This is a genomic window from Streptomyces sp. NPDC096193 (genome assembly GCF_040302905.1).
In the GTDB taxonomy this organism is placed as follows: Bacteria; Actinomycetota; Actinomycetes; order Streptomycetales; family Streptomycetaceae; genus Streptomyces.
In genome coordinates, this window is sequence record NZ_JBEOSJ010000001.1 from 225,345 (window position 1) to 608,471 (window position 383,127).

General features: G+C 71.2%; 332 protein-coding genes, 8 pseudogenes and 2 riboswitches (1 of these 342 cut by a window edge). Of the genes and pseudogenes, 178 read left to right on the top strand and 162 right to left on the bottom strand.

Annotated features, from left to right (window positions below):
- Together nagB and ABTX78_RS01100 are read left to right on the top strand one after the other, a co-directional pair.
- Positions 1-751, top strand: the 3' portion of a protein-coding gene (gene nagB, locus ABTX78_RS01095) for a glucosamine-6-phosphate deaminase (RefSeq protein ID WP_352205014.1). Its footprint begins 32 nt before the window's first position; only the last 751 of its 783 coding nucleotides appear in the window; the start codon falls outside the window, past its left edge; the stop codon is at positions 749-751.
- A gap of 216 nt (positions 752-967) precedes the next feature.
- Positions 968-2,230 carry a globin domain-containing protein gene (locus ABTX78_RS01100; protein WP_352204699.1) on the top strand — a complete coding sequence of 421 codons (1,263 nt, stop codon included), beginning with the start codon at positions 968-970 and terminating at the stop codon, positions 2,228-2,230.
- Positions 2,231-2,317: 87 nt separating this feature from the next.
- Here ABTX78_RS01100 and ABTX78_RS01105 read toward each other — a convergent pair whose 3' ends face one another.
- A complete protein-coding gene (locus tag ABTX78_RS01105) occupies positions 2,318-4,477 on the bottom strand; it encodes a glycoside hydrolase family 99 protein (protein ID WP_502993739.1) in 2,160 nt (719 codons plus the stop codon).
- A 27-nt stretch (positions 4,478-4,504) separates the two neighbouring features.
- Complete coding sequence (locus ABTX78_RS01110) at positions 4,505-7,324, bottom strand: carbohydrate-binding protein (protein ID WP_352204700.1); 2,820 nt, start codon at positions 7,322-7,324, stop codon at positions 4,505-4,507.
- 321 nt (positions 7,325-7,645) lie between these two features.
- Here ABTX78_RS01110 and ABTX78_RS01115 point away from each other — a divergent pair, with 321 nt between their 5' ends.
- Complete coding sequence (locus tag ABTX78_RS01115; RefSeq protein WP_352204701.1) at positions 7,646-8,368, top strand: transporter substrate-binding domain-containing protein; 723 nt, start codon at positions 7,646-7,648, stop codon at positions 8,366-8,368.
- A gap of 267 nt (positions 8,369-8,635) precedes the next feature.
- Here the strand turns inward: ABTX78_RS01115 and ABTX78_RS01120 are convergent, their stop codons facing one another.
- Positions 8,636-9,916, bottom strand: coding sequence for an MFS transporter (locus tag ABTX78_RS01120; RefSeq protein WP_352204702.1), 1,281 nt, complete (start codon positions 9,914-9,916; stop codon positions 8,636-8,638).
- A gap of 99 nt (positions 9,917-10,015) precedes the next feature.
- Between ABTX78_RS01120 and ABTX78_RS01125 the strand changes: the two genes are divergently transcribed.
- The 7 genes from ABTX78_RS01125 to ABTX78_RS01155 all read left to right on the top strand — a co-directional run bounded on the left by ABTX78_RS01125 (position 10,016) and on the right by ABTX78_RS01155 (position 22,253).
- The gene (locus tag ABTX78_RS01125) at positions 10,016-11,431 is read left to right on the top strand and encodes an MFS transporter (protein ID WP_352204703.1); all 1,416 of its coding nucleotides are present in this window, start codon (positions 10,016-10,018) and stop codon (positions 11,429-11,431) included.
- A gap of 556 nt (positions 11,432-11,987) precedes the next feature.
- Entirely contained in the window at positions 11,988-14,414 is a 2,427-nt protein-coding gene (locus tag ABTX78_RS01130; protein ID WP_352204704.1) for a Pls/PosA family non-ribosomal peptide synthetase, read from the top strand.
- Positions 14,414-17,134, top strand: a complete 2,721-nt coding sequence (locus ABTX78_RS01135; RefSeq protein ID WP_352204705.1) for a non-ribosomal peptide synthetase — start codon at positions 14,414-14,416, stop codon at positions 17,132-17,134. Before ABTX78_RS01130 ends, ABTX78_RS01135 begins: the two co-directional genes overlap by 1 nt.
- A gap of 13 nt (positions 17,135-17,147) precedes the next feature.
- The gene (locus tag ABTX78_RS01140) at positions 17,148-18,152 is read left to right on the top strand and encodes a TauD/TfdA family dioxygenase (RefSeq protein ID WP_352204706.1); all 1,005 of its coding nucleotides are present in this window, start codon (positions 17,148-17,150) and stop codon (positions 18,150-18,152) included.
- Between the two features lie 32 nt (positions 18,153-18,184).
- The gene (gene sbnB, locus ABTX78_RS01145) at positions 18,185-19,219 is read left to right on the top strand and encodes a 2,3-diaminopropionate biosynthesis protein SbnB (protein WP_502993718.1); all 1,035 of its coding nucleotides are present in this window, start codon (positions 18,185-18,187) and stop codon (positions 19,217-19,219) included.
- 36 nt (positions 19,220-19,255) lie between these two features.
- Positions 19,256-20,338, top strand: coding sequence for a 2,3-diaminopropionate biosynthesis protein SbnA (gene sbnA, locus ABTX78_RS01150; protein WP_352204708.1), 1,083 nt, complete (start codon positions 19,256-19,258; stop codon positions 20,336-20,338).
- 286 nt (positions 20,339-20,624) lie between these two features.
- Positions 20,625-22,253 (top strand): extracellular catalytic domain type 2 short-chain-length polyhydroxyalkanoate depolymerase, encoded by a 1,629-nt coding sequence (locus ABTX78_RS01155; protein ID WP_352204709.1) that lies wholly within the window; start codon positions 20,625-20,627, stop codon positions 22,251-22,253.
- 210 nt (positions 22,254-22,463) lie between these two features.
- Here ABTX78_RS01155 and ABTX78_RS01160 read toward each other — a convergent pair whose 3' ends face one another.
- A complete protein-coding gene (locus ABTX78_RS01160) occupies positions 22,464-23,924 on the bottom strand; it encodes a cutinase family protein (RefSeq protein ID WP_352204710.1) in 1,461 nt (486 codons plus the stop codon).
- 482 nt (positions 23,925-24,406) lie between these two features.
- Between ABTX78_RS01160 and ABTX78_RS01165 the strand changes: the two genes are divergently transcribed.
- Positions 24,407-24,577: a hypothetical protein gene (locus tag ABTX78_RS01165; RefSeq protein WP_352204711.1), complete on the top strand. Its 171-nt coding sequence runs from the start codon at positions 24,407-24,409 to the stop codon at positions 24,575-24,577.
- Positions 24,578-24,616: 39 nt separating this feature from the next.
- Here ABTX78_RS01165 and ABTX78_RS01170 read toward each other — a convergent pair.
- The 4 genes and pseudogenes from ABTX78_RS01170 to ABTX78_RS01185 form a co-directional block, all read right to left on the bottom strand.
- Positions 24,617-25,416, bottom strand: a pseudogene (locus tag ABTX78_RS01170) (inositol monophosphatase family protein).
- A gap of 14 nt (positions 25,417-25,430) precedes the next feature.
- The gene (locus ABTX78_RS01175; protein ID WP_352204712.1) at positions 25,431-26,279 is read right to left on the bottom strand and encodes an alpha/beta fold hydrolase; all 849 of its coding nucleotides are present in this window, start codon (positions 26,277-26,279) and stop codon (positions 25,431-25,433) included.
- Positions 26,280-26,486: 207 nt separating this feature from the next.
- Entirely contained in the window at positions 26,487-26,918 is a 432-nt protein-coding gene (locus ABTX78_RS01180) for an SRPBCC family protein (protein ID WP_352204713.1), read from the bottom strand.
- A gap of 201 nt (positions 26,919-27,119) precedes the next feature.
- Complete coding sequence (locus ABTX78_RS01185; protein ID WP_352204714.1) at positions 27,120-28,352, bottom strand: cytochrome P450; 1,233 nt, start codon at positions 28,350-28,352, stop codon at positions 27,120-27,122.
- A 314-nt stretch (positions 28,353-28,666) separates the two neighbouring features.
- On the opposite strand from ABTX78_RS01185, the gene ku reads away from it, so the two are divergent.
- Positions 28,667-29,599 carry a non-homologous end joining protein Ku gene (gene ku / locus ABTX78_RS01190; protein ID WP_352204715.1) on the top strand — a complete coding sequence of 311 codons (933 nt, stop codon included), beginning with the start codon at positions 28,667-28,669 and terminating at the stop codon, positions 29,597-29,599.
- Positions 29,600-29,730: 131 nt separating this feature from the next.
- Positions 29,731-31,176: a serine/threonine-protein kinase gene (locus ABTX78_RS01195; RefSeq protein WP_352204716.1), complete on the top strand. Its 1,446-nt coding sequence runs from the start codon at positions 29,731-29,733 to the stop codon at positions 31,174-31,176.
- 245 nt (positions 31,177-31,421) lie between these two features.
- On the opposite strand, the gene ABTX78_RS01200 is transcribed toward ABTX78_RS01195, so the two are convergent.
- The 3 genes from ABTX78_RS01200 to ABTX78_RS01210 form a co-directional block, all read right to left on the bottom strand.
- Positions 31,422-31,625 carry a cold-shock protein gene (locus tag ABTX78_RS01200; protein WP_313947888.1) on the bottom strand — a complete coding sequence of 68 codons (204 nt, stop codon included), beginning with the start codon at positions 31,623-31,625 and terminating at the stop codon, positions 31,422-31,424.
- 255 nt (positions 31,626-31,880) lie between these two features.
- Positions 31,881-32,837 carry an RNA polymerase sigma factor SigF gene (locus ABTX78_RS01205; RefSeq protein WP_502993719.1) on the bottom strand — a complete coding sequence of 319 codons (957 nt, stop codon included), beginning with the start codon at positions 32,835-32,837 and terminating at the stop codon, positions 31,881-31,883.
- Positions 32,838-33,036: 199 nt separating this feature from the next.
- Complete coding sequence (locus ABTX78_RS01210; RefSeq protein ID WP_352204718.1) at positions 33,037-33,498, bottom strand: VOC family protein; 462 nt, start codon at positions 33,496-33,498, stop codon at positions 33,037-33,039.
- A gap of 160 nt (positions 33,499-33,658) precedes the next feature.
- Between ABTX78_RS01210 and ABTX78_RS01215 the strand changes: the two genes are divergently transcribed.
- Both ABTX78_RS01215 and ABTX78_RS01220 read left to right on the top strand, forming a co-directional pair.
- Positions 33,659-34,837, top strand: coding sequence for a PP2C family protein-serine/threonine phosphatase (locus ABTX78_RS01215; protein WP_352204719.1), 1,179 nt, complete (start codon positions 33,659-33,661; stop codon positions 34,835-34,837).
- 151 nt (positions 34,838-34,988) lie between these two features.
- Positions 34,989-36,125 (top strand): winged helix DNA-binding domain-containing protein, encoded by a 1,137-nt coding sequence (locus tag ABTX78_RS01220; protein ID WP_352204720.1) that lies wholly within the window; start codon positions 34,989-34,991, stop codon positions 36,123-36,125.
- 52 nt (positions 36,126-36,177) lie between these two features.
- Here the strand turns inward: ABTX78_RS01220 and ABTX78_RS01225 are convergent, their stop codons facing one another.
- Positions 36,178-37,086, bottom strand: coding sequence for a GNAT family N-acetyltransferase (locus ABTX78_RS01225; protein WP_352204721.1), 909 nt, complete (start codon positions 37,084-37,086; stop codon positions 36,178-36,180).
- A 126-nt stretch (positions 37,087-37,212) separates the two neighbouring features.
- A complete protein-coding gene (locus tag ABTX78_RS01230; protein WP_352204722.1) occupies positions 37,213-38,142 on the bottom strand; it encodes a LysR family transcriptional regulator in 930 nt (309 codons plus the stop codon).
- A 147-nt stretch (positions 38,143-38,289) separates the two neighbouring features.
- On the opposite strand from ABTX78_RS01230, the gene ABTX78_RS01235 reads away from it, so the two are divergent.
- Positions 38,290-39,516, top strand: a complete 1,227-nt coding sequence (locus tag ABTX78_RS01235) for an MFS transporter (protein ID WP_352204723.1) — start codon at positions 38,290-38,292, stop codon at positions 39,514-39,516.
- A 63-nt stretch (positions 39,517-39,579) separates the two neighbouring features.
- On the opposite strand, the gene ABTX78_RS01240 is transcribed toward ABTX78_RS01235, so the two are convergent.
- Entirely contained in the window at positions 39,580-40,002 is a 423-nt protein-coding gene (locus ABTX78_RS01240) for a hypothetical protein (RefSeq protein ID WP_352204724.1), read from the bottom strand.
- Positions 40,003-40,571: 569 nt separating this feature from the next.
- On the opposite strand from ABTX78_RS01240, the gene ABTX78_RS01245 reads away from it, so the two are divergent.
- The 6 genes from ABTX78_RS01245 to ABTX78_RS01270 all read left to right on the top strand — a co-directional run bounded on the left by ABTX78_RS01245 (position 40,572) and on the right by ABTX78_RS01270 (position 48,629).
- Entirely contained in the window at positions 40,572-41,990 is a 1,419-nt protein-coding gene (locus ABTX78_RS01245) for a hypothetical protein (protein ID WP_352204725.1), read from the top strand.
- Positions 41,991-42,483: 493 nt separating this feature from the next.
- Positions 42,484-44,559 carry a SpoIIE family protein phosphatase gene (locus ABTX78_RS01250; RefSeq protein ID WP_352204726.1) on the top strand — a complete coding sequence of 692 codons (2,076 nt, stop codon included), beginning with the start codon at positions 42,484-42,486 and terminating at the stop codon, positions 44,557-44,559.
- A gap of 198 nt (positions 44,560-44,757) precedes the next feature.
- Positions 44,758-45,147, top strand: a complete 390-nt coding sequence (locus tag ABTX78_RS01255; RefSeq protein ID WP_352204727.1) for a TraR/DksA family transcriptional regulator — start codon at positions 44,758-44,760, stop codon at positions 45,145-45,147.
- A 150-nt stretch (positions 45,148-45,297) separates the two neighbouring features.
- A complete protein-coding gene (locus ABTX78_RS01260; protein ID WP_352204728.1) occupies positions 45,298-45,717 on the top strand; it encodes a PPOX class F420-dependent oxidoreductase in 420 nt (139 codons plus the stop codon).
- 268 nt (positions 45,718-45,985) lie between these two features.
- The gene (locus ABTX78_RS01265) at positions 45,986-48,244 is read left to right on the top strand and encodes a transglycosylase domain-containing protein (RefSeq protein WP_352204729.1); all 2,259 of its coding nucleotides are present in this window, start codon (positions 45,986-45,988) and stop codon (positions 48,242-48,244) included.
- A 124-nt stretch (positions 48,245-48,368) separates the two neighbouring features.
- Positions 48,369-48,629 (top strand): hypothetical protein, encoded by a 261-nt coding sequence (locus ABTX78_RS01270; protein WP_352204730.1) that lies wholly within the window; start codon positions 48,369-48,371, stop codon positions 48,627-48,629.
- Between the two features lie 41 nt (positions 48,630-48,670).
- On the opposite strand, the gene ABTX78_RS01275 is transcribed toward ABTX78_RS01270, so the two are convergent.
- Positions 48,671-50,062, bottom strand: coding sequence for an FAD-binding oxidoreductase (locus tag ABTX78_RS01275; RefSeq protein WP_352204731.1), 1,392 nt, complete (start codon positions 50,060-50,062; stop codon positions 48,671-48,673).
- 759 nt (positions 50,063-50,821) lie between these two features.
- Between ABTX78_RS01275 and ABTX78_RS01280 the strand changes: the two genes are divergently transcribed.
- A complete protein-coding gene (locus ABTX78_RS01280; RefSeq protein WP_352204732.1) occupies positions 50,822-51,061 on the top strand; it encodes a hypothetical protein in 240 nt (79 codons plus the stop codon).
- 74 nt (positions 51,062-51,135) lie between these two features.
- On the opposite strand, the gene ABTX78_RS01285 is transcribed toward ABTX78_RS01280, so the two are convergent.
- Complete coding sequence (locus tag ABTX78_RS01285; protein ID WP_352204733.1) at positions 51,136-51,561, bottom strand: OsmC family peroxiredoxin; 426 nt, start codon at positions 51,559-51,561, stop codon at positions 51,136-51,138.
- A gap of 458 nt (positions 51,562-52,019) precedes the next feature.
- On the opposite strand from ABTX78_RS01285, the gene ABTX78_RS01290 reads away from it, so the two are divergent.
- The 3 genes from ABTX78_RS01290 (at position 52,020) to ABTX78_RS01300 (ending at position 55,206) form a co-directional block, all read left to right on the top strand.
- The gene (locus ABTX78_RS01290; protein WP_352204734.1) at positions 52,020-52,472 is read left to right on the top strand and encodes an SseB family protein; all 453 of its coding nucleotides are present in this window, start codon (positions 52,020-52,022) and stop codon (positions 52,470-52,472) included.
- Between the two features lie 144 nt (positions 52,473-52,616).
- The gene (locus ABTX78_RS01295; protein WP_352204735.1) at positions 52,617-53,903 is read left to right on the top strand and encodes an FAD-binding protein; all 1,287 of its coding nucleotides are present in this window, start codon (positions 52,617-52,619) and stop codon (positions 53,901-53,903) included.
- A 559-nt stretch (positions 53,904-54,462) separates the two neighbouring features.
- Positions 54,463-55,206: a hypothetical protein gene (locus ABTX78_RS01300; RefSeq protein ID WP_352204736.1), complete on the top strand. Its 744-nt coding sequence runs from the start codon at positions 54,463-54,465 to the stop codon at positions 55,204-55,206.
- Positions 55,207-55,254: 48 nt separating this feature from the next.
- Here ABTX78_RS01300 and ABTX78_RS01305 read toward each other — a convergent pair whose 3' ends face one another.
- Together ABTX78_RS01305 and ABTX78_RS01310 are read right to left on the bottom strand one after the other, a co-directional pair.
- Positions 55,255-55,527, bottom strand: a complete 273-nt coding sequence (locus tag ABTX78_RS01305) for a DUF3253 domain-containing protein (RefSeq protein ID WP_352204737.1) — start codon at positions 55,525-55,527, stop codon at positions 55,255-55,257.
- A 119-nt stretch (positions 55,528-55,646) separates the two neighbouring features.
- Positions 55,647-56,768: an XdhC family protein gene (locus ABTX78_RS01310; RefSeq protein ID WP_352204738.1), complete on the bottom strand. Its 1,122-nt coding sequence runs from the start codon at positions 56,766-56,768 to the stop codon at positions 55,647-55,649.
- 268 nt (positions 56,769-57,036) lie between these two features.
- Here ABTX78_RS01310 and abmR point away from each other — a divergent pair, with 268 nt between their 5' ends.
- The 6 genes from abmR to ABTX78_RS01340 all read left to right on the top strand — a co-directional run bounded on the left by abmR (position 57,037) and on the right by ABTX78_RS01340 (position 65,832).
- Positions 57,037-57,561 carry an ATP-binding transcription factor AbmR gene (abmR, locus tag ABTX78_RS01315; protein WP_352204739.1) on the top strand — a complete coding sequence of 175 codons (525 nt, stop codon included), beginning with the start codon at positions 57,037-57,039 and terminating at the stop codon, positions 57,559-57,561.
- A gap of 307 nt (positions 57,562-57,868) precedes the next feature.
- A complete protein-coding gene (locus ABTX78_RS01320; RefSeq protein ID WP_352204740.1) occupies positions 57,869-58,801 on the top strand; it encodes an ornithine cyclodeaminase family protein in 933 nt (310 codons plus the stop codon).
- A 252-nt stretch (positions 58,802-59,053) separates the two neighbouring features.
- Positions 59,054-60,229, top strand: a complete 1,176-nt coding sequence (locus ABTX78_RS01325) for an ROK family protein (protein WP_352204741.1) — start codon at positions 59,054-59,056, stop codon at positions 60,227-60,229.
- A gap of 7 nt (positions 60,230-60,236) precedes the next feature.
- Entirely contained in the window at positions 60,237-62,096 is a 1,860-nt protein-coding gene (locus tag ABTX78_RS01330) for an alpha-galactosidase D (RefSeq protein WP_352204742.1), read from the top strand.
- 92 nt (positions 62,097-62,188) lie between these two features.
- Complete coding sequence (locus ABTX78_RS01335; protein ID WP_502993720.1) at positions 62,189-64,621, top strand: glycosyl hydrolase family 95 catalytic domain-containing protein; 2,433 nt, start codon at positions 62,189-62,191, stop codon at positions 64,619-64,621.
- 17 nt (positions 64,622-64,638) lie between these two features.
- Positions 64,639-65,832, top strand: a complete 1,194-nt coding sequence (locus tag ABTX78_RS01340) for an SGNH/GDSL hydrolase family protein (protein WP_502993721.1) — start codon at positions 64,639-64,641, stop codon at positions 65,830-65,832.
- Positions 65,833-65,852: 20 nt separating this feature from the next.
- Here the strand turns inward: ABTX78_RS01340 and ABTX78_RS01345 are convergent, their stop codons facing one another.
- Complete coding sequence (locus ABTX78_RS01345; protein ID WP_352204744.1) at positions 65,853-67,058, bottom strand: Rieske 2Fe-2S domain-containing protein; 1,206 nt, start codon at positions 67,056-67,058, stop codon at positions 65,853-65,855.
- 575 nt (positions 67,059-67,633) lie between these two features.
- Between ABTX78_RS01345 and ssuE the strand changes: the two are divergent.
- A pseudogene (gene ssuE / locus ABTX78_RS01350) lies at positions 67,634-68,187 on the top strand (NADPH-dependent FMN reductase).
- A gap of 95 nt (positions 68,188-68,282) precedes the next feature.
- Here ssuE and ABTX78_RS01355 read toward each other — a convergent pair.
- Positions 68,283-68,669, bottom strand: coding sequence for a winged helix-turn-helix transcriptional regulator (locus ABTX78_RS01355; RefSeq protein WP_352204745.1), 387 nt, complete (start codon positions 68,667-68,669; stop codon positions 68,283-68,285).
- Between the two features lie 157 nt (positions 68,670-68,826).
- Between ABTX78_RS01355 and ABTX78_RS01360 the strand changes: the two genes are divergently transcribed.
- Positions 68,827-69,798: an NADP-dependent oxidoreductase gene (locus ABTX78_RS01360; protein WP_352204746.1), complete on the top strand. Its 972-nt coding sequence runs from the start codon at positions 68,827-68,829 to the stop codon at positions 69,796-69,798.
- Between the two features lie 18 nt (positions 69,799-69,816).
- On the opposite strand, the gene ABTX78_RS01365 is transcribed toward ABTX78_RS01360, so the two are convergent.
- Entirely contained in the window at positions 69,817-70,296 is a 480-nt protein-coding gene (locus tag ABTX78_RS01365; protein ID WP_352204747.1) for a DUF2000 domain-containing protein, read from the bottom strand.
- Between the two features lie 73 nt (positions 70,297-70,369).
- Between ABTX78_RS01365 and ABTX78_RS01370 the strand changes: the two genes are divergently transcribed.
- Positions 70,370-70,849, top strand: a complete 480-nt coding sequence (locus ABTX78_RS01370; RefSeq protein WP_352204748.1) for an Lrp/AsnC family transcriptional regulator — start codon at positions 70,370-70,372, stop codon at positions 70,847-70,849.
- A 150-nt stretch (positions 70,850-70,999) separates the two neighbouring features.
- On the opposite strand, the gene ABTX78_RS01375 is transcribed toward ABTX78_RS01370, so the two are convergent.
- The 5 genes from ABTX78_RS01375 to ABTX78_RS01395 all read right to left on the bottom strand — a co-directional run bounded on the left by ABTX78_RS01375 (position 71,000) and on the right by ABTX78_RS01395 (position 76,936).
- The gene (locus ABTX78_RS01375) at positions 71,000-73,426 is read right to left on the bottom strand and encodes a phosphoketolase family protein (protein WP_352204749.1); all 2,427 of its coding nucleotides are present in this window, start codon (positions 73,424-73,426) and stop codon (positions 71,000-71,002) included.
- Positions 73,427-73,447: 21 nt separating this feature from the next.
- On the bottom strand, positions 73,448-74,857 hold the full coding sequence (locus ABTX78_RS01380) for an NADP-dependent succinic semialdehyde dehydrogenase (protein ID WP_352204750.1): 1,410 nt from the start codon (positions 74,855-74,857) through the stop codon (positions 73,448-73,450).
- Between the two features lie 73 nt (positions 74,858-74,930).
- Positions 74,931-75,305: a hypothetical protein gene (locus ABTX78_RS01385; protein WP_352204751.1), complete on the bottom strand. Its 375-nt coding sequence runs from the start codon at positions 75,303-75,305 to the stop codon at positions 74,931-74,933.
- Positions 75,306-76,360: 1,055 nt separating this feature from the next.
- Positions 76,361-76,660, bottom strand: a complete 300-nt coding sequence (locus ABTX78_RS01390) for a hypothetical protein (RefSeq protein WP_352204752.1) — start codon at positions 76,658-76,660, stop codon at positions 76,361-76,363.
- A 114-nt stretch (positions 76,661-76,774) separates the two neighbouring features.
- Positions 76,775-76,936, bottom strand: a complete 162-nt coding sequence (locus ABTX78_RS01395) for a hypothetical protein (RefSeq protein ID WP_352204753.1) — start codon at positions 76,934-76,936, stop codon at positions 76,775-76,777.
- Between the two features lie 214 nt (positions 76,937-77,150).
- Here ABTX78_RS01395 and ABTX78_RS01400 point away from each other — a divergent pair, with 214 nt between their 5' ends.
- Positions 77,151-78,728 carry an MFS transporter gene (locus ABTX78_RS01400; protein WP_352204754.1) on the top strand — a complete coding sequence of 526 codons (1,578 nt, stop codon included), beginning with the start codon at positions 77,151-77,153 and terminating at the stop codon, positions 78,726-78,728.
- Here the strand turns inward: ABTX78_RS01400 and ABTX78_RS01405 are convergent.
- A pseudogene (locus ABTX78_RS01405) lies at positions 78,695-79,326 on the bottom strand (DUF6629 family protein). The gene ABTX78_RS01400 and the pseudogene ABTX78_RS01405 sit on opposite strands and share 34 nt — an antisense overlap.
- Positions 79,327-79,426: 100 nt before the next feature.
- Between ABTX78_RS01405 and ABTX78_RS01410 the strand changes: the two are divergent.
- A complete protein-coding gene (locus tag ABTX78_RS01410) occupies positions 79,427-80,053 on the top strand; it encodes a GntR family transcriptional regulator (protein ID WP_352204755.1) in 627 nt (208 codons plus the stop codon).
- Between the two features lie 52 nt (positions 80,054-80,105).
- Here the strand turns inward: ABTX78_RS01410 and ABTX78_RS01415 are convergent, their stop codons facing one another.
- Positions 80,106-80,903: a carbon-nitrogen hydrolase family protein gene (locus ABTX78_RS01415; protein WP_352204756.1), complete on the bottom strand. Its 798-nt coding sequence runs from the start codon at positions 80,901-80,903 to the stop codon at positions 80,106-80,108.
- 26 nt (positions 80,904-80,929) lie between these two features.
- Positions 80,930-82,300: an MFS transporter gene (locus ABTX78_RS01420; protein ID WP_352204757.1), complete on the bottom strand. Its 1,371-nt coding sequence runs from the start codon at positions 82,298-82,300 to the stop codon at positions 80,930-80,932.
- A gap of 121 nt (positions 82,301-82,421) precedes the next feature.
- On the opposite strand from ABTX78_RS01420, the gene ABTX78_RS01425 reads away from it, so the two are divergent.
- Both ABTX78_RS01425 and ABTX78_RS01430 read left to right on the top strand, forming a co-directional pair.
- The gene (locus ABTX78_RS01425; protein ID WP_352204758.1) at positions 82,422-83,108 is read left to right on the top strand and encodes a DUF2848 domain-containing protein; all 687 of its coding nucleotides are present in this window, start codon (positions 82,422-82,424) and stop codon (positions 83,106-83,108) included.
- Between the two features lie 157 nt (positions 83,109-83,265).
- On the top strand, positions 83,266-83,733 hold the full coding sequence (locus ABTX78_RS01430) for a PaaI family thioesterase (protein WP_352204759.1): 468 nt from the start codon (positions 83,266-83,268) through the stop codon (positions 83,731-83,733).
- Positions 83,734-83,795: 62 nt separating this feature from the next.
- Here the strand turns inward: ABTX78_RS01430 and ABTX78_RS01435 are convergent, their stop codons facing one another.
- A complete protein-coding gene (locus ABTX78_RS01435) occupies positions 83,796-84,167 on the bottom strand; it encodes a VOC family protein (RefSeq protein ID WP_352204760.1) in 372 nt (123 codons plus the stop codon).
- 275 nt (positions 84,168-84,442) lie between these two features.
- Between ABTX78_RS01435 and ABTX78_RS01440 the strand changes: the two genes are divergently transcribed.
- From ABTX78_RS01440 to meaB, 3 genes are read left to right on the top strand one after another with little or no spacing between them, the layout of a single operon-like run.
- The gene (locus tag ABTX78_RS01440; protein WP_352204761.1) at positions 84,443-86,326 is read left to right on the top strand and encodes a methylmalonyl-CoA mutase family protein; all 1,884 of its coding nucleotides are present in this window, start codon (positions 84,443-84,445) and stop codon (positions 86,324-86,326) included.
- Positions 86,326-88,527 (top strand): methylmalonyl-CoA mutase, encoded by a 2,202-nt coding sequence (gene scpA, locus ABTX78_RS01445; protein WP_352204762.1) that lies wholly within the window; start codon positions 86,326-86,328, stop codon positions 88,525-88,527. Before ABTX78_RS01440 ends, scpA begins: the two co-directional genes overlap by 1 nt.
- 4 nt (positions 88,528-88,531) lie before the next feature.
- A complete protein-coding gene (meaB, locus tag ABTX78_RS01450; protein ID WP_352204763.1) occupies positions 88,532-89,524 on the top strand; it encodes a methylmalonyl Co-A mutase-associated GTPase MeaB in 993 nt (330 codons plus the stop codon).
- A 198-nt stretch (positions 89,525-89,722) separates the two neighbouring features.
- Here the strand turns inward: meaB and ABTX78_RS01455 are convergent, their stop codons facing one another.
- On the bottom strand, positions 89,723-90,952 hold the full coding sequence (locus ABTX78_RS01455; RefSeq protein ID WP_352204764.1) for an LmeA family phospholipid-binding protein: 1,230 nt from the start codon (positions 90,950-90,952) through the stop codon (positions 89,723-89,725).
- Between the two features lie 124 nt (positions 90,953-91,076).
- Here ABTX78_RS01455 and ABTX78_RS01460 point away from each other — a divergent pair, with 124 nt between their 5' ends.
- A complete protein-coding gene (locus tag ABTX78_RS01460) occupies positions 91,077-91,676 on the top strand; it encodes a putative glycolipid-binding domain-containing protein (protein WP_352204765.1) in 600 nt (199 codons plus the stop codon).
- Here ABTX78_RS01460 and ABTX78_RS01465 read toward each other — a convergent pair.
- The 5 genes from ABTX78_RS01465 to ABTX78_RS01485 are packed head-to-tail and all read right to left on the bottom strand — an operon-like array spanning position 91,643 to position 98,738.
- Positions 91,643-94,573: a glycoside hydrolase family 2 TIM barrel-domain containing protein gene (locus ABTX78_RS01465; RefSeq protein WP_352204766.1), complete on the bottom strand. Its 2,931-nt coding sequence runs from the start codon at positions 94,571-94,573 to the stop codon at positions 91,643-91,645. The genes ABTX78_RS01460 and ABTX78_RS01465 overlap by 34 nt on opposite strands.
- On the bottom strand, positions 94,573-95,418 hold the full coding sequence (locus ABTX78_RS01470; RefSeq protein WP_352204767.1) for a carbohydrate ABC transporter permease: 846 nt from the start codon (positions 95,416-95,418) through the stop codon (positions 94,573-94,575). The genes ABTX78_RS01465 and ABTX78_RS01470 overlap by 1 nt, the downstream gene beginning before the upstream one ends.
- Positions 95,419-95,430: 12 nt before the next feature.
- Positions 95,431-96,399, bottom strand: a complete 969-nt coding sequence (locus ABTX78_RS01475) for a carbohydrate ABC transporter permease (protein ID WP_352204768.1) — start codon at positions 96,397-96,399, stop codon at positions 95,431-95,433.
- On the bottom strand, positions 96,396-97,679 hold the full coding sequence (locus ABTX78_RS01480) for an ABC transporter substrate-binding protein (RefSeq protein ID WP_352204769.1): 1,284 nt from the start codon (positions 97,677-97,679) through the stop codon (positions 96,396-96,398). The genes ABTX78_RS01475 and ABTX78_RS01480 overlap by 4 nt, the downstream gene beginning before the upstream one ends.
- Positions 97,680-97,721: 42 nt before the next feature.
- Complete coding sequence (locus ABTX78_RS01485) at positions 97,722-98,738, bottom strand: PfkB family carbohydrate kinase (RefSeq protein ID WP_352204770.1); 1,017 nt, start codon at positions 98,736-98,738, stop codon at positions 97,722-97,724.
- Positions 98,739-98,801: 63 nt separating this feature from the next.
- On the opposite strand from ABTX78_RS01485, the gene ABTX78_RS01490 reads away from it, so the two are divergent.
- Genes ABTX78_RS01490 through ABTX78_RS01500 form a run of 3 tightly spaced genes read left to right on the top strand, consistent with a single transcriptional unit; the run spans position 98,802 to position 104,005 of the window.
- The gene (locus ABTX78_RS01490) at positions 98,802-99,614 is read left to right on the top strand and encodes a DeoR/GlpR family DNA-binding transcription regulator (RefSeq protein WP_352204771.1); all 813 of its coding nucleotides are present in this window, start codon (positions 98,802-98,804) and stop codon (positions 99,612-99,614) included.
- Positions 99,611-100,951, top strand: coding sequence for a 6-phospho-beta-glucosidase (locus ABTX78_RS01495; RefSeq protein WP_352204772.1), 1,341 nt, complete (start codon positions 99,611-99,613; stop codon positions 100,949-100,951). Before ABTX78_RS01490 ends, ABTX78_RS01495 begins: the two co-directional genes overlap by 4 nt.
- A gap of 9 nt (positions 100,952-100,960) precedes the next feature.
- Complete coding sequence (locus tag ABTX78_RS01500; RefSeq protein WP_352204773.1) at positions 100,961-104,005, top strand: alpha-mannosidase; 3,045 nt, start codon at positions 100,961-100,963, stop codon at positions 104,003-104,005.
- 99 nt (positions 104,006-104,104) lie between these two features.
- Here ABTX78_RS01500 and ABTX78_RS01505 read toward each other — a convergent pair whose 3' ends face one another.
- Entirely contained in the window at positions 104,105-105,040 is a 936-nt protein-coding gene (locus ABTX78_RS01505; RefSeq protein WP_352204774.1) for an NAD(P)-dependent oxidoreductase, read from the bottom strand.
- 531 nt (positions 105,041-105,571) lie between these two features.
- On the opposite strand from ABTX78_RS01505, the gene ABTX78_RS01510 reads away from it, so the two are divergent.
- Genes ABTX78_RS01510 through ABTX78_RS01520 form a run of 3 tightly spaced genes read left to right on the top strand, consistent with a single transcriptional unit; the run spans position 105,572 to position 110,055 of the window.
- A complete protein-coding gene (locus ABTX78_RS01510) occupies positions 105,572-108,022 on the top strand; it encodes an FHA domain-containing protein (protein WP_352204775.1) in 2,451 nt (816 codons plus the stop codon).
- A gap of 12 nt (positions 108,023-108,034) precedes the next feature.
- The gene (locus ABTX78_RS36090; RefSeq protein ID WP_502993722.1) at positions 108,035-109,045 is read left to right on the top strand and encodes an SH3 domain-containing protein; all 1,011 of its coding nucleotides are present in this window, start codon (positions 108,035-108,037) and stop codon (positions 109,043-109,045) included.
- A complete protein-coding gene (locus ABTX78_RS01520; RefSeq protein WP_352204776.1) occupies positions 109,045-110,055 on the top strand; it encodes a serine/threonine-protein kinase in 1,011 nt (336 codons plus the stop codon). The genes ABTX78_RS36090 and ABTX78_RS01520 overlap by 1 nt, the downstream gene beginning before the upstream one ends.
- 54 nt (positions 110,056-110,109) lie before the next feature.
- On the opposite strand, the gene ABTX78_RS01525 is transcribed toward ABTX78_RS01520, so the two are convergent.
- The gene (locus ABTX78_RS01525; protein ID WP_352204777.1) at positions 110,110-111,393 is read right to left on the bottom strand and encodes a streptophobe family protein; all 1,284 of its coding nucleotides are present in this window, start codon (positions 111,391-111,393) and stop codon (positions 110,110-110,112) included.
- A 177-nt stretch (positions 111,394-111,570) separates the two neighbouring features.
- On the opposite strand from ABTX78_RS01525, the gene ABTX78_RS01530 reads away from it, so the two are divergent.
- A complete protein-coding gene (locus ABTX78_RS01530) occupies positions 111,571-112,842 on the top strand; it encodes a DUF6777 domain-containing protein (protein WP_352204778.1) in 1,272 nt (423 codons plus the stop codon).
- A 45-nt stretch (positions 112,843-112,887) separates the two neighbouring features.
- Here ABTX78_RS01530 and ABTX78_RS01535 read toward each other — a convergent pair whose 3' ends face one another.
- The 3 genes from ABTX78_RS01535 to ABTX78_RS01545 form a co-directional block, all read right to left on the bottom strand.
- A complete protein-coding gene (locus tag ABTX78_RS01535) occupies positions 112,888-113,805 on the bottom strand; it encodes a GNAT family N-acetyltransferase (RefSeq protein ID WP_352204779.1) in 918 nt (305 codons plus the stop codon).
- A 74-nt stretch (positions 113,806-113,879) separates the two neighbouring features.
- The gene (locus ABTX78_RS01540) at positions 113,880-115,424 is read right to left on the bottom strand and encodes an amino acid permease (RefSeq protein WP_502993723.1); all 1,545 of its coding nucleotides are present in this window, start codon (positions 115,422-115,424) and stop codon (positions 113,880-113,882) included.
- A gap of 82 nt (positions 115,425-115,506) precedes the next feature.
- Positions 115,507-116,463 carry a hypothetical protein gene (locus tag ABTX78_RS01545; protein ID WP_352204780.1) on the bottom strand — a complete coding sequence of 319 codons (957 nt, stop codon included), beginning with the start codon at positions 116,461-116,463 and terminating at the stop codon, positions 115,507-115,509.
- Positions 116,464-116,860: 397 nt separating this feature from the next.
- Between ABTX78_RS01545 and ABTX78_RS01550 the strand changes: the two genes are divergently transcribed.
- The 4 genes from ABTX78_RS01550 (at position 116,861) to ABTX78_RS01565 (ending at position 124,115) form a co-directional block, all read left to right on the top strand.
- Positions 116,861-117,298 carry a DUF6299 family protein gene (locus tag ABTX78_RS01550; protein WP_352204781.1) on the top strand — a complete coding sequence of 146 codons (438 nt, stop codon included), beginning with the start codon at positions 116,861-116,863 and terminating at the stop codon, positions 117,296-117,298.
- A gap of 263 nt (positions 117,299-117,561) precedes the next feature.
- On the top strand, positions 117,562-119,463 hold the full coding sequence (locus ABTX78_RS01555; RefSeq protein WP_352204782.1) for a beta-N-acetylglucosaminidase domain-containing protein: 1,902 nt from the start codon (positions 117,562-117,564) through the stop codon (positions 119,461-119,463).
- 103 nt (positions 119,464-119,566) lie between these two features.
- On the top strand, positions 119,567-122,839 hold the full coding sequence (locus tag ABTX78_RS01560) for a GH92 family glycosyl hydrolase (protein WP_352204783.1): 3,273 nt from the start codon (positions 119,567-119,569) through the stop codon (positions 122,837-122,839).
- A 97-nt stretch (positions 122,840-122,936) separates the two neighbouring features.
- Entirely contained in the window at positions 122,937-124,115 is a 1,179-nt protein-coding gene (locus ABTX78_RS01565; protein ID WP_352204784.1) for a lactonase family protein, read from the top strand.
- Positions 124,116-124,428: 313 nt separating this feature from the next.
- Here ABTX78_RS01565 and ABTX78_RS01570 read toward each other — a convergent pair whose 3' ends face one another.
- Both ABTX78_RS01570 and ABTX78_RS01575 read right to left on the bottom strand, forming a co-directional pair.
- On the bottom strand, positions 124,429-126,966 hold the full coding sequence (locus ABTX78_RS01570) for a SpoIIE family protein phosphatase (RefSeq protein WP_352204785.1): 2,538 nt from the start codon (positions 126,964-126,966) through the stop codon (positions 124,429-124,431).
- 49 nt (positions 126,967-127,015) lie between these two features.
- Complete coding sequence (locus tag ABTX78_RS01575; RefSeq protein ID WP_352204786.1) at positions 127,016-127,483, bottom strand: nuclear transport factor 2 family protein; 468 nt, start codon at positions 127,481-127,483, stop codon at positions 127,016-127,018.
- A gap of 112 nt (positions 127,484-127,595) precedes the next feature.
- On the opposite strand from ABTX78_RS01575, the gene ABTX78_RS01580 reads away from it, so the two are divergent.
- The 3 genes from ABTX78_RS01580 (at position 127,596) to ABTX78_RS01590 (ending at position 130,066) form a co-directional block, all read left to right on the top strand.
- Positions 127,596-128,177, top strand: coding sequence for a TetR/AcrR family transcriptional regulator (locus ABTX78_RS01580; protein ID WP_352204787.1), 582 nt, complete (start codon positions 127,596-127,598; stop codon positions 128,175-128,177).
- A 92-nt stretch (positions 128,178-128,269) separates the two neighbouring features.
- Entirely contained in the window at positions 128,270-129,193 is a 924-nt protein-coding gene (locus ABTX78_RS01585; RefSeq protein ID WP_352204788.1) for a MurR/RpiR family transcriptional regulator, read from the top strand.
- Between the two features lie 477 nt (positions 129,194-129,670).
- Positions 129,671-130,066 (top strand): hypothetical protein, encoded by a 396-nt coding sequence (locus tag ABTX78_RS01590; protein WP_352204789.1) that lies wholly within the window; start codon positions 129,671-129,673, stop codon positions 130,064-130,066.
- A 39-nt stretch (positions 130,067-130,105) separates the two neighbouring features.
- On the opposite strand, the gene ABTX78_RS01595 is transcribed toward ABTX78_RS01590, so the two are convergent.
- The gene (locus ABTX78_RS01595) at positions 130,106-130,843 is read right to left on the bottom strand and encodes a Clp protease N-terminal domain-containing protein (RefSeq protein WP_352204790.1); all 738 of its coding nucleotides are present in this window, start codon (positions 130,841-130,843) and stop codon (positions 130,106-130,108) included.
- 334 nt (positions 130,844-131,177) lie between these two features.
- Here ABTX78_RS01595 and thrS point away from each other — a divergent pair.
- Both thrS and ABTX78_RS01605 read left to right on the top strand, forming a co-directional pair.
- Positions 131,178-132,407, top strand: a pseudogene (gene thrS / locus ABTX78_RS01600) (threonine--tRNA ligase); the annotation flags it as partial.
- A 225-nt stretch (positions 132,408-132,632) separates the two neighbouring features.
- Positions 132,633-133,970, top strand: a complete 1,338-nt coding sequence (locus ABTX78_RS01605; protein WP_352204792.1) for a S1 family peptidase — start codon at positions 132,633-132,635, stop codon at positions 133,968-133,970.
- A 44-nt stretch (positions 133,971-134,014) separates the two neighbouring features.
- Here ABTX78_RS01605 and ABTX78_RS01610 read toward each other — a convergent pair whose 3' ends face one another.
- On the bottom strand, positions 134,015-134,641 hold the full coding sequence (locus ABTX78_RS01610; RefSeq protein ID WP_502993725.1) for a hypothetical protein: 627 nt from the start codon (positions 134,639-134,641) through the stop codon (positions 134,015-134,017).
- A 26-nt stretch (positions 134,642-134,667) separates the two neighbouring features.
- Positions 134,668-135,765, bottom strand: a complete 1,098-nt coding sequence (locus tag ABTX78_RS01615) for a baeRF3 domain-containing protein (RefSeq protein ID WP_352204793.1) — start codon at positions 135,763-135,765, stop codon at positions 134,668-134,670.
- Between the two features lie 251 nt (positions 135,766-136,016).
- Here ABTX78_RS01615 and ABTX78_RS01620 point away from each other — a divergent pair, with 251 nt between their 5' ends.
- On the top strand, positions 136,017-137,438 hold the full coding sequence (locus tag ABTX78_RS01620; protein ID WP_352204794.1) for an MFS transporter: 1,422 nt from the start codon (positions 136,017-136,019) through the stop codon (positions 137,436-137,438).
- A gap of 582 nt (positions 137,439-138,020) precedes the next feature.
- On the opposite strand, the gene ABTX78_RS01625 is transcribed toward ABTX78_RS01620, so the two are convergent.
- The 4 genes from ABTX78_RS01625 to lnt (ABTX78_RS01640) all read right to left on the bottom strand — a co-directional run bounded on the left by ABTX78_RS01625 (position 138,021) and on the right by lnt (ABTX78_RS01640) (position 143,054).
- Positions 138,021-139,961, bottom strand: a complete 1,941-nt coding sequence (locus ABTX78_RS01625) for a helix-turn-helix domain-containing protein (RefSeq protein WP_352204795.1) — start codon at positions 139,959-139,961, stop codon at positions 138,021-138,023.
- A gap of 80 nt (positions 139,962-140,041) precedes the next feature.
- The gene (locus ABTX78_RS01630) at positions 140,042-140,845 is read right to left on the bottom strand and encodes a 3-hydroxybutyrate dehydrogenase (RefSeq protein WP_352204796.1); all 804 of its coding nucleotides are present in this window, start codon (positions 140,843-140,845) and stop codon (positions 140,042-140,044) included.
- A gap of 55 nt (positions 140,846-140,900) precedes the next feature.
- Positions 140,901-141,383, bottom strand: a complete 483-nt coding sequence (locus tag ABTX78_RS01635) for an NUDIX hydrolase (protein WP_352204797.1) — start codon at positions 141,381-141,383, stop codon at positions 140,901-140,903.
- 36 nt (positions 141,384-141,419) lie between these two features.
- Positions 141,420-143,054, bottom strand: a complete 1,635-nt coding sequence (gene lnt / locus ABTX78_RS01640) for an apolipoprotein N-acyltransferase (RefSeq protein WP_352204798.1) — start codon at positions 143,052-143,054, stop codon at positions 141,420-141,422.
- Positions 143,055-143,248: 194 nt separating this feature from the next.
- On the opposite strand from lnt (ABTX78_RS01640), the gene ABTX78_RS01645 reads away from it, so the two are divergent.
- Entirely contained in the window at positions 143,249-144,319 is a 1,071-nt protein-coding gene (locus ABTX78_RS01645) for an O-antigen ligase family protein (protein WP_352204799.1), read from the top strand.
- Between the two features lie 85 nt (positions 144,320-144,404).
- Here the strand turns inward: ABTX78_RS01645 and ABTX78_RS01650 are convergent, their stop codons facing one another.
- Both ABTX78_RS01650 and ABTX78_RS01655 read right to left on the bottom strand, forming a co-directional pair.
- A complete protein-coding gene (locus ABTX78_RS01650) occupies positions 144,405-144,962 on the bottom strand; it encodes a hypothetical protein (RefSeq protein WP_352204800.1) in 558 nt (185 codons plus the stop codon).
- Between the two features lie 104 nt (positions 144,963-145,066).
- Positions 145,067-145,906 (bottom strand): glutamate racemase, encoded by an 840-nt coding sequence (locus tag ABTX78_RS01655; protein ID WP_352204801.1) that lies wholly within the window; start codon positions 145,904-145,906, stop codon positions 145,067-145,069.
- Between ABTX78_RS01655 and ABTX78_RS01660 the strand changes: the two genes are divergently transcribed.
- Complete coding sequence (locus ABTX78_RS01660) at positions 145,905-147,077, top strand: glycosyltransferase (protein ID WP_352204802.1); 1,173 nt, start codon at positions 145,905-145,907, stop codon at positions 147,075-147,077. The genes ABTX78_RS01655 and ABTX78_RS01660 overlap by 2 nt on opposite strands.
- A gap of 22 nt (positions 147,078-147,099) precedes the next feature.
- Here ABTX78_RS01660 and ABTX78_RS01665 read toward each other — a convergent pair whose 3' ends face one another.
- Positions 147,100-148,389, bottom strand: coding sequence for a TerD family protein (locus ABTX78_RS01665; RefSeq protein WP_352204803.1), 1,290 nt, complete (start codon positions 148,387-148,389; stop codon positions 147,100-147,102).
- Positions 148,390-148,642: 253 nt separating this feature from the next.
- Here ABTX78_RS01665 and ABTX78_RS01670 point away from each other — a divergent pair, with 253 nt between their 5' ends.
- From ABTX78_RS01670 to ABTX78_RS01680, 3 genes are all read left to right on the top strand, one after another.
- On the top strand, positions 148,643-149,086 hold the full coding sequence (locus tag ABTX78_RS01670) for a DUF6643 family protein (RefSeq protein ID WP_352204804.1): 444 nt from the start codon (positions 148,643-148,645) through the stop codon (positions 149,084-149,086).
- A 296-nt stretch (positions 149,087-149,382) separates the two neighbouring features.
- Positions 149,383-149,988 carry an Rv1733c family protein gene (locus ABTX78_RS01675; RefSeq protein WP_352204805.1) on the top strand — a complete coding sequence of 202 codons (606 nt, stop codon included), beginning with the start codon at positions 149,383-149,385 and terminating at the stop codon, positions 149,986-149,988.
- Between the two features lie 132 nt (positions 149,989-150,120).
- The gene (locus ABTX78_RS01680; RefSeq protein WP_352204806.1) at positions 150,121-152,514 is read left to right on the top strand and encodes a right-handed parallel beta-helix repeat-containing protein; all 2,394 of its coding nucleotides are present in this window, start codon (positions 150,121-150,123) and stop codon (positions 152,512-152,514) included.
- Here ABTX78_RS01680 and ABTX78_RS01685 read toward each other — a convergent pair.
- Positions 152,484-154,847 (bottom strand): hypothetical protein, encoded by a 2,364-nt coding sequence (locus ABTX78_RS01685; protein WP_352204807.1) that lies wholly within the window; start codon positions 154,845-154,847, stop codon positions 152,484-152,486. The genes ABTX78_RS01680 and ABTX78_RS01685 overlap by 31 nt on opposite strands.
- A 196-nt stretch (positions 154,848-155,043) precedes the next feature.
- Here ABTX78_RS01685 and ABTX78_RS01690 point away from each other — a divergent pair, with 196 nt between their 5' ends.
- The 3 genes from ABTX78_RS01690 to ABTX78_RS01700 all read left to right on the top strand — a co-directional run bounded on the left by ABTX78_RS01690 (position 155,044) and on the right by ABTX78_RS01700 (position 157,288).
- A complete protein-coding gene (locus ABTX78_RS01690; protein WP_352204808.1) occupies positions 155,044-155,895 on the top strand; it encodes a DeoR/GlpR family DNA-binding transcription regulator in 852 nt (283 codons plus the stop codon).
- 5 nt (positions 155,896-155,900) lie between these two features.
- Positions 155,901-156,344 carry an SRPBCC family protein gene (locus ABTX78_RS01695; protein WP_352204809.1) on the top strand — a complete coding sequence of 148 codons (444 nt, stop codon included), beginning with the start codon at positions 155,901-155,903 and terminating at the stop codon, positions 156,342-156,344.
- 461 nt (positions 156,345-156,805) lie between these two features.
- Positions 156,806-157,288, top strand: coding sequence for an SRPBCC family protein (locus ABTX78_RS01700; RefSeq protein ID WP_352204810.1), 483 nt, complete (start codon positions 156,806-156,808; stop codon positions 157,286-157,288).
- A gap of 19 nt (positions 157,289-157,307) precedes the next feature.
- On the opposite strand, the gene cds1 is transcribed toward ABTX78_RS01700, so the two are convergent.
- Positions 157,308-158,441 carry an L-cysteine desulfhydrase Cds1 gene (gene cds1, locus ABTX78_RS01705; protein ID WP_352204811.1) on the bottom strand — a complete coding sequence of 378 codons (1,134 nt, stop codon included), beginning with the start codon at positions 158,439-158,441 and terminating at the stop codon, positions 157,308-157,310.
- Positions 158,442-158,640: 199 nt separating this feature from the next.
- Between cds1 and ABTX78_RS01710 the strand changes: the two genes are divergently transcribed.
- The gene (locus tag ABTX78_RS01710; RefSeq protein WP_352204812.1) at positions 158,641-158,964 is read left to right on the top strand and encodes a hypothetical protein; all 324 of its coding nucleotides are present in this window, start codon (positions 158,641-158,643) and stop codon (positions 158,962-158,964) included.
- Between the two features lie 182 nt (positions 158,965-159,146).
- The gene (locus ABTX78_RS01715; protein WP_352204813.1) at positions 159,147-159,662 is read left to right on the top strand and encodes an ATP-binding protein; all 516 of its coding nucleotides are present in this window, start codon (positions 159,147-159,149) and stop codon (positions 159,660-159,662) included.
- A 92-nt stretch (positions 159,663-159,754) separates the two neighbouring features.
- Here the strand turns inward: ABTX78_RS01715 and ABTX78_RS01720 are convergent, their stop codons facing one another.
- The 5 genes from ABTX78_RS01720 to ABTX78_RS01740 all read right to left on the bottom strand — a co-directional run bounded on the left by ABTX78_RS01720 (position 159,755) and on the right by ABTX78_RS01740 (position 165,929).
- Positions 159,755-162,325 carry an FtsX-like permease family protein gene (locus ABTX78_RS01720; protein ID WP_352204814.1) on the bottom strand — a complete coding sequence of 857 codons (2,571 nt, stop codon included), beginning with the start codon at positions 162,323-162,325 and terminating at the stop codon, positions 159,755-159,757.
- Positions 162,322-163,101: an ABC transporter ATP-binding protein gene (locus ABTX78_RS01725; RefSeq protein ID WP_352205019.1), complete on the bottom strand. Its 780-nt coding sequence runs from the start codon at positions 163,099-163,101 to the stop codon at positions 162,322-162,324. The genes ABTX78_RS01720 and ABTX78_RS01725 overlap by 4 nt, the downstream gene beginning before the upstream one ends.
- Before the next feature lie 11 nt (positions 163,102-163,112).
- Positions 163,113-163,403, bottom strand: a complete 291-nt coding sequence (locus ABTX78_RS01730) for an SHOCT domain-containing protein (protein WP_352204815.1) — start codon at positions 163,401-163,403, stop codon at positions 163,113-163,115.
- 336 nt (positions 163,404-163,739) lie between these two features.
- Positions 163,740-164,585, bottom strand: a complete 846-nt coding sequence (locus ABTX78_RS01735; RefSeq protein ID WP_352204816.1) for a YhjD/YihY/BrkB family envelope integrity protein — start codon at positions 164,583-164,585, stop codon at positions 163,740-163,742.
- 129 nt (positions 164,586-164,714) lie between these two features.
- Positions 164,715-165,929 (bottom strand): ROK family protein, encoded by a 1,215-nt coding sequence (locus ABTX78_RS01740; RefSeq protein ID WP_352204817.1) that lies wholly within the window; start codon positions 165,927-165,929, stop codon positions 164,715-164,717.
- 75 nt (positions 165,930-166,004) lie between these two features.
- Between ABTX78_RS01740 and ABTX78_RS01745 the strand changes: the two genes are divergently transcribed.
- Positions 166,005-167,225 carry an MFS transporter gene (locus ABTX78_RS01745; RefSeq protein ID WP_352204818.1) on the top strand — a complete coding sequence of 407 codons (1,221 nt, stop codon included), beginning with the start codon at positions 166,005-166,007 and terminating at the stop codon, positions 167,223-167,225.
- A gap of 121 nt (positions 167,226-167,346) precedes the next feature.
- Positions 167,347-168,090 carry a maleylpyruvate isomerase family mycothiol-dependent enzyme gene (locus tag ABTX78_RS01750; RefSeq protein ID WP_352204819.1) on the top strand — a complete coding sequence of 248 codons (744 nt, stop codon included), beginning with the start codon at positions 167,347-167,349 and terminating at the stop codon, positions 168,088-168,090.
- A gap of 169 nt (positions 168,091-168,259) precedes the next feature.
- Here the strand turns inward: ABTX78_RS01750 and ABTX78_RS01755 are convergent, their stop codons facing one another.
- Positions 168,260-168,661 carry a MarR family winged helix-turn-helix transcriptional regulator gene (locus ABTX78_RS01755; RefSeq protein WP_352204820.1) on the bottom strand — a complete coding sequence of 134 codons (402 nt, stop codon included), beginning with the start codon at positions 168,659-168,661 and terminating at the stop codon, positions 168,260-168,262.
- 86 nt (positions 168,662-168,747) lie between these two features.
- On the opposite strand from ABTX78_RS01755, the gene ABTX78_RS01760 reads away from it, so the two are divergent.
- Both ABTX78_RS01760 and ABTX78_RS01765 read left to right on the top strand, forming a co-directional pair.
- Positions 168,748-169,032, top strand: coding sequence for a hypothetical protein (locus ABTX78_RS01760; RefSeq protein ID WP_352204821.1), 285 nt, complete (start codon positions 168,748-168,750; stop codon positions 169,030-169,032).
- A 163-nt stretch (positions 169,033-169,195) separates the two neighbouring features.
- On the top strand, positions 169,196-169,480 hold the full coding sequence (locus tag ABTX78_RS01765; protein ID WP_352204822.1) for a DUF6332 family protein: 285 nt from the start codon (positions 169,196-169,198) through the stop codon (positions 169,478-169,480).
- Here ABTX78_RS01765 and ABTX78_RS01770 read toward each other — a convergent pair.
- The 3 genes from ABTX78_RS01770 to ABTX78_RS01780 form a co-directional block, all read right to left on the bottom strand.
- Positions 169,441-170,106 (bottom strand): response regulator, encoded by a 666-nt coding sequence (locus ABTX78_RS01770; protein ID WP_352204823.1) that lies wholly within the window; start codon positions 170,104-170,106, stop codon positions 169,441-169,443. The genes ABTX78_RS01765 and ABTX78_RS01770 overlap by 40 nt on opposite strands.
- Complete coding sequence (locus tag ABTX78_RS01775; protein ID WP_502993728.1) at positions 170,103-171,356, bottom strand: sensor histidine kinase; 1,254 nt, start codon at positions 171,354-171,356, stop codon at positions 170,103-170,105. Before ABTX78_RS01775 ends, ABTX78_RS01770 begins: the two co-directional genes overlap by 4 nt.
- 236 nt (positions 171,357-171,592) lie before the next feature.
- Positions 171,593-172,315, bottom strand: a complete 723-nt coding sequence (locus ABTX78_RS01780; protein ID WP_352204825.1) for a TetR/AcrR family transcriptional regulator — start codon at positions 172,313-172,315, stop codon at positions 171,593-171,595.
- A gap of 185 nt (positions 172,316-172,500) precedes the next feature.
- Between ABTX78_RS01780 and ABTX78_RS01785 the strand changes: the two genes are divergently transcribed.
- Positions 172,501-172,950: a nitroreductase family deazaflavin-dependent oxidoreductase gene (locus ABTX78_RS01785; RefSeq protein WP_352204826.1), complete on the top strand. Its 450-nt coding sequence runs from the start codon at positions 172,501-172,503 to the stop codon at positions 172,948-172,950.
- A 261-nt stretch (positions 172,951-173,211) separates the two neighbouring features.
- Here ABTX78_RS01785 and ABTX78_RS01790 read toward each other — a convergent pair whose 3' ends face one another.
- Positions 173,212-174,444: a geranylgeranyl reductase family protein gene (locus tag ABTX78_RS01790; protein WP_352204827.1), complete on the bottom strand. Its 1,233-nt coding sequence runs from the start codon at positions 174,442-174,444 to the stop codon at positions 173,212-173,214.
- A gap of 146 nt (positions 174,445-174,590) precedes the next feature.
- Here ABTX78_RS01790 and ABTX78_RS01795 point away from each other — a divergent pair, with 146 nt between their 5' ends.
- Positions 174,591-175,955 carry a dipeptidase gene (locus ABTX78_RS01795; protein ID WP_352204828.1) on the top strand — a complete coding sequence of 455 codons (1,365 nt, stop codon included), beginning with the start codon at positions 174,591-174,593 and terminating at the stop codon, positions 175,953-175,955.
- A 222-nt stretch (positions 175,956-176,177) separates the two neighbouring features.
- On the opposite strand, the gene ABTX78_RS01800 is transcribed toward ABTX78_RS01795, so the two are convergent.
- Complete coding sequence (locus ABTX78_RS01800) at positions 176,178-177,212, bottom strand: NUDIX hydrolase (protein ID WP_352204829.1); 1,035 nt, start codon at positions 177,210-177,212, stop codon at positions 176,178-176,180.
- Between the two features lie 231 nt (positions 177,213-177,443).
- Here ABTX78_RS01800 and ABTX78_RS01805 point away from each other — a divergent pair, with 231 nt between their 5' ends.
- Complete coding sequence (locus ABTX78_RS01805) at positions 177,444-177,620, top strand: DUF8839 family protein (RefSeq protein ID WP_352204830.1); 177 nt, start codon at positions 177,444-177,446, stop codon at positions 177,618-177,620.
- A 302-nt stretch (positions 177,621-177,922) separates the two neighbouring features.
- Complete coding sequence (locus ABTX78_RS01810) at positions 177,923-178,477, top strand: PASTA domain-containing protein (RefSeq protein ID WP_352204831.1); 555 nt, start codon at positions 177,923-177,925, stop codon at positions 178,475-178,477.
- A gap of 121 nt (positions 178,478-178,598) precedes the next feature.
- Here the strand turns inward: ABTX78_RS01810 and ABTX78_RS01815 are convergent, their stop codons facing one another.
- Genes ABTX78_RS01815 through ABTX78_RS01825 form a run of 3 tightly spaced genes read right to left on the bottom strand, consistent with a single transcriptional unit; the run spans position 178,599 to position 181,756 of the window.
- Positions 178,599-179,516 (bottom strand): carbohydrate ABC transporter permease, encoded by a 918-nt coding sequence (locus ABTX78_RS01815; RefSeq protein WP_352204832.1) that lies wholly within the window; start codon positions 179,514-179,516, stop codon positions 178,599-178,601.
- The gene (locus tag ABTX78_RS01820) at positions 179,513-180,427 is read right to left on the bottom strand and encodes a carbohydrate ABC transporter permease (protein WP_352205020.1); all 915 of its coding nucleotides are present in this window, start codon (positions 180,425-180,427) and stop codon (positions 179,513-179,515) included. Before ABTX78_RS01820 ends, ABTX78_RS01815 begins: the two co-directional genes overlap by 4 nt.
- Positions 180,428-180,460: 33 nt before the next feature.
- Positions 180,461-181,756 carry an ABC transporter substrate-binding protein gene (locus ABTX78_RS01825; RefSeq protein ID WP_352204833.1) on the bottom strand — a complete coding sequence of 432 codons (1,296 nt, stop codon included), beginning with the start codon at positions 181,754-181,756 and terminating at the stop codon, positions 180,461-180,463.
- A gap of 268 nt (positions 181,757-182,024) precedes the next feature.
- On the opposite strand from ABTX78_RS01825, the gene ABTX78_RS01830 reads away from it, so the two are divergent.
- On the top strand, positions 182,025-184,058 hold the full coding sequence (locus tag ABTX78_RS01830) for an NPCBM/NEW2 domain-containing protein (protein ID WP_352204834.1): 2,034 nt from the start codon (positions 182,025-182,027) through the stop codon (positions 184,056-184,058).
- Here the strand turns inward: ABTX78_RS01830 and ABTX78_RS01835 are convergent.
- Entirely contained in the window at positions 184,042-185,007 is a 966-nt protein-coding gene (locus ABTX78_RS01835) for an ROK family protein (protein WP_352204835.1), read from the bottom strand. The two genes, ABTX78_RS01830 and ABTX78_RS01835, sit on opposite strands and share 17 nt — an antisense overlap.
- Before the next feature lie 213 nt (positions 185,008-185,220).
- On the opposite strand from ABTX78_RS01835, the gene ABTX78_RS01840 reads away from it, so the two are divergent.
- Positions 185,221-186,210 (top strand): LacI family DNA-binding transcriptional regulator, encoded by a 990-nt coding sequence (locus ABTX78_RS01840; RefSeq protein ID WP_352204836.1) that lies wholly within the window; start codon positions 185,221-185,223, stop codon positions 186,208-186,210.
- A 59-nt stretch (positions 186,211-186,269) separates the two neighbouring features.
- On the opposite strand, the gene ABTX78_RS01845 is transcribed toward ABTX78_RS01840, so the two are convergent.
- From ABTX78_RS01845 to ABTX78_RS01870, 6 genes are all read right to left on the bottom strand, one after another.
- Complete coding sequence (locus tag ABTX78_RS01845) at positions 186,270-188,060, bottom strand: protein kinase domain-containing protein (RefSeq protein WP_352204837.1); 1,791 nt, start codon at positions 188,058-188,060, stop codon at positions 186,270-186,272.
- Positions 188,061-188,172: 112 nt separating this feature from the next.
- Positions 188,173-189,462, bottom strand: a complete 1,290-nt coding sequence (locus ABTX78_RS01850; protein WP_352204838.1) for a DUF6986 family protein — start codon at positions 189,460-189,462, stop codon at positions 188,173-188,175.
- 152 nt (positions 189,463-189,614) lie between these two features.
- A complete protein-coding gene (locus ABTX78_RS01855; RefSeq protein ID WP_352204839.1) occupies positions 189,615-190,589 on the bottom strand; it encodes an electron transfer flavoprotein subunit alpha/FixB family protein in 975 nt (324 codons plus the stop codon).
- Between the two features lie 57 nt (positions 190,590-190,646).
- Positions 190,647-191,432 carry an electron transfer flavoprotein subunit beta/FixA family protein gene (locus ABTX78_RS01860; protein WP_313947743.1) on the bottom strand — a complete coding sequence of 262 codons (786 nt, stop codon included), beginning with the start codon at positions 191,430-191,432 and terminating at the stop codon, positions 190,647-190,649.
- Positions 191,433-191,647: 215 nt separating this feature from the next.
- Complete coding sequence (locus ABTX78_RS01865) at positions 191,648-192,154, bottom strand: flavin reductase family protein (RefSeq protein ID WP_352204840.1); 507 nt, start codon at positions 192,152-192,154, stop codon at positions 191,648-191,650.
- 113 nt (positions 192,155-192,267) lie between these two features.
- A complete protein-coding gene (locus tag ABTX78_RS01870) occupies positions 192,268-192,681 on the bottom strand; it encodes a TlpA family protein disulfide reductase (RefSeq protein ID WP_352204841.1) in 414 nt (137 codons plus the stop codon).
- Between the two features lie 76 nt (positions 192,682-192,757).
- Between ABTX78_RS01870 and ABTX78_RS01875 the strand changes: the two genes are divergently transcribed.
- Both ABTX78_RS01875 and ABTX78_RS01880 read left to right on the top strand, forming a co-directional pair.
- Positions 192,758-193,174 (top strand): DUF4395 domain-containing protein, encoded by a 417-nt coding sequence (locus ABTX78_RS01875; protein WP_352204842.1) that lies wholly within the window; start codon positions 192,758-192,760, stop codon positions 193,172-193,174.
- A 160-nt stretch (positions 193,175-193,334) separates the two neighbouring features.
- Entirely contained in the window at positions 193,335-194,057 is a 723-nt protein-coding gene (locus tag ABTX78_RS01880; protein WP_352204843.1) for a lysophospholipid acyltransferase family protein, read from the top strand.
- 105 nt (positions 194,058-194,162) lie between these two features.
- Here ABTX78_RS01880 and ABTX78_RS01885 read toward each other — a convergent pair whose 3' ends face one another.
- The 5 genes from ABTX78_RS01885 to lipP1 all read right to left on the bottom strand — a co-directional run bounded on the left by ABTX78_RS01885 (position 194,163) and on the right by lipP1 (position 199,424).
- On the bottom strand, positions 194,163-194,855 hold the full coding sequence (locus tag ABTX78_RS01885; RefSeq protein ID WP_352204844.1) for a B3/B4 domain-containing protein: 693 nt from the start codon (positions 194,853-194,855) through the stop codon (positions 194,163-194,165).
- Between the two features lie 221 nt (positions 194,856-195,076).
- Positions 195,077-196,165: a threonine aldolase family protein gene (locus ABTX78_RS01890; RefSeq protein ID WP_352204845.1), complete on the bottom strand. Its 1,089-nt coding sequence runs from the start codon at positions 196,163-196,165 to the stop codon at positions 195,077-195,079.
- Positions 196,144-196,899 (bottom strand): SDR family NAD(P)-dependent oxidoreductase, encoded by a 756-nt coding sequence (locus ABTX78_RS01895; protein WP_352204846.1) that lies wholly within the window; start codon positions 196,897-196,899, stop codon positions 196,144-196,146. Before ABTX78_RS01895 ends, ABTX78_RS01890 begins: the two co-directional genes overlap by 22 nt.
- Positions 196,900-196,925: 26 nt before the next feature.
- Positions 196,926-198,347: a DUF6421 family protein gene (locus ABTX78_RS01900; RefSeq protein ID WP_352204847.1), complete on the bottom strand. Its 1,422-nt coding sequence runs from the start codon at positions 198,345-198,347 to the stop codon at positions 196,926-196,928.
- An 81-nt stretch (positions 198,348-198,428) separates the two neighbouring features.
- Positions 198,429-199,424, bottom strand: coding sequence for a LipP1 family hormone-sensitive lipase (lipP1, locus tag ABTX78_RS01905; RefSeq protein WP_352204848.1), 996 nt, complete (start codon positions 199,422-199,424; stop codon positions 198,429-198,431).
- A gap of 290 nt (positions 199,425-199,714) precedes the next feature.
- Between lipP1 and ABTX78_RS01910 the strand changes: the two genes are divergently transcribed.
- On the top strand, positions 199,715-200,398 hold the full coding sequence (locus ABTX78_RS01910; RefSeq protein WP_352204849.1) for a glycerophosphodiester phosphodiesterase: 684 nt from the start codon (positions 199,715-199,717) through the stop codon (positions 200,396-200,398).
- Between the two features lie 49 nt (positions 200,399-200,447).
- On the opposite strand, the gene ABTX78_RS01915 is transcribed toward ABTX78_RS01910, so the two are convergent.
- Entirely contained in the window at positions 200,448-201,002 is a 555-nt protein-coding gene (locus ABTX78_RS01915) for a GNAT family N-acetyltransferase (RefSeq protein ID WP_352204850.1), read from the bottom strand.
- A gap of 160 nt (positions 201,003-201,162) precedes the next feature.
- On the opposite strand from ABTX78_RS01915, the gene ABTX78_RS01920 reads away from it, so the two are divergent.
- From ABTX78_RS01920 to ABTX78_RS01945, 6 genes and pseudogenes are all read left to right on the top strand, one after another.
- On the top strand, positions 201,163-201,549 hold the full coding sequence (locus ABTX78_RS01920; RefSeq protein WP_352204851.1) for a VOC family protein: 387 nt from the start codon (positions 201,163-201,165) through the stop codon (positions 201,547-201,549).
- Between the two features lie 150 nt (positions 201,550-201,699).
- Positions 201,700-202,248 (top strand): DUF5134 domain-containing protein, encoded by a 549-nt coding sequence (locus ABTX78_RS01925; protein WP_352204852.1) that lies wholly within the window; start codon positions 201,700-201,702, stop codon positions 202,246-202,248.
- A gap of 105 nt (positions 202,249-202,353) precedes the next feature.
- Positions 202,354-203,295: a M56 family metallopeptidase gene (locus ABTX78_RS01930; protein WP_352204853.1), complete on the top strand. Its 942-nt coding sequence runs from the start codon at positions 202,354-202,356 to the stop codon at positions 203,293-203,295.
- Between the two features lie 28 nt (positions 203,296-203,323).
- A complete protein-coding gene (locus tag ABTX78_RS01935; protein ID WP_352204854.1) occupies positions 203,324-204,010 on the top strand; it encodes a phosphatase PAP2 family protein in 687 nt (228 codons plus the stop codon).
- A gap of 52 nt (positions 204,011-204,062) precedes the next feature.
- A pseudogene (locus tag ABTX78_RS01940) lies at positions 204,063-204,246 on the top strand (hydrolase); the annotation flags it as partial.
- 220 nt (positions 204,247-204,466) lie between these two features.
- Entirely contained in the window at positions 204,467-205,123 is a 657-nt protein-coding gene (locus tag ABTX78_RS01945) for a TetR/AcrR family transcriptional regulator (protein WP_352204855.1), read from the top strand.
- Here the strand turns inward: ABTX78_RS01945 and ABTX78_RS01950 are convergent.
- Complete coding sequence (locus ABTX78_RS01950; RefSeq protein ID WP_352204856.1) at positions 205,105-206,610, bottom strand: LVIVD repeat-containing protein; 1,506 nt, start codon at positions 206,608-206,610, stop codon at positions 205,105-205,107. The genes ABTX78_RS01945 and ABTX78_RS01950 overlap by 19 nt on opposite strands.
- A 176-nt stretch (positions 206,611-206,786) precedes the next feature.
- On the opposite strand from ABTX78_RS01950, the gene ABTX78_RS01955 reads away from it, so the two are divergent.
- The gene (locus ABTX78_RS01955; RefSeq protein WP_352204857.1) at positions 206,787-207,452 is read left to right on the top strand and encodes a DUF305 domain-containing protein; all 666 of its coding nucleotides are present in this window, start codon (positions 206,787-206,789) and stop codon (positions 207,450-207,452) included.
- 28 nt (positions 207,453-207,480) lie between these two features.
- Here the strand turns inward: ABTX78_RS01955 and ABTX78_RS01960 are convergent, their stop codons facing one another.
- Positions 207,481-208,011, bottom strand: a complete 531-nt coding sequence (locus tag ABTX78_RS01960) for a DUF6214 family protein (RefSeq protein WP_352204858.1) — start codon at positions 208,009-208,011, stop codon at positions 207,481-207,483.
- Positions 208,012-208,257: 246 nt separating this feature from the next.
- Between ABTX78_RS01960 and ABTX78_RS01965 the strand changes: the two genes are divergently transcribed.
- Entirely contained in the window at positions 208,258-209,625 is a 1,368-nt protein-coding gene (locus ABTX78_RS01965) for an FAD-dependent oxidoreductase (RefSeq protein WP_352204859.1), read from the top strand.
- 2 nt (positions 209,626-209,627) lie between these two features.
- Here the strand turns inward: ABTX78_RS01965 and ABTX78_RS01970 are convergent, their stop codons facing one another.
- Complete coding sequence (locus ABTX78_RS01970) at positions 209,628-209,978, bottom strand: ArsR/SmtB family transcription factor (protein ID WP_352204860.1); 351 nt, start codon at positions 209,976-209,978, stop codon at positions 209,628-209,630.
- A 186-nt stretch (positions 209,979-210,164) separates the two neighbouring features.
- Here ABTX78_RS01970 and ABTX78_RS01975 point away from each other — a divergent pair, with 186 nt between their 5' ends.
- The 5 genes from ABTX78_RS01975 (at position 210,165) to ABTX78_RS01995 (ending at position 215,319) form a co-directional block, all read left to right on the top strand.
- Positions 210,165-211,244 (top strand): NADH:flavin oxidoreductase/NADH oxidase, encoded by a 1,080-nt coding sequence (locus tag ABTX78_RS01975; RefSeq protein ID WP_352204861.1) that lies wholly within the window; start codon positions 210,165-210,167, stop codon positions 211,242-211,244.
- 271 nt (positions 211,245-211,515) lie between these two features.
- A complete protein-coding gene (locus ABTX78_RS01980; RefSeq protein WP_352204862.1) occupies positions 211,516-212,601 on the top strand; it encodes a WD40/YVTN/BNR-like repeat-containing protein in 1,086 nt (361 codons plus the stop codon).
- Positions 212,602-212,636: 35 nt separating this feature from the next.
- Entirely contained in the window at positions 212,637-213,314 is a 678-nt protein-coding gene (locus ABTX78_RS01985; protein WP_352204863.1) for a uracil-DNA glycosylase, read from the top strand.
- Positions 213,311-214,303 carry an N-acetylglucosamine kinase gene (locus ABTX78_RS01990; RefSeq protein ID WP_352204864.1) on the top strand — a complete coding sequence of 331 codons (993 nt, stop codon included), beginning with the start codon at positions 213,311-213,313 and terminating at the stop codon, positions 214,301-214,303. The genes ABTX78_RS01985 and ABTX78_RS01990 overlap by 4 nt, the downstream gene beginning before the upstream one ends.
- Positions 214,304-214,398: 95 nt before the next feature.
- Entirely contained in the window at positions 214,399-215,319 is a 921-nt protein-coding gene (locus tag ABTX78_RS01995; RefSeq protein ID WP_352204865.1) for a sirohydrochlorin chelatase, read from the top strand.
- 81 nt (positions 215,320-215,400) lie between these two features.
- On the opposite strand, the gene ABTX78_RS02000 is transcribed toward ABTX78_RS01995, so the two are convergent.
- The 3 genes from ABTX78_RS02000 to ABTX78_RS02010 form a co-directional block, all read right to left on the bottom strand.
- Positions 215,401-216,450 (bottom strand): lactonase family protein, encoded by a 1,050-nt coding sequence (locus ABTX78_RS02000; protein ID WP_352204866.1) that lies wholly within the window; start codon positions 216,448-216,450, stop codon positions 215,401-215,403.
- 108 nt (positions 216,451-216,558) lie between these two features.
- On the bottom strand, positions 216,559-217,797 hold the full coding sequence (locus tag ABTX78_RS02005; RefSeq protein ID WP_352204867.1) for a nitric oxide synthase oxygenase: 1,239 nt from the start codon (positions 217,795-217,797) through the stop codon (positions 216,559-216,561).
- A 130-nt stretch (positions 217,798-217,927) separates the two neighbouring features.
- On the bottom strand, positions 217,928-219,454 hold the full coding sequence (locus tag ABTX78_RS02010; protein ID WP_352204868.1) for an FUSC family protein: 1,527 nt from the start codon (positions 219,452-219,454) through the stop codon (positions 217,928-217,930).
- A gap of 227 nt (positions 219,455-219,681) precedes the next feature.
- Between ABTX78_RS02010 and ABTX78_RS02015 the strand changes: the two genes are divergently transcribed.
- The 3 genes from ABTX78_RS02015 (at position 219,682) to ABTX78_RS02025 (ending at position 222,737) form a co-directional block, all read left to right on the top strand.
- On the top strand, positions 219,682-220,164 hold the full coding sequence (locus tag ABTX78_RS02015; RefSeq protein WP_352204869.1) for an Lrp/AsnC family transcriptional regulator: 483 nt from the start codon (positions 219,682-219,684) through the stop codon (positions 220,162-220,164).
- Positions 220,165-220,188: 24 nt separating this feature from the next.
- A complete protein-coding gene (locus ABTX78_RS02020; protein ID WP_352204870.1) occupies positions 220,189-220,872 on the top strand; it encodes an HAD family hydrolase in 684 nt (227 codons plus the stop codon).
- A gap of 179 nt (positions 220,873-221,051) precedes the next feature.
- Positions 221,052-222,737: a ribonuclease J gene (locus tag ABTX78_RS02025; RefSeq protein WP_352204871.1), complete on the top strand. Its 1,686-nt coding sequence runs from the start codon at positions 221,052-221,054 to the stop codon at positions 222,735-222,737.
- A gap of 113 nt (positions 222,738-222,850) precedes the next feature.
- Here ABTX78_RS02025 and ABTX78_RS02030 read toward each other — a convergent pair whose 3' ends face one another.
- Entirely contained in the window at positions 222,851-223,402 is a 552-nt protein-coding gene (locus ABTX78_RS02030) for a DoxX family protein (protein ID WP_352204872.1), read from the bottom strand.
- A gap of 1 nt (position 223,403) precedes the next feature.
- Between ABTX78_RS02030 and ABTX78_RS02035 the strand changes: the two genes are divergently transcribed.
- The 3 genes from ABTX78_RS02035 (at position 223,404) to ABTX78_RS02045 (ending at position 228,254) form a co-directional block, all read left to right on the top strand.
- A complete protein-coding gene (locus tag ABTX78_RS02035) occupies positions 223,404-225,296 on the top strand; it encodes a glycoside hydrolase family 13 protein (protein ID WP_352204873.1) in 1,893 nt (630 codons plus the stop codon).
- Between the two features lie 268 nt (positions 225,297-225,564).
- Positions 225,565-226,563 carry a TIGR03885 family FMN-dependent LLM class oxidoreductase gene (locus tag ABTX78_RS02040; protein ID WP_352204874.1) on the top strand — a complete coding sequence of 333 codons (999 nt, stop codon included), beginning with the start codon at positions 225,565-225,567 and terminating at the stop codon, positions 226,561-226,563.
- Positions 226,560-228,254 carry an alpha-amylase family protein gene (locus ABTX78_RS02045; RefSeq protein ID WP_352204875.1) on the top strand — a complete coding sequence of 565 codons (1,695 nt, stop codon included), beginning with the start codon at positions 226,560-226,562 and terminating at the stop codon, positions 228,252-228,254. Before ABTX78_RS02040 ends, ABTX78_RS02045 begins: the two co-directional genes overlap by 4 nt.
- A 28-nt stretch (positions 228,255-228,282) precedes the next feature.
- Here ABTX78_RS02045 and ABTX78_RS02050 read toward each other — a convergent pair whose 3' ends face one another.
- On the bottom strand, positions 228,283-228,705 hold the full coding sequence (locus tag ABTX78_RS02050; RefSeq protein WP_352204876.1) for a YjbQ family protein: 423 nt from the start codon (positions 228,703-228,705) through the stop codon (positions 228,283-228,285).
- A 373-nt stretch (positions 228,706-229,078) separates the two neighbouring features.
- On the opposite strand from ABTX78_RS02050, the gene hglS reads away from it, so the two are divergent.
- The 3 genes from hglS to ABTX78_RS02065 all read left to right on the top strand — a co-directional run bounded on the left by hglS (position 229,079) and on the right by ABTX78_RS02065 (position 233,150).
- Positions 229,079-230,419, top strand: coding sequence for a 2-oxoadipate dioxygenase/decarboxylase (gene hglS / locus ABTX78_RS02055; protein WP_352204877.1), 1,341 nt, complete (start codon positions 229,079-229,081; stop codon positions 230,417-230,419).
- Between the two features lie 11 nt (positions 230,420-230,430).
- Positions 230,431-231,969 (top strand): L-piperidine-6-carboxylate dehydrogenase, encoded by a 1,539-nt coding sequence (amaB, locus tag ABTX78_RS02060; protein WP_352204878.1) that lies wholly within the window; start codon positions 230,431-230,433, stop codon positions 231,967-231,969.
- 86 nt (positions 231,970-232,055) lie between these two features.
- Positions 232,056-233,150, top strand: coding sequence for an NAD(P)-binding domain-containing protein (locus ABTX78_RS02065; protein ID WP_352204879.1), 1,095 nt, complete (start codon positions 232,056-232,058; stop codon positions 233,148-233,150).
- 69 nt (positions 233,151-233,219) lie between these two features.
- Here the strand turns inward: ABTX78_RS02065 and mltG are convergent, their stop codons facing one another.
- The 3 genes from mltG to ABTX78_RS02080 form a co-directional block, all read right to left on the bottom strand.
- Positions 233,220-234,065: an endolytic transglycosylase MltG gene (gene mltG, locus ABTX78_RS02070; protein WP_352204880.1), complete on the bottom strand. Its 846-nt coding sequence runs from the start codon at positions 234,063-234,065 to the stop codon at positions 233,220-233,222.
- A gap of 121 nt (positions 234,066-234,186) precedes the next feature.
- A complete protein-coding gene (locus ABTX78_RS02075; RefSeq protein ID WP_352204881.1) occupies positions 234,187-234,780 on the bottom strand; it encodes a hypothetical protein in 594 nt (197 codons plus the stop codon).
- A gap of 39 nt (positions 234,781-234,819) precedes the next feature.
- Positions 234,820-236,634: an ABC transporter ATP-binding protein gene (locus ABTX78_RS02080; RefSeq protein ID WP_352204882.1), complete on the bottom strand. Its 1,815-nt coding sequence runs from the start codon at positions 236,632-236,634 to the stop codon at positions 234,820-234,822.
- Positions 236,635-236,844: 210 nt separating this feature from the next.
- Between ABTX78_RS02080 and ABTX78_RS02085 the strand changes: the two genes are divergently transcribed.
- Positions 236,845-237,291, top strand: a complete 447-nt coding sequence (locus tag ABTX78_RS02085) for a MarR family winged helix-turn-helix transcriptional regulator (protein ID WP_352204883.1) — start codon at positions 236,845-236,847, stop codon at positions 237,289-237,291.
- Positions 237,292-237,435: 144 nt separating this feature from the next.
- Positions 237,436-238,875: a Gfo/Idh/MocA family protein gene (locus ABTX78_RS02090; protein ID WP_352204884.1), complete on the top strand. Its 1,440-nt coding sequence runs from the start codon at positions 237,436-237,438 to the stop codon at positions 238,873-238,875.
- Positions 238,876-238,983: 108 nt separating this feature from the next.
- On the opposite strand, the gene ABTX78_RS02095 is transcribed toward ABTX78_RS02090, so the two are convergent.
- Positions 238,984-240,678 carry a peptide-N4-asparagine amidase gene (locus ABTX78_RS02095; protein ID WP_502993732.1) on the bottom strand — a complete coding sequence of 565 codons (1,695 nt, stop codon included), beginning with the start codon at positions 240,676-240,678 and terminating at the stop codon, positions 238,984-238,986.
- 158 nt (positions 240,679-240,836) lie between these two features.
- Between ABTX78_RS02095 and ABTX78_RS02100 the strand changes: the two genes are divergently transcribed.
- Positions 240,837-242,642, top strand: coding sequence for an ABC transporter transmembrane domain-containing protein (locus ABTX78_RS02100; RefSeq protein WP_352204885.1), 1,806 nt, complete (start codon positions 240,837-240,839; stop codon positions 242,640-242,642).
- Complete coding sequence (locus ABTX78_RS02105; protein WP_352204886.1) at positions 242,639-244,420, top strand: ABC transporter ATP-binding protein; 1,782 nt, start codon at positions 242,639-242,641, stop codon at positions 244,418-244,420. Before ABTX78_RS02100 ends, ABTX78_RS02105 begins: the two co-directional genes overlap by 4 nt.
- Positions 244,421-244,470: 50 nt before the next feature.
- Here the strand turns inward: ABTX78_RS02105 and ABTX78_RS02110 are convergent, their stop codons facing one another.
- Complete coding sequence (locus ABTX78_RS02110) at positions 244,471-245,262, bottom strand: metal-dependent hydrolase (protein ID WP_352205021.1); 792 nt, start codon at positions 245,260-245,262, stop codon at positions 244,471-244,473.
- 143 nt (positions 245,263-245,405) lie between these two features.
- Between ABTX78_RS02110 and ABTX78_RS02115 the strand changes: the two genes are divergently transcribed.
- Genes ABTX78_RS02115 through ABTX78_RS02125 form a run of 3 tightly spaced genes read left to right on the top strand, consistent with a single transcriptional unit; the run spans position 245,406 to position 249,380 of the window.
- Positions 245,406-247,919: a DEAD/DEAH box helicase gene (locus ABTX78_RS02115; RefSeq protein ID WP_352204887.1), complete on the top strand. Its 2,514-nt coding sequence runs from the start codon at positions 245,406-245,408 to the stop codon at positions 247,917-247,919.
- Positions 247,920-247,974: 55 nt separating this feature from the next.
- Positions 247,975-248,853, top strand: coding sequence for an acyl-CoA thioesterase (locus tag ABTX78_RS02120; RefSeq protein ID WP_352204888.1), 879 nt, complete (start codon positions 247,975-247,977; stop codon positions 248,851-248,853).
- 41 nt (positions 248,854-248,894) lie between these two features.
- Positions 248,895-249,380, top strand: coding sequence for a glutathione peroxidase (locus ABTX78_RS02125; protein WP_352204889.1), 486 nt, complete (start codon positions 248,895-248,897; stop codon positions 249,378-249,380).
- A 44-nt stretch (positions 249,381-249,424) separates the two neighbouring features.
- Here the strand turns inward: ABTX78_RS02125 and ABTX78_RS02130 are convergent, their stop codons facing one another.
- Positions 249,425-250,651 (bottom strand): acyl-CoA dehydrogenase family protein, encoded by a 1,227-nt coding sequence (locus ABTX78_RS02130; RefSeq protein WP_352204890.1) that lies wholly within the window; start codon positions 250,649-250,651, stop codon positions 249,425-249,427.
- Between the two features lie 164 nt (positions 250,652-250,815).
- Between ABTX78_RS02130 and ABTX78_RS02135 the strand changes: the two genes are divergently transcribed.
- Positions 250,816-251,466 carry a TetR/AcrR family transcriptional regulator gene (locus ABTX78_RS02135; protein ID WP_352204891.1) on the top strand — a complete coding sequence of 217 codons (651 nt, stop codon included), beginning with the start codon at positions 250,816-250,818 and terminating at the stop codon, positions 251,464-251,466.
- An 82-nt stretch (positions 251,467-251,548) separates the two neighbouring features.
- Here ABTX78_RS02135 and def read toward each other — a convergent pair whose 3' ends face one another.
- Complete coding sequence (gene def / locus ABTX78_RS02140) at positions 251,549-252,088, bottom strand: peptide deformylase (protein WP_352204892.1); 540 nt, start codon at positions 252,086-252,088, stop codon at positions 251,549-251,551.
- A gap of 114 nt (positions 252,089-252,202) precedes the next feature.
- Between def and ABTX78_RS02145 the strand changes: the two genes are divergently transcribed.
- The 5 genes from ABTX78_RS02145 (at position 252,203) to ABTX78_RS02165 (ending at position 256,739) form a co-directional block, all read left to right on the top strand.
- Complete coding sequence (locus ABTX78_RS02145; RefSeq protein ID WP_352204893.1) at positions 252,203-253,441, top strand: Mur ligase family protein; 1,239 nt, start codon at positions 252,203-252,205, stop codon at positions 253,439-253,441.
- A 26-nt stretch (positions 253,442-253,467) separates the two neighbouring features.
- Positions 253,468-254,196 carry a type 1 glutamine amidotransferase gene (locus ABTX78_RS02150; protein WP_352204894.1) on the top strand — a complete coding sequence of 243 codons (729 nt, stop codon included), beginning with the start codon at positions 253,468-253,470 and terminating at the stop codon, positions 254,194-254,196.
- 212 nt (positions 254,197-254,408) lie between these two features.
- Positions 254,409-255,434, top strand: a complete 1,026-nt coding sequence (locus ABTX78_RS02155; RefSeq protein ID WP_352204895.1) for a 6-phosphofructokinase — start codon at positions 254,409-254,411, stop codon at positions 255,432-255,434.
- A 104-nt stretch (positions 255,435-255,538) separates the two neighbouring features.
- Positions 255,539-256,489: a cytochrome c oxidase assembly protein gene (locus ABTX78_RS02160; RefSeq protein ID WP_352204896.1), complete on the top strand. Its 951-nt coding sequence runs from the start codon at positions 255,539-255,541 to the stop codon at positions 256,487-256,489.
- An 88-nt stretch (positions 256,490-256,577) separates the two neighbouring features.
- Complete coding sequence (locus ABTX78_RS02165; protein ID WP_327685392.1) at positions 256,578-256,739, top strand: hypothetical protein; 162 nt, start codon at positions 256,578-256,580, stop codon at positions 256,737-256,739.
- Positions 256,740-256,881: 142 nt separating this feature from the next.
- Here the strand turns inward: ABTX78_RS02165 and ABTX78_RS02170 are convergent, their stop codons facing one another.
- A complete protein-coding gene (locus ABTX78_RS02170) occupies positions 256,882-257,274 on the bottom strand; it encodes an SSI family serine proteinase inhibitor (RefSeq protein WP_352204897.1) in 393 nt (130 codons plus the stop codon).
- A 165-nt stretch (positions 257,275-257,439) separates the two neighbouring features.
- A complete protein-coding gene (locus ABTX78_RS02175) occupies positions 257,440-257,976 on the bottom strand; it encodes an ATP-binding protein (RefSeq protein ID WP_352204898.1) in 537 nt (178 codons plus the stop codon).
- A 272-nt stretch (positions 257,977-258,248) separates the two neighbouring features.
- Between ABTX78_RS02175 and ABTX78_RS02180 the strand changes: the two genes are divergently transcribed.
- The 3 genes and pseudogenes from ABTX78_RS02180 to ABTX78_RS02190 all read left to right on the top strand — a co-directional run bounded on the left by ABTX78_RS02180 (position 258,249) and on the right by ABTX78_RS02190 (position 260,566).
- Entirely contained in the window at positions 258,249-258,956 is a 708-nt protein-coding gene (locus tag ABTX78_RS02180) for a lysophospholipid acyltransferase family protein (protein ID WP_352204899.1), read from the top strand.
- A gap of 64 nt (positions 258,957-259,020) precedes the next feature.
- Positions 259,021-260,081 (top strand): annotated as a pseudogene (locus ABTX78_RS02185) (NAD-dependent epimerase/dehydratase family protein).
- The gene (locus tag ABTX78_RS02190; RefSeq protein ID WP_352204900.1) at positions 260,048-260,566 is read left to right on the top strand and encodes a YbaK/EbsC family protein; all 519 of its coding nucleotides are present in this window, start codon (positions 260,048-260,050) and stop codon (positions 260,564-260,566) included. The pseudogene ABTX78_RS02185 and the gene ABTX78_RS02190 overlap by 34 nt, the downstream one beginning before the upstream one ends.
- Before the next feature lie 79 nt (positions 260,567-260,645).
- Here the strand turns inward: ABTX78_RS02190 and ABTX78_RS02195 are convergent, their stop codons facing one another.
- The 8 genes from ABTX78_RS02195 to ABTX78_RS02230 all read right to left on the bottom strand — a co-directional run bounded on the left by ABTX78_RS02195 (position 260,646) and on the right by ABTX78_RS02230 (position 267,676).
- Positions 260,646-262,217: an alpha/beta hydrolase gene (locus ABTX78_RS02195; protein ID WP_352204901.1), complete on the bottom strand. Its 1,572-nt coding sequence runs from the start codon at positions 262,215-262,217 to the stop codon at positions 260,646-260,648.
- Between the two features lie 160 nt (positions 262,218-262,377).
- The gene (locus ABTX78_RS02200) at positions 262,378-263,130 is read right to left on the bottom strand and encodes an urease accessory protein UreD (protein WP_352204902.1); all 753 of its coding nucleotides are present in this window, start codon (positions 263,128-263,130) and stop codon (positions 262,378-262,380) included.
- Positions 263,127-263,804, bottom strand: coding sequence for an urease accessory protein UreG (ureG, locus tag ABTX78_RS02205; RefSeq protein WP_352204903.1), 678 nt, complete (start codon positions 263,802-263,804; stop codon positions 263,127-263,129). The genes ABTX78_RS02200 and ureG overlap by 4 nt, the downstream gene beginning before the upstream one ends.
- A 19-nt stretch (positions 263,805-263,823) precedes the next feature.
- Positions 263,824-264,486, bottom strand: a complete 663-nt coding sequence (locus ABTX78_RS02210) for an urease accessory protein UreF (protein WP_352204904.1) — start codon at positions 264,484-264,486, stop codon at positions 263,824-263,826.
- A 92-nt stretch (positions 264,487-264,578) separates the two neighbouring features.
- Positions 264,579-266,300 (bottom strand): urease subunit alpha, encoded by a 1,722-nt coding sequence (locus ABTX78_RS02215; RefSeq protein ID WP_352204905.1) that lies wholly within the window; start codon positions 266,298-266,300, stop codon positions 264,579-264,581.
- Complete coding sequence (locus ABTX78_RS02220; RefSeq protein ID WP_352204906.1) at positions 266,293-266,604, bottom strand: urease subunit beta; 312 nt, start codon at positions 266,602-266,604, stop codon at positions 266,293-266,295. The genes ABTX78_RS02215 and ABTX78_RS02220 overlap by 8 nt, the downstream gene beginning before the upstream one ends.
- A 12-nt stretch (positions 266,605-266,616) precedes the next feature.
- Positions 266,617-266,919 (bottom strand): urease subunit gamma, encoded by a 303-nt coding sequence (locus tag ABTX78_RS02225; RefSeq protein ID WP_352204907.1) that lies wholly within the window; start codon positions 266,917-266,919, stop codon positions 266,617-266,619.
- Between the two features lie 136 nt (positions 266,920-267,055).
- Complete coding sequence (locus ABTX78_RS02230; RefSeq protein WP_352204908.1) at positions 267,056-267,676, bottom strand: TetR/AcrR family transcriptional regulator; 621 nt, start codon at positions 267,674-267,676, stop codon at positions 267,056-267,058.
- Positions 267,677-267,782: 106 nt separating this feature from the next.
- Between ABTX78_RS02230 and ABTX78_RS02235 the strand changes: the two genes are divergently transcribed.
- Positions 267,783-268,775, top strand: a complete 993-nt coding sequence (locus tag ABTX78_RS02235) for an ABC transporter permease (protein ID WP_352204909.1) — start codon at positions 267,783-267,785, stop codon at positions 268,773-268,775.
- Between the two features lie 596 nt (positions 268,776-269,371).
- Here ABTX78_RS02235 and ABTX78_RS02240 read toward each other — a convergent pair.
- On the bottom strand, positions 269,372-269,653 hold the full coding sequence (locus ABTX78_RS02240; protein WP_328859890.1) for a type II toxin-antitoxin system Phd/YefM family antitoxin: 282 nt from the start codon (positions 269,651-269,653) through the stop codon (positions 269,372-269,374).
- A gap of 95 nt (positions 269,654-269,748) precedes the next feature.
- On the opposite strand from ABTX78_RS02240, the gene ABTX78_RS02245 reads away from it, so the two are divergent.
- The 3 genes from ABTX78_RS02245 (at position 269,749) to ABTX78_RS02255 (ending at position 271,685) form a co-directional block, all read left to right on the top strand.
- Complete coding sequence (locus tag ABTX78_RS02245; protein ID WP_352205022.1) at positions 269,749-270,384, top strand: ATP-dependent Clp protease proteolytic subunit; 636 nt, start codon at positions 269,749-269,751, stop codon at positions 270,382-270,384.
- Positions 270,385-270,393: 9 nt separating this feature from the next.
- Positions 270,394-270,702 (top strand): hypothetical protein, encoded by a 309-nt coding sequence (locus tag ABTX78_RS02250; protein ID WP_352204910.1) that lies wholly within the window; start codon positions 270,394-270,396, stop codon positions 270,700-270,702.
- Between the two features lie 346 nt (positions 270,703-271,048).
- Positions 271,049-271,205, top strand: a riboswitch (cyclic di-AMP (ydaO/yuaA leader).
- A gap of 3 nt (positions 271,206-271,208) precedes the next feature.
- Positions 271,209-271,685 (top strand): C40 family peptidase, encoded by a 477-nt coding sequence (locus tag ABTX78_RS02255; protein WP_352204911.1) that lies wholly within the window; start codon positions 271,209-271,211, stop codon positions 271,683-271,685.
- 174 nt (positions 271,686-271,859) lie between these two features.
- Here the strand turns inward: ABTX78_RS02255 and ABTX78_RS02260 are convergent, their stop codons facing one another.
- Positions 271,860-272,489 (bottom strand): LysE family translocator, encoded by a 630-nt coding sequence (locus tag ABTX78_RS02260; RefSeq protein WP_352204912.1) that lies wholly within the window; start codon positions 272,487-272,489, stop codon positions 271,860-271,862.
- A gap of 82 nt (positions 272,490-272,571) precedes the next feature.
- On the opposite strand from ABTX78_RS02260, the gene ABTX78_RS02265 reads away from it, so the two are divergent.
- Positions 272,572-273,483: a LysR family transcriptional regulator gene (locus ABTX78_RS02265; protein WP_352204913.1), complete on the top strand. Its 912-nt coding sequence runs from the start codon at positions 272,572-272,574 to the stop codon at positions 273,481-273,483.
- 47 nt (positions 273,484-273,530) lie between these two features.
- On the opposite strand, the gene ABTX78_RS02270 is transcribed toward ABTX78_RS02265, so the two are convergent.
- Both ABTX78_RS02270 and ABTX78_RS02275 read right to left on the bottom strand, forming a co-directional pair.
- Positions 273,531-273,962, bottom strand: a complete 432-nt coding sequence (locus ABTX78_RS02270) for an ATP-binding protein (RefSeq protein ID WP_352204914.1) — start codon at positions 273,960-273,962, stop codon at positions 273,531-273,533.
- A 308-nt stretch (positions 273,963-274,270) separates the two neighbouring features.
- Positions 274,271-275,416, bottom strand: coding sequence for an 8-amino-7-oxononanoate synthase (locus ABTX78_RS02275; protein ID WP_352204915.1), 1,146 nt, complete (start codon positions 275,414-275,416; stop codon positions 274,271-274,273).
- Between the two features lie 146 nt (positions 275,417-275,562).
- Here ABTX78_RS02275 and bioB point away from each other — a divergent pair, with 146 nt between their 5' ends.
- From bioB to ABTX78_RS02330, 11 genes are all read left to right on the top strand, one after another.
- Positions 275,563-276,720, top strand: a complete 1,158-nt coding sequence (gene bioB, locus ABTX78_RS02280) for a biotin synthase BioB (protein ID WP_352204916.1) — start codon at positions 275,563-275,565, stop codon at positions 276,718-276,720.
- A gap of 8 nt (positions 276,721-276,728) precedes the next feature.
- Entirely contained in the window at positions 276,729-278,021 is a 1,293-nt protein-coding gene (locus ABTX78_RS02285) for an adenosylmethionine--8-amino-7-oxononanoate transaminase (protein WP_352204917.1), read from the top strand.
- A 199-nt stretch (positions 278,022-278,220) separates the two neighbouring features.
- Positions 278,221-278,934, top strand: coding sequence for a dethiobiotin synthase (bioD, locus tag ABTX78_RS02290; RefSeq protein ID WP_352204918.1), 714 nt, complete (start codon positions 278,221-278,223; stop codon positions 278,932-278,934).
- 4 nt (positions 278,935-278,938) lie between these two features.
- Positions 278,939-279,292 carry a VOC family protein gene (locus ABTX78_RS02295; protein WP_352204919.1) on the top strand — a complete coding sequence of 118 codons (354 nt, stop codon included), beginning with the start codon at positions 278,939-278,941 and terminating at the stop codon, positions 279,290-279,292.
- A 44-nt stretch (positions 279,293-279,336) separates the two neighbouring features.
- Positions 279,337-280,008, top strand: a complete 672-nt coding sequence (locus ABTX78_RS02300) for a class I SAM-dependent methyltransferase (protein ID WP_352204920.1) — start codon at positions 279,337-279,339, stop codon at positions 280,006-280,008.
- Between the two features lie 293 nt (positions 280,009-280,301).
- Positions 280,302-281,120, top strand: a complete 819-nt coding sequence (locus ABTX78_RS02305) for an ABC transporter ATP-binding protein (protein ID WP_352204921.1) — start codon at positions 280,302-280,304, stop codon at positions 281,118-281,120.
- A gap of 9 nt (positions 281,121-281,129) precedes the next feature.
- Positions 281,130-283,694, top strand: a complete 2,565-nt coding sequence (locus ABTX78_RS02310; RefSeq protein ID WP_352204922.1) for an ABC transporter permease — start codon at positions 281,130-281,132, stop codon at positions 283,692-283,694.
- Between the two features lie 197 nt (positions 283,695-283,891).
- Positions 283,892-284,770 (top strand): LLM class F420-dependent oxidoreductase, encoded by an 879-nt coding sequence (locus tag ABTX78_RS02315; RefSeq protein ID WP_352204923.1) that lies wholly within the window; start codon positions 283,892-283,894, stop codon positions 284,768-284,770.
- A 143-nt stretch (positions 284,771-284,913) separates the two neighbouring features.
- Positions 284,914-285,354 carry a GNAT family N-acetyltransferase gene (locus ABTX78_RS02320; RefSeq protein WP_352204924.1) on the top strand — a complete coding sequence of 147 codons (441 nt, stop codon included), beginning with the start codon at positions 284,914-284,916 and terminating at the stop codon, positions 285,352-285,354.
- Positions 285,355-285,492: 138 nt separating this feature from the next.
- Positions 285,493-286,830 (top strand): hemolysin family protein, encoded by a 1,338-nt coding sequence (locus tag ABTX78_RS02325; RefSeq protein ID WP_352204925.1) that lies wholly within the window; start codon positions 285,493-285,495, stop codon positions 286,828-286,830.
- Positions 286,827-287,840: a hemolysin family protein gene (locus ABTX78_RS02330; protein ID WP_352204926.1), complete on the top strand. Its 1,014-nt coding sequence runs from the start codon at positions 286,827-286,829 to the stop codon at positions 287,838-287,840. The genes ABTX78_RS02325 and ABTX78_RS02330 overlap by 4 nt, the downstream gene beginning before the upstream one ends.
- A gap of 143 nt (positions 287,841-287,983) precedes the next feature.
- Here ABTX78_RS02330 and ABTX78_RS02335 read toward each other — a convergent pair whose 3' ends face one another.
- Positions 287,984-289,060 (bottom strand): maleylpyruvate isomerase family mycothiol-dependent enzyme, encoded by a 1,077-nt coding sequence (locus tag ABTX78_RS02335; RefSeq protein WP_352204927.1) that lies wholly within the window; start codon positions 289,058-289,060, stop codon positions 287,984-287,986.
- Positions 289,061-289,118: 58 nt separating this feature from the next.
- Between ABTX78_RS02335 and ABTX78_RS02340 the strand changes: the two genes are divergently transcribed.
- From ABTX78_RS02340 to mug, 3 genes are read left to right on the top strand one after another with little or no spacing between them, the layout of a single operon-like run.
- Positions 289,119-289,910 (top strand): SGNH/GDSL hydrolase family protein, encoded by a 792-nt coding sequence (locus ABTX78_RS02340; RefSeq protein WP_352204928.1) that lies wholly within the window; start codon positions 289,119-289,121, stop codon positions 289,908-289,910.
- Between the two features lie 59 nt (positions 289,911-289,969).
- On the top strand, positions 289,970-291,403 hold the full coding sequence (gene purB, locus ABTX78_RS02345; RefSeq protein ID WP_352204929.1) for an adenylosuccinate lyase: 1,434 nt from the start codon (positions 289,970-289,972) through the stop codon (positions 291,401-291,403).
- Positions 291,400-291,939, top strand: coding sequence for a G/U mismatch-specific DNA glycosylase (gene mug, locus ABTX78_RS02350; RefSeq protein WP_352205023.1), 540 nt, complete (start codon positions 291,400-291,402; stop codon positions 291,937-291,939). Before purB ends, mug begins: the two co-directional genes overlap by 4 nt.
- 23 nt (positions 291,940-291,962) lie before the next feature.
- Here mug and ABTX78_RS02355 read toward each other — a convergent pair whose 3' ends face one another.
- Positions 291,963-292,409 carry a hypothetical protein gene (locus tag ABTX78_RS02355; protein WP_352204930.1) on the bottom strand — a complete coding sequence of 149 codons (447 nt, stop codon included), beginning with the start codon at positions 292,407-292,409 and terminating at the stop codon, positions 291,963-291,965.
- 164 nt (positions 292,410-292,573) lie between these two features.
- On the opposite strand from ABTX78_RS02355, the gene ABTX78_RS02360 reads away from it, so the two are divergent.
- Positions 292,574-293,731, top strand: coding sequence for an ROK family transcriptional regulator (locus ABTX78_RS02360; RefSeq protein ID WP_352204931.1), 1,158 nt, complete (start codon positions 292,574-292,576; stop codon positions 293,729-293,731).
- Positions 293,732-293,830: 99 nt separating this feature from the next.
- On the opposite strand, the gene ABTX78_RS02365 is transcribed toward ABTX78_RS02360, so the two are convergent.
- Both ABTX78_RS02365 and ABTX78_RS02370 read right to left on the bottom strand, forming a co-directional pair.
- Entirely contained in the window at positions 293,831-294,595 is a 765-nt protein-coding gene (locus ABTX78_RS02365) for a GntR family transcriptional regulator (protein WP_352205024.1), read from the bottom strand.
- A gap of 249 nt (positions 294,596-294,844) precedes the next feature.
- Positions 294,845-295,729 carry an RNA polymerase sigma-70 factor gene (locus ABTX78_RS02370; protein WP_352204932.1) on the bottom strand — a complete coding sequence of 295 codons (885 nt, stop codon included), beginning with the start codon at positions 295,727-295,729 and terminating at the stop codon, positions 294,845-294,847.
- Positions 295,730-295,931: 202 nt separating this feature from the next.
- Between ABTX78_RS02370 and ABTX78_RS02375 the strand changes: the two genes are divergently transcribed.
- Positions 295,932-296,762 carry an alpha/beta fold hydrolase gene (locus ABTX78_RS02375; RefSeq protein ID WP_352204933.1) on the top strand — a complete coding sequence of 277 codons (831 nt, stop codon included), beginning with the start codon at positions 295,932-295,934 and terminating at the stop codon, positions 296,760-296,762.
- A gap of 84 nt (positions 296,763-296,846) precedes the next feature.
- Here the strand turns inward: ABTX78_RS02375 and ABTX78_RS02380 are convergent.
- Positions 296,847-297,704 (bottom strand): annotated as a pseudogene (locus ABTX78_RS02380) (DMT family transporter); the annotation flags it as partial.
- Between ABTX78_RS02380 and pdxR the strand changes: the two are divergent.
- From pdxR to ABTX78_RS02395, 3 genes are all read left to right on the top strand, one after another.
- Positions 297,695-299,143, top strand: coding sequence for a MocR-like pyridoxine biosynthesis transcription factor PdxR (gene pdxR / locus ABTX78_RS02385; protein ID WP_352204934.1), 1,449 nt, complete (start codon positions 297,695-297,697; stop codon positions 299,141-299,143). The pseudogene ABTX78_RS02380 and the gene pdxR sit on opposite strands and share 10 nt — an antisense overlap.
- Positions 299,144-299,452: 309 nt before the next feature.
- Positions 299,453-301,030 carry an alkaline phosphatase D family protein gene (locus tag ABTX78_RS02390; RefSeq protein WP_352204935.1) on the top strand — a complete coding sequence of 526 codons (1,578 nt, stop codon included), beginning with the start codon at positions 299,453-299,455 and terminating at the stop codon, positions 301,028-301,030.
- A 356-nt stretch (positions 301,031-301,386) separates the two neighbouring features.
- Complete coding sequence (locus ABTX78_RS02395) at positions 301,387-302,814, top strand: GNAT family N-acetyltransferase (protein ID WP_352204936.1); 1,428 nt, start codon at positions 301,387-301,389, stop codon at positions 302,812-302,814.
- Here the strand turns inward: ABTX78_RS02395 and ABTX78_RS02400 are convergent.
- The gene (locus tag ABTX78_RS02400; protein ID WP_352204937.1) at positions 302,750-303,949 is read right to left on the bottom strand and encodes a trans-sulfuration enzyme family protein; all 1,200 of its coding nucleotides are present in this window, start codon (positions 303,947-303,949) and stop codon (positions 302,750-302,752) included. The two genes, ABTX78_RS02395 and ABTX78_RS02400, sit on opposite strands and share 65 nt — an antisense overlap.
- A gap of 59 nt (positions 303,950-304,008) precedes the next feature.
- On the opposite strand from ABTX78_RS02400, the gene ABTX78_RS02405 reads away from it, so the two are divergent.
- Positions 304,009-304,488 (top strand): Lrp/AsnC family transcriptional regulator, encoded by a 480-nt coding sequence (locus ABTX78_RS02405; RefSeq protein ID WP_352204938.1) that lies wholly within the window; start codon positions 304,009-304,011, stop codon positions 304,486-304,488.
- A 75-nt stretch (positions 304,489-304,563) separates the two neighbouring features.
- Complete coding sequence (locus tag ABTX78_RS02410; RefSeq protein ID WP_352204939.1) at positions 304,564-306,246, top strand: DUF885 domain-containing protein; 1,683 nt, start codon at positions 304,564-304,566, stop codon at positions 306,244-306,246.
- A gap of 862 nt (positions 306,247-307,108) precedes the next feature.
- Here ABTX78_RS02410 and ABTX78_RS02415 read toward each other — a convergent pair.
- Positions 307,109-307,960 (bottom strand): SDR family oxidoreductase, encoded by an 852-nt coding sequence (locus ABTX78_RS02415; protein WP_352204940.1) that lies wholly within the window; start codon positions 307,958-307,960, stop codon positions 307,109-307,111.
- A gap of 105 nt (positions 307,961-308,065) precedes the next feature.
- Complete coding sequence (locus ABTX78_RS02420) at positions 308,066-308,575, bottom strand: rhodanese-like domain-containing protein (protein WP_352204941.1); 510 nt, start codon at positions 308,573-308,575, stop codon at positions 308,066-308,068.
- A gap of 94 nt (positions 308,576-308,669) precedes the next feature.
- Here ABTX78_RS02420 and ABTX78_RS02425 point away from each other — a divergent pair, with 94 nt between their 5' ends.
- Positions 308,670-309,116: an Lrp/AsnC family transcriptional regulator gene (locus ABTX78_RS02425; RefSeq protein ID WP_502993734.1), complete on the top strand. Its 447-nt coding sequence runs from the start codon at positions 308,670-308,672 to the stop codon at positions 309,114-309,116.
- On the opposite strand, the gene ABTX78_RS02430 is transcribed toward ABTX78_RS02425, so the two are convergent.
- From ABTX78_RS02430 to ABTX78_RS02440, 3 genes are read right to left on the bottom strand one after another with little or no spacing between them, the layout of a single operon-like run.
- Complete coding sequence (locus ABTX78_RS02430; RefSeq protein ID WP_352204942.1) at positions 309,106-312,207, bottom strand: AAA family ATPase; 3,102 nt, start codon at positions 312,205-312,207, stop codon at positions 309,106-309,108. The two genes, ABTX78_RS02425 and ABTX78_RS02430, sit on opposite strands and share 11 nt — an antisense overlap.
- The gene (locus tag ABTX78_RS02435; RefSeq protein WP_352204943.1) at positions 312,204-313,367 is read right to left on the bottom strand and encodes an exonuclease SbcCD subunit D; all 1,164 of its coding nucleotides are present in this window, start codon (positions 313,365-313,367) and stop codon (positions 312,204-312,206) included. The genes ABTX78_RS02430 and ABTX78_RS02435 overlap by 4 nt, the downstream gene beginning before the upstream one ends.
- 42 nt (positions 313,368-313,409) lie before the next feature.
- Positions 313,410-314,036, bottom strand: a complete 627-nt coding sequence (locus ABTX78_RS02440) for a YigZ family protein (RefSeq protein ID WP_352204944.1) — start codon at positions 314,034-314,036, stop codon at positions 313,410-313,412.
- A gap of 62 nt (positions 314,037-314,098) precedes the next feature.
- On the opposite strand from ABTX78_RS02440, the gene ABTX78_RS02445 reads away from it, so the two are divergent.
- Positions 314,099-314,506: a CoA-binding protein gene (locus ABTX78_RS02445; protein ID WP_352204945.1), complete on the top strand. Its 408-nt coding sequence runs from the start codon at positions 314,099-314,101 to the stop codon at positions 314,504-314,506.
- 53 nt (positions 314,507-314,559) lie between these two features.
- Here the strand turns inward: ABTX78_RS02445 and ABTX78_RS02450 are convergent, their stop codons facing one another.
- Positions 314,560-315,114, bottom strand: coding sequence for a YbaK/EbsC family protein (locus ABTX78_RS02450; protein ID WP_352204946.1), 555 nt, complete (start codon positions 315,112-315,114; stop codon positions 314,560-314,562).
- A gap of 44 nt (positions 315,115-315,158) precedes the next feature.
- Positions 315,159-315,731: a helix-turn-helix domain-containing protein gene (locus ABTX78_RS02455; protein ID WP_352204947.1), complete on the bottom strand. Its 573-nt coding sequence runs from the start codon at positions 315,729-315,731 to the stop codon at positions 315,159-315,161.
- A 92-nt stretch (positions 315,732-315,823) separates the two neighbouring features.
- Here ABTX78_RS02455 and ABTX78_RS02460 point away from each other — a divergent pair, with 92 nt between their 5' ends.
- On the top strand, positions 315,824-316,690 hold the full coding sequence (locus ABTX78_RS02460) for an EamA family transporter (RefSeq protein ID WP_352204948.1): 867 nt from the start codon (positions 315,824-315,826) through the stop codon (positions 316,688-316,690).
- A gap of 166 nt (positions 316,691-316,856) precedes the next feature.
- Here the strand turns inward: ABTX78_RS02460 and ABTX78_RS02465 are convergent, their stop codons facing one another.
- On the bottom strand, positions 316,857-317,594 hold the full coding sequence (locus tag ABTX78_RS02465) for an acyltransferase (protein WP_352204949.1): 738 nt from the start codon (positions 317,592-317,594) through the stop codon (positions 316,857-316,859).
- Between the two features lie 532 nt (positions 317,595-318,126).
- On the opposite strand from ABTX78_RS02465, the gene ABTX78_RS02470 reads away from it, so the two are divergent.
- From ABTX78_RS02470 to ABTX78_RS02490, 5 genes are all read left to right on the top strand, one after another.
- The gene (locus tag ABTX78_RS02470; RefSeq protein ID WP_502993735.1) at positions 318,127-319,794 is read left to right on the top strand and encodes a sensor histidine kinase; all 1,668 of its coding nucleotides are present in this window, start codon (positions 318,127-318,129) and stop codon (positions 319,792-319,794) included.
- A 113-nt stretch (positions 319,795-319,907) separates the two neighbouring features.
- Positions 319,908-320,327: a roadblock/LC7 domain-containing protein gene (locus ABTX78_RS02475; protein WP_352205026.1), complete on the top strand. Its 420-nt coding sequence runs from the start codon at positions 319,908-319,910 to the stop codon at positions 320,325-320,327.
- Positions 320,324-320,683 (top strand): DUF742 domain-containing protein, encoded by a 360-nt coding sequence (locus ABTX78_RS02480; RefSeq protein ID WP_352204951.1) that lies wholly within the window; start codon positions 320,324-320,326, stop codon positions 320,681-320,683. The genes ABTX78_RS02475 and ABTX78_RS02480 overlap by 4 nt, the downstream gene beginning before the upstream one ends.
- Positions 320,664-321,278: a GTP-binding protein gene (locus ABTX78_RS02485; RefSeq protein ID WP_352204952.1), complete on the top strand. Its 615-nt coding sequence runs from the start codon at positions 320,664-320,666 to the stop codon at positions 321,276-321,278. The genes ABTX78_RS02480 and ABTX78_RS02485 overlap by 20 nt, the downstream gene beginning before the upstream one ends.
- Positions 321,275-322,540, top strand: coding sequence for a cytochrome P450 (locus ABTX78_RS02490; protein WP_352204953.1), 1,266 nt, complete (start codon positions 321,275-321,277; stop codon positions 322,538-322,540). Before ABTX78_RS02485 ends, ABTX78_RS02490 begins: the two co-directional genes overlap by 4 nt.
- A 61-nt stretch (positions 322,541-322,601) precedes the next feature.
- Here ABTX78_RS02490 and ABTX78_RS02495 read toward each other — a convergent pair whose 3' ends face one another.
- Together ABTX78_RS02495 and ABTX78_RS02500 are read right to left on the bottom strand one after the other, a co-directional pair.
- The gene (locus ABTX78_RS02495) at positions 322,602-323,828 is read right to left on the bottom strand and encodes a cytochrome P450 (RefSeq protein WP_352204954.1); all 1,227 of its coding nucleotides are present in this window, start codon (positions 323,826-323,828) and stop codon (positions 322,602-322,604) included.
- Positions 323,829-324,228: 400 nt separating this feature from the next.
- Positions 324,229-327,063: a helix-turn-helix transcriptional regulator gene (locus tag ABTX78_RS02500; protein WP_352204955.1), complete on the bottom strand. Its 2,835-nt coding sequence runs from the start codon at positions 327,061-327,063 to the stop codon at positions 324,229-324,231.
- A gap of 140 nt (positions 327,064-327,203) precedes the next feature.
- On the opposite strand from ABTX78_RS02500, the gene ABTX78_RS02505 reads away from it, so the two are divergent.
- Positions 327,204-327,770 carry an ATP-binding protein gene (locus ABTX78_RS02505; RefSeq protein WP_352204956.1) on the top strand — a complete coding sequence of 189 codons (567 nt, stop codon included), beginning with the start codon at positions 327,204-327,206 and terminating at the stop codon, positions 327,768-327,770.
- Positions 327,771-327,919: 149 nt separating this feature from the next.
- On the opposite strand, the gene ABTX78_RS02510 is transcribed toward ABTX78_RS02505, so the two are convergent.
- From ABTX78_RS02510 to ABTX78_RS02520, 3 genes are all read right to left on the bottom strand, one after another.
- Positions 327,920-328,453, bottom strand: a complete 534-nt coding sequence (locus ABTX78_RS02510; RefSeq protein WP_352204957.1) for a gamma carbonic anhydrase family protein — start codon at positions 328,451-328,453, stop codon at positions 327,920-327,922.
- Positions 328,454-328,523: 70 nt separating this feature from the next.
- Complete coding sequence (locus tag ABTX78_RS02515; RefSeq protein WP_352205027.1) at positions 328,524-329,177, bottom strand: DedA family protein; 654 nt, start codon at positions 329,175-329,177, stop codon at positions 328,524-328,526.
- 101 nt (positions 329,178-329,278) lie between these two features.
- Entirely contained in the window at positions 329,279-329,716 is a 438-nt protein-coding gene (locus tag ABTX78_RS02520; protein WP_352205028.1) for a DUF4442 domain-containing protein, read from the bottom strand.
- A gap of 108 nt (positions 329,717-329,824) precedes the next feature.
- Here ABTX78_RS02520 and ABTX78_RS02525 point away from each other — a divergent pair, with 108 nt between their 5' ends.
- A complete protein-coding gene (locus ABTX78_RS02525) occupies positions 329,825-330,826 on the top strand; it encodes a DUF8017 domain-containing protein (protein WP_352204958.1) in 1,002 nt (333 codons plus the stop codon).
- Positions 330,827-330,867: 41 nt separating this feature from the next.
- Positions 330,868-332,181: an MFS transporter gene (locus tag ABTX78_RS02530; protein WP_352204959.1), complete on the top strand. Its 1,314-nt coding sequence runs from the start codon at positions 330,868-330,870 to the stop codon at positions 332,179-332,181.
- Here the strand turns inward: ABTX78_RS02530 and ABTX78_RS02535 are convergent.
- The 4 genes from ABTX78_RS02535 to ABTX78_RS02550 form a co-directional block, all read right to left on the bottom strand.
- Complete coding sequence (locus ABTX78_RS02535; protein ID WP_352204960.1) at positions 332,143-332,988, bottom strand: spermidine synthase; 846 nt, start codon at positions 332,986-332,988, stop codon at positions 332,143-332,145. The genes ABTX78_RS02530 and ABTX78_RS02535 overlap by 39 nt on opposite strands.
- Positions 332,989-333,579: 591 nt before the next feature.
- Positions 333,580-334,425 (bottom strand): patatin-like phospholipase family protein, encoded by an 846-nt coding sequence (locus ABTX78_RS02540; protein ID WP_352204961.1) that lies wholly within the window; start codon positions 334,423-334,425, stop codon positions 333,580-333,582.
- Positions 334,426-334,696: 271 nt separating this feature from the next.
- Positions 334,697-335,878: an elongation factor Tu gene (tuf, locus tag ABTX78_RS02545; RefSeq protein ID WP_352204962.1), complete on the bottom strand. Its 1,182-nt coding sequence runs from the start codon at positions 335,876-335,878 to the stop codon at positions 334,697-334,699.
- 315 nt (positions 335,879-336,193) lie between these two features.
- The gene (locus tag ABTX78_RS02550; RefSeq protein ID WP_352204963.1) at positions 336,194-336,892 is read right to left on the bottom strand and encodes a DNA alkylation repair protein; all 699 of its coding nucleotides are present in this window, start codon (positions 336,890-336,892) and stop codon (positions 336,194-336,196) included.
- A gap of 49 nt (positions 336,893-336,941) precedes the next feature.
- Between ABTX78_RS02550 and ABTX78_RS02555 the strand changes: the two genes are divergently transcribed.
- From ABTX78_RS02555 to lnt (ABTX78_RS02580), 6 genes are all read left to right on the top strand, one after another.
- Positions 336,942-337,646 carry a TVP38/TMEM64 family protein gene (locus tag ABTX78_RS02555; protein ID WP_352204964.1) on the top strand — a complete coding sequence of 235 codons (705 nt, stop codon included), beginning with the start codon at positions 336,942-336,944 and terminating at the stop codon, positions 337,644-337,646.
- Positions 337,647-337,793: 147 nt separating this feature from the next.
- The gene (locus tag ABTX78_RS02560) at positions 337,794-338,666 is read left to right on the top strand and encodes an undecaprenyl-diphosphate phosphatase (protein ID WP_352204965.1); all 873 of its coding nucleotides are present in this window, start codon (positions 337,794-337,796) and stop codon (positions 338,664-338,666) included.
- Between the two features lie 54 nt (positions 338,667-338,720).
- Positions 338,721-338,894, top strand: a complete 174-nt coding sequence (locus ABTX78_RS02565; protein WP_352204966.1) for a hypothetical protein — start codon at positions 338,721-338,723, stop codon at positions 338,892-338,894.
- Between the two features lie 60 nt (positions 338,895-338,954).
- Complete coding sequence (locus ABTX78_RS02570) at positions 338,955-340,112, top strand: methyltransferase (RefSeq protein WP_352204967.1); 1,158 nt, start codon at positions 338,955-338,957, stop codon at positions 340,110-340,112.
- A 104-nt stretch (positions 340,113-340,216) separates the two neighbouring features.
- A complete protein-coding gene (locus ABTX78_RS02575) occupies positions 340,217-340,678 on the top strand; it encodes a nuclear transport factor 2 family protein (protein WP_352204968.1) in 462 nt (153 codons plus the stop codon).
- Positions 340,679-340,777: 99 nt separating this feature from the next.
- Positions 340,778-342,439 (top strand): apolipoprotein N-acyltransferase, encoded by a 1,662-nt coding sequence (lnt, locus tag ABTX78_RS02580; protein WP_352204969.1) that lies wholly within the window; start codon positions 340,778-340,780, stop codon positions 342,437-342,439.
- Here the strand turns inward: lnt (ABTX78_RS02580) and ABTX78_RS02585 are convergent.
- Both ABTX78_RS02585 and ABTX78_RS02590 read right to left on the bottom strand, forming a co-directional pair.
- Positions 342,363-343,268: a Gfo/Idh/MocA family protein gene (locus ABTX78_RS02585; protein WP_352204970.1), complete on the bottom strand. Its 906-nt coding sequence runs from the start codon at positions 343,266-343,268 to the stop codon at positions 342,363-342,365. The two genes, lnt (ABTX78_RS02580) and ABTX78_RS02585, sit on opposite strands and share 77 nt — an antisense overlap.
- Complete coding sequence (locus ABTX78_RS02590; protein WP_352204971.1) at positions 343,265-344,482, bottom strand: FAD-dependent monooxygenase; 1,218 nt, start codon at positions 344,480-344,482, stop codon at positions 343,265-343,267. The genes ABTX78_RS02585 and ABTX78_RS02590 overlap by 4 nt, the downstream gene beginning before the upstream one ends.
- Before the next feature lie 90 nt (positions 344,483-344,572).
- On the opposite strand from ABTX78_RS02590, the gene ABTX78_RS02595 reads away from it, so the two are divergent.
- Both ABTX78_RS02595 and ABTX78_RS02600 read left to right on the top strand, forming a co-directional pair.
- Positions 344,573-345,217, top strand: a complete 645-nt coding sequence (locus ABTX78_RS02595) for a TetR/AcrR family transcriptional regulator (protein WP_352204972.1) — start codon at positions 344,573-344,575, stop codon at positions 345,215-345,217.
- Positions 345,204-345,713: a DinB family protein gene (locus tag ABTX78_RS02600; protein ID WP_352204973.1), complete on the top strand. Its 510-nt coding sequence runs from the start codon at positions 345,204-345,206 to the stop codon at positions 345,711-345,713. The genes ABTX78_RS02595 and ABTX78_RS02600 overlap by 14 nt, the downstream gene beginning before the upstream one ends.
- A gap of 739 nt (positions 345,714-346,452) precedes the next feature.
- Here the strand turns inward: ABTX78_RS02600 and ABTX78_RS02605 are convergent.
- From ABTX78_RS02605 to ABTX78_RS02635, 7 genes are all read right to left on the bottom strand, one after another.
- Positions 346,453-346,941, bottom strand: coding sequence for a hypothetical protein (locus ABTX78_RS02605; protein WP_352204974.1), 489 nt, complete (start codon positions 346,939-346,941; stop codon positions 346,453-346,455).
- Between the two features lie 134 nt (positions 346,942-347,075).
- Entirely contained in the window at positions 347,076-347,759 is a 684-nt protein-coding gene (locus ABTX78_RS02610; RefSeq protein ID WP_352204975.1) for a uracil-DNA glycosylase, read from the bottom strand.
- A 67-nt stretch (positions 347,760-347,826) separates the two neighbouring features.
- A complete protein-coding gene (locus ABTX78_RS02615) occupies positions 347,827-349,407 on the bottom strand; it encodes an ABC transporter substrate-binding protein (protein WP_352204976.1) in 1,581 nt (526 codons plus the stop codon).
- A gap of 116 nt (positions 349,408-349,523) precedes the next feature.
- A complete protein-coding gene (locus ABTX78_RS02620) occupies positions 349,524-350,285 on the bottom strand; it encodes an SDR family oxidoreductase (protein ID WP_352204977.1) in 762 nt (253 codons plus the stop codon).
- A 16-nt stretch (positions 350,286-350,301) separates the two neighbouring features.
- Positions 350,302-351,063, bottom strand: coding sequence for a 3-oxoacyl-ACP reductase FabG (fabG, locus tag ABTX78_RS02625; RefSeq protein ID WP_352204978.1), 762 nt, complete (start codon positions 351,061-351,063; stop codon positions 350,302-350,304).
- 136 nt (positions 351,064-351,199) lie between these two features.
- Entirely contained in the window at positions 351,200-351,583 is a 384-nt protein-coding gene (locus tag ABTX78_RS02630) for a DUF3037 domain-containing protein (RefSeq protein WP_327685321.1), read from the bottom strand.
- Entirely contained in the window at positions 351,580-352,431 is an 852-nt protein-coding gene (locus ABTX78_RS02635; protein ID WP_352204979.1) for a HipA family kinase, read from the bottom strand. Before ABTX78_RS02635 ends, ABTX78_RS02630 begins: the two co-directional genes overlap by 4 nt.
- A gap of 84 nt (positions 352,432-352,515) precedes the next feature.
- Here ABTX78_RS02635 and ABTX78_RS02640 point away from each other — a divergent pair, with 84 nt between their 5' ends.
- Both ABTX78_RS02640 and ABTX78_RS02645 read left to right on the top strand, forming a co-directional pair.
- A complete protein-coding gene (locus ABTX78_RS02640) occupies positions 352,516-354,642 on the top strand; it encodes a S9 family peptidase (protein WP_352204980.1) in 2,127 nt (708 codons plus the stop codon).
- Between the two features lie 94 nt (positions 354,643-354,736).
- Positions 354,737-355,201 (top strand): Rieske (2Fe-2S) protein, encoded by a 465-nt coding sequence (locus ABTX78_RS02645; protein ID WP_352204981.1) that lies wholly within the window; start codon positions 354,737-354,739, stop codon positions 355,199-355,201.
- A 27-nt stretch (positions 355,202-355,228) separates the two neighbouring features.
- Here ABTX78_RS02645 and ABTX78_RS02650 read toward each other — a convergent pair whose 3' ends face one another.
- Entirely contained in the window at positions 355,229-355,900 is a 672-nt protein-coding gene (locus ABTX78_RS02650) for a cysteine hydrolase family protein (protein ID WP_352204982.1), read from the bottom strand.
- A 136-nt stretch (positions 355,901-356,036) separates the two neighbouring features.
- Here ABTX78_RS02650 and ABTX78_RS02655 point away from each other — a divergent pair, with 136 nt between their 5' ends.
- Entirely contained in the window at positions 356,037-356,504 is a 468-nt protein-coding gene (locus ABTX78_RS02655; protein ID WP_352204983.1) for a pyridoxamine 5'-phosphate oxidase family protein, read from the top strand.
- A gap of 86 nt (positions 356,505-356,590) precedes the next feature.
- Here the strand turns inward: ABTX78_RS02655 and ABTX78_RS02660 are convergent, their stop codons facing one another.
- Positions 356,591-357,505, bottom strand: coding sequence for a LysR family transcriptional regulator (locus ABTX78_RS02660; RefSeq protein WP_352204984.1), 915 nt, complete (start codon positions 357,503-357,505; stop codon positions 356,591-356,593).
- A gap of 74 nt (positions 357,506-357,579) precedes the next feature.
- On the opposite strand from ABTX78_RS02660, the gene ABTX78_RS02665 reads away from it, so the two are divergent.
- The gene (locus ABTX78_RS02665; RefSeq protein WP_352204985.1) at positions 357,580-358,677 is read left to right on the top strand and encodes a DMT family transporter; all 1,098 of its coding nucleotides are present in this window, start codon (positions 357,580-357,582) and stop codon (positions 358,675-358,677) included.
- Here ABTX78_RS02665 and ABTX78_RS02670 read toward each other — a convergent pair.
- Positions 358,668-359,999: an aminotransferase class I/II-fold pyridoxal phosphate-dependent enzyme gene (locus ABTX78_RS02670; protein ID WP_352204986.1), complete on the bottom strand. Its 1,332-nt coding sequence runs from the start codon at positions 359,997-359,999 to the stop codon at positions 358,668-358,670. The genes ABTX78_RS02665 and ABTX78_RS02670 overlap by 10 nt on opposite strands.
- Positions 360,000-360,022: 23 nt before the next feature.
- Here ABTX78_RS02670 and ABTX78_RS02675 point away from each other — a divergent pair, with 23 nt between their 5' ends.
- Positions 360,023-360,691, top strand: a complete 669-nt coding sequence (locus ABTX78_RS02675; protein WP_352204987.1) for a pyridoxamine 5'-phosphate oxidase family protein — start codon at positions 360,023-360,025, stop codon at positions 360,689-360,691.
- 90 nt (positions 360,692-360,781) lie between these two features.
- Here ABTX78_RS02675 and ABTX78_RS02680 read toward each other — a convergent pair whose 3' ends face one another.
- From ABTX78_RS02680 to ABTX78_RS02690, 3 genes are all read right to left on the bottom strand, one after another.
- Positions 360,782-361,765, bottom strand: a complete 984-nt coding sequence (locus tag ABTX78_RS02680; protein WP_502993740.1) for a DMT family transporter — start codon at positions 361,763-361,765, stop codon at positions 360,782-360,784.
- A gap of 194 nt (positions 361,766-361,959) precedes the next feature.
- Positions 361,960-362,967, bottom strand: coding sequence for an EamA family transporter (locus ABTX78_RS02685; protein ID WP_352204988.1), 1,008 nt, complete (start codon positions 362,965-362,967; stop codon positions 361,960-361,962).
- Between the two features lie 12 nt (positions 362,968-362,979).
- Positions 362,980-363,567, bottom strand: a complete 588-nt coding sequence (locus ABTX78_RS02690) for a Clp protease N-terminal domain-containing protein (RefSeq protein ID WP_352204989.1) — start codon at positions 363,565-363,567, stop codon at positions 362,980-362,982.
- A gap of 261 nt (positions 363,568-363,828) precedes the next feature.
- Between ABTX78_RS02690 and ABTX78_RS02695 the strand changes: the two genes are divergently transcribed.
- Positions 363,829-364,257, top strand: coding sequence for a type II toxin-antitoxin system Rv0910 family toxin (locus ABTX78_RS02695; protein WP_352204990.1), 429 nt, complete (start codon positions 363,829-363,831; stop codon positions 364,255-364,257).
- Positions 364,258-364,376: 119 nt separating this feature from the next.
- Here the strand turns inward: ABTX78_RS02695 and ABTX78_RS02700 are convergent, their stop codons facing one another.
- Complete coding sequence (locus ABTX78_RS02700) at positions 364,377-364,982, bottom strand: PadR family transcriptional regulator (RefSeq protein ID WP_352204991.1); 606 nt, start codon at positions 364,980-364,982, stop codon at positions 364,377-364,379.
- A gap of 361 nt (positions 364,983-365,343) precedes the next feature.
- On the opposite strand from ABTX78_RS02700, the gene ABTX78_RS02705 reads away from it, so the two are divergent.
- The 3 genes from ABTX78_RS02705 to ABTX78_RS02715 all read left to right on the top strand — a co-directional run bounded on the left by ABTX78_RS02705 (position 365,344) and on the right by ABTX78_RS02715 (position 368,210).
- Complete coding sequence (locus tag ABTX78_RS02705; protein WP_352205030.1) at positions 365,344-366,000, top strand: hypothetical protein; 657 nt, start codon at positions 365,344-365,346, stop codon at positions 365,998-366,000.
- The gene (locus tag ABTX78_RS02710) at positions 365,997-366,470 is read left to right on the top strand and encodes a hypothetical protein (protein ID WP_352204992.1); all 474 of its coding nucleotides are present in this window, start codon (positions 365,997-365,999) and stop codon (positions 366,468-366,470) included. The genes ABTX78_RS02705 and ABTX78_RS02710 overlap by 4 nt, the downstream gene beginning before the upstream one ends.
- Before the next feature lie 918 nt (positions 366,471-367,388).
- Positions 367,389-368,210 (top strand): PhzF family phenazine biosynthesis protein, encoded by an 822-nt coding sequence (locus tag ABTX78_RS02715; protein ID WP_352204993.1) that lies wholly within the window; start codon positions 367,389-367,391, stop codon positions 368,208-368,210.
- Positions 368,211-368,276: 66 nt separating this feature from the next.
- Here the strand turns inward: ABTX78_RS02715 and ABTX78_RS02720 are convergent, their stop codons facing one another.
- On the bottom strand, positions 368,277-369,029 hold the full coding sequence (locus ABTX78_RS02720; RefSeq protein WP_352204994.1) for a CPBP family intramembrane glutamic endopeptidase: 753 nt from the start codon (positions 369,027-369,029) through the stop codon (positions 368,277-368,279).
- A gap of 339 nt (positions 369,030-369,368) precedes the next feature.
- Entirely contained in the window at positions 369,369-370,880 is a 1,512-nt protein-coding gene (locus ABTX78_RS02725) for a glutamate-cysteine ligase family protein (protein ID WP_352204995.1), read from the bottom strand.
- A 484-nt stretch (positions 370,881-371,364) separates the two neighbouring features.
- Here ABTX78_RS02725 and ABTX78_RS02730 point away from each other — a divergent pair, with 484 nt between their 5' ends.
- Together ABTX78_RS02730 and ABTX78_RS02735 are read left to right on the top strand one after the other, a co-directional pair.
- Positions 371,365-371,952 (top strand): hypothetical protein, encoded by a 588-nt coding sequence (locus ABTX78_RS02730; protein WP_352204996.1) that lies wholly within the window; start codon positions 371,365-371,367, stop codon positions 371,950-371,952.
- A gap of 284 nt (positions 371,953-372,236) precedes the next feature.
- Complete coding sequence (locus ABTX78_RS02735) at positions 372,237-372,428, top strand: DUF5999 family protein (RefSeq protein ID WP_313947578.1); 192 nt, start codon at positions 372,237-372,239, stop codon at positions 372,426-372,428.
- A gap of 73 nt (positions 372,429-372,501) precedes the next feature.
- Here the strand turns inward: ABTX78_RS02735 and gcvP are convergent, their stop codons facing one another.
- Positions 372,502-375,387, bottom strand: coding sequence for an aminomethyl-transferring glycine dehydrogenase (gene gcvP, locus ABTX78_RS02740; RefSeq protein WP_352204997.1), 2,886 nt, complete (start codon positions 375,385-375,387; stop codon positions 372,502-372,504).
- A gap of 176 nt (positions 375,388-375,563) precedes the next feature.
- A riboswitch (glycine riboswitch) is annotated at positions 375,564-375,659 on the bottom strand.
- 63 nt (positions 375,660-375,722) lie between these two features.
- Between gcvP and ABTX78_RS02745 the strand changes: the two genes are divergently transcribed.
- Positions 375,723-376,157, top strand: a complete 435-nt coding sequence (locus ABTX78_RS02745) for a PRC-barrel domain-containing protein (protein WP_352204998.1) — start codon at positions 375,723-375,725, stop codon at positions 376,155-376,157.
- On the opposite strand, the gene ABTX78_RS02750 is transcribed toward ABTX78_RS02745, so the two are convergent.
- From ABTX78_RS02750 to ABTX78_RS02790, 9 genes and pseudogenes are all read right to left on the bottom strand, one after another.
- Complete coding sequence (locus ABTX78_RS02750; protein ID WP_352204999.1) at positions 376,067-377,539, bottom strand: DNA polymerase IV; 1,473 nt, start codon at positions 377,537-377,539, stop codon at positions 376,067-376,069. The genes ABTX78_RS02745 and ABTX78_RS02750 overlap by 91 nt on opposite strands.
- Positions 377,540-377,588: 49 nt before the next feature.
- Positions 377,589-378,182, bottom strand: coding sequence for a MerR family transcriptional regulator (locus ABTX78_RS02755; protein WP_352205000.1), 594 nt, complete (start codon positions 378,180-378,182; stop codon positions 377,589-377,591).
- Between the two features lie 167 nt (positions 378,183-378,349).
- Positions 378,350-378,823 (bottom strand): bifunctional nuclease family protein, encoded by a 474-nt coding sequence (locus ABTX78_RS02760; protein WP_005475662.1) that lies wholly within the window; start codon positions 378,821-378,823, stop codon positions 378,350-378,352.
- A gap of 53 nt (positions 378,824-378,876) precedes the next feature.
- A complete protein-coding gene (gene ftsR, locus ABTX78_RS02765; RefSeq protein WP_352205001.1) occupies positions 378,877-379,620 on the bottom strand; it encodes a transcriptional regulator FtsR in 744 nt (247 codons plus the stop codon).
- Between the two features lie 41 nt (positions 379,621-379,661).
- On the bottom strand, positions 379,662-380,609 hold the full coding sequence (locus tag ABTX78_RS02770; RefSeq protein WP_352205031.1) for a double zinc ribbon and FHA domain-containing protein: 948 nt from the start codon (positions 380,607-380,609) through the stop codon (positions 379,662-379,664).
- A gap of 82 nt (positions 380,610-380,691) precedes the next feature.
- Positions 380,692-381,588, bottom strand: a complete 897-nt coding sequence (locus ABTX78_RS02775; RefSeq protein WP_352205032.1) for a DUF881 domain-containing protein — start codon at positions 381,586-381,588, stop codon at positions 380,692-380,694.
- A 113-nt stretch (positions 381,589-381,701) separates the two neighbouring features.
- The gene (locus ABTX78_RS02780) at positions 381,702-382,034 is read right to left on the bottom strand and encodes a small basic family protein (protein ID WP_003970459.1); all 333 of its coding nucleotides are present in this window, start codon (positions 382,032-382,034) and stop codon (positions 381,702-381,704) included.
- Entirely contained in the window at positions 382,031-382,960 is a 930-nt protein-coding gene (locus ABTX78_RS02785) for a DUF881 domain-containing protein (protein WP_352205002.1), read from the bottom strand. The genes ABTX78_RS02780 and ABTX78_RS02785 overlap by 4 nt, the downstream gene beginning before the upstream one ends.
- A gap of 56 nt (positions 382,961-383,016) precedes the next feature.
- Positions 383,017-383,127, bottom strand: a pseudogene (locus ABTX78_RS02790) (5'-methylthioadenosine phosphorylase); the annotation flags it as partial.

Here is a 383,127-nt window from a genome sequence, read left to right on the forward strand (position 1 = left end):
GGGCGGCGAGCTCATCGCCGAAGCCATGGCCGACCTGCTGCGACGCAAGCCCGACGCGCTGCTGGGGGTCGCCACGGGATCGACCCCGCTGCCGGTCTACGAAGCCCTCGCCACCAAGGTGCGCGCCGAGGAGGTGGACAGCTCCCGGGCCCGGATCTGCCAGCTCGACGAGTACGTGGGCCTTCCCCACGGCCACCCCGAGTCGTACCGGTCGGTGGTGCTGCGTGAGGTCGTCGAACCGCTCGGACTGACCGACGAGGCGTTCATGGGCCCCGACGGCACCGCCGAGGACGTCGCCGCCGCCTGCACCGCCTACGACCGGGCCCTCGCCGAGGCGGGCGGAGTCGATCTCCAGCTGCTCGGCATCGGTACCGACGGGCACATCGGTTTCAACGAGCCGTGCTCCTCGCTCGCCTCGCGCACCCGGATCAAGACGCTCACCCAGCAGACCCGGCAGGACAACGCCCGGTTCTTCAGCGGTCTCGACGAGGTCCCGCACCATGTGATCACCCAGGGCATCGGCACCATCCTGGAAGCCCGCCACCTCGTCCTGCTGGCCACCGGCGAGGCCAAGGCCGACGCGGTGGCGCTCGCCGTCGAGGGCCCGCTGTCGGCCCTGGTCCCCGCCTCCGCCCTGCAACTGCATCCGCACGCCACGGTGGTGGTCGACGAGGCGGCGGCGTCCCGGCTGAAGCTCGGGGACTACTTCCGCGCGACCTACGCCGCCAAGCCCGCCTGGCAGGGGCTCTGAGAGCCGCCCCCGGGACACGGCCCCTGTCGTTCGAATCCCGCCCGGCCGGTCCGGACGGCAGACGCCGACTCTGTCCGGCGGCTCACGATATTGTCCCGTTCAGAACTAATTCTGCTCCGAACGGCCCTTATCCGCCCCCGAGTTGATACGGTGCGCTGGCTCGGCACTTGACGCGCGTTCAACTGACGCACGTACGTGCAGCCCCGGGGGATTTCCATGGACGACGACATATACGACGACATTCATGTGGTCAGAGCCAGTCTGGAACGGATCCGACTCCGGGCCGCTCATGTGGTCCGATACTTCTACGCACATTTGTTCACACACCATCCCGAGCTCCGCCCGCTGTTCCCACGCGCCATGGACGACCAGTACGACCGGCTGTTCACGGCCCTCGTCCATGTGGTGGAGCACCTCGGGCACCCCGGACTCCCCGCACATTTGGAGCTCCTCGGCCGGGACCACCGCAAGTTCGGGATTCTCGACGAGGACTACCGGGCGGTCGGCGAAAGCCTCGTCGCCGCGATCCGCCACCACAGCCCCGGTTCGTGGGACCGGCGCACGGAGACGTCCTGGCAGCGGGTGTACGACTACGCCGCCGGCGCCATGACCGGCGGGGCACGCCGGTCCTATGCCACCGGCGAGCCCGCCTGGTGGGAGGCGACCGTCCTGTCGCACCGGCTCCACGGCGATCACACGGCCGTCGTGCGCGCGTCCACGTCCGAGCCCTACCCCTGGCTGCCCGGCCAGTACGCGACGATCGAGCATCCGGAGCTGCTGGGTGTGTGGCGGCCCTACTCGCTCGCGGGGCGCCCGGGCGACAGCAGTGTGCTCGAATTCCATGTGGGACGTGTGCCGGGCGGACAGCTCAGCAATGTGCTGTGCGACCGGACGGAGCCAGGTCAGGTGCTCCGGCTCGGCGCCGCCTCGGGTTCCGCGCTCACCCCGACGCCCGACATCCGCGCCGTCACCCTCATCGCCGCGGGCACGGGCTGGGCCCCGGTCAAGTCCGTCCTGGACGCACTGCTCTCCCGCAGACCCGCAGCCCGTATCCGCATCGACGTCGTGGCTCGCGGCGAGGCGCACTTCTACGACGGCGCCGCCCTCGACGGCATCCTGCGCAAACACCCGTATCTGAGCGCCTATTGGTGGTACCAGGAACGCGGCGAAGGCCGGATGCGGGCCGCGGAACGACTGCACACACATTTACGGGAACGCCGGGACTGGCCCGACGAGACGGTCTACCTCTGCGGGCCGGTGATGTTCGTGCAGGAGACCGCTGAGCTGCTGCACGCATGCGGGCTGCCCGAGGGTGCGCTCATCCGTGATCCGCTGCCCACCTCGGTCAGACAACGCGGTCACGTCTCCCACGCGGAGGCCTTTCTCGACCCGCCGCCGGTGAACTGGATCGACCCGGACGCCCGCACCCGCCCGCTCGAACTACCGCTCCCCCTGCCCCGGAGCACGATCGGTCACTGACCGGCCGGCCCGCAAGACACCCACGAAGAGACGCACGCGGCGCCGGACACGGAATCCGGCGCCGCGGCAGGGCCGGGCGGACTCACCTCAGGGGTGTCGCGCCGCTCGCTGTTTCTCGAACTCGCCGACCCAGTACTTCGTACGGTCCAGATACGCCGTCTCGGCCGCTGCCCCGGTCTTCCCGTATGCGCCCGAGTAGGTCAGATAGCCGTGGCCGGCAGGCGGGTTGGCCGCGGCGGGCTCGATGGAGCTGCCCTCGTGCCACTCGTTGAAGGACGTCACGGAGACCCATGCAGGTGAGCCCCCGATCGCCGGATCCAGCGCGTTGTTCCACTCCTTGTCGTAGGTGGCGCCGTTCGAACGGCCCAGGGTGGGCGTGGTGTTGCCGGGCACGGCACGGTCGTCGACATAGCCGGGCGCGACCGAGGGGGCCCAGATGAGGTTGTTCGCGCGGGCGTAGTCACCGGCCTGCTTCCAGCCGGGGGCGGTGGCCCCCGCGATGCCGTCGTAGGTGTAGAGACCGGAGAAGTGGGCGACCTTCGTCGTGTCGGTGGTCTGGGCGAGAACGATGCTGCTCGCCGTGACCTGGTCGAGTGCCGTCCAGTCGGCGATCCGCAGGCTCTCGAAGATGTAGAAGGCCGAGCGGTTGCCGTGGGCGGCGTCCCGGTAGAAGGCGGGGTGGGTGCCGTAGGTCGAGTTCAGATAGAGGATGTCGTCGACGACGGACTGCGCGGTGCGCCCGGCGTACGGCTCGATGTGCCACGCCACCTTGATCCCGTGGCGCTGGGCCGCGTCCATGACCCGGCGGGCGATGCCGTCCTCGTAACCGCCGCGGCCCCACCAGCTGTAGACGAGCACTCCCGCACCCGACTGCGCCGTCCATCGCATGTGCTGGTCCACGGCTCCGGCGGTGTCCCCGGAGTCGTACGGCCCGAGGGCCGGGTAGAGGTCGGCGCCGATGTCGCCGGGCGGGGTGTGACCGCCCTGCTGCCAGTGCCGCCAGCCCTGGCCCGCGGGGGTGCCGTACCAGGGGTAGTAGAAGAGGTGCACGTTCTCCGACAGGGCCTCGGTCACGGGCGGAGCTGTCGCGAGGGTGAAGGTGTCGATGTCGAAGAGGGCGCCCGAGCCACCGGTGAAGCGGAGGAACAGCGGTCCGCTGCCGGTCGCGGTGAGGGTCGTGGAGACGGTGGTGAAGGTCTCCCAGCCGCCGGTCGGCGCGACACGCACCGAGCCGAGGAGCGTGCCCGTCGCGGAACCCGCCCGTACCTCGATGGTGCCGCCGGCGCCTGCCGAGGAGACCTTCGCGGTGAAGGTCCGGGCGCCGGCCGTGGCGACGGACGCGTAGCCCGCCCAGTCACCGTTCTCGATGTACCCGAGGGTCTGGCCGCCGCTCGCGTTGCCGTGTGCCGCTCTCTGTACGCCCGACCCCGAGGTGTAGGACTCCCCCTCGACGGTCGTCGGCCCGGTGCCGCCGCGGGGAGTGCAGTCGGCGGGTGCGTTGCCGGCCGCGTAGCGGATGCCGCCGAGCAGCAGCGAGCGGAACGCGGGGTCGGTGTACGACTCGGCCGTGTGGCCGAGCCCGGTGTAGAACGAGCGTCCCGAACCCTGCTGATGGCACCAGGTGATGGGATGGTCCCCACCCATCTCGCCACCGCTGTACGAGGATTCGTCCAGACTCTGCAGGACTCGGACCCCGGGCCGGGGGTTGGAGCGGTAGTTGTACCACTCGTCGGTCCGGCTCCAGTCGGCTCCGAGGTGGGCGGTCGCCGGATGAGACCGGTCCTCGGTCTTCACCGTGGCCCGCTGGATCGCGGGATGGCTCTGGAAGCGGGCGCCCACGAGTTGTTCGTAGTGCGGCCAGCCGTACTCGGTGTCGGCGGCGGCGTGGACGCCGAGGAAGCCGCCGCCTCCGTCGACGTAGGACTGGAGGGCGTTCTGCTGCGCGTCGCCGAGCACGTCGCCCGTGGTGTTGAGGAAGACGACGGCTTCGTAGCCGGCGAGATTCGAGGCGGTGAAGGCGGCGCTGTCCTCGGTGGCGGTGACGGAGAAGTTGTTGGCGGTGCCGAGCGAGCGTATGGCGTCGATACCGGCCGGGATCGAGTCGTGCCGGAAGCCGGCCGTCTTGGAGAACACGAGCACGTCGTAGTCGGCCGCGGCCGCGGTGGCGGGCACGGTCACTGCCCCGGCGAATCCGAGCGCCAGGGTGGCGAGTAAGGCCAGGGAGCGGCGTCCGGGCGTGCGGTGGATGCGTTTCACGATGTCTCCTTCCACCCGTCAGCCGAGGGTGAGGGTGTCGATGTCGAGGAGTGAGCCGGACCCGCCGGTGAACCGGAGGAACAGGGGTCCGGTGCCTGTGGCGGTGAGCGTGGTGGAGACGGTGGTGAAGGTTTCCCAGCCGCCGGTCGGTGCGACGGCGACGGTGCCGAGCAGCGTGCCGGTGGCGGAGCCGGCGCGGATCTCGACGGTGCCGCCGGCTCCGCCGGACGACACCTTGGCGGAGAAGGTCTTCGCACCGGCCGTGGCGACGGAGGCATAACCGGCCCAGTCGCCGTTCTCGATGTAGCCGAGCGTCTGGCCGCCGCTCGCGTTGCCGTGTGCCGCGGCCTGGACGCCGGAGCCGGAGGTGTACGCCTCGCCCTCGACGGTCTTCGGTCCGGTGGGTGCACCGGTGGCGAAGGTGAACGCGTCGACGTCGAAGAGGTTCCCCTGGCCCGTCACTCCCTTGAAGACGAGGTAGAGGGTGGTGGTGCCGGCCGGGGCGTTCGCCAGGTTCGTCGATACGTCGGTGAAGTTCTCCCAGCCGCCGGTCGGCGCGACGGCCATGCTGCCCAGCAGGGTGCCGGTCGCCGAGCCCGCCCTCACTTCGATGGTTCCGCCGACGCCGCCGGAGGAGACCCGGGCCGTCACGCTCCTGGCGTTCGAGAGCGCGTAGGGCTGGAACGAGACCCAGTCCCCGTTGTCGGTGAAGCCGACCGTTCTGCCGCCCTCGGCGGCTGCGTGGTCCGCCGTCTGGACGCCGGACTGGGCACTGAAGTGCTCTGCCTGCCGGTGCCTGGGCTGGAGGATGCGGACGCTGTGGGAGGTCAGTCCGCCGTTGTCGGTGTACTCGGCGTCGAAGACGCCGTAGAGGTTGGCCGCGCTGTCGTGCTCGCCGTCGGCCGGAACGGCGATGGAGCCGGAGCAGCCGTTCTTCGACGTGATCTGGTGCCGGTGGCTGTCGTGCCCGAGGAGATAGGTGACCTTCACCTCGGCGCAGTCGACCGGCCCGTCGTCGGGGTCGGTGACCGTGACGGCGAAGGGCACGGTGTCGCCGAAGGAGAACAGTGCTCCGTCGCCGGGAGTCGTCAGGGTGATGGTCGGTGCGGTGTTGCCCGCCGTGACGACCAGGCTCGCGGTGCCGGTCAGACCCTCGGGGTCGCGCACGGTCAGCGTCGGGCGGTAGGTCCCCGCCGTCGTGTAGGTGTGGCTGGGGTTGGCGGCCGTCGACGTGGTGCCGTCACCGAAGTTCCAGGAGTACGTCAGGGCTTTGCCCTCGGGGTCGGAACTGCCCTGTGAGGAGAAGGCGACCGTGAGAGGTGTGGGCCCGGAGGTCTTGTCGACGGCGGCCTTCGCGATGGGGTTGCGGTTGCTGCCGCCGATGTACTCGATGCGGTACAGCGCCTGGTTGCCGCTGCCTGAGCCGTAGTCGAGGACGTACAGAGCGCCGTCGGGGCCGAAGTCGGAGTCCATGACCTGGGTGCCGGTCCAGGGGAAGTCCTCGATCAGACCGTACGAGCCGTCGGACTTGACCTCCACCGCCTTGATCCAGCGGCGGCCGTACTCGGAGGCGAAGTAGCGCCCGTCGAGCGATTGCGGGAACTTCACCGAGGAGTTGAGGCCCGCGTCGTACCGGTACACCTCGCCGCCCATCGGCGACTCGGAGCCGCCGCCGAACTCGGGCGGCGAGCCCGCGTCGCCGTACTTGATCCAGCTGGGCTTTGCGGCGGGGAGAGCGGGCAGTCCGGTGTTGCGGAAGGAGTTGTTGGCCGGTCCGCCGGCGCAGTTGTACTTGGCGGCGCCCGGTCCGCTCGGGAAGGTGTACTCGTTGTACGTCTCCGAGGCGGTGTTGGTGCCGGTGCAGTACGGCCAACCGTAGTTGCCGGGACCGGTGATGCGGTCGAACTCCACCTGGCCGCCCGGGCCCCGGTTGGGGTCGGTGCCGCCGGCGTCGGGGCCGTAGTCGCCGAGGTAGACGACCCCGGTGGCACGGTCGACGGACATCCGGAACGGGTTGCGGAAGCCCATCGCGTAGATCTCCGGCCGGGTCCTGGCGGTGCCGGGCGCGAAGAGGTTGCCGGCCGGGACGGTGTAACCGCCGTCGGCCCGGGGCTTGATCCGCAGGACCTTGCCCCGCAGGTCGTTGGTGTTCCCGGAGGAGCGCTGGGCGTCGAACTGCGGGTTGCGGTCGGTCCGTTCGTCGATGGGGCTGTAGCCGCTGGACTCGAACGGGTTGGTGTCGTCGCCGGTGGTCAGATAGAGGTTGCCGGCGGCGTCGAAGTCGATGTCGCCGCCGACATGGCAGCACTGCCCACGGTCGTTGGGGACTTCGAGGACGATCTTCTCGCTGGCGGGGTCGAGTGTGCCGTCGCTCCTGAGCGTGAACCGGGACAGATTCAGATGTCCCTTCCACCGCTCGAAGTCGGCGGCGGTGCCGGTGACCGGGGCGTCGCCCGCCGGGGTGCTCAGCTTGGGCGAGTAGTAGAGGTAGACGTGGCGGTTGGCGGCGAAGCCGGGGTCGGCCGCGACGCCCTGGAGACCTTCTTCGTCATGGGTGTAGACGTCCAGCTTGCCGGCGACCTTGGTGTTGCCCGCGGGGTCCGTGTACCGGACCGTGCCGTCGCGGGCGGTGTGCAGCACGGAGCGGTCCGGAAGGACGGCGAGGGACATCGCCTCGCCCATTTCGGCGGCTCCGTAGGCGAGTTGGACCTGCTGGTAGTCGGAGGGCGGGATGGCGGCCGGCGCCGCGGCAGCCGTGCCGGTCACGGGTGCGCCGGACAGCACCAGCGCGAGGGCGGCGAGTGGTGCCGCCCATCCCGAAAGACGGCGTAAGGACATGGAGGTTCCTTCCTGACCTGGTGGGGGTGCGTCAGGCAAGGCGCGCGACGGCATGCGTCCACCGTCAAGGGGCATACGGCCCTGCGGGGTTCTTGCATGGATCGCAAGATTCTTGTCTACCTTGTGCGAGTGTTTTGCATGTTCGCAACGCAATCTTAATTTGTCAAGGCTATGTCAAAATCATTCGTTCGGCCCCCACCATGCCTGTGGCGGTGTGGAGTTGGGCCCCCGAAGGACTTCGCGGTAGCGCGGAGATCGTCCCGGCCGGGGCGGCGGCTCCCCCACTCCGGTGACGCCGGCCCGGCGCCTACACTCCCGTCCATGAGTCCCACGACCGCTGCCGTCACCGAGGATCTGGCCCCGACTGGCGTACTGCGGGCCTCCATCAATCTGGGCAACCCGGTGCTGGCCCAGGGCACGCCGGAGGCGCCGTCCGGTATCACGGTCGACATCGCGCGTGAGGTCGGCAGGCGGCTGGGCGTCGGGGTGGAACTCCTCTGTTTCGACGCGGCACGGAAGTCGTACGAGGCGATGACCTCGGGCCGCGCCGACCTGTGCTTCCTCGCCATCGATCCCGCGCGGGAGGCCGACGTCGCCTTCACCGCCCCGTACGTCGTGATCGAGGGCGTCTACGCCGTACCCCGCGACTCACCGTTCACCTCCGCCGCCGACATCGACCGCGCCGGCGTCCGCATCGGGGTGAAGCAGGGATCGGCCTACGATCTCTTCCTCTCCCGCACACTCCGGCACGCGACGGTGGTGCGGGGAGACGAGGGGATCGACGCGTTCCGCACCAAGGGGCTGGAGGTCGCCGCGGGCATCAGGCAGCCGATGACCGAGTTCGTCGCCGCGCATCCCGACGTGCGTCTGATCGAGGACCGGTTCATGCAGATCCAGCAGGCCGTGGGCACGACCGTCACCCGACGGCCCGCGACCGTCCGGTTCCTCTGGGAGCTCGTCGAGGACCTGAAGGCCCGCGGGTTCGTCGCCGCATCGCTGCGCAGGGCGAACCAGCCGGAGAGCCTGGTGGCCCCTCCCGCGTAGACACGGCCCGGCCGGCACATCGCCGCGTCCATGGATTCACCTGATCGGCCGCGCCTGATGCCGCGCCACGGGGGCACGCGGGGGATGCACGGCCGGCAGTGACCGCAGCTCGGGGATGAGCGCGCCGTGCACGGCCTCTCGCCAGGGGCTCCCCGACCGGGCGGGGCGACGTTCTGCGTCGACCCCGCCCGGTCGGGGCACAGCGCGTGGCCGCCTTTCCCGCCGGTGCGGCACCGCCCCTGTGGCCGGTTCGGTGCGCGGCGGCCTTCACCCCGTCCGTGAGGAACGACGGCCCGCCCGGGTGAGCACCCACAGGGCGAACGCACAGACGACCGCGAAGCCGATCGTCGCCCCTGTGGTGGCGCGCAGGGTGCCCACCTGTACGGATGCCACCCCCACCACGACCACCGGCACGGAGAAGCCCGTATAGGCGGCGGTGAACAGGGCGGCCGTCACACCGGCGCGCGCCTCCGCGGGGGCGATACGGTTCACGGTCGCCTGCCCACCGATGAAGACCAGGCCCACGGCGGTGCCGCCCAGCACCGTGCCCACCAGGAAAGCGGGCAGGCTCGCGTGCGCGAAGGCGAGCACGATCACCACGAGGCCCACCGGCAGCACCAGCAGACCCCGGCCGAGGGCGCGCCGGTCGGGCAGTCTGCGTGCCTGGAGTTCGGCCGCCGTCGCGACGCCGAAGAGCAGGAAGACGACGGCTCCGCCGAGGGCGTGGCTCGTCCAGTGCAGATCGTTGCCGAGGAAGGAGGGGATCAGCCCGACGAATAGACCCAGGACGAAGAAGCCGGAGAAGACCCCCATGGCCGCGGGGAGGAACTCCGTGCGGACCTCGGACGGGAGGCGGATGTCGATACGGGGCACATAGCGCCGGTCCCGCTCGGTCACCGTCTCGGGAAGCAGGAGGAGGGCGAGCGCCGCCAGTGCGAGGAGCCCCAGATAGACCGCATAGACCAGGCGGGTCGGAGCCGGGGCGTACTCGCTCAGAAAACCGGAGATCAGCGGACCGGTACCGAGACCCATCATGCTCGCGCAGGTCGCCACCAGCGCGGCCCGGCGTGCGTTCCCCGCGGGCTCGAGTTCGCTGAGCCCCGCTGTCGCCGGTGCCACGACGAGACCGATGGCCAGACCGGAGAGCCAGCGGGCCAGACAGAGCATGGCGACGTTCTCGGCCGCCAGGAAGACCGCGGCGCTCGCCGCCATCAGCGCCAGTGCGACTCCGATCACCGGGCGTCTGCCCAAGTGGTCCGAGGCCCTTCCGAAGAAGAGGAGTGACATCAGCACACCGATGGCGTACACGGCGAAGATCAGTGTCGTGAGGTCGGGCCGGAAGTGGAAGACGGACTCGTAGACGACGTACAGAGGGGCGGGGATGTTCGCCCCGGTGAGCACGATGACCAGGATTCCGGCCAGCATCGCGAAGTCACGGCGTCGGCGCCCGGCCGTCCCGACCACATGGGCCTCCTGGTCCGCCCCGGAAGGGATGGCGTCCGCCCTGCACGGGCGGGCCGCCTGAGGCGTCGTCTCCAGCATCTCCATGCCGCCCGCATGCCGCAAACGAGCCAATCGGCATATTCAGCCATGACTTCCCCTACGGGAGAGACCGCACCATGCGGCCGGTCTTCGTAGAGTCGCCCCATGGTTCCGGATGCGCCGCCGCCCACAGCACACAAGGAGGCCGACCCAGGCCGCCGCCGGCAGCAGGCGGTGCTCGCGGCGTCGAGCCTCGCCCTCGCCATGACCTTTCTGGACGAGACGGTCGTGGGCGTGGCGCTGGTGACGATCAGGGGCGATCTGGGGATGAGTGTCCCGCTCTCCCACTGGGTGCCCAACGCGTACATCCTCGCCTTCGCCGCTCTCGCCGCCGCGGGGGGCCGGCTCGGCGATCTCTTCGGGTCACGGCGGATCTTCCTGCTCGGCACCGCGGGCTTCGCCGCCGCCTCCCTTCTCTGCGCACTCGCCGACAGCGGTGGGGCACTGGTGGTGGCACGAGCTGCCCAGGGCGCCGCCGCGGCGGCCATGCTGCCCCAGACGATGGCGATCATCACGAACACGTTCCCGCCGGATCGCCTGGGACGGGCGATCGGGATGTACGTCGGTGCCGCGTCCGTCGCCCTGGCCGCGGGACCCCTGGTCGGCGGGGTGCTCACCGAGAGTCTGGGATGGCGTTCGGTCTTCCTCCTGAACATCCCCCTGGCGGCAGCCGTCCTTCTGCTGGCCTGGCGAACGGTGCCCCGGACGCCGCCCGCCCGGTCCCGGGGCAGCTTCGACACCTGGGGCATGGCGACTCTGGTCGCGGGGCTCGCCCTGGTGGTGACCGCGGTGATGGAGTCCGGCGGCCCGGGCCTGCCCACCACCGTCGCCCTCGCGCTGCTCGCGGCCGGGCTGGTGCTGCTGTACGCCTTCGTCCGGACCGAGACCCGGCACCGGGCGCCGTTGGTGGATCTGGGACTGCTGTCCGACCGGCGGTTTCTGGGCTCGGCGGTTCTGGTGCTCGGCGCGCAGTTCAGTTTTCTCGTCGCCGTCGTCTATGGCGCCGTCTATGTGCAGGACTCACTGGGGCTCAGCCCGGCGGTCGCCGGTCTCGCCATGCTTCCGGCGATGGCTCCCACCGTGGCTCTGGCGCCGGCAACCGGTGCGCTGTCCCGCCGCTTCGGCGCTCGCCGGCTGACGGTGGCCGGTGCGGCGGGCGGCGCACTCGGCTTCGTCCTCATGGGCGCGGCCGTGGGCAGTCACAGCTACTGGCCGTTCGGTGCCGCGCTGCTGGTGTGGGGCACCTCGATCCCGCTCGTCTACAACCCGGCCATGTCGGTCGCGATGGCGGCCCCGCCGTCCGGTCGGCGCGGCGGCGCGTCGGGGCTGCTGGAGACATGTCTCCAGGTGGGCGGGACGCTCGGCACGGCGCTCGTGGGGGCGATGCTCGTACGGGCCCACTCGGGGCCACCACCGCTGCCGGGTGCGGCGTTCGCCGGGGGCTTCTTCGTCACCGCGGGCGTGCTGGCGGCGGCGGCGCTCACCCAGATCGTTCTGCTGCGCGGGGGCGGGCGGGACTGAGGGACGTCCCCCTCGCGTCGCCCAGGTGCGCACGCTGCGCGGACGGTACAGGGTTCCGGCTCCCCCCACCCGCGGGGCGGGCCGGAACTGTCCACGGTTCGAGATCAAGACCGATATGCGAGACAAATCATGATCGCGGCAATCCGTCCCACTGCCCGTGCCGAATACAGGTCAAGACGTCCGGCTGTGTCCGGCGTCGAGCCCATGGGCACCGGGTCGGGTGAACTGCCGACCGGCTTGCCGTCCGTGCTCGATACGCCACCCGCCGTACGGATCGCACGCTCAACGCGTCGCGGGGGCGACGCCCGGGCCAGGCACATGCGCCCGCAGCGGTCCGGCCGTCACGACCTTCCAAGGAGCTCGCATGGTGGGAAAGCCCGTTGACGCACTGGCCCCCGGCCCGGCACCGGGGCTGGAGAAATCTTCCGCGGTCCGGAAAAACGGGTACGACACCGCCACCGTCCCAAGCGAAAAGACTTCCGTAGTCCCATCCGAGCAGACACCCACCGCCCCGGCCGAGCGGTCCGCGGCCGGAACCGAGCAGATCCTCGTCGAGATGCTGGCCGACGTCGCGGGCGTCCCGGACGTGTCCGCCCACAGCCACTTCTTCGACGAACTGTGCGCCGACTCACTGGTCATGGCACATTTCTGCGCACGCGTCAGAAAGCACGCGGACCTGCCGTCGGTCTCCATGAAGGACGTCTACCGGCACCCGACGATCCACAGCCTCGCCGCCGCACTCACCGACGCACCACAGCCCTCCGGACCCGTCGAACCACCACCCGCTCCCGTGCCCGCGGCCCGGACGAGCCTGCGGGAGTACGTCCTGTGCGGGGCGCTGCAACTGCTCGCATTCGCCGGCTACTCCTGCGTCATCGCGTACATCACCGCGCAGGGCTACGAGTGGATCTCCGCCGGGTCGGGTGTCGCCGACATCTATCTGCGCTCGGTCGTGTTCGGCGCCATCGGCTTCCTCGTGCTGTGCGCCCTGCCGGTCGTGGTGAAGTGGACGGTCATCGGTCGGTGGAAGCCGCGCCAGATCCGTGTCTGGAGCCTGGGATACGTACGGTTCTGGCTCGTCAAGACGCTGGTGCGGGCGAACCCCCTGGTGCTGTTCGTCGGTTCCCCCCTCTACAGCTTCTATCTGCGGCTGCTGGGAGCGAAGGTCGGCCGGGGCGTCGTGATCTTCTCCCGCGCCGTGCCGGTGTGCACCGACCTCTTCACGGTCGGCGACGGAACCGTCATCCGCAAGGACTCGTTCTTCGCCTGCTACCGGGCCCACGCCGGCCGGATCCAGACGGGCCCGGTCACGCTCGGGCGGGACGTGACCGTCAGCGAAGCGACCGTGCTCGACATCGGGAGCTCCATGGGGGACGGGGCCCAACTGGCCCACGCCTCCTCGCTGCACAGCGGTCAGTCCGTCCCCGCCGGAGAACACTGGCACGGGTCTCCCGCCGTTCCGGCCGACAGCGCGGTGGACTTCCGTGGAGTGGCACCGGCCGGCTGCGGAGTCCTGCGACGGGCCGTGCACAGTGTCCTTCAGCTGCTGACCGCGCTGGTCATCTACATGCCGCTCGCGGTCGGCGTTGTCGGCCTGCTGTTCTCCGAGGTGCCGCAGTTCGCCGCTGCCCTGGAGCCCGGGCCCGCCGCGCTGACGAGCTGGACGTTCTACGGCGAGGCGCTGGTGGCCTCCGTCGTGCTGTTCTTCGGTGCCATACCCGTCGGCCTGCTGATCATGACCACGGTGCCCCGGCTGTTCAACCGCGCGATCACACCCGGCCGGGTCTACCCCCTGTACGGGATCCACTACGGAATGCACCGGGCGATCGTCCTCATCACCAACAGGAAGTTCATGACGCGGCTGTTCGGCGACAGCTCCGCCATCGTCCACTACCTGCGAACGCTCGGATACAGCCTCTCGCCCGTCCAGCAGACCGGGTCGAACTTCGGCACGGACGTGAAGCACGAGACGCCGTACATGAGTTCCGTCGGAACGGGGACGATGATCGCCGACGGTCTGTCGATGGTCAACGCCGACTTCTCGAACACATCCTTCAGCGTGTCCCGCACCTCGATCGGCCCGCGCAACTTCCTCGGCAACAAGATCGCCTACCCCACGCGGGGCCGGACCGGCGACAACTGCCTGCTCGCCACGAAGGTGATGGTGCCCATCGACGGGGAGGTCCGGGAAGGCGTCGGGCTGCTGGGCTCCCCCAGCTTCGAGATCCCGCGTTCCGTCCACCGGGACAGCACCTTCGACCAGCTCAAGAACGAACGGGAGCTGCCCGGCCACCTCGCCGCCAAGAACAGGCACAACGTCGTCACCATGGCGCTGTACCTGCTGGTGCGGTGGCTCTACTTCACCTGGGTCACGCTCCTCGTCGCGGTGACCGCGGAGCTCTACACATCCATCGGCGCGCCGGCCATCGCGGTCGGCAACGTCCTCGCTCTGCTGTCCGGCGCGGTGTACTACGTGCTGGTCGAACGGGCCGTCACCGCCCCGCACCCTCCGAGCCCAATGTTCTGCTCCATCTACGACCGCCGCTTCTGGCGGCGCGAGCGGTACTGGAAGGTGCCCTCGGAGACCTATGTGCGCATCTACAACGGCACCCCGTACAAGAACCTGATCTGGCGGCTGCTGGGAGTCCGGCTCGGCCGCAGGGTCTTCGACGACGGCTGCTCGTTCACGGAGCGGCCCCTGGTCGCCGTCGGCGACCACACCACGCTCAACGCGGGGAGCGTCGTCCAGTGCCACTCCCAGGAGGACGGCACGTTCAAGTCCGACCGCAGCAGCATCGGCGCCGGCTGCACGCTCGGGGTCGGCGCCTTCGTCCACTACGGCGTGACGGTGGGCGACGGCGCGGAGCTGGCCCCCGACTCCTTCCTCATGAAGGGCGAGGCAGTCCCGCACAGCGCCCGGTGGACCGGGAATCCGGCGCGGCCGGCCGGCCGGGACACCGGCGAGCAGTGGAGGGAGGAGTGATGGCAACGTCCACGCAGACCGACGCCGACTTCTGGCGCGGGGTGCTCACCGCCGGCACCTTCACCGCGATCCCGCGGTGGACGGGCGAACGCGTGCCGGGGACCGCCGAGTACAGGACGGCCGTACCGGAGGACCTGCTGACATCGCTGCGCCGGTGGGCGGACGAGGCGGACCTCCCGCTGAGTTCGGTGCTGCTGGCCGCGCACGCCAAGGTGCTCTCGGCGCTGTCCGGCGAGCAGGAGGTCGCGACGTACATCCGCACGCCGGACGGCACACCGCTGCCGTGCCGGCTGTCGACCGCGTCCGCGTCCTGGCGTGCGCTGATCGAGGACACCGACCGGGCGCAGGCGGAGCTGCTGGCCCACCAGGACTTCCCCGTCGACGAGTTCAGGCGCGAGCTGGGTCTGGGCGAGCCGCTGCCCGAGACCCTCTTCGATCCGTACGGCGACGGCGACAGCGACGACCGGGAGCGGGACACGGTACTGCGCGTGGCACTCCCCCACCACGGCGCACGTCGCGGCCTGCGGCTGATGCACCGGACCGATGTGCTGGACGCCGAGTGCGCCGCCAGGATCGCCGGCTATCACCTCACGGCGCTCGCGCTGATCGCTGCCGATCCGGACGCCGATCACCGGCGGCAGAGCCTGCTGTCCGTCGGCGAACTCCATCTCCAGCTCGACGGGCTCGCCGGACCCTACCGGGAGCTGCCGGCCCGCCGGTTCCACGAACTGTTCGAGGAGCAGGTGCGGATCCGTCCGGACACTGTCGCCGCCGTACAGGGCGACCGGCAGTGGACGTACGAGGAACTCAACTCCCGCGCCAACCGGCTGGCGGGCGCCCTCCTGGCCCGCGGGCTGCGCCGCCAGGACGTCGTCGCGGTCGTCACCGAGCGCAATCTCGACTGGATGGCCGCGGTGATCGCCGTCTTCAAGGCGGGCGGCGTGTATCTGCCCGTCGAACCGCACTTTCCCGCGGGCCGGATCGCCGCCATGCTCGACCGCGCCGCGTGCCGGCTCGTCCTGACCGAACCCGGCAGCACCGCCACGCTCGACGAGGCACTGAGGTCGCGCGGGGAGTCGGAAGCCGCAGAGGCGGAGTCCCGGGAATCGAGGCCCACGGAATCGGGGCCCCGGGAATCGCGGTCGCGCTCCGGAGTGCAGACACTCCTCATCGAAGCCGCCTACGCCGAGGGCCACTCCGACGCCGACCCCGGTGTCCGCGTCGCGCCCGACCAGCTCTCCTACGTCTTCTTCACCTCCGGATCCACCGGCGAACCCAAGGGCGCGATGTGCGAGCACGCCGGCATGCTCAACCACCTCTACGCCAAGATCGACGATCTGGGCATCGACGAGGGACAGGTCGTCGCCCAGACCGCGCCCCAGTGCTTCGACATCTCCCTGTGGCAGTTGCTGGCCTCACTGCTGACCGGTGGGCGGACCCTGCTCGTCGGGCAGGAAGCGGTGCTTGACGCCCGGCAGTTCCTCGACACCATCGTCGACGGGCGGGTCGCCGTCCTCCAGGTGGTGCCGTCCTATCTCGACGCCGTGCTCTCCTGCCTGGAGCGCGAACCCCGCGAACTCCCGGACCTGCGGCGCGTGTCGGTGACCGGCGAAGCATTGAAGAGGGAACTCGTGCAGCGCTGGTTCGCCGCACAGCCGGAGATTCCCCTGGTCAACGCGTACGGACTGACCGAGACCTCCGACGACACCAACCACGAGGTCATGGACCGGGCGCCGGACACCGACCGCGTACCGCTCGGACGCCCCGTCAACAACGTGCACATCTACGTCGTCGACGAGCATCTCTCCCCCGTGCCGCTGGGCGCTCCTGGCGCCATCGTCTTCTCCGGCGTCTGCGTCGGCCGGGGCTACATCAACGACCCCGAGCGCACCCGGCCCGCCTTCATGGAGGACCCGCACCGTCCCGGCCTGCGGCTGCATCGGGGCGGCGACTACGGCCGCTGGCTGCCGGGGGGAAAGCTGGAGTTCCTCGGCCGCCGGGACAGTCAGGTCAAGATCCGCGGCTTCCGGATCGAGATCGGCGAGATCGAGAACACCCTGCTGCGGGCACCCGGTGTCCGCGACGGAGCGGTGGTGATCACCCGATCCGCGGGCCGCAGTGCGCACCTGGTGGCCTTCTACTCCGGCCCCGGCCCGCTGGACGACGAAGACCTGCGGCACCGGCTCGGCCGGTCACTGCCCCCGTACATGGTTCCGTCGTCCTTCCACTGGCAGGAGGGCCTGCCCCTGACCGCCAACGGCAAGATCGACAAGAAGGCACTGACGGCCCTCGCCGAGCGCCTCGATGCGGCCGGGCCGCCCGAGGCGACGAAGGACGGCCACCACACACCACTGACGCCGACCGAACAGCGGCTGGCCGCGGCCTGGGCCCCGGTACTCGGCGTACCGCAGGACCGCGTCGGCCGGCTCGACCACTTCTTCGACCACGGCGGCACCTCGCTGACGGCGGTCAAACTCGTGGTGGCCCTGGACCGCGTCGTCTCCCTCAAGGACATCACCCGTCACCCGGTCCTCGCCGACCTGGCCGCCCTCGTCGACGAACGGGCCGCGGCAGCCGATGCCACCGACGCCTCCCCACAGAACTCGCCGCTTCTGAGACCTGTTCCGATGCCGGACGGCCCCCAGCCGGTCGGTCCACCGGACGGCGCCGTCCCCTGGCACGACCAACCCTCCGCCGCATCCGTCCGGCCCCCCGCCTGAAAGGAAGCCCACCATGCCCTCCTCGCTCACCACCGCGCTGCCGGGCCTGCAATCGCGTCCAGGCCGGCCTCCCCTGCTGGAAATCGAACCCGGCACCGACACCATGAGCTGGCCGGTCCAGCAGCGGGACGCACTGCGCGCCGCCGTCGCCGAGCACGGAGCGGTCCTGGTCCGCGGCCTCGGGCTGCGCGACGCGGACGACGTCGCCGCGGTGCTCCGGCAGCTCGCCACCGCACCGGCGGCCGACACGGAGGCCTTCGCGCTGCGGGAGACCTACTCCGACGGCGTCTACTCATCCACGGCCTGGCCGTCGAACCAGCCGATGTGCATGCATCACGAGCTGAGCTACACCCTGGAGTTCCCCGGCCTGATGATGTTCGCGTGCCTCACCGCGCCCACCGAGGGCGGGGCCACCGCGGTCGCCGACTCGGCGGCGGTGCTCGAGGACCTGCCCCCCGCCCTGACCGAACGGTTCGAGCGCGAGGGATGGCTGCTCACCCGCAGCTACAACGACGAGATCGGGGCCTCCGTCGCGGAGGCGTTCGGCACCGAGGACCGCGTCGCCGTCGAGAACTACTGCCGCGCCAACGCGATCGAGTTCGCCTGGCAACCCGACGGCGGACTGCGCACCCGACAGCTGCGCAGCGCCGTGGTGCGCCACCCGGTCACCGGTATGCGCTGCTGGTTCAACCAGATCGCGTTCCTCAACGAGTGGACGACGGCCCCCGAGGTGCGGGAGTACCTGATCGACGAGTACGGCGCGGACGGTCTGCCGTTCAACACCCGCTACGGCAACGGCGATCCCCTCACCGAGGACACCGTCCAGCTGATCAACGCGGTGTACGAGACCCACACCGCCCGGCAGCCCTGGCAGGCCGGCGACCTGATGCTCGTCGACAACATCCGTACCGCGCACAGCAGGGAGCCCTTCGAAGGGCCCCGGGACGTGGTCGTGGCGATGGCCGACCCGGTGCGCCTGGGCGACTGCTCGCCGACCGTCGAAGCCGCTGTCCGATGACCACCACACCCACTCCCGCACCGGAGCCCGCCATGCCAGAACCGCTGTCCGCGCCGTCCTTCGCCGTGATCACGGGCGACCAGGTCAAACGCGCTCTGGAAGGACGCGAGAAGGAGATCGTGGAGGTGGTGGAGGGCACATACCGACTGCACGGCGCCGGCGAATCGGTGAATCCGCCGTCGTCCTTCCTCCGTTTCCACGACCGCCCCACCTCCCGGATCATCGCGCTGCCGGCGTCGATCGGCGGCCGGAACCGGGTGGACGGACTGAAGTGGATCTCCAGCTTCCCGCAGAACGTGGCGTCCGGTATCCCCCGGGCCTCGGCGGTGCTGATCCTCAACGACCCCGACACCGGCTATCCGTTCGCCTGTCTGGAGAGCTCCATCATCAGCGCGACCCGGACCGCCGCCTCGGCCGCGTCGGCCGCCGACCGGCTCACCCGTGACCGGCCGCGACCGCTGCGCGTCGGCTTCTTCGGGGCCGGTCTGATCGCCCGGTACATCCACACCTTCCTGGTGGGGACGGGCTGGTCGTTCGACGAGATCGGGGTGCACGACCTGTCGGCCGACAGCGCGGCGGGATTCCGCGTCTACCTCGAACAGTCGGGCAGCGGCGGACGTATCACCGTGCACAACAGCGCCGAGGACCTGATCCGGCTCAGCGACCTGGTGGTCTTCGCGACCGTCGCGGGTCAGCCGCACGTCGGCGACCTCTCGTGGTTCGCCCACAACCCCGTCGTCCTGCATGTGTCGCTGCGCGACCTCGACCCGGAGATCCTGCTCGCGTCGACGAACATCGTCGACGACATCGAGCACTGCCTGCGGGCCGGCACCTCACCGCATCTGACCGAACAGCGCACCGGCAACCGGGACTTCGTGCACGGCACGCTGGACGACGTGATGGCCGGACGGGTCACGGTGCCGCCGGACCGGCCCGTCGTGTTCTCCCCCTTCGGTCTCGGAGTGCTCGATCTGGCGGTCGGCAAATACGTCTACGACGAGGTGGCCCGCACCGGAGAACTCCGGGTCGCCGACGGCTTCTTCCACGAACTGCGCCGGTACGGCTGAGCCGCCCACCAGCGCCCCCACCACACGGAGGCCATCGTGCCTGTCATCTCCGTACCCCAGGCCTTCAACGAGGAGGAGCTCTATGTCGACCTCTCGGCGATCTACGGGCGCTCACTGTTCCTCAAGTGCGAGGGCTTCAACTTCGCCGGTTCGATCAAACTCAAGGCAGCGAACGAGATGGTCGAGGCCGCGGAGCGGGAGGGCATCCTGACGCGGGACTCGATCCTGATCGAGTCCTCGTCCGGCAACCTCGGCGTCGCGCTGAGCATGATCGCCGCCAGCAAGGGCTACCGGTTTCTGTGCGTGACGGACTCCCGCTGCAATCTGGCGACCCGGCTGATGATGGAGGCCCTGGGCAGCCAGGTGCACATCGTCGCCGGCCAGCGGTCCAACGGCGGACTCCTCGGCGCACGCCTCGACTACGTCCGCGCCATGTGTGCGTCCGACGACCGCTACGTATGGCTGAGCCAGTACACCAATCCGGCCAACTGGAAGGCGCACTACCAGCGGACCGCACCCGCCATCGCCCGCGCCTTCCCGAAGCTCGACGTCCTGTTCGTCGGCGCGGGCACCACGGGAACCCTGATGGGCTGCGCCCGCTACTTCCGCGAGTCGCGCCGGCCGGTGCACGTCGTCGCCGTGGACAGTGTCGGCTCGGTGAGCTTCGGGGGCGCGCCGGGACGCCGGATGATTCCCGGCCTCGGTATGAGCGTCCGTCCGCCACTGCTGGACGAGTCGTACGTGGACGAGGCGGTCCGCGTCGAGGAGGCCGACACCGTTCGCGCGTGCCGCCGTCTCGCCAAGAGCGGGTTTCTCTTCGGCGGCTCCACGGGCACGGTGGTCAGCGGCGCGATGGGCTGGCTGGCCCGGCACGACGCGCGCGACCTCACGGCCGTGGCCGTCGCTCCGGACCTCGGCGAGCGCTACCTCGACACCGTGTACCAGGCCAACTGGGTGCAGGCCCTGTACGGCGCGGACGTACTGGACCCCGAGGGACAGCCCTCAGGCCCTTCGGAACCCGTGCGATCGCCGGGCCCGAACACGCGTTCTCGACGGGAGAGGGACGACAGCTGGGCCCCGGCCGCACCCGACGGCCGGCCGCGCCGCGGAGCGTGGTGAGGAACTGAGGGCGAGCGGCCGGGGCCACGGTGCCTCGGCCGCGGGCTGCGGGCGTGGCTGCGGGCTGCGGGCTGCGGGCTGCGGGCTGCGGGCTGCGGGCTGCGGGCTGCGGGCCTCAACTGACCTGCCCCGTGCGGCACTTCGTCGTGATGGTTCACGCGGTGGGCACATGGCTCCCCGGTGCTTTGTAGGTGCGAGCGACATATCCGGTCGGGTGACGGGCTCCTAGTCTCCCGAATCCACGGACGGGATTCCGCCGTGAGCCGCACCTCACCCGGGAGGGTCCATGAGATCGTCGCCCGCTGCCCGTCTCCTCCGGCCCGCCGCGCTCCTTCTGCTGCTGGTCGCGGCGCACGTCTTCCCCACATCCGCGCCGCCCGCGGCCGCCGCCCAGACGCCTGCAGCGGTACGGGCGCCGGTACCGGTACCGGGAGAGCTCCGGCCGCACGACGTGAGCGACGTCTACAGCGTCGGCATCTCGTCCGGCGGCTATATGGCCACCCAGTTGCACGTGGCGTACTCCGGCACCTTCGACGGCTCGGCCGCGTTCGCGTCCGGCCCGAACCACTGCGCACAGAACGACCTCAACAAGGCCCTGCTGGCCTGCATGGACACCCTTCAGGATCTGCAGCTCGACAAGCTGGAGCAGACCACACGCGACTGGTCGGCGCAGGGACTCGTGGACCCGGTGGCCAATCTCGCCGAAGATCCGGTCTATGTCTTCAGCGGATCGGGCGACACCACCGTCAAGCGTCCGGTGGCCGACGCGCTGTCCGACTACTACGGCCGGTTCGGCGCGCGCGTCCGCTACAACAACAGCACGGCGGCCGGACACGCGTGGATCAGCCCCCTCGGCCCCAACTCCTGTACGGTCACCGCGAATCCGTGGATCAACAACTGCGGCTTCGACGCGGAACGCGACCTGCTCGGCCATCTCCTGGGCAGCGTCACCGCCCCCGCCGGGACACCCGGCGGCACCCTGACCCAGTTCGACCAGAACCCGTACGCCCCCGGCGGCCAGGCACGGGCGATCTCCCTGGACGAGAAGGGCTTCGTCTACGTACCGGGCACCTGCCAGGACGGCGCCACCTGTGACCTGGTCGTCGCCCTGCACGGATGCAAGCAGGGCTACTCCTACCAGGGCTTCGGCAGCCAGTTCATCGACAAGGCCTATCTCAACGAGTACGCCGACACCAACAACCTGATCGTGCTGTACCCGCAGGCCGTCCCCACCACCACACTCGACAACCCCAACGGCTGCTGGAACTGGTGGGGTTATCAGGGCGACTCGGCATACGCCCGGCACGGCGGCAAGCAGATCGAGACCGTCATGGCGATGGTGAGGACACTCGGCGGCGACAGCACACCACCGCCCGCCGGCAACCGGATCACACTGGCGAGCACGGACGCGCAGGACGGCTACATCAAGGCCGCGGCGGACGGGTCGGGCGCGTCCGTCGGCACGCTGGAAACCACGTACGGCCTCGCTCTGGGCCGCGGAAGCGACGGGAGATACAACCGGAGCGTGCTGTCCTTCGACACCTCCCGCATCCCGGCCGGCAAAAACCTCACCCGCGCCTATGTGACGCTCACCCACAGCAGCGGCTCCGGTTCCCCGTGGACCAGCCCGACGGGCAACCGCCTGCTGGTCGACGTCCACCACGGCTGCCTGGGCACCTGTCCGGTCGAACCGACGGACTGGTCGGCAACCACGACGGCCCCGGGGTCGGCGGAGGTCACCGCGTTCACTTCGGGCACCACATCCTCGACGAACCTGTCGACGGCGGGACTCGCGGCGGTGAACCGGACGGGGGTGACACAGCTGCGTCTGCGGTTCGCGGCGAACCAGACGTCGCATGCGTACGTGTTCGTCAACAAGGACACCAGGGCGACGCTGACGGCGGAGTACCAGTAGGGCAGCGCATGGGCTGGGGCCGACGCAGCCGGGTGCCGCGGACCCACCGGACCCACCATGGCGAAACAGCCGTCGACCTTGTCGCAGGCATCCCCGGCCGCGACCAGGCGGCCGGGGATGCCCCGTACCCGGATACGACCGGCGTGTGGCGACCGGACGACAGCCCGGCCGCCACACGCACGGCATCGCGAAGCAACACTCGGGCATCCATCAGCAGGGCGGGATGACCTTGCTCCAGTCCGCAAACCTGCCCGTTGTCAGGTAGTGGTCGTTGACGTAGCCGCCCGACTGCGCTCCTCCCGTGTCCGCGAAGAACCAGTAGCGGTTGCCGGTGCCGTCCGCGTCCACCGCGCCCGTCGTCCAGCAGTGCACAATCAGCTGATCGCCGTTGCGGCCGTGGTAGTTCGCAACCCGGCCGTGGTCGTAGTCGGGCGCGTTGTACAGGCCGAGGAAGGATCCCGGGTCGATGGCGGTGACCCGGGCGCACCAGTCGTTGGGGTTGCCCCCGATGGCGCACTTGTAGAGCCCCTGGCTCGGAGGTGTCGGTGCCCCCGCGCACTCCGGCACGCCGGGAATCCACGCGGGCCCCCGCAGATACAGATTGCTGATCCAACCGTGCTGCACCGGCAGATACGACCAGACGTCGTTGGTGACGCCGCCGTCCGTCACCGACTCACCGCGCTTTTGACAGGCGACATGAACCGTGGTGGGGCCCGGGAAGCGATGGGTCACATCGGCGTCCGTTGTCGGCGCCGTGCGGACGTTGACGTCCGTCGCCCACATCTCCACCGGCGTGGTCCCGGCCGGCGCTCCCGGATCCGGAGGCGGGTGCACGATGTTGCGCTGGGCCACCGCGGCGGCAACCGCACGCTTGGCTACCTGGGCGGCGACGCGCTTGCCTTCGCGGTTCTGCCGTTCGATCGCCGGATTGCCGTTGGTACGGGCGTTGTCGCGGTAGGCGATGTGCGGCGGGTTGGTCGTACCGTCGTCGATGCTGAGGGCGAACTCCAGCAGCCAGTTGCCGGACCCGGGACGGCCCGGCTTGTTGCACACGAGGTCATCGACCCGGCACACATCGAAGTACCGTCCGTCGCCGAGGCGTCCGGCGAACGCCGACGGCACGGAGACGCGCTGCATCAGTCCGCCGCGGTCGATGGTCGTCTGCCCGGGCTGGTAGTCGGGCCTGAGGGTGAGCATCTGGCCGTTCTGCGCCATCCCGATCTGCCCGTTGTGGCGGGACGCGTCACCGATCGTGATCGCGGCGCCCACCGCGGCGGACCGCCCCTGGTCCCCGGCCACGGCCGGAGAGGCGAGTGCGTTCTTGACGACCTGACCGCCCTGGGAGTATCCGATCATGACGAGCGTCGGCCGGCTGGGACAGTTCGCATAGAATTCGATCTCGCGGACGAGTTCGTCGCGTCCCTTCCCCATCGAGGTCCAGTAGTCGTCCGGCCCCGGATTGTCCCCCGGGAAGGGCCACGGAAGATCCCAGCCGATCGCGGATGCGGGATAGGGAAGATTACGGGCGGTGATGTCGCTCACCGGTACACCCTGTTCCGCGAGAGCCTGTTTCACTGCGCGTACATAAGTGTCGTTCACGCCGACGGAGCCGTACGGAGTGGTCTTCCCCTCCTCCACGTACTCCGACGTGCCATAAGCATTGATGATCACCCATGGCTTATCGCAGTTCATCGCCGGTTGCGGCGGCGGTGGCAGTGCGGCCGCGGTGGGAGCGGCGGCAAGGTGCGCCGCCGACAGTAATCCGGCGAGCAGTGCGCAGACCAGGGCGCTCCGTGCCCGGCGCGCCCCCGGCCCTCTCCGCTTTCTCGGATTTCTCATGCGTTGTTCCCCCTTGTGAGCACAGAAGGATCACGTCATGGCGCACGATCACCTTCTCGATATCGGAGGATCGTCCTCCGATACTCCAACGCCCCGTGGGACGTGGGACATTCGACCACGATGGCAGGCGAATGGCCGGACCTCAAACATTTCGAAGCTCATGGAAACGACGCTGCTCACCTCGCGCGGAACGCATTACCCGGCCGAGGGAACGCACGGGGATGTGTTGCGACCGCACCGATGGGTACCCGAGTCGCAGAATGCCCTCGGGCATTTTTCCATTCGCCGCCAATTGAGGAAGAAGGAGTCGGACCGTGAACGGCTCACCCGCGGAAACCGGGCTGATCACCAGTCGGCACAGCAGCACAGGAGAGCCCGTGCGGACGTGCATACCGGCTGTACTCGTCCCGGAGGACAGATCAGGCCCGCAGCAGGGCGACGGCAGGGACGAGGAAGAGCGCACCATCGTCGTCGGCGACGACTGAGGCCCCCGGCAGTCGCCAGGGGCCCTCGCGGTGTCCGTTTCAGCGCTGTCCGCGCACCATCGACAGCAGCAGCCCGTGCGTCTCGGCGTCCGAGGCCACGACGAGACCGCGACCGCCCTGCCTGCCCCGCCCGGCCTGTCCCACCGGGGCGCCGTCCACTCCGGTGACGACGCAGCCGGCGGCCCGGCACAGGGCGATACCGGCGGTGAAGTGCACGCTCTCGGTCAGGTCACCGCCGTCGGTGACGTACGCGGCACGCCTGTCGGCCGCGCCCCAGGCAAGCGCCGACGTGCTCGCACCACCCGCGGCCGGAACCCGCGACGAAATCCGGGTGAGCGAGCAGATCCACGGCACGGAATCCGGGCGCGCTCGGAAACGGCGGATCCAGGTTCACGTCCACCAAGCGGGTGGCGGCCGTAGGTACCAGCTGCTCGTCCACCTCGTCGCGCCGAACCCACGCCGTCGTGCCGTCGGTGAGGAAGACCTCGCCGCTGAACGGATCCGCCACCGCCGCCGGGCCGTCGCCCAGCGCCACGTTCACCGCGACCAGCATGGTGCCGGCCGCGTAGTTGAGCGTCCCGCACAAGGGATCCACCAACCACGCGCGCACCGCGTCCCCCGGCCGCCCTCCTCGCCGTGCACCGCGTCGTCGGGCCGGGCAGCCCGGATGACGCCGAGGACCGCCTCCTCGGCCGCCACATCGGCGTCGGTGGCGAAGTCCCCGGACCCTTGTCGATGCGGGAGAGCCGCTGCCCGTATCTGCCGAGCGCAACCTCCGCACCCGCACGCACGGCGGCCGTCGCGACCTCGGCATCACCCCGGTGCGCAGTCGAGTCGATCCCGACTGGTTCACTCACGCCTGTCGCCCGAGGAAGCGGGCGGTGGTCGCGACGAAACGGTCCGGGTCGTCGAGCCACGGGAAGTGACCGGCTCCCGCCTGGACGACGTATTCGGCGTTCGGGAACAACTCCGCGCACTCGGCCGTCGGGCCGGGAGGAGAGTTCAGGTCGTACTCCCCCGCGAGCACCAGCACCGGCCCGGCGAAGCCCGCGAGCGCCGCACGTGTGGCATCCGGATCGAAGGCACCGTCGGCGCCGAAGACGGCCGCTGCCTCCTCGTTCTTCTGACCGTCCTTCGCCGCCTGATGGGCGCGGGCCGTGTCGTCCCAACGGCCGTAGAAGAAGGGCTCGATGGCCTGCCGGCAGTCGTCCGTCGCCTTGCCCGAGAAGATCGCCTCCAGGGCCGCGAAGGCGGCCCCGAACCACGGCTCCTCGCTGCGCAGTTGCGCGGTCTCGCGCCGGATCTCTCCGGGGACGGCGATACCGAGGGCCGTGGCGCTCGGCGTGATCAGCGCGAGCCTGCCGACCCGCTCGGGGTGACGGGCCACGTAGAGCGCCGCGAGGTTCGTGCCCGCGGAGTGGGCGAGCAGGTCCATCCGGTCGAGGCCGAGATGCTCACGCAACGCCTCGACGTCGTCGACCAGCCGGTCGCAGCGGTAGGAGTCGACGCTCTGCGGCACCGCGGACTCCCCGGTCCCGCGGAGGTCCGGCAGGATCAGCTGCCGGTGCGCGGACAGGCCGCCGAGGTCACCGAGGTAGGCCGACGCCTGCATCGGTCCGCCGGGCAGACAGACCACGGGCCCACCGTCGCCGACCACGTGGTGGGCGAGTTCGGTGCCGTCGTACGCGGTGAGGGTGGGCATGGCGACGACCTTGTCAGCGGCATCCGCTCCCGGCAACCGAATTCGTCGCCCCGCCGAGGAGTCGGGCCGCACCGGCAGCCGCGGTGTGTCGTGCGCGGACGGGCAGGCCGAGGCCCTCCGCCGTGCGTGGACGGCGGAGGGCCTGGATCGTACGACCCTGTTCAGCGAGCCGCTTCGGTTCCCGCGGGTCGTCGCGGCGGCCGCGGGTCAGACACGCCGGCCCGCGAGCTCCTCGGCCATGCGCTGGAACTCGCCCAAGTCGTAGTTGGCGAGCGTCTTGTCGAGGTTGGTGAGCGCACCGAGGTGTTCGATGAAGCCGTCGGGCTCGTACTCGATCTGCAGTGTCACGCGGCTGGTGGTGTCACTGAGGTGATGGAAGGTGACCACACCGGCGTGGTGCACACCGGCGACCGTCTTCCAGGCGATCCGGTCCTCCGGCACGACTTCGGTGAGCTCCGCGATGAACTGCTTGTCCGCACCGGGCAGCGAAAGCCACCAGGCGAACCGCCGGCCGTCGAGCCGGTCGACCCGCTCGACATGGCTGAGGAAGCGCGGCCACTCGGTCACGTCCTGCCACAGACCCCAGCTCACGGAGACGGGGGCGTTGACGTCCACGGCTTCGATCAGAGATGCCGACATGGAGGGTCCTTTCCTGACGATCCGGTATTCCACGTTCCTTCACCGGGTGCCCTCCGATACGCGGCGCACACGATCTGTTCCCGCGCGCCGGAGCGGGCAGTGGCGCGGCCCGGGACGACGACGGTGGCGGCACCGGCCCAACTCGCCCACGCTGCCCACGCGATGGGCCGGGGCCGAGGGGTCTGCCGCCGCCTGTGCCCCTCAGGCGTCGGAAGGCACTCGCAGGGACACGACGAAGCCGCTGCTCGGACGCGCGGGCACCCGGCGCAGGCTGATCGACAGATCCTGCGGCGGCACCAGGTAGTTCATGTCCGCCAGCCGCGTGGACAGGCAGCTCAGCAGGGCGACGGTGATGTCCTCGCCGGGGCACCGGTGACCGGTGGCCGCGTCCCCACCGCCCTGCGGGATCAGCTCGTCGCTCGCCACGCTCCGGCCGAGGAAGCGCTCGGGGCGGAAGGCGTACGGGTCGGGCCACACGTCGGGGTCGTGCTGCCGGCCGTAGACGTCCAGCAGCACGAGGCTTCCTTCCGGTACGACCACGCCCTGCCACCGCAGCTCTCCGGCCGCCAGACCGCCCACGAACGGCACGAAGGGGTAGAAGCGCCGAACCTCGTTCGCGAACGCTTCCGCGTCCGCGGGGTCACCCCGGCGCAGTGCGTCCCGTCGGCCCGGCCACCGCTCGAGGGCGTGCGCCGCGAAGGTCACGAACCAGGCGACGGCCACCGTGGGGCGAATGATGTTGAGGACCTCCACGGCGGCGGTGTGCGAGTCGAGCAGCCGGCCGCTGTCGTCGCGGTGCAGCGCCACCGCCCGCAGGGGTGAGCCGGCCGGGTACTCCGTGCCCCGGCCGGTGCCCGGGTCCGTCCCCGCCTCCGCCCGCGCCGTACGGATCAGGGCCTCCAGCCACACCTCGCGCCGGGCGCGAGCGGCACGAGCCTTGAGGTGCCGGGGGCCGATCGCGGCGAAGCCGTCGACCATCGCCACCAGATCATCGGCCAGCTCCGCGGTCTCGGCCGCGCCGAGCGGAATCCCGGCCCAGTCGCAGACCGCGCGGGTGAGGACCCGGCTCGACTCGGTGAACAGTTCGACGGCGGGACGCACCGCCCAGTCCCGCGCGGCCGCGTCCCACTCCGCTCCGGCCCGTTCCGCCAGGCGCGCCACCGCGCCCCGGTTCTTGAGCAGGGACATGAAGAGCGCCTTGCGCGCCAGGTGCTGTTGCCCGTCGAGGGTGTGCACCGCACCCCGGCCGAACAGTGTGTCGAGAACGGGGCCGGGAAGCGCGGATCGTCGCCTCACGTGCTGGTCGTCGTAGAACAAGCGCACGGCCTCCCGGCCGCGGACGGCCGTCGTCGTCCGGCCCAGGATCCGGGTCTGCACCGGGAGGCCGCCGCTGGCGCGCATGCGGTCGGGCAACCAGGCGTAACCCTTGGTCATCAGAGGGATGCTGCTGTCTCGGAGGGGGGCGGCGAGAGTGTTCATAGGGGGCCGAGTGCCCGGAGCGGCGAGACCCAGACACCCGACGGCCGTCGACCGGAGCGGGGCCCGCTTCTCCGAGCCGGGACGGGCCCGGCTACGACCGCGTGCGGCCCGCTCGGTGTGCCACCGAGGACCCGGACCCCTCACGCCACGACCGGACCACCCCGTGAGGGCGGCCGCGGGCCCCTTCCCCGCACTGGCGGCTGCGGGGGTGCCGCGTCGCGGACACGGCCGTACGCTGACGGTCTCGGGGCTGCACACGGAGGTCTCTCATGCCCCGCCCCGTCTGGTCCGGAGCCATCTCGTTCGGCCTGGTCACCATCCCCATCAAGGTGCTGCCGGCGACCGAGAGCCACAACATCAGCTTCCACCAGTACCACCTGCACGACATGGGACGGATCCGGTACCGGAAGATCTGCGAGCTTGACGGCAAGCAGCTGCGCGACGACGAGATCGGAAAGGCGTTCGAGGTCTCCAAGGACACCTTGATCGAGATCACCGACGAGGACCTGGCGAACATGCCCTTGCCGACGGCGAAGGCGATCGAGATCGTCGCGTTCGTGCCGGCGGACAGCATCGACCCGATCCGGATCTCCAACGGCTACTACCTGGCCGCCTCCGGAGCGGTGTCGGCGAAGCCCTACACGCTGCTGCGGAAGGCGCTGGAACGGTCCAGCAAGGTGGCGGTGGCGAAGTTCGCGTGGCACGGCCGCGAGCGGCTGGGACTGCTGCGGGTGAAGGAGGACGCGATCGTCCTCCACGCGATGCGGTGGCCGGACGAGATCCGCTCCCCCGAGGCGCTCGCCCCCGACCCCGTCGAGGTCGGTGACAGCGAGATCGACGGTGCCGTGGCGCTGATGGAGGCCATGAGCGAGGACGACATCTCCGGGTACAGGGACCACTACCGCGAAGCCCTGGAGGAGGTCATCGCCGCCAAGGCCGAGGGGAAGACGCCGCCCAGGGCCGAGGAGGAGACGCGCCCGGCGGGCGAGGTCGTCGACCTGATGGCCGCTCTGAACGCGTCGGTGCAGGCGGCGAAGGAGTCCCGCGGGGAGAGCGGCGAGCACGCCACCGTGCACGACATGCCCCGCTCCAAGAAGCGGGCCGCGAAGAAGACCGCGGCCAAGAAGACCGCGGCGAAGAAGGCCACCGCGAAGAAGGCCGCCGCCAAGAAGACGAGCGGACGCAAGCCCCGCAGCGCCTGAGGACATACGGCCCCCGCGAGGGCCCGTCAGGGCGACGGCGTCCGTTGCCTGGGATGGTCGGCCATGTGGTGGGTACACGGGTGAAGCGTCGCAGGACGCTGCCCGCTGCCGTCGAAGACTCGGGAGACCTCATGAAGGTCCGCCGCCCGCCGTCCGTGTGGGAATCCGGGCTCACAGCCAATGTGCTGGCCGGCCGCTACCGGATCGATGCCCTTGCCGGACGAGGCGGGGCCGCCGACGTGTACCGGGGACTGGATCTGCGCCTGAGGCGCCCGGTGGCCGTCAAGGTGTTCCGGCCCGGGGCGGATCCGGAGATGGAGGAGCGCTTCGCCGAGGAGGCGCTCCTGCTGGCCCGCCTTCGGCACCCCAACCTCATCACGGTCTACGACACCGGGCACCACGAAGGTTCCGACTTCCTGGTCATGGAGCTGGTCCAGGGTGTCACCCTGCGGCGGCGCATCGCCTCCGGCCCGCGTCCCCTTTCCTGGGTGTGCAGGTTCGGGGCCGCGCTCGCGGGAGCGTTGACCCATGTGCACGCCGCCGGAATCGTGCACCGCGACGTCAAGCCCGGCAACATCCTGCTGGACGCCGAGGACAGGCCGTATCTGACCGACTTCGGCATATCGCGGATGCTCGACACTCCCTCGCACACCGATCCGGGCGCCCTGATCGGCACGGCGGCCTATCTCTCACCGGAGCAGGTGCTCGGCAAGGGCGCCGGGACGGCGGCGGACATCTACGCGATGGGCCTGGTGCTGCTGGAGTGCCTCAAGGGCGAACTCGAGTACACGGGGGCCCCGTTGGAGGCCGCGATAGCCCGTCTGCACCGCCCTCCCGTCCTGCCCCCTTCCCTCCCCGGCGAGATGGCGTCGCTGCTGACCGCCATGACCTCCGTGGACGACGCGGAACGACCGGACGCGGACGAGTGCGCGGCGGCGCTGGAGTCACAGCGTGTCGACCCTCCCCGGGTCCCGTCCGCCGCGCCCGCCCCGAGGCGGTTCGGTGTCCGCTCGCTCGGCACGGAAGGTCACCGAAATGGCCTTCCCAGCCGCCGGGACGGTGCCCCGACCCACCGGATCAACGCCTCGGCCGTGCCCGCGCCGACGCGGAGCCGGCGCCTGATGATGGCCGGCGCGGCCGCCCTCGCTGCCATCCTCGGCACGACGCTCACGGCGGCGGACGACGGCTCGGACGCGGGCCGGAAGCAGATGGCCGTCCCGCAGCCCGATCCCACTCCGGAGCCCGACTCCGCGCCTCGGCCCGGGCACTCCGGCACACCGGCCCCCGAGCCCGGAGGTAAGCCGGCGGCAGCGGACCCGGTCGCCGCGACCCGCGGTCCGGCCGATGCCGTCGACCCCACCCGGCGCGCGGTCCCGGCGGTACAGCTGCCGGTCGTCCGCACCTCGCCCCCGGGCGGCACCGGCGCTGTCCGGCCGCCCGCGTCCTTCGGTACGCCGGAGTACGCATCGCCCGGGCACGGCCCGGAGAAGGACCACCGCCGGTCGAAGGGGCGAGCGCACCAGCCGAAGGACAAGGCGGGCAAGGGGGAGAAGGCGGGCAAGGACACGAAGGACTGACACGCGCTCACATATCGGAGCCTCACGACACCGGGGCCCCGCACGACACGGGGCGCCGCCGCAGGACCCACCAGACCCCGCACGACGCGGGGGCGCCGCCGCGCGACCCACCAGACCCCGCTCACGTACCCGAGCCGCCGCACGACACCGGCCCCGGTTCCGACGCGCGGGGCTGCCCCACGACACACCGGTGCCCCGCCCCCGGCAGCCGGGAACGGGGCACCCTCTATGCACCTTCAGGCGACTCAGACGGGGGTGATGTTCTCCGCCTGCGGGCCCTTCTGGCCCTGCGTGATGTCGAAGGAGACCTGCTGGCCCTCCTGCAGCTCACGGAAGCCCGTCGCGTTGATGTTGGAGTAGTGGGCGAAGACGTCCGGGCCTCCACCGTCCTGGGCGATGAAGCCGAAGCCCTTCTCCGCGTTGAACCACTTCACTGTACCGCTGGCCATTTGTCCTCCAAGGACTTGACGTCGGCTCCGCACTTTGCGGAGCCGGAGGTGATCGCCCTGGTCCTCAGGCACTCTGAACAGCAAGACGCCCGTGAACACGGGGCTCACGGACGTTGGATACTTGGAACCACGACAGCTGACGCTGACGCTACACCGCTCCCCACCGGCCTGCCCAGCAACCTGATCAAGTTCGTGCGGTCAAGGCGTGTCTTTCGGACGGCCGGTGGGGGGTGACGCGGTGCGTTCGACTGCCCGTCAGCCGGTGAGCAGCCCGGTACGGAGCTTCGTCAGCGTGCGGGCGAGGAGACGCGAGACGTGCATCTGGGAGATGCCGAGTTCCTCGCCGATGCGTGCCTGGGTGAGCTCGCGGCCGAAGCGCATCTCGATGATGGTGCGCTCCCGGTCGTCGAGCTGTTCGAGCAGCGGTGCCAGGGAGTGCAGGTTCTCGAGCAGGTCCATGGCGGGGTCGTCGTCGCCGATGCTGTCGACGACGGTGCGGCCTCCGTCGCTGGAGTCCTCGTCACCCGCGGTCGGTGTGTCGATCGAGTCCGCGATGTAGCCGTTGGCGGCGACGAGGCCCTCGATGATCTCGTCCTCCGTGAGATCGAGGTGCTCGGCCAGCTCCTTCACGGTGGGGTCGCGATCCAGCCGGTTCGCGAGTTCCTCCTTGGCCTTGGCCAGCTCGACACGGAGTTCCTGAAGCCGGCGCGGCACATGCACCGCCCAGGTGCTGTCGCGGAAGAAGCGCTTGATCTCCCCCACGATGTAGGGGATGGCGAAGGACGAGAACTCGACCTCGCGGGACAGCTCGAACCGGTCGATCGCCTTGATCAGGCCGATCGTGCCGACCTGGGTGATGTCCTCCATCTCGCCGTCACCCCGGTTGCGGAACCGCCGCACCGCGAACTTGACGAGCGAGAGGTTCATCTCGATCAGGGTGTTGCGCGCGTACTGGTACTCGGGAGTTCCCTCCTCGAGCACCTGGAGCTGGTCGAAGAACAGCTTCGACAGCTGCCGGGCATCCTTGGGAGCGATCTTGCCCGCATCCTCGATCCACGGTAGGGCGTCGGCTCCGCTGCCGGTCACGTCCGTAGACGCCCCGGCAACGTCGAGGTCCTGAGCCGAAGCGCCGGTCAACTGAGTCGAGAAAGTCACAACTTCACCTCGTAGTGGGGGCCATGTCTGCCGAGCGCCTGCCCACTCGCCACACATTCACACTGTTGCCGCTCGACAACTTTTCGCTCTATGCAAGTGAGGCTGATCACTGCGACCCGCCGCACGTCCCTCAGCCGGTACGGATGAGCCCGCCCGGCCGCTCCGGTTCGCCCATCACGCCCGGCCGCTGCGGATCGGCCGGGTCGATCCGAGCCGTGCCCGACGCCCCCACAACCCCTTGCCGCCCCGCAACAGCTCAGTGCACGCAGAACTCGTTGCCCTCCGGGTCCGTCATCACCACCCACTCGCCCGCCGGTTCCTTGATGTGGGTCCGGACCTGCGCGCCGAGAGCCCGCAGGCGTCGTACCTCGCCCTCCCGCTCGCCGGCCGGACCGTGCAGGTCGATATGGAGACGGTTCTTGACCGTCTTCCCGGGCCGCGGCACGCGATTGAAGAGCAGCCGGCGGCCCAGGCCCGCGCCGCTCTCCGGGTCGTGCGGGTCCTCGGGGTGGCGTACCCCCGCCGCATCCCGCCAGCCGTGCCGGTCATGGCGGTCGACCACGATCTCGGCCGGGATGGCGCCGAGGCCGAGGAGCTTGTCGATCAGGACGCTGTGGTCCTCGACCGTGTAGTGCAGCGCGGCCGCCCAGAAGTCGGCCTGCGCATGCGGATCGTCGGCGTCGACGACGAGCTTCCAGTGCATCGGAGCGGGAGTCATGCTCACCACTTATAGGGCCCGGCACCGACATCCGCGAGGAACTCCGGACCTCCGGCCCCAGGGCGGCACGCGTGACACCCCCTGGAGGCATGTCGCCACGGCAGGGCCCGACCGCCCCCGCCAGTCGTAGGATGGGCTTCTCTCCGCGGAAGTGGGACATGTGAAGGCTGACAGACCCGGCGGGGTGGAGCGCCGGCTCCGCGACTCTGCTCCCCACGCGCTGTTCGATGTCGCCCGCGCGCTGGTGGAGGAGCGCTTCGACGCGCTGACGGTCGACCTCCTCATGGCGGACTACGCCATGACCAGGCTCCAGCCCATGGCCAAACTGCCACGCACGACCACCCCCCTGCCTCTGAACTCCAGCGCCGCCGGCCGCGCCTTCGGAGCGCAGGAGCCGCACATGGTCGCCGAGACCGGCAACCGCGCTCCGACCGTGACGATCCACCTGCCGGTGAGCGTCCGCGGTGACCGCCTGGGGGTGCTGAGTGTGACCCTTCCCGGTTCGGAGCCCGCCCCCGCGACCGTCGAAGCGCTTCAGGAGCTCGCCGACGCCCTGGCTCACGAGATCATGGTGGCCGAGCGCGACACGGACCTCTTCCTGCTCGCCCGGCGGGCCGAGCGGCTCACCCTCGCCGCCGAGATGCAGTGGCAGCTGCTCCCGGGCCGCTCCTGCTCGCGTACCGAGTACAGCATCGGCGCCCAACTGGAGCCGGCCTACGCCATCTACGGGGACAACTTCGACTGGTCCGCCTCCGCCGACCACCTCACACTGAGCGCCAACAACGGCATGGGCGAAGGGATCGAGGCCGCGCTGCTCACCAATCTGGCCGTGAACGCCCTGCGCAACGCCCGCCGCGCCGGCCTGAGCCTCGCCGATCAGGCTGCCCTGGCCGACCAGGCGGTCTACGGCCAGCACGCCGGCCGACAGTATGTGTCGATGCTGCTGTTCCGCTTCCATCTGCCGACCGGCAGGGCGGAGGTCGTCGACGCCGGATCGCCGCGGGTGTGGCGCATGCGCCAGGGTGTCGTCGAGCCCGTGGAACTGGAGGCCCAACTGCCGCTCGGCATGTTCGAGGACACGGTCTACACACCGCAGCATTTCCAGGTCAAGCCGGGCGACCGGCTCCTCTTCGTCAGCGACGGGGTCTACGACGTGCTCTCACCGGGAGGCGAACGCTACAGCGAGCGTGCCCTCATCAGGGCCGTCCGCGACACCCGGCTGCTGCCCCCGTCCCAGGTACCGCGCGCGGTCCTGGAAGAGCTCGTCGGCCATCGCGGGCCCGGGCCGTCCGAGGACGACGCCATGGTCGTCTGCCTCGACTGGCACGGCCGTCCCTGACAGCTCGCGGACAGGAACGCCGACGTGGGATGCCGAGCTGCCGCCCCGCCCGGTGCAAGTGACGGGCCACGGCACCCGCACATCCACCTGTACGGAAACCGGAGCCGGACGGGTCGATGACCCCGCTGACCATGTTCGGGACAATCGCGGGATGAGGATCACTGCGCGGGAACTCAACCGGTCCACGCTCGGCAGACAGCTGCTTCTGCGGCGGGAGCCGCTCGGTGCCGTCGACGCGGTCCGCCGGGTGGTCGCACTCCAGGCCCAGCACGCCGCATCGCCGTATCTCGCGTTGTGGAACCGGCTCAGCGGTTTCGACCCGGCAGACCTCGACGCCGCCTTCGGTGACCGGGCCATCGTGAAGGCGACGCTGGTACGGATCACCCTGCACGCCGTCCACCGGGACGACTACCGCTCGTTCCGCGAGGCCATGCATCCGACGCTGCGTGCCGCGAGGCTCAACTCACGCTTCACGGCGAGCGGGCTGTCCCCCGTCGACGCGGACGCGCTGGTCCCGGAACTGCTGGCGGTCGCGGACCGGCCGCGCACGACCGCCGAGATGGAAGCCTGGCTCGAAGCACGGATCGGTGTGCCGCCGAAGTCCGGCGCGTGGTGGGGCCTGCGGTCGTACGCGCCCCTGGTGCACGCCCCCACCGGCGGGCCGTGGTCGTTCGGACTCCGTCCGTCCTATGTCGTGTCGGGGACCCGGCCGGCGCTCGACGCGGAGACGTCCGCCGCCTCGCTCCAGACGCTGGTCCGCCGCTATCTGCAAGGGTTCGGGCCGGCGTCGGTGGCCGACATCGCGCAGTTCGCCACGGTTCAGCGCGCGAGAGCCCGCCAGGCGGTGGGCGCCCTCTCCGACTCCCTGGAGCAGTGGGAAGGACCGGACGGTACGGCCCTGTTCGACATCCCCGGCGCACCGCGCCCGGCGGCCGACACACCGGCACCACCCCGGCTCATGGCGATGTGGGACAGCATCCTTCTCGCATACGCCGACCGCAGCCGCGTCATCCCGCCGGAATACCGGCCCCTGGTCATCCGGGTGAACGGTGACGTCCTGCCCACCCTGCTGGTCGACGGCTACGTGGCCGGCGTGTGGCGGCCCGTGCAGGGAGGCATCGAGGCGACCGCCTTCCACCACCTGCCGGCCGCGGTCTGGGACGAACTGGCCGCGGAGGCCAAGAGTTTGGCGGCGCTGCTGGCCGACCGCGAAGCTCAGGTCTACCGCCTGTACGCGGGATGGTGGGCCACGTTGCCGAGCGCCGACGTCCGCGTGCTCCCCGGGTAGCAAGGCCGTTCGCCCAGACCGTTCGCCCGTGTCCCGACCGGAAGCGACCCGGCTACGGCGCTTCGGACGCAGGCATCCCACCGGTTCCGGGGGCACGCGGACGGGAGTAGGAGTACAGGCGGTCCACCTCCGCGAAACCCACCGACTCGTACAGGGAGATCGCCGCCGTACGGTCCCGCTCGTCCCCCGCCGACGCGTCGTCGTCCACGTACAGGACCACCGTGTGGGCTCCGCACCCGCTGAGCACACCGAGGGCGTTGCCGAGCATCGCGCGGCCCAGACCCCGGCCGCGCAGGTCTGGCAGGACGCCGAGCCACCGGAGAACACCGGTCCCCTGCACGGGAGAACCCACGACGGCTTCGGCCACCACCCGGCGGCCCTGGTGAGCCTCCAGTCGCCAGGCCTGCCGGTCCCCCGGCTCGGGGCCCACCCGCACGTCCGGCAACCGCGGCAGGCCCTCGACAGGCAGCGCGGCCAGCATGTACCGCCCCAGCCGCTGCCCGGTGAACCCGGCCCGCTCAAGCGCCTTTGCCGTCGTCGGACGGTGCCGGACCGGCAGCGCCTCCAGGCCCGGCGAAAGAGCCGACGCGAAGCCGAAGGCATGCACCTCGCGCGCCCCGAAGGCCGCGAGAGTGCGGCGGATCAGCGCATCGGCCGTCCGCGCGTCCTCCCGGCAGTGGAGCCACAGCAACTGGCCCGTGTCGTCCTTGAGCCGCGGAGCGTACGACAGCGCACCCACGACAACGCCGTCCGCGTCCTCGGCCACCACGGCCTCCGGAGGCTCCAGCTCCGCCCACCACCCGGCGTCGACGGACGAACGGCCCTGGAGGGCCTCGTCGAGCATCGCCGGAGTCGAAGCCGGCTCACCGCCCATCCGGTCGTCATCGACCAGAGCGAGGACGGCGTTGCGGTCGGCGGGCGTGTAGGGACGCAGCCTCGGGCCGGGCAGGTGTGGGCTCACAGCGACGACCCTGTCCGTGATGACCCGTTCTGTCCAGGATTCAGCGTTCCCGGCAGTTCGCGGCAGTTTGCGGCCGAAAGGGTCCTTCCTTCAGCCCTTCACGGACACGGCCCAGAGCTTCCAGGATCACTGCGCCCATGACGGTGTCCACGTCTCGCCATGGCGCCGGTCGGACCGGAGAGAGCCGAGATGGTCACGGAGTGCGGTGAGCGCGGGATGCGGATTGTCGCCGCGCCAGATCAGTGAGTGGGGATAGACCGGCGTGGGCCCGTGCACGAAAACGCGCCGCAGGTCGTCGTCGGCGGGCCGGACGAACTCGGTCCGTTCCCCCACGAAGGTCGCCAGCACCGAGGAGTCGGCGATGGTGTCGAGGAGCGGCTCGGTGCCGAAATCGGGGCCGGTCGCCTCGATGGTGAGCCCGAACGCGGCGGCGAGGTCCTCGTAGTAGGCGGCCCACTCGGTACCGGCGACGATGCCGGGCATCCAGATCCTGTGCCCGGCCAGCTGCGCGGGCGCGACCGCGCCGGTGGTGGCCAACGCGTGGCCCGGCCCGGTGAGCAGGTGCAAAGGCTCGTCGAAGACCCGGACGGTCTCCACGCCTTCGGGAAGCTGCCGAGCGGGCACGGTGACAGCGCGGAACGACGCGTCGATCACGCCCGACCGGACGGCGGCGATCGCCGCGCCGGCGTCGAAGAGCGTCACCACGTCGAGCGCGATCCCCGGATGAGCACGGTGGAATCCGCGCATCAGAGCTGCCGGCGCAAGCCGCCGGCCGATCACATCGACACGCAGCGCGCGACCGCCGGGCCGCACGGAGGCGGCCGCCCGCTCCTCGGCACGGAGAAGATCACGGGCGTGCGGCAGGAAGACCTGCCCGTCGAGGGTGAGCCGGGCACCACGCGGCGTACGCGTGAACAGCCGGACGCCCAGGGCCTTCTCCAGCGCCGCGATGCGCTTGGAGACGGCCTGCTGCGTGATCGAGAGATCCACGGCCGCTTCCTGGAACTGCCCGGCGTCCGCGACGACGACGAAAGTGCGTACGGCTTGGAGATCCACGGCGTACATCCTAGGCCGTGCGCTGGGAGTACAACCGCTGGTTGTGTCTCACGATCCGCGCGGTTGTTTGCCGCGCGGACTCACCGCTCGCTTTGATGTCGCCGGTTCGGAACGTGTCGGGGAGCGACTGCGAGGGGCGTGCAGAGCATGGGCGCCAGTCGGTCGCTGGGCCGGGAGTTCGCGTGGCTGTGGTCCGCCTACACGATCAGCACCTTCGGCACACGGCTCGCGTTCGGGGCCTTCCCCCTGATCGCGATCCTCGTGCTGCACGCCGGGGCGGCGCAGGTCGCCGCACTGGCGGCCGCGGGCTTGGCGGTGGGCGCGGCCGTGGCGGTGCCACTCGGGCCGTGGGTGGACTTCCGCCGCAAGCGGCCCGTCATGATCGCGATGGACCTGGCCCGTTTCGCCGCGTTGATCAGCATTCCCGTCGCGTACGCGCTCGGCCTGCTCACCTTCGTCCAGCTCCTCGTCGTCTCCGTCGTCGTCTCGGCCGCCGAGATCACCTTCGGGGCGGCCAGTGGGGCATTCCTCAAGTCACTCGTGCCGCCGCAGGACCTCCTGGTCGCCAACGGACGGTTCGAGGCCGCGACATGGACCGCCACCATGCTCGGACCGCCCGTCGGCGGAGCGGCGATCGGGCTGTTCGGTCCCGTGATGACCGTGCTCGCGGACGCGGTCAGTCACCTGCTGTCGGCCGCCGGGATCCGCGTGATCGGGGACAAGGAGACACCTCCCGCAGGCGCCGGCACGCGGGCCCGCCCCCGGGCCGGCGACGTGCTCGACGGATGGCGGCACATCCTGACCGAGCCGGCCCTTCGTCCCCTGTTCTTCAACACGGTCCTCGTCAACGGCCTGATCATGGCGACCTCACCGCTGCTCGCCGTCCTGATGCTCGGCGAACTCGGCTTCGCACCCTGGCAGTACGGCCTGGCCTTCGCCGCGCCTTGCGTCGGCGGACTGATCGGCTCACGGCTGGCCCGGCGTCTCGTCGCCCGGTACGGGTCGCACAGGGTTCTGCTCACCGCCGGGTGGCTGCGGACGTGCTGGCCGCTCGGACTGGCCTTCATCGGCCCCGGAGCTGCCGGGCTCCTGCTCGTCATGGCCGTCGAACTCGGGCTGATCACCTGCATGGGAGTCTTCAACCCGGTCTTCGCCACGTACCGGCTCGACCACATCGCAACGGATCGTGTCGCCCGCACGCTGTCCGCCTGGTCGGTCACCAGCAAGGCCACCATCGCGGCCATGACCGCACTGTGGGGTCTGCTGGCCGGCCTCACCGGCCCGCGCGCCGCACTCGCGATCGCGGGCCTCCTCATGCTGGCCACACCGCTCCTGCTCCCCCGGCGGAGCCGCACGGCAGACCGGGCGCAGTGAACCGGGCGGACGGGGCCGAGGCGGCCTGCTCCCTCGCCCCCTGGCTCCTTGCGACGGGGCTCGTTACCTGATCCTGAACGAGCAGCCCTTCAGGGTCCGACCGCCGTCGTTGTCGGCGACCGCCTTGCCGTCGACCGTGATGCAGCAGGGGGCGGGCTTCTGCGTACCGTCGACGGACTTGATGGGCCCCGGCACGACCGACACCAGATAGCCCGTCTTCTGTTCCGCGGCGGAGAGCCGGACGGTCTCCGTCTTCCGCCACGGCAGGGTCTGCTCGTCGAAACCGCTGGTGTCGGCGCGGTAGGTGATCGGCACCCTGCCCAGCCCCTCGACCGCAAGGGTCACCTCGTGGGACTCGCCCGCCACGGCGGACGACGGTGAGGCACTCCGCGATACCTCGCTGCTGCCGCGATTCTCGGCCTTCGTGGTCCCGCCGCCTCCGCAGCCCATCAGTCCCACGGCCACGAGCAGTGTCACAGCGGTCATCGACGTTCGCATACGTCCCGTTCCCGTGCACTCGGCTCCTTGTCGCCCCCTTGGGCAAGGGATCCGACATCCGAAGATCCAAGCACGTGCGGCACGGCACGAACGGTCATGAGCCTCGGGGCGGGAGCCGATTTTTCTCGGCGTCAGTCGTCGGACGAATCGGACGAACCGGAGGAGCCGCCGCTCTTGCCGCGACGGCTGAGGACAACCGACAGGACGTCCGCGACGGCGGCGAGCACGATCAAAGTCACGCGCCGGGCTTGGCGCAAACGCGGAGAGGCCATACGCAGATCCTAGGGGCCGGCCCGCGAGCTCAGAGAGGCGTGACCGGGGGAAACCGGAGCGGGCCTGCGGCACCCTGGACCTGATCCGCGCCGCCACGGTTCATCCCTCCCCGGTTGCGGCCTTCTCGTCGCCGCCGCGGCCAGGCGAGGCCGTGGGGCTTGTTATCAGATGATCAACCGCTCGGGGTGCGAGGTCGTGGCATGCCCCGGCCGACGGCTGATCGCCGTGGAATACTCGCCCGCATGAATTTTCGGTCGGGCCGGGCTCACGCCGTCGTGGCGATCATGAGCGCCGCCATTCTCCTGACCGGCACGAACGGCTCGACGGCCGCTCCCCTCCCGGCAGTTCAGCCCGTGACACTCACCATCGACGCGCCCTCGACGTACGTCATGTACTCCGCGGACGAGGGCGCGAAGGCGTTCGACAACACCTTCACCGTGCCGGTGGGCGTCGCCGGGAGGGAAGGCGCAGAAGCCAGGAACATCGAGCTCACCGTCGACGTCTCGGCCCTGTCGGGCACGGCACGGCTCGCCAACTCCCACTGCCGGCGGCACAAACAGGTGTTCACCTGCGACTACGGATCCCCGAACGAGGGCGAGAGCATGACGCCGTTCACCATCAGCGGTGTCGACGGAGTGAAGCCGGGAGACGGCGGCACCATCACCTACACCGCGTCCGCCGACAACGCCCCCACCGTCACCGCAACGACCCGGATGCGGGTCGGCGGTCCGCTCTTGGACCCGCGTGAGCATCCGCCGGTCGACGGAGTGCGTCCCGGCGGAACGGTGCGGATCACTCCGGCCTTCGCCAACCACAGCCGGTACGCGGCGGACCGAGGAGTGGCGATGAAGATCCACTCGTCCGGCCGGGGCCTGACCTTCGCCCGGGAGCACAGCAACTGCTTCTACAACTCCGGTGAGCCCGGCGGTCGTTCGGACTCCGCCTGGTGCGTGTTCCCCGCCCCGGTCGCACCGGGAACGGCCTACGCGCTCACCCGCCCGTTCGCCGCCAGGGCCGACCCGAGCGTCATGGCCGACGCGCTGGTGTACGAGGTGTCGTCCGAGGTGGAAAAGGACAGCGACCACACCGTGCGGGGCAGGGGCGCCCCTCTCACGCTGACGCGCGTCGCCGACGAGGGATTCGGCACGCAGCGCGCCCCCAACAGTGTTGTCGACGTGCGCACCACCCAGCAGGCCGACTACCGACCGGTCTCGGGGACCGTCGCCGGAAGGGTCGGTGACACCGTTCGTGTCGCCCTCGGCGTACGCAATGAGGGGCCGGGAGATCCCGGCGATGAGCGGGGCCGCTTCGAGGTGATCCCGCCCGAGGGCACGACAGTCACGTCCATTCCCTACGTGAGTGACGACGAGGGGCCGGACTGGGTGTGCGACAGGCCGAAGAAGCCGTCCAAGGCGTACGTCTGCGATCTCGGAGCCGACTCGTTCTCGGCGCTCGCGCCGGGGCGGGACACCACGATCGACTTCCACTTCCGGATCGACAGGAAGGTGGCCGGGGCCCGTGGCCTGGTCCGGGCCGTCGGCGCGTTCGACCGCACGCACACGAACGACACGGCGGCCATCCCGGTGGACGCGAAGCCTGCGTCTCGGTCGTCCCTGATGGGGGTCGCGGGGGCGGGCGCGGTGGGCGTCGCGGTGGGCCTCTGGTTCGTGTTCCGTCGGCGGTCCAGGCGCTCCGGGACCTGACGGTCGGCCCTTGCCTTCGAGAGAGCCGCGCACATCGCGGCCTCTTTCCATGGTCCCCGGAAGGAATGCCTGTTGCCGTCGAGACACCCGGCGTCGAAAACGGGCCGTGCCCCGCGCGACGGTAGCCCCAGGCCGTCCCCTCCACGCGGTCGCCGACCCGGAGCGGACCTCCGGCCCTGGCCGCCCGCCGCCTGCTGCCCGCCGCACGGATCGCCGTGCGGGAAGAGGGCAATGTGGGCGGGCGTAGCACCGGCGTTCTCCGGGCAGGATGCGGCGCTCCGCGCGTGGGCCGTGCCTCATGCTTCCCGGGCACCCCGCTCCCGTCGCCGGCCCGCGAACCTCGCCGCGGCCCGGTCCGGCTCCCCCGGGCCCGTCCTGGCACGGCGGAGCCGCCCTGATGTCGGCACACTGGTGGAGGAAGACACTCGGCGCCTCGGCCCGCCGGTCGGGTACCGGGCGAGACGATGTGTGCCGCGGGTGGAAGGCGACCTCAGTGGCGTCAGACCGTTCGGAGGGTGATCGGGCTCCTGGACCGCTCTGGTCGGAACCCGGGTCGCTTCTTGAACACGTGCCGGTGGCCGTCCTCGGCATCGACGAGGACAACCGCGTCTGCTACTGGGGCCCCGGCGCCGAGGGACTCTTCGGGCACGGCTCCGCGGAGGTTCTGGGCCAGGCCGCCGCCGTACTGTTTGCCGATCGTCCGGACGACTCCCCCGGCCCGTCGGTCCGGCTCGCGGAGCAGGGCCGGGCCCTGGGGTACTGGCGTGGCCGGCTGTCGGCCCGGCATCGGAACGGCGAGGTCTTCGACTGCGGTTTCCGGGCCTTCCGCGTGGTCGGTACCGACAGCGCGTCGACGGTCCTGGCCCTGGCCAGCCGCAGTGACGTGCTCGATCGCGTGAAGACCAACCTGGCCTTTCTCGATTCCCTTTTCGAGACGACCCCCATCGGTCTGGTCATGCTCGACGACCGGCTGCGGTACGTCCACCTCAATCAGGCGCTCGCCGACATGGACGGTGTGTCCATCGCCGAGCATCTCGGACGGCCGATGGACGACATCATGATCACCTACGACGGCGGCGACTACCGGCGGATACTCCGCTCGGTCGCCGAGGAGGGACGGACTGTCGCCGGAGTTCTCGTGGGCCTGCGCACTCCCGGTCATCCGGATCTGGACCAGGTGCGGTCGGTGAGCCTCTTCCCGCTCAGTGGCGCGGTCGGCACACGCTCCGGGGTGGGCGGGCTGATGGTGGATGTGACCGACCGGGAGCAGGCCATCCTGGAGGCGAGTGCCGCACGCCGACGCCTGGCCCTGCTGGCCCGGGCCACCGCCCGGATCGGTACCACCCTGGATGTGGATGTCACCGCCAGGGAGATGGTCGCCGCCGCGATTCCCGACTTCTGCGACGCCGCCGTGGTGGAAGTCGTGGAGTGGATGGACGAGCGAGCGGTGTTCGACCCGCAGCAGCCGCTCGTCACCCGCAGGATCGCCTCCGGCACGGTCCTGCCTCCACCGGCCGGGGAGCTCGTGGGAGGGCTGGACCGGGTGATCTACCCACCGGATTCCGCCATCCACCGGATGCTGCGGTCGGGCCGCCCCCTGCACGTCCCGGTCGACGACGAGTTCATGACCCGGACCGTCATTCACCAGGCGCGTGCCCAGCTCCTGAAGGACAGCGGCCTGACCGGCCTCGTCATCGCTCCGCTCGTCGCCCGCGGCACCGTCCAGGGCATCACCATGTTCGGACGCTCCGCGGCGAGGCCGGCCTTCACCGACGAGGACGTCGGCCTGGCCGGCGAACTCTCCTCCCGTGCCGCTCTCTGCCTGGACAACGCGCGTCTGTACAGCCGGGTGCAGGACATCGCCCTCACCCTCCAACGCGCGCTGCTCCCCAGCGCGTTGGCGACCAGTCCGCATGTCGAGGTCGCCCACCGCTACCTGCCCGGCAGCCACGTCACCGAGGTGGGTGGCGACTGGTACGACGTGATCGAACTGTCCGGCGACCGCGTCGCGCTGGTGGTCGGTGATGTCATGGGACACGGAGTGCGCGCCGCCGCGGACATGGGGCGGCTGCGCATCACCGCCAAGGCGCTGGCCAGGCACAACCACGAGCCGGGCGACCTGCTCGCCGAGCTCGACGCCTGTGCCCAGGAGGCAGGCATCGAGCTGGCGACATGCCTGTACGTCGCGTACGACGCCACGACCGGGCGAGCCCGTATCGCCAATGCCGGCCACCCGCCGCCTCTCGTACGGCACCCCGACGGCACGGTCGAGACGCTCGGTGAGGTCCTGGGTGTGCCCCTCGGGGTGGGCGGTCACCCGTTCCGGACGATCGAGACCGATCTCGCGGACGGCGCGATTCTCGCCCTCTACACCGACGGTCTCATCGAGGTCCGCGGCCACGACATCGAAGAGGGCCTGGCCGCCGTACGCGCGGAGCTGGGCCAGATGCCGGACCAGCTGGAAACGATGGCGGACCGCCTGCTGTCGCATCTGCTGCCCGAACCGCCGAGCGACGACACCGTGCTCGTCCTCGCCCGTGTGGGCCGGAGCAGCGCCCCAGGGCGGTGAGGGGCCGCGGGTCTGCGGAGCGCCGAGGACGACGGCAGCCGGATGCCACGTGCGGCACGGACGGCACGGATGCCACGTGCGACACGGACGGCACGGACGGCACGGATGCCACGTGCGACACGGACGGCACGGATGCCACGTGCGGCACGGACGGCACGCACCGGAATGAGCGGCTGATCCGGTGTGTTCTGCTCCGGCATGGAGGACGACATCGGAGCGCCCGCGGGCTCGCCCGCACAGCGGAAGGCCGCGGCAGAGCTGATCGACGACGCGCGCGCCAGTGGTCAGCACCTTATTGACTCCCTGACGCGCCTGTGGGACGGCGTCGTCGAGGCGTCGACCATGACCAACATCGACGACGAGCACGATCCGGAGGGTGCCACGGTCGCCTTCGAGCGCGCCCAGCTGCGGGACATGCTGACCCGGGCACGGGCCGATCTGGCCGATCTCGACCGGGCCGCGGAGCGGGTGCGCACAGGCACCTATTGGGTCTGCGAGCGCTGTGGCGGGCCGATCGCACCGGAGCGACTCGCCGCGCGCCCGACGGCCACGGTGTGCATCACCTGCGCGAACAAAACCACCCGCTGACGCGTATGACTCGGTGAGAGGGATGCAGTGGCGCGACGCCGCGAAATGTAGCAAGGTCGTGGCCGCCGAAAAGCCTCGAAACGCCCGGTTCGGACGATCATGGCGATGACCGTCCGCAGGACTCCAGCAACGCGTGACGGAAGGTGTCCCATGTCGAAGCCACCGCTCCCCGACGAAGCAGTCGCCATGCTGACGAAGGCCAACCCGGCGGTCGTCACGACCCTGCGTTCGGACGGCCAGCCGGTGTCCACGGCCACCTGGTACCTGTGGGACGAGGGCCGGGTGATGATCAACATGGACGAGGGGCGCAAGCGCCTGGAGCACGTGCGGAACGACCCGCGTGTCTCGCTCACCGTGCTCGACGAGGGCAACTGGTACACCCACCTCAGCATCATCGGCCGCGTCGCCGAGCTCGTGGAGGACAAGGAGCTGCTCGACATCGACCGGCTTGCCGAGCAGTACCTCGGCAAGCCGTACCCCCAGCGGGACCGCCGCCGTTTCAGCGCGTGGATCGAGATCGACCGCTGGCACGGGTGGGGCACCCTGAAGGACAACAGCCAGCCCGGCTGATGCGCGACCGGCCGCGACAGTGCGACGGGGTGCGCTGAGGAATCTCCGGCCTTCACGTCGAGCGCACGAACGACCGTGCGTTCACATCGAGGGTTCGTACGTCGCTCCGGCGCGGCCGGTTCCGTGTCCCGACCAACGCTCAGGCACTCCTGTGACCGGCGTGTACTGTGTGCCGCGCCGCCGTGCCAACGCTCCGGCAACCGTGATGGTTGTGCCGGGAGTTGCACGTCAGGCCCACACATTCGCTTCCCGGAGGAGTGTCCGTTCGATGACCCAGAACCGTCCCCGAGGGCCGCAGTCCCCCGACGGCGAGAACACGGACGACCGCCGTCGTCCCGGACCGGCCCCCGAGGACGGGGCGGACACCGGCCACGCCGAAGGTGACAGTGACCGCGGAGACGTCGAAGACGGTGACGGCGGCAAGGCCGAAAGCGTCACGGACGCAGGTCCCGGCAAGAAGCGCCTGATCGACTACCCGCGTCGCGGCAAGGGTGGGGTGCGCCGCTGGATACCCTCGTGGCGGCTCGTCCTGGGCACTTCCTTCGGCGTCGTCACCGCGACGGTGGGGGCAGCGACGGTCGCCTACGCACTGGTGGAGGTCCCCGCCCCGACCAGGGCGGCCGAGGCGCAGAACAACGTCTACTACTGGGCCGACGGCACGCAGATGGCCGCCACCGGTGGTGAGATCAACCGTCAGGTCGTCGACATCGGCGAGATCCCGAAGGCCATGCAGGACGCGGTGATCTCGGCGGAGAACAAGACGTTCCGGACCGACTCGGGGATCGACCCCATGGGTATCGGCCGCGCCGTGGCGAACATGGCCAAGGGCAGCGAGACCCAGGGCGGTTCCACCATCACCCAGCAGTACGTGAAGAACGCGATGCTCGGTGACCAGCCGAAGAGCGTGAGCCGTAAGGTCAAGGAGCTGTTCGTCTCCATCAAGGTCGGCGCCGACATGGACAAGCCCGACATCATGGCGGGCTATCTGAACACCTCGTACTACGGGCGTGGTGCCTACGGCATCCAGGCCGCCGCCCGTACGTACTACGGCAAGGACGCCAAGGACCTGAACCCCAGCGAGTGCGCCTTCCTCGCCTCGCTGCTCAAGGGCGCCGTGTACTTCGATCCTGCCGGTTCCGTGGACATCGACCCGGCGGCGACGCCGAAGGCCAATCTGACGCGGGTGACGGACCGCTGGAAGTGGGTCATGGACGAGATGGTCAAGGACAAGCATCTGACCGCCGCCGAGCGGGCCGAGTACCCCGAGTTCCCCATGCCCCGGTCCGTCTCGAAGGGGGCGAAGCTCGGGGGTCAGGTCGGCTATCTGGTCGAACTCGCCAAGGCGAACGTCCTCAAGGACCAGGCCCTCGGCCTCAGTGCGGATGACCTGGCGCGCGGCGGCTACGAGATCCACACCACCTTCGACAAGAAGAAGGTCGAACAGCTCGAAACCGCGGTGAAGAAGGTCCGCGAGGCCGACATCAGGCCCGACAAGCGACCGAAGACGGACACCCATGTCCAGTTCGGCGGTGCCTCCGTCGACCCGCGGACCGGTGCGATCGTCGCCATCTACGGCGGCGAGGACGCGACCGAAGACTTCACCAACAACGCCGACGCGACCGGCGTCCCGGTCGGATCGACCTTCAAGCCGTTCGTCCTGGCGGCGGCCCTGCGCGACGGTGTGCGCGACCCGCAGCGCGGCGCGACCCAGGGAAGTGCCGAGCGTACGCCCGTCGATCCCGACACGACCGTCTACAGCGGCCAGGACAAGCTCAGGATCAAGAACTACGACGGCTCGGTCTGGCTGACCGCGGAGGGTGAGGAGTGGCTGCAGACCAACGACGGCAACGAGTCGTACGGAAACGTCTCGCTGCGTGAGGCCATGGTCCGCTCGGCGAACTCACCGTACGTACAGCTGGGCATGGACACCGGCATCCCCTCGGTGCGCAAGGCCGCCGTCGACGCCGGCCTTCTCGAGAACTCGCTCAACACGTCGGACGTCCCCTCCTTCTCCCTCGGTATCTCCTCGCCCAGCGCCATCCGTATGGCCGGCGCCTACGGCACCTTCGCGGCCGGGGGCGAGCAGCGTGAGCCGTACTCCGTCACGCAGGTGAAGCGGACGGGCCGGGTGATCTACTCGCACAAGGACGAGCCCGAGCGGGCCTTCCCCGCCGCGGTCGCCGGCTCCGTGACCGACGTGCTCAAGGATGTCGTCGCGAACGACGAGGGCACCGGCCGGAACGCGCGGCTGCCGGGCCGTGAGGTCGCCGGCAAGACCGGTACGACCGACGGCAACAAGTCCGCCTGGTTCGTGGGCTACACCCCGCAGCTGTCGACCGCCATCGACATGTACCGCCTCGACGACAGCGAGAAGAACCAGAAGGGCAGGTTCCTGGAGATGTTCGGCACGGGTGGCCAGGCGAAGGTCCACGGCGCCTCGTTCCCCGCGGAGATCTGGCGGACGTACATGACCGAAGCGCTCAAGGGCCAGAAGGTGGTGCGCTTCTCCGCCCCCGAGCAGCCCTGACGGCAGGGCAGTTGGTTCCTCCTCCACCGAGCCGGGCGCCACATCGGCTAACGGCTCGGTGACGGCGGGATTGCGGATCGGACGCATGCCGGGCCCTTTCGGCGGGCTGGGCGGTTGATCCGGCATGAGCGCTTGGGAGAGTGACCCGTTGCCGGTGGCCGGGGTTTCGGTCGTGACCGTCACCCGGCCGCCGGACTCACCACCGCGCGGCGCCGACGACGAGGGCGGTGGCGTGTGTACCGCAGGAGAAGATGTCCTCGCCGCGCCGGACGGGGAATTCCGGAAGGCCGTGACCGACCTCCTGGTGGCGCCCGTCCGGACGGTCTTCCTGTGCGTGGCCGCGGCCACCGTCGTCGCGGCCGTGCTCGTCGTGTGGTTCACCTGACGACGACGGGACCGGAACCCGGAGCATGGCCCGTGGGCTCGTCAGCGGCCTGCCGGTTCCGCCGGCCGGATGTTCTGGGTGGCGTGGAAGAGGTTGTGCGGGTCGTAGGTCTGCTTGATCTCCGCCAGGCGGTCGAAATGGTCGCCGTAGGTCGCCCTGACCCGGTCCTGGCCCTCGTCCTCCCCGAGGAAGTTCACATAGGAACCGCCCATCGAATACGGCCGGAGCGCCTCCTCGTAGGCGGTGCACCACTGCTTGAGCGCCGCTGCGTTGGCCGGGTCGGGGTCGATGCCCGCGATCACACCGGACCAGGTGGCGTCCCGGTGGCTCCAGGCGGTGTCGTCCCTCCCCACGCGGGAGGCGGCACCGTCGACCGGGTAGAGGTGCATGGTCGACAGGGCGGTGGGGAGGTTCTCGCCGTAGTGGAGGTGGACGTCCATGGCCTCGTCGGTGATGCGGTCGAAGAAGGCACCGCGCCAGTACCACTGGAGTCCGCTCGGAAGCAGGTCGTCGAACATGCTCTGGAGAGCCGGGTAGGGCATCGGTGCCGTGAAGTGGAAGGCCGGGGTCCCGGCGTCGCTCACGGGCCGGAGCACCTCCTCCAGACGGTCCGGGTCACCGGTCCAGCACCACACCACGCCGCACATCTTCCGTCCGTGGAGCTCCTCGGGGAACGGCGGACCGGGCGGCACCGAGAGCAGCGCGAAGAAGCCGTTCAGGTCGTCGGTGGCCTGCGGCAGGAAGTCGCGGTACCACCCGAGCACCTCACGGGTCCGCTCGATCGGCCACACGGTGATGGCCACGCCCACGGTGCTGACCGGGTGCATCCGGAAGCGGAACGAGGTGACGATGCCGAAGTTGCCGCCACCGCCGCGCAACGCCCAGAACAGATCGGGGTGCTCGCTCTCGCTCGCGGTGACGAGGCTGCCGTCCGCGAGGACGACGTCGGCGGAGAGCAGGCTGTCGATGGTGAGGCCGTACTTGCGGGTGAGGTGGCCGTGGCCGCCTCCCAGGGTGAGCCCGCCGACACCGGTCGTCGACTGGATGCCCGAGGGGGTGGCGAGGCCGAAGGCGTGGCCGGCGTGGTCGAGGTCGCCGAGCTGGCTGCCGCCGCCGACCATGGCGGTGCGGGTGCCGGGGTCGATGTGCGTCCACCGTATGGGCGCCAGGTCGATGGTGACGCCGTCGTCCACCAGACACAGTCCGGGTCCGCTGTGGCCACCGCCTCTGACGGCGAGTTCGAGACCGTGGTCGCGTACGAAATCGACGGCGGCCATGACATCGGCCACGTCCGTGCACTGCGCGATGGCCGCAGGCCGACGGTCGATCATCCCGTTGTACACCGTGCAGGACTGCGCGTAGTCCAGGTCCTTGGGGCCGATGACCGGACCGCGCAGCACTGTCCGCATCGCTTCCAGAGTGGTGTCGTCCATCAGGATCTCCTAGAGCGGGGGCACGGACCGTGACCCGCCTGGCCTTCGTCTCGTTCGGCTGCGTCCGCTCGTGACTCTTTCCGGCTTCTGGCTCTTTCCGGCTCTTTCGGCCGTCCCGGCCGCAGCTTCCGAACGTCCCGCCGTCGTGGTCCCCGCCGACGGGCGCATGGCCCGCAACCGGCGCGCGGTCAGGGCCTCTCAGGTGTCCACATGGCTCGTAGATCCAGGATCCCGCCGACCGGGGACCGCCGCAAACGCCGCCGTCCCGCGAGGCACCCGTGCTGCCGCGGAAGCGCATCGTGGGGTCATGGACGGACACATCGGCCGGGTCGGTGGGCGGCACGGGTGGCCGAGCCCGGCGAAGGCATCGGGGTGGCCACCGGCGACGACCTCGATGTGCTGGCGGGCGGTGGCCCACCGCTACCGGCAGTCGGCCGACGGGCCCGGCGAGGCGGTCACCCGGGTCGCCCCGCGGGCCCTGATGAGCCACGTCCATCCTCTGACGCAGCCTGGACCCGCGGCGTCTTCCGCGACAACGCCGTCCAGTGGATCCCGGCGCCGACGGCCTCGGTGGGGCACCGGCTGCGGGAGGGCACGCCTGCGCCCGAGGTGCGGTGAGCAGCCGCGCTTCTAAAATGGATCTCGTACGCGCATCCTGCGTTTCGTACGCGCACCTCGCGTTGCGCACCCGCGCCCTGCGTCCGACGAACCACGGTTGCAACAGGGAGCTGTGATGCCCAATCGTCCCGGTCGGTCAGGATGACCACCCCTGAGGATGAGCCGCGGAGCCCCTGGCCCCCGCCGATCGTGGTTCACCCCGTCATGCCGGGCGACCCGCCGTTCCGCTCCGTCGAGATCAACGGGGAACTGGCCGGCATCGCCCGCGACCTCGTGGAGTTGCTGGACCTGGCGTACAGCGCGGGGCTGAAGCACATCGACCTGGACGACCCCGCCCAGGTGAGATGGGTCGGCGGCGGCAAGTACAAGTGGGTTCCCTGACGGCTCTCCCCCGGCCCGGGGCGAGCCGCCGCCCGGATCGCGGGCGGCGGCGGCGCGTCACCAGGACCGCAGCGTCAGTCGAGCTCGGCGGTGAGCGTGACCGTGGTACCGGTGAGAGCCTTGCTCACCGGGCAATTGGCCTTCGCGTCCTCGGCCGCCGCCTTGAAGGCCGCCTCATCCGTACCCGACACCTGACCGGTCACCGTGAGGTGGATACCGGTGATCCCGGGGCCCGGCTCGAACGTCACCGCGGCCTTCGTCGTCAGCATCGTCGGAGGCGTACCGGCCTTCGTGAGGATGTTCGACAGGGCCATCGAGAAGCAGCTGGAGTGGGCGGCGGCGATCAGCTCCTCCGGGCTCGTCTTCCCGTTCGGATCCTCGGCACGAGAAGCCCAGGTCACAGGGAAGTGACCGACGCCCGACGAGTCGAACGTGACCTCCCCGAAGCCCTTGAGCAGTTCGCCTTCCCACTCGGTGTGCGCGTTGCGTGTGGTGGCCACGAAGAATGCCTCCTGTGTATGGACGACGTCCCCCAGATCGTCCGCCCTGCGGCGCCCGGACCGGGCTATCGACGCGCCGGGGCGCTCGTACTCGCCGGGCCGTGGCGCGCTCGTACTCGCCGGGCGTGGATGCGCTCGTGCTCGCCGGGCCGGCTGCGCGGGCTGTCCGCGAGCCGCCGGTGCCGCACGTGGCCGCCCGGGCACTACGGGGGCGCACCGTCGAGCGGGTCGACCGCCGGGCTCCGTGGGACAGGCCCTCGCCGACCACCGGTGCGGTGATCGTCGACTTCGCGGTGATCGTCGACTTCGCACCCGGCGCCCGGCGGCTTAGCCTTGACGTATTGCCACGCTTGCCCCGGCCCTGCGCCGCTGGGCGGCATCCGGCGGCGACCGAGGCAACCCGCGTCCACCCGCAATCGGCGGACGGGCGGTAGGCAACGCCGACGAGAGGACTGGCCATGACCCCCTCGACCCCCGACGAGCACGGACCCCCGCCCCCCTCCCCCGAGGAGCCCCCGTCCGCGGCGGACATGGCGGACACGCAGGCCGCGCTCATCGATCTCGCGAACAGCATGGCCCTGCTGCCGCAGGCGCCGCCGGTCGAAGGCGAGGAGGAGCGCCCCGAGGGCGCCATCGCGCTGCCGGTGATCGAACAGGACGGCACGCGGTACATCCCGGTCTTCACGACGGAGGACGCGCTGCTGGCGGTCGGCGGAGACCCCGAGAGCGCGGTGCGCATCCCCGTCGTCGACCTGGCCGCGAACTGGCCGGCGGACGATCTGTGGCTCGCGGTCAATCCGTCCTCCGAGGAAGGCCTCACCCTCCCGGCCGACCTGGTGCGTGCGCTCCCCATGGTCACCCGGCGCAACGGCCAGTCCGGCATGCCGGAGCAGGGCGGCGCATCGGAGTAGGGCGGCGGGCCGCAGGAGCACCTGGGAGAGCGGCTGCGCGCAGCACGTCGGCGTAGGAGAGCCTGCGCGGAGCCGGTTGTACGACCGCGTGGGAGCATGCCCGGCAGCGCACTGACGAAGAGGGCTTCCGGGAGGGCTGCGGGCATGGGTGTGACCAACTGGGCAGGGAACATCACCTTTTCGACGGCTCGGCTGCACACACCCGGATCACTCGACGAGCTGCGCAGCCTGGTCGCCGGCAGCACTCAGGTGCGGGTCCTCGGCAGCGGGCACTCGTTCAACGCGATCGCCGACGTCGACGGTCCGGGCGGCACGTTGCTTTCGCTCGCGCGGCTCCCGTCCTCCGTGGAAGTCGACACTCAGGCCCGTACGGTGCGCGTCGGTGGCGGTGTGCGGTACGCGGAACTGGCCCGGCTCGTCCACGCGCACGGACTGGCGCTGCCCAACCTGGCCTCCCTTCCGCACATCTCGGTGGCGGGCTCGGTCGCCACCGGCACGCACGGTTCCGGCAGCGCCAACCGTCCGCTGTCATCGGCGGTGAGCGCCGTGGAACTGGTCACCGCCGACGGCTCCTCGCTCGTGATGCGCCGCGGCGACGCCGGTTTCGAGGGCGCTGTGGTCTCGCTGGGCGCCCTCGGTGTCGTCACCGCGCTCACGCTCGATCTGGAGCCGGCGTTCGAGGTGAGCCAGCACGTTTTCACCGATCTGCCGCTGGCGGGGCTGGACTTCGAGGCGGTGAGTTCGGCGGCGTACAGCGTAAGTCTGTTCACCGACTGGCGCGAGTCCCGGTTCACGCAGGCGTGGTTCAAACGGCGCTCCGACGGACCGCCTCTCGACGTGCCCCGCACTCCTTCCGTGGCCGCCACGGTCCAACGGCATCCCGTACCCGGCATGCCCGCGGTCAACTGCACTCCGCAGCTGGGTGTCCCCGGGCCGTGGCACGAGCGACTGCCGCATTTCCGTGCCGAGTTCACTCCGAGCAGCGGCGCCGAACTCCAGTCGGAGTATCTGCTCCCCCGGTCCGACGCACTCGCCGCGCTGCGGCAGCTGGACTCCGTACGCACGGCGCTGGCCCCGGTCCTCCAGATCTGCGAGGTACGCACGGTCGCCGCCGACACCCAGTGGCTCAGCCCGGCCCAGGGCCGCGACACGGTCGCTTTCCATTTCACCTGGGTCCCGGACACGGCGGCGGTCCTGCCGGTGGTCGCCCTGGTCGAAGAACGCCTGTCGCCTTTCGCACCGCGACCGCACTGGGGCAAGGTCTTCGCCATACCGCCGACGGAACTGCGGTCGCGCTATCCGCACTTGGGCGACTTCGCGGCGCTTGCGGAGAAGCTGAATCCGGCCGGGACGTTTCGCAATGCGTTCGTACGGGGGTGTCTGGCGGATTCCGGCCGGCCCGGCACCCGAAGCGGCGTGCCCCGAGTTTGACCCTGTCCCGCCGAGCGGCACTCCAACGGCCGTACTGCCGTTGCGGCTGTTTTCACGGCGCCGCACGATGAGAGCGCAATCGTTCCTCGCTTGTGCGAGCAGCCTGTCGGGAGCCCCTGGATGCCCAGTGATGCGCGGACAAAGGCCTGCCCGAGCGCACAACCCGATATGCCGGGAAGCACGGTCCTCGGAATCGTCGAGGGCACTGCGGACGCCCCGGAGGTCCGCTATCTGGCAAGCGCACTTCCCGCTGTAACGGAGATCACCTCACTGGCGGGAGACCTCCTCCCCACGGAGGTGTTCCGCTTCTCCGCCGATTGCGTGGAGAGCGGCTGCCGGCACTTCGACGGTCGGGACTGCTCTCTGGCGAAACGGATCACCGCGGTTCTTCCCCCGGTGATCGGTGTCCTGCCACGGTGCCACGCCCGCCCCGCATGTCGCTGGTGGCACCAGGAGGGTGCGGCGGCGTGTTTCCGCTGCCCCCAGGTCGTGACCACAACGGTCTGGCCGACGCCGGAGCAGGTGACGGTCGCGGAACCGTCCCGGACAGGAGAGACCCATGCCTCGTCAGAGTGAGCCGGTCGTCGGCGTCGAGGATTTCCTTGCCGCGGTGATGCGCGCCGTGTCCCGCGCCGAGGAGGCCGGAGGGACGGGGCCGGACGGACCGGTCGACCGTCAGGCCGTCCTCGCGCGCAGGCCGATCGTCACGGTCGGCCTGACCTACCAGTCCGCACCCGGGGCCGGAGACGTGCTGCTCCGCGAGGCGGAGCCGGCCCGTGAGGAGCCTTCGGACGTATCTCTGCGACTCACGCACGAGGACGCCACGCGGGCCGAGCACATCGCGGCGAGCGTCCAGCAGGTGCCGTTCCAGGAGAACATCGCAAAGGTGTGGCTGCGGGAGGAAGGCGCGGCGGACCGGCTCGCCGCAAGCCTCGACACCCTCGGAGCCGTGGCCGACGCGGAAGTCGAATTCGCGTCCGGGCTGGTGGGACAGGTCGATGACTCCGTACTCGAGAACCTCATGCTCATGGCAGGGGTGGCACCGCACAACATGTCCACCCTCCTGGGAGTCGCGACCGACCAGAACCTCGGTCTGGGCGAGCTGCTGATCCGCAACAGCTCCAGGGACACCAGCGATGCGGGGAACGGCGAATTCGTGATGGGGACGACATTCCGGCGGGGCGCGGGCATCGCCCTGGTGGGGGCCGCCCTGTTGGGAGTGGCCGCCGTGACGGGATCCCCCGTGGCCGCGGGGGCCGGCACTGTTCTCGTGGTCGTCGGTGCGGCGCTGATGCTCCAGTAGGCCAGGGCCCACTGGGACGCCCGCCGGCAGTCCCACGCCTGGGGTGTGTCAACGGGCGCGGCGGATACGGATCGGGCCGCGGGCCGCTGTCGGCTCGACGGGGCGGCCGGACTGGGTGATCTCCACCTCGCCGGCCGCGACGAGCCGCCGGGCCGCGTCCCGGGCCCGTTCCATCAGCGCGCGCCACCCGTCGCCGTCCCCTCGGTACACGGCCCGTGCAGCGTCCGAGGGGCAGATGCTCGCAGTCGGGCCGCGACGCTCCAGCAGCTCCAGGATGGCTCGCTCCAGACGCCGGTCCATCTGCTGTTCGCTGTCCGTCACACCGGCCAGTGTGGCAGGCTCCCCAGGGAATCCTGCTTCGGACGTCCGACCATGTGTACGACTCAACGGCCGGCCGCCGTGCCGGGGGATGGTCGCGTCCTGTACAGCCCACGCCCGTCTCAGACCGGCTTCAGCCCCGACACCCGCGCCCCGTGAATCGCCCCCGCCGTCCGTGTCAGGGGTGCGCCCGTGCCGCCCCAGCGCAGGGCCACGATCTCCGCCGCCACCGAGACCGCCACCTCCTCCGGGGTGCGGGCGCCGAGGTCGAGACCGATCGGTGAGTGGAGGCGGGCCAGTTCGTCCTCCGTCAGGCCCCGCTCCCGCAGGCGGGTCATGCGGTCCTCGTGGGTGCGGCGGCTGCCCATGACGCCGATGTACGCGGCCGGTGCGCGCAGGGCCACCTCCAGGAGCGGCACGTCGAACTTGGGGTCGTGGGTGAGGACGCAGAGCACCGTCCGGTCGTCCGTTCCGGTCGTGCGCAGATATCGGTGCGGCCAGTCGACGACCACCTCGACGCCGTCGGGGAAGCGACGTGGGTCCGCGAAGACCGGGCGGGCGTCGCACACCGTGACCCGGTAGCCGAGGAAGGCGCCGATCCCCGCGACCGCGGCCGCGAAGTCGATGGCGCCGAAGACCAGCATGCGGGGCGGTGGGGCGAAGGAGTGCAGGAAGACCGTGACGTCGTCCACGCGTCGTTCGCCGTGCGGGCCGTAGTGGCGGCGGCCGGTCGCGCCCTGGGCCAGTTCGCCGCGCGCGTCGTCGGTGACCGCGGCGTCGAGTCCCGTGGAGCCGAGCGAGCCCGACACGCTGTCCGGCCAGACGGCGAGGGCCGCGCCACGTGCCGCGGGGCCGTCGACGACGGTGGCGACCACCACGGGGCGGTGTTCGGCGACCGATGCCGCGACCTCGCCGAAGGACGGGTCGGTCGCCGCCGACACCGGGCGTACGAGGACGGTGATCTCACCTCCACAGGTGAGACCCACGGCGAACGCGTCCTCGTCGCTGTATCCGAAGGTCTCCAGCCGGGCCCGGCCGCTCTCGACGACCTCCTTGGCGAGTTCGAACACCGCGCCCTCGACGCATCCCCCGGAGACACTGCCGACGACCTGGTCGTCCGGTCCGACCGCCATCGACGCACCTGGATCGCGGGGTGCGCTGCGGCTGACCGCGACGACGGTGGCGAGACCGAAGGTGGCACCCGCCTCGTACCACTGACGGAGCGTCGGGAGGATCTCACGCATGGGCCGCACCTCTCACGACGGCCGCCGGCCGGTCCGGCGCGGCCGTGCCGTCGCCGGTCGAAGCCGCGACGGGACCCGGGGTGTCGGGCATCCCGGCGGCGGGTCGGCAGAGGTCTGCCGTTCCGCTCTCACAGTCGTCACCTTAGGACCGGCCGCGAGGACGCGCGAGCCGTTGCCGGGCGGCGCTCCACCAGGGCATCCCGGTTCCGGTTACGCCCTCGGCTGATCCCTCTCCCGCCCGCGGAAGCATCGATGTAATCTGAATTACATGATCACTCAAGAGCCGGAACAGGTGCTGCGGGGCTGGTTCGCCGGGCGACTGCCCGACGGGCTCTTCACCGAGCTCCTGGAAGTGACCGTGGACCGCGAGGAGATCACCGTCGTCGGCCGGATACCCGAGCCGGAGCTCGCCGACGACGTCTCGCCCGCGGAAAGGGAAGCGGCGCAGGAAGGCCGTGCCGCGGAGTTCAGGGAGCGCACCCGCGACGACCGGGTGCAGGTCGCACGGCAGGCGGAGCGGAAGTTCGGGCGCAAGGTCTCGTGGGGCGTCGAGTGCGGCGGCCTGCGGACCATGTTCACGACCGTCTCCGCGCCGACGATGACCCGGCTGCGCCAGCCGGAGCGGCAGCTCCTGGACACACTGATCGCCGCGGGTGTGGCCCGCAGCCGCAGCGATGCCCTCGCCTGGTGCGTCCGCCTGGTCCAGCGCAACGCGGACACCTGGCTGACCGATCTGCGCGACTCGCTCAGGCATGTCGAGGAGGTACGGGAGCAGGGGCCAGACCGCGCCTGAGGGCTGTCACGCGCGCCTGAGGGCTGCCCCGTCATCACCGGTGGGGCAGCGCGCGGCGTCGGATGGCACGTCGCAAGGCGGAGCCGTCCTCCACCGGGCGTATGCGGGCGATCCGACAACGCGGCGAGGGTCCGTAGCCGTCGCCGTGCGCCCGCCGGGTAGGACGGGACAGCCCTTGAGGTCCGGTCGCGCGGCGGGCACGACGCGTTCGAGACTGTTCGCGTCAGACAGGTGCGACGCCGGAGCCGGCCGCTCCGGCGCCCGCCGCCCGCCGCGCAGGCAGGGCAGCTCTCCCCCGGAGGTACGGATGGACGACGGCACGATCGCCCTCTTCGGCGCCGACGCGGTACGCGCCGCACTTCCCCTGGCATCGGCGATCGCCGCGATCCAGAAGGCTCTGCGCGACGGGCTGGACCCGGAGTCGGATCCCGCCCGCTCCGTGGTCCCCGTCGAGCACGGACAACTGCTGCTGATGCCGTCGCACGCCGCACGCTACGCAGGCGTCAAGATCGCCTCTGTCGCCCCGGCCAACCCGGGCCGCGGACTCCCCCGCGTCCAGGGCAGCTATCTGCTGCTGGACGCCGAGACACTCGGTCCGGTCGCCGTACTCGACGGGATCGCACTGACCGCCGTACGCACCGCGGCGGTGTCGGCCGCCGCGGCGGATCTGCTCGCCGTGCCCGGCGCGGAGCGCCTGGTCGTCTTCGGTACCGGACCCCAGGCGCACAGCCATGTGGAGGCCCTGCGGGCGATCCGGCCGCTGCGGCACATCACGATCGTCGGCCGCGACCCGGAGCGTCTGGCGCGCTTCGTCGGGCAGTACGAGGCGGCGGACGTGGTCGTCGAGGCGGGGACGGCGGACGCGGTGGCCGGCGCGGACCTGGTGGCCTGCTGCACCACCGCCCGTACTCCCCTGTTCGACGGATCGGCACTGCCCGCGCGCTCGACGGTCGTCGCCGTCGGTTCCCACGAGCTCGACGCGAGGGAGGTGGACGACGAGACCGTGCGCCGTTCGACCGTGGTGGTGGAGGCGCGGACCGCCGCGTTCCGGGAGGCCGGCGATGTCGTGCTCGCGGTGGAGTCGGGGGCGCTGGACCCGGACGAGCTGGTGACCTTCGCCGGGCTCGCACGCGGTGAGGCAGGGGTCGACCACTCCCGGCCTCGGTTGTTCAAGAGCGTCGGGATGGCATGGGAGGACCTGGTCCTCGCCGGCGTCGCGTACGAGGCGCTGCGCAACTGACCCCGTGCGGGGCGCAGTTGACCACCGGCCGCGCGGCCTGCCCGTCCCGGCCGCGGAGCATCGGCGTCGCCCGCCCCGGAACATCGCGGACGCAACGGAGGGTTCCACACCGCCCGCGCCGTCGCCGGAACGGTCGGTCAACTCGGCTCCCGGACCCGGGATGTGACGGCGTCACCGCCCCGGCGGCGGCTCTTTCCACGGTTTCGGTTTCCTTTATTGACAGCGGAAATTAACTCACCTACGTTTCCCGCCATGCCGTCGACGTACCGTGTGGAGACGTTCCCGGTGGCCACCCCGGCCGCCTCCGCCGTCTTCGTCACCGTGCTCTCCCAGGGCCCGCTCACCCGGGTCGAACTCACCCGCCGCACCGGGCTCTCCCCCGCCGCCGTGACCAAGGCGATCCGCCCGCTGATCGAGGCGGGCTATGTGATCGAGACCGAGGACGACGGGGTGCGCGCATCCGTCGGACGCCCCGCCAATCCCGTACACGTCGACGGTGGCCGGGCCCTGTTCATCGGTGTCAAGGTGACCGGCGACGAGGTCATCGCCGTACTGACGGATCTGTGCTGCCGCATCAGGACCGCGCGCCATGTGCCCTTCACCGCGCAGCGGCCGGCCGATGTGATCGGGCTCATCACCGCGCTGACCGAGGAGCTGGTCGCCGAGGCGCGGAGCTTCGGAGTCGCGGTGCAGGGTGTCGGCGTCGCCGTCTCCGGGGACGTCGACCGCTCCGCGGGGGTCGTGCACTACTCCCCCTTCCTCGGCTGGCGCGACATCCCACTGGCCGGGCTGGTGTCGGCGGCGACAGGGCTCCCGGTCACCGTCGACAACGATGTCCGCGCCCTGACGATCGCCGAGCAGTGGTTCGGCGGAGGCGTCGGATGCGCGAACTTCGCCGTCGTCACGGTCGGCGCCGGCATCGGCTGCGGCCTCGTGGTCGACGGCCGTGTGGTCTCCGGCTCGCACGGTGTGGCCGGTGAGATCGGCCATCTCCCCATCGACCCGCAAGGGCCCGTCTGTCACTGCGGGAACACCGGCTGCGTCGAGGCGATCGCCTCGGACTCCGCGATTCTTCGGCGCATCCGGGAGGCCACCGGCCGGCCGGTGGCCGACTCCGCCGAAGCCCTGGAGCTGGCCCGTGCGGGCGCCGCCGGTGCCCGCGAGGCGTACGCACGCGCCGGTGAGGCGATCGGGCGGGCCATCGGGGCCGTGGTCAATCTGCTGGGACCCGAGCGCGTGATCATCTCGGGTGAGGGACTCGCGGCGTACGACCTGTTCGCCGAGCACATTCGTGACGCCTTCGGGACGGCGGCCTTCGGGGCCGCCGCCCAGTGCGAGGTGACGACCCGCCCGCTGCCCTTCGAGGAATGGGCCCGGGGAGCCGCGGCCGCCGCGATTCAGACATTCATCGGATCCGAACCCCGATAGGAGCCCCATGCTGTCCCCCGCAGCGTTCACCTCAGGAGCCATGGCACTCGCCGTCGCCACCGCCCTCATCTCGGCCGCACCCCCCACCGGACCCACGGCATCGCCACAGGGACCGGCCCCCGCCGTCGCCGCCGCGCACGCGCCGGCGACGCAGGAAGCCCTCGCACAGGAAGCCCCCGCTCAGGAGGCCCTCGCGCAGAAGCCGTACATGGGATGGACCAGCTGGTCCATGCAGTCCAGCAAGTACCCCGGCCTCAACCCGCGGGGTGACTACAGCTATCTCACCGAGGCCAACGTGCTCAAGCAGGCGGACGCCATGGCCGCCAAGCTCAAGCCCTACGGCTACGAATACGTCAACATCGACGCGGGCTGGTGGCGCGACTGGCAGTGGAAGCCGCACTTCGACGCGTACGGCCGGCAGCAGGCCGACCCCGAGCGCTTCCCGAGCGGGATGAAGGCGGTGGCCGACCGCCTGCATTCCAAGGGCCTGAAGGCGGGCATCTATCTGCCGGTCGGGCTGGAGAAGGAGGGGTACGGCGAGGGCAAGGTGCCCATCTGGAACGCCCCCGGCTGCACCACCGGCGACATCGTACACAGCGATCTGCGCACCACCAACGGCTGGGACAGCGCGTACAAGATCGACTTCTCGCGGGCGTGCGCCCAGAAGTACATCGACTCCCAGGCGCAGCTGTTCGCAGACTGGGGCTACGACTTCCTCAAGATCGACGGCGTCGGCCCCGGCTCCTTCAAGAGCGGTGACAACTACGACAACCGCGCCGACATCGCCGCGTGGAAGCAGGCCATCGCCACCGCCGGGCGTCCCATCCACCTCGAACTCTCGTGGTCGCTGGACGTCGACTACATCGCCGACTGGAAGAAGCACTCCAACGGCTGGCGTATCGACACCGATGTCGAGTGCTACTGCAACACACTGGTGACCTGGGACAACTCCGTCGAGGACCGGTGGCGCGACACCCCGGCCTGGACCCGGCACGGGGGCCCGGGCGGCTTCAACGACCTGGACTCCCTGAACGTCGGCAACGGTGCGATGGACGGGCTGACCAAGGCCGAGCGCCAGAGCTACATGACCCTGTGGGCGATCTCCAAGTCGCCGCTGTACACGGGTGACGACCTCACCGGGCTGGACTCCTACGGCCTGTCCCTGCTCACCAACCGAGAGGTGCTGAAGCTCAATCAGCAGGCCTCGCCGGCGGCCCGGCCGGTGACCGCGGGCGACGGCCAGGTGTGGGGCGCGAAGAACCCGGACGGGACGTACACGGTCGCCCTGTTCAACCTGGGTGACGCACCGGCCGCGGTCACGGCCGACTGGTCCAGCCTCGGCTTCGGCGGCCGGGCCTCCGTGCGCGACGTGTGGAACAAGGAGAACCTCGGCCGGTACAACGGCGGCATCACCCAGGCCGTACCCGCCCACGGCTCACGGCTGTTCGTCGTACAGCCGGGCGGGCCCGCCCCGGCGATGACGGCCTACGAGGCGGAGGCCCCGGCCAACACGCTCGCCGGCAACGCGTCCGTCGCCGGCTGCGACGAGTGCTCGGGCGGCAAGAAGGTCGGCAACCTGTACGTCGGCGGCTCGCTCCGCTTCAACGAGGTCGTCGTCCGGAAGGCCGGCACCTACGTCCTCAACGTCTCCTACACCTCGGGAGACCCGCGGCAGATCCGGATCGGCGCGAACGGCGCGCCCGGCGCCACCTGGGGCTTCCCGTCCAGCGGCGGCTGGGGCGCGGCCGAGAGGATCAGCGTCCCCGTCACGCTGAAGGCCGGCAGCAACACGATCACGTTCGACAGCGGTTCCGGCTACTCGCCCGACATCGACCGGATCGACGTCCCGCAGCAGCAGCGGTCCTGAACCGGTGGCCGGGGGCGCCTGACCGCCCCCGGCCGCCCGCTCCTCCCCGAGGTCCCACGTCTCGTGCGGTCCTCGCCAACCTCCGCCCTGTCATGCCCCGATCACCGGAGTGCCTCGTGGACGACCAGCACCCGCACAGACCCGCACAGCCCAGCCGCCGGGGATTCCTCTCCCTCGCCACCGCCCTCGGCACGGCGACCGCTCTCGGCGGACTCCCTGCCTTCACCGCCACCGCGGCTCCGGTCCGGCCCACCGTCTCCCCGATGCTCTCCCCCGGTGCGACGACCCTGATGTGGTACCGCGCGCCGGCCGGTGAGCGGAAGATGATCGAGCAGGCCCTCCCGGTCGGCAACGGCCGGATCGGCGCACTGGTGACCAGCGATCCCGGCCGCGAGCTGGTCTACCTCACCGATGCCACGCTGTGGACGGGACACCGGAACGGCACACTCGACCAGGACGGCCAATTCCCCTACGCCCGCGAGAACTTCGGGAGCTTCACCCAGCTCACGCATCTGTCGATCGACATACCGGACCACGAACTCCAGGGCGTCTCCGGCTACCGCCGCAGCCTCGACCTCAGCCAGGGCCTGGTCAGCGCCCAGTACACCCGCGCGGGCGTGACGTACGAGCGGCAGATCTACGCCAGTCAGCCCGACGACGTGATCGTCGTCCGCCTCATCCAGCGCGGCGGCGGCCGCTACACCGGCTCCATCGGTCTCGACGGCACCCACGGCGAGACGACGGAGGCGGACGGTTCACGGGACACGCTCTGGTTCGGCGACGCCTTCGACAACGGGCTGCGCTACGGCGCGGCCGTCACCGCGACCGGCCGGGGCGGCTCCGTCTCGGTGCGGGGCGGTCGGATCACCTTCTCCCGCTGCTCGGAGCTCACGGTCGTCGTCACCGGCGGTACGAACTACGCGCCGAACGCGGCCCAGGACTACCGCGATCCGGATCTGGACCCGGCAGCACTCGCGCGCACGAAGGTGGCGGCCGCCGCCCGGCAGTCCTCCACGGCGCTGCTGCACACCCATGTGGCCGACTACCGGGCCCTGTTCGACCGGATGAGCCTCTCTCTCGGGGAGTCGACGGACGAGCAGCGACGTCTCGACACCTGGGAGCGGCTGAAGGCCCGTACGCAGAACGCGGAGCCGGACCCGGAACTGGAGGCGTTGTACGTCCAGTACGGCCGCTACCTCATGATCTCGGGATCGCGGGACGGACTTCCGCTCAACCTCCAGGGCCTGTGGCTGGACGGCAACGACCCGGACTGGATGGGCGACTACCACAGCGACGTCAACATCCAGATGAACTACTGGATGGCAGACCGCACCGGCCTCTCGCGCTGTTTCGACGCCCTGGCGGACTACTGCCTGGCGCAGCTGCCGTCGTGGAGCAAGCTCACCCAGGAGTTGTTCAACGACCCGCGCAACCGCTTCCGCAACACCTCCGGCGAGGTCGCGGGCTGGACCGTGGCGTACTCGACCAATGTGCACGGCGGTCTCGGGTGGTGGTGGCATCCGCCCGGCAACGCCTGGCTGTGCATGTCGTTGTTCGAGCACTACGAGTACACCCTGGACACGGCGTATCTGGCCCGTATCCACCCGCTGCTGAAGGGTGCCTGCGAGTTCTGGGAGACACGGCTCGTGGCGACGACGGTCACCGACCGGGAGACCGGCGACCCGCGAGAGATTCTGGTGGCGGACCGGGACTGGTCGCCCGAGCACGGGCCGCAGGACACCCGGGGCAACACGTATGCGCAGGAGGTGGTGTGGGCGCTGTTCGATCAGTACCGCCAGGCGTGCTCCGTGCTGGGCAGGGACGCCGCGTACAGCCGGACGGTGGGCGCGATGCAGGAGCGGCTGTATCTGCCGGAGGTGAGTCCGAAGACCGGGTGGCTCCAGGAATGGATGTCGCCGGACAACCTCGGCGAGACGACACACCGTCATCTCTCGCCGCTCATGGGGCTGTTCCCCGGCGACCGCATACGGCCCGGAGCCGTGTCCGGTGAACTCCTCGACGGCGCCACGGCCCTGCTCACCGCACGCGGCACGGAGAGCTTCGGCTGGGCGAACGCCTGGCGGTCGCTGTGCTGGGCGCGCCTGAAGAAGGCGGAGAACGCGTACCAGTTGTTCGCCAACAACCTCCGGCCGTCCACGGGTGGCGTCAACGGCACGGCGATGAACCTCTTCGACATCTACGAGGTCGAGAAGGGGCGCGGCATCTTCCAGATCGACGCCAACTTCGGCACGCCGTCCGCCGTGATCGAGATGCTCGTGTACGCGCGCCCCGGCCATGTCGAACTCCTGCCGGCACTGCCCGCCGCCTGGGCCGCGTCGGGTTCCGTGACCGGTGTCGGTGTCCGGGGCGGCTTCGTCGTCGACCTCGACTGGAGCGACGGCACGGTCGACCGGGCACGGCTCACCAGCGTCGGCGGGCGGACGACCGCGGTGTCGTCGCGGGGCTCGTCCCGAACGGTCACGCTGCGGCCGGGGCAGTCCGTCACCCTGCGGGACTTCGGGTGAGGGCGCGGCGCCGGGCCGTGCTCCTCGGGTCTGCGCTGGTCCTCGCTCTCTGCACGCCGGGACAGGCCTCCTCGGTACCGGCCACCGCGCCGGTGCCGGCTGCTGTGCGCGCGCAGGTGGTGACCTGGGCGGCGAGCGCGGACCGGATGGGCGACGCCGTCGCCGACCGCAGCCTCCGCCTCGTCGTCCACACCAGCACGGGTGGACGCGGACTGCGGATCCGGCTGTCCAACGCGTTCGGGGACCGGCCCGTGACCTTCGGGGCCGCCTACGCCGGCGTCCCCGCGCACGGAGCCGCGCTGGTGCCGGGGAGCAACCGTGGGCTGACCTTCGCCGGCTCCCGGTCCGTGACGCTCGCACCCGGCGAAGTCCGCTACAGCGACCCGCTGCCGGGGCAGGTGAAGGCCCGGAGCAATCTGGCGATCAGTCTCCACGTCCGGGACGCGGGGGGTCCGGCGACCGGTCACGGCATGGCCATGCAGACGTCGTACGCGGCAACGGGCGACCATGCTGCCGAGACCGGCGCGGACAACTTCGGTGAGCAGCACGGCTCCTGGCTCTACCTCGACGCACTCACCGTGGAGGCGGCGCCCGGCACGGGTGCGGTCGTCACCCTCGGAGACTCGATCACCGACGGCTGGCAGTCGTCGGTGGACAGGAACCGCCGCTGGCCCGACTATCTGGCCGGCCGGCTCCAGGCCGCCGGAGGCAGCGTGCGGGGCGTGGCGAACGAAGGGATCTCGGGCAACAAAGTACTCGCGGACGGCGCCGGACAGAGCGCCCTGCGCCGCCTCGACCGGGACGTCTTGTCGCAGGCGGGCGTCCGCACCGTCGTCGTCTTCGAGGGCATCAACGACATCAAGGCCCGCTCCGGGGTGGCGGCCGCCGACCTCGTCTCCGGCTACCGCGAGATCGCCGCCCGGGCCCGGGCGGCGGGAACCTGCGTGGTGGGCGGGACGGTGCTGCCGTTCAAGGGGTGGTCCGAGTGGGGCCCCGCCGAGGAGGCCGTCCGCAAGGAGGTCAACGACTTCATCCGGACCAGCGGCCTGTTCGACGCGGTGGCCGATTTCGACCGGGCGCTGAGAAGTCCGTACGACGAGGAAAGGCTGCTGCCGACCTTCGACGGCGGCGACCATCTGCATCCGAACGACAAGGGGATGCAGGCGATGGCCGACGCGGTCGACCTCACGGCGTTGGAGTGCGCCGACTGAGCACTGCCGCGCAATCCGCGTCAGCCGGCGTGGCTCCGACCGGCGTGCGGTGCGGCGGCGTTGAGCATCGCGTCGCCGCACAGCGCGGCGGCGCCGCACAGCGCGGATTCGGGGCGGAGGGGCACCCCGTTGGTGCGCAGCACGTCGCGGACGTCGCGGATCAGGGGGAAGATCTCCTGGTTCCAGTCCGCGCCCTGCTCGTCCCAGGCCCGCTGCTCCGCCTCGACCGCCATCCGGTCCTGGGCGAACACCCGTTCCGTGAAACGGCGGATGAGGGGCCAGGCGACGTGAAGGGCCCCGGGGATCGGCGGCTTCGCGATCATGAGCAGGCCGTAGACGTGGGTGAGGCGCTGCTCGATGTCCTCGGGTACGTAGGCCGCCCACAGGGAGAACGCGGGGAGTTCGGCGTTCTGCGGGACCGTCCGGAGGGTCTGGTAGGGGTACTCGGTGCGGATGGTGACGACGTCGGGCGAATCGGCGCCGCCGACACCCTCGGCGGACAGCAGACCGGCACCGCGGTCCTTCTTCCCGCCGGCGGGAACGAACAGGTACCGGGCCTCCACCGACCGCGGACCCGTGTCGAATCCGAGGAGCTTCGGCTGGATCCTGCCGAGGACGCCCCGGTGCAGGAACTGGTGGTTCATGTCGAGGAGGTTCTCGTGCATGAACGTGTAGTGGCAGCGCACGGTTCGGGAGAACGTCATGGTCCTGTGCCCGGCCGAGGCGAATTCCGGCAGTTCGGGAAGCGTTGTCGTGTCCGCCTTTTCCGGGTCGCCGGGAAACACGAAGACGAGGCCGTAGGCCTCACGGATCGGATAGGCGCGCACACCGCGCGGCGGCCGGTCGACCCCCTTGGGAAGATAGGGAATCTGCGAGATTCGGCCGTTTCCGCGGTAGGCCCAGGCGTGATAGCAGCAGCGGAGGGCCTCGCCCTCCACGACGCCCATACTCAAAGGCACCTGGCGGTGGGCGCAACGGTCCTCCAGCGCGTAGACCTTGCCGCTCTCGCCGCGATAGAGGGCGATCCGCTCACCGGCGAAGGTGGCCGCGAAGGTCTTGTTCTTGCGGACACTTTTCGACACGGCGACCGGGTACCAGAAATTCGGGTCGATACCGGTACGCCGAAGGTCGGTGACAGCCCCGAATTCCCGGTCGCGCGCGGCGAACGTGCCGTTCGTCGCCCCGGACGCAGTTGTCCCATGCGATGCGGACTGTTCCTCGGCCATGAGCGAGCCTCTCCGTGCAGGCAGGTCATTGGGTACCGGAGGGGAAACGGGAGGGAAGGGGACGCCGGAGGTGCTGAGCTGCTGTCCCGTCCGCTGCCGACCCTCAGGACCGTCCTATCATCTGGCCGTCCGGCCCGCAGCCGGGCCGGACGGGATGCGGTTCACGGCACCGGATGCTAAGGGCCGGCCCGATGGTCGGGCGCGAGGCGACCGGGGGTCCGGTATACGAGACCGATCACGGATTGCTTGACTCGCCGTCGTTGCCTACTGCAATCGTGGACATGCAGACGCGACTGGACCTCACACGGCGACGCCACGTCGACCTCGCCCGTGTCTCCAGCGCCTCTTGTTGCTGCGTCGCGGCCCGCTGACGGGCCGAATCCCCGCACCGCCGGCCCCTCCAGGGGTTCCGGGTCCGGGGATTTCCCTTGTTGCCGGCGTATGAACAATTCCGCGCCATTCCTCCATGGTTGTGCGCCTGAATTCAGCTGTTCCCGCATGTTCGTTCCGCCTGCCCGAATGCATCGAGATGACGCAGCAGCAGTCGGCCCGCCCACTCCCCCGAAGGAATTTCCATGGCCACCGTCCTGTCCGTCTCCGGCAGTCCCTCCGCGACCTCCCGCACCGTCCGTCTGCTGCGCCATCTGGACACACGACGGGCTCTCCAGGGCCATCAAGTGCTCCCGCTCGATGTCCGCACCGTCCCGGCGGAGGCGCTGCTGGGCGCCGACTTCCGGCATCCGGCGATCGTGGCGGCGGCCGAACTCTTCGCGCGCGCCGACGGAGTTGTCATCGGAACGCCGGTCCACAAGGCCTCGTACTCCGGTGTGCTCAAGGCGCTGCTCGATCTGCTGCCGCAGTACGCGCTCACCGGCAAGACCGCGCTGCCCCTCGCGACGATCGGCACCACCGCGCACGTCCTGGCCATCGACTACGCCCTGCGGCCGGTGCTGAGTTCGATGGGCGCGGCCCATGTGGCGAGGGCTGGTTCACGCTCGACCAGGACATCACCGTCCAGGAGAACGGCGGGCTCGCCATCGCGCCGCACGCGTCCGAGGCACTCGATCACGCCGTCGACCAGTTCTCGTCCGCGCTCGGCCGGACCGCCGTGCCAGCGGCGGCCGGCTGACGACTCCCGCGAGCCGCCTGCCGCCGTGGCGTCGAGGAGTTCGTGCTGTCCGGCTGTTCCGTGTCCGGAGAGGAGGCTGTCGACTCCCCGGCCCGTCAGACCAGGGCCGGGGTCTCGCAGTCCGTGCCGCGGATCTCGTGGAGGTGCAGTTCCACCCAGTCACGCAGCCGTCCGAGAGGTTCGGCGACACCGCGGCCCAGCGGGGTGAGCGCGTACTCGACATGCAGCGGCACGGCCGGGTAGACGGTCCGCTCGACGAAGCCGTGCGCCTCCAGCTTCCGCAGGGTGTTGGTCAGCACCTTGGGGCTGACACCCTGGAGCCGTCGCTGCACCGTGCCGAAGCGCTGCGGGCCCTCCTCCAGGGCGCCGATCGCGAGGGCCGACCACTTGCCCGCGAGCAGGTCGAGAACGTCCCGGCACGGGCACAGGGACGCGTACACATCGTGGTCCGCGTGCTGGCCCGTGGTGCAGGGTATGGGCATGGACGTCTCCTCGGTAGGGCTGTGACCTCGATACTTTCCCCGGGATAGTAGACGCCCTTGCGGGATACCACTACCCCACGGGTAGCGTTCCGGCGTTGTCGATCAGCTCGCCGGGGCCGTGCGCCCGCACACCCGGCACTTGTCTCAGGAGATGTACATGACCAGCAGCCCGACCATGCGCGCGATCACCCAGGACACCTTGGGGGGTCCGGATGTCCTGCGCCTCGCCGAGGTGGCGCGGCCGGAGCCGCTGCCCACCGAGGTTCTGGTGCGCGTGCACGCGGCCGGTGTGAACCCGGTGGACTGGAAGACGCGGGAGGGCGGCGGCATGGCCGGCGTCCTCGGTGAGCCGCCGTTCGTTCTGGGCTGGGACGTCTCGGGCGTCGTGGAGGCGGTCGGCTTCGGTGTCCACACCCTGGAGGTCGGCGACGAGGTGTACGGCATGCCGTGGTTCCCGCGCCAGGCCGGTGCGTACGCCGAGTATGTGACGGCTCCGGCACGGCAGTTCGTGCGCAAGCCGTCGACGGTCGGCCACGACCTGGCAGCCGCCGTGCCGCTGGCCGGGCTCACCGCCTGGCAGGCACTGGTCGACGCCGCGCGGGTCGAGCCGGGGCAGCGCGTCCTGGTCCACGCGGCGGCGGGCGGCGTGGGCCACTTCGCGGTGCAGTTCGCCAAGCACCTCGGCGCGCATGTGATCGGCACCGCGCGGGAGGCGAAGCACGACTGGCTGCGCTCGCTCGGAGCGGACGAGCTCGTCGACTACACCGCGGTCCGGTTCGAGGACGCGGTGAAGGACGTGGACGTCGTCATCGATCTGATCGGCGACGGTGTGGAGGAGACGAGCACCCGGTCGCTGGCGACCCTGCGCCCCGGCGGGACGCTGGTCGCCGTGCCGTCGGGCGTCTCCCCCGAACTGGTCGCCGCCGCCGAGGCCCGGGGCCTGATGGCGAAGCCGTACCTGGTGGAGCCGGACGGGCCCTCACTCGCCCGCATCGCCGCGCTCATCGACGAGGGCACGGTCCGGGTGGAGGTCGAGGACGTACTGCCGCTGGCGGAGGCGGCCGAGGCGCACCGCCGGGGCGAGCAGGGCCGTACCCGCGGCAAGCTGGTACTGCACGTGGCCGGCTGACCGCGGTTCCGGGCGGGCTCAGAGCAGGGCCAGTTTGCCGACCAGCTTGCCGACCTGGTTGCGCGGACCGACGAAGCTGACGGCGAGGTAGGTCAGGTCCTCCCTCTTCGTGCCGGCCAGCTGGTCGAGGTATTCGTCGTAGACGCGTGAGGTCTGTGCGGCTTCGGGCATGTCGGCGACGAAGAAGCCCTCCTTGCCGACGGCCCTCTCCCGCAGTTCCCGGACGGTCGCGGTGTCGGCGGCGAGCACGGAGCAGCCCGCCCAGGGCAGACCGGCGTGCGGGGTGCCGGAGCCGTCCTCGCCGTCGCTGCCGAGGAGGTCGGGCAGGGCCTTGCCCACCGCCGCGGCCATACAGGCCGCCGCGTTCGCCGCTCTCCCGGCGGGCAGGTCCTCGTCGACGACGACGACCCATTTCAGCGGCGCCCGGCGGGTCGGGATGTCGGTGCGTACGTCGGTCCGGGGCAGCCGAGCGGCTGCCACGTTGTGGTGATCGGTCATACCGCGAAACGCTAATCACTCATGCGTACTCTATGGAGTTCTGCCGAACGTCGTCAGGCAAAGGAGAGTATTCATGGAACTTGATGCGCTCGACTGGGCTCTTCTGCGGGAGCTGCAGCACGATGCACGGCAGACGAACCGCGATCTGGCGGCCAAGACCGGTGTCTCCCCCTCCACCTCACTGGAGCGGGTCAAGTCGCTGCGCGAGCGCGGCGTCATCGGCGGTTATCACGCGGCGCTCGACCTGACGGCGGTCGGACGGCCGGTGCAGGCCCTGATCTCGGTCCGGATCAGACCGCCGTCCCGTCCGGTCATCGAGGGGTTCCGCGAATGGGCGGCCCAACTGCCGGAGACCATCGGCCTGTTCGTCACCTCGGGGCCGTTCGACTTCCTCATCCATGTCGCCGTGCCCGATGTGAACGGCCTGTACGCCTTCGTCATCGACCGGCTCACCGAGCGCCGTGAGGTCGCGGACGTGCAGTCGACCATGGTGTACGAGCATGTGCAGTCCCGCGCCATCACGGCTCCGGCGGCGCGGCGCCGGACGGGTTGAGCGCCGGGCGCCCGCTGTGTGCGGCCCCTCGGGCGCCCGTGCGGTCGGAGATGCCCTGGCCCCAGCGACGGTCGGGGTCCCCCTGGCTCCCGCTGTGGTCGCAGGTGCCCGGGTTGCCGGAGCCGGCCACGTCCCCGTGCCGCGGGTCGGTCAGGAACCGCCCCGCCAGGCGTGCACCTCCTCGGTTCCCGCCGAGCTGCCCCAGGTCCAGTCGGCGATCTCGGGCATGTCCGTGCCGTGCTCGCGGATCCAGTCGTGGTGGCGGTTGCGCATGTCGGCCATCGCCTGACGGAGCGCGATGAGCCGGACGGAGAGCCCCGGGACGCGGTCCACGACGTCCATCACCAGCCGGTAGCGGTCCAGGTCGTTGCGGACGACCATGTCGAACGGCGTGGTGGTGGTGCCCTCCTCCTTGTAGCCGCGGACATGCAGATGGGCGTGGCCCGCGCGGCGGTAGGCGAGGCGGTGGATCAGCCAGGGATAGCCGTGGTAGGCGAAGACGACCGGCCGGTCCCGGGTGAACAGGGCGTCGAACTCGGGGTCCGTCATGCCGTGCGGGTGTTCCTCGTGCGGCATGAGCCGGGCCATGTCGACGACATTGACCACCCGTACGGACAGCTCCGGGGCGTGCCGTCGCAGCAGTTCCGCGGCCGCCAGCGTCTCCTGGGTCGGTACGTCGCCCGCACACGCGAGCACCACGTCGGGTTCACGGGTGCCGTCCTCCGTACCCGCCCAGGCCCACGCTCCGGCACCGCGCGCGCAGTGGGCGCGGGCCTCGTCGAGGCTGAGCCAGTCGAAGGTGGGCTGCTTGCCGGCGATGATGACGTTGACGTACTCCCGGCTGCGCAGGACGTGATCGGCCACCGACAACAGTGTGTTGGCGTCCGGCGGGAGATAGACGCGGACGACCTCGGGGCTCTTGTTGAGGACATGGTCGACGAAGCCCGGGTCCTGGTGCGAGAAACCATTGTGGTCCTGTCGCCAGACGTGTGAGGTCAGCAGGTAGTTCAGCGAGGCGATGGGCCGGCGCCAGGTCAGCCGGCGGGAGGTCCTGAGCCATTTGATGTGCTGGTTGACCATGGAGTCGACGATGTGGGCGAAGGCCTCGTAACTGGAGATGAGGCCGTGGCGGCCGGTCAGCAGATAGCCCTCGAGCCAGCCCTGGCACAGATGCTCGGACAGCACCTCCATCACCCGGCCGTCGCGGGCGAGATGCTCGTCGGTGGCGTACACCTCGGCCTGCCAGGCCTTGTCGGTGACGTCGTACAGGGCGCCGAGACGGTTGGACTCCGTCTCGTCCGGGCCGACGACGCGGAAGTCCCGTCGTTCGGCGGTCGCCCGCATCACGTCGGCCAGCAGGGTGCCGAGCACCCGGGTGGGCTCGTGCAGCGTGGCGCCCCGTTTGTCGACGGCGACGGCATGCTCTTCGAGGGCGGGCAACGGCAGTTCGCGGACCAGGAGTCCGCCGTTGGCGTGCGGTGTCGCGCCGAGGCGCCGCTCGCCGCCCGGGACGCAGGCGAGCACCTGGGGGACGGGCCGGCCGGCGGCGTCGAACAGCTCCCCGGGGCGGTAGGAGCGCAGCCATTTTTCGAGGTGCCGCAGATGTTCGGGGTTCTCCCGGACGCCGGACAGCGGCACTTGGTGGGCGCGCCAGGTGTTCTCGACCGGCAGGCCGTCGACTTCCGCGGGTCCGGTCCAGCCCTTGGGGGTACGCAGGACGATCATCGGCCAGTGGGGACGCTCCTTCACGCCGTCCCTGCGGGCGGTGCGCTGGATCTCCTCGATGCGGTCGAGCGCCTTGTCCATCGCCGCCGCCATGGCACGGTGCACGGTCGCGGGGTCGTCACCCGTGACGTGCAGGGGTTCGTGACCGTAGCCGCGCAGCAGGTCGTCCAGCTCGGCCTCGGGCAGCCGGGCGAGGACGGTGGGGTTGGCGATCTTGTAGCCGTTGAGGTGCAGGACGGGCAGGACGGCACCGTCGTGGACGGGGTCGAGGAACTTGTTGGAGTGCCAGGACGCGGCGAGCGGCCCGGTCTCCGCCTCTCCGTCGCCGATCACGCACGTCACGACCAGGTGCGGGTTGTCGAAGGCCGCGCCGTAGGCATGGGTGAGTGCGTAGCCGAGCTCGCCACCCTCGTGGATGGATCCGGGCGTCTCGGGGGCGACATGGCTGGGCACCCCGCCGGGGAAGGAGAACTGCCGGAACAGCCGTTCCATCCCCGCCGCGTCACGGCTCACGTCGGGGTACGTCTCGGAGTAGGTGCCCTCCAGCCAGGAGTTGGCGAGGACGGCCGGGCCGCCGTGGCCCGGTCCCCAGACGCACAGGGCCTCCAACCCACGTGCCTTGATCACCCGGTTGAGGTGGGTGTGGACGAGGTTCAGCCCGGGTGAGGTGCCCCAGTGACCGAGCAGCCGCGGTTTGATGTGTTCGGGTCGCAGCGGCTCCGTCAGCAGCGGGTTGGCCAGCAGGTAGATCTGGCCGACGGCGAGGTAGTTGGCTGCCCGCCAGTGGGCGTCCAGAGCGGCCAGTTCCGTGTCGCTGAGGCGTGCCGGGGCGGGTGCGGTGGCGTCGTCCATGGGTGTGGGCTCCTGTCGGCGTCAGCTCGCGCGGTCGGGTGCTGCGCCGTGCCAGATCGTGGTGATGTTGCAGAACTCGCGGATGCCGTGGTCCGAGAGCTCCCTGCCGTAGCCGGAGCGCTTGGCACCGCCGAAGGGCAGTGCGGGGTGCGAGGCGGTCATGCCGTTGAAGAAGACGCCACCCGCCTCGATGTCCCGCTCGAACCGGCGCACATCGCTCGCGTCGCGGGTCCAGGCGTTGGAACTCAGACCGAACGGGCTGTCGTTGGCGAGCGCGACGGCTTCCTCCGCGTCGGCCACCCGGTAGACAGTGGCCACCGGGCCGAACGTCTCCTCGCGGTGGATGCGCATCTCCTCGGTCACATCCGCCAGGACGGTGGGCTCGTAGAACCAGCCCCGGTCCTGTCCCTTGGGGCGTCCGCCGCCGCACAGCGCGGTCGCGCCGCGCTCCAGCGCGTCGTCGACGAGCTCCTCGAGGTCGGCGCGCCCCTGCTCGGTGGCGAGCGGGCCGACCTGCACGGACTCGTCCATCGGGTTGCCGACGGTGAGTTCGCGCATCCTGGCGGTGAAGCGCTCCACGAAGGCGTCGTACACGTCGGTGTGCACGATGAAGCGCTTGGCGGCGATGCAGGACTGCCCGTTGTTCTGCACCCGGGCCGTCACGGCCGTGGCCGCGGCACGGTCGATGTCGGCGGACGGCATCACGATGAACGGGTCACTGCCGCCGAGCTCCAGAACGGTCTTCTTCACCTCGTCGCCGGCGATGGCGGCCACCGAACGGCCGGCGGGCTCACTGCCGGTCAGGGTCGCCGCGGCCACCCGGCTGTCGCGCAGGATGTCCTCCACGGCGCCGGAACCGATCAGCAGGGTCTGGAAGCACCCCTCGGCATAGCCCGCGCGAAGGAAGAGGTCCTCCAAGTACAGGGCGGTCTGCGGCACGTTGGAGGCGTGCTTGAGCAGTCCGACGTTGCCGGCCATCAGAGCCGGGGCGGCGAACCGCATGACCTGCCAGAGCGGGAAGTTCCAGGGCATGACGGCGAGCACGACACCGAGGGGCCGGTAGCGGACGATGACCCGGGAGGCCCCGGAGTCCTTCACGTCGGCGGGGTCGGGGTGCTCGTCGGCGAGGAGCTTCTCGGCGTGGGAGGCGTACCAGCGCATCGCCTTGGCACACTTCGCCGCCTCCGCACGTGCCGCCGCGATGGGTTTGCCCATCTCGGTGGTCATGACGCGGGCGATCTCCTCCTCGTCGTCGCCCAGCAGATCGGCGGCTCGGTCCAGGAGCTGCGCGCGCCGGCCGAAGTCGGTGAGTCGGTGTTCGGCGAAAGCGTTCCTCGCGAGCGCGAGACGCCGTTCGATCTCATCGGCTCCGAGCGCGTCGAAGGTCCTGAGCGTCTCACCGGTGGCCGGGTCGACCGTGGCGATGGGCATGGGCACTGTCCTCCTCGAACTCGGTTCTTCGACACGTGCGCGCCGCCGGCCGTCCGCCAGCGGCGGACGGCCGTCAGCTGCCGCCGCTGGAAAGCCGCAGCTGTACGTCCTTCTCCTGGTCACCCGCCGCCATGCCCTGCTCCTCCACGGTGAAGGCGGAGGCGAGAGTCTCCTGGATCCGGTCGACGGCCCAGTAGCCGCCCTGGATCTCGGCCTCGACAGGCTCGGACAGCTCTACGGGTCCGGGGGCCGTGTGTGTACCGGAGACGTCGAACGTCGCCGTCCACACGGTCGCGTGATCGCCCGAGACGTACTGGGGGGCGTCCCCGTCGTCGCGGTCGGACGCATGCGACTGTCCCAGCGCCCGGAAGACCTTGTCGGCGTCCTCCTTGGCGCAGCCGGTGATGCTCACCACGACAGGTGTGGAGCTCTGTTCGGCACTGTTCACCGTGATTCCTCGCTCTCCGTGCGGTGTTCGCGGGGGCCGTTGAGGGCCGACTGTGGATGGGTTCGCGTCGGTGGGGGCGCGATGCACTCGGCGGCGAACCCGATGCGTGTGGGGGCCGGGGCTGTATGGGGCCACCGGCGGGGGGTGGCTGTAGCGGTGCGGGAGCGCGGGGCGGTCGGTACGGCTCCGGCGGTGCCGGCCGCGCTGAGCTGCCGACCGGAAGTTCCGGTGCGCCCTGCACGCTGTACGGCTCCGGCGGTGCCGGCCGCGTTGGGCCGGCAGGCAGGGCGCCGCTGGGCACCTGGCCGATCCTCGCGCCGAAGGACGACCCTGCCGAGCCGCCGTTCAAAGGCCCGGGGATGCGCTGCGCACCGGGTCGGTGACCAGATCGGTGCGTTCTCGTGGCGGGGGCCGGGCTGCGGGCCCCGCGCGGAGCGACGGCGGTCGTCGCCGCGGTGACGGGGCAGGGCCTGTCCCGGCGTGCGCGGCGCCGCGCCGGCGCGGATGTCAGCGACTCGGGCGGCATGCCCCGCCCGGCCCGCGGCGTAGACCGCGAACCGGGCCGTAAGGGCGACGACGGTGCATGCGGCAGGCGCGGAGCCCAGGACGGCCGCCTCGGCCCGCGGCCCCAGGACCCTCGCCCCGCCCGCGGCCGCGGGCCCGCGTGCCACCGGCCCCCACTCACGCGTGCCCATCGACGATGTCGGCTCGGTCACCCGCAGCGTGCCGGCGAACCTCGCGGCCCCGACGACGTCGTCCACCGTCGCGGCAAGCCAGCGGGAGACAGCCACCGGCCCCGCGCCGGCCGGGCCGTCGAGGGCGAGGAGTCCGGCGATGTCGCGCGCTGGCCGGGCACGAGCCTCGATCACGGCCCGGCACCTGCCGAGCGGATCCGATCCCGTGAGCGGCCGGAACACGGCCCGGCTGCGGATCGGCTCGAACACGCCCATCGGATTCCTCTCGCTTTCCTCTTCCTCCGGTGCGGCTGTGGATGCGGGCCGGGAGGGGTGGCGCCCCTCCAGGCTCGCCCGACTCGGCGCGGGGTGCGAGCCCGGTCAGCCGGATGGCTCGTCGGGGACCGGCTGCTCGGGGTGGACGGAGCCGCTGCGCGGCTCTCCGGTCCGGCCCGCGCCCGACTCGTCCGCGTCCGGCAGGCTCCGATCGGCCTTGTCGTCGTCGCTCCTGCCGCTCCGGCGGCCCGACTCGTCCTCGTTCTCGGTCTCGTCGGAGGAGGCGCGAGGGATGTCCAGCGCGTCGTCACCGCCGAGGTTCTGCTGGTCGGGAGGGTCGCGGGGTACGGGCTGGTCGGGCTCGTGATCGCTCTGCACGGGATCCTCCTGCCGACGGTCCGTCATGGTCCTTCCTTTCTGCCCGGCCTGGCGGCCGGCCTGTCGCACGGTCAGCGGGCGGCGGCCTGCCGGACGGTCCGCATCGCCCGCTCGAAGCAGGCGGTGGCCGCGGTACAGCGATCACGCACCTCGCGTCCCCGGCAGCTCGATCTCCGCCCGGGCCGGTGCCGCGTCGGAGAGGGAAAACTCCGGGTCCTCGGTCACCCGGACCGCACGGCGCCGCCTCTCCATCGTGTCCCCGCCGCCCCGCCCGGGCGCGCGGTGTCGCGGTGGACGGCGCATGTGCTCAACTCCTTGTCGTCCTCGGCACCTCACTGCGCCCGCCGGGTACCCGAATGCCCACGGAATAACGGCCGGACAAGAAAACGTTCACTGTGCACATACTTGACTCGCCAGTGCACACCCAGGTTCGTCCGGCAGGGGCCGGGCGAACGTTGCTGTTCCCCCGCACATGGCGCGAACCGCTGGACCCAGTCAGCCCCCGGAGGCCGCCCGCATGCCGCACACGACAACCGAAGAGCCGGTAGGCGCCGAGCCGGGCGGCGGACTGCCCGCCGCAGGGGGACGGGGCATTCGTGGCATCGTGCCCGTTCTCGCGTTCGCCGGCATCACCGTCGCGGTCATGCAGACCCTGCTCGTGCCCGTCATCAAGGATCTGCCGGTCCTGCTGAGCACCAGCCCGGCCAACGCGACCTGGGTGATGACGGCCACCCTGCTCGCCGGTGCGGTGGCCACCCCGATCATGGGACGGCTCGGTGATCTCTACGGTAAGCGGCGGATGCTGCTCGCCAGCCTTGCGGTCATGGTCGTCGGCTCGCTGATCTGCGCTTTCACCGACGACCTGGTCACGATGATCGCCGGCCGCGCGCTCCAGGGCTTCGCCATGGGCGCGATACCGCTGGGGATCGGCATCATGCGCGACGAGTTGCCACGCGAGCGGCTCGGTTCGGCGATGGCCCTGATGAGCTCGTCGATCGGGGTGGGCGGCGGCCTCGCCCTGCCCGCGGCGGCCCTCGTCGCCGAGCACACCGACTGGCACACGCTCTTCTTCGCCTCGGCGGGTCTCGGTCTACTGTCGATGCTGCTCACGGTGCTCGTGGTGCCGGAGTCCTCGCTGCGCGCCAAGGGCGGCTTCGACCTGGTGGGGGCCTTCGGGCTGAGCGCCGGCCTGGTGTCCCTGCTGCTGCCGGTCACCAAGGGCGGCGACTGGGGCTGGGGCTCCCCGACGACGCTGGGTCTGTTCGGCGTCGCGGTGGTCGTGCTGCTCCTCTGGGGCGTGTGGGAGCTGCGCAGCGCCGCCCCACTGGTGGATCTGCGGACCACCGCCCGGCGCGAGGTGCTGCTCACCAATCTGGCGTCGATCATGGTCGGCGTCGCGTTCTACGCCGTCTCGCTCGTCCTTCCCCAACTTCTCCAGCTGCCGGAGTCGACCGGCTACGGTCTCGGCCGCTCCATGGTGGTGGCGGGACTCTGCGTCGCGCCGCTGGGTCTGACGATGATGTTCGTCGCCCCGGTCTACGCACGGATCTCCGCCCGGCGCGGGCCCAGGGCGACCCTGCTGCTCGGCATGCTGGTCATCGCGATCGGCTACGGCGCCGGTCTCGGCCTGATGAGTGCCGCCTGGCAGACCGTCGTCATCTCCGTCGTGCTCGGCGCCGGCATCGGTCTCGCGTACTCGTCCCTGCCCGCCCTGATCACCGGCGCGGTCGACCCGTCCGAGACGGGCGCGGCGAACGGCCTGAACACGCTGATGCGGTCGATCGGCACGTCCGTGTCGAGTGCCGTGATCGGCATGGTGCTCGCGCACACCGCCGTCCCGATGGGCGATGTGCTCGTGCCGAGCATGAGCGGTTTCCGGATCTCGTTCCTGATCGCCACCGGCGCGGTGCTCGCCGGGCTGGTGCTGGCCGCGTTCCTGCCGACGCAGAAGACGCCGGGGCGGCTCACCCTGCGCGCCCGCAGCGACGAGCCGGGCGCCGGACCCGCGCTCGACGGCGAGGCCGCCGCCGGTGCTGCCGGGGCCGCGGGCGTACGGGGTTCTCAGACGGCCACGCGCGGTGCCGCGGGAGGCTGAGACCGCCGCCGCACCCAGACGAGCAGAATGACCGAGGCGACAGCGGCCAGCGCACACCAGGGGGAGACGAACTCCTCCCGCCACAGCAGGAGGCAGAACACCGCGCCCACCCCCGCCACGATGCCGAGCAGTCGCAGCGCCGGGTCCCGGGCGAGGAGCAGCGCTCCGACCGTGGCCAGCAGGTAGCCGGCGATGATCAGCGGCGAGCGCGGCAGATCGAGGAGATACCCGACGGTGTGGCCGCGGATCTCGGCCGTGACCGTCCGCGTGGCCAGGCAGTAGGAGAGTACGGCGGCGGTCGCGAGGCCGGCCGCGACGGGGACTGCGAGCCGCTTGCGCACCTGGGCGGGCTCGGTGAGCAGGACTCCGAACGGTACCCACAGCGGCAGCAGGGGCAGATCGATGGCGGCCCAGGCGCAAGTCGCCGCACCCGACCCGCCGCCGCTGCGCCAGACGAGTGACTCGATGATCTGGTGTGCCCCGAGGAGCAGGGGCAGCGCCGCAGATCGCGGACCCGACGGACCCGGGCCACGCAGACGACGCCGATCGCGGCGATGCCGGTGCCCGCCACCAGGTCCGCCGTCGCACTCCAGCACATGGGGTAGGTGTTACCCGAGGGGGACGCATTCGTACCCGCGGACCACGGAGCGCGTGGTAATTTCGGTATACCCGTTGTATGCAATCAAGTGGGGGTAGCCGTGGCGTCGGGCCGGGACAAGGCGTACGCGTATCTGAAGGACCATGTCCTCACCGATCCCGACATGCAGGGCACCTTTCTCTCGGAGCAGGACCTCGCCGACCGCATCGGGGTCTCCCGCACTCCCATCCGGGAGGCGCTGCTCCTGCTCGCCGCCGAGGACCTGGTGCACCTGGTGCCCAAGCGCGGCGCCCAGGTCGTGCCGCTGACGGGCCGTGAGATCACCGAACTGATGGAACTGCGCGGGATCGTCGAGCGGTACGCGGCCGAGCAGCTCATCGCACGCGGTGGTACGCCGCTGCCGGAGCTGACCGAAATCCTGGAGCGCCAGCGGACGTTGAGCACACCCGACCAGGCCCGGGACTTCATCGCCGTGGACCATCTCTTCCACGCCACGATCGTCTCGGCGGTCGGCAACGCACTGCTGGACCGGCACTACGACGGGCTCCGCAGCCGGCAGATCCGGGCCGGCGTGGTGGCCCTGTTCAACCAGCACGGCCGCCAGGCGGCGGTGCTGGAGGAGCACCGGGCGATCCTCTCGGCGATCGCCTCCGGTGACGCAGAAGCGGCGTGCGCCGCGATCGACACCCATCTGGAGACGACACTCAAGGTGCTCCTCGCGGGCTAGAACCGTGCGCGGCCCGATCCCGAAGGACCGGGCCCCGCTCCGCCTGGCCCGCTTATGCGCGCAGCCTGCGGTTGGCCAGGACCGGAATGGCCCGGCGTACCGCCGCGACCTCGTCGGGGTCGATGTCCGCCACCAGCAGTCCCGGCCCGGCTTCGAGCCGCTGCCGTACGGTCCCGTCGGGGCCGACGACCGCGCTGTGGCCGATCCCGGTCGGCGCTTTCGAGGTCACCGTCCCGCCGGACGCGACCGGGTCCGCCTGGCCCACGGCGGCGACCCAGAGGGTGGCGTCGAGCGCCCGGGCACGGGTGAGCAGTTCCCACTGGTCACGCTTGCCGGGGCCGTCCCCCCAGGAGGCGGGCAGCAGGGTGAGTACGGCTCCGGCGTCGGCGTGCGCCCGGAACAGTTCGGGGAACCGGACGTCGTAGCAGGTGGCCAGTCCGATGCGAAGGCCGTCGACGTCGATCGTGACCACCTCCGATCCGGCGGCGACGGTGTCGGACTCGGCGAAGCCGAAGGCGTCGTACAGATGGATCTTGTCGTAGGCCGCCTCGACGCCGGCGCCCGTGGCCAGCAGGGTGTTGGTCACCTTGCCGTCGGCGGCCGGTGTGAACATCCCGGCGACCACGACCAGTCCGGCCTCCTCGGCGATCTGCCGGACCTCGGTGGCCCACGGCCCGTCGAGCGGTTCGGCGAGCGGGCCGAGGCGGGTTCCGAAGCAGGCCATCGCGGCCTCGGGGAAGACGACGACCCGTGCGCCGGACTCCGCCGCGCGGTGAGCCTGTTCCCGCAGGACGGCAAGGTTCTGTGCCGGGTCGGGGCCGGTGGTGATCTGGCTCAGGGCGATGCGCATGGGGGTCCTTTCCGGGGGTGCTGAGGTCAGCCGGCGGTGGTCGTGGCCCGCGGGCCGGTGGCCGGCGCCGTGTGCTCCGTGGCCACCGGTGCGTCGTCCTCGTCGTCGGTGCCGTCGCGGCCGAGGAGGAGTCCGGTGACGGTGACGACGGCGGTCACCGCGACGTACAGGGCCAGCGGGATCCAGCTGTCGTAGGCGTCGAGCAGCGCGGTGAACAGCAGGGGCGCGACCGCGCCGCCGATCACGCCCGCGAGGGTGTAGGCGAGCGAGGAGCCGGTGTAGCGGAGTCGGGGGGTGAACTGCTCGGCGATGAAGGCCGCCTGCGGACCGTACATCAGTGAATGGAGCGCGAGCGCGACGACCACTCCGACCGCGAGCAGCGGCCAGCTGCCGCCGCCGATCATGGGGAAGAAGAGGAAGGGCCAGATACCGGCCGCCGCGGCGGCCACTCCGTACACCAGGCGGCGGTTGACGCGGTCCGAGAGGGCTCCGGCGAGCGGGATCAGGACGACCTGGAGCGAGGAGCCGATGAGGACGGCGGCGAGGGCGGAGCCGCGCGACATGCCCAGTTCGCCAGTCGCGTAGGTGAGCACGAAGACGGTGAAGAGCGCGTAGAGCACGTCGGGGGCGACGCGGCTGAGGATCGCCGCGGTCAGGGCGCGGGGATGGGTCGCGAAGACCTCCTTGATGGGCGCCTCCGGGCGGGTCTGCTCGGCCTCCATCGCCTTGAAGACCGGCGTCTCCTCCAGCTTGGCCCGGATCCACAGACCGAAGCCGACCAGGACTCCGGAGAGCAGGAAGGCCACGCGCCAGCCCCAGGACAGGAACTGGTCCTCGGTGAGCAGGACGCCGAGGGCGGCGAGCACACCGTTGGCCAGCAGGTTTCCGGCCGGCGGACCGATCTGGGCGGCCGAGGCGTAGAACCCGCGCTTGCGCGGATCGCCGAACTCGCTGGACAGCAGTACGGCACCGCCCCATTCCCCGCCGACGCCGACACCCTGGGCGAAGCGCAGCAGCACCAGCACGATCGGGGCCGTCACGCCGATCGTGGCGTACGTCGGCAGGAGGCCGATCAGCAGGGTCGCGGCGCCGATCAGGACGAGGGTCGCGATCAGGACCTTCTTGCGGCCGATCACGTCTCCGAGCCGGCCGAAGACGAAGCCGCCGAGCGGGCGGGAGACATAGCCGACCGCGTAGGTGGAGAAGGCCAGCAGCGTCCCGGTCGTGGGGTCACCCGAGGGGAAGAAGAGGTCGCCGAAGACCAGGGCCGCCGCCGCGGAGTAGATGGCGAAGTCGTACCACTCCAGGGCGGTACCGGTGAGGCTGGCGAAGAAGGCGCGGCGGACCGCCGACCTGCCGCCCCGGGGCTTGTCGATGCTGGTGCTGGTGCGCTTCACGGTTTCCGTCCTTGTGCGAGGGCGTGATGTCGACCTTCCGGCATACTTCTTGTATACAGGTCGTATGCGCAACCCCTCGGCGCACATTCATCCGCTTCGCTTCCCCCGGTATGGAGAGATCATGGCCCTGCTGAGCTTCGAACTTCCCGACGGATCGACCCGGGAGGTGGACGTCGTCCAGGTGCTCAACGCCGGATACGCCGGCCGCAGCCAGGACGACGTGGCTGCCCATGTGGCCGAGCTCGCCGAGCTGGGCGTGCCCGCCCCCTCGACGACCCCGGCGCTGTATCCGGTCTCCGCCTACCTGGCGCAGCAGACCGTTCAGGTGGGCGCGCAGCACGGGCGCACCTCCGGCGAGGCGGAGTGGGCGCTGATCGTCGACCGTGACGGCGAGCTGCTGCTGACCGCCGCCTGCGACCACACCGACCGCGAGCTGGAGGTGCACGGCGTGGCCTGGAGCAAGAACGCGGGCCCCGATGTCCTCGCCCGGCGGGCCTGGCGGCTGGCCGACGTCGAGGACCGGCTCGACACGCTGACCCTGCGGGCCTGGGTGACCCACGACGGCGACGAGTTCCTCATCCAGGACGGCACGCTGGCCGAGCTGCTGACGCCGGCCTACTGGGCGGACGTGCTGCGCGGACGCGGCGATCTGGTTCCGGGCACGGTGCTGATCTCGGGCACGATCCCGATGCGCGAGGGCGTGGACCAGTTCGCCGGCCGCTGGCGCGTGGAACTGGGCGACCCGGCCACCGGCGATGTCATCGACCTCGCGTACGACGTGGTGCCCCTGCCGGTGCCGATCGGCTGAGCGGGCGCACGGGAGGGCGGCGTACCCGGCGACGGGCCAGATCGAGGGCCGGGCGACGCACCTGAGCGATGGGCGGGGAACACGCACACAGCCGGGGATGACCCGTTGTTGACCGGCCGTCCACCCTCCCGTCTCCTGGGCCGGAGAGGCTGGCCGGGTGGACGCAACACAGCTCGCCCGCTCGCTGCTCGAACCGGTCCCGGCGCACCGCACCGCCGGTCTCGAGGTGCTGAGCGCCGCCGACGGCGCCGCGGAACTCGCCCTGACGACGCCCGCGGCGCAGACGAACGTGATCGGCTCCCTGCACTCCAGCGGGCTCATCACGCTCGTCGACGCCGCCGGGCTGGCCGCGATGATCGCCGTCGCCGAGAAACCGGACGAGTTCGCGGGCGTCGTCCCGCTGGGCGCGGTCGCCTCGATGGAGTTCCTCGCCCCGGCCCGGGGACGGCTCACCGCCGGCTGCCGGCTGGACGATCAGGCGTTGCTCGCGCTGCGGCCGGTCCTGTCCGGGGCGAGTGCCCGCGCGCGGCTCACCACCCGCGCCGAGATCGTCGACGCCTCGGGAGAGGTGGTCTGCCGGGGGCGCTTCGAGTGGAGTGTCCGCCGGACACAGGAGACGCGCTGACGGACCCCGCCAGCAGCGCATCCGTCCCTACGGAGGACCTGCCACGGTCCCCCGGGCGGGCTTCAGGCGGGCTCGCCCTTCGGAGGTTCGTGCAGCCCGAAGGGCGATCCCTGGTCGTCGCGGCAGAACGTGAACCGGCCGAAACGGGCGACCGTCTCCTCGTCGCCGCCGACGTCGAAGTCGTCGACACTGCCTCCGAGTTCGGCGACCCGCGCCAGGGCGGTCTGCATGTCGTCGACGCGGAAGAAGAGGTACGGGCCGGCGCCGGGGTCGCCGCCGTGCACACCGCCAGGGACGTCCGGGGTGCGGATGGCGTAGCCGCCGCCCTCCGTCGTGCCCTCCTCGAAGGACCACCCGAAGAGTCCACCGTAGAACGCGCGGGCCTGGGCGGGGTCGCCGACGCCCAGTTCGAAGAAGGAGATCTCACCGGTCATAGCGGGCTCCGCCTTCCTGTGACTGTGCTGTCCACGCTACGGCCGGCGCCGGACCCGCGCACCCGGCTGTCCCCGGTCCGCGGCGCGCCGCCCCCTCCCCGGCCCGGCCGCCGCCGACCGTGGCACGAAATGCGCGCAGGACGGATGTTCCCGCACGTCGAACGGCCCGGCGGAAATAGGGCATCGCCCGGGAAGGATCAAGAGCGGCCGGGAGAGTGCAAGGTCACAGCCTTCTCCTCTGCTGCACAGTTGTGTGCTTGACCTAGCATCTGAGCATGACGGTCCTCCCCGATGACGGGTTCTCACTGGCCGCCGAATTCCCGGATGCCACCCACGAGCAGTGGCAGCAACTGGTCGCCGGCGTGCTGCGCAAGGCAGGCAAGGACACCGCGGACACGGCGGCAGAGGACGCGCTGTCCACAGCCATCGAGGACGGGATCTCCGCCCGTCCTCTGTACACCGCGGTCGACACCGCGTACGACGGCGCCGGCTTTCCCGGTTTCGCCCCCTTCACCCGGGGCGGCAGGCCCGAGGGCGGCGCGGTGGCCGGCTGGGACGTGCGCCAGCGGCACGACCGCCCGGATCCGGAGCGTACGAACGAGGCCGTCCTCGCGGACCTGGAGAACGGCGTCACCTCCCTGTGGCTCTCCGTCGGGCCGGCCGGTGTCCCGGTCTCCGGCATGGCGACGGCCCTGAAGGACGTCTACCTCGACCTCGCTCCCGTCGTCCTCGACGCCGGAGCCGATTTCGAGGCGGCGGCAAGGGAGTTGCTGCGCATCCACGAGGAGCGCGGTATCGCTCCCGAGGCCGTGCGGGGCAACCTCGGTGCCGACCCCCTGGGGCATGCCGCGCGCACCGGTGCGTACGATGACCTCGCAGGGCAGACGGCCGCGGCCGTCGAACTGGCCCGGTTGTGCCACACGACCCGGCCCGGGCTGCGCGCCCTGACCGTCGACGCGTTGCCGTACCACGGGGCCGGCGCGTCCGCCGCGCAGGAACTCGGCTGCTCGCTGGCGACCGGTGTCGCCCTGCTGCGTGAACTCACCGCCGCCGGGCTCTCCGTCGAAGCCGCCTGCGCTCAGCTGGAGTTCCGGTACGCCGCAACCGCCGACCAGTTCCTCACCGTGGCCAAGCTCCGTGCGGCGCGCCGGGTGTGGGCGCGCGTCGCCGAGGCGTGCGGGGCCGGCTCCGCGGGCGCACAGCGCCAGCACGCGGTGACGTCGCCGGTGATGATGACCCGGCGCGACCCGTGGGTGAACATGCTGCGCACCACGGTCGCCTCGCTCGCCGCGGGGGTCGGGGGTGCCGACGCGGTGACCGTGCTCCCCTTCGACCACGCGCTCGGTCTCCCCGACGCGTTCGCCCGCCGTATCGCGCGCAACACCTCGACCATCCTCGTCGAGGAGTCGCACGTGGCCCGTGTGATCGACCCGGCCGGCGGCTCCTGGTACGTGGAGCAGCTCACCGACGAGGTCGCACAGGCCGCCTGGACCTGGTTCCAGGAGATCGAGCGGGCCGGCGGGCTGCCCGCCGCGCTGCGCTCCGGCCTGGTGGCCGAACGTATCGGCGCGACCTGGGAGAGCCGCAGCGCCTCGCTGGCCGAGCGGCGCGAACCGGTCACGGGCGTGAGCGAGTTCCCGCTGCTCGCCCAGGCACCGGTGGAGCGCGACCCGGCGCCCGCCGCGCCCTCCGGCGGACTTCCCACCGTGCGCCGCGACGAGGCGTTCGAGGCGCTTCGGGCCCGCTCGGACGCCCATCTGGCCGCCACCGGCGCCCGGCCGCGTGTCTTCGTCGCGGCCATCGGCCCGGCGGCCGCCCACACCGCGCGGGTGGGCTTCGCCGCCAACCTCTTCCAGGCGGGCGGCGTCGAACCGGTCCACGACCCGGTGTCGGTCGACGCGGCCACGGCCGCCGGGGCCTTCGCCGCGAGCCGGGCGCAGATCGCCTGCGTCTGCTCCAGCGACAGCCTCTACGCCGAGCACGCGGTGCCGGTGGCGGAGGCACTCAAGGCGGCAGGCGCGCGGCTTGTCCTCCTCGCCGGGCGTCCCGGCGACCAGCGTGAGACGTACGAACGGGCCGGGGTCGACGAGTTCGTCGTCGCGGGCGGCGACGCGGTCGCCGTCCTCACCTCCGTCCTCGACCGGATCGGAGTGGCGTGATGCGGATCCCGGACTTCACGGAGATCGAACTCGGGGCCGGCGGCACGTCGCAGGTCTCCGAGGACCAGTGGCGTACGGCGGTCAAGGAGTCGACCGGCAAGGGCGACACCGACCTGGTGTGGGACACCCCGGAGGGCATTCCCGTCAAGCCGCTCTACACCGGCGGGGATCTGGCGGGGCTGGACTTCCTCGGCACCTATCCGGGCATCGCGCCGTATCTGCGCGGCCCGTACCCGACGATGTACGTCAACCAGCCGTGGACGATCCGTCAGTACGCCGGCTTCTCCACCGCGGAGGAGTCCAACGCCTTCTACCGGCGCAATCTCGCCGCCGGGCAGAAGGGTCTCTCGGTCGCCTTCGACCTGCCGACCCACCGCGGCTACGACAGTGACCACCCCCGGGTGACGGGCGATGTCGGCATGGCCGGTGTGGCCATCGACTCGATCTACGACATGCGCCAGCTGTTCGACGGCATTCCGCTGGACAGGATGAGTGTGTCGATGACCATGAACGGTGCCGTGCTGCCCGTTCTGGCGCTCTACATCGTGGCCGCCGAGGAACAGGGCGTACCGCCCGAGAAACTGGCCGGGACCATCCAGAACGACATCCTCAAGGAGTTCATGGTCCGCAACACCTACATCTATCCGCCCCGGCCCTCGATGCGGATCATCTCGGACATCTTCGCCTACACCTCGCAGAAGATGCCGCGGTACAACTCCATCTCGATCTCCGGGTATCACATCCAGGAGGCCGGGGCCACGGCCGACCTGGAGCTCGCGTACACCCTCGCCGACGGCATGGAGTACCTGCGGGCGGGCATCGGCGCCGGTCTCGACGTGGACGCCTTCGCGCCCCGGCTGTCGTTCTTCTGGGCGATCGGCATGAACTTCTTCATGGAGGTCGCCAAGCTGCGGGCGGCGCGCCTGCTGTGGGCGAAGCTGGTCAAGACGTTCGACCCGAAGAACGCCAAGTCGCTGTCGCTGCGCACCCATTGCCAGACGTCGGGCTGGTCGCTGACGGCGCAGGACGTCTTCAACAACGTCACGCGTACGTGTGTGGAGGCCATGGCGGCCACCCAGGGACACACGCAGTCCCTGCACACCAACGCGCTCGACGAGGCGCTGGCGCTGCCGACGGACTTCTCCGCGCGCATCGCCCGCAACACCCAGCTCCTGCTCCAGCAGGAGTCCGGTACCTGCCGGGTCATCGACCCGTGGGGCGGCAGCGCGTACGTCGAGAAGCTCACGCACGACCTCGCCCGGCGGGCCTGGCAGCACATCGAGGAGGTCGAGGCGGCCGGCGGCATGGCGCAGGCCATCGACGCGGGCATCCCCAAGCTGCGCGTCGAGGAGGCGGCCGCCCGTACGCAGGCCCGGATCGACTCGGGACGCCAGCCCGTCATCGGCGTCAACAAGTACCGCGTCGAGACCGACGAGGAGATCGACGTTCTCAAGGTCGACAACTCCTCGGTGCGCACCCAGCAGGTGGAAAAGCTGCGGCGGCTGCGCGCGGAGCGCGACGAGGGTGCCTGCCAGGACGCGCTGCGGGCGCTCACCGCGGCCGCCGAGTCCGGTCCGGGCGCGGGTCTGGAGGGCAATCTGCTGGCCCTGGCGGTCGACGCGGCGCGTGCCATGGCGACCGTCGGCGAGATCTCCGACGCCCTGGAGAAGGTCTACGGGCGCCACTCGGGGCAGATCCGTACGATCTCCGGTGTGTACCGAAACGAGGCCGGGACGTCACCGGCGGTGGAGCGGACCCGGACGCTGGTCGAGGAGTTCGAGGAGGCCGAGGGCCGTCGCCCGCGCATCCTGGTGGCCAAGATGGGCCAGGACGGCCACGACCGCGGCCAGAAGGTGATCGCGACGGCCTTCGCCGACCTCGGCTTCGACGTGGACGTGGGCCCGCTGTTCCAGACGCCGGCCGAGGTCGCCCGCCAGGCGGTGGAGGCGGACGTCCACATCGTCGGTGTCTCCTCGCTCGCCGCGGGCCATCTGACACTGGTGCCCGCGCTGCGGGAGGAACTGGCCGCGGAGGGCCGTGAGGACATCATGATCGTGGTGGGCGGGGTGATCCCCCCGCAGGACGTCCCGACCCTGCTGGAGGCCGGCGCGGCAGCCGTCTTCCCACCCGGCACGGTCATCCCCGACGCCGCGCAGGACCTGGTGAAGACGCTGGGCGCCTCGCTCGGCCACGAGTTGTGAGCTCATGCCACCGACGATCGACATCGACAGTTACGTCAAGGGCGTACGTGAGGGGTCGCGGGCGTACATCGCGCGCGCCGTCACGCTCGTGGAGTCCACCCGCGCCGATCACCGGGCGCTGGCGCAGCAGTTGCTCACCGAGCTGCTGCCGTACGCCGGCACGGCCCGGCGGGTGGGGATCAGCGGAGTGCCCGGGGTCGGCAAGTCCACCTTCATCGACGCGCTCGGGACGCTGCTGACCGGGCTCGGGCACCGGGTCGCGGTCCTCGCCGTCGACCCGTCGTCCAGCCGTACCGGCGGCTCCATCCTCGGCGACAAGACGCGGATGGAGCGGCTGTCGACGGACCCTGCGGCGTTCGTACGGCCCTCCCCCACCTCGGGCACGCTGGGCGGTGTCGCCAAGGCGACACGCGAGACCATGATCGTGATGGAGGCGGCCGGCTACGACGTGGTGCTCGTCGAGACGGTCGGCGTGGGCCAGTCGGAGACCGCGGTGGCCGACATGGTGGACACCTTCCTGCTGCTCACGCTGGCCCGCACCGGCGACCAGCTCCAGGGCATCAAGAAGGGTGTGCTGGAGCTGGCCGACGTCATCACGGTGAACAAGGCCGACGGACCGCACGAGCGGGACGCCCGTTCCGCGGCACGTGAACTCGCGGGCGCGCTGCGACTGATGCACCCCGCCGACGCGGCGTGGACTCCCCCGGTGCTGTCCTGCAGCGCGCGCGAGGGCACGGGCCTGGACACGGTGTGGGAACGGATCGAGCAGCACCGCTCGCTGCTGGACTCGACGGGACGCCTCGCGGCGAAGCGGCGTTCCCAGCAGATCGACTGGGCATGGACGATGGTCCACGACGGCCTGCGCGACCGGCTGCGCGCCCACCCCGAGGTACGGGCGCTCGCGCCCGATCTCGAACAGCAGGTCCGGGAGGGCCGGTTGACGGCGACGCTGGCGGCGGAACGCATTCTGGACGCGTTCTGGAAACCACAGCCGTAGGGCGTGTCCCGGCGTGCGCCGGGGCGGTGGTCGCGGGCGCGGGCCTGGAATTGAGCTCGGCCGCCGGGCGGGGCGGCGGGCTCGGCCGCCGGGCCGGGGTGGCACTCGCGGGCGCGGGCGTGAGCGCCCTGGTGCGGGCCAGGCCCCGGAGCGATGGACCCCGCGCGGCGGAAGGCTCCCGCCTCCCGCCGCGTCGTCTCACCGCCCGGACGCCTGCGGGTCGCCCGCCTCTCCGACCGGGATTCCCGAGCCGACCACCCGCGCCTTGATGCCCTCCTTCTCCACCCTGATGTCCTGAAGGCTCAACTCACGCAGCGACGCGGGCAGTTCGAAGGAAAGGGAGAGCCGTTCCGACAGCTCCGGGGGCTTGAGCGCGAGCAGGCCCTTGACCAGGGCGGGGTCGATGCCGAGCTTTTCCAGGAGTTCCGGGTGGGCGACCACCACGTCGACGAGGTTGACCCTCATCAGTTGCTCGGCGAACTTCGGGGCGCCCGTCAGCCGGTTCAGTTCCTTCTCGCTCGCCAGCGCCCGGCGCACCTGCGCGTCGCTGACGCCGAGCCGTTCGACGATCGCCGGTACGGAGAGCAGCGCCTTGGCGCGTGCGGCCTCGCGGCTGATGAGGTCGGCTGTCTCACGGTGCAGCCGCAGGCCGGAGTGTTCGGGGTCCTTGCCCGGCCGGTAGACGGCGATGCCCGGGATGTCGAGCTGCATGCCGTCGATGGTGGTGGTGAGGGCGCGGCCGTTGTCGCGGGTGATCCGGGCCTGGGCCCGGACGCTCAGGTCCTGTCCGGCGACGGCGAGTTCACCGCTGACCCGGACGGCGTCGTCGCCGCTCCCCGTGAACGTCAGCTGGGAAGCGCCGAGTTCGCGATTGAGATCGTCAAAAGAGAGCAGGACCTCGCCGTCGAGGCGGCCGATGACCGCGCCCTGGATCGAGGTGGGCGCGTCGCCGACGATACGGACGTCGCGCACACTGGCCCGTACCTCCGCGAGCGAGACCCGGTCCGCGGAGACGTCCGGGACAGTGACGTCGACGCGGTCGACCCGGTCGCCGAGCACCTGGGTGAGGAACGGGAAGCCGTGGATGTCCACATCCGGCCGGGTGGCGAGACCGAGCGATTTCTGCAGCTTGTCGGCGGCCTTGCTCTGTGCGTACGCCTCGGCGAGCCGGTCGGCGAGCAGCAGGCAGACGGCGAACAGACCCGTGACCAGAACCAGCTTCACCAGGGCGGGCAGTGCGGCGAAGCGGCTTCTGCCGCGGTGGTTGGGCGGTTGCCAGTCGTCCTCGTCGTCGGTGTCGGACCGCAGTCCGAGCTCCAGCGGATCCCTCGGAACGTAGTCGGTGTAGTCGGGCTCCGGATCTGCCAGTTGAGCGAGTTCCTCGTACGGATTTCGCGAATGCGTCGATATGCGTGTGGGGGGTCGCATCGGCTCATCCCACCATGCGGGCCACCCTCGAACGCAAGTCCAAGCACCCTTACGTAAGGGTTTGAGACAAAGATCGGCGCTGCGGCGGCGCCCGGACCTCCCACGACACGAATAATCTGTGTCCATGGTCACGTCGCACGTTCTCACGTGGGAAGTCACTGGGAGCCAGGGATACGAGACGGCGTGGGTGGAACTCGGGCCTTCGGACCTGCGGGCCCGGGGCCGCGCCGTCGGCATGGTGCCCGAGCCGTACTGGATCTCGTACGAGCTGGAGACCGACACCGGCCTCGTGACCCGCGAACTGCGGGTCACGGTCGAGTCCGCCGACGGGGTGCGGGCCTTGGGGCTGAAGCGGGACGGCGACGGCGTGTGGCGGGCGGACGGGGAGCCGCTGCCCGGGCTCGACGGCGCGCTCGACTGTGATCTGGCGCTGTGCCCGCTCACCAACACCATGCCGGTGCTGCGTCATGGACTGCACGCCGCAGCGGGTGAGCAGAGCCTGGTGATGGCGTGGGTGTCGCTACCCGATCTCACCGTGCACGCCTCGCCGCAGACCTACACCCACCTCGGCGCCTCGGAGCACGGCGCGCGGGTCCGGTTCGTCTCGGAGGGCTTCCGCCGCGACGTGGAGTTCGACGCGGACGGATTCGTCGTGGACTACCCCGGACTGGCGTACCGCACGAGCGCGCGTCAGAGCGAACGCAGTACCCACGACCAGGTGTAGGTGCCGGCCCCCACGAGGTACGGCGGCAGGGTGTCGGGCCCGCAGGAGGCCGTGCCGAGGCCGCGATGGGCCGCGTCGATGCGAACCACGGGGCAGGACCGCGGCACCAGCTCGTCGTGGTGGGCGGCTTCGGCGAGGTCCTGGTCCCGGTAGCGCCCCACTCCCACCTGCCGTGGGCTGTCCAGCCGGACCGCGAGGCCCTGCCCGCCGTCCGCGGGCCGCAGGGTGAAACCGCGGACGCCGTGGCGGCCTCCGCTCTCCTGGGGCCGCAGGTACGGGGTGAACAGCGCGTCGACGTCCGCGCCGTACCGCCCGACCGGAGCCGAGCAGCGGTCGGGGTAGGACTCCCAGGGGCCCTGCCCGTACCACTCGATCCGGTCCAGCCCCGCGACCGTCTCGAAGACCGAGCCGACGCGGGCTACGTCGGACAGGCCGTCCGGCAGCACCGCCCGCTCCTCGATGAGCAGCCCGTCCCGGACCGGCGTGAGGATCTGCTCGTGCACGACGGTCCCGGCACCGGTGTCGTACGCCGAGCGCACCGACACCTTCGCGCCCGCACCGCTCACCGACAGCGGCTTGCGGACCAGGGTGTTCAGGCCGAGTTCGCGCCACAGGTCCGCGGCTCCGCCGAGCAGATCGTTGTCGGTCGGCGCGCGCCACAGGTTCAGCGTGGGTGGTGCGGTGAGCAGGGGGTGCAGGAGCAGCCCGTCGTCGTCGACCTCGATGCGACCGGGCGCGGGGGTGGTGGCCGTGGCGAATGGTGCGCGCTCGCGGAGCCGGATCTGGGGGGTGCAGATCTCGGTACCGCGCGCCGCCCAGGGTTCGTCGCCGGCCGTGGTGACCCGCAGCGTCAGCCAGGTCTCCCCGCCCTCGGCGGGCAGCGCGGCCATCAGTTCGGGCGGCACAGGGAGTTCGGCGGAGCAGCCGGGCAGCACGGCCGGCAGCGCGGCCGGAGCGTTCGACCCGCCCGCGTCCTCGCAGGACAGCAGCCACTCCCCCGTCAGCCAGGACAGGTCGCGGAAGTGCTGGTGGTTGTGGACGGTGACCGTGCGGCCGTCGTACGACAGCCGTACGGGCGCGGCGAGTTCGCGGTGCTCGTACATCGCCGGCTTGGGCGTGCGGTCGGGGAAGAGCAGCCCGTCCGCACAGAAGGCGCCGTCGTTCGGGGTGTCGCCGAAGTCGCCGCCGTACGCCCAGCGGTGGCCCTCGCCCGCCACCCCGTCCGCGTACGCACCGGCCCCGGCCCGTCCGGCGGGGCGGCCGTCGGACAGACGCTGGAGGATGCCGTGGTCCCACAGCTCCCAGATGAAGCCGCCCTGGAGGCCGGGCGTGGTCTCGATGGCGGCCCAGTGGTCGGCGAGGGTGCCGTTGCTGTTGCCCATGGCGTGCGAGTACTCGCACAGGATCAGCGGTTTGGTCTGGGTGCCGGAGCGCGCGTGCGCGACGATCTCGTCGAGCGAGGCGTACATGGGGCAGACGATGTCGCCGGCGATCCCGGTCGACGACCAGTCCGTCTTGGCGGCTCCCTCGTACTGGAGAGGGCGCGTGGGGTCGTGGCGGCGCAGCCAGCCGGCGGCGGCGTCGTGGTTGGCACCGTAGTCGCTCTCGTTGCCGAGGGACCAGACGACGACGCTCGGATGGTTCCTGTCGCGCAGCACCATGCGGGAGACACGGTCGACGAAGGCGGGCAGATAGCGCGGGTCGTCGGCGATCTCGTGGGCGTGGTCGTGGCTCTCGATGTCGGCCTCGTCCACGACGTACAGGCCGAGTTCGTCGGCGAGGTCGAGCAGCGCGGGGTCGTTCGGGTAGTGGGAGGTGCGTACCGCGTTGAAGCCGAAGCGCTTCACCGTCGTCAGGTCGGCGCGCATCTCCTCCACGGTGAGGGTGCGGCCGGTGAGCGGATGGAAGTCGTGGCGGTTGACTCCGCGGATGAACACGCGCTCGCCGTTGATGAGCAGGTCGCGGCCGCGGATCTCGATGTCGCGGAAGCCGACGCGGTGCTGCGAGCGGTCGGCGACGGTGCCGTCGGCCCGGTGGAGCCGCACGGTCAGCCGGTGGAGTTCGGGTGTCTCGGCCGACCACGGGCGTACGCCGGTGACCGTGGCGCTCAGCCGCGCCTCGCCGAGGAATTCCGAGACGCGCTCGTCGTTGCGGTTCGCCGCGTCGAAGGCGGTGTCCTGGGCGAGTTCACCCCAGCCCTCCAGCTCCCCGCTGACGAACCAGCCCCGTGGCAGCGCTCCGCCGCTCCGGCGCACCTGGCAGTCGACCCGCAGCGCGCCGTCGCGGCCGGCCCGTACCGCCACGTCGGCGAGGTACAGCGGATCGGTGGCGTAGAGCAGGACGGAGCGGGTGATGCCGCCGTGCCACCACTGGTCCTGGTCCTCGATGTGGGAGCTGTCGGACCACTTCACGACGGTGAGCCGCAGGGTGTTGCGCTCCCCGGGGCGCACCACGTCGGTGAGGTCGAACTCGCTCGCCAGGTGGGAGTCCTTGCCGATACCGACGGCCTGTCCGTCGACCTCGACGATCAGCACACTCTCCGCGGCACCGACCTGGAGGACGATCCTGCGGCCCGCCCAGTCGGCGGGAATGTCGATGTCACGCTCGTGGACGCCGGTGGGGTTGGCCGCGGGCGACGCGGGCGGATGGTGCGGCCACGGCATCGTCACATTGGTGTAGTGGGGCAGATCGGGCCCGCCGGCGTCCTGCATGGTCCAGGCGCCGGGGACCTCCAGGGTCGCCCAGTGGTCGGCCGGCGGGGCGTCGGGGGCGGGCAGCAACTGGAAGCGCCAGGTGCCGTCGAGGCCGATGCTGCCGGGGCGGCGGTCCACGGCGTGCATCGGCAGCCGGCGCCAGGAGGTGATCTCGGGCGATTCCCACGGACGGAGCGGCAGCATCAGCGGATGGCTCCCTTGGCCAGGTCGGCGATCATCTGTCGGGCACCGATCAGGAAGATGATGAGCAGCGGGATCAGCGCGAGGACCGCACCGGCCATGACCATGCCGTAGTCGGTGTTGCCGTGCACGCTGTTGAGCTGGGACAGGGCGACCTGGAGGGTCACGTTGTCGGGGTTGACGAGGGAGATCAGTGGCCACGCGTAGTCGTTCCACTGTGACATGAAGGTGAAGATGCCGAGGAAGGCGAGTCCCGGCCGCACCACCGGCAGTGCCACGTGCCAGTACTGGCGCAGGAATCCGCAGCCGTCCAGCCGGGAGGCGTCCATCAGTTCGTCGTGGATCGCTCCCTTCATGTACTGGCGCATCCAGAAGATGCCGAAGGCGTTGGCGGCGGCGGGGACGACGAGTGCGGTCAGCGACCCGATCCAGCCCAGCTTCGCCATGATGACGAACTGCGGGATGGCCTGGAGCTGGGCCGGCACCATGAAGATGCCCATCATGATCACGAACAGCGCCCGGCGGCCGGGGAAGGCGAACTTGGCGAAGACGAAGGCGGCCAGTGAGTCGAAGAACAGCACCAGCACGGTCACGGATCCGGCGACGATCAGCGAGTTGAGCATCGAGCCGAAGAAGTCGATGTTGTCGAAGAGGTTGCGGACGTTCTCGGCGAAGTGCGAACCGGGCAGCAGTTTCGGCGGGTACTGGAAGATCTCGCTGGACGTGTGCGTCGACATGACGATCGCCCAGTAGAACGGCAGCAGCGAGAGGATCACGCCGATGAGCAGTGATCCGTGGAGGGCGACTCCCGAGGCGCGGGCGCCCTTGGCGGCCTTGTCGCGGTGCACGGCGGGCCCCTCCTACTTTTCCCTGCGCGCGACCAGGCGCCAGTTGACGATCGAGAAGATGACGACGACGAGGAAGATGCCCCAGGCGACGGCGGCGCCGTAGCCGAAGTCGTTGTTGTCGAAACTCTGCTGGAAGAAGTAGAGGACCATCGTCTGGCCCGCGTTGTCGGGGCCGCCCGCGAAGGTCGAGGTGTTGGACGTGGTGGACAGCAGCACCTGCGGCTCGGAGAAGGACTGGAGTCCGGTGACGGTGGAGACGACCAGGGTGAAGAGGATGACGGGGCGCATCAGCGGGACGGTGATCCGCAAGAAGGTCTGCACGGGGTTGGCACCGTCGACCCGGGCCGCCTCGTAGAGCTCGCCGGGGATGGTCTGGAGGCCCGCTAGGAAGATGATGGCGTTGTAGCCGACCCACTGCCAGCTCATCAGGGCGGCGATGGCGACCTTGATGCTCCACGGTGTCTGGAGCCAGGCGACCGGGTGCAGGCCGAGTCCCTGGAGTACGGCGTTGACGAGGCCGAAGTTGGTGGAGAAGACCGAGCCGAAGACGATGGCGACGGCCACGACCGAAGTGACGTTCGGCACGAAGAACGCGAAGCGGTAGAAACTCGTCATCCGCTTCGCGGAGTTGATCATCACGGCGACGAGCAGCGCAAGGAAGAGCATGGGGAAGGTCGCCATCGCCCAGATCACGAGGGTGTTGCCCAGCGCGTTCCAGAACTGCGTGTCGGAGAGCAGATAGCGGTACTGGGCGAGGCCGGCGAACTCCATGGAGCCGAGGCCGTCCCAGCGGTGGAACGAGAGGTACAGCGAGAAGCCGACGGGGATCAGGCCGAACGCCAGGAAGATCAGGTAGAACGGCGATATCGCGGCATACAGCCGCCAGTGCCGGAGCACCGAGCGGGCCTTGGAGCGCGGCGGCCGCTCGGGCGGGGTACGCCGCCTCGCGGTCGTCCGGTCGAGGGCGGTCGCGGTGGTCACACGCTCACCCCCAGGTGGTCGGCTGTGCGGCGGCAGGTCTTCATGGCGTCCTTCCAGGCCCGCTTCGGATCCTTGCCCGCCTGCGAGACACGGGTCAGTTCGTCCCTGATGGGCTGGCCCAGGGCCACGTCGTACGGGCTGTTGTAGGCGACGGGGATCTTCTCGGCGGCCGGTCCGAAGACGTCGACCGTGCGCTGGCCGCCGAAGAAGGGGTCGGGGTCGAGCATCGCCTTCTGCCGGTACGACGCCGGGGTGGAGGGGAAGAGGCCGGCGTCGACGAAGCCCCGCGTCTGGTTGTCGGCCCCGAGGAGCCAGGTGATGATCTCGAAGGCCTGCTCGCGCTCGCGGCACGCCCGGGTGATGGACAGGAACGAGCCGCCGTCGTTGGCGGGCCCGCCGGGCATCTGGGCGACGCGCCATGTCCCTTTGGTCTTCGGCAGGTTGAGCTTCAGGTCGCCGCCGACCCAGGAGGCGCCGAGCTGGTCGGGCAGCAGTCCCTTCTCGGTGGCGGCGATGGCGTCGGGGGTGCCGGAGAGCATCGGGGAGACGAGGCCGCGGCGGCGGGCTTCGAGCGCCAGGTCCCAGGCGCGGCGGACATGTTCCCCGTCGCCGATGAAGTGGCGGTTCTCGTCGACGAAGCGCCGGGTGCCCTGGCCGATCGCGTAGTTGTACACGGCGATGATGTCGACGACCCAGTACGCGCCCTCGATCTTCTTCTGCAGCGTCTCGCCGGTCGCGAAGTACTCCTCCCAGGTCGAGGTCCGGGCGGACACCTCGGCGGGGTCGGTGGGCAGTCCGGCCGCCTCGAAGGTGTCGGCGCGGTAGAACTGCCCGACGGGCCCGGCGTCGATCGGGAAGCCGATCAGGCGGCCGTCGGGCGCGGTGCCGGCGTCCCATTTCCAGGGCAGGTACTGGTCCTTGAACGTCTCGGCGCCGAGGGTGCGCAGGTCCACGAACTGGTCGGCGTTCGGGAGGTAGGACGCCATGTCCTCGCCCCGCAGGCCCGCGATGTCGGGGATGTATGCCTGCCCGGTCATCGTGGTCATCAGCTTGGAGCGGTAGTAGCCGCCGATCCGGACGGGCTTGAGCGAGACGTCGGTGAAGCGGCGCTCGGCGTCGGCCACGACCTTCTCGCTCAGTCCTCCGGACCAGTACCAGAGGGTCATGGTGCGGCCGGTGGAGCCGCGGGGGACGGCGCAGCCTGCCGCGGTGGAGCCGAGCGCGGCGGCGGCCGTGGAGGCCAGCCCTGCGCGCAGCAGCCCTCTTCGGGAGAGGTGCACTGCTCCTACCGCCTTTCGGGGTCGGTGTGTCCGGACGGATGCTCAGCGGGGGGTGCCGGGGGCTTCGTGCGGGGCAGGGCCGGGGTCGGCGGGCAGCCGGTCGGCCAGGAAGGCGTAGTCGCGCGAGAGCCCGGGGGTGTGCGCACCGGTGGTGTGCCACCAGTGGGCGATGCCGTGCCAGCCGGGGGCGGCGTGCGCGCCGGTGTGCCGCTGGACGGAGAGGCCCGCGGCGAGGGTGGCGAAGCGCAGCCGGTCGGCGAGCGGCCAGCCGCCGAGGCTCGCGGCGACGAAGCTCGCCCCGAAGACGTCGCCGGCTCCGGTGGCGTCGATGGCAACGATGTCGAGGGCCGGGACCTCGGCGTACTCCCCGGTGAGCTGGTCGACTGCGAGCGCGCCTTCGCGTCCGCGGGTGATCACGGCGACGGGGGTCAGGTCGGCGAGCGCACCGAGCGCGGCGGCCGGGCTGCCGGTGCGGGTGTAGCTCATGGCCTCGGTGTCGTTGGGCAGGAAGGCGTGGCACAGGGAGAGCCGTTCCAGCAGCTCGCCGGACCACTGTTCGCTGGGGTCCCAGCCGATGTCGGCGAAGAGCAGGGTGCCGGAGGCGGCGGCCTTGCCGAGCCACTCCTGGGGTTCGGCCGCGAGGTGCACGAGGGCCGTACGGGCGGGCGGCGGGTCGGGCAGCAGCTGGTCCTGGGTGTAGGGGGGCGGTGTGCCGTGGGTGACCAGGGCGCGGTCGTGGCCGTGGGCGAGGGAGACGGTGACCGGTGTGTCCCAACCCTCGGCCGTATGGGAGCCGGTGAGGTCGACGCCCTCCTGTCCGGCGAGGATCTCCCTGAGCTGTCTGCCGTAGAGGTCGTCGCCGAAGACGGTGGCGAGCGAGGTGGTGAGGCCGTAGCGGGCGGCCGCCACGGCGAGGTTGGCGATCCCGCCCGGGCCGCAGCCCATGCCGCGGGTCCAGATCTCCTCCCCCGGAGTGGGCGGCTTGCCGAGTCCGGTGAGCACGATGTCGTGGAAGAGCAGGCCGGTCAGCAGGACATCGACCCTCGGCTCCTCATCCACGGGCCCGCCCTCTCGTCAAAGACCTGCAAGCTGTGCACAGGATCGTGCGCCCGATGAACAGAATTGGCAAGAGTCGAGCATGAAGATGCATGGAAATGCTTGAGATTGACGAGTAGCGTGCCCGGTGTGCTGGCTGAGCGACGACATCAACTCATCCTGCGGGCCCTGAGATCAGGCGGCCCCGCAGCCGTAACCGACCTGTCCGAGCAGCTGGGCGTGAGCGCCGCCACCGTCCGGCGGGACCTGGTCAAGCTGGAGGAGGAGGGTCTGCTCACCCGCGTCCACGGCGGGGCCGCCGTGGACGAGGGCGATCAGCCCTTCGCCGAGGTCGCGGAGATCCGGGTGCCGGAGAAGGACGCCATAGCGGTCCGCGCGGCCGCGCTGATCGAGGACGGGCAGTCCGTGCTCCTCGACATCGGCACCACGGCCTACCGTCTGGCCCGGCAGTTGCGCGGCCGCCGGCTCACCGTGATCACCAGCAATCTGGTGGTGTACGAGGAGCTGGCCGACGACACCGGCATCGAGCTGATACTGCTCGGCGGCATGGTCCGCCGGGAGTACCGCTCCCTGGTCGGCTTCCTCACCGAGGACAATCTGCGCCAGCTGCACGCGGACTGGCTCTTCCTCGGCACGAGCGGCATCCGCCCGAACGGCCACGTCATGGACACCACCGTCGTCGAGGTCCCGGTCAAGCGGGCGATGATCGCGGCCGCCGACACGGTGGTCCTGCTGGCCGACGCGGGCAAGTTCCCCGGCACCGGCATGGCCAGGGTGTGCGGCCCGGACGCACTCGACACCGTGGTGACCAACGCCCCCGCGGATCCGGCGACCGGCGCCGCCTTCGACGAGGCAGGAGTGAAGGTGGTGGAGGTATGAGGCTCACGATCCTCGGCGGTGGGGGCTTCCGTCTGCCGCTCGTCTACGGCGCCCTGCTCGGCGACCACGCCGCGGGCCGGGTCACCGATGTCGTCCTGCACGACCTGGACGCGGGCAGGCTCACCGCCATCGCGCGGGTTCTGGCCGATCAGGCGGCCGCAGTGCCGGACGCACCACGGGTCACCGTCACCACGGACCTCGACGAGGCGCTGCGCGGGGCCGACTTCGTCTTCTCCGCCATCCGGGTCGGCGGCCTGGAGGGCCGCGCCGCCGACGAACGCATCGCCCTCGCCGAGGGAGTCCTCGGCCAGGAGACCGTCGGAGCCGGCGGCATCGCGTACGGCCTGCGGACGGTTCCGGTGGCCCTCGACATCGCGCGCCGGGTGGCGAGGCTCGCGCCGGACGCCTGGGTCATCAACTTCACCAACCCGGCGGGGCTGGTCACCGAGGCCATGGCCCGTCATCTGGGCGACCGGGTCATCGGCATCTGCGACTCACCGGTGGGCCTCGGCAGACGTGTGGCGCGCGCCCTGGGCGCCGACCCGGACACCGCCTGGATCGACTACGTCGGCCTCAATCACCTCGGGTGGCTGCGCGGACTGCGCATCGAGGGCCGCGACGAGCTGCCCCGGCTGCTCGCCGACACCGAGCTGCTCGGCTCCTTCGAGGAGGGCAAGCTCTTCGGCCCCGACTGGCTCCAGTCCCTCGGCGCGATCCCCAACGAGTATCTGCACTACTACTACTTCAACCGCGAGGCGGTGCGCGCGTACCAGGAGGCGCGGCAGACCCGCGGTGCGTTCCTGCACGAGCAACAGGCCCGTTTCTACGCGGAGATGGAACGCCCGGACGCGCCCGCCCTGGAGACCTGGGACCGTACGCGCGCCGAACGCGAGGCGACGTACATGGCGCACAACCGCGAGGCCGCCGGGGCAGGTGAGCGGGACGCGAGCGATCTGGAGTCGGGCGGCTACGAGCAGGTGGCGCTCGCCCTGATGCGGGCCATCGCGCACAACCAGGGCACCACGCTGATCCTCAACGTCCGCAACCGGACGACCCTGTCCGTGCTGGACGCGGACGCCGTCGTCGAAGTCCCCTGCTTCGTCGACGCGAACGGCGCGCATCCGGTCTCGGTCAGTCCACTGCCCGCCCACGCCACGGGTCTTGTCCTCTCGGTCAAGGCGGTGGAACGTGAAGTGCTGGCCGCGGCCGACAGCGGGTCACGGGCGGCTGCCGTCAAAGCCTTCGCCCTGCATCCCCTGGTCGACTCCGTGACCGTCGCCCGCCGTCTCGTCGACGGATACACCGGCGCCCATCCCGCACTCGCGTATCTGACGTAGGAGCCGTACATGCACGACGAACGCCGCCGTATCGAGGAACGTGTCGAGCGGATCCTGGAGCAGCGCATCCGGCCCGCCGTCCATGCCGACGCGGTGCCCTTCGCGATCGAGGCCTGGCAGGCGCCGGGTGAGCCGGTGCCGTTCGAGGAGGCCGCGGCCCAGTCGTACGAACCGTTCGTGACGGGCACTCCGTGGGGTCCGCCCTGGGGCACCACCTGGTTCCGGGTGCGCGGCGAGGTCCCGGCCCACTGGGCCGGCCGCCGGGTCGAGTCCGTCTTCGACCTGGGCTTCGTCGGCGACTGGCCGGGCAACCAGGCGGAAGCGCTGGTGCACACGGTGGACGGCACCCCGCTGAAGGCGGTCAACCCGCAGAACCAGTACGTCCCAGTGGCGCACCCGGCCGCCGGCGGCGAACGGGTCGACTACCTCATCGAGGCCGCCTCCAACCCGGACATCCTGGCCGACGACTTCCGCGGCCCGACCCCGCTCGGCGATCCGGCCACCGCGGGCCGTGCGCCGCTCTACACCTTCGCCCGCGCGGACCTCGCCGTACTCGACGAGAACGTCTGGCACCTCTCCCTCGATCTCCAGGTGCTGCGCGAGCTGATGCTGGAGCTCGGAGAACACGAACCGCGCCGCCACGAGATCATGCACGCCCTCGACCGCGCGCTCGACGCGCTGGACCTGGACGACATCCCGGGCTCGGCGGCGGACGTACGGGAGCTGTTGCGGCCGGTCCTCGCACGGCCGGCGCACGCGAGCGCGCACACGATGTCGGCGGTCGGACACGCCCATATCGACAGCGCCTGGCTGTGGCCGATCCGCGAGACCAAGCGCAAGGCGTCGCGCACGTTCTCCAATGTGACGGCGCTGGCGGAGGAGTACGAGGAATTCGTCTTCGCCTGCTCACAGGCACAGCAGTACGCCTGGGTACGCGAGAATTACCCGCGGGTGTGGGAGCGCATCAAGAAGGCCGTCGCCGACGGACAGTGGGCGCCGGTCGGCGGCATGTGGGTGGAGTCGGACGGCAATCTCCCCGGCGGCGAGGCCATCGCACGCCAACTCGTGCACGGCAAGCGGTTCTTCATGGAGCATTTCGGCATCGAGACCAAGGGCGTGTGGCTGCCGGACTCGTTCGGCTACAACGCGGCCTATCCGCAGCTCGCGAAGCTCGCCGGCAACGAATGGTTCCTCACCCAGAAGCTGTCGTGGAACCAGACCAACAAGCTGCCCCACCACACCTTCTGGTGGGAGGGCATCGACGGCTCGCGGATCTTCACGCACTTCCCGCCGGTGGACACCTACAACGCCGAGTTCTCGGGCAAGGAGATGGCCCACGCGGTCCGCAACTACCAGGACAAGGGCGGCGGTACGCGCTCGCTCGCGCCGTTCGGGCACGGCGACGGCGGTGGTGGCCCCACCCGGGAGATGATGGAGCGTGCCCGGCGGCTCGCCGACCTCGAGGGTTCGGCCAAGGTGCGCGTCGAGCACCCGGACGCCTTCTTCGAGGCGGCCCGGGCCGAATACCCGGACGCCCCCGTGTGGTCGGGCGAGCTCTACCTGGAGCTGCACCGCGCCACGTACACCTCGCAGGCTCGCACCAAGCAGGGCAACCGCCGCAGTGAACACCGGCTGCGCGAGGCGGAGTTGTGGGCGACGGCCGCAGCGCTGCGGATCCCCGGCTACGACTATCCGTACAAGTGGCTGGACCGGCTGTGGAAGACGGTCCTGCTGCACCAGTTCCACGACATCCTGCCCGGCTCGTCGATCGCCTGGGTGCACCGCGAGGCGGAGGCGGAGTACGCGCGGGTCGCCGGGGAGCTGGAGGCGCTGACCTCCGAGGCCCTGGCCGCGCTGGGCGAGGGAGCACCACAGGTGTTCAACACCAGCCCGCTGAACCGCGCCGAGGTGGTACGGACCCCGGACGGCGGCCTGACGTACACCGAGGTGCCCGGCAGCGGAAGTGCCGCGCTGGGGACGGGCACGGCTCCGCGGCCGGTCACGACGACGGACCGGGTGCTCGACAACGGTCTGGTGCGGGTCGAGTTCGCGGCCGACGGCACGCTCGCCTCCGTACGCGATCTGGTGGCGGGCCGTGAGGTGCTGGCCGCGCCGGGCAATCTGCTGCGGCTGCACAGCGATCTGCCCAACTACTGGGACGCCTGGGACATCGACAAGCATTACCAGAACCGCTTCACCGATCTGCTCGACGCCGAGTCGGTCACGGTCGTGGAGTCGGGGCCGCTGCTCGGCGCGGTACGGATCGAGCGGGCCTTCGGCAAAGGATCCCGTATCACCCAGACGGTGACGGTCCGGGCCGGGAGCCGGCGGATCGACGTGGAGACCGACATCGACTGGCACGAGGCCGAGAAGATCCTCAAGGCGGCCTTCCCCGTCGACGTCCGTGCCGACCGGTCCACGGCGGAGATCCAGTTCGGGCACGTGCACCGGCCCACTCACACCAACACCAGCTGGGAGGCAGCCCGCTTCGAGGTCTACGGGCACCGCTGGGTGCATGTCGCGGAGCCCGGCTACGGCGTCGCCGTGATCAACGACTCCACCTACGGGCACGACGTCTCGCGGACCACCCGCGAGGACGGCGGCACGACGACCACGGTCCGCCTCAGTCTGGTCCGCGCGCCGCGCGTCCCGGACCCCGAGGCCGACCAGGGGCGCCACCGCTTCACTTACGCCCTGCTGCCCGGGGCGACGGTGCAGGACGCGATCGCGGAGGGGTACGCGCTGAATCTGCCGCTGCGGGTGGCCGAGGCGGGCCCCGTCGCTCCGCTGGTGACCAGTGACAATCCTGCCGTCACGGTGGAGGCGGTCAAGCTCGCCGACGACCGCTCGGGCGATGTCGTGGTGCGGCTCTACGAGAGCCTCGGCGGGCGGGCACACGCGACGCTGCGCACCGGATTCCCCCTCGCCGGGGCGCAGGTGAACGACCTGCTGGAGCGGCCCCTGGCCGGGGAGGCGGTGTCCTGCGACGGGGAGGCGGTGACGCTGACCCTGCGGCCGTTCCAGATCCTGACGCTGCGGCTCGCCCGCGCCTGAGGAATCCGTCCTCGTCCGCACCTTTTCTCGCCCGGGAAGGTGCGGACGAGGGGGCTCATCCGGGAAGGTGCGGACGAGGGGCCCCGGCTGACGCGGGCCTCACTCGGCGCGCGGCTCCGGGGCCTTCTCCGGGTCGTCGAAGGAGGCGAGGTAGCTGGCGGCCATGTCCTTCTCCCCCAGGCCCCGGTCGACCAGCCGCACGAAGCGCTCAGCCCCGGCGCGTGCGACATCCATCGCGACCCCGCGCCGCTCGCCCGCCTCGACGATGAGGCGGGCGTCCTTCAGCGCGTTGTCGACGCTGAAGCTGGGGGTGTAGTCGCCGGCCAGGATCGTCTCGGTCTTCAGGCGCAGATACCCGTTGTCCAGCGGCCCTCCGGACACGCTGTCGAGGAAGGCCCGGGGATCCACGCCGAGGCCGTGGGCCAGGGCGATCGCCTCGGCGGTGGCGTGGTTGAGAGCGGCGACCCAGCTGTTCAGGACCAGCTTGAGCTTGCTGGCCGCACCGGCGGAGCCGTCCTCGCCGACCCAGGTGGTGCGCCCTCCGATGGCGTCGAAGACGGCAGCGAGCGCCGCGCGAGCCCTGTCCGGACCGGCCGCGAGCACGACGAGTTCGCCCGCTTCCGCCGGCTGCTTGGTGCCGAGTACGGGGGCGTCGACGAAGGTCAGTCCGTGCTCACGTGCGAAGTCGGCCAGCTCCGCCGTGGCGGCGTCCCCGACCGTGGCCGACTGGGCCCACACCGTGCCCGGGGCGAGACCGTCGGCCGCTTCCCGCATGGCCGCGAGCACCCGCGGGCCGTCGTTGAGCACGGTGAGCACCACGTCGGCGCCCCGAACGGCGTCGGCCGGCGAGTCGGCGCAGTACGCCCCGTCGGCGACGAGGGCCTCCGCCTTGGCCCGGGTGCGGTTCCAGGCACGGACGGCCAGCCCGCCGCGGAGCAGGTTCCGCGCCATGGCGGCACCCATGATCCCGGTGCCGAGCACCGCGACCGTCGTGGGTGCGCCGCCGCCGTGCGGGGCGCCTTGAGCTGAGGGCATGGTCACGCACATCGCCTTCCGTCGTCGGGGGGTTCGACGGTGCGAGGGTAACCAAGGAACAGCCGGTGCCGCGGTGACGACGCGTCAGCAGCGCGGGCAGCGTGGCCGTTTCTGCCTGTGCGGCCACCTGTCCGCGGCCCGCCCCCGACGGAGGCTCATCCGCGCCGCACTGACACCGGTCCGCGGAGAGCTGGGGAGTCCTGCCGTGGTCCGAGGACGGAGCAGTATCGGCCCCGACCGGTGCCTGTTCGAGGACAGCCAGGACCGGCCCGATCCGCGGGCGTACGTCCACCGGCTCACTCGGCGATGGCCGCCGCGGGCTGATCACCGTCACCGCCGGCATCGGTCTCACCTGGCCTCCCCTTCGCGAGGCTGCTGCGCCGTGCGTGGCGGTCACGATCCCTCCGGGCCGGAGACACGCGGCCCCTGCCACACGCGTCTGCACCGGTCCCCCGCCGCCACACGCGTCTGCACCGGTCCCGCCCGGCCGCCGCCTGGGCGCACATCCGGGCGAAAAGTTAGAATTCGGTCATGGGAGAGCGGCCCGTAGCACCGACTGCACCCGAACTTGTCCTCGAAACAGACGCGGGCTCCACGGTGATGAGTCCGAGCCGGGAGTACCACGTCGGGCGCGACCCCTTGAGTGACATCGTGCTCGACGACGACCGGGTGTCCTGGCACCACGCGGTGCTGCGCGCCGACGACGGTCACTGGACCGTCGCGGACGAGGGCAGCACCAACGGGACCTACGCCGACGGCCGGCGCGTGGACGACCAGTGGGACGTCGGGCCGGGCAGTGTGCTGCGGTTCGGCCATGCGGTCGACGGTGCGCGTGCCGTACTGACCGGGCAGGCCCCGCCCGAGCCCGTATCCGATTCCGTGCCCCTCTCCGAACCCGTGTCAGAGCCCGAGTCCGTGTCAGAGCCCGAGTCCGTGTCCAAGCCCGTGTCAGAGCCCCGGTCCGGCGGTCGGGACAGGCCGTCGGCGGTCTCGATGCCCCGGGCGACCGGCACCTTCCGGCAGCCGACCAGTGTGCGTCCGCTCCCGACCCGCACCGTCCGTATCGGCCGGGGCGACGACAACGACCTGGTCATCGACGATCTGGTGGTCTCACGCCACCACGCCGAGCTGCGGGCGCACCCCGACGGCACCTACGAGATCGTCGACATCGGCTCCCACAACGGCACCTTCCTCAACGGCCGGCGGGTCGAGAGCGCCCGCGTCGGCGCCGGTGACATCGTCGGCATCGGCCACTCCGCGTTCTGCCTGGTGGGCGACCAGCTCCAGGAGTACGTCGACACCGGCGAGGTCTCCCTCGATGTGCAGGACCTCGCGGTCACCGTCGACCACGGACGCAAGACACTCCTCGACCACGTCTCGTTCCCGGTCGGCGAGAAGTGCCTGCTCGGCGTCGTCGGCCCGAGCGGCGCGGGCAAGTCCACCCTGCTCAACGCCCTCACCGGCCTGCGGCCCGCCGACGAGGGGACCGTCCTCTACGACGGACGCGATCTGTACCGGGACTTCGCCGAGCTGCGCCAGCGCATCGGTCTCGTGCCGCAGGACGACATCCTGCACACCCAGCTGACCGTGCGCCGGGCCCTCGGCTACGCCGCTGAACTGCGCTTCCCCCAGGACACCGGGAAGGCCGAGCGTCTGGCCCGGGTGGAGGAGGTGGTGCGCGAGCTGGGCCTGGAGGAACGTGCGGACCAGCCGATCCACAGTCTGTCCGGCGGTCAGCGCAAGCGCGTGAGCGTGGCGCTGGAGCTGATGACCAAACCTTCCCTGCTCTTTCTCGACGAGCCGACGTCCGGGCTGGACCCCGGCATGGACCGCTCGGTGATGCACATGCTGCGCGGCCTGGCCGACGACGGGCGCACGGTCATCGTGGTCACGCACAGCGTGCTCAGCCTGGATGTGTGCGACCGGCTGCTCGTCCTCGCGCCCGGCGGCAGGATCGCCTACTACGGGCCGCCCGAGGAAGCACTGCCGTTCTTCGGCTTCGAGCAGTGGCCGGAGGCCTTCGAGGCCTTCGAGAACGACCGGGCCCGCGACTGGGCGGGTGCGTACCGGGACTCCACGCTTCAGCGGCGGTACATCGCGAACGCCTCCTCCCAGCCCCACCAGCCGCAGGAGTCGGCGGCGGCGTTCGTCGCACCACCGCCCAAGGCCCAGAGCTGGGGTTCGCAGCTCAGGACGCTGGTGCGCCGGTACGCGGCGGCACTCTCCGCCGACCGCACCTTCCTGGCGATCATGATCGCGCTGCCGTTCGTGATGGGCGCGATGGCCCGCGCGCTCGCGGGCAGCCGCCTCACCCAGGAGACGGCGATGAACGCGCTGCTCATCCTGTGCGTGGGCGGTGTACTGATCGGTGCCGCCAACGCGGTGCGCGAGCTGGTCAAGGAGCGGGTGATCTACCGGCGGGAACGAGCCGTCGGACTCTCCAGATCCGCGTATCTGATGTCCAAGGTCGTCGTGCTGGGCACCGTCACCGTGCTCCAGGCCGTGGTCCTGACCCTGGTCGGTCTGGTCGGCGTCGCCCCCAACGCGCCCGGCGGCAAAGGGGTCCTGCTGCCACCGCTCGTGGAGATCACCCTGGCCGTCGCGGTGCTGTCGTTCACGGCCATGATGCTCGGCCTGCTCGTCTCCGCCGTGGTGCGCAAGGAAGAGGTCACCATGCCGCTGCTGGTGCTCCTCGCCATCGTGCAGGTCGTGTTCTGCGGAGCCCTGCTCAGGCTGAACGGGCTGCCGGTGATCGAGCAGCTGGCCTGGCTCGTCCCCTCGCGCTGGGCGCTGGGAGCGATGGCGGGCACCGTCGGCCTGGCCCGGATCGTGCCCGGCGATCTCACGGCGGACCCGCTGTTCGAGCACTCCGCGGGCGTGTGGCTGCTGAACATGGGGATGCTGCTGGTGCTCTCGGTGCTCTTCGGCTACGCCGTCCTGCGGCTGCTGCGCCGCCACGAGCCCGCCGTCATGCGGAAGTAGGGCGAAGCCACCATGACCATCCAGGACTTCCGTCCGACACATGTCGTCCCCCGGGACGGTCTGCCCGCCTGGGAGGAGCCGGACGTGTCCCGGCCCACGGCGCCACTGGACGCGCTGCTGCCGGTCCGGCTGATCGACCGCCGGGGCGACTGGGGCCGTATCGAGTGTGCCAACGGCTGGTCGGCCTGGGTGGACGGCCGGCTGCTGGTCTCGGTACCGCAGGATCCCCCGGCCACCGGGCAGCCCCTCACCCGTACGGCGGATCCACGCCCGCTGCTGACCCGGGCCGGTGAGTCCCTCGGCACGTACCGGCGCGCGGCCGAGGAGTTGGCGACCGGACGGACCGACAGGGAGACGTTCCGGCGGCGGACCCGGGGGCTGCGGGTCGGCATGGTGGTGGACGGGGAGTCGGTGTGGTTGTACGACTCCGAGCACGAGCGCTGGGTGTACTGCGACGGCGCCCGGCTGAGCACGTTCGCGACGGCTGCCGGGCCGGAGGAGTCGGCCGGCCCGGCAGCTCGGCCCGCCGCACCGCCGGAGCCGACGCGGGTGGTGGACCAGGCGGTGGCGGGGCCGGCACCCGGGCAGGCACGGCCGGAGGCGGCAGGGGCGACGGGCCCCGCTCAGGCTCAGCCGGAAACCACGGAACCGGCACCCGGGCAGGCACGGCCGGAAGCGGCAGGGGCGACGGGCCCCACTCAGACTCAGCCGGAAACCGCCGAACCGGCACCCGTGCAGGCACGGCCGGAAGGCGCGGGGCCCGCCGAACCGGCACCCGCTCAAGCCCAGCCGGAAGCGGCCGACCCGGCACCGGCACCGGCGACTCCGGAGCCCACGCGGGTCGTGACCGCGGCGCCCGCGCCCCCGGAAGCCACCCGGGCTGTCGAGCCGGCGCAGGCTCAGCCGCGGGTCCCGGAAGGCGAGGTCCCGGAGGGCAAGGTCCAGCAGGACGGGGAGGAGACCCGTCCCCTACCGCCCGCCGACGCCGATCCGGATCCGCCCGCCCGGCCGGGTGACCCGTGATGGCGAGAAGTCAGCGCGACACCGGTCTGCCGTCCGGAAGGCCGTCCGACCTGGTCGGACAGCAGATCGCGGGCTACCGCTTGGAGAACGAGATCGGGCGCGGCGGGATGGCGGTGGTGTACCGCGCCCGGGATCTGCGACTGGACCGTACGGTCGCGCTGAAACTGCTCGCGCCCGAGCTCGCCCGCAACGACACCTTTCGCCGGCGGTTCACCCATGAGTCCCGGGTGGCCGCGGCCATCGACCATCCGCACATCGTCCCGGTCTTCGAGGCGGGCGAGACGGAGGGCATTCTCTACATCGCGATGCGCTATGTGGCCGGGCAGGATCTGCGGGCCCTGCTCGACCGCAAGGGACCGCTGCCGATCGCCACGGCGGGGCGGATCGCCGCACAGGTCGCCTCGGCCCTGGACGCCGCACACACCCACGACCTGGTGCACCGAGACGTGAAACCCGGCAACATCCTGGTCGCCGAGGGCACGGACAGCGACCACCCCGAGCACGTCTATCTCACCGACTTCGGGCTGACGAAGAAGTCACTGTCGCTGACGGGGTTCACCTCGGTCGGGCAGTTCGTCGGAACGCTCGACTACGTGGCGCCCGAGCAGATCTCCGGCCGTCCCGTCGACGGCCGGTGCGACGTCTACAGCTTCGCCTGCGTGGTCTACGAGACCCTCGCCGGGGCGCCCCCCTTCCAGCGGGACGACGACATGGCGCTGCTGTGGGCCCATCAGTTCGATCCGCCGCCGCCCTTGACGTCGAAGCGCGCCGGGCTGCCGGCCGCTGTGGACGGCGTCCTGGCGAAGGCGCTGGCCAAGAGCCCGGACGACCGTTACGGCTCCTGTCTGCAGTTCGTGGCGTCGCTGCGGGCCGCGGCGAGAAGCGGGACCGAGGCAGGGCATCCGCCGGCCCATGGGGATCTGGCCGCGGTCGCGGGGGCCGTGGATCCGGGTCCGCCACCGCCGCCGCCGAGCTGGGCCATGCCGGTGTTCCCCGGGCTGCCTGCCTGAGGCCCGATCGGTGCGGGCATCGGTGCGGGCACCGGGGCAGGGCCTGTCCCGGTCTCAGACGCCGGTCGTCCCGACTTCGCCGCGCCGGTGGACGCGCAGGGCCGGCAGACTGCCGAGGAAGCCGGTGACCAGCCCCCACAGGGCGGCGAGCCCGAGGGCGGACCACAGCCGGGGCCGCAGGAACACCTCACCACCGAGACCTCCGCCGATGTCCCCGATGCCGAGCAGCGACAGTCCGTAGTGGGCGGTCAGCCGGGCGACGAGGCAGACGGTCAGCACCGTCAGGACGAGTGCGATGGCCATCCGCAGCGCGTGCTGCCACGGCCGTACGCGGGCAGGTGAGCGCACGGCCATCAGGAAGGCCGCGGCCAGCAGGAGAACCGCGGCCACGACGAGCAGCCACCAGGCGCGGCCGTCCCGCTCGGTGAGCGAGCTCAGGTTGACCGTGGAGCCGCCCGGTGTGCGCAGCACTTCGTCGAGAATCTGCGGCACGGGCAGACCGAAAGGGCCCTCGGCCTTGCCGTCCCAGGTGGCGCCGAGTCCGACGGTGAAGGCGATCCAGACGAGGTTGGGCAGCCCGAGCAAAATCACCGCGAACGTCTCGGCGGTGTGCCCCCGGGTCGCCGCGACGACGAGACCGACGACGATGCCCACGACGACATAGGCGAGCAGCAGGACGACCATGGCGAACGCGGCGGGGCGCACCGACTCCTGGAAGCGCAGCAGGCGGCCGGGCAGTGGCGCCTTGCGCGACACGAGTACGGCCAGCAGGAGGACGCCCGCGAGCCACACCAGTCCCAGGAGGACGGTGACGGGGATGCTCGCGCGGAAGCCGACCTGTGGGGCGGAGTCGAGCAGGTCACCGATGTCGGAGACGGTCCCTTCGCCCAGGGAGACGGCGAAGGAGTGCCGGGCGAAGGCAGCGAGGGCGATGAGGGCGACGGCCCACAGCACGGCGAGCCGGGCGGCCCAGCCGGCCAGTTCGCGGGCGCTCGCGACGGCGCGGTGCCGCAGAGGCCGCAGGAAGCCCTCGGCGATGACCACGGCGCCCGCGAGCGTCACCGAGAGGGGCAGCAGGGTGAGTCCCGCGCTGGTTTCGGCGATGAGCCCGGCGTCCCCGGAGAGCTCGACGGAGCCGCCGACCGCCATGACGACGACCGCCGCGACGACGGACGGAAAGGCGCCTCCGGGCAGATCCGCGGCGCCCGCGGCCCACAGGCCGAGCGCGGCCGTGACGAGGAGAGCCACCACGCCGGCGAGCACTGCCACCAGTGCTCGGACCCAGCCGTGCGAGGCACGGACGGGCCGGTGGCGGTCGTGGATCTCCTCGTGGCTCACGCTGCCACGCTAAGCAGCCGAGCGGTGCTCCGCCCGCCGGGAGGGCCGACCGCGTCAGCTTGCGAGCCGTGCGGATACGGAGCACACAATGGTCATGAAGTGCCCTGAACTGCCCTCGACCACATACGTGGTGCATGTCCACTCCGCTTGACGTCCTCGTCGTGGGAAGAAGAGCCCGTGAGCGCCGATCAGCCACCGTCCGAACGCCCCACAGGTCCACCGTCAGGCCCTCTGTCCGGACCGTCGCGGGGAGGACACACGCCGCCACCCGGCCCGCCTCCCGGCCAGTCGAGCGACGGCGGCCCGAGCGGACCCGGCGGACCCGGCGGAACGGGCGGAACGGGCGGCTCCGACACCCCCGGGGGAGGGCCCGGTGACGGAGGACAGCGCCCGTGGTGGCGCTCCGTCCCCAAGGTGGCCACCATCGCCGTCGCGTTGGTGGCCGCCGTGGCGCTGATCGTCGTCTTCACCCGCCCGGACGGAGGCTCCGGCTCCGGCTCCGAATCCGAAGTGTTCCTCCAGGCCGCGGGCACGGCAGGCCCCGACCCCTACACCCCGTCCACCGCACGCGAGGGCGCACCCACCGACGAGTCGGCGCAGCCGACCGCGACGGCGACTGCGGCGAACCAGACGCAGAGCGTGGTCGGCTCGACTCCCGGTCTGTACGGGGGAACCCGCAAGGTCGCCAGCTGTGATGTCGAGCGGCAGGTCATGTATCTGACCGGCAGTCCGGACAAGAACAAGGCCTTCGCCTCGGTCGTGGACATTGAACCCGGGGCCGTACCGGCGTATCTGCGCTCGCTCACACCCGTCCAGCTGCGGCTGGACACCCGCGTCACCAACCATGGCTACCGGGACGGCAAGGCGACCAGCTATCAGGCGGTGCTGCAGACCGGCACGGCCGTCCTCGTCGACGACCGCGGCGTCCCGACAGTGCGCTGTGCCTGCGGCAACCCGCTCCGGGAGCCCAAGGAACTGAAGGGCACACCGAAGCGCACGGGCGACGCCTGGCCCGGGTACCGGCCGGGCAAGGAAGTGGTCGTCGCGCCCGCGCCGCAGCCGGTCAAGGAGTTCGTGGTCTTCGACGGCGAGAACGACGACTGGTTCGAACGCCCCGCGGGCGGCACGGGCGGCACCGACAAGAAGACGGCTCCCCCGAAGAAGCCGCTCCCCTCGGCGCCCACACCGGGCACCTCGCCCTCGGGCTCGTCCGGGTCCGCGTGTCCGTCACCGGGCGGGCAGTGCCCGCCGTCGTCGCCCGACGCGCCGCCCTCGAGCCCGCCGGACTCACCTGCGGAGCCCCCGCCCCCGCAACCACAGAGCCCGGAATCCCCGCCCGCCCAGTCCCCGGAGCCACCGCCGCCGCCCCCACCGCCGCAGTCCGACCCGGCGGACACGGGCGACACCCCATCGGCACCGGGCAGCGCGCCGTCGGCCCCGGCCGGTTAGGAGTGGTGCACGAGCGGGCGGCGCGGGCCCTCGGCGACGGCCCGGCTATCCGAGTTCGAGCGAGGTGATCCCGAACATTCGCTCCGAACCCGCCTCCGGCGCCGGCCCGTTGTACATCCTGACAGTGACCGACCGGGGCTCCAGGCCCCGTGCCGCGGCGAGCGCGACGGCATCCTTCCGGGCTTCGGGTACGTCGAGGACGACCGGCTCGTCCGGGCCGAGGTGGGCGGTGAGGGCGTCGAACAGTGCCTCCGCGTCCTCGGGTGTGTCGGCGAACAGCGGGCCGATGCGGTGGCCTTCGAGGGCGGGCCGGACCACCCCGTAGCCGGTGACCCGGCCGTCCCGCAGGCGCGCGTACGCCCGGTGGCCGGCCGCGGTCAGCCAGCGGGAGACGAAGTCCCGCCGGGCGGCGGGGAAGCACTCCCGGTCGTACGCGGCGATCGCATCGAGGTGCTCCGGGGCCACGGAGACCACTCCCGGTGCGGGCGTACCGGACCGGGCCGGGAGGCCGCCGTACCGGACGTTCTCGCCCACCGCGGTGAAGCCGGCGCGCCGGTAGGTGGCCTGCTGGGCGGGTACGGCGTCCAGGCCGACGACGCGGTCGCCGGCGTGCGGGAAGGCGGCCTGCCAGGTGGCGAGGCCGAGTCCCTTCCGGCGGTGCAGCGGGTGCACGAGGTAGTAGCCGAGGAAGGCGTACCGCTCCGAGTAGGTGACGATCGAGACGGCGGAAACGATCGTGTCGCCGAGCCGGCCGACGAAGAAGCCCGCCGGGTCGGTGGGGTGGTAGCAGGCGGCATCGCCGTCGCCCGGGTTCCACCCTTCGTCGGCGGCCCAGCGCGCGACCAGCTGCCAGTCCTCCAACGAGGCGGCAGTGACGGTGAGTTCACATGCGCCGGCTACTGCGCCGGGTGTGCCGCTCGGGCCGGCCGAGGGCGACTGGGAGGCTTCGTCGCGAGGGTTCATGAGCTTGCGCACCTTTCATGTGCCGTACGTCGGCGGATCGTGCGAACAGATGGGCCGTGCGGACCGCGGCCGGATCAGATCAGATCCATGGCGGCCACCTCGTCCGGGCTGCCGTAGCTGACCGGGCCCTGGAAGCGGCGCCGCGCGGTGGCGAACCACCAGACCGTGGCGATCAGGAGGACGACTCCGAGAGCGATCGGGGCATAGTTGAAGGTGGTCCCGGTGATCGGGGAGACCTGCGGGAGCATGAACAGCACGCTGCTGAACACGATCCAGGTCACGGCCACCCGCGCGACGGGCTTGCCCCAGCGGCCGAGGCTCCAGGGGCCGGCCTCGAACCCGTCGCCCAGGCGCAGTCGCAGGAAGATGGGCACGCCGTAGGCGAGATACAGACCGACCACATTGACGCTCACGATCGCCGTGAACGCCGTGTGCGACCACCACGCCGGAATGATCAGGACGAGCGAGCACGCGGCCGCCAGCCACACCGCCTTGACGGGAGTGCGGGTGCGCAGCGACACCGAATGCCACAGCCGTGAGCCGGGCATCGCGCCGTCCCGGGAGAAGGCGAAGATCTGCCGCGTATTGCTGGTCATGTTGGCGAGCCCGCAGAACAGCATGGCGCCGATCACGATGAGCAGGAGCAGCTTCGCGGTGCCCGTGCCAAGGCCGTCGATGAGAATCTGCACCGGCGGCGCCGAAGCACTCGCTGTAGCCGCGTAATCGCGGATCGCGTACACCAGGGCGAGCATGAGGACGAGCCCGGCCACCGCCGAGCATCCGATGGCCCGAATGATGCCCCTGGGGGTGTTGACGGTGGCTTTCACCGTCTCTTCCGACATGTGGAAACTGCCGTCGAAGCCGGTGAACGTCCAACTGGTCACCAGCAGGCCGAGCATTGCGGCGTACAGGCCGTTGCTGAAGCCGGTGTTGTTCACGAAATGCGTGACGAACGACGGCGACTGATGGTGTGTCGGTACGAAGGCGAGACAGAGCACGATGACCACCATGCCGATCAGCAGCCACCACACGGAGATCCGGTTCAGGGCGGCGACGAGTTGCACGGTGTAGGTGTTCGCCAGCGCCTGGAGCAGCACGATCAGGGTGGTGATGAGCACCGTCCGCTGCCCGGTGATCTCGTAGCCCGGCCACTGCATGACGACGAAGGCCTGGATGAAGGTTGCGGCCGCGTACCCGGTGGCGGCCGTGCCGCCGACCTGCCCGACGAAGTTCAGCCAGCCGGTGTACCAGGACCAGGCGCCGCGGTTGCGTTTGGCGAGCTTGCCGGCCGAGAAATACAGGGCCCCGCTCGTCGGATACGCGGACGCGATCTCGCCCATCGCGGCGCCGACGAACAGCACCATGACCGACACGCCTATCCAGCCGAGGACCAGAACGCGCGGGCCGCCGGCGCCCATGCCGAATCCGAAGGCGGAGAAGATTCCGGAGATGATGTTGATGATGGTGAAGGAGATGGCGAAATTGTCGAAGGCGCGGAAGCGTCGGGTGAGCTTTCGTGGATAACCCATCGCGTGCAGGGTCGCGTCGTCGTCCAGAGCGACGGCGCCGTCATGGCGATGACGGTTCTTCAATCGAGGTGCGGACGTACGCTCGGACACAACTGCGTCCTTTCCCTGAGGGGTTGGAAGGAGAAGTCGAAGAGGAGGCGGTCGAGGAAGGGCGGGTTCGGCCGGGAGGAATTCAGGTGGCGCTCGGGACGGGAAGCCCGCAGCTGCGTCTCGCCCGGGTCAATTGCTCGCCCGGCGCACCGAAAACACTCCATGGCATACGCGACGCATAGGGCCCCATCGCGGTGAGGACTTCCCGCGCCTCGAATTCGCGCTTCGCCATGTAGAGGGCGTGCGCCAGATACGACAGGTCCAGGACCGGGGTGAAGCGGTAGTCGGACGTGCGGGGGAACCAGTGGTGGTAGAGCCCCATTGAGGTGGCCAGCCACTGGGGCTGGCGCCAGGTGCGGTCGGCGAGCAGAGCGGAGGGGTCGTACTCCTCGACCAGGGCGACCAGCGGCAGCAGCCGCAGCGGGGATGCGGCCGGGGCGCGGTGGCTGAGGAACGAGGCGACGTCCCAGCGCGCGCTGGCGGTGCCGCCGTGCCGGGTGAAGAAGAAGGCCAGGAAGCGGTGATGGGCCTCGCGGTTCCAGGGATCGAGTCGCAGCACCCGGGAGAACAGCTGCCAGGGGCCGGGTGGAGCGGTCAACAGACCCTGCGGGGCCGGGTCGAGGGGCCGCCGGACACGAGCCAGGGCCAGCTTGGCCACCCAGGGGGTGGGATCCTCGGGCAGCAGCTGCGCCGCCCGCTCGCAGGCGCCGTTCGCGATGCCGACCAGGGTGCCGGTGCGCCGGTCCTGCGCGTCGGCCGAGCGCAGCGCGCGGAGCATCGCCACGCGCGCCCACAGCAGCGCCGACTCGGGGCCCGGCTCCTCGGCGAGCCAGCGCTCGGCGAGGTCCGAGTCCGCCGCCTCGGACGCCAGCACCAGCGAACGGTGGGCGCGTACGTCGAAGTCGCCGCGGGCGTCCTTGAGCACCTCGTGGGCACTGAGATAGCGGCCGGCTTTCACGTCGACGCAGGCACGGGCCAGTTGACGGTCGTCGGCCGCCGGATGCCAGACGTACTGCCCCTCGAACGAGCCAGCGGCCACGATCCCCCTCCGTCCCCCGCAGACGACACAGACGCACCCTCATACACATTCCGGCCAGGCGGAATTACGCCGGTCTCCCCCGTGCTAGATCACCGACAGCGGGCCACACCCTACTCACCATCAAGTGACGGGGAAAACACTCGTTCGGAGGAACTGGCGTGTCGCCATTCCCGCTACACCCCGAAGGCCCGACGGCTGGCATATGCGAAACGCGCTCGACCGGTGAGCAGAGGGCCGAACTTGTTGAATTCTTTATCACTCAAGGGACGCCGGACGCATTCCCCGTACGCCTTCCGCGCTCAGCCGAATGAGCGGTATGCGCTCGTCAGGACCGCACGGGCTCGCTCGTCCGTGCGATGCCGCGACACCTCGGCCTCCGACGGTCGTTTTGTTCTGCATGATCACTGCTCGACGCGCAACGCTCATTTCATCGGTCTGTATCGCTGCCGCCCTCGCGACCGGCCTGACGCCCGGCAGCGCGAGCGCTCAATTCGCTCCGGACACCGTCACCGTGGACGGGGTCGGCCTGATCGCGGAGGACGGAACGCTCACCCTGAGCGGCACCTACCGCTGTTCGTCACTGCGCACAAGCCCGATCGTCATCAGCTCCAAGGCCACCCAGGGCAACACCCAGGTCGGCATCGGCAGCACCAGGGCGATCTGCGACGGCCAGGAGCGGGAGTGGCGCAACACCGGCAACCACATGGGCCTGCTGGCGCCCGGGGTCGCTCGGGGCGAGGCCTCGCTCATCGCGCTGGACACCTCGCGCGGCTTCATCCCGATCCCCGTCGTCCTCACCACCCAGCGCGGCGATCTGACCCTCCAGAAGGGCTGACGTCCGGTCGATTCCCCGGCGCCCCGCGTACCGCGGTTTACCGCGGGCGCGGGGCCTTCGCCGTGTGACCAGGGCATTCCGTAGCGTCGCAGACGGGCGGACAGATCGGTACGTCCGACCCCCTTGACAACGATGTCAGGCAGTGGTCCAGTCCTCCAGCATCAAGGCATCGACGAGGAGGCGGCACAGCGATGGCACTCGGAACCACATCCGCGGCTCTCCGGCCCCGCCGGCACTTACGGGGGGCACATGCCGTCGCTCTGATGCTCTCGCTCCTCGAACCCGCCCCGACAGCGGCCGACAGCCCCGGACGACCCGCGGCCGGCCATGACGACCGGGCGCCGCGACTGTTCCCGCGGCCCCGCTCGGTGCGGAAGCGTCCCGAGACCGTCCGTCTTCCGTCCGCGGTGACGCTCGTCCGTGGGGCGTCGACCGATGCAGGCGCCCTGGCGATCGTCGAGGAGGTGCTCCACGACGCGGGCGTCCGCACCATCGGCCGGTCGGACGACCACACGCCCGTGCGCGACCGGTTCGTCGTCCATGTAGGTGGCCACCAGGAGAACGAGGCAACGGCCGCTGAGCTGAGCGCACTCGGGATCCAGGGTGCCGAGACGATGGCCGCCGAGGGGTACGTCCTCGCCGTCGGCGCGGGCCGCGACGGCCGTCGCCACATCGTGCTGAGCGGCGCGGACCCGACGGGCACGTACTATGCGGCCCAGACGCTGCGCCGGCTGGTGCACGGGCCGAGGCTGCGAGGGACGGTGATCCGCGACTGGCCCTCCTTGTCGCGGCGCGGAGTCGTCGACGTCTCGCAGAGCCCACCGTGGTCGCATCAGCGCCGCCTCGCCGACCTGGAGTGGCTGGGCAGGCACAAGGTGAACGCGTACTACTACGCGCCCGCGGAGGACCCGTACCGGGAACACGCGTGCCCACCGGCTGAACTCGCCCGTATCGCGGAGCTGGTGGAGTACGCCCGGGCCCACCATGTGGAGTTCGGGTACGTCCTCTCCCCCGGCCGGCCGGGGCATCGGGCCCCGGGTGAACTGACGGCCGAGGTCGCCGCCCTCCGGAGTGTCGGCGTCCGCACCTTTGTCATCGCCTTCGACCACTTCGGCGGCGCGCAGCCCGGCGGCACGGTGGACACGGACCCCGCGGCCCTGGCGAGTGCCCAGGCACATCTCGCCAACGCCCTCCGCGCAGGGTGCGTCCGGCACCCGGGTCAGCCACCCCTGCAGATCGTGCCCACCGCGTACGAAGGCCCGGGGCAGAACGACTACCTGCGACGGCTCGCCCAGGAGCTCGATCCCGACATCGTCGTCCAATGGAGCGCCGGAGGCACGGCACCGGCACACCGGCAGCACCTGGCCACCGCAAGCGAGGCCTTCCACCGTCGACTGCTGGTGCTGGACTCCGCACAGGCCGGCGGCGCACCGGGCAGGCTGTCGCTCGGTCCCTATCCGGGGCACAGCCCACGTCGCGCCGGGGAGGCGCTCGGTCTGGTCACCGTCCCGCCGCCCCGGAGCCCGCGGGTCACCCTGTCCGGCTTCGCCGACTACGCCTGGAACAACGGCGGCTACGACCCCGAACGGTCCTGGTCGGCCGCGCTCGACGAACTGACCGGTGGGGACGAAGCCGCCACGGAAGCCCTGCGCGTCTTCGCCGGCGTCCACCGCACCGGCGGGACCACCGGCCGTCCCGGCGCTGAACTCGCCGCCGCCGTCTCGGAGTTCCGCCGAAGCGGCCACGCGGCTCCGCTCCGGAAAGCGCTGCGCGCGGTCCACGAAGCACCCGCGGTGCTTCGCGGCCGCCTACGTGACCCCGTCTTCCTCTCCGACACCGGTCCATGGCTCGACGCCACGGAGGCCTGGAGTGAAGCCGGCCTGGCGGCTCTGGAGTCGACCACGGCGCGCAGCACCAGCGGCGGTGCCGGCACCGGGGAACCGCGCCCTTCGCCCGCCCTCGTCGATCATCCTCGGTCTTTCATTGAGCCGGGCTCGCGGCCCGAGTCGCCGGTCGAATGCGGCCCGGTCCTCGCGGAGTTCGTGCTCACCGCACTGGAGGAGACCTCTCCCGTGCCGGTTCCCGACCGGAGCGGGACCGAGGCCCGTCGTCCACATGCAGGCCGGGCCGGCGAGACCCGGCCGCTCGCCGACGGCGAGGTGTGAACGGGCCATTGACAGGTTTTGGACGACCATGAAAGCTTTCCCGGACCCGACTCGGACAACGTTGTCAGCAAGGGGCGCCCAGATGCGAGATTCAGCCGTTCGGATGCGCACGAGAACCGCCCGGTTGCTGGCGGCCGTTCTGCTCGCCGGCGGGCTGTCCGGTCCGGCGGGCTCGGCCGTGGCCGCCGGGGCACCGGCCGTCGCGGACGACCCGGCCGCGCTCGTCAACCCCTTCGTCGGTACCCAGAACTTCGGCAACACCTTCCCCGGTGCGAGCGCTCCGTTCGGCATGGTGCAGGTCAGCCCGGACACCGGCGGTCAGGGCGGTTACGACTACCAGCAGAACAGGATCCACGGCTTCAGCCAGACCCATCTGTCGGGTGTGGGCTGCGGGGTGGCCGGTGAGCTGCCGATCATGCCGACCACGGGCGCTGTCAGAAGTGTGAACCCCGACGACTACCGCTCCGAGTACTCGCACGACGACGAGCAGGCGGAGCCGGGCTACTACCGGGTGAAACTCCAGTCGTACGGCATCGACGCGGAACTCACCGCGACACCGCGCACCGGCTGGCAGCGCTACACGTTCCCCTCCACGGGCGATGCCAACGTGCTGTTCAACACCGGGAAAGCCAACCAGAAGGTGTACGACTCCGAGGTCCGTGTGATCGGCGACCGGACCGTCGAGGGCCGCGTCGACGCGGGCAACTTCTGCGCGGGCAAGGACCGTCACACCGTCTACTTCACCGCCACCTTCGACCGTCCCTTCAGGGCGCAGGGCACCTGGCGCGGGTCGACCCCGACACCGGGCGGGAGGCACGCCGCGGGCGAGGGGGGCAACGGCGCCTGGGTGACCTTCGACGCGAACGCCGACAAGGACGTCGTCGTGAAGGTCGGCCTGTCGTACACCGGGATCGAGGGTGCCCGGAAGAACCTCGCCGCGGAGACGAAGGACTCGTACGACTTCGACGGCACGCGGTCCGCCCTGCACAGCACCTGGCAGAAGCAGCTGGAGTCCGTCCGGATCGGCGGCGGCTCGCGCGAGCGGCAGAGTGCCTTCTACACCGCCCTCTATCACGCGCAGTTGCACCCGAACGTGGCCGGCGACGTGGACGGCCGCTATGTGGGCTTCGACCGCGAGTCCCATACGGCGCAGGGCTACACGCCCTACCAGAACTTCTCCCTGTGGGACACCTACCGGCCGCAGAACCAGCTTCTGGAGCTCCTCCAACCCGGTGTGGCCCGCGACGTCGCCCTGTCCGTCGTCGCGATCGGCAGGGACGGCGGCTGGCTCCCCAGATGGGCGCTCGCCAACAGCGAGACCAACATCATGACCGGCGACCCGGTGACACCGTTCCTCGTCGAGGCCTGGTCCAAGGGGCTCCTGTCCGGCCACGAGAAGGAGACGTACGCGCTGCTGCGGAAGAACGCCACCACCACCCCGCCCGCCGGTTCCCCCTACAACGGCCGCTCGGGCGTGGACTTCTACAGCGAGCGCGGCTACATCCCCTCCGGACTCGGACTCGGCAAGGACTGCGCGGACAAGGGCGGGGACAACGACTGCAACCACCCTGCGTCGGCCACACTCGAATACGCGGCGGCCGACGCCTCGCTGGCCCTGATGGCGAAGGGACTCGGACACGGCGCCGACGCGCGGATGTTCGCCGGGCGGGGGCAGTGGTACCGCAATCTGTGGGACTCCTCCATCGGCCAGTTCCGCCCCCGGACGGCGCAGGGCACCTGGGTTACCCCCTACGACCCGGTGGAAGCGGGCCATCAGTTCCACGAGGGCGGTGCCTATCAGTACCAGTGGCTGGTGCCCCAGGACCCGGCCGGGCTGGTCGGGCTCATGGGCGGCAGGAAGGCCACGGAGAAGCGCCTCGACGCCTTCTTCGTCCATGACAAGCTGCTGACCGATCCGGCCGGGACCGCCCGCAAGGACTGGATCTCGCAGCCGTACGACTACTACGGCAAGCCGACCTACAACCCCAACAACGAGCCCGATCTGCACGCCCCGTACATGTACCTGTGGGCGGGCGCGCCCGCGAAGACGGCGACCGTCACCCGGGCGGCGATGACGCTGTTCACCACCGGGCCCGACGGCATGACGGGCAACGACGATCTGGGCACGATGTCGGCCTGGTACGTGTTCTCGTCGCTCGGGCTGTATCCGGTGATGAGCGGCGCGGATCAGCTGGCCCTGTCCAGCCCGCAGTTCGCGTCTGCGGTGGTCACGGTCGGCCGGTACGGCCGGCAGCAGGGCGGCACATTGCGGATCACCGCCCCCGGCGCGAGCGACGAACGCCGGTATGTGCAGTCCGTGGCCCTCGACGGCGCGCCGGTCGGCCGGACCTGGCTGGACTGGGACGCGATCGCGCACGGCGGCCGTCTCGACCACCGGCTCGGCACGGCGCCATCCGCGTGGGGCACGGGCCCGGGCGCCGAACCGCCGTCCGTCAATGCCGGGGGCGGCGCCGACCGCCGCCGTCAGCTGGACGCCTCGCTGCGCAGCGCCTCCGACGTCGTGCCGACCGGCAGCAGCGCTCAGACAGCGCATCTCGCGGTGGACGTCCTCGCACAGTCCCCTGGTGACGTCCGGGCATCCGTCGGTGTCCGGGCGCCCGCCGGCTGGTCCGTGCAGTCGGCTTCTCGGCTGACTCTGAACTCGCGTCATCTGCCGGTGCAGAAGACGGTCCCGATCGCGGTCGACGTGCCCGCGGGGACGGCCACGGGCTCCTACCCCGTACGGATCACGGTCACCGCGCCGGGCATGGCCACGGTCGTCCGCAACGCCACGGTCGAGGTACGCCCCGCCGCGTCCTGCGCGGCTCCGGGCGGGTCCTCGTGTGCCGTGGACCTGACCGAGGCGCTCAACCACGACGGCACGGCGACGGCGGACCAGTCCGGCCAGGGCGACTTCGACGGGGGCGGCTGGAGCTACGACGCGGGGCTGCTGCCCCCTGCCGGGCCGGTCACCTGGAACGGCACGACGTACCGGGCGCCCGACCCGTCGGGGACCGCTCCGAACTTCGTCGAGGCCCGTGGCCAGACGCTGCTGCTGCCCTCCGGCACCCGCTCGTCACTGCGGCTGGTGGCCGCCTCCCACAACGGTCCGGTGACCACCTCGCTGATCGTGCGCCACACCGACGGCAGTACGGCACAGGTGCCGGTGACGATCGGCGACTGGGCGGGCTCCGCGCCGGCCGGCAGCACCGTGGTCCTCGACATGCCGCACCGGATCAAGGCGGGGCAGGGCGTCGACGGGCCGCCGGTACGGCTGTTCGGCGACTCCGCGGCGCTCGACAGCACCAAGTCACCGCGCTCGGTGACACTGCCCGACGACGCGCGGGTGGAGGTGTACGCGATCACCCTGACGTGAACCGCGCCCCCCTGCCCTGTCCTCGCGCCCCCGACCCGGCACCACCGGCGTAGCCCCCCACCTCGCACCACCCGGACCGATTTCCGAGGTAGAGCACATGAGCAGCAGAGCAGCACCGGCGGACGCCGCTCGTCCCGTGTCCACGGCCGAAGCGCCGGGCCGGCGCAGGTTTCTCGGGACGGTGGTGGCCGCGGCGGTCACGGCCGCCGTACCGGCGACCGCGCACGCCGCACCCCGCGGGCCGCGCCGTCTGTTTCTGGGCACCTACACCTCCGTCGCCGGTGGGGGCGCGGGCATCGGCCTCGCGGCGTACGACGACACGACCGGCCACATCACGGCCACCGGCACCGTCACCGGTGTCGGCGACCCGTCGTTCCTGGCACTCCACCCCTCCGGCGGCACGCTCTACACGGTGAACGAGCGGCAGGACGGCGCGGTGACCGCGATCCGGCTCTCCCCGGACGGCCGGCACCAGGTCCTCGGCAGCCGCGCCACCGGCGGCGCGGGGGCCTGTCATCTGTCCGTGCACCCGAGCGGCAACTGGCTGCTCAGCGCCAACTACACGTCCGGCAGTGTCGCCGTGCACCCGATCGAGGCGTCCGGCGCGCTGGGCGCACGCACGGCCCTCGTCACCCATTCCGCGCCGCCACCCGGCCCCGGCCAGGGGGGACCGCACGCGCACCAGGTCATCACCAGCCCGGACGGCGGTCATGTCCTCGCCGTCGATCTGGGCACCGACACCGTCTACACCTATCGGCTCGACACCGCGCGCGGCACTCTCACCGCGGCGTCACGGGCGACGGTCCGACCTGGCGCCGGGCCGCGCCACCTCACCTTCCATCCCTCCGGCCGCTACGCGTATCTGGCCAACGAGCTGGACAACACAGTGGCCGTCTGCGCCTACGACCACGCCACGGGCACCCTGGCCCCGGGGGCACCGCAGCCCACCGGGACGGGCCCGGGCACGAGCTATCCGGCCCAGCTCGCGGTGACCCGCGACGGACGGTTCGCGTTCCTCGCCAACCGGGGGCACAACAGTCTGACCCGCTATGCGGTGGAGGATGGTGGAGCGCGGCTGCGGCTCCTGGGCACCGTCCCGGTCGGCGGCGACCACCCACGGCACATCGCGCTGTCTCCGTCGCAGACTCTGCTGTTCGCCGCCAACCAGCGCTCCAGCACGGTGTCGGTGTTCCATGTCGATCAGGCGACCGGAGAACTGCGGCCCGCCGGAAGCCCCTTTCGCTCTCCGGTAGCGGTCTGCGCGCTGCCGCTGTAGCCCCAGGCGGCAGCACGCCCCGTGCCGGCGGCGCGGGGCGTGCTGCCGTAGCCGTCGCGGTCAGTGCTGCGGGCGGGCCGACCGGAGCGTGTCGAGCTCGACGGGTCCACAGGCTCGACCGGACCGCACCATCGGTGAGTTCGGGCCGCGGAACGTCGGCCGGGGGGGGACGCTCGACCAGATCGGTCGCGACGGCGCCGAGCGCCTCGAACCGCGTCGCGAGGCGTGCGCGGACGCGGTCGGCGCGCGATGCGCAGAGCCGCACGATCACATCGCCGCTGCCGTTGTCCGCCCGCTTCACCGCACGCGGTCGTCACGCCCAGCGGGTGGCGAGCAGCAGCGCGATGTCGTCGGGCCGGTCCGCGGCCTGTCCGGCCTCCCGGATCAGCCGGTCCGCCGTCTCGGCCAGGGTCAGAGAGCCGCACTCGGCGAACGTGGCGCACAGGCGGTCGATACCGACGTCGATGTCGCGTCCCGGCTCCTCCACCAGGCCGTCCGTGAACAGCGCCAGCACCGCGCCCGGCGCCAGGCGCAGTTCCGTCACTGGGTAGGAGGCGGTGGGGTCGACGCCGAGAACCACTCCGCCCGCGAGGTCGAGCACGTCGGTCCTGCCGTCGGGGTGCCGCAACAGGGGCTGCGGATGGCCTGCCCGTATGGCCCGCGTGATGCCGGTCGCCGGGTCCAGGACGATGTAGCAGCAGCTGGCGAACTGGCCCGGATCGAGGTCGATGAGCAGCCGGTTCGTACCGCTCATCACCTCCTGCGGATCGTACCCGGCAAGTGCGAACGCCCGCAGTGCGCTGCGGAGTTGGCCCATCGTGGCCGCCGCGGACACCCCGTGGCCCTGGACGTCTCCGATGACCAGGGCGACCTTGTCGCCCTTCTCGACGACGTCGTACCAGTCGCCGCCGACCTCCATGCCCTGGGTGCCGGGAAGGTAACGGCCCACCGCATGGGCGTTGTTGAGGACCGGCAGCCGGTGCGGCAGCAGGGCGTCCTGCAGTCCGCGGGCGAGGGCCGCCTCGCTGTCGTAGCGCTGGGCGCGCTCCAGCGCCTGGGCGATGAGTCCGGCGAGCGCGGTCAGGACCGTACGTTCCTCGGGGCTGAATCCGCGCGGCTGGTCGAAGCCGAGAATGCAGGAGCCCACCGGCCGTCCGGAGGCGATCAGCGGCAGAAAGGCCCGCGCTCCCACGTGGGCGTCGAGGGGGATGCCGGGATAGGCGGTGGCCAGGTGCTCCATCGACTCGAAGAAGATCGGGCGTCCGGAGGTCAGGGTCTCGACTCCGGGCAGCCGTGCGTCGAGAGCCACGCCGTCGAAGCGGTCCAGGAACCCCTGCGGGAAGCCGGTCTCCCAGGCCAGGTAGAGGTGTCTCTCGTTGAGCAGGTAGATCGCCAGCTGCCGGCCGCCGAAGGCCGGGAGCAGTTCCTCGGTGACCACGGCGGAGACCTGACGTGCCGTCACGGCCTCCGTCAGGGCGATGGCCAGGGCGACCGGACGGTAGAGCGCCGAGGCGCGGTCGGCCGGTGAGCCGAGCCCGGCGCCGGGGCTCATCAACGAACCCGGGGCGTACGAGGGCTCGTCCGCCGGGGTGAGGCTGGCGGTCAGACCGTCATGGCCGGGGAACAGGGAGACGGACAGCCACTCGTCCTCGGCCCGCCGGGCCATGAAGTGCACGGCGGTGTGGGACATCATCGCGGCCCGGTAGTGGTCCTCGTAGGCGGGGTTGCCGAGCCAGGGCACCACGTCCCACAGGATGCGTCCGGTCAGTTCGGGCGCGGCGCGCCCGAACATCATCTCGGCCCGCTGGTTGAGGTAGGTGATCCGGCCGAGCCGGTCGAGCGAGAAGATCCCGCGGGGCAGCCGCTCGGTCGCCTCCGAGATGATCGGCCCGGTACCGAGATCCACCAGGAAGCCGGTCAGATGGTCCCCCTGTCCGGCCTCCGGCGGGTCGACGCGGCGGCCCGTGATCTCGAGCAGATGCGGCCGTCCGTCGGGTCCCCGCAGCCGCATCCTCCGGGCCACCGGTCGGCTGGAGTCGAGCGCCTGCCGCGCGACGGTCCACAGGCCGAACATGTCCTCCAGCGACAGCCGTTCGGTCAGCGCCTCGATCGTCCCCGGGAATCCCTTCGGATCGGCGCCGAGGATCGTGCACATGTCCTCGTCCGCCTTGACGGTGCCGCTGCCGAGTTCCCACTCGAAGTGGCCGATCCGCACGGGTGGTGTGGTGAGCGCCGGCAGCTGGATGGGGAGCGGCTCCCCCTCCCAGGTGACAGGCGAGCCCCGGGCACTCAGTGCGGCGAGCGCGGCACCGAGCCGCCGGGCCGCGCTGTGGATCCTTTGGCGATCGCTGTCATCGACCGGCTGCCCGGCGGTCGCCCGCCGCAGAACCACCAGGACGCCGAACCTCTCACTGTCGGCGACGACGGGAACGTAGAGCGATCCGAAGGGGAAGGGCAGGCCGGCCATCAGCTGGGGGAAGCGGCGCATCGCTTCCTCGGCGTCCGCCAGATGGACGGCTCGTCCCGACCTGTAGGCCTCGGCGACAGGGAAGGGCCTGTTCACATGCATGCGCCACCAGGGCCGGAACAGGCGCTGCGGCAGCCCGGCGAGCACGGCCAGCCTCAGGAGGTTTTGGGATTCGGACCGAAGATAGACGCCACCGGCAAACCCCCCGACCGCTTCGATGGCGCTCACGGAGGCTTGAGCGAGTACCAGCTCCAGTTCGTCGGGAACTCGGCCGTCGCTCTTCCCTGTCCCGGCCGTGACCCCGCCCCGATCCTGCGGGGTGCGCCCGGCCGCGGCGTACCAGGTCACACAGTAAGAATGCCCTCCCCCAGCGGTGTCGCGCATCTCTGTCGACAAATATCGTGCGCCCGGTCGCGGCCGGGCGGCCCGCGTCTCAGAATCCGAACTCCGAGAGTCCGGGATGGCCGTCGGGGCGGCGGCCGAGCGGCCAGTGGTAGGCGCGGTCGGACTCCTGGATCGGCGCGTCGTTGATGCTCGCGTGCCGCGCGCGCATCAGACCGTTCTCGTCGAACTCCCAGTTCTCGTTGCCGTACGAGCGATACCACTGGCCGGAGTCGTCGTGCCACTCGTAGGCGAAGCGCACGGCGATACGGTCGCCGCCGTATGCCCACAGCTCCTTGATCAGTCGGTAGTCCAGCTCCCTCGCCCACTTGCGGGTCAGGAAAGCCACGATCCGGTCGCGTCCGGCGAATTGTTCGGCGCGATTGCGCCAGTTCGAGTCCTCCGTGTAGGCGAGGGCGACCTTTTCGGGGGTGCGGCTGTTCCAGCCGTCCTCGGCGAGGCGGACCTTTTCGACGGCGCTCTCGCGGGTGAAGGGCGGGACGGGTGGACGGACCGGCATGACGTCTCCTTCGGTGCCGAGGTCGCCCCCGGGCGGGCTAAGGGAGAACGCTCGTTCTCCCTGCTGCGCTGTAGGTTAGGAGAACGATGATTCTCGCGCAACTGGAGTACCGATGGACCTGACGGAAGCGCGTGTCAAACTGCTCGACGCGGCCGAGGAGCTGTTCTACGAACGAGGCGTCCAGGCCGTCGGCATGGACGAGATCCGTTCCGCGTCCGGCGTCTCCCTCAAGCGCCTGTACCAGGTCTTTCCCTCCAAGGCGGAGCTTTTGCGGGCCTACCTCGAACGGCGTGACATCCGCTGGCGCACACAAGTCATGGAGTACGCCGACAGCCGGGCGGACGGGGAGGAACGCATCCTCGCCGTCTACGACTGGCTGCGGGACTGGTTCGCCGAGCCGGACTTCCGGGGCTGTGCCTTCATCAACTCCTTCGGCGAGCTCGGCGCCGTCGACCCCGCCGTGGCCGAGGCGGCCCGCCATCACAAGAGCGCCTTCGGGGCCTACGTGGCGAGCCTGGTGCAGGACACCGGGCGCCCCGCCGAACTCGCCGGTCCGCTCGTCCTGCTCGCCGAGGGCGCGATGGCCACGGCGGCCATCACCCGCTCTCCCGACGCGGCCGGGCAGGCGCGAGAGGGTGCTTCGATGCTGCTGCGGGCGACGGAGCCCGCGTCCACGCGAGCATCCGGAATGTGAGACGACGGGTCCCACACCTGCCGGAAGTCTCCCTGCCCAGCCGGACGACTGAGCTATCTTGAGCGAAAGTGGGACGAGAAGGAGTGACACGGGTGCCATCAGGGCAGCAGGCACGCGCACAGGCGTCCGCGATCACGCCGGGGAGACTCTCTCCCGACGCGGAGCCGGCCCCCACGGACAGGGTCCTCGCCCTTTTCGGCGGCCACCGGCTCTCGCCGGGGCAGCGGCGGATCGCGCAGTACATCACCGACCACCTCACCGAGGCCGCGTTCCTGTCGATCACGGATCTCGCGGAGCGGGTCGGGGTCAGCCAGCCCTCGGTGACCCGTTTCGCCTCCTCGGTCGGCTTCAGCGGCTACCCCGCGCTCCGCGAAGCGCTGCAGCCCATCGCCCTCAGTGCGGTGGCAGGCTCACCCGACTCGCGCGAGCAGATCCGCCGCAACGAACTGCAAGCCGCCGTGGATGCCGAGATCGAGAACCTCGAGAATCTGCGCCGGGTGCTGGCCGACACCGACCAGGTGCTGGACGTCGGCCGTGAACTCGCCCGGTCGGTCCCGCTCACCGTGCTCGGACTGCGGATCTCCGTCTCGCTCGCGGAGTACTTCGCCTACGCCGCGCGCCGGATCCATCCCGATGTGCGCACGGTGACCCGCGGCGGCAGCGTCGCGTACGACGCACTCCTTCAGTCACGTGCCGCGGGGGGCACCTGGGTGCTGGCGTTCGCGATGCCACGGCACGCCAACGAGACCCTCGCGGCGATGCGCGCGGCTCGCAGCACGGGGCTGCGCGTCGCGCTGATCACCGACCTGTCGCTCGGCCCGATCGTGGACGAGGCCGACGTGACCCTGACCGCCGCCACCGGATCGCGGCTCGTCTTCGACTCCTACGCGGCGCCGGGCGTCCTGTCCGCCGCTCTGCTCCAGGCGATGGCCGACGCCGATCCGCAGCGCACGCAGAGCCGGCTCGAAAGCTACGAGCAGGCCGCCGAACAGCACGATTTCTTCCTCGAGGACTGATCCGGCGGCGCGTCACCGGTGGAATCGATCGGGACTTTTCATGCCTCATCGCGCATGAAATTTTTCATACCCTTGCTTACTCAACGGTATATATATTTACTGCCCTGGTGGCCCGGGGTTCCTCCGGATCCCAGGCCGGCCCGCACCGTCGCCCAGGAAAGTCGGCACCGCCCCATGCACACCTCGCCACGCCCCGTCGCCTGCGGCGTCCTCCGCAGAGATCTGCCGGGGCCGGAACCGCTCACGGGTGTCATCGGTGCGGGCGACCACGGCGATCCGGTACGAGCCCCCTAGCACGGACACCGGGGTACGACGCTCTCCTCCTCGCGTCCCGCCCCCCGGTGTTCCGTCCGGGCACCTTCCGCCCCCTGCGGGATGTGCCCACCCGGCGGCCCCGGTCAACCCCTGGGCCGGGGCCGCCAGAGACTCCCAGGCCAGCGACCCTGCGCCCATCCGCCCCATCCGGAAGCGACGACGATGTCCCAGACCTTCACCCCGATCGACCCGGACTGGCCGGTACAGGTCAAGACCCCCGGCAGCCACGACTGGGAGCGCACGGCGGCGCGCTGGCTGCGCGATCTCCTGCCGGCCCGCTACGCCGGCTACTCGACGCTGACCCGCCATCACATCCTGCTGGCCCGCCATGCACAGTTGCAGCTCCAGCACGAAATGCGGACCGTGCGCGTCGCCTTGCAGACCTGCCGGGCCGAACTGCCCACGCTGGGCGTCTCGGACCAGATCATCGAGAGCACCATCCGGCTCTACGCCGTCGAGTTGGAGCAGCTGAACCGGCTGGCGCGGGGCGTGCGGCTCATCACGGAAGCCCTGCTCGCGAGCAGTCACACCCAGCGCAGGCGCTCCGCCGTCCAGTAGTGGTGGTGTGCAACGCGCGCCGGCTGTCCGGCGCGCGTCTCAATCCTGCTGGTGAGCGGCGATGATCGCCGCAACGGCCTCGGCGATGTGGGCCTCGGCGGCGGACTTGTCGACGCCCGCCCCGGTGAGCACGCCCGCACCGTCCTCGAACTCCAGCAGGGCCAGCACCATGTGCTCGGTGCCGATGTAGTTGTGACCGAGCCGCAGCGCCTCACGGAAGGTCAGCTCCAGGACCTTGCGCGACGACGCGTCGTACGGGACGAGGTCGGGCACCTCGTCGGCCGCGGGCGGCAGTGCCGCGGTCGCGGCCCGGCGGACGGTGTCCAGTGCCACGCCCTGCGCGACGATCGCACGGGCGGCGAGCGCCTCCGGCTCGGCGAGCAGCCCGAGGACGAGGTGGGCCGGGCCGATCGTGTCGTTCCGTGCGGCGTGGGCCTCGTTGTGCGCCGCCATCAGGCAGTTCTTGGCGCGCTCGGTGAACCTGCTGAAGCCCTGGCTGGGGTCGAGGTCCGATTCGGCGCCGCCCTTGGGGACGAATCGTTTCTGGGCCGCCTGCCGGGTGACGCCCATGCTCTTGCCGATCTCCGTCCACGAGGCCCCGGAACGCCGCGCCTGGTCCACGAAGTGACCGATGAGATGGTCGGCCACGTCCCCGAGGTGATCGGCGGCGATGACCGCGTCCGACAGCTGGTCGAGCTCGTGGGAATGGACCTTCTTGATGGCCTCGATGAGGTCGTCGAGCCGTACGGGATGGGTCATGCGACCGGAATTTTCCATGCGTCAACCGTAGGTTGACACCCCGTAGGTGTCAACCCTGGGTTGTCACCTGCGTAGCCCGGCTTCGGGGGTTGGTCGAGGAACAGATCCCATGTGATCGTGCGCCACGTGGTGTGCAACGGAGTGCGATCCCTTCGCGGTCCGGGCGCTCCTGACGAGGAAATGACCGCGTGGACATCGCTACGGCCTGCTAGCGTCTGGGGCATGAAGCGCGCTGCTGTGACGACGACGCCGGAGAGTGTCCCGGCGCGTTGACAGATGTCTTGATGCGAAGCCCCGGGGCGAGTGCCCCGGGGCTTCGTCTTGCGGTCACTCGCCCGATGTCCGTGAGGAGACCGCCATGCATGACCACCGCAAACTCGGCCGTGAACTGGGCCTGTTCGACACCGACCCGCTCATCGGCGCCGGCCTTCCGTACTGGCTGCCCGACGGCGCGGCCGTACGGCACACCCTGGAGGAGTACATCCGCGCCGCCGAACGTCGAGCCGGCTACCAGCACGTGTACTCACCGGTCCTCGGTAAGCGGGAGCTGTACGAGATCTCCGGGCACTGGGCGCACTACAGCGACGACATGTTCCCCCCGATGGACCTCGGCGGTGAGCAGGTCGTCCTGCGGCCGAGCCTGTGCCCCCATCACGCGGTGATCTACCGCTCCCGCTCCCACAGCTACCGCGAACTGCCCCTGCGCATGGCCGAACTCGGAGGCATGTACCGCTCCGAACTCTCGGGCGTGCTCGGCGGGCTTACCCGCGTACGGGCCATCCAGCTCAACGACGCGCACATCTTCTGCACCCTGGACCAGGTCGCCGAGGAGGCGCAGGAGGCGCTGGAGATGATCCGCCGGGCGTACGAGGCGCTCGGCATCACCCCGACCCGCTACCGGCTCTCCCTCCAGGGCCCCGGTGGCAAGTACGTCGCCGCACCCGGGAAATGGCAACGGTCCACCGCCCTCCTGACCGGCGTCCTCGACCGCTCCGGCCTGCCCTACGAGGCTGCCGAGGGAGAGGCCGCGTTCTACGGCCCCAAAATCGACGTCCAGGTCACCGACGGTGCCGGACGGGAATCCACCTTGTCCACCGTCCAGGTCGACTTCCACCAGCCCGAGCAGTTCGGCCTGCACTACGTCGGCGCGGACGGCGCCAAACACCGGCCGGTCATGGTCCACCGCAGCATCATCGGCAGTGTGGAGCGAGCCGTCGCCCACCTCATCGAAGAGCACGGCGGTGCCTTCCCCGCCTGGCTCGCCCCCACTCAGCTGGTGATTCTCCCGATCTCCGACACCGAACTGCCGAACGCCGCAGCCCTCGCCCAGCGCTGCACCCGTCTCGGGCTGCGTGCCGAGATCGCGGGACCGGAGCGCGGCACTCTGGGCGCCCGCATCCGAGAGGCCCGCCTGGTTCCCTACCAAGCCGTCATCGGCGCCAGAGAGGCCGCGGACGATCACGTCGCAGTGCGCTTGCGTGACGGACGCCGACTCGACGCCCGGCCCGTCAGTGACGTGCTCACCCGCATCAGCGCTCTCATCGAGGCCCACAGCGCCGAACTGTGGGCCGACGCCTCATAGCGGGCATCGCGATCAACGCCTGCTGTCGCCCGGCGCGAGGAGGCTGGTGATCTCCGCGATGGCCCCGTTTCGGCCGCGCGGTACGGGGTCCGCCGGTACGGGCTCCAGGTCGAGCGGCGGCCCGGTGAACCGTCGGCCGCCTTCCCACGTATGGAAGGAGGGCTCCTGATGTCCGGGGGCCCTCGGCGTTCGGAGCGGCGTCGCGCAACGACCAAGGGGCCAGGGATGACGCACGCACGACGCAGACTGCAGCGGATCGCACGGCTGGCCGCCGTGGGAGGGCTGCTCTGCGGAGGGCTGATGGTCACGGACGCCGTGGCAGGTGAGGCTCCCGGACCCGGAGCGGGCGGGACACCGGCCCATGACGTGGGCACCCGGATCGTGTCGGAGCTCGGCACCTCACGCACTGCGGGCACCTGGATGGGGGACGACGGGCGCGAGGTCGTGGCCGTGACCGACGAGGAGGCCGCCGAGGAGGTCGAGCGTGCGGGCGCCCGCGCCAAGGTCGTGCGGTACAACATGAGCCAACTACGGTCGGCCACAGACGCGTTGGGCCGGGCTCCGCGGGTGCCCGGCACTGCCTGGTCACTGGACTACGCGACCAACACGGTGTCGGTACAGGCTGACAGCACGGTGTCGGCGGCCGACTGGGACCGGCTGTCCGCCGTCGCCGAGAAGATCGGCGCGTCCGTACGGATGGAACGCACCGCCGGTTCGTTCACCACCAGGATCAACGGCGCCGAGCCGATCCTCGCCGGCGAGGGCCGCTGTTCCGCAGGCTTCAACGTCACCGACGGCCGCGCCAACTTCGTCCTCACAGCGGGCCATTGCGGTCCCGCGGGTACGACCTGGTTCCAGGACAACAGCGGCAGCAAGCCGGTGGGCAACATGACGGTGAGCAGGTTCCCCGGCAACGACTTCGCTCTCGTGCAGTACCAGAACGGCGAGATCCCCGGTGGGCCCAACGTGGTGAACATCGGGGGCGGCCAGGCCGTCCGGATCAGTGGGGCCGCCGAAGCCTTCGTGGGCCAGCAGGTGTTCCGCAGCGGCAGCACGACCGGGCTGCGCACCGGACAGGTCACCGGACTGAACGCGACCGTGAACTACCCCGAAGGCACGGTGGTCGGTCTCATCAAGACGACGGTGTGCGCCGAACCCGGCGACAGCGGGGGCCCGTTGTTCGCGCAGGGTCTGGCGCTCGGTGTGACGTCGGGCGGCAACGGCGACTGCACCAGGGGCGGTATCACCTACTTCCAGCCGGCGACCAAGGCGATGGCGGCCCTGGGTGTACGCCTCACCGGTGGCGGCGCCGCCGCGGACGACGCGGCGCAGGCACCGCTCAACCCCGACCTCCCGCCGCCGGACACCGCGGGTGGCAACGCCCCCCTCGCCCCGGGCGGGGGCGAGGGCCGGACGGTCACCAGCATCCTCGGCCCCGAGGCCGTCGCTCCGGGACTGATCGTCATCACGGTGAGTCTGCTCGGGCTGATCGCCACCCGGTCGATCTGGTCGGCGCAGGACCGCCGGGACTTCCGCAGCCACTACATGCAGAGCTGGGGCTGACGGCGCCCCCTCCAGAGCCGGTTCCTGTAGGGCCCGTTCCAGGTTCAGTACCGCTGGGCCTTGGCGACCGTGGGCGTGAGGTTCAGATCGGCGGGCTTACGGCTGATCGCCAGCGGCTGGGCGCTCTTGCCCGGCGCGAGGTCCTGGGCGCCGACCACACGGCTCTCGACGACCTTGCCGGAGGAGTCCTTGAAGTCGACCTGCACGGCGTAGGAAGCCTCCTCGTCCGTGCGGTTGGTGATGTTCACGACGACGGCCCGCAGACCACCGGTCTCGGCCACGGGCTTGCCCCGGAGCGTGACATCGGCCCGGGCGTTGCCGCCGCCCTTCACGTCCTTCAGCTCGTCGGCGGCTTCCTCGTTCGCCCGCCCCACCTCGGCCGAGATCGACGACTCGAGAGCGGAGGCCGCGGCGGACGCCGAGGAGGCGGCGGCCGATGCGGCCGCACGAGCCGAAGCCACGTCGGAGGCCAGGGCGGACGGCACCTCACCGGAGAAGGAGGCGGTCTGCGGGGGTGTCGGGCGAGGAGTGGGATACGGACTGCTCGCGGACCCGTTGGAGTCGTCGCCGCACGAGACGAGCCCGGTGACGCCGACCGCCACCATGACCACGGTCGCGGCGGCGGCGACGGACCGCCGCACGCCCGACCGGCGCGGGGATGCTGCGCTCATCGGAGATCCTTTCCGGCTGCCCGCGCTCAGTAGCGCAGGGCGCTCGCGATTCCGCCGACGTCGGCCAGCGCGCCGTCGGGGACGAACCGCACCTCGGCGCCGGTGTCCAGCGACCGTTCGACGATGTCGTCGACAATGTCGTCCAGGGCGTCCAGATCGCCCGGTTCCGCGGGATTGAGGTGCTCTCCCGTGTCGCGCACGGTCTCCCGGTAGTTCTCCTCGACCGCGAGGAGTGCCACCCGGCCCGTGGCGACGTTCTGCCGGATCTCGTCCACGCCGGCGGCGAACGCCCGGCGCCCGCGGGCCCGGTCGAGCTCCGCCAGCACGTCGGCGACGTCCTGCTCGGCGCGGGCCTCGGCAAACGGCCGCACGGCCTGCCCCACCGCTTCGGCGGATCCCCTCGCCAGGCCCCCGTGCGGGATGCGGGCCGCGGCCTTGGTGGCCACGCTGCCGACGTCGCCGAGAAGGGCGAGCGCCGCTGCTTCCCCTGCCACGTACAGCGGCCGGGGGTGGGACGCCAGGACCGCGCTCATCGCGGAGTCCGCGTCGCGCAGGAACTGACGGGTGAGTTCGTCGCTGAAGGTGCTGGGCACGTCGCCGATCCGCTCCTTGCGCTCGGCGTCCGGGTCTTCGAGGCTGCGGGTCAGGGGGAACGCCCCGGCCTCCTCCTCAAATACGCGGTCCGCCGTGCCGCTCCACAGACTGGCGCGGTCGGCCGAGACGGCCAGCACCCAGTACGGCCGCTCGGCGGCGTGCGCCGAAACGAGATTGCGGGTCAGGAAAGTGTCCGAGAGCACCACCCGCTCGGGAACGGTCCGGCCGAGCGACCAGACCTGGTGCTCCCCCGGCGCCGCGAAGACCACGAGTCCGTCCTCGGCATGTGCCAGGTCGACTTCGCCCAGTGCCCGGTCCAGCTGTTCGCTGACCTCACCGCGGGTCTCCCGGGTGACGGCGGGATCGGCCTGAAGCTGTTCCTTGGCCGCGGCCATCAGATTGCGCAGCCGGACGGGATCCTGTGCGTTGTCCGGTTCTCGACGGTGCGTGGGCATCAATACCGTCACTGCCGGATAGGGACGCTGCTGACGCAACTGGGCAAGGGCAGCAGAGCTGAGTGCGGGGCGCATGTGAACCCTTTCCATGCTTGTCGCCACATCAACAGATGAACCATATGTCCGTTTACGGTGACCGGCAGAACATGGAGCTCCGACCCTGCGGAAACCCCGAGACCCAGCGACGGTCCAGCGCTGACGCATGGGGAGTCCACTCACCACTGGCGGCTGAAGTATGGTGTCCCACCACATGTGCCGGTGACCTGCGTGTTTCTACGGTGTGGCGACATCGCAACATCCCCGTCCCCCGCCCGGAAGTGGTGACCATGGCTGCCTCGGCAACCGCTCCCCCAGCTCCAGCCCGTCTGCGCCGCATCGTCGCCGCGAGCCTCATCGGCACCACCATCGAGTGGTACGACTTCTTCCTCTACGGATCCGCCGCCGCGCTCGTCTTCAACAAGCTGTTCTTCCCCGGCTCCGACCCGCTCGTCGGCACCCTGCTCTCCTTCCTCACCTACGCCGTCGGCTTCGCGGCCCGTCCTCTGGGGGCGCTGGTCTTCGGCCACTACGGCGACCGGCTCGGCCGCAAAAAGCTGCTGGTGCTGAGCCTGCTGCTGATGGGCGGTGCGACCTTCGCGATCGGACTGCTGCCGACGCACGCCACCATCGGCACGGCGGCACCCGTACTGCTCACCGTGCTGAGGCTGGTGCAGGGCTTCGCGCTCGGCGGTGAGTGGGGTGGGGCCGTGCTGCTCGTCTCCGAACACGGCGACGCCGAACGCCGCGGCTTCTGGGCGTCCTGGCCGCAGACAGGCGCGCCCGCGGGCCAGTTGCTCGCCACGGGTGTGCTGTCCGCGCTGACGGCGCTGCTGTCGGACGCGGCGTTCACGTCGTGGGGCTGGCGCATTCCCTTCCTGCTCTCCGGGGTCCTGGTGATCGTCGGCCTGTGGATTCGTCTCTCTGTCGATGAATCCCCGGTGTTCAAGGCCGCGTTGGCCCATGCCGAGCAGCGCAAGGCGAGTGCGGCGGGAGCCGAGAAGATGCCGCTCGTCGCCGTGCTGCGGCATCACTGGCGGGATGTGCTGGTGGCGATGGGTGCGCGCATGGCCGAGAACATCAGCTATTACGTGATCACCGCGTTCATCCTGGTGTACGCCACGACAGCGGTGGACCTGAGCAAGCAGACCGCCCTCAACGCCGTACTCATCGCCTCCGCCGTGCACTTCGCGGTGATCCCCCTGTGGGGCGCGCTGTCGGACCGCATCGGGCGCAGGCCCGTCTATCTGATCGGCGCGATCGGGGTCGGGGCGTGGATGTTCCCGTTCTTCGCGCTGATCGACACGGCGAGCTTCGGCGCTCTGCTGCTCGCCGTCACCGTGGGGCTGGTGTTCCACGGCGCGATGTACGCACCCCAGGCTGCCTTCTTCTCCGAGATGTTCGCGACGCGCATGCGCTACTCCGGGGCCTCGATAGGCGCGCAGTTCTCCTCGGTCGCCGCCGGAGCACCCGCCCCGCTCATCGCGACCGCGCTGCTCGCCGACTTCGACTCGTCGACACCGATCGCCCTGTATGTGATCGCCGCCGCGCTGATCACCGTCGTGGCCATCGCCTGCGCTCAGGAGACCCGTCACCGGGACCTGGCGGACGTCGACGCGGCGCAGCCAAGGGGCAGCGGCAGCAACGAGTCGGCCGAGCCGGCCGCGGCGCCCGCTGATGCCACCCCGGCAGACACGCGGACCACGGCCTGACCCGCACACCGCCGACCGGCACTCCCGGCCCCGCCCGCCGCGCGGGCTCCCTCCCCGGAGCCCGCGCGGCGGCACGTTCAGCGGGTCGCGGGCGGGGGTTCGGGTGGTGGCGTGTGCGCCGGGTCGCGGGCGGGGGTTTCGGCTGGTGGGGTGCTTGTCAGGCGACGGTGGCGGACCTCGGACGGCGGGGCGTTCAGCAGGCGACGGTGCGAACTACGGACGGCAGCGCGTTCAGCGGGCAACAGAGCCGGAGTCCGGTCGGTGGCGTGTTCGCCGGGCGGCGGTCATGGAACCCGCGCGGGGCGGCACGTTCAAGCGGGCAGAGCGGGCAACGGCGCGCACGCTCCCGTCCGGCAGACGCCAACGGCGGCAGCGACCGATACACGGCAGGCGCACGCAGCAGGCAGCGGCCCCGGGCCCCGTGGGGGATGCGCCCAGCGGGCAGCTGGCACGGCGTCAAGTCCGCCCGAAACCGCCTGTGTCGGACGACGACTTCAGCCTTGCCGCACGCTTCGGTCCGGCTCCTGCCCCTGCTCCGGCCTCGAAACGGCCAGGACCACCACGCCCGCGCCACAGGGGCGTCTAGCGGGCCACCGCCTCCGACATCGCGTGCAGCCGCAGCGCCAGTTGGATCTCCAGCGCTCTGCCGGGCGACTGCCAGTCCGGACCGAGCAGCCGGCCGATGCGCTCCAGGCGCTGGGCCACCGTGTTCACATGGACGTGCAGCGCGTCCTTCGTACGGGCCGGGCTCATCCCGCTCGCGAAGTACGCGTCCATCGTGCGCACCAGATCGGTGCCGCGGCGGCGGTCGTATGCGACGACTTCGCCCATCGTGCGCCCGACGAAGCCGTCGATGTCACCGGGATCGGCGAGGAGCAGTCCGAGGAAGCCGAGGTCCTGCGCCGCGGCACCCTGGCCGGCCCGGCCGAGCAGCCGCAGCGCGTCGAGGCAGCGCCGCGCCTGGTCGTACGCGCCGGCTATCGGGCCCGGGTCGTCCGCGGGCCCGGCGACCGGCGCGGAGGCGCCCACCGTCACCGACTCCCTGAGCGCGCCGCCCAGTTGCCGGGCGGTGCGGCGGGCGAGCGCGGAGGCGTCGTCGTCCGGGCCCAGCGGCAGCAGCAGGACCGCGCCCCCGTCCCGCGCAGCGGCCAGGCCCGAGCGGGTCGCCGCCAGATGCGAGGCGGCTGCCCACAACCGCTGGCGGTCGGCGCTCTCACGCTCCACCGAGGTGCCCGTACCCCGGCCCCCGACGCGCCCGGCCGCGCCGCGACCCGCGCTCTCCTGCTCGGGCGCGCCGGCGTCCGGTCCCTCCATCCGCGCGGCCAGCACCAGGTGCGGCACGTCGAGGTCCGCCCCCAGCCGGGCCGCCCGCTCCCGCAGCAGTCGTGGGTCGCGGTCGGGGGCGTCGAGGAGGTCGTCGAGCAGTTCGCCCCGTACGCGCTGTTCCGCTTCGTGGGCGGAGCGGCGGGCGAGCAGCAGGAGTGAGGTCACCATCGCGCCGCGCTCCAGGGTGCGCCGGTCGACGGGGTCGAGGTCGGCGTGGCCCCGCAGCACCAGGGCGCCGAGGTCCTCACCGCCGGCCGAGACGGCTGCCACCCACTCCTGCCCCCGGCGTATCGCGCGCCCGTCCGCGCCGGGTGCGTCGGGGTGACTGTCGGTGAAGCGGACCGTGCCGTCGAGGACTTCGGAGAGGGCGGCCGCCACGTCGTCGACGCCGCCGCCGCGCAGCACCACTTCGGTCAGCCGGTCGTGGATGTCGGACGCGCGCTCGATGACACCGCTGTGGTCCCGGATGATCTCGTTTGCCTTCTCCAGTTCGGCGAGGGCGGAGCGGGTCTCGGCGAGCAGGTTGGCGGTGTCGATGGCGACGGCCGCGTGGGCGGCGAACGAGGCCAGCAGCGCGACCTGCCCGCGCTCGAAGACCCTCTCCCGCCGGTCCGCGGCGAACAGCACGCCGATGACCTGGCTGCCGAGCATCAGCGGCACCCCGAGGATGGCCACGAGACCCTCGTCCCGCACCGCGGTGTCGATCGTTCGCGTGTGCTCGAAGCGCGGGTCGTCGAAGTAGCTGTCGGTGACGTAGGGACGGGCGGTCTGCGCGACCAGTCCGCCGAGCCCCTCCCCCATACCGAGCCGCAGTTGCTGGAAGCGCGCGGAGACCGATCCCTCGGTGACCCGCATATAGGTGTCGCCCGCCGACGGGTCGTTGAGACTCAGATAGGCCACTTCCGTGCCGAGCAGCGAGCGGGCCCGCTGCACGATGGCGCGGAGCACGGCGTCGAGGTCGCGCAGTCCAGCGAGGTCGTGCGCGGTTTCGAACAGCGCCGAGAGCTCGGCCTCGCGTCGGCGCCGGCCCTCCAGCTCGGCGCGCACCCGCAGCGCGAGCTGCTTGGCGTGTTCGAGGGCGGCGAGCGTCTCCGGTCCGGCGCCGCTCGCACGGGCGAGCAGCGTCGGCCGCTCGTAGGCCTCCGCGGCGGCGCCGCGGGCGAGGAGCTCCAGGTAGTCGGCTTGATCGTGGGACATGGACACAGGATTACCTGCCGTACGGGAGGTGGCACCAGCCCTGTGGACGAGCGGGCCGTTGGGGACAACCGGGTCACCCGTCAGTGCGCGGTCCAGCCGCCGTCGAGGGCGATAGAGGTGCCGGTGATGAATGCGGCCTGCGGCGTGCAGAGATACAGCACCGCCTCGGCCACTTCCTCGGGCTCCACCAGGCGCTTGACGGCCGAGTCCTTGAGCAGGACGTCGGCGAGCACCTCTTCCTCGGGCAGGGAATGGGCCACCGCCTGATCGGCGATCTGGCGCTCGACGAGCGGCGTGCGCACATAGCCGGGATTCACACAGACCGATGTCACACCATGGGGCGCGCCTTCCAGGGCGGCTGTTTTGGAGAGTCCTTCGAGGCCGTGTTTCGCGGCCACATACGCGGACTTGAAGGCCGAGGCGCGCAGGCCGTGCACGGAGGAGATGTTGACGATGCGCCCCCAGCCCTGCGCGTACATGTGCGGCAGGGCGCCCCGGATCAGCCGGAACGGAGCCTCGAGCATCACGGTGAGCACCGTGTGGAAGACGTCGGGCGGAAAGGTTTCGATGGGCCGGACCAGCTGGAGACCGGCGTTGTTGACCAGGATGTCGGCGCCGGCTGCGGCCGCCTCCGCCGCGTCGAGGTCGGTGAGATCCAGCACTTGGGGCTCCACGGATCCGCCCGCGCCCGTGCCGAGTGCGGCGAGTGTCTCCAACCCGTCGGCGTCGCGGTCGACGGCCCTCACCTTCGCCCCCGCGGCCGCCAGTCGCAGCGCGCATGCGCGGCCGATGCCGCTCGCTGCCCCGGTGACGAGTGCGGTGCGGCCGCCGAGATCGAGGTCGACCACGGGAGGAGGAACGCCAGGTGTGGTGGGGGACGTCATGCTGCGAACCCTAGGCAGCGATCATTGCCCGACCGATGTGGTCGCCACCCATACTTCACTGCTCATGCATAGGTTGGAACCATGCCGGTCCCTCGGCCAGGGCCTGCTTGATCCGGAAGTGCGCGAATTCCTTGAGCTCCGGCAGCGCGTCGACGCTGAACCAGCCGACCTCGAGCGACTCGTCGTCGTTGACACACGCCACACCGCCCAGCGCCCGGCAGCGGAAGGTGATGTCCATGAACTGGCACCGGTCCCCGTTGGGATAGGTGATCGGCTCGGGCAGTGCCTGGACGAGCACGACCCGTTCGGCGACACAGCGCACCGCGGTCTCCTCGTACACCTCGCGCACGGCGGTCGCGGCCGGCTCCTCGCCGGGCTCGGGGATCCCGCCGATGACGGACCACCGGCCGTTGTCCGCACGCCGTCCCAGCAGGACCCTCCCCTCGTCGTCGAAGACGACCGCGCTGACGCCGGGCAGGAGAAGCAGCTGGTTACCGGCGGTCGCCCGGATGTCACGGATGAAGTCGGGGGTAGCCATGGCTTCGACCCTAACGGCCCGCCGGGCGCGGCCGGTCTATCCGGCGTCGCCGGTGCCCGTGGCGACCGGGTCGACCGCCGTCGCCCGCTCACGCCGCTTGCGGACGCCCTGCACGCTCACCAGGCCGACGCCGCCTGCCGCGATCAGCAGCAGCGCGATCTCGGGCCAGGTCCCGAGGCGCGTTGCCGGGGTGAGCGAGGAACGCAGCGGCACCTCGGCGACCAGCGCGTCCGGTGTGAACATCTTCGTCCGCTGGACGATCTCCCCGTCCGGCATGATGACCGCGCTGACGCCGCTGGTCACGGGAACGACGACGGAGCGGCCGTGCTCGACGGCCCGCACCCGTGACATGGCCAGCTGCTGATACGTCATCTCGCTGCGGCCGAAGGTCGCGTTGTTGCTGGGCACGGAGATGAGCTGGGCGCCGTGCGTGACGGTGTCCCGTGCCGCGTCGTCGAACGCGGCCTCGAAGCAGGTGACGAGACCGACCTTCGTACCCGCCAGGTCGAAGACACCGACCTGGTCGCCGGGGCCGAAGTCACGGCGGACCCGGTCGACGTCCGAGCTGAACAGCCGCACGACGGAGCGCATCGGGATGTACTCGCCGAACGGCTGCACATGGCGCTTGTCGTAGGTGTTCACCGGGCCGCGGACGGGATCCCAATCGATGAGGGTGTTGCGGAGCTTTCCGGTGTCCGGGGTGACGACCGCGCCGACGACCGTCGGCACCCCGATGGCCTTCACGGCCTCGTCGATGACGAGACGGGCGTCGGCGTTGCGGTACGGGTCGAGGTCGGAGGAGTTCTCGGGCCACAGCACGAAGTCCGGCTTGGCCGTCTTCCCCGCCTTCACCTCCGCGGCGAGCTCCTCGGTACGGCGCGCGTGGTTGTCGAGCACCGCACGCCGCTGGGAGTTGAAGTCGAGCCCGAGGCGGGGCACATTGCCCTGGATCGCGGCCACGGTGGCGGTGCCGTCCTCGGCCGCGTCGTCGACGAGCGGCAGTGCCGCGAACGCCGCCGTCACCGGGACGAGCACGGTGAGCAGTGCGGCGGCCAGGGGACCGCGCGGCAGTGCTCCGGTGCGCCGGAAGTCGAGCACCCGTCGGACCGTCTCGTACAGCCCGAGGCCGCACAGTGCCACCGCGAAGCCGAGCAGCGGTGTGCCGCCCACCGCGGCGAGGGGCAGGAAGACGCTGTCCGCCTGCCCGAAGGCGATCTTGCCCCAGGGGAAGCCTCCGAACGGCACTCTGGCACGAGCCGCCTCACCGGCGATCCACACCGCCGCACCCCACACGGGCCAGGCCGGAAGCCGGCTGACCGCGGCCATGCCCAAACAGGCGGCGGCGACGAAGACCGCCTCGACCGCGGCCAGGGCGATCCAGGGCAGGGGGCCGACCTCTTCGCCGGTCCAGCTGAGCAGCGGCAGCAGGAAGCCGAGGCCGGTCAGGTACCCGAGGCCGAACGCGGGTCGCAGCCGGCGCCCGTACAGGGACCAGCCGAGCAGCGCGAAGGCGGGGAGCGCCAGCCACCACAGGGGCCTGGGCGGGAAGCTCAGGAAGAGCAGCACTCCAGCCAGAGCCGCTGCCCCGGGCCGGACGAACCGGCGCAGCAGCGGCCGGAGCCCGGAGGGGGCGGACGGTGGAGTGTCGATGGCGGTGACGGTGGCGCTCACCTGGCGGAGTCTACGGCGGCGGCCCGTGCGGGTGGCAGTCCGGTCCGGCGACCGCCCGCGGCGCCGGAAGCAACGTTCCTGCGCAAGGCATCCACAAAACCGTGTCGGTGCCGTTACCGTGTGCGCCAGCCGTGCCGCCGGACGCGGTTCGGCTGCGGCGGCGGGGGCTGCCACGGGTCCGGGGGGTCGGCGGAATGCATGCACCGTACGGCCGGTCGGCGACGCGGGAACGCGGTGGCGGGACCGATGTCGCCGGTGTCGTCGTCCTCGGCGGGTGTGCGGCGTGGTCCCTGATCAGCGCGACCGGTCGCGAGGCCAGACCCGAGGGCGTACTGCTGGCGGTGTTCGCGGTCGCCGCCGGATACGCCTTCGGCCGCATCTGCGGCACACTGCTGCCGGTCGCGGCGGCTTCGGCCCTCTCTCTTGCGGCCCTCGGCCTGGCGATTGCCTCACCGGAGGGCGTACCCGGCGCCGGCGCGGGCGATCCCCTCCAGCCCGGGCACACCGGAGCGGCCGCCGCCCTCCTCGTCCTCGCCGCGGGCGCCGCCTCCTGCGCGGCCTGCGCCGCCCGGCCTCCGGTGCTGCGGCTGGCCCTTCGGGGACTGGCGTCGGCGGTCGCGTGCACCGCGTTGTGGCTCGGCTCGGTGGCCGGGTTCGCGGCCGCGACCGGTGTGCTGCTCTGCTCTCTGGCGGTCGCACGGATGCACCGCCGAACCGTGCCTCTCGGCGCGCTTGCCCTGGTGACGGGTCTACTGGTCGCCACATCGTGGGGGGTGGCCGAGGACGCCCTGCCGGACGGGCTCACGGTCTCCCTGGAGGGACAGCTGACGCAGAACCGCGTCGCGCTGTGGCACGACGCGGTCGAACTCGCCGAGGACGAACCCCTGCGCGGTGTCGGACCGGACCGCTTCGGGCTGCTCAGTCCCACGGCACAGCAGGTGGCGGGCTCGGACGGCAAACCGCACTCGGCCTCGCTGCAACAGGCCGCCGAGCAGGGCGTGGTGGGAGTGGTGCTGCTGGGCGCGGCCTTCGGCTGGATGCTGTACGGGCTGTGGCGCTCACCGCGCTCCACCCCGGTGGTCCTGAGCGCGGGTGCGGCGCTCACGGCCCTCGCGGCGCTGGCGAGCCTGGGGAACGCACTTAGTTTCGCGCCCGTGACGGCCGGTGCGGGGCTGCTGGCAGGGCTTGCGACCGCGCGGGTGGCCGGCGGTGATCCGGCACAGACGGACGACGATCCGGCCCCGGCGGCTGCGCGCACCCGCTGACGGACGCCCACCGACGGTCCAGGTCCGGTCCGGCCGGTGGGGGCGGGAGATCACGCGCACATGGGGTCGGGCAATCGGAGGACCGTCAGGCCTTGACCGCCGTGCCCGTACCCCGGCGCAGCCCGTCGCGGATGGCCAGGACCGCGGCTTCCGCGTCGTCGACCGTCACCGTGAAGTCTCTGCCGTCGCCCAGCGTGACGACGATGCCCTCGCCGCGCCGTACGACCACCGCGGTGCCCTTCTCCGGGCGCCAGCGGTAGCCCCAGCCGCCCCACTGCCGCGGGGTGACCCTGGCGGCGACTTCCGCGCCGGCGACATGCGACAGCGGAATCCGCCGACGCGGCAGGCCCATGTGCCCGCAGCGCACCTCGACGGCGTCGCTGTCCACCTTCACCGCCACATGGACGAACGCGAGGGTGCCGTACAGGATCAGCAGACCGGCGGCTACACAGCCGATCACCGACATCAGCAGAGGCGCGATACCGGAGGTCCACGGGGAGGCGACCGCCAGCTCCACACCCAGCGCGACAACGGCGGCACCCGCCGCGGCGAGCAGCCACTGCATACGGTTCGTCGCTCGGCCGGTCCACACGGCGGGAACGGGCTCCGCGGACGCCACAGAATCTCGGGCGAGGTCCTTCATGGAAGGAGGGTACCCAGCAACTGCCCCCACAGCATGGGGTCCGTCATGAGGATCACGCCGACGTGCCGCACCAGCAGGCAGGGCTCACCTTCCGTGCGCGGGACTCACGTTCCGTGTGCGGAGCTCATTGTCCGCAGCAACCGGCCCTCCGCGTAGTGCGCCGCCTGAGCCGGCAGGACCTCGTCACGGCCGCTGAGCAGCACCGTCAGCGCGCTGCTCGGGGCGGCGTCGGGGGCCGGGAGCTCGCCGAGACGCCGGAGCGCCTGCGCGGCGACCGCGTCGGCGGAGCCGTGCAGGATCACCGGCTGTTCCACGGCGGCGCGGATCCGCCCGGCGACCAGCTCGTAGTGCGTGCAGCCGAGGACGACGGCCCGGACATCGCGCGGAGTGAGAGCGGCCGCCGCCGCCACCGCCCGGTCGATGGCCTCCTCGTCGGCGTACTGAACCGCGTCGGCGAGTCCGGGGCACGGGACCTCCGTGACCGCGACGGAGTCGGCGAAGTCACGGATGAGCGCGCGCTGGTAGGGGCTGCCGGTGGTGGCCGGGGTGGCCCAGATCGCAACCGGTCCCCCGCCTGCGGACGCGGGCTTGATCGCCGGAACCGTACCGATGACGGGGATCGCCGGCTCCAGCTCGGCGCGCAGCGCGGGCAGCGCGTGCACCGACGCGGTGTTGCAGGCGACGATCAGGGCGTCCGGTCCATGGGCGGCGGCCGCACGGGCGACCTTGAGCGCCCGTTCGGTCACACTGTCCGGGGTGCGCGGACCCCATGGCATGCCGTCGGGGTCCGAGGAGAGGACGAGATCCGCGTCCGGCCTCAGCCGGCGCACCGCGGCGGCCGCCGGGAGGAGGCCGATTCCGGAGTCCATGAGCGCGATCTTCACCCGGTCACCATAGTCGACCGCCCTTGTGGGGCCCTTCCGGTGGGGCAGACTGCGGCGCATGAGCGCCGTTGCCTGGATCGCCCTCGGATCGCTGGCCGCCTGGGGATGGCTCCTGCTGGGCCAGGGCTTCTTCTGGCGTACGGACCAGCGGTTGCCGCGTCGTGAGCCCCTGGCCGTGTGGCCGGACGTCGCCGTCGTCGTGCCCGCGCGCGACGAGGCGGGGTCCCTTCCCGCCGGCCTGCCCTCCCTGCTGGCCCAGGACTATCCGGGACGCGCGGAGATCGTTCTGGTCGACGACGGAAGCACGGACGGCACCGGAGAGGTGGCGCTCGCGCTGGCCGAACGGTACGGCGGACTGCCGCTGCGCGTCGTCTCCCCCGGCGAGCCGGAGCCCGGCTGGACGGGAAAGCTGTGGGCCCTGCGGCACGGCATCGCCCTGGCGAGGGAGCACGAGCCGGAGTATCTGCTGCTCACCGACGCCGACATCGCCCACGCCCCGGACAGTCTGCGGGAGTTGGTGGCCGCGGCCCGCACCGGCGGACTCGATCTCGTCTCCCAGATGGCACGTCTGCGGATCGCGACCGGCTGGGAACGTCTCGTGGTCCCCGCCTTCGTCTACTTCTTCTCGCAGCTCTATCCGTTCCGTCGGGTCAACCGGCCCGGTGCGCGCACCGCAGCAGCAGCGGGCGGCTGCGTGCTCCTGCGGTCCGAGGCGGCCGAGCGTGCGGGCGTTCCGGGCACGATCCGGCATGCGGTGATCGACGACGTGTCCCTGGCGCGCGCGGTGCAGCGGTCGGGCGGGCGCATCTGGCTGGGGCTGGCCGAGAAGGTGGAGAGTGTGCGGCCCTATCCGCGTCTGGCGGATCTGTGGCGGATGGTGTCGCGCAGCGCGTACGCCCAACTCCTGCACAGTCCCCTGCTGCTGGCGGGCACGGTCGCCGGGCTCACGCTGGTGTACCTCGTGCCGCCGGTCGCGCTGTGCGCGGGCGTCCTCGGGCACGACCCCGCGGCCGGCTGGGCCGGGGGTCTCGCCTGGGCGGTGATGGCGGCGACGTATCTGCCGATGCTGCGCTACTACCGGCAGACGCCGCTGCTCGCCGCGCTGCTGCCCTTCACCGCACTGCTCTATCTGCTGATGACGGTCGATTCGGCGGTGCAGCACTACCGTGGCCGGGGCGCGGCGTGGAAGGGGCGTACCTACGCACGCCCCCGTGCCACACCGGAGTCCTGACCGCCGAACCGGCCGTCGCCCGTCACTTCCGGCCGGGCGTCCAGTTCATGCCCCACCCGTAGGTGTAGTCGACGGTGCGCTGCGGGCTGACGCCGCGCTCCGGGACGAGGAAGCGGGCCTCGCGCTGGACGACGAGGTCCGAGCCCGTGTTGGTGATCAGCGCGAGCGAGCAGACGGTGGAGGGAACGGTGCACTCGCCGAGCGAGAAGTCGATGGGCGCTCCGTGCTGCGGCTGGAGCGTGACCGTCGCGTCGAGGTCGGCGAAGCTGCGGGCGCCTTCGTAGACGGTCACGAAGATGACGACGCGGCGCAGCTGGTCCTTGTGGTCCAGGTTGATGGTGAGGTTCTCGCCGGACGTGCCGCCGGTGCGGTCGTCGCCGTCGAGGTGGATGAACGGAGGCTGGTGCAGCGCGCCGAAGGCGTTGCCGAGAGCCTGTACGACTCCCTTGCGCCCGTCGGTGAGTTCGTAGAGCGCGCACAGGTCGAGGTCGAGGTCCCCGTGCATGGCGACGGCACGGCCGAGCTTGGCTCCCCACCCCTTGAACTGCTTGCGCACCTGCCAGCTGAGGTTGACGCGCATGGCACCCGATGTGCCGCCCTGCTTGGTGAGCGAGACGGACGGGGTTTCCTTCGTCAGGGTGACCTTGGTCAGCCGTACGGGAGCCGTGGGCTGCGGGGCGGACGGCGGCGTGGGCGGTGCCGGAGGTGCGACGGGCGCGGGCGCGACAGGAGCGGGAGGCGGCGTGACCCGGGCGGGAGCCGGCGGGACCGGCGCCGCGTGCGGCTCGTCGACCGAGATGCCGAAGTCCGTGGCCAGACCCGCGAGTCCGGTGCTGTAGCCCTGACCGACCGCGCGGAACTTCCACGCCCCCTGGCGCCGGTAGAACTCGCCGAGCACGAAGGCCGTCTCGACCGACGCGTCCTGGCTGTCGTAGCGCGCGATCTCCGCGCCGCTCGACGCGTCCACCACCCGGATGTAGAGCCCGGGGACCTGGCCGAAGTTGCCCCCGTCGGCGGAGGCCGCCAGCACGATCTTCTCGATCGCCGACTCCACCTGCCCCAGGTCCACCCACATCAGGTCCGTCACACCGCCGGACCCGTTCTGCTTGCCTTCGTGGCGTACCGCCCCCGAGGCGTGCGAGGCCTGGTTGTAGAAGACGAAGTCCGCGTCGGAGCGGACCTTGCCCGAGCCGGTGGCAAGAAGAAGCGCCGAGGCGTCGACATCCGGTACGCCAGGACTTGAACGCCAACCCAATTCGACGCGCACCTGCTGCGCCGCCACCGGAGTATTGGCTCCTTTAAGCATGGACATGCTCGCCCCCATCGCGAGTCGGAGTGTCCGGAAAAGTTCACTGACCGCCAACCTAATCGTCACAGGGCCTCCGGCGCCCGTGCCGACCCGTGGGTAACCCGCCCTCAGCTTGCCCTTTACACGGTTGAGGCCCTGCCGCGCGACCGATTTCCCCGGGTTCGCTCGCATTGGGGATCGGTGGCCACTCGCATCTCCCGAAACAACCCTCTTATCGGACTCCCCAACCAGCACATCGTGGGCTTAACTTATGGCCATGACCTCCCCCCGCTCCACCTACGGCGGCGGTTACTACTCCGCTCCGTCGTTCCCCGACACCCCCATCTACGACTCCCTCGTCGCGGAGCGGGGCACGCCTCAGATCGCCCCGATCCGAGTGCCCTCCGCGTACGACGGTCCGAGCAGCTACCTGCCGGCCCTCCCCTCGGCGCTGCCCGCCCTCCCGGCGGCTCCGTCCCCGTCTCCCTCCTACGGTTATCCGCAGCCGATGCAGCAGCCGATGCCCCTGCAGCAGGCGACCGCGTACATCCCCCAGCAGCCGTCCGTGCCGCGCGGCTACCCCGGACCGCAGCAGCCCCAGCAGCAGCGTCCGGTGCCGAGCGGGTACGAGGCGATGCGCCCGGCCGCGGCCAGGCCCGTGCAGGCCCAGCCGGTCTACAACGACCCGTACAACCGTCCGTACCAGGGCGGCGGGTACTGATCGCGCCGTAGTCCTCACGTCCACCCCGGTCACATCGGTGGCGGGGTCCACACCCGGCGAGGCGGCCATCGTGCCGCAGAGGCTCGCCGGGGACCGTCGGTGGACGCACCACCCTGTCCGTACCTCGGCTCTCCTGTACTGAAGAGCCGTTCTGCGGGAACCCTGTGCCGTGGCACGCGCGTTGAGCGGTCGACGGGAGCGCCGCGGCGAAGGGGTGATGTTCCTCTCTCTTCGCGCACCCCGTGCGTATGCCGTGCCGTTGGTGGCTATCACGGACGCGGAAGGGGGTGCAGGTCATGCGATCAGCCACGGGAGTCTGGCGTTGGCGGCGCAATCCCCTGCGTCGGGCGACCGACCTCGCCGAGGCATGGGTGGCATTGATCGCCGCACTGCTTCTCGTCACCGCGGCCCCGGTGGTCGGCTGGATCGCCGGGTCCCTCGCCGACGAGTCGCTCAGACAGTCGGCACGGACGCAGCTCCAGAACCGTCACCAGGTCACCGCGACGGTGCTCCGTGACGCCCCGCCGGCCGGGGCGTCGGCCTACGACCCCGAGTCCGCCGCCCGCGACAAGGGCCGTGCCGTCGTGGCCGGCTGGACAGCGGCGGACGGCAGCAAGCACACCGGCCGGATATCCACGGTTCTCCCCGACCCCAGGCCGGGTGACACGCTCACCATCTGGACCGACGAGCAGGGCCGTCCCGCCGGCCGTCCCCTGGACGCGGAGACGGCCCAGGTGCACGCCGTACTGGCGGGCGTGGTCGGGGCGTTCGCCTGCGCCGGAGTGATCGAATCCGCCAGACGACTGATCACCTGGCGGCTCCTGCGACGCCGATACGCCCGGCTCGACCGGGCCTGGGCCGTCGTCGGTCCCGACTGGGGCCGCGCCGGAGCGGGCAGCTGACCTCCCGACTCGTCAACTCCGGCCCGTCCCGCGCGCTACGGTGGTGCGACCCCCCTCGCGGGGTCCGGGGGGGCGCCCCCCCTCATCAGGGCGCGGCGGAGCAATGTCACGAGGTGGGGGCAGAGCAGCACCATGGCACAGGGCACGGTCCAGGTGACGCACACCGGCACATCACGGTGGCGGCGCCGCACGGGTGAGTACGCCTCTCTCGCCGCGGCCCTGGAGGCCGCGGGGGACGGCGACATCCTCACCGTGGCCCCCGGGACGTACCGCGAGAATCTCGTGCTCCAGCGGGCGGTCACCCTGCGCGGCGCCGAAGGCGCGGTCGGCTCGGTGCGCATCGCGCCCGCCGACGGAGTGCCGCTGACCGTGCGCGCGTCGGCGACGGTCCAGGATCTTCATGTCGAGGGGCAGGACTCGGCGGCGCCCGCGCTGCTGGTGGAGGACGGCACACCCGAGCTGATCGACCTGCGGATCGTCACGCGCTCGGCCGCGGGCCTGGAGGTGCGCGGCGCGGCCCGTCCGACCGTCCGCCGGTGCACGGTGGACAATCCGGCCGGTATCGGTATCGCGGTACTGGAGGGCGCGGGCGGGGTGTTCGAGGAGTGCGAGGTGGTGGCGGCCGGACAGTCGGGCGTCTCCGTCCGTGGCGGCGCGCATCCGCGCCTGGAGCGCTGCCGCATCCATCACGCCTCGGGCGCGGGGCTGAGCGTCACCGGCGAGGGCACCGGCCTGGAAGCGATCGGCTGCGAGATCTACGAGATCAAGGGCAGCGGTGTGCAGGTCGCTTCGCGTGCCACGGCCCATCTCACCGACTCCAGCGTCCACCGCACCTCGGCCGACGGGATCACGCTGGACACGGACGCCGTGCTCACGCTCTCCGACTGCGACATCCACGACATCCCGGAGAACGCGGTCGATCTGCGATCCCGCTCGGTGCTGACCCTGACCCGTTCCACGGTGCGCCGCTTCGGGCGCAACGGGCTGTCGGTCTGGGACCCGGGCACCCGGGTGGACGCCAACCAGTGCGAGATCCACGACAGTACGGGCGACTATCCGGCCGTGTGGGTCAGCGACGGGGCCACGGCCGTCCTCGAGTCGTGCCGCGTCCACGACGTGCCGGACGCTCTGTTCGTCCTGGACCGCGGCTCGCGGGTCGATGTCGTCGACAGCGATCTCACGCAGGTGCGGAACACCGCGGTGTCGGTGAGCGACGGGGCGAGCGCGCAGCTCGACGACTGCCGGATCCGCGAGGTGTCCACCGGGGCGTGGTTCCGCGACCACGGCAGCGGCGGCACGCTCAGCGGCTGCACCATCGACGCGGCGCAGACCGGGGTGATCGTCACCAAGGGCGCCGATCCCCTGATCGAGCGGTGCACGGTCACCTCGCCCGCCGAGGCCGGGTTCTATGTCTCGGCGGAGGGCCGGGGCACCTTCCGCGGCTGCCGGGTGACGGGCAGCGGAGGGTACGGCTTCCATGTGATGGACGGCTGCCGCACGACACTGAACCGCTGCCGCACCGAGCGGTGTACGCGCGGTGGCTACGAGTTCGCGGAGCCGGACGGTCCGGCGGTCGAGGACTGCACGAGCGACGAGAGCGCGGTGCGACCGCAGACGGAGCAGGCTCCGGCCGTGGTGACGGCGACCCAGACGGCCGGCCTGCTCGGGGCGGTCCCCGCACAGCCCGCAAAGCCCGCGCCGCCTGCCGAGCCGGTACGCACATCGGGTGCCGTCCTCGGCGAACTGGACGGGCTGGTCGGCCTGGACAGTGTCAAGCGCGAGGTCCGCACGCTCACCAACATGATCGAGGTGGGCAGGCGCCGCCAGGAGGCGGGACTGAAGGCCGCCTCGGTGCGCCGGCATCTGGTCTTCACCGGCTCCCCCGGCACCGGCAAGACGACCGTGGCGCGGCTGTACGGCGAGATCCTGGCCTCGCTGGGGGTGCTGGAGCGCGGTCATCTGGTCGAGGTGTCCCGGGTGGATCTGGTCGGTGAGCACATCGGCTCCACGGCGATCCGTACGCAGGAGGCGTTCGACCGGGCGCGCGGTGGGGTGCTGTTCATCGACGAGGCGTACGCCCTGTCCCCCGAGGACTCGGCGCGTGACTTCGGCAAGGAGGCCATCGACACCCTGGTGAAGCTGATGGAGGACCACCGGGAGGCGGTCGTGGTCATCGTCGCCGGCTACACCGCGGAGATGGAACGCTTCCTGTCGGTCAACCCCGGTGTGGCGTCCCGTTTCTCACGAACCATCACCTTTCAGGACTACGACGCCGACGAGTTGCTGCGGATCGTGGAGCAGCAGGCCGAGGACCACGAGTACCGGCTCGCGGACGGCACGGACGACGCGCTGCTGAAGTACTTCACGGCACTGCCCAAGGGGCCCGCGTTCGGCAACGGCCGTACCGCGCGGCAGACGTTCGAGTCGATGGTGGAGCGGCACGCGGGCCGGGTCGCCGAGCTCACCGAGATGAACACCGACGACCTGACCCTGCTCTACCCGGAGGATCTGCCCGAACTGCCCTGAGCCTGGCGGGGGACGGCCGCTGCGATCCGGTCGAGCAGCTCCTGGCGCTCGGTGCGGAAGGCCGGGTCCGCCTGGTAGTCGGAGTGGCCCAGAATCGGTTCGGGCAAGGGGTGTTGGCGTGAACGGCCGTATATCAGCGGGTCCTTGAGCGCCGCCCGGTCGACATCGGGGTGGTCGCACTCGGCCGGCACCCGGACGGGTCCGCCGATGGGGTCGGTGATCCGCCAGAGGTTGCGCCAGCAGTCCAGTTCACCGCGCAGCTCGCGCAGTGCCGTGGGTCCGAAGTAGGCCGGGAACCAGCGGCCGTAGAGCCTCTCCAGCGGGGACCCGTACGTCAGCAGGGCGACCCGGCGGCGGGTCTCCGGCGGCAGCTGCCAGACGGCCGAGGCCGCCAGCACACTGCCCTGGGAGTGCCCGGAGATGACAAGCCGGCCGCCGGTCCGTTCGGTCCAGGTGCACATGCGCCAGGTGAGGTCGGGCACGGCGCGCTCCGCGTAGCACGGCGGCGCGAAGGGGTGGGCGGCACGCGGCCAGAAGGTGCCGACGTCCCACAGGATGCCGATGGTGCGCCGGGCGGAGGCGTCACGGTAGGCCCGGCGCCCCCAGGTCACGAACAGTATGAAACCGAAGCCGATCAGCCAGGAGCCCAGGGACTGCGCGGTGTCGGCGGCGGACTCGACGAACCCGCCGCTGCCGGCGAACGCCTCGCCCGGTACGGCTCCGCCGGCCCAGGCTCCGGCGACCGCGCCGGCGCCGAGCAGCAGGGTGGCGCCGGAGACGATGCCGACGAGCCAGGGCGCGTCGTCGGTGAGACCTGCCCGGGCCCGGGTGCCGGCGATCTGCCGCGTCCGTCCGGAGTCGGGGCGGTCCGCGTCGTACTCCTCCTCGACGCCCGCGGCGAGTCGGCGGCCGGTCAGCCAGGTCCGGATGCCGAGGACGGCCGCCGGGGCGAGCAGGAGCACCAGCAGCACGGGGATGACGGACGCCTGCCAGCTGAGCAGGACGGGCGGTCCGGGGATGGTGCCCTCGCCGTCCATGCCGGGGGTGCCCGGGCCGTCCAGCCAGTCGGCGACCCGCTGGGCGACACCTCCGGTCATGACCCCGCCGAGCGCGCAGGCGAGCATCGCGACGGCGGGGCCGCCGAGACCGTGCAGGACGGTCCGGGCGTCGCGCGCGTGCCGGTGGAGTGCCCGGGCCGCGACGGCGAGGGCGACGACGAGTGCGCCCTGGACGACGGTGATGACCCCGAAGGTCACATCCCCGGGGAGGGTGCCGCTCGACGTCCACCCGGGCCGGGACCAGCAGGAGTACAGCAGGGACAGCGCGAACAGGGCGAGAGCCGCGCCGGGCAGCACGCTGACGGTGACGCGGTCCAGCCGGGCGTCCATCCGGCGCTCACTGCGGCCCCTGCGGAGGACGACCCGCAGCACGGCCACGAGCCCGACGGCCAGGGCGGCCTCGATCAGCCATCCGCAGACCGCGAGCGCGGTGCTGCCGGCTCCGCGGTCGTGCCGCGCCGCGGCACCGGCGACGGCCGCGGAGACGGTGAGGAAACCGGCCGCGGTGTGCGCGGCACGCAGCCGGGCGACGAGCCGGCGGCCGTACCAGAAGCCGGGCCGGCCGAGCGCGGGCCGCAGGGCCGGGCCGGCGGTGTGTCCCTCGTCGTCCCTCGGCCCGGCCTCGCCCTCCGCCACGTCCTGGCCGCTCGGCGGCCGCTGCGACTCGTACGCGCTCCAGGTGCGGTTGGACAGATACCAGAGCAGGCCCACCAGTGCTGCCGGGAGCAGGGAGGCGAGCGCGAGCCGGCGGCCGGGCTGCGACCACCAGCCGCCCTGAGCGCTCGACATGAACCCGAGCCACGAGCGGTCGGCTGCGCACGCGGCCGAGCCCGCGCACTGCCAGGCGACGAGATCGAGCGCCACCTCGCACGCCGCGGCGGTGAACAGGACGGTGAGACTGAGGGCGAGGAGCCGCACCAGGACGCCGTAGGTCCGGGTCGTCCGCCTGCGGCCCTTGGCCCGGGGGCGCATCCAGTGCGCGAGGTTGACGACCATGAACGGCAGCAGGATGAGCCACAGGGCACGGGCGCTGTTGCCCGAGGTGAGGTTGGACCAGCAGTAGGCCTCGGGGATGGGCCGGTCGACGTAGAGCTCGGGCCGGTGTTCCGCCTCCTCGTCCTCGGTGCGGCGGAAGACGGCGGCCTTCTCGTCGCCGGAGACCCTCACGGTGCGGGGGTCGCCGAGCATGTCCTGCGGGGTAGCACCGCCGACGCCGTGGACCAGCAGTTCGAGCGCGGGCCCTCCGTGCTGCGGTACCGGAGTGGCAGAGGACACTTCTGTGACTCGCTCTCTCGGTGGGAGGATCGATCCGTGCGCGACCGCGCAGGGTTCATGCCCCAGAATCCCGGATCTCAGCAGTTCACCGCACCGCTCTCACCGAATCTCCGCGAGCCCGGGGCGTGCGGGCCGTGCGAGGATGAGAAACCGTGACCTCGGACGCTTGGACGACGTGGAAGGACCGGCCCCGGCAGTGACGGACAACCAGAACCTGCTCGCGGAGCAGCGGCGTGCTCTGATCCTCGACGAGGTACGCAGGCGCGGCGGGGTGCGGGTCAACGAACTCACCCGCAAGCTCAATGTCTCCGACATGACCGTGCGCCGGGACCTGGACGCCCTGGCCCGCCAGGGGGTCGTGGAGAAGGTCCACGGCGGGGCGGTGCCGGTGGTCGAGGCGAGCACCCACGAGCCGGGATTCGAGGCCAAGTCGGCGCTGGAGCTCAGCGCCAAGGAGGACATCGCCCGGGCGGCGGCGCAGATGGCGGTGCCCGGCAGCGCGATCGCGCTGTCCGGCGGGACCACGACGTACGCGCTCGCCCACCATCTGCTGGACGTGCCCGATCTGACGGTGGTGACCAACTCGGTGCGTGTGGCGGACGTGTTCCATGCCGCGCAGCGCGCGGGGGCGACCGCAGGTCCGCGGCCGGGCAGTGCGACGGTGGTCCTGACCGGGGGTGTGCGGACGCCGTCGGACTCGCTGGTGGGTCCCGTCGCCGACCAGGCGATCCGCTCGCTCCACTTCGATGTGCTGTTCCTCGGGGTGCACGGGATCTCCGTCGAGGCGGGTCTGTCCACGCCGAACCTGGCGGAGGCCGAGACGAACCGCCGCTTCGTCCAGGCCGCGCGGCGTGTGGTGGTGGTCGCCGACCACACCAAGTGGGGGACGGTGGGCCTGAGTTCGTTCGCCGCCCTTGCCGAGATCGACACGCTGGTCACGGATGCCGGGCTGTCCGGGGAGGCGCGCGAGGAGATCGCGGAGCATCTGCCGGGTCTGGTGGTGGCGGGCGGTCCGGAAACGTCCGCGCAGGACGGACAGGACGGCTGATCCCGGTGACGGCGTTCCGGCTGACGCGGGCGGTGACGCTGACCGCGGACGAGGCGTGGAAGCGGGTCACCGACTGGCGCTCCCATGCGGCGCAGGTGCCGCTCACCCGGCTGTCCTCGGTCTCCGGGGTGCCGACCGGGGAGGGCACGCTGTTCGTCGTGCGCTCGGGCGTGGGCCGGGTCGGTTTCGACGACCCGATGGAGGTCGTGCGCTGGGTCCCGCCGCGCGCGGGTGGGACGGCCCGCTGCCGACTGGAGAAGCGTGGCCGGGTGATCACCGGTTGGGCGGAGATCGAGGTGGAACCCCAGGGCGCGGGGGCGGTGGTGGTGTGGACAGAGGAGCTGCGGATCCGGCTGCTGCCGCGCGTCCTGGATCCGCTGGTCGTCCGCGTGGGGCGGGTGGTCTTCGGCCGGGCGCTGGACGGGCTGTTGCGGGGACGCGGGCGCTGAGCGGGGGCCGGGCCCAGGAACGAGTGCCGGGTTCAGGAACGAGTGGCGGGTGGGCTGTTGCGCGGTCACGGCCACTGGACGACTGCCCGCCGGGACCGGCCGGCATCGCGAACGCATCGGCGCGGACGCCTCGCACAGACCTCGGTCAGGGCATCTCGAACACACCCGATCCAGGAGCCCGGAACAGGCCCGGAACAGGGCCCGGGCCAGGCCCGGAAGAGGCCCGCGCATGCCGTCGCGACCCACCGCCCGCGTCCGGAGCCGTGACGGCCGGCGCCGCCGGCCCGACGATGGCCGTGCCCGCGCCCCGGGGTGCTCAGGTGAAGCTGTCGGGCCGCATGCGGGGCGGGGAGGGCCTCTCCGCGCTCGGAGGCCGATGCCGACCGCTCTGCGGGGGCGGACAATTGACAGAATGTCAGTTACGGTGTGGGGCCCCGCTCCCTGCACCGGAGGTACGGTCCATGCCCCGCCGACTCCAGCCCGTGGACATCGACTTCGCCGCGTCCGCCCCCGTGCGCCTGGTCTTCACCGGCGAGGTCTGCGCCTCCCCGGAGGCGGTGTACCGGGCGCTCGCCGAGGACGTGACGGACTGGCCGGCCTGGTTCGACGCGGTGTCCTCGGTGGTCCCGACCCGCGACGGCGCGGGCCGGGACGTCCGGCTCAAGGGCGGCGTCTTCTTCGGCGAGACGGTCATGGCGACGGATCCCCATGAGCGTTACGCGTACCGGGTGGACACCACCAACGCGCCGGGCCTGCGAGCCCTGTTGGAGGAATGGGTGATCACGCCGACAGCACAGGGCAGCCGCGTGCGGTGGACCTTCGCGGTGGACGCTCCGGCGCCGGTGCGTGTCCTGGTGCGGCTGGGCCGAGCGGGCCTCGGCACGTCCTTCCGGCGTGCGATACGCCGGCTGGACCGCAGGCTCGCCCGGTCCGCCACGTCCTGATACGCACGCGCGAGCGGCGTCAGTCGGGCCAGACGCCGGTCGACAGGAAGTGCTCCAGGGTGACGGTGTACGGAGCGATGTCCAGCCCCTGTCCGGCCAGCCACGCGTCGGAGTAGTACTTGTCCAGATAGCGGTCGCCCGGGTCGCAGAGCAGTGTGACGACACTCCCCCGCTGTCCGTCCGCCACCATCTCGGCGATGATCCTCAGCGCGCTCCACAGACCGGTGCCGGTGGAACCGCCCGCCTTGCGTCCGATGGCCGCGTCCAGTGCCCGTACGGCCGCGATGCTGGCGGCGTCCGGCACCTTCATCATCCGGTCGATCGCTCCGGGCACGAAGCTCGGCTCCATGCGCGGACGGCCGATGCCCTCGATGCGGGAGCCACAGTCGGTGCTGGCCTGCGGGTCGCTTTGGGTCCACCCCTCGAAGAAGCAGGAGTTCTCCGGATCGGGCACACAGATGCGGGTGTCGTACTGCATGTAGTGCACGTAGCGGGCCACGGTCGCGGATGTGCCGCCCGTGCCGGCCGTGGCGACGATCCACGTGGGGCAGGGATACCGCTCCAGCCGCAGCTGCTGGTAGATCGACTCGGCGATGTTGTTGTTGCCGCGCCAGTCGGTGGCCCGCTCGGCGTAGGTGAACTGGTCCATGTAGTGGCCGCCGGTCCGCTCGGCGAGTGCTGCGGACTCCTCGTACATCCTGCGGGAGTCGTCCACGAAGTGGCACCGGCCGCCGTGGAATTCGATCAGCCGGATCTTCTCGGTACTGGTGGTGCGTGGCATCACCGCCACGAAGGGGACGCCGATCAGTTTGGCGAAGTACGCCTCGGAGACTGCCGTGGAGCCGCTGGACGCCTCGATGACGGGCTTGCCGGGCCGGATCCAGCCATTGCAGAGGCCGTAGAGGAAGAGGGAACGGGCCAGCCGGTGCTTGAGGCTGCCGGTGGGGTGGGTGGACTCGTCCTTGAGGTAGAGGTCGATGCCCCACTGCTCGGGCAACGGAAATCTGAGCAGGTGCGTGTCCGCCGAACGGTTCGCGTCCGCCTGGACCTTGCGGACCGCCTCCTTCAACCAGGCCCGGTACTGCGGGTCGCTTCGGTCGACGTCGGCGGTCGCCGTCGCCCCGTCCGTCACACGCTTCTCTTCCGTGCTCATGAGCGTCGTCCCTCGCCTTGGCCAGTACTGCATCCCTCCTGCCACAGTAAGCCCCTCACCTGCGCAAACGTTCACTTTGGGCATCCATAGGGGTCCCTTGTGGGTCGGGACGTGCGCTCCCCGCGGACACGTACTGGTGCACACGGCCGGAGTTGTGCAGACTGCCAGGAGATGACCTGACGAAGGGGGCGGTGGGCCGATGGCGATGGCGGAGCCCGAGTTCCGGGCCACGGGCGTACGGATCGAACGATGGCCCCGCTCACTCACCAGGGCCGGACAGGTATTGATCAAGGACGGCAAGGTGGCCTTGCTGACGAGTTACGGCCGGGTGATCGACAGCGCCCCCGTCCGCGCGGTCAGCGCGGGCCGGCCCTGGTTCGCCGACGAGGCGAGCACGGCGGTCACGGTGAACGGCAAGCGGTACCGGCTGACGATGGGTCAGCGCAATCACCGGCCCGAAGCCCGGGCGCTGGCCGGGCGCTTCCTGGACGCGGTGCGCCGCGCGGGCAGCCGCAGGGACTGAGATTCCCCACCCGGGCGCTGTCGGCTTGCGGGACCGTCGTCATTGGTTCACGCTGGTCTCACGTCACTCAGGGTGCACCGGCGGTAACGCTGTGATCCAGCCCGCCGGACAAATCAGCAGCCAGCCAACTGCTGGATCCGATCCTCCGTTCTCTTCCGGACCTCATTCGGGGAGTCGCAGCCGTGATCAGCCAGCCAAGCAGGCACTGCACGGTGGAGCTCCAAGCCCTGCCGTCGCGGATCGGACAGGTCCGCAGAATCATTTCGGCGCAACTGCGCTACTGGCATCTCGATCCTCTGATCGACCAGGCGGCGCTCGGCGTCACTGAACTGCTGACCAACGTCCACCGGCACGCCGAGCCGGACAAGATGTGCACCGTGGACATCGAGCTGCTGCTCGACCGCCTCACGGTGTCCGTACAGGACAACGACCCGCGCCTGCCGACCGTGCGGGACAGCGATGCCCTCGACACGTCGGGGCGCGGCCTCGGACTGATAGCCGCCGTCAGCGACTGCTGGGGTGTGCATCCCCGGGGCGACCTGGGCAAGTCCGTCTGGTTCACGCTCTCGGCCCCGTCGGCGGCCGTAGCGCTGCCCGTCCGTCCGATCGTGCACGGGGCCACCACGGAGGGGCCGTTCGCAGCGGCTCCGCCGGTCGTGCCCGAGCACACCGCGGTGCCGTCGACGGTGTCCAGCTGACCGGCCCCTGCCGGTGCCGCGGCAGCCCCGCTCCCGGGCGGGCCACCGAACCCGTCGGGAACCGGCGGATTCGGAGGCGGCGATGTCCGGTGCTACTCCGTCGCGATGGCCCGCAGCACGTCCAGGCGCGCGGCGCGGCGCGCGGGCCGCCGGCCCGCGACCGCTCCGGCGATCAGGCCGACGAGCGCCACCACCAGGAGCTGGACGGGCGGCACCGCGAAGGCGAAGGACGTGTCGCCGGTGCCTTCGGACGCCTTGACCAGCACCCAGCCGAGCAGTCCGCCGAGCGCGAGTCCGCCGGCCGTGCCGAACCCGGCGACCAGCACGGACTCGTAGCGCACCATGGCACGCAGCTGGTTCCTCGTCTGGCCCACGGCCCGCAACAGGCCCAGTTCCCTGGTGCGTTCGTGGATCGCGAGGGTGAGTGTGTTGGTGATGCCCAGCAGGGCAATCAGCACGGCGAGGGCGAGCAGGGCGTAGACCAGCGTGAGCATCATGTCGATGGCGCCCGCCGCGGACTGCGCGTACTCCTCGCGGGTCTGCACCTCGGGGTTTCCGTAGGCGGACGCGGTCTTCTCCACGGCCGCCGTGCCGTCGGCGGCCGGCACACCGTCCTTGAAGCCGACGGCGATCAGCGTGTCGGAGTCCTGGCCGCGGTGCGGGGCCCATGCGTCGCGGGTGATGACGTAGTCGCCCGCGAGTTCCGCCTGTTCGTACACGGCGCGCACGGTGAAGGTCTGTGCCGTGCCGTCCGTGAAGGTGAGTTCGGCCGTCGAGCCCGGCTTCCAGCCCCGCTTCCCGGCCTCGGTCGCCGCCACGGCCATGCCGTCGGTGCCGAGCCCGTCGAGCGAGCCCCGGACCGTGCCGAGATCGAACACCCTGGTGAGGGCGACCGGGTCGGTGACCGTCAGCTGCCGGCCCGCGCCGTCGACCTCGGCGACGCCCTGGCCGAGACCCACGGCGGTCTCGACCTCGGGCTGCGTCGCGATGGCCGGGGCGAGTTCCGGGCTGAGCCCACTGCCGCCCGCGCCGAACGAGGGTGTGCTGAGAGCGACATCGCCCGCGAAGGAGCGGGAGACCGTCTGGTCCATGGTGGCCTTCAGCGACGCGCCGAAGACGGTGAAGAGCGAGACGACCGCGACGCCGATCATCAGGGCGGTGGCGGTCGCCGCCGTGCGCCCCGGGTTGCGCAGGGCATTGCGGTTGGCCAGCCTGCCCGAGACGCCGCGCAGACGGTCGAGCGGTCCGCCCAGGATCCGTACGGCATACGAGGACGCGACCGGGCCGAGTACCACGAAGGCGGCGAGGGCGAGGATCGCGCCGGTGGCGGCCAACCAGATGGAGGGGGTGATGAGGACGCCGACGAGGATGACGGTGAGAGCGGCGAGTGCCACGGCGCCGCCGGTGAAGGCACGCTTCACCGAGGCGGCCGACTGGCCGACTGCCGTCTCGCGCAGCGCTGTCAGCGGCGCCGTGCGTCCGGCGCGCACGGCCGGCGTCAGCGCCGAGCCGAGGCAGACGAGCACCCCGACGGCGAGCGGCAGCAGCAGCGAGAGAGCGCTGATCACGAGGCCGCCTTCGGGGAAGGGGAACCCGATGAGCGGGAACAGAGCCCGCAGCCCGGCCGCGATGCCGATACCGCCGAGCAGCCCTGCACCGGAGGCGACGGCCGCGACGACGGCGGCCTCGGCGAGGGTCGAGCCGACGACCTGGCGGCGGGAGGCTCCGAGGGCGCGCAGCAGCGCGTTCTCGCGGGTGCGCTGGGCGATGACGATGGCGAAGGTGTTGTGGATCGAGAAGGTGGCGACCAGCAGGACGATGCCGGAGAAGACCAGGAGCAAGGTGGTGAACAGGCTCAGGAACTGACCGGAGATCATGTCCTGGTTCTCCTCGGTCGACGCCTGTCCGGTGATGGCCTCGACGCCCGCGGGGAGTACGGGCCCGAGCGCGTCGACGAGTTCCTGCTGACCGGTGCCGGGGCCGGCCCGCACTTGGATGGACGCCGCCTCACCGGGCTTCGGGGTGAGGTACTTCTCGGCGTCGGCGCGGGTCATACCGGTGAAGGTCACCTGCCCCATCCCGTCCTCGCCGCCGAAGGTGGCCAGTCCCACGACGGTGACGTGCACCGGGTCGGGGGTGCGCAGGACGGTGCGGTCGCCGATCTCCAGCCCGCCTGTCCGGGCTGCGCCGCGATTGACGACGACTTCGCCGGTACGGGCGGGGGCGCGGCCCTCGGCGAGCCGGTAGGGATTGAGTTCGGTGTCGGCGATCCAGTTGCCGGCGACCGTGGGAGGTCCCTGTCCGCCGATCGGCTTGCCGTCGGCTCCCACGAGCTGTCCCGCGCCCTGGATGCCGGGCTCCGCGGCGGCGACGCCCGGAATCCCCTCGATACGGGCGGTGAGGTCGGTGGACACGTTCTGCCGGGTCCCCTGGGCGTCACCGGGGACGGTGACGACGTTGGAACTGCGGACGACGGCGTCGGTGCCTCCGTTGGCACTGGCGAACATCGTGTCGAAGCTGCCGCGCAGCGTGTCGCCCATGACGAGGGTGCCGGTGAGGAAGGCAACGCCGAGCAGTACGGCGGTGAACGTGCCCGCGAAGCGTCGCTTGTGGGCCCGCAGCGAGCTGAGGCCGAGGTGCAGGGATGCGCGGCCACTGCTCATGCCGTCGCCTCCCCGGAGGTGTTGCGGTCGCGAATGTCGAACGCCTTCAGACGGTCCAGGACGCGCTCGGCGGTCGGGGCCTCCATCCGGTCGACGAGCCGTCCGTCGGCGAGGAAGACGACCTCGTCGGCGTGGGCGGCGGCGACGGGGTCGTGGGTGACCATCACCACCGTCCGCGCGGTCCGGCGCACCGCACGGCCGAGCAGGCGCAGTACCTCTTCGCCCGACCGGGAGTCGAGGTTGCCGGTGGGCTCGTCGGCGAAGACGACCTCGGGCCGGCCGGCGAAGGCGCGTGCCACGGCGACCCTTTGCTGCTGGCCGCCGGAGAGCTCGGCGGGCCGGTGCCCGAGGCGGTCGCGCAGCCCCACGGTGTCGATGAGCGCGTCGAGCCATTCCTGGTCCGGCCCCTCGCCGGCGAGGTCCATGGGGAGCGTGATGTTCTCGGTGACGGTGAGCGTGGGGATGAGGTTGAACGCCTGGAAGACGAAACCGATGCGCTCGCGGCGCAGCAGGGTGAGCCTGCGGTCGTCGAGTGTGCCGAGGTCGGTGTCGCCGATGAGGGCCGAGCCCGAGGTGAGGGTGTCGAGCCCGGCCGCGCAGTGCATCAGCGTGGACTTGCCGGAGCCCGAGGGGCCCATGATCGCGGTGAACCGGCCGGCCGGGAAGTCGACGCTCACGCCGTCCAGGGCCCTCACTTCGGTGTCGCCCCTGCCGTAGACCTTCACGGCGTCGACGACGCGCGCCGCGGCCCGCGTACGGGTCGCGGTCACGGTCATGGTCGGGGTGTTCACACCGCACCGTCCCTGCCGACGCGGCCGAACTGCTCGTCGAGCACGGACAGCCGGCGCCAGTACTCGTCCTCGTCGATCTCGCCGGCCGCGAACCGGCGGCCGAGCAGGGCGATCGGCGAGTTCTCGCCGTGGGCGGAGCGGTGGTTCCAGGGGCCGGGGCCGCGGCGTCCGCGCCACAATCCGGTGCGGCGCGCCAGGGTGACGATGCCGACGACGACGGCCGCCCAGAACAGCGGGAAGAAGAGAATCCACGGGCCGGGCCCGCCTGCGTGCGCCAGGGTGTTCATCTCGGTCAACTCCTCGGTGGCGATGGTGGTGCGTGATTCCTTGTCGCTACCGAGGCTCCCGCCGCAGGAGGCCGACGTCGTCGTACGGCCAGCGGTAGTGCGCGTACCACCCGCGGAGTACGCAGGGCGTTCCCGACTGCTCCCCGCACCCGCAGAGGATGAGGGCCGCCGTGTCCGTACGGTTGTGGGCCGAGGTGATGAACCGCACGGGGCCGGGGTCATGGGCCGCACGGGGGCCGGGGGTGATGGGCCGCGGCCGCCGTGTCCGTACGGCCGTGGTTCAGGGCCGAGGCACCCGGTGGCGCGGTGACGGGCCGCACCCGGCCCGGGGCCTGGTCACTCCTCGTCCTCCTCCGCCATCCGGCGGTGGACGCGGTGCTCGTGCACGATGCGCCCGACGATCGCGCCGCCGTAGACCACCACGCCGACACCGACGAGCCAGGACTGGATGACGAGCACGGTCCCGATCGGACCGTAGACAACGGTGTTCGACGCGATCAGCGGGGAGAAGACGAGCTGCGAGAAGATCCGCAGCCCGAGCAGGCCGATGGCCGTGGCCGCCGCTCCGGGGAACAGCGCGCTCCAGCGGACCCGGCCGCCGAGGAGGACTTGCTGCGCGATCCAGAAGAAGGCACAGGTGCCGATGAGATCCGCGAGTACACCAATCACGGTACCGAGGCCGGAGTGGAACGGGCTGGGCGTGTTGACGAAGGCCAGCAGGAAGACGATCAGCAGGGCGAGAAAGACGACATGCCGCCACATGGTGTGCCAGCGGGCCGTCGGCAGGTCCCACACCTTCTCGTAGCCGGTCTGCACCACGGAGCCGAAGGTCAGACCGAAGACAACGAGCGCCGCGAGACCGAAGGCGGTCGTGCGTTGCAGCGCGGCACCCGGCACGCCGAACAACCGCCCGACCTCGTCCTCGGAGGCCGGGGAGACGCCGAGCGCCTGTCCCAGCCAGCGCGCGAAGCCCTGGCCGCTCGCCGGATCGGCCGCCGCGACCACGATCAGCAACGGCACGAGGGTGAGGAAGCCGAGGGCAGCGAATCCCATGGCCCGGTGCATCAGCTCCAGCTCGCGACCGCGCGACCACGCGAGGCCGGCCCATGAGGCCATGAACCTGTCGCGCAGGTGCTGGAACCGGTGCGCAGGGGGCTGTGCACCGGAGGGCTGGTTGGTCATAGGTCGTCGGCTACCCGCTCATATGTCACGAAGCGTCCATCATGCCCCCGGACGAGTGCCGGCGCATGCCCCGGAGACGTGCCCGCCGATGCCCCCGGACGAGTGCGCGTGCCTCCCGTCCTGCCTGGATCAGAGCAGTGCGCCCAGCGGGTCGTCCAGGACCGGCTGCCACGCCAGTTCGGCCGCCCCGACCAGGCTGTTGTGGTCGAGCGTGCAGGGGAGGATCGGCACACCGCCGCTGCGCCCCCACAGACTGCGGTCGGCGACGACGGCCCGCAACCGCTCGGGGTCCGCCCCCAGCAGCTCGCGGTGCAGCCCGCCGAGGATGATGCGGTCGGGGTTGAGGATGTTGACGAGCCCGGCGAGCCCGAGGCCCAGACGGTCGATCAGTTCCTCGCAGGCGGCTCGTACACCGGGATCGGCGTACTCCGTGCGCAGTAGTTCTCTCGACTGCTCCAACAGGGAGACCTCGGGGCCGGGGTCGCGGCCCGCGGCGGTGAGGAACGCCAGGGGGTCGGCCTCGACGTCGAGGCAGCCGCGGCTTCCGCAGTGACAGGCGCGGCCCTCGGGGTTGACCGTCAGATGGCCGACCTCCAGCGCGAGGCCCGCGCTGCCGGTGTGGAGCCGTCCGTCGAGGACGAGCGCGCCTCCGACGCCGCGGTGGCCGGTGGCGACGCAGAGCAGGTGCTGCGCGCCGCGGCCCGCACCGTGCCGGTGCTCGGCGAGGGCGGCGAGGTTGACGTCGTTGCCGGTGAAGGCCGGTCCCGCGATGCCCGCTGCCCGTACCCGCTCGGCGAAGATGTCGCGTACCGGAGCGCCCGCGGGCCATGCGAGGTGGAGCGGGTTGAGGGCGGTGCCCTCGGGTTCGGCGACGGCGGACGGTACGGCGAGGCCCGCGCCCACGCACCGCCGGCCGCTCTCGTGCAGCAGCGCGGCGCCCGCGGCGACGACCTCGCCGAGCACCTGGGCCGGGTCGGCGGAGACGGTGACGCAGCCGGGCGCGGTGGCGACGGTCCGGCCGCCGAGTGCCACAAGCGCCGCGCGGAAACCGTCGGCGTGCACCTGGGCGGCGAGGACGACCGGGCCCGTGTCGTCGACGGAGAGCCGGTGGGAGGGGCGGCCCTGCGATCCGGCGGCCGCGCCAGGGCGGGAGTCCACCCTGATCAGGCCCAGCGCCTCCAGCTCTGCGGCTACCGCTCCGGCGGTGGCACGGGTGACCCCGAGTTCGGCGGTGAGCACCGCGCGGGTGGGCGCGCGTCCGGTGTGGACCAGTTCCAGCGCGGGGCCGAGCGCGCCGCGGCCCCTCTCCAGCCTCGATCTGGTGCTCGTCGCCTTGCCGTTCATGGTGGCGAGTCTCCCATGATCCAGCCGTTGCGCAGCGGCCTTGTCCGGATCGGGCCCCACCCCTATGCTGAGTTTGTGCCGCACCTAAACAAACTACGGACGGCCGCACCGGGGGCCCCGAGCGGAAACACCGCTCCACTCCCCCTGTCCCGCCTCCGCACCGCCCTCACCCTGTTCTTCGCCCTGGACGGCTTCCTCTTCGCCGGCTGGGTGGTCCGCATCCCCGCGATCAAGCAGCAGACCGGAGCATCCGCGAGCGACCTCGGACTCGCGCTGCTCGGCGTCTCGGCCGGCGCGGTCGTGACGATGACCCTCACCGGCCGGCTGTGCCGCCGCTTCGGCAGCCATCCGGTCACCGTCGCCAGTGCTGTACTGATGTCACTCAGCATCGCGCTCCCCGCGCTGACCCACTCGACGCTCGCCCTCGGTCTCGTCCTGCTCGTCTTCGGCGCCGCGTACGGCGGGATCAACGTCGCGATGAACAGCGCCGCGGTCGACCTGGTCGCCGCGCTCCGGCGGCCGGTGATGCCGAGCTTCCACGCGGCGTTCAGCCTCGGCGGCATGGTCGGTGCGGGACTGGGAGCCCTGGTGGCCGGCGGCCTGTCCCCCACCGTGCATCTGCTGCTCCTCGCCGTCATCGGCCTGCTGGTCACGGCCGTCGTCGGCCGGGTGCTGCTCGGGCAGGCGGCTCCGGTCACCGAACGTGCCCGGCGGGACCCGGCGCCGCACCGGCTCACGGGCCGCACCCGCAGGCTCGTCGCGGTATTCGGCGTGATCGCGCTGTGCACGGCGTACGGCGAGGGTGCGATGGCCGACTGGGGTGCGCTCCACCTGGAGCAGGACCTGGACGCCCACCCGGGCGTGGCCGCCATCGGATACTCCCTCTTCGCCCTCGCGATGACGGTCGGCCGCCTCACCGGCACGACGTTGCTGGAGCGGCTCGGACAAACCCGGACACTGGTCGCGGGCGGCACGACGGCGGCGGCCGGCATGCTGTTGGGCTCGCTCGCCCCGACCGTGTGGCTCGCGCTGCTCGGCTTCGGGGTGGCGGGCCTCGGTCTGGCCAACATCTTCCCGGTGGCCGTGGCCAGGGCGGGCGCACTCGCCGGACCCGGCGGGGTCGCCACCGCGTCCACGCTCGGGTACGGCGGCATGCTGCTGGGACCGCCCGCGATCGGGTTCCTCGCCGACTGGTTCTCGCTGCCCGTCGCGCTCACCACGGTCGCGGCACTGGCCGCGGGTGCAGCGCTGATCGGCTGGGCGGCCCGGAACGCGACCGCGCCGCAGGACGCCTGACCGCTCGTCGGCGCACCCCGCCGACGGCCCGCCCGGTGGGGGCGCACGAGGGGGCGCACTCACGCCGGTCGCCTGACGCGACAGCCCCACCGGGCATCAGCCGAGTGGCACAATCTGCGGCATGGAAACCGCCGAGCTGATCACATCACTCGTACGGGAGGGCCAGTTGCTGGCCGCCGCGGCCACCCGGACGGACCCGGCGACGCCGGTGCCCACGTGTCCGGGCTGGCAGATGCGTGACCTGCTGCGCCACATCGGCATGGTGCACCGCTGGGCCACCGCGTTCGTGGCGGAAGGCCATGAGGAGTTCCGTGCCGCCGTACCCGAGAACGATCTCGACGGCAACGAACTGATCGAGTGGTTCCGCGAGGGCCACGGCCTCCTCGTGGGGGCGCTGACCGAGTCACCGGCCGACGTGCGGTGCTGGACGTTTCTTCCGGCCCCTTCCCCGCTCGCGTTCTGGGCCCGGCGGCAGGCGCACGAGACGGCGATCCATCGCGCCGACGCCGAGTCGGCGCTGAGCGGCGAGCCCGGCCCCGTGCCGGCCGACTTCGCCGTCGACGGCATCGCCGAACTGCTCACCGGCTTCCACGGCCGCACCAGGAGCCGGCTGCGCTCCGAGGCGCCCCGCGCCCTGCGCGTACGGCCGCTCGACACGGACGACGTGTGGACCATGTGGATCTCGACGGACGCGCCGCGTACGGAACCGATCGCGGAAGTGGCCGCGGACTGCGAGCTCATCGGCACCGCCGAGCAGCTCTACTTGACGCTGTGGAACCGTCTGCCCCTGAGCACCGTGACGGTCACGGGCGACACGGGACTCGCCAGGGAGTGGCAGGAGAAATCGGCCGTCACCTGGTCGTAGCGCAGTCCCGGCGGCGGGGCGGGCCCAGGCGGACGGCAGCCGGGGCAGGCGGGGCGGGCCCAGGCGGACGGCAGCCGGGGCAGGCGCCGCCAGGGTCAGGCATGCGTCCGCTTCGGGCAGGCGACGCCCGTTCAGACAGGAGCGCCCGGTCTCCGACTGTGACGCCGTTTCAGGCCGTGGCGCGCGGCAGCATGCGGGAGAGCACGGCGCGCTGGAGCGGCTGGACCTCGCCATGGCGCGCCCGCCCCGCATCGGTCAGCGCGACCCGCACACCCCGGCGGTCCTCGCTGCACATACAGCGGGTGACCAGCCCGTCCTTCTCCAGGCGGGCCACCAGACGTGACAGCGCGCTCTGGCTGAGATGAACGCGTGACGCGAGCTCCTGCACCCGGAACGAACAGTCGCCGTCGGCGGCCGACTCCTCGGCCAGTACGTCGAGCACCTCGAAGTCACTTGCGCCGAGCCCGTGTCGATGGAGCTCGCGGTCGAGCTCGCACATCGTCCGGGCGTGCAGCGCCAGCACATCGCGCCACTCGTCGACGAGTGCGCGCTCGGACTTGTTCGCTGCCATGCGCGCACGCTAGCAGAAAAACGCACTTTGTTGCATCGGAATTAAATGCACTGGCATTGAATGCATGCGCATGTACTGTGCTGCGCATGATCTCTCCGCCCAACGTCCCCTTGGCGCAGGAGCGCTGGAGCCCGCGGCTGCGGAGCACGCTGCTCGTGTTCTGCACCGTGGTGACCGCGGTGATCACCGGCGGGTCTCCCCAGCAGGTGCTGGACAGCTTCCGCCCGGGCCTCGCGGTGGTCACCGTCGTCGCGGCGGCCGGGCTGCTCATCACGCTGAGCGGGCTGCGCACCCGACGCCCCGGCGGCGGCGTACTGGTCGCCACGTCGGTGCCCCGGACCGAGCCCGAGGGGGTGGCGGTCGGCGACTGACCGGCACCCCGCTCGCAGGGAGCGTCCGGCGAGGACCGGCGGAGGCTCCCGGGCGGCGGCGACCGACGCCGCCCTTCCCACGGGGGAGACGGTGGCGGTGGGCTCCTTGCCCGCCGACCACCGCCCTGTGACACTTCGGAACATGGAGCCGGAGGGGGCAGGCGTGCCGGACAAGAGACGGCGGAGCCAGGCCGAGCGTGACGCGATCACTGTCGAGATCGGCTATGCGCTGCTGAGTGCGGTACTCGTCGCCGCGGTGGTCTTCGGCGTGATCGCCGGACCCAAGGCCATGTTCACGATGCCGTACGCCGTCGAACGCGGACTGCTCCTCGCCGGTGCCGCCGCTGCCGCCGTCGCCTTCGTCCTGCGGCTGGTGACCGTGCTGTGGCGGTTCTCGACCGCGTCGTCTCAGCCCAGCCAGCCGGGCCGCACCAACCCCGACTCATAGGCCAGTACGACGAGTTGGGCCCGGTCCCGGGCCCCCAGCTTCACCATCGTGCGGCTGACGTGCGTCTTGGCCGTCAGCGGGCTGACGACCAGCCTGCGCGCGATCTCCTCGTTCGACAGACCGATGCCGACCAGGGCCATCACCTCGCGTTCGCGCTCGGTGAGTTCACCGAAGCCCTCCGCGTCCTTCGGTTCCTTGGAACGGGCCGCGAACTCCGCGATCAGCCGCCGCGTCACCCCGGGCGACAACAGGGCGTCGCCGTCCACCACCGCCCGTACCGCGCGCAGCAGTTCCTCCGGTTCCGTGTCCTTCACCAGAAAGCCCGAGGCGCCGGCGCGGATCGCGTCGAAGACGTACTCGTCGAGCTCGAAGGTGGTCAGCATGACGACCTTCACGTCGCGGAACCGCTCGTCGCCGGTGATCCTGCGGGTGGCCGCGAGCCCGTCGAGCAGGGGCATCCGGATGTCCATGAGCACGACGTCCGGGGCCAGTTCGCGTACCAGCCGCACCGCCTCCTCGCCGTCGGCGGCCTCGGCGGCCACCTCGATGTCCTGCTGGGCGTCCAGCAGGGCCCTGAACCCGGCTCGGACCAGCAGCTGGTCATCGGCGAGCAGTACGCGGATCACATCGTCTCCTTCGGCTGCACGGGAAGGTCGGCCTGCACGCGGAAACCGCCGTCGGCGCGCGGACCCGCCTCGATCGTGCCACCCAGCGCGGCGGCCCGCTCCCGCATTCCGGCCAGCCCGTTGCCGCTCCCGCCGGCCTCGGAGCCGGTTGCCGGTCCGTCATCGTCGACGCGGAGGTCGAGGCGTCCGGGCGCGTACGCGATCCGCACCCGCGCGGCGCGGGAACCGGAGTGCCGCACCACATTGGTGAGGGCTTCCTGCACGATCCGGAAGGCGGCGAGATCGGTGCCGGGTGACAGCGGGATCGGCGTCCCTTCTCTCTCGATCTGCACCGTGAGGCCGGCGCTCGCGGCCTGGTCGACGAGTTCGGGCAGCCGGTCGAGTCCCGGAGCGGGTGCGCGGGGGGCGTCTCCGGGCGTTCGCAGCGTGTCCAGGACCTGACGGACCTCGCCCAGCGCCTCCTTGCTCGCGGCCTTGATGGTGGTGAGCGCGGTACGTGCCTGCTCGGGGTCGGAGTCGAGGAGCGCGAGACCTACGCCCGCCTGGACGTTGATGACCGAGATCGAGTGCGCGAGCACGTCGTGCAGTTCGCGGGCGATGCGCAGCCGTTCCTCGTCCGCGCGGCGCTTCTCGGCTGCCGCCCGCTCTACGCGCTCACGTGCCCAGACCTCGCGCCGGACGCGGACGAGCTCCGAGGCGGCGAGGATCGCCACCACCCAGGCGGCGATCACCACTTCCTGCCCCCATGGCGCCGCGTCGTCCTTGCCGGGCGGCAGATACCGGTAGAGCCAGTGCGCGACGAGCAGATGCCCGGCCCATAGGCCGCCGACGGCCCACCAGGCCGCACGCCGGTGGCCGGAGGTCACCGCGGCGAAGGCACCGACCGCGACGGAGATGAAGACCGGTCCGTATGGGTAGCCCGCGGCGAAGTAGACGAGGGTGACGGCGCAGACGCCGAAGACGGAGACGACGGGCCACCGGTTGCGGAGCAGCAGGAAGGCGGGGCCCGCGAGCAGGAGTACACGTGCGAGGACGTCGAGGCTCACGCGGTCCGGCTGGCCCGTCGCGGCGTAGCGCGAGCCGACGAACACGAAGACGGCGAGGACCAGGGTCGACGGCCAGGGAATCACCTGGGCGTTGCGCCGCGCCTCCCAGATGCGCAAGGGCGGTGGCGGTTCTCCCCCCGGACGCCGCACCCAGGGGGGACCGCCGCCCCGGGCACGCGTGTGCTGCTCATCCATACCGGCCACGCTAGACGCGCACCGGGCCCCGGAGCGTCAGCCGGGCGTGGTGATCAGGAGTACTCCCTGCGGAGTACGGGAGGCGGGCGCGCGGCACGGGAGGCGGGCGCGCGGCACGGGAGGCACGAGTCGTACGTGGCGGGGCGCCGGGCGCGCGCAGCGCCCGCCGCCCGGGCCCGACCGCGTCGGGCCCCGGTCCCGGCGACCCGACCGTGTCAGGTCCCGGTCCCGGCGACCCGACCGTGTCAGGTCCCGGCGGCCCGCCGGCTCCGCAGTCCGACCTCGTGCGCGAGGCGGGCCGCCGTGTGGGCGAAGAAGGCGTCGCGTTCCTCGACGACCCGGTTGAACTGGCCGAAGAGTTCGAAGGAAATGAGCCCGAACAGCTGGGACCATGAGGCGACGAGGGCCACGACGACGGACGGCGGCAGATCCGGGGCGATGTCGGCGGCGAGCCGGTCGCCCTCGGGGCGCAGCGCCTCCTCCAGCGGCGGGAGCGCCAGACCGTCCGCGCGGTGGGCGTCGCGGGCGACCGAGATCAGGGCGAGCCCGACGCGGGACGCGGGTCCGACGGTGTCCATGGGCGCGCTGTAACCCGGCACCGGGGAGCCGTAGATCAGGGCGTACTCATGGGGATGGTCGAGCGCCCATGTACGGACGGCGGAGCAGACCGCGGTCCAGCGGGCGACGTCGTCGTCCGGACCGGCGCCGGGGGCGGGGGCGCCGGCGAGGGCCTCCTCGGCGGCGGCACCGACCGCGTCGTAGGCGTCCACGATCAGGGCGGTCAGGAGATCGTCGCGGCTCGGGAAGTACCGGTAGAGGGCGGAGGAAACCATGCCCAGTTCACGGGCGACGGCGCGCAGCGACAACTTCGCGGCGCCCTCGGCTGCCAGCTGCTTGCGGGCCTCGTCCTTGATGGCGGCGGTCACTTCGATACGGGCTCGTTCCCTGGCCCCACGGATCGCGGTCATGGTGGATAGTCTCGCACGTTTCAGAGCACCGCACTATTCCGAGAGCGCTGATCCGAAAGGCGACGTGTCGCCACTTTCGAGAGCACCGCTCTTGCTGTGGAGCTCACGATGGGTGCACACTGCTCTTAAGCGAGAGCAGCGCTCTCGAATCCGAGCACCACACACCACTCCCACCGAGGACCGTCATGTCGCAGACGCACTATCTCAAGCCCGGCCGCCTCGACAACATCATCAACGGCTCGATCGCCTGGCTCGCCCGCCGAGGCATCAGCCTGATGGGCACCGCCGAACTCTCCGTCCGCGGCCGTACCAGCGGTGAGTGGAGAAGCATCCCGGTCAACCCCCTCCCCTATGAGGGCGGGCCCTATCTGATCTCCGCCCGCGGCCACTCGCAGTGGGTCCGCAATCTGCGGGCCGCAGGTGGCGGACGGTTGCAGCTCGGCCGCAAGACCCAGCACTTCACCGCCGTCGAGCTGGCCGACGAGGAGAAGCCCACCCTGCTCCGCACCTACCTCGAGCGCTGGGGCTGGGAGGTCGGACGCTTCTTCGGCGACGTGAACGCCAAGTCCACGGACGAGGAACTGCTTGCCGCCGCCCACAAGCACCCGGTCTTCCGGATCACCGTGACCGACTGAGCCGGTGCTCGGGCGCCCTCGGAATGGGTACAAGGGCGCCGTCGGAACGGGGTGCTCGGGCGCACCACCGTCACCCGCACCGCTCGAAGATCACCGTCCGAACCCGGTCGCGGCGCCGACAGGACCAGCCCGCCGCGCCGTCGCAACAACCCGGTCGCGGCACCGACAGGACCGACCCCCGACGCCGCCAGGCCCCAGCCCCGGCGCCCCCCGTGCTCAGAACCCACCCGCCGCACCGCCAGAACACACCCCCCGGAGCCGTCAGCCCCCTCGACGGTCCAGTGCCTCCAGCGCCCGCCGGGCCATCCCGTTCGTCCGGACGATGCCGGCCAGCGTCGTCGAACCGCGGGTGATGTCCGCGAACGCCTTCCACGCCGGACGGAAACCGCTGATCGCCGCGTGCAGCAGCCCGGGACGGCGCTCGAAGATCTTCAGCATCAGCCGTCCGACGCCCATCTCGACACCGAGACCGGCCTTGATCGCGAAGGCGTAGTTCAGCGCCTGCCGACGGGCGTCCACGGCGTCGTGGGCCTCCGAGATCCGTACCGCCCACTCCCCCGCGAGCCGTCCCGAGCGCAGCGCGAAGGAGATCCCCTCGCGGGTCCACGGCTCCAGCAGCCCCGCCGCGTCGCCGCACACCAGCACCCGCCCCCGGGACAGCGGCGAGTCGTCGCTGCGGCACCGGGTCAGGTGTCCCGAGGAAATGGAGGGTTCGAAGCCGGCGAGTCCCAGCCGGGCGATGAAGTCCTCCAGGTAGCGCTTGGTCGCCGCGCCCTCACCGCGGGCCGAGATCACGCCGACGGTCAGCGTCTCACCCTTGGGGAACACCCAGCCGTAGCTGCCCGGCAGCGGACCCCAGTCGATGAGCACCCGCCCCGCCCAGTCCTCCGCCACCGACGCAGGCACCGGGATCTCCGCCTCCAGGCCGAGATCCACCTGGTCGAGCTTCACACCGACATGAGCCCCTATGCGGCTGGCGCTGCCATCGGCCCCCACGACGGCACGGGTCAGCACGGTCTCGCCGTCCGAGGTGACCACGGCGACCGTGCGCCGGTCGGGGACCGCGGGCCCGTGCTGCTCGACGCGGGAGACCGTGACGCCGGTGCGCAGAACCGCGCCCGCCTTCTGCGCCTGCTCGACCAGACCGGCATCGAACTCCGGCCGGTTGATCAGCCCGAAGAGCATCCTCCGGGACCGGCGCGTACGCGCCAGTTTGCCGTTCAGCGAGAAGGTGACCGCGTGCACCCGGTCGAGCAGAGGCAGCTCGAAGCCGGGCGGCAGACTGTCGCGCGAGGGGCCGATGATTCCGCCGCCGCAGGTCTTGTAGCGCGGCAGTTCGGCCTTCTCCAGCAGCAGCACCTGACGGCCCGCCACCGCCGCCGCGTACGCCGCCGATGCCCCCGCGGGCCCGGCGCCGACGACGACCACGTCCCACACCGTCTCGTCGTGCTCCTGTGCTTCCCCTGCCCCGCTGACACCGTTCTCGCTGCTCACGATGTGGTTCTGCTCCCGATCCGACGCGTGCCCCGTGCTCTCGACGGCATCCTACGGCGCGGTCAGCCCACCACCGCTGTGGGAGGATCGGCCACGCATTTGCCGTACACACAGCACACAACGTCGCACCCACCAGGAGCGTGCCCATGACCGCCGATCCGATAGCCGAGACCGTCGCATCCCTGCTGCCTCGCGCCAAGGCGGAGCTCACGGAGCTGGTGGCCTTCCCGTCGGTGGCGGATCCCGCGCAGTTCCCCCGCAGCGGGTGCGAGGCCGCGGCGAACTGGTGCGCCGACGCCCTGCGGTCCGAGGGTTTCCAGGACGTCGCCGTGCTCGACACCCCCGACGGCACCCAGTCCGTGTACGGGTACCTGCCCGGCCCGGCCGGTGCGCCCACAGTCCTGCTGTACGCGCACTACGACGTACAGCCGCCGCTGGACCTCGACGCCTGGGTGACCCCGCCCTTCGAGCTGACCGAGCGCGACGGCCGCTGGTTCGGCCGCGGTGCCGCCGACTGCAAGGGCGGCTTCATCATGCATCTCCTCGCCCTGCGCGCCCTCAAGGCGAATGGCGGGGTGCCGGTGAACATCAAGGTGATCGTCGAGGGTTCGGAGGAGCAGGGCACGGGCGGGCTGGAGCAGTACGCCGAGGCTCACCCCGAGCTGCTGAGCGCCGACACCATCGTCATCGGCGACGCCGGCAACTTCCGGCTGGGGCTGCCGACCGTGACCGCCACCCTGCGCGGTATGACCCTGGTGCGCGTCCAGGTCGACACCCTCGAAGGCAATCTGCACTCGGGCCAGTTCGGCGGCGCCGCCCCGGACGCCCTGGCCGCGCTCATCCGGGTGCTGGACTCACTGCGGGCCGAGGACGGCTCGACGACGGTGGACGGTCTGGCCGGCGAGGCGACGTGGGAGGGTCTCCAGTATCCGGAGGCCGACTTCCGCCGGGACGCCAAGGTGCTGGAGGGCGTCGGGCTGATCGGTTCCGGCTCGGTCGCGGACCGCGTCTGGGCGCGCCCGGCCGTCACGGTCCTCGGCATCGACTGCCCGCCCGTCGTGGGCGCGACGCCGTCCGTACAGGCGGGGGCGCGCGCGCTGATCAGCCTGCGGGTGCCGCCGGGCCAGGACGCGGCGCAGGCGACGAAGCTGCTGGCCGCGCATCTGGAGGCGCACACGCCGTGGGGCGCGCGGGTCGCCGTTGAGCAGACCGGTCAGGGCCAGGCCTTTCAGGCGGACGTCTCCAGCCCGGCGTACGCGGCGATGGCCGACGCGATGCGGGTCGCCTACCCGGGTGAGGAGATGCAGACCGCCGGCATGGGTGGCTCCATCCCGCTGTGCAACACGCTCGCCGCGCTGTACCCGGAGTCGGAGATCCTGCTGATCGGGCTGAGCGAGCCGGAGGCGCAGATCCACGCGGTGAACGAGTCCGTGTCGCCCGAGGAGCTGGAGCGGCTGTCCGTCGCCGAGGCGCACTTCCTCGTCAACTACGCCGCGTCCAAGCAGGGCTGAGACCACGGGGCCCGGCGGCTTGCGGATTCCGCGAAGCTGCCGGGTCCCGACGGTTCTGCGCCGCAATCCTGTACCGCAGTCCCTGTCCGCAGTCCTGTACCGCAGCTCTGTCCGCAGTCCTGTGCCCCAGCCCTGTCCGCAATCCTGTGCCCCAGCCCTGTCCGCAGTCCTGTGCCCCAGCCCTGTCCGCAGTCCTGTGCCGCTACAGGCGCCGTGCGAAGGTCAGCCGACGGGAACACCGGCTTCCAGGTTGAGGACCGTCCCCCGCTCACGCGCCCGCAGAGCCCAGCGCAGCCGCTCGAAGCGGGTGGGCGGCAGCAGGTGTGCGGCCTCCTGCTCGCCCACGAAGCGCCAGCCGCGCAGCTCCGATCCGGGCAGGAGCACCTGACCGGCGACCCGGCCCTGCAGCCGTCCGCCGTCGAAGAGCAGCCGCAGCCCGCCGTATCCGGGCGGCCGCGGCGGCTCCCAGTCGACCACCAGCAGGCTGGGCACCCGGTCGAGTTGAATGCCGAGCTCCTCTTCGACCTCGCGCATCCCGGCCTGCGCGGGAGCCTCACCGCGCTCCACGACACCGCCGGGGAACTCCCAGCCCGGCTTGTAGGTGGGGTCGACGAGGAGCACCCGGTCCTCCTCGTCGAAGAGCAGCACACCGGCGGCCAGTGTCTCGGCTGTCGGTTCGGGGGTCTGCACGATCTCGCAGACCGGGGCCTCACCGCTGCTGACGGCGTCGGCGATCCGCTGTGCCGTGCCGCGGGGGTCGAGGCTGCCGTTGTCGATGACGAGCGCGTCCTCGCGGATCCAGTCGAGGGCCGCGAGGTACGGCTCGATGTGGTCGAGGGCCCACTGCCGGACGCGCTGCTCGGCATCCGGTGTGTCCGGCTCCTCACGGGTGGCTATCCGTTCGCGCAGGATCGTTTCATCCGGGCGGAGAAGCACATGCCGGACCGGGATCCGGCGGGATGCCAGGCCGCCGAAGATCTCATCGCGGTACTCCTGCCGCAGGAGCGTCATGGGCACCACGAGAATGCCGCCGAGCTCGGCGAGCAGGGCCGCCGCGGTGTCCACGACGAGCCGCCGCCAGATCGGCAGGTCCTGGTAGTCGATCACCTCGGCGAGGCGCTTCGGCGGCAGAAGCCGGCGGAGTCCGTCGCCGGTGAGTTCGGGGTCGTACAGCGTGCTGTTCGGGATCAGGTCGATCAGTTCGCGCGCGGTGGTGGTCTTGCCCGCTCCGAACGCACCGTTGACCCAGACGATCACGGTTCCCCCTCTTCTGTAGCCCACAGTGGATTGCCCGCAACACCCTGCCACGGAAACCCGTGGGGGGAACCGGGAGCCTGATCGCGGACGCAACTGTGTCCGTGCTGTTGCCCATTCGCGGCCTCCGCACCACGGCGGTCCGCGTCTCACCCTACGAAGCGAAAGCTGCGCCCGGCCGTGACATGGGGTGGCGGAGCGTCGTTGGAGCTGCAGAGACAAAGGGGGTGCGCGATGCGCCGCACGGTACTGGAGTGGTTCCCCGCCGGGGGCCCGCGAGGCAGCTGGCCGGCCGAGGAGTTCGCCCGCCAGCGCCGGGACGAGGGCCAGCCGGCCGAGGTCGTGATGGACCTCGAGACGGACGCGTTCCTGGTGATCGTGACCCAGCACTCGGCGGACGCGGTGAGCTGAGGCGGCGCGCTCGGGTCACCCCGCTGCCCGCCCGCGATCTGCCCTCCTGCTCGCGCCCTGGCGGGCATCCCCAGCAGCCCACGCACTGCCTGAGCCCTCGTCCCGCACCGGGGCGGGGGCATGCGTGGTCCTGCGCCGCCACGGCGCCCGGACCTTCGCGAACCCGAACAGACCCTGAAGCCGTACTCACCCCTCCCCCTGACGACTGGTCACAGGTTCGTCACTAACGGAACCTCTGCTTCACATCGGAGCGAACCGGAGCGCTACGGTCATGTCTCCACGAAGCATCCTTGGGGGGATCAATGACCTGGAACCAGCAGCCGACCGCTCCGTATCAGGCGGTGGCGCCCGCGCTCAAGCCCGGTTGGGCACGTAAGCGCGTCATCATTCCGTCGGCCGTCGGGCTGTTCTTCTTCGGCGTCGTCGTCGGCTCGGCGGGCGGGGAGACCAAGACGACGACCGCAGCCGCGAATCCGGCTCCCACGGTGACCGCCACGGTGACGGCGAAGGCCGCGGAAGCGGTGGTCGCCGAGCCCGCACCGCCCGCCACGAAGACCGCGGCACCGAAGACCACCGCGCCCGAGGCCGCCGTCGCTCCCCCGGACGACAAGCCGTCCGCCGACGAGCGTGCCAAGGTCCTGGACTTCGTCGGCATGGGACTCCAGGAGGCACAGGACTCCGCACAGGCGGAGGGCTTCTTCCTTCTGACGTCCCACGACAGCACCGGGGCCGGACGGATGCAGGTCTTCGACCGGAACTGGAAGGTGTGCTCGCAGAGCGTCCCGGCGGGCAGGACCGTCGACGTCGGCACCGAACTGGACTTCGGCACGGTCAAGCTGGACGAGGACTGCCCCTGAGGCGGACAGACACGGACGCCCCTGCCGGTGACCGGCGGGGGCGTCGGGCTGCGACTCCTGCGTGGGGGGGGGCGTCCGGCTTCGGCCGGCCGTCGAAAGGGACTGCGGTCGACCGGCGGCGTCAGCCCTTGCTGGATCCCAGCGTCAGCCCCGCGATGAAGTGCCGCTGAAGCAGCAGGAAGACGATCAGCGTCGGCAGCGCCACGATCACCGAGCCCGCGGCCAGCAGGTTGTAGTCCGTGAAGAACTGACCGCGCAGGTTGTTCAGCGCCGAGGTGATGGGGAGCTTGTCGCCGTCGGAGATGAACACCAGCGCCCACAGGAAGTCGTTGTACATCCAGGTGAACTGGAGTGTGCCGAGGGCCGCCAGGGCCGGCCTGCACAGCGGCAGCGTGACGCGCCAGTACTGCGTCCACACACTCGCGCCGTCCACGATCGCCGCCTCGAGGATCTCCTTCGGCAGCGTGCGCATGAAGTTCGCGAGGACGAAGACACAGAATCCGATCTGGAACCCGACCTGGACGGAGACCACAGCCCAGTACGAGTCGAACATCGTCATCGAGTCCGACATCCAGTACGGCAGCGGGATGCGGTTGAACATCACGTACAGCGGCGTGACGATGACCTGCTGCGGCAGCAGGTTGCCTGCGGTGAACAGCATCAGCAGCACGATCGAGCCGCGCATGTTCAGGCGCGCCACGGCGAAGGCAACGAAGGAGGCGAAGAAGAGCGTGACGATCACTCCGGGCACCGCGATGATCAGGGTGTTGATGAAGTACTTCGTCATCCCCGAGTCGCTGAAGGCCTGTTGGTAGTAGTCGAAAGAGAGCTTCTTCGGCAGCGAGAAGTATCCGTGCTGGGAGGTCTCGTCGTACGGCCTGAGCGAGGCGTAGACAGCGAGCAGCAGCGGCGCGAGAAAGGCCAGCGAAACCGTCATCAGGAACGCGTGCACGCCGAGCCGGCCGGGACGGATCCGGCGCTTGCGGGGCGGGGCGCTCTCGGTCCGGGCGGCGGCCGGCGCAGGGGCGGTGTCGATCATCGGTTCTTCTCCCCACGGATCTCCTGGACCAGGAACGTCACGACGAATCCCATGGAGAACAGCAGCAGCACCACGGCGATGGCCGAGCCGAACCCGATCCGGCTGGCCTCGCCGATGATGTTGTCGGTGACGAGTACGGACAGCAGCTCCAGGCCGTTGCGGCCCTTGTTGACGGCATACACGATGTCGAAGGCGCGCAGGGCCTCGATCACGGTGATCACGCCGACGATCACGTTCACGGGCCGGAGCGTCGGGAAGACGACGCGGAAGAACGTCTGCGCCTCACCGGCGCCGTCGATCGACGCCGCCTCCTTGAGCGAGGGGTCGACCGCCTTCAGGCCGGCCAGATACAGGATCATCACGTAGCCGGTGTGCCGCCAGGCCGCCGCCAGCAGGATCATCCAGATGTTCAGGTCCGGGTCGCCGAGCCAGTCCGTCGGGTTGTCGGTGTTCGCGAGGATCGCGTTGAGTGCGCCCTGGTCGCGGGAGAAGATTAGTTGGGCGATGAAGCCGACGACGGCCAGCGAGAGCACCACCGGCATGTACAGCGTGGACTGGTAGAACCTGCTGAACCGCACCCCACGGTCGATGAGGACGGCCAGCAGCAGTCCGAACGGGGTGGCGACCAGCCCGAGGAAGGCCAGCCACAGCAGGTTGTGGCGCGCGGCCGGCCAGAAGGCGGGGTAGTTCGTGAAGAGGTTCTCGTAGTTCTTCGTGCCGACCCACGAGATGTCCCCGATGCCGTCCCAGCTGGTGAAGGACAGCACGACGGAGGCCAGCGTCGGCCCCCAGACAATGACCACGTCGAGCAGGATCGGTATGCCCAATAGCACGCCCATCACGGCGAGGTCGCGGCGGGTGAAGCGCCGCGGCCCTCGTCGTACGGCGCGCCGCGGAGTGTTCAGCGGCACGGGTGATGGCTCCAAGTCGAGATGGTGGGGGGGTCAGCCTTCGGAGGCGAAAATGCTCTTCTTCTGCCGCTCGATGCTGTTGACCAACCCGTCCACGTCCTTCGGCTCGTTGATGAAGGTCTGGATGGCCGGGATCATCACCGTCGAGGAGAAGTCGGGCCGGGTGTCGCGGTCCAGGAACTGCGAGATCTGCTTGGCGCCGGAGACGAGTTCGACGGCCTTCTTCTGGATGTCGGTGTACCGGGAGATGTCGGCCTGGTCGTTGACGGCGATGTTGTTGGGGTCACTGGCGAGGTAGATGTCCTCGGCCTTGCCCGTGGCCAGCCACTTGAGCAGGTCCTTCGCGCTCTCCATGGTCTGGGCGTTCTTGAGGTTCTTGGACTTCTTCGCCAGCAGGAAGCCGTCGATGGGCGCCTCGACCGCGTCCTGACCGTGCTCCGGGTTGATCTCCGGGAACGGGAAGAAGTCGATGTCGGCCTGCTCCGCCTTCGGGAACTGGGCACCGGGGTGCGGGAGTCCGAAGACCGCCATGCCCGTCTCCTTCTTCTGGAGGCTGGTGGCGGCCTCTTGCCAGGTACGGCCGTTGGCCGCGGGCTGGCAGTACGGAAGAAGGCTGCGCCAAGTGTCGAAGACGTCCTTGACGCGCTTGTCCGTCCACGCCTCCTTGCCGGCCATGAGGCTCTTGTGGAACTCGTAGCCGTTGGTCCGCATGTTGATGTAGTCGAACGTGCCCATCGCGGGCCAGCCGTCCTTGTCGCAGAACGCGATGGGGACGAGTTTGTCCTTCTGCATCTGCTTGGCGAGGGCTATGTACTCGTCGAGCGTCTTGGGCGCCGTGTAGCCGAACTGCTGGAAGACGCTCTTACGGTGGAAGACCGCCCACGGGTAGTAGTAGTACGGCGTGAGGTACTGCTTGCCGTCCTCGCCCGTCGACTGGGCCTTCAGCGCGGCCGAGAAGCCCTGGTAGCCCTCCCAGTTGTCGCTGATGTCGTGCAGGAGACCCTTCTTGGCGAAGAACTGCATGCGGTACCCCGCGAACCACATGAAGACGTCGTCCGGCTTGCCCTGCAGATAGCGGTTGATGTTCTCCTGGAAGGTGTTGTGGTCAACGGTGTTGACCTTGATCTTCCGCTTCTCCTTGGACTGCTTCTCGTACGCGGCGAACGCGTCGGCGAAGGCCTTCTTCGGCACGGGGTCGGACGAATTGGAGCCCAGGGTGACGGTCTTGCCGTCCCCGCCAGGACCACTGCCGCACGCGGCGAGCAGCGAGGGAAGCGCGATCGCACCCGCACCCGCCGCGGTGCCGCGCAGCAGGTTCCGCCGGGACATCCGATGTCCTGCCACGCTCCCGGGTGCCGCTGAACTGTTGAACGATGACTGCGCCATGTCCCCTCCTTCGGGGTGCAACCCAACACAACTCAACGCGAGGATTGGATCTCACTCCCAGAAAAGGGTGTCGTCAAGGGTTTTGACGCGACCTCGTGCAACCGTTACCGCATCTCTTCCAACAGACTCCAACACGCCCTACCGTAAACGCTCGTCACTGACGCGTACATGACGCCGCCTCAAACAGGCGCGAGTACGGAGGAAAGTCACGATGCGATACCTTCCCACCCGCACTACCCGCCTTCGAGTCGTCGGAGCGCTGGCCACCGTAATACTCAGCGCCGCGGGCTCAGGCGCCCCCGCCGCCGCCGCCCCGGTCACGGGCGCGGAACCCCGTCCCGCCGCTCCACAGGTCGACGACGCACAGGCCCTCACCCCGCCGATGGGCTTCAACAACTGGAACTCCACCCACTGCCGGGCGGAGTTCAACGAGTCGATGGTCAAGGGCATCGCCGACCTCTTCGTCGAGAAGGGGCTCAAGGCCGCCGGCTACGAGTACATCAACCTCGACGACTGCTGGGCCCTGCCGCAGCGCAACGCCGAGGGCGAACTCGTTCCCGACCCGGTGCGATTCCCGAACGGCATCAAGGCCGTCGCCGACTACGTCCACTCCAAGGGACTGAAGTTCGGCATCTACACCAGCGCAGGCACCAAGACCTGCAACGACGCCGGATTCCCGGGCGCGCTCGGGCACGAGTACAGCGACGCCCGGCAGTTCGCCGACTGGGGCGTCGACTACCTCAAGTACGACAACTGCAACAACCAGGGCGTGGACGCCAGGCTCCGCTACACCACCATGCGCGACGCCCTGCGGGCGACCGGGCGCCCCATCGTCTACAGCATCTGCGAGTGGGGCGAGAACAAGCCGTGGGAGTGGGCCGAGGGCGTGGGCCAACTCTGGCGCACCACCGGTGACATCAGCGATCACTGGGGCTCGATGCTGTCCATCATGAAGCAGAACCTGCCCCTCGCGCCCTACGCCGGCCCCGGCCACTGGAACGACCCCGACATGCTGGAGGTCGGCAACGGCGGGATGACGGACACCGAGTACCGCTCGCACTTCTCCATGTGGTCGGTCATGGCGGCCCCGTTGCTCATCGGGTCCGATCTGCGCAAGGCGCCGGCCTCCGCCTTCGAGATCCTCGGCAACCGTGAGGTGATCGCCGTCGACCAGGACCCGCTGGGCAGGCAGGGCACCGTGGTCTCCTCCGGGGCCGGCCGATGGGTCGTGGCCAAGGAGATGCAGGACGGCAGCCGTACGGTCGCCCTGTTCAACGAGAGCAGCGCTCCGCAGCGGATCGCCACCACCGCGAAGGCCGTCGGTCTCCCGAGCGCGCCCGCGTACCGGATGCGCGATCTGTGGAAGCACTCCGACACCAACACCGCGGGCACGATCGCCGCGACGGTTCCGGCGCACGGCACCGTGCTGGTACGGGTCTCCGTCGACCGGAAGTGGGCTCTGCTGCCGCCTGCCGTCTACGTGCGCGCCGACGAGGGGCTGATGCGGGAGGCGGGGCGGACGGGCACGCTCACCACCACCGTCACCGACCTCGGCCGCACACCGGCACTGGCGGTGTCGGTCGCTCTGACCGGGCCGGCGGGCTGGAAGCTGCGGCCCACGTCCGCGACCACCGCGGCCGCGCTCCCGAGCGGCAGGAAGCTCACCACCGCCTGGGAGGCGGCGATTCCCGCGGGCACGGCCCCCGGTGCGTACGACCTGACGCTCACGGCCTCGTACCGCTCGCCGACGGGGCAGCGGCTCACCGCCGCCTCGCCGGTACGGGTCCAGGTCGTGGTGGCACCACCGGCCGGTGAGTCGTATCCGAGCGATCTGGGCTGGTTGAGCGCCACCGGCGACTGGGGTCCGGTGGAGAGGGACCGGAGCAACGGCGAGAGCGAGGCGGGCGACGGCGGGCCGATCACGATCGGCGGGCAGGTGTTCGCCAAGGGGCTCGGAGTCCACGCCGCGAGTGCCGTGGAGTACTACACGGGCGGGACGTGCTCCACGCTCACCGCGCAGGTCGGCCTCGACGACGAGACGGGAACACGCGGCACGGTGACGTTCGAGATCTGGGCCGACGGCGAGAAGGTCACCTCGACCGGTGTGCTGACCAATGCGATGCCCGCCCAGCCGCTCTCGGCCGACGTGAGCGGCGCCGAGGTCGTCCGGCTGGTGGTCACCGACGGCGGGGACGGCATCAGCTACGACCATGCCGACTGGGGCGATCTCAGGATCGACTGCTGACGACCGCTGCCGCCTCGCCGTGCCGGCCGAGCGAGGCGGCAGCGGCGGCGCCCACGAGGCCTGCGTCCGTGCCCGTCAGGGCGGGGACGACGCGAAGGCGTTGGACGAAGGAGAGCGTGGCGTAGTCGTGCAGGGCCCGGCGCAGCGGCGTGAACAGGACGTCCCCCGCGCCCGCCACTCCCCCGCCGATCACGGCTATCTCGATCTCCACGAGCGTCGCGGTCGCGGCGATGCCGGCGGCGAGGGCCTGGGCCGCGCGGTCGAAGGAGGCTGCGGCGACCGGGTGTCCGGCCCGGGCCGCCGCGGCCACGGCGGCGGCCGAGGTGTCTCCGTCGGGGCCGGGCCGCCAGCCGCCTTCCAGCGCGCGGCGGGCGATGTTGGGGCCGCTGGCGATCCGCTCCACACAGCCACGGGCGCCGCAGGGGCACAGGTCCCCGTCGAGATCGACGCTGATGTGGCCGATGTGACCGGCATTGCCGGTGGGGCCGGGGTGCAGCTTGCCGCCGAGGACGAGTCCGCCTCCGACGCCGGTCGACACGACCATGCACAGCGCGTTGTCGTAGCCGCGGGCCGCGCCCTGCCAGTGTTCGGCGGCGGTCATCGCGACCCCGTCACCCACGAGTTCGACGGGAAGTCCGCCGGATGCCCGCCGGACGCGGGAGACCAGGGGGAAGTCGCGCCAGCCGGGGACGTTGACCGGGCTGACCGTGCCGGCGGAGGCGTCCACCGGGCCCGCGCTGCCGATCCCGACGGCCGACGCCTCCGCCCACAGCGGCGAGGCCGACAGGTCGGCGAGCACCGCCTCCACCGCGCGCATCACCGTCTCGGCGCCCTCGGTGGCCGGTGTGGGGCGCTGCGCCCGCTGAACGATGCGGCCGCTGCCGTCCACCAACGCGCCGGCGATCTTGGTGCCGCCGATGTCCAGCGCGGCGACGAGGTCGGTATGCATTGGTGTGGGATCCCCCGGGAAACTGGTCGGACCTGCGGTTCGGTAACCAGTCTCCATTCCCCTGACAACGTTGTCCAGGCCCTATGCTCGACGGTACAGCTTCGCATACGCCGCACAACGACAGGACTACGCACTGTGGCCGATACCGACCGCCCCTCGCACACGCCCGTGCGCACGCGAGGTCCCGAGCCCCGCTACGGGAATCGTCCCACCATGAAGGACGTCGCCGCACGTGCCGGAGTCGGTCTCAAGACGGTCTCCCGCGTGGTCAACGGCGAGGCCGGTGTGACACCCGACACGGAACGCCGGGTGCAGGAGGCGATCGAGTTCCTCGGCTTCCGCCGCAACGACAGCGCGCGGGTGCTGCGCAAGGGGCGAACCGCCTCGATCGGGCTGGTGCTGGAGGATCTGGCGGACCCCTTCTACGGCCCGCTGAGCCGCGCGGTCGAGGAGGTGGCCCGTGCCCACGGCGCGCTGCTCATCAACGGCTCCAGCGCCGAGGACCCCGACCGCGAGCAGGAGCTGGTGCTCGCACTGTGCGCCCGCCGGGTCGACGGTCTGATCGTGATCCCAGCCGGGCACGACCACCGCTATCTGGAACCCGAGATCAAGGCCGGTATCGCCACCGTGTTCGTGGACCGGCCGGCCGGTCAGATCGACGCGGACGTGGTGCTCTCCGACAGCTTCGGCGGCTCCCGGGCCGGCGTCGCCCATCTGATCGCGCACGGCCACCGCCGTATCGGCTTCGTCGGCGACCAGCCGCGGATCCACACGGCTGTCGAGCGACTGCGCGGCTACCGCGCGGCCATGGAGGACGCCGGGCTCGACGTCGACGACTCGTGGGTGTCGCTCGGTTCCACGGCGCCCGAGCGGGTGCGCTCGGCCGTCACCGGGATGCTGTCCGGGCCCGAGCCGGTCACCGCACTGTTCGCGGGCAACAACCGGGTGACCGTCACCGCCGTGCGGGTGCTGGCGGAGCGGGAGCAGCAGGTGGCCCTGGTGGGCTTCGACGACATCGAGCTCGCCGACCTGCTCGGGATCACGGTCATAGCCCAGAACGCGGCGTCCCTGGGACGCACCGCCGCGGAGCGGCTGTTCCGGCGCCTCGACGGCGCGGACGACGAGCCCACCCAGGTCGCCTTGGAGACGGTGCTGATCCCGCGGGGCAGCGGCGAGATTCCGCCGCCCGCGGACGACCGCTAGACCCGCGGCCCCGCCGCCCGCCGTCCCGCATCGCCCGCCACCGTAGCCGGCGCCCGGCGTCAGCAGACCGGCAGGCCGGGCACCGGCTCGTCGTTCTTGCCGCCCTGGATGTTGACGTCGTTGACGAAGACTCCGGTGTTGCCGCTGTCGTCGTCGGTCCTGGCCCACCAGACATTGGTCCACTGTCCGTGGGTCGCGCGACGGCCCAGGTTCTGCTGGCAGTAGAAGTAGTTGGTGCCCGCCTTCAGCACACCCTTCTCGGTGCCGGACGCGGTGTACGAGGTGGCGGTGCGCCACACCTTGCAGTTGTACTTGCCACCGCCGATCGCATGGCACACGGGCGCGGGAGACGGGTCGGAGCCTCCGCCCGTCGTCGCACCGCCTCCGGTCGCGCTGCCGGATCCACCGCCCGAGGCGTCCGATCCGCCGCCGCCGGTGGTAGCCCCGCCGCCGGTGGTGTCGCCGGAACCCGCGGCGCCGCCCTTGCCGGACGAGCCGCCCGTGGACTCGCCCGCGCCGTTCGTTCCGGCGGCCGGCGCCTCGGCGGACTTCGACGGGGACGTGCCCGCTTCCGGCTCGGAAGGCCCGGAGCTCGGGCTCTTCTCCCCGGGTGCGAGCGCCTTTCCCGACGCCGACTCCTCGCGGGCACTCGTTGACGGTGACGTGCCGTCGCCACCCGCCAGGTCGGCGGTCGAGGAGCCGCCGCGGTCGACCAAGGCGTACGTCACGCCTCCGCCGGCGAGCAGGACGGCGGCGACGCCCGCGGCGATGAGCGTCATCCGGCCGTGGCCGCGGAACGCCGGTGCGGGCCGGGAACCCTGCGGGGCGGCCGGCGGGGTGACTGCGCCAACGGCCGGTGCGGGGACGGCCGGTTCGGACGCTGCCGGGCCGAATCCCCCGGGACGCTGCGCTGCCGCGTCGAGCACGGTCGGCACCCGGGTCACCGGCTGCGGGCCGGCCTCCCGCGGCGCCGGCGACGCGGTGGAGGCGGTACCGGTGTCGGCGCCGGCCGCGGCCAGCAGCCGGGCGGCGGTGTCCGCGTCGGGACGCTGCGCCGGGTCCTTGTGCAGCAGTTGCCGGAGCACGGGGCCCAGCGCGCCGGCCCGCTGCGGCTCGGGCAGCGGTTCCACGACGATGGCGTTGAGCGTCGACCAGGTGGAGGTGCGCCGGAACGGGGCCGCGCCCTCGACCGCCGCGTACAGCGTGGCGCCCAGTGCCCAGATGTCGGAGGCGGGACCGGGCGCCTGGCCCTGGGCCCGCTCGGGCGCCAAGTAGTCGAGCGAGCCGACCAGTTCGCCGCTGCGGGTCAGATGGGTGGTGGAGCCGTCGCCCGGGTCGTCCATCGCGGCTATGCCGAAGTCGGTGAGCACGACGCGGCTGTCGGCCCCGAAAGCTCCGCCGCGGTCCAGCAGGACGTTGCCGGGCTTCACGTCCCGGTGGAGCACGCCGGCGCGGTGGGCGGCGCCGAGGGCCTCCATCACCTTGGCCCCGATACGGGCGGCCTCGCGCGGGTCCAGCACGCCCTGACCGCGCAGCACGTCGTCGAGGGACGGGCCGTCGACGAGCTCCATGACGATGACCGGGCGGCCGTCGTGCTCGGTGACGTCGTGCACGGAGATGACGGAGGGGTGGCGCACGCGGGCGGCGGCCCGCGCTTCGCGCTGCATCCTGATCCGCAGATCGGCCAGTTCGGGGCCGGACGAGTCGGAGTAGGTCCGCAGTTCCTTGACGGCCACCTCGCGGCCGAGCACCTCGTCGACGGCGCGCCAGACAACTCCCATGCCGCCGCGGCCCAGTTGTTCGATCACCCGGTAGCGGCCGGCCAGCCGCTCGTTCTCCCCCGACGTCACCGCTGCCCCGTTCCTGTTGCGTGTGTGCGTGTTCCGCCTGCGCGTGAGTGCGCGTTCCGGGGTACAGACTAGGCGGAGCGGCAGGGGCAGCAGCGACGGGAGTTGGTCACCGTTACTGGGCTGTGGCGGTGAGATCCCCTCGCCGCGGAGCCGCGAAGCTGTCGAGACCGGCACGGGTCAGGCCGGTCAGGTCGGCCACCTCGCCGGTGTCCAGCGCCCCGCAGTCAATGCCGCGCAGCAGGTAGGAGCTGAGCGCCTTGGCGGTGGCCGGCTCGTCCATGACAGCGCCGCCCGCGTGGTTGGCGTAGGCGGCGAGGCGGGCTGCCGCCTGCTCGAAGCCCTCGCGGTAGAACGCGAACACGGCGGCGTAGCGCGTCGGAAGATGGCCGGGATGCATGTCCCAGCCCTGGTAGTAGGCGCGCGACAGGGCCCGGCGGGTCAGCCCGTAGTGCAGCCGCCAGGCGTCGTGCACCTGCTCGGTGGGGCCGACGGGGAGCACATTGGTGGAGCCGTCCGAGACGCGTACGCCGGTGCCGGCGGCGGCGACCTGCATCACGGCCTTGGCGTGGTCGGCGGCGGGGTGGTCGCTCGCCTGGTAGGCGGCGCTGACGCCCAGGCAGGCGCTGTAGTCGAAGGTGCCGTAGTGCAGCCCGGTGGCGCGGCCCTCGGCGGCGTCGATCATGCGGGCGACGGCGGCGGTGCCGTCGGCGGCGAGGATGGACTGGCTGGTCTCGATCTGGATCTCGAAGCCGATCCGGCCGGTGTCGAGTCCGCGTGCCTTCTCGAACTCCTCCAGCAGCCGGACCATCGCGGTGACCTGCTCGGCGTAGGTGACCTTGGGAAGGGTCAGGACCAACCCCTCGGGGAGGCCGCCGTGCTCCATCAGGCCGGTGAGGAAGATGTCGAGCGTGCGGATGCCCCGGTCGCGTACGGGCGCCTCCATGCACTTCATCCGGATGCCCATGTACGGGGCGGCCGTGCCCTGCTCGTAGGCCTCCGTCACCAGACGGGCGGCCCTGGCCGCGTCGGCGTCCTCGCCCTGTCCGCTGTAGCCGTCCTCGAAGTCGATGCGCAGGTCCTCGACGGGTTCGCGCTCCAGCTTGGCCTGTACACGCCGGTACACGGGCTCGGCCAGTTCGTCCGAGAGGCCGAGCACGGCGGCGAGGGAGGCGGCGTCGGGCGCGTGCTCGTCGAGTGCGGCGAGGGCCTGGTCGCCCCAGGAGCGGATGGTGCCGGCGGTGAAGACGTCGCCCGGTACGTAGACGGTGTGCACGGGCTGGCGGGTGCCGGGGTCTCCCGGGTAGCGGCGGGCGAGCTCCGCGTCCACCGGTGCGAGGGAGGCGCTGATGCCCTCGCTGACCGCGCCGGCGAGGCTCGTTGCCACCTTCTCCTGCTGACCCATCCCACACCCTCCTGTTTTCCGCTGCACGGAATCAACAATCCGCATAGTGAAGTTAATAGGCGGTCGCGACCTGCGTCAATGGTCCCCCGAACGCGGCCGGGGCCGCACGGTGGCAATCACCGTGCGGCCCCGGCCGCTGAGAGCGCTGCGGGTCAGCCCTTGCGGGTCTTGACCTGTTCGGTCAGCTGCGGGACGACCTCGAAGAGGTCGCCGACCACGCCGTAGTCGACGAGGTCGAAGATCGGGGCCTCGGCGTCCTTGTTGACGGCCACGATGGTCTTCGACGTCTGCATACCGGCGCGGTGCTGGATCGCACCGGAGATGCCGGAGGCGATGTACAGCTGCGGCGAGACCGACTTGCCGGTCTGGCCGACCTGGTTGGAGTGCGGGTACCAGCCGGCGTCGACGGCGGCGCGGGAGGCACCGACGGCCGCGCCGAGCGAGTCGGCGAGCGCCTCGATGATCGCGAAGTTGTCGGCGCCGTTGACGCCGCGGCCACCGGAGACCACGATCGCGGCCTCGGTCAGCTCGGGGCGGCCGGTGGACTCACGCGGGGTGCGCGAGACGACCTTGGTGCCGGTCGCCGCCTCGGAGAAGGAGACGGACAGGGCCTCGACCGTGCCCGCGGCGGGAGCGGCCTCGACGGCGGCCGAGTTCGGCTTGACCGTGATGACCGGAGTGCCCTTGCTGATGCGGGACTTGGTCGTGTACGACGCCGCGAACGCGGACTGCGTGGCGACCGGACCTTCGTCACCGGCCTCCAGGTCGACGGCGTCGGTGATGATGCCGGAGCCGATACGGACCGCGAGGCGGGCCGCGATCTCCTTGCCCTCGGCGGAGGACGGCACGAGCACGGCGGCCAGGGAGCCCCCGGCGGACGCTGCCTCGTACGCGGCCTGGAGCGCGTCCACCTTCGGCACGACGAGGTAGTCGGCGAACTCGGGAGCGTCGGCGGTCAGCACCTTGACCGCACCGTGCTCGGCCAGCGCGGCGGCGGTGGACTCGGCACCGGCGCCGAGCGCGACGGCGACCGGGTCGCCGATGCGGCGGGCCAGCGTCAGCAGCTCCAGAGTGGGCTTGCGGACGGCACCGTCCAGGTGGTCGACATAGACGAGAACTTCAGTCATGGGACTTCAATCTCCTGCGAATGCGAAAGAGCTGGGGGCGGTGAGAGGCGCTCGGCCTCAGATGAACTTCTGGCTCGCGAGGAACTCCGCGAGCTGCTTGCCGCCCTCGCCCTCGTCCTTGACGATCGTGCCCGCGGTACGGGCCGGGCGCTCCGTGGCCGAGTCGACCTTGGTCCAGGAGCCTTCGAGACCGACCTCGGCGGCGTCGATCTCCAGGTCCTCGAGGTCCAGGGACTCCACCGGCTTCTTCTTGGCCGCCATGATGCCCTTGAAGGACGGGTAACGTGCCTCGCCCGACTGGTCGGTGACCGACACGAGCGCCGGGAGGGAGGCCTCCAGCTGCTCGGACGCCGAGTCGCCGTCGCGACGGCCCTTGACGGTGCCGTCCTCGACCGAGACCTCGGAGAGCAGCGTGACCTGCGGGACGCCCAGACGCTCGGCGAGGATCGCCGGAAGCACGCCCATGGTGCCGTCCGTGGACGCCATGCCGCAGATGACCAGGTCGTAACCGGTCTTCTCGATCGCCTTGGCCAGCACCAGCGAGGTGCCCATGACGTCGGAACCGTGCAGATCGTCGTCCTCGACGTGAACGGCCTTGTCCGCACCCATCGACAGCGCCTTGCGCAGCGCGTCCTTGGCGTCGTCGGGGCCGACGGTCAGCACGGTGATCTCCGCGTCGTCCGCCTCGTCGGCGATCTGCAGCGCCTGCTCGACCGCGTACTCGTCCAGCTCCGACAGCAGACCGTCCACGTCGTCACGGTCGACGGTCAGGTCATCGGCGAAGTGCCGGTCGCCGGTGGCGTCGGGCACGTACTTCACACAGACAACGATCCTCAAGCTCACGCCGGCTCTCCTACTACATCGGTCATTTCTGTGGGTCCCCCGCGCCGTGGGCCAGGGGCCTGCCTTATGCAGGCAGCATAGGCTCCTGAAGGCGGGGTTTCCGGTCGGGGCGACCGGTGCCCTGAGCGAATATTACTCACCAGTACATCCGTCATGTACCCCATGAGCAAGCGCTTGGAACTGTGACCTTGCCAACGCTGCGTAACCGGGAACTCTCAGTCCCGCAGGGCGTTGAAGCGACCTTGGTGATAGACGAGCGGGCCGGCCGTTCCGGATGAGTCCCCCGCCACCACCTGGGCGATGACGAGGTGGTGGTCGGCGGCCGGCACGCGCGCGACGACCCGGCAGACCATCCACGCGGGCACGTCGTCGAGGACCGGCACGCTCTCGGGACCGTTGCGCCAACGGGTGGGCGCGGCAAAGCGGTCCGCTCCGCTGCGGGCGAAGGTGGCGGCCAGCTCCTGCTGGTGCTCGCCGAGGATGTGGACGCCGACGTGCTCCGCCCGGGCCATCACCGGCCAACTGGAGGAGGCCGTCCCGACCCCGAAGGAGATCAGCGGCGGGTCCGCGGAGACCGAGCTGAGGGAGGTGGCGGTGAAACCGACGGGCCTCTCGCCCTGCGCGGTGATCACCGCCACACCGGCCGCGTGCCGGCGGAAGACGGCGCGTAGCAGCTCGGGCGAGGCGACTGGGGGCGTACCGAGATCAGGCGTAGCGGTCATGGAGTGCGGGCCGGCCCACGGAGGAAAGGTTCTTCGGACACAGCGTCAGCCTGGCGATCCGTGGCCGGTGCAGTCAAGTGCTGCCCAGAAGGTGCGAGGCGGATCACGGTGCGTCACACGGCCCGGCCGAGCGCGTTGATCACATCCGCCTTACGGGGCTGACCGGCGGCCCGGGTGACGATGTGTCCGGTGGAGTCGAGCACCAGGACGGTCGGTGTCTTGAGGATGCCGAGTTCGCGGACGAGCGTCAGCCGCTCCTCGGCGTCGATCTCGACATGGGTCACGCCGTCGATCATGCCCGCGACATCGGCAAGGGTGCGGCGCGTGGCGCGGCACGGCTGGCAGAAGGCGCTGGAGAACTGCACGAGCGTCGCCCGTCGTCCCAGCTCCGCCCCCAGATCGGCCGGACTCAGCCTCTTCCCCGCGTCCCGACCGCGCACCTTCAGCCTCCCGCCGTTCTTCCTCTGCCACACCCCGAACACGCTCGCCGCCGCGAGCACCAGCGCGCACACCACAAGTCCGCTCATCCCCAGCTCCAGCGTTCACATGACTGCAAAGATTCCCGCCGCCCAAGGGCCCGTGCGGTGCGTGATCCTGAACAGCATGGACATCGACGTCAGGGGCCCGCGCTTCGGAGCCGCCGTCACCACGGCCGTACTCGCCGTCGTACTGATCACCGCAAGCGGCCGGCTGCTCGCCTGGCAGGCACTGTGCTTCGCGGCGGGTGCCCTGCTGGGAGTTCCGCGCTCGCCGTACGGATGGCTCTTCCGCACCGCCGTCAGGCCGAGGCTCGGACCGCCGGCGGAGCTGGAGTCTCCGGCGGCCCCGCGATTCGCCCAGGGGGTCGGGCTCGCCTTCGCGCTCCTCGGGCTGATCGGCTACGTCACCGGACCCGCATGGCTGGGCGTCACGGCGACCGCCTGCGCTCTCGCCGCCGCCTTCCTCAACGCGGTCTTCGGCTACTGCCTCGGCTGCGAGATGTACTTGCTTCTACGGCGGGTGACGGTGATGCGTCCATAATGTGACGGGAAGGACGTGACAAGAATCTCGCCGACCTCCGCCACCAGGACTGGCCAGCACGCCGCCCATGGGGCACCATCGGCGCCATGCCGAAAACCTACGGCTGCGTAACTTCCACCGGGAGAACCCTCCCCGGGCACAACAGAAGGGCCCTCTCCAGATGGCAGAGCTCGTCTATCGGCCGGTCATCGGCGCCGCTCGCACCATGTTCAAGGCGCTGGACCTGAAGATCGACACTCAGGGTTCGGAGAACATCCCGCGCACCGGCGGTGCTGTACTCGTCAGCAACCACATCAGCTACCTGGACTTCATCTTCACCGGCCTCGCCGCGCTTCCCCAGAAGCGTCTCGTGCGCTTCATGGCGAAGGACTCCGTGTTCCGGCACAAGATCTCCGGCCCGCTGATGCGCGGCATGAAGCACATCCCGGTGGACCGCAAGCAGGGTGAGTCCGCCTACGCGCACGCCCTCGACTCGCTGCGGTCGGGTGAGATCATCGGCGTCTTCCCCGAGGCCACCATCTCGCAGTCGTTCACGCTGAAGTCGTTCAAGTCCGGTGCCGCCCGGCTGGCGCAGGAGGCGGGTGTGCCGCTCATCCCGATGGCGCTGTGGGGCACGCAGCGGGTGTGGACCAAGGGCCGCCCGCGCAACTTCCGCCGCAGCCACATCCCCATCACGATCCGGGTGGGCGAGCCGGTCGAGGCGCCCGCCGACCAGTACGCGGGGGCGATCACCCGCAGGCTGCGCGAGCGTGTGCAGGAGCTCCTCGAAGCGGCTCAGCGGGCCTATCCCGTGCGCCCCAAGGACGCGTCCGACACCTGGTGGGTGCCCGCGCACCTCGGGGGCACGGCGCCGACTCCGGCCGAGGTCCGCGAAGCCGGCTGAAACGTCACGCCCGCCGGCCGGCACGTCCCGCGGTGGCCGACCCATCGGCGCGTACACGCGTCGGTGCCGCACGCCCGTCGGGGTGCCCGGCCGCGTGCCCGCTCGTCAGCGAGGCGGACGGATCGTGATGCGCGCGCCCGGGCTCAGCTTCTCCAGCGACTCGGCGAGTTCGGTGCCCGCGGCATCGAGCTCGCCGGTCGTCATGGGGGCCAGCGACTCCAGCAGGAAGATCGCGTTCACCGACTCCTCGGTGAGCCGGGTGCGGGGGCCCTGGCGCCAGTTCCAGCGCCGGCAGGTGACGCCCTCGTCGTCGCGCCAGACGACCTCGCCCGCGTCCGGGTGCTCCACCGTCTCCTCGCCGCCGGCGACGGTGACGAACGGCTCGCTGCCGGTGGCGCGCACCAGGCGCATGCCGCCGCGGATGCGATCCAGGTCCTCGCCGCCGACCGGGATCAGATGGGCCACGCTGATGGCGTTGTAGAGGTCGACCAGCACATTGATCCGCGGCAGTCCGCCGTCCGCGAGCGCCCTCCTGGCCAGCGCCTCGGCGGAGTTGCGGGTACGGGACGGCTTGGAGCCGAAGGCGGTGTACGCCGCGCGCCAGGCGGCCATGTGCGGGTCCTCGTGCGGGGCGCGTCCGTCCAGCCGCTCGGCCAGCCGTGCGGACGCGGCGTCGAGCAGCGCCGAACTCTCCGCGGTACTGGGGCTGTTGACCAGCCCGTGTGCCTCGACGGCCAGGTGGACGAAGCCCGGGACGAGATCCCTGACCTCGTCGGAGACGGTGAGCGAGAGCGTCATGCCGGACTGCCTCACAGTGCGCTGGTGAGAGGGTGCCGGAGCGTTTCGACCGGTCGGTGCGGACCGGTGGCGCGCGTCGGGCACCGCTGGACGTGGTACAGCATACCGCACCGGACAGTCCATCCCATTGGACCACCGGGGGGGCGCAGGGCGCTCCAGCGCCCACGGGCCGGCCGGACGGTGTCCGGCCGGCCCGTATGCCTGGCTGCTCCCCCGCGGCGCTACGCCGCCATCTCCTCCTTGAGCGCCTGGACGAAGGCGTCGACGTCCTGCTCCGTGGTGTCGAAGGCACACATCCAGCGCACATCGCCGGCGGCCTCGTCCCAGAAGTAGAAGCGGAACCGCTTCTGCAACCGCTCCGTCACCGCGTTGGGCAGCCGCGCGAAGACCGCGTTGGCCTGCACGGGGTGCAGGATCTCCACGCCGTCGACTCCGCGTACGCCGTCGGCCAGCCGCTGCGCCATGGCGTTGGAGTGCCGGGCGTTGCGCAGCCACAGATCGCGCGCCAGCAGCGCCTCCAGCTGTACGGAGACGAAACGCATCTTGGAGGCGAGCTGCATGGACATCTTGCGCAGGTGCTTCATGTGGCTGACGGCGTCCGGGTTGAGCACGACGACGGCCTCGCCGAACAGCATGCCGTTCTTCGTGCCGCCGTAGGACAGCACGTCGACGCCTACGGCGTTGGTGAACGTGCGCATCGGGACGTCCAGGGACGCCGCCGCGTTGGCTATCCGGGCGCCGTCGAGATGGACCTTCATCCCGTGCCCGTGGGCGTGCTCGACGATCGCGCGGATCTCGGCCGGGGTGTAGACCGTGCCCAGCTCGGTGTTCTGGGTGATCGACACGACCTGCGGCATCGCGCGGTGCTCGTCCTCCCAGCCCCAGGCCTGCCGGTCGATGAGCTCGGGGGTGAGCTTGCCGTCCGGGGTCGGCACGGTGAGCAGCTTGAGGCCGCCCATCCGTTCCGGTGCGCCGCCCTCGTCCACGTTGATGTGCGCGGACTCGGCGCAGATCACCGCGCCCCACCGGTCGGTGAGCGCCTGGAGCGCCGTGACGTTGGCTCCGGTGCCGTTGAAGACCGGGAAGGCCTCGGCCGTCGGCCCGAAGTGGCTGTGCATGACGCGCTGGAGGTGGTCGGTGTACTCGTCCTCGCCGTAGGCGACCTGGTGACCGCCGTTGGCGAGGGTGAGCGCCGCCAGGACCTCGGGGTGGGCGCCCGCGTAGTTGTCGCTCGCGAAGCCTCGTACCTCGGGGTCGTGATGGCGGCGGGCCGCCGTCGGTGCGGCCTTCACGGTTTGGGGGTCAGCCACAGACGCTGTCCATTCGCTTCCCTGGCGGGCCGGTCCCAGACCCCGGCGATGGCTTCCGCCAGTTCCGTCACGTCCGTGAAGCCCGGGTACTTCGCATTCGGGCGCTCGGCGCGCATGGCGTCGTGCACCAGTGCCTTGATGACCAGGATCGCAGCCGCGGCCTTCGGGCCGTCGTCGCCCCCCGCCTTGCGGAAGGCGTCGGCGAGCGCCAGCGTCCAGGCCTCGGCCGCGGCCTTCGACGCGGCGTACGCGGCGTTGCCGGCGGTCGGGTGGGACGCGCCGGCGGCGCTGATCAGCAGGAAGCGCCCCCGGTCACTGCGCAGCAGCCCGTCGTGGAAGGCGAGCGAGGTGTGCTGGACCGTGCGGATCAGCAGCTTCTCCAGCAGGTCCCAGTCCGCGAGCTTCGTCTCCGCGAAGGACGGGCTTCCGCGCCAGCCTCCGACGAGGTGGACGAGCCCGTCGACGCGGCCGAACTCCTTCTCCGTCTTGTCGGCCCACTCCCGTGTGGCGTCCAGGTCGAGCAGGTCGACCGTGTCCCCCGTGACGGTCGCCCCGCCGTGCGCGTACCGGGCGGCGTCGACCGCCTCGGCGAGCCGTTCGGGATCGGCGTCCGAGGCGACGACCGTCGCGCCCGCCTCGGCGAGGCGCAGCAGGGTGGCGCGGCCCGCCGGGCCCGCCGCTCCCGCCACCGCGACCACGGCGCCGTCCAGTGGCGCCTTCGAGCCTGAGTTCATGGTCGTGGTCTCCTTTGTGCGTGTGCTCATGCGGCTGCGCCGCAGGACGGCGTGCCGTCGGCCGCTGCCGTACCCGCCGCGGTGATGCCCTTCGTGGAGGCGATCACCGTCTTCAGCTTCTTGGAGAGCGCCTCGAAGAACATGCTGAGCGGAAACTCGTCGGGAAGCACGTCGTCGACGAGCTTCCGGGGAGGCTGTGACAGATCGAGGGCGTCCGGGCCCTTGGCCCAGCGCGATCCCGGGTGCGGGGCCAGGTAGCTGGAGACCAGGTCGTACGCGGCGAACCAGTGGACCAGCTTGGGGCGGTCGATACCGTCGCGGTAGAGCTTCTCGATCTCGGCGCACAGCTGGTTCGTGACCTGCGGCGCCCGCTCCCAGTCGATCTTCAGGGTGTTGTCCGTCCACCGCAGCACGTCGTGCTTGTGCAGGTAGGAGAAGAGGAGCTGGCCGCCGAGGCCGTCGTAGTTGCGCACGCGCTCGCCGGTGACCGGGAAGCGGAACATGCGGTCGAAGAGCACGGCGTACTGGACGTCGCGGCCGTGGGAGTTGCCCTCGGCCTCGAGCTTCACGGCCTCCTTGAAGGCGGTGAGGTCGCAGCGCAGCTCCTCGAGTCCGTACATCCAGAACGGCTGGCGCTGCTTGATCATGAAGGGGTCGAAGGGCAGGTCGCCGTGGCTGTGGGTGCGGTCGTGCACCATGTCCCAGAGCACGAAGGCCTGCTGGCAGCGCTCCTGGTCGCCGATCATCTCCTGGATGTCCTCCGGGAGTTCGAGACCGAGGACCCGCACGGCCTCACTCGTCACGGCGCGGAAGCGCGCGGCCTCGCGGTCGCAGAAGATGCCGCCCCAGGTGAAGCGCTCGGGGGCCTCGCGCACGGCGATCGTCTCCGGGAAGAGCACCGCGGAGTTGGTGTCGTAGCCCGCGGTGAAGTCCTCGAAGGTGATGCCGCAGAAGAGGGGGTTGTCGTAGCGGGTGCGCTCGAGCTCGGCGAGCCACTCGGGCCACACCATGCGCAGCACGACGGCTTCGAGGTTGCGGTCCGGGTTGCCGTTCTGCGTGTACATCGGGAAGACGACCAGGTGCTGGAGTCCGTCGGCGCGGCCCCGGGCGGGCTGGAAGGCCAGCAGCGCGTCCAGGAAGTCGGGTATGCCGAAGGCTTCGTCGGCCCACTTGCGCAGGTCGGCGACGAGCGCGCGGTGGTACTCGGCGTCGTGCGGCAGGAGCGGGGACAGCTCACCGATCGCGTCGATGACACGGTCCAGTACTGCTTCGGCGTCGACACGCGCGGGGGCGCCCTCGGCGTCGAAGTCGATGGAGCCGTCCTTGGACTGCCAGGGACGGATCTCCTCGACGGCATTCTTGAGCCTCGTCCAGGCCGGGTGCTCGACGACCCGGTCGGCGGGGGATATGGGCGCAGGTGCGGCGTCCTGCACAAGAATTTCCGTCATGTCACTTCCTCCACAGGAGAACCTCGCGTCAAGCCACCGTATCTATGCCCGGTTCTCCGGTACAAGTAGCGAGAAGCGAAATTATTCTTCCTCACCTTCATGATCACCGGAAGGTTTACGGTTGATCATGGTCGCGGCAATGACTTCCGCCACACCGGCCATCGCATCCTTGGCCTCGTCGACCACATTGCTCAGCGCGAGGAAGCCGTGGAACATCCCCGGGTAGTGGGCCTCCGTGACCGGTACCCCCGCCTCGGCGAGCCTCTTCGCGTACGCCCGCCCCTCGTCGCAGACGGGATCGCAGCCGGCCGTGACGATGTGCGCCGCGGGCAGTCCGGCGAGTTCCGCCCGCAGCGGCGAGGCCAGCGGGTGATGGATGTCACCGTCCGGCCCGAGGTACAGGTCGCGGAACCAGCGGACGTGGTCGGCGGTGAGGTAGTAACCCTCCGCGTTGGTGCGGTGCGACTCGGTGTCCAGCGCCGCGTCCGTCGCGGGATAGATCAGCACCTGCAGGGCGACGTCCGGGCCGCCCCGCTCGCGTCCGACGAGCATGGCGGAGGTGGCGAGGTTGCCTCCGGCGCTGTCCCCCGCGACGACCAGGGCGCGCGGATCGCCTCCGAGCTCGCCGATGTGGTCCCCGGCCCAGCACACGGCGGCGTACGCGTCCTCGATGGGGACCGGGAAGCGCACCTCGGGAGCGAGGCGGTAGTCAACGGCGACGACGACGGCCCCCGCGTCCCGGCAGAGCTGGCGGCACAGACGGTCGTGGCTGTTGAGCCCGCCGAGCACCCAGCCGCCGCCGTGGAAGAAGACCACCGTCGGCCAGGGCCCTGGTCCGGCCTCGGGAAGGGGGCGGTAGACGCGCACGGGCAGGTCGGGGGCGCCGGGGGGACCGGGGATCATACGGTCGGCCACGCCGCCCACCTTCGGCCTGCCGAAGGGCGACAGGGAGGCGTCCATGATCCGCCGCGCCTCGACGGCATCGGTCACCGACACCCCGACGTCGGGGAAGACGGCGGCCAGTATGTCGACGAACTCCCTCACCTCGGGCCTCAGCCGGTCTCTCCCGACGGTCATCCGGGTCTCCCTCGTCCGTGAGAACAGTGTGTCGGCCCCAGCGTTCCTTCCCGGCGCGACGGTCCGCAGGCATTTGCGCAGGGCTGACATGACGTCAAGCCGTACAGGACGCGCCCACGAGCGGGGGACACGACGAGCGGCCGACTGGCTGGAAGTCGGTGCCAATCACCCCTGTTACCGCGTGCGAGAGCGGTTTCATCCGGGGTTCCGGCCATTAGGCTGCGTCCTTGCCGCGCCGCGTCGTCAGGCCGCGCCGCGCGGGAGCCGCCGTCGACGGAAGCGAGAGAATCTTGACTTTCCTCACCATCGGTCATCGCGGGGTCATGGGCGTCGAGCCGGAGAACACCCTGCGTTCCTTCGTCCGGGCCGAGCGGGCCGGGATGGACGCCATCGAACTGGATCTGCATCTGAGCAAGGACGGCGCGCTCGTCGTCATGCACGACGCCGACGTGGACCGTACGACGGACGGCAAGGGACCCATCGCCGACAAGACCCTGGCGGAGCTGCGCGAGCTCGACGCGGGCCAGGGCGAGCGGGTGCCGGTCTTCGAAGAGGTCCTCGACGCGGTGCACGCACCGCTCCAGGCCGAGATCAAGGACGTGGCCGCCGCGCGGGCCCTCGCCGAGGTGATGAGGAAGCGTGACCTCGTCCACCGGGTCACCGTGTCGTCCTTCCACGACGACGCGGTGGCCGAGATCGCCTCGCTGGTTCCGGGCGTCCGCACGGTGCTGATCGCGAGCCGCTGGGGTGCCGACGTCGTCGACCGCGCCAAGGCCGTGGGCGCCGGAGCCCTCGCCCTGAACATCCGGCGGCTGACCCTGGAGACGGTCGAGCACGCGCACGCCGAAGCGCTTCAGGTGATCGGCTGGGTGGTCAACACCCAGGACCAGCTGCGGCTGGTACGCGCCCTCGAACTCGACGGCGCGACCACCGACTTTCCGGAGATCCGGCGCACCGGGCGGTTCACCGCGTAGAGCGTCTCGGTCGGTCAGGACCCGGCCGCGGTGCGGAGCCGGTGGGGGATCACGCCGTCAGATCCTTCACCAGCAGCTCGAAGGCCAGGTCCTCGCGCTGCGGAACGCCGAAGCGCTCGTCGCCGTACGGGAAAGGCGTCAGCTCTCCCGTACGGCGGTAGCCGCGTCGCTCGTACCAGGCGATCAGCTCGTCCCGCACCGAGATCACCGTCATGTGCATCTCACGCACGCCCCACGCCTCCCGTGCGCTGCGCTCCGCCTGGGCGATGATCAGACGTCCCAGTCCCCCGCCCTGGAGGTTCGGGCGGACGGCGAACATGCCGAAGTAGGCGGCCTCGCCGCGGTGTTCGAGCTGGCAGCAGGCGATCAGCTCACCGTCGCGCTCCACGACGAGCATGCGGCTGCCCGGCGATTCGATGACCTCGCGCACGCCCTCGGGGTCGGTGCGCCGGCCGTCGAGGATGTCCGCCTCGGTCGTCCAGCCGGTCCGGCTCGTGTCACCCCGGTAGGCGGACTCGATCAGCCCGACCAGCGCCGGTGTGTCGGCGGCGACGGCGTCGCGGTACGTCAGCTCGCCGGCGTCCCGGGGCGGTGCGGTGTCCATGGATCGCTCTCCGTTCTCAGCAGCTTGCGTCCCAACAGCGTGCGGGTGCCACGAGAGTACCCGCGGTACCGGACCGGGGAGGGTCCGCAAGGTCTCGTCGTCCACCCGCAGGGCGTCGCGAACCGGACAGGACGATGCGGACACGACCTAGAGTTCGCTCATGGTGCATGTGCTGAGCAGCCGGATCCTGCTGCGTCCCACCGACCCCGAGCGCTCCCGGCAGTTCTACGGGCAAAAGCTCGGGCTGGCCGTCTACCGGGAGTTCGGGACCGGCCCCGATCGGGGCACGGTCTACTTCCTCGGCGGCGGCTTCCTCGAGATCTCGGGCCGCTCGGAGCCTCCCGCCGCGAACGGGCCCCAGCTGTGGATCCAGGTCGAGGACGTCGCGGCCGTCCACGCGGAGCTGGCGGAGCAGGGCGTCGAGGTGCTGCGACCGCCCGTGCGGGAGCGGTGGGGGCTGATCGAGATGTGGATCGCGGACCCGGACGGCCATCGGATCGCCGTCGTCGAGGTGCCCGCCGATCATCCGCTGCGCCACCGTCCCTGAGCCGGACGCCGGGGAGCGGGCGGGGCGCGCGGGCCGAGGGCGCGGGCCCGGACGCCGCTCAGTGCTCCCTGTGCACCCCCGTGCGCTCGCGTACCCCCGGTGGTGGCCGGGCATCGACCTCTCGACATCCGTCGATGGGGGAGGTTCGCCGTGCACGGACCCGCGATGTCCGGCTGGCTGCTGACGGCGCTGTGCGGGGCCACCGGCCTGTACTGCCTGGTGCGGATGCGTGGCTCGTCCGGCGAGGCGCGCAGGGCGGCCGGCGGCGAGGCGCTGATGGGTTTCGGCATGGCGGCGATGACGCTGCCGGCGGCCGTCGTCGTGCTGCCGGAGTGGGCCTGGACGGTGTGCGCGGCCGTCTTCGCGGCCGCGGCGCTCGCCGCCCTGTGGCCGGCCCGCCGCGGTCTGCATCATCTCCATCACGCGGTCGGCTCGCTCGCGATGGTCTACATGGCGCTGGCGATGACCCCTGGCGGCGGCGCGCACGCCGGTCACGCCCCGGCCGGCGTACCCCTGCTGACCGGCGCGCTGCTCGTGTACTACGCGGCGTACGTCCTGCGCTCGGGGGTGCGGCTGGTGCCCGTCCCGGCTGCCGCGGGGGTTTCCGGACCGCTCTCCTCCGGCACCCGGCCGGAGCTCGCTCCGGCCTGCAGACTGGTGATGGGCCTCGCGATGCTCGCCATGCTGCTCACCCTCTGACGCCCTCGCGAGGCCCGCCCAGAGGCCGGTCACGGGACCGTGTCGTGCATCACTTGGGGCGCAGGTTCATACCCGCAAGTAGCCCCGCGCTCATAGGCTGACGGCATGTTGGTCTCCCTCGTGCTGCTGATGCTCGGCGCACTGGCCGCCGTGGCGGCTCCGCGACTGCTGTCGCGTGCCGACTGGCCGGAGCGCGAGCCGGTGGTGGCTCTGTGGGTGTGGCAGTGCGTGGTGGCGGCGGTGCTGCTGTCGTTCGCGCTGTCGATGACCTTCAGCGCGGCGGCGGCCTGGCAGCTCGTTCGCGGCCATGTCTTCGCACCGGCGCCGCACGGGGTCGTGGACGCCTACGCCCTCGGGGCGCACCGGCCCTGGTCGGCCGTCCTCGCGGTCGTGCTGGCCTGCGGCGGCCTGTGGACCGCCGCCATGCTCTCCCGGGAGATCCGCCGGGCCCGGCTGCGCCGCAAGCAGCGGCGTACCGAGCTGCTGGTGCGCTCCCCCGTGATGCCGGGCGAGCAGCCGGGCAGTGAGCCGCTGGTCGTCCTGGAGGGGGCGCGCCCCGACGCGTGGTGGCTGCCCGGCGCGGCGCCTCAACTGGTCATCACCACCGCGGCCTTGCGACGACTGAAGGGCCGTCAGCTCGACGCGGTCCTGGCCCATGAGCAGGGTCACGCCCAGGCACGTCACGACTGGCTGCTGCACTGCTCATCGGCGCTCGCCAACGGCTTCCCGCAGATCCCCGTGTTCGCCGCGTTCCGCGACCAGATGCACCGCCTGGTGGAGCTGGCCGCCGACGATGTCGCCTCGCGCCGTTTCGGGCGGCTCACGATCGCCCTGGCGCTGGTGGAACTGAATGAGGACCGCGGGGTGTTCGGTCCCTGCCCCACTCCGGACGCCCAGCTGCCGCAGCGCGTCAACCGGCTGCTGGCGCCTGTTCCGCGGCTCACCGCGGGCCGACGTCTGCGGCTGACCGCCGCGGCCGCGCTGGTGCCGGTGGTACCTCTGCTGGTGGCCTTCGTCCCCGCACTTCGCGCGCTGGGCCAGCCGTAGAACACCTCTCCCGGGGAAGATCCCTTCCATGCACTCGACACACCCCGCTCCGACCACTCCCCCGGAGGCCGGGCCGCCGGCCGGACCGGTGCGCACCGGGACGGTGCTGGTCCTGCTCTTCGCCGTCCTGCTGGTCCTGGTCACGATCGCCTGGTCACCGCTCATCTCCTTCGACCGCTCCGTCGCCGACGGACTGCATGTGTGGGCCGTCGACGATCCCGGGCTCGTCCGGGTGAATCGCGTCCTGACCGACTGGGTGTGGGACCCCTGGGCGATGCGCGCGCTGATCGCCGTGGCCGTGGTGTGGCTGTGGCGGCGGAGCGAACGCCTGCTCGCCGTGTGGGTGGCGGCGACGAGCGCGCTCGGCACGTTCCTCCAGCAGGGTCTGAAGGCCGCGGTGGGCCGCGAGCGCCCGATGTGGCCCGATCCGGTCGACTCGGCCCACTTCTCGGCCTTCCCGTCGGGCCACGCGATGACGGCCATGGTCACCTGTGTGACGGTGCTCTGGCTGCTGCGGCGCAAAGGGGTGGAGGGGCAGTGGTGGCTGTGGGCCGTGGTCGTGGCCGTCGTCTCCGTGGTCGGCGTGGGACTGACCCGGCTCTATCTCGGTGTGCACTGGCCCACCGACGTCCTGGGCGGCTGGCTGCTCGGGGCGGGCTGCGTGGCGCTTTCGGTCACGGCGTACGAACGGACGGTCTTGTCCCGGCAGCACTGAGCCGGAGAGGATCGTCGTCATGCCGGTCACGGGTGTGCTGTTCGCGTTCGGACGGCTGTTCCGGGCGCCCCGCGAGGCGCTGGGCCTGCCATCCGGGCGACGTGCTCGCGGTCGGGGACGACCGGCATGCGGACGGGGGCGCCGCGGATCTCGGATGTGCCGTCCCGTGCGTGGATCCTCTGCGGGCGGAGGAACGGCCCGACGCGCTGCGTAAAGTTCTGCATCTCGTGGAGGGACCAGCCCGTGCGGACCGTGCGGACTGTGCGGACGGAGGGGGTCCGATTCGTCCGGACGACGCCCGGCAGAGAGACACCGAAGGCATGACGAAGCCACCCGAACCGGACGATCCCCCGCGTCGCCCGGTTCGGGCAGCACCCCGCTGACCAGGCCCTGAAGCCCGCACAGCGGAGCACGCTGAGTATATTGGCTGAGAGCCAGTCAACGCAGGAGTCCAGCATGTCCCCGCGGAGCGCATCGGTCAATGAAGAGCTTCGTCGGCGTTCCCGGGAGCGGCTCCTCCAGGCGACCGTGGAGCTGGTCGGCGAGCGTGGCTACGAGGCCACGACCCTGGCCGACATAGCCGACCGGGCGGGTTCCGCTCGGGGTCTGATCTCGTACTACTTTCCGGGAAAGCGCCAGCTTCTGCAGTCGGCCGTGCACCGTTTGATGCATCTCACACTCCGCGAGGCGCTGGAGCGGGAGCCGCGAACCGAGGACGGACGCGAACTGCTGGCGCGGGCGATCGACGCCGTGCTCGGGCTCGCCGTCGACCATCCGGTGCTGATGCGGACCCATATGTCCGGTGTGCTACAGGCCGAGGGTTTTGTGCAGTGCCCGGAACAGCAGCAGGTGGCGACGCAGTTGCAGGCCACGGTGGAGCGGTACGGCTCCCAGCAGGCCGAGGTGGACTATCCGCTGCTGCGGGCCCTGCTGATGGGCGCGGTCTTCGCGATTCTGCTGCCCGGAGCGCCGATGCCGCTCGCGCGGCTGCGGGCGGAACTCTTCCAGCGCTACGGGCTGGACTGGGAGCTCGGCGTCCCGCCGGGCGCAGATCCGCCCGGCGGGACGAGTGACGGCACCAGGAAGGTCCTGGGTCAGTCGCGGTCGAAGTAGTCGGGCTGGGTCTGCACATTGAGCTCGTGCAGCCGCACCCGCTTCGCCGGGTCCGTACGCCTGTCGTTGAGCTTCAGGACGTCGAGACCCTTCGCGATGTCGTTCGAGTAGATGTAACCGTTGTAGTAGTACGCCGACCAGGAGCCGGCCGTGGTGACCTGGTCGAGGGTGACGGGACCACGCTCGAAGTAGGCGATCTCCTTGGGACTGCTGGAGTTGGTGAAGTCCCAGACCGAGATGCCGCCCTGGTACCAGGCCTGGACCATGATGTCGCGGCCCTTCACCGGGATGATCGAGCCGTTGTGCGCCACGCAGACCTCGGCGTCGGCCTGGTGCCGGTCGATCTTGAAGTAGCTGCGGAAGACGAGCTTGCGGTTGTCGCCCCGGCCGACGAGGTCGTAGATGCCGTCGGCACCGCGGTTCGGGCCGATCTCCTCGTTGCAGGTGGCAGCTCCGCCGCCGCCGAGCTCGTCGGTGAAGACGACCTTGTCGGCGTCCTGGTTGAAGGTCGCCGAGTGCCAGAACGCGAAGTTCACGTTGTCCTGGACGCGGTCGATGACCTTCGGGCGCTCCGGATCCTTGATCGAGAACAGGATGCCGTCACCCATGCAGGCGCCGGCGGCCAGGTCCTTCGAGGGGAGCACGGTGATGTCGTGGCAGCCGGTGGTCTTGGAGACGCCCGGGTTGGTGGGCGAACCGGGGTTGCCTCCGCCGTCCGGACCCTCACCCGGGAAGAGCACCGGGAAGTTCACGATCCGGGCCTGCTGCGGCGCCTTGCGCGGCACCTTGATGACGGAGATGCCGTCGTGCGGCGGCTGACAGTCCGGGAAGGCCGCGCTCGGCGAGTACGACGAGACGTAGATGTAGACATCACGGCGCTCGGGCACCAGCGTGTGCGTGTGCGAGCCGCACGCGGTCTCGACAGCGGCGATGTACTTCGGGTTGCGCTTGTCGCTGATGTCGAAGATCTTCATGCCCTCCCACGACGACTTCTCGGTCGCGGGCTGCGTCGTGCTGGTGCACGAGTTGTCGCTGCGCGAGGAGTCGGTGGAGAGGAACAGCAGGTCGCCGGAGACCGAGATGTCGTTCTGGCCGCCGGGACACAGCACCTCGGAGACCGTCTTCGGCGCCTTCGGGTTGCTGATGTCGAAGATCCGGAAGCCGTCGTAGTTGCCCGCGTAGGCGTACTTGCCCTGGAAGGCGATGTCCGAATTGGTGCCCTTGAGCGCGCCCTTGGGGACGTTGGTGAGGTGCTCGATGTTGTCGCTGTGGACGATCTCGTCCACGCCGGGTATCTCACCACTCGCGATGGCGGAGCGGTCCTGCGCCGCCTGGCCCGAGGAGCTCTCCTTGTGGGCGGACTTGTCCCCGGGGTCGGGTGTGGCGGCCGCGGGTCCGGCCGTCAGCAGCGTGGCGAGGAGCCCGGCCGCGGCTGCCGCCACGCCCAGACGTCTGCGCCGCGCTCGGGTGGTGTGCAACAGGGTCACTGCGTCCTCCCTTGTATCCGTTCCTGGTTGAACGGTTCACGGACCACCGCAGTATCTTCCCTTGCATGGACATCTCAACAGATGGCAACAGAGACGTAATGAAAGTTTCTGATCAACAGGGTTCCGAAGCGTGCTAGGACGGTCATAGAACACCCCAAGTGCCTCAGGAGGTCTCCGTGTTGAACCGCCGCCCGGCCTCACGTTCCCGCAGACCGCTGATCGCGGCGGCCGTGGCCGCCGCCGTACTCGCCCTGGCTGCCTGCGAGTCGGACGGCGACACTCCGGCCAAAGCCAAGGAGGACAGCGGCCCCTCGGTGGTCGCGCCGGGGAAGCCGGGCGAGCCGGCGAAGACGCTCTCCCCCGAGGAGGCCAGGAAGGCCGCCCCGGACGACTCGCCGAACTCGGCCGACTTCTCCTACGCCCACATGATGATCACGCACCACAGCCAGGCGGTGACGATGACGGCCCTGGTGCCGACCCGCGCGGAGTCGACGCAGGTCAAGCGGCTGGCAGAGCGTATTTCGGCGTCCCAGAAGCCTGAGATCGCCGCGATGCAGGGCTGGCTGAAAGTCAACGGCGGAAAGAAGGGCGACAGTGGACACGACCACGGCGCCGCCCCGATGCCGGGCATGGCGACGGCCGCGCAGCTGACCCAGTTGCGCGCCGCGAAGGGCAAGGCGTTCGACGAACTCTTCCTGAAGCTGATGATGACGCACCATCAGGGTGCCATCACGATGGCCACGGAGGCCCTGACGGAGGGCAACAACGTGCTGATCGAGGAGATGGCGACGGACGTGATCGCGCAGCAGACGAGCGAGATCGGCCGGATGCGGAAGATGTGACGTCGGCCGGCGCCCGCGCCGCGCGGGGCTAGCGGCGGTTGTGGCGCGGTGGCAGATGCCCTTCGTCGCGAGCACCGGCGATCAGCCGGAGGGCCTTGCGACGACTGTGGCCGGTCGCGCCCATCACCGCGAGCACGGGGTCGCGGCCGTCCTGCCGGGCCCTGCGGTAGACATCAGCGGCCAGCTGACGGCCTGCCGCGCCGCGCGGCAGAGTGGTACGCGCCCGGCGACGGGACGGCGGCGGCGCACTCCCCCGGTCCCTGTCATCGGGGGCGTCGGGTGCGTCAGGCGGGGTCACCGCGCACGGCACCTGGCCCGCGGCCGTACGGCAGGCGTCCTCGAGAGGGTCCTCGATCCGGTCGGCGAGCACGGTGAAGGTCCGCAGCGGCAGCGGCGGGTCGGCGCGCATGTCCTCGATCGCGATCCGCCCCTGGTCGACGACGGCCAGCACTTCGATGCGCGCCCCGTCGGCGAAGGTCAGCCGGACGTTGAACCAGGGCTGCGCGAGCTCGCAGGCGGGGAGGGATTCGACGGTGGTGACGGTGCCGTGGCCCTGCACCTCCCAGACCGGGGGAAATGGCAGGACCTGATGCAGGTCATACTGATCATTAGCGTTAAGAAACGTAGTTTCTTGCACAATTAACACGTAACCAGTCAAATCCGGTCGATCTGCGACGGCACGCACGCCGGACCGGCGTAGAGCACCCCGTTGGGGGTCCCGTCCACCGAAAGGCTGCCGAGTCGCACCTCCCCAGCGCCGTACCCCGGTGCGATGCTGGAGTTTCCCTGCGGAAGGAGCGCAGCTGTGCTTCGCGTCGCCGTTGTGGGATCGGGACCCAGCGGGGTCTACGCCGCTCAGGATCTCGTCCAGCAGAGCCAGGTTCCGGATGTGCGGGTGCATGTTCTGGACCGGCTTCCCTGCCCCTACGGACTCGTGCGTTACGGGGTCGCGCCCGATCACGAGAAGATCAAGTCCTTGCAGAACAACCTCCGCGGTGTGCTGGAACAGGAGCGGATCGACTTCGTCGGGAACATCGAGGTGGGAGCGCACGGGCTGACTCCCGGACGGCTGCTGGAGCTCTACCACGCGGTCGTGTACTGCGTGGGAGCCGCCCGGGACCGCAGACTCGACATCCCCGGCGAGGATCTGCCCGGCAGTTACTCGGCCACCGACTTCGTCTCCTGGTACAGCGCGCACCCCGACGCCGTGGGCGACGACTTCGCGCTCGGCGCCCGCTCGGCCGTCGTGATCGGCGTGGGCAACGTGGCCGTCGACGTGGCCCGCATCCTGGCGCGCGGAGCCGACGAACTGCGGCCCACCGACGTGCCGGAGGGCGCGCTCGGCGCCCTGGCGCTGAGCCGGGTGCGCGATGTGCACATGGTCGGCAGGCGCGGCCCCTCCCAGGCCAAGTTCACCACCAAGGAACTGCGCGAACTCGGCTCGCTGCCCTCGGCGGAGGTCGTCGTCGAACCGGCCGACCTCGCACTGGACCCGGTGTACGCGGACACCTCGGGCGTCCTCGCGGCCGCCCTGCCCGCGGTCGGCCGGCGGAATGTCGACGTCGTACGCGGCTGGGCGGCCCAGCCGCCGCGCGGCCTGGACCGCCGGATCCATCCGCGGTTCTTCCTGCGCCCGGTGGAGTTCGTCGAGGAGGGCGGCCGGGTCGCCGCCGTACGGTTCGAGCGGACCGTGCCGGACGCCGGCGGTTCGGTGCGAGGCACCGGGACGTACGAGGAGATCGAGGCACAGCTGGTGCTGCGGGCGGTCGGCTACCGGGGCGTGCCGCTGCCCGGCCTGCCCTTCGACGGCGCGCTCGGGACCGTGCCGCACACGGCCGGGCGGGTCCTGCGGGACGGGGTTCCGTCGCCCGGGGAGTACGTGGCGGGCTGGATCAAGCGCGGCCCGACCGGGGTGATCGGCACCAACCGGCCGTGCGCGAAGGAGACGGTGGCCTCGCTGCTGGAGGACGGTGCCGCGCTGGCACTGCGCTCCGTGGCGGATGATCCGGTGGCGGAACTGCGGGCGGCTGGACACCACCCCGTCGAGTGGACGGGCTGGCAGGCCATCGAGGCGGCCGAGGCCGCGCTCGGCCGGACGCTCGGGCGACGGTCCGTCAAGATCCCCGACTGGGACGGCCTCCTGGGCGCCGCGACCGGAGACACGGCGCGCTGAGGCTATGCCTCGCCGAGGCGGTCCGCCTGCCGGGCCGCCGCGGCGAGGACGCTGTCGAGCAGCCCCGGGAACAGGGCGTCGAGGTCGTCACGACGCAGTCCGTTGAGCTTCGCCGTGCCCCGGTACATCTGCCGGATCACACCGCTCTCCCGCAGCACACGGAAGTGGTGGGTGGTCGTCGACTTGGTGACGGGCAGGTCGAAATGGGAGCAGGAGAGCGCCTCTCCGGTGGCGGCGAGCTCCCTGAGGACGAGCAGCCGCATGGGGTCGGAGAACGCGTGGAGCACGCCTTCCAGCCGGATCTCGTCACGCGTGGGGTGAGCGAGCGCGCGGGGGCTTGTCGCGGTGGTCACGGCTGCTCCACTTCGTCCGGGGCTCCTATGGTACGAGAACCCTCGTAGTTTGACACTCGCCGTACTACGATGCGTATCGTACGAGTCGGAGGACCGGGACTGCCCGAGCCGCACCTCGCTCGCGTCCGTACCCCGTCCTCACTCTGCCACCCGCCGTACACCGGCCCCGTCCGAATGGAGTCCGTCGTGAGCGCGCTGTTCCAGCCCTGCACCCTGCGATCGCTGACCATCCCCAACCGCGCCTGGATGGCGCCGATGTGCCAGTACTCGGCAGAGGCGAGCGGGCCGGACGCCGGCGTGCCCACCGACTGGCACTTCGCGCACTACGCGGCCCGCGCCGCCGGTGGCACCGGACTGATCCTCGTCGAGGCCACGGCGGTCGCGCCCGAAGGCCGGATCAGCCCCGCGGACACCGGGATCTGGAACGACACCCAGGTCGAGGCCTTCCGCCGGATCACCCGCTTCGTGAAGAGCCAGGGCACCACCGTCGGCGTCCAGCTGGCGCACGCCGGGCGCAAGGCGTCGACGGACCGCCCCTGGAAGGGCGGCGGGCCGGTGGGTGCCGACGACCACGGCTGGCAACCCCTCGCGCCGAGCCCCCTCCCCTTCGACGAGGGACACCCGGTCCCCGACGAGCTGACGACGGCGGAGATCGAGGAGATCGTCGGGCAGTTCGCGGCCGCGGCCCGCCGGGCGCTGGACGCCGGCTTCGAGATCGCCGAGATCCACGGCGCTCACGGTTATCTGATCGGCGAGTTCCTCTCGCCGCACACCAACCACCGCACGGACGAGTACGGCGGCTCCTTCGAGAACCGCGCCCGCTTCCCGCTCGCGGTCGTCGACGCCGTACGCGCCGTGTGGCCCGACGAGTTGCCGCTCTTCTTCCGCATCTCCGCCACCGACTGGCTGGACGAAGGTGGCTGGACCGCGGACGACACCGTGCGCTTCGCGGCGCTGCTCCAGGAACACGGCATCGATCTGCTGGACGTCTCCTCCGGCGGCAACGCCCCGCATGTGAGCATTCCGACGGGCCCCGGCTACCAGGTGCCGTTCGCGGCGCGGGTGCGGGCCGAGACCGGGCTCCCCGTCGCCGCCGTGGGCATGATCACCGACGCCGAGCAGGCGGAGAAGATCATCGCGAACGGCGAGGCGGACGCCGTCCTGCTCGGCCGTGAACTGCTGCGCAACCCGTCCTGGGCCCGGCATGCCGCGCGCGAGCTCGGCGGAGAGATCCGCGTCCCGGAGCAGTATCTCCGCTCCGTCTGAACCGGCTGCACGACGAAGGAGCGGCGCCCTGACCAGGGGGCCGCTCCTTCGCCGTGTCGCCAGCTGTCGGGTTCCCAGCCGTCCTGTCCCCAGCCGTCATGTTCGTCGCCCGCCTCCCGTGCCGTCGCCGCGCGCCGATGAGTTTCGCCTTCGGGAGCGGTCTGCCCTCCATGACGTCCGCCCGGGCCGACCGCGACGTACGGGCCACTGTCGGTGGCCGGGTGCAAACTGGCCCTTATCCGCGACAACGGCGTCCTGGAGGCACACGAACATGACCGACGTACTGCTCACCGTAGGCACCCGCAAAGGACTCTTCATCGGCCGCAGAAGCGGCGGATCATGGGACTTCGAGGGCCCGCACTTCAACGCGCAGGCCGTGTACTCGATCGGCATCGACACCCGCAGGGCGGTGCCCCGGCTGCTCGTCGGCGGCGACAGCGCGCACTGGGGCCCGTCGGTGTTCCACTCCGACGACCTCGGGAAGACCTGGGTGGAGCCCGCCGAGCCGGCGGTGAAGTTCCCCAAGGACACCGGGGCCTCCCTGGAGCGCGTCTGGCAGCTGCATCCCGCGGGGCCCGACACCCCGGACGTGGTCTACGCGGGCACCGAGCCGGCCGCGCTGTTCCGCTCGGAGGACGGCGGCGAGACGTTCGACCTCGTACGACCGCTGTGGGAGCACCCGACCCGTTCGCAGTGGGTTCCCGGCGGCGGCGGTGAGGCCGTGCACACCGTGGTGACGGACCGGCGCGACCCGCAGTCGGTGCTGGTCGCCGTCTCGACGGCGGGCGTCTTCCGCTCCCGGGACGGCGGCGAGAGCTGGGCGCCGTCCAACAAGGGCGTGTCCGCGGTCTTCCTGCCCGACCCCGACCCCGACTTCGGACAGTGCGTCCACAAGATCGCCCAGGACGCCGGGGATCTGGACCGGCTCTATCTGCAGAACCACTGGGGCGTCTTCCGCAGCGACGACGCCGGCGCCAAGTGGACGGACATCGGAGCGGGCCTGCCCTCGGACTTCGGCTTCGCCGTGGCCGCGCACCCGCACCGCCGCGACACCGCCTATGTCTTCCCGATCACCGCGGACGCCGACCGGGTGCCCGCCGGCCGCCGGTGCCGTGTGTACCGCACCACCGACGCGGGCGGCAGCTGGGAGGAGCTGTCGGCCGGACTGCCCGAGGGTGATCACTACGGCACGGTGCTCAGGGACGCCCTGTGCACCGACGACGCCGATCCCGCCGGGATCTACTTCGGCAACCGCAACGGCGAGGTGTACGCCAGCGCGGACGACGGCGACAGCTGGCAGCAGCTGGCCTCGCATCTGCCGGACGTGCTCTGCGTACGGGCCGCGGCCATGGGTTGAGGGAGAAGGTCACTGCACCAGTAGAGTGACGCTCCGTGGCAGCACGACCGTTGAAGGACATTGTGGAGCCGGGATGGGCCGACGCCCTCGAACCGGTGGCCGAACGCATCGCCGCGATGGGCGACTTCCTGCGCGCGGAGATCGCCGCCGGACGTACCTATCTGCCGGCCGGACCGAATGTGCTGCGCGCTTTCCAGCAGCCGTTCGAGGACGTCCGGGTGCTGATCGTCGGTCAGGACCCGTACCCGACACCCGGGCACGCGGTGGGGCTGAGCTTCTCCGTCGCGCCCGAGGTGCGGCCGGTGCCGGGCAGCCTGGACAACATCTTCCGGGAGATGCACGCGGACCTCGGGCATCCCCGGCCCTCCAACGGCGATCTGACGCCCTGGACCCACCAGGGTGTGCTGCTGCTGAACCGGGCGCTGACCACCGCACCCCGCAAGCCGGCGGCTCACCGCGGCAAGGGCTGGGAAGAGGTGACCGAACAGGCGATCCGGGCGCTCGTGGCGCGCGGCAAGCCACTGGTCTCCGTGCTCTGGGGGCGCGACGCCCGCAATCTGCGCCCCCTGCTCGGTGATCTTCCGGCGATCGAGTCCTCGCACCCCTCGCCCATGTCGGCGGACCGGGGCTTCTTCGGCTCGCGCCCCTTCAGCCGGGTCAACGACCTTCTGCAACGCCAGGGCGCGGAGCCCGTCGACTGGCAGCTTCCGTGACCGCGAGCCGGGTCCTCGGGGTGGACTCCGGCGGTTCCGGGCTGCGCGTGACGCTCGCCGACGCCTCGGCGCCCCGGCGTGCCGAGACGCTCGCGTCGCGGGAACCGGTGCGTACCGGTGCCTCGGGCATCGACGCCGGGCATCTGCTGGAGCAGCTGCTGCCGATGGCGCGTGCCCTGCTGGACCGGGCCGGCGGTGGCGAGGTGTCGGCGGTCGCGATCGGTGCCGCCGGAATGGGGACGCTCGGCGGGCAGTTGCGCGCGGAGCTCCCCGCCGCGCTGGCCGAGTCGCTGGGCGTCACCCGCCTCGCGCTCGCCGCGGACGCCGTCACGGCCTTTGCGGGGGCGCTGGGGCAGCGTCCCGGCGCGGTGGTTGCCGCGGGGACGGGCCTGATCGCGCTGGGCACGGATCTCACCGCCTGGCAGCGTGCCGACGGCTGGGGCCATCTGCTCGGTGACAGCGGCGGCGGAGCCTGGATCGGCCGGGCCGGGCTGGACGCGGCGCTGCGGGCGCACGACGGGAGGCGCGGTGGTTCCGCCGCACTGCTCGCCGCGATGGAGTCGGTGTTCGGCCCGGCGCAGGAACTGCCGGCCCAGCTGTACCCGCGTATCGACCGGCCTGCCGTGCTGGCCTCCTTCGCGCCGGAGGTGGCGCGCTGCGCCACGGCGGGCGACGAGGTGGCGGCGGGCATCCTCGCCAGGGCCGCCGGGCACATCGCCGAGTCGGCGTCGGCCGTGTGCCCGCCGGCCGTCGTAGGGGCCGAGGCGCCTCAAGTGGCGCTGACGGGCGGCCTGTTGAAGATGGGTGACCCCCTGCTCGTACCACTGAGGGCCGAACTCGCCGCCCAACTGCCCTGCGCCCGGCAGGTTGCCGCGGCCAGGGATCCGCTCGACGGCGCGCTCCTCATCGCCACCGCGCTGGCACAGGACGCGCTGCGGCTGCCCCGTCATCCGACATTGCTGTACGTCCCGGCAGAGCAGGGCAGATGAGACACCGCGAACTCATCGGATAAATACGGACAGACGGCGCGGGACCGCCCCCTCCCCGAACAGCCGCACCCACAAAACCAGTAGCATGCGGCGCCATGAGCTCCCCCACTGGGCCGGCATCCGGCCTGCCTGTACGAAGCCCGCGACCGCGTCAGTCCGGACGGCACCGCCGCCCGGAACCCGTGGCCGCTCCCGAGGGCGCGCCCGCGCTCGTGCTCGCCGTGCCCGGCGCTCCCGGGCCCTCCACCCGGAGCCTGGCCGAAGAGGTCATAAGCATCGCCCGGTCCGAGCTTCCCGGCCTCGAGGCCGGCATCGGCTACCTGGACGGCGACGACTCCGAGTACCCCACGCTCGAGACCGTGCTCGCCCACACCGCCGCGCGCCGGACCGAGCGGTACGAGATCGCGCGAGCGGCCGGCCGTGAAGTGGCGGAGCCCGAGGGTCCCGCCGCCGTCGTGGTGCCGCTGCTCGCCGGACCGGACAACGTCCTGATGCGCCGCATCCGCCAGGCCGTCATGGACAGCCGCGCCGCCGCCGAGCTGACGGACGTGCTCGGTCCGCACCCGCTGCTCGCCGAGGCGATGCACGTGCGGCTCTCCGAGGCGGGGCTGGCCCGCGCCGACCGCGCCCGGCTGTTCACCGTCGCCACGGCCGCCGACGGCATCATCCTGGCCACGGTCGGCGGTGACGAGGCCGTCCAGGCCGCCGGCATCACCGGCATGCTGCTCGCCGCGCGACTCGCGGTGCCGGTGATGGCCGCGGCCCTCGACCAGGAGGGCGCCGTCGCCGCGATCGGCGACCAGCTGCGCGGCTCCGGTTCGACTCAGCTCGCCCTGGCGCCGTACCTCATCGGCCCCGAGCTGCCCGAGGGTCTGCTCGACGCCGCCGTGAAGGAGGCCGGCTGCGCCTCGTCCGAGCCGCTGGGCGCCTACCCGGCGATCGGCAAGCTGGTCCTGTCCCAGTACGCGGCCGCTCTGGGCATCAGCCCGCAGCCGCAGGGCTCGCCCGCTCACTGACGGACGCCGCACGACGCGTCGGGCCCGCACCGTTTGCTCGGTGCGGGCCCGCACCGCGGGCCGGGGAGCCCCGAGGACGCGTCAGGCGAAGACCACGCAGGAGGCCGCGGGGGCGTCCAGGGAGCCCGCCCGGTGCGGCACTCCGGTGTCGGGGTCGATGTCGAACCAGGTGACGTTGCCGGAGCGCTCGTTGGCCGCGTAGAGCCTGCGGCCGGTCGGGTCCAGGACCAGGTCGCGCGGCCAGTGGCCGCCGCACGAGACGGTCGTGATCAGCTCCGGGCGTTCACGGCTCTCGTCGAGCGCGAGGACGGCGATGCTGTCGTGTCCGCGGTTCGCGGCCCACAGATGGCGACCGTCGTGCGAGACCACCACCTCCGAGGGGTAGACGGGCCCGTCCGCGCCGTCGGGCAGCACGGGCGTCTCACCGACCGGTTCGAGCACGCCCGCGTCCGCGTCCCAGCGGCAGACGGTGAGCGTCGGTTCGAGCTCGTTCAGCACATAGGCGTGCGTGCCCGCGGGGTGGAAGGTCAGATGGCGGGGCCCGGTGCCGGGGCGCAGCGCCGTCTCGCCGTGCTGAGTCAGTTCGCCGGCCTGCGGATCGAGCGCGAAGACGCGTACGGCGTCGGTGCCGAGGTCGACGCCGAGGACCCAGCGTCCGCTGGGGTCGGGCAGCACCTGGTGGGCGTGCGGACCGCGCTGCCGGTCCGGGTGAGGTCCCGTTCCCTCGTGCTGCAGCACACCGCTGGCCGCGTCCGGCTCACCGCCGCGCTTGACCGGGAGCACGCTCACGCTGCCGGAGCCGTAATTGGCGGTGAGCAGGTGGCCGTCGCTGTAGGCGAGGTGGGTCGGTCCGGCGCCGCAGACGGGCACCCGGCCGCCGATCGGCCTGGGGGCCGAGCCCCGCACGTCGAAGGCCGCCACCGCCCCTTCAGAGGTCTCGGAGACGGCATAGAGGACCGGCCCGCCGGGGGCCGTCGCCAGCGTGAGGTACGAGGGGTCCGCCAGGGCATCGCTGGCTCCCGTCTCGGTCAGGGCCCCGGTCGCCCCGTCCACGGCGGCGGCGATGATCCCCCGGCCGCCGGCGGAGGTGAAGGACCCGATGAATACCCGTCCGGTGTTCGTGTTGCCCACGCCGTTCCCTCCCACTGTTCCCACGGATCTCGCGCCCCGCTGATCGCTCCCGCCCCGCTGATCGTTGGTGGCTCGGCCGACGGTAGCAGCGGTCTAGACCAAGTGTCGTCACCCGTTCCAAACCCCGGCCGCACGAGCGCGGGCATCCGGGTGCTGGACGTAGGCGGGTCTCCACTCGGTCGAATCGTAGGTGCGGTGGAAGACGGGGGTCGCCGCGCCCGACATCGGCGGCACGATCCACGACCAGTCGGCGCCGACCCCCCGCCCCCGGCTCTCCTCCCGGTCGACATGGGTGAGGAAGCGGCGCGACTCGGTGTGATGGTCGGTGACCGTGACCCCGGCGCGGTCGAAGGAGTGCAGGACGGCACGGTTCAGCTCCACGAGCGCACGGTCCTTCCAGAGCGAGCGGTCCGAGGTGGTGTCGAGGCCCAGGAGCTGGGCGACGCGCGGCAGCAGGTCGTAGCGGTCGGTGTCGGCGAGATTGCGCGCGCCTATCTCGGTGCCCATGTACCAGCCGTTGAACGGCGCCGCCGGGTAGCAGACCCCGCCGATCTCCAGGCACATGTTGGCGATCGCCGGGACGGCGTGCCAGCGCAGACGGAGGTCGGCGTACCAGTCGTCCTCGGGGTGCCGCAATTCGACCTCCAGCACCGCGTCCGACGGCAGGTCGAACAGGCGCGGCTTGCGGTCGGCGTCCTCGACGACCAGCGGCAGGACGTCGAAGGGCGTGCCAGGCCCGCCCGGCCAGCCGAGGCGCAGGGCGAGTTCCGTGAGACCGGCGTTGCGCGGATCGCCGAGGACGGCTCCCCCGCCGGTGCGGTAGCCCGCGTACCGCACGAGTTGTTCGTTCCAGATCCGCGGGCCGGGCCGGTCGGGGGTGTCCGGGGCGAACACGGTGATCAGGGGCCGGATGTGGCCGCCGTTGGTCGCCTCCCGCAGATGGAGGACCGCGTCGCGGGCGACGGATTCGGCGTCCTCGACGTGGCGGCGGTCGCGGACGCGCAGGGAGCGCCAGTAGAGGCGGCCGATGCAGCGGTTGCTGTTGCGCCAGGCGACCCGTGCGCCGTAGGCGAGTTCGTCGGCGGTGTGCCGGTAGGTGCCGGTCGCGTCGATCTCCGCGCGGACGGCGGCGATCCGGGCGGACGGGTCCACTCCCGGGCGCTCCTCGCGGTGATGGAGCCGGACGAAGTCCTCGGCCTCCTCGACCGGTACGCCCGCCACGTGGGGCGCGGCACCCGGAAGGCCGGAGCCGGTGACGGGACAGCGGCGCTCCGTCGCCGGCGCCGGTGCGTGCGCCTCCTCCGGGACGACGGCCCTCCGCAGCGATCTGAGCAGTGACTTCCGCATGGTGCGTACCCCCGGGGCCCTGGAAGGACGTGCGTGGATGCCGCACTGGTTACCCGGCGAACACGCTGATCCACCCTCTGTGTGCGCGGAGAAAATGCCTCAATCACGTGCTCCCTGTCCATGCCCCTGGTCAGGCGGGCACGAGCGGGGCGCGCGGGGATGTGTGCAGGGGCGCGGCGAGCTCTCCGAGCGCCTGCTCCAGTGCATGGAGGTGCGTGAGTGCCGCATCGGACACAGGGTGAGCGTGGGGCGCGAGCGCCGCGATATCGGCGGTCCGGCTTCCCCCCGCGGGCGCCACGAGCGCGTGGACGGCGGTCTCGACGCGCCGGCAGGCGGTGGCCAGCCGGGCGTCGTGGGAAGCCGTGCTGCCGGCCGATTCCGCGGCGACGGCGGCGAGTCCGCGCACCTCGCGCGCGCAGTCGTCGAGCAGCACGATGACCTGCCGGGCGCGTGCCTTGCGCGCCCGGAGCGGGCTGAGCGGGTGGACGAGCGGGGCCAGGGAGAGGCGAACCCGGCCGAGCAGCAGCTCCAGCTCGGCCGCGAGAGGGGCGGGGTCGGCCGTGCTGTCCCCGGCCAGCCGGCGGGCGGCCGCGGTGGTGCAGCCATGGACGCAGGTCAGCGCACGGCGGATCCAGGCGTCGGTCGCGGCGTGCGTGGTGACGGGCAGGATCAGGGCGACACCGAGAGCCGCGCCGAGCGCACCGACCGCCGTCTCCTGGAAGCGGAGCAGCAGCAGGCCCGGGTGGAGGACGCCGAGGAGCCCGTAGAGCAGGCCCGCCATCACGGTGACGAAGAACATCATCCAGCTGTAGGAGGGCGCGGCGGTGTAGAAGATCCCGAACACGCAGACGGCGACGAGCGCGGCGGTCGGCAGCGGGGCACCGGCGACGGGGACCGCGATCAGCAGCCCCGCGGCGATGCCGGTGACCGTTCCGACGACGCGGCGGAAGCCGCGGACGAGGGTCTCGCCGCGCGAAGCGGTGTTCACGAAGATCCACCAGGCGGTTCCCACGGCCCAGTAGAAACGGTCGGGCGAGACGACCTCTCCCACGACGAGGGCCACGGCGCAGGCGAACGTCGCCTGGAAGGCCTGGCGGGTGGTGGGCCGGGCGAGTCCGGTGCCGGGCAGTGGCGCGGGGGCGGCGGGCGGCGGGGTGCGCCGTTCGATGCACCACAGGCCGAAACGGACCGTCGAGGAGGCGGCGAGGGCCAGAGCCACCGCCGCGTACAGCTCCGGCAGCTGCGCCGGGAGCGCGTGCAGGAACTGGGTGGCGAAGAACATCATGAACGCGAAGATGCCGAGCGCGTGTCCGCGAAGCCCCCAGCGCCGGGCGTAGACCCCGCAGAAGACCACGGCGAGCCAGGCGGCGGCCCGCAGCAGCGGCTCACCGTGCAGGGTGGTCGCGAGCGCGAGCACCGGGAAGCCCGCGGCGGGCAGCAGAGCGGTGGTGACCGCCTGGCGGCGCACGGTCGCGTCGCCGACGGTGAACAGCGCGAGGAGGGCGGCGAGACCGCCGGTGATCGAGGCGACGAGGGAGAGCCCGGCGCCTTCGGCGGCGGCGACCGCGAGGCCGATGCCCAGCACGGCCCGCAGGGAGACACGCAGCCGCAACCGCCCCGGATCGGGGGCGCTGAACATCCTCTTCACGCCGGTCATGCTCCTCACGGCTGTCGTCCCGCCCCCTCGCTGTTCGGCACACCCTGCGGACATGGCAAAGGCGCCGCGGGTCCGGAGCGGCGGCGTCGCCGGTCCGGCGCTGCGCAGCGCCCTCTCTCAGCAGAGGAAAGCATTCCGGATGCCGGTGGCTCAACTCGATCCGTCCAGGGTGGGCCATTGGTACAGTTGACAGCGGAATACCCGGACCAGCAGGAGGCCAACGGACCATGGCCGTGGACGCGCTCGACACTCGCATCCTGCGACTGCTGATCGAGCAGCCGCGCACCAGCGCGCGGGAGTACGCCCGCCTGCTGGGCATCGCGCGAGGCACCCTGCAGGCCCGGATCGACCGGCTCGAACGGGACGGCGTGATCACCGGCACGGGGCCGTACCTCTCCCCCGCCGCCCTCGGTCATCCGGTGCTGGCCTTCGTCCACATCGAGGTCACCCAGGGGCATCTGGACGAGGTCGGCGACGCGCTTGCGGCCATCCCCGAGATCATCGAGGCCTTCTCGATCACCGGCGGCGGAGATCTTCTGACCCGGGTCGCCGCCCGCGACAACGGCCATCTGGAGGACGTCATCCAGCGCCTGATCCAGCTGCCCGGCGTGGTGCGCACCCGCACCGAGATGGCACTGCGCGAGCGCGTGGCGCACCGGCTGCTGCCGCTGGTCGAGTCGGTCGGGCGGGCAGCCGGCAGCGGCCGCTGAACCCCGCCTTGGCATGCTGGGGGCATGAGCCAGCCGCGCACCCCTTCGGTCATCTTCGACCTCGACGGAACGCTCGTGGACAGCGAGCCGAACTACTACGAGGCGGGGCGCAGGCTGCTCGCCGAGTACGGCGTGACCGACTTCGGCTGGGAGCGCCACACCGACTTCATCGGCATCGGGACCCGCGAGACCCTGGAGGCGCTGCGCGAGGAGTACACGATCTCCGCACCCGTCGAGGAACTGCTGGCCGGCAAGAACCGGCACTACCTCGCCCTCGCCGCCGACTCGACCGAGGTGTACCCGCAGATGCGCACGTTCGTGGAACTGCTGCACGCCGAGGGGGTGCCGATGGCCGTGGCGTCCGGCTCGTCCCGGGCCGCCATCGAGGCGGTGCTCGCCGCCACCGGCCTGGACGCCTTCCTCACCACCCTCGTCTCGGCCGAGGAGGTCGAGCGCGGCAAGCCGGAACCCGACGTGTTCCTGGAGGCGGCCCGTCGCCTCGGCGCCGAGCCCGCCGACTGCGTCGTGCTGGAGGACGCCCCGCCGGGCGCGGCGGCGGCCCACGCGGCGGGGATGCGGTGCATCGCGATCCCGTACGTGGCGGCGACGGCCGAGGATCCGGCGTTCCGCGCGGCGGGGCTGCTGTACGCGGGCGGCCAGAGCGAGTTCACGGCGCGGGCGGCGTACGACTGGATCACCGCTTCGTAGTTCCGCGACGCGGTTCGGCATCCCCGCTCCGTGGCTCCGCGATACCGGTCCGCGCCACAGCTCCGCAGGGCGGTCCCGGCCGACGGCGTGGGGTTTCCCGGGGACGGTTCGGCGGACCGGAGCCACGGGAGGGGTATGCCAAAGGATCACCCCAGGGGCCTCTCCGGTAACGTCGAGGCATGAGCCACCCGCACCCAGAGCTGAAAGTCGCCCCGCCGCTGCCCAAGGGAGGGCTGAGGATCGTCGCCCTGGGCGGCCTGGGCGAGATCGGCCGCAACATGACGGTCTTCGAGTACAACGGCAAACTGCTCGTCGTCGACTGCGGTGTGCTGTTCCCCGAGGAGCACCAGCCGGGTGTGGACGTGATCCTTCCGGACTTCACCTCGATCCGGGACCGCCTGGACGACGTCGTGGCGATCGTGCTGACCCACGGCCACGAGGACCACATCGGCGCCGTGCCGTATCTGCTGCGCGAACGGCGCGACATCCCCGTCATCGGCTCGAAGCTCACGCTCGCTTTCCTGGAGGCCAAGCTCAAGGAACACGGCATCAAGCCGCGTTCGGTACGGGTCAAGGAGGGTGACCGCCGCGGGTTCGGTCCCTTCGACTGCGAGTTCGTCGCGGTCAACCACTCCATCCCGGACAGCCTCGCGATCGCGATCCGCACCGGCGCCGGGATGGTGCTGCACACCGGTGACTTCAAGATGGACCAGTTCCCACTGGACGAGCGGATCACCGACCTGCGTGCCTTCGCCCGCCTCGGCGAGGAGGGTGTGGACCTGTTCCTCACCGACTCCACGAACGCCGAGGTGCCCGGCTTCACCACCTCGGAACGCGATCTGAACCCCGCCATCGAGCAGGTGATGCGCACGGCGCCGCGGCGCGTCATCGTCTCCAGCTTCGCCAGCCATGTGCACCGCATCCAGCAGGTGCTGGACGCCGCCCACCAGTACGGCCGCAAGGTCGCCTTCGTGGGCAGGTCGATGGTCCGCAACATGGGCATCGCCCGCGACCTCGGCTATCTGAAGGTTCCTCAGGGCCTGATCGTGGGTCTGAAGGAACTGGAGAAGCTGCCGGACCACCAGATCACCCTGGTGTGCACCGGGTCCCAGGGCGAGCCGATGGCCGCGCTCTCGCGGATGGCCAACCGCGACCACATGATCCGTATCGGCGAGGGAGACACCGTCCTCCTCGCCAGCTCGCTGATCCCGGGCAACGAGAACGCGATCTACCGCGTGATCAACGGCCTGACCCGGTGGGGTGCCAACGTCGTCCACAAGGGCAACGCCAAGGTCCATGTCTCGGGACACGCCAGCGCCGGCGAACTCGTCTACTGCTACAACATCGTGAAGCCCCGTCACGTCATGCCGGTCCACGGCGAATGGCGTCATCTGCGCGCCAACGGTGATCTGGCCATCCGTACCGGCGTCGAGCCCGACCGCGTGATCATCGCTGAGGACGGGGTCGTCGTGGACCTCGTCGACGGACGTGCCTCCATCACCGGCAAGGTGCCCGCGGGCAACGTCTATGTGGACGGCATGGCCGTCGGCGGCGCCACCGAGGCCTCGCTCAAGGACCGCGTGACCCTCGCCGAGGAAGGCGTGGTCACCGTTGTGGCCATCGTGGACGCCGACACCGGAGCGCTGGCGGAGGCACCGGACTTCCTGGCCCGCGGCTTCGTCCATGACGAGTCGACCTTCGAGACGGTCGTCCCGGTGATCGAGAAGGTTCTGGCCAAGGCCGCGCTGGAAGGCGTCGGCGACGCCCTCCAGTTGGAGCAGCTCATCAGCCGCGCGGTGGCGTCCTGGGCCTTCCGGACCCACCGCCGCAAGCCCCTCGTCATCCCGGTGATCATCGACGCCTGACGGGCGCACGGAGCCGGTGCAGCCGCGTGCGGCGGCCGCACGGAGCCGGTGCACGGCACGGGTGCACGGAGCGCGGCACGGGTGCACGGAGCGCGGCGCCGGTGCGGTGCGGCTCAGCCCACCGGCAGACGGTCGCGTACCGTGCCCGCCGCCGACCGCGCGTCGTGCGCCGCGCCGGAGATCGCCGCCCCCAGATCGCGTCCTGCGCGACGGGTGCGGCGCCGGCCGGCGGAAGCCGCGGTGCGCGAGCGGTAGGCCAGCGACGGCTTTCCGTGCGTGTCCGCCGCCGCGATCAGCAGCCCTCCGAAGAGGGACACGTTCTTGGTGAACTGGGTACGCAGACGGGCCCGTTCGTCCGGATCCTCGGTCTTCCACCAGGCGTGCCCGGCCAGCGTGGTCGGGACGAGCGAGGCGGCCAGGGCCAGGGCGGAGGCACGCGGGAAACGGCCGGTCGCGAGGAGAACACCGGCGCCGAGCTGGACCGCGCCGTTGATCCGGACCAGCCGCTCGGTGTCCTCGGGCAGCCGTGGCGCCATCTCGGCGACGGGCAGCGCCACGGGTGCGGCGGCCGGCGCCACGGAGCGCGGGTCGAGCAGCGTACGGAATCCTCCCGAGACGAAGACGGAGGCGAGCAAGGGGCGTGCGGCTGTCCTGAGAATGGCCATGATGAGCGCCTGCCCCCGGCACGGGCGGGCACGCCCGCGCATCGGCCGTTCGGCCCACCGGCCCCCTTCGCGACGACCGTCAGTAGGACCGCCGTCGCGGGGGAAGGAGCCGGGGGAAGGAGCGGGGACAGAAGACCCGCGATCGGATACGCACCGCATCAGGGAGGAAGCCATCGCAGCCGACGGCGTACCGCAGGAGGACGACGCGTGGTGGAAGTCCGCGGTCGTCTACCAGATCTATCCGCGCAGCTTCGCGGACTCCGACGGCGACGGCATCGGCGACCTCGCCGGCATCACCCAGCGCCTGGACCATCTCGCGGACCTGGGCGTCGACGTCATCTGGCTGTCGCCGGTCTATCCCTCACCGCAGGACGACAACGGCTACGACATCAGCGACTACCAGGACATCGACCCGGTCTTCGGCGACCTGGCAGCGTTCGACCGGCTGCTGGCGGCGGTGCACGAGCGCGGGATGAAGCTGGTGATGGATCTGGTGGTCAACCACACCTCCGACGAGCACCCGTGGTTCCAGGAGTCCCGCGATCCGCGGAGTCCCCGGCGCGACTGGTACTGGTGGCGGCCTCCGCGCGACGGCGGCGAGCCGAACAACTGGGGCTCCTTCTTCTCCGGACCCGCCTGGACGCACGACCCCGCGAGCGACGCGTACTACCTCCATCTCTTCTCGCCCAAGCAGCCGGACCTCAACTGGGAGCACCCGCCACTGCGTCAGGCCGTGTACGCGATGATGCGCTGGTGGCTCGACCGCGGTGTCGACGGCTTCCGGATGGACGTCGTCAACTTCATCTCCAAGGATCCCGCGCTGCCGGACGGCGCCGTGACCGGTGGCGGCCCCCTCGGCGACGGCTCACCCCACTTCGTGTGCGGTCCCCGGATCCACGACCACCTCCAGGAGATGCACCGGGAGGTCTTCGCCCGGTACCCGGGGCGGCTGCTGACCGTGGGCGAGATGCCGGGCGTGACTGTGGAGCAGGCCCGGCTGTTCACCGATCCGGCGCGGGCCGAGGTCGACATGGTGTTCCAGTTCGAGCATGTCGGACTCGACCACGGCCGCCACAAGTTCGACCTGAGGCCCCTGCGTCTGACCGATCTCAAGGCCTCTCTCGGGCGCTGGCAGACGGAGCTCGCGGACACCGGCTGGAACAGCCTGTACTGGAACAACCACGACCAGCCCCGCGCGGTCTCCCGCTTCGGCGACGACAGCCCCCGGCATCGCGTGCGCTCCGCGACCGCGCTGGCCACCGTGCTGCATCTGCACCGGGGGACGCCCTACATCTACCAGGGCGAGGAACTGGGCATGGCCAACGCACCGTTCCGCTCGATCGAGGACTTCCGGGACATCGAGACGCTCAACCACTACGCGCAGTCGCTCCGGGCCGGAAAGAAGCCCGAGGACGTGCTGCGGGGCCTGCGGGCGATGGGCCGGGACAACGCCCGTACCCCCATGCAGTGGGACGCGTCCCCGCACGCCGGTTTCACCACCGGCACCCCGTGGCTGCCGGTCAATCCCGATCACACCGAGGTCAACGCGGCGGCCGCCCGCGCGAACCCCGACTCCGTCTATCACCACCACCGCCGGCTGATCGCGCTGCGGCACGGTGAACCGGCCGTCGTGCACGGCGACTTCACGATGCTGCTGCCGGACGACGAACAGGTCTACGCCTTCACCCGGCAGTACGGCGACACCGCGCTGCTCGTCGTCGCCAACCTCAGCTCCGAGTCAGCCGCCGTGCCGCTGCCGGACGGCTGGCAGGACGCCGAACTCGTCCTCGGCAATGTCCCCGCCGGCGAAGCGACCGACCCTGCGGATCCCGCACCGTCCGGCCACACGGTCCTCGCCCCCTGGGAGGCCCGGATACACCGGCGCACCACCTGAGGTCGGAGGGTGAGAGCCGCCTCGATGAGCATCACGGCTCCGGCGGGCGCTGCCCGCCCTCACGCCGCGCGGAGCCGTCGAGTTGGCGCGCGGAGCCGCCGAGTTCACCAGCGCGTGCCGGGAACCGGTGAACACGGTCTGCCCGAAGGGATGCGAGCGCGCCTCCCGCCGGACCGGCACCGAGCGCCAGGGCGCGGAGGGCCCCCGAGCCGCCCGCCGACGCAAGCGCTGTCCCGATGATCCCGGCATCGTCGGGTAGGCGCTCTTCATGACCGTCTACGGATTTCATGCATCGCACGAACAAGTGCCGCCCGCCGACCTGTTGAGGGCGGTGGTCCAAGCGGAGCAGGCGGGCTTCACGGCCGCCATGTGCTCGGACCACTTCTCGCCCTGGAGCGCCCGCCAGGGCGAATCCGGCTTCGCCTGGTCGTGGCTCGGTGCCGCGCTGCAGGCCACCGACCGCCTACCGTTCGGCGTCGTCAACGCGCCGGGCCAGCGCTACCACCCGGCGATCGTCGCACAGGCGGTGGGCAGTCTCGCCGCCATGTATCCGGGGCGGTTCTGGGCCGCTCTCGGCAGTGGAGAGGCGTCCAACGAGCACATCACCGGCGACGGGTGGCCGCGCAAGGACGTACGCAACGCGCGGCTGCGCGAGTGCGTCGACATCATCCGCGCCCTGCTGCACGGCGAGGAGGTCAGCCACGACGGTCTGGTGACCGTGGACCGGGCCAGGCTGTGGACCCGTCCCCCGACCCCTCCGCCCCTGATCGGCGCCGCGTGCAGCGAGCAGACGGCCCGCTGGTGCGCGGACTGGGCCGACGGCCTGATCACGGTGAACGCCCCGCACGAGCAGCTGAGGCGGATCATCGACGCGTACCGCTCCGCCGGCGGGACCGGCCCGCTGCACCTCCAGGTCCATCTCAGCTGGGACCCCGACCATGACACCGCCCTCGCCGTCGCCCACGACCAGTGGCGCACCAACGTCCATGGTCCGCCTGCCAGTTGGGATTTGGAGACGGCGGAGCTCTTCGACAGTGTCAGTGAGCACGTCACTCCCGGGCAGGTCGCGGACTGCGTCAACGTCTCCTCCGACCCGGGCCGGCACGCGGCATGGCTCCAGGAGTACGCCGACCTCGGCTTCGACGCGGTGATGCTGCACCACGTCGGACAGGAACAGTCCCCCTTCATCGAGGTGTTCGGCGCCAAGGTGCTGCCGCAGCTCGACGTGACCCGCCCGCAGCCCTACACCGCGGAGCGTGCCCGATGAGGCTGACCCGGACCTCCGACCTGTGGTGGAAGAACGCGGTCGTGTACTGCCTGGACGTCGAGACGTACCAGGACAGCAACGGCGACGGCACCGGCGACTTCGCGGGCCTGACCCAGCGGATCGACCATCTGGTGCGCCTCGGTGTCACCTGTGTGTGGCTGATGCCCTTCTACCCGACACGCGAACGCGACGACGGCTACGACATCACCGACTTCTACGGAGTCGATCCCCGCCTCGGCACGCTCGGCGACTTCGCCGAGTTCGTCCGCACCGCCCGTGACCGCGGGATCCGGGTCATCGCCGACCTGGTGGTCAACCACACGTCCGAGCACCATCCCTGGTTCGAGGACGCCCGCTCGTCCCGCGACGCGGCGCACCGCGACTGGTACGTGTGGCGCGACGAGCCGCCCGAGGACGGCCCGTCCGGCGTGGTCTTCCCGGACGCCGAGAAGAGCCTGTGGGAGTACGACCGGACGTCCGGCCAGTACTACCTGCACCGGTTCTACAAGCAGCAGCCCGACCTCAACATCACCAATCCGGCCGTGCGGGACGAGATAGCCCGCATCATGGGGTTCTGGACCCAGCTCGGTCTGTCCGGGTTCCGGGTCGACGCGGTGCCGTTCCTGCTGGAGACCGACGGCCAGGACGACGCCGGCCGGCTGCCCGACCCCCATGAGTACCTCGCGGATCTGCGCGCCTTCCTCGGCCGCCGCTGCGGCGACGCGGTGCTGCTGGGCGAGGTCAATCTCCCCTATGCGGACACGGCGTTGTTCTTCGGCGAACCGAGCTCCGGCCGCGGCGACGAACTGACGATGTGCTTCGACTTCATCGGCATGCAGCGGATGTACCTCTCGATGGCCCGCGGCGACGCGTCCCCGCTCGCCGACGCCCTCCGTACGCGCCCTGCCGCTCCCCGCGACGCCCACTGGGCCACCTTCGTCCGCAACCACGACGAACTGACCCTGGACAAACTCGGCGACGACGAACGCGCCGAGGTCTTCGAGGCGTTCGGCCCCGAGAAGGACATGCAGCTCTACGACCGCGGTCTGCGGCGCAGGCTGCCGCCGATGGTCGGGGGCGACAGGCGGCGGCTGGAACTCGCCTACAGCCTGCTGTTCACCCTGCCCGGTACGCCCGTCCTCTTCTACGGGGAGGAGATCGGGATGGGGGAGAACCTTGCCGCGGAGGGCCGGCAGGCCGTACGGGGGCCGATGCAGTGGACCGCCGACGACGACGCCGGTTTCTCCACCGCGGACGCCGGAGCGTTCCCGAACCCGCTGTGCGAGGGAGAGTTCGGCCCACGTCGGGTGAACGTGCACGACCAGTCCCATGACGCCGGCTCGCTGCTCGCGCGCATGCGTCTGCTGATCGAGCGCTACCGCGAGTCGCCCGAACTGGCCTGGGGGACGTACGAGGTCCTCGACACCCGTACGCCCGCCGTCCTCGCCCACATCAGCTCACTGCCCGAGGGCGCCGTGCTGGCCCTGCACAATTTCGCGGACCGTACGGTCACCGCCGAGACGAAGGCGTCCGAACTGAAGCCGGGCACGGTGCTCACCGACCTGCTCACCGGCGCCGCGGTCACCACCCCGCGCGACGGCCGTCTGCGCACGGAGCTGGAGCCGTACGGCTACCGGTGGTTGCGCGTCGGCACGACGGCGGACGACCCGGAGCGTACGACGGCGAGCTGACCGGGGCGGGCAGTGCGCACGGTGCCGCTCAGCCCAGGAAGCTGAGTCGCACCGTGCGGTGCGGGTTGTCCTTGTTGGTGTCGACCAGGCAGACCGACTGCCAGGTGCCCAGTTCGAGACGGCCGCCGATCACCGGCAGCGTCGCGTGCGGAGGGACGAGGGCGGGCAGGACGTGATCGCGGCCGTGACCCGGGCTGCCGTGGCGGTGCTGCCAGCGGTCGTCGGCCGGGAGGAGGGTGTGCAGCGCGGCCAGCAGGTCGTCGTCGCTGCCCGCGCCCGTCTCGATCACGGCGATACCTGCCGTGGCGTGCGGGACGAAGACGCTGAGCAATCCGTCCCGACCGTTCGCCGCCTCCTGGAGAAACTGTTCGCAGGCGCCGGTCAGATCGGTCACCGTCTCGTCGGAGCCGGTGGTGAGGTTCAGGACCTTGGTGGTGAAGGGTGCGGGCATGGGTCCATTTTCCCCTTCGTCGCCGCCGGCCCGTGGAGGCCCTGGCCGGGGAGGCCGCCGTGTCGGTCGTCCCGCGGCGACCCGCCGTGCGAAACCGGCCCGACGGCAGCCCGTGGTGAGACGGTCGATGGACGCGAGGAGCCGGGTGTGTCCACCATGGATGCATCCCTGGCACGGCTTTTCGGCGCGGCGACGTCGAGCAGACGGGACGGTGCTCCATGGTCCAGGCGCAGCCGCTGCACGGCCCGAGGCCCACATCATCTGACGCGCCGGCCGGGCCACGAGTGGCACGAGCCGGTTCTGGGGTCCACGGCCGGATCCGCGGTTTCCAGCCGTGCATCCGAGAAGGCATACAGCAGACAAGGAGGACCGCATGATCCCGACCTGGCGGCTGCGGGCGGCGTTCGCACGACGCCTCTCCGACATGTACGGCGCCGAAGTGCCCGCGTACACGACGCTGCTGGAGGTGTCGGCCCAGGTCAACGACGAGGTGATCGGCAAGGACGGTGATGCGGGACGCCTCGGCGGGATCGAGCGGGTGACGGCCGAGCGGCACGGCGCCATCCGGGTCGGCACCCCGCGTGAGATGCGCCAGGCCGCCCAGATCTTCGCCGCGCTCGGTATGCGGCCGGTCGGCTTCTACGATCTGCGCGAGGCGGCGGCCAGTTCGGTGCCGGTCGTCTCCACGGCCTTTCGTCCCGTCGACGCCGAGGAGCTGGAACGCAACCCCTTCCGCGTCTTCACCTCCATGCTCACCACCGCCGACCGACGATTCTTCGACCCTGATCTCGAAGGAAGGCTGGAGTCGTTCCTCGACCGTCGTGCGCTCTTTCCCCCGGAGCTGCTGCATCTGGCGGCCCGGGCCGAGCGGGACGAGGAGCTCGACGAGGCAGCGGCGGAGCGTTTCCTCACCCTTGCGGTGGCCGCCTTCGAACTGTCCCCGGAGCCCGTGGACCGGGCCTGGTACGCGGAACTGGAGCGGATCTCGGCCGTCGCCGCCGACATCGGGGGTGTCGCGAGCACGCACATCAACCACCTCACACCGCGCGTCCTCGACATCGACGAGCTCTACCGGCGGATGGGCGAGCGCGGCATCACGATGATCGACCGGATCCAGGGGCCGCCGCGGTGGGACGGTCCCGACGTCCTGCTGCGCCAGACGTCGTTCCGTGCGCTCTCCGAAGCACGGCGCTTCCGGGAGGCCGACGGCAGCATCGGTGAGGGTGCCCTGCGGGTGCGGTTCGGTGAGGTCGAGGCCCGCGGTATCGCCCTCACGCGGACGGGCCGGGCGCTCTGCGACGAACTGATCGGCGGGCCCGCCGAGGACTGGCCGCTGCGTTTCCCCCGTACGGAACGCCGACTGGCCGCCCAGGGGATGGGGTTCTTCCGCTACGAACCGGCAGCCGGCCGGCCGCTCGACGGGCAGCGGCCGCCGCAGGACCTGCCCAGTCTGCTCGACGGCGGCTGGCTCGACGCCCGCCCCATCGTCTACGAGGACTTCCTCCCCGCGTCGGCCGCCGGGATCTTCCAGTCGAATCTCACCGAGGAGGGCACCCGGGACAGCACCGCCACCGGCACGCACTACGACCAGCGGTGGCTCTCGGAGGTTCTGGAGCGCCCGGTTCACGACCCCTTCGATCTCTACGCCGCTCAGCAGGACCGTTCCCTGCGGCTGGCCCGCGAGGCCATCGGACTCACCGAGGACGCGCTGTGACAGGACACACTGTGACCAGCAACGACATTTCCCTTCCCGACCTCGAATGGCTGCGTTCGCTCGCCCGGGAGAGCCTGCGACGCTGCGGCGCCGAGCTGCCCGCGGAGGGCGGCGATGTCGTCGCCCGGTCGCCGCTGACCGGTGGGACGCTCTTCACTCTGCCCGCCACCGGAGCCGACGGGGTGGACGCGGCGATCGGGGCGGCCGCGGAGGCGTTCCTCCAGTGGCGCACCGTGCCCGCGCCCCGGCGCGGCGCGCTGGTCAAGCGGCTGGGTGAACTGCTCACCGGGCACAAGGAGCACCTCGCCGACCTCGTCACCGTCGAAGCGGGAAAGATCCGCTCCGAGGCGCTCGGCGAAGTGCAGGAGATGATCGACATCTGCGAGTTCGCGGTCGGTTTGTCCCGGCAGCTCTACGGGCGGACCATGGCTTCCGAGCGCCCCGGCCACCGGCTCTCGGAGAGCTGGCATCCGCTCGGCGTCGTCGGGGTGATCTCCGCCTTCAACTTCCCCGTCGCCGTCTGGTCCTGGAACACCGCCGTCGCCCTGGTCTGCGGCGACCCGGTGGTGTGGAAGCCCTCCGAACTCACTCCGCTCACCGCACTGGCCTGTGACGCCCTCCTGGCGCGGGCCGCGGCCGACACGGGTGCCCCTGCCGGCCTGCACCAGGTCCTGCTCGGCGGCCGTGACATCGGTGAGCGGCTCGTCGACGACGCGCGGGTGGCGCTGGTGAGCGCGACCGGTTCGGTGCGCATGGGCAAGGAGGTGGCACCGCGTGTGGCGGCCCGTTTCGGCCGCTGTCTGCTGGAGCTGGGCGGCAACAACGGAGCCGTGGTCACCCCGTCCGCCGACCTCGACCTCTCGGTGCGCGGCATCGTCTTCTCCGCGGCCGGCACCGCGGGGCAGCGCTGCACCTCGCTGCGCCGGCTGATCGTCCATGAGGACATCGCGGACCGGCTGGTCGAGAAGATCGTCCACGCGTACGGACAGCTGCCGGTCGGTGATCCGTTCGCGGAAAGCACGCTGGTGGGCCCGCTCATCTCCGGCGCCGCGCACAAGGCGATGAGGCAGGCGCTCGCCGATGCGGAGGCGGACGGTGGCAAGATCCTCACCGGCGGCGAGCGGCTGGCGGCGGATTCGGCCCCGGACGCGGTCTATGTGCGGCCCGCAGTCGTCCGGATGCCCGCGCAGACCGATGTCGTACGACGGGAGACCTTCGCCCCGATCCTCTATGTGCTGACCTACCGGACGCTGGAGGAGGCCGTCGCGCTGCACAACGGCGTCCCGCAGGGTCTGTCGTCGAGCATCTTCACCCAGGACCAGCGGGAGGCGGAGCTCTTCGTGGGCGCCGACGGGTCCGACTGCGGTATCGCCAACGTCAACATCGGCACCTCGGGCGCCGAGATCGGCGGGGCTTTCGGGGGCGAGAAGGAGACGGGCGGCGGGCGCGAGTCCGGCTCGGACGCCTGGCGTGCGTACATGCGCCGGGCGACCAACACGGTGAACTACTCCGACAGCCTGCCGCTGGCCCAGGGGGTCAATTTCCTCTAGGCCCTCCCAAGGGCCCCGGAGGGCCTGATCGCGGGCGTACGCGCCTGGGCGGGAAGATCCGCGGACCCCCGGTAGTTGGTAGAAGCGTGAACAACTTCGGGGCGCGTGACGTGACGCGGAACAAGGACGTGGTCGTCATGGGCGCCGGACAGGCGGGCCTGTCCGGCGCCTACCATCTGCGCCGGGCCGGCCTCGTCCCCGACCGCGATTTCGTGGTCCTCGACCACTCCCCGCACGCGGGCGGCGCCTGGCAGTTCCGCTGGCCGACGCTGACCTACGGCAAGGTCCACGGCATGCACTCCCTGCCCGGTATGGAACTGACCGGCGCGGACGGCGACCGGCCCTCCTCGGAGGTGATCGGGGCCTACTTCGCCGCCTACGAGGAGCGCTTCGACCTGCGCGTGCACCGGCCCGTCGATGTCATGGCGGTGCGCGAGGGCGACGGCGGACGTCTGCTCGTCGAGACCTCGGAGGGGACCTGGTCGGCGCGCGCGCTGATCAACGCCACCGGCACCTGGGACCGGCCCTTCTGGCCGCGATACCCGGGCCAGGAAACCTTCGGCGGGCGGCAGTTGCACACCGCCGGATACCGGGGACCCGAGGAGTTCGCCGGGCGGCGGGTGGTCGTGGTGGGCGGCGGAGCGTCAGGGACCCAGCATCTGATGGAGATCGCCCCGTACGCGGCGGCCACCACCTGGGTCACCAGGCGGCCACCGGTCTTCCGCGACGGGCCCTTCGACGAGAGCGTGGGCCGGGCGGTCGTGGCCAAGGTCGATGAGCGCGTACGCCTCGGTCTGCCGCCGCAGAGTGTCGTCTCGGTGACCGGCCTGCCGCTCAACGACGCGATCAGGCGCGCCCGCGAGGACGGGGTGCTCGACCGGCTGCCGATGTTCGACCGGATCACCCCGGACGGTGTCGCCTGGGACGACGGACGCACGGTGGAGGCGGATGTGATCCTCTGGGCGACCGGGTTCCGCGCGGCGATCGACCATCTCGCGCCCCTGAAGCTGCGCGAGCCGGGCGGCGGCATCCGGATGGACGGCACACGGGCCGTCCGGGACCCCCGTGTCCATCTCGTGGGCTACGGGCCGTCGGCGTCGACGATCGGCGCCAACCGGGCGGGGCGGGCGGCCGTGCACGAGATCATGCAGTTGCTGGAGCGGGAACCGGCACTGGTCTGAGGGCCGCCCGCCTGCGCCTGCCGGCAGGCCCCTCCTTCATACGCCGGCCGGCGAGCCACCCCGCACGCGTCAGCCGGAACGATCCTTCGCACGGTTGACGTTGAACTCCCGCACATTGCGCTGGTGTTCCTCGTAGTCCGCCGTGAAGCGGGTGTCGCCGGGGGCCACGGTGACGAAGTAGAGCCATTCACCCGCCGCAGGTTCGACAGCGGCGCGCAGGGCGTGCTCCCCCGGGTTGCCGATGGGCGTCGGGGGCAGCCCCTGGCGCTGATAGGTGTTGTACGGGCTGTTGATCCTGGTGTCGTCGGCCGTGGTGTCCAGGGTGCTGCGGTTCAGCGCGTAGTTCAGTGTCGAATCCATCTGGAGAGGCATCTGCCGTGCGAGGCGGTTGTGGACGACCCGTGCGACCTTGGCCATGTCCTCGGGCGTGTCGGCCTCGGCCTGCACGATGCTGGCGATGTTGACGGTCTGATAGCCCGTCAGCCCACTGCGCTGCGCACCGCCCGGCACGCCCGCGGCACCGAACCGCTTGTTCGCCGTGTCGACCATGTAGGCGAGCAGGCTCGCCGGCGTCGTGCCGGAGTCGATCGGGTACGTCGCCGGGAAGAGGTAGCCCTCGGGGTTGCCGCGGGCCTCGGCGGGCAGATCGAGCGCGGCCGTGCCGACGGCCTTGCGGGTGGTGCCGGGTGCCTTCCCGAGGGCCTCGTCGACCGCGGCGTAGATCTGCGCGGTGCGTCGCCCCTCGGGAATGAGCAGGGTCTCCTGCTCGCCCTCGGGCTTGCCGGACAGCAGCAGCGTGACCACCACCGCGGCCGCCGCCACGGCGAGGGCGGCGGTCACGATCAGGACCCATCGGCCACGGCGGGACAGGCGGGGCCCGCGCCCGGACGGTGGCGGCGAAGGCTCGTCGTTCATACGCGCACGCTAACCCGGACCGCCCGCCGACCCGGCACACCGCCCCGCTCCGCACACCGGATCGACACCTGTCGTTTCCCGTCACCGCATATCGGCGGTGACGGACGGGAAGGTCGCCGCATCAGCGGGTGAAGGGCGGCAGAGCCGCGAACTCCGGTGCCACCCGGACCGCTTCGGCGAGCGTGTCGAGCACCCGCCGCACCCGCGTCAGCGGATGGTCCGGGAACTGCTGGTCCCACTGGGCGTGGTCGGCCGCGTGAAAGGGCAGTCCACCCTGCACCTCCGGGGCGTAGGGGTGCGGACGGAAGTAGTTGTCATGGCCGACCTGTGCCATCACCATGGCCTCGCGCATCCCGGTCGTCCCGCGCTCGGGAGCCTGGACCTTCACCACGGTGCTGCATGTGGCCCTCGGCACGGTGTAACTGCCGATGAAGGCCTGCCCCCTGGGCTGTCCCGGCAGCGGCAGCTTCAGTATCTGCTTGAGTGCCGGCAGCCCGTCGAGCGGCTTCACTGAGGCCTCGACCAGCCCTCCGCCCGCCTCGGCGGTGAGCCGGGTCAGCGCTGCCCGCAGAGCGGGCCCGTCGTCGAGCGACGCGGGCAGGTCCGGGATCAGTCCGAAGAAGTGCACCGACAGCAGGTCGCCGTCGTCGTTCGCCCAGACGTCCTGGTCGACAGGCCGGTAGCCGGGCAGTTCCACGCCAAGGAGAGCTCTCATGGGCGGCGATCATGCCGTACCCACCGGACTCCTCGGCACTCAGGGGGCGATGACCGGAACGGTCAACTGCGCGTCCCTGCGCACCAATGCGGCATAGCGGCCGTCCAGAGCGAGCAGCTTGTCGTGGCTGCCGCGCTCGGCCACGCGTCCCGCTTCGAGGACGACGATCTCGTCCGCGTCCCGGACGGTGGAGAGCCGGTGCGCGATGGTGATGGTCGTGCGGCCCGCGGACAGCGCGTCGATGGCCTCCTGCACCGCGTACTCGGTGCGGGTGTCGAGGGCGCTGGTCGCCTCGTCGAGGATGAGCACGGGCGGGTCGCGCAGGATTGTGCGGGCGATGGCCAGGCGCTGCTTCTCGCCTCCGGAGAACCGGTATCCCCGCTCGCCGACCAGGGTGTCGTACCCGTCGGGCAGGGACACGATGTGGTCGTGGATCTGTGCGGCCCGGGCGGCCGCCTCGATCTCCGCGTCCGTGGCATCCGGCTTGGCGAAGCGCAGGTTCTCGGCCACGGAGGCATGGAAGAGATAGGTCTCCTGGGAGACCACGCCGACGGCTCGCGCGAGGGTGTCGAAGTCCAGGTCGCGGACGTCGACTCCGTCGATCGTGACCCTGCCTCCGGTGACGTCGTACAGCCGGGGCACCAGGTAGCTCAGGGTGGACTTGCCGGATCCGGTGGGACCCACGACGGCGAGCCGCCCTCCGGCCGGCACGGTCACATCGACGCCGTCGATGGTGAGCTCGGTCTGGGTGGCGTCGTAGGCGAAGTCGATGTCCTCGAAGCGGACTTCTCCCCGGATCGTGTCGAGCCGCACCGGCTTCTCCGGTTCGGTGATCTCCACGGGAAGGTCGAGGTACTCGAAGATGCGCTGGAAGAGCGCGAGGGACGCCTGCATCTGCACTCCGGTGGAGAGCAGGCTCACGGCCGGGCGGAACAGGCCCTGCTGGAGCGAGACGAAGGCGACGAGGGTGCCGATGGAGATCGTCGGCCCGCCGCTCTGGAGGGCGACCCCGGCGGCCCAGTAGATGAGGGCCGGCATCGCGGCCATGACGATGCCGATGGTCGACATCCGCCAGCGGCCGGCCATGCTGGAGCGCACTTCGAGGTCGACGAGGCGCTCGGACTCCTCCGCGAAGGACTTGGTGAGCGAGTCGGCCCGGCCCATGGTGCGGCCGAGCAGGATGCCGCTGACCGAGAGCGACTCGGTGACGGTCGCGGCCATCACCGCCATCTGTTTCTGGCGCTGGGTGGTGATGCGCTTGCGTTCGTTGCCCACGCGGCGGCTGATCCAGACGAAGAGCGGCAGCAGGAGCAGCGAGACGACGGTGAGCCGCCAGTCGAGCGCGAGCATGGCCACCACCGTGGCGACGACGGCCGTGAGGTTGGAGACCAGGGAGGTGGCGGTGGAGGTCACGGTCGCCTGCATCCCGCCGATGTCGTTGGCGATCCGTGACTGGACCTCGCCGGTGCGCGTCCTGGTGAAGAAGGCGAGCGGCATCCGCTGGAGCTGGGCGTAGACCGCGGTGCGCAGATCGTGCATCACGCGCTGGCCGACGGTGGTGGAGATCAGTGTCTGCAGGACGCCGAAGACGCTGGTCATCACCGCGGTGAGGATCATGCCGAGGGCGAGCAGACTGAGCAGACCGGTACGGCCCTGCGGGATCGCGGTGTCGAGAATCTCGCGCAGCATGAAGGGCGAGGCGACGGAGACGGCCGACGCGGCGCCGACGAGCAGTCCGACGATCGCGAGTCGGCCGCGGTAGGGACGGAAGAGCCGGAGGATCCGGGGGACCTCGGCCCTCGGTTGTTCCGGTTCCTTGGCGTGGGCGTTCCACGGGGTGGCTTCGGGGTGCATGGGCTCCTTCGAGGGTTTCGCCGGAATGTCCGGGCTCGATGTCTGTCGACGACGGTCATGACTGCTGGGTCGCACGTACCGCATGTACCGCACGCACGGCCGCGCGTACCGCACGTACGGGATGAGTCCGGACGTACAGGAAGAGATTTCGAGAGCTTAGCTCACTGTTACCTATATTCACAATGAGCCTGGTCCTGATATTGTTCCCGCATGAGCACACCCGACCCCGACGGCCTGCTGGCCGAGCAGTTGCTGCGGCTGACCCGGAGACTGCATCGCAGCCAGAAGCGGCAGCTGGAGTCGGCCGACATCGCGATCACCCCCGCGCAGTCCCGTCTGCTGCGCACCCTCGCCCACTACGACGACCCGCCGCGCATGGCGGATCTCGCGTCGCGCCTGGAGGTGGTCCCGCGCGCCGTGACGAGCCTGGTGGACGGGCTGGAGGCGAGCGGCTGCGTCCGCCGCGCCCCCGACCCCAGCAACCGCCGCGTGATCCGCATCGAGCTCACCGACACCGGCCGCGCCACCCTCCGGGCCCTGCGGGCCGCGCGCCGCGCCGCCGCGGAGGACATCCTCGCCCCGCTCACCGCCGACCAGCGTGAGGTGTTCGGCGGGCTGCTCTCCACCCTGGTCGACGGTCCCCGGGTCGGCTGCTGACGCCTCCGGCACGCCCCGCGACGAAGAGTCCATGTGTTCCCACCCAAGAGTCCAAACGCGGCTCTTGCTCATCACCAGCCTCAACACCCATGGTCCTAGCCGAGGTTCATGACCCGGCCGCGCACCAGCTTTCGTGGAGGCTCGATGAACGACGCAGCGATACCGGACCAGCGCAGTGACGACGGCGACGACGACGGCTCGATGAGCCGTCGTTCTGTTCTGCGGACCACGGCGGGCGTCGCGGGAGCGGGGCTCGGCCTCAGCGCCCTGGGAACCGGCACCGCGGCCGCCGCCCAGACCGCGAGATCCGCCGCCACACCACAAGCGCCGTCCCCCGCGCGGCAGGGGCGCACCATGGCCGGGGTGCCCTTCGAGCGCCGCGGGACGGTGCGCGTCGGCATCATCGGCCTCGGCAATCGCGGCGGCAGCATGATCGATCTCTTCCTCGCCGTCCCCGGCGTCCGGGTGGTCGCCGTGTGCGATCCGGTGAAGGCCAAGACCGAGAGCGCCGCCGCGAAGGTCGTGGCCGCCGGGCAGGCCGCGCCGGCCGTCTACACCAAGGGCGACGACGACTACGAGAACCTCTGCGGGCGCGGCGACATCGACTTCGTCTATGTCGCGACGCCCTGGGACCTCCACTTCGAGATGGCGAAGACCGCGCTCCTCAACGGCAAACACGTCGGCGTGGAGTGTCCGGTCGCGATGAGGTTGGACGAACTGTGGGCGCTGGTCGATCTCTCCGAGCGCACCCGCCGGCACTGCATGCAGCTGGAGAACTGTTGCTACGGCCGCAACGAGATGCGGGTGCTGCGGATGGCGCACGCGGGCAAGTTCGGTGAACTCCTGCACGGGGCGGGGGCGTACAACCACGATCTGCGCGGCCTGATGTTCGATCCGGACTACTACGAGGGCCCGTGGCGCAGGCTGTGGCACACCAGGTTGCGCGGGGATCTGTACCCCAACCACGGCTTCGGCCCCGTCGCCAACTACCTGGACGTCAACCGCGGTGACCGCGTGGTGAGCATCTCCAGTTTCGGCACCCCGGCGCTGGGCCTGGCGGAGTACCGCGAGGCGCACATGCCGCCGGGCGATCCGAGCTGGAAGGAGACGTACATCGAGAGCGACCGGACGATCAGCATGCTCCGCACCGCGAAGGGGCGGGTCATCCGGCTGGAGCATGATGTGTCGACTCCGCACCCGTACAGCCGGATCAACAGCCTCGGCGGCACGAAGGGCGTCTTCGAGGACTACCCCGCGCGCATCTACATCGAGCCCGATCACTCCGACGACGCCTGGGGCGACTTCGAGGCGTACACGGAGTGGGACCACTGGCTTTGGAAGGAGCACTCCGACCCGCCGGGCGGCCATGGCGGCATGGACTACATCATGATCTTCCGGGTGATGCAGTGCATGCGGCTGGGGCTGGTCCCGGACTTCGACGTCTACGACGCGGCGACCTGGACGGCGCCCGTCCCACTCAGCCATGCGTCGGTGAAGGCGAAGGGCGCGCCGATGGAGATGCCCGACTTCACTCGCGGCGAGTGGCGCGAGCCGCGCTCCGGCGTGGACTCGGACAAGCCGTAGACATCGCGCGGGGCCGGGTAGACGCCGACCGGGCCCCGCGCTCCGTCGGCGTCCCGCACCGGGCACCAGCACCAGCGCCGGCACCGCACCAGCACCAGCAGCGGGTGTTCAGCAGCGCCGCCGGTCCTCCGTGAGCATGCCCTGAACCGTCGTCAGGCTCCGGTCGTAGCAGCCCTCCGAGCCGTGGAGCCGGTACCGCTCCGCGGTTCGGCCCACCGCGTGCCGCTGATCGCGCGGCACGTCGGCCGTGTACGTCGCATCCCCGGTGTACCGGTCGTCCAGCCGCGACCACGCGAGCCGCCGGCCGTCACGCACCTCGGCCGTGTCGGCCGTGTCCCCCAGCGTGAGCACGGTCCGCAGCCGGTCGCCGGCACCGAGCGTGGTGGTGCCGTCCATGGTGTGGACGCGGTGGGTGACGGTGGTCCGCCCGCCGGTCGTGACCGTCTCGTCGTCCGTCCAGGTCGCCTTGAGCGCGTCGAGCTTCTCGTCCTCGGTCCAGCGGTGGACGGACGCGTTCCCGACCGCGCGGCTCACGGTCGTCGTGACCCGCCCGTGCGAGGTGTCGAGATACCCGCTCACGGTGAGGCGGTGGCCGCCCTTCGTGTCGAGGCGGTGCTCCGGACCGGGCGTGTGGCGCACCGAGGCGACCGGGGTGCTCTCGTGATGGCGGGTCAGCCCGCCGGTGACCACCGTGCTGGCCTCGTCCTGCCACACCAGCACGTTGGTGGGGGTGCTCCATCCGGGCCGGCCCGCGGGGACCCCGGCGACGGACACCTCGACGCGGTGCTCCCGGCCGTCGTTGAGCAGGGCGGCAAAGGGGGTGAGGTCGTACTGGAGCGGCTTGATGTCGAACGCCCGCGGCCCCGGGATCACGTACCAGAGAAAGGGGTTGGACCAGCCACCGGTCCAGACCGTCGGGAACGGCGCCGCGATGCCCGCGAGCCGGCCGTCCACCCTGATCTGCACTTCGCGGTAGGGGCCGTCGGTGGCCTTGCAGGAGTAGGGGGCGGAATCCGGGACGGTGAGGTACCAGTACTCCTCGCAGCCGCCGCCGGAACCCGTGGCGTACACCTCGGCCACGATGCGTTCGGAGTTGCGGGGCGTGGTGAGCGAGGTGCCGTTCAGGGCGAGCACCCGGTCGGGGACGGCGGCGGGCCGAGCCGCGCCGTGGGCGGCGTAGAAGGTGAGCGTGACCTTGACGTCGATGATCCCGGTGTAGGTCTCGTCGACGACGTTGCCGATCAGCATCTCGACCGGCTGGGCTCCGCGCAGGAGCTCGCTGTAGCGCGTGACGTCCTTCTCCACCGACCAGGCGATGCCGTCGGGCGAGGGCTGCGGTGTCGAGGTGCGCAGGATCTCCACGCCCCCGACGGCCAGATGGCCCAGACGGTCGTACTGGCGGCCCTTCACGTTCCCGTCGAGCCGAAGCACCACCTTGCTCCAGCGGTCGCCGCAGCCCTTCGGAGGCGTGTAACTCCCGCGGTAGGGCGTGAAGTCGCGGAACTGCGCCTGCGCCACCGTCACCTCACAGGACCGGGTGTCCGGGCGGGTGACGGGCGGTGCGGCGGTGACGGGGTCGTGCCAGTCGCTGCCGAACTCGGCCGGCGGTTCGGATGCCGACGGTTTTGATGCCGGCGGTTCGGATGCCGACGGTTTTGATGCCGACGCCCCGGTAGCCGGCGGTTCCGATGCCGATGGTCGGGCGCCGGGCGGTTCGGCAGTCGCCACGGCGGGCCCCGCGCCGAGCAGTGTTCCGCTCACCAGAACCAGCCCGGCGAGCATGGACATGATCTGTCGTCTCATGCCCCAGGAGTGAACCGGCGACCGCCCCGGCACGCCAGGCCCGCGGACCGGAGAATGGCGCGTTCTGCCTTGTCACGCCCAAAAACCGATTGCGGACAGCGCCTTCGAAAGGCGAACCTTGCACGGTTTGCGCCACCCGTTTCGAGCTCTGGGACGTCATGCAGATTCGCGATCTTCCGTACACCGACCCGGGCTCGCCGGATGCCAGGTCGGGGCCGCGGTTCCTGCTCTGGCTCGGGCGCAATCAGCTGGACGGCCAGCTCAAGGCGCTGGCCTGGGGGCTGCTGCACTTCTGCGGTGTGGCGGGCCTGCCGCTGGGCGTCGGCCGGGCCGTGCAGGCGGTCGTGGACCGCTCCGGCAGCGGGCTCGCGCTCTCCGGCGCGGTGATCGTCCTGTGCGGTGTGGCGATCACCGTGGGCGACACCATGCTGCACCGCGCCGCCGTCACCAACTGGATCACCGCCGCGGCCCGGGTCCAGCAGCTGCTGGCACGCAAGGCCGCGGAGCTGGGCTCGGCACTGACCCGCCGGGTCGCCGCCGGCGAAGTGGTCGCGGTCTCCACCGGCGACGTGGAGAAGATCGGCTGGTTCGTCGAAGCCGTCTCCCGTTTCGCCGCGGCCGCCCTCACCGTGATCCTGGTCTGCGTCGGCCTGCTGCTCTACGAGCCGGAGCTCGGCGTGATCGTCGCCATCGGTGTGCCGGTGCTGGCGCTCGCGGTGCTGCCACTGCTCCCCCACGCCACCCGTCGCGCCGACATCCAGCGGGAGAAGGCCGGCAGGGCCACCGAGCTGGCCTCGGACACCGTCGCCGGACTGCGCGTTCTGCGCGGCATCGGCGGCGAGGAGCTGTTCCTCGGCCGCTACCGCGCCGCCTCCCAGGAAGTCCGCAGGGCAGCGGTCCGCAGTGCCCGGATGTGGGCGCTGATCTCGGCGATCCAGGTCCTGCTGCCGGGTCTGCTGCTGATCGCGGTGGTCTGGTTCGGCGCGGGGCTCGTCCGGGACGGCCGGATCGGCGTGGGTGAGCTGGTCACCGCGTTCAGCGCGGTGACGCTCCTGATGTACCCGCTGCGGCACTTCGAGGAAATCGCCATGGCGTACTCCTTCTCGCGGCCCTCCGCGAAACGTGCCGCCCGGGTGCTGGCGCTGCGCCGTACGACGGAGCCGTCCGGGGTGGAGTACGGCAGCCCGAGCGGTGACCTGTACGACCCCGCGACCGGCGTCCTCGCCCCGACGGGCCGGTTCACCGCCGTCGTGTGCGGGGACCCGGACGCGGCCGGCGTCCTGGCGGAACGGCTCGGCGGGCACGCGACCGAGGCCGTGGACGGCACGCCTTCCGTGCTACTGGGCGGTGTGCCGCTGGACGAGCTGGAGCTGGACGCTTCACGCAGCGCCGTCCTGGTCCAGGACAAGGACCCGGTGCTGCTCTCCGGCACGCTGCGGGAGCTGCTCGACGTACCGGGCTCCGGTCAGGTGCCCGCCGAGGACGCACTCGCGGCCGCGCAGTGCGCCGATGTCCTGGACGCGCTCGCGCAGGCGTCCGTGGAGGACGACGGCGATCCGATGGAGACACGGATCACCGAACGCGGCCGGTCGCTCTCGGGCGGGCAGCGCCAGCGGCTCGCCCTTGCCCGGTCGCTGGTCACCGACCCCGAGGTGCTCGTCCTGGACGAGCCGACGTCCGCCGTGGACTCGCACACGGAGGCGCGGATCGCCGAGGGGATCCGCACACTGCGCACCGGCCGCACCACGGTGGTGTTCGCCTCGTCGCCGCTCCTGCTGGACCGCGCGGACCAGGTGGTGTTCGTGCACGACGGAAAGGTCGCGGCGGTCGGCACCCACCGCGAACTGCTGCACGGCGTCGAGTACCGGGCGGTCGTGACCCGTGAGACCGAGGAGGAGCGACTCGGCGACGCACAGGCCGCCGACGAGCTCGCGGAACTGGAAAGGATGGAGGAGTCGGCGTGATCGGCGTGGCACCACCGGCATACGATCCGGCGGCCCCGGAGTCGACGGCGACCCTGCCCGTCGGTACCCCGGCGACGGTGCGGACCTACGTCCGCGAACTGCTGCGGCGGCATCGCGGGGCCTTCGTCCTGCTGGTCTCCGTCAACGCCGTCGCGGTGATCGCCTCGATGGTCGGCCCCTACCTGCTCGGCGGACTGGTCGAGGACCTCGCCGACGGAGCGCGCGATCTGCACCTGGAGCGCACGGCGGCCCTGTTCGCGATCGCCCTGGTCGTGCAGACCGTCTTCACCCGGCTGATGCGGCTGCGCGGCGCCATGCTCGGCGAGGAGATGCTGGCCGACCTGCGCGAGGACTTCCTCGTACGGTCGGTGGGTCTGCCGCCGGGCGTGCTGGAGCGGGCCGGGACCGGTGATCTGCTGTCCCGCATCACCACCGACATCGACCGGCTGGCCAACGCGATGCGCGAGGCGGTGCCGCAGCTGGCGATCGGCGTGGTCTGGGCAGGCCTGCTCATCGGCGCGCTCACCGTGACCGCGCCGCCGCTGGCGCTGGCCGTGCTGGTCGCCCTCCCGGTCCTGGTGATCGGCTGCCGCTGGTACTTCCGGCGGGCGCCCTCCGCGTACCGCTCGGAGGCCGCCGGGTACGCGGCGGTCGCCGCGGTGCTGGCCGAGACGGTGGACGCCGGCCGGACGGTGGAGGCGCACCGGCTCGGGGGCCGCCGGGTCTCCCTGTCCGAGCAAAGGATCAAGGAGTGGACCGCCTGGGAGCGCTACACGCTCTATCTGCGGTCGGTGCTCTTCCCGGTCATCAACGTGACCCATGTGACGATCCTCGGCGCGGTGCTGCTCCTCGGCGGCGTCTTCGTCCTCCAGGGGTGGATCTCCGTGGGTCAGCTGACGACGGGTGCGCTGCTGGCGCAGATGATGGTCGATCCGGTCAATCTGATCCTGCGCTGGTACGACGAGCTCCAGGTCGCCCAGGTGTCGATCGCCCGGCTCGTCGGCGTACGCGACATCGAGCCGGACGCCGGGGACGCACGGGTGAAGCCCGAGGGACGGGACGTCCGCGCGGACGAGGTGCACTTCGGCTATCGGGAGGGTTTGGACGTCCTCCACGAGGTGTCCCTGTCGGTCGCGCCCGGCACCCGGCTGGCGCTGGTCGGCCCGTCCGGCGCGGGCAAGTCGACGCTGGGCCGGCTGCTGGCGGGCATCTACGCCCCGCGGGCGGGCCGGGTCTCGCTCGGCGACGCCGAGCTGTCCCGGATGCCGGCCGAGCGGATCCGCGAGCATGTGGCCCTGGTCAACCAGGAACACCACGTCTTCGTCGGCTCGCTGAGGGACAACCTTCTGCTGGCGCGCACGCGAGCGGCGGACGCGGAGCTGTGGGCCGCGCTCGGCGCGGTGGACGCGGACGGCTGGGCGCAGGCGCTCGACGAGGGCCTGGACACGGAGGTCGGCTCGGGCGGTCTCGCGCTCACCCCGGCACAGGCCCAGCAGATCGCGCTGGCCCGGCTGGTTCTGGCCGACCCGCACACACTGGTGCTGGACGAGGCGACCTCGCTGCTCGACCCGCGCGCCGCCCGTCATCTGGAGCGCTCGCTCGCGCGCGTCCTGGACGGCCGTACGGTCGTGGCGATCGCCCACCGGCTGCACACCGCTCACGACGCGGATGTGATCGCGGTGGTAGAGGACGGCCGGATCAGCGAGCTGGGCAACCACGACGAACTGGTCGCGGCGGACGGGGCGTACGCGGCGCTGTGGCGCTCCTGGCACGGCTGAGCCTGCCGCGGGCGGTGGGCGCTCTGGATGTACGGGGAGGGGTGGGCGCTCTAGATGTAGTTGAGCGCCGCGGCGCCGCCCACTCCTCCGAGCAGCATGAAGACCGGCATCAGCACCTTGAGCTCCACCCAGCTGCCCGCGCGGAACCGCATCGGCTTCGGCGGGCCGATCGGGTACCAGCGCTTGTTGCCCACGGGGATCGGCCACAGGATCGGGCAGCCCGAGATGGTCAGGGCGTCACCGACGTCGTGCACCAGGGCGCCGAGCACGACGGGCAGCCCGAGCCACAGGTACTCCTGGCCGGGTGCCGTGAACAGCCAGTCGGCTCCGTTGCCCGGCTGGTCCAGGACGCCCGCCAGGATCCAGGCACTGGTCGCACCCAGCAGCCACACCAGGACGTCGCTGGAGACCCGTGCCGCCCGCCACAGCAGCCCTTCCACCGCCAGCACGAGGTGGATGAAGAGAATCGCCAGCACGGCCCAGCGTCCGCCGGCGATCGCCAGCGCGGAGGTGCCGGCGCCGATCGTCACGGCCCAGAGCCAGGTGTGGGTCAGGGTGCGATGGCCGCCGGTCCTGCGTTTGTCCCCCGGCTTCCTGGTCGCCTTGTAGACCGCGTACGACAGCTTGTCCACGATTCCGCAGAGGGCGCGCGATATCGGGCCGAAGGCGCGGGAGATCGTCGCCGCCTTGTGGTCCAGGTCCGGCGCCAGTGCGGCCCCGGCGCAGATCAGCGACCCGACGACGAGTACCGGCCATGGCATCGGGTGCCCGGCGGCGGCCGTCGCCGCACCCACCCCGAGCCAGGCAGCTGCCCCGGACAGCGAATGCGCCGGTCCCATCATGTGCGTTCCCGCCCCCGTCGATCCCGTGGTGAAGCTCATGGTGCTTGCGGTGAAGCCCAGTTGACGTGTCAGCGTATCGCTCGTGATCTTCCCTCCACCGTCCGGTTCCCTCATCCGGACCGAAGGCAGGCAAGATGGGGGGCGTGACCCTTATCGATCAGCTGCCGCCGGATGCCGACCCCGATGCCCTCTTCGAGGCCTTCACCTCATGGGCCGAGGGCCAGGGCATCACGCTCTATCCGGCTCAGGAGGAAGCGCTGATCGAGGTGGTTTCCGGGGCGAACGTGATCCTTTCGACCCCGACCGGCTCGGGCAAGAGCCTCGTCGCGGCGGGCGCGCACTTCACGGCGCTGGCCAAGGACCAGGTCACCTTCTACACCGCGCCGATCAAGGCGCTCGTCTCGGAGAAGTTCTTCGACCTGTGCAAGCTCTTCGGCACGGAGAACGTCGGCATGCTGACCGGCGACGCCTCGGTCAACGCCGACGCCCCCGTCATCTGCTGCACCGCCGAGGTGCTCGCCTCCATCGCCCTGCGCGACGGCAAGCACGCCGACATCGGCCAGGTCGTGATGGACGAGTTCCACTTCTACGCCGAGCCCGACCGCGGCTGGGCGTGGCAGATCCCGCTGCTGGAGCTGCCGCAGGCCCAGTTCGTCCTCATGTCGGCGACGCTCGGCGACGTGTCGATGTTCGAGAAGGACCTGACCCGGCGCACGGGCCGGCCGACCGCGGTCGTCCGGTCGGCGACCCGGCCCGTCCCGCTCTCGTACGAGTATGTGACGACGCCGATCACCGAGACCCTGACCGAGCTGCTGGAGACCCGGCAGGCACCGGTCTACATCGTGCACTTCACGCAGGCCCAGGCGGTCGAGCGCGCGCAGTCGCTGATGAGCATCAACATGTGCACGCGCGAGGAGAAGGACAAGATCGCCGAGCTCATCGGCAATTTCCGGTTCACCACCAGGTTCGGCCAGAACCTCTCCCGTTTCGTGCGCCATGGCATCGGTGTGCACCACGCCGGCATGCTGCCCAAGTACCGCCGGCTGGTCGAGAAGCTGGCGCAGGCGGGTCTGCTGAAGGTCATCTGCGGTACGGACACCCTCGGGGTGGGCGTCAACGTCCCCATTCGCACGGTGCTGTTCACCGCGCTCACCAAGTACGACGGCACCCGGGTGCGCACCCTGCGCGCCCGTGAGTTCCATCAGATCGCGGGCCGTGCCGGCCGGGCCGGCTTCGACACCGCCGGCTTCGTGGTCGCCCAGGCTCCCGAGCACGTCATCGAGAACGAGAAGGCGCTGGCGAAGGCGGGCGACGACCCGAAGAAGCGCCGCAAGGTGGTCAGGAAGAAGGCGCCGGAGGGCTTCGTCGCCTGGTCGGACACCACGTTCGAGAAGCTGATCGGCTCCGAGCCGGAGCCGCTGACCTCGCGCTTCCGGGTCACCAACATCATGCTGCTCTCGGTGATCGCCCGGCCGGGGAACGCCTTCGAGGCCATGCGTCGTCTGCTGGAGGACAACCACGAGCCGCGCAAGGCACAGCTGCGGCACATCCGCCGGGCCATCGCCATCTACCGCTCGCTGCTGGACGGCGGTGTGGTGGAACAACTGGAGACACCCGACGCGGAGGGCCGCACCATCCGGCTCACCGTCGACCTCCAGCAGGACTTCGCGCTGAACCAGCCGCTGTCGACATTCGCCCTGGCCGCCTTCGACCTGCTCGACCCCGAATCGCCGTCCTACGCCCTGGACATGGTCTCCGTGGTCGAGTCGACGCTCGACGACCCCCGCCAGATCCTCGCCGCGATGCAGAACAAGGCGCGCGGTGAGGCAGTGGGACAGATGAAGGCCGACGGCGTGGAGTACGAGGAGCGCATGGAGCGGCTCCAGGACATCTCGTACCCGAAGCCGCTCGAAGAGCTGCTGTGGCACGCGTACAACGTCTACAAGAAGTCGCACCCCTGGGTCGGTGACCACCCGGTCTCCCCGAAGTCCGTGATCCGGGACATGTACGAACGAGCCCTGACGTTCACGGAGTTCACTTCCTGGTACGAACTCGCGCGCACCGAGGGCATCGTGCTGCGCTATCTGGCGAGCGCGTACAAGGCGCTGGAGCACACCATCCCGGACGACCTGAAGTCCGAGGACCTGGAGGATCTGATCGCCTGGCTCGGCGAGATGGTCCGTCAGGTCGACTCCAGCCTGCTGGACGAGTGGGAGCAGCTGGCCAATCCGGAGGTGGAGACCGCCGAGGAGGCCCAGGAGAGGGCCGACCAGGTCAAGCCGGTCACGGCCAACGCGCGCGCCTTCCGGGTGCTCGTGCGCAACGCGATGTTCCGGCGGGTGGAACTGGCCGCGCTGGACAGGGTCGACGACCTCGGCGAGCTGGACGCGGAGTCCGGCTGGGACGCGGACGCCTGGGGCGAGGCGATGGACGGGTACTGGGACGAGTACGAGGAGCTGGGCACCGGCCCGGACGCCCGCGGCCCCAAGCTGCTGATCATCGAGGAGGACGCGCCGCACGGCCTGTGGCGCGTCCGGCAGATCTTCGCCGATCCGAACGGCGACCATGACTGGGGCATCAGCGCCGAGGTCGATCTCGCGGCCTCCGACGAACAGGCACAGGCCGTCGTGCGTGTGACCGCCGTCGGTCAGCTGTGAGAACGCGCCTCGTGACAGCAATGCGGCTCATGACAGGAACTCAGGAGAACACCCGATGACGAACCCGGCGGAGCGCCTGGTGGATCTGCTCGACCTGGAGCAGATCGAGGTCAACATCTTCCGCGGCCTGAGCCCCAACGAATCCCTGCAGAGGGTCTTCGGCGGGCAGGTCGCCGGCCAGGCGCTGGTCGCGGCCGGCCGCACCACCGACGGGGAGCGCCCGGTGCACTCCCTGCACGCGTACTTCCTGCGGCCGGGCCGCCCCGGTGTGCCGATCGTCTACCAGGTCGAACGGGTCAGGGACGGCAGGTCGTTCACCACCCGCCGGGTCACCGCGGTCCAGCAGGGCCGGACGATCTTCAATCTGACCGCGTCCTTCCACCGGCCGGAGGAGGGCAGCATCGAGCATCAGCTGCCGCCGCGCCTCGACTTCCCGGATCCCGAGACGCTGCCCACGGTCGCCACGGAGATCCGCGAGCACCTCGGGACGCTTCCCGAGGCGCTTGAACGGATGGCCCGCCGTCAGCCGTTCGACATCCGCTATGTCGACCGGCTGCGCTGGACGCCCGAGGACATCAAGGAGAAGGAGTCGGATCCGCGCAGCGCGGTGTGGATGCGCGCGGTGGGCCCCCTCGGCGACGACCCGCTGGTGCACACCTGCGCGCTGACGTACGCCAGCGACATGACCCTGCTGGACGCGGTCCGCATTCCGGTGGAGCCGCTGTGGGGGCAGCGCGGCTACGACATGGCTTCGCTGGACCACGCGATGTGGTTCCACCGGCCGTTCCGCGCGGACGAGTGGTTCCTGTACGACCAGGAGTCGCCGATCTCGACGGGCGGGCGCGGCCTGGCCCGCGGACGCATCTACGACCGGTCGGGGCACCTGCTCGTATCGGTCGTGCAGGAAGGCCTGTTCAGGCCGCTGGGCGGCTGACCGACCGTTCGAGAGACGGCCGTAATCAACGAGGAGATCAGATGACATCGCTGTACGACATCCCACTGCACACGCTGACCGGTGAGCCGACGTCCCTCGCCGCCTACCGGGGCCAGGCGGTCCTGGTGGTGAACGTGGCGTCCAAGTGCGGTCTCACCCCGCAGTACGCCGGTCTGGAGCAGTTGCAGAAGCAGTACGGCGAGCAGGGCTTCACCGTCCTCGGGGTGCCCTGCAACCAGTTCGCGGGCCAGGAGCCGGGCGACGCCGAGGAGATCCAGACCTTCTGCTCGGCAACCTACGGCGTGACCTTCCCCATGCTGGAGAAGGTGGAGGTGAACGGCGCGCAGCGGCACCCGCTGTACGTCGAGCTCACCAGGACGGCGGACGCGGACGGCGAGGCCGGCGACGTCCAGTGGAACTTCGAGAAGTTCCTGATCGGCAAGGACGGCGCGGTCGTGGCACGCATCCGCCCGCGCACCGAGCCGGACTCCCCCGAGGTGGTCTCGGCGATCGAGGCGCTTCTCTGAACCTTCGGTGGCGGGCCCGTCCGGGCCCGCCCCGCCGGCCGTGATCAGCGGATGGACATGCCCGACAGGGTGCGGGCGATCACCAGTCGCTGGATCTCGCTCGTGCCCTCGAAGATCGTGTAGATCGCGGCGTCGCGGTGCATGCGCTCGACCGGGTACTCGCGCGTGTAGCCGTTGCCGCCGAGGATCTGGACAGCCTGCGCCGTCACCTTCTTCGCCACCTCGCTCGCGTACAGCTTGGACATCGAGCCCTCAGCGGAGGTGAAGGGCTTGCCCGTCACGCCCATCCACGAGGCACGCCACACCAGCAGCCGGGCCGCGTCGATCTGGGTGCGCATGTCGGCGAGCTGGAAGGCGATGCCCTGGTTGTCGATGATCGGGCGGCCGAACTGGCTGCGCGTCCTGGCGTAGTCGAGGGCCACCTCGTACGCGGCACGGGCGGTGCCGACCGCCATCGCGCCGACGGCCGGGCGCGAGGCCTCGAAGGTGGCCATGGCCGCGTTCTTGACCCTCTCGCCGCCGGCCTTGACGCTCTCGCGGGCGCGGGCGAGGCGCTCGTCCAGCTTCTCCTTGCCGCCGAGCAGGCAGTATCCGGGGACGCGGACGTCCTCGAGGACGACCTCGGCGGTGTGCGAGGCGCGGATACCGTGCTTCTTGAACTTCTGGCCCTGGGAGAGCCCCCGGGTGTTCGGCGGCACGATGAACGACGCGTGGCCCTTGGAGCCGATCTCCGGGTCGACGACGGCCACCACGACATGGACGTTGGCGATACCGCCGTTGGTCGCCCAGGTCTTGGTGCCGTTCAGCACCCACTCGTCCTTGGCCTCGTCGTACACCGCGCGGGTCCGCATCGCGCCGACGTCCGAGCCGGCGTCCGGCTCGGAGGAGCAGAAGGCCGCCACCTTCACATCGTCGACGTCGCCGTACATCTGGGGGATCCAGGTGCCGATCTGCTCCTCGGTGCCGTTCGCGAGGACGCCGACCGCCGCAAGTCCCGTACCGACAATGGACAGACCGATACCGGCGTCGCCCCAGAAGAGCTCCTCCATGGCCATCGGGATACCGAGACCGGTCGGGTCGAAGTACTGCTGCGCATAGAAGTCGAGGGAGTAGATTCCGACCTTGGCGGCTTCCTGGATCACCGGCCAGGGGGTCTCCTCACGCTCGTCCCATTCGGCGGCGGCCGGGCGCATCACGTCCTTGGCGAAACCGTTCAACCAGTCCTTGACCTGCTTCTGGTCGTCGTTGAGATCGAACGTGAACTCGGCCATGTCCCCTCCAGCACTGCGGTGTCTTCGTGCATGTTACTTGCGGTAACCGCAGTCTGTTACCGGTTAGTAGCCCGTGTCAACCGAATGCCGGGGGTCCCCTGTACGCGCGGGCAGGGTGTTAGTTTGCCCAGGCGTTACGCAATCGCACGCGGGGAGAAAGCCATATGGAGACCACACACCAGTCGTCCGACCAGGACCGACCGGCCGCCGACGGGCGCCGTCGTGAACTGCTGGAGGCGGCCGACCGCGTGGTACTCCGGGACGGTCCGCAGGCCTCCATGAACGCCATCGCCGCCGAGGCGGGCATCACCAAGCCCATCCTCTACCGGCACTTCGGCGACAAGGGCGGTCTCTACCGCGCGCTCGCCAAGCGCCACACGGACGCGCTGCTCGCATCGCTGCGGGTGGCCGTCGACGCGCCGGCCGACCGGCGCGAGCGGGTCGAGGCCACGCTCGACACCTATCTCGCCGCGATCGAGGCCCGGCCGCAGGTCTACCGCTTCCTGATGCATCCCGCCGAGGACGTTCACCAGCCGGAGGCCGGATTCGACGTCGGCCGCCACTCGGCGCCCCTGCTGCGCCGCCTCGGCGAGGAACTGGCCAAGGTGATCCACGACCGGGTCGACCTCGGGCCCGACGGTGAGCAGCTCGCGCGCGTGTGGGGCCACGGGATGGTCGGCATGATGCATGCGGCCGGCGACTGGTGGCTCGGTGAACGCCCGTGCTCCCGCGCCCAGTTGGTGAGCAGTCTGGCGGATCTGCTGTGGGGACGCCTGGCCGAGGTGGCGGACCGCGAGGACGGGCCGGGTTTCTGAGGGCTGTCCCGCGGGGCGCGTTGGGGCCCGGGCAGCGGCGGCGCGCAGTTCCGCTCGCGTCGGCGGCGGACCCTGGGCTCGTCTACGTCATCCACTTCGCGCGAGCCGCCGCCCGCAGCACCTTCGCGCGGCGCCGGCCCGTCAGCCGGTCCGGGTAGACGATCCCCTCCAGGTGATCGCATTCGTGCAGCAGACAGCGCGCGAAGAAGCCGCTCCCCTCGACGCGGACCTGCTCCCCGTCCGCGGTCGTCCCCTCCACCACCGCACGGTCGTGGCGCAGCGTCCCGGCCTCGAGTCCCGGCAGCGACAGACAGCCCTCGGGGCCGCGGACCGTGACCCCGTCCGCCTCCACCAGACGCGGATTGACGATGTGTCCGAGATGGCGCACGTCCTCGTCGTCCGGGCAGTCGTAGACGAACACGCGCAGCCCGACGCCCACCTGGTTGGCGGCCAGGCCCACGCCGTGTGCCGCGTACATCGTCGCGAACATGTCCTCGACGAGCTGCTTCAGAGCGGGACCGAAGTCGCTGACGGGTTCACAGGGGGTGTGCAGCACGGGATCGCCGAGGAGGCGCATGGGCCTCACGAGTCCGGAACTGCCGGGGATCGGCCGGTTTCGCATGGCCGCAAGCGTACGTTCAGCCGTGACCTCCGCGTCTCGGGCGGTGCCGAGGTAGGGCCGTGCTGCCGGACCTGGATAGGCTGGGCCGGACCGATGCAAGGAGGATCAAGGACGATGTCAGGCAACTCGGAGCCCCTGACGCCGCGCGCCAAGCTCGCCGTGACGGCAGGCAAGGCCGCTGCGGCGGTGTCACGCGCCGCCGGACGCGGCAGCGGATCGGTGATCGGCGGCCGGGTCGCGCTCAAGCTCGACCCCGATCTGCTGGGGCGGCTCGCGCAGCATCTGGACGTCGTCCTCGTGTCGGCGACGAACGGCAAGACCACCACGACCCGGCTGATCGCCGAGGCCCTGCGGGCCAGCGGCCCGGTCGTCTCCAACGCCCTGGGTGCGAACATGCCCGCCGGCATCACCTCCGCCCTGGCCGGTGGCTCCGACGCCAAGTTCGCTGTGATCGAGGTGGACGAGAAGTACCTCGCCGGCGTCGCGCGCGATGTGACGCCGAAGGCGATCGCGCTGCTCAACCTCTCGCGCGACCAGCTCGACCGTGCCGCCGAGACCCGGATGCTGGCCGAGAAGTGGCGCGAGGGCCTCGCCGGCTCGAAGGCCGTGGTCATCGCCAACGCGGACGACCCGCTGATCGTGTGGGCCGCCTCCTCGTCCCCCAACGTGGTGTGGGTCGCCGCCGGCCAGGAATGGAAGGACGACGCCTGGTCCTGCCCGTCCTGCGGCGGTGTGATGCAGCGCCCGGGCGACGACTGGTTCTGCGGCGAGTGCGGTTTCCGCCGTCCCGCCCCGAGCTGGGTCCTCAGCGGCGACCATGTGCTCGACCCGCACGGCTCGGCCTGGCCGATCCACCTCCAGCTCCCCGGCCGTGCGAACAAGGCCAACGCCGCCACCTCCGCAGCGGTCGCCGCCTGCTTCGGCGTGCCGCCGCAAGTCGCGCTGGAGCGCATGTACGCGGTGCAGGCCGTCGCCGGACGCTACGACGTGGTCTCCTTCCACGGCCGAGAACTGCGCCTGCTGCTCGCCAAGAACCCGGCGGGCTGGCTCGAGACCTTCTCCCTGATCGACCCGCCGCCGACCCCGGTCATCCTGTCCGTCAACGCCCGCGGCGCCGACGGCACGGACACCTCCTGGCTGTGGGACGTCGACTACACCCGGCTGGCCGGACACCCGATCTTCGTCATCGGCGACCGCCGGCTGGATCTCGCCGTGCGGCTGGAGGTGGCGAACCTGGACTTCCGGGTCTGCGAGACGGTCGACGAGGCGGTGCAGCTCGCCCCGCCCGGACGGATCGAGCTGATCGCCAACTACACCGCCTTCCAGGACGTGCGCCGCCGCGTCGGGAACTGACCGGGGACAGCGAAAAGGACATGAGCATGAGCGACAACAGCCTGCGTCTGGTCTGGGTCTACCCGGACCTGCTCAGCACCTACGGCGACCAGGGCAACGCCCTCGTCGTCGAGCGCCGGGCCCGCCAGCGCCGCCTCGACGTGATGCGGATCGACGTGCGCAGCGACCAGCCGATCCCCACCTCCGGTGACATCTATCTGATCGGCGGCGGCGAGGACCGGCCGCAGCGGCTCGCGGCGGAACGGCTGCGCCGCGACGGCGGCCTCAGCCGGGCCGCCTCCAACGGCGCGATCATCTTCTCGGTCTGTGCCGGGTACCAGATCCTCGGTCACGAGTTCATCAACGACCTCGGTGAGCGCGAGCCGGGCCTCGGCCTGCTCGACGTGGTCTCCACGCGCGGCGACGGCGAGCGGTGCGTCGGCGACGTACTGGCCGACATCGACCCGCAGTTGGGCCTTCCGCAGCTGACCGGGTTCGAGAACCACCAGGGCATCACGCATCTCGGCCCCTCGGCCCGTCCGTTCGCCCGCACCATCCTCGGCCGGGGCAACGGCACGGGCGACGGCACCGAGGGCGCGTTCAACGAGACCGTGTTCGGCACGTACATGCACGGCCCGGTCATGGCGCGGAACCCGCAGATCGCGGACCTGCTGCTCAAGCTGGCCCTCGATGTGAACGCCCTGCCGCCGACGGACGACCGCTGGTACGAGGCGCTGCGCGGCGAGCGCATCGCCACCGCGACCCAGCCCGCCTGACACCGCGCGGCACCGGGGCACACCGGGGCGCCCGGCGCCATCCCCGGGCACCGGACTGACAGCAGCCTGACGTCCGGCGCGTCCGCGGCGGCGGGCGTCCACCACTCGGACGCCCGGTTCGGTTCCCGTCGCCTCGCGCCGGTAGGGTGGCGGGGATCCGACCGGACGACGTGGTCCGGGAGTCCGCCCACGTTGCAAAGGTAATTCGGGCAATGCGCATTGGTGTGCTCACCTCCGGCGGCGACTGCCCCGGCCTGAACGCCGTCATCCGCTCCGTCGTACACCGCGCCGTCGCCGACCACGGCGATGAGGTCATCGGCTTCCACGACGGGTGGAAGGGACTTCTGGAGTGCGACTACCGCAAGCTCGACCTCGACGCCGTGGGCGGCATCCTGGCCCGCGGGGGAACCATCCTCGGGTCCTCCCGCGTCCAGCCGGCGCACCTGCGTGACGGTGTGGAACGCGCCAAGGGACATGTCGCCGAACTCGGCCTCGACGCGATCATCCCGATCGGCGGCGAGGGCACGCTGAAGGCGGCCAACCTCCTGTCCGAGGGCGGTCTGCCGATCGTCGGCGTGCCGAAGACCATCGACAACGACATCGCGTCGACCGACGTCACCTTCGGTTTCGACACGGCGGTCGGGGTGGCCACCGAGGCCCTCGACCGGCTGAAGACCACCGCCGAGTCGCACCAGCGTGTGCTGGTCGTCGAGGTCATGGGCCGGCACACCGGCTGGATCGCGCTGCACTCGGGCATGGCGGCCGGCGCCCACGCCATCGTCGTCCCCGAGCGGCCGTTCGACATCGAAGAGCTCACCAAGCGGGTCGGTGAACGCTTCGAGGCGGGCAAGCGGTTCGCCATCGTCGTCGCCGCCGAGGGCGCCAAGCCCCGCGAGGGCTCGATGCAGTGGGACGAGGGCGGCAAGGACATCTACGGGCACGAGCGCTTCGCGGGCGTCGCCCGGCAGCTCTCCATCGAGCTGGAGCAGCGCCTCGGCAAGGAGGCCCGCCCGGTCATCCTGGGTCACGTCCAGCGCGGCGGAACCCCGACGGCGTACGACCGTGTGCTCGCGACCCGTTTCGGCTGGCACGCCGTGGAGGCGGCCCACCGCGGGGAGTTCGGCATGATGACCGCGCTGCGCGGCACGGACATCACGATGGTGCCGCTGGCCGAGGCCACCGAGACGCTCAAGACGGTTCCGGACGAGCGGTACGCCGAGGCCGAGACCGTCCTGTGAGGTAGTCGGAGACCGCGAACTGCCCCCGGCCGCAACCGCGGCCGGGGGCAGTTCTACTCTGGTGCGGACAACAAGCACGAATCGGTACGCACAGGGGTGCTCAGATGGATCACAGCGGACACGGCATGACGATGGATGTGCCGCCGTTCACGCTGGGGCGGGGTCTGGAGTTCTCCCCGGACCAGTTCTTCCTGACGGGCTGTGTGCTCGCGCTGGTGCTGTACGGCTGGGGGGTGCTGCGGCTCCGCCGGCGCGGCGACAGCTGGCCGGTCAGCCGCACGGTGCTGTTCACGGTGGGCGTGCTGAGCGTGGCCCTGGTGATGTGCACCAAGCTCAACGACTACGGCATGGTCATGTTCAGCGTGCACATGGTGCAGCACATGGTGATCAGCATGCTGTCCCCCATCGTGCTGCTGCTGGGGGCGCCGGTCACCCTGGCGCTGCGCGCGCTGCCGGTCGCCGGCCGGGGCCGCAGGGGTCCGCGCGAGGTGCTGCTCGCTCTGCTGCACAGCCGGTACATGAAGATCGTGACGCATCCGGCGTTCACCATCCCGCTGTTCATCGCGAGCCTCTACGGCCTCTACTTCACGCCGCTGTTCGACTTCCTGATGGGGTCGACCGTGGGGCATGCCGCGATGATGCTGCACTTCCTCGCCGTCGGCCTGGTCTTCTTCTGGCCGATCATGGGCGTGGACCCCGGGCCGCACCGGCCGGGCTATGTGATGCGGATGCTGGAGCTGTTCGCGGGAATGCCGTTCCACGCGTTCTTCGGTATCGCGCTGATGATGGCGACCGAACCCATGGTCGGCGCCTACCGCAACCCGCCGGCCTCGCTGGGCATCGACGCGCTCACCGACCAGAACGCCGCGGGCGGCATCGCCTGGGCGTTCAGCGAGATCCCGTCCGTGCTCGTGCTGATCGCCCTGGTCTTCCAGTGGTACCGCTCCGAGCAGCGGCAGGCCAAACGCCTCGACCGGGCCGCGGACCGGGACGGCGACAAGGAGCTCGCGGCATACAACGCCTACCTCGCCTCGCTCCAGGCACGCAGCCGATAGCGCGGCGGGCGGACGGGCAGTAGCGCGAAGCCCTCCTCGCGGGTGACCATGGGCCTGGGCGGCCGTGGCCGCACGGAGGAGGGCGCGCATGTCCGGATCCACGAAGGCGATGGGAGTGCTCACCGTCTCGACCCTGGTGGTCGTGACCGCCTATACGGCAGCACTCGGCAGCAACGGCTGGCTCTGGTTCGGCTGGGTCGTGCTCGGCCTGCTGACGATCGGGGTGATCGCCTCGCGCGGCAACAGCTGAGGGCGAGGCAGCCGCGGGTGCTCGACGGCAGGCGGACGGCAGGCGCACGGCAGGCGCACGTCCGGTACACGTACCGGACGGGCACCCGGCAGCAGGAACGGGCGCCGGGCAGTGCCCGGCGAAAACGGCCGCCGGGCGGTGCTCAGAAGCGGAAGACCGCTCCGGTCGCCGCGTCGAGCGCGCACGCGTTGGCGTAGGTCTTCTGCCAGCTCATCGAGCGCTGCTGCCAGCTGCCCGTGGCCTCGACCGTCACCGGGTCGAACTTCTTGGTGCACGGGTGCGGGTCGGCGGGCAGTTTGTCGAGGTCACCGCCGGCCTTCGTGAGCGCCGCGCACGCGTCGGCCGCGGCGGGGTGCGGGCCGCCGGGCTCGGGTGCGCACCTCAGCATCACCCCGCGCATCCAGGTGTTCTCGCTGCCGGACACGGTCAGGAACAGCCCCTCGCCGGCGACGGGCTCTTCGTCCGCGGCCTGCGCGGGCACGACGGCGGCAAGGGTCATCAGGGTGGCTGCGGCAAGAGTGACACTGCGGTACATCAGAGACTCCTGGGGCTCGGGGAACGACGCAGGGTCGGACCGACGGAGGCAAGAGCACTCCTGGACGGGCGCGGTGGCAAGCGGCCGCGCGGCCCCGGTCGCGCGTACGGGCGACAGAAATCGCCCGTACGGCCCCGGGGCCGCCGCCTCGAACCGGCCGGGGTCTCAGCCGACGCCCACCGGGACGCGTTCGGTGTCCTCGGCCCGGCGCCGCGCTGCGGGCTCGACCTCCGGGCGGACGACGGGGTCCACGGGGAGGGGCTTGAACTCGGGCGTCGGGGCCTTGGGGGCGGGGGTGGCCAGCAGCATGCGCTCGGCCTGTGTCACCCGCCTGCTGAACCAGATCACCTTGCCGGTCGTCGTACCGCACGTGCCCCAGCTGTCACTGAGGACGGCGACGGTCGCGAGACCGCCCCTCGACGGGCAGGAACTGGTCAGCCGTGGCATATGGCTGTCGTTGTCCGCCACGGACGCGATCAGATGCCGCCCGGTCCAGCGCAGTTCCACCACGCAGGTCTTGTCGCCGGTGACGTGCTGGACGACGTTGCCGACCAGTTCGTCGACCGCGCGACAGACGGGGGTGATGTGCGCTTCGAGCTTCCAGTGCCGAAGATGTGCCGCGAGAATGCGCCGGATCTGGGGGATCCGCTCTGTGGTTGCCTGCACTTCCAAGGTGTATCGGCAGGCGGCCTGAACGTGCATGACCGTGGCTCCTCACCGCAACAGGGCTGTCTCTTCGGATGCGGGCCCCCGAGTGCGAAGAGTGAGCACCTGACGCTTCTGGGTCACTGACCAGAGTGGCCTCACGTCGTCACAACCGCAACACATCGCCCGACCGGAGCAGCGGATCACCCCGTCGGGCACGGTTACGCGGAGCGTGCCGTGCACATAAACTGACCGTCCCCAACACACCGACTGACCAGGGACGACGCGGCCCTGATCCTGATTCCGGACCGAGTGAGGAGCACCCTCAAGTGTTCTATTACGTGCTCAAATACGTCATTCTGGGGCCGCTTCTGCGGTTGCTGTTCCGGCCCCGGATCGAGGGGCTTGAGCACATCCCCGAGGACGGCGCGGCGATCGTCGCCGGAAACCATCTGTCGTTCTCGGACCACTTCCTCATGCCGGCGATCATCAAGCGGCGCATCACGTTCCTGGCGAAGGCGGAGTACTTCACCGGTCCGGGCCTCAAGGGCCGGCTGACCGCCGCGTTCTTCCGCAGCGCGGGTCAGATCCCGGTCGACCGCTCCGGCAAGGAGGCCGGGCAGGCCGCGATCCGTGAGGGGCTGGGGGTGCTGAGCAAGGGCGAGCTGCTCGGGATCTATCCGGAGGGCACCCGCTCGCACGACGGGAAGCTCTACAAGGGGAAGGTCGGCGTCGCCGTGATGGCTCTGCGGGCAGGCGTGCCGGTGGTGCCCTGCGCGATGGTGGGCACATTCGAGATCCAGCCTCCGGGGCAGAAGCTGCCGAAGATCAAGCAGGTCACGGTGCGGTTCGGCGAGCCGATGGAGTTCTCCCGGTACGAGGGGATGGAGAACGAGAAGGCGGCGATCCGCGCGATCACCGACGAGATCATGTACGCGATCCTCGAACTGTCCGGCCAGGAGTACGTCGACCGGTACGCGGCCGATGTGAAGGCGGAGCTGGAACCGGCGAAGAAGTTCCCGCGCCGGCGGCGCTGAGAGCGAATCTGCTCTGCGCCGAGTTGCTGGGCCCGGCCTCGGCCGGGCCCTTGGCGTGCCGGGCATGAGCACGGGACACGCAGTCGTCGTCGGAGCAACGGGACAGGTGGGGCGCGCCGCGGTGCGCGCGCTCGCCGCGGACGGATGGGAGGTGCGGGCGCTTTCCCGCCGCGGTGTGCGGGACGAGAGCTGGCCGGAGGAGGTGCGGACAGTCCTCTGCGACCGGGAGGACGACGCCGCGCCGGCGGCCGCGCTCGGCGACGGCTGTGACGTGCTGGTCGACATGGTGGCCTACGGGCCGGGCCACGCACGGCAGTTGACCTCTCTCGCCGACCGGATCGGCTCGGTGGTCGTCATCTCCAGCGGCGCGGTGTACGAGGACGATCAGGGCCGCGGTTTCGACACCCAGCAACAGCCGGACGGCTTCCCCCGCTATCCCGTGCCGATCCCGGAGACCCAGCGGACCGTGGCGCCCGGGGACGCCACGTACGGCACCGGAAAGGTGGCGCTGGAACAGGAGTTGCTCGCGGCAGGCGACCATCCTGCGGCCACGTTGCTGCGTGCGGGGGGGCGATCCATGGGCCGTACTGCCGTACGCCGCGCGAGCTGTACTTCGTGAAGCGTGCGGTGGACGGCCGGCGGGTACGGATCCTGGCCCACGGCGGCCGCGCCCGCTTCCATCCCGTGTACGTCTCCAACCTCGCCGAACTGATCCGGCCGGCAGCTCTCCGGCCGGGGTCGCGGGTGCTGAACGCCGGTGATCCAGAGGCGCCGACGGTCGCCGAGATCGGTGCGGCCGTCGACGCGGTCCTCGGCCGGCGCAGCGAGACCGTGCTGGTGGACGGGTCGAGCCCGCGAGGCGATGTCGGGGTGACGCCGTGGAGCGTGGAGCACCCGATCGTCTACGACATGACCGCGGCCGAACGGGAGCTCGGCTACCGGGCGGTGACCACGTACGAGGACTCGCTGCCCGAGACGGTCGAGTGGCTGGCCCGGCAGCTGCACGGCCGGGACTGGACCGAGGCCTTCCCGAGGATGGCCGAGCTGTACGCTCCGCAGGTCGACCTCTTCCCCTATGCGGAGGAAGACGCATGGCTGGCCGAGCGCGGACGGGAATCGAAGTGAGCGAAGAGCACGGCATGTACGCCAAGTTGATCGGGCTGCTGGACGAGCGCGGCGCGGCGTACCGGATCATCGAGCACGAGGAGCAGGGCGCGACCGAGGCGGTCAGCGCGCTGCGCGGGAACACTCTGGCGCTGGCCGCCAAGTGCATCGTGGTGATGGTGAAGATCGGCAAGAAGGAGAAGCGGTACGTCCTCGCGGTGGTGCCGGGGGACCGCAGGGTCGACCTCGGCGCGGTGAAGGGCCTGCTGGGCGGCACGTACGCCGGGTTCGCGACGCCCGAGGTGGCGGAGCGGCTCGCGGGAAGTGTGAGCGGCACGATCCTGCCGTTCTCCTTCGACCCCGATCTCGAACTGGTCGTGGACCCCGCTCTGCTGGTGCACGAGGAGATCTTCTTCAACGTGGCACGGCTGGACCGTTCTCTGGCGCTGCGCACCGCCGACTACACCGCGATCGCCGAACCGCGCACGGCGGACATCGCGGGCTGACCTACGACCGCAGCGTGAAGGCCGGGACATGAGGGAGGGGCGGCCGTGAACGGCCGCCCCTCCCCCGTGAAACCGGGACTTACGGCTTCGGCGTGGCGTGCGGGGCGCACGTCACATCGCGGCTGTCGACCTTGCCGCTGAGCAGGTAGGAGTCCACCCGCTGGTTGATGCAGGGGTTGACCAGACCGGTCACACCGTGCGAGCCGGCGTCCTTCTCGATGATCAGACGCGAGCCCTTGAGCCGCTGGTGCAGCTCGACGGCGCCCTCGAAGGGAGTGGCGGCGTCACGGGTCGACTGGACGATCAGCACCGGCGGCAGGCCCTTGCCCGACTTCACGTCGATCGGCGTCTGCTGCTTGGACGACCAGGTGGCGCAGGGGAGGTTCATCCAGGCGTTGGCCCAGGTCATGAAGGGGTGGTCCCGGTGGAGCCGGGTGTTGTCCCGGTCCCACTTGCGCCAGTTGGTGGGCCACTTGGCGTCCGCGCACTCGACGGCCGTGTAGACGGCGTTGCCGTTCTCCGCGGAGATGTTGCCCGCGGTGTCGGACAGGTCCGGTGCCGCGGCGTCGACGAGTGCCTGGGTGTCACCGGCGATGTACTTGCTCCAGGTCTGGGCGGTGGGCACCCAGGCGGAGTCGTAGTACGGCGCGCCCTGGAAGAAGCTGATCAGCTCCGCGGGTCCGACGACCCCGCCGAGCGGGGCCTTCTTCGCGGTGGCCCGCAGCTTCACCCACTGCTGCTCGACCTTCTCGGGGGTGTTCCCGATGTGGAAGACGGCGTCGTTCTCGGCGACCCATGCCTTCCAGTCGTTCCAGCGCGTCTGGAAGGCGACGTCCTGGTCCAGGTTGGCCTGGTACCAGATCTTCTCCCGGGACGGGTTGACCACGCTGTCGACGATCATCCGGCGCACGTGGCCCGGGAAGAGCGTCGCGTAGACCGCGCCGATGTAGGTGCCGTAGGAGACGCCCAGGAAGTTGAGCTTCTTCTCACCGAGTGCGGCCCGGATCACGTCCAGGTCGCGAGCGGTGTTCGGCGTGGTCATGTGCGGCAGCATCCAGCCGCTGCGCTCGGCACAGCCGTCCGCGTACTCCGCGGCGAGCTTGCGCTGCGCACGCTTGTCGGCCTCGCTGTCCGGCACCGGGTCGGCCTTCGGGGCCTTCACGAACTCCTGCGGGTCGATGCAGGAGATCGGAGCCGAGTGACCCACACCGCGGGGGTCGAAGCCCACGAAGTCGTACGCCTTGGCCGTGTTGGCCCAGAGCGGGTTCTTGCCCGTGACCCGGGTCGGGAAGCGCAGACCGGATCCACCGGGGCCGCCGGGGTTGTAGATCAGCGCGCCCTGGCGGTCCGCCTTCGAACCGGTGTTGCCGATCCGGTCGACGGCGAGCTTGATCTGCTTGCCGTTCGGTCGTGCGTAGTCGAGCGGGACGGTCACCCAACCGCACTGGATGGGCTTGGCGATCGCCCAGTCCGCGGGGCAGTCCGCCCAGTCGATTCCCTTCTCGGCGGCACGTTCGGCAGCAAGCCGAACGCCACGCGCCTCGGAACCGCCGCGGCCGTCGGCGTTGGCCGCCGGAGCCACGACGGCGCCCATTATGAGGGTGCCCGCCATCAGAGTGCCGGCCGAGCCGAGCACTGCTGTGCGTCTCACGTAGAACTCCCCCTTCTGTCGTCGAAGTTCTCCGGGGGATCCTTTCGTCTGTGAGGCTGCGAGGAACAGGCCGTACTGGTGTTTCTTTACCGAACCAATAACCGGTACGCGTGGTCCCGCTGAGCGGTACGCCCGCGAAGGGGCGACCGAACACCCCTTCTCAGGACGGGAGTTCGGTGCGCAGTACGTCGTCGAGCACGCGGCGCAGTTGCCGGGCGTCGGGGGCGACGGCGGTGACGAGGAAGGCCGGACCGGCGAGCGGGGTGAGCACGGCCGAATCACCGCACAGGTGGGTTTCGTACGGTTTGTCGGCATATTCCGGGTGTACTGCGAGGAGTTGGCCCACGGCCCGGTGTCCGCCGAGAACCGCTCCCCCGTCCCAGCCGGCCGGTGCGCCGGAACCGTAGGACAGCTCCTGGTCGAACAGGGGGCGCCCGGCCCGGCGAACGGTCAGCCGGGTGGTCAGCGTTCCGGGATCCTCGCCGTGCCGGCCGAGGATCTGCTCCTCGCGAAGGACCAGACGTGCGGTGGCGGCGAGGTCGACGCGGGTGCACATCCGCAGGTCGCTGCCCCGGGCCGAGATGAGCTGTTCGGGGAGCCAGCGCAGCTCGGCGTCCTCGCCGACCGTCAACCGCAGGTCGTAGTGGGCCTGTTCACTCCCGCGGCCGGGCAGGGCGATGGTCGCCGCCGCCGAGTCGACGTCGAGCCGGGCGCCTTCGCCGACATCGGCCTCGACGGCGAGCCGGTCCCCGCCGAGGGGCGCGCTCATGGCGCCGACGACCGTGACGCGGGAGTGCGCCCGGGACTGCGGCAGGGCGGGCCGCGTACGCCGCAGAGCGAGGGGCCCCTCGCCGGTCAGGACCGGCAGCCCGTCCCGGGTGGCGACGATACGGGCGGTGGCGTGGACGCTCATGCGGTCCAGGCGGCGAGCTGCTCGCGCACCCAGCCGGCGACCGGAGCGACGCCTTCCTCGCTCCGCAACGAGGTGAAGACCACCGGCAGTTCACCACGCTGCTCCTTGGCATCCGTGGCCATCCTGCCGAGGTCGGAGCCGACGTACGGCGCGAGGTCCGTCTTGTTGACCACGAGCAGATCGGCGGTGGTGACGCCCGGCCCGCCCTTGCGCGGGATGTCGTCGCCGCCCGCCACGTCGATGACGAAGATCTGGGCGTCCACGAGCCCTTTGGAGAAGGTGGCGGTGAGGTTGTCGCCGCCGGACTCGACCAGGATCAGATCGAGAGGGCCGACGCGCTCCTCCAAATCTTCCACGGCTTCCAGGTTCGCCGAGATGTCGTCGCGGATGGCGGTGTGCGGGCAGGCTCCGGTCTCGACCGCCTGGATGCGCTCCGGCGGCAGAACGGCGTTGCGGAGCAGGAATTCGGCGTCCTCGCGGGTGTAGATGTCGTTGGTGACGACGGCGATGGACAGCCGGTCGCGTAGCGCACGGCAGAGCGCGGCGACGGTCGCGGTCTTGCCCGAGCCGACGGGTCCACCGAGCCCGATGCGCAGGGCGCGCCGGGTGCCGTCGGGGCGTACGGCATCGGCACCGACGGCAGCGGGGCCGGTGAGTGTGTGGTCGAGGTGCATGGTGCGGCTCCAGGATGTGTCAGGACGCGAAGAGGCGTACGGGCCAGGCCGCGTGCTGTTCGGCGGTGATGTCGAGCAGCGGTGCCGAGGCCGCCGGCAGGGCGTCGATGCCCTGCCGGGCGGCTGCCGCCGCCTGTGCGGCGACCGCGTCCATCGCGGGCGCGAGGCGGGCGAGCACGGCGGTGGCGTCGAAGGGGTTCAGGCTCAGGAGGCGTACGGCGGCGGTGGCGGGTCCGCTGACCGTCTCGTAGGCGACGCAGTGTGCGGCGTCCTCGGGGCCGAGCCCGGCGGCCCGGGCGGTGAGCCCGATGACGACGGGCTGATGCGCACCGCGCGGGAGAGCGGCGGCGAGCGCGTCGAGTTCGGGACCTGGCCAGGTGGCACGGGCCGCGCGCATCATCTGCCGGCCGAGCCTGCGGGCCGTGGCCCGCAGGGCGGGGGACGGTGTGCGGGCGTCGGCCGCCTCGTCGAGTTCGAGGGGGTCGAGGCCGATGGCGGCCGCGGCGGCGAGGGCGGCCGAGGTGAGTCCGGTCGTGCGGAGCCGGCCGTGACAGAACTCCGCCAGATCCCGGGCGTCACGGATGCGGCCCGCCTTGACGGCCGCTTCGGCGCCGCCGGAGTGGGCGTGCCCGCCGGCGGGGAAGCGGCCGTCGGCGAGGACGAGGAGAGCGACACGGCTCATGACCGGCTCCTCGTCGAAAGCCGGGTGCGCGTGTGTGCCGGTGCCGGCCCGTCGGCGGTCGTCGTCGGGACCTCGTCTGTCGTCATCGGCGGTCAGAAGAGGAAGTAGCGCTGGGCCATGGGCAGTTCGGCGGCGGGCGCGGGCTCGACCGGCTCCCCGTCGATCGTCACCGTGAAGGTGTCCGCGTCGACCTCGACACGGGGCAGGGCGTCGTTCTCGCGCATGTCCGCCTTGGTGACACCGCGGGTGCTGGTGATGGGTACGAACTCCTTGTGCAACCCGAGGCGTTCGGGCAGTCCGTCCTCGATCGCCGCCGGGGCCACGAAGGTGAGCGAGCCCGTCGACGCGGCACGGCCGAGCGCACCGAACATCGGTCGCGGCAGCACCGGCTGCGGGGTCGGGATGGAGGCGTTGGCGTCGCCCATCTGCGCGTAGGCGATCTGTCCGCCCTTGATCACCAGATGGGGTTTGACGCCGAAGAAGGCCGGGTCCCACAGCACCAGGTCGGCGAGTTTCCCGGTCTCCACCGACCCGATCTCGCGGTCCAGGCCCTGGGCGACGGCCGGGTTGATCGTGTATTTGGCGACATAGCGACGAACTCGGCGGTTGTCGGCGTGGCCGTCCCCGGGCAGCGAGCCCCGGCGCTTCTTCATCACGTGCGCGGTCTGCCAGGTCCGCAGGACGACCTCCCCGATCCGGCCCATGGCCTGGGAGTCGGAGGAGATGATCGAGACGGCGCCGAGGTCGTGCAGGATGTCCTCGGCCGCGATCGTCGAGGGCCTGATCCGCGACTCCGCGAAGGCGAGGTCCTCGGGCACGGCCGGGTTGAGGTGGTGGCAGACCATCAGCATGTCGAGGTGTTCCTCGATGGTGTTGACGGTGTGCGGCCGGGTGGGGTTGGTGGAACTGGGCAGGACGTAGGGCTCACCGACCACGGTGATGATGTCCGGTGCGTGCCCGCCGCCGGCTCCTTCGGTGTGGTAGGCGTGGATGGTCCGGCCCGCGATGGCGGCGAGCGTGTCACCGACGAACCCGGCCTCGTTCAGGGTGTCGGTGTGGATGGCGAGCTGTGCGCCACTCTCCTCGCAGACCCGCAGACAGGCGTCGATGACCGCGGGTGTGGCCCCCCAGTCCTCGTGGATCTTGAACCCCAGTGCGCCGCCGCGCAGTTGGGAGCGCATGGCCTCACCGGACATGGTGTTGCCCTTGCCGAGCAGGCCGATGTTGACGGGCAGACCGTCCAGCGCCTCGAACATCCGGGCGAGGTGCCAGGGGCCTGGCGTGATGGTGGTCGCCTTCGTGCCTTCGGCGGGTCCGGTGCCACCGCCGACGAGCGTGGTGACCCCCGTCGCGAGGGCCTGGTCGACGAGCGTCGGGGAGATGAAGTGGACGTGCGCGTCGATCGCCCCGGCGGTGATGATCTTCCCGTTGCCCGCGATGACTTCGGTCTCGGGCCCGATCACGATGCCGGGGTGGACGCCGTCCATGGTGTCGGGGTTGCCGGCCTTGCCGATACCGGTGATCCGGCCGTCCCGGATGCCGATGTCGGCCTTGACGATGCCCCAGTGGTCGATGATCACAGCGCCGGTGACAACGGTGTCGGGTGCGCCGTCGGCGCGTGTCGTACGGGACTGGCCCATCGACTCTCGGATCACCTTGCCGCCGCCGAACACGGCCTCGTCGCCGGCGAGCCCGGGGCCGCCGGAGCGGTCCTCCTCGATCTCGACGAGCAGATCCGTGTCGGCGAGCCGGACACGGTCACCGGTGGTGGGTCCGAAGAGGTCCGCGTAGAGGGCACGGTGCAGTTCAGGCATCGAGCGCGCCTCCCGTCTCGCCGCGCAGCCCCACGATGACGCGGAGTCCGGTGAAGGGCACCAGTTCCACGTCCACCGGGATGCCGGGCTCGAATCGCACGGCGGTGCCCGCCGCGATGTGCAGCCGTTTGCCGCGGGCCGCGGCACGGTCGAAACGCAGGCCGGGATTGGATTCGGCGAAGTGGTAGTGGGAGCCGACCTGGACGGGCCGGTCGGCGGCGTTGACCACCGTGAGGTGTGTGACCTCGCGGCCCACGTTGAGGGGGACGGGGTCGTCGGCGAACAGGACCTCACCGGGAATCATCGGCGTCTCCCCTCAGACGATCGGGTCGTGGACGGTGACGAGCTTGGTGCCGTCCGGGAAGGTCGCCTCGACCTGGACGTCATGGATCATCTCCGGGATGCCCTCCATGACGTCGGCGCGGCCGAGGACCTGACGGCCCGACGCCATCAGTTCGGCGACGGTGCGTCCGTCCCGCGCGCCTTCGAGGATGTGCGAGGTGATCAGGGCGACGGCTTCGGGGTGGTTGAGCCGCACCCCGCGGGCGCGGCGCTTCTCCGCCACGTCGGCCGCCACATGGATCAGCAGTCGTTCCTGCTCGTGCGGGGAGAGTTGCACGCGTCCACCTCACTGTCGTCCGTGCCGGGCCCGTTCGGGCACAGCGACACCTCATCGCCGCCAACGCTCCGTCGATCTGCACGGTGCCGTCCCGCTGCCGGAAGGTGAACGTTAGGGCGCCTGTTTTTCCACCGCGTTAACTGGCGTCCGATCGGCTCATCGACATCAGCCCGCGGAGCCCGTCCTCGAGGACCTCGACGTCCACATCGCCGAAGAGCGCCTGCTGGGCGATGAATCCCTGGGCGGTGGCGATGAGTGTGCGTGCCACATGGTCGGCGGGTACGTCGGCGGCCATCAGGCCGTTGTCCCGGTAGGCGTCCACGAGCTTCGCCCAGGCCAGGCGCATGCCGGCGTACCCCTCGCCGAGAGTGGTGGCGAGGGTCTCGTTGCGCAGCGTCTCCGTCCACGCCTGGACGACGAGCCGGGCGAAGGCCTGCCGGTCCTCCCCCGGCACCTGCTCCCGCAGCATCTTGCGCAGGACGCGGCCGAGCAGCACATCGGGCATCGGCGGCGGCGTGGTGCGGGAGGCTTCCTCGAAGGCACCCCGGATCCCGGCGAAGACCTCGTGCGCGATGGCCACGATGATCTCGTCCTTGCCGCGGAAATACCGGTACACCGCGCCTGCGGAAAGATCCGCCTCACGCAGGATGTCCTGCATCGACGTGGCGTGGAAGCCGTTGCGGGCGAAGCAGCGCGCGGCACCGTCGAGGATCTGGCGGCGGCGTGCGTCGAGATGTTCCTGGGATACGCGGGCCATGCCACGCAATCTAAAACGAACATTCCTTCTTGACAAGGTCGACATGCGGCGGGACAGTGAGGCCATCCGTAAAACGAACGATCCTTCTCTGTGAATCGAGGCGACGATGTCCGCTCCTACGCCCGCTCATCGCGCCATCGCGGTGATGACCCTCGTCCCCGTACTGGTCGCGCTCGCTCTGTGGGCCTTCGCCTGGCCCGCCGCCCGTACCGCGCCCCGGGACCTGCCCGTCGGCGTAGCCGGCCCGGCGGCCGCGGTCGCCCAGGTCGAGCAGCGCCTGGAACAGCGGCCGGGCGCGTTCGAGGTGCACCGCTACGACGACGGCGACGCCGCCCGCGCCGCGATCCAGGATCGCGTTGTATACGGAGCGGTCGTCGTCACACCGCAAGGGCCGCGGCTGCTGACCGCCTCCGCGGGGAGTCCGGTGGTCGCCGGACTGCTGAAGGACGCCGTCACCGCGCAGGCGCCGGCCGGCGAGCCGGTGAGGGTGACCGACGTGGTGGCCGCGCCCGCGGGCGATCCGCGCGGCAGCGCGCTGGCGTCGAGCATCCTGCCGTTGGCCCTGGCCGGGGTGGCGGCCGGAGCGATGGTGACGCTGCTTGGACTGCGCGGAAGCCGAGCGGCACTCGCGCTGACCGGCGCGGCGGCACTCGTCGGCCTCACGGCCACCGCCCTCGCCCACAGCTGGCTCGGCGTACTCACCGGCAACTGGTGGGCCGAGGCGGGGGTGCTGGGACTGACAGTCCTTGCCATCGCGGGTGCCGTCGCGGGCTTCGCCGCGCTGTTCGGCGCCCGTGGCATCGCCGTCGGCGGTCTGCTGATGCTCCTGATCGGAAACCCGTTCTCGGGAGCGGCGAGCGCGCCGGAGCTGTTGCCCGACCCGGCCGGAATGATCGGCCAGTGGCTGCCGCCCGGGGCGGGTACCCAACTGCTGCGGTCGGTGTCGTACTTCGACGGCGGCGGAGCGGGCGAAGCGGTCCTCACGCTCTCCCTGTGGGCGGCGCTCGGACTGGCCGCGGTGCTGGCGGGCGGACGGAGCGCGCGGCCGGCCGCCGTGTCTGAGAAGTCACAGCGCCCCGCACCGGCCCCGGTCGGCTGAACTCTACGACCGGCCGCGCGTCCCCGCCGTAGCGGAGGGGGACGCGCGGCTTTTTGCTACGCGGGCCGGCGCTGTGCGGGCGAGTGCTGAGCCTGGGCCAGCGAGGGCGAGTGCTGGGCCTGGCCCTGGGCCGCGCGGCTGGTGCTGGGCGGGCTTCGGGCCGTGAGGGCGAGTGCCGGGTGGGCGCGGTGCCGGGTTTGTGCCACGCGGGCTGGTACCGGCGTTTCGCCGCGTGGGCTGGCGCTGGGCCTGGGCCGCGCGAGCGACTGCCCGGGCGGGCTTGTGCAGCGCGAGCGTTGGGCCTGGGCCACGAGCGACTGCCGGGCGGGCGGCGCCCGGCTTGTGCCACGCGGGCGCCGCACAGTGCCGAGCCGGGTCGACCGGGCGCGACGGCCGTGCACAGCCGCGAGAGGGCCCGGAGACGCCCGCGGTGGCGGAAGGGCGTCCGCCGCATGCCCAGGGGCGCCGAGCTCCAACCCGACTGCGATCCAGTCCAGCTCAGACACCGACGAACGCCCGGACACATCCGGCTGCAGCAGACCCGCGGGCCACTCAAGGCCCCGACCCCGCCGCACGCCCGGGCACGCCGGAGCGCGTCAGCCGTGCGTGTCGGGGCGACGGTGCTCCGCCGTGAGTCCGAAGCGCCCCCGTTCGCCGGAAGCGGACGAGAGGGAGCCGACGGACGAGACCGAACTGACCACCTGCTCCTCCGCACCGTCCTGAGCCTGCTCCAGTCGTTCCAGGTCAGCGGCCGAGACGAGCGCCACAAGAGGCTTTCCGTGCCGGGTGACGACGACTCGTTCGCCCCCGTAGACGACGCGGTTGATCAGATCGGCGAGCTCTGCGCGGGCTTGCGTCACCGGAATCTCGTAGGCCATGCTCCCCATCATAACCGCCTGTACGTCCTGTACATTTTGCACAGACCGTGCCAGGCGCGCACGGAGGAGACGCACTCATGGAGAAGAGGCTCGCCATGCACCGTCCGGTCGCCCGTCATGTCCTGCCGCAGTTCACCGAGCGCACGAGTTCGGGGACCCGCACGCTCGACCCGTACGCCAAGCTCCTGGAGGAGCGGATCGTCTTCCTCGGAACCGAGGTGGACGACACCGCGGCCAACGATGTGATCGCCCAGCTCCTGCACCTCGAGTACGCGGCCCCGGACCGGGACATCTCGCTGTACATCAACTCCCCCGGCGGCTCGCTCAGCGCCATGGCCGCGATCTACGACACGATGCAGGTCGTCACCTGCGACGTGGAGACGACCTGCCTGGGCCAGGCCGCGTCGACGGCCGCCCTGCTGCTCGCCGCCGGCGCGCCGGGGAAACGGATGGCACTGCCGGGTGCGCGGATCGTCGTGCAACAGCCCGCGATCGAGGAGCCGTTGCGGGGCCAGCCGTCCGATCTGGACATCGCGGCACAGGAGTTGCTGCGGCTGCGGGCCCAACTGGCCGCGATGCTCGTGACGCACACCGGCCAGGCGGCCGAGCGGATCGCGGCCGACCTGGAGCGCGTCAAGGTCTTCGACGCCGAGGCGGCCAAGGAGTACGGGCTGCTGGATCACGTCATCCGGAACCGCAAGACGTCGCTCTCCGCGCCCGGTTCACGGTGAGTGCGCGCGATGCTGCTGCCCGAACTGCCACCGCTGCCCGCGCTGACACGCGCCGAGGGCGAACTGATCGACAGCTATCTCGAAGGCGTCGACCTGCTGGGCCGGATCAATCCGGCCCGCGCAACCCACACGTACGGCGCACTGCGTGCGGCCCAGGCGCTCATCGGCCGGGCGAGCGCCCTGCGGGACGCCCTGACGCTCATGCACCTGCGCGGCGAGAGCGAGGTGCACCCGGCGACTCTCGGCCAGGCGCTGCGGGTTCTCGACGGCGACCGGAGGACGCGACGAGTGACCTTGCCGCCCTCGACGGAGAACTGACGGCGCCTCGGATGGCGTCAACCGCCAAATGTGTATGAGATTTTGTACCCCATTCGGTGGAGTCGTTGCACCCTATATGCCTACGGTCAACTTGCGCACCATGACTACCGATCTGGCGGAATGACACATTCCGGTGCTGGTACGGGCGTCCTCGGTTGTCGCTCGGCGAGCCGCGGAACACCTCTGTCCACCCGAACAGGTGAGTGGTGGCGAAACTCACATATCGCCGTTTCAGCTCGGAAATCCGGCACTCCATGGGTCAAGATCCCTGGGACGACAAGCCCCCGTCACCTCGGCGGGGCGGTCCGGGCGGACGCCGAGTCCTGCCGCCGATCCGGACGTCTGGTCGACAGAAGTGCTTCGGCAGGAGTGGAGGACCCGAGCAACACGGGGCAGCCGGAAAGTCCGGCCGTCCCTCGGGGTGAAGCCGCACTATGCAGCCGGGCACCTTCGTCCGCCCGAACCCGACAGGTCATCCTTCACAGGCGGCTGACGAAGGGTTGCGCATGAGTGCGCAGAAGCATGTCCCGTTCTTGATGACACGGGCGGGTGCCGTATCGGCCCTGACCCTGGCCGCCGTCGGCGGCTCCATGCTCGTGCCGGGTGCCTCGTCGGAGGCGTACGCAGCAACCACCCACGCCGGCAAGGCGTTGAAGGTGGCCGCGTCGAAGAAGGGCGCGCCGTACAAGTACGGCGCCATGGGCCCCTCCCGCTTCGACTGCTCCGGCCTGACGCTGTACTCGTACAAAAGGGCGGGCAAGAAGCTCCCCCGTACGGCCCAGCAGCAATACAACAAGACGCGCCATATCAGGGCCTCTTCACGGCAGGTGGGAGACCTCGTCTTCTTCCATTCCGGCAGCAGCGTCTATCACGTGGGTATCTACGCCGGCAGCGGGAAGATCTGGCACTCCCCCAAGACCGGTTCCTGGGTGAAGCTGGAGAAGATCTGGACCAAGAGCGTCTGGTACGGGCGCGTCGGCTGACGGCGCGCCATCAAGGGTGTACCGGCGGGCGGTTGTCCCGGCCCGCCGGTGTGCCCGGTGTCCCGGCCCGCCGGTGTGCCCGGGCAACGCCCGGTGCCGTGATGCCCCGTGCCGTGACGCCCGGTGCCGATAAGGACGCATGCCGATGAGGACGCGTGCCCATGACGCCGGGCCTCAGTGCGTCAGCGGCTGGACGAGCAGTGTCGCGCCCAGCGCCGTGAGCGCGCCGCCGGTGACGCCCTCCACGGTACGGGTGGCCCGCGGCCTGCGCAGCCATGGGCCGAGCCGGTCCACCAGCAGCGCCACCAGAGGGAACCAGGCCAGGGCGAGCGCGACGACGATCGTCGCCAGCAGCAGCGTGCGCGGCAGTACTGGGGCGCCCGCCGGCACGAACTGCGGCAGCAGGCTGAGGAAGAGCACCGGGGCTTTCGGGTTCAGCACATTGGTCAGGAATCCCTGCCGCAGAGCGCGACGGGTCCCGCCGGCCGTCGCCCCGCCCTCGTCCGCCACGACGGGCCGGGGCCGCAGCGCCGAGCGCACCGCCCGCACTCCCAGGTAGAGCACATACGCTCCGCCGGCGATCTGGAGCGTGCGGAAGAGAACCGGCACGGCGACGAGAACCGCCGCGAGCCCGGCCACCGCCAGCGCGGTGTGCACCAGCAGACCTCCTGCCACCCCGACGGCCGAGGCCACGCCGGCGCGCCGCGAGGCCAGCGCGTTGCGTACGACGACGGTGAAGTCCGCGCCCGGCATGGCGACCATGCCCGCGGCTATCCCGGTGAAGGCAACCAGTTGAGCGTCCATGGCAGCCATCCTGGACCTGCGCAGACCTTAGTGTGTATGGGGAATTTCCTGGGTCTGACCAAAGAAACGCTTTAGGGGTGCCATGTACGACCCGACACGGCTCGCGGCGCTGGTGGCGGTCGCCGAGGCCGGTTCGATCACCCAGGCCGCCGTGCGCCTCGGCTACACCCCGCCCGCGCTCTCCCAGCAGCTGGCCAAACTGGAGTGCGAGGCGGGCGCGGCCCTCCTGGTCCGGCACCATCGCGGTACCCGCCTCACCGCCGCGGGCGAGGTGCTCGCGACCCGCGCCCGGCGAGTGCTGGACGAGATGGACCAGGCGCGTCACGAGCTGGCCCGGCTGTCGGGACTGTCCGGCGGACGGCTGCGGGTCGGCACCTTCACCACCGTCGGCATCCATCTGCTGCCTCCGGTGCTGAGCGCGTTCCGCCGTGCTCACCCGGATGTCGACCTCACGGTCGCGGAGTACGAACCGCCGCAGGGTGTCCTCGCGGTCGCGGCGGGCGACGTGGACCTCGCCCTGACGCACACCTACGAGCCCAACGAGCCGGCCGCGGTGCCGGCGGGAGCGGTTCTCGAACCGCTGCTGGTCGAGGAGTTGGTTCTGGTGACGTCGCCGGGCCATGCGCTGGCGGGCGGTTCGGGCCGGTTGCCGGTCGAGGAGCTGGCGGGCCAGCCGCTGATCAGCAGCGCCCCCGCGCACCCTCCGCGCAAAGGTGTCGAGGGAGCGCTGGCCCGGGCCGGTGCCACGCCCGCCGTGGTGTGCGAGACACCGGGCTATGCCCTGGTGTGCGCTCTGGTCAGCTCGGGGCTCGGGGTGGCGGTCGTACCGGAGATGGTGGCCGCCATGTCCATCACGCCGCTGGGGGTACGGCAGTTGGAGCCGGCGGCATTCCGGCGGACAATCTCGGTGGCCCACCGCGGGGACGAGTCGAGTCCGGCGGCCGTTTCCCTGCGGGCCCTGCTGCGCGGGGCGTTCGGTCGCGCCACGGGATGAACCCGCCGAAGCGCCCGTCTCCGCAGATCCACCGGACGGTTCACCGTTCAGCCGGGGACCGGCGCCGTCCACGGCAGCGCGATCCAGACCGTCTTGCCGCCCTCCGCCGTGGGGGTCACCGAGAGCCGGCCACCGCACTCCGCCGTGAGACTGCGGATGATGATCATGCCCCTGCCGTTGTCCTGCCGTACGGCGGCGGGCAGTCGCTGCGGCCAGCGCGGGTGGCTGTCCGTGACCCCGATGAGCAGTTCCTCGTCCCGCTCCAGCCGCACATCGACCGTGAAGGTCGGTGACTGGCCGAAGGTGTGCTGGACCGCGTTCGTGGTCAGTTCGGAGACGATCAGCCGGACCGTGTCGCCTGCGTCCTCGTCCGCCGGGAGACCCCACTCGGAGAGGATGTCCGTGACGAATTTCCGGGCCGCCGAAACCGAGGCGGGATCGCTCGGCAGGGTGACGGAGGCTTCCTGAAGGTCGGCCATGGCGACGCTGTCCCTTTCCCACCGCGGCCGGGCTCCAACTCGTGGCGGATGATGCGCGGGCGGCCGCGGATTGCGCTTCGCGCCAGAGTGCCACTCATCGCCCGGCCAGAGGTGGCGATCCACCAAGATATGTAGATATCTGTCGCTCGAAGCGGTGAACTCTGCTACGCGAGACCGGATAGGGCCGCGCCCTCCCGTCCCAGGTCACGGGCACGGCCAGGCTCTCGAACGGCGTCCGCGGGCCGCGACGGGGGCGAACGGGAGTGCGCCGGTCACGCCGGACCCGGGACGGGCGACGTTCGGTGGTGTCAGCCGGCCGGAGCCGTCTCCACGATCGTGGCGACAGCACGGGCGATCTGCTTCTCCGTGAGGTCCGCGCGGGCCGTCAGCCGCAGCCGCGAGATGCCGTCCGGGACCGACGGCGGGCGGAAGCAGCCGACGCCCAGACCGGCCGCCCGGCAGTCCGCGGCCCACTGCAGCGCCGCCTCCGGTGAGGGCGCCCGTACCGACACCACGGCCGCGTCAGGGCGTACGGCGGTCAGGCCCTCGGCCGTCAGCCGCTGGTGCAGGGTTCCCGCGACCGCGCGCGCCCGCCCGGCGAGTTCCGGCTCGCGGCCCAGCAGCCGCAGGGCGGCCAGGGCGGCGCCGGCGGCGGCCGGTGCGAGTCCGGTGTCGAAGATGAACGTCCGGGCGGTGTTGACGAGGTGGTCGATGACCCGCGCGGGGCCGAGGACGGCGCCGCCCTGGCTGCCCAGCGACTTGGAGAGGGTCAGCATCGCGACGACCCCCTCGTCGCCCGCGAGGCCGGCGGCCGCCGTGGCCCCCCGGCCGCCCTCGCCGAGGACGCCCAGACCGTGCGCGTCGTCCACGAGCAGCGCGGCGCCGTGGTCCCGGCACGCCTGTGCGAGAGCGGGCAGTGGTGCGGCGTCACCGTCGACCGAGAAGACGGAGTCGGTGACGACGAGGGCACGCCGGCCGGGATGCGCGTCGAGCGTCTTGCGAACGGCCTCGGCATCGGCGTGCGGGGAGATCGCGGTCTCCGCGCGGGAGAGCCGGCAGCCGTCCACGATCGAGGCGTGGTTGCCGGCGTCGGAGACGATCAGCGACCCGCGATCGCTCAGCGCGGTGACCGCGGCGAGATTGGCCGCATAGCCGGAGGACAGGACGAGGGCGGCCTCGAATCCGCAGAACGCCGCCAGTTCCCGTTCCAGTTCGGCGTGCAGCGCGGTGCTGCCGGTGACGAGCCGGGAGCCGGTCGCGCCCGCGCCCCAGCGCCGCGCCGCCTCGGCCGCCGCGGCCGTGATCTCCGGCCGGCGCGTCAGACCCAGGTAGTCGTTGCCCGCGAGATCCAGCAGCCCGGAGTCGGCGTCGCGCGGCCGGAGCGTGCGTACGAGACCGGCGCGCGCACGGCGGCGCGATTCGTCGTCGATCCAGTCGAAAGGATCCTGGGTCATGGTGGTCCGGTCCTTTTTGTAGGCAGCGCACAGACCCTAACCGGGCGGGCTCGCGGAACCGATGTGGCCATACACACACCTCATTCGGGCTCTGTTGTCGGGTTCCGCCTTGGCCGGGACGTGTGCCGTACGTCAGGATCTGGCGCATGGACCTGCTGAACACGCTGGTGGAGAAGGGGCTGCGGCGCGAGCTGCCGACCCGTGAAGAGGCGCTCGCCGTACTGGCGACCTCCGACGACGACCTGCTCGAAGTGGTGGCCGCGGCCGGCAAGGTGCGCCGTCAGTGGTTCGGGCGCCGGGTGAAGCTCAACTATCTGGTGAACCTCAAATCGGGGCTGTGTCCCGAGGACTGCTCCTACTGCTCCCAGCGGCTGGGGTCCAAGGCTGAGATTCTCAAGTACACCTGGCTGAAGCCCGACGAGGCGTCCGAGGCGGCGGCCGCGGGTGTCGCGGGCGGCGCGAAGCGCGTGTGCCTGGTCGCGAGCGGCCGCGGCCCGACGGACCGGGACGTGGACCGTGTCTCGAAGACCATCGAGGCCATCAAGGAGCAGAACGAGGACGTGGAGGTCTGCGCGTGCCTCGGACTGCTCTCCGAGGGACAGGCCGAGCGGCTGCGGGACGCCGGCGCCGACGCGTACAACCACAACCTCAACACGTCCGAGGGGACGTACGGGGACATCACGACCACCCACACCTACGCTGACCGCGTGGACACCGTGCACCAGGCGCAGGCCGCGGGTCTGTCGGCCTGTTCCGGTCTGATCGCGGGCATGGGCGAGAGCGACACCGACCTCGTCGACGTGGTCTTCTCGCTGCGTGAGCTCGACCCGGACTCCGTGCCGGTGAACTTCCTGATCCCCTTCGAGGGCACGCCGCTGGCCAAGGAGTGGAACCTCACCCCGCAGCGCTGTCTGCGGATTCTCGCGATGGTGCGGTTCGTCTGCCCGGACGTCGAGGTGAGGCTCGCGGGCGGCCGCGAGGTCCATCTGCGGTCGATGCAGCCGCTCGCCCTGAACCTGGTGAACTCGATCTTCCTCGGTGACTATCTGACCAGCGAGGGCCAGGCGGGTAAGGCGGACCTCGACATGATCACGGACGCGGGTTTCGAGGTGGAGGGCACGGAGACGACGACGCTGCCGAAGCACCGGCAGGGCGGCGGCTGCGGTTCCGTGTGCGGCGGCGAGTCGGCCGACGCGCCGGCCGAAGCACCCGCCGAGGTCCGCGCGGAGGCCAACGCCGCCCGTACGGATCTGGTCTCCGTGCGCCGCCGCGGCGCCGGCACCGACCTTGCTCCCAACGCCTGAGGCGCCCCATGCCTGAACGACTGCCCCACGACGACCTGGTCGCCCTGGACCGGGCCCATGTCTGGCATCCGTACGGTCCGATGCCGGGCCGCAGCGACCCGCTGGTCGTGGACTCCGCCTCCGGGGTACGGCTGCGGCTCGCCGAACCCGCCCACGGGCGGCGTGAGTTGATCGACGGGATGTCGTCGTGGTGGTCGGCCGTCCACGGCTACAACCACCCCGTCCTCAACGACGCGGCGCGCGATCAGCTGGGCCGCATGAGCCATGTGATGTTCGGCGGGCTCACCCACGAGCCCGCCGTCCGGCTGGCCACGCGGCTCGTGGAGATCACGCCCGAACCGCTCCGGCATGTGTTCCTGTGCGACTCCGGGTCGGTCTCGGTCGAGGTCGCCGTCAAGATGTGCCTGCAGTACTGGCGTTCCACGGGCCGCCCGGAGAAGCGCCGGCTGCTCACCTGGCGCGGCGGGTACCACGGCGACACCTGGCAGCCCATGGCGGTGTGCGATCCCGAGGGCGGGATGCACGAGTTGTGGTCGGGGATGCTGCCGCGGCAGGTCTTCGCGGACGCGCCACCGGCCGAGTTCGACGAGGTGTACGCGGATCATCTCCGGGAGGCGGTCGCGCGGCACGCCGACGAGCTCGCGGCCGTGATCGTGGAGCCCGTGGTGCAGGGCGCGGGCGGCATGCGTTTCCACTCCCCCGCCTATCTGCGGGTGCTGCGGGAGGCGTGCGACGCCCAGGGAGTGCTGCTGATCTTCGACGAGATCGCCACGGGCTTCGGGCGCACGGGCACGCTGTTCGCCGCGGAGCAGGGCGGGGTGTCGCCGGACGTGATGTGCCTGGGCAAGGCGCTGACCGGCGGCTATCTGACGATGGCGGCGACGCTGTGCACCTCGCGGGTGGCGGACGGGATCTCACGCGGCGAGGTGCCGGTACTGGCCCACGGCCCGACGTTCATGGCCAACCCGCTGGCTGCGTCGGTGGCGAACGCCTCGATCGACCTGCTGCTGGCGCAGGACTGGCCCCAGGAGATCAAGCGCCTGGAGACGGGCCTGCGGGACGGCCTCGCGGAGGCGCGGAACCTGCCCGGGATCAAGGACGTCCGGGTGCGGGGAGCGATCGGCGTCGTCCAGCTGGACCACGACGTGGACATGGCCGCGGCGACGGAGGCCGCGGTGCGCGCCGGGGTGTGGCTCCGGCCGTTCCGGGACCTGATCTACACGATGCCGCCGTATGTGACCGGGGACGAGGATCTGGCCCGGGTGTGCGAGGCGGTGTGCGCGGCCGCGGCCGCGGGGTGACCGAGGCCGCGGGCCGACGCGCTGTCCGGGGCCGGAGCAGGCCGCGGCCGGGACGCACGGTGGCCGGGCACGTGGGCTGACGCACCGTCCGGAAGGCGGGCACGCGCGCGGACGCAAGCGCGACCCGGGCGCGGGCGACATCGCGCACAGGAACGAGAGGCGCTACGGCGCCGGTGAACAGATAGGCGGTAGGGGCACCATGGCAGTCGTCGTCGTCTCGGGAACCGGGACGGAGATCGGGAAGACCGTCGTCACCGGCGCCGTCGCCGCCCTCGCGCTCGCGCAGGGGCGGACGGTGGCCGTGGTCAAGCCCGCCCAGACCGGCGTCGGACGCGACGAGCCCGGGGACCTGGCCGAGGTGTCGCGGCTCGCGGGAGACGTCTTCGGGGTGGAACTGGCCCGGTACCCCGAGCCGCTGGCCCCCGCCACCGCCGCCCGGCGGGCCGGGGCCCCGCCGGTCCGGCCGCAGGAGGTGGCCGACGCCGTGGAGAAGCTGGCCGCCGAGTACGACCTCGTTCTCGTCGAGGGCGCGGGTGGACTGCTCGTCCGGTTCGACGACGACGGCGGGACGCTCGCCGACGCCGCCCGGCTGCTGTCCGCTCCCGTCCTGGTCGTCACCACCGCGGGACTCGGCACTCTCAACGCCACCACGCTGACCGGCGAGGCCCTCCGCGCGCGAGGGCTCGCGCAGCTCGGCGTGGTCGTCGGCAGCTGGCCCGCGGAGCCGGGGCTGGCCGAGCGGTGCAATCTGACGGACCTCCCCGAGGCCGCCGGAGCACCGCTGCTCGGGGCCGTACCGGAGGGGTCCGGTGCCCTCGCGCCCGCGGACTTCCGGGCCCGCGCCGGAGGTTGGCTCGCTCCGGTGCTCGGCGGGTCGTGGGATGCGGAGGCGTTCGGCTCGGTCGTACGCTGACCGGATGCGCGCGCGTATCGACGAGATCGTCTTCGACTGCCACGATCCGGCCCTGCTGGTCCGCTTCTGGGCCGCCCTCCTCGGCGGTGAGCCCGTCGACCGCAGCGCCGAGTGGTCGTACATCGATCCGCCGGACGCGGTGCGGATCGCGTTCCAGCGCGTGCCCGAGGGCAAGGCCGCGAAGAACCGTATCCATCTCGATCTCGACGCCGGCGATGTGGACGAGGCGGCGGATCGGGCGGTGGCTCTCGGTGCCGTACGGCTGGGTGCGCTCACCACCGACGACCACGGCCGGTTCCAGGTGCTGACGGATCCGGAGGGCAACGAGTTCTGCTTCGTCGCGCCGGGGGGAGAATGACGGTGAAGGTCCGCCCGTCCCGGACACGCGCCTAGGAGGCCGTCATGCGCTTGCGGAGCAGCACAGTGCCCCGGGACGCCGTCCACCATCCCCTGTTCGCCCGCTTCTACGCCAGGTTCAGTGTGGCCGCGGAGAAGGGCATCGCGCAGCACCGCAGGGAGCTGCTGACCGGGCTCTCCGGCCGGGTGATCGAGGTCGGCGCGGGCAACGGTCTGAACTTCCCGCACTATCCCTCCGCCGTCTCCGAGGTCGTCGCCCTGGAACCCGAGCGCAGCCTGCGGGCGCTCGCGGTCGAGGCCGCGCGCCGCGCCGACGTCCCGGTCGATGTGGTTCCGGGCGCGGCCGAGGCGCTGCCGGTCAAGAGCGAGGCCTTCGACGCGGCCGTCGTCTCGCTGGTCCTGTGCTCCGTGCGGGATCTGCCGCGGGCGCTGGCGGAGGTCCGGCGCGTGCTGCGCCCCGGGGGCGAGCTGCGGTTCTTCGAGCACGGCCGCGCCGAGACCGCGGGCATGGCACGGGCCCAGCGGCTCGTGGACCGTACGGTGTGGCCGATGCTGTTCGGCGGCTGTCACACCTCGCGGGACACGCTCGCGGCCATCGAGACTGCCGGGTTCGAGCTGGGCGAGCACCGGCGGCTGCGGGTGCCGGAGCAGGGCCTGCAGATGCCGACCTCTCCGTGTGTCCTCGGCAGGGCGTACCGTCCCGTCGCCGAGAGCTGATGGCGGGCACCGGCGCACCTCCGCGTCACCAACGCCCCTCACCGTGACGGCGCACGCCGGTTCATGGCGGCCTTCTCGGTTCTCCGCGGCGACACGTCCGGTCCGTCCCGCCGGTTCCCTGGGCGAACACCGACTCGTACACCACTCGCTTGCCCCTTACATCAACCCCGAGAACCGGGCCCTGCGACGGATACCGTGCACCTCCGGCCCTTGTCTAGTCTCAGGAAGCCTGAGGTCTCAGCACGTTGTAGGGCACCGGAGCGAGTCGGAGCGGCACGACCCAGGAGGCGGCCATGTCCACACCTGCCACTGCACCCACCCACGGCCGGGCCGCGGGCGTTCCGCTCGCGGCGCGGGCCCGGGCGCTGACCAAGGCGTACGGGAGCGGGGAGACGAGCGTCCGCGCACTGGACGCCGTCGACGTCGACATCGCCCGCGGGCGGTTCACGGCGGTGATGGGCCCGTCCGGTTCGGGCAAGTCCACGTTGATGCACTGCCTCGCGGGTCTCGACACCGTCTCGGCGGGTCAGGTGTGGCTCGGGGACACCGAGATCACGGGGCTCAACGACCGGGAGCTGACCAGGCTTCGACGGGACCGCGTCGGTTTCATGTTCCAGGCGTTCAATCTGCTGCCCACGCTCACCGCCGCCGAGAACATCACCCTCCCCATGGACATCGCCGGGCGCAAGCCCGACCAGGAGTGGGTGGAGCGGGTCATCGACACCCTCGGGCTGCGCGACCGGCTTCGTCACCGGCCCGCGCAGTTGTCGGGCGGACAGCAGCAGCGGGTGGCCTGTGCACGGGCCCTGGCGTCGCGCCCGGAGCTGATCTTCGCCGACGAACCGACCGGCAATCTCGACTCCCGCGCCGGCGCCGAGGTCCTCGGATTCCTGCGCGAGGCGGTGGACGACCTGGACCAGACGGTCGTGATGGTCACGCACGATCCGGGTGCCGCGGGCCACTCCGATCTGGTGCTCTACCTCGCGGACGGGCGGATCGTGGACGCCATGCAGGAGCCGACCGCCGAGGCCGTGCTGGAGCGGATGCGCCTGTTCTCCGGCGGCCGGACGCAACCACCGGGCGCGGGGGCCGACCCCCTGGCCAAGGACTGAGGGCGCGCCGTGCTCAGAGCGACACTGCGGAGCTTCTTCGCACACAAGGGCCGGCTGCTGCTGTCGATGCTCGCGATCCTGCTGTCCGTCGCCTTCGTCAGCGGATCACTGATCTTCTCGGACACCGTCTCCCGCACTTTCGACCGCCTCTTCGCCTCCACGTCCGCGGATGTCACGATCGCGCCGAAGGAAGGTGTCGGCGAGAGTCTGCCGACCGGCGCCGTACGAACCGTGCCGGCCTCGCTCGCGGACCGGGTGCGCGCCCTCGACGGAGTCGCCGGCACCCACGTCGACACGGCCGTCGAGAACATCACGGTCGTCGACGACCGCAACGAGCCCGTCGGGCCCACCAGCGGCGCGCCCACCATCGCCACCAACTGGTACGTCACCGACCGCAGTCCGGTGAAGCTCACCAGCGGCCGCGCGCCCCGCGGCCCCGGCGAGGCACTGCTCGACCGGGACACCGCCGACAACGCGAAGCTGGGCATCGGCGACACCCTCACCCTCCTCGCCCAGCCCGGTTCCTTCCGGGTGGAGCTCGTAGGCATCGCCACGTTCCGGACCACCAACCCCGGTGCCGCGCTGGTCTTCCTGGACACGCCGACCGCCCAGACCAAGGTGCTGGGCAGGTCCGGCGCAGCGACTTCCATCTCGGTCGACGCCGCCGACGGCGTCAGCGACGACACGCTCAAGCAACGGGTCGCCGCCGAACTCGGTGACGCCTACGACCTCAAGACCGCGGACGAGCAGGCGAAGTCCGACGCGGCGCAGCTCGGCGGATTCCTGGACGTGATCAAGTGGGTGATGCTGGGCTTCGCGGGCATCGCCGTCCTGGTGGGCATCTTCCTGATCGTCAACACCTTCTCGATGCTGATCGCCCAGCGCACCCGCGAACTGGGACTGCTCCGCGCGCTCGGGGCCGACCGCCGCCAGGTCCGCCGTTCGGTGCTGACCGAGGCGGTGCTCCTGGGGCTGGTCGGCTCGACGCTCGGCCTCGGGGCAGGTGTCGGCCTGGCGGCCGGACTCATCGGGCTGATGAGCGCGTTCGGCATGAACCTCAGCGCGGCCGAGATGGTCGTGGGACCGGCGACTCCCGTCTCGGCGTACGCCGTGGGGCTGGGCGTCACCTTCCTGGCCGCGTATCTGCCCGCCCGGCGGGCCGCCCGGGTCTCCCCCATGGCGGCGCTCGTTGACGCCGAAGTCCAGGGTGTGGGGCGGCCGTTGAAGGTCCGCGCCGTCGCCGGGTCCCTCATGGCCGCCGCGGGTGCGGCCGCGCTCGCGGGCTGCGCGACGAGCGACCGGACGGCGAGCGCCTCCCTGCTGCTCGGACTCGGTGTGGTGCTCACGCTGATCGCCACGATCGTGGCGGGCCCGCTCCTCGTCCGGCCTGTGATCCGGGTGCTGGGCGGGGCGTTCCCCAAGGTCTTCGGCTCGGTGGGCAGGATGAGCCAGCGCAACGCCCTGCGCAATCCACGGCGTACGGGCGCGACGGCCGCCGCCCTGATGGTGGGGCTGGCCCTGGTCGGCGGACTGTCGATCGCGAGCGCCTCGATGACGAAGTCGTTCGACGACCAGATCGACAAGACGCTCGGCGCCGACTTCGTCGTCCAGAACAGCACCTTCATGCCCTTCCCTCAGGAGATCACCGAGAAGGTGCGGGCCGTCGAGGGTGCGGGGACGGTCGTACGTCAGCGCTTCGCGCCCCTCGCGCTGACGCTGCCGGACGGCAAGCGGGTGGAGTCGACGGCCTCGGGGTACGACCCGAAGCTGGACGAGGCCGCCAACATCACGTACGCGAGGGGAACCACCGCGACGGCGCTGGCCGCCGACAGCATCGCCATGGACGTCGCGTACGCCGACGAACACCGGGTGCGCATCGGGTCGGTGCTGGCGGCCGAGTTCCCGGGCGGGCGAAAGGCCCGGCTGACCGTCGGGGCGCTCACCGACATGGACCAGACGGGCGGGCCGGGCATGGAGGGCGCTCTGTTCATGGGTCTGGCGACCGTCGAGAAGTATCTGCCGGGCGGCCAGGACGCCGCGGTCTTCGTCAACGCGGCGGACAGCGGCGCCACGGACGACCTGCGGGCCGGTCTCGAAGCCGCGCTCGACCCGTATCCCCAGGTGCAGGTGCGCGATCAGGCCGACTACAAGGAACTGATCCGCCAGCAGATCGCCGTGATGCTCTACCTCGTCTACGCGCTGCTCGGGCTGGCGATCGTCATCGCGGTGCTCGGGGTGGTCAACACCCTTGCCCTGTCGGTGGTGGAACGGACGCGGGAGATCGGCCTGCTGCGGGCGATCGGCCTCTCCAGGGTGCAGCTGCGGCGCATGATCCGGCTGGAGTCCGTGGTGATCGCGGTCTTCGGGGCACTGCTGGGACTGGCGCTGGGCATGGTGTGGGGAGTGGCCGTCCAGCAGGTGCTGGCGCTGGAGGGCCTGACCGCGTTCGCCGTGCCGTGGGGCACGGTGATCACGGTGGTGGTCGGCTCGGTGGTCGTCGGCCTCGCGGCGGCGGTGCTGCCGGCGCTGCGCGCGTCGCGGATGAACGTGCTGGCGGCGATCGCCCACGAGTAGGAGAAGCGCGGGCCGGGACGGCCGGACGCCCACGCCACCGGGAAGGACGCGCGCCGGGCCCCGACCGCCGGCCGCCGGGAAGGCAGCTCAGGAGCCCCACTGCCGGCCGCCGGGAAGGCAGCGCCGGGAGCCCTGGGGCCCAGCCGCCGGACCCCCGCCGGTACTGCCCATCCGACCGCCGATGTGAAGGAGAGTCCATGCCCAGGCCGTTCCGTTTCGCGGTGAACATGCTGACGCCCGCCGACGGTCCCGAGTGGCGCCGGAAGTGCCGGCGGGCCGAGGAGCTCGGCTACGACGTGATCCAGGTGCCGGACCACCTCGGCATGATGGCTCCGTTTCCCGCGCTGGTGGCCGCCGCCGAGGTGACGGAGCGCCCCAGGCTCGGCACCTTCGTGCTCAACGCCGCCTTCTGGAACCCGGCGTTGCTCGCCCGCGAGATCGCCACGACCGACGCGCTCACCGGCGGTCGGCTGGAGATCGGCATCGGTGCGGGCTATGTGAAGGAGGAGCACGACCGCGCCGGGCTGGAGTTCCGCACCCCCGGCGGCCGGGTCGCGCATCTGCGGCACACGGTCGAGGAGTTGGAGCGGCTGCTCCACGACGACGGGCACCTGCCGAAGGCGGCGCAGCGGCCCCGTCCTCCGCTGCTGATCGGCGGGAACGGGGACAAGGTGCTGCGCCTCGCCGCGGAGCACGCCGACATCGTCGGGTTCACCGGCGCCCGGGAGAGCAGGGACGGGCTCCAGGTGCTCACCGCCGGGGAGGTCGACGGACGGATCGCGGCGTACCGCAGGGTGGCCGGGGAACGGTCCGACGAGCAGGAGCTGAATCTGCTGCTCCAGTTCGTCGCGGTCACCGACGACCGCGAGGCGGCGGTGAAGGAACTGCTCCCCCGGGTCCCGCATCTGAGCGTCGAGCAGGTACTGGACCTGCCGCTGCTCGCCGTCGGCACCGTACAGGCGATCGCCGGCCGGCTGCGGGGGCAGCGTGAGCGCTACGGCTTCAGCTACTTCACCGTCCTCGATCCGTACCTGGAGACGTTCGCCCCGGTGATGGACGAACTGCGCAGGGGCTGACCGGCGCGGCAGTCGCCGCGTCGCGCCCGGAGCGTGCGCTGTCGGCCGCCGGGCCGGGCAGCTAGGGAGAGGGTGTTCGGCACGGTGTCTCGAACCCTGAAAGCGGGTGGCATGCCCGCTCCCCCGCGTGCTTGGCTCGGCCCGTGATCGATCTGCGCATACGTACTGCCCGCCCGGACGAGGCGGCGAGAGTTCTGGCCTTCTGGGAGGAGGCGGCCGAAGGGACCAGCGTCACGGACGACGTGGACGGCGTCACCCGGCTGGTCTCCCGCGACCCCGAGGCTCTGATCCTCGCCGAGTCCGACGGCCTGCTCGTCGGTTCCGTGATCGCGGGTTACGACGGATGGCGGTGTTCCCTCTACCGGCTCGCGGTCCTCCCCTCCCACCGCAGACGCGGTGTCTCGCGAGTCCTGCTGGAGGCGGCCGAGCGCCGGTTCGCCGCTGTCGGCGGACGCCGTGGTGACGCCATGGTTTTGGAAGCCAACGAACAGGCACACGGAGCATGGGCGGCCGCCGGGTACCGGAGGGAGGACCACTGGCGGCGCTGGGTGAAACCGTTCGCGAGTCCCTCTCGTTCCGAATGACTTTGCCGGTCCTTTACCATGGGTGAACCATCACTCTCCGTACGAAAGGTGTGAGCGTCCGTCCATGGGCGAGCCTCCCAGTAGCAGACATCGCGCATTCCTCCTCCCGCTGTCCGATCATGGGACGGAGGTGACCCGATGACGGAAGTGCTCCTGCTCCTCGTGGCCGTGCTGCTCTCACTGGCCTGCGGTGCCTTCGTCGCGGCGGAGTTCTCGCTCACCACGGTCGAGCGCGCCGATCTCGAGAAAGCCGTGGAGCGAGGTGAACGAGGCGCGGCGAGCGCCCTCAAGGCCGTACGCGGCCTCACCTTCCAGCTCTCGGGCGCCCAGCTCGGCATCACGGTCACGAATCTGATCGTCGGCATGCTGGCCGAGCCCTCGGTCGCCAAGCTGATCCGCGGTCCGGTCGAAGCGGCCGGCCTCTCGCCCTCCATGGCCTCCTCGGTGGCCCTCGTCCTCGGCACGGCGCTGTCCACCGTCGTGCTGATGGTCGTCGGCGAACTGGTCCCGAAGAACTGGGCCATCTCCTCCCCACTGGCCGTGGCCAAGGTGGTCGCCCCCGCGCAGCGGGTCTTCACCGCCGCCTTCAAGCCGCTGATCAGCCATCTCAACAACACGGCCAACCGCATCCTGCGCCGGCTCGGCATGGAGCCGACCGAGGAGCTGGCCTCGGCCCGCAGCCCCCAGGAACTGGTCGCCCTGGCGCGGCACTCCGCGAAGGAGGGCGCGCTGGAAGCGGACACCGCCGAGCTGTTCGTCCGGACCCTGAAGCTGGCCGAGCTCACCGCGGAGAACGTGATGACCCCGCGCGTACAGGTCACCGCGCTGGAGGTGCAGGCCACCGCCGAGGACGTCGCCAACGCGACCCGCGCGACCGGTCTGTCCCGCTTCCCCGTCTACCGCGGCAGCCTCGACACCGTCGTCGGCATCGCCCACATCAAGGACGTCCTGGCGGTTCCGGCCGACGAAAGGCCGCGCCGCGGCGTCACCGAGCTGCTGCGTGAGCCGCTGCTGGTGCCGGAGACCCTCACGGTCGACCGGCTCCTCGACCGGTTGGCCGGCAAGTCCACGATGGCCGTCGTCATCGACGAGTACGGCGGCACGGCCGGCGTCGTGACGATGGAGGACATCGTCGAAGAGGTCGTCGGCGAGGTGCGCGACGAACACGATCCGCACGAGACGCCGGACCTCGCACCCGCCGGCCAGGACGCCGACGGCCGCACGCTGTGGTCGGCCGACGGCGCCGCCCGCACGGACCAGCTGGAGCGCATCGGCCTGCGGGTGCCGGAAGGCCCGTACGAAACGCTCGCGGGTCTGATCGCCACCGAGCTGGGACGCATCCCCGTCGAAGGTGACCGCATCGACCTCGCAGGCTGGCGCCTCGATGTCGTGGACGCCTCCGGGCGGCGCGCCGCGAGGGTGCTGATGCACGCTCCGCTCCACTCGGCAGACGAGCCCGTGGAGGCCGGACGATGACCGCGATCCAACTTCTCATCGGTCTGCTGACCCTGGTGGTCAACGCCTTCTTCGTCGGCGCCGAATTCGCGCTGATCTCGGTGCGCCGCAGCCAGATCGAGCCCCTCGCGGAGGCCGGCGACCGGCGGGCCCGCAGCGTCATGTGGGGCCTGGAGCATGTGTCGGCACTACTGGCGGCGGCACAGCTCGGCATCACGCTGTGCACCCTGGTGCTCGGCATCGTCGCCGAGCCCGCGATCGCCCATCTGCTGGAGCCGGTGTTCGACGCGGTGGGCGTGCCGCACGGCGCGGTGCACCCGATCTCCTTCGTGATCGCCCTGGCCGTGGCGACGTATCTGCACATGCTCCTCGGCGAGATGGTGCCGAAGAACATCGCCCTGGCCGAGCCGACCCGGAGCGCTCTGCTCCTCGGCCCGCCGCTGGTGGCGCTCGCGCGGGCACTGCGACCGGTGATCTTCTCGATCAACGCCTGCGCCAATGCTCTGCTGAAGCTGCTGAGAGTCGAGGCCAAGAACGAGGTGGCCGCGACCTACTCGGACGACGAGCTCGCCCGGATGGTGCGGGACGCCGGCGAGGCGGGCCTGCTGGACGACCGCTCGGCGGAGCGTCTGCGCGATGCTCTGGAGCTGGGCCGCCGCCCCGTACGGGACGTGGTGAGGCCGGTCGAACAGGTGGTGTACGCGCAGGCCGGGACGACGCCGGAACAGCTGGAGCGGCTGGCGGCCGAGTCCGGGTACTCACGTTTCCCGGTGGTCGACGCCCGGCGCCGCATCCTCGGCTATCTCCATGTGAAGGACGCCCTGGACGCGGCTCCGCGCGACGAGCCCTTCCCGGTCACGGCGCTGCGGCCGATCGCGCGGGTCCGTGCGGCGACACCGCTGGACGACGTACTGACCGCGATGCGCCGCAGCCGTACGCACCTGGCGGCGGTGCTGGACGAGGACGACTCGCCGGTGGGCCTGGTGACGATGGAGGACGTGCTGCGGGAGCTGGTGGGCCGGCGGGACTAGGGCTCGTCGTCCGGCGGTCGGTGCGGGACCGGATCGAGCCACTGACGGTGGCCGGTCCCGCACCGCCCGGGGGCCGGCCGCCGCCTCTCCGAGCAGAGCGCGAAACGAGCGCCGCCCTCTTCCGCCTGACCCCGCCCTGGGCCCTAGAACGCCGTCGCCCGGAGCCACGCGTCGAGCGTGGCGCGGTCGCCGGACACCTCGAAGCGCGGGTCGTCGGGCCGGTACCGGCCGTACAGGAGAAGCAGCAGATCACCCGCCGGTCCCTGGACGCCGGCCGAAGCCGCGGTCACCTCGGCGCGGACCGAAGCCGCCGGCGCTTCGGCGCGGACCGGGACCGCCGGGCCGCGGCCGAGCACCGAGCCTGAGGCCGTCCAGCGGTACCCGCTTGCGCCGAACGAGACGGTCCAGCCCGCCCCCGTGTCCGTGGCCACCAGCCGCAGCGAACCCTCGGGCAGTACGCCGACGGGTTCCGCGAGCCACGGGCAGCACGGCAGGTTCTCCAGGAACTCCTCGATTCCGTCGGCCGCCGTGCCCGGAGCGATCCGCGGCTCCTGGCCCAGTGCGAGTTCGGCGTCCGCGAGGTGGACGACGGCCTCGAAGAGCAGCCGGCGGGGGAAGAACCGCACCCGCTGGTCGGCGCCGTACGACCACATCGGGGTGTCCGGGTCGACGCCGCGCATCGTACGGACCGAGGCCTCGGCGCTGCCGGCCAGCCACTGGGGGTACGCGCCCGGGTCGGGCGGGAGCTCCAGCGGCACGTCCTTCGACCGGACGCGTTCGGCGGCGCGGGTGCGCACCAGATGTTCTATCCAGCGGTGGGTGGTGCCGTGGTGCCGTACGAGGTCGGCGAAGGTCCAGCCCGGGCAGGTCGGCACCGGCGTCGCCGGGTCCACGTCCCGTACGGTCTGTACGAAGCGCCGCCCCAGGTCCTCCACCGCGTCGCAGTAGAGCTCGTGCTGATCGTCGTCGATACCGAAGTCCTCGCAGATGCGCAGCACGTCGTCGCGCAGCCCTCCGTCCGGCCGGCGGGCGGCGGTCTGCCGGAGCAGGACCGACAGCGCGCCGCGGTCGGCAGGTGAGAGCCGGCCCAGGAGGTAGCCGGTGTTCTCCAGCCACTTCACCGCCGTGTCGGGGTCGAGCACATCGTCGTCACAGGTGGCGACCGAGGTCACCAGATCGGCCAGCGCTTCGGTCAGCGCGTTCAGCAGCGCGTCGCTCACAGGGCTCCCTCCCGGTACGGAACCGACGGACCTTACCGCGCGGTAGGATCCTTCCGCCATGGAGATGCATGCCAACTACACCAGCTTTGTCGCGCTCGGCGACTCCTTCACCGAAGGCATGTCCGACCTGATGCCCGACGGGACCTACCGGGGCTGGGCGGATCTGCTCGCCGGCCGGCTGGCCGTCCGGACCGAGGGATTCCGCTACGCGAACCTGGCGGTCCGCGGAAAGCTCATCCAGCAGATCGTCGACGAGCAGGTCGATGTCGCCGCCGCCATGCGCCCCGATCTGGTCACGCTGGTGGGCGGGCTGAACGACACCCTGCGCCCCAAGTGCGACATGGGCCGCGTCCGCGGTCTGCTGGAGGAGGCCGTGGAGAAGCTGACGCCGTCCTGCGGTCAGCTGGTGCTGATGCGCAGCCCCGGCCGCAACGGCCCGGTGATGGAACGCTTCCGTCCCCGCATGGAGGAGCTCTTCGACTTCATCGACGAGCTGGGCGCCCGGCACGGCGCTCTCGTGGTGGATCTCTACGGCTCGGGAGCCCTGGGCGACCAGCGACTGTGGGACGTGGACCGGCTGCACCTGACGGCCGAGGGGCACCGGCGGGTGACGGAGGCCGTCTGGCAGACCCTCGGCCTCGATGCCGAGGACGACTGGCGCTCGCCGCTGCCGCCCGCCGTGCAGGCGCGGTGGACCGCCCGCCGGGTCGCCGACGTGCAGTTCGCCCGCCGGTATCTCGGGCCGTGGATCGGACGCCGGCTCACCGGTCGCTCCTCGGGCGACGGTCTGCCGCCCAAGCGCCCGGAGCTGCTGCCGTTCGAGCTCCCGCGCACGGACAATCCCTCGTAGCAAGCCACAAACCGGGGCGGGACGCCGACCTGCACAAACCGCCAGTAGAATCCGTACACGTGACTGCAAAGCCCCGTATCCCCAACGTCCTGGCCGGCCGCTACGCCTCCGCGGAGCTCGCCGTCCTGTGGTCCCCCGAGCAGAAGGTGAAGCTGGAGCGGCAGCTCTGGCTGGCCGTGCTGCGCGCGCAGAAGGACCTCGGGATCGAGGTGCCGGACAGCGCCCTCACCGACTACGAGCGGGTCGTCGACCAGGTCGACCTGGCCTCCATCGCCGAGCGCGAGAAGATCACGCGCCACGATGTGAAGGCCCGGATCGAGGAGTTCAACGCGCTCGCCGGTCATGAGCACGTGCACAAGGGCATGACGTCCCGCGATCTGACCGAGAACGTCGAGCAGCTCCAGATCCGCCTGTCCCTGGAGCTGATGCGCGACCGTACCGTCGCCGTCCTGGCCCGTCTCGGCAAGCTCTCCGCCGAGTACGCCGAGCTCGTGATGGCCGGACGCTCGCACAATGTCGCCGCCCAGGCCACGACGCTGGGGAAGCGGTTCGCGACCGCCGCAGACGAGTTGCTGGTGGCGTACGGACGGCTGGAGGACCTGCTCGCCCGCTACCCGCTGCGCGGGATCAAGGGTCCGGTCGGCACCGCACAGGACATGCTCGACCTGCTGGGCGGGGACGCGGCGAAGCTCGCGGACCTGGAGGAGCGCATCGCCGGGCATCTGGGCTTCGCCCACGCCTTCACCTCGGTCGGCCAGGTCTACCCCCGATCCCTCGACTACGACGTCGTCTCCGCGCTGGTCCAGCTGGCGGCCGCGCCGTCGTCCGTCGCCAAGACGATCCGGCTGATGGCCGGGCACGAACTGGTCACCGAGGGCTTCAAGCCGGGTCAGGTCGGCTCCTCCGCGATGCCCCACAAGATGAACACCCGCTCCTGCGAGCGCGTGAACGGCCTCATGGTGATCCTGCGGGGTTACGCCTCGATGACGGGCGAACTGGCGGGCGACCAGTGGAACGAGGGCGACGTTTCGTGCTCGGTGGTGCGCCGGGTGGCTCTGCCGGACGCGTTCTTCGCGTTCGACGGCCTGCTGGAGACGTTCCTGACGGTGCTGGACGAGTTCGGCGCCTTCCCGGCCGTCGTCGCCCGGGAGCTCGACCGCTATCTCCCCTTCCTCGCCACCACGAAGGTGCTGATGGGCGCGGTACGGGCAGGAGTCGGCCGCGAGGTGGCGCACGAGGCCATCAAGGAGAACGCCGTGGCCGCCGCGCTCGCGATGCGCGAGCAGGGCGCCGAGCGCAACGAGTTGCTCGACACGCTGGCCGCCGACGAGCGCATCCCGCTGGACCGTGCCCAGTTGGACGTCCTGATGGCGGACAAGCTGTCGTTCACGGGTGCCGCCGCCGACCAGGTCGCCGCCGTGGTCGCCCGGATCGAGGATGTCGTCAAGGAGCGCCCCGAGGCAGCGGGCTACACGCCGGGGTCGATCCTCTGACACCCGACGAGCTGGAGGCCGCCCGCGACCGCGTCATCGACGACGTGGTGGCGGGCGGTCTGCATGTGCTGTTCTGCGGGATCAACCCGGGCCTGATGTCGGCGGCGACGGGTCATCATTTCGCCCGCCCCGGCAACCGGTTCTGGCCCGTACTGCATCGGTCGGGCTTCACACCACGCCAGTTGAGGCCTTCCGAACAGCGGGAGCTGCTCACCTACGGGCTCGGCATCACGAATGTGGTGGCGCGGGCGACCGCTCGGGCCGACGAGCTGAGCGACGAGGAGTTCCGCGAGGGCGGGCGGTTGCTGGCCGAGAAGGTGGAGCGGCTGCGCCCGAGATGGCTGGCGGTGGTCGGGGTCACGGCCTACCGCACGGCTTTCGGCGATCGCAAGGCCAGGATCGGTCCGCAGGAGCGCACGATCGGCGGGACGCGGATCTGGGCGCTGCCCAACCCGAGCGGCCTGAACGCCCATTGGACGGCGGAGACGATGGCGGAGGAGTACGCCCGGCTGCGCGCGGCGGCGGAGTCCTCCTGAGCCGGTGTCCTCCCGGACGCCGTTCAGGGCGGGTCGTTCGCGGTGACGACGGCCAGGAGCTGGAACTCGGAGAGGCCGACGCCTATCCACCGGCCGTCCACGCGCCAGAGGTGGAGCCGGGGGACGGTGGAGCTCAGTCGCAGCCACGGCTCGGGTATGTCCTCCTCACCCGGCGCGGCCCGGACGGCGCGCAGCTGTGTGCCGGTCAGGTCGAAGAGCGAGGCGTCGCCCCAGCGGTGGTCCAGCGCGTCCAGGAGGGCGCCGTGCTCGGCCCGGCGCTGTTCCGCTTCCGCGCGGAGGTCGGCGTCGGGTCCCGCGGAGGCGTACGGATCGCCCGGGTCGGGATGTCCGTTGAGCACCGCTATGTGAAAGTCCGGGCCTTCGGAACCGACGTCCGACGGTCCGGGCTCCGCGGCGAACTGCCGGGCGCGCAGCAGGTCGATCGTCTCGAGGTGCCGTGCCGTGGTCATGCCCCCAGTAAAGCTGCCTGCACCGACATATGGCTGTCCGTCAGACGAGGAAGGCGGACGGGCGCGCGGCGACCCACCGTTGCACCCCTTGCACCGACCGTGCACGTCGTACGGCCAGCGAGTACGATCCGGCAGAACACGCGCTCGAGCTGGGAGGACACACAGTGGGGCGGCTGACCGGCGGGGACCCGTCGCTGCTGCGGCGGATCAACTCCGCGGTGGTACTGCATGCGCTACGAGGCGCCGGCTCCCCCACGCTCACGGACCTGACGCGGATCACCGGGCTCTCCCGGCCGACCGTCGAAGGCGTGGTCGAGGGTCTCATCGAGGCCGGTCTGGTCGTCGAGTCCGAACCCGAGGAGGGTGCGGCTCGCCGCCAGGGGCGGCCGGCGAGGCGATTCCGCTTCCGCGCCGAGGCCGGCCATCTGCTGGGCGTGGAGATCGGGCCGCACCGCGTCGCGGCTCTGCTGTCCGGTCTGGACGGCCGCATCATCGGGGCCGGGTCCCGGGAGGTGTCGGAGACCGCCTGCGCGGACGACCGGCTGGAGCGGGTGCGGCTCGTGGTCGCCGACGTCCTGCGCCGGGCCGGGATCGCCCGTAACAGCCTGCGTGCCGTGGGGGTTGGCTCACCGGGAATCGTGGAGGCCGACGGGACCGTACGGCTCGGGACCGCGCTGCCGGGCTGGACGGGACTCGCGCTCGGCCAGCGGCTCCAGCGCTCGTTCCGCTGCCCGGTGCTCGTGGAGAACGACGCCAACGCGGCTGCGGTGGCCGAGCACTGGAAGGGCTCGGGGCGGGACTCCGACGACCTCGTCTTCGTCCTGGCGGGGCTCAGTCCGGGTGCCGGGTCGCTGATCGGCGGGCGGCTGCACCGGGGCTTCGGCGGCGCGGCGGGCGAGATCGGCGCGCTGCATCTGCTCGGGCGGGACGTGACCCCGGAGCGGCTGCTGTCGACGACGGACGAGCCGCTGCATCCGCTGGACGAGCAGGCGGTGGCCGATGTCTTCGCCCTGGCCAAGGGTGGCGACACGCGGGCAAAGGAGGCCGTCGAGCGTTTCATCCAGCGCCTGGTCCACGACGTGGCGGCCCTGGTGCTGGCGCTGGATCCCGAACTGGTGGTGATCGGCGGCTGGGCGGCCGGGCTGGACGGTGTACTCGACCCGCTGCGCGACGAGTTGTCGCGGTACTGCCTGCGGCCGCCGCGGGTCGCTCTGTCCCTGCTGGGTGAGGCGGCGGTGGCGACAGGCGCGCTGCGGCTGGCGCTCGACCACGTCGAGGAGGAACTCTTCGCCGTGGAGGGCACGGTGACGGCCCGCCGCTGAGCCTCAGCTCGTGCGACGGGCCGTGCGGGGACGGGGGTGCGCGTACCGGGTCGGGCTCCGGGAGACGCGGTGCTCCCGGTAGTGCCCCGAGGGAGCGCGCTAGGAGGCGCGGCGTTCCTCGTCGTGGTGTCTGATCTCGACATCTCCCGAGGCGCCGAAGGTGAGCCGGCAGGTGTCGGCCCGGTAGGTCGCGACGGACAGCGCGGCCGTCCTGCCCGCGGAGAAGTAGCGGGTGGTCACCATCAGCACGGGCGCGCCCGGCAGCCGGTCGAGCTCCTTGGCGTCGTCGGCGCGGGCGGAGCCGAGCTCCACCGCGCGGTCCTGGCCGTCGAGTTCACGGCGCTGGAGTTCCCGCAGGACGGCACGCGCACGGGCCGGTCCGGAGGGGGCGTCGATGGCCGAGAGCTCGGCGACGGATGCGGCCGGCACGTAGAGCAGCTCGGCCGCGACCGGCTGCCCGTGGCTGACGCGCAGCCTGCGCACGACGTACGTCTCCTCGTCGGCGCCGGTGTCCAGGAACCGTGCGACCGCGGCCGGCGGCACCGCCTGGGTGCAGTCGACGGACTGCCAGGAGTCCTGTGCGGACCCGGGCCACGCGTGCTCGGTGGTGGAGACGTCCACGCCGACGCGCGGAGGGGCGACGGTCGTGCCCACGCCGCGGCGCCGCTGGAGGCGCCCTTCGAGTTCGAGCTGTTCGAGTGCCTGGCGCAGTGTCGCGCGGGCAACTCCGAAGCGGGCCGCCAGATCTCGTTCGTTGGGCAGGATCTCGCCCACCGCGAAGTCCGAGTCGAGCGATTCACCGATCACGGTCTTGAGGTGCCAGTACTTCGGCTCCGGCACTGATTCGAGCTGCGTGGTCCCCACCCTGATCCTCCGCAATCGCCGTGTCAGCGGCGGCTTTTCCGCGCCCTTGTTTATTAAAGGTTCCTGCACTAACTCTGCGACCATAGGACGGCCCACCACCTTGGTCAAGACCAATCCTGCGCTCGTCACGCTGCGAGGTCGAGTGGATTCGCAGCGCGTTCACAGGGCGTTCGTATCCCAGTGGAACGCGCGCGGCAAAGACCCCCTGTCCTTTTCGGACAGGGGGTCGGAGCGGGCGCCGCTCGCAGGTCAGAGGGTGGGGAGCGCGCCGAGTTTGTCGGGGTTGCGCACCAGGTAGATGCACTGGATGCGGCCGCCCCGGATCTCCAACTGGAAGACGGTGTCCGGCTTTCCGGCGCTGAACACCACGAGCCCCGGTGCGCCGTTGATCTCGGGGAACGTGAAATCCGCTTCCGGGATCGGCTGCTTCGCGACCGCGAACAGGAACCGTCCGACCTTGTCCGCGCTCTCCAGGATCCGCACCGGGGCCTTGGCCTTGCCGCCGCTGTCGCTGATCATGCGGACGTCGGGGGCGAGGAGGTCCAGCAGGGCGTCCAGATCGCCGCCGGCTGCGGCGCTGAGGAAGCGCTGGGTGAGATCGCGCCGTTCGCCGGGGTCCACGTCGTACCGGGGTTTGCGCTCCTCCACATGCCGCCGCGCACGGCCCGCGAGCTGTCGCACGGCCGCCTCGGAGCGCTCCAGCGTGGTCGCGATCTCGCCATAGGGAAAGCCGAAGGCCTCACGGAGCACGAACACCGCCCGCTCCAGCGGCGAGAGCGATTCCAGCACCACGAGCACGGCGAGGGAGACGGATTCGGCGAGAACCGCCTGCTCGGCCGTGTCCGGGACCGTGCTGCCGAAGTCCGTGGCGATCGGCTCGGGCAGCCACGGACCGATGTACGCCTCGCCCCGCGCCCTGATCTGCCGCAGCCGGTCGATCGCGAGCCGGGTGGTGATCCGTACGAGGTAGCCGCGCGGCTCCGCCACATCGCTTCGCTCCTGCGCGGTCCACCGCAGCCACGCGTCCTGCACCACGTCCTCGGCGTCGGCCGCCCGGCCGAGCATGCGGTAGGCCACGCCCGTCAGCACGGGCCGGTGCTCTTCGAAGACGTCGGTCGCAGTGTCGGTCGCCACGCTTCCATCCCACCCGACGGCGCATCCGGTGTCCAGGCGGGGGGGCGCGCCGCGCCGCACATCCACGGCGTCCCGGCGGTTCCTCTTGAACTGGAAGCTACTGAACGGTAATTCTTACGGACAAGCGGCCGGGCCGCCCGTTCCCCCGGGCGCACGCCGTCCGACACATCGGTGCCGTGGCGAGACCAAGGAGCAGCAGGGCATGGTCGCGAAGATCTCGTTCTCCGTCGAGTCACCCCGGGGCAGCCGGGAACTGTGCGTCTCCTACGAGAGAACGGGCTCGGGTGAACCGCTGCTGCTGCTCCACGGCATAGGGCATCACCGCCAGGCCTGGGACCCGGTGATCGGGATTCTCGCGGCCGAGCGCGAGGTGGTCGCGGTCGACCTGCCCGGCTTCGGCGTCTCGCCGGCGCTGCCCGACGGGGTGCGGTACGACCTGGCGGCCGTCGGAGGTGCACTCGCCGCGCTCTGCGAGGCGCTGGAGATCGAGCGACCGCATGTCGCCGGCAACTCCCTCGGCGGGCTGCTGGCCCTTGAGTTGGGCCGCGAGAAGCTCGTCCGTTCGGTCACGGCTCTGTCCCCCGCCGGTTTCTGGACGGAAGGGGAACGGCTCTTCGCCTTCGGGACGCTGCGGGCCATGCGGCTCGGCGCCCAGTCGTTGTCCCTGCCGATGATCGAGTGGCTGGCCCGCAGCGCCGCCGGACGCGCGGCACTCACCAGCACCATCTACGCCAAGCCGGGCAGGCGTTCACCCGAGGCAGTCGTCGCGGAGACCCTCGCGCTGCGGGGGGCCACCGGCTTCCACCAGACCCTCATGGCCGGACGCGACGTCCTGTTCACCGACGACATCCCCGATGTGCCCGTCACCATCGCCTGGGGCACCCGCGACCGGCTCTTGTTCCGCCGTCAGGGTGTCCGCGCCAAGCAGGCCATCCCGGGCGCCCGGCTCGTCCGGCTGCCCGGGTGTGGCCACGTGCCGATGAACGACGACCCCGCTCTCGTCGCCCGCGTCCTGCTCGACGGCAGCCGCTGACCAGCCCCCGAAGACGCCCGAGCCGAGCGCCGCGCCCGCTCCCACCAGCACTCCGCCCGCCGCCTGGGCGGGACCGAACGTGCCGGTGCCGACGAGGGGCGCGGTGAGGGCGGCGGCGACGGGGATGAGCCCGGTGAAGAGCGTCGCCCGTTCGGTGCCGATCCGCTGCAGTCCCATGTACCAGGTCACAAAGCCGATCACGGTCACCACGGCCGCCTGCCACAACAGCGCCAGCGCCTCGCCCTGATCGGGGGTCCGCACGAATCCGGCGCCGTCGACGACGAGCCCGACGATCGTGGACTCGACGGCCGCGACTGCGCAGACGGTCGCCGTGAGCAGCTTGGGTCCGAGCGGCCGGAGTACGGGCGCCGCCAGCACGGCGAAGCCGACCTCGCCCGCCAGCGCGGCCACCGACCAGCCGATGCCCGCGGCGTCGGCGCGGCCCCAGCCCTGGACCGTGAAGGCCCCCGCCGCCACGAGCAGCGCTCCGAACAGGACCGGGCGGGTGGGCCGCCGCCCGTCCGCGAGCGGTGCGAGCACGGCGACGATGACGGGCGCGCAGCCGACGAACACGCCGGGGACGGCCGGCTCGGAGGTGCGTTCCGCCGCCAGGATCGCCAGATTGAACCCGACCATGCCGACTCCGGCGAGCAGGGTGATGCGGCCCCACTGGGACGCGCTGAGGAGTTTCAGCGGGGCGAGTGCGGCCCGCCCGCCGAGCAGGGGCAGCAGAAGCAGGCAGGCCAGGGCGTAGCGCACGGCCTGGCCGCCGGCGTACGGGTAGTCGCCGAGGACGCTGTTGGCGGTGAAGGAGGCGCCGACCAGGCAGTAGGCGAAGGAGACGAGCCCCACGCCGTGCAGCGTGTGGGTGTTCATTCGGTTCATGGGTTCGACGCTATGGACGCCGGCGGTCCCCTTTAAGGTCCACTTCCATGACGTCATCGGGGACCAATCCGCCGGACGGGCCGTCGTGGACGACCGCCTGGGAACTGCTGCTGCCGGCCGCCGGGGCACCGGCTCGCCGGCGCGGCCGGGCGCTCCAGTCGGCCCTGCGCGAATCGGTCCGATCGGGCCGGCTGCAGGCCGGTACGCGGCTGCCCTCCAGCCGGGAGCTCGCCGCCGACCTCGGGGTGTCACGCGGTCTGGTCACCGAGGCCTACGAACAGCTGACCGCCGAGGGCTATCTGCGCAGCGACCGGGGCGCGGGCACTTGGGTGGGGGATGCGGCCCGGGCGGGCGCCCGGACCGCGCGGGACCTCGCACCGCGGGCGTCCGGCGCCCGGGTGGACTTCCGTCCCGGCACCCCCGACCTCTCGCTCTTCCCGCGTGCCGCATGGGCCGCCACGCACAAGTCCGTACTGGCGCGGCTGCCCCATCGGGCGCTGGGCTATCCCGATCCGCGGGGCCTGCCCGAGCTGCGTACCGCTCTCGCGTCACTGCTCGTCCGGCGCCGCGGTGTCGTCGCCGATCCCGAACGGCTGGTGGTGTGCTCGGGCGTCGCCCAGGCGATGACCCTGCTCGGGTTCGTGCTGCACGGGCACGGGCTGCGGACGATCGGCGTCGAGGACCCGGGGAGCCCGCAGCACGGCCCGCTGTTGGCCGCGGCCGGCCTCGGCGAGACACCGCTCCCGCTGGACGAGGACGGACTGGCCATGGAACCGCTCCACCGGTCCGGCGTGCGGGCCGTGGTGACCACACCGGCGCATCAGTTCCCGTCCGGGATCGCGTATTCCGCCCGGCGCCGTACAGAACTCCTCGACTGGGCACGGGAGGTGGACGGCCTGGTCGTCGAGGACGACTACGACGGCGACTTCCGCTACGACCGCGCGCCGGTGGGCGCGCTCCAGGGCCTGGACCCCGAACGCGTCGCCTACAGCGGCTCGGTGAGCAAATCGCTTGCCCCGGGGCTGCGCCTCGGCTGGCTGCTGGTGCCCGAACGTCTCGCCGACGAGGTGATCGAACGCAAGCGCACGATGGACCTGGGCCACCCCTCCCTCGACCAGGCGCTGCTCGCCGACTTCATCGACGCCGGCGGTTACGACCGGCAACTGCGCCGCTGCCAGCGGGCCTACCGCGAGCGGCGCGACGCGCTGGTCAGCGCGCTCGACGAGCACTTCCCGGGCACGGAGGTGAGCGGTATCGCCGCGGGGCTCCATGCCATCGCCCGGCTGCCGGGGCGGTTCGGTCCCGAGCCGCGGTTCCTGGAGGCGGCGCGGCGGGCGGGCGTCGCCCTGCGGCCGCTCGCCGAACACGGGACGGCGCGGTACGCGGACACGGCGGTCCGGCTCGTGCTCGGGTACGCGCATCTGGCGCCGTCCGACATCGCGCGCGGGATCGGGCTGCTGGCGCGCGAGACGCAGGAGGGTGGTCCTGCGACGTGACGCGTCCGGCGGCCGGACGCGGGGCCACGGGGTTCGTCCGTCCACCGGCGCACGATCCCCGCCGTCACCCCAACTTCCGTACGCCGCAAGGCGCGCGCCTGGAGCCGGCGGGCCGGCGGCGCGGAGGCCCCGGGCGCGGAAGACCGGGACGCCGAAACCGGTGCGCGGAAGCCCGGTGCACGACGGTCCGAGGGCAGAAGCCCGGTGCGCGGAAGACCGGTTGTTCACCTCCGGTTCGCGTTCACGCCGCAGCCGGACGCTAGGCATGGCTCGGCACACCCCTCCCCCAACCGTTCTGGAGGCCCAGCGATGTCGCACAGCCCGCGGAGAACGTCCCCCGACCGTCGTACCGTTCTGCGGGGCACGGTCGCCGCATCGGCGGCCCTCGCTCTTCCGGCGGTGGGCGCGGCACCCGCGCTGGCCCGCTCCGGCCGTCCTCGTGCCGCCTGGGGTGTGCAGACCGGTGATGTCACCACGTCGTCGGGACTGGTGTGGGCACGGTCGGACCGGCCCGCCCGCATGATCGTCGAGACATCGGCGACGGACTCCTTCCGGCGCACGCACCGGTGGCACGGACCGCTGCTCGGGCCCGGCACGGACTTCACCGGTACGGCGTCGCTGCGCGGGCTGCCCGCGGGCGAGCAGATCCACTACCGGGTCACGCTCGCGGACCCGGACGACCCCCGCCGTACCGGGGAGCCGGTGTACGGAACGTTCCGTACCGCACCCGCCCGGCGCCGTCAGGACGTGCGCTTTCTGTGGTCGGGCGACATCGCGGGGCAGGGCTGGGGCATCAATCCGGACATCGGCGGCTACCGCGCCTACGAGGAGATGCGCCGGCGCGACCCGGACTTCTTCCTGTGCAGCGGTGACACCGTGTACGCGGACGGCCCGCTCGTCCCGAGCGTGACGCTGCCGGACGGCCGTGTGTGGCGCAACCTGATGACCGAGGAGAAGGCGAAGGTCGCCGAGACGCTCGCGGAGTACCGCGGCAACTTCCGCTACAACCTCCTCGACGAGAACGTCCGCCGCTTCAACGCACAGGTGCCGACCGTCGTCCAGTGGGACGACCACGAGGTGCGCAACAACTGGTACCCGGGCCAGATCCTCGACGACGTCCGCTACACCGAGAAGAACGTGGACGTCCTGGCCGCGCGTGCGTCCCGTGCGTTCAGCGAGTACTTCCCCGTCTCGACCCTGCCGTTGGGCGGGCGCGAGGGGCGGATGCACCGGGTGGTGCGCTACGGGCCGCTGCTCGACGTGTTCGTCCTCGACATGCGCTCGTACCGGAACGCCAACTCGCCGGGCCGGCAGGCCGACGACACGCAGGGCATCCTCGGCGCCGAGCAGCTCGCCTGGCTGAAGCGGGAGTTGTCGCGGTCGCGTGCGGTGTGGAAGGTCATCGCCTCGGACATGCCGCTCGGTCTGGTGGTGCCCGACGGCGCGGCGAACATCGAGGCGGTGGCTCAGGGCGACCCCGGCGCGCCCCTCGGACGTGAGCTGCAGATCGCGGAGCTGCTGCGCCACATCAAGCACCGCCGGATCACCGGCACTCTGTGGCTCACCGCCGATGTGCACTACACCTCCGCCCAGCACTACGCGCCGGAGCGGGCCGCCTTCAAGGACTTCGCCCCGTTCTGGGAGTTCGTCTCGGGCCCGCTGGCGGCGGGCGGTTTCCCGGCTAACGCCCTCGACGCCACGTTCGGACCCGAGCGGGTCTTCGTCCGTGCGCCCGAGCGGGCGAACGTCTCGCCGATGGAGTCCTCGCAGTACTTCGGCGAGGTCGACATCGACGGCGGCAGCGGTGAGTTGACCGTACGACTGCGGGCCGAAGGCGGAACGGTCCTGTTCAGCAAGGTGCTTCAGCCGGGCCGCGTCGGGCAGTAGAAGGTCCCACATCCACCGGGAGCAGAACCCGGCCGTCCGCCCCGGCGAGAGGGTGCGGGCGGCCGGGCTCTGCTGTGGGCACCGTCTCCCGCGCCGCGGCGACGCGAAACCGTCACACGCACGGACGTGTGGAGTTCTCCCCGGGGGATACTCGCGAGGGCTGACGACACCGGCGCGTGGAGGTCGTCGCAGCTCGCCAAGTGGGGTGTCCCGGCCGATGGTCCCGATACATCAGGCGACCGATCACTCCCCGCCAAAATCGGCTAAAAATGCCCTATAGCGGTTCAGATCCGCGCTTAACCCATCAGTCACAATACGTTCGCGATCACGCAACACAGAACGTTCACAGTGGGGTCATGACTGATGTGACTTCTGCGAAGAGTGCCCGCCGCCCCCACCACTGGCGCCGGGATCTCGTCGAACTGGCCGCCCTGTTCACGGCGGTGGCGGTCGCCGACGGCATCGCGAATCTGGTCGGCCACAGCCCCGACGGTCCGTTCCTGCTCGTCGCCTCCGCCGCCGCCCTCGTGGCCACGGCCACGTTCCACACATGGTGGGCACGACGCCACAGCCATGCTCCTCCGGCCGGCACGAGCGATACCGCCGGCGGTACGGGCGCGGCCGGCGGTAAGGGCGCGGCCGGCGGTAAGGGCGCGGCCGGCGCCGAGCACGCCGACGACGGCACACCGCACGAGACGACGCTGTGGCGCATGCGCACCACCGTCGAGGACGCGCCCGGCAGTCTCGCCGCGCTGTGCACCGCACTCGCCTCCCTGCGCGTGGACATCCTCACTCTCCAGACGCACCCGCTCGCCGCGGGCACCGTCGACGAGTTCCTGCTCAGGGCCCCCGGGCCGCTCCAGGCCCGGCAGTTGACCCACGCCGTCTCGGCGGGCGGCGGCAGCGGCACCTGGATCGAGCGGGCGGACGCCCACGACCTCGTCGACACCCCGACGCGGGTGCTCGGCCTCGCCACCCGTACCGCCCTGGACGCGGCCGAACTCCCCATGGCACTGCGCCAGTTGCTCGGGCGCTGCACCATTCACTCGCTGCCCGCCGTCTCCCTCACCGGCATGCCCACCGGCGATCTCCCGCCGGTGGAAGGCGCACTGGAGGACACGGTGATGCGGCTGCGCGACCCGAACGGAGGCGCGATCACCGTCGAGCGGCCCTACCTTCCCTTCACGCCCACCGAGTTCGCGCGGGCGCGCGCCCTGGTGGAGCTGGACGCCCGGCTCGGCCCCCGTGTCCCCCGCAGCGAGGACGTCCTCACCCTCCCCGAGGGCAACGAGATCACCGTGCGCCGCGCCGACCAGAGCGACGTCGAAGCCGCGAAGGCGATGCACGAGCGGTGCTCGCAGCGCACGCTCGGCCATCGCTACCACGGCCCGGTCGGCGACGCCGACCGTTATCTGAACCATCTGCTCAGCCCGCGCTTCGGGCGCACGCTCGCCGTCCAGACGGCCTCCGGCCGGCTCGTCGCCCTCGGCCATCTCCTGTGGGACGGGGACGAGACCGAGATCGCTCTGCTGGTGGAGGACGACTGGCAGCGCCGCGGCATCGGCTCGGAGCTGCTCGGCCGGCTCGTCGCCCTCGCCCGGGAGGCCCACTGCAGCAGCGTGTACGCCGTGACCCAGTCGTCCAACACCGCCATGGTGGCGGCGATGCGCGGCCTGGGCCTGCCCCTCGACTACCAGATCGAGGAGGGCACGGTGGTGATCACAGCCCGACTGGACGGGTCTGCCAAGCAGCACCGGTCCTGGTTCGAACAGGCTGAGCGCTGAGCGCCTCGGCGAGATCCCGCCAGAGGTCCTCGACGTCCTCGAGCCCGACGGACAGCCGCAGCAGCCGGTCACTGACACCGGCCGAGCGCCGGTCGCCCTCCGCGACGATGCGGTGACTGATGGACGCCGGGTGCTGGATCAGGCTGTCGACGCTGCCGAGACTGACGGCGGGAGTGATCAGCCGCACCCCGGCGATCACCCGGTGCGGGTCGCCGTAGACCTCGAACGAGACCATGGCCCCGCCGATCCGCGGGTAGTGCACACGCGCGATACGCGGATCGGCGGCCAGCCGGCACGCCAGGTCGGCGGCCGAGGCGGAGGCCGCCCTGACCCGTACCGGCAAGGTCGACAGGCCCCGCAGCAGCAGGTATCCCGCCATCGGATGTAGCACACCGCCGGTCGCGAAGCGCACCTGCCGCAGGCGTCCGGCGAACTCCTCGTCGCAGGCCACGACCCCGCCCATCACATCGCCGTGGCCGCCCAGGTACTTGGTGGCGCTGTGCAGCACGATCCGCGCGCCGTGCCGTATCGGACGCTGGAGCACGGGGGTGGCGAAGGTGTTGTCGACGAGCAGCGGCACCGACCCGCAGGCATGGCGTAGCGCCTCGATGTCGACCTCCGCGAGCGTCGGGTTGGCCGGCGTCTCGACCATGACCAGACCGGTGTCGGGGCGTATGGCGTCGGCGATCCCCGCCGGATCCGTCCAGGTCACCTCGGTGCCCAGCAGACCCGTCTCCAACAGATGGTCGCTGCATCCGTACAGCGGACGGACGGCGACCACATGGCGCAGGCCCATGCTCGCCCGCACCAGCAGTACGGCGGTGAGCGCCGCCATCCCGCTGGCGAAGGCCACCGCGGCCTCCGCGCCCTCGAGCCGGGCGAGAGCCGTCTCGAAGCGGGCCGTGGTCGGGTTGTCGAGCCGGCCGTAGACGGGCGGCCCCTCGGGCCGGGCGCCGGTGAGGGCGAAGGCGTCGATCCGCTCGGCCTCGGCCGCGGCGTCGAAGGAGGGATACGTGGTCGACAGGTCGAGCGGCGGTGCGTGCACTCCCAGCTCCGCGAGGTCCTCGCGTCCGGCGTGCACTGCTTCGGTGGCCAGCGCCCGGGGTACGGGGGCGGCGAAGGCTGCGTTGTCCATGACCGCAGACTGAACACCTACCGGAAGGTAGTGGCGGATGGCCGTGCTACGTTCGGTGAATGACCGAATCTGTCGCTCTGGACCCGGTCGACCTGCAGATCCTCCGCCTTCTGCAGAACGACGCCCGGACCACGTACCGCGATCTGGCGGCGGAGGTCGGAGTCGCGCCGTCCACCTGCCTGGACCGGGTGACGCGGCTGCGCCGCTCCGGCGTGATCCTCGGTCATCGCCTGGCCCTCGACCCGGCCCGGCTGGGCCGCGGTCTCCAGGCCCTGCTGTCGGTGCAGGTGCGACCGCACCGGCGCGAGCTGATCGGGCCGTTCGTGGAGCGCATCCGCGCTCTGCCGGAATCGCTGTCCCTGTTCCATCTCACCGGGCCGGACGACTACCTGGTGCATGTGGCGGTCACCGACACGGCCGACCTCCAGCGCCTGGTCATCGACGAGTTCACATCTCAGCGGGAAGTCGCCCGTGTGGAGACCCGGTTGATATTCCAGCAGTGGGACTGCGGGCCCCTGCTGCCTCCGGCCGGACAGTGAGCGATCCGGCCGATGACATGCCGCTGAGCCGGGACGATGGTGACGCGGAGGCCTCACTCGTATGAGGATGTGCGCATGTCTGTCACCCTCAGCCATCCGCTGCCCCGCCAGGTCGCCGACGCCTACGTCGACGCGCTCATCGAACTCGATCCGACCGTCGGAAGTTATCTGGGAGTCAAGGAGAGCGCCGGACTGCTCCCGGACTACTCACCCGCAGGTCAGGAGCGATTCGCCGAACTCGCCCGCGAGACCCTCGCCCGGCTCGGCGAGGCCGAGAAGCTGCCGGGTGCCGCCGCGGACGCGGAACGGCGTTGCGGACGGCTGCTGCGAGAGCGCCTGACGGCCGAACTGGCCGTGCACGATGCGGAGGAAGGGCTGCGAACCGTCAGCAACATGCGTTCCCCGGTGCACGCGGTGCGCGAGGTTTTCACGGTGACGCCGACGCAGACCGACGAGGACTGGACGGCGGTGGCCCAGCGACTGCGGGCCGTCCCGCGGGCCCTCGGCGGTTACCGCGAATCGCTCGAACTGGGCCTGGAACGCAAGCTGTTCGGTGGCCCGCGGGCCACCACGACCCATATCGGGCAACTGACGGAGTGGCTGGGCACGGATCGCAGCTGGTTCGAGGACATCGTCGCGGACGGCCCGGACGCACTGCGCGCCGAACTCGACTCCGCCGCCCGCACGGCGACCGCCGCCCTCGGTGAGCTGCGGGACTGGATGCGCGACGTCTACGCCCCGGCTGTCGCGGACGCCCCGGACACCGTGGGCCGCGAGCGCTACGCCCGCTGGTCCCGCTACTTCAACGGCACGGATCTCGACCTGGACGAGGCGTACGCGTACGGCTGGTCCGAATACCACCGTCTGCTGGCCGAGATGAAGAAGGAAGCCGCCAAGATCCTGCCCGGCGCGGGCCCTTGGGAGGCGCTGGCCCACCTCGACGTGCACGGCGAGCACATCGAGGGAGTCGAAGAGGTCCGGGTATGGCTCCAGAACCTCATGGACGAAGCGATCGAGGCACTGGACGGCACCCACTTCGAACTGGCCGAGCGGGTACGCAGGGTGGAGTCCCGGATCGCACCCCCGGGCGGAGCGGCGGCGCCCTACTACACGGGTCCTTCGGAGGACTTCTCCCGGATCGGCCAGACCTGGTTGCCGACGATGGGCGCCACGCGCTTCCCGGTGTACGACCTGGTGTCCACCTGGTACCACGAGGGTGTCCCCGGCCATCATCTGCAGATCGCGCAGTGGGTGCACGTCGCCGACCAGCTCTCCCGCTACCAGGCCACGGTCGGCATGGTCAGCGCGAACGCCGAGGGCTGGGCCCTGTACGCGGAACGGCTGATGGACGAACTGGGCTTCCTGCCCGACCCGGAGCGCCGGCTCGGCTATCTGGACGCCCAGATGATGCGCGCGTGCCGGGTGATCGTGGACATCGGTATGCACCTGGAGCTCGAGATCCCGGCCGACTCGCCGTTCCACCCGGGCGAGTGCTGGACGCCGGAACTGGCGCAGGAGTTCTTCGGCAACCACAGCGGTCGGCCGGCGGACTTCGTGGAGAGCGAGTTGACGCGGTACCTCTCGATGCCCGCTCAGGCGATCGGCTACAAGCTCGGTGAACGGGCCTGGCTGCTGGGCCGCGAGAACGCGCGCCGGAACCACGGCGCGTCGTTCGACGCGAAGGCCTGGCACATGGCGGCGCTGTCGCAGGGATCGCTGGGGCTCGACGACCTGGTGGACGAGCTGTCGAAGTTGTGACGGGTGGGGCCCGCGGGCGGGCCTGGTAGGCGGCGGCATGGTGGGCCGCGGCGGGCCTGTCGGCGCAGGCGGGCCCGCCGGGCTCGGCGGGTTCACCAGGTGACCGGGCCCGGCGGGTTCACCGGCTTCGGCGGGTTCGGCGGGTTCACCGGGGGCAGGGGGAACTCGGCGGGGTTCACCAGGTCACCGGGCCCGCCGGGTTCGGCGGGTTCGCCCTGTTCGGCGGGCCCGGCGGGTTAACCGGCTTCCCCGGGCTCGGCGGGTTAACCGACTTGCCGGTTTCGCGGCTTCGCCCGGGGCGGGCGGAGTTCGGCGGGTTCACCAGGTCACCGGGCTCGGCGGGTTCACCGGGCTCGCGGGTTCGGCGGGCGGAACTCGGCGGGTTCACCAGGTCACCGGCTTCGCCGGGTTCGCCGGGTTCGCCCGGGGCGGGCGGAACTCGGCGGGTCCACCGGGTCACCGGGCTCGGCGGGTTCACCGGCTGCGCCGGGTTCGGCGGTTCGCCGGGGGCGGGCGGAGATCGGTGAGCGGGCGCCGCGGCAGGTCCGCACGGTGTGGGACGGCCCGGCACGGCGGGCGTGTCGTCCGGTGACAGCGGGCCGGTCGGCTGGCCCCTCAGAGACCAGGCCGCTCGGCCTGCGGGGGGACCTCGCCCGCTGAGGCCCCGTGACAGCGGGACGGCCCGGGGCCGGAGGCGGGCAGCGTCGGCCTGCCCCGAAGCCCATGGCCGCTCATACCGCGGGGGCGGGTGAGCGAACTGCGTCGCCGCCCCCGCGCCGGAAGCGCAGCCGCCCGCGCCTCTCGGGTGCCACCCACCTCCCCTGGTGGCTCGCGTCCCGCCCCGGGGACGCGACCACCAGCCTCAACGGCGGAACCCGCCCTCCGAGTTGATCACCTCGCCGGTGATCCACTCCGCCTCGTCCGTCGCCAGCCATGCGATCAGCCGCGCCGGGTCGTCCGGCATGCCCCAGCGCCCCGCCGGGAACATCCCCGCGATCTCCTCGTACACCTCGCCGTCCAGGTAGTCCGTGTCCACCGGCCCCGGGTTGACGGTGTTCACGGTCACCAGGAGATCACCGAGGGACGTGGCGAGCGACCGGGTCGCCGACGCGAGCGCGCCCTTGGCCAGGGAGTACGCGATCTCCTGCGGCATCCCGCCGGCGATGTCCTGGCCCGACGTCATCATCACCACCCGGCCGCCCGGCCTGCGCTCCGGCAGCGCGGACCGCAGGCGGGCGTACGCCTGGACCAGCAGGATCACCGAGCGCGCGTCGACCGCCCAGTGCGCGTCGAGCATGCCGGCGTCGATCACGTCGAGCGGGCCGTCACCCCCGCTGAGGGCGTGATTGGCGACGAGGATGTCGATCCGGCCGCCGAGCGCTTCGGCGGCGGTGGCGACGAGTTCGGCCGGGGCGGCCGGGTCCGACAGATCACCGGGGCCGTGGCGGACGACCGCGGCCGGGTCGCCGAGTGCCTCACGCACCCCGTCGGCCACGGCACGGGGCCCGTCGGGGTCCGCACCCCACGGCTGGGCCGCGTCGTGCGGGACATGGTGGTGGAGATAGACGCTCGCGCCGTACGCGGCGAGCCGGCGGGCGACCGCGTAACCGATGCCGCCGCGCCGGCTGGCGCCGGTGACGAGAGCGGTACGGCCGCGCAGCGGCAGTGGATCACGCCGCAGCGACGCGGCATCGGGGTTCGGGATCCGGGGCATGGCAGGTCATCCTGGTCGATCGCACCGCCCGTGTCACACCCACGTACGACCTGCGCGCGACCACGGCCGACGGTCCTCCGCGTCCCTCGTCCCCCCGCCGCCGGTTCAGCAGCCGCAGTCGTCCGCGCCGACCGGTGCGGTCAGCGGGTCGGCCTCGCGCTGCGCGGCGCCCTCCCACGTCTCGTACGCGAATCCCTCGCGCACCCAGTACTCGAAGCCGCCGAGCATCTCCTTGACCTGATAGCCGAGTTCGGCCAGGGCGAGCGCGGCACGGGCTCCGCCGTTGCAGCCGGGACCCCAGCAGTAGGTGACCACCGGCATCGCCGGGTCGAGCAGGTGTCCGGCCTGTTCGGCGATCAGCGCGTTCGGCAGGTGGACCGCTCCGGGGACGTGCCCCTGGTCCCAGGACTCGGTGGACCGCGAGTCGAGGACGACGAATCCCGCGTCGCCGGCCGCGAGCGCCGAGGCCACGTCGGAGACATCGGCGTGGAAAGCGAGAGAGGCACCGAAGTAGGCGGCGGCAGCGGCGGGTGACGCCGGCGGGACCCGGAGAACGGGGTTCGAGAGAGCGGGGCCCGTAGGGGTGGAGTGCGCGGTGGGCTGCGTCGTTGTCATGACCAAGAATCTACGAACGGCCGGCGCGCGCTTGAAGGGAGATCTCCCGGCGCTGCTCTTGATCGGCCGGGGATTCCCCTGTTATCTCTCGGGGGTGACGGCGTATTCACCGGACGCCACGGACTGGCGCATTCTTGAGGTTCTGCAGAGCGAGGGCAGGGCCGGCTTCGCCGAACTCGCGCGCACGGTCTCGATGTCCGCGAGCGCCGTGACCGAGCGCGTGCGGCGGCTGGAGGAGGCAGGCGTCATCGCCGGCTACACCGCGGTCATCGACCAGGAGCGGCTCGGGCTGCCGATCCTCGCTTTTGTGCGCCTGCGGTATCCGAACGGCAACTACAAGCCCTTCCATGACCTGCTGGAGTCGACGCCCGAGATCCTCGAAGCGCACCATGTGACCGGCGACGACTGCTTCGTGCTGAAGGTCGCCGCCCGGTCCATGAGCCATCTCGAATCCGTCTCCGGCAAGATCGGCGCGCTGGGCTCGGTCACCACGAGCATCGTCTACTCGTCCCCGCTGCCGCGCCGGTCGATCAGCCGCTGAGCGGGGCCGTCCGCAGCCGCACCACGGATCCGTTCCGCTCCTTGACCACTTCGAGCTGGGTGGGGATGCGGCGGCGCAGATCCGGGACGTGGCTGACGATGCCGACGCTGCGGTCCCGCTCGCGCAGCGAATCGAGCACGTCGATGACCTCGTCGAGGGTCTGCTCGTCCAGGCTGCCGAACCCCTCGTCAATGAAGAGGGTGTCGAGCTGTACGCCGCCCGCCTCGTCGGTGACCACGTCGGCGAGGCCGAGGGCGAGGGCGAGCGAGGCGAAGAACGTCTCCCCGCCGGAGAGCGTCGCCGTGTCGCGTTCGCTGCCCGTCCACGCGTCGACGACATGCAGTCCGAGTCCCGAACGCTTGCCTCCGGCGCGGGCGTCGGAGTGCACCAGGGTGTAGCGGCCCGCCGACATGCGCTGGAGCCGCGCGGTGGCGGCCGCCGCGACCTGTTCGAGCCGGGCGGCGAGGACGTACGACTCCAGGCGCATCTTGCGCTCGTTGTCCGCGGAGGTGCCCGCGGTGAGTCCGGCGAGCCGGGCCACCCGGTCGTACTCCTCACGCAGTGGGCCCAGCCGGAGCACCTCGGTGGCGGCCTGGCGCGAGAGCCGTCCGAGTTCGGCGGCCCGGCCGCGGGCGGCGGCGAGCACGGATGTGGCGTCGCGCAGGGCGCGTTCGGCCGTGTCGTGCGCGGCACGGGCGGACTCGGGGTCGGCGGGCGGACGTCCGGCGGCATCGTGGGTCTCCGGCTCGGCGAGCCGGTCGGCGACGGCGGCGGCCTCCGTCTGCCAGGCGTCGATACGGTGCTGGAGGTCGCGATGCTCCGCGTCGCTCAGCATCGCCTCGGCGGCGACCCGCGGTGTGTCGAACCCGGCACGGAAGGCGGCGTCGGCCAGCCGGTCGTCGGCGTCCTTCAGCCGCTGGGCCGTGAGATCGACGGCACGGACGGCTTCGGCGGCGGCGGTGAGCAGGCGTACCCGCCGCTCCAGCAGGTCCGCATGTGCGGCGACACTCTCCTCGCCGCCTCGTGCACGCTCCAACTCCCCCGCCAGTGAAGCCTGTTCACGGTCCAGTGCTTCCCGGCCCGAGGTCCGTGCCGCGGCACGCCGGCCGGCCTCCTGCTGTGCCGCAAGACGCTCCTGGTGTTCCCGCTCGGCGTGGTCGAGCGCCTCCCGCGCGGCGTGCATCCCGGAGGCGAGGCGGCGGGCCTGCTCGTGGTCGCGCTCCAACCGCTCGACCAGGGTGCGCAGTTCGGACACGTCGGGATCGACGGCGTCCGTAGCGCCGGCCGTTGCCGCAACGGAGGGCGCCGTGTCCGCATCCCGGGCGGACGTCGTGTCCGCATCCTCACACGCCCCCTCCCGGGCCGCTTCCCGCGCCGCGGCCAGCGACTCACGCACCACCGCCAGTTCGCGTTCCGCGTCCGTCTTCACCGCGTCCGCCCGGGCGTAGCCCTCGTACGCGGATTCCTCCGCCGAGTGGTCCACGTGCCCCTCGCCCGCGCGGGCCGGGTCGGGGTGGTCCGGCGATCCGCAGACGGCGCAGGGCTCGCCGGGCAGCAGTCCCGCGGCCAGTTCGGCGGCGATGCCCCGCAGCCGGCGTTCCTTGAGGTCGAGCCAGCGCTCGCGGGCGCTGTTGGCACGCTCGTGTGCCGTTCGCAGCCGCTCCGCCGCGCCTTCGGCACGGGCGGCGAGCCGGTCGCGTTCCAGAGCGGCCTTCAGTCTGCGGCGGGCGGGGTCGAGCCGGCCCGCCAGGTGCTCGGCGGCCGTGGCGGCCTCCTGGGCGGCCGCGATGTGCTCCTGATGGCCTCGGCGCAGCGACTCCCAGCCGGCCAGCCACGCCGCCGCGTCCTGGAGGATGTCGTCGTCGGCCCGGGCCTGGCGGTCGAGGTCCGCGCGCTGGCGTCGGATCTCCTCGCTGCGCCGCTCGGCCCTGCGAGCGGCGTCGAGGACGCCGAGATCCTGGCGCAGTTTCCTTTCCAGCTCGGACAGGTGCTCGGCGCCGGCCTCGTGCAGCTCCGGCGGAAGCTCCGCCAGTGCGAGGTCGCATGCCTCGCTGGCGCCGGCGTGCTCGCGCTCGGCGTCGGCCCGCAGCCGCAGCGCCGGTGCCACGCGTTCGGCCTTGCGACCCCGTTCCATGCGGGCGTGCAGTGCTTCGCGCTCCGGTCGGCGTGCCTCCAGGGCCTCCTGGCGGCGCCTTGCGTCGTCGTACCGCTGCTGCAGCCGGTGCAGTTCACGCTCGGCGTCCAGCGTGTGGCGCGCGGTGGCCTGCCTGCTCTCCGCGGCGGACAGCGCGCAGTCGGCGATGTCCAGGCGTTCCCTGGCCCCCGCGCGCGCGACCGCCGCCCAGTCCAGCACGGCGCCGGCCAGGCCCGGGTCTCCCGGCTGCCGCTGCGGCAGCGGCCAGTCGCCGGCCGCGGCGCCGGCCTCCTGCTCCATCTTGTGGGCGATCGCGAGAAGTCGCTCGTCCCCGGCCTTCACCTGCTGTTCCGCGGCGCGCCGCTGTTCGGCGAGCCGGTCCTCGACGGCGGCGAAGCGGCGGGTGTCGAAGAGCCGACCCAGCAGCTTGCCGCGAGCCTCGGCGTCGGCGCGCAGGAAGCGGGCGAAGTCGCCCTGCGGCAGCAGCACCACCTGGCAGAACTGGTCGCGGCTCATGCCGACGAGCTGTGTGAGCTCCTCGCCGATCTCCTGGTGGGAGCGGCTCAGCGCCCGCCACTCGCCGCTCTGTGCGTCGTACTCGCGCAGCCAGCTCTGTGCGCGCTCGGTGGTGAACCCCTTGCCGTTCTTCTTCCGACGGAGCTGGGCCGGGCGGCGGCGGATCTCCAACCGCCTACCGCCGACGGTCAGTTCGAGCAGCACCTCGGTGAAGGTGCCGGCCACGGCGTGGTCGCTGCGCAGCGAGGCTCCGGGGCTCTGCCGGGCCCCGGGCACCGCGCCGTACAGCGCGAAGCAGACGGCATCGAGCACGGAGGTCTTGCCGGCGCCGGTCGGCCCGTGGAGCAGGAAGATCCCGGCGGCGGACAGGGTGTCGAAGTCGACCTCCTGGTCGGCTCCGAAGGGGCCGAAGGCCGTGACGGTCAGCCGGTGCAGCCTCACCCGGCCACCTCGCGCACGGTGTCGTCCACCCGGACGTCGTCGAACGCCCCGCGCAGCACCGTGCGCTCGCGTTCGTCGGGTCCGCTGCCCCGGACATGGGCCACGAAGTCCTCCGCGATCTGCTGGTCGCTGCGTCCTTTCAGCCGCTGGGCGTACGAGTCGACGGCGTCCTGCTCGGCGCGCTCGGGTTCGAAGACGAGGCTCAGCGCGTGCGGGAAGCGCTCGGTGAGGCGCGCCATCGGGTCGGCCGGGCGCACGGGGTCGGTGAGCGTGGCTTCGACGAACGACTGCTCGTGTGCGGCGAGCGCCGGGTCGTCGAGCAGGTCGTCGAGGCGTCCGCGCAGCCGCGCGAGGGGCCGCGGGACAGGGCAGTCGACGCGCTCGGCTTCGATCTCACCGGCGGCCCCGAGGTCGATGAGCCACATGGTCTTGCGGTGGGCCGCCTCGGAGAAGGAGTAGGCGAGCGGCGAACCGGAGTAGCGCACGCGCTCGGTGATGGTCTGGGCGCCGTGCAGATGCCCGAGCGCGACATAGTCGACGCCGTCGAACACGCCGGCCGGAACCGCTGCCACGCCGCCGACGGTGATGTCCCGTTCGCTGTCGCTCTCCTGGCCGCCGGCGACGAACGCGTGCGCCAGCACGAGCGAGCGCGTACCTGCGGGACGGGTCGCGAGGTCCGCACTGACCCGGTTCATCGCCGCACCGATGACGGCTTCGTGGTGTGTCTTGTCGGTCTTGAACTCGTCCTTCACCAGGGCCGGTTCCAGATACGGCAGGCCGTAGCAGGCAACCTCGCCGTGGTCGTCGGCGAGGACCACGGGGGTGTCGCAGCCCGCCGGGTCGGTACGCAGATGTATCCCGGCCCGCTCGATGAGTCCGGCTCCCACCCCGAGGCGGCGCGCGGAGTCGTGGTTCCCGGAGATCATGACCGTCGGCACGCCGACGGCCGCCAGCCGGTGCAGCGCGTCGTCGAACAGCTCGACGGCGGTGAGCGGCGGCACCGCCCGGTCGTACACGTCTCCCGCCACCAGCACCGCGTCCACGTCGCGTTCGCGAACCGTCGCCACCAGGTGGTCGAGGAACGCGGCCTGGGCGTCGAGCATGCTCACCCGGTGGAGCGAGCGCCCCAGGTGCCAGTCCGACGTATGCAGGAGTCTCATGATCCCCGAGAGTAACGGTGCGGTCGGACATCACGTGCGGAATCAGGCGTCCCCATACGCCTCACCGCCCAACTCCAGCCCCGCGGTTCCCGCGGTGGCGTCCGCGAGCCAGCGGCGGAAGGCATCGACGTCGGCGTCGGGCAGACCGATCTCGAAGGTGACGGCCTCCGCGTAGCGCACCTCGCGCACATCGCGTCCGGTGGCCCGCAGATCGTTCTCGAGCCTGCCCGCACGCTGGTGGTCGACGGTGACGGTGGCGAGCCGGAAGCGCTGCCGGGTGAGCGTCCCGAGCGCGTCGAGAGCTTCGCCGACCACTCCCCCGTACGCCCGGATCAGCCCGCCCGCACCGAGCTTCACACCGCCGTAGTACCGCGTGACGACCGCGACGGCATAACGGACATCACGCCGCATCAGCATCTGGAGCATGGGGACACCGGCCGTACCGCCGGGCTCGCCGTCGTCACTCGCTTTCTGGACGGCGGCGTCGGCCCCGATGACATAGGCGAAGCAGTTGTGCGAGGCGGTCGAGTGCTCCCTGCGGACCCGGGCGACGAAGGCCTGTGCCTCCTCCTCGGTCGCCGCGGGTGCGAGCGCGCAGATGAAGCGCGATCGATTGATCTCTGTCTCGTGCACACCCTCACGGGCGACCGTCCGGTACTGCTCCTGCATCCGGTCACCCTATGTGGCGCCCGGAAGGGAATGCTCCGCCGGGCTCCCCGGTTGTCGGTGTCATGGACGCAGACACAGAGACGATCCGCAGGGTTCTGACCTCGACGGGTGACACGTGGGCCGTGGTGGGCCTGTCCAACAACACGTCCCGGGCGGCGTACGGCGTCGCCGACGTCCTCCAGCGCTTCGGCAAGCGCGTCGTGCCGGTCCACCCCAAGGCGGAGACGGTCCACGGCGAGCAGGGCTACGCCTCACTCGCCGACATCCCCTTCGAGGTCGACGTGGTCGACGTCTTCGTCAACTCGGACCTCGCGGGCGCGGTGGCGGACGAGGCGGTCGCGGCCGGCGCGAAGGCGGTCTGGTTCCAGCTGGGCGTCATCGACGCAGAGGCGTACGACCGCACGCGCGCGGCGGGCCTGGACATGGTGATGGACCGCTGCCCGGCGATCGAGATTCCGCGGCTGGGGTGAACGACGGGGCGGGCGGGGCGCGTTGACGATGCCGGGGTGCGGGAGTTCGGGGTTCAGATCCCCAATCCGGCCAGGACGGTCGCCCCCGCCAGTCCCGCGAACGCCTTCCCCGGCACGATCAGCTTCCCCCGCCTGCGTCCGCTGCCGATCAGCACCCACGGGATGTCGACGACCGCCGCGTCCACGAGTAGCGGCCAGCTCGCCGGGAGTCCGATCGGGGTGATGCCGCCGTACTCCATGCCCGTCTCGCCCGTCGCGGTGTCCATCGACGCGAACGACGCCTTGCGCGCGCCCAGTTGCCTGCGGACCACCCCGTTCACGTCCACCCGTGTGCTGGACAGGACCAGGCACGCCGCCAGGGTCGACCCGCCACCTCGTTTGCCCGCGACGACCACGCAGTTCGCCGACTCTTCGAGCAGCTCCTGGCCGTAGTGCTCCGCGAAGACCGCCGTGTCCGCGATCTGCGGGTTCGTGTCCACATAGATCAGCTGGTCCGCCGGGACATCGCCCTGCCAGCCGCGGACGGCGTCGGCGACCGGGGCGGCCAGGATGTCGAGGCAGTCCCGTGCGGGACGGGCGTCGGGGAAGTGTCCGATGGGGGCGCGCATGGGCGGAAAAATAGCAGCGGTCCGCGGTGGGGCGGACGGCCGTCTCAGCGGACGGGCGGGATGGAGACGGCCATGGTCATCACGACCTTCTCGGTCCCGTCGTTGCGGTATCCGTGGGGGACGTTCGCCTCGAAGGTGGCGGAGGAGCCGGCGGGCACCGTGTGCGCGGTGCCGTCGACCAGCAGGGTGAGGTCGCCCGCGGTGACGTGGAGGAGTTCGATGGTCCCGTCCGGGTGTGCGTCGGACTCACTGCGGTCGCCGGGCATCAGCTCCCAGGCCCACAACTCCAGGGGTCCTCGCTTCTCGGTGCCGACGAGAAGCGTGGTGAAGCTGCCCGTGGAGGTCGACCACATCCGTACGGCCTGGTCCGGCGGGACGACGCGGACCTGCGGCCCCTGTTCGTAGTCGAGGAGCGTGGTGATGCTGACGCCGAGGGCGTCGGCCAGCTTCACCGTGGTCCCCACGCTCGGGTTGGTGCGCGCCTGCTCGATCTGGATGATCATGCCGCGGCTGACCCCCGCGCGAGCGGCGAGAGCGTCGAGCGTGAGCCCGCGCTCGCCGCGCCAGCGCTTGAGGTTGCGGGCGAGCGATTGCGTGAGTTGGTCGAGATCCGTCACATTCCGTCCATTATTTTGAATGACAGAGTTCAATATCCTGCACTACCGTGTGGTGCACCCCAACGTTCACCGCACTGTACTGCGAGGCCCCCATGACCGCACTGTTCGCCCTGGCCACCAGCGTGCTGTGGGGTCTCGCGGACTTCGGCGGCGGACTGCTGACCCGGCGGGCTCCCGCGCTCACCGTCGTGGTGGTCTCGCAGTCCATCGCGGTCGTGGTCCTCGGCGTGATCGTCGTCGCCACGGGCGCGTGGCACCAGGCGGGCCACCAGCTCTGGTACGCGGTGGGGGCGGGGGTCGTGGGGCCGGTCGCGATGCTCTCCTTCTACAAGGCGCTCGCCCTCGGCCCCATGGGTGTGGTCTCACCCCTGGGCTCACTGGGTGTGGCCGTGCCCGTGGGCGTCGGCCTCGTGCTGGGCGAGCGGCCCGGCCTGCTCCAGTTCGCCGGCATCGGCGTGGCGGTGGTCGGCATCGTGCTGGCCGGCGGTCCGGAGCTGCGGGGCGCCGCCGTGCAGCGGCAGGCGATCCTGCTGACCCTGACGGCGGCCTTCGGGTTCGGCGCGGTCATGGCCCTGATCGCCGAGGCGTCGACCACCCTCACCGGCCTGTACCTGGCCCTGTTCGTGCAGCGCGTCACCAATGTGACCGTGGGCGGCGCGGCGCTGTACGTGTCGGTGAAGCGCGGCGGGCGGGCCCTGCCGGAGGACGGCGGGATGAAGGTCGTCCTGTCCTCGCTACCGGCCCTCGCCTTCGTCGGTCTCGCCGATGTCGCCGCCAACGGCACGTACTCCATCGCCGCCCAGACGGGCCCGGTGACCGTGGCGGCCGTGCTCGCGAACCTCTACCCGGTGGTCACGGTGCTGGCCGCACTGCTCCTGCTCAGAGAACGGCTGCGCATGATCCAGGCGGCGGGGGCCGGGCTCGCGCTGGTGGGGACGGTCCTGCTGGCCTCGGGCTGAGCTCGGCTCGGCTCCCCAGCCAGCCCAGACCTGTCGGGCCTCCGGCTGACCTCAGCTCGCCTCCCGGCCATCCCGGACCGGCCGGCCTCGGGCTGACCTCAGCTGCTTCCCAGCCTGCCGTCCTCCGGCTGAACTCTGCCCTCGTACGGCTTCGGCCTCGCCGCCCTCAGCTCTCGTCCAGCTCCGCCAGCGCCAGCAGCTGCTCGGGTGTGACACCGTCCGGGATCGGCACCGGCGCGGGCGTACGCAGCGGCGGCTGCCAGCCCAGGACCGGGTCCCAGCTCCTGACCACCCGGGCCGGTGCCCCGGCGACCACGGAGTGGTCGGGGACCTCACCCCGGACCACGGCCCCGGCGGCGACCACGACATTGCGGCCGAGCCGTGCTCCCGGCAGCACCACCGCGCCGGTGCCCAGCCAGCAACCGGGTCCGATCGTCACCGGCTCGGTCCTCGGCCACTGCTTCCCGACCGGCTCGTGCGGATCGTCGTAACTGTGGTTGGTCGAGGTGATGTAGACGTACGGACCGCAGTACGTGTCGGAGCCGATGGACACCCGTGTGTCGGCGATGACATGGCTGCCGCGACCGAGCACCACGCCGTCGCCCAGGGTCAGGATCGGCTCGGTGCCGAGATCGAGGTCCGGCATCATCCCCGCGGTCAGGGTGACCTGCTCGCCGATGATGCAGTGGTCCCCGAGTTCGATCCACGCCTCGCCGAACACCGTGCCCTGCGGGAAGGCGAGTCGGGTGCCGTGGCCGATGCCGCGGAAACGCAGGCGGCCGGGGTGGTCGGCGGTGACGGCACCGGCGTCCTGTGCCCAGCGCCAGCCCCGGTGAAGGGCACGGGCGAGAACGCCACGCCACCAGGCGGCGGGCGATGAGAACGTGTTTCTGTTCTTCGGCACCCGCACACGGTAGTCGGCCCGCTCGCGGCCGGTCGGAGCACGGCGCTGTGATGTTCGCCCCACGGAAGCCCGGTGGCGGGACGCCCCGGGGGCCGTTGTGCCCGTACGCGCCACGCCGGGATGGCCGGAAAGCACCGCTCGGACGGACGATGTTGTGGTCCCCCACACCTCATTCGACGCAGAGGCAACAACGGCCACCAGGTCATCGGCAGCGTTTCCGGTGCCACACGGCCTGCCGGGAGGAAAACGCTGTCTACCACGTCCGCCGGGGCGTGACAGTGACTTCGGGACTAAGTCCTCCGTTCCGTGGGCAGTCCGGCTTCTCGGGGCTCCCGGGCATCGGCGCGTGACTAGCATGAGCGCCACATGCGTACGGAAGATCACCGTCAACTTACGGTGCCTGTACGGCATGTGGTCGGCCGATGCGCGCCAGTCGGCCTCGTCTGTTCTTCCCCGGACTCAAGCAGCGAGGGATCGCGGAATGTCAGTGCCAGTCGCTCGGAAACCGCACAGGATACGAACCCCACGGCCCTTGCCCCTCGTCGTACCGCTGGCCACCGTGGTGGTGGCCGGCGCGGCCGCCGGCGCGGTGATCGCCGCGGCACCCGACGCGGCCCGGGACTGGGTCGCGGCGACCGTCGGTGTCGCCTGGCTGTGGGTGGCGGCCACCGTCGTCGTGACGGCGCTGAGCTCGCGCCGGCTGCGCGCCACGGCGTCGGCCGCCGCCGGTGAACTGCGTGCGGTGCAGGCCCAGTCGGCCCAGACCGCCGCCGAGTCCGCGCATCTGGTGAACGTCACACTCCCCTCGGTGGTGAAGCGCTTGCGCGACGGGGAGAACTCCGAGGACACCCTCGCCGCCACCCCGCCACCGACCGATCCGCAACTGCGCCGCGTGCTCCAGGTGTTCGCCACCGAGCTCGGGGCCGGTGAGCGCCGGGCGGAGACCTCGGCCGCCAACAGCGCTTCCGCAGTACGCCAGTTGGCACAGGCTGCCGACGATCTGGACCGGCTGACGGCGGTGACGCTGCCCGCCGCCTTCGAGCATCTGCGCCGGGGAGCCTCGGCCGACACCGTCCTCGGCGAGCTCCAGCAGCCCACCGACGCGCGGCTGCGGGTGATCCTGGACGCGGTGGTCCGGGAGTTCGCCGTGAGTGAGCGGCGTGCGGCGGCCGCCCAGGGCGCCAGTGCCAAGGCGCTGAGCCGGGTGCAGGCCAAGGCCGTGAGCATGCTCGCCGACCTGCGGGAGATGCAGGATCGTCACGGCGAAGAGGTGTTCGGTGATCTGCTCAAGCTCGACCACAACACCTCGCAGCTCGGTCTGCTGACCGACCGCCTCGCGCTTTTGATGGGCGGCCGTTCGAGTCGTTCGTGGAACAAGCCGATTGGGATGGAGAGCATCCTGCGCGGCGCGGTGGGCCGGATCGCGGCCTATCAGCGGGTGCGACTGCACTCCTCCAGCACCGCGGCGGTCGCCGGCTTCGCCGCCGAGGGCGTCATGCATCTGCTGGCCGAGCTGATGGACAACGCGGCGAACTTCTCGCCGCCCATCGACGAGGTCCACGTCTACGTCGAGGAGCGCACCGCCGGCCTGGTCGTCACGATCGAGGACAGCGGTCTGAAGATGGCCGACGCCGCCATGCGGCGAGCCGAGGAGGCCGTGTCGGGCCGGGTCACCGACCTCGCCGCCCTCCAGGGCACCCGGCTCGGGCTCGCCGTGGTGGGCCGGCTGGCCGCCAAGTACCGGATGAGCGTCAACTTCCGGCCCTCCTCCCGTGGCGGCACCGGCGTCGTGGTGCTGTTCCCGCCCCAGTTGCTGGCCCAGCAGCGCAGCGCGGCACCGGAGACGACGCTCCACCGCGCCACCCCCGACACGGTGGAGCGGACGCCCGACGCACCCACCACCTCCGGCTCGGGCGCGGCCGCGCCCGGTTCCGTGGCGGCGGCGGGCACCCCCTTCCCGGCCCAGTCGGGTCCGCGGGTGGCGACACCGAACGGTCTGCCCGTACGGCCGCCGGGGCGCACCATGGCCGCCGCCGACCGCGGCCGCGAGCCGGCCGGCCCCGGCAAGGGGCACCAGGCGCCCGACCGCGAGACCGGCACCGCGCGCGACCCCGGCCGTGACGCCGGCGCGCAGTTCGGCGCCTTCCACCGCGCCCGCAAGGCACAGGAGGACCGGCCCGCAGGGCTCACCGAGGAGTGACGCGATCCGCCCCGCGGGCGCCCGGGTCATGGCGCCACCCCCGTTACACGACGTGAGACAGGAGGCACGGGCGGATGACCGGATCACCGGAACGCATCCGCCCCACGCAGACGATGCAGACCACTGACAACAGCCTGACCTGGCTACTGGAAAGCCTTCTCGAACGCACCCCGGGCACCCGGCACGCCCTGGTGCTCTCCCGCGACGGGCTCAAGCTGTGCTGGACCCGGCATCTGACGCTCGACCAGGCCGACCAGTTGGCCGCGATCTGCTCGGGCATCCAGGCGCTGGCCCAGGGGGCGTCGGTCGAGTTCGGCAACGGCAGCGGCGGCGTACGGCACTCGATGACCGAGTTCCACGGCGGTCTGCTCTTCATCGTGGAGGCCGGTGACGGCGCCCATCTGGCGGTCGTCGCGGAGGACGGCGCCGATCCCGGCGTGGTCGGCCACCAGATGACCGATCTGGTGGAGCAGATCGGCGAGCATCTGCGGGCGGAACCGCGGATGCCGGCCCCGGAGAGTCCGCTCTCATGACCCGCAAACCCGTCGACACGGGTGATCCGGACCGGCTCTACACGGTCACGGGGGGCCGCAGCCGCGCCGACGACGACGCGTTCGACCTGGTGACGCTGATCGTCAGCGAGTGCGAGCCCACGCTCGGGATGCAGTCGGAGCATGTGCGGATCCTCGACCTGTGCCGTCATCCGACCGCGGTCGTCGAGCTGTCCGCGGAGCTGAGGCTGCCGGTGACAGTCGTACGGATCCTGCTGGGCGACCTGCTGGCGACGGGGCGTATCACGGCCCGCCATCCGCGGGCCGCCCGCTCGCTCGTCGATCTGCCCGACTCGGCCCTCTTGAAGGAGGTGCTCCATGGACTCCGTAACCTCTGAACTGCCCGCCCGCACCCCGCTCGTCGACTCGGCCGAGACCGGGTTGAAGATCGTGATCGTGGGTGGTTTCGGGGTCGGCAAGACCACGCTGGTGAAGTCGGTCAGCGAGATCCGGCCGCTGAACACCGAGGAAGTGATGACGCAGGCGGGTGTCGGCGTCGACGAGACCGCCGGTCTCGCCACCAAGACGACCACCACCGTCGCCTTCGACTTCGGCCGGATCAGCCTCAACGACCGTATGGTCCTCTACTTGTTCGGCGCACCGGGGCAGGAGCGCTTCTGGTTCCTGTGGGACCGGCTCTTCACCGGCACCCTGGGCGCCGTGGTGCTGGTCGACACCCGGCGCATGAGCGACTCCTGGTACGCGATCGACCGGCTCGAACACCACCGGACGCCGTTCGTGGTGGCGGTCAACCGCTTCGACGACGACATGGCCGCCTTCTCGCTGGACGAGATACGCCAGGCGCTGTCGCTCGCCCCGCATGTGCCGCTGATCGACTGCGACGCCCGGGTCCGCTCGTCCGGCAAGCACGTCCTGATCAGCCTTGTCGACCACCTTCATGAACTGGCCATGGCACGGGAGATGACACCATGACCGACCCCGCCGCACCCGAACCCGCGCCGTCCCCGCCGCCGGGATGCCCCGCTCACCCGGGGGCGATCCGCCTCAGCGGCCTGGAGTACCAGCAGAGCCCTTCCGAGCTGTACCGCTCGATGCGCCGTGAGCAGGGCGCGGTGGCTCCCATCCTGCTCGACGGGGACATCCCCGCCTGGCTGGTGCTCGGTTACGCCGAAGTGTCGTACGTGACCGGCCACGACGAGTTGTTCGCCCGGGACTCGCGGCGCTGGAACCAGTGGGAGAACATCCCCGCCGACTGGCCGCTGATGCCGTTCGTCGGCTACCAGCCGTCGGTCCTGTTCGCCGAGGGCGCCGAGCACCAGCGGCGGGCGGGCGTCATCACCGAGGCGCTCGAGGCTGTCGACCAGTTCGAACTGGCCCACTGGAGCACGCGGATCGCCGACCAGCTGATCGACGGCTTCGCGGGCAGCGGACAGGCGGAGCTGATGTCCGCGTACGCCCACGCGGTGCCGATGCGGGCCGCGGTTCAGATGTGCGGGATGCCGGCGCGGGGCTCCGACACCGACGACCTCGTGCGCGATCTGCGGATCTCGCTGGACGCGGCCGAGGGCGACGACCCGGTGGCCGCGTACGTACGCGTGCAGGAACGCATCCAGCGCCTGGTCAAGGACAAGCGCGGCACACCGGGTCCGGATGTCACCTCGCGGATGCTTCGGCATCCGGCGGGGCTGACGGACGAGGAGATCGTCCAGGACCTGATCTCGATCATCGCCGCCGCGCAGCAGCCGACGGCGAACTGGATCTGCAACACGCTGCGTCTGCTGCTGACCGACGACCGGTTCGCCCTGAACGTCTCCGGCGGCCGTCTCAGCGTCGGCCAGGCGCTCAACGAGGTGCTCTGGCTGGACACACCCACCCAGAACTTCATCGGCCGCTGGGCGGTGCGCGACACACAGCTCGGCGGCCGGCAGATCCGGGCGGGCGACTGTGTGGTGCTCGGGCTCGCGGCGGCCAACACCGATCCGCAGATCTGGCCCGAGGGCCACATCGGCGCCGAGAACTCCTCGCATCTGTCCTTCAGCAACGGCGAGCACCGCTGCCCCTATCCGGCGCCCCTGCTGGCCGATGTGATCGCGCGTACCGCGATCGAGACGCTGCTGGAGCGGCTGCCGGACGTGGTGCTGGCCGTGGAGCCGGACCGGTTGACCTGGCGGCCGTCCATCTGGATGCGGGGACTGACGTCCCTGCCGGTGCAGTTCAGTCCGGTCGTCCAGTGAGCGTCGGCGCCGGGGCCCGCCGCGAGATGGCGGCCCCGGCGCACCGCCGGCCCCGCTGTGATCAGCCGGCGACCGGTGTGAAGCGGACGGGGAGCGACTGCGGCCCGCGCGTGAACACGCCCTGCTCGGACGGGACGAAGCCGTCCGCGAGCCGCATGTCCGGCATGGCGTCGAGCAGTTGGTTGACGCCGGTCTCGACCTCGGCCTTGGCGAGCAGCGCGCCGACGCAGAAGTGCCGGCCGAGGGCGAACGCCAGATGGTCGGCCGCCGCGGAGAATGCCGTGGTCGAGGTGAGGTCGTCGCGGAAGATGTCGAAACGGTCCGGGTCCTTGTAGCGCTCCGCGTCCCGGTTCGCCGCGCCGATCAGACAGGTGACCGTCGCCCCCGCGGGGATCGTGCCGCCGCTGACCGTGACCTCGGTGGCCGTCTGGCGCATGATCATGTGGACCGGCGGGGTGTAGCGGAGGGTCTCGGCGAAGGCCCGGTCGATCAGGCTGCGGTCCTCCCGTACGGCGGCGAGCTGTTCGGGATTGACCAGCAGATTGGCGAAGATGCCGGCGATCGCCTTGTCGGTGGTCTCACCACCGGCGGCGAGCAGCAGGCTGCAGAAGGCCTTGATGTCCTCGTCGCTCATCCGTACGCCGTCGACCTCGGCCGCGCAGAGCGCGGACAGCAGGTCGTCGCCGAGGTGCTCGCGGCGCTCCTGGATGATCGGGATCATGTATTCGGCGAACTCGACGCGGGTGCGCTCCCCCGCGGCCGTGACGCCGGGATCGCCCGCGAGGTTGCCGAGGAAGGCGATGACGGCGGTGTACCAGCCGTGGAACCGGGCGTGGTCCGCCTTGTCGAGGCCCAGCATGTCGGCGATGACGTTCACGGGGAAACGGGTGGCGAAGGAGTCGACGAGGTCGGCCTCGCCCTTGTGCCGGATGCCGTCGATCAGTTCACGGGCGTTGCTCTCTATCACCGGAAGGAACTTCTCCTGGAGATCCCTGCCCCGGAACGCCGGCGCCACCAGGGCCCTGCGGACGGCGTGTTCGCGCCCGCTGAGCTGGAGGATCGTCTTGCCGTGCACCGGCTCGATCTGCCATGCGTAATTGTCGGTGGTGTAGAGCGAGTCCTTGTCCTTGAAGGCCCGCTCCACGTCCCGGTAGCGCGAGATGAGATAGCTGTTGGTGGCCTCGTGCCAGATCAACGGCGCGTGTTCACGCATGGCGCGGTAGGCCGGATAGGGGTTCGCGGCAAACTCCGGCGACAGGATGTCCGGTACCTGTTGTGCGGTGGCCATGGCGCTCCTTGAGCAGTAACGGGCAACTCACACAAGGTTATTGATCATCCGTCAGTTGAACCAGACCGGTCCTGGCCGAATCCGGTGCCTCGGTGTCCTTCTCCGGCGCGCAGCCCGATCGTGCGCCCGTGGCGACACAGCACGATGGCCGGGGCGACAACCGTGCCCGGGGCCGGTCCCCCCTGCCTCGGCGAGCGCGGGCCACCGTGGTGGGGGATGTGGCGCACACTCGCCAGGCCGTCCGGCCACCCGGGCACAGCACCGACCGCGGGCACTCGGGTCACCGGCCGCCACGAGGGCAGACTCGATAACGGTGCATTCCGCTTTCGGTGAGGGGAAGTTATGACCACATGCCGAGACGCGCCTATCCGTGAACCCGATCTACGGATACGCAAATAATTCATGAACCCCGGGTGCCGCGGTTGCGGCTCAGCTGCCGGCGCGTCTGCGACTCCAGCTTCCGGCGCGCCCGGGACACGTGCTGTTCCACCGTGCGCGGCGACAGGTGCAGCGTGGCCGCGATCTCGCGGTTGGTGAGGCCGGCCGACGCCAGGTCCACGACCTCCTGCTCGCGCGGCGAGAGCTGGTCGCCGTAGCTGGGTCGCCCGCGCGGTCGCTGCTCCGCCGCGGGGTGGTGGGAGCGGAGCGTGGCCCGTACCCGTGCGGCGTCCCACCCGGCGCCCATGTCGGTGAGCCGTTCCACGCAGGACGCCAGGGACTCGACGGCCGTCGCGAGCGCGTCCGGGTCGCCGTCCCCGCCCTCGGCCCCCGCCCCGAGCACACAGGAGGCCGCCGCTTCGGCGGTGAGGATGGCCGCGTACGGCCGGGGCATCTCGGCGTACCTCTCCGAGGCGTCCTGGAAGTGCGGCGCAGCCTCCGCGGGCCGGCCGGCGGTCTCCAGCAGGATGCCGCGGCACCAGGACAGCGCCGCCAGCGGCGACGGCAGGGCCGTGTCCTTCAGGCCCGCCTCGAACTCCGCGGTCATCGTCTCGGCCGTCTGCCGGCGGCCGGCGCGGGCGGTCGCCTCCACCGCCCAGGGCGCGAGTTCGGCCGCCCACGCCCAGACGCCCTTGTCCCGGAGCCGGTCCCAGGCGTCGGCCGCCTCGGACGCGGCGGTGTCCAGATCACCGCGGGCGAGTGCGGTACGGACGAGCGCGCCGGCCGCCGCAGCCACATGCGGCAGCGGAGAGCCCACGGGCAGCGGATGTCCGTCCCCGGAGAGCCAGGCCGCCATCTGCTGCCATTCGCCCTGTGCGAGGGCCAGCATGCCGAGGACGACCCGCGCGTCCGCGGCGGGCCCGGGCATGACACCGGTCTCCGCCACGAAGGCCCTGGCGCGGACGGTGAGACCGTCCCAGGTGCCGGTGAGCCAGTCCAGCAGCAGGCCGGTGCCGCGGCCGTCCTGTTCGACGTAGGTGGCCCGGCCGCGGACGGCGACGTCGACCCCCTCTTCGAGCAGCTCGCCCACACGGGAGAGATGGCCGAGCCACAGGGCGGCGTCCGCGGCGTTCACCAGCCCGCGGGCGACGTGCGGCAGCCGGTCCGTCTGCTCGGTCTGATCGGTCTGGCTACGCAGCCGTGCGAGGACGTCCCAGGCCGTGGCGTCGCCGATCTCCAGGAGGACGGCGACGCAATTGGCGTCGACCGCGGTGCGGGCCTCGTCGTCGTGGCTGCCGGCCGCCATCTTCTGCACCTTCTCGAGCCAGTACAGATTGCGTTCCAGCGGTACGGACGACATGACCGGCATGGCGAGCGCCGACATCGCGCGGGCGGCGAGTGCCGGCCGCTCGGCCAGTTCGTCGACCGCCTGCTCCAGTTCCACCCAGCCCTGGAGTCCGCGGCCGGCCTGGTTGTAGAGCACCAGGCCGAGGTCGAGCCGGATCTGTCCGCGGACCGCCGGGGGCAGCGACTGCTCGTCGAGGATCTGCCGCAGCACCTGGACGGTCTGGTCGGTGTGCAGTCCGAGCACCGCGCTGTGGGCGAGGAGGCGGGCGAGTCGGGCCCGGGTCTCCCTCGGCACCGCCGGGTGCGACAGAGCCTGCTCCAGCAGGTCGATCGCCGTCTGGTGGGCGCCTGCCTCGGCGCACTGTTCGGCCGCGTGCTCGACGGCCTTGAGCCAGCCGCGTATCTGGCCGCCGCGGTGCCGGTGCGCCGCGAGCCGGACCCACGGGACGGGATGACGGTGGGCGAGGACGTCGGCGGCCCTGCGGTGCATGTCCTGGCGCAGGGGGCCGGGCATCTCGCCGTAGACGGCGGTGCCGGCGAGGGGCGAGGGGAAGCCGTACAGATCGCGGTCGTTCTCCAGCAGCACCGCCCCGCGGAGCGAGGCGACGAGCGCCTCACGGCCGGCCGCGCCGGGCAGCGCGGCCACCGCGTACAGGTCCGCCGCGCTGCTGGGCTCGTCGAGGACGGCGGCGGCCCGGGCCACGGCCCGGTGCTCCTCGGGCAGTGCGGCCAGCCGCCCGACGGCCAGTTCGGCCAGGCGTACGGGTGGGCCGGTGGCATCGAGGTCCTTGGCCGTGTAGCGCTCCCGGGGCCCGTAGGCGTCCTCCAGCTGGCGCACGAGATCGACGACGACCTGAGGCACTCCGGCGGACCGCTCGTGGATCCGGGCGACGAGCTCGGGCGGACTGCATTCGGGACCGAGCCGGTCCTCGACCAGCCGGCGGACCTCGTCGGCGTCCAGGGGGTCGAGGCGGAGGCGCAGGACGGTGAGCCGGGCCGGGTAGGCGACCGCGCGGCCGAGGACGAGTCCGGGTTCGGTGAGTTCCTCGGGGCGGTAGGTCAGAACGGCGGCGAGCCCGGGCGGGGGCTGTTCCAGCAGTCCGCGCAGCACATCCCTGCCCGCGGAGTCCGCCCGGTGCACGTCGTCGGCGATCAGCAGGACCGGACCGCCGGACTCCAGCAGGGGCTCCAGGTCCCCGGCGAGCGCGGCGGTATCGCGGTGGATCCGGGGGGACAGGGCGATGGGATCGGGGCGCTCGCGTACGGCGGCGCCCGGTTCCGTGCGGTTGGCCCGGGCCGGGTGGTGCGTCAGCGCGACGCCGGAGGAGGTGAACGTCAGCACGACCCGTGGTCGCGGTCCGGCCTCGGCGCTGTCCAGCAGCCGGTCGACCAGTCGGCTCTTGCCGGTACCGGCACGCCCTTCCAGCAGCAGGAGCGCCGACTGCCGGCCGGGGTGAGCGACCGTCTGCTGCAGCCATCGCTCCCAGACTTCGTCACTGAGCGTGCTCACCGGCTCACTCTCCTCGACATTTCTGGGCATTTCATTTCTTTAGGTATCCGTACTTCAGTCTCCCCAATTGCGCCGGGCTTGCCGAGACAGTGAGCGTAGTCCCACGGGCCCAGGCGTCGACCTGGGCAGAAGGAGCCGACGTGATCGCATCAGAGGAGTCCTCCCAGTTTTCGTCGTCCGGGCACGGACCGTACGGCGGAACCTCGGGTCTGGCCCAGTGTGCGATGTCGGCGACGCCGGAAGCCGCCCGCACCCTGCGCCATTTCGCACGCGCAGTGGCCCGGCGATGGCGGCTGCACGACGAATTCCACGAAGCGCTGTCGGTGATCGTCACCGAGCTCGTCAGCAACGTGGTGCTGCACAGTGGCAGCACCTGGGTCGCCCTGGCCATCAAGGTCCGCGGCAACACACTGACGACGGAGGTCAGGGACGGCGGCCGGTGGAAGCATCGTCATGCACGACGCCAGGAACCGCTGGACGCTCACGCGGACTGCGGCCAGGGTCTGCGGCTCGTCGACGCTTTCGCCACCAGGACCGTCACGCGACGGCTGCCGATGGGCAGCGTGGTCGCGGCAGAGATCGTCATGCCACCCCGTCAGGGCGGGCCACGGCGTGTGACCCCGCACCCACGGAGGGAGGACGAACCGTCGCCTCCCCTGGATTTCCGTGCGGTGATCGGGCTGACGGTGGAGCCGGACTGCCACTGACCACAAGGGGCTGCGAGGACCGCGCGGACCAAGGACGCGAGCCGGGCGACGGGAGAGGTCAGGACTTCCGTGGCGGCTCGCGACGGGTGCGGTCGGAGAATCACACGGCGAGTGAGGGCGGGTGCGGGGCGGCTCGCGACAGCCGGCCGTCAGCTCTTGCGCGCCGCCTCACGATGGGCCTCGGCGAGATCCAGGTAGACGGCGGCGTTGAGCTTGATGCCCTCGCGCTCCTCGTCCGTCAGCTCGCGCCGCACCTTGGCGGGGACCCCGGCGACGAGCGAGCCGGGCGGGACCCGCATCCCCTGCGGCACCAGCGCGTGCGCGGCCACCAGGGACCCGGTGCCGATGTGGGCACCGTTGAGGACCGTCGCCCCCATGCCCACCAGTACGTCGTCCTCGACGGTGCAGCCGTGCAGGACGGCGTTGTGGCCGACCGAGACGCGCTCCCCCACCGTCACGGGGAAGCCGGGGTCCGAGTGGACCGTGCAGTTGTCCTGGATGTTGGAGTCGGCGCCGATGACGATCGGCCCGCAGTCCGCCCTGAGCACCGTCTGGTACCAGACGCCGGCGCCCGGCGCGAGGGTGACCTCACCGATGACGACCGAGGTCGGAGCGGTGAAAGCCTCCGGTGCGACGCTCGGCTCCCGGCCGCCCACACCCATGATCAGCGCCTCTGACGCCATCGCTGTCTCCTCGTTTCATGGACGGGCGCACCGAACGGTCCGTACGGCTGCGCGACGACCGGGCCGCGGGTCAGTCGGCGGCGGGAACCGGCTCGGGAACCGTCCGCGTCTCCGCCTCGGCCGCCGCCTTCTTCGCACGGTTCTTGAGCACGAGCATGGAGGTCACACCGATCAGCACCGCAAGGACGAGGCCCAGCCACGAGAACCGCTTCAGCCATGCCTCGGCCACGACGCCGACCGAGTAGATGACGGCGGTCGTGCCGCCCGCCCAGAGGATGCCGCCGAAGACGTTGGCGATCAGGAACTTCCAGTACGGCATGCGCAGCACGCCCGCGAGGGGCCCGGCGAAGATCCGCAGCAGAGCGACGAAACGTCCGAAGAAGACGGCCCACATGCCCCACTTCTCGAACGACCGCTCCGCCATGGCGATCTGGGCGGGACCGCAGTGTTTCGGGAACTTCCCGCCGAGCCGGGCCAGCAGGGGCCTGCCGCCCTTGCGGCCGATCGCGTACCCGATCGAGTCGCCGATGATCGCGCCGGCGGTCGCGCACGCGCCCAGGATGTACGGGTCGATGTCACCGTGCTGGGAGGCGAGCAGCGCCGAGCTGACGAGGACGATCTCACCCGGCAGCGGGATACCGAGACTCTCGAGCCCGATCACCACCCCCACCAGGAGGTAGATGCTGAGCGGGGGGACGGTCTCGAGCCACTCCTGGACGTGCAACGCCGGTTCCTCCCGTATGCGCAGTACCGCTGCCCGGCGTGCGCCCCCGTGGCGCACGCCGGGCAGCCTACCTGCTTCGGAAGCGGGTTCCGGCCGCCTCGTCAGGCGTTGGGCCGCAGGGTCCAGACGATGGTCATTTCGCCGGTGACCGCGCCGTCGGCGCGCTCGATGGCGACGTTCACCGGGAACTCCGGGCGCTCGCCCGCGTCGAGTTCGGCGACGACGTCGGCGATGGGCCGGCCGAGGGTGGCGGTCGCGGTGACCACGCCCATCGCGAGCTTCTTGTAGCCGATCTCCGCCTTGACGGCGAGCGGTACGGCGCGGTTCATCTGGTCGCCGAAGGCGGCGATGACGATGGCACCGCTCGCGGACTCGGCGAGCGTGAACATCGCTCCGGCATGCGGCCCGCCCACGTGGTTGTGGAAGTCGGGCTGGTCCGGCATGCGCAGCACGGCACGCTCGGCGGTGGTCTCCAGGAACTCCAGGTTCAGCGTGCGGGCCATGGGGACCGTGGCGGCGAGCATCTCGCCGACTGTCATCTGATCAGCGCTCATGGCGCGATGTTACCCACGAGTAGGGCAACTTGGCCATCCCCGCGCAGGGGCGGACGTAGCCGCTGCGGCACGGCACCTCTATGGTTACTCGCCATGTGGCCAGGACAGCAGCCGCCCGGGGGCGAGAACCCGCAGGACCAGAACCCGTACCAGCAGCCGGGGTACCAACAGCCGAATCCGTACCAGCAGCCGGGGTACCAGCAGCCCAACCCGTACCAGCAGCCGACCGTGCCGCAGTACACGGTGGCGACGCAGCCGCCCGGTGGCCCCACGCCGCCGGACGACAAGAAGAAGACCACCATCGTCGCGATCGTCGCGGCCACGGCGGTCGTCGCGGCCGCGGTGATCACGGGTGTCGTCGTACTCCAGGACGACGACACGAGCACGTCCGACGACAGCAAGGCCACGGCCTCGAAGACGCCGACGGCGCAGCAGCCGAGCGGCGACCCCGCGGCGTCCCCGACGGAGAACCCGCGCGGCGGTGACGGCGGCAAGCCGACGATCGCCGGCTGGAAGGTCGTCTCCAACCCCAAGCACGGAACGCGGTTCGACGTCCCGGCAGGGTGGGAGGTCGCCGGTTCGGGCGTCAGCACCGGCTTCGAGGACGAGAAGAAGGGCGACGGTTCGCCCGTCGTCGCGATGTCGGCCCCGGCTTACTACAAGTCCAAGTGGTGCGAGTTCGACACCGACAAGGACGGCAAGCTGGAGGACTGGGGCCTGAGCACCACGGGCACCAAGGGCGGCAAGGGGGCCAAGGACGCCGCGACCGCCGCGTACAACGAGGCCGGCAACTGGGTCTGGGCCGGTTACGCGCAGACCGAGCCCAAGGGCACGGTGAAGGTGAGCAAGGCCGTCCCGTACACGACCAAGTCGGGCCTGGTCGGCAGCGTGTCGACGGCGACCGCCCTCGGGGTGAAGAAGGAGAACAAGTGCGAGACCGACGGCAAGTCGATCGCCTTCTCCTTCAAGGACCCCGCGGGTGAGTTCAAGTCCTGGGTCCTGTACGCCAACAAGGGTGTGCCGGACGAGGTCCCGGACACGACCATCCGGCAGATCCTGAGCACGGTGCGGCTGGCGGCGACGCCCACGCCGTAACCGGTTTGGCAAGCAGGGCGGCCTGCGGGGATAGTCCGTGGGTGACCTCTCCCGCAGCCCCGCCCCGCCGCCCGCGCCGCCCCGAATGGGCCGGGCGCAACTACACGCTGCTGACCGCCGCCGCGATCGTCACCAATCTGGGAAGCCACGGTGCGCTGATCGCGGCGGCGTTCGCCGTGCTGGAGTCCGGTGGCGACGCGGGCGATGTGGGTCTCGTGGCGGCTGCCCGTACGCTCCCGCTCGTTCTGTTCCTGCTGATCGGCGGCGCGGTCGCCGACCGCGTGCCGCGGCACCGGGTGATGGTCGCCGCCAACGCCCTCAACTGCGTCTCCCAGGCCGTCTTCGCGGTCCTGGTGCTGGCCGGCGACGCTCAGCTGTGGCAGATGATGCTCCTGACCGCGCTCTGCGGAACCGGGCAGGCGTTCTTCAACCCCGCCGCCGAGGGCATGCTGATGTCGAGCGTCAGCGGTGAACAGGCGAGCCGGGCCTTCGCCGTGTTCCGGATGGCCATGCACGGTGCCGCGATCGGCGGCGCGGCGCTCGGCGGCGCGCTGATCGCGGCCATGGGGCCCGGCTGGGTGCTGGCGGTGGACGCGGTGGCGTTCGCGGTCGCCGGCGGGTTGCGCGCCTTCCTCCACGTCGGTCACATCGCGCCGCGCGCGCCCGGCGGCGGGCTGTTCGCCGATCTGCGCGACGGGTGGAAAGAGGTCAGCAGCAGGCCGTGGCTGTGGGGCATCGTCGCGCAGTTCACGGTCGTCGTCGCGGTCGTGGGCGCCGCCGAGTCGGTGTTCGGACCGCTGGTGGCCGAGGACGAGTTGGGCGGCGCGGGACCCTGGGGAATGGCCCTCGCCGCCTTCGGCGTGGGCACCCTCCTCGGTGCGCTGCTGATGATGCGCTGGAAGCCGCGGCGGCTGCTGCTCGCCGGCACGCTGTGCGTCTTCCCCCTCGCCCTGCCGTCCGCCGCGCTCGCCGTGCCGCTGCCGGTCCCGGGACTGGCCGCCGTGATGCTGGTGAGCGGGGTGGCGATCGAGGTGTTCGGCGTCGCGTGGATGACGGCGCTGCACCAGGAGATCCCGGAGGAGATGCTCTCGCGGGTCTGCGCCTACGACTGGTTCGGCTCGGTGGCCATGCTGCCGCTGGCGACGGCGCTCGCCGGGCCCGCGGAGAGCGTGTTCGGGCGGAGCGCGTCGCTGTGGGGGTGCTCGGCGCTCGTGGTCCTCGTGACCGCGGCGGTGCTGTTCGTGCCGGACGTCCGGCGGCTGACCCGCCGGTCCGGGAAGGTCGCGGCGGCCGGACCCGGCCCCCTCCCCGTGGCCTCAGCCGATGCTGAAGGCACCGCCGGGCGGCTCGGGTGACGTCTGGGAATCGGCGTCTGCGACCGGCGTCGCGGACCCGATGAGCCGCCGCAGTGGCGCGCCGTGCTCGACGCGTGCGGGGAACGGGTCCGCGGAGGTGCGGCGGGCGAGGGCGGCCGTGTCGAGCGGGGTGTGGGACGCGAGCAGCAGGACGTTGCCGAAGCGGCGTCCGCGCAGCACGGCCGGTTCGGCGATCAGGGCGAGTTCGGCGAACACCGCGGCGAAGGTGGCCAACTGCGAGCCGAGGAAGGTGAACGGAGCGCTGTCGGCGAGGTTCGCCGCGTAGATCCCGCCCGGCCTCAGAACGCGTTCGGCCGCTCGCGCGTACTCGACCGAGGTCACCTGCGCCGGCACCCGTGATCCGCCGAAGACATCGGCGATCAGCAGATCGGCCGAGTCCTCCGGCGCCGCGTCGATCCAGACGCGGGCGTCCGCCGCGTGCAGCGTGATGCCCGAGCCGGCGGGCAGTGGCAGTTGCTCCGCGACCAGGTCGAGCAGACCGCGGTCGAACTCCACGACGTCCTGCCGTGAGCCGGGCCGGGTCACCGCGGCGTAGCGCGGCAGGGTGAGGGCTCCACCGCCGAGGTGCAGCAGATCGACTGGCGCGCCCTCGTCCGCGCAGGTGTCGATGACGTGGGCGAGCCGCCTGGTGTACTCGAACTCCAGATGCGTGGGCTCGTCCAGGTCGACGTACGACTGGGGGGCGTCGTCGACGGTGAGCAGCCAGGCCCGCTCGCGGTCGATGTCGGGCATCAGTCTGGCGGTGCCCCGGTCGACCTCGCGGACGACCGGTATCTGCTCGTTCACGGTCTCATTGTGCCCGGGCCGCTCGCGTCGGCAGGCGCGGGGACGACCGGGGAGCGCCCGACCCGCAACCGCCCGAGCGCCCCGGGACCACGACCGGCGGGGAAGCGACCGTTGTGCGCGCCGGTGCCGCGGCCTGCAACCGCTGTCCCGAACGCACCCGGCGTAAGCAACCGCAGTGCGCCGGCACCACGTCCCGCGCCATGCACCGCCGGGACCACGACACGCGCCACACCCGCGGCGTCCCGAACACACCCGGCGTAGACAACCCCCATGCCCCGGGACCACGACCCGCGCCAGGCGCCCCTCTCCCGAGCACACCCGGCGCAGGCAACCGCAGTGCGCGGGGACCACGAACCCCGCCAAGCACCGCCGGGACCACGACACGCGCCGGACACCGCCGTCCCGAACACACCCGGCGCAGGCAACCACCGTGCGCCGGCACCACGACACGCGCCAGACACCGCCGTCCCGAGCACACCCGGCGCAGGCACCCCCTGTGCGCCGACGCGTCCGCCGCAAGCGACCGCCCGTGGTATCCCGCGCCCCAAGCAACCGCCCGTGCCGAGCACACGCCCGCCCTGCACCGCCCCGTCAGCCGGACCAGACCGCCGCGACCTCGTCCGCGTGTGCCGCCGCCTGGGCGAGTCCCGCCCGTGCCGCGGGCGCCCGCCGGGCCGGGTCCAGGACATTGCGGCCGAACGCCTTCCGCGCCTCCCGGTCCGGGGTGATGAGGGCGACGCGGGCGCCTTCGGCCCGCAGTTGCGCGGCCTGTACCCGGGCGGCCGGTACCGGTCCGCCGCCGATCGCCATCGGGGCCACCACGACGACCCTGCCGTACCCGGAGGCCAGATCCGCGTTGGAGGACGACCGCACTCCCCCGTCGATGTACAGCCGGCCGTCGATCTCCGTGGGCGGCCAGACCCCCGGCACCGCACAGCTCGCCGCCACCGCGTCCACGAGCCCGACCCCGCTGTCCCGGTCGAAGGGGTGGAACTCCCCCGTGGCGGCGTCGACGGCCGTCACCACGAGCCGCCGCTGCTCGGGCCACTCGTGCGACAGCAGCCGCCGGGCGATGACCTCGCGGCGCCCTGCCCCGCCGTCCGTCCCCGACTTGAGCGCCATCTTTCCCATGCGGATGCCGTACGACGTGCTGTCCCGCGCACGCAGCACGGTCCAGGCGTAACGGGCCAGCATCGCGGGCCCCATGCTCGCGGTGATCTCCCCTTCGGGGGAGGCGAGTTGGCGCTCGTACAGCTCCGGGAGCTCCAGCAGCCCGGAGACGAGCTGTGCGCCCACGACCGAGCCCGCCGAGGTGCCGATCACCGTGTCGGCGCCGGTCACGTCCACCCCCGCCCGTGCGAGTCCGTGCAGGATGCCGATCTCCCAGCCGATACCGGTGAGACCGCCGCCGCCGAGAACCAGGGCCGTGTCGCCCATCGCCGCCGCCTTCCGCCGAGGTGTGTGGCAGCAGCGTAAGGGCAGGGCCGTCACCCCCTGCGGCGCGCGACGACAGCTACGGCCCCTCGGCGCGTTGTCGAATCGCCGAGTACACCCCGTACGAGGACGGCACACCGCCTTGCGATGCACCGCATCGACGCCGCGCGCCGATCCACGGGGGATGACGGGACAAGTCCTCAGGCGCAGGTGGCCGGTCCTCGTACGGTGCGTACGAGGACCGGCCACGCGCTTCACCGGCCGGCGGCGTCCTTCACCCGCCGGCGACCTCGGTCACCGTGCCGGCGCCGACCGTGCGGCCGCCCTCGCGGATGGCGAAACCGAGCCCGGCCTCCAACGGGATGTCACGTCCCAGCTCGACGGTCATCGTGACCGTGCCGCCGGGCTGCGCGACGGCCCGCTCGCCGAGGTCGACGTCCCCGACGACGTCCGCGGTGCGGATGTAGAACTGCGGCCGGTAGCCGGTGGAGACCGCTGTCCTGCGGCCGCCCTCCTTGGCCGAGAGCACATAGACCTGGGCGGTGAAGTGCCGGCTCGGCGTGACGCTGCCGGGCGCGGCCACCACATGGCCGCGGCGCACCGCGTCGCGCGGCAGTCCGCGCAGCAGCAGCGCGACGTTGTCACCGGCCTCGGCGGACTCCATCGGCTTGCCGAAGGTCTCCAGACCGGTGACGACCGTCTCGGTGTCCGCGCCGAGCACCTGGACGCGGTCGCCGACGCGCACAGTGCCCCGCTCCACGGCGCCGGTGACGACCGTCCCGCGCCCGGTGATGGTCAGGACGTTCTCCACCGGCAGCAGGAACGGCGCGTCGGTGTACCTGACGGGCATCGGCACATAGGTGTCGACGGCGTCGAGCAGCGCCTCCACGGCGGCGGTCCAGCGTGGGTCGCCCTCCAACGCCCTGAGCCCGGAGACCCGGACGACCGGAGCGGCGTCGCCGCCGTAACCGTGCGCGGTGAGCAGCTCGCGGACCTCCAGCTCGACCAGGTCGGTCAGCTCGTCGTCACCCGCGTCGGCCTTGTTCAGCGCGACGACGATGTGGTCGACACCGACTTGACGGGCGAGCAGGACGTGCTCCGCCGTCTGCGGCATGACCCCGTCGAGCGCGGAGACGACCAGGATCGCCCCGTCGAGCTGGGCGGCGCCCGTGACCATGTTCTTGACGTAGTCGGCGTGCCCGGGCATGTCCACGTGCGCGTAGTGCCGGGTGTCCGTCTCGTACTCGACGTGCGCGATGTTGATGGTGATGCCCCGCTGCGCCTCCTCCGGCGCCCGGTCGATGCGGTCGAAGGACACGTAGGAGGTGCTGCTCCCGGAGCGCTCGGCGAGCACTTTCGTGATGGCGGCGGTCAGCGTGGTCTTGCCGTGGTCGACGTGGCCCATCGTGCCGATGTTGAGGTGCGGCTTGGTGCGTACGTATGCCGTCTTGGGCATGGCTGTTTCCTCGGACTTCCTCGGAGTGCGAAGCGTGATGAGGACCCCTGGGCCTTGCCGACCCTCCCCCTGCGGGGTCCGCCGGACGTTCCGGGAAGGGTCAGCTTCGGGCGCCGCCGAACGGCGCGGCAGCGGCTGCGTCCGCCGTGAGGAATGCGGCAGCCTTCGGCGCGTCCGCGACTGCGGACGGCGCTGCGAGGAAGGCGTACCGGAACATGAGGACGATGTTCGCCCACGGCCCGCGCCGCGTCGAATGGTTTTCCGTGTACGGGAGTTCAGCGGGCCCGGATACTCCGCTACCCGGACATCAGCAGGTCACAGGTTCTTCAGCGCTTCCCGTACGGACAGCGGCGAGAGCCGGTCCCGCGCGGATTCGACGAAGTCCCGTACGGCGTCGGGGTCGGTCTTGGCGTACTCCCGCAGGCACCATCCGATCGCCTTGCGGATGAAGAAGTCGGGGTGCTCGGCGCGGCGCAAGCAGTAGCCGAAGAGACGACCGGTGTCGGTGGAGTCCTTGAAGCGCAGTTGGTGGAGCAGCGCCGTGCGGGCGACCCACATGTCGTCGTCGTCGATCCAGGCGTCCATGTCGGTCCGGAGCGCGGAGTCGGCCGCGACGAGCGGTCCGACGACGTGTGCGGCGAGCGCGTCGACGGTGTCCCACCAGGAGACGGTGACGACGAGCCGGTGGACGACGGGCAGAAGGCCGGAGGAGCAGCGGCGGACGTGACGGCGCAGATAGTCGGCGGCGAAGTAGGCGTACTCCCGCTCGGGCAGCGCCCAGCAGCGCAGCGCGATCGCCGTGCAGTCGGCCTCGTCCGGCGCGGGCAGCCCTGCGAGCACGGCGCGGGACAGGGCGCGCCGCTCGGCGGTGTAGATCCCGAGGAAGGGGGCGACCCCCTTCATGTACGCGGCGGCGCCCGCCGCCCGGACCGGATCGGCCCCGGTGGGGTACAGCGCGGTCAGTCGTTCCATGACCGTGTCGGCGAGCTCGCTGCGTGGTACCGCAGGGGTCATGCGTCACAGATTACGGCGATCACATCCCTATGTCGGTTACTGTCTCCGGATGTTCGAGCCCGTCCCCAGGCCCGCTTCCCCGCTCGCCGTCCGCTGCACCCGGGTGTTGTTGTCCCCCTGGTCACGGCTGTCGCTGCTGTTCCTCATGCTGGCGACCGCGGCGACACTGGTCCTGCTGTACGAGCCACAGAGACTGCTCTCCGGCGGCTTCCCGGCCCAACTCGGCGGCGCCGCCGCGGTGATGCTGTTCGGTGTGGCGTACGGCGCGTGCACCGCCGCGTTCGTGCCGCGGCCGTTGCTCAACCTGGCGGCGGGCGCGCTGTTCGGTTCCCAGGCCGGTCTCGTCTCGGCGATCGCCGGCACGGTGATCGGCGCGGGCATCTCCTTCACCCTCGGCCGTCTCCTGGGGCAGGACGCGCTGCGGCCGCTGCTGAAGGGCCGCTGGCTGAAGGCCGCGGACACCCAGCTCAGCACGCACGGCTTCCGCTCGATGCTGGCGATCAGGCTCTTCCCCGGCGTGCCCTTCGCCGCGGCCAACTACTGTGCGGCCGTCTCCCGCATGGGCTACGTCCCGTTCCTGCTGGCCACGGGTCTGGGCTCGATCCCGAACACCGCCGCGTACGTGATCGCGGGCAGCCGGGCCGGGTCGCCGACGTCGCCGGTGTTCCTGATCGCGATGGGCTTCATCGTGGTCACGGGCCTCGGCGCCGCCACCGTGGCCTGGCGCAAGCGGCATCGCCTGCCGAGCAGTTGACCACTCCGGCGCAGCGCGCGTGGGCACTGCCAGGGCCCGGGGCGCAGCCCGTTCTCGGGGGACGCTAGGCTGCCTCAGACCTGGCGCATGATCGAGAACGCTACGCGCCGCCTGACCGTGATCATTTCTTGGATGGCGTAGTTTTCCATGTCTTGGTTCGAATCATTCATCCTCGGGCTCGTCCAGGGGCTGACCGAATTCCTGCCCATCTCCTCCAGCGCGCATCTGCGGCTCACCGCGGCGTTCGCCGGATGGCACGACCCGGGTGCGGCATTCACCGCGATCACTCAGATCGGCACCGAGGCGGCCGTCCTGATCTACTTCCGCAAGGACATCGCGCGGATCGTCTCGGCATGGTTCCGCTCGCTCACCGACAAGGCGATGCGCAGCGACCACGACGCCCAGATGGGCTGGCTGGTGATCGTCGGCTCGATCCCGATCGGCGTGCTGGGCATCACGCTCAAGGACCAGATCGAGGGCCCGTTCCGTGATCTGCGCCTCATCGCCACCACGCTGATCGTGATGGGCATCGTCCTCGGCATCGCCGACCGGCTCGCCGCCCGCGACGAGACCGGCGGCAAGCACCGCGCCATCAAGGAGCGCAAGACCCTGCGCGAACTGAGCGTCAAGGACGGTCTGATCTTCGGCATCTGCCAGGCGATGGCCCTCGTCCCCGGTGTCTCCCGGTCCGGCGCCACCATCAGCGGTGGTCTGCTGATGGGTTACACCCGTGAGGCCGCGGCCCGCTACTCGTTCCTGCTGGCCATCCCCGCCGTGCTCGCCTCCGGTGCCTACGAGCTCAAGGACGCGAGCCAGGGTCATGTGTCGTGGGGGCCCACCGTCTTCGCGACGTTCATCGCGTTCGGCGTGGGCTACGCGGTCATCGCATGGTTCATGAAGTTCATCACCACGAAGAGCTTCATGCCCTTCGTCATCTACCGGGTGATTCTGGGAATTGCCCTGTTCATCCTGGTCGGAACGGACACTTTGAGCCCCCACGCGGGCGAGTCGGGCGACTGACGCCACACGCTGAAGGGGAGACGCGCCGCTCGGGCCCGTCGTAGCCTGTTCGCCATGTCCACCCTTCGACCCGAGCCCGAGACCGCCCTGTCCGCCACCGAGCTGAACGCCCGCATCCGTGAGCTGTGGGCCGACGGGCAGCTGCCCGACGACCGGCGCCCGGAGTACGAGGCCCTCGTGGTGAAGTGGGCGGCCGCTGCTCGCGAAGGCGTGGGGCGAGCAGCCTGACGTCCGCGCTGCGGGCGCGTGGATCATGAGGTCCAGGCGCTCGGCTAGCCTGGCCGCACGATGAACCGTCTGACCACGTCCTGGGGCGACCTCCGGCTCGCCCGCTTCCCCGAAGATCCCCGCGACACCCTCCGCGCATGGGACGCCGCCGACGAGTACCTGCTGCGCGGGCTCGCGGGGACCGACGACGCGGATCCGGCGGATCTGTCCGGCACCGTGGTCGTGGTCGGCGACCGGTGGGGTGCCCTCACCGCCGCGCTCGCCGCGCACCAGCCGGTACAGATCACCGACTCGTACCTCGGCCAGGAGGCCACCCGCGCGAATCTGGCGCGCAACGGCATCGACTCCGCCTCCGTGCGGCTGCTGTCCGCCCGGGACACTCCGCCCGAGCGCATCGACGTCCTGCTCGTGCGGGTGCCGAAGAGCCTCGCACTGCTGGAGGACCAGCTGCACCGGCTCGCGCCCGCCGTGCACGCGGGCACCCTGGTCGTCGGTACCGGCATGGTGAGCGAGATCCACACCTCGACGCTGCGGCTGTTCGAGCGGATCATCGGCCCGACGCGGACCTCGCTCGCGGTGCGGAAGGCGCGGCTCATCTTCTGCACGCCCGATCCGGCGCTGACTCCCGGGCCCAGCCCCTGGCCGGTGCGCTACGCCCTGCCCGACGGCATCGGCGTGCTGGCGGGCCGGCCCGTCACCAACCACGCGGGCATCTTCTGCGCCGACCGTCTCGACATCGGCACCCGGTTCTTCCTGCGCCATCTGCCGGAGCGCAGCGGGCCCGCCCATGTGGTGGATCTCGGCTGCGGCAACGGCGTCGTCGGCACCGCCGCCGCCCTCGCAGGCCCGGAGACCTCCGTGACCTTCGTCGACGAGTCCTTCTCGGCGGTGGACTCCGCACGCGCCACCTACGGTGAGAACGTCGCCGACGCGTCGAGGGCGGGCTTTCTCGTAGGAGACGGACTCGCGGAGCTGCCGGACGGCTCCGCCGATGTCGTCCTGAACAATCCGCCGTTCCATTCGCACCGGGCGACGACGGACACGACGGCCCGCCGGATGTTCGGTGACGCCCGCCGGGTCCTGCGGCCCGGCGGCGAGCTGTGGGTGATCGGCAACCGGCACCTCGGCTACCACGTACGGCTGCGTCGGCTCTTCGGCAACTGCGAGGTCGTGGCGAGCGACCCGAAGTTCGTGGTCCTCAAGGCCGTCCGGCCCTAGGACCGGCCCTCCGGACGGCCGAGACCGACCGTTTGCCGAGCGGACGCGCGTGACGGGCGTGCGCGGCTCTTGGCCTGGGGCCCCCGCTGCCCGAGACTGACCCGATGACGCAGCGCGTGGATCTCGCGACAATGATGGACCGCCTGGCCATCGACGAACTGGTCACCGGTTACGCGGTGGCCGTGGACGACGCCGACTGGAGCGCCTACCGGGCCCTGTTCACCGGGGACGGGCGCGCCGACTACCGCGGTTCCGGCGGGATCGAGGGCTCCGCCGCCGAGGTCGCCGACTGGCTGGCGGAGACGATGCGCGTCTTTCCCGTACGCCAGCACCTGATCGTCAACCGGCGCCTGCACATCCAGGACCTGGGGGGCTATCCGGGTGACGGCGCCGAGCTCCAGGCCGACTATGTGAATCCCATGCGGATGGAGTCGGGCGACGACTTCGTCTGCGGCGGCCGCTACACCTTTCATGTGCTCCGCACGGACCAGGGCTGGCGGCTGAACCATGTGCTGATCGCCGAGAAATGGCGGCGCGGAACGGGAGCGCTTGCCGACAGCAGATAGGGGCACGCTGTCGGTGCGGGACCCGCTCGCGCACACTGGAGAGGGACGGCTCGCGGCCCGTCGGGGCGGTCCCTTCCAGGCAGGACGAGGAGGCGCGGCATGCGGATTCCGGTCGGCCGGAGCCGGCGGGAGGGCGGCGAGCCCCGACGACGGACCGGAGACGACGCGGGGTGGCAGCGTGCCCGGCGACTCCTCGGAACCCCCCGCGGGCGCGCGGTCGCCGCCGTCCTGACCGGCGCGCTGCCCGCGCTCGCCTTCCCCGAACCGTCGCTCTGGTGGTTCGCCTACGTGGCCCTCGTGCCGTGGATGCTGCTGGTGCGCACCGCGCCGACCGGACGCCGGGCGGCGCTGGAGGGCTGGCTCGGCGGTCTGGGCTTCATGGTGGCCGTGCATCACTGGCTCATGCCGAGCCTCCATGTGTTCATCGTCGTGCTGGCCGCACTGCTGGGGCTGCTGTGGGCGCCCTGGGGGTGGCTGGTCCGCTCCCTGCTCGGCGGTATGCCGTCACCGGCGCGGGCCGCGGCGGCTCTCGCCGTGGTCCCCTCCGGCTGGCTGATGATCGAACTGGTCCGCTCCTGGGAGGGGTTGGGCGGCCCGTGGGGACTGCTCGGCGCCAGTCAGTGGGAGGTGTCCCCCGCCCTGCGGCTGGCGTCGGTGGGCGGTGTGTGGCTCGTCAGCCTGCTCGTGCTGGCGGTGAACACCGCGGTGACCGTTCTGATCGCGGTGCCCAGGGCCCGTACCGCCGCGGTGGGCGGCACGGTCGCCTGCGCGCTGGCCACCACGGCGGCGTGGATGTGGGCACCGCAGCCGGAGTCGACGGGGCGGACCCGGATCGCGGTCGTCCAGCCGGGCGTGATCAACGGCATCGGCGGTGAGGACAAGCGCTTCGAGCGCAGCGAGCAGCTGACCCGCGAGCTGGCCGGCCAGGACGTCGACCTGGTCGTCTGGGGTGAGAGCAGTGTGGGATCGGACCTGCGCGAACGGCCCGATCTGGCGGCGCGTCTCGCGGTCCTCTCGCGTGCGGTCGGTGCCGATCTGCTGGTCAACGTCGACGCCCGGCGCTTGGACGCCTCGGGGCAGAGCGGGATCTTCAAGAGCTCGGTCCTGGTCGGTCCGCAGGGCCCGACCGGTGACCGCTACGACAAGATGCGTCTGGTGCCGTTCGGTGAGTACATCCCGGCGCGTGATCTTCTCGGCTGGGCGACCTCGGTGGGCAAGGCGGCCGGCGAGGACCGGCTGCGCGGCACGCGTCCCGTGGTGATGGTGCTGCCGGGCGAGGGCGCCGGCCGGCTGCGCCTCGGTCCGCTGGTCTGCTTCGAGTCGGCGTTCCCCGACATGAGCCGCAGGCTCACCCGGGACGGTGCCCAGGTGCTCATCGCCCAGTCGGCGACGTCGTCCTTCCAGAACAGCTGGGCGCCGGAGCAGCATGCGTCGCTGGCGGCGCTGCGAGCGGCGGAGAGCGGGCGGCCGATGGTGCACGCCACGCTCACCGGTGTCAGCGCGGTCCACGACGCGCGGGGCGGCCGGCTGGGGCAGCCGCTCGGTACGGACGAGAGCACGGCGGCGGTCTACGACATACCGCTGGCGCGCGGGACGACGGCGTACGTGCGGTTCGGCGACTGGGCGGTGTACGGCGCGCTCGCCGTGCTGGCCCTGTGGCTGGCCGCTGAGGGCGCGCGGGCCGTCAGGCGGCCTGCTCGAGAGCCCGAAGCACCACCTGTTCGCACAGTTCGTGAGTCCTCAGGGCGTCCTGGGCACTGAGGAACTTCCCGGCGCGCACCGCTTCGAGGAACGACGTCACCGACTGCTCGATACCGCGCTGGCGTGCCACCGGCACCCAGTCGCCGCGCCGTCGCACGCTCGGCTGCCCCTTGTGGTCGACGACTTCGGCGAGGTTGCGCACCTCGCGCTTGGTGTCCTGGCCGGACACCTCGAGGATCTCCTCGGCGGAGCCGCTCATCCGGTTCATGGTGCCGATGGCGGTGAATCCGTCGCCGGACAGCTGAAGGACGACGTGGTGCATCCGCCCGTCGACGATACGGGCGCGCACATCGCTGTGCTCGACCGTGCCGGGGGCGAGGAAGCGCAGGGTGTCGACGACATGGATGAAGTCGTCGAGCACGAGGGTGCGGGGGTCCTCGGGGAGACCGACGCGGTTCTTCTGCATCAGGATCACATCGCGCGGGTGCTCCAGGCACTGGGCGTACCCCGGCGCGAACCGCCGGTTGAAGCCGACGGCCAGGCTGGTGCCGCGCGTCTCGGAGAGGTCCACGAGCCGCTCGGAGGCGGCGAGTTCGTACGCGAGCGGCTTGTCGACGTAGGTCGGCACACCCGCTTCGAGGAGACGGCCGACGATCTCCGCGTGCGTCGCTGTCGGCGCGTGCACGAAGGCGGCGTCGAGGCCCTGGTCCAGCAGCCGGCCGAGGTCGGTGTGGCGCTGGGCGACGGGGATGCGGTGCGTCTCGGCGACCCTGGTCAGGGTGGCCGGCGTGCGGGTCTGCAGATGCAGTTCGATGCCCGGCAGGGCGCCCAGCACGGGCAGATAGGCCTTCTGCGCGATGTCGCCGAGTCCGATGCAGCCGACCTTCACGGGGCCTCCCTCACGCTGTGTCCTCGCCCGTGTGCCTGGTCAGCATACGGGCGCCGGGGCGGCTCCCAGTCGGCAATGCCGTCGAAGGTCCGCAGCACCACGCCCGGCCGGAGCCGGGAGACGGCGGACATCAGGGTGTTGCGTGCGGCGACAGCCGGCGTACTGGTCAGCGACATCGCCCGGGCGACCCGGGCCGCCTTGCGGACGACGGCGGTCGTCCGGGGGAGCCGGTCCGCGCTGTAGGCGGCGAGGCCCGCGGCGAGGTCGGCTCCGGGAGCGACGTGGTGGGCGAGGACGATGCCGTCCTCGATCGCCTGGTTGCCACCCTGACCGAGGGTGGGCGCCATGGCATGGGCGGAGTCGCCGACGAGGACGGTCCGGCCGCTGTGGAAGGCGGGCAGGGGGTCGATGAGGTGGTGGACGTCGTTGCGCAGTACCTGACCGGGGTCCGCGGCGGCGATGACGGCCGGGACGGGGTCGTGCCAGTCCCCGAACCGGCGCAGGAGTTCGGCCTTCTCGTCGTCCGCGCGGTCGCCGGCGGGTGCGACGGCCGCCCCGTACGCGTAGATCCTGCCGTCCTTGAGGGGCTGGGTGCCCCACAGGGCTCCGGCGCCCCAGGTTTCGTGCGGTGCGAAGGGCCTGCCGAGAGCCGGGATCACGACGCGCCAGGTGGTGAATCCGGAGTAGGCCGGGCCCTGGTGGGCGGGGAACAGCGCGGTGCGGACGGCCGAGTGGATTCCGTCGGCGCCGACGACGAGTTCTGCCTCGTACTCCGCGTCCGCGGTGGTGACTCGGGCCGGGCGTCCGTGCACGGCGCCGGGGTCGGCGAGTTGGGCCGGGCTCGCGGTGTGCACGGCGCCCGCGGGCAGCAGGGCGGCGATGCGGTCGACCAGGGTGGCGCGGTGGACAAGGACCAGGGGCCCACCGAAGCGCTCGGCGGCGGCCGTGCTGTTCGTGCGGGCGAGCCACCGGCCGCGCGGGGTGCGCATACCGCCGTCGCCCTGCCACGCGGACAGCTCCCGGATGTCGTCGCCGAGGCCGATGACGTCGAGGGCACGCTGACCGTTGGGGGCGAGTCCGATGCCGGCGCCGACCGGTTCCAGGGAGGCGGCCTGTTCCAGGACGGTGACCTGCCAGCCACTGCGGTGCAGGGCCACTGCGGCGGTCAGGCCGCCGATTCCACTGCCGATGACGACGGCTCGGGGCTGGGGCATGGCGTCTCCTCGATCTTCTCGAAGGCGTACTACACCTGTAGTGACACGCCGAGCGTACTACAGCTGTAGTTCCGACGGTAGGTTGGCCCCATGGCAGAACGCACCACTCCCGGTACCTCCCGCGCCGATCTGATCGCCGACGCCGCGCTCGGACTGCTCGCCGCGCGCGGCATGCGGGGCCTCACCCACCGGGCGGTCGACGAGGCCGCGGGACTCCCCCAGGGTTCGACGTCCAATCACGCCCGCACCCGGCAGGCCCTTCTGGAGGCCGCGGTACGACGTCTGGCCGACCGGGAGGCGGCCGTTCTGACACCGGGCGAGCTGCCCGCGGGTGACAGCGGCGAAGGCTTGGCGGACGCGCTGGCCCTCGCTCTGCAGCGCTACCTCACGCGCCACCGCGAACTGCTCGTCGCCCGCTACGAACTCGCCCTGGAGGCCACCCGCAGGCCGGAGCTGCGTGCGTACTACGACGCGGCAGGCAGCCGCTTCCGGAACATGCTGAACGCCCTGATGACAGCGGCCGGTTCACCGGAACCGGAACGCCATGCGCTGTCCCTGGTGGCCTGGTGCGAGGGGCTGATGTTCGCCTGCGCCGTGGGGTCGTACCACGCGGCCGTCCCCGACCGGGCGGAACTGCGCGCGGGGTTCACGGAGCTGCTGCGGGGGATGCTCGGCGAAAATGCCCTGGCGGGCGGCGGGCCGGTCCTCCAGGATGATCGCCATGACGAGGACTGAGCGCACCGAACCGTCCACCACCGCGGGCGAACAGGCCATGCTGACGGGTTGGCTGGATTTCCACCGCGAGACGCTGGAGTTGAAGTGCGCGGGGCTCACCGACGAGCAGCTGCGCGAGCGGTCCGTGCCGCCGTCCGGGATCTCGCTGCTCGGACTCGTACGGCACATGGCGGAGGTCGAGCGCGGCTGGTTCCGCGACGTCTTCGCGGGCGAGGACGTGGCCACGCTCTACTGCGAGGAGGACCGGGACGGGGACTTCCATGTCACCGACCAGGACACCTGGTCGGAGGCCCGCGCCGCATGGCAGACGGAGATCGCGCGTGCCCGCGAGCTGGTCGCGGGCCGCTCGCTGGACGATGTCGCGGCCGGCACCACGCGTTCCGGCGGGGCGTTCAACCTGCGGTGGATCATGACGCACATGATCGAGGAGTACGCCCGCCACAACGGTCACGCCGACCTCATACGGGAGCGGATAGACGGCGCCACGGGCGAGTGACCCGCCGGCCCCGGTCCGCGGGCCGGGCCACTGTCACCCGTGAGGGCCATTGTGGACCGGTCCGGCGGTGAAACGGCCCGGCGACCAGCAGAGTTGATCGTGTGCAGCGATCATCGACGCGGCGAGAATCGACCGCCGTGAAAGTCCTGGTAGGGGTGGCCGCCTGGGCCGCGTGGGGCCTGTCCGTGACGGGCTGTGTGTCCGTCGACCCGAGCCCCGCTCCCACGCCCGAACCGGCCGGCAGCCGCCATGTGCAGGCGGTGGAGCCCCGGAACGGTCCGGGTCCCGCGCGCGAGGCCCTGGCCCCGCCGGCGGCACGGGAAACGACTCCCCCGCCCCCTGGGGCGCCACCGTCCGAGTCCGCCTTGCCGCGCGGCCACGACCCCTCTCCCGTCCCGCCTCGGCGCACGCGGGCGGCACCTTCGACGCCGCGGGCGCTGCCGCCCGGTGTGCCGGGGTCGCGGCCCGACGTCTGTGCGCTGAGCGAGGGCTACGGGGGCTGGCGACCGGACAGCCCGCAGGCACGCATCTGCCGGGAGGCGTACGAACGTTGAGGCGGGCCACCGCCCGGCAGGCGGAAGATCCTGACCCGAGCCGTCGGCCGCCGCCGACCCCGGCCGGGCTCTGCGGACACGGGTCCAGAGCCCTCTCACGTTGCCCGGCCGCGGTGGGCAGCGCCTGCTCAGACCTGGCGCACGCGGTCAGTGCCCGAGGATCCTGCCCGCACGGGACCCGTGCCTCAGTCGGTGCGCAGCCGCAGTTCCAGGCGCTCGATGGCCGCACGGACCCCTCGGCCGTAACCGTCGTCCCCGAGGGCGTCCGTCGCCGAGCGAGCCCGGTCGAGATGGATCCGGGCCGCCTGTGGCCGGCGCAGCTTCACATAGTCGGCGGCGAGGTTGAGGTGGAGCGAGGGGTAGAAGGCCCGGACGGCGAGCCCGGCCTGGTGGGCGGCGGTGCGCTGCTCGCTCAGGCCCTCCGCCGCCGCCAGTGCCCGCAGGTCCCATGCCAGCTCGTCCACCGGGTCGTCCTGGGTGTCGGCCATGTAGTGCGCGAGGGTGCAGCGGTGGAGGGGATCCCCCGCGTCGCCGATCTCCGACCACAGCGCGCCGAAGCGATTGCGAGCCTCCTCGCGGTCACCGCCGTGCAGCAGCATGATCGCCTGGCCGATCCGGGTCATGACGGCGTCCTCCGACGCCTCCTGCTGCTCCACCACTGCCGCCTCCCGCATCCGTGCACCCGACATGCGACCGTGACGCCGGCCGCTCGGCGCGGACGCCACTACACGACGCTAGCCCGCGCCACCGACAATGGCGCACAGGCTCGGGCAGGTGGCCCGTGCCTGTCAGCCGGGTGCGCGAACGGTCAGCCGAGGTCGGGGATACGCCAGTCGATCGGGGCGTGGCCCTGGGCCGCGACGGCCTCGTTGATCTGGGTGAACGGCCGGGATCCGAAGAACCTCTTCGCCGACAGCGGTGAGGGGTGGGCGCCCTTCACCACCACATGACGCTGCTCGTCGATGAGCGGAAGCTTCTTCTGCGCGTAGTTCCCCCACAGGACGAACACGGCCGGGTCCGGGCGCGCGGCCACGGCGCTGATCACCGCGTCCGTCACCTTCTCCCACCCCTTGCCCTTGTGCGAGTTGGCCTCGCCGGCACGGACGGTCAGGACCGCGTTGAGCAGCAGCACGCCCTGCTCGGCCCACGGCATCAGATAGCCGTTGTCCGGGATCGGGAGGCCGAGCTCGGCGTGCATCTCCTTGTAGATGTTCCGCAGGGAGGGCGGGGTCCTGACGCCCGGCCGCACCGAGAAGCAGAGCCCGTGACCCTGCCCTTCGCCGTGGTACGGATCCTGGCCGAGGACCAGCACCTTGACCCGGTCGTAGGGCGTGGCGTCCAGCGCGGCGAAGACCTCCTCGCGCGGCGGATACACCGGCCCCCTGGAGCGTTCGTCCTCGACGAAGTCGACGAGCTCCTTGAAGTACGGCTTCTGCAGCTCGTCGCCGAGGACGCCGCGCCAGGACTCGGGCAGCATGTCGGTGTCGGTCACGTCAACAACCTCCGGGATGCGATCACTTACCGACCACGAACCTACTCGGAGGCACTGACAACGGGCCCTACCAGCTGGCCTTGCGGTACAGCTCCCACATCTGCATGACCGTCTGCGGGTCGAGCGCGAGCTCGCCGCCGCCGATCTCCTCGCTGGCGGCGATGTACAGCTTGCCCTGCCACAGCGGCAGCAGCCTCACGTCGTCGACGAGGATTTCCTGGGCCCGCTCGAACTCGGTCGTGACCGCGCCACGGTCGCTCTCCCGCCGGGAGGCGGGCAGCAGCGTGTCGGTGATCTCCTTGTTCTCGTACGGCGTGCTCAGCACGTTCTTCTCGCCGACGAACGGCGCGATGAAGTTGTCCGGGTCCGGGAAGTCGGGGAACCAGCCTCGGCCGAAGACGGGGTAGGTGCCGGACTTGTAGCCCTGCTGGAACTCCTTCTCCGACTTGCCCTGGATCGTGATCTCGAACAGACCGGACGCGTCCAGCTGCCTCTTGAGCTCGCGGAACTCCAGTGCCGTCGCCGAGCCGTAACGGTCGGTGGTGTACCAGAAGGTCAGCGGCACCGGCTTGTCGATGCCGGCGGCCTCCAGGATGGCCTTGGCCTTGGCCACGCTCGGGTCGCCGAAGCGGTCGAAGTACTCCGTGGTGTGGCCCGCGATGCCCTTCGGAACCATCGAGTACAGCGGCTCGGAGGTGCCCTGGTAGACCTTGTTCACCAGCGCGCCGCGGTCCACGATCTGGGCGATCGCGCGCCGCACGGGGAGCTTGCCCGCCATCGGGTCCTTGGAGTTGAAGACCAGGTAGCGGATGTCGGCGCCGACGGTCTCGACGAGCTGCAGGTGATCGTTCTCGGGGAGCTTCTGCTGGAGTTCGACGACCTCGGGCGCGGTCAGACCGCGGTAGATCGCGTCGATCTCCTTCTTCTTGAGTGCCTTGACCATCACGTCGGAGTCACCGAAGTAACGGATGGTGACGGCGTCGTTCTTGCGCTTGGCGAACCCGGCGTAGGTGTCGTTGCGGGTCAGCTCGGCCTTGTCGCCCTTGTTGTACGAGTCCAGGACGTACGGACCGGAACCGGTCAGCCCGCCGTCCTCGCGGAGCTTGTCCGCCGGGTACTCCTTGGGCGGGACGATCGACATGGCGGGCGTGGCGAGGATGAACGGGAACGTGGCGTCCGGGGACTTCAGGTGGAAGCGCACCACACGGTCGCCGGACGTCTCGACCTTGTCGAGGGAACCGAGCAGACCGTTGGGGCCACCCTGCACATCGATCTTCTGGACCCGGTCGATCGAGTGCTTCACGGCGGCCGCGTCGAGCGTGTCACCGTTGGAGAACTTCAGCCCGGACCGCAGCTCGCACTCGAAGACCTTGTTGGCCGGGTCCATGAACTGGCACTTCTTCGCCGCATCGGGCTGCGGCGTCGTGCTGCCGGTCGGGAAGCTGACCAGCGTCTGGAAGACGTTTCGGAACATCTCCCATGAACCGTCCCAGGCAGCGGCAGGATCGAGCGTCGTGGGCTCACTCGTCGTACCGACTGAAATCTTCTGCTTGCCGTCCGCTTCCGCATCGGAGAACAGACCGCATCCCGCCAGCAGAGATATGGACGCTAGGGCTGCAGCGGCCTGCAGACAGGTCCGGTAGAACACGTGCACGCTCCTCGTTCAGCCATGAGTCGGCCGACCATACCGCAGCGCCCTGCCGGGTCAACCTCCAAACCCGGCAGGGCACTTGGTTCATTCATGAACAAAACGGCTCAGTTCGCTCAGTGCACGCCCGCATTGAGGAAGATACCGCCGTCGACGACCAGAGTCTGGCCCGTGATCCAGTCCGACTGGTCCGACGTGAGGAACGCGGCGGCGCCGCCGATGTCCGCGGGCACGCCGAGCCGCGCCAGCGGGTAGGCCGCGGCCGCCTCGGCCTCCCGGCCCTCGTACAGCGCCTCGGCGAACTTCGTCTTGACCACGGCGGGCGCGATCGCGTTCACGCGCACGCCGGGGGCGAACTCGTGGGCCAGCTGCAGGGTCAGATTGACCATGGCCGCCTTGCTCATCCCGTACGCGCCGATGAAGGGCGAGGGCGAGATGCCGGCGACGGACGCGATGTTCACGATCGCACCGCCGTTCTCCTTCTGCCACGCCTTCCACGTCTGCTGCGCGAAGCCGAGGGCGGAGATCACGTTGGTCTCGTAGACCTTACGCGCGACGTTCAGGTCGAGCTCGGCCATCGGTCCGAAGACCGGGTTGGTGCCGGCGTTGTTCACCAGGAAGTCGACCCGGCCGAACGCCTCCATGGTGCGCTCCACCGCGGCCGCCTGGTGGGCCTCGTCGTGGGCCTTGCCCGGGACGGCGATCACCCGGTCGGCGCCGAGCTTCTCCACGGCCTCCTTGAGGGCGTCCTCGCCACGGCCGGTGATGCACACCCGGTCGCCGCGGGCGACGAGCGCCTCGGCGACTCCGTAGCCGATGCCGCGGCTCGCGCCGGTGACCAGCGCGACCTTTCCGCTGTCAGGTACTTCTGCGGTCATGTTCGTCGTCTCCCGGTTAGTTGAGCGGTCCGCCGGCGACGTACAGCACCTGGCCGGAGACAAAGCCCGCGTCGTCGCCCGTGAAGAAGGCGATGGCGTTGGCGATGTCCTCGGGGTACCCCACGCGCTGGACCGGGATCTGCGTCGCGGCGGCGGCCTGGAACTCCTCGAAGCCCATGCCGACGCGCTCCGCCGTCTGGGCCGTCATCTCGGTGACGATGAACCCGGGTGCGACGGCGTTGGCGGTGATGCCGAACTTGCCGAGCTCCTTGGCGAGGGTCTTGGTGAAGCCCTGGAGACCGGCCTTGACCGCCGCGTAGTTGGCCTGGCCGCGGTTGCCGAGCGCAGAGCTGGACGACAGCGAGACGATGCGGCCGAACCCGGCGTCGACCATGTGCTTCTGGCACGCCTTGGCCATCAGGAACGCGCCCTTGAGGTGCACGTTCATCACGGTGTCCCAGTCGGACTCGCTCATCTTGAAGAGCAGGTTGTCGCGGAGCACGCCCGCGTTGTTCACGAGGATCGTGGGCGCGCCGAGCTCGGCGGCGACGCGCGCCACGGCGGCCTCCACCTGAGCGCTGTCGGAGACGTCGCACCCGACGACGAGCGCCGTGCCGCCCGCCGCGGTGATCTTCTCGACCGTGTCCTTGCAGGCCGCCTCGTCGAGGTCGAGTACGGCTACGGCGCGGCCCTCGGCCGCCAGGCGGACCGCGGTGGCTGCGCCAATGCCGCGCGCCCCGCCGGTCACGACAGCGACGCGCTGCTCGGTGGTGGACATGCTGGTTCTCCTCGCCCTTGGATGCGGCTCATCCGGTACGTCCCGACGGATGAGCGACCGCTTAGTACCTTCAGCAGACGAGACGCTAGAAGCCATGGCACGCGGTGTCAACGGCCCACCGCGTGCGCCGGGTCACTCACCGTACGAGCAGCTCCAGCAACCGTTCGGCCTCGGCCTGCGGATCGGCGGTCAGGCCGGTGTGCACCGGGCCGGGCTGGACGACGGTCGAGCGCGGTGCGATCAGCCAGCGGAACCGGCGGCCGGCGTCGTCGCGGGATGCCTGACCCGCGTCGTCACCGCCGCGGCAGACGCCCTCGACGGCGTGCAGTGCCGCCCGCACTCCCGTCACATCGGCATGCGGGTCCAGCGCCTTGAGCTTCACCTCGTCGAGGTGCGTACGGGCGGCGACGAAGGACCGGGCCCGGCAGTAGACCACCACGCCCGCGTTGAAGAACTCACCGCGCTCCACTCGGGGCACGACCCGCAATACCGCGTACTCGAAGACCTCGCGCTCGCTCATTCGCCCGCCGCCTTCTGTGCCTTGGTCGGGTGCGGCCAGGGAGTCAGATGCTCGGTCAGCCAGCCGGGGGCCTGGGAGGGGCGGGGCTTGGACGGCGCGGTCAGCGTGATCCGCTCGTGGATGGTCGCCGCGCGGGCGAGCAGGGGCTCGACATAAGCGCGCCGCAGGGCGTCGGTGGTCTCGAAGCCGGGCTCGTCGATCAGCCACTCGTCGGGAACGTCCGCGGCGGCCTCGGTCAGCAGCTTCTCCGTCACGAGCGGCGCCAGCTCGGCCGCGGCGGCGGCGATGTCCGGCCGGAACGGCGCGAGCGCGTGGTCGGAGGCGTCGTACGGCTTGGCGGCGGAGGCGGCGGCGCCGGGCCAGTTGTGGTGCCAGATCATGGTGGCTCCATGATCGATGAGCCACAGGTCGCCGTGCCACACCAGCATGTTGGGGTTGCGCCACGAGCGGTCGACGTTGTTGATCAGCGCGTCGAACCAGACGACCTTGCCGGCCTCGGCCGGGTCCACCTCGTAGGCCAGCGGGTCGAAGCCGATCGAGCCCGGCAGGAAGTCCATGCCGAGGTTCAGTCCGCCGCTCGCCTTCAGCAGCTCCTGCACCTCCTGGTCGGGCTCGCCGAGACCGATGACCGGGTCGAGCTGCATGGTGACCAGCTCGGGCACTCGCAGACCGAGCCGGCGGCCCAGCTGTCCGCAGATGACCTCGGCGACCAGGGTCTTGCGGCCCTGCCCCGCGCCGGTGAACTTCATGACGTACGTGCCGAGATCGTCGGCCTCGACGATGCCGGGGAGCGAGCCGCCCTCACGCAGAGGCGTGACATAGCGCGTCGCTGTGACTTCGGGGAGCATGGCCCCACAGTACTTCGGGGCCGCGGGCAGGATCGCGAGGTTATTGGGTTGCCACGGCCGTGCGGAGCCTGAGCACGATGCCCCATGAGTGATCACATCCAAGCCCCCGGCTTCCCCCGCCAGTTCGCCCGTACCCGCCGCTTCTCCCTCGGCGTCCCCCGGCTCCTCACCGTCTCGCCCGACGGCCGGCGTGTGCTCTTCGTCCGCGGCACGGCCGGCGACGACCCGGTGAGCCGGCTGTGGATCCATGAGGCGGGCCGGGAGCGCGTGCTCGCCGATCCGGCAGCGCTCGGCGGGCGGGACGACGAACCCGAGGCCGAGAAGGTCCGCAGGGAACGCGCCCGGGTGACCTCCTCGGGAGTGGTGTCCTACGCGACCGACGCCGAGGGGGTGCTCGTCGCCTTCGCGCTGGGTGGCGAGTTGTGGACGGTGCGGACGGACCGAGGCGCCCCCCGCCGGATCGCCACGGCCGGCCCGGCTGTCGACCCGCGCCCGTCGCCGGACGGCACGGTCATCGCGTATGTCACCGGGGGTGCACTGCGTGCCGTGCGGACCGACGGGTCGGACGACCGGCTGCTCGCCGCCCCGGAGGGTCCGGAGGTGACCTGGGGCCTCGCGGACCATGTGGCGGCCGAGTCGATCGGACGGTCCCGCGGCCACTGGTGGTCACCCCACTCGGACGCCCTCCTGGTGGCCCGGGTGGACAACTCCCGCGTCCAGCGCTGGTACATCGGCGATCCGTCCGAGCCGGCCGAGGAGCCGCGGTCGGTCCGCTACCCGGCGGCGGGGACGGCGAACGCGGAGGTGTCCCTGCACATCGTGCGTCTCGACGGCACCGGCCGGAGCACAGCCGTCCGGCTGCCGGCCGCCGCGGACAAGGAGTCCCACGAGCCGGGGGTCTGGACCGACACCGCCTTCGAGTACGTCACCTCGGTCTCGTGGGACGCGCTCGGTCCGCTGGTCGAGGTCCAGACCCGCGACCAGCGCACGGCCCATCTGCTGGCCGTCGATCCGGAGTCGGGCGCGACCGAGGTCCTGCACACACGGCGCGATCCGGCGTGGGTCGACCTGGTGCCCGGAGATCCCTGCCGCACCTCGCCGGGCACACCGGTCCGCACCTTCGGCCACCCGGACGGGAAGCGGGGTCTGCGCATCGGCGACGCGGCGTCCCCGGCCGGACTGCACGTCCGCGAGGTGGTCGGCACGGTGGGCGAGCGGGTGTGGTTCACCGCGAACGAGGACCCCACCGAGGTCCATGTCTGGTGCTACGGCCCGGCGTCCGGTTTCGTTCGCCTCAGCGAAGCCGCCGGTGTGCACACGGCCTCCGTCGGAGGGGACACCGTGGTCCTGGACAGCCTCACGGACGAGGGCCGCACGGTGACCGTCGTCGAGGGCGGCCGGCCGGCCGGACGGATCGCCGTACTGGCCGAGCAACCGCTCGTCACACCCCGGCCGGTGTTCCTCCCGCTCGGCAGGCGTGAGCTGCGCAGCCAGCTCTACCTCCCCTCCTGGTACGAGCCGGGCTCTGCCCGGCTGCCGGTGCTGCTCAACCCGTACGCGGGCCCCGGCCTGCAGATCGTCGTCCGGGCCAGAGGGTGGTGGACCGCTGTGTCGCAGTGGTTCGCCGAGCAGGGTTTCGCGGTCCTCGTGACGGACGGCCGGGGCACGCCGGGCCGGGGCAGGGAGTGGGAGAAGGCGGTCCGGGGAGACCGGTTGACGCCCGCGCTCGACGACCAGATCGACGCCCTGCACGCGGTGGCGGAGCAGCATCCCTTCCTCGATCTGGACGCGGTCGCGATCCGTGGCTGGTCCTACGGCGGATATCTGGCGGCCGGAGCGGTGCTGCACCACCCCGAGGTGTTCCACGCGGCCGTCGCCGGCGCGGCGCCGGCCGACCGGCGGCTGTACGACACGCACTGGGAGGAGCGCTTCCTCGGGCATCCCGATGTCACCCCCGAGGCGTACGAGCGCAGCTCACTCGTCCCGTTCGCCCATCAGCTGCGGCGACCGCTGCTGCTGGTGCACGGAGTGGCGGACGACAACGTGGTTCTCGCCCACATGCTGCGCTTCTCATCGGCCCTGCTCGCGGCGGGAAAACCCCACCATGTGCTCCCGTTGTCCGGGGCGACCCACATGGTCACGCAACAGGACCAGGCGAGCAGCCTTCTGCTGTGGGAGGCCGACTTCCTGAAAAGGTCCTTGAAAGTTTGAGAATCTGAACGCTGCCGAACAGGGGGCCGTACACCATCACGAGGAACCGGCTGATGTCCGGCCGACAGGGACCGAACAGACAGAAGGAGCAGTCATGACCGGAGCACAGGGCCCGTCCCGCGCCATCGCACGTCGGACGGTCGTCGCCGCCGCGGGCGGAGCCGGTTTCGCCGTAGCGCTGACCGCCTGCGGGGGCTCGGACGACGGCGGGGACTCCGTGTCCGAGCAGCCCGGCGACGGGGGAACCGGCACCACGGGCGGCACGGGTGGCGCCGGCGGCAAGGTGATCGCGACGACCGCCGACATCCCCGAGGGCGGTGGCAAGGTCGTCGGGGACGTGGTGATCACCCAGCCGAGGGCGGGCGAGTTCAAGGCGTTCTCCTCCAAGTGCACCCATCAGGGGTGCGCGGTGAAGGATGTCGCCGACGGCGTGATCATCTGTCCGTGCCACCAGAGCAAGTTCGACGCGACCGACGGCAGCGTCAAGGCGGGGCCGGCCACGACGCCGTTGCCGCCGGCCGACATCACGGTCGACGGAAACTCGATCAAGCTCTCCTGAGGGCTGCCCCGGCTGCCACGACCCGGCTCAGCCCGCCTCCGACGCCGTCCGGTCCCGTCCGGTGCGGCGAGGGCGCTTCCAGCAGGCCAGCACCTCGTCGGTGGTGGCGATCGTGGCGACGAGCGCGAGCGTGTTGCGGATCATCGCGGGGGTGTAGTCGGCGGGCACCCCCGCGATGGCGTCCCGGGCCACGACGGCCGTGTAGCCGAGATTCACCGCGTCGAACACGGCATTGGGCACGGCGATGTTCGCCGAGACGCCGACGACGATGACGGTGCGGCAGCCGAGATTGCGCAGCAGTGCGTCCACGTCCGTACCGGCGATGGGCGACAGACCGTGCAGCCGGCGGACGACGAGATCCTCCTCCGCGACCTCGATCGGCGGGGCGATGCGCACCGCCGACGTACCGGAGTGCTGCTGGACGGGCAGCCGCCCGGCCGCCCGGAAGAGGCGGGCGTTGTGGTTGGCGCCGCGGCCGTCGGGACGGCGCTCCGCCACCGCGTGCAGCACCTGGACGCCCGCCTCGTGCGCTCCGGCGACGAGCCGGGCGACCTGATGGAGTACGCCGGACGACCGGGCCTGGGCGGCGAGTTCGGGCAGGGCGCTGTGGTCGCCGACCACGCCCTGCTGACATTCGACGGTCAGCAGCGCCGTGGTCACCGGATCGAGCTGTTCCGCGAGCTGGTCGGCACTCGGCACGGCTCCCCCTCGGGTCGCGGTCCGACCGACCGGGTGTCACGGCCGGACCGGGCGCGTGACAGTAGCCTCCATTGCGCGCAGAAGGAAGAGCCTCCATTCTTCTCTGACACATCGTCAGCTACAGGGAGGGGCCGCCATGACCGTCGAACAGCGCCGGGGCCGCCGGATCATGATGAGCACCGGTGAACTGGACGCGTTTCTGACGGAGCAGCGCACCTGCCGCGTGGCCACCGTCTCGGCCGACGGTCGTCCGCACGTCAGCGCGCTGTGGTTCGCCTGGGACGGCACATCGCTGTGGCTGTACTCCCTGACCCGCAGCCGGCGTTGGGCCGATCTGCGCCGGGACCCCCGGCTCGCCGTCGTGGTCGACGACGGAGAGGAGTATGGCGAGCTGCGGGGCGTGGAACTGTCCGGCAGCGCAGTGTTCGTCGGGGAGTCCCCGCGGACGGGTGAGCCCTGCCCCGAACTGGACGTTCCCGAAGCGCTGTTCGCGCGGAAGAATTTCGGGCTCGACGAGATGCCCCGCGACGGCAGGCACGCCTGGCTGCGGCTGACGCCCGACGCGGTCGCGTCCTGGGACTTCAGAAAGATGTCCGCGCTCTGAGGCGGTGGCGTGCCGGCACGTCGGTATGGCGGCACGTCGGCATGCCGGCAGGGACACCGTTCCGTCCCGGCCTTTCGAGGCTGGTGTCAGCGCTCCGAACCGGACGCGGGGCCGGCCGCCTCCCGCAGTGCCGCCACCGCCGCCCTGATCGAGGGGCGGCGGTCCGCGTCCGTGCGCCAGACCGCGTACACATGGCGCTGCATCCGCTGCCGTACGGGTACGAGCACGACACCGTCCGGCACCGGACCCCGGCCGAGCCGGGGAGTGACGCACACGCCGAGGCCCGCTGCGATCAGCGCGAGCTGGGTGTGGTGCTCCCCCGCCAGATGCGAGATCCGCGGTTCGATGCCGTGCGAGCGCAGGGTGAAGACCAGCCACTCGTGGCAGAACTCGCCTTCCGGCCAGGACACCCACGCGTCCTCGGCGAACTCGGCGAGGTCGACCTCGCCGCGGTCGGCGAGCACGTGGTCCGCGGGCATCGCCACGTCGGGCGCGTCGTCGAGAAGATGAGCCTGGGCGAGACCGCCGGGCACGGGCAGGCGCTTGTTGCTCCAGTCCAGCACCACGGCCAGGTCGAGGTCCCCTCGGATGACGTGCCGAATGGCCTGCTCCGGCTCCATTTCGCGTGACTGGACGCCCAGTTCGGGATGCTGCCGGTGCAGCGTGGAGATCGCCGCGGGGAACAGCCCGCGGGCCGCCGTCGGGAAGGCGCCGATCCGTACCTCGCCGACCACCTGCCCGCGCCGCGCCTCGATGTCGGACTGGGCCAGCGCGACCTGGGAGAGGATGCGCGCGGCATGGTCGGCGAGCAGCCGGCCGGCGTCGGTGAGACGGATGCCCCGCCCGTTCTTCGCGAGCAGTTGCTGCCCCACCTCCCGTTCCAGCTTGGCCATCTGCTGGGAGACCGCGGAGGTCGTGACGTGCAGTCCGTCGGCCGCGCCACTGACCGAGCCGTGGCGGGCCAGCGCGTCCAGGGTCCGCAGGCGCTCCAGATTCAACATGTAAGCAATGCTAAGCGAATGCGGCAACGAATTCTCGCTTGTCCTACGAGATTGTTCCGACGAAGCTGGCTGTCATGACCGCCGCCGCTTTCTCCCGGGCCTCCTCGGACCCTCGCCGCGCCCCGGCCGCTCCTCCCGGCCGTCCCCGGCTCGACTGGCGTATCCGCTTCGCCGCACTCTCCGCCGTCTGGGGCTTCAGCTTTCTGCTGATCAAGGTCGGCACGGAGGCGTACGCACCCTTCCAGGTGACCCTGGGCAGGCTCTTCTTCGGCACCGCGGTCCTCGCCGTGGCGATGACGGTGCGGCGGGAGCGCATGCCGCGCTCGCTGCGGACCTGGGGCCATCTGACGGTCGCCGCCTTCCTGCTCAACGCGCTGCCCTTCTCCCTCTTCGCCTACTCCGAGCTCACGATCCCCTCGACGCTGGCCGGCATCTGCAACGCCACCTCGCCGCTGTGGGGCATGGTCCTGTCCGTGGTCGCCCTCTCCGAGGACCGTCCGACCCGGCGCAGGGTGGCCGGCCTCGGCATCGGCTTTCTCGGCGTGCTGACCGTGCTCGGCGCGTGGCAGGGCTTCTCGGGGCTCGACGTCGGCGGTACGGCGATGGCGCTGCTCGCGTCACTGAGCTACCCGGTCGGCTGGATCTATGTGCGCCGCACCTTGGCGGGCAGCAGCCACTCCAACCTCTCGCTGATGGGTGCGCAGTTGCTTCTTGCGACGGCGCAACTCGCGGTGGTCACACCGCTGTTCACCACGATGCCGACGTCGTTCCCGGTCGTCCCGCTGCTGGCCGTCGTCGCCCTCGGCGCCCTGGGCACCGGGTTCGCCCTGCTGGTGCAGTACGGCCTGGTCCATGAGGTCGGCCCGACGACGGCCCAGATGGTCACCTACTTCATTCCGGTGATCGCCACGGCGGCCGGCGTGCTCGTACTCGGCGAGCAGCTGAGCTGGAACACCCCGGTGGGCGCCCTGATCGTGCTGGCGGGCGCTGCACTCACACAGAGCCGGGCGAAGCCGGGGACAGCGGCGGTGATCGTCCCCGGTCCGGAGGCGGAGCGGCCCGCCGGCGAACCGGCCACGGCCGCCGCACCGGTCGCGGCGCCGGCTGAGGACACAGCCGTACGCCCGCCCGACGCCCCCTCCGACGCGAAGGCGCCCGCCCCTCAGCCGTAACTGCGCGCGGGTGCCGGTCCGACCGTCGCCGCCAGCACCTCGGCCACCGCCTCGATCTCGTGCGGGTCGAGGTCCGAGACGGTGATCCGTACCGCGGGCGGAGACGACATCCGGAACCTCGCGCCGGGGGCGACCGCCCACCCCGCGTTCAGCAGCCGCGCCACCGCGCCCGTCTCGTCGCCGACCGGCACCCAGACGTTCATGCCGCTGCGGCCGTACGCCTCGACACCGCGCCGCGCCAGCGCCCGCACGAGGGCATCGCGCCGCTTCCCGTAGGACCGCGCCACCGCCGGTACGTCGACCGCTTCCGCCGTCCACAGATGGACCATCGCGCGCTGCAGCAGCCTGCTCACCCAGCCGGGGCCCAGACCCAGCCGTCCCGAGACGCGGTCGACGGTGACGGCGTCGCCCGTCAGCGTCGCGACCCGCAGATCCGGGCCGTACGCCTTGGCCACGGACCGCACGAACGCCCAGTGGTCGGTGACACCGGCGAGGGGGTGCAGCGGCAGATCGACGATGGCGTGGCCGTGGTCGTCCTCGATGAGCAGGGTCCGGGGGAAGCGGGCCAGGACGGCCCGCAGTTCGGCGGCGCGGGCGGCGCTGAGCGCGGCCCCGGTCGGGTTCTGGGCGCGGTCAGTGACGACGAGCCCCCGGGCGCCGGCCTCCAGCGCGCGCTCCACCCCGGCGGCGAGCGGTCCGTCGTCGTCGAGGGCCACGGGTACGGGCTTCAGCCCCAACGCCGTCACCAGGTCCAGCAGGCTTCCCCAGCCGGGGTCCTCGACGGCGACGGCGTCACCGGGCCGTAGATGGGCGGCGAGCACCCGCTCGATGGCGTCGAGTGCGCCGGAGGTGACGGTGACCGGGCCGTCCGGCACCCCGTCGGCGTCCAGCCCGGCGCGGACGAGCCGCCCGAACTCGGCGTCCACGGGCTCCAGTCCGTAGAGGCCCGGCTCGCGTTCGTTGCGGTCGGCGGCCGCGGCGAGAGCCTCGCCGAGGGCCGGCAGCAGGGACGGATCCGGGTTCCCTTTGCTGACGTCGCGCACGCCGGGCGGTGCGTCGACCCGGATGGATCCGCGCGGGGTGCTCGCCGGGCGCGGGCGCACCCGGCTCCCCCGGCGGCCCGCCGTCTCGATGACTCCCCGCTCGCGCAGGGTCCGGTAGGCGGCGGCGACGGTATTCGGGTTCACCTGCAGTCGGGCCGCCAACTCCCTCATGGGAGGCAGCAGTTGGCCCGGCTCCAGCTCTCCCGCGCCGACCGCGCGCTCGACACTGGCCGCGATCTCCGATGCGCGCCGACCTTCGATCCGATACTCTCCTAGCACAAACAACATTATGCACTAGTGCAATGGAGATCGCAATGCCGGACGTCTACGAAGCGACGGAACGCACCGTCCCCACCCGTGCGCGGGAACGCGCCTCGTACGACCGCGAGCTGGTTCATTCCATACTCGACGAGGCCTACCTCTGCCATCTCGGCTTCATCCGCGACGGCGCGCCCGTCGTGCTGCCGACGCTCTTCGCCCGTGTCGACGACCATGTGTACGTCCACGGCTCGACCGGCTCACGCCCCCTGCGCATGGCGGGAGCGCCGGACCCCGGCCTCCCGGTCTGTCTGACGGTCACCCACGTCGACGGGCTGGTCCTCGCCCGCTCCGCGTTCCACCACTCGATCAACTACCGCTCGGTCGTGATCCATGCGACGGCCCACCCGGTGACCGATCCGGCCGAAAAGCGTGCAGCCCTCGACGCCCTGGTCGACCAGGTCGTGCCGGGCCGAGCCGCGGACTCCCGGCCCGCCAACCCGAAGGAGCTGGCGGCGACGGCGGTCCTGCGACTGGACCTGACGGAGGTCTCCGCGAAGGTGCGCACCGGCGGCCCGAACGACGAGCCGGAGGACGCGGATCTGCCGCACTGGACGGGAGTCCTCCCGCTGCGGACGTCGTACGGGCCCGCGATCCCCGCGGCGGACCTGGACGCGTCGGTCGCGCTTCCGGAGTACCTCGCCTCCCGCTGAGGCGCGACACCGGGGCCCGGGCAAGCGTGGCACGCAGCCCTGGCGGCGGGGGGCCGGGCCGGTTCGAGCCCCGGCGCGGCCCCCGCGGCCTCAGCCGGCCGGCCTCGCCGTCCTCGCCGTCCGTGTTTCCGCGACGGCGAGTCCCGCCACCGCGGCGAGCAGGAGCAGCGTGCCGACCACAGTCGCCGTCGTGAGCCGTTCGTCGAGCAGTGTCACCGCGATCAGCGCCGCGCTCACCGGCTCCAGCAGCATGATCACCGACACGGTGGCGGCCCGTACGACCGCGGCTCCCGCGAAGTAGAGCGGGTACGCGAGTGCGGTCGGTACGGCGGCGACGTACGCCAGCAGCCACACGACGTGCCCCAGTTCGTCGGTGTGCGGCAGCAGTCCCTCGGCGAGGGCCATCGGCAGCAGGCCCACCGCTCCGATGCCGAACGCCCACGCCGTCGTGGCCATCGAGTCGCCGCCGCCGTCCCGGCCCAGCCACCGGGTCAGCAGCGTGATCGCCGCGTAGCCGGCCGCCGACAGCAGGGCGAGTGCGACGCCGACCGGTCGCACCGTGCCGCCTTCGCCGCCCAGGACGAGGACCGCCAGTCCGGCGAGCGCGCCGGTGACGGCGACGACACCGCCCCGGCCGAGGCGCTCGCCCATGGTCAGCCGTGCGCCCACCGCGATGAGGACAGGTCCCGCGCCGAGGGTGACGACCGTGCCCACGGCCAGGCCGGTCGCCTGCACGGCCGCGAAGTACGCGCTCTGGAAGAGGGTGAGCCCGATTCCCGTGCCGAGGATCCGCAGCAGCCGGCGCCTGCGCGGCTCGGCGGCGGCGTGCGCGGCACGGGCGGCATGGCCCGCCGAGCCCCGCCGGGCGCGCAGCGCGAGCGCACCCAGCAGCAGGACGAGTCCCCCGGCGCAGCGCCAGAAGGAGAGCGAGAGGGGACCGAGGTCACTGAGCCGGAAGACCAGCGAGGCGGCCGCCCCTGCGGTCCCCCAGGCGACACCGGCGAAGACGAGGTAGAGGAGGCTGCGCCCGACGGGCAGCGGGATCCGCACCGGAACGGCGGCTTGCGCGGGCACGCCGACCTGCGGCGTGGAGGAAAGATTCGGCACGAGACTTCTCCGTGTGAAGAACGGGATGGTGGTCGCTCGGCTCCGTCACGCGGGCAGCGACGAACCGCTCGGGGACACCCCGAGCCCGGTCTTCGTCAACGGCTGGCCGCCCGCGTTATGCGGCAGGCGGCGGAAGGACGGTCAAGTGCATGATCGCCACCTTACGTTCCGGCCCTATCGACCGACAACCGTCCGTCCTCCGTGACGCCCTCTTCCGGCGCGGGCACGACCACGGACCCGGAGGCCACCGGCCCGGACGGGGCCTTCGGCGCCTGGGACTGGGCGATGAACGCCCCGATCAGCACCACGGCACCGCCCACGATCTGCGGCGCCGACAGGTGCTCCCGCAGGAGGACCCAGGCGAGCACGGTGGCGATGACCGCCTCGAGGCAGGCCACCACGCCCGCGACCTGCGGCGACAGCTTGCGCACCGAGACGACGCCGGTGACGTACGCGAGGACGGTGGCGACGAGCACCACCCAGGCGAGCAGCAGCCCGGCGGGGACCGCCGTGCCGCCCATGGACGCGCTGCCGCCGAGCAGCGAGAAGTCCATCGACCACGGCCGGGCGACGACGGTCAGGACGGCGGTGCCGACCAGCAGTCCGTACGCGATGACCCCCAGCGGGTCGGCGGCGTTGTCGCCGTCGCCTCCGTGGTCGGACAGGACGAAGTAGCCGACTTGGCAGCAGGCGGCGCCCAGAGCCAGCAGCAGACCGAGTGCGTCGAAGGTCAGTCCCGACCAGACCTCGACGACACACGCCAGTCCGGCGACGGCGAGGACCACCCCGAGGGCCGCGGCACGGGTGACGGGCCGGCGCTGCACGAAGCGGACCCAGCCGAGCACGAGCGCCGGCGCGAGATATTCGATGAGCAGCGCGACACCGACGGGGATCCGCGAGATCGCGGCGAAATAGCAGGCCTGGACGCCCGCGACGGCGAGCAGGCCGAAGCCGAGGAGGAGGGCAGGCCGCCGGCGTACGAGATCGCGATGGCGCCAGGCCACCGGCAGCATGATCAGCGCCGAGCCCGCCACCCGTAGCCACACCACGTGCAGCGGGTCGAGGCCCGCCTCGATCAGCGGCTTGGCCGCGACACCCGATCCACCGAACGCGAACGCCGAGCCCAGGGCGAGTCCCAGGCCGGCGTTCCTTCCCCAAGACGCCTGCATCGGCACATCATGTCAGCGCGGGTCAGGACCGTCGACCCCGTTGCACATGTCGAGACGGCTCCCCGATCCGACCGGCGCCCCGGCCTCGATCCGGCCGCCCAGCTCTGCCGCGTCCACCCCCGCCCTGGCGAGCACTTCCACGGCGCGGCACTCACCGTCGGCGGCGAGAGCGGCCAGGAGATCGACGCCTCCGGCGCGCGCCTCTCCGCGCTGCTCGGCCCGCTCCGTCGCGCCCTGTATCGCCACGACGGCCGACGGCGAGTACTGGGAGGTGTCCACCTCCGGGGCGCGGACGACGGGCACCACGGCCGAGTTCTCCACCGAGCCCTGCCAGCGCAGCCCGTACCCGATGCTGCGCTGCACGAGGTAGCCGAGCACCCTGGCCACCTGCGGGCCGGGCCCGAACGCGGCACGGACGTCGGCGTCGGTCTCGAGCAGGGAGTGCAGCAGATGCGCGGTGTCGATCTGCCGGTCTCCGTCACGCAGCGCTCGCCGGCGCGCACCGGCGAGCACCGAGGCGAGTTCCACGGTCAGTCGGGCGTCGTTCTCTGCGCGGGTGGCGGCGGGCTGCTGCGGCAGCCGCGGGGTAGGGCTCTGCACATCTCCCACCTCATCAGCCCTCGAGGGCCCGGGCGTCCCCGGAGGGGCTCATTCGCGCATCCCACGGAGGTTGGGCACACCTGGACGGTTTCTCCTCCTTGCGGATGAGATCGAGACAGTTCTTCCCGGCTGTCGCGCGCCGCCTTGCCCACCCGCGGAAGCACCCCCGCCGCGCATTCCTGACTGTTCGTCAGTATTGAATGTTCGCGGCACTACGGCTACGTTCCGCGACACCGTGACCTGATACGAAGGGGTGGTCGTATGGCCGAAGTCAGCGCCGAGGCTCGCATCGAGGCACCGGCCGAGAAGGTCTGGGCCGAGCTGACGGACTTCGCCGGTTACGGCCGGTGGAACGCCACGCACACCAGCTTCCCCAAGGGCGGCCCGACGACTCTCGAAGTGGGCGCCACCTACGAGGAGAACATGAAGCTGATGGGCTTCCCCGCCGAAGTGACCTGGACCATCGACGAGTTCGAGGCCGGCAGGCTGTTCGGGATCAGGGGCAAGGGCCCGATGGGCGTCAATGTCGGCAACCGCTACTCGCTCACCCCGGAGGGCGACGCGACGCTGGTGCGGATCGACGGCGAGTTCACGGGCGCGGCGGTCTCGCTCATGGCCGGCAAGCTCAAGGACTCGGCGACGGCCGCCCTCAACGAGTCGCTGCGCAAGCTGGGCGGCCTGGTCGCCTGACCTCGCCGGCACCGCCGGCCACCCCTCCATGAGGCTGCCACCCACCGAGAACAGGAACAGGGCCCGGCGCGGATGCGCGGGGCCCTGCCGTCCATCACGGGTCAGTACTCGTCCACGGGTCAGTGCTCGTCGGCGAGGATCAGATAGAGCTTCTTGCGGGCTTCGTTGATGACCTCGACGGCTTTGTGCCGCTGCTCGGTGCTGCCGGTCTTCCAGACCTGCCCGAAGGCTTCCATCAGCCCCCAGCCGGCCTGCCGGATCTCGTTGACCGTGTCCCAGTCGACGGTGCGCCCGGCCTCTTCCCACGGGGCGTCCGGCCCCGACTCGGCCTCGGCGCGACCCGCTTCCGTGAGCGTGAACAGCTTCTTGCCGCCCTCGCTCCGGCTGGTGATCAGGCCTTCGTCCTCGAGCAGCTGGAGCGTCGGGTAGACCGAGCCGGGGCTGGGCTTCCAGGCCCCGCCACTGCGCTCGCCGATCTCCTGGATCATCTCGTAACCGTGCATCGGGCGGTCCTTCAGCAGCGCCAGGATCGAGGCCCGCACGTCACCGCGCCGCGCCCTTCCCCTGCCGCCACCACGACCGCGCCCGCCGCCGAAGGGTCCGCCGCCGAACGGCGGCCCGAACGGACCGAACGCTCCCCGGCGTCCTTCGAAGTCGCCCCGACCCGGATGACCGGGTCCGCAGTGTCCCTGACGGTGACCGTGTTCGTGTTCGTGTGAACGCATGTCTACGCCCCTTCCATCGTTGATCTGTCGCGATGCGTCAACGATATATCGGAATAGCTCGTCGGGCAACATCCCACGGGCCGCCGATCCCTGACTTGTCTCATCGAAGCTGGGGTACGTCGCAGCGAAGGTGGGCCGACAGCGGTTTGTCTCAGTGAGGACAGGCCACTGCCCTATCCGTCTCACCGAAGATGGGCCGATCTATCCGGCTCAGTCGACCTGGGCAGCATCTGCCAGTACGCCTCGCCCCTGGCCGCTGAACAGTCGCTAGCTGGTTAAGGACCGGCGCAGACGAGGATGCTCGGCGTAATCGGGAGGCGAGATCAGCGACGGATGGGGAACACTTCGCCAGGTGATCGTGATGCAGCCTGTCCTGGAGATGAACACCCCTGATGGCTTCGACCTCTGGCCTGTCGCCGAGACCGAACAGTTCAGCTTCCTGCCGCTCAGCGGCGGGCTCTCACCCGCCGAGATCGGGACGGCGCTCATGCGTATCGCCGCTTGCAACGACGTGGACCCCGCAGACGATGACGACCTCCCACCTCGGCCGGCTGAGCCTCTCAGCGGCTTCCTCCACGGACTGCTGAACCTCGACAGCCTTTACGCAGCGGGCGGCCTGCGCGTCACGGACACCTCCACGGGCATCGTCTTCTCGCCCGGCTGCTGTGACGGACTGGAGGATTGGCACGACTGGTACCAGGTCGTCGACGGCAGCGGCGTAATCGGGTACGGACACGATCCGGAGCCGTCGCTGGCCGAGCGCCTCGGAGATACCGTCCATCTCACCGTTGACTCCGACCGGAACGACAGTCCCGTGATCGAGCTGTCAGTCATCGAGCTCCGCCATCTGCTCGCTAGCGTCGAGCGCGACCTGACCGAGTTCCTCGCGGCAGCAACGGACTGGATCTCCGAGCACCTACCTGACCACTCCGCCCCTCTGACCGCCGCCCTATCCCGTGTTCTCGCCCTTGCCGCACCAGGCATACCGCCAACGCCACTCGATATGGAACGGACGTGACTGCTGGCATGCGCATGGCCTGGACGCTCGACGGACACGGCTGGGCCAACTGCACAGTTGAAGATCAACAGGCCAAAGTCGAGCTCACCGCCTCCTACATCACCAGCGCTCCAGAGGAGTTGCTCACCGCCGTGGCCCGGATCGTCTCAGGCGAAACGGACACTCGCGCGCAGTTCGAAGCCGAGCCCACCGCCTTCCGGTGGATCTTCTACCGCCAGGGCGACGACGCCTGGATCCGCATCCTGGAACTACGCGGTGGCAGCGACCACGACCACAAGGGCACCGAGATCTGGTCAAGTCAACTTCACGTCGACACGCTAGCCCGAGCCGTGATCCGCTGCTTCGACGAGGTTGTTCAGACCTACGATGAGAGCGGCTACCGAGGTAAATGGGGTGAGCACTTCCCTCGAACCGAACTCGAAGCCCTCAGACGCCTCCGGAACGCTCATCTACACGGAGATGACGCATAGCGCATGCTCGCCCGTTGCTCATGTCTACTGAGACGAGGCATGATCGGCGGTGTCTGCTCCGCGGGTGCTGAGTTTCGCCACCGGACGGCCTTCTGACGGCAGGCTCCTGAGCACCAGCGGCGGGTGTCGTGCGACTTTCGGTCGCTCAGCGATATCGCGCAGATCCCGCATGCGAGCTGCTGAGATCGCCGATCAAGCGCCGCACTCCAACACTTCGTTGAGCACCAGGGGCAGCTGCGGGAGGCGGTTCCCTGGAACATGTGTTCGCAACTGAGACAGTGCAGTGTCGTCGTCTTGACTGGCTGCGGTCTCAGCGTATTGCGCAGCGTCGGCGCCGCAAGCAGAGGGCGGGCCTGTCGCCGGCAACGGTCTGAACACCAGCGACGAGCTCTCCCGGACGGCCCTCGCTCGAAGGAGGTACTGCATAGTTCGCAGATCAGAGGTCTGAGGTAGGTGGTCGGGTCGAGGCGCCGGTATGCCCGCTGACGGCATCGGCTTGAGCACCAGCGACGAAGTGGCCAGGTGCGTTGCTCAGAGCGAATCGGGGTTCCGCAGAATGCGCAGGTCGAGAACTGTTCGGATACCACCCTGCGAACCCCCAGCCGCCCTTGCGCCAGCTGAACTCCCGAACCGGCTCAACGTCCTCGAACCGCGTGTCCCAGCTCGCTCCAAGCGAATACCGGACGCTCGTACCGTTCAGAGAAAAGCCCAGCTCAAAGCCCTCAAGCTCAGCAGCAGCTAACGCACCAACCGGTGCCCCCACGACGCCCCCACAAGATCAGACACCGATCGGCCCAACTTCGGTGAAGCTAACGGGTGCCCGCCCGTCTTCGCTGAGAAACAGCCCACCTTCACTGAGACGGGTCAATCCCGGATTGGCCTTGGCCCGCGGCTCCGTGCCGCCCCTACGGTCGGCCCATGCGGATTCGAATCGTCGACGCCTTCACCGAACGCCCCTTCGCCGGCAACCCCGCGGGAGTCCTGCTGCTGGACTCCGACGGCTTCCCGGCCGACACCTGGCTCCAGCAGGTGGCCACCGAGGTCCACCTCTCGGAGACCGCCTTCGCCCATCCACTGCCGCCCGGCGGGGACGCCGACTGGGCACTGCGCTGGTTCACCCCGGCCACGGAGGTCGACATGTGCGGCCACGCCACGCTCGCCACGGCGCACGTCCTGCACACCACGGGGGCCGGCACGGGCACGGTCAGGTTCGCCGCGCGCTGCGGCATCCTCACGGCCACCGCCGAGGACGACGGCACGATCACGCTCGACTTCCCGACCTCACCCCTGACGGCGGTCGCGACGCCGCCCGCTCTGGCAAAAGCGCTGGGAGCAGAGGTGCTCTCGGTGCACGACACGGGTCCGCACATCGGCGATCTCCTCGTCGAGGTGGCCGACGAGAAGACCGTGCGGGGCCTGCGCCCGGACCACCGGACCCTCGTCGGCGTCTCCGATCGCGGTGTCATCGCCACGGCCGCCGCCGACGACCCGGACGCCGGTTATGACTTCGTCTCGCGGTGCTTCTTCCCCCGGGTCGGCATCGACGAGGACCCCGTGACGGGCAGCGCCCACACGGCCCTCGCGCCCTTCTGGTCGGCACGCCTCGGTAGTACGGATCTGACCGGGCTCCAGGCCTCCGCCCGCTCCGGCCTGGTGCGCACCTCGCTGCGGGGCGAGCGCACCGAGCTGACCGGCAGCGCCGTGACCGTCATCGAGGGCGAGCTGCTCACCGCTCCCTGACCGCAGGCCGTACACGGACAGGGGCGTACGGCGTGTGCCGTACGCCCCTGGTCACCCTTGCCCGCGTCACATCGTGGGCAGCCAGCTCACCTTCCCGGCGAGCAGCCCGTATCCGACGAACGCCACGATGTCGAGCAGTGCGTGCGCGGCCACGAGCGGTCCGACCCGTCCCCAGCGCCGGTACAGCAGGACGAAGACCACGCCCATCACCATGTTGCCGACGAAGCCGCCGACGCCCTGGTAGAGGTGGTACGAGCCGCGCAGGACCGAGCTCGCCGCGAGCGCGGCCGTCGGCGTCCAGCCCAACTGGTCGAGCCTGCGGAGCAGATACCCGACGACGATGACTTCCTCCACGACGGAGTTCTGGATCGCCGACAGGATCAGGACCGGGTACTTCCACCACACGTCGGGAAGCGATTCCGGCACGACGGTGAGGTTGAACCCGGACGCGCGCGCGGCCAGATAGAAGGCGAGTCCGGCGCTGCCGATCCCCGCGGCGACGAGCGTGCCGCGTCCGAGGTCGGACCACGGCCGGCTCCGGTCGAAGCCGATCGCACGCATCCCGGCCCCCTCGCGCAGGAGCAGATGGCCCACGAGCAGCACCGGTACCAGGGCGGAGGCGATGCCGAACAGCTGCCAGGAGAGGTCGAGCCATGGCCTGCCGGGCGCGTACGACCCGTTCAGGGTTGCCGCCTGGTCCTTCAGCCCACCCGGTTTCGTCAGCGACCCGACGAAGCTGATGAGCGCCGACACTCCGCTCGCGCCCAGCGAGAGCGCGAGCACCAGGAGCATCTCGGACCGCAAGATCTTCCGCGGCATGCCCTCCCCGGGGAGAGGATCAGCCACGCGTCCCGCATCCGCCTGCACACGTGCCTCCCGTAGACCGAGCCCGTCTGGTCCCCCATCCTCGGGCCGCCGGCGGACATCACCGGACCGACACCACAGGTGGAGACGTCACAGCTTGCCCGACGCCCGGTCGGGGAAGGGAAGCAGGTCCCGTCCGGCCGTTGCCGTTCGGGACCCGGGGCCGGCGGATCACCCGCCGCGCACCCCGGCGCGCAAGGCCCAGGTGACCGCGCCGGCCGATGTGTGCTGGTCTCGCGCCGCCGGATCGCGCCGGCCTATGTGTGCTGGTCTCGCGCCGCCGGACCGTCCCGCTCAGTTCCGCGGCCCCGGGAAGCCGACCGGCCAGGTGTGGACCGGGTCGCCCTCACGCATCAGCTCGCAGTAGCGACGTGTGGTGGCCGCGAGAGCCGCGTCCCTCCCCAGGCCCGCCTCCAGCGCACGGTGATACGTCTCCGACTGCCAGGACGCGCCGTTCATCCGCCGCTTGCAGCGCTCCTCGATCACCCCGAGGTACCTGTCACGGTCGGCCGGCTCGATGTTCCAGGCGTCGAGCCCGGCCGCGGCCAGCGGCAGCAGTTCGTCGCGCACGAGCTTGGCGACGGGCACCGTGGTGATGCCGCCCGCGCGGCCCGGACGCGGCCACTGGAGTTCCGCCTCGATGCCGTACCGGCACCCGGCGTCGAAGTTCTCCGCGGCGGCCGAGAACGGCAGCCTGCTCCAGACCGGCCGCGGTTCCTCGGCGAGTGCGCGCACGAGTCCGTAGTAGAACGCGGCGTTGGCGATCACGTCGGTGACCGTGGGCCCGGCCGGCAGAACCCGGTTCTCCACCCGCAGATGGGGCACGCCGTCGGCGACGCCGTACACCGGCCGGTTCCAGCGGTACACGGTGCCGTTGTGGAGCACGAGTTCATGGAGCTGGGGGATGCCGCCGTCCTCGATCACCCGCAGCGGATCCTCTTCGTCGCACATGGGAAGCAGCGGAGGGAAGTACCGCAGGTTCTCCTCGAAGAGCTCGTACGCCGACTCCACCCACCGTTCGCCGAACCAGGTCCGCGGCCGTACGCCCTGGGCCTGGAGTTCGGGCGGGCGGGTGTCGGTGGCCTGCTGGAACAGCGGGGGCCGCGACTCGCACCACAGCTCCCTCCCGAACAGGAAGGGCGAGTTGGCCCCCACGGCCACCTGTACGCCGGCCACCGCCTGCGCCGCGTTCCACACGTCGGCGAAACGGTTGGGCGTCACCTGGAGGTGCAACTGCACCGAGGTGCAGGCGGCTTCGGGGGCTATCGACGCCGAGGTGCAGGTGAGGTGCTCGACACCGTCGATGTCCAGCGTGAAGTCTTCACCGCGGGCCGCGACGATCTGGTCGTTCAGCAGCGTGTAGCGGTCGACGTCGGAGAGGTTCGCCGACACCAGGTCTTCCTGCGCGAGGGTCGGCAGGATGCCGATCATCACGATGCCCGCGCCGACCTCGTTCGCTTTCCGGTCCGCATATCCGAGCCCGGTGCGCAACTCCTCCCCCAGCTGACCCAGAACCTGTCCGCCGAGCCGGTGCGGCACAATGTTCACTTCCAGATTGAACATTCCCAGCTCGGTCTGGAAATCCTGGCTCGCGATGCGTTCCAGAACCTCCGCATTTATCATCCGAGGCAGCCCGTCGGCGCCTGCGAGATTCAGCTCGATCTCCAGCCCCATGAGGTTCTTGGGCCGGTCGAACCTCTTCTCGTCCAGCAGTCGCCCCAGTCCCGCCAGGCACTGCTGCAACTTCCGGCGGTGGCGTTGCCGATCGGACAGCGCGATGCCGCCTGCCACGACCTTCTCCCCCATCGAAGGGTCCCTCCTCGAGTGGGCTCCACGCAGCTCTGGTCGCTCGCGTCACGGACGATAATGCCCCGGCTGGCTGATCTATAACGCGGCAGGAACGCCCGGTGACGGCTACTGTGGGATGCGCGCCCGAGCGGCACATTCACTCGGCATGACGCAGAACGCAGTTTCCCGTACCGGTCGCCTGGTGAAAAATGCCGACGGGTTTCGGCCTACCGGCCCGTAGAGGAAATACCAGGCCGTGGCGTTGTACGCCGACTAAAACCCCCCGAAACAGCGCAGGAGAAAGACCTGAACCTGTCTTGTGGGAAATACGCACGGGCACTAGCAGAAACACTGTGAGAACACGTGTCGTATAAACTCCGCAATCGAGGCAGAGAGTTGGCGCCCGGCGGCCTGTCCCGGCCCCCCTCTGACCCCGCCCGCTGACAGTGCCGTCCGCACCTGCCCATGCTTCACCGTGTCTCCAAGTGAGAGGCGACCCATCATGCCGCTGCATGTCCCCCCTGCTCCCGCGCCTGCCCTCCGCAGCGTCCTTGCGGCACTCGGTTCCCCTACCGCCGTCCGTGAGGACCGCACACCAGCACTGAGGTCCGTCCAGGGACCCGTCAATCCCGAATCGCCGCTCCCCGTCCACGTACTGGACCGGATCGTGCCGAGCGCCGGCCGCCCGTGCACGCGCCTGACGGGCTGGCGTTTCCTCATCCGCAGCGGAGAGAGAAGTGTGGCCGCCGCGGAGACGACGCTCACCGCCGACGGCTGGACCTTCTCGCACTTCTTCGAAGGTCCGTATCTCATCTCCACCGAACGCGCGCTGCGGCAGGCCGACTCCATGCACGCCGCCTTCCAGCCCCGCCTCCTGTCCATCCCCGAGCTCTACATGCTCACCCTGTGGCTGCACGGCGACACCGACGCGGACGCCTCGACGGGCATGCCTCTCCCGACCGATGTCCTGGTCCCCCTCGCCCCCGCCCCGCCCGGCATCGCGGCCCACCGGCCGCACCGGGTCGCCGATCTGCTTCCGGTGATGACCCTGCGGCTCACCCCCGCGCCGCTGCTCGGCTCGCCGGCCTGAGAAACCGCTGTTCGCGCCCCGTGACCGTTCGGTCGCGGGGCGCACTGCCGCCCCGACCGGACTAGCCCGAACCGGCCCCCCTGAACCACCCGAAAGGACAGCTCAGTTGAGCTGAACCGTCCGCCCGGGTGATACGTCATTAACCAGTAGGAAGAGCTGCCGCGAAATCCCTGCGGATTGACGCCCGTAGGGCAACACTGGGATCGGACCGACAGATACGGGGGGCGGCCATGAACACTTCATCCAGCCGCAGGACACTCACACCGCAGCGAAAGAACCCACCCATGTGCCAGCACCAACCAGCCTGCCCGACATCCGACTCTGCCGACAGGGAAGCGGCGCGCCTGGTGGCGCACCACCCGGAGCAGGGCTGGAGCCTGCTGTGCAACGGCGTGCTCCTCTTCGAGGACACCGGTGAGCTGCTGCCCGACGGGCAGATCATCGCGCCGCACCGCCAGGTCATGACGGCCGCCTGAGCGCCGTCCGTACGAGAAAGGGGCCGGCCGGAGACGTTCCTCCGTACCGGCCCCGACGCATAGGCGTCGCCCGTCAGTTGTCGTACTCCTCCAGCGGCGGGCAGGAGCAGACGAGGTTACGGTCGCCGAACGCGCCGTCGATCCGTCGCACCGGCGGCCAGTACTTGTCCGCGGCGCTCACGCCGACCGGGAAGACGGCCTCCTCACGGCTGTAGGAGTGCTCCCACGCACCACCCAGCGCGGCCGCGGTGTGCGGGGCGTTGCTCAGCGGGTTGTCCTCCGCGGGCCATTCGCCCGTCGCGACCTTCTCGATCTCCGCGCGGATGGCGATCATCGTCTCGCAGAAGCGGTCGATCTCGCCCAGGTCCTCGCTCTCGGTGGGCTCGATCATCAGCGTGCCGGCCACCGGGAACGACATGGTCGGCGCGTGGAAGCCGTAGTCGATCAGACGCTTGGCGATGTCGTCGACGCTGACGCCGGTCGCCTTCGACAGCGGCCGCAGGTCCACGATGCACTCGTGCGCCACCAGGCCGGCCGGGCCGGTGTAGAGCACCGGGTAGTGCGGCTCCAGACGCTTGGCGATGTAGTTGGCCGCGAGCACGGCGACCTGCGTGGCCCGCTTGAGGCCCTCGCCGCCCATGAGACGGACGTACGCCCAGGAGATGGGCAGGATGCCCGCCGAACCCCACGGGGCGCCTGAGATCGGCCCCACGCCCGTCTCCGGTCCCGCCGTGGGCTGGAGCGGGTGGTTCGGCAGGTACGGGGCGAGGTGCTCGCGCACGCCGACCGGGCCGACACCCGGACCGCCGCCGCCGTGCGGGATGCAGAAGGTCTTGTGCAGGTTCAGGTGCGAGACGTCGCCGCCGAACCTGCCCGGCTTCGCGAGGCCCACCAGCGCGTTGAGGTTGGCACCGTCGATGTACACCTGGCCGCTGGCGTCGTGGACCTGCGCGCAGATGTCGGCGACGTGCTCCTCGAAGACGCCGTGCGTGGACGGGTAGGTGATCATCAGCACCGACAGTTCGTCGCGGTACTGCTCGATCTTGGCGCGCAGGTCCTCGACGTCGATCTCGCCGTCGTCGGCGGTCTTGACCACGACGACCTTCATGCCGGCCATGACGGCGCTCGCGGCGTTGGTGCCGTGGGCGGACGACGGGATGAGGCAGACGGTGCGCTGGTCGTCGCCGTTGGCGCGGTGATAGGCGCGGACCGCGAGCAGTCCGGCCAGCTCACCCTGCGAGCCCGCGTTGGGCTGGATGGAGACGCTGTGGTAGCCGGTGACCTCGGCGAGACGTTCCTCCAGCTCGCGGATGAGCGTCAGATACCCGGCGGCCTGGTCGACGGGGGCGAAGGGGTGCATCTGCCCGAACTCCGGCCAGGTCACCGGCTCCATCTCGGTGGTCGCGTTCAGCTTCATGGTGCAGGAGCCGAGCGGGATCATGCCGCGGTCCAGCGCGTAGTCACGGTCGGCGAGGCGGCGCAGGTAGCGCAGCATCGCGGTCTCGGAACGGTTCTGGTGGAAGACCGGGTGCGTGAGGTACTCGTCGGTGCGCAGCAGGGACTCGGGCAGGGTGTCCGCGGCGGCCGCGTCCAGCGCCTCGATGTCGGCGTCGACGCCGAAGGCGCCCCAGACGGCGGTCAGCTGCGCACGATTCGTGGTCTCGTCGCAGGCCAGGGAGACATGGTCGGCGTCGACGAGGTGCAGGTTCACCCCGCCCTCCCGGGCGGCGTGCAGCACGTCGGCCGCCTTACCCGGCACGCGGACGGTGAGCGTGTCGAAGTACGCGCCGTGGACGACCTCCACACCGCCGGCGCGCAGGCCCGCGGCGAGCAGCGTCGCGTAGCGGTGGGTGCGCCGGGCGATCGTCCGCAGGCCCTCGGGCCCGTGGTAGACGGCGTACATACCCGCCATCACGGCGAGCAGCACCTGCGCGGTACAGATGTTGCTGGTGGCCTTCTCCCGGCGGATGTGCTGCTCACGGGTCTGCAGCGCGAGTCGGTAGGCACGGTTGCCGTCCGCGTCCACGGAGACGCCGACGAGACGCCCCGGGAGGCTGCGGGCGAACTTCTCGCGCACGGCCATGTACCCGGCGTGCGGTCCGCCGAAGCCCATCGGGACGCCGAAGCGCTGCGTGGTCCCGACCGCGATGTCGGCGCCGAGGTCACCGGGCGAGGTGATCAGGGTCAGCGCCAGCAGGTCCGCGGAGACGGTGACGATCGCGCCGAGCTCGTGGGCCTGCTCGATCACGGGCTTGATGTCGCGTACGACTCCCGAGGCGCCCGGGTACTGCAGCAGGACGCCGAAGACACCCCGCTCGGCGATCTTGGCCGGAATGCCGTCGTGCAGGTCGGCGGTGACGACCTCGACGCCGGTCGGCTCCGCGCGGGTCTCGATCACCGCGAGGGTCTGCGGCAGGACGTCGGCGTCCACGAGGAACACGCCGTTCTTGACCTTGCCGACGCGGCGGGCGAGCGACATGGCCTCGGCGGCGGCCGTGCTCTCGTCGAGCAGCGAGGCGCCCGAGGTGGGCAGGCCCGTCAGCTCGGCGACCATGGTCTGGAAGTTGAGCAGGGCTTCGAGCCGGCCCTGGGAGATCTCGGGCTGGTACGGCGTGTACGCGGTGTACCAGGCCGGGTTCTCCATGACGTTGCGCAGGATGACCGGCGGTGTGAACGTGCCGTAGTAGCCGAGGCCGATCATCGGTGCGAGGACCGTGTTCCGATCGGCGAGCGTCCGGAGCTCGGCGAGTACCTCGGGCTCGGTGCGCGCGTCGGGCAGCGCGAGCGCCTCGGCGTTCTTGATGACGTCGGGAACCGCGGCCGCGGTCAGCTCGTCGAGCGAGCCGTATCCCACCTGGGCCAGCATTTTGGCCTGCGCCTCGGCGTCGGGTCCGATATGGCGCTGCTCGAAGGGGGTGCCTCGCTCCAGCTGTGCGAGCGGAATGCGGTTGGCGGTCATGATGGAGGCCTCCTGGTCTGACGACCTGCGAGGGGCACCACGGCGCGGGTACCCGGACGGCCTCCCCCTCTGTCATCTCAACCTGAGAGCTTCACCGGATCCCCACGAGGGAACCCGGCTTTCACCGTCGGTGAGAGCGGATGCCGTCCGACGCCCGCCCTGCTTTCCAGAGTGACCTCGTCCGTGCGGTACAGGGTGCCTGAGAGATTCCGGGGAGGATTTGCTCCTTCGGCGCCACCGTTTCCTCCGGTGGACTCTCCCGCACGGGGTCAGCAGCCGTTAGTCAGCGTACCAGCGCGTCTTCTCGTCGATCGCTCAAGTGGCCGACACCCCCGATGTGCACTTTCGTATCATTTACGGAGCAGTTGCGACCTCTTGGAGGGACCGTGCAGACCGACATCGATCCGCGCAGCCTGATCGGCCGCAAGGCGTTCGACCGCAACGGGGCCAAGATCGGGACTGTGGACGAGGTGTATCTCGACGATGCCACCGGCGTACCCGAATGGGCGGCCGTCCGCACCGGGCTCTTCAGCAGGGACGCCTTCGTCCCGCTGGAGCCGAGCGAGTTCGTCGACAACGGACTGCGGGTGCCGTACGAACGCGCGTTGATCAAGGACGCCCCCGATTTCGGAGTGGGGCGCCATCTCTCCCCCGAGCAGGAGCTACAGCTCTACCACCACTACGGGCTCGACCTCTCGACCCCGCCGGACACCTCCGCGCCCTCGTCCGGCGACCGCTCCTTCGGCCGTGTCGCCGGCCAGGAGGACTGATCCCCCTCGGGGGGAGTCACCAGCGGCAGCGGGTCGGACAGTTCCAGGTCGGGGTCGTCCACCCGGAAGGTGCGGACACGCCCCGGCGGTGAGGTCGGCTCCTCGAACCGGACCGTGACCCGCCCGATGCCGCTGCCCTGCACCCATCCCGGCCCCAGCTGGGCATGCCGGACATCGTGGCCCGCGGGCCAGCGTCGCTCGGCGAGAGCCGCCTCCGGCTCCGGCTCGGGCGCCTTCTCCTCCCGGTGCGGCACAGCGGCATCCGCCGCCTCGCCGTCGGCCGGTTCTCCCGCCTTCTGTTCCCCGGCGGCCGCGGCCTGCGCGAAGAGATCCTCCTGCGTGTAGTCCGCGAGGCCCGTCACGCCCACGCCGAGCAGCCGCACCCCGCCCGTGGTGTCGACGGACTCCAGCAGCCTCCCCGCCGCTTCGCGCACCACGGCAGGGTCGTCCGTCGGCCCACGCAGCGTCTCGGAGCGGGTGAGCGTGGAGAAGTCGAACCGCCGGACCTTCAGCACGATGGTGCGGCCCGAGTGCCCCGAGGCCCTCAGCCGGTTGACGCACCGGTCGGCGAGCCTCTCCACCTCTATCCGGATCCGGACGCGGTCGTGCAGATCGACGTCGAAGGTGTCCTCCACCGACACCGACTTGGTGTCCCGCTCGGCCACGACGGGCCGGTCGTCGTGCCCGAGCGCCATCCGGAACAGGGACGCCCCGTGCGCCTTGCCGAGCAGCCGCACCAGCTCGTCCTCGCCCGCCTCGGCCAGATCAGCGCAGATGGTCATACCGGCCCTGCGCAGATGCTCTCCCGTGGCCGGGCCCACGCCCGGCAGTGTGCGCACGGACATCGGTCCGAGCAGCTCACGCTCGGTGCCGGGCTCGATGAGCACCAGGCCGTCCGGCTTGGCCTGCTCCGAGGCGATCTTGGCAAGCATCTTGGACCCGGCCAGGCCGACCGAGCCGGTCAGTCCGGTGACGGCACGGATGGCCGCACGCAGCCGCTCACCGGTGGCCCTGGCGGACGCGGTGTCGTCCGCGGCGCCGCCCGCCTCCAGGTCCACAAAGGCCTCGTCCAGGCTCAGCGGCTCCACCAGCGGCGACAGCCGGCCCAGCAGCTCCATGACCTGCTCGCTGATCGTGCGGTAGAGCGAGAAGCGGGGCACGAGATACGCGGCGTTCGGCGCGAGCCGCCGGGCCTGGGCCATCGGCATCGCCGAATGGACACCGAAGCGTCTCGCCTCGTACGAGCAGGTGGCGACGACTCCGCGCGGACCGAGGCCGCCGACGATCACGGGCTTTCCGCGCAGACTCGGCTTCGCCGCCTGCTCGGCGGCGGCGAAGAAGGCATCCATGTCCAGATGCAGGATCGTCGGCGCGGATCTCACATCTCCGATGCTGCCCTACGTCACTGACAACGGGGCCGCTTCCGGGTGCTCAGACCGCCCGGTCGCGTCGGCGCCTTGCCAGCTCGTCGGCCGGGTTGTGCCCGACCAGGGTCTCGCCCGTGTCGATCCGCTCGCCGTGCAACTGCGACAGGGCCGCCTCGACGTCCCGCCAGACGACTCCGACGGCGATCCCGAAGATACCCTGGCCACCCTGGAGGAGATCGACGACCTCGTCCGGCGAGGAACACTCGTAGACCGTCGCGCCGTCGCTCATCAGCGTCATCCGCTCGAGGTCGGCGAAGCCGCGCGCCCGCAGATGCTGTACGGCGGTCCGGATGTTCTGCAGTGCCACGCCGGTGTCCAGGAAACGCTTCACGATCTTGAGGACGACCACGTCACGGAAGCTGTAGAGGCGCTGGGTTCCCGATCCGTGCGCCGGACGGACACTGGGCTCGACCAGGCCGGTACGGGCCCAGTAGTCGAGCTGCCGATAGGTGATGCCGGCTGCCGCACACGCGGTGGGCCCGCGATAGCCGACCGTCTCCGTGGATGGTTCGACCGCACTCCCGTGGAGCGGATACGGCCCGCTCTCCCCCGGACCTCGTCCGGGGGCCCCCACCGCACCGTCGCCGCTGCTGTCCACGCCGACCTCCGTCCTTGACCTGCCATGTCGACGGTAGGCAGTCACCAGGGGCGCGTCAACGATCGCCACACTCGGCACGCCGAGTGATAATCACCCTGAGAGTGGTTTCCCGTGCCCCGGTTCGGGGAATAGCTGCTCGGATGTGCCGCTGCCGCCCCGGTGGGCGGTCACTGGCTGTTGGTCCCGAAGTCCTCCGGCGAGATCTGGTCGAGGAACTCGCGGAACTTCTCCACCTCGTCCTCCTGCTCGTCGGGGATCGCGATTCCCGCGTCGTCCAGCACACCGTCGCTACCGAAGATCGGCGTACCGGTCCGCAGAGCGAGGGCTATGGCGTCGGACGGACGCGCGCTCACCTCCACTCCGCTGGCGAAGACCAGCTCCGCGTAGAAGACCCCTTCACGCAGATCAGTGATGCGGACCTCGGTGAGCTCCTGGCCCACCGCCTCCAGCACATCCTTGAAGAGGTCATGGGTCAGCGGCCTGGCAGGAGCCATGCCCTGCTGTGCGAAGGCAATGGCGGTCGCCTCCCCGGGACCGATCCAGATGGGGAGGTACCGATCGCCTCCCACTTCACGCAGGAGCACGATCGGTTGGTTGGAGGGCATTTCGACCCGGACACCCACAACGTCGAGCTCGTTCACACAGCAACCCTAGGACGTGCTCGGCAGGTTTGGGTAGTCGGGCACGTTCATGATCAGTGGAGCCGCACCCCGAGAGCCGTCTGCACCAGCGCCGCATGCAGCCGCACGGACAGGGACGCGAGCTCTTTCACGGTGGCCTCGGCATGGGCTCTGGTCTGCGGATTGCGGTGCCGCCGCAAGGGTGCCACCACCTGTTCCACCAGCCCCGCCTCGCGCTCGGCGGCGGCCTTCATGGCCCGCAGATGACGCGGTTCCAGACCGAATCTGCCCAGATCGGCCACCAGTCTGGCCACCGTCACCGACTCGGCGTCGTAGCCGCCGTCCTCGTGCCGGCCGAGCAGGCCGTACGACTCCCAGTCGGCCAGCTCCTCCTCGCTCACCCCGGCGGCGGCCAGCAGCTCCGCACGGCCCACCCGGGCGGCGGTACGGCGCTCGGCGTCGGCCTCCCGGCCGCCGCCCTCCATCAGCTCGCGTGGAGTGCTCTGCGCGGGCAGCTGGACCTGCTCACCACGGGCCACGGCGTCGAGATGCTCACGGATGACCTTCAGCGGCAGATAGTGATCCCGCTGCATCCGCAGCACCTGCGCCAGACGCTCGACGTCCTCCGGACTGAACTTGCGGTACCCGGAGGGGGTGCGCCGCGGCTCGACGAGCCCTTCCGCCTCGAGGAACCGGATCTTGGAGATCGTGACTTCGGGGAACTCGTCGCGCAGCCCGCTGAGCACCGTACCGATGCTCATCAGCCGCTCGGCCGCAGCGGCGGTGCCGTGACCGGCACCGCCCTTCGGTGTTCGCATGTGCCTTCCTGGGGTCACCCCGGACTGTGCCCGGGGGACGGTTACAGGCCCCTCTGGCTCGCGTAGAAGACCAGTCGGTACTTGCCGATCTGGACCTCGTCACCGTTCGCCAGGAGGACCGAGTCGATCCGCTCCCGGTTGACGTAGGTGCCGTTCAGACTGCCGACGTCCCCCACCGTGAAGCTGCCGTCGGGCCCCCGCCGGAACTCCACATGGCGCCGCGACACGGTCACGTCGTCGAGGAAGATGTCGCTCTGCGGGTGACGGCCGGCAGTGGTCAGCTCACCGTCCAGCAGAAAGCGGCTTCCGGAGTTCGGTCCGCGGCGCACCACGAGCAGCGCGGAGCCGAGCGGCAGCGCGTCGACCGCCGCCTGGGCCTCCGGGGACAGCGACGGGACCTGTGTCTGGCCCGTCACCTCGGAGTCGTACGCTTCGAGGCCGGAGATGGAGATCGTCGACGTCGTCTCGGACGGCCGCTCGGCGGGCGCACCGCCGCGCAGCGGCGCGCCGCAGTTGGAGCAGAACCGACTGGATTCGGCATTGCGGTGACCGCACCTGGTACAAACCGGCAAGGCCGACATGGACGGATCCTCCTGCCGCGGCTGCCCCGCGTGGGGATTGGTCGCATACGGGTCGGAGGCAAACCCTCCACCCGTACTTGAGGTTGGTTCCCCGAAACCTATGCGGCCGGGACCGGCAGGGTCAACAGACGACGCGCCCGGACCGCCCGAAATGTCACCGCCCTGGCCGGAGACCTCGTCCCGGAAGAGCGGCCGCTCGCCGCCCTGCTCCTCACCCTGGCCATGACGCGGCGCGCGATGCCTGGCGTTGCCGCCGTCCTCGCGCGAGCTCTTGCCGAACAACTTCCCAAACAACTTCACGGGCGATTCCCCTTGACCGAAATAGACCCGCCCGTGGGGCAGGACGAACCCTCGATGATCAGACCTGCCGACCCGGACATTCTCACAACGTCCGTACCCACCAGACAGTTTCCACCAGACCGCACGCCTTCGATGTGCCGACCCCCCGCAACCTCTTGCCCCGGTCCGCCGGACCCCATGCGCCCCCGCCTCACTGGTCCGACGACCGAGCGTAGTCAGGCCGCTTCGCGGGTCGCAAGGCATCCACGACGATCTTCTGCGAGCGCACCACCGTGGCGGTGGCCTGCTCCTTCTCCAAGGTCTGCACCACACCGCCGGGAATGTTCAGGGCCGGCTCGAGATCCTGCGGCTTCCCGATGACCTTGAAGACGTACGGAGCGGCAATGCGTTTCCCGTCGACCTCGATGTCACCGCCCGTGCCCGTGAAGTGCGTATCCGCGACGACCCTGATGTCGTTGACCTGGATCGCCTCCGCACCGGCCGCGCGCAGCTCCTGGATCGCGTCGAGCAGCATGTCCGATTCCACGGTGCCGGACTTGTCCTGGATCGTCAGCGTGATGCCCGGACCCTCCGCCGCGACCGTGCCGGCGAGGATGCCCAGCTGCTGTTCCTTCTGCTGGGTCTGCTTGCGCGCCTCTTCGGCCTGGTCCGAACTGTTCTCCAGCTCGGCGCGCTGATCCTCCAGGCGCTGCTTCTCGTCCTCCAGCCGCTGGGTGCGGTTGTCGAGCTCGTCGAGAATGCGGACGAGGTCCTCCTGACGGGCTCCGCGCAGCGCACTGTTGTCACTGGTGGAGCGCACCTGGATGGCAAGGCCCAGCCCCAGGACGAACAGCAGGACGGCGACTGTGAGTTGAGCACGTGTGATACGCGGCGGCCAGAGCCCGGCCAACAGCCGCTGCCTACCGGTCTCTTCACCGGCCCCGTCGCCGCCCGCCGGGCTCGACGCGGCCGCGGGTACGGCGTTCGGCTCCTCTGCCGACCACGTCCGTTCGTCGCGGCCCTGCCCCTGGGGGCTTGTCTCCGGCGGCAGTTCGGCCCGCGGCGCCCCGGCCTGCGGCCGCTCGCTGCGCGGACCCTCTTCTGTCACACCCTCATTGATGCCGCCCTCGCCCTTCGGGTTCCCGTCCTGCGGAATCCCGTCCTGCGCGTTCCGGCCCGGTGCGTTCCCGTCCTGCGGATTCTCTGCGCTGGTCATCGGCCTCACGCCCGGAACACATGCCGGCGGATCGCGGCAGCGTTGGAGAAGATCCGGATACCGAGCACGACGACCACACCCGTGGAAAGCTGCGCGCCGACGCCCAGCTTGTCACCGAGGAAGACGATCAGCGCGGCGACCACGACGTTCGAGAGGAAGGAGACGACGAAGACCTTGTCGACGAAGATGCCGTCCAGCATGGCCCGCAGACCACCGAACACGGCGTCCAGAGCGGCGACGACGGCGATCGGCAGATAGGGCTCGACCACCGCCGGCACTTCGGGCCGGACCAACAGTCCGACCACGACTCCCACGACGAGGCCCAGTACGGCGATCACGATGTGCCCTTCCCTGTGTCAGCCGTGTCCTGCCCGCTGCCCGTCCCGGCGTCGGCGGTGTTCGGCTCTGCTGTTCGTACGATCAAGCTCGGAGCAGCCGGAAGACGCACCGTGCTCTCGGTGGAGATGCTGGAACGGATCCCGAAGTTCTCCTGGAGCGCGTGCAGGTACTGTCCGTCCGCACTGTCCTGGAACGCCGTGCTCAGCTTCTTCCCGTCCCCCACCGCGAGCACCGTGTACGGCGGCACCAGCGGCCTGTTGTCGACCAGTATGGCGTCGCCCGCCGCCCGGATCGCGGACAGGGCCGTCAGCCGCTGCCCGTTGATCGCCACCGCTTCGGCGCCGGATTCCCAGAGCCCGTTCACGACCCGCTGCATGTCACGGTCCCGCACCCGGCCGGTGTCGTTGAAACCACTGTCCTCCCGCGGCCCGTCACCACCCTGCTCGGTGCCCTTGGCATCGTCGACGACGAGCTTGACGCCCGGACCCTCGACCTCGGTTGCTCCCGCGAGCAGGGCGACCAGTTCACCCTGGTTGCCGCCCTGGGTCTTCAGGGCCTTGCGCTGACGGTCTCCGACGTCGTCACGGAGCTTGTCGACGCTGCGCTCCAGTGCGTCGGCGTCCGAGGTCTCCGCGTCGATGCGGTTGATGAGCTCCTCGCGCTCCTTGGCCACCACCGGTGCCGCTATCCGCGCATTCGCGGCTCCCACGGTCACGACCAGGGCGGCGAGCACGAGCCCGGCGGCCAGTCCCAGCTTGGCACGCAGCGTCCGCGGCAGACCGCCGCCCTCGGCGGCTCGGCGGGCCGACGCCTCCGCGTACCCGTCGTCCAGACTGTGCTCCATCACGTTCGTCAGCAGCGACATGGACGCATCGGGACGTGCAGGTGGAGAGCCGGTGCTCCGAACGGGGGGCTGCTGCGACATGCCGCACATCGTCGCACGTCGCAGCCGCTACCGCCGAATGGCCCCACCGGTGTGCCGGGAGCTGTCGCGGGACAGCCTCCGACCGAGCGCAGGGCCCACAGATTGGCGCAGTAGTTGATGCGGTGCGGCGGGAGATGGTGCCCGCGTCCGTGCCGGGGAAGGAAGGC

Coding starts and splice junctions, on each gene's coding strand:
- ABTX78_RS01100 (WP_352204699.1), top strand. CDS start 968: ATGGACGACGACATATACGACGACATTCATGTGGTCAGAGCCAGTCTG.
- ABTX78_RS01110 (WP_352204700.1), bottom strand. CDS start 7,324: ATGTCCTTACGCCGTCTTTCGGGATGGGCGGCACCACTCGCCGCCCTC.
- ABTX78_RS01115 (WP_352204701.1), top strand. CDS start 7,646: ATGAGTCCCACGACCGCTGCCGTCACCGAGGATCTGGCCCCGACTGGC.
- ABTX78_RS01120 (WP_352204702.1), bottom strand. CDS start 9,916: ATGGAGATGCTGGAGACGACGCCTCAGGCGGCCCGCCCGTGCAGGGCG.
- ABTX78_RS01125 (WP_352204703.1), top strand. CDS start 10,016: ATGGTTCCGGATGCGCCGCCGCCCACAGCACACAAGGAGGCCGACCCA.
- ABTX78_RS01130 (WP_352204704.1), top strand. CDS start 11,988: ATGCTGGCCGACGTCGCGGGCGTCCCGGACGTGTCCGCCCACAGCCAC.
- ABTX78_RS01135 (WP_352204705.1), top strand. CDS start 14,414: ATGGCAACGTCCACGCAGACCGACGCCGACTTCTGGCGCGGGGTGCTC.
- ABTX78_RS01140 (WP_352204706.1), top strand. CDS start 17,148: ATGCCCTCCTCGCTCACCACCGCGCTGCCGGGCCTGCAATCGCGTCCA.
- sbnB (WP_502993718.1), top strand. CDS start 18,185: ATGCCAGAACCGCTGTCCGCGCCGTCCTTCGCCGTGATCACGGGCGAC.
- ABTX78_RS01155 (WP_352204709.1), top strand. CDS start 20,625: ATGAGATCGTCGCCCGCTGCCCGTCTCCTCCGGCCCGCCGCGCTCCTT.
- ABTX78_RS01175 (WP_352204712.1), bottom strand. CDS start 26,279: ATGCCCACCCTCACCGCGTACGACGGCACCGAACTCGCCCACCACGTG.
- ABTX78_RS01180 (WP_352204713.1), bottom strand. CDS start 26,918: ATGTCGGCATCTCTGATCGAAGCCGTGGACGTCAACGCCCCCGTCTCC.
- ABTX78_RS01185 (WP_352204714.1), bottom strand. CDS start 28,352: ATGACCAAGGGTTACGCCTGGTTGCCCGACCGCATGCGCGCCAGCGGC.
- ku (WP_352204715.1), top strand. CDS start 28,667: ATGCCCCGCCCCGTCTGGTCCGGAGCCATCTCGTTCGGCCTGGTCACC.
- ABTX78_RS01195 (WP_352204716.1), top strand. CDS start 29,731: ATGAAGGTCCGCCGCCCGCCGTCCGTGTGGGAATCCGGGCTCACAGCC.
- ABTX78_RS01200 (WP_313947888.1), bottom strand. CDS start 31,625: ATGGCCAGCGGTACAGTGAAGTGGTTCAACGCGGAGAAGGGCTTCGGC.
- ABTX78_RS01205 (WP_502993719.1), bottom strand. CDS start 32,837: ATGTGTGGCGAGTGGGCAGGCGCTCGGCAGACATGGCCCCCACTACGA.
- ABTX78_RS01210 (WP_352204718.1), bottom strand. CDS start 33,498: ATGACTCCCGCTCCGATGCACTGGAAGCTCGTCGTCGACGCCGACGAT.
- ABTX78_RS01220 (WP_352204720.1), top strand. CDS start 34,989: ATGAGGATCACTGCGCGGGAACTCAACCGGTCCACGCTCGGCAGACAG.
- ABTX78_RS01235 (WP_352204723.1), top strand. CDS start 38,290: ATGGGCGCCAGTCGGTCGCTGGGCCGGGAGTTCGCGTGGCTGTGGTCC.
- ABTX78_RS01240 (WP_352204724.1), bottom strand. CDS start 40,002: ATGACCGCTGTGACACTGCTCGTGGCCGTGGGACTGATGGGCTGCGGA.
- ABTX78_RS01245 (WP_352204725.1), top strand. CDS start 40,572: ATGAGCGCCGCCATTCTCCTGACCGGCACGAACGGCTCGACGGCCGCT.
- ABTX78_RS01255 (WP_352204727.1), top strand. CDS start 44,758: ATGGAGGACGACATCGGAGCGCCCGCGGGCTCGCCCGCACAGCGGAAG.
- ABTX78_RS01260 (WP_352204728.1), top strand. CDS start 45,298: ATGTCGAAGCCACCGCTCCCCGACGAAGCAGTCGCCATGCTGACGAAG.
- ABTX78_RS01265 (WP_352204729.1), top strand. CDS start 45,986: ATGACCCAGAACCGTCCCCGAGGGCCGCAGTCCCCCGACGGCGAGAAC.
- ABTX78_RS01270 (WP_352204730.1), top strand. CDS start 48,369: ATGAGCGCTTGGGAGAGTGACCCGTTGCCGGTGGCCGGGGTTTCGGTC.
- ABTX78_RS01275 (WP_352204731.1), bottom strand. CDS start 50,062: ATGGACGACACCACTCTGGAAGCGATGCGGACAGTGCTGCGCGGTCCG.
- ABTX78_RS01280 (WP_352204732.1), top strand. CDS start 50,822: ATGACCACCCCTGAGGATGAGCCGCGGAGCCCCTGGCCCCCGCCGATC.
- ABTX78_RS01290 (WP_352204734.1), top strand. CDS start 52,020: ATGACCCCCTCGACCCCCGACGAGCACGGACCCCCGCCCCCCTCCCCC.
- ABTX78_RS01295 (WP_352204735.1), top strand. CDS start 52,617: ATGGGTGTGACCAACTGGGCAGGGAACATCACCTTTTCGACGGCTCGG.
- ABTX78_RS01300 (WP_352204736.1), top strand. CDS start 54,463: ATGCCTCGTCAGAGTGAGCCGGTCGTCGGCGTCGAGGATTTCCTTGCC.
- ABTX78_RS01310 (WP_352204738.1), bottom strand. CDS start 56,768: ATGCGTGAGATCCTCCCGACGCTCCGTCAGTGGTACGAGGCGGGTGCC.
- abmR (WP_352204739.1), top strand. CDS start 57,037: ATGATCACTCAAGAGCCGGAACAGGTGCTGCGGGGCTGGTTCGCCGGG.
- ABTX78_RS01320 (WP_352204740.1), top strand. CDS start 57,869: ATGGACGACGGCACGATCGCCCTCTTCGGCGCCGACGCGGTACGCGCC.
- ABTX78_RS01325 (WP_352204741.1), top strand. CDS start 59,054: ATGCCGTCGACGTACCGTGTGGAGACGTTCCCGGTGGCCACCCCGGCC.
- ABTX78_RS01330 (WP_352204742.1), top strand. CDS start 60,237: ATGCTGTCCCCCGCAGCGTTCACCTCAGGAGCCATGGCACTCGCCGTC.
- ABTX78_RS01335 (WP_502993720.1), top strand. CDS start 62,189: ATGCCCCGATCACCGGAGTGCCTCGTGGACGACCAGCACCCGCACAGA.
- ABTX78_RS01345 (WP_352204744.1), bottom strand. CDS start 67,058: ATGGCCGAGGAACAGTCCGCATCGCATGGGACAACTGCGTCCGGGGCG.
- ABTX78_RS01355 (WP_352204745.1), bottom strand. CDS start 68,669: ATGCCCATACCCTGCACCACGGGCCAGCACGCGGACCACGATGTGTAC.
- ABTX78_RS01360 (WP_352204746.1), top strand. CDS start 68,827: ATGACCAGCAGCCCGACCATGCGCGCGATCACCCAGGACACCTTGGGG.
- ABTX78_RS01365 (WP_352204747.1), bottom strand. CDS start 70,296: ATGACCGATCACCACAACGTGGCAGCCGCTCGGCTGCCCCGGACCGAC.
- ABTX78_RS01370 (WP_352204748.1), top strand. CDS start 70,370: ATGGAACTTGATGCGCTCGACTGGGCTCTTCTGCGGGAGCTGCAGCAC.
- ABTX78_RS01375 (WP_352204749.1), bottom strand. CDS start 73,426: ATGGACGACGCCACCGCACCCGCCCCGGCACGCCTCAGCGACACGGAA.
- ABTX78_RS01380 (WP_352204750.1), bottom strand. CDS start 74,857: ATGCCCATCGCCACGGTCGACCCGGCCACCGGTGAGACGCTCAGGACC.
- ABTX78_RS01390 (WP_352204752.1), bottom strand. CDS start 76,660: ATGACGGACCGTCGGCAGGAGGATCCCGTGCAGAGCGATCACGAGCCC.
- ABTX78_RS01395 (WP_352204753.1), bottom strand. CDS start 76,936: ATGCGCCGTCCACCGCGACACCGCGCGCCCGGGCGGGGCGGCGGGGAC.
- ABTX78_RS01400 (WP_352204754.1), top strand. CDS start 77,151: ATGCCGCACACGACAACCGAAGAGCCGGTAGGCGCCGAGCCGGGCGGC.
- ABTX78_RS01415 (WP_352204756.1), bottom strand. CDS start 80,903: ATGCGCATCGCCCTGAGCCAGATCACCACCGGCCCCGACCCGGCACAG.
- ABTX78_RS01425 (WP_352204758.1), top strand. CDS start 82,422: ATGGCCCTGCTGAGCTTCGAACTTCCCGACGGATCGACCCGGGAGGTG.
- ABTX78_RS01435 (WP_352204760.1), bottom strand. CDS start 84,167: ATGACCGGTGAGATCTCCTTCTTCGAACTGGGCGTCGGCGACCCCGCC.
- ABTX78_RS01440 (WP_352204761.1), top strand. CDS start 84,443: ATGACGGTCCTCCCCGATGACGGGTTCTCACTGGCCGCCGAATTCCCG.
- scpA (WP_352204762.1), top strand. CDS start 86,326: ATGCGGATCCCGGACTTCACGGAGATCGAACTCGGGGCCGGCGGCACG.
- meaB (WP_352204763.1), top strand. CDS start 88,532: ATGCCACCGACGATCGACATCGACAGTTACGTCAAGGGCGTACGTGAG.
- ABTX78_RS01455 (WP_352204764.1), bottom strand. CDS start 90,952: ATGCGACCCCCCACACGCATATCGACGCATTCGCGAAATCCGTACGAG.
- ABTX78_RS01460 (WP_352204765.1), top strand. CDS start 91,077: ATGGTCACGTCGCACGTTCTCACGTGGGAAGTCACTGGGAGCCAGGGA.
- ABTX78_RS01465 (WP_352204766.1), bottom strand. CDS start 94,573: ATGCTGCCGCTCCGTCCGTGGGAATCGCCCGAGATCACCTCCTGGCGC.
- ABTX78_RS01495 (WP_352204772.1), top strand. CDS start 99,611: ATGAGGCTCACGATCCTCGGCGGTGGGGGCTTCCGTCTGCCGCTCGTC.
- ABTX78_RS01500 (WP_352204773.1), top strand. CDS start 100,961: ATGCACGACGAACGCCGCCGTATCGAGGAACGTGTCGAGCGGATCCTG.
- ABTX78_RS01505 (WP_352204774.1), bottom strand. CDS start 105,040: ATGCCCTCAGCTCAAGGCGCCCCGCACGGCGGCGGCGCACCCACGACG.
- ABTX78_RS01510 (WP_352204775.1), top strand. CDS start 105,572: ATGGGAGAGCGGCCCGTAGCACCGACTGCACCCGAACTTGTCCTCGAA.
- ABTX78_RS36090 (WP_502993722.1), top strand. CDS start 108,035: ATGACCATCCAGGACTTCCGTCCGACACATGTCGTCCCCCGGGACGGT.
- ABTX78_RS01520 (WP_352204776.1), top strand. CDS start 109,045: ATGGCGAGAAGTCAGCGCGACACCGGTCTGCCGTCCGGAAGGCCGTCC.
- ABTX78_RS01535 (WP_352204779.1), bottom strand. CDS start 113,805: ATGAACCCTCGCGACGAAGCCTCCCAGTCGCCCTCGGCCGGCCCGAGC.
- ABTX78_RS01550 (WP_352204781.1), top strand. CDS start 116,861: ATGATCACTGCTCGACGCGCAACGCTCATTTCATCGGTCTGTATCGCT.
- ABTX78_RS01555 (WP_352204782.1), top strand. CDS start 117,562: ATGCTCTCGCTCCTCGAACCCGCCCCGACAGCGGCCGACAGCCCCGGA.
- ABTX78_RS01560 (WP_352204783.1), top strand. CDS start 119,567: ATGCGCACGAGAACCGCCCGGTTGCTGGCGGCCGTTCTGCTCGCCGGC.
- ABTX78_RS01565 (WP_352204784.1), top strand. CDS start 122,937: ATGAGCAGCAGAGCAGCACCGGCGGACGCCGCTCGTCCCGTGTCCACG.
- ABTX78_RS01570 (WP_352204785.1), bottom strand. CDS start 126,966: ATGCGCGACACCGCTGGGGGAGGGCATTCTTACTGTGTGACCTGGTAC.
- ABTX78_RS01575 (WP_352204786.1), bottom strand. CDS start 127,483: ATGCCGGTCCGTCCACCCGTCCCGCCCTTCACCCGCGAGAGCGCCGTC.
- ABTX78_RS01580 (WP_352204787.1), top strand. CDS start 127,596: ATGGACCTGACGGAAGCGCGTGTCAAACTGCTCGACGCGGCCGAGGAG.
- ABTX78_RS01590 (WP_352204789.1), top strand. CDS start 129,671: ATGTCCCAGACCTTCACCCCGATCGACCCGGACTGGCCGGTACAGGTC.
- ABTX78_RS01595 (WP_352204790.1), bottom strand. CDS start 130,843: ATGGAAAATTCCGGTCGCATGACCCATCCCGTACGGCTCGACGACCTC.
- ABTX78_RS01605 (WP_352204792.1), top strand. CDS start 132,633: ATGACGCACGCACGACGCAGACTGCAGCGGATCGCACGGCTGGCCGCC.
- ABTX78_RS01610 (WP_502993725.1), bottom strand. CDS start 134,641: ATGAGCGCAGCATCCCCGCGCCGGTCGGGCGTGCGGCGGTCCGTCGCC.
- ABTX78_RS01615 (WP_352204793.1), bottom strand. CDS start 135,765: ATGCGCCCCGCACTCAGCTCTGCTGCCCTTGCCCAGTTGCGTCAGCAG.
- ABTX78_RS01620 (WP_352204794.1), top strand. CDS start 136,017: ATGGCTGCCTCGGCAACCGCTCCCCCAGCTCCAGCCCGTCTGCGCCGC.
- ABTX78_RS01625 (WP_352204795.1), bottom strand. CDS start 139,961: ATGTCCCACGATCAAGCCGACTACCTGGAGCTCCTCGCCCGCGGCGCC.
- ABTX78_RS01630 (WP_352204796.1), bottom strand. CDS start 140,845: ATGACGTCCCCCACCACACCTGGCGTTCCTCCTCCCGTGGTCGACCTC.
- ABTX78_RS01635 (WP_352204797.1), bottom strand. CDS start 141,383: ATGGCTACCCCCGACTTCATCCGTGACATCCGGGCGACCGCCGGTAAC.
- ABTX78_RS01645 (WP_352204799.1), top strand. CDS start 143,249: ATGCATGCACCGTACGGCCGGTCGGCGACGCGGGAACGCGGTGGCGGG.
- ABTX78_RS01650 (WP_352204800.1), bottom strand. CDS start 144,962: ATGAAGGACCTCGCCCGAGATTCTGTGGCGTCCGCGGAGCCCGTTCCC.
- ABTX78_RS01660 (WP_352204802.1), top strand. CDS start 145,905: ATGAGCGCCGTTGCCTGGATCGCCCTCGGATCGCTGGCCGCCTGGGGA.
- ABTX78_RS01655 (WP_352204801.1), bottom strand. CDS start 145,906: ATGCGCCGCAGTCTGCCCCACCGGAAGGGCCCCACAAGGGCGGTCGAC.
- ABTX78_RS01665 (WP_352204803.1), bottom strand. CDS start 148,389: ATGTCCATGCTTAAAGGAGCCAATACTCCGGTGGCGGCGCAGCAGGTG.
- ABTX78_RS01670 (WP_352204804.1), top strand. CDS start 148,643: ATGACCTCCCCCCGCTCCACCTACGGCGGCGGTTACTACTCCGCTCCG.
- ABTX78_RS01675 (WP_352204805.1), top strand. CDS start 149,383: ATGCGATCAGCCACGGGAGTCTGGCGTTGGCGGCGCAATCCCCTGCGT.
- ABTX78_RS01680 (WP_352204806.1), top strand. CDS start 150,121: ATGGCACAGGGCACGGTCCAGGTGACGCACACCGGCACATCACGGTGG.
- ABTX78_RS01700 (WP_352204810.1), top strand. CDS start 156,806: ATGCCCCGCCGACTCCAGCCCGTGGACATCGACTTCGCCGCGTCCGCC.
- cds1 (WP_352204811.1), bottom strand. CDS start 158,441: ATGAGCACGGAAGAGAAGCGTGTGACGGACGGGGCGACGGCGACCGCC.
- ABTX78_RS01710 (WP_352204812.1), top strand. CDS start 158,641: ATGGCGATGGCGGAGCCCGAGTTCCGGGCCACGGGCGTACGGATCGAA.
- ABTX78_RS01720 (WP_352204814.1), bottom strand. CDS start 162,325: ATGAGCAGTGGCCGCGCATCCCTGCACCTCGGCCTCAGCTCGCTGCGG.
- ABTX78_RS01725 (WP_352205019.1), bottom strand. CDS start 163,101: ATGACCGTGACCGCGACCCGTACGCGGGCCGCGGCGCGCGTCGTCGAC.
- ABTX78_RS01730 (WP_352204815.1), bottom strand. CDS start 163,403: ATGAACACCCTGGCGCACGCAGGCGGGCCCGGCCCGTGGATTCTCTTC.
- ABTX78_RS01735 (WP_352204816.1), bottom strand. CDS start 164,585: ATGACCAACCAGCCCTCCGGTGCACAGCCCCCTGCGCACCGGTTCCAG.
- ABTX78_RS01740 (WP_352204817.1), bottom strand. CDS start 165,929: ATGAACGGCAAGGCGACGAGCACCAGATCGAGGCTGGAGAGGGGCCGC.
- ABTX78_RS01750 (WP_352204819.1), top strand. CDS start 167,347: ATGGAAACCGCCGAGCTGATCACATCACTCGTACGGGAGGGCCAGTTG.
- ABTX78_RS01755 (WP_352204820.1), bottom strand. CDS start 168,661: ATGGCAGCGAACAAGTCCGAGCGCGCACTCGTCGACGAGTGGCGCGAT.
- ABTX78_RS01760 (WP_352204821.1), top strand. CDS start 168,748: ATGATCTCTCCGCCCAACGTCCCCTTGGCGCAGGAGCGCTGGAGCCCG.
- ABTX78_RS01780 (WP_352204825.1), bottom strand. CDS start 172,315: ATGACCGCGATCCGTGGGGCCAGGGAACGAGCCCGTATCGAAGTGACC.
- ABTX78_RS01785 (WP_352204826.1), top strand. CDS start 172,501: ATGTCGCAGACGCACTATCTCAAGCCCGGCCGCCTCGACAACATCATC.
- ABTX78_RS01795 (WP_352204828.1), top strand. CDS start 174,591: ATGACCGCCGATCCGATAGCCGAGACCGTCGCATCCCTGCTGCCTCGC.
- ABTX78_RS01805 (WP_352204830.1), top strand. CDS start 177,444: ATGCGCCGCACGGTACTGGAGTGGTTCCCCGCCGGGGGCCCGCGAGGC.
- ABTX78_RS01810 (WP_352204831.1), top strand. CDS start 177,923: ATGACCTGGAACCAGCAGCCGACCGCTCCGTATCAGGCGGTGGCGCCC.
- ABTX78_RS01815 (WP_352204832.1), bottom strand. CDS start 179,516: ATGATCGACACCGCCCCTGCGCCGGCCGCCGCCCGGACCGAGAGCGCC.
- ABTX78_RS01825 (WP_352204833.1), bottom strand. CDS start 181,756: ATGTCCCGGCGGAACCTGCTGCGCGGCACCGCGGCGGGTGCGGGTGCG.
- ABTX78_RS01830 (WP_352204834.1), top strand. CDS start 182,025: ATGCGATACCTTCCCACCCGCACTACCCGCCTTCGAGTCGTCGGAGCG.
- ABTX78_RS01835 (WP_352204835.1), bottom strand. CDS start 185,007: ATGCATACCGACCTCGTCGCCGCGCTGGACATCGGCGGCACCAAGATC.
- ABTX78_RS01840 (WP_352204836.1), top strand. CDS start 185,221: ATGAAGGACGTCGCCGCACGTGCCGGAGTCGGTCTCAAGACGGTCTCC.
- ABTX78_RS01850 (WP_352204838.1), bottom strand. CDS start 189,462: ATGGGTCAGCAGGAGAAGGTGGCAACGAGCCTCGCCGGCGCGGTCAGC.
- ABTX78_RS01855 (WP_352204839.1), bottom strand. CDS start 190,589: ATGACTGAAGTTCTCGTCTATGTCGACCACCTGGACGGTGCCGTCCGC.
- ABTX78_RS01865 (WP_352204840.1), bottom strand. CDS start 192,154: ATGACCGCTACGCCTGATCTCGGTACGCCCCCAGTCGCCTCGCCCGAG.
- ABTX78_RS01870 (WP_352204841.1), bottom strand. CDS start 192,681: ATGAGCGGACTTGTGGTGTGCGCGCTGGTGCTCGCGGCGGCGAGCGTG.
- ABTX78_RS01875 (WP_352204842.1), top strand. CDS start 192,758: ATGGACATCGACGTCAGGGGCCCGCGCTTCGGAGCCGCCGTCACCACG.
- ABTX78_RS01880 (WP_352204843.1), top strand. CDS start 193,335: ATGGCAGAGCTCGTCTATCGGCCGGTCATCGGCGCCGCTCGCACCATG.
- ABTX78_RS01885 (WP_352204844.1), bottom strand. CDS start 194,855: ATGACGCTCTCGCTCACCGTCTCCGACGAGGTCAGGGATCTCGTCCCG.
- ABTX78_RS01895 (WP_352204846.1), bottom strand. CDS start 196,899: ATGAACTCAGGCTCGAAGGCGCCACTGGACGGCGCCGTGGTCGCGGTG.
- ABTX78_RS01900 (WP_352204847.1), bottom strand. CDS start 198,347: ATGACGGAAATTCTTGTGCAGGACGCCGCACCTGCGCCCATATCCCCC.
- lipP1 (WP_352204848.1), bottom strand. CDS start 199,424: ATGACCGTCGGGAGAGACCGGCTGAGGCCCGAGGTGAGGGAGTTCGTC.
- ABTX78_RS01915 (WP_352204850.1), bottom strand. CDS start 201,002: ATGGACACCGCACCGCCCCGGGACGCCGGCGAGCTGACGTACCGCGAC.
- ABTX78_RS01920 (WP_352204851.1), top strand. CDS start 201,163: ATGGTGCATGTGCTGAGCAGCCGGATCCTGCTGCGTCCCACCGACCCC.
- ABTX78_RS01930 (WP_352204853.1), top strand. CDS start 202,354: ATGTTGGTCTCCCTCGTGCTGCTGATGCTCGGCGCACTGGCCGCCGTG.
- ABTX78_RS01935 (WP_352204854.1), top strand. CDS start 203,324: ATGCACTCGACACACCCCGCTCCGACCACTCCCCCGGAGGCCGGGCCG.
- ABTX78_RS01945 (WP_352204855.1), top strand. CDS start 204,467: ATGTCCCCGCGGAGCGCATCGGTCAATGAAGAGCTTCGTCGGCGTTCC.
- ABTX78_RS01980 (WP_352204862.1), top strand. CDS start 211,516: ATGACCGACGTACTGCTCACCGTAGGCACCCGCAAAGGACTCTTCATC.
- ABTX78_RS01995 (WP_352204865.1), top strand. CDS start 214,399: ATGAGCTCCCCCACTGGGCCGGCATCCGGCCTGCCTGTACGAAGCCCG.
- ABTX78_RS02005 (WP_352204867.1), bottom strand. CDS start 217,797: ATGCGGAAGTCACTGCTCAGATCGCTGCGGAGGGCCGTCGTCCCGGAG.
- ABTX78_RS02010 (WP_352204868.1), bottom strand. CDS start 219,454: ATGACCGGCGTGAAGAGGATGTTCAGCGCCCCCGATCCGGGGCGGTTG.
- ABTX78_RS02015 (WP_352204869.1), top strand. CDS start 219,682: ATGGCCGTGGACGCGCTCGACACTCGCATCCTGCGACTGCTGATCGAG.
- ABTX78_RS02020 (WP_352204870.1), top strand. CDS start 220,189: ATGAGCCAGCCGCGCACCCCTTCGGTCATCTTCGACCTCGACGGAACG.
- ABTX78_RS02025 (WP_352204871.1), top strand. CDS start 221,052: ATGAGCCACCCGCACCCAGAGCTGAAAGTCGCCCCGCCGCTGCCCAAG.
- ABTX78_RS02030 (WP_352204872.1), bottom strand. CDS start 223,402: ATGGCCATTCTCAGGACAGCCGCACGCCCCTTGCTCGCCTCCGTCTTC.
- ABTX78_RS02035 (WP_352204873.1), top strand. CDS start 223,404: ATGAGCGCCTGCCCCCGGCACGGGCGGGCACGCCCGCGCATCGGCCGT.
- ABTX78_RS02040 (WP_352204874.1), top strand. CDS start 225,565: ATGACCGTCTACGGATTTCATGCATCGCACGAACAAGTGCCGCCCGCC.
- ABTX78_RS02045 (WP_352204875.1), top strand. CDS start 226,560: ATGAGGCTGACCCGGACCTCCGACCTGTGGTGGAAGAACGCGGTCGTG.
- ABTX78_RS02050 (WP_352204876.1), bottom strand. CDS start 228,705: ATGCCCGCACCCTTCACCACCAAGGTCCTGAACCTCACCACCGGCTCC.
- hglS (WP_352204877.1), top strand. CDS start 229,079: ATGATCCCGACCTGGCGGCTGCGGGCGGCGTTCGCACGACGCCTCTCC.
- mltG (WP_352204880.1), bottom strand. CDS start 234,065: ATGAACGACGAGCCTTCGCCGCCACCGTCCGGGCGCGGGCCCCGCCTG.
- ABTX78_RS02075 (WP_352204881.1), bottom strand. CDS start 234,780: ATGAGAGCTCTCCTTGGCGTGGAACTGCCCGGCTACCGGCCTGTCGAC.
- ABTX78_RS02080 (WP_352204882.1), bottom strand. CDS start 236,634: ATGCACCCCGAAGCCACCCCGTGGAACGCCCACGCCAAGGAACCGGAA.
- ABTX78_RS02085 (WP_352204883.1), top strand. CDS start 236,845: ATGAGCACACCCGACCCCGACGGCCTGCTGGCCGAGCAGTTGCTGCGG.
- ABTX78_RS02090 (WP_352204884.1), top strand. CDS start 237,436: ATGAACGACGCAGCGATACCGGACCAGCGCAGTGACGACGGCGACGAC.
- ABTX78_RS02095 (WP_502993732.1), bottom strand. CDS start 240,678: ATGAGACGACAGATCATGTCCATGCTCGCCGGGCTGGTTCTGGTGAGC.
- ABTX78_RS02100 (WP_352204885.1), top strand. CDS start 240,837: ATGCAGATTCGCGATCTTCCGTACACCGACCCGGGCTCGCCGGATGCC.
- ABTX78_RS02110 (WP_352205021.1), bottom strand. CDS start 245,262: ATGATGGGACCGGCGCATTCGCTGTCCGGGGCAGCTGCCTGGCTCGGG.
- ABTX78_RS02120 (WP_352204888.1), top strand. CDS start 247,975: ATGACGAACCCGGCGGAGCGCCTGGTGGATCTGCTCGACCTGGAGCAG.
- ABTX78_RS02125 (WP_352204889.1), top strand. CDS start 248,895: ATGACATCGCTGTACGACATCCCACTGCACACGCTGACCGGTGAGCCG.
- ABTX78_RS02130 (WP_352204890.1), bottom strand. CDS start 250,651: ATGGCCGAGTTCACGTTCGATCTCAACGACGACCAGAAGCAGGTCAAG.
- ABTX78_RS02135 (WP_352204891.1), top strand. CDS start 250,816: ATGGAGACCACACACCAGTCGTCCGACCAGGACCGACCGGCCGCCGAC.
- def (WP_352204892.1), bottom strand. CDS start 252,088: ATGCGAAACCGGCCGATCCCCGGCAGTTCCGGACTCGTGAGGCCCATG.
- ABTX78_RS02145 (WP_352204893.1), top strand. CDS start 252,203: ATGTCAGGCAACTCGGAGCCCCTGACGCCGCGCGCCAAGCTCGCCGTG.
- ABTX78_RS02150 (WP_352204894.1), top strand. CDS start 253,468: ATGAGCGACAACAGCCTGCGTCTGGTCTGGGTCTACCCGGACCTGCTC.
- ABTX78_RS02155 (WP_352204895.1), top strand. CDS start 254,409: ATGCGCATTGGTGTGCTCACCTCCGGCGGCGACTGCCCCGGCCTGAAC.
- ABTX78_RS02160 (WP_352204896.1), top strand. CDS start 255,539: ATGGATCACAGCGGACACGGCATGACGATGGATGTGCCGCCGTTCACG.
- ABTX78_RS02165 (WP_327685392.1), top strand. CDS start 256,578: ATGTCCGGATCCACGAAGGCGATGGGAGTGCTCACCGTCTCGACCCTG.
- ABTX78_RS02170 (WP_352204897.1), bottom strand. CDS start 257,274: ATGTACCGCAGTGTCACTCTTGCCGCAGCCACCCTGATGACCCTTGCC.
- ABTX78_RS02175 (WP_352204898.1), bottom strand. CDS start 257,976: ATGCACGTTCAGGCCGCCTGCCGATACACCTTGGAAGTGCAGGCAACC.
- ABTX78_RS02190 (WP_352204900.1), top strand. CDS start 260,048: ATGGCTGGCCGAGCGCGGACGGGAATCGAAGTGAGCGAAGAGCACGGC.
- ABTX78_RS02200 (WP_352204902.1), bottom strand. CDS start 263,130: ATGAGCGTCCACGCCACCGCCCGTATCGTCGCCACCCGGGACGGGCTG.
- ureG (WP_352204903.1), bottom strand. CDS start 263,804: ATGCACCTCGACCACACACTCACCGGCCCCGCTGCCGTCGGTGCCGAT.
- ABTX78_RS02210 (WP_352204904.1), bottom strand. CDS start 264,486: ATGAGCCGTGTCGCTCTCCTCGTCCTCGCCGACGGCCGCTTCCCCGCC.
- ABTX78_RS02215 (WP_352204905.1), bottom strand. CDS start 266,300: ATGCCTGAACTGCACCGTGCCCTCTACGCGGACCTCTTCGGACCCACC.
- ABTX78_RS02220 (WP_352204906.1), bottom strand. CDS start 266,604: ATGATTCCCGGTGAGGTCCTGTTCGCCGACGACCCCGTCCCCCTCAAC.
- ABTX78_RS02230 (WP_352204908.1), bottom strand. CDS start 267,676: ATGGCCCGCGTATCCCAGGAACATCTCGACGCACGCCGCCGCCAGATC.
- ABTX78_RS02235 (WP_352204909.1), top strand. CDS start 267,783: ATGTCCGCTCCTACGCCCGCTCATCGCGCCATCGCGGTGATGACCCTC.
- ABTX78_RS02240 (WP_328859890.1), bottom strand. CDS start 269,653: ATGGCCTACGAGATTCCGGTGACGCAAGCCCGCGCAGAGCTCGCCGAT.
- ABTX78_RS02245 (WP_352205022.1), top strand. CDS start 269,749: ATGCACCGTCCGGTCGCCCGTCATGTCCTGCCGCAGTTCACCGAGCGC.
- ABTX78_RS02250 (WP_352204910.1), top strand. CDS start 270,394: ATGCTGCTGCCCGAACTGCCACCGCTGCCCGCGCTGACACGCGCCGAG.
- ABTX78_RS02255 (WP_352204911.1), top strand. CDS start 271,209: ATGAGTGCGCAGAAGCATGTCCCGTTCTTGATGACACGGGCGGGTGCC.
- ABTX78_RS02260 (WP_352204912.1), bottom strand. CDS start 272,489: ATGGACGCTCAACTGGTTGCCTTCACCGGGATAGCCGCGGGCATGGTC.
- ABTX78_RS02265 (WP_352204913.1), top strand. CDS start 272,572: ATGTACGACCCGACACGGCTCGCGGCGCTGGTGGCGGTCGCCGAGGCC.
- ABTX78_RS02270 (WP_352204914.1), bottom strand. CDS start 273,962: ATGGCCGACCTTCAGGAAGCCTCCGTCACCCTGCCGAGCGATCCCGCC.
- ABTX78_RS02275 (WP_352204915.1), bottom strand. CDS start 275,416: ATGACCCAGGATCCTTTCGACTGGATCGACGACGAATCGCGCCGCCGT.
- bioB (WP_352204916.1), top strand. CDS start 275,563: ATGGACCTGCTGAACACGCTGGTGGAGAAGGGGCTGCGGCGCGAGCTG.
- ABTX78_RS02285 (WP_352204917.1), top strand. CDS start 276,729: ATGCCTGAACGACTGCCCCACGACGACCTGGTCGCCCTGGACCGGGCC.
- bioD (WP_352204918.1), top strand. CDS start 278,221: ATGGCAGTCGTCGTCGTCTCGGGAACCGGGACGGAGATCGGGAAGACC.
- ABTX78_RS02295 (WP_352204919.1), top strand. CDS start 278,939: ATGCGCGCGCGTATCGACGAGATCGTCTTCGACTGCCACGATCCGGCC.
- ABTX78_RS02300 (WP_352204920.1), top strand. CDS start 279,337: ATGCGCTTGCGGAGCAGCACAGTGCCCCGGGACGCCGTCCACCATCCC.
- ABTX78_RS02305 (WP_352204921.1), top strand. CDS start 280,302: ATGTCCACACCTGCCACTGCACCCACCCACGGCCGGGCCGCGGGCGTT.
- ABTX78_RS02315 (WP_352204923.1), top strand. CDS start 283,892: ATGCCCAGGCCGTTCCGTTTCGCGGTGAACATGCTGACGCCCGCCGAC.
- ABTX78_RS02325 (WP_352204925.1), top strand. CDS start 285,493: ATGACGGAAGTGCTCCTGCTCCTCGTGGCCGTGCTGCTCTCACTGGCC.
- ABTX78_RS02330 (WP_352204926.1), top strand. CDS start 286,827: ATGACCGCGATCCAACTTCTCATCGGTCTGCTGACCCTGGTGGTCAAC.
- ABTX78_RS02340 (WP_352204928.1), top strand. CDS start 289,119: ATGGAGATGCATGCCAACTACACCAGCTTTGTCGCGCTCGGCGACTCC.
- ABTX78_RS02355 (WP_352204930.1), bottom strand. CDS start 292,409: ATGACCACGGCACGGCACCTCGAGACGATCGACCTGCTGCGCGCCCGG.
- ABTX78_RS02375 (WP_352204933.1), top strand. CDS start 295,932: ATGGTCGCGAAGATCTCGTTCTCCGTCGAGTCACCCCGGGGCAGCCGG.
- pdxR (WP_352204934.1), top strand. CDS start 297,695: ATGACGTCATCGGGGACCAATCCGCCGGACGGGCCGTCGTGGACGACC.
- ABTX78_RS02390 (WP_352204935.1), top strand. CDS start 299,453: ATGTCGCACAGCCCGCGGAGAACGTCCCCCGACCGTCGTACCGTTCTG.
- ABTX78_RS02395 (WP_352204936.1), top strand. CDS start 301,387: ATGACTGATGTGACTTCTGCGAAGAGTGCCCGCCGCCCCCACCACTGG.
- ABTX78_RS02400 (WP_352204937.1), bottom strand. CDS start 303,949: ATGGACAACGCAGCCTTCGCCGCCCCCGTACCCCGGGCGCTGGCCACC.
- ABTX78_RS02405 (WP_352204938.1), top strand. CDS start 304,009: ATGACCGAATCTGTCGCTCTGGACCCGGTCGACCTGCAGATCCTCCGC.
- ABTX78_RS02410 (WP_352204939.1), top strand. CDS start 304,564: ATGTCTGTCACCCTCAGCCATCCGCTGCCCCGCCAGGTCGCCGACGCC.
- ABTX78_RS02415 (WP_352204940.1), bottom strand. CDS start 307,960: ATGCCCCGGATCCCGAACCCCGATGCCGCGTCGCTGCGGCGTGATCCA.
- ABTX78_RS02420 (WP_352204941.1), bottom strand. CDS start 308,575: ATGACAACGACGCAGCCCACCGCGCACTCCACCCCTACGGGCCCCGCT.
- ABTX78_RS02435 (WP_352204943.1), bottom strand. CDS start 313,367: ATGAGACTCCTGCATACGTCGGACTGGCACCTGGGGCGCTCGCTCCAC.
- ABTX78_RS02440 (WP_352204944.1), bottom strand. CDS start 314,036: ATGCAGGAGCAGTACCGGACGGTCGCCCGTGAGGGTGTGCACGAGACA.
- ABTX78_RS02445 (WP_352204945.1), top strand. CDS start 314,099: ATGGACGCAGACACAGAGACGATCCGCAGGGTTCTGACCTCGACGGGT.
- ABTX78_RS02450 (WP_352204946.1), bottom strand. CDS start 315,114: ATGCGCGCCCCCATCGGACACTTCCCCGACGCCCGTCCCGCACGGGAC.
- ABTX78_RS02460 (WP_352204948.1), top strand. CDS start 315,824: ATGACCGCACTGTTCGCCCTGGCCACCAGCGTGCTGTGGGGTCTCGCG.
- ABTX78_RS02475 (WP_352205026.1), top strand. CDS start 319,908: ATGCAGACCACTGACAACAGCCTGACCTGGCTACTGGAAAGCCTTCTC.
- ABTX78_RS02480 (WP_352204951.1), top strand. CDS start 320,324: ATGACCCGCAAACCCGTCGACACGGGTGATCCGGACCGGCTCTACACG.
- ABTX78_RS02485 (WP_352204952.1), top strand. CDS start 320,664: ATGGACTCCGTAACCTCTGAACTGCCCGCCCGCACCCCGCTCGTCGAC.
- ABTX78_RS02490 (WP_352204953.1), top strand. CDS start 321,275: ATGACCGACCCCGCCGCACCCGAACCCGCGCCGTCCCCGCCGCCGGGA.
- ABTX78_RS02495 (WP_352204954.1), bottom strand. CDS start 323,828: ATGGCCACCGCACAACAGGTACCGGACATCCTGTCGCCGGAGTTTGCC.
- ABTX78_RS02510 (WP_352204957.1), bottom strand. CDS start 328,453: ATGGCGTCAGAGGCGCTGATCATGGGTGTGGGCGGCCGGGAGCCGAGC.
- ABTX78_RS02520 (WP_352205028.1), bottom strand. CDS start 329,716: ATGACAGTCGGCGAGATGCTCGCCGCCACGGTCCCCATGGCCCGCACG.
- ABTX78_RS02525 (WP_352204958.1), top strand. CDS start 329,825: ATGTGGCCAGGACAGCAGCCGCCCGGGGGCGAGAACCCGCAGGACCAG.
- ABTX78_RS02540 (WP_352204961.1), bottom strand. CDS start 334,425: ATGGGCGACACGGCCCTGGTTCTCGGCGGCGGCGGTCTCACCGGTATC.
- tuf (WP_352204962.1), bottom strand. CDS start 335,878: ATGCCCAAGACGGCATACGTACGCACCAAGCCGCACCTCAACATCGGC.
- ABTX78_RS02550 (WP_352204963.1), bottom strand. CDS start 336,892: ATGACCCCTGCGGTACCACGCAGCGAGCTCGCCGACACGGTCATGGAA.
- ABTX78_RS02555 (WP_352204964.1), top strand. CDS start 336,942: ATGTTCGAGCCCGTCCCCAGGCCCGCTTCCCCGCTCGCCGTCCGCTGC.
- ABTX78_RS02560 (WP_352204965.1), top strand. CDS start 337,794: ATGTCTTGGTTCGAATCATTCATCCTCGGGCTCGTCCAGGGGCTGACC.
- ABTX78_RS02565 (WP_352204966.1), top strand. CDS start 338,721: ATGTCCACCCTTCGACCCGAGCCCGAGACCGCCCTGTCCGCCACCGAG.
- ABTX78_RS02570 (WP_352204967.1), top strand. CDS start 338,955: ATGAACCGTCTGACCACGTCCTGGGGCGACCTCCGGCTCGCCCGCTTC.
- ABTX78_RS02575 (WP_352204968.1), top strand. CDS start 340,217: ATGACGCAGCGCGTGGATCTCGCGACAATGATGGACCGCCTGGCCATC.
- lnt (WP_352204969.1), top strand. CDS start 340,778: ATGCGGATTCCGGTCGGCCGGAGCCGGCGGGAGGGCGGCGAGCCCCGA.
- ABTX78_RS02590 (WP_352204971.1), bottom strand. CDS start 344,482: ATGCCCCAGCCCCGAGCCGTCGTCATCGGCAGTGGAATCGGCGGCCTG.
- ABTX78_RS02595 (WP_352204972.1), top strand. CDS start 344,573: ATGGCAGAACGCACCACTCCCGGTACCTCCCGCGCCGATCTGATCGCC.
- ABTX78_RS02600 (WP_352204973.1), top strand. CDS start 345,204: ATGACGAGGACTGAGCGCACCGAACCGTCCACCACCGCGGGCGAACAG.
- ABTX78_RS02605 (WP_352204974.1), bottom strand. CDS start 346,941: ATGCGGGAGGCGGCAGTGGTGGAGCAGCAGGAGGCGTCGGAGGACGCC.
- ABTX78_RS02620 (WP_352204977.1), bottom strand. CDS start 350,285: ATGACCGCAGAAGTACCTGACAGCGGAAAGGTCGCGCTGGTCACCGGC.
- fabG (WP_352204978.1), bottom strand. CDS start 351,063: ATGTCCACCACCGAGCAGCGCGTCGCTGTCGTGACCGGCGGGGCGCGC.
- ABTX78_RS02630 (WP_327685321.1), bottom strand. CDS start 351,583: ATGAGCGAGCGCGAGGTCTTCGAGTACGCGGTATTGCGGGTCGTGCCC.
- ABTX78_RS02635 (WP_352204979.1), bottom strand. CDS start 352,431: ATGCTCCCCGAAGTCACAGCGACGCGCTATGTCACGCCTCTGCGTGAG.
- ABTX78_RS02640 (WP_352204980.1), top strand. CDS start 352,516: ATGAGTGATCACATCCAAGCCCCCGGCTTCCCCCGCCAGTTCGCCCGT.
- ABTX78_RS02645 (WP_352204981.1), top strand. CDS start 354,737: ATGACCGGAGCACAGGGCCCGTCCCGCGCCATCGCACGTCGGACGGTC.
- ABTX78_RS02655 (WP_352204983.1), top strand. CDS start 356,037: ATGACCGTCGAACAGCGCCGGGGCCGCCGGATCATGATGAGCACCGGT.
- ABTX78_RS02660 (WP_352204984.1), bottom strand. CDS start 357,505: ATGTTGAATCTGGAGCGCCTGCGGACCCTGGACGCGCTGGCCCGCCAC.
- ABTX78_RS02665 (WP_352204985.1), top strand. CDS start 357,580: ATGACCGCCGCCGCTTTCTCCCGGGCCTCCTCGGACCCTCGCCGCGCC.
- ABTX78_RS02675 (WP_352204987.1), top strand. CDS start 360,023: ATGGAGATCGCAATGCCGGACGTCTACGAAGCGACGGAACGCACCGTC.
- ABTX78_RS02685 (WP_352204988.1), bottom strand. CDS start 362,967: ATGCAGGCGTCTTGGGGAAGGAACGCCGGCCTGGGACTCGCCCTGGGC.
- ABTX78_RS02695 (WP_352204990.1), top strand. CDS start 363,829: ATGGCCGAAGTCAGCGCCGAGGCTCGCATCGAGGCACCGGCCGAGAAG.
- ABTX78_RS02700 (WP_352204991.1), bottom strand. CDS start 364,982: ATGCGTTCACACGAACACGAACACGGTCACCGTCAGGGACACTGCGGA.
- ABTX78_RS02705 (WP_352205030.1), top strand. CDS start 365,344: ATGCAGCCTGTCCTGGAGATGAACACCCCTGATGGCTTCGACCTCTGG.
- ABTX78_RS02715 (WP_352204993.1), top strand. CDS start 367,389: ATGCGGATTCGAATCGTCGACGCCTTCACCGAACGCCCCTTCGCCGGC.
- ABTX78_RS02720 (WP_352204994.1), bottom strand. CDS start 369,029: ATGCCGCGGAAGATCTTGCGGTCCGAGATGCTCCTGGTGCTCGCGCTC.
- ABTX78_RS02725 (WP_352204995.1), bottom strand. CDS start 370,880: ATGGGGGAGAAGGTCGTGGCAGGCGGCATCGCGCTGTCCGATCGGCAA.
- ABTX78_RS02730 (WP_352204996.1), top strand. CDS start 371,365: ATGCCGCTGCATGTCCCCCCTGCTCCCGCGCCTGCCCTCCGCAGCGTC.
- ABTX78_RS02735 (WP_313947578.1), top strand. CDS start 372,237: ATGTGCCAGCACCAACCAGCCTGCCCGACATCCGACTCTGCCGACAGG.
- gcvP (WP_352204997.1), bottom strand. CDS start 375,387: ATGACCGCCAACCGCATTCCGCTCGCACAGCTGGAGCGAGGCACCCCC.
- ABTX78_RS02745 (WP_352204998.1), top strand. CDS start 375,723: ATGTGCACTTTCGTATCATTTACGGAGCAGTTGCGACCTCTTGGAGGG.
- ftsR (WP_352205001.1), bottom strand. CDS start 379,620: ATGCGAACACCGAAGGGCGGTGCCGGTCACGGCACCGCCGCTGCGGCC.
- ABTX78_RS02785 (WP_352205002.1), bottom strand. CDS start 382,960: ATGTCGCAGCAGCCCCCCGTTCGGAGCACCGGCTCTCCACCTGCACGT.